Origin of the sequence: Duganella sp. LjRoot269 (assembly GCF_964254095.1) — a bacterium.
Taxonomy (GTDB): Bacteria; Pseudomonadota; Gammaproteobacteria; order Burkholderiales; family Burkholderiaceae_D; genus Rugamonas; species Rugamonas hordei.
This window is the reverse complement of sequence record NZ_CAXUSL020000001.1, coordinates 2339038-2784946: the sequence shown is the minus strand read 5'-3', so window position 1 is coordinate 2784946 and position 445909 is coordinate 2339038. Positions and strand designations below refer to the sequence as shown.

Below are 445909 nucleotides of genomic sequence, written 5' to 3'. Positions count from 1 at the left end.
CTGGTGGAAGCGGGCGACAACATCATCATCGATTCGGGCACCACCACGATCTCGCTGGCGCGCCATCTGCGCGATGCGCAGCAAGTGACGGTGATGACCAATGGTCTGAACATCGCGTGGGAACTGGCAGATGCGCCGGGCGTGGACCTGATCCTGACCGGCGGCCTGCTGCGCAAGCAATCGCTGTCGATCCAGGGCACGCAGGCCGAAGCCTGCCTGCAGGCCTACAGCTTCGACAAGCTGTTCCTCGGCGTGGACGGTTTCGACCTGCAGTTCGGCGTGACCACCCACCACGAGGCGGAGGCCAGCCTGAATCACAAGATGGTGGAGCGGGCCAAGAAGATCATCGTGCTGACGGACGCCTCCAAGTTCGGACGCGTCAGCCTGCACCGCATCGTGCAGCTGGACCGCGTCCACACCGTCATTACCGACGCCGGCATCAGCCCCGAATATCGCGACGGCCTGCTGGAAGCCGGCATCGAACTCCTGATAGCGGAATGACGGGTTACGCGGGGTGGAGGCAGGCTTCCAGCGGCAGTTCCTGCAACGGGAAATGGCCGCTGTCCACCATGTGGATGGAAGCTTGCGGGAAGATGGCGCGCCATGCCGCAGCGTCCTTGTCGGCGTCGATCATGACGTCGTACTTGCCGAACACCAGTTGCACCGGGCCGGTGTAGGGACTCGGCAGCGGCTTCGGATTGATGGCGGCGAAATCGTCCGATGTGGCGACCGAGGTCGGGCCGTCGAAGGCGCCGGGTTGCTGTATCAACTCCACGAACGAGCGCGCGGCCTCACCGGCATTCGGGCTGAAGTAGAGCTCCGGCACATCCGGCAGCAGCGACAGCGCGCCGAACACGTCCCAGAACCGCGCCCTGCCCGGATCGTCCTCGTAGGCGGCCAGCGCGGCGGCCAGCTTGCCGGCGTTGGCGTCGTCCATATGCAGCTGGAAGGCGCGGCGCGCCAGCCGCATCGCGGCCTGCTCCGGATCGAAGGTTGGCCCCAGCAGCACGATGCGCGCGATCGACTCCGGCATCTGGCGCGACAAGTGCACGGCCAGATGGGCGCCAAAGGAGCTGGCCAGTATCGTCATCGGCGCGCCATGCGCCTCCACGCAGCGGCGGAACTCGGCCAGCGTCGCCGCCAGCAGATCCTGGAACGGATGCACCGCGCACGGCACGGTGACCGGCTGCTGCCACCAGTGCACGTCCGACGCTTCCGGAAAACGGGCCTTCTCGAAGACCGGGCTCATTCCCGGTCCGCCATGCAAAAACAAAATCGACGGTGCTGACATTCTTTCCTCCTTGAGACTAGCCGCAAGCGTAGCGCGAATGTGCATTTTAGACAAGCAAGCAGCGCCTTGTTGATTGACTTCGAGGCCGGACCGGGAGAACATCATGCGCATGAAAAAATTTATCCTTGCGATGTCCATGCTGCTGTCGGCAGCCACCCAGGCCCAGGTTCTTCCGGTGCGCGAACAGGCCGCCGTGGTCAATGAACTGCTGGCGGAACGCTTCGACAAGCTGCTGCCGGGGATGATGGCGCAAACCGGCATCGACATGTGGATCGTCGTCTCGCGCGAGTACAACGAAGACCCGGTGCTGAAAACCATGCTGCCGGCCGAATGGCTGAACGCGCGCCGCCGCACGGTGCTGGTGTTCTACCGCGATCCGAAAAAGCAGACCGTCGAGAAGCTGGCCGTGGCGCGCTATGCCGTCGGCAAGAGCATCGCGGCGGCGTGGGACATGAAGAAATTCCCCGAGCAATGGGAGGCGCTGGCCGACATCGTCAAGCAGCGCAATCCGAACAAGATCGCGCTGAACACCTCGCACAATTTCGGCCACGCCGACGGCATCGACCGTACGGACTACGAGGAGCTGGTGCAGGCGCTGCCAGCCGAATTCAAACGCAAGGTGGTCTCGGCGGAACCGCTGGCGATACGCTGGCTGGAAACGCGCACCGAGCGCGAGATGCAGATTTATCCTCAGCTTGTCGATGCCACGCACAAGATCATCGCCGAAGGATTTTCCGAGCGCGTCATCACGCCCGGCATCACCACCAGCGAGGATGTGGTGTGGTGGTTCCGCCAGAAGATCCGCGACCTGGGCTACGACACCTGGTTCCATCCTTCGGTGGAGATCCAGCGCGCAGGCAAGGGTCTGGCAAATCCCGACATCATCATCCCCGGCGACCTGCTGCACGTCGACATCGGCATCACCTACCTGCGCCTGAACACCGACGTTCAGGAACACGCTTACGTGCTGAAGCCGGGAGAAACCGCGGCACCGGCCGCGCTGACGCTAGCCTACGCCAAGGCCAACCGCCTGCAGGACATCCTGCTGGCGCAGTTCAAGCAAGGCAGCACCGGCAACCAGATGCTGGCCGGCGCGCTGGCGCAGGCGCGCGGCGAAGGCATCAACCCGACCATCTACACGCATCCTATCGGCTACCACGGCCACGCCGCCGGCCCCGCCATCGGCATGTGGGACATGCAGAACGGCGTGCCCGGCACCGGCGACGAAGCGCTGCGCTACCGCACCGCCTACTCGATTGAACTGAATGCCGCCAGCGCGATTCCCGGCTACGCGGAGCCGGTGCGCATCATGCTCGAGGAAGACGCTTACTTCGACGAATCCGGCATCCGCTACATCAGCGGCCGCCAGAAAGAGATGCTGCTGGTGCCACGCCGAGCACCCAACATCGAGCCCTGATTCAGCGCAGGCGGGTAAAGCCGTCCGCGCTCCAGTCCTCGCTGCCGACGCCATGGTGAACGAAGAACAATCCGTTCGGATCGTACTGCTTCTTCACTCGCGCCAGCCGGCTGTAGTTGCCGCCCCAGAAGGCGCTCTGCCAGTTCTTCAGGAAGTAATCGCTTTCCGATACATAGGAACCGGCATTCGGCGCGGCCGCCTTCAGTTCGTTCATCGCCCTGCCGATGGACGCGGCGCGTTCGCGGCCGCGCTGCGCATCGGGGGGCGTCTCGCCGGGCATGCCGGGATAGCGCGCACCGTCGCCGCCGGCGATGATGGCCAGCGCGAAGGCGCCCAGCACGTCCGGATTCATCGCCGTCTGGCGCGCTGCTTCGATCGCCTCCGCAGGCGCGCCGGCCAGCCCCTTGTTGAAGTGCAGTCCCACACGCCAATGCCGCGAAGCGCGGAACAAGGCGCTGACCAGCTGCGACTGACTACCTTCGTCCAGCAGCGCCTGCGGCAGCCACGCCGATTGATAGCCGTGGATGAACCAGCCCGCGTCTTCGGCATCGCCTTTCCATACGCCGTGGTGTGCCGGCGCACCCGGACGCTCGTCGGCCAGCATGAAGCCCGGCGCGTGCTTCTTGAAGAACTCCACATTCCAGAAGTGCCGCGCCGGCAGCGCGATGGCGCGGAACGGTCTTTCAAACGTGTATTCCGGCCGCTCGCGCAGCCACGCCAGGAACGGCGCCCACATCTCCTCCGCCTGCTGCTGGCCCAGTCCCTGGAACACCATGTTGACGTCCACCGTATTGCCGGTGTTAAAGGCGATCTGTTCGCCCCAGTGCGGATTGAACAAGGCGCCGGCGTAGAAGGCGACCACTTTCGCGATCAAGGCGCGGAAGGCCGCATCGGACGAGGCCTTGATGGTGAAGAACAGGCCGCCGAAGTTCTCCGGCAGCTCGCGCGTGCGCAAGGTCAGGCGCGTGACCACGCCGACGCTGCCGCCGCCACCGCCCTTCAATGCCCAGAACAGGTCCGGGTTGGTGCAGGCGTTGGCGATGCGCACCTGGCCGTCGGCGGTCACCACTTCCGCCTCCAGCAGCCCGGCGGCGGCGGTGCCGTAGGCCTTGGAGAAGTTACTGAAGCCGCCGCTCTGCACCAGTCCCGCCACGCCGACCGTGGTGCAGCCGCCTCCCTGCACATAGCGTCCGCCGCGCGTGGTGACGGCATCGTAGGCGTCGATCCACATGGCGCCCGCACCCAGCGTGACGGCCGGCTGCGGCGCCGTCGAACACCCCTGCGCCACAAAGGCCGGCACCAGCGTGGCGTCGTTCATCTGGCGGGTCCACACCAGCAGCGAATCGGGAGCGTCGGAGGTACCCTGGTAACTGTGACCGCCGCCTTTGACCACCAGCCGCAGATTGTGCTCACGGGCGAAATTGACCGCGGCCACCACGTCCGCCGTGGTCTTGGCCGCCACCGCATAGGCGCTCGGCTGCGACGACCAGGCGTCGAGCCAGCCGCTGGTTTGCGTCAGCGCCGCCTGGTCGCCGATATCAAAGGTGTTCTTCAGGTGCGCCAGCGCGGCCACGCAGGCTGGCGCCGCCGCATCGGCTCCGCAAGCGGCGAACGGCGCGTCCAGTTTTTGCAGGCGGCCTTCCACGCGCTGCGCCAATTGCCCCCAGTCCGCCAACGACGGCCAGCCGGCATCGCCGGGACGCACCCGCGCAGTTGGCGCCGCAGCGGCAACCGCGGAGCTCCAGGCGACAGGGGCCAGCGACAGGACAGGCAACGCGGCGGCGGCTTTCAGCAACTCTCTTCTTTTCATCATGGGCCTCGAATAATGTTGATAACAACACAATAAGCGATAGCCCGCACGCGGTCCATTCCCATGTGGCGAAACGGACCACGATGGGGCGAGCCGGACGATTTGTTGGTGGTTAAAAACGAATAGTGCCGATAAGCTCGGGTGTGCCAGAAAATTGCTGCACCTGCGAAGATATCGTTCCGGGCGACTGGCCAGAGCGCCCTTTCGACTACCGATACTTTGGCCCCATCCAAACCAGGAGTACCAAATGAATTCGTTTGTGGAAACCATTTCGCCGGCAGCAAAAAATCTCATCGAGGCACGTATCGACTACTACACCGACCTGACGTCCGCCGCCCTGCAATCGATGCGCAAGCTTGCGGAAGTGAATACCCAGTTCAGCCGCACCTGGCTGCAGGATTCCACTGAGGCGCTGCGCACCGCACTGTTGACGCCGCAATCGGCCGAGCGCGGCATGGCCGCAATCGCGCCGTCGGCGGAAGCGGTGGCGCAAAAACTGCAGGCCTATCAGCAGCAACTGACCCAGGTGGCCAGCGAGTTCCAGAACAATATCAACAGCGTGGTGCAGCAGCACGTGCCGCAAACCACCCGCACCGCGACCGCGCTGGCCGAGGTGGTGACGCAAAAAGCCGCGGAGCAGGCTGATCGTCAATTACGCGCGCAAAAAGCGGCAGCCAAGGAAACCATGGACCAAGCCGCCCAGTTCGCCAACGTGGCGGCACAGAGCGGGTCGATGGCGCAGCCGGCGTCGATGCAGAGCGCCGACGGCAGCGGCAACAAGAACTAAGCTACAGGAAGCGTTCCGGGATATCGTCGACGAACGGATACAACGCGAAATACGGCTTCGATTCGTCCAGCACCCGCTGGACGGACGGCCGCGTCACCAGGCGCTCGAAATAGTCGTTGAGGTGGCTGTACTCCTCCGGGAACGGCAGGATCGTGGCGGCGTAGAACAGCGCCGGCGCCGCCGCGCAATCGGCCATGCTGAAGGCCTCGCCGCACATCCAGCTGCGCGTGGCCATGCGTTTTTCTATCATCTTGTAAGCCGTCTTCAGCTTGGTGCGCTCCTTGGTCTGGTCGCACTGCATGCCGGTCAGGTGGCCCGTGACGATGGTCTGCATCGGCTCCTGCACGTAGTTGTCGAAGAAGCGGTCCCACAGGCGCACGTCCAGCGCCGCATCCCAGTCGGCCGGTATCATCGGCTGCGCACCGGGAAAGTAACGATCCAGGTATTCAATGATGACCGACGTCTCCGGCACGTCGCGCTTGCGCTCGTGGTCGCGTATCACCGGGAACTTACATAGCGGCCAGATCGCCTCCAGCTCGGCGCGGTCGGCCTCCTCGCCCAGGTTGATGATGCGCTTGTCGAACGCGACGCCGTTTTCGTACAGCGCGATCAGCACCTTGTGGCAGAACGAGGCCAGCGGATGGTAGTAAAGGGTCAACGACATAAGGGCTCCGGAAGTCGGGCACCGCCACGCGGTACCAAAGTATTCAGCAAATGATACTTCAGACAAGGCGATAGCGGCGGACGCTAAATGTTGAGACACTGCGCTCCGTTATCGCCGGGCAATGACGCGCCGGCGGGCACCCGACCTACCCTCTGAACTGGACCACGCCATGCGCCTCGCCATCACCTTCGCCCTCGCCTCCCTTTGCGCCGTCAGCGGCTACTGCCGCGCTGACGCGCTTGACCTGCAGGATTCCTCGTCGCCGCAAACCACTCCTGGCAAGGGCGACAGCCTGTCGCTGGGCCTGGGCGTGGCCTATGTGCCGGAATATTCCGGCAGCGACAAAACCCGTGTCGTGCCGCTGCCCATCTTCGAACGCACCTTCGACAACGGCGCCTTCATCAGCAGCACACGCGGCGTGGGCTTCCAGACCACGCTGGAAGGCTTCGGCCTGAGCGCCGCGCTGACCTACGGCGGCGGCCGTGCCGACCACAAGAAGAACGCCTTCTACGGCTCGGACGCCTTGAAAGGCATGGGCGATATCGACGGCGCCGTGCAGGCCGTGCTGGGCGTCAGCTACCAGGTCGGCACCGTCGGCCTGAGCCTGAGCACCAAGCAGAACCTGGCGCACCGCGAACACGGCGCGACCTACGCCATCGGCGCCAGCGTGCCGCTGTACAGCACCGCCAGCGACCAGGTGGGCCTGGGCCTGTCGTCCGTGTACGGCGACGACAAATATATGCAGACCTACCACGGCGTGACGGCGGCGCAAGCCTCGCGCACCGCGTTCAAGGCTTACACCGCCAAGGCGGGCTTCGAAAACCTGACGGCCGCCGTGAGCTGGAACCACGTGATCGACAAGAACTGGTCGGCGCACAGCGCGGTCGGCGTCACCCAGCTGTCCGGCGACGCCGCCGACAGCCCGCTGACCAAACGCAAGACCACGCCGATGCTGATGACCGGCTTCAGCTACAAGTTCTGACCTTGACTGGATGATACTATTGAAGGAAATTTAACCATTTCCTTCAAATCATGCCGACAATCACCCTGCTGACTTTCATCGTTCTCGCGCTGGCTATCGGCGCCGTATGGCTCAAGCCTGTCTCGTTCGCCGCCCAAGCCGCTGTCGCGCCTTGGGCGGGCTTGTTCGTGCTGGCACTGCTGTGCGGCTGGATCGCGGGCGTGCTGCAAGCGCCGGCAATCGTCGCCCTGGCCTTGTTTGGCGCTGTCGCTTGGCTGACGGCCACCGGTTCGCAGAAATATGTGCGGATTATTTCGGGCATCGTCGCCGGGCTACTGGCGTTTGCGCTGGCCATCCACAAGCTGCCCGGGTTCAGCAACCCGGTGGTGATCGCCGGCGCCGTGTTCTCGCCGGGCGCCGCACCGTTCACGCAATACGCCAACTTCGACAAGGGCGCGGTAGGCTTGATACTGCTGGCGTTCATCTGCAGCCGCGTACGCAGTTGGGCGGAGCTGGGCGGCGTGCTGAAGAAGACCTGGCCGATTCTGCTGGTCACGGTCGCCGCGGTGATGGCCTTCGCCGTGGGCGTCGGGTTCGTCCATCCAGACTTCAAGCTGCCATCCGTCACGCTGCAATTTATCGCGGTGAACCTGTTCTTCACCGTCGTCGCCGAAGAGGCGTTCTTCCGCGGCTTCCTGCAAGCCCGCCTCGCCGCATCGTTGGCGCGCTTCCGCTACGGCCCGTGGATCGCCGTGATCTGCTCCGCGCTGCTGTTCGGCGCCGCCCACCTGGCCGGCGGCCCCGCCTACGCCCTGCTCGCCACTATCGCCGGGCTGGGCTATGCCTACGCCTACCAGGCCACCCAGCGCATCGAAGCGCCGATCCTGATTCACATCGTACTGAACACCGTACACTTCATTGGCTTCACTTACCCGTTTGTCGCCCGCTAAGCTGCGCCGATACGCCAATTCTCTGGAGGATTCATGGCCACCGTGTTCGATCCATTCTGGTTCTTCAAATTCCCTTTTGCAGGCGACGTCAAGCAACGGATAAACTCACCATGGTTTTCGCCCGAGCTCACATTTAACTTCGCGGGAGACGCAACTATAGAAGACCGCGTTGTCGCAGAAGTCGCAAGCTACGGCAGGCAAATCGGCTGGTTAAACGATATTGCTCTTGCACTGGTTGAAAAGAGGAAGCCAGATCCTGACGTGGTCGCTCAATTGGCGGAAGCAGTCAAGGCGATCGAGAAGATCAAAGCTGAGCAGAAGTCCGACGCGCTACACGCCGCTGTAGCTGCGCTTGATCAGTTAATGAAAAGCGCGCCTGACCTATATGAGCAACTGTTGAGAGACAGAAATGGAGGAACCGTATTGCAGGTTCCGGTTTTCACTGAAATGCCTCAATGAGCGATCCTGATATACTGGGTCGACAGTAAAGATTCTGGAGAGCGTCGTGGCCAATACTGATTTCTCAGCGCAATATTCCGATGACGGCTTCTGGCGCAAAACCAAGACTTACGCGAAGGCGGCGGGGAAAGGTGTGCTGGAGCAGGCGTTGAAGATGTATTACTCGGCCATCGATCCGGATACGCCGAGGTGGGCGAAAGCCACCATCTACGGCGCGCTGGGCTATTTCATCTCGCCCATCGACGCCATCCCGGACCTGTTGCCGGTGGTGGGCTATACCGACGATCTGGGCGTGCTCATCGCCGCGGCCGCGGCGGTGGCGGCGCACATCAAGGATGAGCACGTTCAAAAGGCCAGGCAGACGCTGGCCCAGTGGTTCAAGGATTAATTCAACAACAATTCGGGCTGCCGCTGCACCACCGCCGTCTTCGGCAGGCAGACGATGAACGTGCTGCCCTTGCCCGCTTCCGACTTGATCTGCAGCGTGGAACCGTGGCGCAGCAGCACGTGCTTGACGATCGCCAGGCCCAGGCCTGTCCCCTGCGTCTCGCGCGAACGGCTCTTGTCGACGCGGTAGAAGCGCTCGGTCAGGCGCGAGATGTGTTCCGGGCTGATGCCGATGCCGGTATCCTCCACCATGAACTTGACGCCACCGTTCTCGACCTCTTTCCACACCAGCTGGATCTTGCCGCCCGCCGGCGTGTAGCGCACCGCGTTCGAGGCCAGGTTGCCGAAGGCGCTGTGCAGTTCCTCGTAGCTGCCCATGATGTCCGGCCCGTTGACCGACATGGTGATCTCGTGCTTGCCGGCCGACAGCGCGCGCGCGTCGCGCAACACCTGCTCCATCAGCTTGGCCATGTCGACCTGCTCCGGCCGCATCGGATAATCGACCGACTCCAGCCGCGACAGGGTCAGCATGTCCTCGATCAGGTGCTGCATGCGGTGGCCCTGCTCCGTCATCAGCTTCAGGTGCGCCGAGCGGGTGGCCACGTCCAGCCCTTCGGACGCGGCGATCTCCAGGAAGCCGACGATCACCGTCAGCGGCGTGCGCAGCTCGTGCGAAGCGTTGGCGATGAAGTCGCGCCGCATCTCTTCGATGCGCTCGCTCTCGGTGGCGTCGTGCGTCACCAGGATCTGGCGGCGGTTTTCAAATGGAATGATATGCACGATCAGCTTGCGCTCGCGGAAGCTGATCGTCAGCGGCTGCTCGTAGCGGCCGAGGATGATGTAATCCATGAAATCCGGGCTGCGCACCAGGTTGGTCACGCGCATGCCCTTGTCGCGCTCGTGCGTCAGGCCCAGGTGCTTCTCGGCGGCCGGGTTGCACCATTCGAGGAACAGCACGTCGTCCATGATGACCACGCCGTCCGGCAGCAGATGCATGGCCTGGCGGAAGCGCGCCAGCCATTCGGTCAGCTCGGCCTGGTTTTTTTCATCGTCGCGGCGCATGCGGTACAGGCGCGAGAAGATGTTGGTCCACGCGCCCCAGCCGTCCGGCAGCTTGGCGCTCTGCGGGTCGTCCATCCAATTGCTCAACTGGTACAGGTACGACAGCTGCACGAACACCAGCACCATCATGGCGATCAGCGCCACCACCAGGCCGTTGATCCAGCCGAACATCCAGCCCAGCGTCGCGCACCCCGCCAGGATAATCGCGGTGCGCAATGCCGCCGGCACCCAGAACACCAGTTTTGGATTCATTATTTCTCCGACAGCATGTAGCCTACGCTACGTACCGTCTTGATCAGATGCTCGGCCTCCTTCAAGGCCTTGCGCAGGCGCAGCACATGGACGTCGACCGTGCGTTCCTCGATCACCACATGGTCGCCCCACACCTTGTCCAGCAGCTGGCTGCGCGAGAACACGCGCTCCGGATGCGCCAGCAGGAACTTCAACAGCTTGTACTCGGCATGGCCGATGTCGATCTTCTGCTCGTCCATCGAGACGGTGCAGCTGACCGGGTCCAGCATGACGTTGGCGGCGCGCATGGTCGCCTGCGCGTGCTCCGGGCTCTTGCGGCGCAGCAGCGCCTTGGCGCGGGCCAGCAGCTCGCGCGGCGAGAACGGCTTGGTGACGTAGTCGTCGGCGCCGCTGTTCAGGCCGGCCAGCTTGTCTTCTTCCATGCTCTTGGCGGTCAGCATGATGACCGGGATTTCATTGAACTGGCGGTCCGAACGGATGCGCGCCAGCAGACGCAGGCCGGTCTGGTCCGGCAGCATCCAGTCGAGCAAAATCAGCTGCGGCGTGCGGGTCTGGATGAAGTCCCAGGCCTCGCCCACGCTTTGCACGGCGCAGCAGTTCCAGCCCGCCTCGCGCAGCGAAAACGTCACCAGCTCGACGATCGCCGGTTCATCTTCTACTATCAGTACTGTGGTTTTATCAGATGCCATGATTCTCGTTATTCAGCTTGCTCGGGTACGTCGTCCAGCACATGTGCCGGCTTGGTGTGGCGGATATCCTTGCCTTCGACGACGTAGATGACGTATTCGGCGATGTTCTTGGCGTGGTCGCCGATGCGCTCGATGGCCTTGGCCACCCACAGCGTGTCCAGCGCGGCCGAGATGGTGCGCGGATCTTCCATCATGAAGGTGATCAGGTTGCGCATGATCGAACGGAACTCGTGGTCGATGACGGCGTCCTGGGCGATCAGCTGCAGCGCCTGCTTGCCGTCGTTGCGGGCAAACGCGTCCAGCGCGTCGTGCAGCATGTCGCTGGTGTTGTTGGCGATGCCGCGCACCATTTCATAGTGGTTGACGGTGACCGCGCCGCGCGAATGCAGCGCCTTGGCGGTGCGGGCGATCTTGGTCGCCTCGTCGCCGATGCGCTCGAGGTCGGTGATCACCTTGATCGTGGCCATGATGGTGCGCAGGTCGTTGGCGGCCGGCTGGCGGCGCACGATCAGGTGGCTGCAGGCGTCGTCCAGCGACACTTCCAGCTGGTTGACGGCGTCGTCCTCGCGCATCACGCGGTCGGCGCGCTCGGGATTGCCGATGCGGAAGCAGGTCATGGCGTCGAGGAACTGGGTCTCGACGATGCCGCCCATCAGCAGCACCTTGCTGCGGATGGCTTCCAATTCGTTGTCGTACTGCTTGGATGAATGTTCACCGATCATGCTGCTCTCCGTAGTCGATTTGCTATTATAAGTTCGATCAGCCGAAGCGACCGGTGATGTAGTCCTGCGTCTCTTTGCGCGCCGGATTCATGAAGATCTGGTCGGTCTCGCCGAACTCCACCAATTCGCCCAGGTACATATAGGCGGTGTAGTCCGAGCAGCGCGCCGCCTGCTGCATGTTGTGGGTGACGATGGCGATGGTGTAGTCCTGCTTCAGTTCGCTGATCAGCTCTTCCACCTTCGAGGTCGAGATCGGATCCAGCGCCGAGGTCGGCTCATCGAGCAGCAGCACGTCCGGCTTGACCGCGACGCCGCGCGCGATGCACAGGCGCTGCTGCTGGCCGCCCGACAGCGACAGGCCGCTCTTGGTCAGCTTGTCCTTGACCTCGCCCCACAGCGCTGCCTTCTTCAGCGCCCATTCGACGCGCTCGTCCATCTCGCCTTTCGACAGGTCTTCATACAGGCGCACGCCGAAGGCGATGTTGTCGTAGATCGACATCGGGAACGGCGTCGGCTTCTGGAACACCATGCCGACCTTGGCGCGCAGCATGTTGACGTCCTGGCCGTCCTCGAGGATGTTGCGGCCGCGGTACATGATCGAACCCTCGGCGCGCTGGCCCGGATACAGGTCGTACATGCGGTTCAAGGTGCGCAGCAGCGTCGACTTGCCGCAGCCGGACGGGCCGATGAAGGCGGTGACCTGCTTCTCGTGGATGTCCAGGTTGACGTTGGTCAGGCTCTGGGTCTTACCGTAGAAGAAGTTCAGGCCGGAGATCTCGATGGTTTTGCGTTTGCCGTTCATGGCGATGACATTTTCTGGGCTCAGTTGCGTATTCATGATTGATCGCTTTATTCAATTAATTCGGGATTTTCTGGCTGAACAGGGTGCGCGAGATGATATTCAGCGCCAACACGCTGAAGGTCACCAACAGCGCGCCGCCCCAGGCCAGCTCGCGCCAGTTGTCGTACGGGCTCATGGCGAAGCCGTAGATCACCACCGGCAGGTTGGCCATCGGCGCGTTCATGTCGGCGCTGAAGAACTGGTTGTTGAGCGCGGTGAACAGCAGCGGCGCGGTCTCGCCGGAGATGCGGGCCACGGCCAGCAGCACGCCGGTGATCACGCCGGCCTTGACGGCGCGCAGGCGCACCATCATCGCCACCTTCCAGCGCGGCGCGCCGAGCGCGAAGGCCGCTTCGAGCAGGCTGTTGGGCACCAGGCGCAGCATGTTGTCGGTGGTGCGCACCACCACCGGAATCGCGATCAAAGCCAGCGCCAGCGAACCGGCGTAGCCGGAATAGTGCTTGGCGGTGGCCACGTACATGGCCCAGACGAACATGCCGACCACGATCGACGGCGCCGACAGCATGATGTCGGTGACGAAGCGGGTGATGGCCGCGACCTTGTTCTCCTCGCCGTATTCGGCCAGGTAGATGCCGGCCAGGATGCCGATCGGCGTGCTGATCGCGGTCGACAGGCCGACGATCATCAGCGAGCCGACGATGGCGTTGGCCAGGCCGCCGCCTTCGCTGCCGGGGGCCGGCGTGGTTTGCGTGAACAGGTTGACGCTGAGCGCGCCGAAGCCCTTGATCGCCAGCGTGACCAGGATCCACGCCAGCACCAGCAGGCCGATCGACATCGCGCCGACCGACAGCGCGATGCCGATGCGGTGCGTCAGCAGGCGCTTGCGGTAGACAGGGTTCATGACTTGGTTCATTATTTGACGCCTTCCTTGCGAGACATGCCGGCCAGCATCAGCTTGGCGGCGGACAGAACGATAAAGGTGATCACGAACAGGATCAGTGCCAGCGCGAACAGCGAGGACGTGTGCAGCACGGTGTCGGACTCGGCGAATTCGTTGGCCAGGGTCGAGGCGATCGAGTTGCCCGCCGCAAACAGCGACCACGACAGCTTGTTGGCGTTGCCGATGACGAAGGTCACGGCCATGGTTTCGCCCAGCGCGCGGCCCAGTCCCAGCATGACGCCGCCGACCACGCCGGTCTTGGTGTAAGGCAGCACGATCTTGCGCACCACTTCCCAGCGGGTGCAGCCCAGGCCGTAGGCCGATTCCTTCAGCACGGCCGGCACGATCTCGAACACGTCGCGCATCACCGACGAGATGAAGGGGATGATCATCACGGCCAGGATCAGCGCGGCGGTCAGGATGCCGATGCCCATGGTCGGGCCGCTGAAGAACTGGCCGATGATGGGCAGGTGGCCCAGGGTGTTCTTCAGCAGCGGCTGCACGTAATCGCCGAACAGCGGCGCGAACACGAACAGGCCCCACATGCCGTAGATGATGGACGGCACGCCGGCCAGCAGCTCGACCGCCGTGCCCAGCGGGCGGCGCAGGCCGGCCGGGCAGATCTCGGTCAGGAACAGCGCGATGCCGAAGCTGACCGGGAAGGCGATCAGCAGCGCGATGCCGGACGTGGCCAGGGTGCCGACGATGGCGATCAGCGCGCCGTACTTGTCGTTGACCGGATCCCACTCGACGGTGGTGATGAAGGCCGGGCCGAATTCCTTGAACGCCGGCCAGGCGCCGATGACCAGCGTGACGATGATGCCCGACAGCACCGCCAGCACGGACAGCGCGAACAGCATCGTGGTTTTGTGGAAGAAGAAGTCCTGGATGCGCTGGTTGCGCATGGTGCGGTGCATGGCCTGCATTGCGGCCTGTTCCGCGGCGGTGATCGCGGCGGAAGTGTGGGTGGCCAAGGCGGGTTCCGGTTTATTCATAGACGTGGAAGTGATATCGGCGCTCATATTATTGTCTCGTGGATGTAAGCTAGCCTGCGGCTCCCGGTCGGGAGGCGCAGGCTAACCCCCTCGCCGCCGCGCTTGCTGCTGCGCCGCGGCGAAGGGACGGTCCGGATTAGTAGATCGCCTTGCCCGAAGCGTCTTTCAGGTTGGCTTTCCAGGAATCCTGTACCAGCTTGACAACCGATGCCGGCAGCGGCACGTAGTCCAGTTCGGTGGCAGCGGCGCCGCCGTTCTTGAAGGCCCAGTCGAAGAACTTGACGACTTCCTTGCCTTTGGCTGCGTCAGCCTGGGCTTTGTGCATCAGGATGAACGACACGCCGGTGATCGGCCACGAGTTCTTGCCGGCCTGGTCGGTCAGCACCACGCCGAAGCCCGGGGTCTTGGTCCACTCGGCCGAAGCGGCGGCGGCTTTGAAGAAGTCGTCGTCAGGCTGCAGGAAGTTGCCGTCCTTGTTTTTCAGCTGGGTGTGCGCCATCTTGTTTTTCTTGGCATAAGCCCACTCGACGTAGCCGATCGAACCCTTGATGCGCTGCACGTTGGCGGCGACGCCTTCGTTACCCTTGCCACCGACGCCGACGGCCCACTTGACGGCGGTACCGGAACCGATCTTGGTCTTGAACTCGGCATTGGTTTTCGACAGGAAGTCGGTGAACAGGAAGGACGTGCCCGAACCGTCGGCGCGGTGCACCACGGTGATGTCTTCGCCCGACAGCTTCACGCCTGGGTTCAGCGCGGTGATCGCGGCGTCATTCCACTTGGTGATCTTGCCCAGGTAGATGTCGGCGACAACCGGGCCGGTCAGCTTCAGCTGGCCGGGGGTGATGCCGTCCAGGTTGACCACGGTCACAACGCCGCCCATGATGGCCGGGAATTGCATCAGGCCTTCGGCGTCCAGTTCTTCCGCTTTCAGCGGCATGTCGGAGGCGCCGAAATCGACGGTCTTGGCCTTGATCTGCTTGATACCCGCGCCCGAACCGACGGACTGATAGTTCAGGCCGTTGCCGGTGCTGGCTTTGTAAGCTTCAGCCCATTTGGCGTAGATAGGATATGGGAAGGTGGCGCCGGCGCCGGTCATATCGGCGGCGTGGGCGGCGGACGAGAATGCCATAACGGCAGATACGCCTACTACCAGGGAGGAGAACAATTGTTTGAGTCGCATTTCAAGTCCTTTGTTATGACAGGTTAGGATGCTGCGCAGTCTACCGCCCGAATATGACAGGTTTATGACATCCACCGAATCTGTAAAAAATATTATTTTGACTCGATTTGCGCAGTGCTTCCCTATGAGAACAGGCCATGGTGCCCGCATATGTTACGCCCTTCCTGTCATAATTGGCGTAACCGAACGGTCATTTATGACAGCCTTTGTCACGGACTTGTCATATTTCTTCTTTACACTGTTGCATCATCCTTCCGCGTTCAGGATAGAATGAGATTAACTGCAAAGTGAACAAAAAGACATGAAGCCTGACTTGCATGCTGACGTAAACAAGAATTCCGCCTTCCTGGACCGGGAGCTGTCGCAACTGATGTTCAACCGGCGCGTGCTGGCGCAAGCGGAAGACAAGAGCATTCCCTTGCTCGAGCGGCTGCGCTACCTGTGCATCGCCAGCAGCAACCTGGACGAATTCTTCGAAGTGCGCGTGGCCAGCCTGCTGGCGGCCGGCAGCGTCGACGGCTCGATGTCCAACCACCCCGCCCTGGTGGCCACGCTGTCGCGCATCAGCAATGAATGCCACGCGCTGGTGACCCACCAATATGAAATCCTCAACCAGGAAGTGCTGCCGCAGCTGGCCGCCAACGGCGTGCACCTGGTGCGCCACAACGAGCGCAACGATGCGCAGCGCGCCTGGGTCAAGGAATACTTCGACACCGAGGTGCGGCCGCTGCTGACGCCGATCGGCCTGGATCCGGCCCACCCGTTCCCGCAAGTGGTCAACAAGAGCCTCAATTTCATCGTCTCGCTGTCCGGCAAGGACGCGTTCGGCCGCGGCACCGCGATCGCCATCGTCAAGGCGCCGCGCGTGCTGCCGCGCGTGATCCGCCTGCCCGACCATTTGTCGAAGAGCGGCGGCGTGTCGTTCTGCCTGCTGTCGTCCATCATCCACGCGCACATCTCGGACCTGTTCGCCGGCCGCGAGGTGATTGCCTATTCGCAGTTCCGCGTCACCCGCGACTCCGACCTATGGGTCGACGAGGACGAGGTCAAGAACCTGCGCCAGGCCTTGAAGGGCGAGTTGCAGGGCCGCCAGTTCGGCACCTCGGTGCGGCTGGAAGTGGCCAAGAACTGCCCGCCGGAACTGTCGCAATTCCTGCTCGACCAGTTCGGCCTGCACCAGAGCCGGCTGTACGCCGTCAACGGCCCGGTCAACCTGGTGCGCCTGACCGAGATCATGGACCACGTCGACAACCCGACGCTGCGCTTCCCGCCTTTCATCCCCGGCATCGCGCAAAAGCCGGGCAGCCCGGACATTTTCGCGGCGCTGCGTGAAAACGATATCCTGCTGCACCACCCCTACCAGACCTTCCAGACGGTGATCGACTTCATCCGCAGCGCGGCGATGGATCCGGCCGTGGTGGCCATCAAGCAGACCATCTACCGCACCGGCATGAACTCGGACCTGATGGAATCGCTGATCCTGGCGGCGCGCTCGGGCAAGGAAGTGACCGTCATCGTCGAGCTGAAGGCACGCTTCGACGAGGAGGCCAACATCAACTGGGCCGACAAGCTGGAACAGGCCGGCGCCCAGGTGGTGTACGGCGTGGTCGGCCTGAAGACGCACGCCAAGGTGGCGCTGGTGATACGCCGCGAGGACAACAAGCTGCGCTTCTACGCCCACCTCGGCACCGGCAACTATCACCCGACCACCACCAAGTTCTACACCGATTTCGGCCTGCTGACCTGCCATCCGGGCATCAGCCAGGAAGTCAACGAGGTGTTCATCCACCTGACCAGCCTGACCAAGCCGCACCGGCTGACGCATTTGTGGCTGGCGCCGTTCGCGCTGCAGAACGAAATCATCAAGTCCATCCGCAACGAAGCGCGTATCGCGCGCGCCGGACGTCCGGGACGGATTATTGTTAAAATAAATGCACTAGTGGATGAGTCGGTGATACGCGCGCTGTACGCGGCGTCCAAGGACGGCGTCAAGATCGACCTGATCGTGCGCGGCGCCTGCACGCTGAAGCCAGGCGTGCCGGGGCTGTCGGAGAATATCCGCGTGCGCTCCATCATCGGCCGCTTCCTGGAACACAGCCGGATTTACTATTTCCGCAACGACCTGGCGCACGACGTGATGCTGGCCAGCGCGGACTGGATGAGCCGCAACCTGTTCCGCCGCATCGAAGTCGCCTTCCCCGTCCTGGACAAGGCGCTCAAGCGGCGGGTGCTGGCGGAGGGATTGAATCCTTATCTGAAGGACAACATGAACGCGTGGGAGCTGGAACCGGACGGCCACTACCAGCGCCGCAAGCCGCGCGGCAAGCAGGTTCATTACAGCGCGCAGCAGCACTTGATGGACACGCTGGGCACGGCCCAAGGCCATTTGGGAGAATAACAATAAGGTGGCGGCGGGCCGGGAGGCGCGCCGTGGGGATCTTTTTTCAAATGTCAGTCAGGAGAAAAACATGGATCTCATTTTGTGGCGGCACGCCGAGGCGGAAGAGATGGCGCCCGGCATGTCCGATCTGGAACGCGCGCTGACCGTCAAGGGCCAGAAACAGGCGCGCCGCATGGGCCAGTGGCTCGATTCCCAGCTGCCCGACAGTTGCCGCATCCTGGCCAGCCCGGCCGTGCGCACCTTGCAGACGGTGGAGGCGCTGGGCCGCAAATTCAAAATGCACACCGACCTGGCGCCCGGCGCCGATCCGGCCGACATCCTCAAGGCGGCCAACTGGCCGGGCAACAAGGATTCGGTGCTGGTGGTCGGCCACCAGCCGACGCTGGGCCAGGTGGCCTCGCTGTTGCTGACCGGCGACGACCTGGAATGGGACATCCGCAAGGCCAGCGCCTGGTGGTTTTCCCAGCGCGACCCCGGCAATGCGATGAGCGTCTACCTGAAGGCGGTGATGGCTGCCGACCTGGTGGTGAAATAAACGGGAGAAATCGCAACGCAGAGCTTGTAAAGCGGCAACCATCTGCTAAAGTTTAATCGTATCAACTTGAGGGAGGATGCGATGTTTACCTTGCTCACTATGGGCATCTTCGGAGGAATGATTGCCTTGGTTGTGTACGAACTGGTGGAGGAAATGCGCGGCAGCAAGCACAAACTGAACGACCGCTACCACGAGTAGCAGCAGCTTCATTGAAGCCTTTTCGGCGCCAGCGGCGTGTCCTTCAAGACCCGCCACTCGCGCCGATCATCGTTTACATTGCCGTTTTAAACTTCGTATAGACGCGCGTGATGTTGCGGCGGATGTCGGCCGGCACCGCTTCCGGCGCCGCCATGCGCTGCTTGTCGGCCTCGGACAGGAACACCGTCTTGTTGCTGGCGATATCCTTGCGCACGAACTTCAGGCTGGCCGTGTTCGGGTTGGCATAGAACACCTTGTTGGTCAGGCTGGCGTGCACTTCCGGCCGCATGATGTAGTTGATCCACAAATGGGCGTTGTTCGGGTGCGGCGCGTCGGCCGGGATCGCCATCGTGTCGAACACCAGCGCGGCCGAGGTCTTCGGTATCAGCACTTCGATCACGTTGCCGTTCTTGGCGTCGATGGCGCGCTGGCGGGCGATGTTGATGTCGCCCGACCAGCCCAGCGCCACGCAGACGGCGCCGTTGGCCATGTCGTTGATATAGCCGGACGAGCTGAACAACGTGACGTAGGGACGGATCGCCTGCAGCATCTTGCCGGCCTCGGTGTAGTCGGCGGCGTTTTTCGAGTAGGCAGGCTTGCCCAGGTAGATCAGCGCGGCCGGCAGCACTTCCGACGGCGAGTCGAGGAAGGAAACGCCGCACGATTTCAGCTTGGACGCGTATTTCGGATTGAAGATCAGCTCCCAGGCATTGTCCGGCATCGGCATGGCGCCCAGCGCGGCCTTGACCTTGTTGACGTTGATGCCGACCGTGGTATAGCCCCACAGCCAGTCGACCAGGTAGTCGTTGCCCGGGTCGATATTGGCCAGCTTGGCCTGGATGGCCGGGTCCATGTTCTTCAGGTTGGTCAGCTTGGACTTGTCCAGCTTGCGCAGCAGCTTGCCGTCGATCTGCAACCGCGCCCACTGGGCGGTCGGCACCACGATGTCGTAGCCGGATTTGCCGGCCACCAGCTTGGAGTTCAGGATTTCGTTGTTATCAAACAGGTCATAACGGACCTTGATACCGGTTTCTTTTTCAAAATTCTTAACGGTATCGTCGGCGATATAGTCCGACCAGTTGTAGATATTGAGGACTTTTTCCTCTTGCGCCTGCACCGCACCGGCCATCAAACCCGCCGCCAACAGCGCCGCACCAACGAACTTCCCTGCCATAGCACCTCCGAAAGTGGAATCATTCACAAGCCGTGATGATCGGGCATAGCCAGTTTCGATGCAAGGAATTCGTTAAAAATAGGTCGTTGCGGTCAACCCAGCATGTCGAACAAGCTGCCGGAACTGCCCGCAGCCCCGTTCAACGCGCTGCCGGCGCCGGTTTGCGCCTGCGCCGTGTACAGCGCCGCCAGCGCGGTGGCCTGCGCCGTCAGCGCCTTGGTCAGCACGGTGCGCTTGTTGTTGATGTTGGTGATGTCCCGGCTGACCAGGCTGGCCTCCTTGCTGATGACGCTGCTGTCCGAGGTCAGCGCGCCGGCCTTGGCGGCCATCAGGTCGGCGATGCCCTTGCCGTTGTTGGTGAACAGCTTGCCGACCGCCGACGAATCGGCCGTCAGCGCGGCCTGCAGTTTCTTGTCGTCGACCACCAGGTTGCCGCTGCTGTCCTGGGTGACGCCTGCCGCGTTCAGCGCCGAAATCGAGACGCTGCCGCCGCCGGTTTTCAGCAGCAGGTTGAACTGGCTGGTGACCTGCCCCATCGCCGTGTCGGACTTCAGTTCGCCCTTTTGCAGCGCCTGCAGCTTCTTGTTCAGGTCGTTGTAGGCGCTGACGAAGGATTTCAGGTTGGCGCCGATCTGGCTCGCGTCCTGGGTGATGGTGACGTCGGTCTTGCCGGTGGCGGTCAGGGTCAGCGTGGCGCCGGCGATGGCCTTGTCCTTGTCCAGCGTGTTGCTGGGGCTGGTGACGTCCTTGCCGTCGACGGTCAGGATGGCATCCATCGCGGCGCTGGTCTGCTTGAGTTCCTGCTTGCCGTCGGGGTCGAAGGCCAGCATGCCCTTCAGCGCCGCGTCGCCGCTGACGCTGATGCGCATGCTGTTGGCGGCGCCGCTCTGGCCGGCGATCGCCAGCGAGAACTTGCCGTCGTCGCCCTTGACCACCTTGACGTCCACGCCGGCCGCCTTGAACGCGGCGGCGATGCCGTCCAGCGTATTGTTGCTGCTGTCGATGGTGATCGATTTGCTGCTCGCCGTGCCGTTGATGACGAAGCCCTTGTCGCCGCCGGCCGTGCCGAAGTCGATCTTGACCGTGGTGGCGGCGCCGCTGCCGATCTTGCTGTCGGACGCGGGGAAGGCGTCGCTGGTCAGGAACTGGCCCTGCGCCAGCTGCTTGACGTCCACCGCATAGGTGCCGGCCTTGGCGGTGCCGGTGGAGCTGGCCGTCAACACGCTCTTGACCGAACTGGCGGCGCTGGTGCTCAGGCCGCTGCCGCTCAGGCTGGCCGCGACCGACTGGAAGCTGGCCAGCGCGCTTTGCAGCTGGCCCAGCGCCGACAGCTTGGTCTGGTCGTTCTTCAGCGTCGTGTTCAGCTTGGTGGCGGCGCTGTTCTGCGACGCCATCGTCTGCTGGACGCGGTTGTAGACGTCGGTCGATATCGCCGAATTGGCGGTGTTCGTGGTGCTGCTGATGCTGGAGGTGGCCATGGTCCGTTCCGCCGAGTTTGGTTAGGTAGTATGCAACATCGGCGGATTTTCAAAGCGGCGAACAGAACGGGATTTGCACTTCTGCTTTGGAACCTCCGCTTTACTACCAATTGGGCGGCGCCGAGCCAAGTGCGCTGGCCGGCCGGTCCCAGGCCATGGGCGCACCGTCGATCGCCACCGGCGGCCAGTAGCGGCGCGCTGCCCCCCACGTGGTCTGCTCCAGCGCCGGCGCCAGATCGGCATCGCTCGCCGGCGCCAACGCGCCCGCGTCCACGCCGCCATCCGGCGACATCTGCGCCAACAGCAACGCCGTCCTCGCCAGCGACAAGCGGGCGGTCGCGACGTTTCCATCGGCAAGCCGGTGCAAAAGCCCGCGCACCACCGCCGCGGCAATCAGGTAGCCGGTCGCATGATCCAGCGCCTGCACCGGCAGCGGCACCGGCTTTGCAGCCCCCTGCCAGTGCATGCCCCGGTCCGCGATTCCCGCGCTCATCTGCACCAGGCTGTCGAAGCCGCGCCGTCCGGCCAGCGGCCCGGTCCAGCCATACGCATCCAGCGCCACGTCGATCAGCCCCGGATTCAAGCGCCGGCGCACATCCTCGTCGAATCCCAGCCGCTCCAAAGCCGCCGGGCGATAGCCATGCACCAGCACATCCGCCTGCGCCAGCAATCCGGAAAATATCGCCCTGTCGTCTTCCGAACGAAGATCCAGCCGCGCACAACGCTTGCCCAAGGTCACCTCCGGTATCACGCCCGGCTCGCTCCAGCCCGGCGGATCGATGCGCAGCACGTCGGCCCCGTAGCCGGCCAGGAAGCGCGTCGCCACCGGCCCCGCCAATACCCGCGTCAAGTCCAGCACCTTCAGCCCCGCCAGCGGCCGCGACGGCGTCCCCGCCCAGCCGGCATTGAAGCTGCCCGGCGCGGTGGCCAGCGCGATCAGCGGTTCGGCGGCCACCGCCCTGCCCTGCTCGTGCTCCGCCCATTCCGCGCTTGACCGCATCACGGCCGCGCAGCCGCCCTGCGCCACCACGGCCGCCTCCAGTTCGGCGCCGCGCCAGCGCGCCACCGCCCGCGTCACGGCGTCCCTGTCGACGGCAACGCCCAGCACCGCCAGCGCCGCATCCCGATGATGCACCGCGTTGGTATGCAAGCGTATCCAGCCGTCTGCGGTGGCGTAGTCGCCCGCCACCGCGTCCCACAACGGCGGCCGCTCCCAGCCCACCGGATGGATGGACCAACTGAACCATAACGACGCCAGCCGCCGGTCCACCCGCACGCGCGCCGGCCGCCCGCCCTGCGCCGCGATCAGCTCGCGCACCGCCAGCGCCGCCGCGCCCACCGACGCCGCCGCCAGGTCCGTCACCGCGTAACATGAAGGCAACGCGCCTTCGCCGGTAAAATCGACCGCCTGCAGCGCCGACGGCGGCAACGCCAGCGACGACCAGACAGCCTCTAACATTTTAGACATGAGCGCTCCGGGAATTGATATGCTGTCCCAGCTTAGGACTGCCCGCAGGGGGCGTCAATCTTGACTTGAAGTGTCAACATAGGAAATCTGCAATGGTGTGGATGACAGCGGCGGAAGCCTTGAAGGTATTGAATGTCCGCCCGCAAACGCTGTACGCCAACGTCAGCCGTGGCAAGATACGCGCCAAGACCGACGATGCCGATCCGCGCCGCAGCCTCTACCACCGCGACGATATCGCGCGCATGGCCCAGCGCAGCAACGGCCGCCGCAAGATCGACGTCGTCTCCGCGCAGGCCATGCAATGGGGCGACCCGGTGCTGCCCTCCGCCATTTCCACCGTGCACAACGGCCGCCTCTTCTATCGCGGCCAGGACGCCGCAGAACTGTCGGTCACCGCCACGCTGGAAGATATCGCCATGCTGCTGTGGCAATCCGAGCCCGGTCAGCCGCCGTCGCTGCCGCTGGCCGATTCCGCCGCACCAATCGTGACCGACAGCGCGCTGGGCGCCGGCCTGCTCGCCCTTGCGCTGCGCAGCGCCGGCGATCCGCCTACACTGGGCCGTCCCGCCGCCGACTTGCGCGCCGAGGCCGCCTGCGTGCTGGCCACGCTGACGCAGGCGATGGCCGGTCCGCCGACGGCCGGGGCGTGCACCATCAGCCGGCGCCTGGCGCAAGCCTGGCAACGTCCCGACGCCGAAGACATGATCCGCCGCGCGCTGGTGCTGATGGCTGACCATGAACTGAACGCCTCGACCTTCGCCTTGCGGGTGGCCATCTCCACCGGCGCCTCGCTGGCCGCCGGCGTGCTGGCCGGCTTCACCACGCTGACCGGCCCGCTGCACGGCGGCGCCTCGGCGGAATTCGGCCGGCTCACCGCCGCCGCCAAGCTGCATGGCGCCGAAACAGCCATCGGGCAATGGCTGGCAAGCGGCCGGCCGCTGCCCGCGTTCGGCCATCCGCTGTATCCGGAAGGCGACGCGCGCGCGCGTACCCTGTTGAATTTATTACCGAAAATGGAACCGTATGCAGCCCTCGCCGCCGCGGCAGAAGCGCAGGCGGGCGAACTGCCGAACATCGACTTTGCGCTGACGCTGCTCGCCGCGGCACACCAACTGCCGGACGACGCGCCCTTCATCCTGTTTGCGCTGGGACGCTGCGTCGGCTGGCTGGCGCATGCACTGGAACAGGTGCAGGCCAACCACCCGATACGCCCGAGGGCCCGCTACGTCGGGCCTAGCGAAGGAATTTATTGACGGCGGTGGTGGTGGCCGCGTCCGGATTGAGGAACTGCAGGCCGATCTTGAAATGGTCGCCGCTGAAAATACAGTAGCTCACCTTGGAACGGCTGCTCAAAATCTGCGCCTTGCCGTCGATGAACAATTCAAACGATACCTGGCCCATGTGCCCGACGGCCAGCTTGTGGTCGAACGTGAGCGAGAGTCCGTTGGAGCTGATATCGATCGTCCTGCCCTGCTGGGGCGGCATGCCATCCATCGCCAAGACTACCTTGGCGCGCACGATCTTGCGCGCCATCGATCTTTGATCAACTAACACTATCCTGTCCTTTATTACTTGTTATTCAGTATTACCGATTACAACCCGTAACAATACAACGTTATTGGATTTCGCGCAGCTTATTGAAGGCATCATCGATACGATCAACAGCGATGATGGTCATGCCCTCGATCGGCTGCTTGGGCGCGTTCGCGGTCGGTATCATCGCCATCGAGAAGCCCAGCTTGGCCGCCTCGCGCAGGCGCTCCTGTCCGCGCGGCGCCGGCCGGATCTCGCCCGCCAGGCCGACCTCGCCGAACACCACGAATCCGCGCGGCAAGGGCTTGCTGCGCATCGACGAATTAATCGCTAATAATACCGCCAGGTCGGCCGCCGGTTCGGTGATCTTGACGCCGCCCACGGCATTGATGAACACGTCCTGGTCGAACGCCGCGATACCCGCGTGACGGTGCAATACCGCCAGCAACATCGCCAGCCTATTTTGCTCCAGACCGACCGACAAACGGCGCGCGTTAGGCAGGTGGCTAGCGTCGACCAGCGCCTGGATTTCCACCAATAAAGGCCGGGTACCCTCCTGCGTCACCATCACGCAGGAACCCGGCACCTGGTTGTCATGCTGCGACAGGAACAGCGCCGACGGATTGGACACGCCCTTCAAGCCCTTCTCGGTCATCGCGAACACGCCCAGCTCGTTGACCGCGCCGAAACGGTTCTTGATCGCCCGCACCAGGCGGAAGCTCGAATGGTTGTCGCCCTCGAAATACAGCACCGTGTCGACGATGTGCTCGAGCACGCGCGGCCCGGCCAGCGCGCCTTCCTTGGTCACGTGGCCGACCAGGATGATGGTGATGCCGGTCTGCTTGGCCACCCGCGTCAGCTGCGCCGCGCATTCGCGCACCTGCGCCACCGACCCGGGCGCCGAACTCAGCGCGTCCGAATACACGGTCTGGATCGAATCGATGACCGCCACTTCCGGCTTCAGGTCGGCCAGCGTGCCGAGGATTTTTTCCAGCTGGATTTCAGCCTGCAATTTCAGGTCGCGCGCGTCGATGTTCAGCCGCTTGGCGCGCAACGCGATCTGGGCGCCGGATTCCTCGCCGCTGACATACAGCACTTTTTTCAGGTGGGAGACGTTGGCCAGCGCTTGCAGCAGCAGGGTCGACTTGCCGATGCCGGGGTCGCCGCCGATCAGCACCACGCCGCCGGACACCAGGCCGCCGCCCAGCACGCGGTCGAATTCCTCGATGCCGGTGCCGAAGCGCGGCACGTCGATGGCGTCGATGTCGGCCAGCGACAGCACCGGCGCCGTCTGCGCCAGCGACAGATGCTGCGGCTGCGAATAGCGGTTGTTGCCGCCCGCCTCGATGACGGTTTCCACCATCGTGTTCCACTGCTGGCAGGACGAGCACTGGCCGGTCCACTTGGTGGCGGTGCCGCCGCATTCGCTGCAGGTATAGTTGGTCTTGGGCTTGGCCACGTATTGAATCCTCTCCTCAGCCCTCGACCACCGGCACGCGCTGCGCCAGCGCGCACATCAGCTCGTAGCCGATGGTGCCGGCCGATTCGGCCACGTCGTCGATCGGCAAGCCCCGGCCCCACAGCGTGACCTTGCTGCCCACGCGCGCCGACGGCAGGCCGGTCAGGTCGACGGTCAGCATGTCCATCGACACCCGGCCCGCCAGGCGCGTCTTGACGCCGTCGACCAGCACCGGCGTGCCCAGCGGCGCGTGGCGCGGATAGCCGTCCGCATAACCGCAGGCCACCACGCCGATGCGCATCGGCCCCTCGGCTTGGAAGCGGCTGCCGTAGCCGACCGCGTCGCCGGCGGCGATGTCCTGGATGCCGATCAGTTCGCTGCTCAAGGTCATCGCCGGCTGCAGGCCGAACTCCTCGGCGGTGCCGCCGCCCGGCGTACCGCCGTACAGCATGATGCCGGGACGCACCCAGTCGTTACGCAAGGTATCGTGATGCAGCAGCACGCCGGCCGAGTTCGACAGGCTGCGCAAGCCCGGCAAGCCGGCCGCGCCCAGCTCGAAGCGGCGGATCTGCTCGGTGATCGGCATCAGCGGATGGTCGACGTCGTCGGCGTTGGCGAAATGGGTCATCAGCGTGATGCTGCCGGCGCAGGAAATCGCGCTCAGGCGCGCATGGGCGGCGGCGTAGGCGTCCGGCATGAAGCCGAGACGGTTCATGCCGGTGTTCATTTTCAGATGCAGGTCAAATTTGATGCCGCGCGCGCTCAGGCTTTCCTGCGCCGCTTCCAGCCACTCCAGCTGCTCGTTGCAATGCACGGCGGACTGCAGGTCGTAGCCGGCCATGGTCTTCAAATCCGCCGGACCGAAGAATCCCTCCAATAAGAGGATGGGCTTTTTCCAGCCCATTTCGCGCAGGCGCACCGCGTTGTCGAACTCGACCAGCGCCAGGCCGTCGGCCTCGGCCAGGCCGCGCATGGCGCGTTCCAGGCCATGGCCGTAGCCGTTGGCCTTGAGCACGCCCCACGCCTTGGCGCCGGGCGAGCGCTGCTTGGCCACTGCCAGGTTGTGCTTGATGGAATCGACGTGAATGGTAGCGACTATCGGCCTTGGCATGAGCATTCCGAACAGAATATTAGAAGGCCGTATTTTACCGTGTGCGGGCAGGTCCGTCCGGGTCAATTCTTGGGAATACGATCAAAGCATGGTATAAAGCAAGCCAGATAAGTTTTCAGGCATCCCAGAATGAATCGTGGTTTCTATACCATTATGGCAGCGCAATTCTTTTCGTCCTTGGCGGATAATGCGCTGCTCTTTGTTGCGATCGACTTGCTGGTAACGATGAAGTCCCCGGCGTGGATCACGCCGCTACTGAAGCTGTCGTTTACGCTGTTTTACGTGCTGTTGGCAGCATTTGTCGGCGCCTTCGCCGACTCCATGCCCAAGGGCAAGGTTATGTTTATTTCTAACCTGATTAAAGTAGCCGGCTGTTTATTGATATTCGCGCATGTGCATCCGCTGCTGGCCTACGCGCTGGTCGGCTTTGGCGCCGCAGTATATTCCCCCGCCAAATACGGCATCCTGACCGAATTACTTCCCGCAGAGAAACTTGTCGCCGCCAATGGCTGGGTTGAAGGCCTGACCGTGATGTCGATCATCTTCGGCACCGTCATGGGCGGCAAGCTGGTGGGCGGCCAGGTATCGTCGTTCCTGCTCGGCTTCGACATACCGATGATAGACACCGGCATCGACACCCCGCCCGAGGCGGCGCTGTGCGTGGTGGTCGGCATCTATATGCTGGCGGCGCTGTTCAATACCCGCATCCCGGACACCGGCTGCGTCTACGGCCACCAGGAACGCAATCCTATCAAGCTGATCACCGACTTCGCCAATTGCTACGGCCTGCTGTGGAAAGACAAGCTGGGCCAGATCTCGCTGGCGGTCACCACGCTGTTCTGGGGCGCCGCGCAAACCTTGCAGTTCATCGTGCTGGAGTGGGCCAACCGCACGCTCAAGCTGAGCTACGAGCAGTCGACCAGCCTGGTGGGCGTGGTCGCGATCGGCGTGGCGCTGGGCGCCGTGCTGTCTGCGCGCTTCGTCTCGCTGCGCAAGTCGTTGAAGGTGATCCCGATGGGCATCGCCATGGGCGTGATCGTCATGAGCATGACGCTGGTGCATTCGGTGACCTTGGCCTATCCGCTGCTGATCCTGGTCGGCCTGCTGGGCGGCTTCTTCCTGGTGCCGATGAACGCGCTGCTGCAGCATCGCGGCCACGTGCTGATGAGCGCCGGCCACTCGATCGCGGTGCAGAACTTCAACGAGAACCTGTCGATCCTGACCATGTTGGCCGTGTATTCGCTGATGCTGCGCGGCCACCTGAACCTGGACATCATCATCGTGCTGTTCGGCCTGTTCCTGGCCGGCACCATGTTCGTCATCATGCGCAAGCATGCGGCCAACCAGCGCGAATTCGATTCCGTCGCGCTGATCGGCGAAGCCAAGCATTAAATCTGTCTAGGCCGGCAGCGTCCCGTCCCGGCGGCGCTGCGCGGCTTGAGAGCGCCAGTCGTCCGGGACCGCAAAGCCCCGCCGCCGCTCCACCAGCCATTCCCCTTCCCGCCGCAGTTCCGCCACCATCACCGGTGTGGCAAGCTGCGCCATGTGCTCGCGCAGCGCGGCCAGCAACTCCTGCTTGTTCATCGCCACGCCATCGGCCCGCATCTTCAGCGGGGCCAGCCAGTGCAGGCGCGGCATGATGGCGTAGCAATCGCCCGCCAGGTCTTCGGCCTGCCGCAGCGTGATCCAGTCGCCATGGCAGTGCGGCTGCGAGATGCCGGACATCGCCGGCGCGCCCTCGCCGCCGGGATAGAACAGCCAGCCCTTGACCAGCGCCTGCGCCCGCGCCACCGGCTGCGGCAGCAGCGGCTGCGCGGCCGGATGGCTGGCCAGCGACAACTGCTTATCGAAGATCTTGCGCATCTTGGCGCCCAGCGTATCGGCCAGGTTGGGGCCGATCAGGCCGTTGAAATCCGCGCCCGCCGAGCCGGCGTCCAGCAGGTAGAACTTGGTGGCGAATTCGATGTGGACCAGGTCGTCACCGTCGCGCAGCAAAAAGTCGAACTCGCCGACGGTGTCGTTGCGGTTGGCGCGCACCTGCAGGCCGTGCGCCACCAGCTTGCCGTGTTCGGCAAAGTAGAAGGCCATCAGCTTTTCGGCATACAGGCCGAGGCGGGAATAGTGGCGCGTGCCGAGCGCGGCTTCCAACGGGATCGGGTCTTGCTCAAGGGCGGCCAGCCAGTCGGCGGTTTCCGGCGTCATCGCGCCGAGGCTGGCGATGCGGCCCTGCCAGTGCGGCGATGCCGGATCGAGCAGATCGGGCGCGTCCAGCAGCCAGGCCAGCGCGCGCACGTGCGGCCGGGTCAGGTGGCTCCAGCGCCGCTCGAAACGCGCCTGGTAATTATCGAGCGCGTCGGGCGGCTGGCTAGTCACGGGCTGTCCTGGCAAGGCACAGGTCGGCCCAGGCCTTGGCCTTGTCTTCCGGCTTGCGCAGCAGGTCGTCCGGGTGATAGGTGGCGACCACCGGCAGTTCTCCGGCGCCGTAGCGCATCACCTTGCCGCGCGCGGCCGGGCCCATCATCAGGCCCTTGGCGGCATACTGGCCGAAGGTCATGGCCATCGTCGCGCCGCTCAGCGCCAGCTCGCGTTCGAAGAACGGACGGCAGGCCAGCAGTTCCTCGCCGGACGGCGCGCGGTCCGCACCGTCGGCGCCCGCAGGACGGCATTTGACCAGGTTGGTCACATACACGTCGGACTCCGGCTTGAGCGCGATCGCCTTCAGCATATTGTCCAGCAGTTGCCCTGCTTCGCCCGCTACCGGCTGGTTGTCTTTCTCGTCCAGGCGCGATGGCGCGGCGATGACGGCGATCCACGACGCACCATCGGCGCCGCGTCCGTTGACCGCGTTGCGGCGCGTTTCGCACAGGCCGCAGCGGGTGCAGCTGGCGACGGCGGCCTTCAAGGCCGGCCAGTCCATCGCGGCGATCGCTTCGTCGCTGACCGGCTCCGGGCGTGCCGGTGCCGGCGCCTCGTCGAACCAGGCGGTGGAGTCTTCGTCTTCCGGCGCGGCGACTGCGACTGGCGCTGGAGCGGGGACCGGAGCTGGCGCCATGACGACTTCGGCGACCGGCTCCGGCATCGACGGCGGAACGACAGGCGCAACCGCCACTTCGGCCGGCTCCGGCTCGTCCACCACGAATGTTTCAGGCGCGGCCTCGACGACAGGCCGGTCGCGCAACGTCCATTGCGTGCCGACACCCATCTCCTCCCGGAACACCGCACTGCGTGCTGTCATCTGACTCATACTTCGAACCGCATAACGATCGCGTCCTCGCGTTGCTGATTGGCGGCTGGGTAGTACCCCTTGCGCCGGCCGATATGTTTAAATCCGTAGCGCTCGTAAATCTCCAGCGCCCGCGTATTCGATGGCCGCACTTCCAGCAACACCGACTCCATGCCCAGCCCGCGCGCGCACGCCACGGCCTGGTTCAGCAGGAACCTGCCCAGCCCCTGCCCCTGCTTCTCGGCCGACACCGCCACGTTCAGCAAATGCGCCTCGTCGACGATCGCCATCAGCAGGAAATAACCCAGCAGATCGCCATTCTGGTCGCGCAGCACCCAAGCCTCGTACTGGCTGCTGAGCGAATCGGCAAAATTGGCCGCCGTCCACGGATGCGGATAAACACTTTCCTCCAGCGCCACCACGTCGAGCAGGTCGGCCGGCTGCATTGGTTCGTAATTCAGACGTGCCAGATCCCACATTTGCTTCATGCGCCACCTTCAGCGGCTTTGGCGGCCGCCATGTCGCGCCGCTCGGCTTGGGTGTAGGCGATCTTGTTCCGCAAATACAGCGGCTGCGCCTCGGCGGCGGTCACGGTCCTGCCTTCGGCGAAGGCGATGGCGGCCAGCTGCGCGATCTGCGCCGCGTGCGGCATGATGGCGGCATGGCCACCTGCCGGGAACGCCTCGGCATAGGCCGACAAGCCGTTGCCGCAAGCGACAGGCGCGCCCTGCGGCTGCACGCCGTCCGGCGCCGACAGCGCAGGCGGCAGCACGGCGACCGGCGCGGCGTCGCGATCAAAACGGTATTGCGCCCAATAGACCTCGCCCATGCGCGCGTCGAGCACGGCCAGCACCTCGGGAGCGCCTTGCTGCTGATGGCAGGCCAGCGCCATCGCATCCAAGGTCACGACCGGCACCACGGGCAGGTTGCCGCCGAACGCCAGCCCCTGGGCGATGCCGCAGGCCGTGCGCACGCCGGTGAACGAACCTGGGCCGGAACCGAAAGCGATCGCGTCGCAGTCCTTCAGCGCGATACCGGCCTCGGCCAGCAGCTCCTGGATCATCGGCAGCACCGATTGCGAATGGGTGCGCACGCCTTCGGAGACGCGGCTGATGACGGTTTCGCCCCGCAGCAGGGCGCAGGAGGCTTGTTCGGAAGAGGTTTCAATGGCAAGAATAATAGGCATCCCGTATTTTAACCCGGCGGGCTGGCAGGCGCGACCCCGCGCGGGCATGTAGAATACGCCCATCAGGCGCCGAGGCCGCCGCAAGCAAACCAACACCATGCACAGTTTGACCCTGAATTCCGACAATCGCGAGGAAATCGCCGCCGCGCTGGCGGGCGACCGCTGGATCGTCGCCTGCCTGTGCGCCGCATGGTGCGGCACTTGCGAATCCTATCGCGCGACGTTCGACGAGGTGGCTTCGCGCCATCCGGACAAGTTCTTCGTCTGGATCGACATCGAAGACCACGCGGACGTGGTGGGCGACCTGGACGTGGAAAACTTCCCCACGCTGCTGATCCAGCATCACGAACTGGTGGCCTTCTTCGGCACCATGCTGCCCGACGCCGGCCTGGCCCACCGCCTGGTACTGGCCCAGTCGGAACAAAGCGACGAGGAACTCACCCGCCTGGCCGTCAGCAGCGAAGAGCGCATCGAGTGGCAGCGCGACTGCAACCTGCGCACCTTGATGCGCAACGCACTGAACTAATCCAGCCGAGATTAAAAGTGTCATATAATTAATGACAACTAAATAACATCTCAGGCAAAACATGCATAAGGAAGCGATCTTCACGGCACTGCTGCGCACATTGCTGATGAGCGTACTTATCCTTGCGATGCCGACGACGCATGCCGAGTCCCCCGCCGGCGAGCGCATTACGTTCGACAGCTACACCCCGCCGACCATGTTCGACCTGGCTCGCGAACGCCGCCAGAACTGGACGCCGCAAAAAATCTGGGCCGACCTGAAGCTTCCCGCCGCATCGGGGAAAGTGCCGGCCATGATCCTGATGCACGGCAGCGCCGGCGTCGAGGGCAACACGCGGATGTGGGTGGATGCCCTCAACGGCATTGGCGTGGCGACCTTGGTGGTCGACACCTTCGGGCCGCGCGGCGTGACCAGCACTGTCGCCGACCAGACCCTGTTGTCGCCGGCCGCCAATCTGATTGACGCGTTCCAGGCGTTGCAATTGCTTGCAGCGGACCCGCGCATCGATGCCGACCGCATCGGCGTGATGGGATTTTCGCGCGGCGGCTCGGTGGCCTTCCGCACCGCCATCGAACCGCTGCGCCACGCGGTGATCAAGTCCGATGTCAAATTCGCGCTGCACATACCAGTGTATGCCGGCTGCAATCAGGTCTACTGGTCGCCGCGCCTCACCGGAGGGCCGATACTAAACCTGCTGGGAGCGGCAGACGACTACACCGGCGCCGAATCGTGCGAGCAGTTGGCGGCACAGTACGAAACCGCCGGCGCCTCGATCCGCACCATCAAATATGCCAACGCTTACCATTCGTTCGATGCAACCTATCCGCTGCATATCCTGCCGAAGGCGCCCAGCGCCATACCTTGCGGCACGGTGCAATGGGATATCGCAAGCTGGACCATCCATTCGGAATTGACCGGTGCCGACCTCGCGCCGGCGGCCCTCCCCGACTTCTTCAAGAAGTGCACCCGATACGGTCTGCACGTCGGCCGCAACACGGCGGCGGCCGTGCAAGCGCGCAGCGACGTGCTCGCGTTCGTGCAGCAGGTATTCTTCAACGCCAAATAACGGCCTAGAGATTACGCAAATCGGCGGTCGCCTGGCTGCCGAAGTCCGGCCCTAGCAGATAATCGACCACCTCGCGGGCGCAATCTGCCGGAGAGCTCAAGTGACCTTCGGCCTTCAATTGCTCGAAACGCGGGCGCAGGGGGAAGCCATCGAGCTCGGCGCCCCTGACCTCGGCCTGCATGTCGGTATCGATGACGCCCGGCGCCAGGCTGCAGATGCGCACGTCGGGAATGGCGTCCGCGACCACCGCGCGGGCATGATGGTCGAGTGCGGCTTTGCTGGCGCAATAGATGCTCCACCCAGGATAAGCCTGCTGCGCGGCGCCCGAAGACAGGTGCAAGATGCGCCGCTGCTTCGCCAGCGGCGTCGCCGCCAGGAAGGCGCTGGTCAGCATCAGCGGCGCGCTGACATTGAGCGCGATGGCCGCGGCGATGGCGTCCGGGGCATGCCGGTCGGCGCGGCCGGTCGGCTGCACGGTGCCCGCATTATTGAGCAACAGCACCTCGTCCTCGCCCTGCAGGAAATCGCCCAGAGCCCCGCTGTCCAGCCAGCGCAATACCGCGCCGCTATCGGCCAGACTCAGCGCCTGCTGCCGCAGCGCCGCGCCGAAGCGTTGCTGCAACGCGGCACTCTCTCCGCGCGCCAAACCCAGCACCGGAATCCCGCGCGACAGCAGCTCGCCCGCAAGCGCCAGGCCCAGCCCCCGCGAATGACCAGTAACGACAGCCTTCATGCCGACCTCTCTCTAACAAGAATTGAACCTACAGCGTCAGCGGCAAACTGCGGAGGCGCTTGCCCGTCAGTTTAAACACCGCGTTGGCGACGGCAGGCGCGATCGGCGGCGTGGCCGGTTCGCCCATGCCTTCCGGATGCTCGGCGCTCGGCATGATGATGGTTTCCACCTCCGGCGCCTGGTTCATGCGCAGCACGGGATAATCGCCAAAATTGCTTTGCTCGACCTTGCCGTCCTTGATCGTCACCGCGCCGAACAGCGCCGCCGACAGCCCGAACACCACCGCCGACTCAACCTGCTGCGCGATGATGTTCGGATTGACCGCGATCCCGCAATCGACCGCGCACACCACCCGGTGCACCTTGATCTCCGTGCCCTCCACCGACACCTCCGCCACCTGCGCGACGATGGTGCCGAACGACTGGTGCAGCGCCACGCCGTGCGCGCGCCCCTCCGGCGCGGCGCCGGCCTTGGCCACCGCCGCATTCAGCACCGCCAGATGGCGCGGATGCCGCTTCAGCAGGCCGCGCCGGAACTCCACGCTGTCCTTGCCCGCCGCGTGCGCGAGTTCGTCGACAAAGCTCTCCTTGAAAAACGCATTGTGCGAGTGCCCCACCGAACGCCAGTAACCCAATGGCACCGGACTGTCCACGATCACATGCGCGATGCGCTGGTTCGGAAACTCGTACTGCATGTCGAATTCGCCCTCGGCGGTGGTCTTGTCCGGCCCACCCGGCGGCAAGCCCAGGTTGCGCTTCATGAACTGGTGCGACACCGATCCACTGGCCGACTTGTTGTCGTAGCCGAGCACATTGCCCGCCGCATCCAGGCTGGCGTTGAAGCGCGCCAGCGCCGCCGGGCGATACACGTCGTGCGTCATGTCGTCTTCACGCGACCAGATCATCTGCACCGGCACGCCGGCGGACGCCTTGGCCACCGCCACCACCTGCGCCACCATGTCGACATCGAGCCGGCGGCCGAAACCGCCGCCCAGCATCGTCACCACCAGCACCACATTATCGGTCGAGACGCCGCCAACCTTGGCCGCCGTTTCCACCGCAAATCCCGGCGACTGCGTCGGCGCCCACAGATACACCTTGCCATCCTTGACCTGCGCCGTGCAGTTGACCGGCTCCATCGCCGCATGCGCCAGGTAGGGCGCGCGGTACTCGGCCTTCACGGTTTTGGCGACGCCGGCGGCCTTGCCTTCCACCGCATCCATGTCGCCGGCCTTGTAGTAGGCGTGACCCGACTCCGCATCCAGCCTGGCGGCAAAGTCTGCATAGATCGCGGCGCTGGACAAGCCGGCCTGCGCTCCCGCATTCCATTGCACCTCCAGCGCCAGCGCGGCCTGCCTGGCCTGCCACCAGGTCGACGCCACCACCGCCACACCGGCGCCGGCACCGGTCTTCTCCGGCAGCGCGCTGGAAAAATCGACCACGCGCAGCACGCCCGGCATCTTCAACACCGCATCCTGCTTGACGCTGGCGACAGTCCCGCCGATCACCGGCGACATGCGCACCGCCGCATACACCATGCCGGCAGGCCGCGCGTCGATGCCGAAAGCCGCCGTGCCATTGACCTTGGAAGGCGTATCCCGGCGCGGCTGCGCATGGCCGATCAGCTTGAAATCCTTGGGTGACTTGAGCCGGATCTCGCCCGGCTCGGAAGTGGCGGCGGCAGTGGCCAGCGCGCCGTAGGCCAGCCTGCGGCCATCGGCGTGGATCACGAAACCGTCCTCGGTACGGCAGGAGGCGACGCCCACGTTCCATTGTCTGGCCGCCGCCGCGACCAGCATCGCGCGCGCGGAAGCGCCGGCCTCGCGCATCGGCTGCCACGCATCCTTCACGCTGGACGAGCCGCCGGTGATGATCAGCCCCAGCTCGCGCGCCACCTTGCCGACGGTCCAGCTCACCGCCGCCTTCAGGTTGCCGCTGTCGTCCGGGTGGAACGGCAGGCCGTCCTTGAGCATGGCGATATTGCCGAAGATTTTATCGATGGGCGACTGCACCAGCCGCACGGAGGCCAGCGGCACGTCCAGCTCCTCCGCCACCAGCATCGGCAGCGCGGTATGGACGCCCTGCCCCATTTCGCTGCGCGGCATGGCCACGGTGACCATGCCGTCCGCGCCGACGGCGACCCAGCCATTCAAGGCCACCGCGCCGTCGCTCACCGGCAGCGGATGCGAAGCGTTCAAGCGCTGGCGCGCCGGCATCACGCCCCAGCCCACCACCAGCGCGCCAACGGCCGCCACGCCGCCGAAAATAAAACGGCGGCGCGATCCTGTCTTCACTCCGTGCATACCAGTCTCCGGTTTTTATTATTTGTGCCAGCGGTCCAGCATGTCGGCGGCAGCCAGCGGTTTGCTGTAGAAATAGCCCTGCGCCAGATGGCAGCCATGGCGCAGCAGGAACGCCGCCTGCTCTTCCGTCTCCACGCCTTCCGCGATAACGGAAAGATTCATGCTCTTGCCCAGCTGGATAATCGCGATGGCGATCGCCTCGTCGTTGACGTCGGTCGAGATATCCTTGATGAAGGAACGGTCGATCTTCAGCGTCTGCACCGGCAGCTGCTTCAGATAGGCCAGCGACGAGTAGCCGGTGCCGAAATCGTCGATCGCCAGGCCCACGCCGATCGAATGCAGGTCGTTGATGAAGACCATGGCGTCGCCGGTATTCATGATCACCGATTCGGTCACTTCCAGCTGCAGACGGCCAGGTTCAAGCCCCGTCTCACGCAGGATGTCGGCCACCATGTTGACGATGCTGCCGCGCTCGAACTGCTTGGCCGACAGGTTGACCGCCATCTTCGGCACGACCAGGCCGGCCTCCTGCCAGCGTATCATCTGGCGGCAGGCCTCTTCCAGCACCCACTTGCCAAGCTGGTTGATGAAGCCCGTGTCCTCGGCCAGCGGAATGAAGCGGATCGGCGGTATCAGGCCCAGTTCCGGATGGTTCCAGCGCACCAGCGCCTCGACGCCGACCAGGCGGCCGGTGTCGATTTCCACCTGCGGCTGGTAGTTCAGGAAGATCTCGTCCTTCTCGATCGAACGGCGCAGGAAGGTCTCCAGGCGCAGGCGCTCGACGCCCTCGCCGGTCATCGACGGCGCATAGAAGCTGTAGCCGTTGCGGCCGCGCGCCTTGGCCTGGTACATCGCCACGTCGGCGTTACGGATCAACATGTTCAGGTCGACCGCGTCTTCCGGGAACAGGCTGATGCCGACGCTGCAGGTGACGAACAGCTCGTGCCCGGCCACCATGAACGGCTGCTCGAACATCTGCACCAGCTTCTCGGCGACCTGGCTGGCGCCGAACTCGTTGTCGATATTTTCCAGCAGGACGATGAACTCGTCGCCGCCCAGGCGCGCCAGCGTGTCGCCCTCGCGCAGGCGCTCCTGCAGCGCCTTGGCGACCTGCTTGAGCAGCTCGTCCCCGATGTGGTGGCCCAGCGTGTCGTTGACGTTCTTGAAGCGGTCCAGGTCGATGAACAGCAGCGCCAGTTGTTCGCCGTCGCGCGCGGCGCGCTGCAAGGCGTGCTGCAGGCGGTCGTGGAACAGCAAACGGTTCGGCAGCGCCGTCAGCGGGTCGTGGTGGGCCAGGTGGTCCAGCTTTTCCTGCGATTCCTTGACCTTGGTGATGTCGCTGAACACGCCGACGTAATGCGTGGTCTCGCCGCGGCTGTCGCGCACCGCGCTCACCGTCAGCCACTCCAGATACAGCTCGCCGTTCTTGCGCTGGTTCCAGATCTCGCCGCGCCAGAAGCCCTTCTCCATCTGCTCCTGCCACATGGCGTCGTAGAATTCCTCGTCGTGGCGGCCCGAGCGCGTCAGCGTGCGGTCGCGGCCCAGCGCCTCGGCCTCGGTGTAGCCGGTGATCTGCGTGAACGCCGGGTTGACGGCGACGATGGTGCCGCTTGCGTCGAGCACCACCACGCCGTCGGCGATGTGCTCGATCACGGTGGCCGACAGGCGCAGCTTTTCCTCGGCCTCCTTGCGCTGCGTGACGTCGGCATACACCCAGATGCTGCCCTCGTTGGCGCGGTTGTGGTCGAGCGCATAGCCGCTGACCATGCACCAGAACAGGCTGCCGTCCTTGCGGCGGTAGTGGCGCTCCTCGTTGAAGTAGTCGCCCTTCGACAGCGACGGGTACTGGCGCGCGCCGGCCGATTCGAAGTCGAAGGAATTCGGGAACACGATCGAGGTGGAGGCGCCGGTCATGGCGCCCGGCTCGTAGCCGAACAGCTCTTCGCAGCGGCGGTTGACCGAGACGATCTGGCGGTTACGCACGAACATCACGCCGAACATCACGTTGTCCAGGATCGCGCTCTGCTCGGCCAGCAGCGCCTCGATGCGCATCTCGTTGTGCTTGCGCTGGCTGATGTCGGAGATGATGCCGTCCACCCAGGGCGCGTTGCCCTCGCCGTCGTGCGGCTGCGGCTGGCCGTTCTCGGCCACCCAGCGTTCGTTGCCGGAGGCGTCGAGGATGCGGTATTCCACCTCGTACGGCTCGCCGTTGTGGATCGCGTCGGACACGGCCTGGCGCTGCTTCTCGCGGTCTTCCGGCTCGATCAGGTTGATCCACGAATGCGTGGTGCTGCGCATGAACTGCGCGGCCGAATAGCCGGAGATCTCTTCAATCGCGTCGGAGACGAAGTCGATCGGACCGTTGGGACGGAAGCGGAACACCGCGCCCGGCACCTGCGTGACGATGGTGCGGAAGCGTTCCTCGCGCTGGCCGATGTCCTCGAACAGGCGCTTGATCGCCACCCGCATCTGGTCCAGCTGGCTGGCCAGGCGGCCCAGCTCGTCGCTGCCGGTCAGGTCCAGCCGGGTCTCGAAATCGCCGTGCGACAGGCGGTCCGAGAAGCGCATCAGCTTGCGCAGCGGCTTGATCAGCCGGGTATTCAGGAACAGCACGATCAGCAGCAGCGACACCATCAGCTGCGCCGCCAGCACGAACACATAGGAAATCTGCTTCTCGCGCAATTCCTGCTGGCTGCGGGCGTCGTCCATCTCGACCATGATGCGGCCGATGCGCTCGCCGCGCACCAGGATCTCGCGCTCGGCGCGGTAGACGTTGCCGGTCGCCTGCCGCGGCGAATGCAGCTTCATGAACTGGGTGTCGGCCTGGCCCACCACCTCCACCTGCAGCACGGAACGGTCGCGCATCACCGATTCAACCAGCGAATGGGCCGATTCGGCGTTCATGTTCCACAGCGACTCCTGCATGCCCAGCGCGAGGATGTCGGCGTTGCGCTGCAGCGATTCCTTCAGCGTCGCGCGCGCCGACTGCTGCTCGTGCACGCCGATCAGCAGGTAGCTGCCGATAATGGCCGGGATCACCAGACCGCCGAACACCACCAGCAGCAGCGCACCGTAGATGGACAGACCGTACAGCGCGCTCAGCCTGGCGCGCATTTTTTGATAGATGGTGCTAGTCATGCACCATCACGGGTAGGTTGGTAAGTTTGCATCGTCAGTCGGTAAGTAAGTGGTAGCGCAAACTTTTTACTATTACTCTTCTAATACTAATCGGAATTATGCACGGAAAATGCATGAAAAATCACGGCCCGAGCAAAAAACCCACAGGCAGGCTATCATCGCGGCTCCATTCAACAGAGGAACCCGCCATGACCACCTTCTCCATGTACTCCGCCTCCATTCCTGTGTTCAAGCAGATCCTCAACAGCCTGCTGGCCATCCTCGACAAAGCCGAGGCCCACGCGACCGAGAAAAAGATCGAACCGAACGCGCTGCTGCAGTTCCGCCTGTTCCCGGACATGCTGCCGTTCACCCGCCAGATCCAGATCGCCTGCGACTTCTCCAAAGGCGCAGCAGCCCGCCTGGGCGGCCTGGAAGTGCCGTCGTACGACGACACCGAAACCACCTTCGCCGAGCTGAAAGCCCGCATCGTCAAGACGCTGGCCTACATCGACAGCGTGCCGCAGGCGGCCATCGAAGGCAGCGAAACGCGCGAAATCACCACCGGCAGCGGCGAAAAGACCAAGCACTTCACCGGCCAGAGCTATCTGTTCCACTACGCACTGCCGCACTTCTTCTTCCACGCCACCACCGCCTACGACATCCTGCGCCACAACGGCCTGGACATCGGCAAGAAGAATTTCATCGGCACTTATTAATATCAGCTAGGTATTCCGGCGCGGGTAACCCTGCGCCAGGATGCGCTGCCACACCAGCTCTTTCTGCTCGGCGCTCATGGATACCCAGTGCGCCACCTCCACCACGCTGCGTCCGCAGCCGCGGCAGATCTCGTCGAACGTGGTCGAACACACCGCCACGCATGGCGTGTCCGGCCGGACCGGCAGATCGCCCATCATTTCACCTGCATCAGCTTGTCCCAGCCGTCGTGGCCGAGGGTGCGCAGGGTGTCGATGTTCTTCTCGAAGATGTCGGCCGCCTCCGGGAATGCCTCCACGGCGCGCTCCACGCTGTCTTCACGCAGCAGGTGCAGGCTCGGGTACGGCGAGAGGTTGGTGTAGTTCTCGATGTCGTTCTTGTGGGTGTCGGCGAACTGGTAGTCCGGGTGGAAGCTGGCCACCTGCAGGATGCCGTCCAGGTCCATGTCTTCCAGCGCGGCGTCGGCCACGTCCAGGAACTCGTTGTAGTCCTCGAAGTCGGCCAGCACGTTGGGATGGATGATGATGGTCGTGTCGACCTTGTCCGGGTCCGCCTCGGCCAGGTATTCCAGCTCTTCCATCAGCTTTTCCAGCAGCGCCTCCGGCGTATCGGCGTCGCAGACGACATAGCGGATCTGCTGCTTGACATGGACGGCTTTGGCGAACGGACACAGGTTCAGGCCGATCACGGCCTTTTCCACCCAATTGACGGTCTCGGCGATAACGGCGTCGTGATCGATGGCGGGGCTGCTCATATTTCTATTCCTTGGTGAACTACTCAAAGATGAGATTGTACGCATTCTTTGCGCTATCTCATACTTCAGCCAATATGCAGCGATCTGAGCCTTATTTACATAGAATTATTGCATAAAAGAATTAGTCATCCGCCTGACATATTCCTTGACTCGACCGGGCGACCTTCGTACACTCCACGTTTATTCATGGTCCGTCCGATGTTTCACCTTCGGCAACAATGGAAAACTATGCAAGCACGAATTCCTAAATCCGCAGCCCTGGCGGCACTGCTGGCGCTGATGGCGCCGGCGATCAGCCAGGCCCGCGATATGGCGCTGGAGCTGCCGCCGGCGGCGACCACGCCGCTGTCTCCCCTGCCAAAACCTCCCGCCCTCGACGTTTCCTCCCTGAAAATCAACAAACCGGCAAAACTTGCCGACGATGATGCTTTCCGCGAGAAAGACGTGTGGGGCCGCATCCGCAGCGGCTACGCCATTCCGGATATTAATAACGACCTGGTCGGCAAGCACGTGACCTGGTATGCCACCCGTCCCGACTACATCGCCCGCACCACGGCGCGCGCCTCGCGCTACCTGTTCCACGTCGTCACCGAACTGGAAAAGCGCGGCATGCCGACCGAGCTGGCGCTGCTGCCATTCATCGAGTCCGCGTTCAACCCGCAGGCGCTGTCGAGCGCCAACGCGGCCGGCATGTGGCAGTTCGTGCCGGGCACCGGCCGCGATTTCAACCTGAAGCAGGACGCCTTCAAGGACGAGCGCCGCGGCATCCTGGCCTCGACCGACGCCGCCCTGACCTACCTGCAGCGCCTGTATGACATGTTCGGCGACTGGCAACTGGCGCTGGCCGCCTACAACTGGGGCGAAGGCTCGGTGCAGAAAGCCATCAAGCGCAACCAGGCCGCCGGCAAGCCGACCGATTTCGAAAGCCTGGCCGAGCTGATGCCGGCCGAAACCCGCAACTACGTGCCCAAGCTGCAGGCGGTGAAGAACATCATCGCCAATCCGGCCCAGTTCGGCCTGAGCCTGCCGGCCATCGACAACACCCCCTACTTCACCGCCGTCGACAAGACCAGCGACATCGACCTGACCATCGCCGCCCACCTGGCCGAGCTGTCGGTCGACGAGTTCAAGGCGCTGAACCCGCAGTTCAAGCGCCCGGTCATCACCGGCGACGAACAGACCAAGATCCTGCTGCCGAAGGAAAACGCCGACAAGTTCCACCTGAACCTGGCGCAATGGGGCAAGGAACTGTCGACCTGGACCACGCACAAGATCACCAGCGCCCGCGAAAGCATCGGCACCCTGGCGTCGCGCTTCCACACCACGCCGGAAGTGCTGCGCCAGGCCAACAACATCCCGCAGAAATCGCTGCTGAAGGCCGGCTCGACGATCCTGGTGCCGAAAATCTCCACCTCGGCCAGCGTCGACATCTCGCCGGAAGTCGAACGCAACGCCACGGTCGCGTTTGAAGCCGAGCGCGAGCGCACCACCGGCAAATCGGGCTACAAGCTGGCCAAGGGCGGCAAATCCGCCAAATCCAGCCCTGTGGCTCTGGTCAAGGCCCACGTGTCGCGCGACGCCGCCAGGGGCAAATCCCGCCACAAGAAAGACAACTGACCCCCGCCGAGCCCGCGCTGCTGCCGTCGGCGCGCGCGGAACCGGGGTGGCGGCTGCGATCAAAGGTTGCAGTCGCGGCTCAGTCGCCCTACAATCTTGGTCTTGCAGCGGCCGGCAACGGGCCTCTCACACTAACAACAACCCCACTGACGTCGCCAGCCAGCTTAGCAATCCACTAAGGCAAGCCCGGGCGCGCAGTTGCAATCGGAGTCACTATGGCGTTCTTGCAAGGCAAAAAAATCCTCATCACTGGTTTGCTGTCGAACCGTTCCATCGCTTACGGTATCGCCAAGGCCTGCCATCGCGAAGGCGCCGAACTGGCGTTCACCTACGTCGGCGAACGCTTCAAAGACCGCATCACCGAATTCGCAGCCGAATTCGGCAGCAGCCTGGTGTATGACTGCGACGTCGGCAGCGACGAACAGATCGACGCGCTGTTCGCCGACCTGGGCAAGAGCTGGTCGCAGCTGGACGGCCTGGTGCACGCGATCGGCTTCGCGCCGCGCGAAGCCATCGCCGGCGAGTTCCTGGACGGCCTGAGCCGCGAGAACTTCCGCATCGCCCACGACATCTCGGCCTACAGCTTCCCGGCGATGGCCAAGGCCGCGCTGCCGCTGCTGAAGGAAGGCTCGTCGCTGCTGACCCTGTCCTACCTGGGCGCGGTCCGTGCCATCCCTTACTACAACACCATGGGCTTGGCCAAGGCGTCGCTGGAAGCGTCGGTACGCTACCTGGCGGAAAACCTGGGCAAGCTGGGCATTCGCGCCAACGGCATCTCCGCCGGCCCGATCAAGACCCTGGCCGCCTCCGGCATCAAGGACTTCGGCAAGCTGCTGGGCTTTGCCTCGTCGCACGCGCCGCTGCGCCGCAACGTCACCATCGAAGAAGTGGGCAACACCGCCGCCTTCATGCTGTCGGACCTGGCCTCGGGCATCACCGGCGAAATCACCTATGTCGACGGCGGCTTCTCGCACGTCATGGGCCTGAACGCGGAAGACTACACCTGACCGCGTACGCCGTATCGCATCCAAGGCGCCTGCGGGCGCCTTTTTTTGTTAACCACGGGTAAGGATATCCTTATAGGCATCTCAGCCTCAGCCGCTGCCATCAACGCGATTTCTTTGCTATTCTTCAACAAATACGTAAGTTCACCGAAGGAGGCGCAGCATGCTGGAGAGATTGAACGTCAAGACGCGTTTTTTCGTATTAATCGGCTGTTTCGTGGCCGGCTTCGCGATCTACGGAAGCTGGTCGTTCAAGATCCTCAGTGAAATCAAGGTCAACGGGCCGATCTACGACCGCATCGTGCAAAGCAAGGACTTGATCGCCGACATCCTTCCTCCGCCGGAATACATCATCGAATCCTATATGGTATGCCTGCAAATGGCGGCCACCGAGGACAAAGGCGCGCAGCAGAAGCTGGCGGAGCGACTGAAGGAACTCAAGAACGACTACGATACGCGGCATGCCTACTGGACCCAGCAGCCGCTGGAACCCGAACTGAAACAAACCATGCTGGAGCGGGCGCACGAGCCTGCGATGGCGTTCTATCAGACCGCGTTCGACACGTATATCCCCGCGCTGATGAAGCAGGACAAGGATGCCGCCGCGGCGGCGATGACGCGGCTGGGCAGCCTCTATGAAACGCACCGCAAGGTCATCGACCAACTGGTTCAGATGGCCACCAAGCGCTCCGAAACCGACGAGGCGTCGGCGCGCGAACGCATCGCCACCGCCGCCTGGCAGAGCGCCTTGATTTTGGCGGCCACCCTGGCCGCCAGCGTGGTCGTGACGGAGATCATCACGCGCGGCCTGCGCAGGCAACTGGGCGGCGAGCCGGCGCTGGCCGCCGAGATCGCCAACCGCATCGCGGCCGGCGATCTGACGGTCGAAGTGGAAACGGCCGCCGGCGATGAATCGAGCCTGCTGCACGCGATGCGCGACATGCGCGACAAGCTGGCCCAGATCGTCACCCAGGCGCGCCAGGGCACCGACGCCATCGCCTCCGCCTCCGGCCAGATCGCCTCCGGCAACCTCGATCTGTCGTCCCGCACCGAGCAGCAAGCCGGCTCGCTGGAGGAAACCGCCACCTCGATCGAGGCGCTCAACGACACCGTGCACCGCAACGCTGAAAACACGCGGCGGGCCAACGCGATGGCGGTGTCCGCGTCCGACGTGGCGGCCAAGGGAGGCGCCGTGGTGGCCCAGGTGGTCGACACCATGGGCTCGATCAACAATTCGTCGCGCAAGATCGCCGACATCATCGGCGTAATCGACGGCATCGCCTTCCAGACCAACATCCTGGCGCTGAACGCGGCCGTGGAAGCGGCGCGCGCCGGCGAACAGGGACGCGGCTTTGCCGTCGTGGCGACCGAAGTGCGCAACCTGGCCCAGCGCAGCGCGGCGGCCGCCAAGGAAATCAAGGCCCTGATCGACGACTCGGTGCAGCAGGTCGACGCCGGCGCCAGGCTGGTCGATCAGGCCGGCGCGACCATGTCCGAGATCGTCGCCAGCGTCCAGCGCGTGACCGACATCATGGGAGAAATCTCCTCGGCCACCGAGGAGCAGACCTCGGGCATCGCGCAGATCGGCCAGGCCGTCAGTCAGATGGACCAGGCGACGCAGCAAAACGCCGCGCTGGTGGAGGAAGCCGGCGCGGCGGCCCACTCGCTGCACGACCAGGCCAGCGAGCTGGCGCAGGTGGTCAGCGTGTTCAAACTGAGCGCTCAGCCTGCGGTCGCGCGCTCGACGGCGGAGGTGAAACCGCTGGTCCGGCCCCGTCCCGAGGCCAGGCGGCCGGCGCCGGTGGCCATCACGCAGCAAATGACGTCGTCGCGCCGAACAGGACTGTGACGGCGCAGGCGTCCGCCGGCGGCTCGGCGACGCATCGAGACAGGCCGATATCGAGGGTGGCGCGCGCAGCCGGCCGCAATTTTCACTCAGCGTTGCGCCTTGGCGGCATTACTGCTCCGTCCGTGTCCCTTTGTCGGCACTGACACCGTGCGCAAACAACTCCGCAAGCCGAAATCAGTTTATCCGACCGCCGGACAGGGGTAAGATAGCAATTCCAGTGCTTACCTCAACAATGATGCACAGCCGCCTACGCGCCACTTCACCATGCAGTCCTGCGCGCTATAAGGCGCTGCCCTCCCGCGCCGCAGCTATCGCCTGGCTGCTGACCGTATTGCCCGCCACCAGCCTGGCCCTGGCCGCCGATGCGCCTGCCGCGGCATGCTCGCGTCCGCTGACCGCCGCCGCCAGCCCGATCGGGCGCAGCATGATGATTTCCAGCGCCGGCGAGGTCACCGGTGTCGTCCGCGACGTCTTCGACCTGGTCTCGCTGCGCTCCGGCTGCAAGATCGAATATATCGTCGTACCGCGCGCCCGCGCCCATCATCTGTTCAGGGCCGCCAGCATCGACCTGATGGCCGCCGTCACCCGCACGCCAGAACGGGACGACGCGGGCGATTTCGTCCAGACCCACCAGGTGCGGGCGATGCTGGTGTCGATGCGCGAGCGCGCGCCGGGGCCGATGACGATCTCCGCCTTCATTTCCGGCAAGCTGACGATCGACACGATACGGGGCTATAGTTTCGGCCCCGCATACGACCAGCTGCTGAAACAACCTGCGATGCAGACGCGCATCGATAGTTCGCCGGACCCGGAAACCGTGCTGCGCAAGCTGGTGGCGGGTCGCACCTCGGCCGCCCTGGTCTTTCCGGCCGTCCTGCTCGACGCCGCCGAGCGCACCGGCGTCTCGGACCGCCTACAGATCGACGAACTGGCGGGAATGGAGGCCATACCTGTCGGCGTCTACCTCAACAAAAGAATGCCGCAGGCCGACCGCGAGCGCATCCAGCGGGCGATGCAAAGCCTGGTGCGCGACGGTGAATTTGAGAAAATTTTCCGTTCCTACAATCGAGAACCGGACTGGGCGCTGACCGGCATGTCCTTCCTGACCAGCAGCGTCCCGGGCAAGCACAAGTGATCTCGAACGGCCTGCATTCAGGCCGGCATCCGCGCGTCGATCGGCGTTTCGCAATACGCAGTTATGGATGGCAGCGCGCGCAGGCGTTGCACCAGGTCCGGCCACGGTTGCGCCCACACTTGCGGATACAGCCGCTCGCCGTCCGTCACCACCGGGAACGCCAGGTTCTCGCGGCCCGGCGTGAATTCGCAATGGACGGTGGCCTTGTTGCCGCGCGCGTCGCAGCGGTACCAGCCGCCCTCCTTCAGCCACACCGCGACCAGCGCGTGCGTACAAAACGGCGAGCCGGCGTCGCGCAGCGTCAGCCGCTGGTAGCACAGGCCCGCCGGGATGCCGTTGGCGCGCAGCAGCGCCACCAGCAGGTGGCTCTTGGCGATGCACAGGCCGGTGCCCAGCGCCAGCGCCTCGGAGGCGTTGACGCTGACCTCGTCGCGCTTGAAATCGATGCTGTGCTGGATACGGTCGCGCACCCATTCGTAGCAGCGGCGCGCCGTCACCTCCGGCGTATCCGCCGCCAAGGTGCGCGCCAGCGCTGCCACGTCGGGATGGTGGAAATCGATTACGTCGCTGGCCGCCAGGTAGTCGTCGGCCAGCAGGCGCCGAATGACCGGCTCCAGGCTGTCGATCAGCGGCCCGGGCGACACCGGCGCCCCGCCCGCTTCCCATGCGTCTTGAAACTCCGCGATTTCCAGGCCGACGATCTCCACCTCCGCCAGCACGGTGCCAGCCGCATGCAGGGCTTCCAGGCTGAGGCCGTGATCGCAGCGATATTCGGTGGGCACGATGCCCGGCTCGAGCACGTCGCAATCCAGGTGGATGTACACCGGCCGGCCGGCGACCGCGGCGCGCAGTTCGGCGGCCAGGTTCGGCCCCGGCGCGATATGCCTGACCGCCCCGCTGTCGATCAGCGCCTGCTCGGCCGGGTCGATGTCGCGCTGGCCGACCAGGATCACCTTCGACAAGGCCAGGCCGGCGCCCAGGCCGGAATCCCACAAGCCCAGCGGCCCGGACAGCGCCATCCCGCCCAGGTAGCCGCTGCCGGTGGTGGCCGGCGTGTTCAGGTCCGCATGGGCGTCGAACCACACCACGCAGGCATCCGGCCGGTGCGCGGCGACGGCAGGCAAAGTGGCCAGCGACGCGGAACAGCGACTGGACGCGGTCAGCGGGCGCCTGCCCTGCGCCATCAAAAGGTTGAAGTGCGCGCCTATCGCCGTCAGCTCGGGCAGCGCCGCGTCCAGCTCCACTTTCCAGTCCGCTCCCATGGCCGGGCGCGGGTGGCCGAGCAGCACGGGCGCCAACGCCAGCCGCTCGCCCAGCAGCGCGCCCACCGACCTGGCGCCTGCAATGGCAAGGTCGTTGCGATCGCCGACCCTGGCCTGGACGATGGAAAGTGCGATATTGCTCATGCGAATGCTCCTGAAGATGGACATCGAAACCGATGCCGGAATAATAACGGTTTCACCCGCAACCTGCCTGCAAGCCGGTGAGCGATGTAATGGAGCAACGAGTTATTGCTTATGAGATATCTTTCCGGTCGAAAAAACGTTATACTTTTACTCTTAGTCATTAGGTAAACAACAGTACCGTGGGCGCGAACCGGAATCCGTCGTTGGAACGCTTGATCTCGCCCGACCGCGCGGATGTCTTGCCGTCGGTGAATCACCCGCCCAAACGCCTCTTCGTTGCCGGCGCGCTGATCCTGCTGCTGCTCTGCTGCGCCTGGCTGGTGTTCGGCGTCGTCGATACCCGCATCAAGGGCCGCTGCCTGCTGCTGTCGCCGCAGGGCGTCGACAACATCGCCAGCGCCGTCGACGGCCGCGTCGAAGGCATCGCCATCCGCCCCGGCGACAGCGTCGCCGCCGGACAACTGCTGGCCACCATATCCCGTCCCGAATTCGACACCCGCCTGCGCAAGGCCGAAGCTCGGCTGGCCGAACTGCGCCGCCGCAGCGACGCCGCCGCACCGGTCATCGCCCGCAGCCTGCGGCTGGGCCGCAACGGCGTCGCCAGCGAACAGGCCACCGTGGCCGAACGCCTGCGCACGCTGACCGAGCGCCAGCAACTGGCGGCCAAACGCCTGCAGGCGCAACAGACCCTGTTCGAGCAAGGCCTGTCGACCCGGCAGTCGCTGCTGTCGGCGCAGGACCAGGTCGACAAGCTGGCGATCGAGCAGGCCGGCCTGCAAAGCCGCGCCAAGCAGCTGGACTTCCAGGCGCAGGAGGAACAGCGCAATCTGAACGGCGAGTCCGGCCAGCTGGCGCTGCAAGTGGCCGAGGCGGAGCGCGAACTGGCGCAACTGCAGCTCCAGCAGCGCGAACTGATGCAGGTGCGCGCGCCGCACGCCGGCACCGTCATCGAGCTTAAGACCCGCAACGGTCTGGCACTGCCGGCCGGCGGCGACATCGCCTCGATCGAGTTGGCCAACGGCGGCAACGGCAGCAAACTGCCACCGCCGCTGTCGGCGCTGATCTTCGTCCACGCCGCCGACGGCAAGCTGCTGCAGGCAGGCATGAGCGCGGAGATCACGCCGACCAACGTCAAGCGCCAGGAGTTCGGCTTCATCCGCGCGCAGATCGGCGACGTGTCGGCCTTCCCCGCCAGCCGCGAGGCGATCAACCAGCGCCTCAACAATCCGGACGTGGTCAAGGAACTGGCCGGCGACGGCGTCAGCACGCAGATCCAGTCCGCGCTGCTGCGTCGCCCCGACGGCAACTACGCCTGGTCCGGCGCCGCGCGCCAGCCGCCGGACGTGCGCAGCGGGTCGATGTGCAGCGCCGAGATCGTGGTGCGCGAACAGCATCCGATCGAATTCGTCTGGCCGCTGATCAAAAAACTGACAGGGACCAGCTGACATGGGCCTGTTGAACAAAGCCATACAGCGCAACGTCGTGCGCACGCCGACGGTGCTGCAGATGGAATCGCTGGAATGCGGCGCCGCCGCGCTGGCGATCATCCTCGGCTACCACGGCCGCCACGAGCCGCTGGAGCAGCTGCGCGTGCGCTGCGGCGTCGGCCGCGACGGCGCCAAGGTCAGCAACCTGCTGCGCGCCGCCCGCAGCTTCGGCATGCAGGCCACCGCCTGGAGCACCGAGGCGGCCGAGCTGCCGAAGCTGAAGATGCCGTTCATGGTGTTCTGGAACTTCAACCACTTCGTCGTGGTCGAAGGCTTCGCCGATGGCATGGCCTACCTGAACGACCCGGCCAGCGGCCGCCGCCAGGTGCGCGCCGAGGATTTCGCCGCCGCCTTCACCGGCGTCGTGCTGACCTTCGAGCCGGACGCCGACTTCAAGACCGGCGGCGCCACCGGCGGCCTGCTGCAAGCCATGCTGGCGCGCATGGCCAGCGACCGCCCGGCGCTGATCTTCGCCGCCCTGGCCGGCCTGTTCATGGTGGTGCCGGGCATGGTGATCCCGGTCTTCACGCGCCTGTTCGTCGACCGCATCCTGATCGACAGCCAGATGGGCTGGTTCCTGCCCATCCTGCTCGGCCTGTTCCTCAGCACGATGCTGGAGGCGGGCCTGGCCTGGCTGCAGGGCTACCATCTGCTGCGGCTGCAGTACAAGCTCGCGCTGGCCGCGACCGGCCGCTATTTCTGGCACATCCTGCATCTGCCGGTGCTGTATTTTTCGCAGCGCGCGCCGGGCGAGGTGGCCTCGCGCCTGGCCCTCAACGAATCGGTGGCCAAGGTGGTGTCGGGCGACCTGGCTCGGGCGCTGATCAACGGCGGCCTGGCCTTCTTCTTCGTCGCCGTGATGCTGACCTACGACGTGCTGCTGACCTGCATCAGCGTGACCATGGTCTGCGCCAGCATGGCGGCCTTCCGCTACGCCGCCAAGCGCACGCAGGAACTGTCGATCAGCTACGCCATCGCCGACGGCCGCCTGCGCGGCAACGCCTCCAACGGCATCGCCATGCTGGAGACGCTGCAGGCCGGCGCCGACGACAGCCATTTCTACACCAGGCACATGGCGCAGCAGGCGCTGGTGGTCAACGCCAACCAGCGCATGGAAACCAGCAGCGCCATGTACAGCCAGGTGCCGGCCTTCCTGATGATGTTCAACGCCACGCTGATCCTGGTCATCGGCGGCTTCCGCGTGATGGACGGCTACCTGACCATCGGTATGCTGATCGCCTACCAGGGCCTGGTCTACAACTTCTCGCGGCCGATGTCGGACCTGTTCAACGTGCTGGAAAAGGTCCAGCGCCTGCGCGGCGACCTGCAGCGGCTGGACGACGTCCTCAATTGCAGCGTCGACCCACTGACCACCGCGCCGGCGCCGCAGGATCCGGACCTGTCGCAAAAATTGTCCGGCGCCTTTGAACTGAGCGGCCTGCGCTTCGCCTACAGCCCGCAGGACAAGCCGCTGTTCGATAACCTTGACTTCAGCGCTGTGGCCGGCGAGCGCATCGGCATCATCGGCGCGTCGGGCAGCGGCAAGTCGACGCTGGCGCGGCTGGTGGCCGGCATGTACAGCCCCGACGCCGGCGAGATCCGCTTCGACGGCAAGCCGCGCCTCCACTATCCGCGCGCGATGCTGGCCAGCTCCGTCGCCCACGTCGACCAGGACATCCAGTTCGTCGAGGGCACGGTGCGCGAGAACCTGACGCTGTGGGACAGCAGCCTGACCGAGGCGCAGATCGTCAGCGCGGCCAAGGATGCGCTAATCCACGACTTCATCATGGCCATGCCGAAGGGGTACGACACGCCGATGCAGGAAAACGGCCGCAACCTGTCCGGCGGCCAGCGCCAGCGGCTCGACATCGCCCGCGCGCTGGCAGGCAATCCGCGCATCCTGCTGCTCGACGAATCGACCAGCTCCATCGACGCCGCCTCCGAAGCCCGCATCATGGACAACTGCCGCCGGCGCGGCTGCACCACCATCATCATCACGCACCGCCGCTTCTCGCTGCAGGCCTGCGACCGTGTGATGGTGCTGGAACGCGGCGCCATCACCGAAGAAGGCCTGTTCGACACGCTGTACGCGCGGCGCGACAGCACCTGCCGCCGCGTGCTGGAGGAAGCATGAGAGACCGGGCCGACAAGCAGGACGGCCTGCCGCGCCAGGCACGCCCGTTGGCTGCGCCGATGCTGCTGACCGAAGGCGCCATCAGCCTGGTGCTGCACCGGACGCCGTCGCAAAGCCCCGGGCGCGGCCTGCTGCCGCTGGGTGAAGTGAGCGCACCTGCGGTGATCCCGGCCATCACCGACATACTGGCCGGTTCGCTGACGTACCAGCCGCTGGCCTTCCACACGCGAACCGCGCGCAGCGTGCCGCTGGCCGGCGAAGACTCAATGGAAAGCGCGCCGCTGGACGCATGGCTGAACGGCGCCGCCGCCGTCGCCGGCTGCTGGCCAATGCCGTCGGCCGCCAATCCCGTCAACGACACCATCACGCGCGGCCGCTACCAGGCCGCCGCCGGCCAGCGCATCGCCAGCCCCGCGCTGGTGCTGGTGCGCGTGCTGGAAGGCAGCCTGCAGGTCGAGGGGCTGGAGCACGAAACGCTGCAGCCAGGCGACCTGCTGGCGGTGCCGCGCGAACTGTCGTTCACAGTGCTGGAAGACGTGGCGCTGGACGTGTTCCGCTTCGGCGAGGCCGACTTCCCCACCCGCATGGCCTGCCTGGAAAAACTGTGGCGGCTGTCGTTCGTCATGGCGTGGGAGCTGCGCTGCACCGAGGAAGCCAACGAAGAGCAGCGCCTGGCCGACACCCGCGCGCGCGACGACGGCGACATGGAAACCGGCATCGGCGCCCTCGCCGGCCTGGTCGAAGGCGACGCCGACTGGATCGCGCCCAAGGACGGCGAAGCCGGCCCGCTGCTGCAAGTGGCGCGCCACATCGGCGCCCTGATCGGCGTCGAGTTCAAGAAGGAAGTCCGGCGCGGCCGCGGTAACAACGACACGGCGGCCGACCTGGCCGAGGCCAACGGCCTGCGCAGCCGCCAGGTGCTGCTGGGCGCGCGCTGGTGGCAGATGGACAGCGGCTCGCTGCTGGCCTTCGACGCCGCAACCGAGGAGCCGCTGGCGTTGCTGCCGCAGCGTTGGAAGCGCGGCTACGTGGCCGTCAACGCCGCCGGCGAACGCACCGTGCTCGATGCCGCCAGCGCGGCCCGCATCAAGCCTTACGGCTACGTCTTCTACCGCCCGCTGCCGGCCAAGGCGCTGACGGAAATCGACCTGCTGCGCTTCGGCCTGCGCGGCTACGGCAGCGAGATGGCGGCCGTGGTCGCGCTAGCCGGCGTGATCGGCGCGCTGGGCCTGGTGGTACCGCTGGCCAGCGCCAGGGTGATGGACTCCATCATCCCCTCGGCCAAGGGCAACCTGCTGATCCAGATGGGACTGGGCCTGTTCTTCGTCACCATGACGGTGGCGCTGTTCTCGCTGGTACGCTCGCTGATGGTGCTGCGCATCCAGGACAAGATGGACATGGCGATCCAGGCCGCCGTGTGGGACCGCCTGCTGCGCATGCCGGCCAGCTTCCATCGCAAATACTCGGTCGGCAATCTCGAAACGCGCGTGCGCGCCTGCCAGAAGGTGATACGCATCCTGTCGGCGCGCACGGTGGCCAACATCTTCGCCGGCGCCTTCTCCGCGCTGAACTTCCTGGTGCTGTTCTGGTTCAGCGCCAGCTTGTCGCTGCTGGCGTTGGCGCTGGTGCTGGTGGCGGCCGTCGCCGTCACCTGGTTCCGACGCAAGTCGGTCAGGATCGCCATCGCCGCGCCGGACTCGCCGCGCAACCTGGCCACGCTGGTGCTGCAGATGATACAAGGCGTGGGCAAGCTCCGCGTGGCGGGCGCCGAGGGCCGCGCCTTCGCGCTGTGGACCCGCGAGCACGCGCTGGGCGAGGTGCCCAACGTCGGCCAAGCCAAGCTGGTCGTCATCGAATCCGTGTTTTTCCGTTCGCTCGACCACCTCGCCGTGCTGTTCCTGTTTGCCGCCGCCGGCTACATGATGAACGGCGGCGGTGCGCAAAAACTCTCCGCCGGCGAATTCGTCGGCTTCTTCGCCGCGTTCGGCGGCGTGTTCCACGGCGTGGTCAGCCTGTGCGAAACGCTGATCAGCGTGGTGGCCGTCAACGGCGCCTACTTCAAGGCCAAGCCCATTCTCGACACCGTGCCGGAAGTCGAAAAAGGCAAGGCCAGCCCGGGCCAGTTGACCGGCATGGTGGAGGTGAACAAGGTCAGTTTCTGCTACGCCGGTGGACCGCCGGTGCTGCACGAAGTGTCGCTGAGCGCGCGGCCGGGCGACTTCATCGCCATCGTCGGCGCGTCCGGCTCCGGCAAGTCGACCCTGATGCGGCTGTTGCTGGGCTTCGAGAAGCCCAGCGCAGGCTCCATCCTGTTCGACGACAAGGACCTGGCCGATCTGCACCTGCGCAAGCTGCGGCGCCAGTTCGGCGTGGTGCTGCAGGACACGCGGCTGCTGGCCGGCGACATCCTCGGCAACATCGTCGGCGACTCAGGCGCATCGCTCGAAGACGCCTGGGCGGCGGCCGAGGCGGCGGCGGTCGACGACGACATCCGCGCCCTGCCGATGGGCATGTACACGGTGATCGGCGTCGGCGTCAACACGCTGTCGGCCGGCCAGCGCCAGCGCATCCTGATCGCGCGCGCCCTGGTGCGCAAGCCTCCGGTGCTGTTCCTCGACGAGGCCACCAGCCTGCTGGACGGTCCGGCGCAAGCCCGCGTGATGAACAACCTGGCGCGCATGCGCGTCACGCGCATCGTCATCGCCCACCGCCTGACGGCGCTGACCGAGGCCGACCAGATCGTCGTGATCGACCAGGGCCGCATCGTCGAACGCGGCAACTACCGCGAACTGACGGCGCAGGACGGCCTGTTCAAGGCCATGGTGCGCGACCAGTTCATGGACACACAAGATATCGAAAAGGTTGATACCCACAATGCGTAAGGTCCTGTTCATCCTCAGCGAACTGCTGGACGAAGACGTCGACTGGCTGGCCAATTACGGCGAACGTGTCAGCTATCCCGCCGGCACGGAGCTGATCGCCTTCGACAGCCGCGTAGACAGCGTCTACTTCGTCCTCGACGGCAGCTTCTCCGTGCTGACCGGCGGCGGCGACTTGATCGTGGAGCTGGGCAGCGGCGAGATCATAGGCGAGATGTCGCTGGTCGATCCGGCACGCACCACGGCGGCGGTGCGCGCCGGTGAAGGCGCGGTGGCTCTGCGCCTGCCCAACACGCTGCTGCGCGAGAAGCTGGAAGCCGACGCGCCCTTCGCCGCGCGCTTCTATCGTGCTCTGTCGGTGTTCATGTCCGACCGCATCCGCCACACCACGCGCCGCTTCGGCTACGGCAGCGCCGCGCCGGATCCGTCCAAGCCGCAGCTGGAAGAAATCAACGAAGAGCTGGTCGACAAGCTGTACCTGGCCGGCGCGCGCTTCGATCGCATGCTGAAACGTCTGGCGAGCTAGCACGTGAAGCGCTTGATCCATATCGCCATTGCCACGCTGCTCGCCTGCGCCGCGCCGACGGCTGTCGCGCAATCCGTTGCGCCAGCGGTGCTGGACCTGCGCGCGGCGATCAACCTCGCGCTCGAACGCAGTCCGGACATCGAACTGCAACGCTACAACGAAAGCGCCGCCGCCGGCATCGCACAGGGCAGCCGCGCGCCGTTCGACCTGGTCACCAGCGGCGCGATAGGCGCCAGCCGCGACGAGCGCCCGCTGCGCGCCGACGAACGCGCCAAGGCGCTGGCCGCCGGCACCGACCAACTGATCAACGCCAACACGCTGAGCTTCGGCGCCTCGCGCCAGCTCGACTCCGGCATCCAGCTGAGCGGCGTCTACGCCCTCACCCGCTCCGCCGACAACGTGCAGGAAGCGCAAAATATCCCGCGCCAGAGCAGCGACAAGCTGACCTTCACGGTGCGCGTGCCGCTGCAGAAAAATCCAGGCCGCGACCAGCTGGCCACCCGCAAAGCCACCGAACTGGAAGCCGCCGCAGCAAAGCGCGACACCGAACAAGTGGTGGCGCGCTCGGTGCTCAGTGTAGTGCAGGCGTATTGGGACTGGGCCTCGCGCGTGGCCGCCGCCGACGTCGCGCAGAGCGCCGAAACCCGCATGCGGCAACTGCGCCGCGAAACCGAGAAGATGGTGGCCGAGGACGAACTGCCGCCGTCCGAACTGAACCTGCTGACCGCCGCCATGACCGAGCGCGAAACGGCCCGCATCGGCGCCCAGCAGCGCGCCCGCGACGGCCGCTATGCGCTGGGGCGCCTGTACGGCATGGGCGCGCTGGAAACCGAGACGCTGCCGCAGCCGTCCGAACTGCTGCCGGAACGCGCCGCCGGCGCCGGCCTCGAAGCATTGGGGCCGCACGCACTGGAACGGCGCGCCGACATCGCCGCGCTGCGTCTGCGTGAGCAGGCCATGGCGGAACGGCTGGAAGCGGCCCGCAGCAACAACATGCCGGTGGCCGACCTCGATCTGTCGGCCTACTACGCCGGCCTGCGCGAAGGCACGCGTCCCTTGTTGGCCGCCTTCGATCCGACGGTGCACCGCAGCGGTCCCGGCGTCGCCGCCAAGTTATCGGTGCAATGGCCGGTCGAGAATTCCGCCAACAATGGCGCGCTGCGACTGGCCGCCGCCAACGCCGACAGCGCCCGTCTGCGCCGCAGCGTGTTGGAACAAACGGTGTTGGGCAATGTGGAAGCGGCCTACCTGGGCTACAACAGCTACGTCGCGCAGCTGCGCGCATCGGAGCAGACGATAGAGCGCTACCGCAGCGCGCTGAAGGACACGATCACCAAGCGCCAGTTGGGCAGCGCCACGCTGATCGACGTGCTGAATGTGGAGGACCGCCTGAACAACGCCATCCTGGCGCGGCTGCAGTACCAGCAAGCCTACGCGCTGGCCCGCGCCCAGATCCTGTACGAGAGCGGCGCCCTGCTGCGGACCGCGCCGGACGGCACGATGACCGTGGAACTGGAAGCAATCCGTCCCTGACGATCTGGCTGACTAAACACATTGCTTCAAAGCGACAGGCGGCCTCCGCCTGCGGATTCTGTAGGCCATGACCAGAATGCCGTTTCGCTAAATTTAAATTCTCATACTTTGCCGCTGCCAAACTACCCAACCGCAGTTGAGAGCGAAATTTTTGCCCTACGAATAGTACAAAGACCGACAACGTCCAGAAGAGTATGAACGATAATGGCCGTAACCAGTCCGGCATAAAATGCCAGGCAACAAAGAGCGACACTAACTGCGAAAATCCCAAAGGCTTGAAGGAGCACGCGTTTATTTAATGTATTGAAGCGATAAGCACGCGTATGGGCCAGCACGAAAAGGGCTGAAGTGAGCCAAATACCCACAAGGGGTTGCAGAGCCCCACGGAATAGCAGCTCCTCGCCAAAGCCTGCTGCAAGAGCTATCCATAAAGGATTCCATCCACTCAAGTCTAAACGGCTGTAACTTTCAATTGCGCTTTGTGTAGCTTGACGATTAGCCGTGTATTTATAACCTATGCCAGCCATAGCCCAATACGTCCCACCAATCATTATTCCTAAAATGGTTTGATGGAAGATAGACATACCAGCAAATAGGGAAGAAATGTACGGCCCGGGTCTAAATAAAAGAATGAGTATGATTGCGATAGTGCAACATAAAGCGCATGTGAGAAGTTGTCTGTTTAAGCTAAATTTTTTTGGAATTTTAACCTGCATATTGACCCATTTTTTTAAATACAGAAGGTGACTGCTCTTGGCGACAGCGGCTGCCGGCCGGCGTTCAGGAGAGCAGCTTGCTTTCCCCCAAAATTCACAAATTCTCATTCCACGCTGCAAACTGCCCCGAGCCGGAATAAGTCTAAGACGCACCGTATGAGAAACCCAACTTCTTAAATTCTTCCAACTCACAATTTCTGATGGAATTGATGCCATCTACAATGGTAAATGTAGGCTGTGATTTATGAAACGGCAATCTAATGGCATTAGTAATAAAGCAGGCTCCCTGTCTCATTATTCTCACCGAAACTTTTATTTCCGGATCAGCCCCATCGCCATCACGTGACACTGCGATGCTATTGCGCCCGCTTTCATCCGTACAAATCAAGTCATCTCGTAAAACAACTGAGCGTGCCTCCAACCAGTCTTTTACAGTAGTTCGGTTATCGATCTGGCTGTCATCATACGTTTCTGCATATGCTATTACCCCATATATTATAGCCTCTCTATTCTTCACTGATTTTCGCATTTTATCTATCACGGCTTCATATGCAAGTTGGAAGCTACCATCTCGCGAATCATGCAGATGATGTAAAACAACCCATTTCTTATTCCAAAGCACAACGGCAATGCAAGGATTAAATCCGTCGGTGTAAAGTATTGTTTTTATAGTAGCTATATCTCTCGATAAAATACCAATTTCATTTTGCCTTACATTAACCAAAAATTCCTCGAGTAGTCTCATAGAAACAATTCCTGATCATGAAGTGGAAAGTGTTTTTGCCGACTGCAACTGGTTAACGATAGCATCTTGCCCAAGTGAAAACGTCACATATTGTCACCAGTCGATGCCGCTTGTCTTCAAAGCTGGCAGCACGGCGGAGTTAATGTGCCTTATAGCATCCCGATTTCCTTAAGCCAGTTTTCAACAAGCGATGGCCAGGACGAAACGGGATGTTCTTTATCCCTGAGGCCGAAGGCATGTCCGCCCCTGGCAAAGAGATGCACCTCCGCCGACACGCCTGCCCGATCAAGCGCCCGCGCATAAAGCGTACTGTTGCAGATGGGGTCGACCGGATCATCCCAGGCTTGCAACAAAAATGTTGGCGGTGTCTTCTCTGTGACGCGAATACTCGGATCGAGCGTGCCACCGGAACGACACAGGTGGCCCGGATAAAGCGCCACCGCAAAGTCAGGGCGGCTGCTCAACTTATCCACCGCATCGACTGGCTTGTAGGTCAGCGCGAAAACGTTGCTGGTCTGCGCAACCAGATAGCCGCCAGCCGAAAAACCGATCACGCCAATTTTGCCGGGATTGATGTCCAGTTCCTTGGCCCTGGATCGGACAAGCCTGATGGTCCTTTGCGCGTCCTGCAGCGCGCGCGGAACCTTGGGCGTAATAGAGCACTGGCATTTTTCATCCCAATGGTGATTGCCATTGGGAACACGGTACTTGAGCAGCACGCAGGTGATGCCGCGCGACGTCAGCCAATCGCAGATTTCAGTACCCTCCAAATCCATGGCCAGGACCTTGAAACCGCCGCCGGGAAATACCACTATCGCTGCCCCGGTGTTCTGGCCCTTGGCCGCATACACCGTCATGGTCGGCTGGCTGACATCGGTAGCCTGGGTCCACCCTCCGTGTCCGGTCATAGGACCGACAGACTCTGCCTTCGGGGAGGATATCGCATCAGGTACCGCGCCAGGCCAGATCGGAATCTGCACCTGACCCGGCGATGATTGCCAGGTCTCAGCTTGAGCCGGAACGTTGCTGATCAATAGAACAAACAGAAACGAGAAGATGGTGAGTTTCTGCATGCTTTGGAACTGAGCTCGCAAGGGCCGCGCAGCTTGTCGAGACTTTTCATCTGGCCGGGTCAGGAACAATAAACCAAGAGCAAACAGCACACCTCGCACATTCATGAGCAACCTTGTCTTTAACGCCAGAAAATCCGGCCGAATGCGCGGAGGATAGCATCTCGCTAACGCGTCAAAGTACGCAGATTGTCACGTACCGGCCGCCAGCCTCAACCGCCGTGGCCGCTGACGGTGCTGCGGAAGATCGGCAGCACCAGGCTGATGGGCCGCTCGTGGTGCACCAGTATCTCGCCCTGGCACAGCGAACCGCTGGACACCGGCAGCGCGCTGCCCGCCGCCGCCGACCACAGATAAGGATTGCGCGCCCCGGCGCCCGGCACCGGATTCTGCGCCAGCGCGATGCGCACCGCATACGTGGCCGTGCCATGCGCCAGTTCGCGCATCAGCTCCGGATTGGTAATCGTGTTCATCAAGCCCTGTGGCGTGGCGGGATAGGCCGACGTCGATTTGACGCTGGCACGCAGCACGCCATGCTCCTCCTTGCGCGCGTGACCGGGCACCAGTTCGACCTGATCGTTGGCCGCGATCTTCTTGCCGTCCGACGCCGACACATACATCACCGCCTCCAGCCCGCCGCCATTGCCGCCGCCGTCCACCCGCTCGATACTGACCACCGGCGTGTCGCGCCGCACCGCGCTGTTGACGGACGCCTTGATCTCCACCACCCGGCCCGCTACCTGGCTGCGCAGGCGCGTCACCGACTGGCTCTGCGCTTCCAACCCGGCCAGCTCGCGCCGCGCCTCGTTGAGCTGCAAATCCAGCTTGGACCTGCTGCCGCCGGCCACCCGCTCGTAGTCGGTGGTGCGCTTGTCCAATTCCGCCAGCTTGCGCTGCGTATCCTCCAGGCCGGCGCGCGCATCGGCCAGGTCCAGCGGCGTTTGCGCCGCCGCGCGCGCCGTGATCAGGCCGTCGGCGCGCAAGCGCTGGTCCAGTTCCATCTGCTGCTCCAGGATGCGGATACGCTTGCGGTCCGATTCCAGCCGCAGCGCCAGCGCGCCGCGCTGCTCGGCCATGCTGTCGCCGTTCAGGCGCTGGCTGCGCTGCGCCTCGGTGTGCGCCACCTTGGCCACGGCCTCCAGGTCGGCCAGCTTGACGCGCGCGTTGGCGATCTTCTCGGACAGCTCTGGAGTTGCTACCACAGCAACCTCCTGCCCCGCCTCGACCATGGCACCCGGCTGCACCAGCAGTTCGGTGATCTGGCCCGCCATGTCCGCCGTGACGTCGCTGACGCCCTGCGGATGCATGATGATGCAGCTGCCGGCCACCCGCGTGGGGATGTCGCCGAACACGCTCCACAGGATCACCACGCCTATGACCAGCCCCAGTCCGGCCAAGTTGGCCCAGGCCGTCCAGCTGACGCGCGCCACGTGGTGGTCGAAGCCGCGCAGCGAATCGGGCAATTTGGCGGGGAAATCTTGGTGTTCTTTCATGAACGTAATTATAATTCGGAACTGGCCTATACAAGATGAACAAACTACGGTATAGTACCGCCTGTCGCTGCAATGAGCGTACCGCCAACCTGGTGGTGCCGATTGATCAGCCAGGTAGTACTAGCAGCTTCGCAAGCCTTAGCGCATCACACTGATGTCGCTTATAAAGCCCTCCCGCCTTTGGTGTCGCACCTGACACCGTCCCGGCGCAAAGCTTTTGTGCCGAAATTTCTTTCGATTTTGATTGAGTCATTTCGTTTTGGTAGGCGTTGCTATTTCGCGTTCGGCTTTTGCACGAGCGCTGATTTTTACGAAAGAACAGCATGACATTTGAAGCACTTGGTCTCAACACGTCCCTGATTAAAGCCCTGACCGACGCCGGCTACACTGCGCCGACTCCCGTTCAGCAGCAGGCTATCCCTGCAGCGATCGCAGGCAAGGACTTGTTGGTTTCCTCGCAAACCGGTTCCGGCAAGACTGCAGCGTTCATGCTGCCGTCGCTGCACCGTTTGTCCGAGATCGACCCGGCAGCCGCCGGCAAGACTCCGAATCAAGAAATGCAAGCCGCCCGCGCCCGTGGCGAGCGTCCACGTTTCAAAGCCGCACAGCCAAAAATGCTGGTGTTGACCCCAACCCGCGAACTGGCCCTGCAAGTAACCTCCAATACCGACAAGTACAGCGTCAACCTGCGTCGTCTGAAAGCAGTGTCGATCCTGGGCGGTATGCCTTACCCTAAACAGATGCAACTGCTGGCCAAGAATCCTGAGATTCTGGTGGCAACCCCTGGCCGTCTGATCGACCACATGGAATCGGGCAAGATCGATTTCTCGCAACTGGAAATCCTGGTGCTGGACGAAGCCGACCGCATGCTGGACATGGGTTTCATCGACGACATCGAAAAAATCGTCGAAGCGACCCCGTCGACCCGCCAGACCATGCTGTTCTCGGCCACGCTGGACGGCGTCGTCGGCAACATGGCACGCCGCATCACCAAGGATCCGCAAGTGATCCAGATCCTGAGCGCCGCCAACAAGCATGAAAACATCACCCAGCGCGTGCACTTCGTCGACGACCTGTCGCACAAGAACCGCCTGCTGGACCATCTGCTGCGCGACGACTCGCTGGACCAGGCCGTTGTGTTCACCGCCACCAAGCGTGACGCCGACACCATCGCCGACCGCCTGAACATCGCCGGTTTCTCGGCCGCCGCACTGCATGGCGACATGCACCAGGGCGCCCGTAACCGCACGCTGGACAGCCTGCGCCGCGGCCAGGTCAAGATCCTGATCGCCACCGACGTTGCCGCCCGCGGTATCGACGTGCCGACCATCACCCACGTGTTCAACTACGATCTGCCGAAGTTCCCGGAAGATTACGTCCACCGCATCGGCCGCACCGGCCGTGCAGGCCGCAACGGCCTGGCGATCTCGCTGGTGAACCACGCTGAAGGCATGAACGTCAAGCGCATCGAACGCTTCACCAAGCAGCTGATTCCGGTCAACGTCATCGAAGGCTACGAGCCGAAGAAGACTGCGTCGGCAGCACGTTCGACCTCGCGTCCAGGCGGCTGGAAACCGGGCGACAACCGTACCGGCGCCAAGCCATCGGGCCAGCGCACGTTCAGCAAGCCAGGCGCGCCGCGTAAAGAAGGCAGCACCGGCGGCGGCTACAAGGGCAGCAACCCACGCAGCACCGACGGCGCACGCCGCAGCTACGGCGACCGTTAATCGTCGCCAGGCTTCAAATGAAAACGCCCCTTGTGGGCGTTTTTTTTCGTCGACGCCTGCGGAATGCGGCGGAAAGTCGGATACTTCATGACACAGCAGCACTTTCGAAAGGAGCGGTCATGGAGCAGCAGCAAAGCGCAGGATGGCAAGGCACGGGCGGCAATATGTGGGTCGAAGCGCAGGAACTGCTCGACCAGATGTTCCAGCCGATCGAGGACCTGCTGATGCAAGGGCTGCCGGCGGAGACGCGACGGCTACTGGACGTGGGCTGCGGCACCGGCGCCACCACGCTGGCAGCCGCGCGCCGGCTTGGCCCGGACAGCCATTGCACCGGCATCGACATTTCCGGCGCGGTGATCGAAGCCGCCCGCGAGCGCGCGGCGCAGGCCCGCTCCAACGCCTGCTTCATCCAGGACAACGTGCAATCGCACGCATTCGAACCGGCCAGCTACGACACCATCATCTCCCGCTTCGGCGTGATGTTCTTCGACGATCCCGTCGCAGCGTTCCGCAATCTGAGACTGGCCGCGCGCGGCAACGCGACGCTGCGGCTGATCACCTGGCGTAGCGCTGAAGACAATCCCTTCATGACCACCGCCGAGCGGAGCGCGGCCGCCCTGCTGCCCCAGTTGCCCGTCCGCGTGCCGGACGAGCCGGGCCAGTTCGGCTTTGCCGATCGCGACCGGGTGCGAACGATACTTGAGCAAAGCGACTGGGAGCGGATCGACATCGAGCCGCTCGACGTCGTGTGCAGCTTCCCCGAAAAAGAACTGCTGCGCTACATCACCAGGATGGGCCCGGTCGGCAGGCTGTTGCAGACTGTGGACGACCACACCCGCCAGCAAGTGGCCAGCACCGCGCGCGCCGCCTTCGAACCCTTTATCCACGGCGATGAAGTCCGTTACACCGCCGCCTGCTGGGACATCCGTGCAGGCGCGAGCGACCAGCATTAACAGGGCATCGGGCTCAGTGCCCCCGGAGTTTGCACAATACGCAGGAGATCGCGCCGGTTACGGCCAGCATCGCCGCCATGTGTACGCCGACGGCCGCCAGCGCCAGCAGCAGCGAGCCGGATGCTGTGATCTCGCGCGCCGGAGACCCGGCCAGGCACAGCGGAATCAATGCCGGCACCAGCATCAACCCGGCGCCGTGCAGCGTGCACATCATGAAGGACCACAAGGCCAAGCCTGCCCGCCGACGGCGGCACAACAGCAGCGCCGCCAGCAGAACGCCGGCCAGCGCCAGCAGCACGTCCCGGTCCATCGCCATGCCCAGCGCGACGGCACCGGCCACCAGCGCCACCGATGCCGCATGCCCGGCCGCGATCGGCACCAGCGCCAGCAGCGCCCGCGTCCGGTCGCGCGCCGCAGCTGCGAACAGCCAGCCGGTGGCGGGATTCAGGCCGTGCAAGGCCCCCGCCCCGGCCACCGCCAGCCATGGCCATAAGCTCGCCATGGCATGCGCTCACGAATGCGAGCAGCACGAGCCGGCCGCCGGCGCCGTTTCATAGCGGTCGTGGTAACGCACCCACGCCATCGTATAAGGCAGCCCCTCCTCGTTGCGGCCCAGCGGCGTCAGGTCGAGGAAGTTATAGGTGTGCATCATCACTTCAACGCCACGGCCGTAGGTCGAGTAGGTGTGGAACACCTCGCCCGCGTCGTTTTTGTAGAACACGCTGACGCCGGGCGCGTCCGGGTGCGGGAACGGCTGCTTCTGGTAGTTGTAGTAGACCTCGCCCTTGGCCAGGTCTTCCGGCTTGAAGCTGACGTCGAAGTCGTAGTTGAAATCGCCGTCGTCCGACGACACCCACTTGAAATGCCAGCCCATGCGCTGGCGGAAGCGTTCGATGTCGGCCAGCGGCGCGCGCGAGACGGCCACCAGCGTCGTGTCGCGCTGCGCCAGGTGCGCCAGGGCGCCGTCGGTGTGGTCGGCCATGTAGGAGCAGTGCGAACACCCCTCTTCTGCTCCCGGCGTGAACATGAAGTGCTGCACCACCAGCTGGCGGCGGCCTTCAAACAGGTCGGCGAGCGAGCGCCGGCCCTGCGGTGTATCGAACACATAGTTCTTGTCGATGCGCACCCACGGCAGCGCGCGGCGCTCGCGGGCGATCTGGTCATGCAGGCGCATCAGTTCCTTCTCGCGCACCAGCAGGGCCTTGCGCTCTTGTACCCATTGCTCATTGGAGACAACGGTGTGTGCTTCAGTCATTACGGTATCCATGATGTTCTCCTTTGCTTAATTGGCGGGACGACGTACGGCGCGGACTTTGCCGCTCTCGCCGCCGCCGCAATAAAACAGGCTGGCGCCGTCCGATTCGAGGCCGCTGACGGCGGTGCCGGCCGGCATTTCCAGCCGTTCCAGCACGGCGCCGGTCTTGGGATCGATGTGGCGGATATCGCTGTCGTCGCCCTCCCACGTCGCGTGCCACAGCTCGCCGTCGACCCAGGTCACGCCGGTGACGAAACGGTTGGAATCGATGCTGCGAATCAGCGTGCCGGTGGCGGGATCGATCTGGTGGATCTTGCGTGCCCGGTACTCGCCCACCCACAGGCTGCCCTCGGCCCAGGCCATGCCCGAGTCGGCGCCATGGCCGGGCGCCGGTATCGACGCCACCACCTTGCCGTCGGCCGGGTCGATCTTGTCGATGCGCTGCTCGGCGATCTGGTACAGGTACTTGCCGTCGAAGGCCGTGCCGGCGTCGCAGGCACAGTCCAGCGAGCGGGCAAGCTTGCCGCTGGCGGGATCGAAGGCGATCAGTTTGTCGCCGGTGGCGGCCCAGACTCGCTGGCCATCGTGGGTAACGCCGGCTATTTTGCTGGCGCCGTCGAACGGGCCATACTCGCGCACGATTTCTGCCGTGCGTACTTTTTCCTTGCTGGTCATTGCTGCCTCCTTGAGTAGCGCCTCGGATCGGCGCCGCACGACAACTTTATGCGATCGGCAGTGCGGCGGGGAGTAACAAGATTGTCGTGTATCCGGCCAGCGGCGGCGACAGCCAGCGCCGGGTGCGCGTCTGGCCGATCGAACGCACCCGGCCCGCCGTCTCCAGTTCGGCCAGCGCGCGCTGGATGGTGCGCTGGCTGTCGCCCAGCGCCATCGCCAGGGCCGAGGTGGACCACGCGGCGCCGTCGGACAGCAGCGCCAGCAGCGAGGCCTGGTCGCCGGCGATGGGCGGAGCCAGCACGGCCACTTCTCGCCCGGCCAGCGGCCTCAGGGCGAAGCCGCGCGCGGTGGCCTCGATCTGAGCCATGCCTGCCACCAGCGCGCGCAGGCGGCTGATTTCGACACGCAGGCGGGCGCGGTGTGTCTCGTCCGGCTGATGGGTGCGGAACGCGCTGGCGATCAGGGCTTCGCGACCGATATCGCCGGGCCATGCCTCGGCCAGCGCAAGTGCCAGCGCAAACAGTATCGGACGGCGCGCCAGCGACTGCCATGCGTCCCCCGCGCTCAGTCCACGGCGGCAGGCGTCGAGCACCAGCACGTCGGAGTCCAGCAGCGCCGCCACTTCGTCGAGACGCAGCGCCTGTTCGCCGCCGGCCAGCAGGCGCCGCGCGGCGGGACGATCGAGCGCGGCCTGCGCTTCCTTCACCTCGGCCAGCAAGGCCGGCACGCGGGCGCGTTCGGCCGCATCGTGCGCGCGGCCCAGCGCCGCCCGCGCCTGGGCGACGCGCAGCGACCGCAGGGCCAGCTCCGCCGCCGCCAGTTCGGCCACCGCCGCCAGCGCCGGCGGCAGGCTGTGGCCATTGAGTCCGGTCAGCGTTGCCTCGGCTTCGTCAAGGCGGCCAAGCAGCAGTTGCCTGCGCGCCGCGATGAGCCGGGCCTGCAGCGCATTGGCATGATCGGCGTGCGCCTCAAGAACGGCAAGCGCCGACGCCAGCGCGCGCGGCGAGCCGCCAAAGTCGCGCACCGCCAGCGCCACCTCGGCCTCGGCGACCACGCAGCGGGCGCGCGCCAGTTCCTCATGGGCGCCGAATTCGCGTGCGGCGCGGCGCAGCAGCTCGCGGGCGCGCGGGTGCTCGCCCAGTTGCGCCATCGCGATGCCGCGCAACGCCAGTGCCGGAGGATCATCCCGCAACGCGACCCGCTTCAGCGCGCCCAGCGCGTCGCCAGCGGCGAGCGCGCGCGCGGAAGCGGCGATCAGCGAATCCATCGCTGTGCTGCCTTATTTGCGGCCTTATTTATCGTTCCACCCTATGCCGTCGAAAATCTTGTCCCGGCATTTTTCTATCCTGGACTCGCGGGTACTGGATTGCTTGGCACCCGCGAAATACAGCAGATAGCCGCGTTGCCGGCCGGGCGTCAACGCCTGAAAAGCATCCCGGTAAGCAGGATCGTCATCCAGCACGCGCCGGAACTCCTCGGGCACAGGGAATTCCTCGGTCTTTTTCATCTCGATCTTCAAGCCAGCCTTTTCCACCTCGATGGCTTCCTTGATATAGGCTTTCAAGGTCGGCGCCAGCTTGGTGATTTCCTTGAGGCTGGTGAAGCGTATCTGCCGCCCCGACTGCACGTTCTCCGTCTGCGTGATGAGGATGCCCTTGGGATCCTTGAGCAAGACACCCTTCATGAACAGCAGCGCGCAGTACTCCTTGAAGCCGTGGATTAAAACGATGTTCTTGTCGTCGAAGGTGTAGCAGGGAACGCCCCACTTCAGTTCTTCGGTCAGGTCGCAGGCCAGCACGATCTCGCGCAATTTCTCGCATTCCTCCCGCCACTGCTTGATCCTGCCCATGTACGCATCAACCTTGGGGTTCACTTTTTTCCTCCAATATAGATAGCCTTGCGGGTCGCCCAGACGATCGGCAGCCCGAACAAAAAGATGTGGGATGCCAGGTCCATGACGGTGGCTAGCGGTTTGAACGTGACCGGGCGCGGGAAGGCCGACAGTGGCAGCACCACCAGCCGCATGGCGAGGAAAACGACGATGCCGTACCCGATGGCGGAGACCAGCGGACGCGCCGCCAGTCCCGGCGACTGCCTGGCCGCCAGCAGGAACAGCGTCATCCACACCAGGCTCAAGGCGAAATGGCATAGCAGCCCCACGGCGGCCGTCGCCGTGCCGCCGGTGAACGCCTCCTTGCCCAGCAAGCCGCTGGCGACGATCTGCAGCAAGCGCTCCGGCGTCAGGCCGTTGTAGATGCCAAAGGAAATCGCGAATGTGATGTCCAGGATGCCGGCGATCAGGCCGCCGATCAGGATGGCGCGTGGAATGGACCAGGTCCGCATGGATTACCCCTCCCTTACCGGCAGCCAGCCCGGCTTGTTTTCAACATACAGCTCGCGCTGCACCGGTCCGTCGTATTCCCGCTCCAGCGTGCCCAGGGTGATGGCGATGCGGTCCGGCGACTGGGTGCTGCGCCAGAACAGCGTCGAGCCGCAAACGCGGCAGAAGCCGCGCCGGCCATGGTCGGACGACGCGTACTCCGTCACCAGATCCGCGCCGCGCTCGACGACGTAGCCGGCACGGTCCACATTGGCGTAGGAACCGGCGGCTGCGCCATGCTGCTTCTGGCACATGGTGCAATAGCAGTGGCTGGCGTGCCTGACGGGCCCCTCGGCCCGGTATGCCACGCCGCCGCATAAACAACTTCCGTTGAATTGACTTGTCTCACTCATCGCCGATATCCCCGCCTTGAAGTGAAAATCAGTATAACAAAAGCTTGCCAAAACAAGCACACTTCCATTTTTGAGATAACATGTCAAGTTCATCCCTAGAAAGCGCCCCTTGTCCGCCCATATATTCCTGCGCACCGCCGCCGGCCTGGCCCTGGCCGTCGCGGCACTCCACTGCAACGCCGACGACAGCGCTGCGGCGCTGCTCGACCGCGCCCGCAGCGCCGTGGGAGGCGACGCCTGGGACCAGGTCAGCACGCAGCACACCGATTTCGTGCGCACCTACCTGGGCCACGACGAAGCCGGCAGCAGCGATATCGACTATGCCACCGGCCGCTACGCGCAGCGCATCCCGTCGTCGGCGGTGGCGCGGCTGATCTCGAATTCGGACGGTCGCGATTTCTGGCGGCAGAAAATGGGCCAGCTGGAAAAGCTGGAAGGCGCGGCCGGCAGCCCGGCCCAGCACCTTGGCCGCCAGTCCTACGCCTACTGGTTCGCCCGCGGCAAGGCCCGCACGCTGCAGCTGCTGCCGCCGCGCCGGCACGACGGCGCCGACTACGCCATCGTCCGCGTCACGCTGGACGCGGGCAACTCCTTCGATTACTGGATCAATACCGCCAGCCAGCGCATCGAGCGCCGCCAGGAAACGGTGGACGGCGTCGCCATGATCATCGACTACCGCGATTTCCGCCCCGTCGGCGCCGTGACGCTGCCGTTTGAAGAGCACTACCGCAACGCCAACGACAACAAGGACGAGGAAGTGCTGCGCATCTCCGGCATCGTCCTCAACCGCCCGGCCGCGCAGATGGATTTTTCGCTGCCGCGACCGGCCGCCATCCAGGGCTTTTCCGCCGCGCGGCAGGCCGTGACCGTGCCGTTCGAGCCCTGCCTCGGCCACATCTGCATCAAGCTGACGCTCAACGGCCAGGGCCCGTTCCGCTTCATCCTCGACACCGGCGCCCCCAACGTCATCAGCGACCGGCTGTACAAGAAGCTGCAACTGCCGGCGCAAGGCGTGGCGCTGCTGCACGGCCTGGGCGAGCACACCGAGCGCGGCGCGCTGACCACGATAGACCGGATCGCGCTGGCCGGCCTGACGCTGGACCGCCAGGCCTTCTTCACCAGCCCGACGCTGGACGAACTGCCGGTCGACGGCACCATAGGCTACGAATGGCTGTGGAATACGCCCACGCTGATCGACTACGCCGCCCGCCAGCTGACCTTCTACGATCCGGCCAGCTTCGTCTACCACGGTTCGGCCGCCGCCATGCCGCTGACCTTCCACAACAAGATCCCGCAGATCGAAGCGGTGCTCGACGGCCTGCCGGGCAAGTTCAACATCGACACCGGCAGCGACTATTCGCTCACGATGAGCAAGGCCTTCGTCGACCGCCACGCGCTGGTCGACAAATACCGGGCCGGCGACGCGGTCCAGGTCAGCCGCGCCGTCGGCGGCATGACCCGGGTGCTGGCCACGCGCGGCAAGCTGTTTGAAATGGGCGGCGTGCGCATCGCCAACCCGGTGCTGGAACTGTCGCAGCAGCCGGCCGGCTCGCAGAACGGCACCGATATCGCCGGCAACATCAGCAACGGCATCCTGCGCCAGACCAGCATCCTGTTCGACTACCAGGGCGGCAAGGTGTACATCGCGCTCAATCAGTCCGCCGACGAATAGTTTTGCATCCCGACACAATATCCGCAGCCCAGGCCCGTCTTCAAACGCATGACACCGCCGAATTCAAGCATCGACCAGGACATCACTGCCACCGTGTTGCGGGAACGCTCGCGCCTGGGCAATTTTATCCGGCGCCGGGTCAGCGATCCGACCGATGCGGACGACATCCTGCAGGATGTGTTCTACGAGTTCACCGAGGCCTACCGCCTGCCCGAACCGATCGAACAGGTCAGCGCCTGGCTGTTCCGCGTGGCGCGCAACCGCATCATCGACCGCTTCCGCAAGAAAAAGGAAGTGGCGCTGGACGACATGACCGACGAGGACGGCGAAGAATACCGCCTCGACCTGCTGCTGCCCTCGGCCGAGGGCAGCCCGGAAGACGCCTACACCCGCACCCTGCTGCTGCAGGCGCTGCAGGTGGCGCTGGAAGAATTGCCCGCCAACCAGCGCGAAGTGTTCATCGCGCACGAGCTGGACGGCACCAGCTTTAAAGAAATGTCCGCGCAATGCGGCACCCCTGTGAACACCTTGCTGGCGCGCAAGCGCTATGCGGTCCTGCATTTGCGCTCGCGCCTGCAGGACTTTGTCTGACAAAGAATTGAAAGGAGAATTGAAATGAAACGCAAACTGTTGTTCCTGCCCCTGATCCTCGCCTGCATCGCCCTGCTGGCCGCCGTCGTGATGCTGCTGTGGAACTGGGTGACGCCCGCATTGTTCCCCGCCGCGTTACAAATCGACTACTGGCACGCGCTGGGCTTGTTGGTACTATGCCGTATCCTGTTCGGCGGCTTCAAGGGACGCCACGGCGGAGGCCACGAGCGCTGGTACCGCTGGCATGCAATGACAGATGAAGAGCGCGAGCAATTCCGTCAAAAATTCATGGGCCGCTGCCGCCCGAACGGAGAATAAAAATATGAAGAAACCCACTCCGGTGCCTTTCACCGGCTATCAAAAAACCGTCGTGGCGATGCTGGCCTTCCTGCAGTTCGCCGTCATCCTGGATTTCATGCTGATGTCGCCGCTTGGCGCGGTCATCATGCCGGCCCTGAACATCGGCCCGGCGCAGTTCGGCCTGGTTGTCTCGGCCTACGCCTTCAGCGCCGGCGCCTCCGGCCTGCTGACGGCCGGCTTTGCCGACCGCTACGACCGCAAGAAGCTGCTGCTGTTCTTCTACACCGGATTCATCCTGGGCACCTTGTGGTGCGGCCTGGCGCAAAGCTTTGAATCGCTGCTGGCGGCGCGCATCGTCACCGGCCTGTTCGGCGGCGTCATCGGTTCCGTGGTGCTGGCCATTTCCACCGACCTGTTCCCGCCGCAGATGCGCGGCCGCGTCATGGGCCTGATCCAGACCGCGTTTGCCGCCAGCCAGGTGCTGGGCATCCCGGCCGGCATCTACCTGTCCAACCAGTGGAACTGGCATATCCCGTTCATCGCCATGGCGGCGTTCGGCCTGGTCGGCGGCCTGCTGGTCGCATGGAAGATGCAGCCCGTGAACGAGCACCTGGGCAAGCCGCAGGAGCACACCGCGTGGATGCACCTGTACCACACGCTGACGGAAAAACGCTATCTGCTGGCGTTCGCCACCACCGCCCTGCTGACCACCGGCGGCTTCATGCTGATGCCGTTCAGCAGCGCCTACGTGGTCAACAATCTGGGCATCGACCTGCACCACCTGCCGACCGTCTACCTGGTGACCGGCCTGGCGACCATCTTCATCGGTCCGATGATAGGCAAGGCGGCCGACGCGATCGGCAAGTTCAGGGTGTTCCTGTTCGGCACCACGCTGTCGATCACCATGGTGCTGATCTACACCAACCTGGGACCGACCTCGCTGCCGGTGCTGATCATTGTGAATACGGTGCTGTTCATCGGCATCTTCTCGCGCATGATCCCGTTCCAGGCGCTGGTGTCGTCGGTGCCGTCGCAGACCCAGCGCGGTTCGTTCAACGCCATCAGCGCCTCGATCCAGCAGTTGTCGGGCGGGTTGGCCTCGGTCGTGGCCGGCCATATCGTCACGCAGGGCGCGGACGGCCACTTGCAGAATTTCAACGTGGTCGGCTACGTGGTGGTGGGCAGTTCATTGGTGGCCACCACGCTGTTGTGGCGTTTGAACCGGGGACTGGCGGCACAGGTGCAGGTGCCGGCGCCGCAGGCCGCCGCCTGACGAAATCATGGCAAATTGTTTCCGAATGTTAAGGAAACCCAATAAAGTTTCCACATGGCACTATTTTGGACTACAATACTTCAAGTAGCCCAAACAACTGCTCAAAAAGGAAATAGTTCATGAACGCCAGGAATATGGATCCAGCCTGTCTGCGCGCGCTGCGCCGCCGCGGACACTCCGATGCCAGCATCACAGCAATGACCCCGGAAGAAGCGTTTTGCGAGTACTGCGCTTATCACGGCATCATGAATTTGCTGCCGGCGACGCTGGAAATGCTCGACAAGCTGCGCGGGGAAACCGTAGCGCAGTAATGAAATGGCCACCCTGAGGTGGCCATTTTTTTAACGATAAAACGCTTCGACTTTACCCTTCAGCTTGATCAGCATCGGGTTGCCCTTGCGGTCCAGGCTCTTACCGGCAGGAACCTTGATCCAGCCTTCGCTGATGCAGTACTCATCAACGTCCAGGCGTTCTTTATCGTTAAAACGGATGCCGACGTCGTGTTCGAAGACGGCGGCAACGTGGTGCGGGCTGCGCGGATCGATCGACAGACGATCCGGCAATGGAGGGAGTTGGGTAGTATCGTTCATCCCTCAATTATATCAGCTGGTTTTGAAGATCAGCTGCGCCACCCGCTGCAATTTCGGATACACCATCGGCACAGTCAGCATGGTGCTGCCGATCGCCATCAGCAGCAACGCGGTGAAGGTCTCGCTGGTAATGATCTGCTTGTCCAGCAGGATGTTGACGAAGATGATCATGATCAGCGCCTTGGTCTGCAGCAGCCAGCCGATGATCGACGCCTCGCCCGGTCCCCACTTCAGTATCTTGCCGGCGATGTGGACGCCGGCCAGCTTGCCGCTGACCGAGGCGATCAGCATCACGGCCGCCACGATGAACACCGCCGAACCGCCCATCGCCCAGTTGGTGCGCAGGCCGGTGCTGAGGAAGAACACCGGCATGATGGCCATCAGCACGTTGGCGCGCAGGAAGTCCATGCGTTCCTGGTTGAACCAGTGGGAATCCATCACCGCGCCGGCCAGGAAGGCGCCGACCATGAAGTGCAGGCCGGCCCAGTCGGCGGCAAACGCGCACACGGCCAGCCAGATGAAGGAGATATACCAGCGGTCGCGCTCTTCCAGGCGCACCATCATCATGCGGAACAGCTTGGTCGCCACGGCGAACGCCACCAGGAAGCCGACCTGGCGGCCAACGCGGTCCCAGTCCATCAGGATCGCCGCCAGCACGCCCCAGATGGCGATGTCGTCGACGCTGGCGTAGCGCAGGATGCGCTGGCCGATCGGCTGGCGCAGGATTTCCAGCTTCTCCATCAGCAGGATCAGGATGGGCAGCGCGGTCACCGCGCAGGCCATGCCCACGCCCACCACGAATTGCCAGGTCTGGGCTTTCGGCCCCATCCAGCCGGCATAGCCGATCAGGCCCAGCGCGGCGACGCAGCCGAACACCAGCGGCGTGCCCAGGGCCAGGCCGGCGGTGATGGCGCTTTCGCGGCGGTGCTCCCAGGCCTTCTTCAGATCCAGCTCGATGCCGGCGATCATCACGAAGATCATCACCGCCCACCAGGCCACGCCGTTCAGCGACTGCACCACCTGCGGGTTGAAGACGAAACTGTAGTACTCGGGATAGGCGCGGCCCATGATGCCCGGCCCCAGCAGGATGCCGGTGATGATCTGCACCACCACCAGCGGCGCGTAGTAGTCCGTGTTGCCGAAGCGCCAAATGATGTATGGCACGCTAAAAATGATAGTCATCGCGATCAGGAAGATCTCGGTTGTCCCCATATGCATTGCGGTCTCCGCTGTTTTTGTAGGATGGAAACGATATCATAATTACGTAATATTATGTAATTAAAACTAATTATCCAGCAAACGTTGTGAAAATCTTACATCGGTGTAAATATCTTCTCGCATATACTTGATTAATCAAGTATAGTTCAAGCACTAATCAACGAGGAATCCATCATGGATGAAAATACAACTTCCGTCTCGCCGGCCGTCAGCCCCAGCCTGGAATTCGCGCTGCGGCTGGCGCGCGCGCAGGCGACGCTGGTGCGCCGGCTCGACCAGGTGCTGGGCGGCTATCACGGCATCAGCTTTGGCGACTTCATGCTGCTGCACTACCTGAACCGCGCACCAGGCGGCCGCCTGCGCCGCGTCGACCTGGCCGAACGCCAGGGCCTGACCGCGTCCGGCGTCACCCGCACGCTGCTGCCGCTGGAAAAAATCGGCCTGGTCGAGCGCCAGCAGGATCCGCGCGACGCCCGCGTCGCCTATGCCGCCATCACCGAAACCGGCCGCGAACTGCTGAACAACGCCGTCACGGTAGCGGAGCAGATCAGCAAGGACCTGCTGCGCAACTGCCCGCCCGCGCATTTCGACGACGTGAGCACCGCGCTGGGCCTGATCGCCGGCATGAACGCCACCAACTCCTGAGAGAGCTCCATCATGGACGATCCGAAACTGCAACGCGCGGCATTGAAGCGCGACCCGAACTTCAAATGGCTGCTGCGCGGCGGCGTGATCTCCATGCTGGGAGACCAGCTGACCATCGTCGCCCTGCCCTGGCTGGTGCTCAAGCTGACCGGCGACACGCTGGCGCTGGGTTTCGTCATCGCGCTGATGAGCATACCGCGCGCCGTCTTCATCCTGATCGGCGGCGCGCTGACGGACCGCTACTCGCCCAAGCGCGTGCTCATGCTCAGCAAGTACGCCAACGCCGTGCTGCTTGCCTTGCTTACGCTGCTGGTGTTGAACCACGAACCGGCGCTGCAGATATCGGACACGCTGTCGCTGACGGTGGACCTGTCGCCGCACGCCACGCTGAACATCATCTATGTGCTGGCCTTCGCCATCGGCCTGGCGCAGGCTTTCGGCATCCCATCCGGCACGTCGATGATGCCGCATGCGATCCCGCCCGAGCACTTCCAGGCGGCCAACGGCATGATGATGGGGCTGCGCCAGCTGACGATGCTGGTCGGCCCGCTGATGGCGGCGGGCCTGCTGGCCATCAGCGGCGGTAGTGGCGGCAATGGCGGCAGCGGCGGCATGATCGCCGATGCGCGCGGCCTGGCGTTCGCGTTCGGCTTCGACTGCGTCAGCTTCCTCGTCTCCGCATGGACCTTGTCCAGGGTCCGCACGCTGGCCATGCCGCCGAAAACGGAAGCGCCGCAATCGGTGCTGGGCTCCGTCCACGCCGGCCTGGCGATGGTGTGGAACGACGTGCCACTGCGCCTGTGCTTCATCTACTGGGGCACCGTCTCGCTGTTCATCGGCGGCGCGATGCAGGTGGCGCTTCCAGTGCTGGCCAGCGAGCTGCATGGCGCCTCCACGCTAGGCCTGCTGATGGGCGCCAACGGCGCCGGCATGCTGCTGGGGATGGCCGGCGCCGCGGTCGGCGGCAAGCGCCTGCGTTTCGCCACCTTCGGCACCACGATCCTGCTGATCGACGCCATCGCCGGCCTGCTGCTGATACCGATGGCCACCGTGCACGCCGCATGGCAGGCGGCGCTGCTGATGCTGCTGCTCGGCGTGCTGTCCGGCTTCATGCAGGTCAACGTCTTCACCTGGATACAGCGCCGCGTGCCGCCGCACATGATGGGTCGCGCGATGAGCATCTTCATGTTCATCTTCATGGGACTGGCGCCGATGTCGGCCGCCGCCGCCGGCTGGATACTGACGATGATCCCGCTGTCGCAATTGTTCGTCGGAGGTGGCATCATACTGATGGCGTTCGCCGCGCTGGCCTGGCTGCTCACGCCCATCCGCGGCATCACGTCGAACACACCGCAACCGCAGTAAAAGGAACCGTGCATGGAAACCAAATGGCTGGAAGACTTCATCTCGCTGGTCGAGACCAATAACTTCAGCCGTTCCGCGGCGCTGCGCCACGTGACGCAGCCCGCCTTTTCGCGCCGCATCCAGTCGCTGGAAAACTGGCTGGGCACGGACCTGATCGACCGTACCTCGTATCCCACCCGCCTGACGCCGGCCGGCATCGTCTTCTACGAGCAGGCGCTGGAAATGCTGGCGCAGATCAACGGCGCGCGCGACATGCTGCGCTCCAAGCGCGCCGCCGCGCAGACCAGCATCGACCTCGCCGTGCCGCACACGCTGTCGCTGACCTTCGTGCCGAAATGGCTGACGTCACTGGAGCACGACTTCGCCCCGATCAGCAGCCGCCTGATGGCGCTCAACGTGCACGACGCCGTGATGCAGCTGGTCGAAGGCGGCTGCGACCTGCTGTTGTGCTACCACCATCCGCGCCAGCCGGTGCAGCTCGACCCGGGCCGCTACGACATGCTGGTGCTGGGCCATGAATCGCTGCGCGCCTACGCCCGCTGCGACAAGAACAAGGTGCCGGAATTCACGCTGCCCGGTTCGAAAAAAGAGCCTCTGCCGTTTTTATCGTACACCAACAACGCCTACCTGGGCCGCATGGTGGAGCTGATCCTGGCCGACGCCAAAACCCCGCTGCACCTGGATCCGCACTACGAGACCGACATGGCCGAAGGCTTGAAGATGATGGCGCTCGAAGGCCGCGGCATCGCCTTCCTGCCCGAGTCGGCGGTCACGCGGGAGCTCAAGCAAAAGCAGCTGGCGCGCGCCGACGGCGGCACCTCGGACTGGGAAATCGAAATGGAAATCCGGCTCTATCGGGAGCGTCCGTCGGCGCAGCGGCGCGGCAAGGCCATCGTCGAACGGTTGTGGGAATTCCTCGAACAGCAGCAGAAAAGCAGCGGCCGCAAACGTCGCGCTCCCGTATCGGAGCGATAATGCCAATCCGCTAACTATGCATTTTTTGCATAGCCGAATGCGCATACAGCATTGGCCCGTTTTACGTCTCCCACCCTATGATTCGTTCCACTTGAACGCCGCCACGAGCAGCCTTCAGCCACGAATCCACCGGAGACTTGAGCATGACCACTGTACAAGCACAACACACACTGCCTTCCTACCTCAATCCAGAAGACCTGGGTCCCTGGGGCGTCTACCTGCAGCAGATCGACCGCGTCACGCCGCACCTGGGCAACCTGTCGCGCTGGGTCGAAACGCTGAAGCGCCCGAAGCGCATCCTGACCGTCGACGTGCCGATCGAACGCGATGACGGCTCGATCGCCCACTACGAAGGCTACCGCGTTCAGCACAATATGTCGCGCGGCCCGGGCAAGGGCGGCGTGCGCTTCCACCAGGACGTCACGCTGTCCGAAGTGATGGCCTTGTCGGCCTGGATGACGGTCAAGAACGCCGCGGTCAACGTACCGTACGGCGGCGCCAAGGGCGGCATCCGCGTCGACCCGAAGACCCTGTCCCGCGGCGAACTGCAGCGCCTGACCCGCCGCTACACCAGCGAGATCTCGCTGATCATCGGCCCGAACAAGGACATCCCGGCACCGGACGTCAACACCAACGAACAGGTGATGGCATGGATGATGGACTCCTACGCCATGATCGAAGGTAACCTGTCGACCGGTGTCGTCACCGGCAAGCCGATCTCGCTGGGCGGCTCGCTGGGCCGGCGCGAAGCGACCGGCCGCGGCGTGTTCGTGGTGGGCCGCGAAGCCGCCGCCAAGCGCGGCGTGGCGATCGAAGGCGCACGTGTCGCCATCCAGGGTTTCGGTAACGTCGGCGGCGTCGCGGCGACCATGTTTGCCAACGCAGGCTCCAAGGTCATCGCCGTGCAGGATCACACCGGCACCGTGGTGCACCAGGGCGGCCTGGACGTCGCCCGTCTGCACGATCACGTCGCCGAAACGGGCAGCGTGACCGGATTCGCCGGCGCCGAAGCCTTCCTGGACCGCGAAGCCTTCTGGGGCATCGAATCGGACATCCTGATTCCGGCCGCGCTGGAACAGCAGATCACCGCCGCCAACGCGCCGACGATCCGCACCAAGATCATCCTCGAAGGCGCCAACGGCCCGACCACGCCGGAAGCGGACGACATCCTGACCGACAAGGACGTGCTGATCGTTCCCGACGTGCTGGCCAACGCCGGCGGCGTAACCGTGTCATACTTTGAATGGGTACAGGACTTCTCCAGTTTCTTCTGGAGCGAGGACGAAATCAACGCACGACTGACTCGCATCATGCAAGACGCATTCAACGCCGTATGGACCGTATCGCAAGAGAAGAAGGTAACGCTGCGCACAGCGACTTTCATCCTGGCGTGCACCCGTGTGCTGCAAGCCCGCGAAGTACGCGGCCTGTATCCATGATCCATTGAACCCCAGCAGTTTGCGCCTGTACCAGCTTCGGCTCGTGCAGGCGTTTTTCACATTTAAAAGACAAGAATAAAGAGGACGCACCATGAGCACCATCGAACAGAAAGCGCTGGCCTATCACCGCGCCGGCAGCGCAGGCAAGATCGCCATCGAAGTCACCAAGAGCGTGGTGACCCAGGAAGACCTGGCGCTGGCCTACTCGCCCGGCGTGGCGGCACCCTGCGTGGAAATCCAGCGCGAGCCGGCCAAGGCCTACGAATACACCGCCAAGGGCAACCTGGTCGGCGTGATCACCAACGGCAGCGCGGTGCTCGGCCTGGGCAACATCGGCGCGCTGGCCGGCAAGCCTGTGATGGAAGGCAAAGTGGTGCTGTTCAAAAAATTCGCCGGCATCGACGCCTTCGATATCGAAATCGACGAATCCGATCCGGACAAGCTGATCGAGATCATCGCCGCGCTGCATCCTACGTTCGGCGGTATCAACCTGGAAGACATCAAGGCGCCGGAATGCTTCTACATCGAGCGCAAGCTGCGCGAACGGTTGTCGATACCGGTGTTCCACGACGACCAGCATGGCACCGCCATCGTGGTCGGCGCCGGCATGCTGAACGCCATCGAGATGACCGGCCGCGATATCGCCACCGTGAAGATCGTCTGCTCCGGCGCCGGCGCGGCGGCCATCGCCTGCCTGGAACTGCTGGTGGACCTGGGCGCGGAGCGCAGGAACATCTACGTATGCGACAGCAAGGGCGTGCTGACCACGGCGCGCGCGCTGGACGGCGAAAAAGCCGCGTGGGCGCAGGACACTTCGGCCACCAGGCTGTCGGAAGTGATGGAAGGTGCGGACGTGTTCCTCGGCGTGTCCGGTCCCGGCGTGTTGTCGCAGACGGACATCCAGCGCATGAAGGCCCAGCCCATCGTCTTCACGCTGGCCAATCCGGAGCCGGAGCTGCGGCCGGAACTGGTGCGCGAGGTGGCGCCGGATGCGATCATCGCCACCGGCCGTTCGGACTATCCGAACCAGATCAACAACGCGCTGTGCTTCCCGTATTTGTTCCGCGCGGCGCTCGACAGCGGCGCCTCGACCATCAACCAGGAAATGAAGCGCGCCTGCGTGGTGGCGCTGGCCGACATGGCGCGTGCCGACGCCCGTTTCGGCAAGGACTACGTGGTGCCCGGCCTGCTCGATCCCCGCCTGCTGCGCGGCGTCACGCCGAAGATCGCCTCGGCCGCCTGGCGCAGTGGCGTCGCCCGCAAGGAGCTGATCGAACTCGAATACGCGGACGACCTGACAGACCTGGCCGAATCGCTGATTTAAACCCGTGATTTAAACCCGGGGTCAGATCTGACATTTGGACACGAACTCTACCGTAGTGGGCCACTACGGTAGAGCTCGTGTCCAAATGTCAGATCTGACCCCGTCTTGCTAGTTGCGAACCACGCGCACGGTCCGCAGCTGGTTTTCGTCGCCGATCAGCAGCATCGCGTGATCGGCGAACAGCATCTGCCGGAACACCGGCGAGCTGCCGATGCCGGTCCCCGGGCCGGTCAACCGGACACGCTCGACCAGCGATTTCTGCGCCGTCAGCGCCGCCGTGCCCACGCCATAGTCGGCCAGCACCACGATGTCGCCGATCGGATCGCCGGGGTTGTAGGAGCCGAGCACCAAATCGGCCAGCAGCAGGCTGCCCTTGTATGCCCGCGCATCGAATTCCGGTCCGCGCACATTGCCCTTCCAGTGGCCCGACAGGGTCTCCAGCGCCAGGTCGGAGTTGCTGACCGATAGCACCGGCGCGCCGTTGCTATCAATCGCCACACCATTCACGCCGCCAGGACTGGTGGTGGTGCCCTTGGCGTTCCACAGCACGCCCATCTTGCCGTTGGTGTCCAACACTGTCGGATAAGGCTGCGCCCCGCCGGTGGCGAGTGTACGTAACACCGGCGCGCCCAAACCCTTCGGCCACATGGCCAGCATGGCGCCGCCGTTTTCCAGCCAGGCCGTTAGCACCGCGCCTCCCGCAGCCGCCACGCGCGGATGCAGGGACGACGTCGAAATCTCGAACGGAGGCGTCAGCTGCCTGCCGTTGAAATCGAACTTGCACAATTTGAGCAGGTACTGCGTCTTGTCGGTGATCGGAAGCCGCGAGAATGTGCTGGCCAGCCAGAAGCCGTTGCCGTCCATGGCGGCGCCGCTTTCGGCCGCCGACAATTCGCTGGTGGAATCGGCAGCCGCCACCGGATACAGATCCGTCGCGCCGCCCACCAGTTTCGCTTGCGCGTCGAAGTGCAGCAGCTTGGTGCCGGGGCCGGATTGGACCATGATGAAGCCATCCGGCGACGGCATCATCAGCCAGTCGCCGGTATAGCCGGCCACCAGCGCGAAGCCGTAGTCGGTGCTGGCAGTGAGCTTGCCATCCTTGTCCAGCAGGCTCAAACGCGTGCGCGCGTATAGCTGCTTGCCGTTGACGGTGATGGAGGAAGCGGATTGCGAGCGCACCACGATGTGGTCGCCGATGACCAGCGCGTCGTGCATCGACGGCAGACTCACTACCTGCGGATCGGTGACGGTGATGCCGGCCGTGGTGTCGGGCGAAGTGCCGACAAAGGTGCCGGCGGTCGTATCCGCCTGCGGGGTGCCCGAAGAGGAACCGGAACCGCCGCAGGCGGTCAGCGCGCAGGCCAGGATAAAGGAAAAAACTTGAGGACGCATACCGGCTCGCAGTGCACTGAGTGAAAGCGAAAAGTATATAGAAGAACAACGTTCTTCCCGAACCATCCGCGCCACAACAGCATGGCCCCGCGAGCCAGTTTGATGGCCTGTCAGACCCTATGCAGCCTAGCGGCGGATTACTTCGCCGCCCTTCATCACAAACGTCACCTTGGTCAGTTCGGAAGCGTTCTCGGACGGATCGCCCTTCACGGCGATGATGTCGGCGAACTTGCCGGCGCTGATGGAGCCAACGCGGTCCTTCCAGCCCAGCAGGTCGGCCGCGTTGATGGTCGCCGCCTGGATCGCCTGCATCGGCGTCATGCCGTACTTGGTCATGTAGGCGAACTGCCTGGCGTTGTCGCCATGCGGGTAGACGCCGGCGTCGGTACCGAACGCCATCTTCGCGCCGCCGGTGAAGGCCTTGCGGAAGTTATCGCGCTGCAGCTGGCCGATGACCTTTTCCTTGGCGATCGATTCCGGCAGCATGCCGGCCTTCTCGCCTTCCTGCAGGATGAAGTCGTCGTTGTAGATTTTACGGACGTACACCGGAAAGTGTCATTTGAACGCAACAGCGGAATCGCGCCGCCCCCCTGTAGTTATTGACGCAACAGGCCAACCTCCAACAACACCACTCCCCCGTCCGGCGCCACCTCAGTAGCTCTCATAAACCGTGTGCTCGGAGCTGCAACTCCCATGCCCGCCGCTTGAGCTTTAGTTTTACGCTCGCTGCTGTCTCGCCAAGCACAGCTGCCAATTCATTGATATCAAGATATTTCATTTCGCGGTCATCCCCAACCCAGAGTGAGATGAATGTAGCAATTGGTTTTTATACACGGACGCCAGAAAGCATCCGTTTCTCCTTCTCCGCCCCGGTCATCGCCACTTAAAGCAGTACGTTACCCGACCATAAGTACATCACATCCTGCAGCACTACCGGTGCGTTTTGGGATGCTAACGCCCGCATCCAGGTCGATTACCGAAAACCATCGGTCGACAATCTGAGGTAGAAGGCGCTCGTTCTTACAGTATAATTAATTTGCGATTTTGCAATTTCCTTGTAGGGATGCACCATGAATGAGATTGGGAGCTTCATCGGCGCTGACGACGAAGGCACTGAGTATGAGGTCGCGGTATTTGTGACCGCGCACTCGAACCTCCAGGGCCACTTCAACGTGTACACGTACTTCTGCAATGATGAGATAGCGCTGAAGGTGAACGATGGGACAGGAAACTTTAAGCTCCGCGACAGAGGCATCATAATCAGTCCAAGGACTGCGGTACCTGAGCTTTAACAAAGAAAGTTTGAGGATATAAATGAAAGACCTGTCCACACCCGTGGTTCAAGTTCCCACTATTAACGATATCGGACACGCTCGACCTGAGCCCTTGGTTGGCGTTCCACCGCCTCTAATGATTCCGCTCCCACCAAAAGCGCCCCCGCTGCCTACCGAGAATAAGAAATAATGTTAGATGTGGTAGAAAAAACTGAGGACGAAAGGGTTCAGGAACGAGCGAATGAGCTTTTCAAAGAATACAAGACCGAAACCGAAAAAAGACAAATATCCAGTTCGGAAAACTTCGATAAATCGATTTTGACGTATGCAAGCTGGGCATTGGGAATATCGATAGCATTCCTCAAAGATTTCATTCCCATTGACGTCGCAAACATGCCATATTTGCTTTACATTTCATGGTTTCTATTCTTCGTTTCTATCGGGCTCACCACCACTTCTTTCCTGGTTAGCTATAAGAGTTTGGGACTCAATTTAGAGTTCGCCCATAAATACTACATCGAACGGAACGAGGAGTACCTCAACCGGAAAAACATTTTTACAGTAGTCGTGGAGTGGTTCAATCGTATTAGTGGATTTAGCTTTATTTTAGGATTGATTTTTACCGTTGTTTTCGCCTCATCAAATTTAGAGAAAGCGGCTATGGAAAAGAAAATGCAACGCGGTATCGCACAGGACGGAATGCCCCCAAGTCTTATGACCAAAATCATGCCGACTGGAGATTTAAACAAAGGCTTGACGCCGAGCAGTATGACCAAATTACCTTCTACTGCGCCGGCACCGGCACCGGCACCGGCACCCCAATCTACGCCGGCTTCTAAACCGGCGAAGTGAGATTCAGGGAAAATTAGGCCTCCCTCGGCCTCAGTGCTTATCTAATGATTTAAACTGCAGCAATACCCCCCTAGGATTACTTGCATGTTAGCTCCGGCCAAACATCACTTCGAGCGCGCGACGATTGAGATTGCGGCACACGGAGATAACGACACACTCCCGTTCGACCTCGACGTGCGATTCTGCGGCGACCGAGCTGATGCGCTGGCGTCTATTGCATTTGGTTTCTATCAAGAGCTGCGCAATGGCCCCATAAAGGAAAACCAGGAGCGCATCGCGGGAATGCACGTGTTCAGTGAACGGCTTATCTCTCCATCAGGGCCGGCGGGCTTCCGCGTCGTCACAAAAATCCACCCGTTTTGGAACATCTACCTCAACGGCTTGGCGATTGCCATTGCAGAAGTGTTGGAACCACGCCGTTCGCCTAACGCTCATTCATACCGATTTCTAAGTGGCTGTGGAGAGCATATATTCGACCAAACTCGCTCCTGGCGCGCTTTTAAGGAAGCGACCGTGGCATCTGCAGATGCTTTCGGTCAGGATGCCGTTGTTGTTCAGACCGATATCTCAAGCTTTTACGAGCATGTCTCGCACCACTATATCGAAAATTTTGTAAACGACTTAGGAGGAGACTGCGAGCAGGTCTCTAAACAACTTAACGGTTTACTAGCGAAGTTAACAGCTGGCCGGTCGTTTGGGCTTCCGGTAGGTGGGCAAGGAGCACGAATTCTGGCCGAGCTGTTTTTAAACCAGGTTGACTCAGCGCTTTCTGCAGAGGGCATAAACTGGAACCGTTACGTTGATGACTATGTACTGGTTGCAGGCAGTACCGCTGAAGCATATCGCGCCCTGGGAGTCCTCTCGCAGTGCTTGATGGACTACGGTCTTAGCCTAAACAAATCGAAGACGTTTTTGCTTTCCTCGAAACATTATCGCGACTACGTTCAATCTCAGTTGGGTGCCGGCGACGACGAGGCAAGCAGACTAAGGGCTATTGATTTGAAGTTCGACCCGTACTCGGACAATCCGTCTGCGGACTACGAGTCGCTGAAGGAGACTGTCGAAACCCTAGAGGTCCGGAGGCTGTTAAACCGTGAGCTCGAAAAGGCGCTACCAGACACTTTTCTCGTTGCGCAAATTGGGCGTACGATGCGATTGCACGAGCCCCAAGTCGCTCTCGACATCGCCTCCACCCTATTGCAACCAACGAACCTCCACGCGTTTCGCTCTTCGTTTTCGACCATCATGCGAGGCATCTCGAACCTGCGCGGAGACGCGGCGTTTGACGCAATTCATGTACGTATCGATGCGCTGCTTGACGCTATTCCGACGAGCTCAGAGCACCTTCTAATTGTTGACACCAATTTGCTCCACTACATGCGGTGTCTACGCTTTAGCAGCACATTGCCGCGGGCACAATTTATCCGAAAACTTTACGACAGCACATCACACGATACGGTTCGCCGAGCCTGCATAAGCTGCTGGCGACAGTGGGCCGACCGAACCGCGTTCAACCATCTGCGCAACCGTTGGCATCAAATGACCGCCGAGGCTCAGCGCCTTTACTGGCTAGCCACTTACAAATTCGGTGACGAAGGTTCTGCAGCTAGAAGACAATCCCAGCATGCCGTCCCCCAAGCATGGTCTTTAGGTGTAGAGGTTCCGCTTGATGAGAAGAAGGACAAGGAAAAGCTCAAGAAGCATCCACGCGGAGCAGAGCCTCGGTTCGCCGCAGTCTACGAAGAGTGGGCGGACGAGGTCAAAAATGCAGATTGACCCACGCACTGTAGCGCGCGACATACCAGGGGTGTTCTACGACGTGTTCCCGCAGCTTACGGCGGGTATCGTGGGGCACTTCAATTCGCAGGCGACACGGCTAGACGTGCAGCCTCTTCCCGCAGCGCTGCTTGCTCAGTCGCAATTGCAGCGCGCTATGTTATTTGAGCTTGGGACTGCGGTCGGCGAACGGCTCGTGACCGGAACCACAATCGACTGGAAACAATGTTCCGCTACCGCCCTTCAACGACAGCGCGCTTACTTCGACGCCAGGCTGCCAGAAGTATTCGAGGAGACCGACAAAATACTAGCAACAATCGTTGGTCAGAACCTCGCCGCAGCCCTAAGAAAAATGAGCAGTGACGCAGCCTGTCCTGTCGGGTTGCATCCTCGGATACCGGGCCTCGAATGGATTTCAAACGGGTACGGAGACTTTGCAATTGGACGCACCATCGTTGAAGTGAAGTGCACGGCCAAACGATTTTCCGCTGCAGATTATCGACAGGTCGCCATTTATTGGCTCTTAAGCTACGCTGCGGCCGTCGAAGGCCGCGGCGACGAGTGGACACACTTTGCGCTGCTCAATCCTCGCCGAGGAGACTTGGTGTTCATGCGCTTCGACGCATTTCTTTCGACCGTCAGCAATGGATTAACGCTTGTGGATATTCTGCAGCTGTTCCAGGCGCTCGTCGGGTCGCGAAGGACACAGTAAGGAGAACGACGGACTGGGTTGCTTAAACAAGCGCTGGTGCCGTTTGGAACCACCAATCCGAGTACATTAACCAAAATAAATTGCTGGCGGCCCCCTTCGTCCCGGAGCAGCTCCTGCCGCCCAGCTTTTACTGCTCCCCTGATTCTGGTGATACTGTTTGTTGTGCCAAAAGTGTCCTTGTTCGCATTTCCCATATTTGAACTGTTGTCTTCGGTGCGATTTTCTTTGCCATATGGCCCCCGTTAAGATTGCATTTTCCGCGCCAAACGTGACACCCGTTCCGCGGCAAACTGGACACCAAGTTCAACGCAAACTAGACACTGATTCCGTAACAAACTGGACAGTTTGAAGCGGCCTGAGTACGGCCGGCTGCAACGAGATAACTGTGGCAGGCTCCACGCACATACCGCCGGCGCACCGCGAAGTAGCTGGCTGGAACGAGCAGGCTCGGACGCCCCGAGCCGAAGCCGTGGGGACCGCGCTGCGCGCTTACGGTGGAAGGCTGCTGGGCCTGCGACAGCATCCGCAGTAAGCGTTTCGCAGTTGCTTGGGCGTGCTGTCGCTGGGGCAGAATTATGACATCGGCCAACCGAGGCGGCCTGCGCCGGCGCCCTGAAGCAGAGCGCCGTTAGCTGGAAGAGCGTCCATGCCACCCTCCAGGACCGTCTCGACTGCAAAAGCAAGACGCACAACGGACGCTAGACCTGCCCGAGCACGAGAAGCTGCGCGGCCTACTACCAGTCCAGCCAGATTCACTAAAACAATATATACCATTTATATAAATACCGTCTGACGTCGCCAGCCGGCGGCGCCCCATGGCGAAAGGATGACGATGTTGCCTCCCGACCTACGACAAACTGACCCGCCTGAAGCTGTTCGGCATGGCACGCGCCTTCGTCGAACAGAGCGCACTGGACCTGGACCACCCGGGATTTGAAGAACGCCTCGGACTGCTGGTCGAGCACGAAGTGAGCCAACGCGATTTCAGGGCGCTGGCGTGCAGCTGCAGCGGGCCAAACTCAAACCCGGCGCGGCCGACCACCGCTAAGCGCACGGTCTCGACAACGCGCTATACCAACCGCTGCTGGCCTGTCTGTGACTGCCGGAAATGCAGAACGTGCTCCCGACCGGCCTGACCGGGGTCGGCAAAACTTCGCTGGCCAGCGCGCTAGGGCACCAGGTACGCCACTGGCCGCAGCATCTTTTCGTACGCCCGCCGAGCCTGCCCGATGAGTTGAGCAACGGAAGCGGCACGCCCCTCAGCCAAGACCAAGTAAAACCTCCTCCGAAACGCTTAACGCGTGGGCTAGTCGCTCCACATTGTCAATCGTGATGTTGCGCACTCCGCGCTCAACCATGCTGACGAAAGTTCGATGTACGCCAGATAACGAAGCCAGAGCCTCCTGCGACAGGCCTCGTTCATCCCGTAAAGCACGCATATTCCGGGCAAATCGTATCCGTAGCGGCAGTGATGGGTGAGTGCCGTCACCGACGGCGACGCCTAGCCCTAAAAATAGCCTCTCTAGGTTATCCAGGCCAACATTGCGCAAGGCATGTTCGCAGTCACTGATGTATTGAATGCGCAGCCCGGAGCGCTCCGACACCTCAAGAAGCGTCAATTCCTTGCGTTCCCGCTCCTCTTTAAAAAATTCAGCGCATCGTTGACGAAAGTTTGGGGTAGCCACGGTCATGCCGTAGCGTTACCTATGTACCCATATGCGTCTACAGACAATAAGGGTAAAAATTTGACCATTGAATACAATAAGGGTAAAATTTGAAAATTGAACGGGCGTCACTACCTCTTTGACGTCCATACGTCATCAAGTACATTGCCACGAACAGAACCGATGAACACATAGAGCCATCGTCTGTTATAGCGCTCCAAGGATTTCTTGCAACGGCGTCCTCACGGGTAAACCAATATAGCAATCGTACTTCCCAACCATTATTGCAATTTTCGCAGCTAAGGGTGCAGGTGCATGTCGATACAAATTCTTAAGCTCGAGCTCGAGTCGCGCAACGGAAGGGAGCTGTTTCCGCAGCTCTTTCCGATGGGCCTGTTGATAGGTTTTACTAGAGAGCTTGCTCTAGCGGACGACGGCACACTATCCATCGACGAATTGGGGCAACTGTCGGCGACGTCAACAGAATACTTTAGGCGAATCATGGAAATGCAGGGGAAGTCCAGGCTTGATGAGTTTGATGGCAGGTACGCTGAACTGGTAGGGTCATTTCTTCAAGAACTATATGATTTCATGCGGAACGAGATTGTCTCGAGATTAATTGGATACGACATCAATAAATCTAGTTTGCGAGAACGTTTTTTCTCTGTACTTGATACGGCGCAGACCGATGACCAAGACACTGTTCACAGTGGCCAACCCGGCCTCTAGCATCGATGCGGTTTTTAACTAAAGTAAAAAAACTCGACCGGCTCCGGCTCGGGGCATCATACCGCTGATGAATTCGAGAGCAATAATTTAGGATTGGAGGAATTGTGACAATGCCCGATGAACGCACTCGCGCGCTACTGGCCGCTGGCGAATTCTTAGCGGAATTGCTGAACCCTTTGAAAACTCCAGGGGTGCCTGAGGTCATCCGCGAATATGCTCTTTATGTTTTGCGGCACTATCCCGCTCGAATTGACGTCGAAATTATCGCCCACAATGATAGCCGCGGCGCGTTGATGGGCCCGATGTTGGATGCATCATGCGCGCGCGATTGGAAGAAGACCACATGAAATGCTGAGCCAACGGAAACTCACTTCCTATTCAGCTTGGTCGACAATGCCTGGCATTACCGGCAGGAGAAACTGTCAAATGCCGACGATGGCCAACTGATTTCGTCTCTGCTGGTATCCCTGGCTTTGGCCTGTATGTCCCCCGACCTCACCATATGTCCTGACGCCAGAGCGCATACTCAGAGTTATAAATGCTCACATTTTTGGCTACCATGAACCCAGTACTGTATCTCGATTTCGATGGTATTTTGCATCCGGCAGATGTCCGCGTTACGCCTGAGGAACCACTGCGCCCAAAGGTGTATGTGCATGGCAATCCAACCGATGAACCTCTTTTTCGGTACGTTTCGCTGCTCGAGCTTCTCCTATCCCCGTACCCTGATTTACGAATTGTGTTGGCGACATCATGGGTACGTGCGTTCGGGTATGAAACCGCCTTAAAGCGCTTATCGCCGGCGCTTCAAGAGCGCGTTATTGGTGCGGCCACATTCCCGGCACCGACTAGGTTTGGTGCCATCGATATCGATTCAAAGGAACGAGGGCTAACGCGCTGGATAGCGCTGGATGACGACCAACACGGCTGGCCGGACGAGCATCGGCACCAGCTTGTCGCGCCGACCAACCCGGTCCTGGCGCTGGTTGAACCCGGCGTCGCCGCAAAGCTGGCGACAATGCTTGATGCTCTGTGCAACGGGTCCCCACTTGAGGCGATAACACACGTCGCGAGGTCTAACCCGGCGGTCGACCGCTTTTTTGCTCTGCCCAACTTCGCGGAGTCAGAGGTCCTCCGTGCACTAGAGGAGGAGGCCAGAGTAGAGGAAGTAATTAGAAAGACCCGTGCAAGGCCGCCAAAAACAATCCAATGACAAATTCGGAACAGAAGAGCAAGCTGCTGGCACGTTGGCTTCGCCACCGGCCGGATGCAATAGGCTTAGAGTTGGACAGGAGCGGCTGGACCGACGTCTCGGACTTACTCGTGAAATCTGCCGGAGCCGGCATTTCAATTACACGGGATGAGTTACTCCAGCTAGTAGCTGGAAACGATAAGCAGCGGTTTTCCTTGAGTGAGGACGGCACGCGCATCCGAGCCGCCCAAGGGCACTCTGTCGATGTGGACTTGAAGATGACGGTCAGGACGCCGCCGCCGGTTCTCTATCACGGTACCGTGGAAAAGTTCATCGCATCGATTCGCCGGCAGGGTTTGCTGCCAGGAACGCGAAGAGATGTACACCTGTCTGCGACGAAACAAACCGCAGAAGAAGTAGGTGCGCGGAGGGGTAGCCCCGTCGTGCTCATTGTGGAGACATTCCCGCTGCTCCGCGACGGGTACCAATTTAGGCGCTCTGACAACGGCGTGTGGTTGATTCCGAACGTCCCTCCTAAATACCTTCGATTTCCAAATAAATGACTTCGCTGGCGGCTCATGCAGAACCCCGCGTGGGGCCGATGCTGGCTGCGTCATACGCGCGCAAATGGAAGAGAACGCCCTAAAAGTTGAACCGCGCTTGCTGTACCACTAAAACTAGTTGCTGTCGAAGTTGGCCGACTGCGCCCTTGCTGCAGAAGTATCTGCGGTCAGAAGCTCTTAATTGCTCATGCGAAAGCCATGTCTGGTCCTCGTCTTCCGCTACGCGATACTCCCAGGAAGCGGCGACCGTTGTCAAAAAATGAGGGGCGTGCAGCTAGCAAGCCCGTCATCAAATTAAATTTCTAAATGTTTTTCAACAGGAGTTCGTCGCTGGCCACTGGTTCATTTTCTGGCGCACTGAGCGCCGCAGATTTTCGTGCATCTTCAAGCAAGGAGAATCTGTTCTTTGCGGCTGTGTGGGCGTTTTCATACGCAGCTTCCGCAACCATGTATAACGCTTGCGTCTTCCTATGCAAACCCTCGAGATTCCGGTGGACCGGAGCATACAACTCTTCTTCCTCGAAAAACCGATTCTTTTTCAGTGCGCGCTGCAGGTTGTCAGCGTGCTCGTACATCTCTCGCAGTGCGCGATACCGGAACTCGACAGAGTCAGCCGCTTCACGCGCAGCAATGCGGCTTTCGATGGCCGCATTGAATTCAGTTTCGAGTTTAACAAGGTTCGACAGGTCGGATTTTGTCAGCATAATTTTGTCCTTTGGGCAGGTATTTTTGGATGCAGGATGCGTCCACCTTTGGTATAGGCACAAGTGACCAAATCACGTGATATTTTTTGAAAATATTTTTTATCGGCCGATTCATTGCGAATTCAGGGCCACATATGGTCTACCGCTGCGCAGTGCCATTGGAACGCCTCACCGCTGACGGCTCGGAGGAACCATCACTAAGGCTGGGCACATGTTAGATGCACTTGACGGCCCTGCGCTCAGCAGCAGTGCGGGCGTTATGGGCGCCAGAAGGGACTTGCTCGCTTCCGCTTGGCCGGCGCGGACTGAAATCAGGCTTGGTCGAAGCCCATGCGCTGGGTCAAGAGCTCGTGGTCGTCGATACGCTCGGCCTGACTGACGATGTCGGACACCCACTCGAGCAACACGCGCCCTGCGGTACGGTGGCTAAATCCATTCCGCAGTCGGGACTGATGAACACCGGGTCATCAGTTAGGCCCCCGTCTTTAATCGGACCTGTATGGCTCGCGCAACTAGCCGGCCCGAAGGCCGTTCGCGACGAACTGAATCTACTTTTCAAAGATATTCATGGCCGCCTTCCAGGCCAAGAACTCGGCGCGGGAGTATGATGGCGAGAGGTCAACATCCACGCAAAAGACACTATGAATACTGAACTCGGCGATGATGGGCAAGATGAATCGGAAGCGGCGCGCTTTGCCGCGCTGCCCCCCGATTTCCCACGTCCAGCCAACCTAGGCGCCGTTTCAGGCGCGCAGGCAAAGTTTCTGATGACTCGCTACCAAGGCCGGTTCTACAGCCCTGGCTGCACGCCGCCGGAGCTACTCGAGCGCTGGAACAACTGCGAAGACCTTGCGCAACAGCTCGCCGTCAAGTCCATTGAGTCCAAGACCGGAAAACGTGCTCACATGACCGAGACCGAAATCTTGGACCAGTATCTACCGCGGCTGATTGCGACGGGCTGGGTATCCGAGCCAGAGGCCAAGTGGGTAATGCGCCGAACCGCCGAACTGGTCGGATGGCAGGCTCCGCCATCCGCGTTTCCCTGACGTGCTTCATGACAGGAGGACATGGCGACGATATTCCGGCCACATCCGTATCAAACGAGAGCTAAACAAAAGCCGCCCTCAGGCCGCTTCGTCATTTATGCCTGGGCTTAAGCTGCAGTCGTCTCGCAGCATACACAGTATCTCGTAAAATTCAAGGTTCGGCACTCCGCTGACCGCGCCTCTTCAAAATCTTCTGATTAACTTCACGGCTGTGCGCGCCTAAAGTATTTTGTGCGTTGGGCCGTGCCGACAGCAAATTGGCGCACAGCGACCGCCGGAATGTTCTGGCCGCCTAGGAAGTCAGACAGCGATGAAATCGCAGCGAATTTGGCCGCGCATAGCCGTTAGCTGGAAAATCAAATGGAGATTGAGCATGGCCAACGCAGCGAAGTCACCTCCAGTCCAGTCAAATTCAGTAAACTAACTAAACGATATATACCGTTTATATAAGAACTTGGTGCACCGCCAGCCGGCAGCCTATAATCATCTCGGATTCGAGGAACGCCCAGGCCTGCTGGTCGAGCACGAAGTAAGCAAGTGCGATGGCAAGGCGCTGGCGTTGCGCCTTCAGCGGGCCAAGCTCAAGCCCAACACGGCCGCCGAGGACACCGACTACCGCCACGCGCGCGGCCTCGACAAGGCGCTGTACCAACGCCTGCTGGCCGGCCTGTGGCTGCAGAAAAAACACCACGTGCTACTGACCGGCCCGACCGGCGTCGGCAAGACCTGGCTGGCCTGCGCGCTGGCGCACCAGGCTTGCCGTATGGGCCGTAGCGCCTATTACGTACGCCTGCCGCGCCTGCTCGACGAGCTGACCATCGGACGCGCCGACGGGCGCTACATGAGATGCTCATCTAGGTTATCGGCCTCATCTTCTGAGTGGAAGCGTTTGGGGAGCGTCTCGCTTCCAGCTAGCCAACCAAATAGCGGGGAAGTAATCAATCGGTTTCATCCTTAGGGTACCTCGAATAACCGGAATTCGTCATTCCCGCGAAAGCGGGAATCTATACTTCGCCGGGCGCGATGCTCCGCATGGGTTCCCGCTTGCGCGGGAACGACGAGGTTTTTCGAGGTTCTCCTTACGTGGTTGATGCCACCATATGCCAAGTAGAATTTACGGCAAGAGTTTGGCATTGCAAAATTCCCACGAGGTTAATTCCTCGTTAAGATTTTTTGAAGTATGGACTTCCTACTATCCTGAGTATTGCTGACCATTTGGGCCCGACGTGCTGCAATATGATTATTTCAATCCCATACCTTGTGCCAATAGCGCTGAAATTTCTGGCTTCAACATTTGCCGCTGCCAAATCATAGGATGTTTTGGAGTTCCGCTAGAATTTTTAGGCAAAGCGATTTCTTTAAGGTTTGAGAAGATTGAGTTCACGAATGAAATTCTCTCCTTAATTTCAGCATCGCGTTCACCTCTATTTTCATAGTCACCGTAAGCTCTTATGATGGCTGAAAATTTCATGCTCCGTAACTTTGCGAAGACTAATTCATGACTATCTCGTTTTGGCCAGTTGGCGAATAGCTCGTCCGGCGCAGGGCTTGCGAAATCGAAGAGATTGACTACGAAAATATTGACGCTTATCGGTTCGCATACTTCACGAAGAATTCTGAGCGTTGTATCCCTCCGTAGGTTCCGGCCATCACTGTTCAAGCTCCCAGGGTTGAACATGACCACGAGCAGGTTTTCCTCAAAACCTGTTTTTGATTGTTGGCACCAGTGGCGGTAGTCGGTGGTACTCTCCCACTCGACACACCAACCATCAAGGTCGTAACTGTAGATTTCTCCACCAAGCAATGATTTCATCGTGTATTAATTGCCCGCGGTTCGAAGCACATCAAATCTTTCTAGACCGTAAATATTCAGCCGAACGGCTAAATGGCTCACCGGGTCGTCCCTTGAATACCTACCATCATTATGACTGAATGCAAAGCGACAAGCCCCACGGTAAGTCCAAGCCAAGACCAAACGCTACGGGGCTTTTTACTGTAAACGAATCCAACTATGCCAAACACAATAGGCGGTCCAAAATACACTGCTACCAGCGCTAGATTAAGCAGTGTGTCGGGCTTACAGGTGTCTATACCTGGGCATGGGCCTGTGTAGACCCTACAAAAATTAGCGAAATGTTGACACGTCCACGTATATGTGAAGTTAGCAACTAGCAGGCTCGCAAATCCGAGCAGCGCGAACACAAAAGCAATGATAAAGCGACGAGTCATTTAATCTCCCAGAACAAGATTTTCTTGGAATTTCGTAAGTCAGAAAATCCAAACCGAGTTCCAGGAAAGAACTCATTTATCCCAGCCCTACGGCCGAGGGTAGCGAAACCGTCCCAAAATCCGCTTATCGTTAAGCTGGAGCCGTTCCACAAGTCGATGTGCCCCCCGCTCGCGTCCACGGGAGCCTCCCCGGAACGCGTCCAATAGGCATGAAACATAATAATACCCGTCCGCCCCTTTACCTCTGTTTCCCAAGTCTTACTGGTGAGGGTTTCGGACTTCTGCGGCAAGCCGCAAAATGGCTGAAGTTCCAGCCACCCGCCTAGCTCATAGGCACGCACGGCGGCAGGAAATCCGTCCATCATAACGCGCCCCAGCACCGCCGTTCCGGGCATCGGTTTAACGCTTTTTTGGGAGAACGAGAGCATCTTAATTCCAACTTTGTGAAAGGTCGCGCTCATGCGCAGCGCGCATTGATTGCTGTAATCCCCCTTGTCATTCGGAGCGGGCTTATAGGGGCTTCCGGTCACATAGTTGCTCCACAAATCTGAGAATTTCACAGGGGGCACATCAATCTTGCAAACCGAGTCTTTGATGGTGTTGGTCTTCACTACGGCATGTTGTTTGAGCGTTTTTCCCATTAAATTGCCCCTGATATTCTTGCAAGGGCATCGTCACCCCAATAGACGGTATATTCTTCCTCGTCGTACGTTTCAATACGAGGCAGTACGCCATCTGCCGTGGCACGGCCCGAAAGCGTTCGACCGTCCTTGGTTTCGACAAAGTACGGTATGCCAGTAATCGCAGCGTCTTGGAGCTGTGGCTGCTCATCGAACTTTTCGGTTGTTTTCTGCGCAGGCGTTTCGTTGGATGCGGCGCGTGCCGGAAGTGCGCCTGGCGCAAGCGCAGCGGTGATGGCGGTTACAGCTGCGGCCGATTGCTTCGCTGCGCTTGAGCCGGAAGCGCCACTACTCCACTCGATTGTGTCGGTAAATTGGGATGCTATCAACGTAGCGCCGCACGACGTCTTCATGCCCGCAACAGCAACGCCTTGACCGTAGAACGTAGCCGTCATCACACCTTCCACAATAGGAAAGTCACCTCTACATTTCGGGCAATGCACCTTGTGCCCGATGTATGCGATTGGTTGGCCCATACAGATGTCAGCAGGCGAGCCCTCCAAAACCGTTCCACCGTGGCTGGTCGAATCGCCCTTGCGAATGATTTCTGGCATATGTCGGCTACTCAAAGTTATATATCTGAACATTGTAGTCGAATTGCATTTTTTGCATCGCACAAACGGAATCACGGGGTATTTATGACGAGATGGCGCGAATGCTTGGGTTGACAGCGATTGGTACAAATCGCTGCCAAATTGAGGTACATCAGATGGTAAAGTTGGAGGACGATTAGCGTTGTCCTGTGAGGAGGACAACGCTATGGGAACGGAGAATATACCAACCGCTTCGGAGACGGCTAGTCAGGGCGAGAGCATTGATAGCTCTCGTCGAAACCAAAAGACAGCGGAGCTGATAAATCAGGCACTCGACATTCGGCAGAGTGCCGGGAGAGAGACAGCAGCTGCGTTTCTTCATGCACATGGAGTTCAATTCTCCGTAATTGTGCGGGTCTTATCGGAGCCACAGGCTCGCCGCCCCAACAAATAAAGCCAATCACGCAGGCCATTTCGTTTGCACCAAGTCCTGGCCAGATGTGGAAAGTTAATTTTTTCTTCGGCCAAACGGTATCAGTAATCTCCGGCTCGCTTTCCAATAAGATGATTCGCCGGTCATGACAATAATCCATTCTCGCCGCCCTGTATAGTCTAGATGTTTGCTCCCTAAAGCGAATAGTCATTGGTTGATTTATGCTATCGATACAACGTCATTACGAACCTTGGTTTTTGTATAGTTAACGGGCGGGTACTCATAATGGTTTTGGAAGTACCACCACAAAAGCTGACCTTCAGCTTTCAAAAGTGAATCGCCGAACTGACTAAAAGGTGAAAGCATAATTCGAATCGGTCCGTAATGCGCCACAATATGCTCAAACTTAATTTTATTCGCTTTCGAAGTGGCATGTAGTGCTGCGGAGGGGAGATACCGTTGTTTGAAGGTGCCCTTGGTTTGACCGATATACACTACATCGCTTACGCCTCTTAAGCGTGGAATTGGCCTTTCAGCACGGAAAACATAGACGATATTTCTTTCTATACCAGCTTCTTGTTGGCCATATACACGCCGGAATGTAGCTTCGTCGGCGGACGTGATACGTTCAGGTAGGGCTCGAAATAGCCCTAAAGTTTGATAAAATTCTTCTGCCGTCAAAAGCACTTTAATACTCCATTGTTCTGCATAATGTTGTCAACATTAGTTGGCCACGCCTTATCATTCTTCAACCTGCCCCGCTAGGTAGTTAGCGTACTCCTGAGCCGCCCAAGCGATATCTGCTTTGGTAGCGTATAGGGAGTAGGAGCCACCTTTAAGGCGTTCAGGTGGAACTCTGATTGCATTTGACCAATGTGTGTCACCATCTTGTGCATTCTCTTCAGACGTAATGATAGTAACAACATCATTTTCATAAAAATATGAAAGCATTTCGTCTTGGTTCATCGACGTACTGTGGTGAAACATGTGGTCGGCCCGGGCCTTACGTGCCATTCGATGGCCTCTCCGAAGGCCTTTCGCGTTACGGTTGCTGACCAGCTGTTCAAGGGCTTTCACCGAAATGCTATCAATATGCCAGGGCTGCAAATCAACGGCGGCGGTTTCGAAAGTACGATACCGACCATGCTCCGAGAGCGGTGCTGCTCGAAGAATTTGATATAAATTAAAAAGAAACGCTTGTTGTGCGATGGTCAATGAAGAATACATAAAATTCCTTTTCATGTTTTGATGAAATAACTTCAATACGATAAAATTTATTTTATTTACATATCGCTTTTTAGCCGCCGTCCATAACAGATTTATGATTCCTCGAAATTTAGTTCGGCAACACAACAAAGCGTTGGTAGTCGTTTGAAATGTCTTTGCTTATGCCATAGGACTTTCCGCTGCCCGATAACTTCGGCACATCCCCAGAATAGAATAACGTGAATGATGTAACGCCTAGAGAATTCGCCAACAAATCCTTCATATATTTATCCGTCATACCGTTGTCTTTAGATATTCTAATAATTAAATTTAGCTTGCAATTATCTGCTCGAAAAGTCTTTACAGACTTAATCCAATAACAAGTCTCGTCATCGTCAACTCTTGCCAAGCCATGAATGACTTTGGTAGCGCACGGCAATTTTTCAATTGGACTTTCACCAAACTCGGATAGACAATAAAACGCTGATTCGTACGTAAATTTCTCATCATTAATAGACAATTGCTTCTCAGGCCGCTGGTCCTTCGGCATAGCCCGCCAAGCATTTACTACTTCTATCAAGGTTCCAGCACAACTTGGCGGCTTTCCCTCCAACGCGTCAGAAAGAGCGAGCAACTCGGCTTTTGTCGGCTTTCTCACCTTTCCCTTGCGGCTTTTAGCCGGACCAAGCTCAGTTGGGACGGCAGGTGGTGCCACTATTGACACTCGCTTGGCAGGCTTTTGCGCGGTACCGTCACCGTCGGATTTTTCAGGCTCATTGGGGCAACCTGGTACATGCATCCCAGGCGCAAAAAAATGGGCGTTCACGATTTTTTTCGGTCTAACTTCTTGCAAACAAACAGAATGCGAGCAGAAATAACTAAATTCCGTGTTGGCGCAGGCATAGTCAGCCGTGACATTCAGGGACAAATCCCAACACATGGCCTCCGCCATCAAATCAGTTCGCATGCACGGGCCCTTTCAGGTCAAATTAATATTACTAAACCATCATTCATTTTCGGCGTTGCATCGCACGCCATCGTATCAGTCCAAAAATCTAGATATCTCTTAAGACCAATCCAAGAGTTAACGAGCCATTAAAACGCACTTTCGACTTACTTATTTAACAGAACCAATGTCAGGACGACCATTCCGCATAGAGCATCCGTTCCACCTCTAACATCATAACTTGGTGTTTATCTAGCAAAATATTTAACTCATCACGGTCCAATAATTTCACGTTGTTCAAATCCGCATTTTCGCGTGCATGCTTGTTGAAAAACTGATTTGTAAGACAGATTTTTTTGAACTGCACATTAGGATGTCGACGCTGATAGTACGCCTCACCGGCAACAACTTCTTTTACCGCGTCCCAATTGAGGGCGTGCCCGTCCGTACCCGAAATCTTGGTTTGGATGAGAAGGCCCGAGTGGCCAGAAATTGCGACTACGTCGACCCCGTAATCCTTTGTTGCAGGCGTCCGGTAACACTCATACCCCAGCTTCGCCCACAATGCCGCCGCTAGGCACTCGAAATGCTGCCATCCCATGCGCGATGCCAAGTCAGGGTCAATTCGCTTATCGATGTCATCCGCGCTAGCGCCGGGCACAACGTCTACAATTTTAAAATCCCCTGGGGTGATGTCGCCGGAGCCATTGAGCATATCCTCCGCAAGTTTGCGTTTGTATTCAAGCAGCTCATCCAGTTTGATGTCGAAGGTCGTGAAATCATGGGCGTGGACAACCGGGTAGTACACATACACGGGCTTCTTTTGGCCTATCCGATACGCACGGTCGGTCGCTTGGTCTTCTTTGGCAGGGTTCCATGTCCGCGTATAGTGGATTACATGATTTGCCTTCTGAATGTTCACGCCGAATCCAACTGCAATGGGTGAAAGTACAATGACACCAAAGCCTTCCTTTTCCTGAAACGCCTTGATGCGCTTTTGACGACTTGCGGTGTGAGCGGCGGATGCGCTGGTATCGCCGTTGATGATGTCCGGCCGAAGTAAAAATTCCTCTTCAATATAGTGCTGTAGCAAACGTTGAATTTCACGGAATTCGCAGAAAACAATAGCCTTCTCGCCCTTCGCTTTTATGTCGCGCAGAACATTGAGGAGCCAATGGAGCTTCGGTGCTTTTTCACGATACTCACGGAGTACCTCGGGTTTAAATATATTTAAGCCGTGTGGCCTTGGGTCCGTGCAAACCAAACGCAAATAATGAAGCAATCCAAGATGATTTTTGAAGGGACTTGCATTCCCGGGCTCGGCTCGCTTTTTGAAGCTATCAACAGATTTCGAATACAAATTCCTCTGTTCTGTCGATATCGGCAGGCGGCGGCAGTCGTTAACAATGATTTTTGGTGGAAGGTCGGTTGCCACATCAATCTTGAGGCGCCGCAGTATCTGTGGACTTATGCGTGCACGAAGTTCCTCAACACGACTTTTCTCTTCCGCAGTGCTCGCCTCAATGGGCCTCCTGTAGCGTTCCCCAAATTCGTTTAATGCGCCGAGGAGGCCGGGCTGCACAAAATCGAAAAGGCACCACAGGTCAGCCAACGTGTTTTCCACCGGCGTTCCAGTGCACGCTATTTTGAAGTCCACGTTCTGCTTCTTTGCCGCCCTAGTCACCATGGCGGCAGGGTTCTTGATGCGTTGTGCCTCATCACAGACCATGAGCGACCATTTCTGTGCCGCAAATGAAAACTCCAAGTCACGTAGTGTCTCGTATGTTGTTAAAACTATCTTGGCATTACCGACCCAGTTCGGGACCAGAAACTTTACCAACTTGTCTTCGTCCAGAAGGCGCTCATCAATTTGCGACCTCGATACACGAAGGCTGTCCAGCCCCTTCCCGTATGCCGTGAGGAGAGGTAAAGCTCCCGGCAAAAAGAATTTCTGCGCCTCTTCCGCCCAGTTTTCGAGCAAAGAGACGGGGGCGACTACAAGCATCGGCGCGATGTGTGGGTCCCGTTCGAGTAGACCGGCAATCAAAGCTAACAGCTGAAATGTCTTACCGAGCCCCATGTCATCGGCGAGTATGGCCCCTCTCACTTGGTACTCTGTTTGCAAACTGAATAGATGCTGGAGCCAAGCTAGTCCTTCGCATTGATGCGGAAGCAGCGAATATTCCGGACGTATCGACACCGGTATTTTAGGCGCCCTAGGCAATGATTCCAGAGCCTCTCGCCGAAGCTCTTCATATTCGACCTTCTGGATATTCGCCCGAAGTATCAACTGCGCCGGAACGTCAAGACCCCGCTTGCCCCGCGTGCCTTTAGAACCTGTTTGGTCAGAGGCATCCTCGGCTCCCAGCTCATCGAATAATCGACCAAAGGCCTTAACAATTGCATTGCCATCTTCCACTGAAATGGATTCTGGAAGCCAGGGCACATCGACGGATTGTTTCCCGATGCCGATAGCAACCTCAATATCTTCCTTCAACTTTTCAATCGCAGCCTTACTTGTCGGCACCGCGATAGGCTCCGAGCCATCTTTCGGTTGATAGACCACCATCGGAACAACATTTTCGGGGAACCATCCTTCCCCGTCATTTTTCTTGGCAATAAATGGGGAGTGGTAAGGCTTTTCAGCTCCAATACCTTCGATACGGGCTGAGTATCCGCTTAGGTCATGCACCTGTGCATAAGAGACCAAAGTGGTCGACGATTGCCATATCCTAAGCACTTCACGCAGGACATCGAGGTCACGAGAGGCCTCTCCGCTTAACTCAAAATCATAGCCATGCCATGCAAGCAGTTGGTGGCCTTTTTCCAAGCTAACGCTCAGCATCTGAACGAAAGACTTCAATTCATCGACATTCAGCCAGCGTGACTCCGATGAAAGAATCCCCGACGAATTCGACACCTCAATCATCAGGCCTACTTTTTCTGGGCGCCCTAAACCATCTCGTTCCACAACAGGTATAAACCGCTCGTGAGTCAGGCCTGCGTCATCACGTGCCCGTTCGAACTGCTCCTCGCTAATGACATCGGTCGCGTCGGGCCCCAATGTAGAAAAAGGGTTGACCAAGAATGTCTGGGCCCGCCCTCCGGCGACCCTGCGGTGCTCCATCCGTTTGATTTCTTGAAGGACAGTTCTCACCTTCGGAGCGATGAGTACCTGAACGATTCCCTCCGCAGTTGGAATGTCATAACGGTCACGGACTTCCTTCGCCCGGTCGAAGGCCTCAAGCCACCCTAGCGGTTCATCTGCAAATCCTGGAATAACCTCCACAACTTTATCGTCGCCGACAACGTTGGATTTGCGGAGCTGGATATCCAGGGTCTCCGGCGTAAGTACGACTGACCGGTGAAGAAAGTCATCCAAAATGGCGTCTGCGGAAAGAGCCATTTTTCGTATAGCTCCCCAAGCCTGGCGATGTGCCAGGTCGGAATGTTCCTCAGCTGGCCGTCTAGCGAAGGCAACAGCTGCTTTGAGAAGTTCCCACTGGGCTGGTAGCATAAGCCCATCACTTTCCCCATCAACCAATACCGGTCCAATAAGCTCGCCATCGAATGGTTTTCCATCTTGGGTTCTCCATCCGCCAATGGCAATGGAGAAGTCCTTGTCGGCAAGCGATTGGCTGCTCCTAAGCGCGGGTTTGGCGTTCACCAACTTGGGGATTTCCAGCACATCTACCAGACCGGCGTAAGCGGGATTGGACAATGCAAGATAGAGAGAATCCCACGGCAAAACGGCGCCTTCATTCGTCTCAGCAGCCAAGCCATCATCTATGAGTTGGGTGAGATAGCCACGGACCAGTTCTCCGTCAAGTTTGAGCCCGCCTGAGCTGCTAGCAGCAGATATCTCCACGCCTGCCTTCGACCAGCGACGAAACCATTTTTCGTTAGCGACAGGGGCATCGCTCTTTTTGAATAGCTTGAACATTTTAATCATTCCTATTTCCACCAACCCTTGCCCGGCTTGTGACTAAAGCCCCACGCAGTAAGTGTGCGCATGATTTCAGCATCTGCGGCATCGGCGAACACCCAAAGATTTCCTCCGACACCCGATTTGTCGTTGATTTGAAGGCCATTTTCCTCAGCAAACAAGGCCAGTGTATGACGTGAGTACGGCTGCGTGCGATAGGCGTTTGAAGTATTGGCCACATTCGAAGCCTGGCGAGAATTAGGGCTTTGTCTAGCATCAAAAGAAGTCGGCCTTCTCAATGCCGGAGCGATGCCAAATTGCTGTCGCAACTTCTCCTCGACTATGCTCTCCCATTTGTTCCAGCTGTCTGGAGTGCCATGATGTCCCTGCCACAATACTGACTTCGATTTTTGTTTCAGCGAATTATCGACATCGAGCGGCAGCCTGAGAGTACGCGAGGTATTGAAAGGGACGGTCTTGGATGAGTCGTACCCGTACAGGGCATTGCCAGGGTCACTAAACTCGACCGCCACCAATCGCCCCATCCGCATAATGAACGCGTTATTTGTACCTGGCGCATCCAGCTCGCAGATAAGGCCCTTCATCTTCTTTCGGAGGGCGACAAAATCTGGTTCACGCGAATTGCGGGCAGAACTGCCGAGCGCGAATTCGATGTGCTCGATTGCATGCACATAGCGCTTCCAAAATTCCATTCGTCTCGGGTCACCCAGACCATCCTCTGCAAGCTTGGTGAAAAAGTCTTCAATGAACTCCAACTTTAGCCAATCGGAAACCATGGCCTTAGCCTCTGGCGTAACTCCTCCCCAACGGGTCTCGTTCGAGGGTAACCATGGATTTCCCCACCACCCTACGGTGAGGTCGCGGAGGTCCTGATGCAGGTTCATCCCCGGCACTTTCGCATAGCGGTCCAAGAGAAGTCTCAGTCCAGAGTCGCGCAAAACAGGATTGTCCCCAAGGATGTGTAGAAGTCGGCGCAACAGGCCACTGAAATCCTGGTCGCCTTTTTGAATAGCTTTACGCACTTGTGCCATTACAAGCTTCTCCAAGAACCAGGAGCTCTTGCTAATGGAAAGCTGGTCGCAAAGCGAATCGATAATAGCTGTATCACCTTGGAGTAATGTGTCTACGTAAGGAGCACACGGGTCTCGTTCGAAGAGCTGTCGATTGTCGAGAGCGACCCGGACCCAATCGGGGTTCGCACGTTCAGCTTTAATGCGCCAATTCCGGTCGTGGAGATAATCTCGGAACATAGGCCAGTTGCTGCGAGCATTGGCCTTCCCATCTTCGGAGGTGGGCGAATAGCAGAAATAACTTTTAACCAGTCCTTGATAGCACCTGCGATAGGCACCAGGCTGCTCCCCCCAGCCGTCGACACACGATAGAAGGCGCTCTAGTCGTGGTCCATCTTCCAGGACACAGAGACTTTCCTTTTTATGAGGAATATGCAAGCCCCAAGAGACCAGGTATGCATCTCGAAAACCCGGTATGTCCTGGGATTGCCAAAACCTCTGCAACGCTGATAGCTGCTGGTCTTCAGCGATATGGGTGGCAGTCCGTCCCCCGGCTCTTTTTTGCATGGTGACTAGAACAGCATCGATATTGCCGTCTTGAGTTAACGCTTGCGCTCCTAGTCCAGTACCGGCGCCAAGCAAGGCGACTAAGTGGCTAAGTGCGTTCATGGCAGTGCGCAGTCACCAAAATTTCCCGCCAGTTGTTGTGCCGAGGCTCGCTGCTCGTCCACTCCCAAGAACTCAAGCCGCATCTCTACGCGCCTGCTCTCCTCATCGGTTTCTTTGGCGGCGTTAAAGGAATATCCTCCAACCAGAAATAAATTTCTGACGTGCTCTTTTTGTTCGGAACTGAGTACACTCTCACCACGCGTGGCGAACATCGTGCAGAGTACTCGCTGGCTCCGTTGAAGGCTTAGATTTAAATTGCTCAGATAGCTACCAGTCTTGTCCGTGTAGCCCTCAACCACCATACGTTTAAGTACGCGCTTACCAAGGTCGTCGTTTGCCAGGACTAGAATTTCCGGAACAAACCGACGCAGAACCGCTTCCTGACTAACATCTAGGTTTGACTTACCAAATGCGAAGCGAGCACGGTCACCAAAATCAATAACTTGACGAAGACGGTCAATATGTACGCCATCCTGTTCATGACGTTTCGCGGCCTGCTCAAACCGAGTCAAGATGGTTTCTATATCCTTGCGATGCTGCTCTTCCTTCTTTTCGCGTTCGGTAACATTCTTTGTCACGGCTAGTAACGCCACTCCCATCACAACAAGAAAGAGAACCATCAGTGCAGTCATGAGGTCGGCAAACGAAATCCAAAATGGTTTTTCCGCCTCATCTTTGCTGCCTCGCTTCAGGACGACCCTAGTGCCAATCATGATTTACTTCCTCACCTGTGAAATGGCGCCAGAGGTAGCCAAGGTGAGCTCCAGCTCACCAATTGCAGAATGAAGCATATTGACTGCCGTGGACAATTTCGCATGAAATTCTGTATTGGCAGTGTTCAGGGTTCGCTTTACCTCCGTCGCAAACGATGTATGCGCATCTGCAAGTACCTTGCTGACACCTTCCAGATACTCATCAGCCTGTTTCTGAGCAAATCCTAGCTTCTGGGCGGAGCTCTCAATACGTCCAAGAACGTCGGCGGTAAGAGATGCCTCCTTGCGTGCAGACTCAACGGTTGCGCGCAGTTCCCCGACCAGCGATTCAACGACTGCCCGCTGCGCTTGGTAATCCTTGATAAGTGTCTGCATCGCCGAGCCACCAACCGTAAGCGCGCCGGATGTCTCTGCGAGCTTCTCCGAAACCCCTGCTGCTTGGGTCATTACGGAGGAGACTCGCTCTCCGGCCGTTGCGAAATTGCGCGAAGCGAGACCAAGCTGCTCCGCACCAGCATGCATCCGCTCAACCGAGCTCGATGTTGTCTGCGTAAGCAAAGTGATGTTCTTCGCCATTTGGGTCGTCGCGGCATTTAATTCTGTTACGACGGATTCGACTGATGCCGTCATAGCCCCTACTGCCTCACTGGCGCGCTCGCTGGCGGCTTGTTCGCGCACGTATGAATTTTCAAATGCCTGAGACTGTGAGGTGTTTAGTCTCTCCAGCATGGTCCCTACTTGCTCTCCAATATTTTGCAAAGTCTCCTGCAATGCGTTAGACGTCTCCGACTGCGAGTTAGCAACCAGCCCACGTATTTGCTCAACAAAGGCGGACGACTGATTATTCATCGCCTCCTGACGGGCCTCCATCTTTTGGATAGCGTCCGCCATACGTTCAGCCATAGTGTCGGTCGAACGGCGGCTCGATTCTTCGATATTTGCGACCAGCGTTTGAAGTGTGCTGACGGCCTCTTGCATGCTTGTTGCAGTCTGCTGGTTCAGTTGATTAATGCCGGAAATCTGCCCTCCAAACAGCGAGTTAAGTCGTTCGCTGAAATTGGACATGACATCTTGAAGCATACCAACCGCATTGGCGCTCTGGTCACCGCTAGCAGTTTTTACGGTGCTTGCGATATCCTGCAATGGTCCCTCAAGACTTTGCTTGATGCTTTCTGCGATGGTTGCACCAAGCGCCTGGTTGTCTTGACGCGACGCCTCCACTTGCTCTCGAGACGCGTCCGTAAGACGCGAAGCGAGCTGCTCTTGCTGCTCTTTGGACGCGGTAATTTGCGCGGCCGTAAGCTCGCGTAGCAGTTCGCCCAGCTCTTCGACCAAGGCATCCTTGAGAATCTTAGATTGGCTTGCAGAGTCCTCTGACGCACGAACTAGACGGCCAAGGTAGTGCTCACCCACACCCGATTCAAAACCCGCATCAATAGCTCTTGTTATGGCGTCAGTACGCCGATACAGAGCATTCAGCAGAAATTTCTCAAACAGCGTCACGAGCATCGCCAGGCCGATGGCCGACCCGGATACCAAGAAGGCTTCCCCTACCGAATGCATCAACGACTCAAGACTTGCTCTAACCGTCGCCGCATTCTCGCTGACTTGGAAAACACCTAGGCCCCGGATGAGTCCGGAAAAAGTGCCGATAATTCCAAGCCCAGTAAAAATACCAGGCACATGCTTGAAGAATTCCGTATGCAAGCGGCTGTCCACAACGGACTGCGCATGAAAGTACATCTCAGCAGGTGCTGTGGCTCGGTATTCCCGGATGACCAGCTGCCCGTCCTCGAGCTCCTCAACAGGGTGAAGCGATTCCCTGTACTCGCTCCAAAGATGGGAAAGATGTTTGTCACCGACGAAGACCTGCTTGAAGTCCGTCACCTTGTTTGGCTTCGGGAACTGGCTAATGACGCGTTCGATGCGCCTTAAGCGAAACCAGTGTATGAGTCCTGGGGCCAGGAAAAAGCCTAGGAATGCCAGAGCGAGCAAAAAAAGTGCTGCTGCAACCAAGAGGGTTGCGAACGAAGACTCGGTAAAAAATGACGGTAGGCCCACGAATGTATCCTTTGCTCAGCTGCTATTGTTGCCACCTCGACCTTGGCTGCACGAGGAAGTTTGATATTTATGATAGCAATTTTACCAAAAGTAGCCCCAAGGAAACCACCAATAACATAGAATATGAAAAAAGACATTTCGAGCGAACGGCTTGCCCGGCACGCTAAAACCCCTTAGTTGTTTTTTCATCGAACTATGTACTAGCTCATGATTCTTGTGCATGTTAAATTACGAAGTCGTTTTCACTACATCAATAGGGAAATTTAAATGTCGACATACTCAGAAATCCAAGCCCAAATTGCAGAACTGACGCGCCAGGCGGAGGCAGCTCGGTCAAGCGAACTGGCAAGCGCAAAGTCCCAGATTTTCGCAATAATGAAAGAATATGGACTGACCGCCGCAGACTTGGGCGGAAGCCAGAAAGCAAAGAACTCCAAGGTTCGCGAACCTGTTGCCATCAAATACAAAGACCCAGAAACCGGCGCGACTTGGACCGGTCGAGGCCGCTCGCCAGTTTGGCTCAACGGCAAGAACAAAGAGGACTACTTGGTCTAGCCCTTTCTATTTTCAAGCCCTGACCTGCTCTGTCGGCCGAGGAGTAGCTATGAGCCATTTCAATTAACCAGTACTCCTGGTTAGTTGAAATGCTGAAATGTGTTCCACAAGCATCTGTTTTGGTATCTGCAATTTCCAGTGCAGAGCCGCCAACAGTGGAATCATTGATACTCTGTTTCGATACCAAGAATTTTTATCCAGTGGAGGTATCCCTTCCACTTCCTCTTTCAAGATGGATAGGAGCTGCGCAGCGGTTTCTGGAAGACCCGACAACACTTGGCCGAATCCACTTTCATGCAATGTAGTTGGCTCGTTCACTATGCCGTCGAAATCTAGGTCGGATGACCAGATATTCAATGAGAGGTCTGGCATCGAAGGTAAAATTCGTTGACGGATTACTTGGTAAGATTCATCAATATTAAGTACTGCACACCACATCGCCAGTATTGGAATAAGACTACTTACGTCCAAGAATTCGGGATTGGGCTCTGAAGAACTGTTGCGGGTTTCAAGAACCTCTTCAAATTTTGCCGCCATTGGCCAGTACTTCTTCTTATCTTTAACAATGAACCCTAATCTCCCGATTATGTTCGTGACCCACATTGCGGCCTCATTTCTTTTCTCTGTAATCATTAGGCACAGCAAACCACAATGTATGTCCACGGCTTGGTAATCGAAAGCCGGAGATTGACTACAACTGTGCGTCTGCAATGTTTTAGATATCAAAGCAGAACAGATTGATGCCCATTGCGTTGCAAGAGTAGAGAAATCGCCTGTGGTTTGGGTCGCAAAAAATCCCCAAGTAACGCCATGCAAGCCAAGCTGTCCTATTTCCCTAAAAGTTAACGTGTTCGTTACCAGCGCATCTCCTGCTTGGAGGGACAAAGCATCATTTAGAACTAGATACGGAGAAATTTTAGTGGTATAGCTTTGCCCCGCACCTAACATTTGGTATTGGAGCTCAGCAAATTCCTGCAAAATAGATTTATCTAATTTTTCCAAGTCACCATGTATCTGGGCCCAACTTTCTAGGACGGCGTACTCCAACAATTGTCGAACAGTTTCCAGTCCACCTTCATTAATTGACCATTGGAAGATGACAGTCAGCGCCGTTCTAACAGCTCGGAAGGCTGAGAGTCTGCGTTTCTTTTGCTTCGGTGTCTGCAATTTTGAGAATTCGGGAGGCGTAAGAATCCCCTTAATTAGCTGACGCCCAACAGGCACACTGAGTTCAGGATTCGCGATGTTCGCAAGCACGCGCCTGAAAAGGGTCCGATGCTCAGGTGGAAGAATATTTTCGTCAAGCAGATAGTGCTCAGTCCATAATGCGAGCAGTGAGCCGTTAACCATTAAGCTGTCTGCCTGATGGCGACTGTTCCATGCGTCGAGATATTGACTCAACGTTTGTCTAATCTCGGTTTTAAAATTTCCGTTCGTTAAAATTACAAGTTTCCTACGTAATTTCTTATGTTGGGGTAGAACATTTGTAGATAGGAACGTATCGCCTGCATCGTCAATTGATTGGCGGATAGATTGATTTGTTAAGTTCCACTCAGTCCTACCGATATCACCGCATTTAATTAGCCAGTAGAAAATCTTCCGGTGTCCATCTTCTGGGTCTCTTCCTACGGATACGACATCTATACCATATTCTCGAACTCCTTTCTGTGCAGAGAATGGAATATCATGCCCCATACTCGTTACTAAAAGTGGGAGAAGCTTATCTAGCTCACCGGACTCCTTCATTAATCCCAAAAAGCTCTCTAACAATAGGCGGATGCTCATTCGCCCCCCTGTAGCCAGCTCTGACGTTGAATCAGGCCACCCACGGGGTCGGCACGCTCGCTTCGAGGTAGCTCAATTGAATAACTCATGGTACCCATTTTCGTGATGCTCGTTCGACCGTCATACATAATTGTGGCTACCTTTGTTCCTTGCAAAATCCGAACTTTCTTTGCGATGGACGAAAATATCGACTTCTCTTCTGCTGCACGGCCAATCTCACGATTCGTTTTGATATCTTGATGAATCATTGCTAAGTGCTGAGAGCTTGATGGCCTCAGCTCATCCAAACTTGGCAGTGCCTGTCTATCATTTTTTGATTTTACGAGAGTTTTCATAGCGGAGGAATACAATGACGCAGCATTTTTCGACGAAATCTTTGTTTTTTTCTTTTTTAAGAAAAATTTCTCCGAGGAATCAGGATATTCCAGAGTAATGTATTCAATTATCGATTTCGCAATTGCTAAGCCATCAGGTTGCATTTTTTCGGATTCAGCAAGAACGGCAGCAAATGCACACAGCGAGGGGCCATTGTGCGTATATGCAATCAACCGCGCCATCATCCGCCTACGCTGTTCAAAAACCGCCGACACGAATAATTCACAATCTATATCGCACTCAGCTCGGCCTACAATGCAAAATTGCAACAGGTTCCGAAGAGCGGTAGGGTTAGAATTTTTATCCATCAATCGTTTAGTTAGCAACGTGCTAAATAATTCAGCATCCATTATTGCATGGGATAAGCTCTCAAATTTTTCACATAAATCTAAATTTAAATTTTCCTCTGCATATTGCATGACAGAAAACACTTCATCACGAGTATCTTTGTTTGTGACCAACCTAGCAAGTATGGCACCATATTGCATTGAAATTCCGTTATCTTGCAGCGCGATGGGCAAAATTGGTTTCAAAAACTCTGACAAAGGAATTTTTTCAACAGTAACAAGTTTCTTATTTCTTGTTGCCAATTTAAACAAAAATGCTCTAGCTATTGCTACCTGTCCCTCCGAAATTACATTTCTGAGATAGACCGTAGCTTCAACTGAAAATTCAGAAATATCACATAGAACTTGCCAGGCTATGTGACTTTCGGGCTTCTCCTTGCTGAGCTTTTTGATATTGGTAATTACCTCGTCGTGATTGTGACGAACAAAATCTTCGAACTCCGGATTCCTGCTCAGGTTCATCAGCATCGCCACATATAGAAAACCATTCCTTACCGGTGATGTATCGAATTGATGAAGAAAATTGATAGCCGCATCAGGAAATGCTCTAGCATACGCAATTGTCCACGCTAATAACGCAACATCAAGCGCCTCCTCTCTTTCGCCAATTTTCCCTAACAGTGTTATAGCGAATTCAGGCCGGTCTTTAAGTGAGACAGCAATTTCATCTGCCACAACATCTAGAAATGCTCCATCTACTCTTCGAGAGTAATCGCTCAAAGCGTAGATATCTGCATCAGTTCTCATTTTTACTTTCTTTGCCGACTCCAATATCAAGTAAATTGATAACATAAAACTGTCTTGAGTTATCTCGTTTAGGAGCGAGAACAGGTTTAAATCACTATGGAGCGCAGCTATCTCCTCCTGGATTCGTTCATCATCCGGGGGCGGTTTTAGGCTTCGCAACCAATCATTTACATTATTAAGGTTACGAGTGGCCAGAAGCTCTAGTAATTTTTCTCGCATGATGTTGACTTTCTATCATCTAAAAGGTGAGCTCGTGACGTTAAGAATACAGTTTCCTATATCAGGAATACAAATTTTTATCTAGAAATTTGCTCTCGCACCGCTTCCCACATGGCATAACTTTAGTCAGGTCAAAGAATTTTTATAAATTTCTTCGAAAAATTCAAAAGAATCCACCATGAAAAAGTGCCAGTATAGCAATAAAAAACCCCTTGCTAGTCAGCCTCGAGGGACACTATACTGAGCGAAACCACTGTACAAAATCACAGGTAAATTTAACTCAATTGTTGCCATGCTAACCACCCCACTTCCGATTACCACTTCTGCCGAACAGGCTGGCGTGCTCGCAATGCGCGATATCTGGCGGGCGGATGAGCTAGCTGTGTCCCGGTCGACGACTTGCAGCACAGGCCACAGAGCACTTGATGCCGAGCTACCAAATGGCGGCTGGCCTCGGTCTGCCCTGGTTGAGTTACTGGTTCAACAGCATGGCATCGGTGAGATGCAGTTGCTGAAGCCAACCCTCGTGTCGCTGTCCAAGCAGCAGCGTGTCGCTCTGATACAGCCACCATACCTGCCGCATGCCATGGCCTGCCGCTCATGGCAGGTGAATGACCGCAATGTGCTATGGCTCCGCCCAGGCAGCTCTGCTGATGCGTTGTGGTCAGCCGAGCAAATTCTAAAAAACGGGTCTTGCGGCGCCGTCATGCTGTGGCAATCGAACGTCCGTGCGGAGTCGCTCCGGCGGCTGAACCTTGCGGCACAAAGCACGGATACGTGGCTGTGGCTCATTCGCCCACTCGCTGCTGCCGCTGATGCATCCCCTTCGCCTCTACGGATTGCAATCCGGCCTGCACTTGGCGGTGTTTCTGTCGACATCATCAAACGCCGGGGCCCGCACTGCGAAGCTCCTATTTTCGTTTCACTCCCGGATATGCCCGCTGGTCGTCAGCTGGACACAGAACATCATGAAACTCCTGTTCACCGTGCACCTGCCGCTGCTACCACTCGAATCTCTACGACCGCGCTGGTCTGAGCCCGGGGCATACGCGGTTATCGACCAAGGTCAGGTCGTAACGATGTCGCCGGAAGCTGCACGTGGCGGAGTGCGTTTGGGCATGCGCAGCGGTGGCGTATCTGCAGTCGCGCCTGAGACCGTGATTCTTGAACGGTCTCCAGAAAAAGAAGAGCTGGCATTTGACGCAATTTCTACGGCACTCATGCAGTTCACGCCAGAAGTGACCCTTCAATCTGACTTCTCGTTACTACTTGATGTGAGCGCGAGTCTGACTTTGTTTAGAGGGCCGCACGCGTTGTGCTTACGCGTGGCGCACAGTATCGTGACGCTGGGGTTCACCGCGCAGTTGGGAGTCGCACCTACCGCCGAAGGTGCATGGCTCCTGGCACGGAGCTGCCGCGCAAAGGGGGCAATGTTTCGCCGCCGTGTGCTTTCGATGACCACCATGCAGCGCAGGCTGGGCCAATTACCGTGCGGACTCGTGCCTGCGGCCGTGCCGTTTCACGACTGGCTTAACGACATCGGCGCGAAAAGCATAGGCGCGCTGCGCAAGTTGCCCCGTGCTGGCCTTTTGCGGCGAACGAGCAAGGAGCTGTTGGCCACCTTGGACCGTGCTTTTGGCGAAGCGCCAGAGATGTTCGAATGGATTAAGCCACCACTTCAGTTTTCGGCCCGTATCGAGACGTTCGACCGCGTGGAGCATGCCGATGCGTTACTGCATGGTGCGACCAGGTTGATTCTTCAACTCGTCGGATGGCTCACCTCACTACAACAAGCTGTCCGTGTATTCACGTTCCATTTAGAGCACGAGCGCGGCCACGCGGCAGTACCGCCGACTGAACTTCAAATCATGCTTGCTGAACCCGTATGGCATGAGACCCATTTGATTCGACTCCTGAAAGAGCGACTGGGCAAAGTCGAACTGGCCCGGCCAGTGATTGCACTGCGGCTTGAAGCACTGAAAATCGAAGCGATGATGCCGCCCAACGAATCGCTATTTCCCGAACCAGGTGGCTCGCCCCAAGACTACGCCCGTCTGCTGGAACTGCTCACCGCACGTCTCGGACCAGAAGGTGTTTTGGTGCCAGCAGACGTTAATGACTATCGCCCTGAGGTATGTAACTCATGGGTTTCCGTCACGACAAGACGCCCGAAAGCATCTGTAGAAATCATGGACGGTCGCCCTTTCTGGCTGCTGCCAAAACCAATCAAGCTGCTGATGCGCGACGACCGACCTTTTTACGGTGGAAGCCCGTTGAAATTCATAAGCCCACCAGAGCGACTCGAAGCTGGCTGGTGGGACGACCAAACTGCTGCGCGAGACTATGTCGTCGCACAAGGGGCTGACGCCACTTGTTACTGGATTTATTTTGAACGCGTAAAAGAGGACGCACGCTGGTTCCTCCATGGCCTGTTCGCGTGACATATGCATACAATTCCCTCAGGGGCGTCAAAGCCTACGGCGTCGGATTTGCCGGATTATGCAGAGCTCCAATGCTCAAGCTACTTTTCTTTTCTGAAGGGTGCTTCTGCGCCTGAACAGCTCGTTGAACGTGCCCATCAGCTGGGCTACAAAGCAGTCGCAGTCGCTGATGAGTGTTCGCTCGCTGGTGTCGTCCGAGCACATCTAGCCGCGAAAGAATTTGGACTGCATCTCGTGATTGGGAGCCAAATGACCGTGACGCCGGAGGACCATAGTCCGCCGTTCAACCTACTTATCTTTGCGACCAATCGCAACGGCTACGGGAATTTGAGCGAGTTGATTACGGTCGGCCGTATGCGCGCCGACAAAGGCATGTATCACATCCAGCCGCGTGATATCGCAACTCCTGTTGGCGACCTTGTCCATCTTCGAGGGCTTCCAGATTGCCAGTTCGTGCTCCTGCCAAGATATTGTGCCGATTACGAGGAGGTGGAGCGGCAAGCGGCGTGGCTCGTTCAATGCGCGCCTGGTCGGGCACGTATCGCTCTTACGCTCCATCATCGCAACAAGGACGGCAAACACCGCCTGCTGGTTCAGGGCATATCAGATGAATTCAGTCTACCCATCGTCGCTACCGGCGATGTGATGATGCACGTCCGCTCGTATAAACCGCTGCATGACACCGTCACAGCAATTCGCCATGGGATTCCTGTTGCGCAGTGCGGGTACCGGTTGCCACCAAATGCTGAACAGCATCTGCGGTCACGCCTGCGCCTCGGCAATCTGTATCCGCGTGAAGCACTCGATGAGTCCGTCCGGCTGGCGCAGCTGTGTACCTTCTCCCTTGATGAACTCCGATATGAGTACCCCCATGAGCTCGTTCCCGAAGGCGAAACACCAACATCGTACCTTCATAAGGAAGCCTACATTGGGGCTCACTGGCGCTACCCTCAAGGCATCCCGGAAAATGTTCAGGCACAGCTTGAGCATGAGCTCGACATCATCGCAGACCTCCGTTATGAGCCCTATTTTTTAACGGTTTTTGACATCGTTAGATTTGCAAGGTCTCAGCAAATCCTATGTCAAGGTCGTGGCTCGGCGGCCAACAGTGCAGTGTGCTACTGCCTGGGTGTGACGGAAGTCGACCCTTCGCGTAGTAAGTTGCTGTTCGAGCGATTCATGTCTAAAGAGCGCAATGAGCCGCCTGATATTGACATCGATTTTGAACATCAGCGTCGTGAAGAGGTTCTCCAGTATGTCTATAAAAAATATGGACGGATGCGCGCTGCGCTCACTGCCGTAGTGATTTCGTATCGCCCCAAATCCGTCCTGCGTGACGTCGGTAAGGCGCTGGGAGTCGACCTGACTGTCGTTGACGCCGTGGCGAAAGCCGCAAGCGGCTGGAGCGGCAGTACAGACCTTCAGAAGCGTCTGCTCGACTGCGGATTCTCAGGCGAATCTGCGATTGCAGAAAAATGGTCAAGCCTCGCCGATGCCTTACTGAATGCACCGCGCCATCTCTCGCAACACCCTGGCGGGTTCGTCATCTCGCACACAAAATTATCCCGGCTGGTGCCGATTGAAAATGCCGCCATGGATGACCGCTCAATCGTACAGTGGGACAAGAACGATATCGATGCCGTGGGCCTCATGAAAATCGACTTGCTCGCGCTCGGCATGCTGTCGTGCATCCGGCGCACGCTCGAGCTTGTGTCCGAGCAGCGAGGTTCAAGATTTGAAATGAGCGACATCCCTGCGGAAGACCCAGCCACATACGAAATGATTTGTGAGGCAGACACGGTCGGGGTATTTCAAATCGAATCAAGGGCACAGATGGCAACGCTGCCGCGCATTCGACCGAGGAAGTTTTTTGATTTAGTTGTAGAAATTGCGATTATCCGTCCAGGGCCGATTCAGGGCGGCATGCTTCAGTCGTATATTCGCCGCCGTCAAGGTCTTGAACCAGTAACGTATCCAAGTCCCGAAATAGAAAGCGTCTTGGAACGCACGCTGGGAGTACCGATTTTCCAGGAACAAGTCATGTCGATAGCAATGGTCGCTGCTGGATTCTCGGCCGGAAAAGCCGACGCACTCAGGCGCGCAATGGCCGCGTGGCAACGCAAAGGGAACCTGGAACAATTTGAGGCAGACCTTCTCTCAGGCATGGCTGAACGTGGCTATACGACAGAGTTTGCGAACTCCATTGTTGGGCAAATTCGCGGATTCGCCGCTTACGGATTTCCCGAGTCGCATGCGTCTTCCTTTGCATTGCTGGCGTACGCGTCGAGCTGGCTTAAGTGCCATGAGCCTGCCGCATTCCTGGCGGCGCTGTTGAATAGTCAGCCCATGGGTTTCTACTCCAGGTCTGCGCTTGTGCAGGACGCACAGCGGCATGGTGTTGAAGTACAGCCGGTCGACGTGTGTATCAGCAATTGGGAGGCATCGCTTGAGCCGCCGACCAATGGCTCACAGCCAGCAGTTCGACTTGGTCTCAATAACGTGAAGTCGCTTGAACAGGAGGCGGCATGGCGCATTGAAGAAGCCCGCGCCATTGAGGCATTCAGCAGCACCTCGGACATGGCGGCGCGTGCGAATCTAGATGCAGGGGATATGAACGCACTGGCCAGTTCAAATGCGCTTGAATCGCTGTCGGGCAATCGACGTCAAGCCATGTGGCAAGCAAGGTCTAGCGTGCCTGATAAAGGGTTGCTGCGGCCAGCAGAAATTGTTGAAGACCTGGTAGAGCTGGAAAGCCCCACCGAGGCTGAAAACGTCGTCGCTGATTACCGCTATGTCGGCCTGACGCTCGGCCGTCATCCGTTGTCGTTCTTGCGTGAGCACCTGTCAAAGATGAGGTTTATCCCCAGTGATGTATTGGCTGGCTTCTCCGATGGTCAGCTCGCACGCGGGTGTGGCATCGTCACTGTCAGGCAGCGACCAAGTACAGCGAAGGGTGTCGTCTTCATCACTCTTGAGGATGAGGCTGGAACTGTGAATGTGATTTGCTGGCCGACCTTGGTTGAGCAGTTCCGCAAAGAGGTGATGGGCGCGCAGCTGCTGGGGGTGTACGGCGTCTGGCAGTGTGAGAGCAATGTCCGCCACTTAGTAGCCAAGCGGCTGGTCGACCTTAGCCATTTGCTCGGAGAACTCGACACTCGGTCTCGTGATTTTCACTAACCCTCTAACGCCATTAAAGCTCGTCAATAAAAAGCATATTTATATAATTCGGAGGAACTCCATTTTTCTTACACCAGTTATCCATTCTATTGCGGTCATTTCCAACATATCCCGTTTCATCTTCTTTCGTGAGAACCAAAGTCTGTGGCGAAACGGGGCGTAGGTGGTCGTTCACCACGGCGAACAGCCTTGTCGCCTTCAGATTAGTCAAGATATCAGAAAATTTTGATTTATGAAATTTCATGAAATAATCCTCTGTTTCTTTATCAATATTAAGATACCCACCTTTAGCAAACATTATATTTATCGCAGCCATCTCGGCAGTATCTAGCTCTTCCGGCTTCCAATCCAGCGATTCAACACGTTTCAATAGTTTTTCCGGGTACTCCTCAAATTTGCATGACCATCCTCCCGCATCTCCCTCGACGACAGCTGTAGCAATTAGCAAGGGTGATAAATTTTCCACTTCCAAATCTTCACCGTATGGCATTCTTACTCCGAAATACCCGGAAATTTTCGTCCACAGTACTTCAAGAATAATTTTTGCAGAGTTATAACGGCTTGAAGCCACAGCAACCAACTCATTCCTTTGGGTTATGGCGACAAAAGGAAAACCATTTGCTTTGACGAGGCAAAATTCATTAGACGTAATCAAATTGGGAATGCTTGCAATGCCTAAACCTTGCCCAGAAATTTTGGACCTTTCCGTCAAAAAATCTGCAAAAGCATTACGCAATCCTGGTTCGGACCGATATCCGTCATACCCGTGAATGATAGTGACAGGGGCATTTTCCTCTAGAACAAGGGTGAAGAAAAGAATGGCCTCATCTCCAGACAATTTAAAAATTCCTGAATATGTTTCAGGAGCCATCTTGCCTGTAATTTGAGCAAAAGTCAGCCGCGCCCGCTCAATCTTGGGCTGGAATCCTTCATCGACTCGCTTAACGAAATAATCAGTAAACCGTCGACTAATTTCCCCAACATGGTCGTATGCGTCCCACAAATCCGCCTTCGACAACGTCTTCTTTACCTCGAAAATACATAGCACTTGGTCAATGTCGTAGTAATATTGACTAGTCCGAGCATATTTTTCCCCATCACCAACAACAAGCATGCAATCAATCTGTTTTCTGACTAAATGTCCATCGATTCTCACAAAACCCTTAACAACCCGTAAATCGAGAGAGTGGGGAATTGCAAAATTACTATCAATTCCATCTTTTGTAATCTCTTCATAAGCTTCGCCAAGCGTAGGCATATGCGGCATTTCGAACCCTTCGACTTTCTTAGCCTCTTCTTTAATAAATTCAGAAAGCAATTCGGATGCAAGAGAAATCATTATTTTATCCAATCTTAAAGTTGGCAACATATTACCATGTGCTTTGTATAGGAATCCAAGACATAGATGTCAACTGCACGGTAAAATTGATGGCAAACGAAACTTATGGGGGCTGCCGTGTGCGTAAACTATGTAACCGTATCAAGACAAATTTGCTTTGACTGGTTCCGTACACCTATTGAAGTGAATGAAGATTGGCGGGACGAAATCTACCAAGACTATTCTGCACCGTTCATCGTCCACGACGAGCATGGTCAGCGCAAAGGCATGGTTGGCAGCTACGGCTTCGTTCCTCAGCGGCATCGGCCATTTAAGAAACTGACGAGGGAAGAAGAGGCAATGGTCGAGAAAGCCAAGGTCGAAGGGAAGAAGGTCCCCACGCCAAAGCGTATCGCGCTGGCTACGATGAATGCTCGGGCCGAAGAAGTCGGCAGCAAGGTCAACTACAAGCGATTCTGGCTTGCGCAGCAGCTCTGCATCGTACCGGCTTGGAAGGTATTCGAGCCAAATTGGGAGACCGGTGGGCACGAACGCTGGGCTGTCGAACTGGCCGCCAGAGAACCGATTGCTTTGCCGGGCATGTGGCGCACATGGCAGGAGGAAGACGGCACCATCACAAACAGCTTCACCCACTTTACGTTGAACGCCGATGAACACCCTCTACTGAAAAGGTTCCATCGGCCTGGTGAGGAAAAAAGGGGCATTGCAATACTTCGTCCTGAACATTATGACGATTGGCTAGGTAGCACAAATCCGGAATTCGCTCGAGCGCTGTTGGAGCTTTACCCAGCTGAACAGCTGTACGCATATCCGGCGGCCAAAGCACCAGCAACGAGTAGCAACGCCAAGCCAGTTAACAACGTTGAACCACAATCGACAGCCGCTCCTGCAACGGAACAAAAACAAAATTCGCTATTTTAGCCATCTACCTAGTAGGGCAGACAACCCGTGTCTGCCCATAAAATCAAAAGCGCGGTCAACCTTAAACCGTTTTGCCGCCGAGGCCTACATCCAACTCATCGTCCATTTTCTGGACCGAGTTCTTGCCCATCAGGTCATCTAACTTAAATTTCCCGAACCCTATTGGGTCAAGCTTTTTCACCACTCGATTTTTCTCAAACACAACAAGGTCCGAAATCTCCCGAGAGAACGATGCTAGGTCGGCCGCCGGTACTAGGCCATATTTGAAGTTAATTTCCTCAACTTCAGCGACAACGTCTAATTTACCGCCGAAGCGGGATTCGACTTTTTTCTCCAGCTTAACTAAGTGCCGAGCAATGCTGTGCATTTGCCCATCCAAGAACACGTTGGCCATAGGCCCTCCTACAGTTGCGTGGGTCGTTCGGAAAGTGAAGGTTTGCCAAGTCAAGAACACACCTTCGCCTTCATATTATCACGCTGTCATCGTGAAAAACGGAATGTCTCCGAATGCCTACGCAGGCCGGAAGTCCTTTACCTACAGCATCTCTTTGAAGTACACTGAAGACAGTCGAGCACGACGACTGGCCCGTCCACAACGGCGAAGCATCCTTCGGGAACATCATGTGTAGTACAACCGTGTAGTGCAACCGATAACTTTCGTGTTGCCGCTTTTTTGGGGTGTGGACGCGCTGAAAGCATAGTGGCAACGGGGAGCTATCGTGTCAAAATTTACCTCGACTCAAATCAAGCGATTCAAGCTTGACGCCAAGACCCAAGCCCGCGAAAGCGGCATCCTCCGCCACCAAGCACTAGACAACATGGCGACCGCCATGGGTTACAGCAATTGGGCGCTGCTCATGAAACATGCCGCACCTGAAGGTAACGCCATTCCAGAGCCGCTTAGTTTTGTTCGCTCTGACCAAGATATGCGTGCCGCTATGCGGAACCCGCCAGAAACCTCCGACCGCAACCCGGGCCGCAATGCGTCACCGAACGTAAACGTGCCGGACATTTTGTCCAAACTCATCTCCGCCAGGAACGCGGTTGATTTCGCCATCGACTACATGAGTACAATCTTGAGAACCTCCCGCTACCAAGTGGGCCTGCGCTCTCAAGCATACTGGGAGATGCGGCTTTGGCTGCCCTACGAGCTGGAACCCGTAACTCCTTCGACCCAGGTGCTCGTAAACCGGGAATATAAGCCTGTTGGTCTTGATAGTACTGAACACGTGGATTACCGGAAATTCGAGGCTTTGCAAACGAATTTGAGTGCCGAACAGGTTCAGATGTTCAGCCATGCTGAGACGGGGCAAGGCTACTTGTATGGCCCCACTCCATGGGGTTCCCGCAAAGCTGCGGAGATGTACTTGATGCGGTTGAAGATGTTGAAATCGGCACTTATTTAAGGCTACGACATCAACAATAAAGGCCCCAGTGGGGCCTTTATTGTTCAAGCTTTCAGTAGAGAAAGTCATTATATCGACAACGAATTACCTGCTAACGGTACGGTAATTTCCAGAGTCAAATTTTTTGCGGATTCAGCTACCCTCCCTGACATCGGCTCAGGGGCAGCATCGGGCAACCAGTTTTCTGGAGAGGCGGAAGGAGCGGCCCCTCCGCCACTGCGCCCAGCGACACTCCAGGTGACGCCCAGCGCGGCCAATTCCTTGACTAAAATTTCAATCTGCTCCCGATTTACTTGGAGCCAGCCATCTGCACCGGTATCAACACCTGAAATGAGAAAATCAGCGAAAGACTTTGCGTTTTCCGCGCCAAACTGGACACCCATTCCACGGCAAACTGGACACCCGGTCCAGCGCAAACTGGACACCAATTCCGCTCCAAACTGGACAGTTTGAAGCGGCCTGAGTAGGGCCAATGGCGAGGGGATAACTGTGGCAACCTGCCGGATTTTTATCCGGAGGGTTGCTTGACCAATAAAAGGTTATCCATGCGTAAAATCCACGAAGTTCTGCGGCTACATTTCGAGCACGGCCGCTCCAAGCGGGAAATCGCCCGCATCATCAACGTCTCCCCCTCAACCGTCTGCGGCTATGTGGCCCGCGCCAAGCTGGCCGGGTTGTCCTCGCCGTTGCCGCCCGGGTGCTACGACGCGGCCTTGGAGCGGCTGCTGTTCCCGCCCAGCGAGCCGTCGTCGGTGCGGCGGCCGGCGCCGGCCTGGCCGACCGTGCACAACGAACTGCGCCGCAAGGACGTCACGCTGGAACTGCTGTGGCAAGAGTACAAGGCCGAGCAACCGGACGGCTGCGCGAGCAATCCTGAGGTTAGATTACACCTGGTATGCTCCCGAACGGCTGATTATTGAGCGAGCGCAAAGACTCAAGCTTCTCCAGGAAAAGCATGTCCAAATCCTGAGGAACTTCCAAGTGGGCCATTGCCAAATTAAGGTCTTCTTGAGAAATCAGAACCACCTGATTATCGGACAGATACTTGTCCTCGTTGACGATAGTGTGCCGGGGCTGATTGACAACCAAAATAGCTAAGACTTCTCGCGTTGGCGAGTTCAACCCGTTGTCGCGATTGATAATCTCCCTGCGATTAACAAGCTTCCCCACTTTCTCGCGTAAGCTCTCGACCTTGATTGTGCATTCAATCAAGGCTAGACGTTTTCCAGCAGTCTCTGCAATGACATCAGGTGTATCAGGGTTCGGTGGCGTCAACGTACTCGCTCCCAGCAAATGAAGTAGAGTAGCAACACCGGCTTCTAAGCTTCGAGAATCGTTCTTTCCGGCCTTAAGCGCACGCCCAAGATGCTGCAGCTCCGGGTCGAAGCGCCGATAGTCAACAAGGCGCTGATTTAGACTCTTGCTCGCATCCGGAAGGAAGTAGCGCCGCACGGTGTACCCACCAACCGACAGCAATAATTCCGCGACGCCGCAATCATCAGCGACGGTCTCCACATACCCTGTCTCGAAGCCAGCCACTTCCGGCTGCCATTGGATTTTGTCTGCAATCTGCGAACGGCGCTCCATCGACGGATTGGGAAATTTGCGCAGCCCTAGGACCACGCTATCGCGCCCCATGGACACCCGCCGCATCACCTTCAAGCGCAACTGGTCCTGCGAAAGAGCACACCCATCGATGATGATGTCGCCAGGCGGATTCAACGTCACCAAGATTTTCTGCTCATGAGGCAGGTGTCCTGAATTGCCCAAACCGAAAAAGGACAGGAGGTCGACCAAACCATCGAATGGAACCGTGTTACGCCGCAACTCAGCATTGGCCAGAGCGTAATCGAACGATTGCGTGAGCATCGTCTGCCGCATGCATTTGACCTCCAACTGAGGAGTGAAGTATTCCGGCTCAACCAGTGACGTCGGCGCATACAATGAAATCTCTTGGTCAGCCGGCAGTGCCAAATCTAGGCCGTGTTCTGACAAACGTAATCGCCCCGCACGCAGCGCCGCCATGAACTCTTCGAGCGCAGGCTGGGTAACGCTGGCCTTCACGTGCCCAGCTCTAATGCTCGAAGTACTGATTACCTCATTCACGGTTTCTGTGAGCTCAAACGGGTCCAAGTCCACGCGAGCATGCAGAAGCACCCAGCTCCCTTCAACAAACACCGCAACATATTGGGCGCGCACATGCGCAACGCCGGCACGCCAGCTTTCGAATACTCGGTTGAAATGGTCAAGCGGTAAGGATGGGAAGCTCATAATCGTTTATAAAGAAAGTGCGTAACACATCAAAGATTTCAGTTTTTCTGCCAACCCTCAAATCTTCTCCAAAGCTCTGATGGGGAGTATCTCGGACATCGGAATGGGAAGGTTTTCCCATTAAGCGACGCAACTACTTTAGGCGAAATGGTCACCTATTAGGGAATGGAATTTCCGTCGTCTCGATGTCCTCCTTGGCGAGAGTCAGGATAGATTCCAACCTCGCTAAAACCTCCGCTACCACCTTCTTCGTGGCGGCAAGCCCCTTTTTCCGGCCCAGGTCACTCTTGAGCTCCAAGAGGTCCTCAAAGAGTCGGTCCGCAGCATGAATGCGGAGCAAAGCTTTGTCGATGCTACCCCATACACCGATTTCCTCCCACGCTAAATCTATGTAGTTCCACAGGCTTTCCGCCGAGGCGTGCCCAGTCTTGGTCGCGACACGTTTCAGAATGGATTCATAATCGGTCTTGCCCATGCCGTGTCGCATCTTCCCAGACTCAACCATGAACTCTTTGATATGAACAATAACCTCATATGTTATGAATCTATGCCTAAACATGCTGAAACAAGTACGAACATCTTTGAATCCTGCAGTAACTACTAAACGAGAGAAATCACGCTCCAGAGAAGTTTTTTTAATTGCGCCGCCGTTTACTCCTAGAAAAAGAGCATCTAAATTTTCAATAGCAAAACCATTTTCTTTCAAGATAGCTACATAGCCCCCTCTAATAACTAAATATCGATGAAAAACGGTTGAGTCCTTTAATGTAATTGGAAATCTACGGGGAGGTGGATTTTCCCTACGACGTTTCATGGTAGGAATTAACAATCGTTTCTCCCTCAGAATATCCTTATGTGCATCAACGCTCATTTGGAACATCTCCGCCGGGCGCAAACCAGTCCGTTTCATTAACCAAAGCATGAAGTGGCGTCTACTGCGCATATAGTTTAGTTGCGCCGATAACAGTTCTGGTCTGTTACGGAAACGCTTTACAAACGCTGCCTTCTGACTTTCCGGCCCACTAAGTTCATCAATGGCACGCTCGATGGCCTCGATAACGTTCAGAGCTATGGGCCTTTTGGGGTCGACAGTTACATCTGGTGGCATTGCCCGGTGAGTGTAGTAAGACTTAGGCTGCCCCTTCTTTGGGAATTTATTGACAATACGCCTAATAATAATCTGCGGCGAAGATTTCTTTATGCCGATAAGCGGCGGTAAGTAAGGTAAGACCCAATTTTTTTGGTACCAAAGCAAAAACATGATGGCACGCTTCAAAATCCCTCGGGTCGTATTGTGATTGCGGGCGAATTCTCTCGGTGGGCGGAGAGATTTTTCCTCCGTGAGCATGGCGACGAACTCGTGGATATGTTCATCGGAAAGAGCAGAAATCGGCAATCCTTTAACCCAGCAGTACCTCACCAAGTAGCTGAGTTGCGACGCAAATGTAACCAACGACTTTCCCGTATGTGCGTGAGCTATTTCAATGAAGTACTCGTTGACGACATCGCATGGACGTCCGTCAGGCCACCGCATGAAGGGAAAGTGTTCAATGTGCTCGAAAGAAACACGACCGCCATTGCTCGCGGAAAGCCACGAAGAAGGCAAGTCTACCGGCCGAACGTTAAACAATTGGCTCTTCATTTCTCGGTCGCTCTCATTGGCACTACGTTTGGCACGTCGTCCTGGGTCGCAGTGGCAGGGTTCAATAAGTCTCCAAACACGGCTTGGTGCGCTTGCAAAACCTTTAACAAACGCAGTCTGGAGAGGTCATCAATCCCTGGCTCCTTTGCGAGAGCTATGATTTTTCCATGTAAGTCCAAGTACGCTTTCGACTGTCGGAGGGTGTGAACTTCCAACTGCCGAATCTGCTGCTGCCGGCCGTCTTCCCGTACGGACTCCTCCGAACCGTTGCCGCCCGCAGTCGCTCGGTGGGATTTTTCGATTGCTGCTACTGCGGCAACACGTAACGCTTCCATAAAAACGAAACCATCCCGACTAGCGCCAGCATCGGTAGCGTACAGCTCGCGCGCCCGTGTTTTGTAGGTATTAAGAGAAAGGGGTGCAATATTGGAATCTGGCAATAACAACGCACAAAATGCGCGTTGCCCCTGGAGTGCCTTCGCTACTGTCTTGCTCACTCGGCCCGGAAGTAATGCTGTCTGAACTAGGAACTCATATCGCGCCGTGACATTCGCAATGTTAGCCAATTTTTTTTGATAGGCACCAAGTTTATTCATTAATGGACTCTCTAAGAACAAACGACACGTTCATTCCCACCACCTCCCGCGCATTCGCATGTCCGAATATTGAATGTGGTTTGATATAAAAACCCTCTTCTAACCGCAACGCAAGCACGTAGTCGGTCCACTCCGAGTTAGGAATTAAGGAAAGCGATTGCACCTTGAAGTGATTCAGCACTTCATCGTAAAGGATGTCAAGCCCGACGTCGGACTCGGAACTGCGTCCGCCCATTGACTCCATGAGTCTTAACCGCGATACCGCATACTCGGCCTCAAGCCGAGGAAGCTCCTCACCGGGAAACTCCAACGCCAAATAGGCATGAATATGGGAAGAATTAGTGTGGCCGGCAATCCAACGTGCGGCATCCAATACTTCAAACTTACCCGACCAAAATAGCAATAGAAGGAACCACTTTCTCATTTCATGTATGCGAACATACCATCGACGTCCTTTGTCATCAGCCTCCAACCCTACATAGTCGCAAAACACATCAAGGTGTGCATTAAGCAATCCTTTGTCTGCGGCAAGGGCGCCGTCGACTCTCTCGTTCGGCAAATAGAACAGGTTACCTTCAAACTTGTTACCATGCCCAAAAACCGTCGATAGGCCAGCTCCTAACTTTTGCAGTAGCTGGACCGCCTTTGCCGCTATCACAGGGATAGGTCTGTCCTTATCTTGATAAGCTTCCCCGGAATTACTCTTACCGCCCGTAAAACGTAATTGGTAGCCATCGCCGTCTTCGCACAAGCAATCACGTTTCAGATGCGTCAGCTCATCCTCACGTGAGGGTTTCATAAACCCTATACATACAATACAAGCACCAATCAGAATCCGTAACGCATCAACCAGGGTCGGGGCACGCCTCAGTAATTCAAAGTCCACTGATGCGCAGGGCCTCCTGAACTGTGTAATCCCAAGTATCTCGCCTATTGGGACCACTGTATCTTTACACGCGACTGTGAAACGTCTAGAAAAATCCCCACCGCACTGTTCGTCAAGGCTAGCATAGATGGATGCTCCGGTAGTTTCTCGGGGCTCGGATATTACTGCCAAATAAAAGTCAATTATGGACCCACCATATAAGTGCACGAACTTCATCGCACAGTTGAAATAGGCAAGGCCGACGTTTACCGGTATAAAATCGGTGTGTGCCGACTGTCTGGTTAGTTTAACAGCCAGCGCTTGTGCTCTCCGAACGGAGACCAAGCTCGGTTCAGGAAGTAAGTCCGGGAGATGACGGTGGGCCGACAGAATGTTGGTGATGCAATTTGATACCCATTTTAAAGAATTTTCAGCGGCGCCATCCGTTAGAACGTCAACTATTTCACGGGTCTTATGACTTGGCCTCTCCGTGAACTGATGGATGCCAATCAAAAGTGTAGTATTCTGAAATTCAGGCTCGAACTGTCGACAAAACGCGTTAAACTTCGCGCTCTTTACCGAAGCCTCAACATATCCGCTGATATAACGTTCCAGTTTCTCTCGGAGTAAATAAGACTTACCAATATTTACCCCCGCAACAACCTTCCCATAATAGCCATTTTCTTTAAACCACTTAATAATCGGTGTCCGAACATCAAGAGGAAGTTGATAAGCTCGCTCAAGCAGTTCCCTAGGGCATTCCGCGCCGAAGACTTGCTGATAAAATTTCTCAAGGAGTCTTTCGGGCAGTCGATGCGCATTTGTCCATCCACCGCTAGCTAGCCCGAGCATCAATGATTCCAGCCCAGACTGGTCAACAAGCTTGAAACCGTATTCTGAGGGCTGGAACTCGGTAGCATACAACGTCAACCACCTAGTCAGCTGCAGCTGTACCGTGATTAAGCCCTTCCAACTAATTGGCGCTATAACATCGCTAACGAGACCTATACGAGATAAGAATGCAATGCGTCGGTTTAGTAAAAGCAGCTTTTCATACTTCGGATGGGTTAACAATAGCCCATCCGGCATCGTTATTTCCCAGTGGATATTCACAGTGTTTCGCCAAACGCCGCCAACCAATTGCTCTCGTCCACGATTACGAGTATGCCATATGGGAGCCTCAAATTCCGATAACAGAAACGGCGCTTGATAGACTCCCCCATACGGCCGAGCTTGCTGTTTCGCCATCGCCAGGCTTGCTTCTAAGATTGCACAATCCTCAGCGCTAAACGAAGCAGGCATTGAAAGCTCAGGCATTTGGTCGATAAGGAATGCAAGGTTAGCCATTTACGTCACTCCAGTGAACATCCAAGGACATTTTGGCAAAGCGACTGGCTACTGTCGGCAATCGTAGTGTGGCTTCCTTATGAACCTGTTTTAGGGCCGCTATGTCGAGGAGCTCACGAAGGTCCCCTGCAATATCGTCGTTCTCGCAAGCATGCCTAATCATTCGGCACAACACCACAAAGTGTATCGGGGCGAGTTTCGTGGAGACGTCAACTTTCTCGAGCGCAACTGCATCTAACGTTGCCACCGAATAGTCGGCATACGCATAGAGGTAGCAAAGGGATACTGGTGACAGCCGAAGGTTTAGGATGGAGTCCTGCAGGTCCAATTTGTCCTCGTCAGCTCCTCCCCCCAGTCTTCGCTGCACTTCGACAGCTAATGGGCTGGTCGAACTTGGGTATTCCAGAACAATCTGCTCGATAAAATGCTGCAAGTCCGTGTTGGAAGAAAAATCTGTTAGTTCCAGCAAATATTCTTCTTCAAAAGCGGCGAGTATGATTAGAGTGTTTTGAAACCGCCTAATGATGCGAGTGTTCCATGCGCGGAGAAGTGAGGGAGGCAGATAGTGCTCCAAAACAACACGCTTAGTATTTCCTAATCGCGCGCTCATTGATTGAATCGAACCGGTCTCAAACCATTTTAATACGCCCATGGTGGTGCGTATGCGCCGGAAGTCGAAATTGCCCGACATGAGACCGTGCTCTATTAGTGTCGGGTATAGCCCCACAAGACTCGTAGAATAACTAGTACTATTTAGATTACGTGCCTTCGGGTTTAATGGACAGAGTCGGCCGCCTTTCCCGGAACCTAAAAAGAGGTATCGCCAGGCCTTGTCCCCAGCTCGGCGCAAGACCGCTCGTACCGGAGCCGTGAGACTTATAATCTCAATAACCAGTTTCTGTGCCAATGGGGATAGCGCTGCAGTTTTTCGCGTGCCAGCACGGGGCTTATCTACACTGAAAACTGAAGAACTTTCATCGTCAGTTAGTAAAAGGTAAGGTTTGCCCCTGGCATTGAGCAACTTTGCATTTTGAAGAGATTCTGGATTGAACTGCGGATGCTCAATAGTTAAAAGGCAACAAGCAACGCTTGCATCTAATGATGACATTAAACCTAAAAATCGACAAAACTGTCCGTGGGTTGTAAGCTTTTTAAAGGCATCGATAGGCATCGCCGTCAGGGATTGCAGCATCCCATAGCCTTCATTGACGAATGGTTTTTTTGTGAAGAATAAAGACGCCGACAGGTTTTGCAGGGAAACGCAGTTTTTGTCCCTTCCGTAGCTTAATAGCTCTTTTGCAACTCCGAAAGCCCATCGATGGCCATGTGGATGCGAGGGACTAGCAAGTGGAGTTTTACTGCCATAGGGAGCAATCTGCTCTAAGAAAACTCCGGACTTGTCGACCGCGATAATTTGTTCACTGGTTACCGCCAGAGAATTCCCCGCACACGCATCTTGAGTCAATGCAGCCCAATGAGCTAAACAGGTACGCTGAATCGCGCCTATCTTATCTCGACATTCCAGCTCAACGCGCTCAAGAAAATCGCCCTCAGATAGCCCAAACCCAATGTCCACAAGCGTCTTCTGAGGCACTCTTTGAATGGCGGTTACGCTTGGAGCTTTTGCTCCAACTAATCTATGCCCAGTGATGTCGCTCGCTACAGGCTTCAGCCTAATAGAGGGAATAATGACGTCGCACGGTATTGATTCTTCGTCTACCCAAAATCCGAACGTTACCTTTACCACGCCGGTCCAGCACTTCATACGGCTTTTAGCGCTGGTTTTTGACCAGCGAGTATCAGTAAGATAGAACTGAAAGAACGTGAGTAAAAACAATTGCCACTCATCGGAGGTAGTGGGCAATCGAGTTTCCGGGCGAGCGAAAAAAAGGAGTATTGGCTTTAGAAAAACCCCTAACTGCGCCCGTTGGGTATTCGGCGCCAGGTGACGGTACTGCCGGACCACTAACGAACAAAACTTATCAAGGGTCTCCGCTGAGAGTTGCGTGCCCGAGCAGGACAGGGTTACCCTTGAAGGAATACTGCTCTTAGGTTTCTCCAGATGAAACACAACTTGTGTTGGAGTTAGCTCATAGCGCATGGGGCGCTCTGCTAATGAGAACGCGACCGATTTCTGTCGAGCGTTTGGCATGGCGCGGGCCGGGGGTAGTACGCTCCAGTCCGTACTTCTCAGTCGAACATCCAAATCCCACGGGCAGCCTCCGGTGTCAAATATTGAATGTCAATTGAACCGTGCAAACTTGACAACTATACCCGATACTAAAGGCACTACTGAGCAAAGTCAATCATATGACATCAATAGTGTGTCGACAAAACGTTCATGTCCATCACCAGGTAGGTGCCTTTCTCGCGCGCCAGCCGGATGCCTTCGTCGTCGATCAGGCTCGCATGTTCGACCGAATCGACGCCCGCGATGATCGCGTCGCGGATGGCGCTGGTGCCGTGCGCATGCGCCGCCACCTTGCGGCCCAGCTTATGCGCCTCGCCGACGATGGCCTGCATCTCTTCCAGCGTGTACTGCTGCGCGCCCGGCTCGTCGCCCTTGGACAGCACGCCGCCCGACGCGCAGATCTTGATCACGTCGGCGCCGTACTTGGCCATCTCGCGCACCTTGGCGCGCGCCTCCCACGGACCGTCGGCCACGCCACGGCTGGTGAATTTCATCTCCGCCGGCAGCAGGTTCTCGTCGCAATGGCCGCCCTGGATGCCGATGGCGTAACCGGCCGTGCGCATGCGCGGGCCGATGAAATCGCCGTCGTTGATGGCGTCGCGCAGCGCGACGTCGCCGAAGCCGCTGGCGCCGACATTGCGCACCGTGGTGAAACCAGCTTCCAGCGTCTTGCGCGCGGCGCGCACGCCGTACAGCGCGGCCCGCGTGTCGGATACGCCCAGCGCGTTGTAGCCGCCCAGGTAAGGGTCGCCGGTCAGGTGGGTATGCATGTCGATCAGGCCTGGCAGCACCGTTTGCGACGACAGGTCGATCAGTTGCGCGCCGGCCGGCACCTTGGCCGATGCGCTCGGGCCGACCGAGGTAACGCGATCGCCGGTGATGATGATGGTCTGGTCCTTGAGCACCGTGCCGGCCACCACGTCGACCAGTTTGCCGGCGCGGATCGCGACGACTTTGCCGGCGTCGGCGAACGACGGCGCCGCCGCGCCCAGGGCGCCCAGGACGGCGGCGGAAATCAGGAGATGCTTGAACTTCATGGGATGCGCCCTTTTCTGGAAAAAGAAAAGGATAGCAGAGCCCTCGCTAAAAGACTATCCGGGCCAGGCGCAGGTACGAAAACCGGCGAAGATGTCGTCGCGCTCGGGCATGAAGAAGTTGCGGAACCTGGCCGATCCGAAACGCGACGGCGTCGCGAACGAGGCGCCGCGCAGGACCTGGTGCGTGGAGAACCAGGGCTCGGAATATTCGCGGTAGCGGTCTGCCTGGAACTCCGGATAAGGCTCGAATGGCGACGCCGTCCACTCCCACAACTGCCCCCAGCGGAAGGCCGGATGACCCGACAGCGCGGCATATTCCCACTCCGCCTCGGTCGGCAGGCGGCGGTTGGCCCAGGCGCAGTAAGCCTGCGCTTCATACAGGTTCACGTGGCGCACCGGTTCTGCGCCGGCCAGCGTCGAGAGCTGGCCGAAGCGCATCGTGCGCCACTGGCCTCCGTCGCGCTGCCAGTAGCGCGGCGCCGAGCGATCCTGCCGCATCAGCCAGTCGGCGCCGGCGGTGCTCCAGAACTGGCGGTTGTCATAGCCGCCGTCGGCGACAAAGTCGGCGTACTGCGCGTTGCTGACCAGCGTGCTGTCGATGGCGAACGGCGTCACGCGGTGCGCATGCGCCTGGCGTTCGTTGTCGAAGGCGAAGCCGTGGCCTTCGGCACTGCCCAGCTGGATGGTACCGCCGGGGAAGCCGATCTCGGACGGCGCAAACAAGGCCTGCTCGTCGCGCGGCGCCCGCTCCGGCGCGGCCAGGCCCAGCGTCTGCAGCGTGTACAGCAGCGCCTCGCCGTGCATGTCCTCGTGCGCCAGCGCCAGCCGGTAGGGATACAGCGCCGCATCGTCGTTCGGCTCGCGCGACAGCTTGTCGAGCACGCGGTCCAGCACTTCGTGGCAATAGGTCTTCAGCGCGCCGGCGCTGGGCAGGTCCAGCGTCCAGCGGCTGCGGTGCGGCACGCGCGCGGAGTCGAACCAGCCGTCGCCGCGGGTCAGCAGGCAGTTGCCGACGGCATCGGCCGGATCGCTGGAAGCGGCGTCGCGCAGGATGAACCACTCGGCGAACCAGGCGATATGGCCCAGCTCCCACAACGGCGGATTGACGATGCGCAGCTGCGGCACGCGCTCGGACACGTCCATGCCGGCGGCGGCAAAGCATTCGAACAGCGACAGCGTATAATCCCGCGCATGCCGCAGCGCCTCCGCCAGTTGACGGGGCGTGGCGATTCTGAAGGAAGATGGACTTGAATTCATGGGCCGATTGTAACGATTTCCAGGCAAAACACCAGTGACCGCACACCACATCTGGATCGTCAGCCCCGCCTCGGCGCGCGCCAACAACGGCAATTGGCAGAGCGCGAGCCGCTGGGCGCGTTTTCTGCGCACGCGCCACAAGGTAACGATTTCGCAACAATGGCCCGATCCGGACGAGATGGGCAATGCGGCCAATACCGCGCCTCCCGACCTGCTGATCGCGCTGCACGCCCGCCGCTCCGCGCCGTCGCTGGCGGCCTATGCGGAGCAGCATCCGGATCGTCCGTCCATCCTGCTGCTCACCGGCACCGATCTATACCGCGACATCGAGACCGACGCCAGCGCCCAGCGCTCGCTGCGGCAGGCCAGCGCGCTGGTGCTGCTGCAGCCGGCCGGCATGGATGCCCTGCCCGCGCCATTGCGCGCCAAGGCCAGCGTCATCTTCCAGTCGGCGCCGACGCTGCTGCCCGTCCGAGCGCCAGCCGCGCGGCGCCACGCCGACATCGTCATGGTGGGCCACCTGCGCGCCGAAAAAGATCCGCTGACCTTCATGCGTGCCGCCGGACTGGTCACGGCGGCCAAGGCGCGCCTGGTCCACATTGGCGGCGCGCTGGAACCGCAGTTGGCCGAAGCCGCGCAAGCGACGGCCGCCGCGCAGCCGCGCTACCGCTGGCTGGGCGCCCTGCCGCACGCCGCCACGCGCCAGCGCCTGAAGCGCAGCTATCTGATGGCGATCACCTCGCACATGGAAGGCGGCGCCAACGTCATCATCGAAGCTGTCTGCAGCGGCGTGCCGGTGCTGGCCAGCGACATCAGCGGCAATCGCGGCATGCTGGGCGACGACTACGCCGGCTATTTCCCGCCCGGCGACGCCGCCGCGCTGGCGCGCCTGATCGACCGCGCGGTGCAGGACCAGGACTTTCATGCGCACCTGCGCGCGCAGTGCGACGCCCGCGCTCCCCTCTTCGCTCCAGCGGCCGAGCAGGCGGCATTGCTGGAGTTGGTGGATAATCTGCTTCAACACAAGACCAATCAAGGAAATCAAAATGAGCAATGACGCTATCAAACTGACCTCGTTCTCCCACGGCGGCGGCTGCGGCTGCAAGATCGCGCCCGGCGTGCTGTCCGAGATACTGAAGAATTCCACCGGCTTCCCGGTGCCGAAGGAACTGATGGTCGGCATCGAGACCGCCGACGACGCAGCCGTCTACAAGCTCAATGACGAGCAGGCGCTGATCGCCACCACCGATTTCTTCATGCCCATCGTCGACGATCCGTTCGACTTCGGCCGCATCGCCGCCACCAACGCCATCTCCGACGTCTACGCGATGGGCGGCACGCCGATCATGGCGTTGGCACTGGTCGGCATGCCGATCAACAAACTGCCGATCGAGACCATCGGCCAGATCATCAAGGGCGGCGAATCGATCTGCGCCGAAGCCGGCATCCCCATTGCCGGCGGCCACACCATCGACTCGGTCGAACCGATCTACGGCCTGGTGGTGCTGGGCCTGGTGCATCCGTCCAAGGTCAAGCGCAATGCCGATGCCAGGGCCGGCGACACGCTCATACTGGGCAAACCGCTGGGCGTGGGCGTGCTGTCCGCCGCGCTGAAGAAGGACAAGCTGGATGCCGACGGCTACAAAGCCATGATCGCCAACACCACCAAGCTGAATAAGCCCGGCAAGGCCCTGTCCGAGATGGCCGGCGTGCACGCGCTGACCGACGTCACCGGCTTCGGCCTGCTGGGCCACCTGCTGGAACTGGCGCGCGGCGCCAAGTTGGAAGCGCAACTGGACATGGCGAAGATCCCTTTGCTGCCGGGCGTCGAGCAACTGGCGCACGAGGGCTACTTCACCGGCGCCTCCGGCCGCAACTGGGAAGGCTATGGCAAGGACGTGCAGCTGTCGCCGTCGATCACGCAGGCGCAGCACATGCTGCTGACCGATCCGCAAACCTCGGGCGGCCTGCTGGTGTCGTGCGATCCGGCCAGCGTGGACGAAGTGCTGGCCCTGTTCCACCGCGAAGGCTTCGGCGAAGCGGCGGTGATCGGCCGTATGGCCGAAGGCACGCCGCGCATCGTCGTCTCCTGAACGAATATCCGCCGCCAATGGACGGCGCCCGACCTTCGGCGGCGAGATCCTGGAGTACACATCGCGGCTGGAGGAAGCGCGCCGCCACGCGACGAGCTGCATGATCAAGAGCGCGCGGCAGCCAACAAGCCGCGCAACGCACTATCCGCGCCACCGGCGAACAACCCGGAATCCGGCGCAGCAATGAAGGTGCAATAACGATCCCGCCACCGGTGACGGCGTTATGCGGGGAGCCCCCGAAACCAAAAGATACAGTGGCTGAGAAAGACAGGGCGAGCTACACATTCCGTCAGACGATCGGCGATCCGCACCCCGTTGCGGACCTTCGCATTTATTATCTAAAACAATTCGCAGCGGCAGTCGAGGTTATTAAAGCGAGCGTTAAGATCGCGAGAAATGAATTACGCAACGTCGCATTCCTTCGGCCCTAACCTCATTCTTTCGCCTGAGACTCGACATTTGGCAATACTGTAAAGCGAACCGCTTTTTTAAACCTCGCAGGCTCAAGAAAGAGCGTTTCTACGTTGGATCCATGAATTTGAAAACTATCCTCATAGCCGCAATCAGCAGCAACATTGGGCCTGTACGGCACATAATACTGTAAGTGTCGACTGTCTTTAATTTCCAACCAATTCCAATGGAATAGAATGCTATTTATACACTGTTGGGTATCAATATTCAATTCGGGGCAGTTGTAACCAGGATTTTTTCCATTTTTGATCAAACATGCACTAGATTCCCGTTTGGCTTTTTCAAGCGACTTACGGATCGACTGCGCTAGAAGCTCACTTAATTTATGCTCCGCCTCCCCAACGAACAGGCTCGCAATATTAATTTCCTTACCTGCCGCATAGTCGTAGATAGCACTATCAACGTTGATGTTGTACCGGTCTCCACCATAGACGCTCTGTGTAGTCAGAAAAAATAAAGAGCCGAAGCGCTTAACCAAACTGATAGTAGAAGCTTCTGCCGCAGCATCTTGCACAGCTTTGTCAGCTTTCAGCATTGCAATTACTTGGCTATCCTTGCTTTTCAATGCTTTCTCGGCCAAGGCATCATCCTCGGGAAACAATCCACGAATAGACGTTTCACGTAACCAAGAGCTGAATTGCGTTAGTCTGGACGATGTATTTCCAACAAAATATGGGTATCTCCATTCCTTTTCTTCTCCTTGTTTAGTCGTAATTTTTACCCCTGCTTCTTTAGCAAAAATGGGCGCCAACTCTTTTTCAACCCAAGCCAATTCACTCAATGGCGCGGCATGGCTTGCAATAGAAAGAATTACTGCCGACGAGATAAATATTCTTAGGATTTTCATGCTTCCTCAGGTTTTGGCAGCCGAGACTAGCCACAGATTCACTTGCCCTATCTTCAAAATGAGTGTCCGGAACTGGCCGTCAGAAGAACCAGCCATACGGGAATCCGTACCGCCACACATTGAATAGCTCAAAGGAACTCTCGACCCCACACATGTGCATCACTTTCGTAAGGTACACCAGAATCTGGTCACGTTCCTCAGATTCTGAAGTATCGAAAGCAGCTAATGAAGCTTTCAGTGCTCTAAGCACGGTCGAACGTTGTGGTCGCAATGGCAGTTCATCAATCAGTGACTGAATTGCCGAATCCACTACTGCCTGTGCAGCTGACCTTTGCTCCTCATTAGCTGCCCCTGGGTAGAACGTGCTGACATCTGGGTCGAACTTATGCTCCAACTGCAAAGTACGCAAGCGCTGCATAACTTCAGGTGTTACAGCTAACTTCTCATCGTTAAACCCAGTGGGCCAAACATAAAAAGTTAGCCCGTACACCCCGGTAAGTACAATCGTCATGACCGCTAAAATCGCACCTGCAAATATCTTCAAAAACAATTCCACTCCTAGTTATTAGTTCACCAAAGCCCAACGAATGGCGGCTTTTGGCCGATAAAAGTCGTACTATCGCTGGCAACAACACTATTTTCATACGTCGAGTTTTCGCGGGCTATGGCTCTTATTTCAATTGCAGTGTTTTCATCAGTTCCAGCAGCCCCCCGATATCCGGGCGTTCTTTGTTGGTCTGGGAAATATGGATGTCGAACCACAGTCCATCCACATAAGCGCTCGCCAATACGTGCGCTTGACTCACCGCTAAACCTTGCGGCTTATCGAGATAAAAGTAAGCTACCTTGAATTGACGGTCATCGGTCATCTTTATTTCTTGCGCCTCCTTGTACAGAGGATTCTTCAGCGTCTCTTTCAGACAGTCATCCGCCGACCGGCAAGGTCCCGTTTTGTCTATGTAGACCGAAAAGACAGTACGTGCCTGTTCACTGTACATCATGTAATAGGCGACCTTACCATCCGAACGTCTTTGTTCTTTGTTCAACGCCCAGTCCGCGCGCGGCATCACCAGCCCTTGCGCACCTAACGGTATCGAAAACCTGCGGTCGGTAATTGAATCGTTCACATCAGCATATACCTGCGGGGCAGCTAGCATAACTACTGCGGACAAAACATAGCGAAAAGATTTCATTACATACCTTGGTTAATTAAATGGGTGACCGTTGTAAAACCATTTTCAGCAGTTGGTGCAAGGGCAACTACTGCAGCTTTTGGCTGAACGCCGCCGTCACGATATCTGGACAGCTGTGCAATTTCGAGGTGTCGCATTTTCATGAAATAGGTCGGCCAGATACTCACACAGCTCATGGTCAGCGATGTCAGCCGGGACAACGAAGTCTGCCGGCCTACGCTTCCCTTCTGCTCCAAGGTAAAAGGCGCGCCAAGCCTCGGCTGTGCCAGTGATAGCAATAAACGAACCGAAAATGCTAAACCTAAATTCTTTCATGCGAGCCCCGATGTTGTCACTTTTCTCCGTCTGCTGGTGGCCGGATGCAGCCTAATCGGTCAGGATAGCATCTTGCCTGTCTGCAAACATCACGATTTGTCACGGCGAGGTAGAAGTCGCCTAAACGCGACGTACGTTGTTCGAACGTAGGACATTGCGTCCGACCGTCATGATTGCGCAAGCGTATTTTTTATGTGTGTTATTTTCTTTGTATGTGAATGGCTCTTACACGCAACGTGAACGGCCATTCTCGGACGCAGCCCACTGCTATCACCTGGCGGGCTGGTCAGTAATGCGACTCGGTGCGGTTGAAGGCGCAAAGGGTGACAAAGCCACCGGCAGAAAGTGGTTTAATCAGTGCGGCAGTCGGACGACTCCGTTCGCTCGTTGGGTAGGCAAAGACATACAGCGCTCCATCTACCCGTTGTGGCACCAAGTGCACATAGCGCGGCGAGATATCTGGGTAGAGCTGCTTTTGTCCGCCCGAAATCAAGGTGACGTGCGGAACACCGCGCTTGTGCCAGTCTTCGATGTCATCAATCGGATAAGTGGTGACGATTTCCTGCATCGTCATGGTGGGCGGTGCCAAGGCGATCACTGTTCCGTCGAAATAATGATTGTCGGCGTCCCAGACCATGAGACGACGGGTGACGCCTGGCATTAATTCGATCAAGCCGGAATTAGTCCGGGCATTTGCAACGTTCGTCTGATCAGTGAACGCCTCAAGGTCGATATCAAGCGGTGTCTGCCGGCCGAAATGCGGGTTGGCGAATTCCGGGTTGACCAAGCCGAGATAGGCCTCGCAGAAGCGTTGATTCGCCGCGCCCTTGGCCGTAACCGAAATATGCCCTGGAGGAGCCTTGCGGGTGGTGGCGCCGTATTCGATGCGGTCGATCGGCCTATCCATCGGATCGAGCAGCTGGCTGTTGCATTGTTGTGGCTTGCCTTCGGCAGTAGCGCAAATGGTGATGCGATTTGTCGTGATCAACACACCGTCATAGATGGGCGGATCCTTGAACGTCTCTTCATATCCAGGCATCCATATCTTGCTCGATATCACCTTGCGCTTGTTGATCCACAGGCTGAAGAAAGCGGGCGGATTGCCACCACCCTCTCCATAGCCAAAGGCCTGTCGTCTGCCGCCGCGTACCCGGATCGTGGTACCGTTGGCCAGGGTGCAATCGGTGCGATCAGACCCGGTGCTAGCCGAGAGGCCAAGGTCAAGCGCTTGTGGCAGGCGCCGATAGGTGGGGGTTGCATCGTCGCTGATCGAAAAGCGAACCAGCGCTAAATTTTCCGCCGCATTGCAGACGAGATCGACATGTTCGCTTGCTTGATCCGCCCGCGCTATGAAGGAGATAACCAGCAGTTGTATCAGTGCAAGGTAGCGCAAAGCGCGAAGCCGCATGACCATCTCACTCATAAGTCTGGCAATTCCATAAATAGTAGCCTCTACAAAATTAGTCCCGCAAATTGACAATAAACGACTGTGAACACTGAGGAAGATCCGTTCCATCCATGCATTTAGATGGCACCGATCCTATGGTCGCTTACCGTAGCTCAATCGGATCTACCATCGATTTGGAGGCACGATGGCTAGGTCCGCAAATGGCCGAAAACTGTCAAATTTTCTCAGCCGTATGGGACAGCATCACATGTGCAATCTCTGACACGTCCGTTGCTGGCCAGCCCCGGCCGAAGGCCTTCAGCATAGCATCTGGCATTTCTACAAAGCTCACGCATCTCACTTTAGGCCGAAGCCTCCCGTTGCGGACCTTCGTAATGAGCAGCAGAACAAACTTTGGCGGTCAAACTCCGTCGACGGCGGCCCCGCCTCCATGCGCGTTGTCCGCTCCAGCGTCAATGAGTGTCAGCACTCTATCAACGGCGAATTCTTCTCAAAATCAAAATAAAGTTGCCTTATGGAAAAACACGAACTATGATGGGATTATAAACAGACCTAAACAATGTCTAAAGTTGCACTAACTACAAGGAGGCCATATGTTGCTCAACGAGCCCTCTGCCGCCCAGATCCGTAAAGGACCTCCACGGCCGCAAGATGCAATGGCCCCCTTCCCGGTCTCGGCCAATTCATATGACATGACGACCGAAGACGATATCGGCGACGCGTTGACCCTCCTGGCTGCGAGCGGCGACGCGATCTCGATGTACGCGGCCGGCAGCCGGGAGGTGGTGCTCGGACGCATACTGCAGGTCGATCCCGAGTTGCCGAATTTCGTGATGGAGTTAAACGAAGGGGAGACCCTCAAGCCAGGCAACATCACCTTTGTCGCCTGGCTGCGCAGCGCGAAGCTGCAATTCCGCCTGTCCAAGCCGGAATGGACCTCGCTTCCCGGCCAGCCACAGCTGATCCCGATGATCTTCCCGGAGACCTGCGCGGTGCTGAACCGGCGCGCCTCGGAGCGCATGGAGACGCCGCTGGGCGCCAGTTTCATGGCTTCGTATGAACTGAACGGTACCCCCCATGAGTTGCCGATATACGATTTCTCGCTGGGCGGGATCGGCCTGCGTTGCTCGAAGAGCGATGCGAAGGGCTTGCTCAAGGGCCGCAAACTGCAGGAAGTGCAGCTGTATCTGGGATTGGAAACCGACATCGTCGCAGAATTGGAGGTACGCTTCACGCGCTCCATCCGCTCCTTCCTGCTGGGCGAACAGGTCCATATCGGCTGCATGTTCATCAATTTGACGCCGGAGGCGGAAGGCGAGATCAAAAGCATTATGGATCAGATAAACAATGCCCCGCGGCAGCGATGAAGCTGGACAGAGGCCGATCCGATACAATAATTGCAAGTTGGTCAAATTTCCTTGACAGCCACGCCGGCTATCTCGTACATTAAGGTCCATGACCTCGCATCTGCACCTATCCGCTTTCCTGCTGCCGTCGCCTAGCGCCCTATCGCTAGCGATGCGCCTACTAGCACGCGCTTAATTAGCCGCGTTCCAGCTGTACCCCGTGCCGGCCACAAGCCGCACATGTCTTCAAATCCCAGGAAAGTTTGCACCGATGCTCCCAGCTTCGTCCTTGTCGCTACTGCTAAAACTACCGATCGGTTGCCGAGCCTAGTATTCCGTGGCCGCGCGGCAGCCCTTCGCCACATGTAGCGCCGGCACACCGATTCGTCGGATCACGGCATCCAGCACTTCCCAAAATTTAAAGACCCAGGAGCACCCCATGATGTTGCAGAACCCAGCAGCGAAGTATCGCGCCTTCCCCCCTGTGCAATTGTCCGACCGCCAGTGGCCGAATAACGTCATTTCGAAGCCGCCGATCTGGATGAGCACCGATCTGCGCGACGGCAACCAGGCCCTGATCGAACCGATGACCGCCGAGAAAAAGCTGCGCTTCTTCGAGCTGCTCGTGAAGATCGGCCTCAAGGAAATCGAAGTGGGCTTCCCTTCCGCCTCGCAGACCGACTTCGACTTCGTGCGCAAGCTGGTCGAGGAGAACCGCATTCCTGACGACGTCACCATCATCGTGCTGACGCAGTCGCGCGATGAACTGATCCGCCGTACGGTGGAATCCTGCGTCGGCGCCAGGCGCGCCATCGTCCACTTGTATAACTCGGTGGCGCCGGTGTTCCGCAAGGTCGTCTTCGGCATGTCGCGCGAAGAGATCACCAACATCGCCACCACCGGCACCAAGCTGGTGAAGGAACTGATCAAGCAGCACCCGCAAACCGAATGGGGCTTCGAGTACACGCCGGAGTCGTTCTCCACCACCGAGCTCGATTTTTCCAAGCATATCTGCGACGCCGTCACGGCGATCTGGGAACCGACCCCGCAGAACAAGATGATCATCAACCTGCCGTCGACGGTGGAGTGCAGCACGCCCAACGTCTACGCCGACCAGATCGAATGGATGTCGCGCAAGCTGGCGCGCCGCGATTCGCTGATCATCAGCGTCCACCCGCACAATGACCGCGGCACCGCAGTGGCCTCCGCCGAGATGGCCGTGATGGCAGGCGCCGACCGCGTCGAAGGCTGCTTGTTCGGTAACGGCGAGCGCACCGGCAACGTCGACCTGGTCACGCTGGCGTTGAACCTCTACACCCAGGGCGTGCATCCTGGCCTGGACTTCTCCGACATCGACGAAGTGCGCAAGTGCGTCGAAGAGTGCAACCAGTTGCCGGTGCACCCGCGCCATCCGTACGTCGGCGACCTGGTGTTCACCGCCTTCTCCGGCTCGCACCAGGACGCGATCAAGAAAGGCTTCGCCCAGCAGAAGGAAGGCGCGCTGTGGGAGATTCCGTATTTGCCTATCGACCCGCAGGACCTGGGCCGCAGCTACGACGCAGTCATCCGCGTCAACAGCCAGTCCGGCAAGGGCGGCATGGCTTATCTGCTTGAGCAGGACTATGGCCTGGTCCTCCCGCGCCGCCTGCAGATTGAGTTCAGCCGCGCCGTGCAGGCGGTGGCCGACGCCACCGGCCTGGAGATCACCGCCGACGGCATCTACGACATCTTCAACAAGGAATACTTCGAGCAGGTTTCGCCGTACGCCTACAACTCGCACAAGATGGTGGAAGACACCAGCAGCGACGAGCCGGTGCAGATCGACATCGCCCTCACCCACCGCAAGCTGCCGATGGCACTGCAGGGCGGCGGCAACGGCCCGATCGACGCCTTCGTCGATGCGCTCGGCCTGGACATCAAGCTGATGGACTATCATGAGCACTCGATCGGCTCGGGCGCCAACGCCAAGGCGGCCTGCTACGTCGAACTGCGCCTGGCCAACGGCCCGACGCTGTTCGGTGCGGCCATCGACAGCAACATCGTCACGGCCTCGTTCAAGGCGGTGCTGAGCGCGGTCAATCGCCAGATCACGCAACAGGAAGCCGCAGCGGCGGCGGCACCGGCGGGCGCCGACGCCACCGTCTGATTCAGGACGGCGAAGTAACGAGTATCGTCCGCGACATCATGATTTCGTCGAACAGCTGACCGTCGACGATCATCGAATCCGGCTCGCGGCCGAACTCCTGGAAGCCCAATGACTCATAGAGCTCGGTCGCCGCGGCATTGCCCGCGGTGACCGACAGAGTCAGCCTTTGCACGCCCGGCATGGTCGCGGCGAATGCCAGCGCGTGCTCCATCAAGCGCCGTCCAACACCCCTGCCCCGATAAGCTTCGGCCACGTACATCGCGCGGATATAACCCTTGTGCCGGATTTTCAGCGCGGTCTCACGCCCCACCGCGACCAGGCCGACCAGTTCATCGCCATCAAAGGCGCCGAACATATTGCGGCCGGAATCGGCCGCCAGCCGCGCTTCTATCGTGGACAGCGGCGTGTCGCACTCTTCCTCGTAGCTGGAACCGAACGCGGAGGGCGACTCGCGTAACCCCGCCAGCCGCAGCGACAGGAAGGCAGCGGCATCGGCTGGAATTAAACGACGTATCAACATATACAATCCTGGCTAAGTAAACTCGAAACGATAGCCGACACCATACACCGATTGCAGGCATTCCGCGTCCGGCAACTTGCGGCGGATGTTCTTGATGTGCGAATCGACGGTGCGGTCGCCGATGTCGCGCTGGTCCTGGTGGGCGAAGTCCAGCAACTGCTGGCGGGTGTATACCCGGCTGGGATTCTCGATCAACTCGGCCAGCAGCCGGAACTCCAGCGGCGTCAGCGCGAGCGCGGCCCCGTTGTGCAGGATGCGCATGCCGGGGCGGTCGATCTGGAATGGCGAGACCGCAACGACTGGCGCCGTGCCGTTGGCTCCCCCGCTGCGGCGCAAATGCACGCGCACCCGCGCCACCACCTCGCGAGGGCTGAACGGCTTGCAGACATAATCGTCGGCGCCATTGTCCAGGCCAAGCAAGCGGTCGATCTCGTCGACGCGCGCAGTCAGCATGATAATGGGGATTTGGGAAAAGACGCGCACCTCGCGGCACACGCCGATGCCGTCCAGCTCCGGCAGCATCACGTCCAGCAGCACCAGGTCAAAGCCGCCGCCCCGGATGGCCTCGACCGCGCTGCGGCCGTCGGCCACGCTGCGGGTCTGCCAGCCTGCAGCGCCCATGTAGTCAGCCAGCAGCGCGGCGATCTTGACGTCGTCTTCAACGATGAGGATATGGGACACGGCGTCTCCTATTTTTTTAGCGGCAAGCGGACCAGCACTTTCAGTCCGCCCAATACGGATGCGGCGGCCCCGACGGTGCCTCCGTGCGCCTCCACCAGCGCCTTGCAGATCGCCAGACCCAGCCCGCTGCCGCCGCGCTCGCGCGTGCGGGCCGCATCCACCCGGTACAGGCGCTCGAAGATGCTGCCAACCACGTCGGACGGCACGCCGGGGACGCTGTCCTCGACAGTAATCTCGGCATGGCCGGCGGCGCTGGTCAAGGCGACGACCACGTGGCCACCGGCGTCGGTGTAGCGCAGGCTGTTCTCCAGCAGATTGGTGACCACCTGCTGCAGGCGTCCGGCATCGCCCGTCATCATCACGGGGGCGGCCGGCAGGCTCCAGCTCAGATCAAGGCCGCACTTCTGCGCGCGCGGCTGGTAGCGCTCCAGCGTCGGCCGCAGCAGCTCGGCCAGGTTCAGTTCATGCCAGTGGTATTGCAGATCGCCCGCATCCGCCATGGTCAGTTGGTGCAGGTCGTCGACCAGCTTGTTCAGGCGCAGCACCTCGGCATGCAGCGACTGCAGCGCGTTGGCGTCGGCCCGGCGTATGCCGTCGAGTAGCGCTTCGATTTCGCCGCGTATGACCGTCAGCGGCGTGCGCAGTTCGTGCGACACGTCGGCCAGCACCTTGCGCCGACGGCGTTCGCTCTCCTCCAGCGCCTCGGCCATGGCATTGACGTGCAGCGCCAGCTCAGCCACCTCGTCACGCGACAGCAGCGGCGCGCGGGCGCTGAATTCGCCGAGCGCCAGCCGGGCGGTGACGTCGCGCAGCGCCGCCACGGGCCGCAGCAGGTGGCGCGCCAGCCAAATCGCCGCCAGGATGGCCAGGCCGACCAGGACGGCGGACAGCAGCAGGATCGACCGCAGCTGCTCGCGCAGGAAAACGGTGGCGCTGGCGTCGGCGCCGCCGGTCTCGCGCAGCGGCATCAGGCGCATGTGGCCGACCACCACGCCATCCACCTTGATGGCGCGTTCGGCGCCGACCTTGATGTCGGGAGGTCCGATCAACTTGCCGCCCTGCGCGTCGGTGATGGAGATGCGCGAGGCGAAATCCATCGGATCGTTGCTGCGCGGCGGCGGAGCGGCGGGCCTGGGCTCGGCCTCGGCGGGCGGCGGATCCATTTCCGGCGGCGGCGGTTCGCGGCGCGGCGGCCTGGCTTGATAGGCATACGCCCCATGGTCGCCGTCGTCCGCCGGTGGCAGGCCGGCCCGGCGTGGCGGCGGTGAACGGTGCTCGCGGCGCGGACGGTGCGTGTCGCCGTCCGGCTCGAACACCTGGCTGATCGGCGTTATCCTGTTCAGTAGCTCGCCCAGCGCGCGCGGCTTCCCTCGCAGCCAATCCCAACTGCCTTCGGTGCGATAGCGGTCCTCCAGCAGCTCGCGCAACTGGTCGAAATCCTGGACCTGCAATTCATTGAGATAGGCGACGAAGCCGCGCTTCAGGTTACTGCTGGCGACCCACGCCATCGTCCCCACGCAGAGAAAGACGATAGCGGTCACCGCCAGCGCGATCTTGCGGGCGATGGTCAACCGCATGGCTGGCTCATGGTCGTCATCCCGCCATCATAACCGCCAAATGTGCAGAAAATATGGAGCTTGGCTAAAACGCCACACTACGGTCCGCCTACATTTTTCCCACACAATTGCGGTGCAATCTCGGCCCGTCATCAACAAACAGACGGAGCACACCATGTATCACCGCGTCCTGAACCTGGCTCCGGCCATCGCCTCCGCCGCCCTGCTCGCGGCCTGCGGCGGCAGCGATCCGACCGCAAACAGCACAACCGCCAGCGCCGCGCCACGCCTGGCACAGGGCGGCGCGCAAGGTGGCGCCGCCACGCTTGCCGCCGCGGTGCAGACTTCCGCGCCGCCCATCGTGCTGACGCCGGTGCCCAACGACGAAGGCGCCTCCCTCAGCTTCAGCACCGCCGGTGCGGTCGATACCGCCAATCCCTTCTTCAAACCGATGGGCAACGGCCGCTCCTGCGCCATCTGCCACCAGCCGGACAACGGATGGAGCATCGGCCCGGACAAGCTGGCCGCGCGCTTCGCCGACAGCGCCGGCACCGATCCCGTTTTCCGCCTGGTCGACGGCGCCGTCTCGCCGCTGGCCGCCACGGCCACGCTGGACCAGAAGCGCGTTGCCTACAGCATGCTGCTGACCAAGGGCCTGATCCGCGTCGGCCTGGCCATGCCCGCCGGCGCGGAATTCACGCTGGTGAAGACCGACGATCCGTACAACTACGCCAGCGCCAGGGAGCTGTCGCTGTTCCGCCGGCCGCTGCCGACCACCAATCTCAAATTCGCCAGCAGCGTGATGTGGGACAGCCGCGAAACCCCGGCCGACGCCAATTCAACCGTCTGCCTGAAGGATGTGCGCCCGGCGCAGTGCTACACCGCCGTCGACGCCGGCCTGCTGCATCAGGCCAACGACGCCGTGCGCGGCCACGCCGAAGCGGCGCAGGATTTGACGGCTGCCGAACAGCGCGCCATCGTCGACTTCGAGAAGACGCTGTTCACCGCGCAGATCAGCTCCATCGACGCCGGCAACCTGACCGAGGCCGGCGCCCTGGGCGGTCCCGCGTCGCTGGCCTCCACGGCCTTCTACTACGGCATCAACGACCTGCTGTCCGGCGATTATCAAACCGGCGCCCCGTTCAACCGCAACGTCATGACGATATTCGGGGCATGGCGCAACCTGGACCGCCCGGCTCCTCCGCCTCCACCACCGGTGCGAGGCCGCCCAGCGCCGCCACCGCCTGCCGCGCCAAGCGCGCAAAACCTGGCCCGCGCCTCGATCGCGCGCGGCGAGCAAATCTTCAATAACAAGCCGTTCAACATCACCAATGTGGCCGGCTTCAACGACGAGTTGCGCCGTCCGCTGCAACGCGGCAGCTGCGCCAGCTGCCACGACGCGCCCAACGCCGGCACGCACTCGGTCACGCGCATGTTCAACACCGGCGTATCGGACGGCGCACGCCGCACGGCCGACATGCCGCTCTACACGCTGCGCAACAACGCCACCGGCGAAACCGTGGCCACCACCGATCCCGGCGCCGCCATGCTGTCTGGTAAATGGAGAGATATCGGCAAGGTGAAGGTGCCCAGCCTGCGCGGCATCGAATCGCGCTCGCCCTACTTCCACAATGGTTCGGTGCACACCATCGAGGATATCGTGACGTTCTACGATACGCGCTTCAACATCGGCTTCACGCCGCAGGAAGCGGCCGACCTGGCCGCCTTCCTCAAGGCGCTGTGAGCTTGGCCAGCCGGATGCCCGTGAACTGCCAGCGGGCGCCGGCGGGGAAGAAATTCCGGTAGCTGGCGCGCGCGTGGCCTGCCGGCGTGGCGCACGACGAGCCGCGCAGCACGTACTGGTTCATCATGAACTTGCCGTTGTACTCGCCCAGCGCGCCCGGTGCGCTCTGGTAACCGGGATAGGCGGCATAGCTGCTGCTGGTCCATTGCCAGCAATGGCCGAACATCTGCTGCAACCCGTCGCCGTCCGCAGCATCGGCGGCGGCCGGATGCAGCGAGCCGGTCTCCACGTCCGCCTGGGCGGCGGCGAATTCCCATTCGGCCTCGGTCGGCAAACGGGCCCCGGCCCAATGCGCATAAGCATCCGCTTCGAACAACGACAAATGCGTGGCGGGCCGGTTCAGGTCCAGCGCCTGCGCGCCATGCAGCGTGAACTCCAGCCACTGGCCCTGGTCTTCCTGCTGCCAGTAGATCGGGCAGTTCAGACCCTGGCTGCGCACCCAGTCCCAGCCCTCCGCCAGCCACAAGCCGGCGTTGAAATAGCCGCCGGCGGTGATAAATTCCAGGTACTCGGCGTTCGTCACCAGCCGCGAGGCCAGTTCGAACGGCGCCACATACTGCTTGTGGCGCGGCAGTTCGTTGTCGAAGCAGAAGCCGCCGCCGCGATGGCCGATGTCCGTCAGGCCGCCCTCAAACGGCAGCCAGGCCAGCGCCGGTGCGGCCGGCGCCTGTGGCAGCGGCAGATCCATATACTCGGGCAGCAGCGCGTTTTGCGCCAGCAGGTGCTTGACGTCGGTGAGCATCAGTTCCTGATGCTGTTGTTCATGTTCCAGTCCCAGCGTGATCAGCATCGTCAGCTGCGCGCGCTGTTCGTCATCCAGATCGCTGGCGACCAGCCGGGCGATGCGCTCGTCGACATTGGCGCGGTAGGCGCGCACCTGCGACATGGCTGGCCGTGTCAGCAAGCCGCGCTGGGCGCGCGGATGCTTCTCGCCGATGCCGTTGTAATAGGAATTGAACAGCACCCGGAACGCAGGATGGAAAGGCTCGAAGCCGGCTTCCATGGGTTCCAGGATGAAGGTCTCGAAGAACCAGGTCGTATGCGCCAGGTGCCACTTGATCGGACTCGCGTCCGGCATCGACTGCGCGCCGCAGTCCTCGTCGGTCAGCGGTTCGGCCAGCGCCAGCGAGCGGCGGCGTACGGTGGCGAAACGGGATTTGATGTCTTGCGGCGGCAGGCGCATGTCCATGGTCGGCTTTCAGTCCGGGATGACCCGGGCATGGATGACGGCGAACCAGTTCGCCGGATCGGTCCACACCTGGGCGGTGGCAAAGCCGGCCCGCTCCAGCAGGCCGACAAACGATTGCCGCGTATATTTATAGCTGTCTTCCGTGTGTATCCGTTCGCCGCGCGCGAAGTGGCGCTCACCATCGTCCCAACGCACCGTCAGCGCGCTGCGCGCTTCCAGGTGCATCTCGATGCGGCTTTCCGCGGCGTTGAAGAAGGCACGGTGCTGCCACTGGCCGACATCGAAATCGGCGCCGATCAGATGGTTCAGGTGGCGCAGCATGTTCAGGTTGAAGGCCGCCGTCACGCCCAAGGCGTCGTCGTAGGCGGCGTCCAGTACCCCACTGTCCTTGATCAGGTCCACGCCGATCAGCAGGCCGCCATCGGCACCGGCGTTGGCGCGCAGGCCGCGCAGGAAGGCCGTCGCCTGCTCCGGCGAGAAATTGCCGATCGAGGAACCGGGATAGAAGAACAAGCGGCGGCTGTGGCGCACGCTGTCCGGCAGCTCGAAGCCGCTGGAAAAGTCCAGCCCCAGCGCCGTCATCTCGATGTGCGGGAAGCGCTGCTGCAAGCGGCCGACCGCTTCGGTGAGGAAATCGCGCGAGATATCCACCGGCACGTACTGCGCCGGCTGCAGCAGCGGGAACAGGCTAGCCGCCTTGGCGCAATTGCCCGCGCCCAGATCGATCATCGTGGTGCCGGTGCCGATGGCGCGCGCCATGTCGGCGCCGTGCGCGGCGAAGATGCCGGCCTCGGTGCGGGTAGGATAATATTCGGGCAGCTCGCATATCGCCTCGAACAGCTTGGAACCCAGGCCGTCGTACAGGAACTTGGGCGAAGTGTGGGCGTCGGGCGCCAGCAAACCCGCGCTGATTTCGGCGATCACCGCCGCGCTGCCGTTGGCGGGCTGCCGCTGCGGCGGCGTGTTGCTTGCGTCGGGCGAAACAACACGGATCGCCGAGGAGCGGGACATCTGCATAAGTGCTCTGCCTTTCAGAGGTGGTCATCCAGCTATGGATAACATTTTTGTTATGATAGCCGAATATCCATTTTGGGGCGCCGCACCAAAAAAAACGGTGCGGCGCTTCACATTCATAGTCACATTAGTCGCAGCAGAAGTACAAATCTTACAAAAAAAGGTCAAACCACCATGAAATTTTTCGCCATGCGTACGATCAAATCCCTGTTTGCCGCCGGCCTGATGCTGGCAGCGGCCCATTCCCAGGCCCAGTCCGCCGACCATGTGTTCCGCGTATCGGCGATTCCGGACGAGGCGCCGACCGAATTGCAGCGCAAGTTCAAGCCGCTGGGCGAGTACCTGGAAAAGAAAATCGGCATGAAGGTCGAGTTTACTCCCGTCACCGACTACGCCGCCTCGGTCGAAGCGCTGATCAACAAGAAGGTCGACATGGTCTGGTTCGGCGGCTTCACCTTCGTGCAGGCCAAGGATCGCAGCAAGAACCAGATCACGCCGCTGGTCCAGCGTGCCGAAGATGAAAAGTTCCGCTCGGTGTTCATCACCACCAACAAGGACATCAACAAGCTGGAAGACCTGAAAGGCCACACGCTGAGCTTTGGCTCGGAATCGTCGACCTCGGGCCACCTGATGCCGCGTTCGTACCTGCTGGCCGCCAAGATCAACCCGGACACCGACCTGAAACGCATCGCCTTCTCCGGCGCGCATGACGCCACCGTGGCCGCAGTTGCGGGCGGCAAGGTCGACGCCGGCGCGCTCAACATCTCGGTCTGGGAAAAACTGGTGGCCGAGAAGAAGGTCGATCCGGCCGTGGTGCGCGTGTTCTACACCACCCCGGGCTACTACGACTACAACTGGTCGGTACGCAGCGACATGAACGCCGACCTGAAGAAGAAACTGACCGACGCCTTCCTGGCGCTCGATCCGAAGAACCCGCAGGACAAGGTCATCATGGACCTGCAGCGCGCTTCGAAGTTCATTCCGACCAAGGCTGAAAACTACACCGCCATCGAAGCGGCCGCACAGAACGCGGGCCTGCTGAAAAAATAAATCGTCAATGCCGACTTACCAACTGCAAAACCTGACGGTGCGCCATCTGGGCGCATCCAGGGCCGCCGCGCTGCACGCGATCACGCTGACCGTCGAACAGGGCGAGCAACTGGCCCTGATCGGCCCGTCCGGCGCCGGCAAGACCACCTTGCTGGCGACGCTGGCCTGCGCCCACCGTCCCGCCGAAGGCGAGTTCCAGGCCTTCGGCTGCGATCCGTGGCAGCTCAGCGGCGGCGCGCGGCACAAGCTGCGCGCGCAGTTGTTCCTGGCGCCGCAAACCCCGCCGCTGCCGCCGCGCCAGCGCGTGGTGACGGCGGTGCTGGCCGCGCGCCTGCCGCAGTGGAGCCTGTGGCGCGCGCTGGTGTCGCTGTTCAAGCCCGCCGATCCGGAAGCGGCCTGGCAGGCGCTGTCGCGCTTCAACCTGGGCGACAAGCTGTATTCCCGCGTCGACCGCCTGTCCGGCGGCGAGCGCCAGCGCTGCGGCCTGGCGCGCTTGCTGCTGTCGCCGGCCAAGGCACTGCTGGTGGACGAGCCGCTGTCCGCGCTGGACCCGGTGCTGTCGGAACTGACCTTGGCCACGCTGCGCGACGAAGCACGGGCGCGCGGCGCCACACTGATCTGCAGCCTGCACCAGGTCGACCTGGCGCTGAAGCACTTCCCCCGCATCGTCGCCCTGCGCGACGGCCGCATCGAATTCGACCTGCCGCGCGACCGCGTCACGCCCGAGATGATCGCCGCGCTGTACCAGGGCGAACCGCCCGCCGCCAGCGCGCCGTCGCCGGAACATGAGGCGATGGCGGTCAAGCTGGGCGTCGGCGCATGTCTGTAATGAGCGCTACCGCCTCACCCCTTCGCGCCCATCCCGATCCGGCCTGGCGCGGCCGCGTCGCCATCACCGTGGTCTGCCTGGTCGTGCTGTGGCCGACGCTGGTGGTCACCGAATTCAAGCCGTGGATACTGTTCGACTGGCAGAGCCTGACCTCCACCGGCCGCTTCCTGGCCGACTTCCTGGTGCCGGCCCACAGTGCCGAATTCCTGGCCATGCTGCTGCGCGAAACCTGGCAGACCGTCGCCATCGCCACCGCCGGCCTGACGCTGGCCCTGCTGGGCGCGATCCCGGCCACGCTGATCATCAACGAGCAGCTGTCGATCTCGCGCCTGGGCACCGGCCGCATACGGCCGTGGGCCCGGCTGGTGCGCCAGTGCGTGCGCTGGCTGCTGGTGGCGCTGCGCAGCGTGCCCGAGCTGGTATGGGCGCTGCTGTTCGTGCGCATCATCGGCCTCGGCCCGACCGCCGGCGTGCTGGCCATCGCCCTGACCTATTGCGGCATGCTGGGCAAGGTCTACGCCGAGATCCTCGAATCGTCCGACGCCCACGCCAGCGACACGCTGCTGGCCAACGGCAGCGGGCGGCTCGCCGCGCTGCTGTACGGCGCCCTGCCGGAAGCGGCGTCCGAGTTGATGTCCTACACCGTCTACCGCTGGGAATGCGCGATCCGCGGCTCGGTGGTGATGGGCTTTGTCGGCGCCGGCGGCCTGGGCCAGCGCATGGATGAATCGATGAAAATGCTGGCTGGCGCCGAAGTATCGTCCATGTTGCTGGTATTCGTGGCGCTGGTGGCGCTGGCCGACCTGTTTTCCAAGATACTGCGGAGGCGCCTCGGATGAAGCACCAGATGCCTAAGCCGCCCGCCCGCGACTGGACCGTGCTGTCGCTGATGGCGCTGCTCGCCGTGCTGATCGCCGCCAGCTTCGCCACGCTGCCGCTGAAGTGGCGCGAATTCTTCACCGCCGAAGCCGTCAACAGCACGATCGAGCTGCTGGCCGGCTTCGCGCCGCCCGACCTGTCGGCGCCGTTCTTGGTCAAGACCGGCTGGGCCACGATAGAGACCATGGCCATGTCTGCGCTCGGCACGCTGCTGGCGGTGATCGCCGGCCTGGCGTTCTCGCTGCCCGCCTCCGGCCGTTTCGGCAAGACGCCACGCGCGCTGATGCGCTCCGCGCTCAACGTGCTGCGCTCGATTCCCGAACTGGTGTGGGCCTCGATCCTGCTGATCGCCTCCGGCCTCGGGCCTTTCGGCGGCACGCTGGCGCTGGGCGCGCACACGGCCGGCGTATTGGGCCGCCTGTTTGCCGACTCGCTGGAAAACGCCGCGCCGCTGCCGGAACAAACGCTGCGCACCAACGGCGCCAGCGCCGGCGCGGCCTTCTTCTACGCCACCTTGCCGCAAACGCTGCCGCAGATGCTGTCCTACACGCTGTACCGCTGGGAGAACAACATCCGCGCCGCCGCCATCCTCGGCGTGGTCGGCGCCGGCGGCCTGGGACAGATGCTCAAGTACCACCTGTCGCTGTTCCAGATGCAGAAGGCCGCCACCGTCATCGCCGCCATGCTGCTGCTGGTCGCGCTGGTCGACGGCATCAGCTTCGCGCTGCGCCGCGCCTTGACGCGCTAATCCGCTAATCCTTTCCCCTCCCCGCCCCTATGCTCGAGCTGCGCAACCTGTCCAAATCCTATGCCGGCGGCCGTCCGGTGTTGTCCAAGCTGTCGTGGAACTTCAAGGCCGGCGAATTCGTCTCCATCATGGGCGATTCCGGCGTCGGCAAGTCCACGCTGCTTAATTTGATCGCCGGCCTGGATACCCCCGATGTGAGCCCGGACGCGGCGCCGGGCGAATCGCCCATCCTCATCGACGGCGTGGCCATGTCCGGCCTGGACGACGATGCCGCCACCAGGTTGCGCCGCGCGCGCATGGGTTTCATCTTCCAGGCCTTTCACGTCCTGCCGCACCTGACCCTGTTGCAGAACGTCGCCCTGCCGCTGCTGCTGAACGGCCTGCCGACCGGCCGCGCCGGCGAGATGCTGGACGCGGTCGGACTCGGCGGCCGCGGCGGCGACTTCCCCCACCAGCTGTCCGGCGGCGAAATGCAGCGGGTGGCCATCGCCCGCGCGCTGGTGCACCGGCCCGCCCTGGTGCTGGCCGACGAACCGACCGGCAATCTCGACCCCGATACCGCCCACGGCATCCTGACGTTGTTGCGCAGGGAAATCAAAGCCACCGGCGCCTGCGCGATTATGGTGACACATTCGCAAATTGCGGCCGAGATGACAGACAAAATCCTACATCTGTCCAAATCGGGCATACAAGAAACAACAATCGTCAACCCGTTTAAGCAATAAACAAGATAATTTTTTTGTTAAAGGCGCCCATTATTTTCTCAGCGTAGTATTATTAAAATCAACTTGCATGGTTATCAAGAATGTTGAGTTGCGTACCACATTCAGACCAACAATGTGGCCGCTAGCCTTGCCAGGAAACGTTTCATTTTTCTACGTTTTGAGCAAAGGAGGAGCATCATGAACGTACGGCAGAAGAAGCTGGAACTGATCGAAGCCATGAATCGCGCTCGGGCACTGGAACCATCCAGTTTTGTTCCGAACAAGCTTCTGGATACTTTGATTGAAAAAATGAACTTGAAGAACGACGCGGAATTGTGCCGAGTTCTGGAAGTACAGCCTCCCATCATCAGCAAGATCCGACACCGCAAGCTGGCCGTCGGGGCAACAATTTTGCTGCGTATGCATGAAAAGTCCGACATCAGCATACGGGAACTTAAGGATCTGTCGACCGCGTCCATGCATTGAGCAGCTTAGCTGATCTTGCCATGCCAGGCGCCGGCATGCGGTATCCGGCGCCCCTTAATGCGCACTGCGTACAGCCCAAACCCCGCTGAACGCCGCATTGCCCCTCCCTAGCACTTCTCGTATTTCCAATTCCTTGCCTTGCCTTCCGCGATCCATTCAACGGCCTGCTCGCGCCTGCGCGTGCGCGTCGCCTCGGTCTTGGCCTCGGCGATCCATTCGGCGTAGTCGCGCTTCTTGCTCGGGCTGAAGGCCTCGAAATGCTTGTGCGCTGCCGGCACTTCCCTCAGCGCGGCGGCCAGGTCGTCCGGTATCGCCAGCTCGCGCGGCTCGGCGGGCTTGGCGCGCGCCGGCGCGGCGATGCCTTCGTCGTTGAGCTTCATGGCTTTCTTGATGTAGCCGGTCAGCGCCTTCTTCGGCGGCAGGTCCTTGACCGACGCGATGCGGCCGAACTGTCCCATCGCCTCGCGGTTGGCTTCCTCGGCCATCAGCAGCTCCGCCTTCCAGAAGTTCAGCGCGCAGTGCGCCTTGAAGGAAGCCATGCTGCACATCATGCCCTTGTACATAAAGTGGGGGAAGCTCCACTTCATCGTTTCCTCGACGTCCGGGCAGGCGGCATGCACCACCGCGCGCAGATGCTCGAGGATGGGCTGGGCGAAGTCGGCGGACTTGGCGATGTAGGCGTCTACACGGGGATCGAGTGTGGGCATGACGATGCTCGGCTGGTTGTTGTGTGCATCAATATACCAAAGCCCGATGGCTTTATCAGCATTTGGTATGCGCTGGCCCGCGCGTCCGGCTTCCGCTATGCTGGCCGCACACAGACTCCCTGCCACACATATGAACATCAAACCCGCCACCGGCGCCGTTGCGCTGGCGTTTGTCGCATCAGGCCCGGCCGTCGCAGCGCCCGCAACACCGTTCCCGTTGGTGGAAGCCACCATCGCCGGCATGCACCGGGCCATGCGCGACGACGGCCTGACCTGCCGCCGGGTGGTACAAGGCTATCTGGCCCGGATCCAGGCCTATGACCTGCAAGGACCCGCGCTGCGTGCCGTCATCACGGTCAATCCGCAAGCGCTGGACGAGGCGGACCGCCAGGACGCCTTGTTCCGCAAGGACGGCTTGCAAGGGACGCTGCATTGCGTCACGCTGCTGGTCAAGGACAACGTGGACACGGCAGGCATGCCGACTACCGGCGGCGCCAGGGCCTTCGCCACCAACCGCCCGCCCGCGGACGCCGCGGTGGTGGCGCGCCTGAAGGCCGCGGGCGCCATCGTGCTGGCCAAAGCCAACCTGGACGAATTCGCCTTTACCTACCGGGGCTCGTCGTCGATGGCCGGACAGACGCTGAATCCCTACGACACCGGCATCACGCCCGGTGGCTCGTCGTCCGGCACCGCCAGCGGCGTCGCCGCCAGCATGGCAATGGCGGGCATCGGCACCGACACTGGCGGCTCCGGCCGGGTTCCAGCCGCCGTCCAGGGCTTGATCGGCATCCGCCCAAGCCTGCGCCTGCTGAACCAGGACGGCATCCTGCCGCTGGCCCACACCGAAGACACCGCCGCGCCGATCTGCCGCACCGTCGAGGACTGCGCCCTGCTGCTGCAGGCGATGCGCGGCGCGGGGTCGGACTATCGCGCCGGCCTGCGGGTCGATGGTTTGCGCGGCGCCCGCATCGGCGTGGTGCGCCAGTTGTTCCCAGCCACGTCGCCGGCCGCATCGCCGGCCCGTTTCAACGCCACGCTGGAGGAGGCGCTGACGCGCATGCGCGCCGCCGGAGCCGTCGTCGAGGACGTGCAGTTGCCGGACTTGGGCGCGATACTGGCCGAATTCAAAACCGTCAAACCCTACGAGTTCAAGGGCGACCTGGAACGCTACCTGGCGCGCTGGCCGTCGGACGCGGACGGCCACTTGCGCAGCTACCGCCAGTTGCTGGACAGCGGACGGTTCGAAGAACGCAACAAGGCGCCGCTGGCGGAATATGATGCTTTGGGCACGGAGCCGATGCGCAACCAGGACTACGTACACAACGTCACCGCCCGCTTCCCGCGCGTCCAGGCCTGCCTGACGCGCGCGCTGGAAGGCTACGACGTGCTGCTCTACCCCACCCGCGCCAACCTGAACCTGGACCAGGACGGCAAGGTCTCCAACAATCCGCAAACCAGCCGCCTCAGTTCCTGGAGCGGCTATCCCGCGCTGTCCATGCCGGTGGCGATGGTGACGCCGGAGGGCCGGGCGCCGCAGCCGGTCGGCATCGAATTGCTCGCGCGCGAGTTCGATGAAGCCACGCTGCTGCGCATCGCCTACGGCTGGCAGCAAACGGCGCAGCCGCGCCGCGCTCCCGCGCTGACGCCGGAACTGCGCTAGGAAGTCGCGATGTCCGCTCCCAGCCCGAAGTGGCTGCGGGTCTGCTTGAGGAATTCCGTGGCCAGCCGGGTCGGCGCCGCCAGCGAGGACGTGACAAACGCATAGTCGTTCTGCAACCGCGGTTCGAACGGCCGTATCGCGCTGCCAGGCCGCAAGTAGGGCCGTGCCAGCAACTCATTGACCAGGGCGACCCCGAGACCGCGTTCGGCCAGCGCGCAGGCCGAACCGACCGTATGCGTTTCCAGCCGCACGTCGGGCCGCACGCCCGCGCGCAGGAAGGCGGCTTCGATCTGGGCCCGCGACATGCGCCCCAGTCCCAGCAAAATCAGCGGATGGCCGCGCAGCAGCTGCGGCGTCAGCACATCATGGCCGCACAACGGATGATCGGCCGCCATCACGCAGGCGGTGGCGCTGCTGACCACATGCTCGGAGCGCAGGTCCGGACGGTCCACCGGCAGTTTGACGAAGCCGCAATCGGCCGCGCGCGTCGCGATCATCGCCTTCGACGTTTCGATGCTGCGCGAATCGACGGACAGCCGCACGCGCGGAAAGCGCTGCAGGAACGCCGCCACGATATCCGGCAGCACACCCTCCGAAAAACTGGGCGGCGCCACCACTTTCAGCTGACCGACCCGATAGTCGGCGATATCGCGTATCAGGCTGAAGACCCGCTCCACGCTGCCCAGCGACAGGTCGACCTCCTCATATAGCAGCAGGCCGTCCTGGGTCGGCACCAGCCGCCCGTGATCACGGAAGAACAGCTCAAAGCCGATCTGCTGTTCCAGCTGCGCCAGCAGGCGGCTGACCGCCGGCTGGCTCAAGCCCATGCGGCGCGCCGCCTCCGTCACCGAGCCAGTGCTGACGATGGCGTGAAAGCCACGCAGCGCGCGCAGGTTGATCTGGTCGGTCAGCTGCGCCATGGCGCCTCATCCGGGTATGACGGGCAGCACCACATGCGAGGGTCGCGAGCGGTCGAGGTAGAGGCGGTTGTGCGCCACCACCGGAACGCTGGCGGTGCCGGCCGGCGCGCCGGTGTTGGGGTTGGCATCGAAATGCGGGAAGTTGCTGCTGCTGATGTCGATGCGTATGCGATGCCCTGCCTCGAAGCGGTTGCTGGTCGGGTAGGCTGGAATCTGGATCTGGTAGACGACATCGGCTTCCATCGGCGTTGGGTGTTCAAAGGAGTCGCGAAAACGCATCCTCAGTATGCCATGCGCCAGGTTGATTGCACAGCCGTCCGGATAGTCCGCGCTGGGCGGATACACGTCCAGCAGCTTGATGGTGAAGTCGGTGTCGCGCGCCGACGACGATACCCACAGCTTCGCCACCACCTGCCCTGTCAACTCGACCGCCGATTCCAGCGGCGCCGTCTCGAACACCAGCACGTCCCGCCGCTGCGCCAGCGGTCCATATGGCGGCCGGGCGCCGAACACGGCCGCCGTGGTGCGCTGGTCGAAGGAGCCGGCCGCCATCACCGGCGCGCCGGAGGCGATGGCGCCGCCTATCGTCGGCACCGGATCGGCCGGGTCGTAACGGTAGCCGCGCCAGGGGGCGGACGCCGCAGGCGGTTCGGGGGCCAGCGTGCCATCGCCATGCAGATGGAAAACGGCGGCCTGCGCCTGCGGCAGCGGCCAGTCCTGCTCGTCGCGCCAGCGGCCGCCGTGATCCAGCCTGCCGTCGGCGTTCCTGCGGCCGCTGCCGCCGCCCATGACGAAGATTTTTACAGGGGCCGGCAGATAGTCCGGCGCGTTGCCGTCGCCGCGCAGGTGGCGGTCGAACCAGGCCAGCCTCAATGCCGGATAGTCCGGTGCGATATTGCCGTCCAGCGTGGCGGCGGGGCCGAAATCCACATCGCCCGCGTATGTGACCGAGCGCTGTCCATGCGTCCACGGTCCCAGCACCAGCTTGACCGGTGCCTGCTTGATGCGTGACAGGCCGGTGTAGTTTTCGATCGCCGTCAGCGAGTAGGGATCGAACCAGCTGCACAGGTGGACCATCGGCACGTCCGGCCACTGCGCGTGGTGGCCGAGCGCGTACAGTGCAGGGCCGCGCCAGTAGTCGCTGAAGGTCTCGTGCCGCCACTGCTCCAGCACGAACTGCTCGTACTCGGGCGCCGCCGTCACCGGCGAGTGGCCGGGCAGCCAGGGATTGACGGCCATCCAGTCGCGGATATCCTCGCGTTCCAGCGCTTCGCGACGGCGCGCGGATGCCTGCGTCTCCGGCGCCAGGCGGGCATGCTTGAAGGCCCAGGTCAGCTGCTTCAGTTCAAACGCGCCGCCCTGCCGTATGCCGCTGTGGAAGGCGCTGGAAAATCCGCCCGAATCGAGGAACATCGCGGCCAGCCCCGCCGGCGCGCCGGACGCCAGCGCGCTTTGCGCGTGCGCCCCGTACGACAGACCCAGCGTGCCGATGCGTCCATTGCACCACGGCTGCTGCAACAGCCAGCGCATGGTGTCGACGCCGTCCTCGCTTTCGTTGACGTACTTGGTAAAACCGCCTTCGGAGGCGTAGCGCCCCCGGCAATCCTGGATCACATAGACGTAGCCGGCGGCGGCGAACCATGCCGCCAGGTCGGGTTTGGATCGGGGCACCGGGTCGGCCGCGCTGCGGTCGCCCTGGTTGGTGCCGCGTTTGTTGTAGGGCGTGCGCTCCAGCAGCACGGCGTAAGGTCCCTGGCTTGCCGGGCCGGGGAAGTAAATGTCCGCGGCCAGGCGCACGCCGTCGCGCATGGTGATCAGCACATTCTGCTGGACCAGCGCGGCGCCGTCGAGGTGGTGGGTGGTGGTGTTGCCAGCCATGTGAGTCTCAATTCTGCATTAACGTTAATAGCCGGTCAGCACGGCGATCACCAGTGCAGCTATCGACAGCACGGTGAACAGGCCGAAGATCGGCAGCACGAAACGGAACCAGCGGCCGTAGGCGATATTGGCGGTGGCCAGATACGCCAGCAGCATGCCGGAGGTGGGCGCGAACATGTTCATCAAGCCGTTCCCCAGCAGGAAAGCCAGCACCGTGGTCTGGCCGCTGACGCCGACAGTGGCGGCAATCGGCCCCAGGATGGGAATACTGAGCGCGGCCTTGGCCGAGGTGGAGGGAATCAGCAGCGTCAGGAACATCTCGAACACCATCACCAGCGGCGCCACCACCACCGGCGGCAAATGGCCGACATGGTGCGAGGCCCAGGCGATGATGGTGTCGAGGATGCGGCCCTCGCGCAGCACCAGCTCGACGCCACGCGCCATGCCGATCAGCAGCGCGGCCAGCATCATCGAACGCATGCCGTCGACAAAAGCGTGTGCGCCTTCGCGCGGCGTCATGCCGGCGGCGACGCCGATGATGACGGCGGCGGCCACGAACAGCGACGCGAACTGCAGGTCGCGCCAGCCCATTTCGGCCGAGCCCCAGATCAGCAGCACCACCGTCGCGCCCACCGTCAGCAGCACCGCCAGGTGGCGGACCGACAACCTCGCGGCACTGGGCGCCTGCGCCTGCTGCGTGCCGCTGCGACCAAGGCGGATCACGACGCCGATGGCGATGGTCAGCATCACCACCCAGATCGCAAAGCGAAATCCGGCGCCGCTAAACACCGGCACGCCGACCACCGATTGCGCGATCAGCAGCGCCACCGGATTGGTGACCGATGCCAGGTAGCCGACCTTGGCCGCCAGCGTCAGCATGGCGAAGCCGTACATGCGGCTGCGGCCCATGCGCTCGGCCAGCGCGATGACGATGGGGATGATCAGCAGGTATTCCGAGATCAACCCGAGGAAGGTGCTGCCGGCCGAGATGGCGATCATCACCACCGGCGTGACGATGCCGACCCGGCCGCCGGTCAACGCCAGCAACCGTTCGATGCCGGCGTCCAGCGCGCCGGAAGCGCGCAGGACGCCGAACATGCCGCCCAACAGCAGTATCATCGAGATCAGCGCCGACGACTTGACCAGCCCCGCAGGTATCGTCGTGACGATGGCCGCCGGCGACACCGGCGACACCGTGGCGGGACGCTCCTCCCTGACTGCCTTGCCGCCCTCCTCGCCGCGCCTGGCCGATACCGTTGCAGGCGGCAGCAGCGCGGCGAGAGTCAGCTCCTTGGGCAGCTCCTGGTAGGTGCCCGGAACAACCGGCGCCGTCTCCGTGCCACCCTTGCGCTGATACTCGCCGGATGGCATCAGCCATGTCAGCCCCACCGCCACCGCCAGCGCGGCCAGCATCATCATCACCGGATCCAGCGCCCAGCGCCGCTGGGTACCCTCTTGTTTGCCGCCGTGGTTCATCGTGCGTCCGTTTCAGGTCGTGGTGCTTAGAACTTGCTCGATACCTTGGCGTAGAAATAGCGTCCACGCACGTCGTAGGTATAGATGTCGAAGTTGATCGGATTGTTCGCGGCCGACAGCGGCGGTTGTTTGTCCCACAGGTTGTCGATGCCGAAGGCCAGGTTCACTTTCCCGCCGGGCAGCGTGTAGCCGAGCTGCACGTCCTGGTAGGTGATCGCCGGCACGGTACCGCCATTGACCGCGTTGTTCGGCAGGTCGGCGCTGTGGCCGATGTAGCGGGCCTTCCAGGTGGCGCTGTAGTTGCTTGCCAGGTAGCGCAGCGAAGCTTGCGCCTTCACGCGCGGGAAGGTGGAGCGCGGTTGATCAGACTTGCCTGCGCGGTCGTCCACCACCACGGTGCCATCGGACTGCGGCACATACGAGCGGTACTTCTCCAGGTAGGATACGTCCAGCGCCGAGTCGATCTTGGCCGATGCGACCGGGAACACATAGCGCGCGGTGGCGTCGATGCCGGCCACTTCGATGCGCGACAGATTGACCACCGCCTGCGTCAGCTGGCGCACTTCGCCGGTCGGATTGCGCAGCACCAGGTCGCAGTAGTTGCCGGTGTTGGCGCAAGCCTGCATGATCTGCGTGCCCGTTTGCGAGGCGATGGCGTCCTTCACCTTGATCAGGAACTTGTCGGCGTTGAAGCTCAGGCCCGGCACCGAGGCTGGCGTCCATACCAGACCAAGGCTGTAGGTATCGGCGGTCTCCGGTTTCAGGTTGACGTTGCCGGCGGTGATGCCAGGTGTCAGGCCGCCGTTGAACTGACTCTGGTTGTAGCCGGCCGGTACGCCGGCGCAGCCGGGCTTGCCGGTGCCGCCGCCGTTGCACGGATCGACGGTCTGGAAGTTGGTCTGGCGCTGTCCCTGGTACAGCTCCAGGATGGACGGCGCCCGGAAGCCCTGCGAATAGGTGCCGCGCGCCAGCAGCGACGCCACCGGACGATACAGCACGCCCAGCTTGCTGGTGGCCTTGCCGCCCACCGTGGAATAGCGCGAGTAGCGCACCGCCGCGTCCAGCTCCAGCTTCTCGATACCCGGCAGGCCCGAAAGTATCGGCGCGCTCAGTTCCGCATAGGCTTCCTGCAGGCTGTAGCTGCCGCGCGTGATGTCGCGCGCCGGCGATGTGGTGGTGGCCTGCGCAGCGCCGCCCAGCAGCGGTTGCACCGTCGACGGCGCCGCGACGAAGGCGTCCGGCATGTCCTCGGCCTCCTCCTTGCGATACTCGTAGCCGGCCGCCAGGCCGAGCGAACCGCCTTGCAGCTCCATCAGCGTGCGCGTTGCGTTGACGGCGAAGTCGGTCTGGGTGGCGTTGTTGGCGTCGTGCGCGTTGTAGCGCATGTAGTCCGCCATCGCCGGCGTGATGCTACCGAACAGGTTGAGCGGCACGCAGCCCGGCGTGGCCGTGCACTTGGCCGGCGAGCCGATGCCGAGGTAGATATGGTCCAGGTTCAGCTGGTTGTTCGAATCGAAGGTGGCCCTGCTGGTGGTGCGCGACAGCGTCGCGTCCCAGTCCCAGTCGCCATAAAACTCGGTCTTGCCGTTCACGCCCAGCAGCAGGCGCGCGGTGTCGACGTTCTGGATGTTGTTACGGTTGCCCACTTCGGTCGGTACGCGCTGGATGCGGAACGCAGATCCGGAGAAGCCCAGCGCATTCGCGGCCGGCACGCCGTTGGCCGTGCCGAACGGGTTGTACTGCTGGTCGACCGGAATGGCGAAGCCGTTGCTGCCGCGGATATCGAGCGGGAACGGCGCGAACAACTGGCTCGATTCGCGCGTCGAATACATGCCCTCGACATGGGCGGTGATGTCGTCGTTCAGGCGATACGTCAGGCGGCCGAACAGGCCGGCGCGGCGGCTCGGGCCATTCGAATAGATGCCCTGGGTTTGCGTGTTGTAGTAGTCGCCGGGCAGCGCGGCGGTGTGGAAGCTGTCGTCGGCCAGCGCGCCGGCGCCCGGGGTGAGCGCGCCCTGGTTGCGGGTGATGGCGTTGGCCGCGTTCGACGCGAAACCGGCGCCGGTGCCGAAGTATTTGTTGTTCGACAGGCCGGGCAGCACGTACAGCCCCTGCGGGCTGGTGGGCGCCGCCGTCAGCGGCGACAGCGCGGCGCGGGTGGCGTCGCGGTCCGCCGTCAGAATGGGCTTGGAGTCGTTGTAGCTGGCCGAAAGGAACACCGAGCCCTTATCCAGCTTGGTGCCCCAGTTGATAAAGCCGTTGTAGTTGCGGGCGTCGCTGCGCGAACTCTCGCCGATGCGCAGGTCGGTCTCGAAGCCTTCCAGCTTGCGGCGGGTGTGGATGTTGACCACGCCGGCGATGGCGTCGGCGCCGTAGATCGCCGAGGCGCCGTCCTTCAGCACTTCGATATGGTCGATCATGCCCAGCGGGATGGAGTTCAGGTCGACGAAGTCGCGGAAGCCGCGCCCCCCGGTGGCGTTGACCCAGCGGTGGCCGTCCACCAGCACCAAGGTGCGGTTGCCGCTGCCTTCCGCGCTGCCCAGGTAGCGCAGGTTGATCGAGCTGACGCCGAACGCGGTGCCCTGCGTGCCGTTGGAATTGAGGCTGACGCCGACGTTCGGCATGGCCTGCAGCAGGTCGCCGACCGATGTCGGCGCGGCGTATTTGATGTCATCCTTGGTCAGCGTCAGCATCGGGCCGACGGTGTCGTTGTCGCGCCGGACGATGCGCGAGCCGGTGACCCGCACCACTTCCACCGGCGCCGCGTCGGCCGCCGTGCCGGCGCTCTCCGTCGCCGCCTGCTTTACCGCCTCCTGTGCCGCGGCGCCGGCGGCCGTGGAACCCAGCGCCAACATGGTCGCCGCATACAAGGACCAATTCTTATTCGAAGCCATTGCTTTCCCCATTCATTGTTCGGTTTACTATCAGATTGCTACGTTCTTGTGCACGGATCAAGAATATGAGCAAACCGGAAACCATCACAATCGTATGACGAAAATCGATGACCTTATGTTTTTTTGATATACAGGCGGGAACAGCCGTAACATTTTGTTGCACGATACACAAAAGACATACAGCAATTGAGCAAGCTTGGCATACTGTTCCATCTATACTCCGCCGATGAGGCCGACAACCATGCCGATACCATCCATGCCTACCCGTTCCCTGTCCGGTTGGGGCGCCCTGTTGCTGCTGGCCGGCTGCGCCGCGACCGGCGGGGCCGGCCCCTCCGCCGTCACGCCGGAGCAGCTGAGTGGCGCCCTGAACCGCGTCAGCTGGGGCGTCAGCCTGGGCACCTACCGGCAAGCGGAAAAAATCGGCTACGAAGCGTGGCTGGAGCAGCAGCTGCATCCCGCGCCCGCCGTGCTGCCGGCCGCCGTGCAGGCGCAGATCGACGCCATGACCATCGCCAGAAAGCCGCTGGTGCAGCTGAACCAGGACCTCGAGCAGCAGCGCAAGGACGCCGACAAGATCGCAGTCGACGACGAGAAGAAAGCCGCGCAGCAGGCCTACCAGCAGGAGATGAACCGCGTGGCCAAGGAGGCGGCCACCCGCTCGCTGCTGCGCGACCTGTACTCGCCCAACCAGTTGCAGGAGCAGATGACGTGGTTCTGGCTGAACCACTTCAACGTCCATCAGGGCAAGAGCAACCTGCGCGCGCTGGTCGGCGACTACGAGGACACGGCCTTGCGCCCGCACGCGCTGGGCAAGTTCCGCGACCTGCTGGCGGCCACGCTGCGCCATCCGGCCATGATCCGCTACCTGGACAACGAACAGAACGCCGCCAACCGCATCAACGAAAACTATGCGCGTGAACTGATGGAGCTGCACACGCTGGGCGTGGACGGCGGCTACAGCCAGCGCGACGTGCAGGAGCTGGCGCGCATCCTCACCGGCGTCGGCGTCAACCTCGGCACGGCGGCGCCCAACGTCAAGAAGGAATTGCAGGCGCAGTATGTGCGTCAGGGCCTGTTTGAATTCAACCCGAACCGCCACGACTACGGCAACAAGGAGTTCCTGGGACAGACCGTCAAGGGCCGGGGCCTGGCGGAAGTGGACGAGGCGCTGGACCGCCTGAGCCGCCATCCCGCCACGGCGCATTTCGTCAGCCGCAAGCTGGCGCTCTACTTCGTCGCGGACGAGCCGCCGCCGGCGCTGGTGGAACGCATGTCGTCCACGTTCCTGTCCAGCGATGGCGATATCGCCGCCGTGCTGCGCACCCTGTTCACGTCGGCCGAGTTCACGCAGTCGCTGGGCGGAAAATTCAAGGACCCGGTGCACTACGTGGTCTCCGCCGTGCGCCTGACCTACGACGACAAGACCATCCTCAACACCGGGCCGATGCTGTACTGGCTCACGCGCATGGCCGAACCCCTGTACGGCCGCCAGACGCCGGACGGCTATCCGCTGACGCAGTCGGGATGGGCCAGTCCGGGCCAGATGACGACCCGCTTCGAGATCGCCAAGGCCATCGGCTCCGGCAACGCCGGCCTGTTCAAGACCGAAGGCCCGCAGGCGCAGGAGCGCCCCGCCTTCCCGCAACTGGCCAACGCGCTGTACTACCAGTCGCTGCAAAAGACCATCGCCCCCGCCACGCTGAAGGTGCTGGACCAGGCCACCTCGCCGCAGGAGTGGAATACCTTCCTGCTGTCGTCGCCCGAACTGATGCACCGCTAAGGAGAAGCGCCATGAAACGCCGCACCCTGCTTCAATCGCTGGCCGCCCTGCCCGCCGCCGCACTGGCCGGCAACCTGTGGGCCGCGCCGGCCAGCAAGACGCGATTGCTGTTCGTCTTCATGCGCGGCGGCTACGACGCCACCAATCTGCTGGTGCCGATCTCCAGCCAGTACTACTACCAGGTGCGGCCCAACATCGCCGTGCCCAGGCCCAGCGCCGAGCTCAATTCCGCGCTGCCGATAGACAGCGACTGGGGCCTGCATCCGGCCCTGCGCGACAGCATCTACCCGCTGTTTACGGCGGGCCAGGCCGCCTTCGTGGCGTTCGCCGGCACCGAGGATATCTCGCGCAGCCACTTCGAAACGCAGGACAGCATCGAACTGGGCCAGCCGCTGGACCGCACGCGCGACTACCGCTCCGGCTTCCTGAACCGGCTGGCCGCGACCCTGAACGCGGACAAGGCCAGCGCCATCTCCTTCACCGACCAGCTGCCGCTGATCATGCAAGGCAGCGCGCAGCTGCCGAACATGGCGCTGCGCTCGATCGCCAAGCCCTCGGTCGACGCCCGACAGGCCAGGCTGATCGCCGCCATGTACGACGGCACGCCGCTGGCGCAGCAGGTGCGCGACGGCTTCGTGGTGCGCGAGGACGTGATGAAGGAAATGATAGGCGAGATGGACGCGGCCAACCGCAACGCCATCACCGCCAAGGGCTTCGAGCTGGAAGCGCGCCGCATCGCCAAACTGATGAAGGACAAATACAACATCGGCTTCGTCGACGTCGGCGGCTGGGACACGCACGTCGGCCAAGGCGGCGCCACCGGCTACCTGGCCGGCCGCCTCGATGAACTGGGACGCGGCCTGGCCGGCTACGCGCAGGAGATGGGGCCGGACTGGAGGGACACGGTGGTCATCGTCGTCAGCGAATTCGGCCGCACCTTCCGCGAGAACGGCAACCGCGGCACCGACCATGGCCACGGCACCGTGTACTGGGTGCTGGGCGGCGGCGTCCAGGGCGGCAAGGTGCGCGGCGAGCAGATACGGCTGGAGCAATCGACGCTGTTCCAGAACCGCGACTACCCGGTGCTCAACGAATACCGCGCCATGTTCGGCGGCCTGCTGGCGCGCATGTACGGCCTCAATGCCGGCCAGGTCGAGCAGATTTTCGGCACCAGGGGACGCGACATCGGGCTGGTATAAAACGGACTATGGCTGCGACAACCTTTGCCGCATGCGCTCCAGCGTGCGCATGAACAGTTCCGGTTCGCCAGCCGCGCGGGCCAGCACCAGCGCGCCCTGGATGCCGCCGACGATGTCCTCCGACAGCGCCCGCGCGGCAGCGGGCTCACGGCCGGCGCGCAGCAGCGCATCGGCCAGCGCATCGACCCATTCGGCGAAGTAGCCCTGCACCTTGGCGGCGAAACGGTCGCGCTCATAGCCCAGCGCGAACACGCCGACCAGGCACACCTTGCGCCCCGAGAGAAAGTAACGGCCGACCGCGACGAACATCCGCTCCACGCCCTGCGCCGGGTCCTCCGCGCGCAGCGGCTGGAACACCTGGTCGCGGAACCAGCCGTCGATCTCGGCCAGCACGGCGTCGGCCATCTCGTCCTTCCCACCGGGGAAGAAGTTGTAGATGCTGCCCTTGCCCAGCTTCGTCCCTTCCGAGATGCGGGCCAGGCTCGCGCCCTCGTAGCCGTAGGTGCGGAACACTTCCGCCAGCAGCGGAATCACGTCGCCGCGTTCGACCATTACTCTTGCCATTTTTACTTTCTTAAAAACCGAAATCGCTCAATCCCGGATGATCGGCCGGGCGCGGCGCGTTCTGATCCCAGAAGAACTTGCGCTCGGCCGCCGCGATCGGCGCTTCATTGATGCTGGCCAGGCGCAGGCGCATCAAGCCGTCGTCGTTGAATTCCCAGTTCTCGTTGCCGTAGGCGCGATACCACTGGCCGGAGTCGTCATGGTATTCGTAGGCGAAGCGGACCGCAATGCGGTTGCCCTCGAATGCCCACAATTCCTTGATCAGGCGGTACTCCTGTTCGCGCGTCCATTTGCGCGTCAGCAGGCCGACGATCTCGGCGCGGCCGGTGACGAATTCGGCGCGGTTGCGCCAGCGGCAGTCCTCGGTGTAGGCCAGTGAAACCTTCTCTGGATTGCGGGTATTCCAGCCATCTTCGGCCATGCGGACTTTTTGGATCGCGGTTTCGCGGGTGAACGGTGGCAGCGGGGGGCGGGTCATGAGAGTTCCTTTTGAGGATAAGTGAGATTGTACCGATCGGTACAATCAATATAATCCGCCGACCGCCGGGATGCAAGCGAAATTTTTACTCGATTATTAGCGGCATGCGGGCAGGCCGACCGAGACCGCCTGTCCGCTGTAGCTGACCGCGACCGCCTTGCCTTGCGGCGCGGCGCCGCAGACGATGCTGAACGTCTGCCGCGCCGGCATGCCCGGATACTGCCCCTGGCGCGCGGACAGCGTCAGCTGGCGCGTCTTGTCGTTCCATTCCAGACGCGTGGTGGCGTAGCGCCCCTGCTCGTAGCCGTAGCCGTCGCCTTCATCGTCGTACAGCTCGAAGCTGGCGTCGCGGCCGGGATAGACGCGCAGCTCGAGCGGCGCGCTGCTCGGCTCATCCGCATACTGCTTGACCGGGCCAAGCGGCACGATGCTGCCGGCGCGCGCAAACAGCGGCAAGGTCGCGATATCGGCCTTGGCGGCGATGACCTGGCCGCCCGCATGGCGCGCGCCGGTCCAGAAATCGATCCACTGCCCGCCGGCCGGCAGGTATACCGTGCGCACCGCCGCCGACGGCTGCACCACCGGATTGACCAGCAAGGCCGGGCCGAACATGTACTGGTCGGTGATCGCCAGCGCTTCGCGGTCGGCGCGGAAGTCCATCGCCAGCGGACGCATCATGCTGCCGCCACGGTGCGTCACGTCCCACGACATCGAGTAAATGTACGGCAGCAGGCGATAGCGCAGCCGGTCGTAAGACAGCAGGATCTTCTGGGTCGCGGGCGGGAACTGCCACAGTTCCTTGCCGTCCCCGGTGCCGTGGACGCGGAACATGGGATTGAACGCGCCGAACTGGTACCAGCGCGTGAACAGCTCCGCATAGGCCGGATCGCTTGGCTTGCCGCCAAAGAAGCCGCCGATGTCGGCCGACCAGTAGGGAATGCCGCTCAGGCTGAAATTCAGGCCGGCCGGAATCTGGCGCCGGAAGGTGTCCCAGTTGCCGTTGGTGTCGCCGGACCAGGTGATGGCCGCGTTGCGCTGCTGGCCGGCGTAGGCCGAACGGGTCAGGATGAAGGAACGCTTCTCCGGCACATCGCGCCGCGCGCCCTGGTACACCGCGGCGGTGTGCCACAACGGATAGGCGTTATAGACCTCGGCGCCCGGCCCCTGCGCGGTGGCCACGGACCGCATCTGGCCCCAGTCGCCGCCCAGTTCCGCCTCGCTGCCGTCGAGCCACCAGCCGTCGAAGCCGAGGCGGCCCAGGCGCTGCATGATCTGCTGCCAGTACAGGGCGCGGCCGGACTCGGAAAACGCGTCGTACCAGCGTCCCTTGCCCTCGGGGTAGACGTTGCGGTAGGTGGCCGGGTAGACCGCGCCGGCCTGATCGAGCGCGGCCAGATTGGCCAGCCCGAGGTCGAACCTGGCCCAGACCGAGATGATGGAATGAATATGGTCGGCATGCAGCGCCCGCACCATGCCGGCCGGATCGGGGAAGCGGGCCGGATCGAATTCGTGACTGCCCCAGCCGCCTTGCGGCCAATACTGCCAATCCTGCACCACCGCGTCGAACGGCACGCCCATGGCGCGGTAGCGGCGGCCGACGGCCAGCAATTCCTCCTGGGTTTGATAGCGTTCCTTCGACTGCCACAGTCCCCAGGTCCAGCGCGCCATCATGGGTGCGGCGCCGGTCAGGTCGCGGTAGCCGGCGATGACCTGGTCAAGCTCCGGGCCGAGGATGAAATGGTAGTCGATCCCCTGCCCCGCCTCAGAACGCAGCACCAGTTGCCCGCTTTGCGGCAGGCCGGCGTCGACATCGGTGACCGCGGCGTTGTTCCACAGGATGCCGTAGCCGGCCGACGACACCAGCATCGGCACGCCCACATCGCGATTGGCCTGCTGCAGCCGCACCGTGCTGCCGCGATAATCGAGCAATCCGTTCTGATGCTGGCCCAGCCCGTAGATGGCTTCTTCGCCCATGCCGAACGACTGGCTCAGCGCCCCGCCTCCGGGTGGCGGCAGCTGCGGCGCCCCGCTCTCGGCGACGACCGGCTTGCCGGCCGCATCGAGAAACGCCACCGCGCCGCTGGCCTTGTCCACTACGACCCCCAGCGCCGGCATCGACAGCTCCACCTTGGCGCCGCTGTCGTTGACCGTCCACGCAACGGTACGCGGCGGCGCGATCACCGCCGGGTTGTAGCCGCCCTGCCAGCCGGCGTCCCGCGCATAGCGCACATGGATGATGCGGTCGGACCAGGGTTCGAGCGACAGCATGCCGCTGGCCGTCTTGATGCGCAGCCCTTGGGCGAAGCGTTCGACCGACAGCACGGCGTTCCCCTGCTGCGCCATGCCGGCGGCGGACGGTTCCGCGCCGAAGGCCGGCGCGGCCGCCGAGGTGGAAAGCAGCATGGCGGCCAGCAGATGGCGGGAGATGGTTCGGTTCATGGCAAGCGGCGGCGAGTATGGACAACAGCCGATACTAGGCACTTCTCCCTGATGCGGCCAATAACTTTTTGGTGCGTTCAGATACCGCTTTGGGTATCGCTTCAGGTATCGCAGCGATCAGATCAGGTATATTCCACGCAGCCGTCCTTGCGGCAGAAGCTCACCAGCTTGACGCGCGCTTCGGCCGCGATGTCGATCGCCAGCGTGCTCGGAGCGGAGATCGTCGCCAGCATCGGGATGTTCATGCGCGCCGCCTTGCGCACCAACTCGTAGCTGGCGCGGCTGGACATGAAGACGAAGCCGCCCTGCATGTCCACGCCGTCGCGCGCCAGGTGGCCGATCAATTTGTCGAGCGCATTGTGGCGGCCGACGTCCTCGCACACGCGCAGGACGGCGCCGCCGGCATCGCACCATGCGGCGCCGTGCACGCCGCCGGTGGCGCTCATCAGCTCCTGGTGCCGGCCCAGCTCCGCCACCGCGCGGGCGATTGCCGGCGGCAGCGTGGCCGCGTCATGCAATGGCGGCGCCGTGATCGGCGGCGGCGACATGTCCAGTAATTCCAGGCTCTCGACGCCGCACACGCCGCAGCCGCTGCGGCCCGCCATCGAACGGCGCTGCTGCTTCAGTTGAACGAAATCTTCCTGGGCGATGGTGAGGTTGACCTCGAAGCTGCGCGCGTGCTCCCGCAGTTCGATGTCGAATACATCGCCGGCCTTGGCGACCAGCCCTTCGGTGAGCGCAAAGCCCAGCGCGAATGCTTCCAGCTCGCGCGGCGTGACCATCATGACGGCATGCGAAATGCCATTGACGACCAGCGCCACCGGCAGCTCCTCGGCGACGCGGTCGTTGGCGCGGCCGGCATTGTCGGACGATGTGCCGCGATGGCGCAGCACGGAGCGTTCCTGGTATCCGGTCCGGTCGGTCTCTGTATCGAACTTCATTGCAGCCCCGCAGAATAAGCACTGCGGCTTATTCTACACGGGGCGGCGGGGATCCGTCAGGCAGCCATCTGTTCGCCTGCCACGCCGTAGTGGCGGGCATAGCGGCCGTCCAGGTTGGCCAGCGGCAGCAGCAGGAACAGGTCGGCGCTTTCGAAATCAGGATCCCATGCCGGTTCGCCGCAAATCCAGGCGCCCGAACGCATGTAGCCCTTCAGCAGCGGCGGCACCTGCGGCTTTTGCGCCGCTTCCAGCTTGGAGAACGGGAACGGCAGGTGCGGCGTGACGCGGTACTCGGACGGCGCCAGGTGCTGTGCCGCCAGCGACTGGTAGACGGCGACGGCATTGTGGCCGCCATCGGCCAGGCTGATGCTGGCGCAGCCGACCAGGTAGTCGCAATTCTCGCGGCGCATGTATTCGGCCAGGCCGGACCACAGCAGCATGATGACGCTGCCGCCGCGGTAGTCGGGGTGGATGCAGGCGCGGCCCGCTTCGACCATGCGGCCGCGCAGGTTGTTCAGGCGGCCGAGGTCGAACTCGCCCTCGGAGTAGACGCGGCCCAGTTTGCGGGCGCGCGAGGCGCTCAGCAGGCGGTAGGTACCGACCACTTTCAAAGTGGCGGTATCGCGCACGATCAGGTGATCGCAGTGCTCGTCGAATTCGTCGCTGTCGAGACCATCTTCGCGGACGAGCGAACTCAGTCCCATGGTTTCGATGAACACCTTGTAGCGCAGGCGTTGAACTTCACGCAGTTCTTCCGGCGTGCTTGCCATACTGAGTACCAGCTTGCCGGACGTTGCTCGGGCGTCCGCTTGTATGATCGAGGTTTGCATGCTTCATCCTTTCTGTGGAAGACGAAGCAAGCGTAACCAGCGAATACTTCAAGAAAATGACAGCCTAATGTCATTTTCGTGACATGTTGTTTTTAAATCAGCTTTTCTTTGGACGGCCGGTCTTCAGCTGCGGCAGGCTGGTCAGCACATTTTGCAGCGTGGCAAGGTCGATCTGGCTGATCAGGGCGACGCCGATACGCAGCAATTCGCTCTTTTTGATCTCGAAACCGGCTTTCAGGCAGGCTTTCTTGACCTGGCCCAGCACCGCATATTCCTGCTCTGGCATGGTGAAGCTGTCGCGCACCAGCTTTTCCTTCTGAACCTTGACCTTGGCTTCCGGCGCGGCTGGCTTGGCTGCGGATGGCTTGGCTGCGGCCTTAGGCGCTGATTTGGCTGCGGCCTTCGAGGCGGCTTTAGGGGCTGCCTTGGGTGCTGGTTTGGCCACGGCCTTAGGTGCGGCTTTAGGAGCGGCGGCTTTAGGTGCTGCCTTGGCGGCAGCAGCTTTCGGCGCAGGTTTGGCGGCGGCCTTCACGGCTGGCTTGGCTGCGGCCTTCGGCGCTGCTGCCTTCGGTGCGGGTTTTGCGACGGCAGGCTTGGCGGTTGCGGGTTTTTCGGCGGTCTTTGCGACAGGTTTGTTCATATCTACTCCATTTTTTTCAACAATATAAACAATATATATCATTTACGCAGTTTTTGCTTGCCTCATCGCAAATGCGCCGCGACGCGAGTAAATAAAACGTCCGGATTGACCGGCTTGCGCAGGAAATCCACCGCGCCCACGCTGCGCCCCATGGCCTCGTCTTCGGCCTGGCTCTTGGCGGTCAGGAACACCACCGGAATGGCGCTGCTGCGCGGATCGGCTTTCAGCCGGCGACAGGTTTCAAAGCCATCCATGTCCGGCATCATGATATCGAGCAGTATCAGGTCCACCGGCGCCGCGGCGACGATCTGCAGCGCCGTGGCGCCGCTGGTGGCGACCTTGGTGTTGTACTTGTCCTTCAAGAGGCTGGACAACAGCGTGATGTTGTCGGGCGTATCGTCGACGATCAATACAGTGGGCAGGTTTTTATTTTTCGTGTTCATGGGTTCTCCTGGTCTCTTGCTGCTGCCGCCAGCAACTTGCCGGCGGCTTCGAATTCGTAATGCTCCATGTGGCTGGTGAGGCGGCCCATCGTCAGCGGCGGCAACAGCGTCGCCAGGGCTTCGCGCACGCTGTCGAAATAATCGAGGCTGTCGCCGCTGAACTCCGCCAGCAGCGCCCGCAGTTCCGCCAGCGCCTGGTGCGCATCCTGCCCGCCGGCGTCGGCGCGCGGCGGCAGCGGCGGGATCACCTTCATCGACAGCCCGAGCCAGCGCGTCAGCACGCTGTAGAGGCGCTGCGGATCGATAGGCTTGGTGATGTAGTCCTGCATGCCCTCCTCCAGGCACTGCGCACGCATGCCGGCCAGCGCGTTCGAGGTCACGGCCACCACCGGCAGCTCGTCGAAGCGGCTGTCCTGGCGCAGCAGGCGCACCGCCTCATGGCCGTCCATCACCGGCATGCCCAGGTCCATCAGCACCAGGTCGTAGGTGTCCGGGCCGGCCGCGTGCAGGCGGTCCAGCGCCTCGCGGCCGTTATGGACCACATCCACGCTGACGCCCTGCAGATCCAGCAGTCCGATGGTCACATCCTGGTTGACCAGGCTGTCGTCCGCCAGCAGGACGCGCGCCGCGCGGCGCGGCGACTCCTGCAGCGTCAGCTCCCCCGGCTGGGCGGGATACAGGGCCGCCTGCTTCTTCAGCGCCGATGCGTCGGACAACGCAAACTGCAAATCGAAATGGAAGGTCGAGCCCTGCTCGACTTCGCTCTGGACGTCGATATGCCCGCCCATCAGCCGCACCAGCTGCTGCGAGATCGACAGTCCCAGGCCGGTGCCGCCGTAGTGGCGGGTGGTCGAGCCGTTGGCCTGGCTGAAGGCGCGGAACAGCCGGGACTTCTGCTGCGCCGTCATGCCGATGCCGGTGTCGCGCACCGAGAAGCGCAACGTGGCTTTGCCGTCGTCGACCGCCGGCTCGCGCACCGAGCAGCGCAATTCCAGTTCGCCCTCGGCGGTGAACTTGACCGCGTTGTTGGCCAGGTTGATCAGCACCTGTCCCAGCCGCAGTGGATCGCCGACCAGGTAGGGCGGCACGTCCGGCGCCACTTCCACCAGGTAGCGCAGCTGCTTGTCGGCCGCCCGCTGCGCCGTCACGCTCGACACATTGGCCAGCACCTCCTCCAGCGCAAACGGAATCGCCTCCATTTCCAGCCGCCCCGCCTCGATCTTGGAGAAGTCCAGGATGTCGTTGATGATCCCCAGCAGCGACAAGGCCGCGCGGTGGATCTTGCTGATGTAGTCGTGCTGCTTGGGCGTCATCTCCGTGCGCAGCGCCAGGTAGGCCATGCCGATGACGGCGCTCATCGGCGTGCGGATCTCGTGGCTCATATTGGCCAGGAATTCGGATTTGGCGACGTTGGCCGCCTCCGCCATCACGTTGGCGTTGACCAGCTTTTGCTCGCGCTCGCGGCGGTCGCTGATGTCGCGGATGAAGGCGCAGAATTCGTAGCTGTCCTGCCCTTCCGACTTGACCTGCGTGATCGCCAGTTCGATCGGGAATTCCTCGCCGCTGCGGCGCAGCGCCACCACTTCGATCCGGGTGTCGAGCACGGTCCGGGTCGCGCTGCCGCCGGCCATGTAGCGCTGCATGCCGCGCCGGTGGTCGTAGCGGTAGCGCGGCGGGATGATGGTCTTGTCCAGCGCCAGGCCGATCGCCTCGTCGCGGCTCCAGCCGAAGATCCGCTCGGCCTGCGTGTTCCAGCCGACGATGCGTCCGGCCAGGTCCATGCGCACCACCGCGTCGAGCGCGGTATCGACGATGGTCTGCAGCTTGGCCTTGCTGTCGCTGACCATCTGCATGGAACCGGTCAGCTCCCGGGTACGGGCGTCGATGCGTTTTTCCAGGTCGCTGTTCAATTCGCGCAGTTCCTGTTCCGCGTCGCGCAACCGGGTCATGGTGTCGCGGAAGCGCAGCACGGCGTCGGACAGGCGCCCGACCTGGTCCTCGCGGCCGATGCCGGAGAGGTTGATGTCGGTCTCGCCGCGCGTCAGCTTTTCCAGCCCGTCCTGGATATCGGCGAACGGCCGCGCCGCGCGCCGGCCCACCACGAAGATCGACAGCACGATCCCCAGCGCCAGCAGCAGGTTGGCCGCCACCGTGTTGTAGATCTGGCGGCGCAGGTCCTGGTCCATCTGCTGGCGCGAGAACGCCAGGTCGATGGAGCCGACCGGATAACTGCGGCGCACGTCGGTGAAGTTGATGTCGCGATGCACCTTGATCGCCGCCACCGGCTCGCGCAGCGGCGACACGTAGCTGGCCAGCTCCGCGCCGTTCGGCGCCAGCACGCGCAGCACCAGCACCTCAGGCGTGGCGCCCGAGGCGTCGACCACGCTGGAGACAGCGGCGCTGTTGATGTCGAACAGCGGCCGCGCTAGCGCCTGCGATAGCACGTCGGCCAGCCGCTCGGCGCGCTCGCGCAGGTTCTGCTCGGCCTCGGTGCGCAGCGTCTTCATCACATAGGTGGTGTAGACGGCGGTCGACAGCGCCACCGCCACGAAGATGCCGAAGCCAAGGCGAAGCAGGATGTCGCGCCGCCATGCGCTGCGCAGGCGCGCCAGCGGGCCGCCCGGGATCAGCACCGGATCCAGCGCGTCAATGACGGACTCCTTCAATAGCTTCGAGCTTCCTGTAGGCGGCGCTGTTGCGGGCTTCCTCGACCGCGCGCCAGATGCGCTCGGCCAGCTGCGGCCGCGCCGCCACCATGCCGTGCGACAGGATCAGGAAGTACGGCTTCTCGATGATGGGCACCGGCAGCTGCTCGAGCTGCGGCGCCAGCGGCCCGTTCATCAGGCCATGGGCGTCGCTGCCGCCGACCGCCGCGGCGGCCACGCGGCCGGCGATCAGCTTGCGCGCCAGCTCGTCGGCCCGCTGGCTGCCCTCGTCCACCTCGATGTTCTGCGCGCGCAGCACGTCGCCGACCGAGTAGCCCAGCTGGAAGCCGACCGCGCCGTCGAGGTTGCGGAAGCTCTTGCCGTCCCAATCGACCCTGCTGCCCTTCTTGCGGATCACCACATAGCTGTCGACGTGCATGCGCTTGCCGGCGTCGATCTGCTGCCCGCCCGGATACTCGCCCAGCTCGCGCCGGTCCGGCTTGTAGCTGACGGCGAAGGCGCCGTCGACCGCGTTCGCCTTCAGCTGCGCCAGGCAGCGCTTCCATGGGATGCCTTGAAATTCGAAATGGATGTCGAGCCGCTTTTCGACCATCTTGAGCAGCTCGAAATTCAGGCCGCCCCCTTTTTCGGTACGCCAGGGCAGCACGTCCTGCTGCTCGAAGCACAGCGTGACGTTGGTGTCCCCGACCTTGTCGGCGGCGGCGGCTGGAAACGACAGGGCCAGCAGCGCATAGGCGCAGCAGCGTTTGATCCTGTCGGTCATGGGCATCTCCTCGATATTTAGCCGCTGGCGCGGATGCTGAAGTCTACACCGACTTCATCCCACTGCTCCTGTTCCTTCTCCAGCCAGTAGGACAGTGTGGGATGGTCGCTGACCCATTCGCGGCGGATTTCCAGCTCGATGCGGTTCTTCATGCGCAGGCGGATCAGCGTGAAGTCGATGTCCAGGCGCGAGTGCATGAACAGCACCGCCAGCCGCAGCGCCACCACCGCCTTGACGAAATCCGGGTCCGCCAGCGCGTCGACCACCTTGCGCAGGTTGCCCTTGTGCGCCAGGATCAGGCGGCTCATGGTCTTTTGCTCGCGCGCGGTAAAGCCGGGCAAATCCGCGTTCTCGATCATGTAGGCGGCGTGCTTGTGGTAGCCGGTGTGCGACACCACCATGCCCATTTCATGCAGCAGCGCGCTCCAGTACAGGTGGCGGGTGTACAGGTCCGACACCGGCTTGGTCTGCATGTACAGCGCCAGCGCGTCGTCGGCCACGCGGTTGGCGCGGCGTTCGTCGACGTGGAAGCGCTGCACGCAGGCCTGCACCGATTGCTCGCGGCGGTCGCGCTTGGTCGAACGCAGGTGCAGGTCCCACATCACGCCCATGCGCAGGCCGGCCTCGATCGGCTGCACCACCGGGATATCCAGCTCGCGCACCAGCCCGATCAGGATCGCCAGGCCGCCGATGATGGTGCTGGCGCGGTCCGGCCGCAGGCCGGCCATCTCGATCTTGCCGACGTGGCCGAATTCGATGAAGCGCTGTTTGAGCGCGTTCAGCGTGGCGGCGTTGACCTCGCGGCCGATGCCGTTCTTGACGATGATGTCGGCGATGGTGCGGGCGGTGCCGGACGAGCCATAGCACTGCTTCCAGAACTGTGGATGGTAAGGCGGCGCCGCATCCTCGAAATGGCTGCGCGCCGACAGGATGGCCGCCTCGAAGGACGGCGCGTCGACCCGGCCGCCGACAAAGAAGGACAGGCTTTGCTTGACCGTGCCGACGCTGAACGACTCGACCTTTTCGATCTCCTGGCCGCGCCCCAGTATCAGCTCGGTGGAGCCGCCGCCGATGTCGATCACCAGCCGGCGCTCGCCGGGCAGCGATACCGCGTTGGCCACGCCCATGTAGATCAGGCGCCCCTCCTCCTCGCCGGAGATGATCTCGATCGGGTAACCGATCGCCAGCTCGGCCTCGGGCAGGAAGGCGGCGGAATTGCGCGCCACGCGCATCGCCGACGTGGCCACCACGCGCACCGCGTCGAGGCGGTAGGCGGCCAGCACGGCGCGGAAGTTTTTCAGGCAGGCCAGCGCGTTCTGCATGGCGGCCGGCGTCAGGTTGCCTTTTTCGTCCAGCCCTGCGGCCAGGCGGATCGGCTCGCGCACGCTTTTGAGGACGCGGATGGCCTCCCCGTCATGCTTGCCGATGTGGAGGCGGAAACTGTTGGAACCTAAATCTACTGCTGCGTACATATATGGAAGCCTCTCTCGGCAAACGGCAACGAAGGCTCGCGGGTGATCAAACAGAATAAATCAAACTAAACGATTTACATAATTATAATCACGATATGCGCAGTTTGTTACGCCTTGATGACGCACCTTACGATGCCTCCATCGCGCCGGTGGCCGCCTGCGCTTCGACCACCCGGTTGCGGCCACCCCGCTTGGCCGCCTGCAGCGCCTCGTCGGCGCGCTTGAACAGGCTCACGGTGGTGTCTTCGGCGCGTATCGTGGTCACGCCCAGGCTGGCCGTCATGTTGATCACCGCCTTTTCCGCCTTCACCGGCAGCGCCGCGACGGCGTTGCGGATGCGTTCGGCCACCATCAGCGCGTCCTCCAGCGAGGTGCGCGGCAGCTGGATAGCGAACTCGGCGCCGCCCAGGCGGCCCATCATGTCGGAATCGCGCAGCTGCTTCTTGCACACGTCGACCATGGCCTTGAGCACCAGGTCGCCAACCGGATGGCCGTAGTTGTCGTTGACGCGCTTGAAGTGGTCCAGGTTCAGGATGATCAGCGAGGTGGGCATGCCGGGCCGGCGCGCCAGCGCGATCCACGGCGTCAGCGTCTGGTAGAAGCCGCGCCGGTTCGGCACGTCGGTCAGCGGATCGACCACTTCCAGCCGGGCCAGCTCGCCCTGCAGCTTTTCCCGGCCCAGCAGCAGGTAGCCGAAGGCGCCGCTGACCATCATCAGGTACAGCGCGACGATGCCGACGCCCTGGATCAGCGCCGGGCTGACCCAGCCGGCGCCTTGCGGCAGCAGCGCCGTCAGCAGGCCGCGCGCCATCACGGCCAGCGCCAGCACCAGCATCGCCAGCACCAGGTAGCGCCGCAACAGGGTGCCGGCGCTCCAGCCCCGGCCCAGCGCGGCCGCGCCGGCGATAAAGAACAGGCCGACCGCCAGCGAGGCGATGGCGATGCGCCCGGCGGCCGGCACATCCATCAGCCAGGCGCCGGTGAACAGGCCGATGGCCACGCCCAGCGCCGGCAGCAGGTAGCGGCGCCAGACGCGGCGCCCGGCCTGCTCCCACAGCGCCGAGGCGTCCAGCGCGAAGCCGGCCAGCAGCAGCGCGTTGGCGAACGGGATGGTGAGGAAATCGGGCAGCGCGCCGCGCAGGTACAGCAGCCCCCAGGCCAGCGCCTGGAACTGCTTGGCCAGCGCCCAGGTGGACTGGCCGGCCGCCGGCTGAGCGCCGCGGCGGCCCTCCTGCTCAAAAAAGAACAGCGCCGCGCACAGGCTCAGATTGCCCAGCGCCAGCGCCAGCACCAGTGTTTTTATATCCATGACCCGGGGCCGGTCAGACCTCGTGCTCGACGTTGGTGCTGCCGTCGCCCATCTTGCTGGCCCAGGCGCGGGTGAAGAAGGCCTTTTCCGCCTCGCTCGGGGCGTCGTGCCAGAACACGATCAGCGTGCCCTTGTGGTCATGCAGCTGGCTGACCTTCTCGATGAAGGATTGTTCGCCGGCCATGTCGGCCAGCGCCACCACATAGCCGTAGACGCGGGTCAGGCGCTCCAGTCGGTCCGGTTCGGTGAAGCTGTTGGTGGCGGTAAGCGTAGGGTGGTCTAAAAACATCGTTTCTGTCTCCAAGAGGGCCGCCGGAGGGGCAAGGCCTGTGCTATCGCCAATGTACCTACAAATTTTCCGTCTGTAAATGCAATGTGGCTTACGGCGCGCATGCTACTATAAATTGCCCCTGTAAATCCACATTACGAACCAACTTGACCTCATCTGCCAACCGGCCGCAAGTGCGTACGCGCGGCGACAAGCGCTCGCTGGAGTTCCAGCCGGGCATGATCCAGAGCGAAATGCGGCTGTCGCGGCCGGACGACCTGGTGCTCAGCTATGCGCGCGCGATGATGTGCTTCGTGCTGTTTCATCCCAAGCCCGAGCACATCGTCATGGTCGGCCTGGGCGGCGGCTCGCTGGCCAAGTTCTGCTACCGCTACCTGCCGCACAGCCGCATCACCGTGCTGGAACTGCGCGCCGACGTGATCGCGCTGCGCGACCAGTTCGCCATCCCGCGCGACAACGCCCGCTTCCGCATCATCGAGGCCGACGCCACCGAATACATGGCCGGGCTGGCCGGCGTGGCCGACGTGCTGCTGGTCGACGGCTTCGACGAGCAGGGCCTGCCGCCCGCGCTGGGCAGCGCCGCCTTCTACGCCGACTGCCGCCGCGCGCTGCGGCCCGGCGGCGTGATGGCGGCCAATATCTTCAGTTACGACCCGAACTACGGCCCCATGCTGCGGCGGCTGCGCCAGGCGTTCCAGGGCCGCATCTGCTGGTTCCACGGCATCGCCGGCAACAACCGCATCCTGTTCGCGGTCAAGGGCGGCCAGCCGTCGCCGGCGCTGGCCATGCAGCGCAAGGTGGCGCGCAGCCACGGCCTGGCGCTACCGCTGCTCAACAAGCTGCTGGCGCACTGGATCGTGCTCAAGCTGCGCTGGCTGGGGCCGGACTGAGCCCGCCGTCCCGGCTTATTTGCTCCGCACCGCCACCAGCTCGATCTCCACCAGCGCCTTCGGCACCACCAGCGCAGCCACCTGCACCGTGGCGCGGGCCGGCTTGTTGGGCTGCGCCGCCGTGCCGAAGAAATCCTTGTAGGCGTCGTTCATGCCGGCGAAATCGAGCTTGCCGGCGGCGTCGGCCACCAGGTAGACGCGCATCTGCACCACGTCGCCCATGCCCAGGCCCTGCTCTTTCAGCGTGGCTTCGAACTGTTTGAAGATGTCGATCGACTGCGCCTTGGTGTCGCCCTCGTAGGACTTGGCCAGCTTGCCCGACAGGTACAGCGTGTCGCCGGCCCACACGGCGTTGGCGATGCCGCTTTGCGCGGTCTGGATATGCGTGACCTTGGTCTGCGCGGCGACAGGCAGGACGAACAGGGCGGAAGCAAGCAAAGCGACTGGCAATTTCATGGCGGTCCTTTCAGGGTGGGGAAATCAGGCGCGCACGCGCGCGGCGATGTTTTCAACGGCGCGGTGGGCCGACAGCACGGCGCCCTCCTGCCACGAACTCAGATAGCCGAGGTACTCGCCGGCAAACACCATCGGGCCGTCCGGCTGCTGCAGCAGCTTGTAGACGGTGTCGAGCTGTTCCGGCTTCCATTCGGCCCAGGCGCCCAGGCTGTAAGGCACTTTGGGCCAGGCGATGTTGATGCCGCCGCGCACCATCGCGCGGTAGCCGGGATGGAACAGCTCGCCCACCGCCAGCGCCTTCTCGATGCGCTCGGCCACCGGGTAGCGGCCCATGTCGTCGCCCGGCTCGACGCCGAAGCAGTAGGAGCCGACCAGCACGCCGTCGGCCTTGCCGATGCCGTGCGACGGATAGAGGATCTGCGTGACGTCGCGGGTGGTCCACGACAGGCCGCCGTAGATGCCGTCGTCCTGCTCCCAGAAGCGGCGCGGCGCGTAGAACGCCGTCTTGGAGGAGGTCGCATATTCCACCCCGGCGATGGCTTGCTGGTAGTCCGGCGCGAAATCGTTGGGTATGCCGCGCAGCACCGTCAGCGGCAAGGTGCAGATGACGAAATCGCTGTCGATGGTGGTTTTTGCGCCGGTGCCGTGGTGGCAGACCACGCGCGCGCCGGCGGCGGTCTTGCGGATCTCGTCGACCACCGTGTCGTAGCGGATCAGGTGGCCGACCCGCTTGGCGAACGCCATCGGAAACTGGTCCATGCCGCCCACCGGCTGCAGCATGGTGCCGGCCTGGTCGAAGTCTTCGGCGAACTCCGCCTTGAATTGCCAGAAGTCCGCCCGCAGCAATTCGGCCAGCGGCAGCGGCTGGCGGATGGTGCCGTGCGGCGTACCGGGCGCCGGCGTGACGGCGTAGCCGCTGCGCGCCGTGCCGCGGAAACGGCCGTCGCGCTGCAGGTCGCCGAAGCCGGCGATGGCGGCCAGCAGGCGCTCGCGGTCTTCCTTGCCCAGTTCCTGCTCCAGCTGCCCGGTCGACACGGCCTTGCCCAGCATCTCGGCGAAATAGCCGTGGCCGTCCCCCAGCACCTGCTTGGCCTGCACCGGCTTGCCGCCGAAGGCGCGGTCGTCCTGCAGGTAGGCGGCGCGGTTATCGTTCATCATGATTTCCAGCGGCACGCCGAATTCGCGGCAATAGCCCAGCACCGCGCGGTGGTGGTGCGAGATCCGCGCCGGCCCCGGGTTCATGTACAGGTGCGGCGCCTTGGGCCAGCGCGCCTGCTGCGGGCCGTCGGCCTGGTCGATGCGGTCGCCGCCGCGGATGGTCCAGCTGCGGCCGCCCGGGCGGTGGCGCGCCTCGAGCACGGTGCAGGAGAAGCCGGCCTTGGCCAGCTGGTAGGCGGCCGTCATGCCGGCCACGCCGGCGCCGAGGATGGTCACGCGCTTGCCCTTGCCCAGCCCGCCGGGTAGCAGCGGCGGCCCCTTGTAGGCCAGGTCCTCGCCCCAGGCCAGGCTGGCGCAGCCCAGCGCGTCGAGGGCGGCAAACGCGGCCGCCGCGCCGCCGGTGCGGGCGACATGGTGGAGGAAACTGCGGCGCGAGACGGCATGATCATGGGGCATGGTCGGGGCTCCTGCTGGCGAAGAATTGGCAATATAGCATGTTCGCCGCCTGCCCTCCCCCGGACCGTGGCTGGCATAAGACAAGCACCGGCAAGCACTGTCGCAAAGGCATGACTTGTGACACACTTGCATAAAACTATCTTCAGAAAGCGCAGCATGCCGCTCTTCCGCAAATCTTCGCCGATTTCGCTGGCGGCGGCTCTCACGCTGGTCACCGGCATGGCGGTGACCGGGTTGCTGTTCGTGGCCGTCAGCGCGCTCGAATACGGCAAAATGGAACTGGGTTTCCAGCAGCGCGCCCAAGTGCGGGCCGCCGCCATCCGCCGCGGCCTGGACGACACGCTGGAACTGGTCACCATCCTCAACGACCTGTACACATCGTTTGGCAGCGTCAGCCGCGAGCAGTTCGCCGATTTCACGCGGCCGCTGCTGCTGCGCTACCCGTTCGTGCAGACCTTCAACTTCCACCGCGTGCTGACCGACGAGCAGGCGCGCGCCTACGAAGCCATGGTGCGCCAGGGCTTTCCCGGCTACCGCATGCACGACGCCGGCAACCGGCCGATGGCGCCGCGGCGCCAGCACGTGATCGTCGACTACCTGGAACCGCTGGACGGCAACGAGGCCGCGTTCGGGCTCGACGTGATGTCGCTGCCGATGGCCGCCACGGTCAGCCAGGCGGCGGCCGCCGGCACCACGCTGGCCACGCCGCTGATGCGGCTGGTGCAGGAGCGCGGCAACCAGAAGGGCTTCGTGCTGCTCAAGCCGGTGTACCGCCCGGGTGCGCAAACGGCCACCGCCGAGCAGCGGCGCGCGGCCTGGATCGGCAACACCGGCGCGGTGATACGCTCCACCGACCTGATCCACAAAATCCTGCAGGGCGCCGAGCTGCTGGACGACCACGAACTGGTGCTGCGGGTCTACATCGGCGACGACGTGCGCCCCGACAACCTGATTTTCAGCCAGGGCCAGGCGCCTGAACAGACGGCCGCCGCCAAGCCGCTGCAGCGCTGGTTCGCCTTCGACTACCACGACATCTACACCAGCACCTTCAGCGCGGCCGGCAAGTCCTGGCATGTGCTGGTGGCGCCGCTGCCGCGCCCTTTCCTGTCCAGCCACCTCGGTTCGCTGTCGACCCTGATCGGCGGCCTGCTGTTTTCGATGCTGACGGCGGCCTTCGTCAACTCGCTGGCGCGCCGCTCGCTGCGCGTGCAGCGGCTGGTCGACGAGCGCACCCATGCGCTACAACTGAGCAACGAGCGCTTGAACGAAGACGTCGCCGCCCGCAAGCGCACCGAGGAAGCGCTGCAGGAAAGCGAGCACCGCTTCCGCCGCCTGCTGGCGCTGTCGTCGGACTGGTACTGGGAGCAGGACCGCGACTTCCGCTTCACCAATATCTCCGGCGGCTTCTTCGACAAGGGCATGCAGGACCCGGCGGATTTTCTCGGCAAGACGCGCTGGCAGCATCACCAGGAAATGCGCGAATCGCGCTGGGGCCAGGATCATATCGCGCAGCTGCAGGCGCACCAGCCCTTCTACAACCTCGAATACATGCTGTCGGGCACCGACGGCCGGCCCCACTGGTTCAGCACCAGCGGCGAGCCGGTGTTCGACCGCGACGGCAAGTTCTGCGGCTACCAGGGCACCGGCACCGAGATCACCGAACGCAAGCTGTCGGAGCAACGCATCCACCACATCGCCCACCACGACGTGCTGACCGGCCTGCCCAACCGCGTGCTGCTGCAGGACCGCCTGATGCAGGCGGCCGCCTTCGCCAACCGCAGCGGCATCCCGCTGTGGGTGATGCTGATCGACCTCGACCGCTTCAAGTTCGTCAACGACAGCCTCGGCCACAAGGCCGGCGACCTGCTGCTCAAGACCGTGGCGCAGCGGCTGCAGGACAGCGTGCGCGAGAGCGACACCGTGGCGCGCCTGTCGGGCGACGAATTCGTCGCCATCCTGACCGAATATCCGGACGAGGCGCTGTCGCTGGACGTGACCCAGCGCATCATGCGCGCGGTGGCGCAGCCGGTGCTGTTGGAGGGCAAGGAGTTCTTCGTCACCTGCTCGATCGGCGTGGCCGTCTACGATCCGGACGGCACGCCGGCGCAGCGGCTGATCGAGCACGCCGACATCGCCATGTACCGCGCCAAGAAGCTGGGCCGCAACAACACCCAGTTCTACCAGCCGGCCATGAACGAGGAGGCGCTGGAACGGGTGCGCATCGAGACGGCGCTGCGCAGCGCGCTGGAGCGCGACGAATTCGTGCTGCACTACCAGCCGCAGGTCGACCTGGCCAGCGGCCTGGTGGTCGGCATGGAGGCGCTGATACGCTGGCAGCATCCGGAGCTGGGCATGGTGGCGCCCCACCGCTTCATCGGCCTGGCCGAGGAGACCGGGCTGATCGTGCCGATCGGCGCCTGGGTGCTGAAGACCGCCTGCGCGCAGGCCAAGGCCTGGCAGGACGCCGGGCACGGCCCGCTGCGGATCGCCGTCAACCTGTCGCCACGCCAGTTCGGCGAGCCCAAGCTGCTGGGCGCCATCACCGAGGTGCTGGAGCAGACCGGCCTGCCGCCGTCCTGCCTGGACATCGAGCTGACCGAGGGCTTGTTCATGCACGACGTGGCGCTGGCGGTGGAGCTGCTGCACAAGCTCAAGGCGCTGGGCCTGGCGCTGTCGATCGACGATTTCGGCACCGGCTATTCGAGCTTCTCTTACCTGCGCAAATTCCCCATCGACGTGCTGAAGATAGACCGCTCCTTCGTCAGCGACATCGCCGAGGGCGGCGAGGCGGCCATCGTGGTGTCGATCATCGCGCTGGCGCACAACCTGAAGCTGCGCGTGATCGCCGAGGGCGTCGAGAGCGCGGAGCAGCTGGACTACCTGCGCCGCAACGGCTGCGATGAAATCCAGGGCTACTACTTCAGCCAGCCGCTGCCGGCCGGCGACTTCGAGCAACTGCTTATCGAGGGCCGGAATCTACGGACGATGCCGGCGGCGGCGTAAGGTGAGCTATAGTGGCGCTTTTCCTCGCGAGAGTAGCCATGGACCCGTCCCACATCCACCAAGCACCGTCGGCCGGCACGCCCGCAGTCGATCACCTGCGCTTCCATCGCCCGCTCGAACACCTGTCGAAGACGTTCGGCAGCGACGTGTTCGGGCTGAAGGCGGAGGCCTTCGCTCGCTTCTTTGGCACGCCAATTTTCCTCGGCGTCCAGACCGTCATCGTCGCCATCTGGATCGCGGCCAATGTGCTGGGATACACGCGCTTCGACGTGTATCCCTTCATCCTGCTCAATCTGGCATTCAGCCTGCAGGCGGCCTACGCGGCGCCGCTGATCTTGCTCGCGCAGACACGCCAGGCGGCGCGTGACAAGGCGCATTCCGACGCCGACGCCGAGCACCGCGAGGCGATCGCCGTTGCGTCGGCCAAGCAATCCGAACAGATGCTGGAGCTGCTGCGGCAGAACACGGAACTCACGGCCATCACCAAAACCATGGCGGAGCGCATCGAGAAGCTGACGGCGGAAATGCACCACCACTTCCTGCAGGACAAAAACTAGCGCTTTTCAACTACCGGCAGCGCGCATACATCAGGGAGGCACGCGGTTCGTCGCCCAGATTCGGCAGGACGGTGTGCCGAGCCAGCTTGCCTTCGCAGGTGAACCCGGACTTCTCCAGCGTGCGGGCGGATGCCCCGTTTTCGGCGTCGCAGGTTGCCTGGATACGAAAACAGGCCGGCAGCGCCAGTGCCGCGTTACAGAGGGCGCCGATCGCTTCAGGCATCAAGCCATGGCCCCAATGCCTGCGCTGCAATACATATCCGATGTCTACCGTATGCGGAAACAATCGAGCCTCCAGCATGCCAATGGGAATATCCTCGTCATGCCGGGCCAGTATGTACGCGCGGCTGATGCCGCTGGCCCACCCGCGCATGCAGTAAGCGATAAAAGCCTCCGTCTCGGCCAGGGCGCGGTGCGGACGCCATGTCATGTAGCGCGCCACTTCGATGTCCTGCGTGTACGCCTCAAAGAAAGCCGCCGCATCGGACTGGCGCGGTTCACGCAACATCAGTCTTGGGGTCGACAATTGGTCGGGAAGAGATAAGGTCATTGAATTGCCGGCCTCCGCAGGAATGCCAACAATATGCCAAAACCGACCATCAACGAACCACTGGCGCGATTGAACCAGCGGAATCCGCTCGCGCCGCCGGCCAAGCTCTTGAGCCGAGATCCGAGAACTCCGTAGATGCTGATGGCGACCAGCTCAAGCAACAGAAAAATCACGCCCAGCATGGTGAAACTCGCCGCGTAGGCCGAGCGGTCGACAAACTGTGGAAAAAATGCGGTAAAGATCAGGATCGCCTTGGGGTTTCCCGCCGCGACAAAAAACTCCTGCTTCGCCAGTCGGCGCAGCTTGACGGACGGGATTTCAACCTCGGCCTGGCTGCGCGCCATCGCATCCGACACCTCGACCGGGGGCGAGCGGAATAATTTGATGCCGAGCCATACGAGATAAGCGGCGCCGCCAAATTTCAGCATCGTGAACAGCGTCTCCGAGGCCAGCAGCACCGCCCCCAGTCCGAAACCGGCAATCGCGATCATCGCCGCAAACGCGACCAGGCGCCCGAACGCCGCCAGCACGGCATAGCGCACGCCGTGACGCGCACCGTTGGACAGCGACAACACGTTGTTCGGTCCGAACGCCATGTTCAGCGCAAAGCAAGCCGGAAGAAAAACCCAGTAATTTTGAAAGGACATGTGATCGACCATCTTTTGCCAATTTCATAAATAGTACTTTATTGCGAAGGGCATTGTCACTATGAGTAACGCCTTAATCGGCGCTACCGCCTGAAGTCAACGTGAAGCTGACGTGAAGACAGTGTTTGAAATTTGGCTGCACAATTAATGGCATGCGGGGCAGCTACTTCGCATGATTAGAAAAAAACATAAAAAAGGAGACATTTCATGAGATTAAATCAGGAGTCTTTTTATCAGAGGCTTTTTTTGGCACTGCTCTGGCTGGGGATCTTGGGCACAGCCTTGACAGGCTTCTCGTCAACGGCCAGCGCCGCTGTTTACGAGGCAGAATCCGGTGCATTGACAGGCGGCGCAGTGGTGCAAACCGACCATTCCGGTTACACCGGCACCGGCTTTGTCGGTGGCTTCATCGATGCCAATAAAGGCAACGCGCAAACAGCCATGACGGTGAATGTCGCAACGGCCGGGTCGTACACCTTGGGGCTGCGCTATGCGAACGGTACCGGTTCAAGCAGGACCATGAGCCTGTACATCAATGGCACCAAGCTCAAGCAGACTACGCTGAATGCGACCGCTGACTGGAACAGCTGGGCGACACAAAACGAAACCGCGACGCTGAATGCCGGAAACAATACCGTCGCGTACAGATACGACACGACCGACAGCGGCAACGCCAACCTCGATAGCTTGACGGTGACTTCAGCCGGAGCCGGCCCGGCTGACCTGGTGGTTACCAGCGTGACCTGGACTCCGGTCTCGCCGCAAACCGGCAACGCCATGGCCTTCAGCGCGACCATCAAGAACCAGGGAGGCACCGCCACCCCGTCGATCAAGCATGGCGTCAACTTCACCGTGGATGGCGTCCAGGTTGCCTGGTCCGACAACTATACGTCGTCCCTGGCGGCGGGTGCGTCGGTGACCCTGACCGCCAATGGCGGACCCGCAGGCGCCACGTGGGCGGCAACAGTGGGGTCCCACACGATTCAAGCCTATGTCGACGACCAGAACCTGATCGCCGAAGCCAATGAATCGAACAATACGCTGTCGGCGCCTTTCACCGTCACCGCGCCTTTTGGCGGTGTCGACCTGGTGGTCACGAGCCTGACCTGGTCGCCGACCAACCCGCAAGCGCCTGGCGCAGTGACGTTCACGGCCGTGGTCAAGAACCAGGGCACGGCGGCGAAACCTGCGGGCGTCAAAATCGGCGTCAGCTTCACTGTCGACGGCACCCAGGTCAATTGGTCCGACACGAATACCGCATCCCTGGCAGCAGGCGCTTCCGTCACGCTGACCGCCAACAGCGGACCCTCGGGCACGGCATCCTGGGCCTCGACAGGCGGAACGCACACGGTGCAAGCCTATGTCGACGACCAGAACCTGATCACCGAAACCAACGAGACCAACAATACCTTGTCGGCCTCCCTGACTGTCGGCGCCGCGCCGGCCTTGTCTAACGGCCTGTACCGGATTCGGAACTTCTGGCAACCGACGCTCTATCTGTTCGAGGCAGGCGGCAAGGTCATGTATGGGACGCCGGCGGCCGGCGACCTGACGTCGCAATGGGCACTGGTGGATCAGGGCGGACACAAGGCGCTTTGGAACGCATCGACCGGCAACTATATCTCGATCACCGGTGTGGCAAGCTCCGCCGATTCGATGACGACGATCTATGCGGACCCGGCACCGAACAACGTCTTGTTCGACATGCCGGCGGCATCGAACTCGGGTTACTACAACATCCAGAGCGTGGCTCAGAACTCGTGGTATACGACCATCGAAGGGCAGAAGGGATTTGCCCAGAGCTACGCCATCAGCAACGCCTGGGGCAGCACGCAATGGGCCTTTGAACTGAAGGGCGCCGTTCCCGCGCGTCCAGCGGCCAAGCCCGACCTGGTTGTCACCAGCATCACCTGGAGTCCAACCTTGCCGACGGCAGGCCAGGCCGTGACCTTCAGCGCCACCATCAAAAACCGGGGACCGGGCGCCACCCCGGCCGGCACGACGAACAAGATCACGTTCGCGGTCAACGGCACCGTGTTCACCTCGGTCAGCAACTACAGCAGTTCCCTGGCCGCCGGCGCCTCGATCACCCTGGCGCAAGACACCGGTACCTGGGCGATGGCCGGATCGGCGCCAACCATCACCGCGGTGGTCGACAGCAACAACGCGATCGCCGAGTCGGACGAGGCGAACAACGCGTTCAGCACCATCCTGAGCACGGCGACCTACGGCGCCTCCATGCCGTACACCACGTACGAAGCCGAAGCGGGCAGCTACACCGGCGCCTTGGTCTCGGGCAGCCGCGCGTGGGGCCAACTGTCGTCCGAGGCATCGGGCCGGGCCGCGGTGAAACTGACCTCCGCCGGCCAATATGCGCAAATCACCACGACCGCCGCCGGACAAGGGCTGGTGTTGCGCTACTCCATCCCTGATACCGCCAATGGCGCGGCCTACAACGCCGGTCTCAGCTTGTATGTCAACGGCGTCAAGAAGACCGACCTGGTATTGACCAACAAGTACAGCTGGATCTACGGCACCTGGGGCACCGAAGGCGGCAACAAGCACTGGTCGAACAATCCAGCGGCCACGCCGGCCAATCCGCACCGCTTCTTTGACGAAGTCGCCGTTATCCTTGACGCCTCCTACCCGCCCGGAACGACGATCAAACTGATGCGGGAAACGTCGAACCTGAACTTCTCGACCACGGCCAGCGTCACGGTGGACTTCGTGGAGCTGGAACCCATCCCTGCCGCGCTGACCATGCCATCGAATTTCGTCAACATCACCGCCTACGGCGCCGTCGCCAACGACGGCATCGATGACACCACGGCCATGAACAACGCGATTGCCGCGGTCGTCGCTTCGGCTGGCGCCAAGGTCGGCGTCTGGATTCCTGCGGGCACCTTCGACTTCAACAACGGCGTCGCCGGCCCGGGCTGGAGTGGCGCGGGCACCCGTATCTACCTGCCCGCCGGGGTTTCCCTGCGGGGCACCGGGATCTGGACCAGCACGCTGCAAGGCGACTTCGCCGGCGTGTATGCCAAGGGCGGCAACAGCAATTTGTCCGACCTGAAAATCTCGGCCGACGACGTGCTGCGTGATGACGACGATGGCGTGTCGGGTGCGGAAGGCAACTTCAGCAATTCGACGATCAACAACGTGTGGTTCGAACACACCAAGGTCGGCGTGTGGACCACTCAGTCGTACAGCCAGGCCGGATTGGTCAATAATGCCACCGTCACCAACTGCCGCATCCGCGACACCTGGGCCGACGGCTTGAATCTCCACTATGGCACAAGCAACAGCACGGTCTCCAACAATGTCGTGCGCAACACGGGCGACGATGGCTTGGCCATGTGGTCGGATACGCATCTGGATACCGGCAACACGTTCCAGAACAACACGATCCAGCTGCCTGGCCTGGCCAACGGCATAGGCATCTACGGCGGCGAGAACAATGTCGTCAAGGCCAACCTGATTGTCGACATCATCGACAATGGCGGCGGCATCCAGTTCGGCACCAACTTCAGTCCGCCTTCGCTCACCGGCACGCTGGACATTTCCGGTAACAAGCTGGTGCGTGCGGGTTCGTATCACCACGACTATCTCTACAACATCGGCGCGATCTGGGAATACTGGGTTGCCAGCTCGGGCAAGATTGCCAACCCGACGATCACGCTGAGCAACAACCTCATCGAGGACAGCACGTATGCGGCGGTGTTGAGCGAGGAACCGTCGACCGGGGCTTCGGTGACACACACCGGTACCCAGATCGTCACCAGCGGCACCTACGGCGTGGAGATCCGTGCCACGGCAGTGGGCGCGGCAACCTTCAACACCACCACGGTGAGCGGCGTGCCGCAGGCGCATTTGAAAAACAACTCCAGCAGCTTCACGGTGAATGGCGTTATTCCCTGATGCACCGTTGCGGCAATGATTGAGTGGAAGTGAGAAAACTCCGGCCTGGCGCCGGAGTTTTTTTACCTCAGCTGAGTTAAACCACAGCGGTGCTGAACGAATCGGGCCGCCGCGCAAGCAGATGAGACAGCCGTTGAAGAGCCGCCTGTAAACGTCCACGGTCCTTGATGCTACCCAAAGAGATCCGAATTGCATTCACGGATCCGCCGCCAGTTGCGAATGCCTCCGCCGGCGTGACTGCGATGCCCTCGCTGCCGGCTGCACGCGCAAGCTGTGATGAGTTCCAATGCCCCGGCAACTCGAGCCATACATGCAGGCCGTCTCCGGAGCCGCTGTACCGCCCCGCCAGAATATCCCGAGCCATCCGGTTGCGCAGACGCGCCTCGTTGCGTACGCCTTCCATCAATCCGCCAGCCGAGCCGTCGAGGATCCACTGAGTGGCCAGTGCGGCCGTCAGGGGAGCGACCATCAGCGCAAATGATCTTGGCGCGACCAGGAAACGTTCGCGTTCGTGCGGATCGCGTATCAACACGAAGGCGATGGTAAGTCATCAGCAATTCATTATCGGCCATCATCAGTACTTGAGACAAACCCTGCTTCAACATGTCGTCGAAGTCCACGCCATCCGGCGGTGGCGGGGTATTCATGCTCAGGTCGAGGATGGCGGTCAAGTCGACTTTCGGCGCCGCGACATAAGTGCCTCGAGCGCCGCGGCCCTCCAACAGGTTGCGGCGCCGGGCTTCGGCGTATGCGCGCGTGATCGTCGTCAGATCGACGTCCAGCTGTGCTGCCAACCTGCGCTGCGGCGGTAGACGGTCACCCGGTTTCAGCGATCCGCCTGCCACCGCCGCCTGCAACGCATCCGCAATCTGCAGAAAACGCGGACCGCCATTGGAGGCCAATTGCGGCAGCCAGATTGGCGCCTCTTCGTCTTGTATGGCTTTCAACTGGGACATTTTGTCTCAATGTATGGATATTGCTTTCAAGTAGTATGCAGGTAATAACCTGGAATGTTCAAAATGATGGAATGGATACCTGTAGTCTTCGTTACGTTCAAGTTTCTCGTGCTCGCCACGGGCATGTACTACGCCATCAAGTGGCATTACGATCAAGGGAAGAAGGGAAAAACGGAGGAGCGGCGCGCGGTGCTGCGGGCGAGCGGCAAGGTTGCCGCTCTCTTCATGCTGTCGCTCCTGGGCCTGGGGCTCGTCACCTTCGGCCTTATCAGGATGCTCGGTATGGACTTGACCTTTCCGATACCTTAGTGCTTGGGGGAAGGCTCTGAGATTGTGACTGCACCCAGCAGGGACTCGCCAACGACATATTGCGCGCGAAGTTCTTCGAACGTATAGGACTCTTCGTACTTATAGCGAATGCAAGCGGCGTTCAACAGGCGCCAGGCACCGCGCGCCGCATTTGCCTTTGCTCCCATGTTAAAGGTGCCAATCCAGGCTAGCGAGGCGGCTCCGATAAATGCAACGACTCTGATAGATCCCGCCGGAACCGTTTCTGACCCCGTAAAGGTTGCAACAAAAAGGGAGCAAACCACACTTAGCGCCCCCAGCATTGCATACAGCCGCATGAGTCTTGCTGCCATCCGGTCCCATTGGTCGAGAGCGGCCTTGATCTCTTCAGGTATTGATCGATTTTGCAACGTGGTCATCTGGATGGCTCCTGTGTGCGGATGGTGCAGGTGATGATAGAGCGAAATTATCCTATCTGCAATGAAGACTTCCACGCGGCTCCATAGACAACAGCGCGCGCTTCACTCGACATCACTCCTGCTTGTCATCGCTGCCCGGCGCCTTGAACAGGTCCTCCAGCTCGGCGCGGCTGGTCGGCTTGCGCGCCACGCCCTTGCGGCCGCTGAATTCCTCTTCGATGTTGTCGCGGTAATAGCTCCACGCCGCGCCCGAGGTCGACAGCTTGCGCCACACCTCGGTGCCCACGCCCGAGTAATCGATCGCCGTGCCGTCGTCGAACTCGACCCGCAACTGGCGCTCGCGCGCATCGTATCCGATGGCGCGCAGCTTGCCGGCGTTGATGCGCTTCATTTCCATGATGACTCCCCCTATCGGTTCAGGCCTTGCGCGCGCCGTGCACCATCTGGCGCGCCTGCTTGCGCAGCAGCGCCTGGTCCCAGCGCTGCCGCTGTTCGTCGTTTTCCGGCACCAGCACCGGCACTTCGACCGGCTTGCGGTCCGCATCCACCGCCACCATCGTGAAATAGCAGCTGTTGGCGTGACGCACCAGGCGCTGCTGGATATTCTCGGTCACCACGCGGATGCCCACCTCCATCGACGTGCGTCCAGTGTAGTTGATCGACGCCAGGAACGTCACCAGTTCGCCCACGTGTATCGGCTGCAGGAACATCACCTGATCCACCGACAAGGTCACCACATAGCTGCCGGAATAGCGGCTGGCGCAGGCGTAGGCCACGCTGTCGAGGTATTTGAGGATGGTGCCGCCGTGCACGTTGCCGGAGAAATTGGCCATGTCCGGCGTCATCAGCACGGTCATGCTCAGTTCGTGGGCCACCCAGTTCATTGGTTTTTCCATTGCTTGCTCCCTAGTGTAGTTTGTTCCATGCTATCCGCTAAACTTGTCATCCGCAAATAGTTATCAAAAACATCTACGGATATCGTATGCTTTGCGCTTCACGCATAAAGGAGCAGCGCTCATGAAATGGAAAGTCCTGGCCGCCGGCATGATGCTGGGCATGGCCGCCACCGCACAGGCCGCCCTGACGGCCGATCAGGTCCACACCTTCACGCTGGCCAACGGCATGAAGTTCATCGTGCTGGAATCGAGCACCATCCCCAACGCCAATATGTACACGTTCTGGAAGGTCGGCTCGCGCAACGAGGCGCCCGGCATCACCGGACTGTCGCACTTCTTCGAGCACATGATGTTCAACGGCTCGAAGAACTTCGGCCCGAAGATGTTCGACCGCACGATGGAAGCCAAGGGCGGCTCCAACAACGCCTACACCAGCAACGACCTGACCGTGTACCAGGACTGGTTCCCGGCGTCGTCGCTGGAAACCATCTTCAACCTCGAGAGCGACCGCATCGCCCACCTCTCCATCGACCCGAAAATGGTCGCCAGCGAGCGCGGCGTGGTGCTGTCCGAGCGCAGCACCGGGCTGGAGAACTCCAACATGCGCGCGCTGCGCGAGGAAATCAACGGCGTGGCCTTCCAGGCGCACCCGTATTCGTGGCCGGTGATCGGCCATGAGTCCGACATCAAGGCGTGGACGCAGGAAGACCTGCAGCGCTACTTCACCACCTACTACGCGCCGAACAACGCGGTGTCGGTGATCGTCGGCGACGTCAAGACCGACGACGTGAAGAAGCTGGCCACCAGGTATTTCGGCGGCATACCGAAGCGCGCGCTGCCGCCGGCCGTGCGCACGGTGGAGCCTGAGCAGAAAGGCGAACGCCGCGTGTTCGTGGCCAAGGAATCGGCCACGTCGGCCAACCTGGCCATCGCCTACAAGATCCCGCAGGCCAACAGCCCCGATTACTACGCGCTGGAAGTGCTGCAAAGCCTGCTGGCGGACGGCAAGACCTCGCGCCTGTACAAGGCGCTGGTCGAGCAGCAGCTGGCCACGCAGGTCGGCGCGGGCAGCATGGACGGCTTCGATCCCGGCCTGCTGTACCTGTCGGCCGTGGCCACCGCCAAGACCGCACCGGCCGCGCTGGAAAAAGCGCTGCTGGCCGAGGTCGACAACGTGGTCAAGAACGGCGTGACGGCCGAAGAGCTGCAAAAGGTCAAGAACCAGAAACTGCTGAACCTGTACCGCGAACAGGAAACCATCAACGGCAAGGCCCAGCAGCTGGGCAACTACGAAGTCTTCTTCGGCGACTACAAGAAGATGTTCGACGCCCCCGCCGCCTACGAAAAGCTGACGCCGGCCGACATCCAGGCCGTCGCCGTCAAATACCTGAAAAAATCGCAGCGCACCGTCGGCGTGCTGGCCGCGAAGGAGGATTGATCACATGAGCAAACACATTATCGCCAAGACCGCCCTCGCCGCCGCGCTGGCGGCCGTCGGCGCCAGCGCCGACGCCGCCGATTTCCGCCTGCCGGCCTTCGACACCGTCACCTTGCAGAACGGCCTGACGGTCTACCTGATGGAACGCCACGAGGTGCCGCTGATCTCGGTGCGCGCCGTGGTCAAGGCCGGCGCCGTCAACGACGCCAAGCAGCCCGGCCTGTCCAACCTGACCGGCGACGCCCTGCTGCTGGGCAGCAAGCAGCACGACAAGAAATCCATCGACGAAGCCTTCGACTTCCGCGGCGCCCGCCTGGCCGGCGGCGCCGGTACCGAAGCGAGCACGGTGCAGGCCAATTTCGCCCGCGCCGACACGGCCGCGCTGCTGCCGCTGTTTGCCGAAATCGTCCAGCAGCCGAGCTTTGACGACGCTGAGCTGGCCAAGCTGCGCGAGCGCAAGGTGAACGGCCTCAAGCAGGCCAAGGAAGCGCCGCGCAACGTCGTCGGCAACTACTACCGCGCCATGCTGTTCGGGGAGAGCCCGTATGCGATACCGGCCGGCGGCACGGTCAGCAGCGTCGGCGCGCTCAAGCAGGGCGACGTACAGCGCTACTACCAGCAGTACTACCGTCCGGACAACGCCGCCATCATCGTCGTCGGCGATTTCCAGGCCGCCGAGATGCGCAAGCAGATCGAGTCGCTGTTCGGCGCTTGGCAAGCCAGCGGCCCGGCGCCGGCGGCGCAGGACAACGGCAAGGTGCATGCCGACAAGGCCCGCGTGTGGCTGGTCAACAAGCCCGACGCCATCGAGACCACCTTCCTGATCGGCGGCGCCGGCATCGCCCGCAACGATCCGGACTACGTGCCGCTGCAGGTGCTCAACACCATCGTCGGCGGCCGCTTCACGTCGTGGCTGAACGATGAGCTGCGCGTCAACTCCGGCCTGACCTACGGCGCGCGCAGCGAGTTCGCCACCTTGTCGCAGACCGGCACCTTCGCCATCTCCAGCTTCACCGCGCTGCCGAAGACGGAAGCGGCCCTGGCGCTGGCGCACAAGACGTACCAGCGCCTGTGGGACAAGGGCATCGACAAGGCCACGCTGGAATCGGCCAAGGCCTACGTCAAGGGCCAGTTCCCGCCACGCTACGAAACCGGCGAGCAGCTGGCGGGCCTGCTGGGCGACATGTACGCGTCCAAGGTCGGCCGCGAGCAGATCGACAACTTCATGAAGGACGTCGACAGCCTGACGCCGGAGCGCGCCAAGGCGCTGGTGGACAAGCACTTCCCGCGCAACAATCTGCAGACGGTGCTGGTGGGGAAAGCCGAAGCGATACGGGGCATCGCCGCCCAATACGGCGACGTGACCGAACTGCAGATCAGCGCGGACGGCTTCCAGCCCTGAGGCCGCCATGCCAGCTTTCCGCATCGCCGTTGACGATGTCGTGGTCGCCACCATCAGCACGGACGGCCATGACATCATCGCCATCCGGGTCGCCGGGCAGCGTCACTGGGAAATGCCCGCCATGTTGAGTGCGGACGGTGGAAAATATCCGAAGGATGCGCCGTCCACGCACTTGATCTGGATACCGGAACAAGCGCTGCGGATTGGCCAGCGGGTCGACATCGATATGCTGGCGGACGGGGTCACCGCTCCGCCGGGCAGGACGATTGCAGAACTGTACCCGGACGAGCCGGAGGTGGACAAGGATTACGACTTCACGCTCACCGATGAGAAGCTCGCAGAACTTGCCAAGCTCGAAGTGCTTCATCCGCGGCATGCGTTCGAGTTTCGCGGATCGGATGGCACCTGCCTGTCTGCACGGACGCAACTGGGAGACGACGGTTACAGCCTCACCGTACTGTGGGACTGGGCACGTCCAGCTCAGGCGCGCCTGATGTTAGGCAGCTCCAACCTGGCCGACGCCCGGGCGGGCATCGAGAGACAATACCACGCCAGGGAAAACCTGGCTGTCGGCGCCAGCATATCGCTGCTGGTCAAGGACGCCGGTCCGCCGCATTAACCCGGCATCTGGCCACTAGGCTGCGGCCGGGTCCATCCGGCGCAGCTGCTGCTCGACGTCGTGCATCGCGATGGGGCAGGCGTCCAGCACCAGCGCCAACTGATCCCACGCGGTGGCGTTGGCGCCCTGCTTCAGCGCGCGCTCGGCCAGCCCTGCCAGGCCGGCCAGGCGATCGGCGCCGACGGTGCCGGCCAGGCCTTTGAGCGTATGCAGCGCCTGCAGGCAGCCTTCCACATCGGCGTCGGCGGACGAGGCTTGCAGCAAGGTCACCAGCTTGGCCGCTTCCACCGCAAAACTGCGCAGGGCGATCAGGTAGACCGATTGCAGCCCGCCCATCCGCTTCAGCGCTGCAGCGCTGTTGAGGCCGGCCTCGGGCAGCGCCGCCGCGCCATTGCCGGCATCGCCGCCGTCCGTCGCGGGCGCGGCCGCCGCGCCGATGCCAAGCACATGCCGGCGTATCACCTCGATCAACTGCGCCAGATCGAACGGCTTGCCGATGTGATCGGCCATGCCGGCGTCCAGCGCGGCCACGCGGTCCGCCGCCATGGCGTTGGCCGTCATCGCGACGATGGGCGGCGCGTCCGCGCCCAGCAGTTGCTGGATCGCATAGGTGGCTTCGTAGCCGTCCATCTCCGGCATCTGGATGTCCATCAGTATCAGGTCCGGCAGCTGGCGTGAGCCAGAGACGGCGTCGATCGCCATCTGGCCGGAACTGGCCACCTCCACTTGCGCGCCGTCGTTGCCCAGCAGTTCGCTCGCCACCTGCTGGTTGGCCGGATTGTCGTCCACCAGCAGCAGCCGCAAGCCCTCCAGCCGGCGCATCGACGGCACCGCCACCGCCGCCAGCGGCGTGCGCTTTTCCATGCGCGCGTCGGCCACCGCGTCGAACAGCATCGACGCCGTCACCGGCTTGACCACGAAGCCATCGAGCACCGGCTCCATTTCCGCGTAGCGCTGCGCCAGCAGCTCGCGGTCGTGCGCGGTGACCATGACGATCAGCGGCATCTTGCCGGCCGGCGCCAGCTTGCGGATCTGGCAGCTGGTCTCCCAGCCGTCCAGCCCCGGCATGCGCCAGTCGATGAAGACGATGTCGTACGCCTGCTGCCGCTCCAGCACGGCCCCGACGGCGGCCAGCGCCTCGTAGCCGCCCTCGGCGATATCGACCTCCCAGCCGAACGAGGCGGCCATCTCGCCGAGCACGGTACGGGCGATCGGATTGTCGTCCACCACCAGGCATTTCAGGCCGCGCATCGATTCCATCGACGGCATGCCTGCCGCAAATTCAGCCAGCGGCGCCTCCGGCTGCTCCGCCGCCACGCCGAACTCGACGACGAAATCAAACAGGCTGCCCTGCCCCGGTTCGCTGGTCACGCGCAACGTGCCGCCCATCAACTGCACCAGGCGCTGGCTGATCGCCAGTCCCAGGCCAGTGCCGCCGTAGCGGCGCGCGGTCGACGCCTCGGCCTGCGAAAAACCGTCGAAGATGCGCTGGCACTGCTCGTCCGAAATGCCGATGCCGGTGTCGCGGATCGCAAACGCGACCGACATCGCGCTCTCGCTGCGCGACAGCAGTTGCGCCGACAGCACGACCTCGCCCTGCTCCGTGAACTTGATGGCGTTGCCCGCCAGGTTGAGCAGGATCTGCTGCAGCCGCAGCGCATCGCCGATCACCAGCGCCGGCAATGCCGGGTCGATGCGGAACAGCACTTCGATATTCTTGGTGCCGACGTTGGCCGACAGGATCACCGCCAGGTCGCGCCACAGCTTGTCGAGCCGGAACGGATGCGGGTCCAGCGCCAGCTTGCCCGCCTCCACCTTGGAGAAATCGAGGATGTCGTTGAGCAGCCCCAGCAAGGCGCTGGCCGCCGAATGCGCCTTGGCCGCGTAATCCTGCTGGCGTTCGCTCATCTCGGTCTGCTGCAGCAGTTGCAGCATGCCCAGCACCGCGTTCATCGGCGAGCGGATTTCATGGCTCATGTTGGCGACGAATTCCGACTTGGCGCGCCCTGCCTTGTCGGCCTCGTCCTTGGCCAGCTGCAGCGCGACGTGCGCGGAGCGCGACTCGGTATGGTCGGTGCTGCTGCCGACCCAGCCCAGTATCCTGCCGCGCTCGTCCTTGCGTGGCAAGGCGCGGTTGTCGAACACCCGCCAGCTGCCGTCTTGGCGGCGCAGGCGGCAATCGACGCGGAATTCGTCGCCGGCCGCGGCGGCGCGGCGCCACTCGGCCTGCAGCGCCGCACGGTCGTCCGGATGCAGCACCGGCGCCCAGTCGCCCGCCGCGAGCAGCTGCGCGGCGGGAACGCCGCTGAAGCGTTCCCAATGGTGGCTCATGAAGTCGATGCGCAGTTCCGGCGTCACGGTCCAGACCATCTGCGGCAAGCCCTCGGTCAGCGAGCGCCAGCGCGATTCGGACTCCGTCAGCTGGGCCAGCGAGCCTTGCAGCGCGCGGTCGGTTTCGATCAGTTGCAGCAGCGATTGGTATTGCTTCCTCAGCGCATACCACACGCCCACCAGCAGCGCGGCCGCGAACGCCACCAGCAAGCCAAGGAAGATGATCGAGTTGCGCACCTCCTTGCGCCATGGCGCCAGGAAGTCCTCGCTGGCCAGGGCCACGGCCACGAAGATCGGATAGCCGCCGACCCGCTCCACGCTGGCGGTGCGCTCCATGCCGTCGCGCGGGCTGACAGTGTTATAAGTGGCGCTGTTGCGCTTGCCGTCGAGGATGGCCTGGGTCGGCGCCGTGACCTGGACGGCGGTGCCGATTTCCACCTCCTTGATCATGGGGTAGCGGTGGATCACGCGCCGCCGGTCGTCCAGCAGGACAATCGAGCCGTGCTGGCCGACGTTGAGCGACGAGAACAATTCGGTCAGGCGCGAGCTGTTCATGTTGACGTAGGCCGTGCCGCCGAAACTGCCGTCCGGCAGCGCCAGCGGATACACCAGCGGCAGCACCCACTCGCCGCTGATGCGCGACTTGACCGGCACGCCGATGATCAGGTCGTGTTCGGTCCGGGCGCGCTGGAAAAATTCGCGCACGCTCATGTCCTGCGGATGGGCCAGGTCGATTTCTTCGCCGTAGATCACGCGGCCGGCGGCGTCGGAGCCGCGCACGGAGCGCGCGTTGGGGATGCGCTCCCGCAGCGAGCGCAGGAAGGCGCTGAACTGGGCGTCGTCGAAGCGCCCGTCGCGGTGCATGGCGGTGAATTCCTTGCCGGCGCGGCGCATGGCCAGGTCGACTTCCTCGAAATGCGAGTGCAGGAAGTTTTCCAGCGTGATGGCGAGATTGTGGGAGGTTTCGGCAGCGTTGTCGTAGTAGCGCTGCTGGCTTTGCTGCAGCACATGGGCCACGAACAGCGACACCACCAGCAGCACAGCGGCGACCGCCGCCGCCAGCATGCCGAACAGTTTCCTGAACTTCCGCAAAGTTTCGAATTTCATGGCGTTTGGCGCGCTCTCATTGCTGTTTTATAACTCTACATTACAGCAAAAAAAACCCGCCGTGTACGCCACTAGCGTCTTACAAGCCTTGACTGGCGATATCGGCCAACGATTCCCTGCCCTTGTCGCTGATGTCGAAGCCGCCCTCGGCGCGCGGCACGATGTGGGATTTCTTGCCGAGGAACATGGCGACATCGGCATCGATGGCGCTGGCCGGGTCGGCCTCGATGGCGCGCAGGCCCAGCACGCAGCGGCGCAGGAACAGCGTCTGCTCGCCCTTGTCGGTCAGCGAGATGCGGCCGTTCTTGGCGATGGTGAACAGTTTCAGGCCGGCCAGGCGCTTGGTGTTGCGTCCGACGCAGGCGCTGACGCGCTCGCCCTTGATGCCGCGCTTGACTTCATCGAGTGCGTTGTATTCGTCCTGCGTTAATTTCTCATTCTTCATTGCTATTTTTTCCATAAGAGGCTGCTGCGGCCCTCATGGTACGCGCCCGGCCGGGGGACGGCAAGAAAATGCGCCCCCGCAGCCAGAAACGATAACAATGCGCGAGAAAATAAAGTGCGTTCAGAACGCTCGGATCGCCAGCCAGATCAGGCCGATGGAGGCAAACGCCGCTACACAAATCAAGGCTTGTACACGCTTGGTGCTCAGGGCAACGCTGCGACGGCCGAGGTAGATTTTGTTGTGTAATGAATTGCCCATGATGCTCTCCGTGAACGAAAAACCGATGACATGACTAAATTATAGAAACTCTTTCTTGACGCTGGTGTGACGAAGAACACAAACATGAAAATATGTATCCCTTGAGCAACAACCATCACACTTTCTCCCTTTACAAGATCAAGTCTTGATCGGCGGCTGTTTCGGCGTCGGCTCTTCGATCGGCGCCTGGTCGGGCAGCGGCATGTTGTCCGGCGGCGGATCTTTTTCCGGCTGCGGCGGCGGCATGTCGGGTTCGGGCGTGGTGTGGGCACGGATATCGGTAGCGGCCATGGCTGTTCTCCTTGAGTTGGCAGTCAAGTGACAGATCGGGCGCAAAGCGGAATAAACAAGCGGCCGATGCGGCGCCTGCGTGCGGCAGCGCACGCAGGCTGTCGCATGGCGTCGTCTGGCTTATTTGATGCGGAAAATCACGTCCACCGTTTGCGACCAGCGCAGCGCCTGGATCGACAGGAAGTCCTTCTCCGCCGACGAGGCGTTGGTGCCGCGACGGGCGTTGTAGAAGTCGGTCGGCATCAGGCCTACGGCATTGGTCAGGTTGCGCAATTGACCGGACGAGATCGCCGTCACCGCGCCCACCTTCTTGCCAAAGCCGGCAGCCATGCCTTCGGCGCGACGTTGCGCGTCCTTGATCGCTTCGGTCGTCAGTTCCTGTTCGACCTTGACGCGGTCGGACTTGCCGAAGGTGGTCGCCAGGCGGTCGATGTTGGGCTTGCCCAGCAAGCCCTGCATGACGGCGCGCCATTTGCCCAGGTCGCGCACGACGACGTGGACGGCGCTGCGGATTTCATACTCGGGCGCGGCGTTCGGATCGGCGTTGGCGGCGGCCTTACGCATTTCCTTGCGCATGTCGCGAAAGCCCGCCTCGGCCACGCTGTCGCCGGCTTGCGTATTGCCCTGCTCGGCCAGCAGCGCCTGGATTTCCGCCACCCGCGCCTGCACCAGGGCCACGGCGGCATTGCTGTCGGGGTCGAAGGCGCTGACATCGAAGTCGATCTCGCCCATGTCCGGCATGACGAATACAAAGCCTTCGCCGACGGTGTGGATGAACGGATAATCGGGCAGGTTGGACGCCTGTACGGCCAGCGGCAGCAAAGCGATGGCGAGAACGATTTTCTTCAGCATCTATCTTCCTTGGTAAGCGAGATGCTGGAGTATCCGGTATTTTTTACAAATTAACAACTTACTTGGCCTTGTTGATTTCGCTCAGCAGCACGAACGCTTCGTGATGAATGGCCGGCTCGGCCGCCTTGAACTCCTGGCTGGCCTTGACGTAGGCCGGCTTCTTCAGCTCCAGCTTTTCCGCCGGCGTCGGCTTCGGATCTTCCGGATACAGGCGCGGCGGGCCGTTGTAGGTCTGCATCAGCACTTTCTGGCCGTAGCTGGACTGGTAGTAGCGGGTCATCTCGGCTGCCGTCTCGGTACTGAGCAGGCGCGCCACCGGCAGCGCCAGGCGGCCGTAGATTTCTTCGGCGGGCAGCTTGACCACCTTGGCCATCACGATTTCGCGCTGCGCCGGGCTTGGATACTTGCTCATGCCGGCCGTGGTGCGCAGCATTTTTTCCGCCTGCATGGCCGCCAGCATGTCGTGCGCGGCCTTCACTTGGGCGGCGTCCGGCGCGGCAGTCGGGGCGGCGGCGGCCCAAGCCGCGCTCATCAGCAAACTGGCTGCGGCCAGCATTTTTATGGTTGTCATGTCTGCTCCTTGAATGATCGTATTGAATGGTGCCTTACCGCATCATATTGCTAAACTCGCAAACATGCCCACACGAGTAGAATGACGGCTTTCCACGCACGAGAACACCATCATGTCCAGCACGCCCCTCAACGACGACGAATACGATGACCTGGACGACCTGCTGGCCGCGCTCGGGCCGCAGGCTATGGACGTTTCGAAGCTGGAAGGATTCCTGACCGCGATCGTCATCGGCCCGCGCCAGCCGCCGCAGGAGCAGTGGCTGCCGCTGGTATGGGGCGCCGATCCGGCCGGCCAGACCGACGCGGCCACCAGCCTGGTACTGCGGCACTACCAATACATGGTCGAGTGGATGGCCAAGGATCCGGACAGTTTCGAACCGATCTACGAATGCGGCGGCACCTGGACCGCCGACGCGTGGTGCGAGGGTTTCCTGGCCGGCGTGCAGCTGGATGCGGAAAGCTGGGCCCCGCTGCGGGCCAGCCAGCCGGCCTTGCTGGCGCCGTTCCAGCGCGATGACGCCAACCGCGCCGCGAAGATCGCGCCGGCGGTGATCCAGATCCACGCCTTCTGGCACAAGCCCCTGCCCAAGGCGACCAAGGTCGGCCGCAACGATCCCTGCCCTTGCGGCAGCGGCAAGAAGGCCAAGAAGTGCTGCGGTTGAAATAAACCGCGTCAGGCGGCGCGGGCCAACTCCGATTCCCGGTACGCCGGGTAGTCGGTGTAGCCGATTTCGCTGCCGCCGAAGAAGCTCGGACGGTCGTACTCGTTCAGCGGCCAGTCGTTGCGGAAGCGCTCCGGCAGGTCCGGGTTGGCGATGAAGTGGCGGCCGAAAGCCACCAGGTCGGCGTCGCCCGTTTCCAGGATCGCTTCGGCCGATTGCCGGTCGAAGCCACCGGCGGCCATGATCACGCCCCTGTAGTGCTTGCGGATCAGCTGCGCGGCCAGCGGCGCTTGGTCCTTGGTCTCGTCTTCGATATTGCCGGCGATGCGAGGCTCGATCAGGTGCAGGTAGGCCAGCTTCAGTTGCGCCAGCTGCGCCGCCACGTAGCTGAACAGCCCTTCCGGATTGGTGTCCGACATGTCGCCCCAGCTACCGCTTGGGCCAATGCGCACCGCGACCTTGTCGCTGCCCCATACCGAGATCACCGCCTTGGTGGCGTCGAGTAGGAAGCGAGCGCGGTTCTCGAACGAGCCTCCGTAGATATCGGTGCGCCTGTTGCTGCCGTCCTGCAGGAACTGGTCGAACAGATAGCCGTTGGCGGCGTGCAGTTCGACGCCGTCGAAACCAGCTTCCTTGCCGCGGATGGCGGCCAGACGGAAGCTTTCGACCAGGCCTTCGATTTCAGCAATCGTCAGCGCGCGGTTCGGCGTGTTCGGCACCCAGCCTTCGGTGGTGTAGGCGACGCCGCCGTGCGGCACTTCGGACGGACCGACCGGGATGCTGCCGGCGGGCTGCACGTCCTTGTTAGACTGGCGGCCCGCATGGTACAGCTGAAGGAAGATCTTGCCGCCCTTTGCGTGCACGGCGTCGGTCACCTGCTTCCAGCCGGCGATCTGGCTGTCGTCGTACAGGCCGGGCGCGCCCAGGTAGCCGTTTCCGTTTTCAGCGGCGATGGTGGCTTCGCCGATCAGGAAGCCACCCTTGGAGGCGCGCTGCGCATAGTATTCGGCCATCAGCGGGCCGGGCTTGGCTCCGGCTTCGGCGCGCATGCGGGTCAGCGGCGCCAGCACCACGCGGTGGGAAAAGGTGTAAGGACCGACCTTTACTTCAGACATAAGCTTGAACATGATTTTCTCGATGAATATGAAATGAACAGGAGTCCAATGTAAGGGACGGGAAACGAAAGATAAATGGCCCGGGCGTCCCAAGATATCGGACAGATTCATCTACAATCGGTACTGATCGGCTCCCGAAAAACAAGCGTCATGAGGAAGATATGGATAGCCTGAGCGGCATTTCGATGTTTGTGACCGTGGCGGAGACGCGCAGCTTCACCAAGGCCGGTACACAGCTTGGTGTGTCGTCGTCGGCCGTCGGCAAGAGCATCGCGCGGATGGAGGAACGGCTGTCGGTGCGCCTGTTCCATCGCAGCACGCGCAGCATCACGCTCACCAGCGAGGGCATGCTGTTCCTCGAACGCTGCCGGCGCATCTTGAGCGAGGTGGAGGCGGCCGAGGGCGAACTGTCCGAGATGTCGGGCGCCCCGCGCGGGCGCCTGCGCGTCAGCACGCCGCAGCTGACGGGCCTCATCATGCCGACGCTGACCGGTTTCGCGCGGCAGTATCCCGACATCGCGCTCGACATCGACCTGTCCGAACGCATGGTCGACATCATAGAGGAAGGCTTCGACGCCGTCATCCGCACCGGCACCCAGCACGATTCAAGGCTGGCCTCGCGCCGCATCGGCTCGTGCAAGCAGGTGGTGGTGGTGGCCCCCGACTACCTGAAGCGGCACGGCACGCCGGCCCATCCGCGCGAACTGGCGCGGCACGCCTGCCTGCTGCACAAGTTTCCCGCCACAGGCCGCATCGAGCGCTGGCCCTTCAACCTGGCGGCCGACGAGCCAGAGCCGGAACTGAAGGAACATATGACCTGCAGCACCATCGAGGCCGTCACCTATGCGCTGCTGCAGGGCGAAGGCATCGCCTTCCTGCCGACCTTCATCGTCGCCGAAGAATTGAAGGACGGCCACCTGATCACCATCCTGGACGACTACATGGACCAGACGGTGACGTTCTCGATGCTGTGGCCCGCCAGCCGCTATGCGTCGCCGAAGCTGCGCGCCTTCATCGACTACGTGGTCCAGCACATGCGCATCTAGCCAGGCCGGACTAAGCCTGCTTGACGAACAGCGACTGGATCTCTTCCAACGCGTCGTCGATCGAGTAGTGCAGCGCCTTGGCCAGCAGGTCGAGCAGGATCAGCGCGTTGACCGTGCCGTCGCCGCTGCTGATGGCGCGCAGGCGGTTGGCCATCGCGCCGTTGACGCTCTGCAGCTCCTTGTAGCTCGCCTTCAGGCCGGCCAGTTGCCAGTCCGGCGCCCTGCCCTGCCGGCCGATGAAATACTGGGCCAGCAGATGCATGGAGGCGGCCCGGTAGATCGTCTCTTCCTCGGTCGCGAACGGCAGATGGAAATGCGCCATCGGCTTGAGGAAGGCCGTATGGGGACAGGCGCTCTCGGCCGCCAGCAGGCCCAGCAGCGAGCCTATCGCGCGCTGGACGGTGGTGTTGGTGGTCACGCTGCGCGCAGGCGTGTCGACCCGCACCGCGACCTCGTCGTAGGAGCACAGCGGCCCCATCCTGGCGATCACCTTGACGAATTGCAGCGCCATCGGGCAGCGCGGCGTGGTGGCGCTGGAGAGCGGACAGTTGGGACACTGGCTGTGTTCCAGCCGCGTCCAGTCGGGCAAGAGCGCGTCATCGGCAACGGCTTGCGGTCCCGCCTCGATCGTTTCGGCGCGGCCGTCGGGAAAATGAAAATGGTAGCTCACAGCGGGCATGCATCCCCCTTAAGTAACATCAAGCTTCGCACATCCGTTCCACCTCCGCCAGCAGTTCTTCGTTGCCGAACGGCTTGCGCAGGATGCCATGGGCGCCCAGGGCCAGCGCTTCGCGCAGACGCTCCTCCGAGTCGGCCGAGACCACCAGCGTCCTGACCGGAGCGGACGAGCCGGCCTGGCGCAGGAAGCGCAGGACCGCCATGCCGTCCAGGCCGGGCATGCGCAAATCCAGCGTCATCACCGCCGGCTTGAAGATCGACAGCATGGCTCCGGCCTCGAAGCCGTTGGCCGCCAGCGCGGTCTCGAAACCCGCCTGGCGCAGCACGCGCTCTATCGCGTGCGCCATCGCCGGCTCGTCGTCGACGATCAGCACGCGCCTGGGCAAGGCCGGCGCCGATCCGTCCGGAATGTTGTGCTCACGCATAAACCGGCGCAATTCCTCGCCCAGCACGCGCTTGTCCCCCCTGCCCGGCAACTTATAGGCCTGCAGCAAGCCGCGGTCTATCCAACGCGATACGGTCCGGAAGTTGACCCCGCAAATACGCGCAGCCTCACCCGTGGTCAGTACCTCCGCCATCCTCGTCTCCTTTTTGCACACTGTCCGTTAAGTCCTGTTTGACAGGATAGTCAGGTTAGACTAAATTGGCAATAGTCAGTTTCCATATGGAAACTTCCAAGCAAAGAGGGAACACCATGAACACGCCGAGCACATCGCAAGCCCCATCCGCCAACTGGGCCGACAAGCAATATCTGGTGATCGACGATTGCGCCAGCATCCGCCAGCTGCTGCGCGAGAGCCTGCGCGGCATGGGCGCAAAGCACATCGACCAGGCATCGGAGGGCTGCGAGGCGCTCGCCCTGCTCGTCAACAAGCGCTACGACGTCGTCCTGTGCGACTACCACCTCGACGGCGCCAAGAACGGCCAGCAAATCCTGGAAGAGGCGCGCAGCAAGAACGCCCTCATGCCTAGTTGCATATTTATCATGGTGTCGGCCGAGAAGAGCGCCGATTCGGTGATGGGCACCGCCGAACACCAGCCCGACGCCTACCTGATCAAACCCATCACGGAAGGCATCTTGACCACCCGTTTGAACCGCATCTGGCAAAAGAAACAAGTATTCAAGAAGATCGACCTGGCCTATTTGAAAAAGGACTACGCCGGCGCCGCCCTGCTGTGCGACTTCCAGATCGCCGGCAATCCCCTGTACGAAAACGACTTGCTGCGCATGAAGGCCGGCCTGCTGCTCAAATGCGGCCAGCGCGACAAGGCCGGCGCGATCTATGAACAGGTATTGCGCGACCGCGACTTCAGCTGGGCCAAGGTCGGCCTGGCCAAGATCCGCCTGCTGGAAGGCGAATACAGCGTGGCCTGCCAGATGTTCCAGGAGGTGATCACCGAAAACCGCCTGTATCTCGACGCCTACGACCAGCTCGCCGCCGCGCACAAGCAGCTGGGGCAATCGGAGCAGGCGTGCAACGTGCTCGAACGCGCCGCCAAGATTTCACCCAATTCCGTGCACCGGCAAAAGACGCTGGGCGAAGTCTCGCTGAGACTGGGCGACGTGCCGCTGGCCGAGAAGGCCTTCCGCAAGTGCATCAGCGTGGGCGAACATTCGGTCCATAAAACGGCGGATCCCTATTTTGGCCTGGCGCGGGTGTGCGGCCTCAAGAAAGCGCCCAAGGAGGCCATGCAGATACTGGAGACCGTGCAAAGGAAGTTTTCAGGCGATGTGAGCCAGCTTCGCGCCAGGATCACCGAGGGGCTGGTGTGCCTGGACAACGGCGACGACCAGCAGGCCATCGTCATCGGCCAGGAACTGGAAGCGATGCTGGCCAGCGCCAGCGCCGCCAGCCTCCCCGACCCCAACACCTGCCTCGATATCGCGACCTTGCTGTTCGAGGTCGGCAACAAGGAGCCTGCGATCAAGCTGCTGTGCCACATTATCCAGAACAACGATGACGACAAAGCCATACGCGACGAGGTACAAAAAGTCTTCAACTACGTGCACATGGGTGACGAGGGCACTGCGCTGATCGCGGCCGCGCGCAAGGAGGTGTCCGATATCATGAACAACGGCGTGCTGCTGTGGAAGACCCACAGGCTGGATGAGGCGGTCGACTGGATGCGCGCCGCGCGGCTGAAGTTGCCCGGCAATTTACGCGTGTTGCTCAATACGGCGCAAATCCTGATCTCGCACCTGCAAAAGCACGGCTACGATGCGGCGCTGGAAGCCGAGGCGGTCAGGGTATTGGCTGAGGTGGACAAGACGGCGCCCAACCAGCGCCGGCACAACGAACTGACCGAGCAGCTGACCGCGCTGGTGCTGGACACGGCCGACCTGGAGGCGCAAGCAGCCATATCGCCCTGACCCACAGTCCGCCCGCACAAATAAAAAAGGCTCCCTTGCGGGAGCCTTTCCTATTTGTTCTGGCGGAGAGGGTGGGATTCGCCTACATCCCGCAGGCCGCCCTCGCGCGAGTACGCGCGAGTCTTCGAATCCCACACGCGAGCGGTGCTCGCTCCTCTCCGCCAGAACAAATAAAAAAGGCTCCCTTGCGGGAGCCTTTCCTATTTGTTCTGGCGGAGAGGGTGGGATTCGAACCCACGGTAGGGTCGCCCCTACGCTTGATTTCGAGTCAAGTACATTCGACCACTCTGCCACCTCTCCTGATGGTACATTTCTTTCAGCAGCGTTATGTGGCGGAGAGGGTGGGATTCGAACCCACGGTAGGGTCGCCCCTACGCTTGATTTCGAGTCAAGTACATTCGACCACTCTGCCACCTCTCCGTTTTCCCACCGGCTGCTGCGAGAAGGCAAGATTATAGCAGGCCGTTGGGAAAAGGGAAGGAGTATTTACGCCTTCAGATGCGTTAATCCGCCCATGTACGGACGCAGCACCGCCGGGATCTCCACCGAACCATCCGCCTGCTGGTAGTTTTCCAGCACGGCGACCAGCGTGCGGCCGACCGCCAGGCCAGAGCCGTTCAGGGTGTGCAGCAGTTCCGGCTTGCCCTGGGCGTTGCGGAAACGCGCCTGCATGCGGCGCGCCTGGAAGGCTTCGCAATTCGACAGCGACGAAATCTCACGGTAAGTGTTCTGCGCCGGCAGCCACACTTCCAGGTCATAAGTCTTGGTGGCGCCGAAGCCCATGTCGCCGGTGCACAGCGACATTACGCGGTACGGCAGGCCCAGGCGTTGCAGGATGGTTTCCGCATGGCCGACCATCTCGTCCAGCACCGCGTACGAGGTGTCCGGATGCACCACCTGCACCATCTCGACCTTGTCGAACTGGTGCTGGCGGATCATGCCGCGGGTGTCGCGGCCGTAGCTGCCCGCCTCCGAGCGGAAGCACGGCGTGTGCGCGGTCATCTTCAGCGGCAGCGTGTCGGCGGCAACGATCTCGTCGCGCACCAGGTTGGTCAGCGTGACTTCCGAGGTCGGGATCAGGTAGAAGTTCTCGCCCTCGCCTTCGGCGCCGCCTTTTTTCACCGAGAACAGGTCGGCTTCGAACTTCGGCAGCTGGCCGGTGCCGCGCAGCGAATCGGCGTTGACCATGTACGGCGTGTAGCATTCGGTGTAGCCGTGCTCGTCGGTGTGGGTGTTCAGCATGAACTGCGCCAGCGCGCGGTGCAGACGGGCGATGCCGCCTTTCATGACCGAGAAGCGCGAGCCGGTCAGCTTGGTCGCGACATCGAAGTCCAGGCCCAGCGGGCCACCGACATCGACGTGGTCTTTCACTTCGAATTCAAAGGCGCGCGGCGTGCCGACTTTACGCACTTCGACGTTGCCCGCTTCATCCGTCCCAACCGGGACCGATTCGTGCGGCAGGTTGGGAATCGCCTGCATGAAATCGGCCAACTTGGCCTGCACGGCGGCCAGCCCCGTTTCGTTGGCCTTGAGCTCGTCGCCCAGACCGGCCACTTCCGCCATCAGGGCGGTGGTGTCTTCGCCCTTGCCCTTCATCATACCGATCAGCTTGGACTGCGAGTTACGCTTGCCCTGCAGCTCTTCGGTGCGCGTCTGGATCGCTTTGCGTTCGGCTTCGAGGGCGTTGAACGCGTCCACATCGAGCTGAAACTTGCGGGTCGCCAGGCGCGCGGCGACGTTGGCTATGTCTTTACGGAGAAGTTGGATATCAATCATGGGAACAAATGCCGTTGTATCGAAAACGTCAATTGTACCAAGAGGATGCCACTTCCTTGCGAGTTTTGAACAGCCCGCCGGCTGGCGGAATTACAGGGCTGCTTTTTCGGCGGCGGTCAGGCGCTTGGCAGTCACGGTGACGACTTGCATCTTGGCGGTCGACACGGCGACTTTGGCGGCTGGCGCGACCGGAGCGACGGGAGCGTCGGCGGCAGTGGCGAAACTCGTGGCGGCGGCCAGTACGGTAGCGGCGACGAAGATGATTTCCATGTTTTTAGCGATGTTCATGATGTGCTCCTTCAGGTGGTTGGTTTCGGTTACTTACTAAGGCTGCTTGGTATGGTTGTACTGTACCTAAAGGCCGTATGGGCAGCCACCGGCAAGCGACGAAACGCCGGAAACGGCGTCTGAAGTGCAAAAAACGGGTGGGAAATGAAATATTCAGGCGGCGCGATGCACCAGCTCGCCCAGCGTGGCGATGGCCGCCCCCACGCGCGGGCTCCAGGCGTTGCCGCAGTTGAGGCGGATGTAATTGCCGTGCTTGCCGGAGGCGGAGAACAGCTGGCCCGGCATGAAGGCCACGCCCCGCTCTATCGCCACGTGGTGCAGCGCCAGCGCGTCCACCTGCTGCGGCAGGCTGACCCACAGCACGAAGCCGCCCTGCGGCTCGGACACCGTGCACTCGTGCGGGAAGCTGCCGCAGATGGCGTCGGACATGCGGGCGATGCGCTGCGACAGCGCGCGGCGCATCTTGCGCAGCTGGATCTCGTAGGCGCTGCCGGTCAGGAAATCCGCCAGCACGGCCTGGAAGAAGTGGCTGTTGGCGCCGCTGGACACCACCTTCAGCAAGGCGATGTCCTGCGCATAGCGCCCCGCCAGCACGTAGCCGACCCGCGCGCCGGGGCTGACCGCCTTGGAGAACGATGAGCACAGCATGACGTTGCCACTGGTGTCGTAGGCCTTGACGGGCCAGGGCCGCTGCGGCGTAAAGCACAGGTCGGTATAGACGTCGTCCTCGATCAGCGGAATGTCGTGGCGCGACAGCAGCGCAGCCAGCCGCTGCTTGTTCGCCTCCGGCATGACGCAGCCCAGTGGATTGTTGGCGTTCGGGATCAGCAGCACGGCCCGCACCAGGCCGGCGTTCAGCGCCACCTCCAGCGCGTCGATGGACGGGCCGGTCTTCGGATGGGTCGGGATCTCCAGCGCCTTCATGCCCAGCGACTCGATCAGCTGCAGCAGCACGAAATACGTGGCTGATTCGATGGCGATGGTGTCGCCGGCCCTGGCCACGGCGCGCAGGCACAGGCTGATCGCCTCGGTGCAGGAGCCGGTGACGACGATTTCGCCGGGGTCGATCCGTCCCCAGTCCAGCGCGCGGCGCTCGATCTGGCGGCTGAAATCCGGGTGGTTGGTCTCGTAGCAGCTGACCGTGCTCAGCAGGCTTTGATCGCGCCGGGCGACGGCGGCCACGGTCTTTTGCATGCGTTTCAACGGCAGCAGTTCGTCCACCGGCCACGCCGAGCCCAGCTGCACGACGCCGGGGTCCTCGTTGGCCTTCAGTATCCGCATCAGCAGGTTGTTGATGCCGACATAGGCCGGCTCCTGCAAATGCCCGGCATCGGGCATCACCGCCATCATGCGCTGGCGGTGGCGCACGTAGTAGCCGGCCTGCGGCTTGGCGTCGACCAGGCCGCGGTCCTCCATCAGCCGCAGCGCCTGCATCACGGTGCTGACCGACAGCCGCTTCTGCTGCGCCAGGTGGCGGATCGACGGCAGGCGGTCGCCCGGCGCGAACACGCGGCTGGCGATCAGGCCGCCCAGCTCGTTGGCCAGATGCTCGTACAGGTTCAGTGAGGTGGACATTTTGTTATTGTGCGCCCGCCCCGCCCTGCCGCGACAGGTACAGCGACCGCAAATTTCGACCATGACAGTTTAGCCAAAACCGCTTTGTGACGGTAACAATTTCGTTTTATTGCATCTGTTATGGTCGGCCGCCGCTGCGTATTCTGCTTGCATGATTCACCACAGCAGGAGGCAGCCATGCAACCGGAATTACTCGCAGTATCGCAGGGCCAGGCGGAATACCGCCTGACGGAAAACCATCCACTGCGGATCGCCCACGCGGCGGGCCGCTATGTCGAATGCCTGGACGGCACCGCCTGGATCACCGCCTACGGCGAAAACACCGACTTCATGCTGCGCCAGGGGCAATGCTTCGAGGTGCCCAACAACGGCCTGATGCTGATCGACGCCGCCGGCTCGGGCGTGGTGCGGGTGCGCCTGCCGGCCGACACCGAGGTGCCGCATGGATGGGCCGCCTTCAAACATAAATTCGCCACTGAACTGCACGGCTTGCTGGCTGTAGGATTTCACCTACGCAACTAATCGTGCGCCATGAAATCCTCGGACTATGTACGATACGTCAACAATACAGACACCCGAGGAGAATAGTTTGAAAACACCATTTCTGAAAATCGGCGCCATCGGCGCCCTGATGATTGCCGCAGCAGGCTGCTCGACCATGGGCGGCCCGCCGAAGGATGAGGCACCGCCACCGGCCAATCCGGCCTTTGCCGGCGAGATGGCCAAGTTCAACGCCCAGTTCCCGAACGACAAGGCGAGCAAGTACGAAGAGATCTCGATCAACTACAACAAGGCGCAGAAACTGGACGAGCGCGGCAACTGCCACGACATGTCCAAGTATCCAGTGGTAATCATCCTGACGCTGGACGCCAGCGGCAAAGTCGTAAGCAGCACCACCGACGTCGAAAACAGCAAGGCCGCGTGCTTCCGCCAGGCCTACGCCTCGGTGCAGCTGCCGGCGCCGCCGTTCGCTCCGTACGTGAAACCTATCCGCCTGCGCTAATCAATCAGGCCGCCGCGTTTTCCTCGGCGGCTTCGTCGTTGTCGGCCGGTTTTTCCAGCCATCCCATCACCAGTTGATTGAACCGCTCGGGCTGGCGCAGCATCGGCCAGTGGTCGGTGTTGAAGGCCACAACCTTGCAGCCCTCTTTTTGCGCCAGCTTGTCCGCCCATGCGTCCGAATGGAACATGAACGGTTTCCTGGCGCCGAAAATGAACAGCATCGGCACCTTGGGCACGAACGGCACCAGCGAACGGTAGGAACCGGATTCGCCAGCGGCGGCGATGTAGTATGGGAAGTTCATCTTGGCGCTGATGAATTCCTTCGGCGACGGCACACCCAGGACGCGCGCCATCGTGCGCGTCATGATGTTGCCGATCGGCCCGCCGATGGCCCAGGCCAGCGCCAGCGTGCCCTGGTAGCCGTTGACCATCAACTTTTGCGACAGCGTGCGCGAGCGCTGCACAGCCTTCGACTGCGCATCGCCGATGTCGACGCCGATGATGGCCGACACCGCTTGCTTGTTGCGCATGTAATATTCGTAGCCAAACATGCAGCCCCAGTCATGCAGCATCAGGATTACCTTCTGCTTCTGGCTGACGCTGTTGACGACGTACGAGATGAAGCGGATGGTGCCGTCCAGCGAATACGAACGGCGCGGCTTGGTGATGTCGAACCCCGGCAAGGTGAAGCGCACGCAGCGATAGCGCTGCTTGAGCTCCTCCACCTGCGCGTCCCACACGCGGTGGGTGTCGGGCCAACCGTGGATCATCACGATGGTCTCGGTGCCCTCGCCTTCAATATAGACCTCGATTCCATCGACCTTTATCACCTGCTGCATACATTCCTCGTCTAGCCAGCTTCATCAATGCTCAATGCTCCATCTTACAACATCTGCTCGCTGGAAAAGGTGTCGATCATGCCGACCACTTCCGACAATTGCTCGATCTGCGGGAAATGGCCGGCCTCCGCCACCGTCGCGAATCTTGCGCCGGGCATGCTGTCGCTGAGGCGGCGGCCATAGTCCACATCCACGATGCGGTCGCTGACGCCCCACACCACCAGCGCCGGCACCGGCATGCGCGCCAGCCGCGCCTGCAGGGTCGGATCGTGCATGAACGGCTGTCCCGCATAGACCTTCAGCGTGGCATGGTTGGCGGCCATGACGGCGGCCGCCTCCGGCGTGGCCGGCGCCAGCGAATATCGTTGCGGGTCGTGGAAGACATGCGCCGCGCGCTCGGCAGGCGGCAGCTTGACCGGATTGACGATCTCCCCGGCGATGCCGACAGCGTTGAGCAGCACAATGCCCGCCACCCGGCCCGGTTCCAGCAACGCCATCTCGGCAGCGATCCAGCCGCCGACGGAATTGCCGATGACCACCACATCCTTCAGCTCCAGCCTGGCGATCAAGTCCACGTAGGCCCGCGCCAGGTCGCCGACACTGGCCAAGCCTTCGGGCCTGGGTTCGCCATTGAAACCGGGATGCGTCGGCGTGAGCACGCGCGCCTTCGTCGCCAGGGCCGCTGCCAGCCCGGCGACGGATCCCGGTCCGGCGCCGCCATGCAGCAGCAGGAAAGCGCGCCCCTGCCCCTGGTCGCTCACCGCAACCGTCACCTTGCCATCAAGTAATTGCAAATTCATTGTGCCTCCTTGGAAAATATATAAACATATTTATATAAATATACTTACATGTCAACCGATTCTTGACAGCGGCACCCCGATATATAAATATGTTGATATGACTATTTCCCTCGAAGCCCTTGGCCTGCTGGTCAAAAAAGCCCAGCACCGCCAGCACCGCGCGCTGGAAGCGCAACTTGCTCCGCTGGGCGTGAGCCTGGTTCAATGGAACGCGCTGCGCGAGATCGACCGGAATCCCGGCAGCACCATGCACGGGCTGGCCGAGCTGACGTTCAATTCGGACCAGGCATTCGGAACGCTGGTGACCAGGCTGATGAAGATGGGATTGGTCGAGCGCCGCCCGGGCCTGGGCCGCGCCATGATACACACGCTCACGCCCGAAGGCAGCGCCAAGCTGCACCAGTGTCAGCAAGTCGTGCCCAAGGTCACCAGCCAGAATTTCGCCCCGCTGTCCGAGGCCGACCGCAAGGAGTTGTCGCGCCTGCTGACGATGCTTGTCGACAGCGAGCGGTAAGCCCTACTTGCCGGCGTCCTCGTCAAGCTTGCGCAGGAAGGCCATCTTGTCGGCGATCTTGCTTTCCAGGCCGCGCGGCACGGGCTGGTACCAGCCCGGTTCGCGCATGTCGTCGGGGAAGTAGGTTTCGCCGGCCGCATAGGCGTGCGGCTCGTCGTGGGCGTAGCGGTATTCGTGGCCGTAGCCCAGTTCCTTCATCAGCTTGGTCGGCGCGTTGCGCAGGTGGACCGGCACTTCGCGCGACTTGTCTTTCTTGACGAAGGCCATGGCCTGGTTGAAGGCGTTGTAGCCGGCGTTGCTCTTAGCCGCGATCGCCAGGTAGATCACCGCCTGCCCCAGCGCCAGCTCGCCTTCCGGCGAACCGAGGCGCTCGTAGGTGGCGGCCGCGTCGTTGGCCAGCTGCATCGCGCGCGGATCGGCCAGGCCGATGTCTTCCCACGCCATCCGCACGATGCGGCGCGACAGGTATTTGGCGTCGGCGCCGCCGTCGAGCATGCGGCACAGCCAGTAAAGCGCCGCGTCCGGATTCGAGCCGCGCACCGACTTGTGCAGCGCCGAGATCTGGTCGTAGAAGTTGTCGCCGCCCTTGTCGAAGCGGCGCGCGTTCAGCGTCAGCGCGTTCTGGATGAACTCGGCCGTGATCTTGTTGGTCTTGGCGGCGTTGGCCGCCGTGCTGGTTTGTTCCAGCAGGTTCAGCAGGCGGCGGCCGTCGCCGTCGGCATAGCCGATCAGCGTGTCGATGGCGGCGTCTTCGAATTCCAGATGCGTCAGCACCTTGGCGCGCGCCTTGTCGACCAACTGGCGCAGTTCCTCTTCGTTGAACGAATGCAGCACGTACACCTGCGAGCGCGACAGCAATGCCGAGTTGACCTCGAACGAAGGGTTCTCCGTGGTCGCGCCGATCAGCGTGACCAGGCCCGATTCGGCGTACGGCAGCAGCGCGTCCTGCTGCGACTTGTTGAAGCGGTGGATCTCGTCGACGAACAGGATGGTGTGCTTGCCCATGTCCAGGTTGTGCTGGGCCTGCTCCATCGCGGCGCGGATATCCTTGACGCCCGAGAACACGGCCGACAAGGCGATGAACTCGCACTCGTAGGCGTTGGCGGTCAGCCGCGCCAGCGTGGTCTTGCCCACGCCCGGCGGCCCCCACAGGATCATCGAATGCGGCTGGCCAGACTCAAACGCCAGGCGCAGCGGTTTGCCCGGCCCCAGCAGGTGATGCTGCCCGATGACGTCGTCCAGCGTCTTGGGCCGCAGCGCTTCGGCCAGCGGCTGGCGCGGTTCAGTGGAAAATAAATCAGCCATGGTCTTTACAATGGAAAAACGCCGCAGCGTCGCAGCTGCGGCGTCGGCGCCCGCGACTGCAGGTTCTTAATTATTGAATACGTCCGCGCCCTTCGGCATGACGAATTTAAAACTCGTCGCAGTCAGCGCAGGATTTTTCTCGATGCCCTTGAACGACAGCACCGAGGTCTGGCCGAAGGAATCCTTCAGTTCCATCGCTTCCGGCAAGCCGTTGCGCAGGCCGATGGTGATCTGCTCGAAACTGGTGTCCTTGGCTTTCGGCACGGCCTTCAGCCATTCCAGACCCTCCTTCGTGCCGCCTTCGGACAGCGTGAAGTTCTTTTCCAGGTCGTTGCTGCCGAACAGGATCGCCGCCGGCGACGAGCCCAGCGCGTCGCCCAGCTTCTTCACGGTGACCTGGTTCAGGTCCTTGTCGAAGATGTACAGTTTGTCGCCGTCGGCCTGCAGCACCTGGTCGTAGGGCTTGACGTAGGTCCAGATGAATTTGCCCGGGCGGGCAAACACGAAGGTGCCGCTGGCCGGCGTCGACACCTTGGGCGCCTCGCCGTTGGTGTTCTTGACCTGGCGCTGCGTGAACTCGCCCTTGGCGGCCTTGGTCGAGGCGACGAACGACTTGAACTGCTCCAGCGCGCTGGCCTGGGCAAAGGCCGCGGCCAACAGGCCGGCGGTCAGCATTGCCACATTCTTGAAACGCATCATACGGTTTATCCTTTTTTATTCTGCACTGGCAGCCGGCACCAGAATGTCGCGGTTGCCGTTCGACTGCATGGCGGAGACGACTCCGCTATTTTCCATTTGTTCCAGCAAACGCGCCGCGCGGTTGTAGCCAATGCGCAGATGGCGCTGCACCAGCGAGATCGACGCCCGGCGGTTCTTCAACACCACCTGCACCGCCTGGTCGTACATCGGATCGGCCTCGCCGCCGCCCTCGCCCGCCACGGCATCGCCGCCGCCGGCTTCGCCTTCCAGCGTGCCGCCTTCGAGGATGCCTTCAATATAATTCGGCTCGCCCGTGGTCTTCAGGTGCTTGACCACGCGGTGCACCTCTTCATCCGACACGAAGGCGCCGTGCACCCGCACCGGCAAGCCCGTGCCCGGCGGCATGTACAGCATGTCGCCCATGCCGAGCAGCGTTTCCGCGCCCATCTGGTCCAGAATGGTACGGGAGTCGATCTTCGACGACACCTGGAACGCGATACGGGTCGGGATGTTGGCCTTGATCAGGCCGGTGATCACGTCCACAGATGGGCGCTGCGTCGCCAGGATCAAGTGCAAACCTGCCGCGCGCGCCTTTTGTGCGATACGGGCGATCAGCTCTTCCACCTTCTTGCCGACCACCATCATCAGGTCGGCCAGCTCGTCGATGATGATGACGATGGTCGGCAGCTTTTCCAGCGGCTCCGGCGAATCCGGCGTCAGGCTGAACGGATTCGGGATGTGTTCTTCCTTCTTCTTGGCCTCGGCGATCTTGGCGTTGTAGCCGGCCAGGTTACGCACGCCCAGCTTGGACATCAGCTTGTAGCGGCGCTCCATCTCGTTGACCGCCCAGTTCAGCGCGTGGCCGGCTTGGCGCATATCGGTCACCACCGGCGCCAGCAGGTGCGGAATGCCTTCGTACACCGACATCTCCAGCATTTTCGGATCGATCAGGATCATGCGCACGTCGGCCGGGTCGGACTTGTACAGCAGCGACAGGATGGTGGCGTTGATGCCCACCGACTTGCCCGAGCCGGTGGTACCGGCCACCAGCAAGTGCGGCATCTTGGCCAGGTCGGCCACGACGGCCTTGCCGGCGATGTCCTTGCCCAGCGCCACGGTCAGCGGCGACGGATTGTCGTTGTAGACCTTGGAACCGACGATCTCGCTCAGGCGCACGATCTGTCGCTTCGGATTCGGCAGCTCCAGCGCCATGTAGTTCTTGCCCGGAATGGTCTCGACCACGCGGATCGACGTCAGCGACAGCGAGCGCGCCAGGTCGCGCGCCAGGCCGACGATCTGGCTGCCCTTGACGCCGGTGGCCGGCTCGATCTCGTAGCGGGTCACGACCGGGCCGGGATACGCGGCCACCACCTTGGCCTCCACGCCGAAGTCCGACAGTTTCTTCTCGATCAGGCGGCTGGTGAATTCCAGCGTCTCGATGGATACGGTTTCCTGCACCTCGGCCGCCTCGTCCAGCAGGGACAGGGCCGGCAGCTGGCTGTCGCCGCTCAGGTCCTGGAACAGGTTGGCCTGGCGTTCCTTCTCCACGCGCTCGGACTTGACCACGGTGACCACCTGCGGCTCGATCTTGACCGGCGGCGCCGCCACCGGATGCTTCTCGACGTGCTTGGCGCGCTCGATGACCACCACTTCCTCGCGCTTGACGGCGGCAACCTCGCCCTGGCGACGGTCTTCGCGATACTGGTAGCGCTGCACGAACCACTCGATGATCATCTCGATGCCGCCGCCGATGCGCTCGGCCAGGGTCAGCCACGAGACATGGAAGAACAGGCTCAGGCCCAGCCCGAACAGCAGCAACAGCAGCAGGGTCGCGCCGGTGAAGCCGAAGGCCACGTGGGCCGAATGGCCGATCAGCTCGCCGAGCACGCTACCCGAGGTGCGCGGCAGTTGCATATGGCTGGTCAGGGTGCGCAGGCGTAAGAATTCGAGGCCGACACTGCCGATAAACAACAGCACGAAGCCGATCGCGCGGATCAAGGGTTCCTGCGCGTGCTCCGGATCGGGTTCCCGGGACATCACGAACTTCTGAGTCAGCCCGCGATAGCCCTGCCACACGAGACGCAACAGGCAGAACGCCCACCACCAGGCCGAAATGCCAAAGATATACAGCAACAAATCCGACAGCCAGGCACCGGCGCGCCCTCCCATATTGACGACCTTGGTTACCACCGTCTCATGCGACCAGCCGGGGTCGACCTTGCTGTACGTGGCCAAAATCAGCACGAAATACAATCCCAGCACGGCCAGCGCCAGCCAGCGCGCCTCGGACAGCAGCCGAACCAGCCGGTTTGGCAGGGGCTGGCGCTCGGTCGGGGTGCGGGTATAGGCGGACGAGGCGCCCTGAGAACTGGCTTTTGGCAGTCGTTCCTGAACTTTTTTACTGCTCATAGGTATAAAGGTGTTGCAACGTTATCGGCCAGTAAATATTCACATGCGGCTATTCTAAGGCATATGGGACGGAACAGGCCCTTCGATTCATGCCGGGCCGCTGCTTGCACTATAATCTTGTATTGCCTGCGTGAATGCAATAGCGACTGCCCTACCGCCGCCCTTGCCGTGATCGCAAATGCCCCCAAATTCGGATTAATCCAACATATTTTTAAGAAGCCTTCCATGACCACTGCTAAACACGCTCGTGTACTAATCCTCGGTTCCGGCCCAGCCGGCTACAGCGCAGCCATCTACGCGGCCCGCGCCAACCTGAAGCCGATGCTGGTGACGGGTGTCGAGCAAGGCGGCCAGCTGATGACCACCACCGACGTGGAAAACTGGCCGGCCGACCCGATGGGCGTGCAAGGCCCGGACCTGATGCAGCGCTTCCTGCAGCACGCCGAGCGTTTCAATACCGACATCGTGTTCGACCACATCCATACGGTTAAGTTGCAGGAAAAACCGATCCGCCTGATCGGCGACAGCCATGAATACACCTGCGACACGCTGATCATCTCGACCGGCGCCTCGGCGCAGTACCTGGGCCTGCCGTCGGAGCAGGCGTTCATGGGCAAGGGCGTGTCGGCCTGCGCCACCTGCGACGGCTTCTTCTATCGCGGCCAGGAAGTGGCCGTGGTCGGCGGCGGCAACACCGCCGTCGAGGAAGCGCTGTACCTGTCGAACATCGCCACCAAGGTCACGCTGATCCACCGCCGCGACAAGTTCCGCGCCGAAGCGATCCTGATCGACCGCCTGAACGCCAAGGTCGCCGAAGGCAAGATCGTCATCAAGTACAACCACACGCTGCAGGAAGTGGTGGGCAACGACAGCGGCGTCACCGGCATCAAGATCCAGTCGACCGACAACGGCGCCGTCACCGACGTGACCGTGCACGGCCTGTTCATCGCCATCGGCCACAAGCCGAACACCGGCATCTTCGAAGGCCAGCTGGACATGCACAACGGCTACATCAAGACCAAGACCGGCACCGAAGGCATGGCCACCGCCACCAGCGTGCCGGGCGTGTTTGCCGCCGGCGACGTGCAGGACCACATCTACCGCCAGGCGATCACCAGCGCCGGCACCGGCTGCATGGCCGCGCTGGACGCGCAGCGCTACCTGGAAGGCCAGGAGTAAACAGTGGGACTGAAAGACTTCGCCGACCTCAAATCCCTGAGCAAGCAGCTCAAGGAACAGGCCGAGACGCGCGCCGCCGCCGAGGCGGAGCGCGTCAAGCAGGAAAAGACGCGGGCGGCGGAAGCGAATATCTTCCAGACCAGCCTGGGCGGCGTCAAGCGCATGCCGGTGTCGGACCGCTACGTGCCGTCGCTGCCGAAGTCGGCCGCCACGGCCGCCGCGCCGGCCCGCAAGCTGACGCAGGCCGAGGACGACGCGGCCGTGCTGCGCGAGTCGCTGTCCGACCTGTTTGAAGTCGATCACTACCTGGAAGACGATCCGGCGCTGAACTACAGCGCTCCGGGCGTCGGGCCGGACGTGATGAAGAAGATGCGCAAGGGCCATTGGCCGGTGCAGGACGAGCTGGATCTGCACGGCATGAACCGCGACCAGGCGCGCGACGCGCTCGGCGCCTTCCTGACCCGCTCGGCCCAGCGCAACCACCGCTGCGTCTGCGTGATCCACGGCCGCGGCTTCGGTTCGCGCGGCCAGGAGCCGGTGCTCAAGTCGATGGTGCACAGCTGGCTGGTGCAAAAAGAGGTGGTGGCGTTCTGCCAGGCGCGCAACAACGAGGGCGGCGAAGGCGCGTTGATCGTTTTGCTGCGTGCCGCGCTGCAACCGCAACGCTATTAATTCCCAGCGAGAAACAATCCCACACGGTGACTGTTTGTCATGTTAACCTACGGACATCATCACTTTGTCCGTAAGCCTACATGAAGCACGTCCCGGTTCCGCACGTTTCCCTGATCACCGTCATCGAGATCGTGGCTATCCTGGTGGGGGCGTTTTCGGGCTTCGTCGAGGCGCGCCGCAAGAAGATGGACGTGGTGGGCGTGTTCACGGTGGCCTTCATCACCGCGTTCGGCGGCGGCACCCTGCGCGACATCCTGCTCGACCGGCGCCCGCTGTTCTGGGTCATGCACCAGGAATACGCGATCCTGATCTTCATCCTGGCGCTGGTGGCCTCGCCGCTGATGCGCACCTTGCGCCAGATCCTGTCCGAACGCCTGATCGTGATCGCCGACGCCATCGGCCTGGGCCTGTTCGCCGTGGCCGGTGTATCGCAGGCGCAGGCAGCGCACATGCCGCTGTTCATCGCCTCGATGATGGGCGTCATCACCGGCATCTTCGGCGGCGTGCTGCGCGACATCGTCTGCAACGAAGTGCCGATGGTCTTCCGCGACGGCAAACCCTACGCCATCTGCGCCTTCTTCGGCTGCTGGATGTACATCGGCCTGCAGTACACCGACGTCTCCGACGACTTCGCGCTGTGGGCCAGCGCCGCGTTCATCACCATCCTGCGGCTGGTGACGTGGAAGTTCGAGCTGCACCTGCACTACCACAAGAACTAAACAGGCAGTCTTTCCTCGGCGCGCAAGGTCAGGACCTGCACGCCGTTGTGGGTCACGGCCACCGTATGCTCGAACTGCGCGGACAACTTCCCGTCTGTCGTCACGACCGTCCAGCCGTCATCTTCGGTGTGAACGGCGCGACGCCCCTGGTTTAGCATCGGCTCGATGGTGAACACCATGCCCTCCCGCAGCACCAGTCCGGTTTGCGGCTTCCCCCAGTGCAGCACTTGCGGAGCTTCGTGCATCTCGCGACCGATGCCGTGTCCGCAATACTCCCTGACGACCGAGTAGCCGTTTCGCCGGGCGTGACGCTCGATGGCATGGCCCACATCGCCAAGCCTGGCGCCTGGGCGGACCGCTTTGATGCCCCGCCACATGGCTTCATAAGTCACCTGCACCAGCCGCCTGGCCAATGGCGACACTTCGCCGACGAAATAGGTTTTGCTGGAGTCGGCGATAAATCCGTTCTTTTCCAGCGTGATGTCGAAATTCACGATATCGCCGTTCCTCAGGATATCCGCCGGCGACGGAACGCCGTGGCAAACGACGTGGTTAGGCGAGGAGTTCAGCGCGAAGGCAAAGCCGTACTGTCCCTTGCTCGCGGGACGCGCATCGAGTTCATTGACGATGAAACTGTCGACCATGTCATTCACCTGCATGGTGGACATGCCGATCAGACTCAATTGGTCCAGGCGAGCAAATACACTCGCCAGCAGCTTGCCCGACTCCGCCATCAGCGCGATTTCTTCCGGCCGCTTGGTCATGTCAGAGCCCCCCTGACAGCCTGGGCGTCCACGCCGGCGGCCCTGAGTTCCCGCACAACGATCTCGTTGAAAGCCAGCGTAGGATTCATTTCGCACAGCATGCCGATCTTGATCCAGAAGGCGGCTTGCGCATTGATTGATCGGCAGGCCACGGAACTCGCCTTGCGTATCTGGTCGTGCAGCTCATCGTCGATGTTCACAATGCCCATATTTAATCCTATATACGAAACGTATACGAATCATATACTCATCTGGCGCAAACGCGCAAGGGGACGGAAATGCCCTCGACTATGAGAAAATTTGTTTTTTTGCATTTTAGGGGCGCCGCCATGGCTGACTACTCAGACCAGTTCACGATCACCAGCATCAGCGCACTAGAGGGTTTGTTCGACGCGCCCGCCGCCGCGTCCGTCTCCAAGGAGGTCGCGTTCATCCATCCGCATTACGGGGCGCTGATCAAGGCTTCGCCATTTTTCGTGCTGGCCACCAGCGGCCCGCATGGTCTCGATGCATCGCCGCGCGGCGATGCGCCCGGTTTCGTGGTGGTGGAAGATGAGACGACGCTGCTGATACCCGAGCGTCGCGGAAACAATCGCATCGACAGCCTGCGCAATATCGTCGAGGACCCGCGCGTCGCGTTGCTGTTCCTGATACCCGGTCATGGTGAAACCCTGCGCGTCAACGGCCGCGCAAGCATAGTGGTCGCGCCGGACTTGCTGGAACGTTTCGCGGTCGATGGCAAGACGCCGAAGTGCGTCCTGGTGGTGAAGGTTGAATCCGTGTTCTTCCAATGCGCCCGCGCCATCCTGCGTTCGCATCTTTGGGACGCCGCGTCGAGCCAGCGCGACAGCGAACTGCCGAGTGCCGGAACCATCCTTGCGGCACTCAGCGGTAACGCCATCGATGGCGCGCAATACGACAGGCAATTGCCCGAACGTCAGCGCGCCACCCTTTACTAACCCGCTCGTTAGAACGAGTACTGTGCCAACAGCGTGTAGCGCGGACCGCTCATGAAGACCTGACGGGTGAAGTCGCCCGCATGCTGCTCCATGATCTGACGCGTGTACGAGTTGGTCAGGTTGGTCGCTTCCAGTCCGACACGGAACTTGCTCGTGAAGTCATAGAAGACCGACGCGTCCACCTGACCGTACGCCGCCTGGTACAACGGCAAGCCATAGGCCTGATCGTTGTTGGTCGTCGGGATCAGGTACTTGCCCGCACCAGCGTCCGGATTGGTGTTCAGGCCGTTGTTGCCACGGCTGCCCCACTGGTTCACACCCAGCAGGTAACGCGAGCGCCAGTTGTAGGCCAGACGCAGCGACAGGCCGTTCTGCTCGTACATGAGCGCCAGGTTGATCGTGTGGCGGGACAGGCCCGGCAGCGCGGTCTTGCCGAATGGACGCGCATCGGTATCGCAACCGTTGATGCTCAGGTTGAAGTTGGAGGACGCATCGTTACCCGAGCACCATGCTTCGGCCACAGGGTCTTTCAGCGTGCGCTCGCTCGACACGTAGGTCCAGCTTGCCTGCGTGCCGACGCCACGCAGCCAATTAGGTACGAAATCGTAGTACTGCTGGTGGGCGATCTCGAAACCGCGGGCAAAGCCCTTGGCGCCATTGACCGGACCGGTGACCACGAACGTCTGCGGCTTGCCGGTGACATCCTTCGCCGTGTACGCGTAGTTCTGCGTGATGATGATGTCCTTGAGGTCCTTGTTGAAGGCCGAGAACGTCAGCGAACCGGCCTTGGCGAAGTACCACTCGGCGGTCAGGTCGATGTTGGTCGACGTGATCGGCTTCAGCATCGGGTTGCCGTCGCTGGTGCCGGTCAGGGTGGTGCCGTCGAAGCGCACCGCCGTCGTGTTGCCTGCTGCGTCCCGGGTGACCGTCTGCTGGTGCTGGGCGCTCAGCGCCGTCTGCACCTGGAGCTGGTTGAAGTCCGGACGCGACATCGACTTGGCCGCCGCAAAGCGGAATTGCAGTTCGTCGTTGGCCTTCATGCGCAGGTTCAGGCTCGGCAGCCAGTTGCCGTACGAGTTGCTGAACGACTGCGCTTCCGCGAAGCCGGCGATGTTGATCAGCTTGTCCTGGCCGCTGACGTTGACGCCGGTGCCGACGACGGGGACGGACGGCGGGGTGAACGCGACGTAGCCGCTGCCGGAACCTTGCGTCCTCACGTAGCGGATGCCGACGTTGCCGTCGACCGGATACTTGAGGTCATCCCAGCCGAAGCGCAGCTGCGTGTAGGCGGCGCGGGTCTTCTCGGTCTGCGTGTTGGTGGCGGCCGGGTCGTTGAAGGTCGCCGGCTTCCATGGATCGCAGGTCGAGCCTTTTTCGGCGCACAGCACGTCGTGGTAAGCGTGGATCTTGCTCCATTGCTCCGGGAAGCCGCGCACCGTCGCCGCGTCCGCAAACAGCATCGGCGGCAGGTTGTATTTGCCGCCGAAGAAGTTGCCGATCTGCTGCAGCGAAGCGCCGCCGGCGAAGCGCGGATCGCTCAGGCGGGCAACGCCGTTGATCTGCCAGCCTTCCATCCACGGGAAGGTGATCGCCTGCCAGTTGTAGAACTTCTGGGCCTTGTTGTTCTCGCCTTCGCGGTCGGCCATGCGGACGCCGAAGCGGATGTCGCGCAGCACCGGGTCGTCGAACGAGTACTTGACGTCGGATTTCCACGCCTTCTGGGTGGCCGTGGCGTGGTCCAGCGCTTCCTGGGTATAGGCCCAGTAGTAGTTTTTCGGGTCGGCCATGTAGGCCGCCGAACCCAGGCTGATCTGCGGAACCTTGCCGGTCATGTCCATGGTCTGGTTCGGCAGGATGAAGCCGGTCGACACGTCGGCGTCGAAGCCCTCGGTGGTCGAACGCACATGCTGGAAGTCATTGGTCCAGCTCAGCGACGGCGAGATGCGCCATTGGACGTTCAGGGCGACGTCGCGGGTGGCGGATTCGCGCGTGTTGATACGCTGCGAGCTGTTGAACGGCGAACCACCGTAGGTCGGGTTCGAGATCGTGCCGCTCTGGAACGCGCCCTTGCTGTCGAACACCGAGTTGGCGCTGGCCACCTGCTGGTACCACTTGTCTTCGGACGAGGCCACCACGTGCTCGTCCAGGTCTTCCTTGTAGCGGGTCTTGAAGTAGGTCAGCGCGGCGGTCAGGTCTTTGTTCGGCCGCCACTGGAGGGCAGCGTAGTCGCCGCGGCGGGTGCGGTCGAAGTCCTGCGAGCGATAGCCGACGCCCAGCGGTATCCATTGCGTCTTGTTGCGGTCGTAAAGGGCCGGGTTGGTGGAGTTCACGTGCGGGAAGTACGGATCGACACCCACGCCGTCCGACCGGCTGGGGCTCTTCGCATGGGCGATATCGATCAGGGCGCCGATCTCGCCGAGCCCGGTGTTCCAGCGGTTCGACAGCAGCAGCGTGCCGGTCGGGGATGGTGCGCCCTTGCGCAGCGTGGAATAGGATTCCGACACGCCGGCCGTACCCTTGAAGCCCTTGTAGTCGAACGGCATGGCGGTGCGCAGATTGACCAGGCCGGCGACAGCGCCTTCGATCTGTTCCGCGGACGGATTCTTGTAGACATCAACGCCGGCCATCAGTTCCGGCGCCACGTCGGAGAAGCCGAGCGAGCGGCCGCCACCGGCCGAGAACGCGTCGCGGCCGTTGACTTCCGAACGCACGTAAGTCAGGCCGCGCACGGACACGCCGGAGCCCTCGACCGATTGACGGTTCGGGTCGCCCGCCATGTTGCGGTCGATGGTGACGCCAGCGATACGCTGCAGCACTTCGGTGACCGAACGGTCCGGCAGCTTGCCGATGTCTTCGGCGACGATCGAATCGACGACTTCGTCGGCATTCTGCTTGAGTTTTTGTGCGGATTGCAGTGCGGCGCGCTGGCCGCTCACCACCACGACCGGTCCGGCGCTGGCGGTATCTGCCGTTTGGGCCCATGCCGGGCTGATGTGCAGCACTACAACCTGTGCGACCGCGGCGGCGATCGCCGTTTTTTGGAACTTACTCAATTTGTCTCTCCCCCATACAGGTGGTTTTTATATTTAACAACTGACACTGGTCTTTTCATAAGTACTCGTTCGAAAGTTTATGCCTCCATAAGTTTTGTAATCAGGATGAAACGCTCGCCGCAGCCTGGCTCGCGACATAGGCGCCGTGCTCCGGCATCCGCGTCACCGCCTGCGCGATCAGGTCGCGCAGTTCGGCGAAGTGGCCGTGCACCACGCGGATGTCGACGCGGTCAGCCAGCGGGTCGTAGCGCTTCGGCACCACGCCGAGGCCCATCATCATCGCCACGAACGAGGGCTCGGCGAAGCCGCCGCGATCGACGATCGCCACGCGTCCGGTCGCGCGGAACAGCTCGATCTGGTGGCGCAGCGAGTCGGGGATCGCCATGTTGGCGCAGTAGCGCCAGAATTCCGAATCGTCGCGCTTGGTCAGCTTGTAGTGCAGGATGATGAAGTCGCGCACCGATTCGTAGCGGATGCCCATGACGCGGTTGAATTCGTCGGCCAGCTCCGGCGCGCAATCGCGGTCCGGGAACAGTTCGAGCAGCTTGCCCACCGCCGTTTCGATCAGGTTGATGCTGGTCGATTCCAGCGGCTCGACGAAGCCGGCCGACAGGCCGATCGCGACCACGTTCTTGACCCAGGACTTGCGTCGCCGCCCGGTGACGAAGCGCAGCTGGCGCGGCTCGTCCAGCGCGGCGCCGTCGAGGCCGTCGAGCAGCACGCGGCGCGCCTGCTCGTCGCTGGTGAAGCCACTGCTGTACACGTGGCCGTTGCCGGTGCGATGCTGCAGCGGGATACGCCAGACCCAGCCTGCTTCCTTCGCGGTGGAGCGGGTGTAAGGGGTCAGCTGCGGGACCGAGGCGCAGGGCACGGCCAGCGCGCTGTTGCAGGGCAGGTACTCGCTCCAGTCCTCGTAGCCCGCCTTCAGCGCGCCTTCGATCAACAGGCCGCGGAAGCCCGAGCAGTCGATGAACAGGTCGCCTTCGACGCGGCGGCCGTCGCGCAGTTTCACGGCGGTGACGAAGCCGGTCTCCGGATGTTGCTCGACATCGACGATCATGCCTTCGATGCGCAGTGCGCCGCGCGCCACGGCGTAGTCGCGCAGATAGCTGGCGTACAGGCTGGCATCGAAATGGAAGCCGTAGGAATAGGCGTCGGTCATGCCGGGCGTTTCCTCATTCGGCGGGACGAACTTGCCGTGGCGCGCCATGATCGAGGGCATCGACCAGTTCTCCATATCCGGCATCTTGTCGAACGCCTGCGCCAGGCGCAGCCAGTGCTGGTGCGCGCCGAGGCCGGCCAGCGCCGGGCCGAAATCGCCAAAGCCGTGGAAGAAGCGGTTGCCGACGTGGCCCCAGTCCTTGAATTCGATGCCCAGCTTGTAGCTGGCCTGGGTCTTGCTGACAAAGTCGTCGGCATCCAGGCCCAGCGCCTCGTTGTAGACCCGGATCGTGGGCAGGGTCGCCTCGCCGACGCCGATGGTGCCGATCTCGGGCGATTCCACCAGCGTCACCTCGCAGGGCTGGGTCGGGTGGCGCGCCAGGCGCTGGGCCAGCGGGGCCGCCGTCATCCAGCCGGCGGTGCCGCCGCCCACGATGACGATCCTGCGGATCGCGTCGCCATTCAGGTCGTTGCCACTCATTTTATGACAACGTTTTCATTTTTGGTCGAACCAAGGGCGGCTTTTGCATATGCCCCGGATCCCGGGGCAAGTTGGGCCGCGGCCATAGCAATGGCCGTCTTCTGTAAAACTTTCATGTGTGTGTCTCCCGTATTTTTTTATATGTCCGGCAACTGCGTGCTGGTGATTGGAAATTAACATTAATTCGATCAACGAACAAATAATTATCGCCCAAACGTTGCTGTTTAACCGTATCAGCTAAACAAGGCTTGACAAGACAAAATCCCCGCCGAAGCGGGGATTGCTGAACTTTAGTCGGGAATTTTCCCTCCGGGCGGAACTCCATAGCGATCCGCCTGCACATTACCACTGACACCATGGGTGCGCACATCGATGGTAATTGGCAACATCTCCTTGTCCCAAGCCTCCCACTTGGCCTTCAGTTGCGCAAACACCTCGGGGTGGCGTTTGGCCAGGTTGGCGCGCTCGCGCTGGTCCTTGACCACGTCGAACAGGAATTCGTTGCCGCCGATTTTCAGGTACTTCCAATTGCCGGAACGGATGGCGCGCTGGGCGTTGGCCTTGTAGCGCCACAGCAACGTGCGCTCGTTGTCGGCCGCCTGGCCGGTCAGGACAGGCAGCAGGTTCTGGCCGTCGCTCGGGTATTGCGGATCGGGCGCGCCGCCGGCGGCGGCCAGCAGCGTCGGCAGCCAGTCCATGGAAATCGCCACCTGCTCGCTCACCTGCCCCGCCTTGACCCTGGCCGGCCAGCGCACGATGGCGGGCACGCGGATGCCGCCTTCGAGCAGCTCGGTCTTCTGCCCGGTCAGCGGCCAGGTCCTGGAGAAGCGTTCTCCGCCGTTGTCGCTGGTGAAGATGACGATGGTGTTCTGCGCCAGCCCCTTGTCTTCCAGCGCCTTCAGCACGCGGCCGATCGACGCATCCAGCGATTCGACCATGCGGCCGTAGGTGGCCAGGTCGCCGCCATCGTAGTGGAAGATGTTGTCGATGTCGCGCGAGACCGCCTCGTCGCCCGGCCCCTCCCACGGCCAGTGCGACGCCGTGTAATGCAGCGACAGCAGGAAAGGCTTGCCGGCCTGCTGCTTGTTGACGTAGTCCACGGCGCGCGCGCCCAGCAGATCGGTGTAGTAGCCGATCTGCCGCACCGGCACTTCGCCCTCGTACAAATCCTCCTTCACCTGCGGGCCGACGCCCGGCTTGTGCGTGAAGTAATCGATGGCGCCGCCGTAGTTGCCGAAGAAGCTGTCGTAGCCGCTCTTCAGCGGGCCGAAGGTCGGCAGGTAGCCCAGGTGCCACTTGCCGATCAGCGCCGTGCCGTAGCCCTGCTTCTTCAGCAGCGACGGCAGGGTCGGATGCGTGCGCGGCAGGCCGATGGTGTCGGAGGCGCCGGCGATCGGCTCTTCCAGCCCGCCGCGCAGCCGGTACTGGTAGCGGCCGGTGATCAGCGCGAAACGCGTGGCCGAGCATACGGCCGAATTGGCGTACGCCTGCGTGAAGCGGATGCCCTGCCCGGCCAGCTGGTCCAGGTGCGGCGTCTTGAAGTCGGTCTGGCCGTAGACGCCCAGGTCGGCGTGGCCCAGGTCGTCGGCCAGGATGAAGAGGATGTTCGGCTGCTCCTTGCCGGCGCCGAAGACGTTCGGCAGCGCTCCAGCCAGCGCCAGGGCCGGCAAGGTTTTCAGGACGCTGCGGCGGGTATGGTCAGTCATGCTTGGTCTCCAGTCAGAAGTCTGCGCGGGCCGTCACGCCGAGCTGGCGCGGCGTGCCGATCACGGCGTTGTAAGCGCCCGGGTTGGTGTTCCAGGTGCTGGTGTAGTACAGCTTGTCGAACACGTTCTTGGCCCAGAACGAAATGTCCCAGCGCGTCGCGCCGTTCCTGATCTTCACGCCGGCCGACAGGTTGGTCAGGCTGTACGACGGGATGCGCCCGTACTCGGATGCGTCCAGCGTGCCGTAGGTGCTGCTGCGGTAGGCGTAGTTGATGTTGCCATAGCCTTCGATGTTGGCGGCCACCGCGTGCGCGTATTGCGCGCTCAGGTTGCCGATCCAGCGCGGCGCGTTGACCAGCGCGGCGCGGCCCGACAGATCGCAGAAGGCGCCGGCTTTCTCCGGCGGGCACGGGGCGTTTTTATACTCCTTGTACTTGACGTCGTTGAACGAACCGTTGGCGCCCAGCGTGAAGCCGCGCGCCACGACCAGGCTGGTGTCCAGCTCCAGGCCCCGGCTGCGCACGTTGCCGGCGTTGGTCAGGTAGGAGGTGGCGCTGACCGGGTCGTAGGCGTTGCTCTGGTAGCCCTTGACCTCGTTCCAGAACAGGCTGGCGTTGACTTGCGCGCGGCGCTCCAGCAGGTTGCTCTTGATGCCCAGCTCGAGGTTGTTGGCCTTCTCGTTGTTGACCTTGAGCGAGGATACACCCGCCGCGCCCGGTACCGACAGATTGATGCCGCCGGATTTTTCGCCGTGCGACACGCTGCCGAACGCCAGCACGTCGGTATCGATCTTGTAGGCCAGCGTGACCAGCGCCGAAGGACTCAGGTTGTTCAGGTGGACGTCGCCGGAGTTGTAGGCGCCGTAGCGGGCGTTGCGCGAAGCCAGCGCGGCGCCGGCGACGGCGGCGCCGCCGGCGGGCGCGTCGCGCGTCACCTGGGCGATCTTGTCTTCATAGGTGGCGCGCAGGCCGCCGGTCAGGTCCCACTGCGGATCGATGTGCCAGATCGACTGGCCGAACAAGGCGTAGCTGTTGACGCGCAGGTGGCCGTTGCCGATGCTGGTGACGTTGCTCCAAGCGCCTGCGGGCGTCGCGTTGAACTTGTCGGCCAGCGGACCGTTGTAGGTGAAGCTGACGTTGTCGAGATTCTGGTAGTAGTAATACGCGCCGAGCACCGATTCCACCGGTTGGCCCAACGGCGTGGCCAGGCGCAGCTCCTGTGTGAACTGGCGGTGGCGGGCGGAGGCGCCGACGTTCAGCACCACCGGCACTTCGAGGCCGTCATCGTTATGCGGCGTGAAGTTCCAGAAACGGTAGGCGCTGATGGAGGTGAACTTGTAGTCGTTGTCCAGCTTCCAGTTGACCTCGCCGGACACGCCGCCCTGGTGCACGTCCACGTGCGAGCCGCGGTCCAGGTTGACCTCGCGCAGCGACGGATCGGTGATCGGGTGCCCGCCGACGGCGGCGGCCTGCGCCAGGAACTTGCCGCTCGGGCCGGCGTTGTAGAACACCAGCGTGCCGTTGTTGGAGTCTTCGACGTTGTAGTCGGCGATCAGGCGCGCGCTGACCTTGTTGTTCGGTTCCAGCAGCAACTGGGCGCGCACGCCTTCGCGGTCGCCGCCCTGCACCTTGTCGCCGTTGTAGACGTTGGTGATGTAGCCGCCTTCATGCGTCTTGTAGACGGCGAGGCGGCCGGCCGCCGTGTCCGAGAACGCGCCCGAAATGACAGCCTTGCCCTGCACATAGCCCTGCTCGCCGGCCGAAATCTGCGCGCTGTTCTCGCTGCGGAAAGTCGGCTGCCTGGTGGTGATGTTCAGCACGCCGGCGGTGGTGTTCTTGCCGAACAGCGTGCCCTGCGGACCGCGCAGCAGTTCCAGCTGCTGGATGTCGAGCGCATCGAACGCGGCCATGCCGGGACGGGCCAGGTAGACGTTGTCCAGGTAGACGCCGACGCTGCCTTCGAGGCCATCGCTGGCGGGATTGTTGCCGAGCCCGCGGACGGCAAAGCTCATCTGGCGGGCGTGGACGTAGTTGACGGTGGTGCTCGGCAGCAGCTGCTGCAAGTCCTGCACGCGATAGACGCGGTTGCCTTCCAGCGCGCTGCTGTCGAGCACGCTCATGGTGGTCGGCACGCTTTGCGACGTCTCGTTGCGGCGCCGCGTGGAGACGGTGACGCGGGCCACCACTTCCAGCGAGGCGTCGGCGGCGGCCGTGGTGGCGGCCTGGCCTTCGCCTTCGGCGGCTGCCGTGCTCGCGGCAGCCGCTTCCGCCTCCGTCCCCGACACGGCCGACAAGCCCACGGCTGCGGCGTTCTGCGCATACACCGGCGCCGAGGCCGCGATGATCAATCCATAAGCCGCGGCGACGGCGGCGGCCAGTTTATTCTGTTGCATGACTATTTTCCTGTGGTTGTACTGCGAATTGCGCGGGCGTGAACCGCCCCGCACGCCGGCTTGGCGGCCGGCGCGTTGATCGTCATGAGTAGGTGGCGTTTAGTTTGTGGCTACGCGGAACTTGCCCTGCTCCGGCGGGGTGACCGCCTTTTCGGAGCGTGGCGTGCCGTCAGGCACCCAGTTGTACGGCACCGGTTGGGCGCGGTACAACCAATTGCTCAGCACCGGCTTGCCCGCGCCGGCAACCGGCGTCGGCGCAAAGTACGGGCTGACGTATTCCCAGGCGATGTCGCCCTTGGATGTAACCTGGAAGATGCGGCCGTTCATGCCCTCATCGATCAGCGTATTGCCGTTCGGCAGGCGGCGCGCGCTGCTGATGAACGAGCTGTAGAAGCCCCAATCCGGCCCGTTGGAATCGCCGCCGGTGTACTCCCACACGATCTGCTTGCTGACCGGGTCGATCTCCAGCACGCGCGAGCGCGGCTGCACGCCGACGCCGACGCGCGGATAGCCCGCCTCGCCCTGGTTGTCGAACACCAGGATGTGGCCGGCGCCCGGCAGGCCCGGCTCGATCAGGTGGGCGTCATGCTGGCCGACGATCTGGTCCACCGGACGCGGCAGCACGCGCGGTCCGCGCACCTGCGCCGGATAGTCCGGCCCCAGCGACCACACCACCTTGCCGCTCTGCTTGTCAAGGATGACGATGAAATTCGCCTCGCGCGAATCGATCAGGATGTTCTCGGGATTGAAGCGCTGGTCGCCCGCGTCGAACCAGCGGTTGGGGCCCAGCACCGACATGTTATTGATGTGCAGGTAGTCGAACGGCGCGGCCTTGCCGCGCGGCGAGTAGCCGCCCTTCACCAGCTTCAGCGATTCGGGCTTGAAGCCGAATTCGTCCAGGTGGTCGGACGCCACCCACTTCCAGACGATATCGCCGCCGGGCGTGACCTCGTAGATCACGTCGTCCAGCACCTGCGGCGCGGCGAAGCCGGCCAGCGGATGCACCAGGTTGGCCAGCACCAGCGTATTGCCGTTCGGCAGACGGCGCCAGTCGTGGTGCTGCTTGGCGCTGCCGCCGGGCACTTGCGGCGAAGCCTTGCCTTCCACCGGCGCCGCATACGCATCCTGCGCGCCGCCCGCAGCGCCCCACTGCCATACCACCTTGCTGTCCCAATCCAGCTCGCCTATCGCCTGATTGCGCAGGCCGTTGCCCTCGTTGGATGTGCCGGCCGTGCTGGCCAGCTGCACCAGCACGTGGCCGCGCTTGCCGCCCGTCAGCGCCGGGTCCAGCAGCACCGGCGGAAAGCCTTCGGCGTTCCAGCGATGCACCTCGTTGCCGTTCATGTCGATCAGGTGGGTGTTCTTGTCCTGCCCGCTGAAGATGACGTAGCTGTTGTAGGCGGTGGCGGTATCGTAGCGCGTAACGCCGGTGGGATAGACGCTGGGCGCGGCGCCCAGGTTGGCGGCAACCGCCAGGAGTGATAGTGCTGCAAGCTTGGTGGTGGTGGTCATGACACGCGTTTTCAGGAGTGGACAGTGTGTCTATATTACTAATCCACCCAGAAAACTCGAACTAATATAACCAAACATCGTTATACAAAAAATGCCGGATAAACCGGCATTGTGGGGATGAGGCGCAGGCGGCGATTACACCGCCTCGGCGCCGGTCTCGCCGGTACGGATGCGTATCACCTGTTCGACGTTCTGCACGAAGATCTTGCCGTCGCCGATCTTGCCGGTACGGGCGGCCTTGATGATGGCATCCACCACCTGCTCGGCCACGCCGTCGTCGACCACCACTTCCACTTTGACTTTCGGCAGGAAGTCGACCACGTATTCGGCGCCACGATACAGCTCGGTGTGGCCCTTTTGGCGGCCGAAGCCTTTTACTTCGGTGACGGTCAGGCCGGTGACATTGACTTCAGCCAGCGCTTCACGCACTTCGTCCAATTTGAACGGCTTGATCACAGCGGTAATCTGTTTCATGACTTCTCCTTATTTAAAACCTGAATCGAAAATCTGTAGCCGGCCAACTGTGGACAGCGAGCGCACGTCTGTATTGTAATCGACGCGCACCCGCTGTCCATCAACGTCTGCGAATACCAGCTAAATCATTTAATCTTGCACCGGAATGGAGCGTAATTCTTCCAGCCATACAACGCTTTGCGCATCGCTCGGCGCGCGCCAGTCGCCGCGCGGCGACAGCGAGCCGCCCGTGCCCACCTTCGGTGCGTTCGGCACACAGCTGCGCTTGAACTGGCTGGTGCGGAAGAAGCGGTCGAGGAAGATGCCCAGGTTTTTCTTGATCGCGGCCAGGTCGTACTGGTTGCGGGCGACGTGATCGCCGTCCGGCCAGCGGCCCAGCTCCTTGTCCCTCCAGGCGCTGAGCGACAGGAAGGCCACCTTCGACGGGCGGAAGCCGAAGCGCAGCACGTAGTACAGATTGAAGTCCTGCAGCTCGTACGGGCCGATGGTGCTTTCGGTGCGCTGCTCCGGCTGGCCGTCCGCCGTGCCCGGCACCAGCTCGGGGCTGATCTCGGTGGCCAGGATATTGAGCAGCACCTGCGCGTCGTTGCGGCCGATCACGCCGGATTCGGCGACCCAGCGCACCAGGTGCGAGATCAGCGTCTTCGGCACGCTGGCGTTGACGTTGTAGTGCGACATGTGGTCGCCCACGCCGTAGGTGCACCAGCCCAGCGCCAGCTCGCTCAGGTCGCCGGTGCCGCAGACGATGGCGTTGTGGTGGTTGGCCAGGCGGAACAGGTGGTTGGTGCGCTCGCCGGCCTGGACGTTTTCAAACGTGATGTCGTACTGCGCCTGCCCTTCCGAGTACGGATGGTTCAGGTCCTTCAGCATCTGGATGCAGCTCGGGCGGATGTCGATTTCCTGCGCCGTGCAGCCGACCAGTTTCATCAGCTGGTGCGCCTGCGTCAAGGTGCGCTCGCTGGTGGCGAAGCCGGGCATGGTGTAGGCCAGGATGTTGGTGCGCGGCAGCTTGAGCTTGTCCATCACGCGCGCACACACCAGCAGCGCGTGCGTCGAATCAAGCCCGCCGGAGACGCCGATGACGATCTTCTTGATGTTGCTCGACGTCAGGCGCTGCGCCAGCGCCTGCACCTGGATGTTGTAGACCTCGTTGCAGCGCTCGTCGCGCCGGCGCGCATCGGCCGGCACGTAAGGGAAGCGCTCGACGCAGCGCTTCAGCGCCAGCGGCTGTTCGCGGTTGATGTCCAGCTCGAAGAACACGGTGCGGAATTTATTCACCTCGGCGGCATGGCGCTGCACCGATTGGGCGAAGGTGTTCATGCGCATGCGCTCGCGCGACAGGCGCTCGAGGTCGATGTCGGCAAAGGTCAGCGTGGCTTCGTCGCTGAAGCGCTTGGATTCGGCCAGCATCTCGCCGTTTTCGCAGATCACGCCCTGCCCGTCCCACGCCAGGTCGGTGGTCGACTCGCCGGTGCCGGCCGAGGTGTACAGGTAGGCCGCGATGCAGCGCGCCGATTGCTGCGACACCAGCTGGTTGCGGTAGCCGGCCTTGCCGACCAGCGCGTTCGAGGCCGACAGGTTGACCAGCACGGTGGCGCCGGCCAGCGCGGCGAACGACGACGGCGGTATCGGCACCCACACGTCTTCGCAGATCTCGACGTGGAATTTGAACAGCGGCATGTCGGCCACCTCGAACAGCAGGCCGGAGCCGAACTGCACGCGCTCGCCCAGCAGGTCGATTTCGGTGGCGACCGCATAGTCGCCGCTGCTGAACTGGCGCACGTCGTAGAACTCGCCGTAGTTGGGCAGATAGCTCTTCGGCACCACGCCCTGGATCTGGCCGTTGGCGATGACCACCGCGCAGTTGTACAGCTGGTGCTCGACGCGCAGCGGCGCGCCCACCACGATCGTCATCTTCCACTGTCCCGACGCGGCGACGATGTCGTCCAGCGCTTCGAGGCAGCCGTCCAGCAAGGCGCGCTGATGGAACAGGTCGTCGCAGGTATAGGCCGACAGGCCCAGCTCCGGGAAGGCGACCAGCGCGGCGCCTTGTTCGGCGGCCTGCGCGGCCAGCTGGATGGTCTGGGCGGCGTTGTAGGCGGGATCGGCGATGCGGCAAATCGGCGCGGCGATCGCCACGCGGGCAAAGTCGTGCGAGTACAGATTGAGGAAATTCGAGGTCATGTCTAGTCTTTCGCGTGCACTACGGACATACAAAATTGAATTATCGCATGGGGGCGGCCGCTCCGCCGTCAACAGGAATGCCTCAGATAAGCTAGACTGGCGCCAACATCAAAGGCCGGAGGCAGGCGTGTCAGAAGCAGAGTTTACGATCATCGACTCATTGGTAGGCGTGGACCCGGCGCAATGGCAGGCGCTGGCCGGCGACAATCCGACGCTGTCCCACGCCTTCCTGCACGCGCTGCACGAAACCAATTGCGCCTCGCCCCACACCGGCTGGACCCCGCGCTACCTGGTGCTGCACCGCGACGGCGCGCTGCGGGCGGCCATGCCGCTCTACCTGAAGGACCACAGCCGGGGCGAATACGTGTTCGACCACGCCTGGGCCGACGCCTTCCACCGCAACGGCATCGACTACTATCCGAAGCTGCTGTCGGCGGTGCCGTTCACGCCGGTGACCGGCAGCCGCCTGCTGGCGCACACGCAGGAAGACCGGCGGCTGCTGGCGCGCGCCGCGCTGCAGGTGGCGCGGCAGCTGAACACGTCGTCGCTGCACATCCTGTTCCCCGACGAACAGGACAGGCAGGCGCTGGCCGAGGCCGGCTTCATGCTGCGCGAAGGCGTGCAGTTCCACTGGGAGAATGCCGGCTACGCGGATTTCGACGCCTTCCTGTCCAGCATGAAAATGGAGAAGCGCAAGAAGCTGAAGCAGGACCGGCGCCGCGTGCTGGACGCCGGCATAGCCTTCGAGCACCTGGCCGGCGGCCAGATCACGGACGAGGCGCTGCGCTTCTTCTACAGCTGCTACGTCTCGACCTACGAGGCGCACTATTCCAAGCCCTACCTGAGCCTGAAGTTCTTCCAGCGCATCCTGCGCGAGCAGCCAGACAGCCTGATGATCGTGCTGGCCAAGCGTGCCGGCCAGCCGGTGGCGGCGGCGCTGAACCTGGTCGGCGGCAACATCATGTACGGGCGCTACTGGGGCACGCAGGAATTCGTCTCCGGCCTGCACTTCGAGACCTGCTACGTGCAGTCGATCGAATACTGCATCCGGCACGGCATCGCCCGTTTTGAAGGCGGCGCCCAGGGCGTGCACAAGATGTCGCGCGGGCTGGTGCCGACGCCGACCTGGTCCGCGCACTGGGTGGCGGACCGGCGCTTCGCCGACGCCATCGCCGATTTCCTGGCGCAGGAAACGGCCGCCATGGACGACTACATCGACGAGCTGGCCGAGCACGTGCCGTTCAAGGCCGCCTGCTGACAGGCCGCTTCAGTGCTGGGCGGCCGGCGCGGTGCGCCGCTCGCCGACGCGGCGCTCGGCATTCACCTGCCTGGCCGCCGACCAGGGCATGCGTCCGTACGAGCGGTACGCCAGCGCCAGATACAGCGCTCCGGCCACGATCGCGTAGGTGCCGATCAGCCAGACCAGCGCCAGCGCGCCGATGGCGGGCAGCGTCAGCAAAATCGTGCCGAACACGATGGCCGCCAGGCCGCCGGCCAACAGCAGCCAGTCGCCGCCCCGCAAATGATTGCGCAGGCGCACGGCCAGCACGATATCCAGCACGCCGGTGATCATCGCATTGACGCCGATGACGATGACCAGCACCAGCGCGGCCAAGCCGGGCCGCATGACCGCCAGCACGCCGGCAACCAGGCTCACCAGCCCGAGCAGCAGCAACAGCCACCAGTCCAGCGCATGCGGACCGGTGGCATGGCGCCGGTGCCGCACCGTGCCGGCCAGGTAGACTATCCCCGCCAGCAAGGCATACAGCGCAAAAATCGCCACCAGGCTCAGTACCGTCGGCCCGGGCATGGTCAGCGCCAGGCCGCCGAACACCAGCAGCAGCACGCCGCGCAGCGCCAGCACCCACCAGGACCGCAACACCATGGGCTTCGCATCCATATCCCCTCCTACACCGTAGCGTCTCATCTCATTCAGAGCGGCCTGGCGGGCAAAGGGTTCCGCAAACCGGTAAAATGGAAGCGTTACCTACGATTTTTACGTAGAGGAAACCCGTAGATGAAACCAGTTTGCTTCACAGCAACGTCAATCGGGCCTATACTTTGCGCCCCTTGTAGGGTTTTATCAGGACATGGCAAGCAAGCATGAATGCAGATTTTATAAGACAGCGTGAGCGGTTCAGGTCCGCCACGATGAAGCGGATCGATGTCAGCGACGAATCCTACAACAACGTCACCGAGATATTGGCCCCCATCGCCAAGCCGTTCCATGTGCGCAAGGGAGCTTATCTGCAGCGCGCCGGCGTCCCGGCGACCCAGGTGCACTGGATCAGCAGCGGCGTAGTGCGCAGCGGCTTTTTCAACCGCGACAATACGGAAATGACCTTGCGCTTTTACCGCGAAGGCGAATCGGCCACCACGCTGACCGACCTGATCAGCGGCGAGAGCGGCCAGCCCGCGGTGCAATTCCTGATTGCGGAAACGCCGGTGAACGGTTTCACGCTGGACTGGAAGCTGTCCTGCCAGCTGCGCGCGCAGCATGAAGTGATGCAGCACTATCACCTGAACATCGCCATGCACGGCTTGCAGACGCTGGCGCAGCGCGCCTACACCAACGGCGAAACCTCGGCCCACGAGCGGCTGGCGGCGTTCCGCGAAGAATATCCGGGACTGGAGGCGCGCATCTCGCAGCGCGCGGTGGCGTCCTACCTGGGCATCACGCCGCAATACATGTCGCGCCTGCGGCGCGAGGCCGAAGCGGCAGCCGCCCAGCCGGAATAAAAAATCTATGGTCACCCTCCTTTTTGCAAGCTGATTTTGTATCATGTGAGTAGGCTCGCTTAAATCTATCCGGCGTTTGGTTGGAGATGTTCTCCGCGCCACGATGAGAGTCGCGCCTGCCGGTCCTAAAAAAGCGGTCGGCCTTGCAAAGCCGATTTTTATTCCAGGGTATCCGTCAGGCCGGTGTGCCGTTCACGTCATCCAATGTCAGCAGTCGCAAAACCAGGTAGGTGTACGTTAAAACAGTGAGTCAGGGAGGCCGTCATTTCGCGATGACGGCCTCTGTCATTTCAAATTTTGTATGATGGGCCGCGATAGCCCATGCGCTACGTGCCAGTTTGTTCGCCAGGGCACAGGCCACCACGTTGGAATGGCGCCGTGTGAGCATGGAGCGCACCCATTCGGCCAGCCGTCCTCGCTGCCGCTCCAGGCGCTGCATATAGGCCCGGGCGCATTGCACCAGCAGGCGCCGCAAGTCCTTGTTGCCGCGCTTGCTGATGCCGAGCAGATTGCTCTTGCCGCCAGTGCTGTACTGGCGCGGCACCAGCCCGACGGCGGCGGCAAAATCCCGACCGCAGCGGTAGTGCTTGCCGTCGCCGACTTCAGCCGCGAGGACGCTGGCCGTGATCGGTCCGATACCGGGCACTGTCATGAGCCTCTGGCCCAGATCGTCCTCGGCCAGTTGACAATTCAATTCCTTCTCGATGTCGGCAATCTGTTCGTTGAGGTACTTGAAGTGCACTTGCAACCGCTCCAGCACCCTCATCAGCCGTGCTGGTAGGTGTTCTTGTGCCAGCACGGAAGGCAATCGTTTGATCGCTGCGTGGCCAACCGGCAGGCTGATGCCGAACTCCAGCAGAAAGCCGTGGATCTGGTTGCTTGCCTTGACCCTGTCGCGCACCAGCGATGCGCGCACGCGGTGCAACGCCGAGAGCGTTTGCTGGGATTCATTTTTCGGCGTGACGAAACGCATCGCCGGGCGGCTGGCCGCTTCGCAGATCGCCTCCGCGTCGATGAAATCGTTCTTGTTGCTCTTGACGAAGGGGCGCACGAACTGTGGCGAGATCAGTTTGGCCTCATGGCCGAAGCGCGCCAATTGCCGGGCCATGAAATGTGCTCCGGCGCACGCCTCCATGACAATCGTGCACGGAGGAAAATTGGCGAGGAACTCGATCAGTTGCTTGCGGCTGAACTTCTTGCGCAGCAGCGCTTTGCCTTGGCGGTCCTGACCGTGGACGTGAAAGCTGTGTTTGCCAAGATCGATGCCGATGAGGGTAACGGTTTCCATGATGATCTCTCCTCTAGAAATGAAAACACCCTATAAGCTTAGTAACTTATAGGGTGGAGGGTGACCATCTCATTAAGCCCCGCACGCGGGGCTTTCTCGTTGCGGCAGCGGAAATTACGCGACGCCGTTTTCCTTCTTGTACGACTCGACGCCGCTCAGGATTTCCTTCTTCGCTTCTTCAGGACCGTACCAGCCGTCGATCTTGACCCATTTGCCTTTTTCCAGGTCCTTGTAGTGCTCGAAGAAGTGCTGGATCTGGCGCAGGCGCAGTTCGTTCAGGTCTTCCGGCTTCTGCCAGTGGCTGTAGATCGACAGCACCTTGTCGACCGGCACGGCCAGCACCTTGGCGTCTTCACCGGATTCGTCGGTCATTTTCAGCACGCCGATAGGACGGCAGCGCACCACCACGCCCGGGATCAGCGGGAACGGGGTGATCACCAGCACGTCGACCGGGTCGCCGTCGTCGGACAGGGTGTTCGGCACGTAGCCGTAGTTGCATGGGTAGTGCATCGCCGTGCCCATGAAGCGATCGACGAAGATCGCGCCCGACTCTTTGTCGACTTCATACTTGATCGGATCGGCGTTCATCGGGATTTCGATGATGACGTTGAAATCGTTCGGCAGGTCGCGGCCGGAAGATACTTTATTCAAGCTCATGGGGGTTTCCTCGTAGGTGCTGGCAAATGTTTAACCGCGTAATTATAGCGAAGTACAGCCCGCTTGTGCAGCGCAGCACCCAAAATCCGGGGTCAGATCCGACATTTGGACACGAACTCTGCTGAGCGGCTGCTACAGCAGAGTTCGTGTCCAAATGTCGGATCTGACCCTAATGCCGTTAAGTTAAGGAACTAGGCCGGCCCCAGTTAGTTGTTGTAAACATGCGCGAAGGCTGTTAACCTTCGCGCCATGCTTTCCGACGTTCTCCCTTTGACCACGTGTGACTTGCCAGCTCCGGACTGGGGCCGGCTTGGGGAGCAGTTGCCCGTCGAATGGATCATGGGAGCATTGAGCTACACCGGCAAGGCGAGTATTCGGCAGCGGCGTCTGCCGGCGGAGCAGGTAGTCTGGTTGGTCATCGCGCTAGCGATCTACCGACATCACTCAGTGCGACAAGTGCTGGGTGAATTGGAACTGGCGCTACCGGATCTGAAGGACACTTGCGTCACTGATAGCGCTGTAACGCAAGCACGTCAGCGGCTGGGCGAAGAACCGTTGGCGTGGCTATTCTCAACGTCCGCGCGCCATTGGCAGATGCAAGACGCCCATCGTTCCGACTTCCACGGCCTCCAACTGCTCGCCATGGATGGGACGACCCTGAAATTAGCCGATAGCGCGGAAAACCGGGCACATTTCGATTCGCCACACTTCGCCAAGGGAGCTTTGGCCAGTTACCCCCATGCCCGCATGGTGACATTGGCTGCGCTGCGCACCCAGTTGGTCTTGGCCGCCGATTTTGGCCCCTATAGCAAAGGCGAGATGAGCTTTGCCTTGCCGTTGCTAGACGATATACCCGACCATTCGCTGACGGTCTTCGATAAAGGTTTTCTAGCCGCCGAGCTGTTGCATAAACTTCGTATGCAAGGCCAGGAGCGGCACTTCCTCGTGCCGGCCAAGGCTAATACGCAATGGCGTCTTGTGAGCGGCGACAGTGAGGATGGCATCGTCGAAATGCGCGTTTCCCCACAAGTACGCAAGCGCGTCCCCTCCATGCCCGAGCAGTGGCAAGCGCGTGCCATTGCAACGAAAGATCCGACGGGCAAACTGTGCTATTTGCTGACCTCATTGACGGATCGCCGGCGCTTCTCCGCCAAAACCGTCCGCGACTGTTATAGCGAGCGCTGGCAGATCGAAACGAGCTACCGCGAGATCAAGCAAACCATGATGGGGATGGCCCTATGCCTGCGCAGCCAAAGTGTCGCAGCAACCAGGCAGGAAATCTGGGGCATTCTTATCGCCTATAACCTCGTGCGACTAGAAATGGCGCGCACGGCCGACCAGGCAAAATGCGCTCCCAATGACGTTAGCTTTGTCTTCGCCCTCGGCATATTTCAGCTCGAGATGCTACATGCGGCCTCCGAACGGGCCTTGGGCAATCTACCAGGAACGATCAAACGGATGCGCGAGAGGATGATCCTCGAACTCAATGTCTATCGACCCGACCGGAAATTCGATCGGGTCACCAAAGCAAAACCGCAACGCTATCCTGAACGGAGGCTCAGGAAATCCTTAACTTAACGGCATTAGGATCTGACCCCGGATTTAAAGAATGGTGGCCAGCGCGCACTGGCGGTAGTGGTTGGCGGCCTCCTCCGGCTGGCCCAGCGCTTCGTGCATCTGCGCCAGCTTCAGGTGGGATTCGCGCACCATGCGCGGATCCGAGGCGTCCGACAAGGCTTGCTCCAGGTAACGCTGGGCCTTGCCCCACAGCTTTTGCTTCAGGCACAGCGAACCCAAGGTCAGCGCCAGCTCGGCGTCGGTCGGGCGCGCGTGGATCCAGTTTTCGCAGTGCTCGATCTGCATCAGCAACGCGGCCGAGCCGGCCGGCGCCGCCGCTTCGCGGTAGGCGCGCACCACGCGGTCGTCCCAGTCGGCGGCCAGCGACTCTTCCGCCACCAGGCGCGCTTCGTCATGCAGTCCGCGCGCGTTCAGCGCGGTGGCGGCGCGACAGGCGACGTAGGGCTTGATGCGGTCCGAGTTCGGCACCGTCGACCACACGCGCTGCAGCGATTCTGCGTCGTGGCCCTCGTCGGACAGCATGTCGTCGTAGGCCAGCTCGCGCAGCCGCGCCGACAAGGCCGGATGCAGCGCGCGGTGCTTGTCCAGCGAACGCACCAGGCGCAGCACTTCCGGCCAGTTCTTGGCCTGCTGCTGCGCCTTCAGCGACCATTGCAGGGCGTGGATATGGCGGGTGCCGCTGGCGTTGAGCTCGCGCACCGCTTCCAGCGCCTGCTCCGGCTGATGGTCGTCGACCAGCAACTCGGTCATCGTCATCAGACGCGCGGTCTTCATCGCGTTGTCGCCGCCGAGGCGGGCCAGCCAGTTGTCGCGGCGCTGGCTTTGACGCATGCGGTGCGCGGCGCGGGCGCCGATCAGCGCGGCCACGCCGGCGTTGTCCGGCAGCTCGGCGGCGCGCATCGCGGCTTTTTCGGCATGGCCGAAACGGCCCTCGAACAAGGCCTTCAGCGCTTCGCGCAAGCCCTTGTTGCCGTCACGCTCGCGCTTCTGCTGGCGGTAGGCGGCAACCTTGCCCGGCATCTTGACGGTGGCGCGGAAGGCGCGGATGACCAGGTACAGGAAGGCGAACAGCGCCACTTCCAACACCACGAAGAAGTTCAGCGACAAGTCGATGCGATTGGGCGGGTAGAACAGCACCACGTTGCCCGGGTTGTAACGCGCCGTCACGGCGATGCCGATCGCCGCGGCCATCAGGGCGACTATCCAGAGAAATAAACGCATGGCTATGGCTTCGCTTTGTAGTTGCGCACAGCGTTCAGGCTGTCCGACAGGGTCGGCATTTCAATCGCCAGATTGCTGCCCTGCACCTGGCGCAACAGCGCCTGCACGGTCTGCGTCGACTTGGCGCGCACGTCGAAATACTTGACCAGCGCTTCCTGCGCGGCGATCAGGTCGGCGCGGAAGGCCGCCTCGTTGCGCGACAGCAGCGCCATGCGGGCGTTCAGCAGGCGCAGCTTCAGGTTCTCGCGCAGGAAGTAGGCCTGGGTCGGCGACAGCATCAGCGCGTCTGGCGTTTCCACGCTGCGCACGCGGATCAGCTGGCGCACGTCGATCCACATCTCGCTGCTCCAGCCGCTCCAGGTGTCCTGCAGCGCCTGCAGCCACGGGCTGGTCTGCTCGACCGGCTCAGGCTTGGCGCCCTTGGCCAGCGGCTTGGCCGGCTTGAGTTTTTTCTCCGGCGGCGCCGGCAGCGTCGGCTTTTCGTCCGACAGCATCGGCAGCGTGTCGATCTGCGCGATGGCGTTGTCGAGGCGCAGCGCCACACCCACCGAATCGACGCTCGGCAGCGCCTTCAGCTTTTCCGTGTCCTTGGCGATGGCGCGGCGGATGGTGATGAATTGCGGCTTGTCCGAACGCGACAGGCTGCGGTCGGCGTTCTGCAGCGCGATCAGCGCGCCCGGCACGTTGCCGGCCAGTTGCAGTTGCTGGCTGGCGGTCGACAGCACTTGTTCGATTTCGGTCAGCGCCCACTCGTCGCGGTTCTTCGACAGGTCCTGGTACAACTGCTCCAGCGCCAGTTGCTGGCTCTGCGCTTCCTGCTGCTTGCTTTCCAGCAGGCTGACCTTGACTTGTAGTTCCTTGCTGCTCTCCTGCACCGCGCGCGCCAGGGTGCCGGTTTCGGCATTGCTGGCGTCGCCCTTTTGCAGGCGGCGCGCCATTTCCTCGCGCAGGTTGCGCACCTGATTGTGCGACGACCAGGTCTGGCCGGCCAGCAGGATCGCCAGCACGACGATGCCCACCAGCAGCGTCTGCGGCTGCTGGATGGTCTCAAGCAGGCTGGGCTCGGGCTGCGGCGGCTTGGCGGCAGGCGGGGTCTCGGGGGCGGCGCCGGTCGAGACGACGGGATCAGGTAATGTAGGCAAATCGTTCATAGGCGTGATTGTAACGCGGCCAGCAGGCGTTCGTCGCCTGATCCTGTGAGCGTCAGTCGGGAAAACCCCAAATTATTTGCCGTTTCGGCAATTCGGGCATGCGGAATGATCAAATGCTGCTGTTGCATCAATACAACGCTATTCTGCTGCGCCGCATCAGGATGTTCCTGGTCGAGCCGGACCAGCAGATCGCACAGGCCGCGCAACGCTTCGGAGCTGGTGATGATCCAGTCATTTTGCTGCGACAGCAAATGGCGCAAGGTGGCCGCCAGCTGCGGCGTCAGCCGCGGCACCGAGCGGCGGTAGGCCGGCACCACGTCGACCAGGGCACCGGCGGCGCGCAGGCCGTCGGCCATCAGTTCACGCCCGCTTTCGCCGCGCACGATCAGCACCGGCTGGCCCCGCAAGGCCTGCAGGTCCAGCGTTTGCAGCAGGTGTTCGGAATCGCTGTGGGCGCTGTCGGCCGGGCTGACGATATGCACCCGGTCCGGCGTGACGCCGTGCGCGGCCAGCGCCGCGCGGCTGCCCTCGCCCAGCACGGCCAGCGTGACGCCGTCCGGCCACTGCCGGATGTGGGCGAAGGCGGCGTCGATGGCGTTCGGCGAAACGAAGGCCACCAGCACGTAGCCTGGCACCGGCGCGGTCAGCCTGGCCAGCGCGGCCAGCAGGGCGGCCGGTTGCGGCAGGGGTTCGATTTCAAGCAGCGGCAATAATTCGACCCGGCGGCCCAGCGCGGTCACGCGGGCCGCCAGCGGCAAGGCTTGCGCCAGGGGACGGGTGATGACGACGGCGCCGGTCATCCGCAGGTCAGGCGTCTGCAGCGGGCGGCGTGGCCTGGGCCGCCAGGTCGGCCGAACGGGCGTCGGCGTCGGCCTGCGCCGCCTCGCTCAGGCACACCGACAGGATGCCGACCGCGTCCTGCGCGCGCAGCAGCTCGGCCACCTGCGCGCCCAGCGCTTCGGGATCGGCGGCCGCGCCGCGCACTTCCGCGCTGGCCATGCGGCTGCCGTCCGGCGTCGCCACCATCGCGCGCAGATGCATCTGCCCGCCTTCGACGGTGGCAAACGCCGCCAGCGGCACCTGGCAGCTGCCGCCAAACACTTTCGACACCTTGCGCTCGGCCGTGACGGCTTGCGCGGTGGCTTCGTGGTTCAGCGGCGCCAGCAGGGCCATCAGGTCGACGCCGTCGTCGCGCTCGGCGATTTCGATCGCCATCGCGCCCTGCCCGGCGGCCGGCAGGCTGCTGGCCGGATCCAGCAACACGCGGATGCGCTGCGGCAGGCCCAGGCGTATCAGGCCGGCGGCGGCCAGGATGATGGCGGCGTAGTCGCCGCGATCGAGCTTGCCCAGCCGGGTGTCGAGGTTGCCGCGCAGCGGCTTGATGACCAGGTGCGGATAGCGCGCCGCGATCAGCGACTGGCGGCGCAGGCTGCTGGTGCCGACGACGGCGCCGGCCGGCAGCTCGTCCAGCGAGGCGTAGTCGTTGGAAACGAAGGCGTCGCGCGGATCTTCGCGCTCCAGCACGGCGGCCAGCGCGAATCCTTCCGGCAACTCCATCGGCACGTCCTTCAGCGAATGCACCGCCAGGTCGGCGCGGCCCTCGGCCATCGCGACTTCAAGTTCTTTGACAAACAGCCCCTTTCCGCCTACCTTGGACAACGTGCGATCAAGAATTTGATCGCCTTTTGTCGACATTCCTACAATTTTGACATCGCACTGCGGATATAATAATGTCAAGCGAGCGCGGACATGCTCGGCCTGCCACATGGCAAGGCGGCTTTCACGCGAAGCGATTACCAACGTGGACGGGGGATTTTGTAGTAATTCCGATATTTTCAAAACCAGTTCTTTCGCTGTAGCTGACGCTAACCGGCGCAGGCCAGTAACACGCGCGTGTTTAAGATCACAAATTTTATCACGCTCACCTTCTTGCAGAACCGGGCCACAAGCCTTTGCACCGACATTTCATCCTTTGCGGCTTATCTCATGGCAAAACAATCTAGTGCAACGAACGATCAAACGGCTGAACAACCTGGCGTGGACACGAATCTCGATAAAGACGCGCCCCTCAAAGAAGACATCCGCCTGCTGGGCCGCCTGCTGGGCGACGTGCTGCGCGACCAGGAAGGCGAGGAAGTCTACGCCGTGGTCGAGACCATCCGGCAAACCGCCGTGCGCTTCCGCCGCGAGGCCGACGCCGGCGCCGCCAAGGAACTGGACGGCATGCTGAAAATCCTGACGCGCGAGCAGACCATTTCCGTGGTGCGCGCGTTCTCGTACTTCTCGCACCTGGCCAATATCGCCGAAGACCAGCACCACATCCGCCGCCGCCGCACGCACCTGCTGGCCGGCTCGAAGCCGCAGCAGGGCAGCGTCAGCTTCGCGCTGTGCAAGCTCAAGGAAGCCGGCGTCAGCCAGGAAACCGTGGGCGAGTTCTTCCAGCAGGCGCTGATTGCGCCGGTGCTGACGGCCCACCCGACCGAGGTGCAGCGCAAGTCCATCCTGGACGCCGAGCACGACATCGCCCGCCTGCTGGCCGAGCGCGACCTGCCGCTGACGCCGAAGGAACAGGCGGCCAATATGCACCTGCTGCGCGCCCGCATCGCGACCCTGTGGCAGACCCGCATGCTGCGCTACTCCAAGCTGACCGTGGCCGACGAGATTGAAAACGCCCTGTCCTACTACCGCATCACCTTCCTGCGCGAACTGCCGGGCCTGTACGACGACATCGAGACCGACATCGCCGCCCACTACGGCAACGGCGACGGCGCCACCACGCAGATCAACGCTCCCTACGTGCAGATGGGCAGCTGGATCGGCGGCGACCGCGACGGCAACCCGAACGTCAACGGCGGCACCATGGAGCACGCGCTGACGCGCCAGGCCACCACCATCCTCGACTTCTACCTGGAAGAGGCGCACACGCTGGGCGCCGAACTGTCGGTGTCGACGCTGATGATCGCCTGCAGCCCCGCGTTGCAGGCGCTGGCCGACCACTCGCCGGATACCTCCGACCACCGCGCCGACGAACCGTACCGCCGCGCGCTGATCGGCATCTACGCCCGTCTGGCCAGCACCGCCCGCGCGCTGGGCGCGACCAACATCCTGCGCAAGGAAGTGGGCCACGCCGAGCCGTACGCCAACGCCGCCGAATTCTCGGCCGACCTGCAGGTGCTGGTCGATTCGCTCAACGCCAACCACGGCGCCGTGCTGGTGCAGCCGCGCCTGTCGACCTTGAAGCGCGCGGCCGACATCTTCGGCTTCCACCTGGCCTCGCTGGACATGCGCCAGTCGTCGGACATCCACGAGCGCGTGCTGGCCGAGCTGTTCGCCAAGGCCGGCGGCCAGGCGGATTACTCTTCGCTGGACGAGGACGCCAAGGTGGCGCTGCTGCTGAGCGAACTGGCGCAGCCGCGCCTGCTGTACTCGCCGTACATCGCCTACTCGGCCGAGACCGTTTCCGAACTGGGCGTGCTCAGCGCGGCGCGCCAGATCCGTGCCCGCTACGGCGAGCGCGCCATCCGCAACTACATCATCTCGCATACCGAAACCGTGTCCGACCTGCTGGAAGTGCTGCTGCTGCAAAAGGAAATGGGCCTGCTGCGCATCGCCGAACAGGAACTGGACCTGATGGTGATCCCGCTGTTCGAAACCATCCCCGACCTGCAGCGCGCGGCCGGCATCATGGAAGCCGTGATGGCCATCCCGCTGGTGAAGGCGCTGATCGCCAAGCAAGGGCAGATCCAGGAAGTCATGCTCGGCTATTCGGATTCCAACAAGGACGGCGGCTTCCTGACCTCCAACTGGGAGCTGTACAAGGCCGAGACCCACCTGGTCACCGTGTTTGAAAAGGCCGGCGTCAAGCTGCGCCTGTTCCACGGCCGCGGCGGCACCGTCGGCCGCGGCGGCGGCCCGTCGTACGAGGCGATCCTGGCGCAGCCGCACGGCACCGTCAACGGCCAGATCCGCCTGACCGAACAGGGCGAGATCATCGCGTCCAAGTTCTCCAACAAGGACATCGGTCGCCGCAACCTGGAGCTGCTGGTCGCCGCCACGCTGGAGGCCAGCCTGATGCCGCAGTCGGAAGACGGCGCGCACCAGGCCCAGCTGCGCCAGTTCGAAGCCATCATGGCCGAGATCTCCGACCGCGCCTACAAGGCCTACCGCAACCTGGTCTATGAAACCCCGGGCTTCACCGACTACTTCTTCGCCGCCACGCCGATCGCCGAGATCGCCGAACTGAATCTCGGTTCACGTCCGGCCTCGCGCAAGTCGACCAAGCGCATCGAAGACTTGCGGGCGATTCCATGGGGCTTCTCGTGGGGCCAGTGCCGCCTGCTGCTACCGGGCTGGTACGGTTTCGGCAGCGCCATCGGCGCCTGGATCAACGACGGCAAGCAGGACGAGCGCCTGGCCCAGCTGCAGGCGATGTTCCAGCACTGGCCGTTCTTCGCCACGCTGCTGTCGAACATGGACATGGTGCTGGCCAAGACCGATCTGGCGATCGCCTCGCGCTACGCCGAGCTGGTGCAGGACAAGGACTTGCGCGATCGCATCTTCAAGCGCATCACCGAAGAGCACGCGAACACGCTGGGCATCCTGCAGCGCATCACCGGCGCCACCGAGCGCCTGGCCGGCAATCCGCTGCTGGCGCGCTCGATTCAGAACCGCTTCGCCTACCTCGATCCGCTGAACCACTTGCAGGTGGAGCTGATCAAGCGCCACCGCGCGCTGTCGAGCGAGCCGGGCAAGGCGGATGAACGGGTGCACCGCGGCATCCACCTGTCGATCAACGGCGTCGCCGCTGGTCTGCGCAACACTGGCTGATATTGCCACTAAGCATCTTCTTACCCTGCAGTACTGAAAGCCCCGTTTGCCTTGCGACGTTGTAAATTGTCGCAAGGCAGCACGGGGCTTTTTTTATTTCCCAAAAGACAAGACAAAATGACAAAATTAGCATTACAATCTTAGCTAAACTACTATATTCATTGTCATGAAGACTATAATCGAGTCGCTGGGTAAGTCCGAAATTGAAACCGTGGTGGCCCAACTGCGGGCGGAGATAGGCGGCGCGCCGCTGGCGGCCGACGCCGAGCTGCAGGACATCATCACCATGATGCCGCTGGCCCTGTTCATCAAGGACGCGCAGTCGCGCTTCGTGCTGATGAACCCGGCCTGCGAAGCCATGTGGGGCGTGCGCTTCAGCGAAATGCGCGGAACCGACGGCAGCGCGCATTTCCCCGAGCAAACGCCCGGCTACATCGCCCAGGACCGCGCCGCCTTCGCCGCCCACCGCCACCTGGTCAACGAAGAACTGCTGTGGCACAAGGGACTGGGCGAAAACCGCTGGCTGCAAACCTACAAGCAGCCGACCTACGACGAGCAGGGCCGGCCACGCCTGCTGATCGCCATGTGCATCGACATCACCGAGCGCAAGCGTGCCGAGCGCACGATGGTGAACTCGATGAAGCAGTTGCGCGCGCTGTCGACCCACCAGCGCCGCGCCAAGGACAACGAACGGCGCCGCATCGCCAAGGAAGTCCACGACGACCTGGCGCAAAACCTGCTGGCGCTCAAGCTGGATGTGTCCGCCCTGCACGCCCGCACCAGCCAACAGCAACCGCTGCTGCACCGGCGCGCCGCGCAGTCGCTGGCCACGCTGGACGCCTGCATCGTCGCGGTGCGCGACCTGATCAACGAATTGCATCCCAGCACACTGGAGCTGGGCCTGTCGGCCGCCGTCGAATGGCAGTTGCAGCAGCTGGAGCGCCGTCACGGCCTGAGCTGCCGCCTGAAGGTGCTCAACGACAACGCTGCGCTGGACCAGCGCCAGACTTCCGCCATCTTCCACATCGCCCAGGCGGCGCTGGACTATGTCGGCAGCCACTCGGGCGTGCGCGAAGTGCAGGCGACGCTGAACCTGGAGCCGGCCAAGCTGTCCATCATCATCAGCGGCGACGGCCTGCCCGACCGGCGGAAGGTGTCCGGCGCGCTGGAACTGCGCGCCATCCGCGAGCGCCTGGTCGACTTCGGCGGCGAACTGGCGGTGGCCAACCTGGCCGGCGCCGGCACCGTGCTGAGCATGACCCTGCCGGTGACCTCGGTGCCCGAATAGCCCCCGCCCGGCCGCTATGTACGCTGGCGCATAGACGCCGGCCGGCATAGCCGCTGTAATCGCGGGGTTGCATTCCCACACCCGCGAGGAGCGAAACAATGAAACTGCAAGACAAAGTCTGTATCGTCACCGGCGCCGCCAGCGGCATCGGCAAGGAAATCGCGCTGGTCTACGCGCGCGAAGGCGGCAAGGTCGTGATTGCCGACCTGAACCTGGAAGCGGCGCAAGCGACCGCCAACGAATTGAAGGCCGCCGGCCACCAGGCCATGGCCATCGCCATGAACGTGGTCGACGAAGCGCAGGTCAACGCCGGCATCGCCGGCGTGATCGAGGCCTGGGGCCGGATCGACGTTCTGGTCAGCAACGCCGGCATCCAGATCATCCACCCGATCGAAGAGTTTCCTTTCGAGGACTGGAAGAAACTGCTGTCCATCCACCTGGACGGCGCCTTCCTGACCACCAAGGCTTGCCTGCCGCATATGTACAAGGCCGGCAGCGGCAGCGTGATCTACATGGGATCGGTGCACTCGAAGGAAGCGTCCAAGCTCAAGTCCGCCTATGTGACGGCCAAGCACGGGCTGATCGGGCTGGCCAAGGCCGTGTCCAAGGAAGGCGCCGAGCACGGCGTGCGCGCCAACGTGATCTGTCCGGGCTTCGTGCGTACGCCGCTGGTCGACAAGCAGATTCCCGAGCAGGCCAAGACACTGGGCATCTCCGAGGAGGACGTCATCAAGAAAGTCATGCTGGCCGATACCGTGGACGGCAAGTTCACCACGGTGGAGGACGTGGCGCAAGTGGCGCTGCTGTTCGCCAGCTTCCCGTCGAACGCGCTGACCGGACAATCGCTGGTGGTCAGCCATGGATGGTTCATGCAATAGGAGGAGATCATGAGCATGCTGACGCCGGCGGCTGAACTGGCCGCCAGAAGCAAACCCTATCCCAACGACAGCGCCGCCTACCGCGCGGCGCGCACCGCCCTGCTGGCCGAGGAAATCGAACTGCGACGCCATATCGAGCGCGTTGCAGAGCAACGGCGCGCGCTGCCTGACGGCGGCGAGGCGCCCGACTACGATTTTCTCGACGAAAACGGCAAGACGGTGAAGCTGGCCGACATGTTCGGCAAGCACGACACGCTGGTCACGTATTTCTGGATGTACGGGCCGCAACGCGAGCACCCCTGTCCGATGTGCACGGCCTTTCTCGGCGCGCTCGACACGCCGGCGCGCGATATTGCGCAGCGCGTCGCGGTGGCGGTGCTGGGCCGTTCGCCCGTGTCGCGGCAGCTGGCCTTCGCCCGCGAACGCGGCTGGCGCAACCTGGCGTTCTACCAATGCGTCGGCGACAATTTTCCACGTGATTACCGAGGCCTGGGGCCGGACGGCAGCGAATGGCCGGCGCTCGACGTCTGGGTCAAGCGCGACGGCAAGGTGCGGCACTTCTGGGCCAGCGAGCTGGGCGGCACCGAAGATCCCGGCCAGGACCCGCGCGGCGCACCCGATCCGACGCCGCTGTGGAACATCCTCGACCTGACGCCGGCCGGACGCGGGACCGACTGGTATCCCAAGCTGTCCTACTAAACCGCGGCTAGCGGCCGAAGGTCATGCGCACCAGCAGCGCGTTGAAGTCCATGTCGGGGCGGGCCAGTGTCTGCTCCGCATATCCGCCGTCGCAGGAGGACCGGGTTTCGTCGTCCGGCACCTGCGACACTTTTTCTTTCAGTCCGGAGGCAAACAGTTCAAGCACGGCGCCCACCTGCGCCTCGGCCTCCGCATCCGACAGCCTGGGCCGGGAGGTGCGGATGTTACGCTCCAGCTGCGCCTTGTACAGCTGCCGCAGGATGACCAGCGCGTCGGCGTTCCTCGCCTTCCACTGCGCCATGGATGCGGCCAGCGCGCCGGCCGAATCAGGCGCCAGCGTCCGGCATCGCTCCAGCAAAGCCGCGTGATAGGAGTCGAAGTCGATCTGCGCCAACTGGATGCCGGTCGCCACATCCATCTGCTCCGCATCGGCCAGCAGGCAGCATGCCATCAGCAGCGCAGCGATACCGGCTTTTCTCATGTCAGTCCTGATGATGTTGCGCGGCCGTGCTGACCGTCTCGATCCGCGTGCCGCCGCGCGCGAGGCCATAGATCGCCGCGCCGATCTGCTCATAGCCGGCCTCGGCCTCCGTGCGCAGTTCAACGTCGGAAATATTCTGCTCGTGCAGCAGCGTGGCCAACTCGGCGGCCGAGCCGACTTCCCTCCCCAACACCGCGTAGCTTCCCTGCTTGACCCATACCACGGTCGGCCCGGGGCCGCGGCCCTGCTTCAACTGATCGAGCAACGACGCCAACGGCGCCATGCCCGCGTCATCGGCCGGCATGGCCTTCATCGGGTAGCCGCCGACATAGGTGAACGAGGCGGGCTTGAACAGCTGGACGCCATCCTTGATTTCCAGCGGCGACCACTTGGTTTCGGGACCTTGCGTCCGCACCAGGATCGCCGCCGCGCTGACCGGCAGCGTCGGCTTGCACCATTCGCCCAGGCGGGACTTGACGCTGAGCGTTGCGCCGGGGCCGTCGCCGACATAGGTCTGCTCTACCTTGATCCTGGCCTCCTGGCAGCCGCAATCGTTGGAGAAGGTCAGCCTGGGGCCGCGCATAGCGTTCAAGCCGGGGCAGCCCGGCGCGCCCGCCGGCGTCAACGTTATCGATTCGACGCGGCCGGAAACCAGCAATTCGTCAGCCGCCACCGGCCCGACAGCGCCGGCCAGCAAAACACACATCCATAAAGACCGCTTGTCCAGGACCATGGTGATTCCCAAAAAATTAGCTGAAAGCGGCGAAATCCACCGCGACATGCACTGCAATGACAGGAGGTGTTTTACAAAAACAGGGGGAACCTCAAGCAGCATCAAGCTCATACCTGATACTCCGCTGAGGTGAGGTATGGCTGAATATTTTCCATCATTCTGGCCACGTATTGGTCCTTCTCTCCGACCGGAGCGATGTAGTGCATGGCGCTGCGTGCGGCGTCCTCGCCCGCCAGGCGCGCGACTATCCACGAGGCCAAATACACTGACGCGAGACAACCGCCGGCGGTGGCGATATTCCCTTTCGCGTGAAACGGCTGGTTCAGCACTTCGGTGCCCGCCTCAAGCACCCATGGCTTGGTTGTCAGGTCGGTACAAACTGGAGCGCCGTCAAGGATGCCGAGCTTGGCCAGAATCAGCGCGCCGGAACACTGCGCCCCCAGCAGCTGCCGCGTCGGGTCCAGCTTAAGTTGAGCCAGGAAATTCTCGTCATCCGCCAGTGCCCGGGTTTTCACGCCACTGCCGACGATGACGGCATCCGCCGCGCAAGCTTCCTCGATGGCCGATTGGGCGAGAACTGTCACGCCATTCATCGACGTGACCGAAGGACTGGGGCAGGAAATCGTCACCCGCCAGTCTTCTCTCTTCACCCGATTCAGCAAGCCCAAGGCAATAAACGAATCAAGTTCATTGAATCCGTCAAATGTCAGTATCGCGATATGCATGATTTACAGCTCCTGGCCGAACATGATGCGATGGCCGTCGATGGTGCGAATGCCGAACTCCCGCATGCCCCACGGCTTGTCCGCCAGCGCCTGGGTGAATTCCGCTCCCGCCGACTGGTACTCCGCAAACAAGGCCGTGGCGTCCGAGACCGTCACATAGCCATACCAGGAATGGTCGCCGAGCTCCGACGGTGGCATGGCGTCTGTGCACTCGCCCAGCATCACGCGGAAGCTGCCGCGTGACAAGAAGGTCCAGCCTGGCGCCGTGAAGTCGATGGCCAGGCCGAGCACCGAGGTGTAGTAGTTCGTGGATTTCTCCAGATCCAGCACCGCAAGCGTGTATCGAACGTGGGTGAAGTCTGTCATGTGGCTCTCCGTATGGCCGCGCGCGAGCGGCGTCGACGGAAACTCTACCCCATCTGCCGGCCCAACGCAAAAAGGGAGGCGCGAGGCCTCCCTTTTTGCTTGCCGCTCCGACGCTTAGTTCTGCGTCAGGAAAGTCTTCAGCTTGTCCGAGCGCGATGGCTGGCGCAGCTTGCTCATCGCCTTCGCTTCGATCTGGCGGATACGCTCGCGGGTCACGTCGAACTGCTTGCCCACTTCTTCCAGCGTGTGGTCGTTCGACATTTCCACGCCATAGCGCATGCGCAGCACCTTGGCTTCGCGCGGGGTCAGCGAATCCAGCACTTCCTTGATGACGTTGCGCATCGACGCGTGCAGCGCCGCGTCCAGCGGCGCCAGCGTGGTGTTGTCTTCGATGAAGTCGCCCAGCTGCGAATCGCCGTCCTCGCCCATCGGCGTTTCCATCGAGATCGGCTCTTTGGCGATCTTCATGATTTCGCGGACTTTGTTTTCCGGCATTTCCATCTTGAGCGCCAGGGTCGCCAGGTCCGGCTCGCTGCCGGTTTCCTGCATGATCTGGCGCGAGATGCGGTTCATCTTGTTGATGGTCTCGATCATGTGCACCGGCACGCGGATGGTGCGCGCCATGTCGGCGATCGAACGGGTGATGGCCTGACGGATCCACCAGGTCGCATAGGTCGAGAACTTGTAGCCGCGACGGTATTCGAACTTGTCCACCGCCTTCAGCAGGCCGATGTTGCCTTCCTGGATCAGGTCGAGGAACTGCAGGCCGCGGTTGATGTACTTCTTGGCGATCGAGATCACCAGACGCAGGTTGGCGACCGTCATCTCACGCTTGGCCTGGCGCGCGCGTTTCTCGCCGGCGGCCATCTGCTTGTTGATCTTGCGCAGGTCGGCCAGCGGCAGCGCCACGCGCGCCTGCAGATCGATCATTTTCTTTTGCAGCTCTTTGACCGCAGGCACGTTGCGGCCCAGGATGGCGCTGTACGGATACGCGCTGTCGACTTCGCCGTCGACCCAGTCCAGGTCGCATTCATTGCCAGGGAAAACCTTGATGAAGTGGGCGCGCGGCATGCCGCATTTGTTCACGCACAGCTCCAGCACGGCGCGCTCGATGTGGCGCACTTCTTCCATCTGCCCGCGCAGCGTGTCGCACAGCTTCTCGACCACCTTGGCGGTGAAGCGGATGCCCAGCAGCTCGGCGGAAATCGCTTCCTGCGCCGCCACGTAAGCCTTGGAGCCGTAGCCGCCGGAAGCCTTGCGCATCTTGTCGTACTGGGTCGAGATGACGTCGAACTTTTCCAGCGCGGCTTTCTTCAGCTGCGCCAGTTGCTCGGTCGAGAAGCCGGCCGCGCCGCCATTGGCGTCGCCGTCTTCTTCCTCGACTTCCTCTTCCTCTTCTTCATCGTCGTCCGACGCGGCGGCAGGCGTAGCGGCCACGGCCGGCGTGTTGTTCGCTTCGTTCAGGTCGACGAAGCCGTCGACCACTTCGTCCACCTTCAGTTCGTCGGCTTCGATCTTGCGGGCCAGCGCGACGATCTCGGCGATCGTGGTCGGGCAGGCGGAGATGGCCTGGATCATGTCCTTCAGGCCGCCTTCGATGCGCTTGGCGATCTCGATCTCGCCTTCGCGGGTCAGCAGCGCCACGGCGCCCATTTCACGCATGTACATGCGGACCGGGTCGGTGGTGCGGCCGAAGTCGGAGTCGACCGTCGACAGCGCGGTCGCGGCGGCCGCTTCCACTTCGTCGTCCGAGGTGACGGTGGCCACGCTGTCGGTCAGCAGCAGCGATTCGGCATCCGGCGCGCGCTCGTAGATGGCGATGCCCATGTCGTTGAAGGTCGCGATGATGCCTTCGATCGCTTCCGGATCGACGATGTTTTCCGGCAGCTGGTCGTTGATCTCGGCGTAGGTCAGGAAGCCGCGCTCCTTGCCCATGTTGATCAGGTTCTTGATCTGGTTGCGGCGGCGCTCCAGGTCTTCGGCCGAGCTCTTCGGATCGACGCCCAGCAGGTCGGCGGCGCCGCCCTTGGCCTTGCGCTCGCGCGCCTTGGACACGGCCTTCAGTTCGGCGCGTTCGACCGCGTTCAGTGCCGCGACCTCGTCGTTTTCCGGCGTGAATTCGGACGGCTTGCGGCCGCGGCGGCCCGGTACCTTGACGCTCGGCAGCAGGTAGCCGGAGGTGTCGATCGACGCCAGCGTGGCGGCGTCGGTCACCTGGCTGACGGCCGGGCCGGCGGTCACGATGACGACCGGCGCGGGCTCGGCCTTGGCAGCCTTGACCAGCTTGGATTTCGGCGCGGCCTTGACCACCGCGGCCGGCGCGGCGATTTCCGCCACCGCTGCGGCGGCGGCGTTGGCCGCGGCGCTCTTGCGCGTGACCTTGACCGCCTTCACCGGTGCTTCGGCCGCATCGGCCTGCACCGCCACATGCGCCTCCGCCTGGGCCGCTTCGGCCGCGGCGCTCAGGCGCGTTTTCTTTTTGACTACCGTAACTTTGCTCGCTGCCTCTTGCGCATTATCGATCACATAAGATAGAGTCGTCTTTGGCACCACCAGCGGAGCGGAGTTGCTACGCGCGGTCTTGGCGGCCTTGACGGACAACGTTAAAGTTTTCGGCGTTTTTGTCATTAAAAATCTCTCAATGCGTATCCGCCAGAAAAATACAAAATGCCATAGCCAGCGCCGACCGTCACCGGTGCGCACAGATGGAAATGTTGTAATTTAGCTGACGATTATCTGCGGAATAAAAAAAGCCCGCATCGTAACAACGGGCTTGTTTCTCTTTTCAGTGAAGAATAGGGAGAGGGCAAAGTATGCCGTATAGCGAGACATCCGGATAATTTATAGTACCCATATCCGATATCTTAAAACCATATAACAAGGGCCAGGCAACGCCAAAACACCTTGTCAGACCGTCCAAATCGCATCCTGTACCAAACTGAACCGCACCGTCCTGCAAAGGTGCGTCAAGCATTATACATGTTTTGCGGTCCGGACGCACCTCCCCCGACCATCTGACGTGCGACACCAGTGTAGCCTTTTTGGCATGCTGGTTTAAAAGGCACTGCAATCCCGTAGTGCACATGATATGCTGACGCCTCTTGCTTAAACTATGAAGTCGATGAACACTAGCCTCACCCCTCAGCCGCCGGCAATCGAGCCTGCAGCCACCGCCGCGAATTCGGCGCCTGTCGCAGCCACTGTCGCGGCCCCTGCCGCACCGACTCCGCGCAGCTTGCTGAAACAATTACAAACCCAATTCCCGGCCTTCCGCGACTTCCTGCCTTTGTCGATCGGTATCGACAAGCAGATCCTCGCCGTGATGCCTGAACTGGATCGTAAAACCATGCGCACCGCGCTAGGCATCCACACCGGTTCGCTGCGCTACCTGAAAGTGATGGAAAAAGCCAAGGTGCGCCACGACCTGGACGGCACCCCCGGCGCCGAAGTCACCGACACCCACCGCGCCCACGCGACCCAGGTGCTGCAGGACCGCTTCAAGAAAGAAGCCGAGCGCAAGAAGGCCGAACGCGAAGCCGCCGCCGCCGAGGAAGCCGCCCGCGTGCGCGCCGACAAGCTGAACCAGCTGACCGCGAAGTTCTCGCGCAAGGGCTGAGTTGGATAGCCAGCAGCGCGCGGTACCGGCGGAGGCGGAGGCCGAGCTTCCGCCCTACGTCGGCATACGCATCGCCGACGTGCAGATGGTGAGCACCGCCGAGCAGGCCAGCGCCGCGCGCATCGCCCTGCTGGCCGCCGACGCCATCGGCTTCGACACCGAATCGAAGCCCACCTTCACCAAGGGCGAGACCTCCACCGGCCCGCACCTGATCCAGTTCTCCACCGACCACCAGGCCTGGCTGTTCCAGATCGGCGCCAGCACCAGCGCGCACACGCTGGAAGTGCTGACGGCGGTGCTGGAATCCGCGTTGCCGCTGAAGATAGGCTTCGGCCTGTCCGACGACGTCAAGCGCCTGCACGCCAAGCTGGCGATACGCGCGGCCGGCGTGGTCGACCTGTCGGTGGCCCTGCGCACGCCGGGCCAGCGCAACGACCTCGGCGCCAAGACCGCCGTGGCCAAGTTCTTCGGCCAGAAGCTGCAGAAGTCCAAGAAAATCTCCACCACCAACTGGGCCCTGCCGCGCCTGAACGAAAAGCAGATCCTGTACGCGGCCGACGACGCCCAGGTGGCCTTGCGCGTCTACCGCCACTGGCTCGCCGCCGGCAACAAGCTGCCGCCGATGAAAGCCGTCAAACTGCCCCGTCCGCCAAAAACAACTTAGACAATCTGTCCTCTGTCATTCCTTGCAACTCAGGTATATCCTTGTCAGGCAGCCATCGTCCCGGCCTGCCTCAACAAGGAATGGTATGACTACTTTTTCCACCATGCGACTGTGCGCGGCCCTGGCCCTGGCCGGCTGGTGCGCGCAGTCCCAGGCCGCCGCGCCCGCCACCTTGCCCGACACGCTGGAACAGCGCGTGGCCGCCTGCGTCGCCTGCCACTCGCTGAAAGAGCGCAGCGACGCCTTCTTCCCGCGCATCGCCGGCAAGCCGGCCGGCTACCTGTACAACCAGCTGGTGAACTTCCGCGAAGGCCGCCGCCATTACCCGATGATGACCTACATGGTCGACCATCTGCCTGACGCCTATCTGCGCGAGATCGCCGAGTACTTCTCAGCACAGCATCCGCCCTACCCGCCGGCGCAGGCCGGCAGCGGCGCCAGCGCCGATGCCGCCTCGCTGGCGCGCGGCCAGGCGCTGGTGCGACAAGGTGACCCGGCCAAGAAAATCCCCGCCTGCGCGGCCTGCCACGGCGACGCGCTGACCGGCGTGGCGCCCGCCATCCCGGGTCTGATCGGCCTGCCGAGCGACTACATCAACGCCCAGTTCGGCGCGTGGAAGAACAAGGTGCGCCGCGCCGCCGCGCCGGACTGCATGGCCGACATCGCCGGCAAACTGTCCGAGGCGGACGTGGCCGCCGTGTCCGGCTGGCTCAGCAAGCAGACGCCGGACGCCGCCGCCCGCCCTGCCACCAGCATCGCCATGCCGCTGCCGCTGAACTGCGGCAGCGTGCCGGCGCAATAAGGGACGATCATGAAGAAAATTATTTATATCGTTTCCGCGCTGATACTGGGCGGCCTGTTGCTGGTCATGTTCGGCAACCGCGACGACGCCGGCCCACAGCCTACCGTCACCGCCAAGCTGGCGCCGGCCGAACAGGTCGCGCGCGGCGCCTACCTGGCCAAGGCCGGCGACTGCATGGCCTGCCACACCACGCGCGGCGGCCAGCCCTACGCCGGCGGACGCGCGCTGCAGACGCCGTTCGGCAACGTGATCTCGCCCAACATCACCTCCGACGCGGCGACCGGCATCGGCAGCTGGAGCGCCGACGATTTCTGGCGCGCGCTGCACAACGGCAAATCGAAGGACGGCCGCCTGCTGTACCCGGCCTTCCCCTACACCAACTACACCCGCATCACGCGCGACGATGCCGATGCGCTGTATGCCTATTTCAAATCGGTGCCGGCGGTCAGCCAGGCCAGCCAGCCGCACCAGCTGCGCTTCCCGTACAACCAGCAGTTCATGCTGGCCGCGTGGCGCATGCTGTACTTCAAGCCGGCCGTGTTCCGCGAGGACAGCAAGCAATCGCTGGACTGGAACCGCGGCGCCTACCTGGTGCAGGGGCTGGGACATTGCAGCGCCTGCCACAGCGCGCGCAACACGCTGGGCGCATCCGAAGGCGAAAGCCTGTCGGGCGGCCTGATACCGGTGCTGGGCTGGTATGCGCCGTCGCTCAATTCCGGCGCCGAGGCCGGCCTGGGCGAATGGCTGCAGCCGCACATCGCCGCGCTGCTGAAGACCGGCGTGTCGCCGCGCGCGACGGTGTTCGGACCGATGGCCGAAGTGGTGCAGCAAAGCCTGCAATACCTGAGCGACGACGACATCAACGCGATGGCGGTCTATCTGAAGGCGCTGCCGGGCGACGGCAAGAAATCCGACTTCGAGCGCGACAAGGGTGCCGAGGCGGTCGCCTTCCTGGCCGCCGGCGCCAAGCTGTACGACAAGCACTGTGCCGACTGTCACGGCGCCGGTGGCGGCGGCCTGCCGCCGGGCTATCCGCCGCTGGGAGGCAATCGCGCGCTGACGATGGAACAGGCGGTCAATCCGATCCGCATCGTGCTCAACGGCGGCTTCGCGCCCGGCACGGAAGGCAATCCACGCCCGTACGGCATGCCGCCGTTCGGCCATGTGCTCAACGATGTGGAAGTGGCGCAGGTGGTGTCCTACCTGCGCAGCGCCTGGGGCAACAACGCCCCGCCGGTGACCGGCACCGACGTCAATCGCTACCGCGCGATACCGCTGGATTAAACCCCGGGGTCAGTGCTACCGATGCTATGGGATGTGCAGCGCCAGGGAACTGATGGAACAGCTGTAGCCCATGCGCTGGGAGACAAAGAAAATCACCCGCCCCTCGGTCTGGGACACGGCGCTGAACGCGCTGCCGACAAAGGGCGTTCCGGAGGCCGGCTCGCCGATGGCGGTCCGTGTGGTTTTCCCTTCCGGCATGGCGGCCAGCGGCTCGATGCGGCTGACGCCTCCCAGCTTGCGCATCATCGCGTCCAGCGCGTTTTGCGTCGCCGCGGCACCGGAGCCTGGTGCGCCCGGCAAATTGAAAAACCCGCTGGCTTTGAGCGCCGTCGCAGGATCTGCCAAGGTCGACAGGAAACGCTGGGCGCATAGACCGTCAACCGGCGCCGCCTGCGCGGCACCAACTGACCAAAGCAGCAAACATGGCGCGACAAAATATTTGAACATCACTGGGACTCCGCGAAGCCGATGCGGTCGGTGGTGGCGTTGCGCGCGTCTTCCACACTGACCTTGCCGTCGGCCAGCAAGGCGCGCAGCGAGGCGTTCATCGTGTGGCAGCCGTCGCCCGGCTTGTTTTCCATCCAGCCGCGCAGCGCCGACACCTGGCCGCCGGCGATCATGTTGAGCACGTCCGGATTGGAGGTCAGGCATTCGGTGGCCAGGTAGTAGCGGTCGCCGTCGACCGACGGCAGCAGCGCCTGGCACAGCACGCCGCGCAGCGCGTGCGCCAGCGCCTGCGACTGCGCCTCGCTGTTGCCCAGCAGCCGCAGCATCTTCTGCAAGCCCAGCTCGGTCGAGCGCGCGTGTAGCGAGGCCAGCACCAGCGGGCCGGATTCGGCCAGCGCCAGCGCTTCCTGCGCCGTCTGCGCGTCGCGGATCTCGCCGATGACGATCACGTCCGGCCGTTCGCGCAGCGCGTCGAGCGCGCCCAGGTAGAAGCTCTCGACGTCGCCGTCGAAACCCACCTCGCGCTGCGTGATCACACACTGGCGCTGTGGGATCAGCGTTTCCACCGGATCTTCAATCGTGATGATGTGGCCGGAGCGGTGCTTGTTGATCTCGTCCAGCATCGCCGCGATGGTGGTGGACTTGCCCTGGCAGGTGTCGCCGATGATCAGCACCAGCCCGCTGGTCAGTTTCGCGAAGTTCTGCTCGGCCTGGCGCAGGCCCAGCTTGCCCAGCGCCATCGGCTCTTTCGGGAAGCGGCGGATCACGCAGCCCAGGCGTTTCTTGCCCTGGAAGCTGAAGCAGTTGGCGCGGATGCGCGCCGTGTGCAGGTCGACCGCGCGGTCGAAGGCGCGGTCCTGGATCCGCTCGGCCCAGTTCGGCTCGACCACCTCGAAGAATTCCTGCAGCTCCTCGCGCGTGATCGGCGAATCGGTCACCGCCACCAGCCCTTTCGGCTGGCGCAGCAACAGCGGACTGTTCTGGTGGATCAGGATGTCGCTGAAGATCAGCTTGGAATTCAGCAAATGCAGGATCTGCTCGACCAGCGTGCCGAAGACCGGGTGGTCTTCGTTTTCGATGTAGGTCAGGGTGCGAATTTGCGACGACTGGTAATTTTCCATCTGTACTCTGATCTCCGTGGGGTCGGTTGAACGCCTCGGACGATTATAAGAGAAAAATTGCAGAGTCGAAACTTTTTCAGCTGCGTACCTTCGGGTATTTGAAGCCGGTGCGCAAGTCCATGCTGAAGCGCTGCTTGCCTTCGGTCACTACCACATGGTCGGGCGGCTCTTCGCCGGCCAGCGGACGGTAAAACACCGGCAAGCCCTCGCCCTTGCGGATCAGGTCGTCGCAGCGTTCATAGACATTCGGACAGCCGGTTTCGGCCAGCAGCGCCTGCACGATGGGGATTTTCCACGCCTCGACGCCGGCCGACTGGAACTGGCAGATCAGGTAGCCCTTGACGCCGCCCCAGCTGTCGACCAGCAGGCCGGACAAGCCATCCTCGTCGCCGCGCACCACCGGCACCAGGTCGTTGGGGCCGGCCGCGCGCACGCTGGCGGCGCGCTTGGCGATGGCGGCCTTCACGCGGCGCTTGATCATCGCATGGTCGACCGGCTCGTCTTCCTTGTAGGTCCAGATGCGGGCGCAGATTTGCGACTTGGCATTGTAGGCGGCGCGGCCAATGAACTGGCGCGACGAGGTCTGCACGGTGGCGGTCGCGCCGGGCTTGTTCTTTTCCTGCGGCTTGCCCTCGACTTTTTCAATCGCGGAGGCGTAAATCCAGGGGTCGCCGGCCAGGAGGCTCTTTTCCTTGCCCTGTTTGATGGTGATGATAAGCATGTGATTCCAGTATGACGTTGTAGCCCGAATGATACCTTATGCCGCCGCCCTGCCCGCCGCCTGTTCCTTCACTCATGCATTCTGCTCCGCCAAGGCTGCAATCCGTCGCAACCGGATGTCACGCCCCGGGGGAAGTCCGTAGTATCCAATCTCAAGAGCTGTCCGAACTTATTTGAGGAGAACCACATGTCCGCAACCATCCGCCGCATCCTGAGCCCATTGTTCCTGACCGCCGGCCTGCTGGCCGTCGCCGTGCCGGCGGGCGTGGCGCAGGCCGGTCCGCTGAGCTGGCTCCACGGCGAGCGCGTGCAGGGCAGCGGCAAGGTCACCAAGTCGAACCGCGACGTGGGGCACTTCACGGCGCTGGCCACCGCCGTCAGCGGCAACGTCGAGATCCGCATCGGCAATACCGAGAGCATCAGCGTCGAGACCGACGACAATCTGCAGGCCCTGATCGAGACCGTGGTGGAAAACGGCACGCTGCGCATCCGCCCGGCCAGGAAGGATATCAACCTGGAGGCGCATGTGATGAAGATCGTCGTGCAGGCGCGCTCGCTGGACAAGATCGCGGTGGCCGGTTCCGGTTCGGTGGAGGCCGACAAGCTGCGCGGCGAGAGCCTGAGTTTCGACGTCGGCGGTTCCGGCTCGATCAGCGTGCGCAGCGTGGAAAGCGAGTCGGTGGCGATCGCGCTGGGCGGCAGCGGCAACCTGAAGGCTGGCGGCAATGCCGAGCGGCTGCAGGTGTCGATCGGCGGTTCGGGACGGGTGCAGGCGGGCCAGTTGGCGGCGCGCGACGTGACGGTGAGCATCGGCGGTTCGGGACAGGCGACAGTGTGGGCCAAGCAGACGCTGAACCTGAGCGTGGCCGGCTCGGGCGACATCGCCTACTACGGCGATCCGCAGGTGACCAAGAGCGTGATGGGCTCGGGCAGCATCAAGCGCCTGGGTGGCTCGCCGCAGTAAGCAAGTCATCGGGAGTCTGGCCCCTGGCCAACTCCCGAGTCCAGACGCTAAGCTGGACGACATCTGCAGCATTGATTTTTTCGGAAATTTTATTAGTGATAGCGATGCCCCGCGCGCTTAACACATCCTGTAAAGCAAGCCGTTGCCCTTCCTTTCTCCCCTTCTGAATGGCCTCATATTCCAAAAGGTCTTCATATTTCTTGAATCGTTTGTCAAAGAGCATAGTCGGTCCCTCCTCAAAATCCATATTAGTCTCGCTAAATTCGTCCTGCAAGGTCGTCTGCAGCCAGCGAGTCAAGCTATCCCGAGCGGGAGCCATATCCGGCTTTTTCATGCGCTCAACAAACAGGCTTAATGCTTCACGCATCTCGGCATTAGTGCGAGACCTAAGCAGGCGGAACAAAATTCCCAACACATTAGAGTCCGGCGCTATGCCGTCGCGTGGCTGGCACCATAAGTTCTGTCAGGCTACGGGAAGCACTCCAGTCGCGTCGGCCGTGGTAAAGCACGATGGGCAACACCGGCGGCAGCTTGCCATAGCGGGATAGTCGGCGCTGCGCCACCAGGTCCTGGAATAGCAACCCAACATAGACCTGCATGCGCAAGGCCATCCAGCGATCGGAGCGTGACTGGAACTCCAGCAGGATGTAGACGTAGACCCAGTCGCCGCCTATATCCGCGCGCCAGACCATGTCCTGGTGACGTTGCTTGCCGCGCTCGCTGGCATAGCTGGCGTTGACGCGCTCCAGCGCGCTCACCTGCAGCGAACGCGCCCATGCGGCCGGCATGAATCCGGCCAGCAGTTCGCGCACCATCTCGGTGTGGGCGAAGAGTTGTTTATAGAGCGTGTCGCTGCGGGATTTCACCGAAAAATTGTAGCGCCCGCTTTCATTGCCGGGTACGCTAGGCGGCGAGCTTTGCTTGGCTCGGATCAAGCAACCACCACCTCAAGGAGACGTACTTGAACGCTACCGCTTCAGCCATCCGTCGCACCTATGCGCTACCCGCGCTACTGCCCTCTCTGTTACTGGCCTGCGCCACCGCCGGCGCCGCCGATGCGCCTCCCGCCGCCGTCACCGCCGTCAAGGCCGCCCACATGCTCGACGTGCGCAGCGGTGCGCTGGTCGACAACGCGGTGGTGCTGATCAGCGGCGAACGTATCACCGCCGCCGGCAGCAAGCTGGCCATCCCGGCCGGCGCCCAGGTCATCGACCTCGGCAACAAGACCCTGCTGCCCGGCCTGATCGACATGCACACCCACCTGACCGGCGATCCGCAGGATTCCGGCTATTCCATCGTCGCCAAGTCGATCCCGCGCGTCACGCTGACCGGCGCCAAGAACGCCCGCATCACGCTGCAGGCCGGCTTCACCACCGTGCGCGACGTCGGCGCCGACGGCTATGCCGACATCGGCCTGCGCGACGCCATCAACGACGGCGACGTGCCCGGCCCGCGCATGGCCGCCTCCGGTCCGCCGCTGAGCATCACCGGCGGCCACTGCGACGACACCATGCACGCGCCCGAATACAAGATCACCGCCCTCGGCGTGGCCGACGGCGTCGACGAGGCGCTCAAGGTCACCCGCCGCAACATCAAGTACGGCGCCGACGTCATCAAGATCTGCGCCACCGGCGGCGTGCTGTCGTTCGGCGACGATCCGCGCACCTCGCAATACACATTGGAAGAATTGAAGGCCATCATCAGCGACGCCCACCGCCTCGGCCGCAAGGCCGCCGCCCACGCGCACGGCGGCGACGGCATCAAGCTGGCGGTGCTGGCCGGCGTCGATTCGATCGAGCACGGCTCCTACATCGACGACGAAGGCATCAAGCTGATGAAGGAACACAAGACCTGGCTGGTGCCGACGGTCTACCTGGGCGACTGGCTGATCGAGAACGCCGAAGCGATCAAGCTGCCCAAGCCGCTGCTGGAAAAAGCCAAGGTGACCTTGCCGATGGCGCGCCAGAACATTGCCCGCGCCATCAAGGCCGGCGTGCCGATCGCCTTCGGCACCGACGCCGCCGTGTATCCGCACGGCCTGAACGCGCGCGAGTTCGGCATCCTGGTCAAGCTCGGCATGACGCCGATCCAGGCCATCCGCGCGGCCACGCTGAACGCCAGCGAGTTGCTGGGCTGGACCGACAGGGTGGGCACGATCGAGGCGGGCAAGTTCGCCGACCTGATCGCGGTGGACGGCGAACCGCTGAAGGATGTGAAGACGCTGGAAAGCGTCCAGTGGGTGATGAAGGGCGGCGCCGTCGTCAAATAATCAGTGCTGGTGGGTGGCGGTGCCTGCAGGCGCGGGCAACACCTCCAGCACCGGCGCCGGCGCTTTCGGCCTGGCGGCGCCGTCGGCGGCAATTTCATCCCAGGCCACGCTGGTCTTGCCGCACTGCTGCACGATGCGGAAATACAGCTTGCCCGGCGTCTCGGGCAGCTTCACCTGCATGACGAATTCGTCGAAATAAGCGTCCGGCAGCGAGCCGCCTTTCCAGCTGATCTCATGCAGGTTGCCGCTGTTGGCGATGTCGATCTTCCAGCCCTGCTTGGGCATCGGCTTGGCGGCGTTGGCGCCTTCCGGCAGCGACACCGTCAGGCCGGTGGTGGCGCCGCCGTCGCAGCCGTGGCCGACGCGGAACGCCAGCTTCTGGTAGGTACCCGCCAGGCCGGTGGCCTGGTCCAGCGTGACGTGCGCCTGCGCGGCCGGCGCTATCGTGGCCATTGCCAGCGCCAGCATGGTGGAAGTCATCTTCATCACTGCCCCTTAGGTGGAGTGTAGGTCAACGGTTTGACCGGCACGTCAAGTGCGATGGTTTCGTTCTTCTTGCCCTTCTTGCGTATGACCAGCGTGACCGGCACGGTCTCGCCTTCCTTCAACTGCCGCTTCAACTCCATCAGCATCACGTGATAGCCGCCGGAGGCCAGGTTCACGCTCTGGCCGGCCGGCAGTTCCAGCGACGGCACGGCGTGCATCTTCATCATCTGGCCATCCATCTGCATCTGGTGGATTTCCGCCACGCCGGCCACGCTGGAGCGCACTTCCACCAGCTGCGCATCCTGCCTGGACTTCAGCTCCATGAACACGCCGGTCGATTTGGCGGCAGGTACGGTGGCGCGTATCCACGCGTCCTTGACCTCGACCTGGGCCAGCACCATCGGGGCGCATGCCGCCAGCAATAACGAAAGGATGAGTTTTTTCATCTTGAGATTGTATCAGCGCTCGGCCTTGAAGGTCTCGCGGCCGATCTCCACGGTATCGGTGCCGTCGTTCAGCCAGATCTGGCCGTCCTGGATGGTGCACTGCAGCTGCATGGTGCGCTGGGCCATCTTGGCCAGCTGCTCGGTGGCGTCGGCGTCCAGGTTGATCACGGTCAGGTTCTTGCAGCGCTCGACCTTGTTGGCCAGCGCCTTCCACCAGATATGGCTGGTGGCCGCATAGCTGTAGACATAGACGTGCTCCGAACGGCCGCAGGCCTTCAGGATCACCTTCTCGTCCGGCTGGCCCACTTCGATCCACAGCTGGATCGCGCCGGTCAGGTCCTTTTGCCAGATGTCCGGCTCCTCGACGTCGAACAAGCCCTTGGTGAACGTCAGCGCCTCGTTCGCGTGGATCGCGAACGCGACCAGGCGCACCATCATGCGCTCGTCGGTTTCCGACGGATGGCGCGCCAAGGTCAGCGATTGCGTTTCATAGAAGTTGCGGTCCATGTCCGCGATCTGTAAATCGGCTTTGTAGATTGTTGCTTTGAGGGCCATCTGTGAATCTCTATAGTTATTTGAAGACGACAGTCTTGTCGCCGTTCTGCAAAATGCGGTGTTCGACAAACCACTTCACCGCGCGCGCCAGCACCACGCATTCGACGTCGCGGCCGATGGCCGACAGCGTCTCGGCATCCATCGAATGGTCGACGCGCTCGACGTCCTGCTCGATGATCGGACCTTCGTCCAGGTCGCCGGTGACGAAGTGCGCGGTGGCGCCGATCAGCTTGACGCCGCGGTGGTGCGCCTGCGCATACGGCTTGGCACCCTTGAAGCTGGGCAGGAAGGAATGGTGGATATTGATCGCCTTCCCTTTCAGCGCCGTGCACAGGCCGGGCGACAAGATCTGCATGTAACGCGCCAGCACCACCAGGTCGATCTTGTGGGTGTTCATCAGCTCGATGATCTTGGTTTCCTGCGCCAGCTTGGCTTCCTGCGGCGCGCCGGTGGCCAGCGGCAGGTGGTGGAACGGAATATTGTAGCTGGCGGCCAGCTGGTAGAAGTCCATGTGGTTGGACACGATGGCCGGAATTTCCACCGGCAGCAGACCGCTCTTGTAGCGGAACAGCAGGTCGTTCAGGCAGTGGCCGATCTTCGACACCATCAGCATCACGCGGGGCTTGTAGTGGGCGTCGCGCAGCTGCCAGTCCAGCTTCATCTCGCTGCCCAGCAGGCCGAAATCGGCGCGCAGCAGGTCGTCGTTGACGTTGCGGTCTTCCAGCGCGAAATGCACGCGCATGAAGAACAGCTTCGACTCGCCGTCGCCGAACTGGGCCGAGTCGATGATGTTGCAGCCGTGATCGGCAAGGAAGCCCGATACGCGATGAACGATTCCGCGCTGGTCCAGGCAAGAGAGTGTCAAAATGTATTCGGGATTGCTCATATCTACCATCGTTATTGGTCTAACAAGGCCGGTATTGTCGCACGGCTGGGCCGTGCACGTGAAAATAGCACGATCGTGCAATTTACGGTATATTGGCCCCCACACCCCATTTCGAGGAATAAAAATGACGAACAAAGAGACTAACCTGCAATTCCGCCTGGCAGCCCGTCCGGTCGGCATGGTCAAGGACAGCGACTGGCAGCAAGTGGAAGAGCCGCTGCGCGAGTTGGCCGACGGCGAAATGCTGGTCAAGGTGCTGTACCTGTCGCTCGATCCGGCCATGCGCGGCTGGATGAACGACGCCAAATCCTATATCCGCCCGGTCGGCATCGGCGAGGTGATGCGCGCCGGCGGCATCGGCGTGGTGGTGGAATCGAAGTCGTCCCGCTTCGCAGTCGGCGACCATGTGCAGGGCGGCACCGGCGTGCAGCGCTACTGGATCGGACCGGCCGACGACAAGAGCGTCGGCTTCCGCAAGGTCGACGCCAAGCTGGCGCCGCTGCCCACCTACCTGAACACCTTGGGCATGCCGGGCTTGACGGCCTACTTCGGCCTGATCGAATCGGGCCAGCCGAAAGCCGGCGAGACGGTGGTGGTGTCCGGCGCGGCCGGCGCGGTCGGCCAGACCGTCGGCCAGGTGGCCAAGCAGCTGGGCTGCCGCGTGGTCGGCATCGCCGGCGGCAAGGAAAAATGCGACTTCGTGGTCAACCAGCTGGGCTTCGACGCCTGTATCGACTACAAGGGCGGCTCGGTCAAGGACGGTCTCAAGCAGCATTGCCCGGACGGCGTCGACGTCTACTTCGACAACGTCGGCGGCGAGATCCTCGACACGGTGCTCACCCGCATCAACATGAAGGCGCGCATCGTCATCTGCGGCGCCATCTCGCAGTACAACAACACCACGCCGGTCAAGGGTCCGGCCAACTACCTGTCGCTGCTGGTCAACCGCGCGCGCATGGAAGGCATCGTCGTGTTCGACTACGCCGACCGCTACCACCTGGGCATCGCCCAGCTGGGCCAGTGGATGAAGGAAGGCAAGATCCACAGCAAGGAAGACATCGTGCAGGGCCTGGAGAATTTCCCGCAGGCCTTGAACATGCTGTTCGAAGGCAAGAACTTCGGCAAGCTGGTGCTGCAGGTGGCCAGCGAATAAAGGGAACTTTTTGGCGTCCTCGGCGTCTATCCTTCTTTCGTCGAAGGACTACGCCAAGGACGCATCATGACTCCCCAATTTTTCACCCCCGCCGTCAAGAATCATCTCGACCTCCTCATCACGCTGTACACCGACCTGGCGCAGCGCGCGCTGGAAACCATGCAGAGCCTGAGCGAGTTGAACATGCAGCTGGCGCGCGACCTCATCGCCGAAGCCGGCGCCAACACGCAGCGCCTGATGAGCGGCAAGCTGCTCGACCCCGGCCGGCCGGCGCCGGAGAGCGGCGCGCTGCAAAGCTACCAGCGCCACCTGGCCGAAATCGTCACCCGCGCCAGCTCCAGCATGGCGCAAACGGCGGCCACCCACGGACCGGCCGTGCAGCGCGCCGCCACCGACGTTGCCCAGGAAATGATGCAGCGCGCCTCGGAGCAGGCGTCCGAGCAGATGTCCAGGTATCAAACAGCTAGCCAGACCCGCCATTGAATGTGGAACTTCCGTCAAGCTTGCATCTCTAACCATACAGAGCAGCCAAAACTGCTCGGCGAACCCTGACGGAATGTCATCACACTCATGAGGAGGTTTTATGGCCAGTAATTCAGGTAACGATCAAAGCAAGCCGAAAGGCACGGCCAAGCGCGGCTTTGCGGCGATGGACGAGGCAACCCAGCGCAGCATCGCCAGCAAGGGGGGACAGGCGGCCCACCAGAAAGGGACGGCCCATGAGTTCAACTCGGAGGAAGCCCGCCGTGCCGGCCAGAAAGGCGGCGAGGCGGTGAGCCGAGACCGTGAACACATGGCGCAGATCGGCCGCAAGGGTGGCGAAAGCCGCCAGTCCGCCGCCCGCGCCAATGCCAGCAAAGCCGCCGCCAGTGCCGGCTCCGAGCAATCAGCCAAAGGGGGCAACATGCAAGGGGGCAAGGCCGCTGAGCGCTAGGCAGGATCTGTCTAGGCCGGTATGCCGATGATGACGCTGGAAGCCTTGAACACGGCGATGACCTCGCTACCGACTTCCAGCGCCAGCGCCTCGCCGCTGTCGCGCGTGACGATGGCGGCGATCGCGCCGCCGCCCGGCAACTCGATGCTGACCTCGGTGTTCACCGCGCCCACCTGCACCCGCGTGACGGTACCGGCCAACTGGTTGCGGGCCGACAGGCGAGCCTCGCCCATCCCGGTCACGACGATCACCGACGACGCCTTGACCAGCGCAAAAGCTTCGCAGCCGACGGTCAGGCTCAGGCTGTCGCTGCTGTCTCGGGTGATGGTGGCCACGATGTGCTGGCCGCCGACGATCTCCAGCGTGATCTCGTCGTTGACGGCGCCCTCTTTCAAGGCCACGACCTTGCCGCTAAATTGATTGCGCGCGCTGGTTTTCATTTTCATCCTCTGGATCAGCAAGAAGTCGTCGGCCAGCGCATGCGACTGGCTGCTCAGGTGGGCCACGAATTTGCGGTGCTCTTCATCGACCTTGCGGAAATTTTCCACCAGCTGCGCGCCACGTTTGGTCAGCCGCGTGCCGCCGCCGCCCTTGCCGCCGGCCACGCGCTCCAGCAGCGGCTCGCCGGCCAGGTTGTTCATCGCCTCGATGGCGTCCCACGCACCCTTGTAGCTGATGCCGACCGCCTTGGCGGCGGCGGTGATCGAGCCGTGCGTGGCTATGGCAGCCAGCAACTCCACCCTGTCCTGCCCGCCCAGCTTCTGGCCGCCTATCGTCATCCAGACATTGCCCTGTAATTCCATGGTGTGCTCGTCCTCAGGCCGCTTCGTTCATATTGCTCAGGCTGCCGTGTTCCATGCGCAGCACATGCTCGCCGAAAACGCGCACGTCCTCGGGATCATGGGTGATCAGTATCATCGGTATCGCCAGCCGGCGCTGCAGGGTGTCCAGCTCGCCGCGCATGCGCTCGCGCAGGCCGGGATCGAGCGCGGCAAACGGCTCGTCCAGCAGCAGCGCCGCCGGCTCCGGCGCCAGCGCGCGCGCCAGCGCCACCCGTTGCCGCTGGCCACCGGACAATTGATGCGGCAACTGCAGCGCCACATGCTCCAGCTCGAACGCCTTCAGCCAGTAGCCGATCACCGCATCGTCGACCCGCGCCAGCGGATTGCGCCAGCCGCGCCGCAAGCCGAAGCCGATATTCTGCCGCACGTTCAGATGCGGGAACAAGGCGTAGTCCTGGAACAGATAGGCGACCTTGCGCTGCTGCGGCGCGACGTCGATGCCGCCGTGCCGGTCGAACAGGCAGCGCCGCGCGACGTCGATGCGGCCGCTGTCCGGCCGCATCAGGCCGGCCACCGCCTTCAGCAGCAGGCTCTTGCCGGCGCCGGACGGGCCGTAGATGACGATGCGCTGGCTGGCCGATTCAAACCGCGCGTTCAAATGAAACGTGCGCTCGCCGGAACGCAGGGTCTTGCGGATGTCGACTGAGATTTGCATGGTCATGCCTGCGGATTCCGGTTGGGCGTCAGTTTGTTGGCCGCGATCAGCACCGCGATGCACACCACGGACGTAATGGTCACCAGCAGGTTGGCGGTGTCGTCCTGCCCCGCCTGCACGGCTTCGTAGACGGCGATCGACAGGGTCTGCGTCTTGCCGGGGATGCTGCCGGCCACCATCAGCGTCGCGCCGAACTCGCCCATCGAGCGGGCGAAGGCCAGCAAGGTACCGCCCAGCACGCCACGCCAGGCCAACGGCAAGGTCACCCGCAGGAACACGCCGAACGGCGGGATGCCCAGCACCTGCGCGGCCTGCTCCAGCTGCGTGTCGACCGCCTCGAAGGCCGCCCGCGCGCCCTTGAGCACCAGCGGAAACGCCACCACGGCGGCGGCGATGACCGCCGCCTGCCAGGTGAAGATCAGGTTGACGCCCAGCGTCTGCTGCAGCCACGCGCCGATCACGCCGTGGCGGCCGATCACCACCAGCAGGTAGTAGCCCAGCACCGTCGGCGGCATCACCATCGGCAAGGTCAGCACGGCGTCGAGCAGCTCGCGGCCCGGGAAGCGCTTGCGCGCCAGCAGGTAGCCGAGCGCGACGCCCAGCACCAGGTCCAGCAGCGTCGCCCAGCACGCCACCTTCAGCGACAGGCGCAGCGCGATCCACGCCGGCTCGGCCAGCAGGTTGTCCAACACCTTACGGGCGGCCGAAGCCGTACTTGGCCAGGATCGCCTGGCCGGCCGACGACAGCACGTAGTCCGCGAACCGGCGGCCAGCCGCGGCTTGCGGGCCGGCGGCGATCACCGCGATCGGGTAGCTGACCGGCGTTTCGGTCGGCACCGTGGCAACCACCTTGACCTTGTCCTTCATGATGGCGGCATCGGTGGCGTAGACGAAGCCTGCATCGACTTCGCCGCGCGCCACGTAGTCCAGGCTCTGGCGCACCGAGGTGCCGTAGATGGCTTTCGGCTCGACGGCGGCCCACAGCCTGCCCTGCTCCAGCGCGTTTTTCGCATAGCGGCCGACCGGCACGCTGGCCGGATTGCCCAGCGTCACGCGGGTGACGGCGGCCTGCCGCAGGTCGGCGATGCCCTTGATCGGCAGCGCGCCGGCCAGCGGCGCGATCAGCACCAGGCTGTTGCTGGCGAAATTCCTGCGGCTGCCGGGCGCCAGCAGTTTCAGATTGTCGGCCTTGTCCATCGCATCCTGGTCGGCCGAGGCGAACACGTCCACCGGCGCGCCCTTGCTGATCTGCTGCACCAGTGGATCGGAGGCGGCGAAATTGAACTGCACCTTGTCGCCGGCATGCTCCTTCTCGAAAGCGGCGCCGATTTCCTTGAACGCGTTGGTCAGGCTGGCAGCAGCCGACACCGTGATATCGGCGGCCGACGCGGTCGCGCCCATCGCCGCCAGCGCGCCCAGTACAGCCGCCGCGCCCAGTCTCAAAGCTCGCATCGTGTTTTTTCCTTTGGTAACGAAACCGCAATATACTCGATTATATAGCGATGGGCGAGCGCGTGTCATGCAGAGATTTTGTATACCTTCTATAATTTCAGCAATTACTGAAAATTCAAAAACAAGGAAACCATGAGCACCTCCCCGCCTCTCCCTCCACTGACGCCTCTGGCCCAGAAATTCATCCTGCATTTCGGTGAAATGGGCAGCCGCTGGGGCATCAACCGCACCGTCGGCCAGATTTACGCGCTGCTCTACGTCAGCGCGCGGCCATTGAACGCGGACGAGATCGCCGAATCGCTGTCGTTCTCGCGCTCGAATGTCTCGATGGGATTGAAGGAACTGCAATCATGGCGGCTGGTCAAACTGCTGCACCAACCGAACGACCGCCGCGAATATTTCGAACCGCCTAAGGATATCTGGGACATCTTCAAGGCGCTGCTGGAAGAACGCCGCCGCCGCGAGGTCGAGCCGACGCTGTCGATGCTGCGCGACGCGCTGCTGGAAACGCCGTCCACCGAGGCCGACCGCGTGGCCCAGGAGCGCATGCGCGAGATGTACAACCTGATCGAGCTGTCCAGCTCCTGGTTCGACGACGTGCAGCGCCTGTCGCCCGAAACGCTGGCCTCGCTGATGAAAATGGGGTCCAAGGTGAAAAAGCTGCTCGATGTCGGCGAAACCGTGCGCGACACTTTCCGATTCGGGCGTAGCGTGGAAGATGCCGCCCCCGACAAGGATAAAAAATAATGATGCTGCGCCGGCTCCATGGTTACCCGCTTGCGCTGGCCATCACGCTGGCGCTGCTGCTGAAAGCGCTGCTGCTGTTCGGGCTGTGGAAAGCCTTCTTTTCCGCGCCCCAGGCCAAGCAGATGCGGATGCCGACCGCCACGGTCGAACAGCATCTGCTCGCCCCCACTCCCCCCGTCTCCCCACCTGAAAGAAAGCCATGAGCCCGCTCGACGATGTCGTCACTTTGTCGCGGCTGCAGTTCGCCGCCACCGCGATGTATCACTTCCTGTTCGTCCCCCTCACGCTCGGCCTGTCCTGGATCCTGGTGATCATGGAATCGGTCTATGTCATGACCGGCAAGGAAATCTACAAGGACATGACCCGCTTCTGGGGCAAGCTGTTCGGCATCAACTTCGCCATGGGCGTGACCACCGGCATCACGCTGGAATTCCAGTTCGGCACCAACTGGGCCTATTACTCGCACTACGTCGGCGACATCTTCGGCACCCCGCTCGCCATCGAGGGCATGATGGCCTTCTTCCTCGAATCCACCTTTGTCGGCCTGTTCTTCTTCGGCTGGAGCAAGCTGTCGCGGGTGCAGCACCTGGGCGTGACCTTCCTGGTGGCGTTCGGCTCCAGCCTGTCGGCGCTGTGGATACTGATCGCCAACGGCTGGATGAACCACCCGGTGGGCGCCGAGTTCAACTACGAAACCATGCGCATGGAACTGACCAGCATCGTCGACGTGATCTTCAATCCGGTGGCACAGGTCAAGTTCGTGCACACGGTGGCGGCCGGTTACGTGACGGCGTCGATGTTCGTGCTCGGCATCTCCGCGCTCTACCTGCTGAAGGCGCGCGACATTCCGTTCGCGCTGCGCTCGTTCGCCATCGCGGCCGGCTTCGGCCTGGCGTCGACGCTGTCGGTGATCGTGCTGGGCGACGAATCGGGCTACACCGTCGGCGAAGTCAACAAGGTCAAGCTGGCCGCCATCGAGGCGGAATGGGAAACCCAGCCGGCGCCGGCCGGCATCACCGTGTTCGGCCTGCCCAACGAGGCCACCCAGAGCACCGATTACGCAGTCAAGATCCCCTACATGCTGGGCCTGATCGCCACCCGTTCGGTGAGCGAGGAAGTGACCGGCATCAAGCAGCTCAAGCAGAGCAACGAGGCGCGCATCCGCAACGGCATGCACGCCTACGCGGCGCTGACGCGCCTGAAATCCGGCGACAAGTCGGACGAGGCCAAGGCCGCCTTCAAGGCGCTGCGGGACGACCTCGGCTACGGCCTGCTGCTGAAGAAGTATGCGCCCAACGTGGTCGACGCCACCGAGGCGCAGATCAGGATGGCGGTCAACGATACGGTGCCCAGGGTGGCGCCGGTGTTCTGGTCCTTCCGCATCATGGTCGGCCTGGGCATCCTGTTCCTGTTCATCTTCAGCAGCGCGTTCTACTTCCTGATCCGCAAGAAGCTGGCGCCGCAGCGCTGGCTGCTGCGGCTGGCGGTGGCGGCGATCCCGCTGCCGTGGGTGGCGGCCGAGCTGGGCTGGGTGGTGGCCGAATACGGCCGCCAGCCGTGGACCATCGCCGGCATCCTGCCGACGCATCTGTCGGCGTCGAGCCTGCAGGTGGGCAGCCTGTACTTCAGCCTGGCCGGCTTCATCGGCTTCTACACGCTGCTGCTGGTGATCGAGCTGGGCCTGATGATCAAGTACGCCAGACAGGGCCCGAGCAGCCTGCACACCGGCAAGTACCACTGGGAAAACGCGCACAAGGAGCCATGATGTTATTCGACTATGAAACCTACAAGATCATCTGGTGGTGCTTCGTCGGCGTGCTGCTGATCGGCTTCGCGCTGACGGACGGCTTCGACTTCGGCATCGGCATGCTGCTGCCCTTCCTCGGCAAGAACGACACCGAGCGGCGCGTCATCATCAACACCATCGGCCCGACCTGGGAAGGCAACCAGACCTGGTTCATCGCCGCCGGCGGCTGCCTGTTCGCGGCCTGGCCGCTGGTCTACGCGGCCGCGTTTTCCGGCTTCTACATCGCGCTGATGCTGTGCCTGTTTGCGCTGTTCTTCCGCCCGGTCGGCTTCGACTATCGCAGCAAGATCGCCGATCCGCGCTGGCGCGGCACCTGGGACTGGTGCCTGTTCACCGGCGGCTTCGTGCCGCCGGTGATCTTCGGCGTCGCCTTCGGCAATCTGCTGCAGGGCGTGCCGTTCCGCTACGACGACACCATGCGCCTCGAATACACGGGCAACTTCCTCGGCCTGCTGAACCCGTTCGGCCTGCTGGCCGGCGTGCTCAGCGCCGCCATGCTGCTGATGCACGGCGCCACCTACCTGCAGCAAAAGACCGACGGCGTGATCGCCGCCCGCGCGCGCCGCGTGGCGATCGGCGCCGGCGCGCTGACCATCGTGCTGTTTGCCGCCGCCGGCGTGTGGGTCGCCACCGGCATCGCCGGCTACCGCATCAGCGCCATGCCGGACGCCAGCGCCGCCTTCATGCCGATCGCCAAGACGGTCGAGCGCGCGCACGGCGCCTGGCTGGACAACTACCGGCGCTGGCCGCTGACGCTGGCCTTCCCCGCCGCCGCCTTTGCCGGCGCCGCGCTGGCCATCGGCTTCAGCGCGCGCCGCCTGACCTTGCCGGCCTTCCTGTCCAGCGGGCTGGCGGTAAGCGGCATCATCCTGACGGCTGGCGCCGCGATGTTCCCCTTCATCATGCCGTCGTCGCTGGCGCCCGGCAGCAGCCTGACCGCGTGGGACGCGGTGGCCAGCCACAAGAGCCTGGCGGTGATGTTCTGGGTGGTCGTCGTCATGCTGCCCATCGTAGTCGGCTACACTGGCTGGGTATATCGGGTGGTGCGCGGCAAGGTCACGGAAGAGCACATCCGTGAAAACCAACACACTGCATACTGAAAGGAATCGTCATGTGGTATTTCACCTGGATCCTGGGCCTCGGCTTCGCGCTGGCGGCCGCCATCATCAACGTGCTGTGGCTGGAATCGAACTACGCCTTCGGCCAGCGCGACGAGGACACCACCCGCGCCAGCTTTGAAAACGCCCGCGCGACGGACCGCTCCGGCCAGCCATGAACGACTGGCTGCGACACGGCCCCGTCACCGACGGCATCGAGCTGGTCGAGGCATTCTTCCAGGGCGCGGCCTACGGGTCGCATCGCCATGACAGCTATGCCATCGGCCTGACCATGGCCGGCGTGCAATCGTTCCGCTACCGCTCCGCCATGCGCCACAGCCTGTCCGGGCAGGCGCTGGTGCTGCATCCGGACGAAGCCCACGACGGCCAGGCCGGCACCGAGGACGGCTTTCGCTACCGTATCGCCTACCTCGCGCCGGAGCTGCTGCAACAGGTGCTGGGCGGCGCGCCGCTGCCGTTCGTCGACGGCGGCGTGTCGTCCGACCGCCGGCTGGTACGCGCGGCGGCCGGCCTGCTGGCCAATTTCGACGCGGCGCCCGGCTCGATGGAACTGGACGACGCGCTGGTCGACATCGCCACCGCGCTGCGCCAGGCGGCCGGCCAGCGCCAGCTGCCGGGTGGCGACTTCCGCGCCGCCCACATCGCCCGCGAATACATCAACGACGCGCTGCACACCAGGCTGACGCTGGACGACCTGGCCCGGGCCAGCGGCCGCGACCGCTGGAGCCTGGCGCGCGATTTCCGCACCTTTTTCGGCGTCAGCCCGCACCGCTACGTCACCATGCGCCGGGTCGCGCTGGCCAGGCAGTCCATGCTGCGCGGCCTGTCGCTGGCCGACGCCGCCGCCATCGCCGGCTTTGCCGATCAAAGCCATCTGACGCGGCACTTCGTCGCCGCCTATGGCATCCCGCCGGCGCGCTGGCTGCGGCTGCAAGGCGCACGCACAAACGTTCAAGACGCGCCGCACACGGCGCTGTAGAGTCGGGGCTCCACCATCACCAGGAGCCACCATGACAACAAATTCTCCCGTTTCCCCCGCCGAATGCGCCGCGGCGTTGGCCGAACACTGGTCGCCGCGCGTGATTGCCGAACTGGACGACAACTATGTCAAGGTCGCCAAGGTGCACGGATCGCTGGCCTGGCACAGCCATGACAACGAGGACGAACTGTTCTTCATCCTGAAAGGCCGGCTGCGCATCGAGATGGAGCATGAGACGGTCGAGCTGTCCGAGGGCCAGGCCTACGTCGTGCCCAAGGGCGTGCGCCACAATCCGGTGGCGGAACAGGAATGCCTGATCATGCTGATCGAGAAGAAAGCCACGCTGCATACCGGCAGCGAAGTCACCGCGCGCACCAGGTCCATCGCGGAGCAGCTGAGGTAGCGCGGCCGGGATCGGGATGTCACGGATGCAGCAAGGGATAGATCACCAGCCCGACAATGGCGGCCGCGCCGACGACCACCGGCTCCTGCAGCTTTTTAAACCGCCACAGCAGCAGCACCGTGACAGCCGCGATCACGACGGTGGGCAGGTCGATGATGGAGCGCCGCGCAATGACAATCACGGAACCAGTGATGGCGCCGATCGCCGCGGCGGTGATGCCGTCGACGAAGGCCAGCACGCCCAGCAACTTGCCGTACTTTTTGAAATACGGCGCAGAGACAACGGTGAACAGGTAGCATGGAATGAAGGTAGCCAGCGCGGCCACCGACGCCCCCTGCAAGCCGGCGATCAAATATCCGATAAAGGCCACCGTGATGACGACCGGCCCAGGCGTAATCATCGCCACCGCAACCGCATCCACAAATTGCTTGTCGCTCAGCCAGTGGTGCTCGGTGACCACACCGCCATAGAGGAATGGCACGATCGCCAGGCCCGAGCCGAACACGAAAGCACCTGCCTTGGCAAAGAAAATGCCAATTTGCGTCAGCACCGACAAGTCAACTCCGGCGGCCGCAGGCAACGCGGGCAACTGCGCCAGGCCAATCGCCGGCAAGCCGCCTTTGGCGATCCATTTGGGCGGCGCGCGCAGCAGCCAGACCAGGACGCCGGCTGCGATGAACAGCCAGGCCACCTCGGATTCGGTCACCACCGTGACGATCAGCAGCAGCAGGTAGATCGCCCACAACAGCTTGTCCTTGCCGATATTTTTGGTGGTCAGCTTGCGCGCGCTCATGGCGATAATGCCGATCACCGCCGCGCCCACGCCGTAGAACACGGCCTGCATCCAGGGCAAGCCGCCATAGCGCACATAGGCCCAACCCAGAGCAACCACCATCATGAAGGACGGGATGACGAAGGCGATACCCGCCAGCGTCGCTCCCAACAGGCGGTAGTGCACATAGCCCATGTAGATGCCCAGTTGCGCCGCCAGCGGCCCCGGCGCCAGCTGGGCCAGCGCAAGGCCTTCCTTGTAGTCCGCTTCGCTGATCCAGCCGCGCTGCTCTACCAGGTCGCGGTGCATATAACCCACCAGGGCGACCGGACCACCGAAGCCCAGACTCCCCAGGCGCAGCATGTACAGCACCATTTGCCACAGGGTGTAGCCGGGGCCGGCCATCGTTGATTCTGTGCTGTTCAAGGCATACTCCTTATTTTGATTCCGCTGCGGCGGCAAAATGGGCATGCATGGCATCGAGCACAACGCTCATCGTGTCCAGCAATTGATCGTCGTCGTGCGCGCGCTCGCGGGCGCCCGCGAGCATCGCTTCAAACCCTGCCGCCTCCGGCACGAAGCCGCCGCCGACATCGAGCGCGTGCACCATCGCGCCCAGCCGCATCAGGCCCTGGTCCTGCTCCAGCGCGAAGCTGGCCAGCAATACTTCGAAGGTGACGCGGTCGCCGATGTGCGTAAAGGCGGCCTGGTCGAAGTCGAAACCCAGCGCATCGGACGGGCAATCGCCTGGTGCTTCCAGCCAGAGGAACCGCGCCTGGCGGTCGATGAAGCGGCGTATCAGCCAGGCGCTGGCGACGCGGTCGACCCACAAGCGGCGCCGGGTGGCCCATGTCCGTCCCTGGTATTGCCCAGGATCGCGCCGCGCGATATCGGCAGCGACGGCATGCGGTTCTCCTGGCGACAGCAGCGATTCGGCGGTATTGATGAAATCCATCCAGGCTGCTTCAGCGGCGGCCCCGGCCTCGTTCGGGAAATAATCAATCGCGCAGGCGGCTTCGTACTCGCGGCGTATTTTACGGACCGTGCGGTTGATCTCTTGCGGCGACTGGCCGGCCAGCAAACGGTGCGACGCCGATAGCGCTTTTACAAATTCATTCCAGGCCGCGCTGCGGTCAAAAAGTGAGCGGAACGCTTCGCCTTCGCCGGGCGAGCGGGCCTGCACCGTCAGCAGCCAGGCGCTGCCGCCCTCGCGGATGGTGTCGGCCGCGAGCTCGGCTAATTGATGTTGCTCCGCCTTGCGATCGGGCAGCAGGTAGGCGCCGTCGCGCAACGCGCCGCAGCCCAAGCTCTTTAGCGCGCGCCAGATCCGCATGCGGGCCGTGGCGCTGTCCGAAGGCAGGCTGACGATCAGTAGCAACCAGTTTATATCGGTGGCGTTCATGACCCCAGAATATCATAAGTAGTGATCAATACAATATTTGTTATGATACCTACTTATTTTTTCACTGTAGCGCCGGCGCGGGTCTCGCAGGCTAAACTACCGGTATTTATGAGATCACTCGCCATGCATAAGGGTGTTGTTTACGCGTTGTTGGCGGCCGCCTTGTTTGGCGCCAGCACGCCTTTTGCCAAGTCAATGGTCGGCCATGTGGAGCCGGTCATGTTGGCTGGCGTCCTTTACCTTGGCAGCGGCCTGGGATTGTCCTTTTTCTACCTGCTGCGCTCCGTGACGCGGCGCGCGCAGGACGAAACAGCCGGGCTGACCGCGCGCGACCTGCCCTGGCTGGCAGGCGCGATCGCCGCCGGCGGCATAGGCGGGCCGGTGCTGTTAATGTTCGGGCTGACCGTGACGCCCGCTTCATCGGCCTCGCTCCTCCTCAACATGGAGGGCGTTCTGACCTCGATGCTGGCGTGGTTCGTATTCAAGGAGAACTTCGATCGGCGCATCTTCATCGGCATGCTGTTGATCGTGCTGGCTGGAGCCCTGCTGTCGTGGGAGCAGGCTCCGACCCTTGGCGCGCCTTGGGGGCCGCTGGCCATCGTCGGCGCTTGCCTGTGCTGGGGCATAGACAACAATCTCACGCGCAAGGTGTCGGCCAGCGACGCGGTGCAGATCGCCGGTGTCAAAGGCCTGGTGGCCGGATCGGCCAACCTGGCGCTGGCCTTGCTGCTCGGGTTCCATCTTCCCCCGGCATCGACGGCGCTGATGGCGGGCGTGGTTGGCTTGAGCGGATATGGCTTGAGCCTGGTCATGTTTGTCTTGGCGTTGCGCCACCTCGGCACGGCACGCACGGGCGCGTATTTTTCCGCGGCGCCATTTGTCGGCGCGGCGGTTTCCATGGCGATGCTCGGCGATCAGCCCGGCCTGTTATTCTGGTTTGCCGCCGCGCTGATGGGCGCAGGCATCTGGCTGCACCTGACCGAAACGCACGAGCACGAACATGAGCATGAAGCGCTGGCGCACAGCCATAGCCACAGTCATGATGCGCACCACCAGCACACGCACGACTTCGAATGGGATGGCATTGATCCGCATGTGCACCCGCACCAGCATCAGCCGATGCGGCATAGTCATAAACACTATCCCGACATCCACCATCGCCACGCGCACTAGCCCGGCTGAAAGCACCGAGGTGTGGTACATTCACGCCTCGAATCTTTCCAGCCGTGCCCGACATGTCCTCCCTGAAGTATCTTAGCGCCTACTCCGAGCAAACCCAGCAGCAAGTATCGCAACTCCTGGCCCAGAACCGCCTGGGCGAAGTGCTGCTCAAGCGCTACAGCAAGGCGCACGACGTCCGCACCGACAAGGCCCTGTACCAGTACGTGCAAGAATTGAAAAATGAACATTTGCGCAATGCCGAGCCGATCAACAAGGTCGAGTACGACAGCAAGATCCACGTGATCAACCATGCGCTGGGCCTGCATACCTCGATCTCGCGCGTGCAGGGCGGCAAGCTGAAGGCCAAGCATGAAATCCGCGTGGCGACGATGTTCAAGGAAGTGCCGCAGGAATTCCTGACGATGATCGCCGTCCACGAACTGGCGCACGTGAAGGAGAAGCAGCACGACAAGGCCTTCTACAAGCTGTGCACCTACATGGAACCGAACTACCACCAGTACGAATTCGACCTGCGCCTGTACCTGACCCACCTCGACACCGGCGCGCCGCGCCTGTGGACCTGACAGCAAAGTCTTGCCGGGCGCCATTAGCGCATAGCTGAGGCCGAATGCTGTTATATTGAGCCTCTATCTCCTCCTTGCCACCGGCCTGTTCGTCATCCAGCGCTGTTCGGCGCCAATCTGCGAGCCTGCTCAGCAGTCATGTCTGCATCACCCATCACGCTGAGCTGCAGTTCCTTGGAAGGCGTCCATGCATACGACCGGATTTGGCAACGGCGGTTACGACCGTTTAGAGGGTGCGGCTGGCCACACCGAATACACACGGCAGGCCAGCCTGCTCAAGACCGGCGCCTTGCAGGATGCGATCTTCAATAGCGCCTATTTCTCCAGCATCGCCACCGACGAACGGGGCGTGATCCAGATTTTTAACGTCGGCGCCGAGCGCATGCTGGGTTATAAGGCACTGGACGTTTTGAACCGGATCACGCCGGCCGATATTTCCGATCCGCTGGAACTGATCGCGCGCGCCGCCGAACTGAGCGAGGAACTGGACACGCCGATCTCGCCAGGGTTCGATGCGCTGGTGTTCAAGGCTTCGCGCGGCATCGAGGACATCTACGAGCTGACGTACATCCGCCAGGACGGCAGCCGCTTCCCCGCCATTGTGTCGGTGACGGCGCTGCGCAACGCGGACGACGACATCATCGGCTACCTGCTGATCGGCACCGACAACACGACCCGCAAACGTTTCGAGCGTGCGCTGGAGGACAAGAACATCGAGCTGGAGCACGCCAGCCGCATGAAGTCCGAATTCCTGGCAACCATGTCGCACGAGCTGCGCACGCCCCTGAATGCCATCATCGGCTTTTCCGAAGCGCTCAAGGACGGTCTGATGGGGGAAACCTCGGCGCTCCAGCACGAATCCATCGATGATATTTTCACCAGCGGCCAGCACCTGCTGTCACTGATCAACGACATCCTCGACCTGTCCAAAGTCGAAGCCGGCATGATGGCGCTGGAACTCGAGGCGGTCGACTTGTCCAGCCTGCTGCAGAACAGCCTGACCATCGTGCGGGAAAAAGCGGCGGCCCAGCTGATCGGACTTGAACTCGACATGGGCGAAGGCCTGGGCAGAGTGCAACTGGATGTACGCAAGACCAAGCAGATCGTCTACAACCTGCTGAGCAACGCGGTCAAGTTCAGCGCCAGCGGCGGACCGGTCCGGCTTCGTGCGCGCCGCGTGCAGCGCGGCGCGGTCGGCATACTGGAAGGCGATTGGCCTACGCACCGGTTTCCCCAGGCGGACAATGAATACAATGACTTCGTTGAAATCTGCGTCAGCGACCATGGCATCGGCATTTCGCAAGACAATATGGGACGGCTGTTCCAGGCCTTCAGCCAGATCGATAGCAGCCTGGCCCGCAAGTTCGAAGGCACCGGCCTAGGCCTGGCCATGGTCAAGCAGCTGGCCGAGCTGCAAGGCGGCGCGGTGGCCGTGGCCAGCGCGGAGCGCAAGGGTTCGCGCTTCGCCGTCTGGCTGCCGTTGCGGGCGCCACCACACGCCGCCGCTCCGGCTTGACGCGGGAGACGCTCATGGCCAGGGTATTGGTGATAGAAGACAACGCGGCGAACATGAAACTGGCGTCGCTGCTGCTGCGCAATGCTCATCACAGCGTACTGTGCGCGGTGGACGCCGAAGCCGGACTGTTGGTCGCCCGCACCGAACTGCCGGACCTGATCCTGATGGATATCCAGCTGCCCGGCATGGACGGCCTGGCTGCCACCGCCATCCTCAAGCATGATCTGGTGACTGCCGGCATCCCCGTCATTGCGCTGACGGCCATGGCGATGAAGGAGGATCAGGAAAAAAGCCGCCAGGCCGGATGCGACGCCTATATCGCCAAGCCTCTGGGCTATCGCCAGCTCTACGCGATGATCGACGCCCTGCTGCCCGATGGAGGCGCACCGTGAGCCTTGCCGCCCCCACCATTCTTATCGTCGACGACGAAGCGCAGAACCGCCGCTTGCTTGCGGTACTGCTGCGCCCCGAGGGCTATCAGACCGAAAGTGTCGCCAGCGGCGAAGAGGCGCTCAGCGCGGTGGCCCACTCGGCCCCGGACCTGATCCTGCTCGACATTATGATGCCCGGCATCGACGGCTACCAGGTCGCCAGCATCCTGAAGGCCAACCCCGCCACCGCCAATATTCCCATCATCATGGTGACCGCGCATGGCGAGCGCGGTGCCCGCCTGGCGGGCTTGTCGGCGGGCGCGGAGGAATTCCTGACCAAGCCGGTCGACCGCACCGAATTGTGGCTGCGCGTACGCAACCTGTTGCGCCTGAAGGCTTTCGGCGATCTGCAGGAGCATAGTTTCGTGCTGGAGCAGCAGGTGGCGGCGCGCACGGCCGATCTGCAGCGCTTCCGCGCGGCGATGGACGCTACCGCCGACGCCATCATGCTGGTGAGCCGCGACACGATGCGCTTCATCGAGGTCAACGCCACCAGTTGCAGCATGCTTGGCTACACGCATGCCGAGATCCTGGCACTGGGACCGGTGGCGCTGGGCGCGGTCACGCGCGAGGCGCTGGAACAAGTTTACGATACGGTGATCGCCGGGCAGGTCAGCAAGACGCTGAGCGAAGCGGCATTGCATTGCAAGGACGGCTCGCTGATACAAGTCGAGGTGAGCCGCCAGGCCATGCCATCCGGCAGCGACTGGATCATCGTCAGCGTGGTGCGCGACATCACCGAACGAAAGCAGGCGCAGCAACGGCTGCAGCACCAGGCCAGCCACGACGCGCTGACCGGCCTGCCCAACCGCAGTTTTTTCTACGAGACGCTGCGCAAGACGGTCGTGCTGGCCAGTCAGCAAGACTGGAAGGTGGCGGTGATGTTCATCGACCTCGATCACTTCAAGAATGTCAACGACACCTTGGGCCATGCCATCGGCGACGAGTTGCTGATCCAGTTCAGCAATCGCTTGATGACCTGCGTGCGCATGCGCGACACCATCGGCAGACTGGGCGGCGACGAGTTCGGGGTGATCCTGGTGATGGAGCAAGGCCACCAGGGAGCGGCGCTGGTCGCCTCCAAGATCCGCGACGCGCTGCACGCGCCGTTCGACTTGCAGGGCTACGAAGTGATCATGACCGCCAGCATAGGCATCACGATCCATCCCGACGATGGCAGTGACACGGACGCCCTGATCAAGTACGCCGACACCGCCATGTATCAGGCCAAGCACGCCGGCCGCAACACTTACCGTTTCTTCACTGCGCAGATGAATATCGACGTGCTGCAGCGCCAGGACCTGGAAGGCGCGCTGCGCAAGGCCATCGAGCGTGAGGAATTCGAGCTGCACTATCAGCCCAAGGTATCGCTGAGCACCGGCGCGGTAGTCGGCCTGGAAGCGCTGCTGCGCTGGGCCCGTCCCGGCCACGGGCTGGTGCTGCCGGCGCTGTTCATCCCGGTGCTGGAAGAGAGCGGCATGATCGTCCGCGTCGGCAGCTGGGTCATCGCGGCCGCCTGCCGCCAGATCAGGGAATGGCAACTGGGCGAGGTGGGCCCGGTTCAGGTCTCGGTCAACGTTGCCGGCCGCCAGTTCATCGAAGGCGACCTGGAGGCCGATGTCATGCGCGCGCTGGCCGACAACAATCTTCCCGCCGGGCTGCTGGAACTGGAGCTGACGGAAACGTCGCTCATGATGAACACCGAGCGCACCATACACTGCCTGCAGACCCTGCGCGAGCGGGGCGTGAAGGTGTCCATCGACGATTTCGGCACCGGTTATTCCAGCCTGGCCTACCTGCGCCGCTTCCCGATCGACAAGCTGAAGATCGACATCGCCTTCATCCGCGACGTGACCAGCAATCCGGACGACGCAGCCATCGTGCAAGCCATCATCACCATGGCGCACAACCTGAACCTGGTGGTGATCGCCGAGGGTGTCGAAACGCCGGCCCAGCAAAGCTATCTGCTGCGCCACCATTGCGACCAGATCCAGGGCTACCTGGTCAGCCGCCCCCTGCCTGCCGCACTGACGGCCCAGCTGATGCTGTCGCACAAGACGCTGGAGCGGCCGACGACAGCGGACATGACGCGGCAAACCTTGCTGATCGTGGACGACGACCCCTTCATGCGGGAACTGCTGGCAACCGAACTAGGCGGCGAGCAATACCGCGTGCTGCTGGCGCAATCGGCAGCCCAAGCGTTCGAGACGCTGGCCCAGAACGACATCCAGGTCATCCTGTGCGACCAGAGCATGCCCGAAATGGAGGGCACGGTGTTCCTGGACAGGGTCAAAGCCATGTATCCGGACACCTTCAGAATTGTGTTATCGGGAGAGACCAACCTGGAGGACATGATGGCCGCCGTCAACAGGGGGACCATCGATCGTTTCTATACCAAGCCGTGGGACCACGCGGCGCTGCTGGGCAGCATACGCCAGGCCTTCCTGCACCCGCGCCTGGCTTCCGCCGCATCAAGCCTGGCCGCGGCGGAATCGCCGGCCTAGGCCTTGAGCAGCTGCAGCAGCGCTTGCGGATCGGCCGCGGACATCATCAGCGCCGCGTGCTGCGGGCGGATGAAGCCCTGCTCGCTCGCATGCCGGATGAAGCCGATCAGGCCGTCGTAGAAGCCGTCGACGTTCAGCAGGCCGACCGGCTTGCTGTGGATGCCCAGCTGCGACCAGGTCAGCATTTCAAACAATTCTTCCAGCGTGCCCATGCCGCCCGGCATGGCGATGAAGCCGTCGGCCAGGCTGGCCATCATGGCTTTGCGTTCGTGCATGTCCTTGACGATGAACTGGCGCGTCAGGCCGGTGTGGCCCACTTCGCGTTCGACCAGCGCGGTCGGAATCACGCCCGTCACCTCGCCGCCCACCCGCAGCACTTCGTCGGCGATGATGCCCATCAGTCCGACATTGCCGCCGCCGTAGACCAGCGCCAGGTTGTTGTCCACCATCGCGCGGCCCAGGGCGCGCGCCGCCTCCGCATAACGGGGCGTCACACCGGCGTTGGCGCCGCAATACACACAAATCGTCTTCGTCACTGCTGTTTTTCCTCTTCCAGTCCTCGTTTGGCGGCATCCGCGTCCAGCCGCTCCATGGCGTCGTGGACGCTGCAATGTGCCGCTTCTTCATACAGGCGCAGCGCGTCGGCCTGCTTGCGCTTGCCCTCCAGCATCACCAGCGCGCGCGCGTAGCGCATGCGGGCGATGGCCGATTGCGGCGTCAGCGCCAGCGCGGCCTCGAACTGCTTGTAGCATTCTTCCCTTTTCACGCCGTAGGTCAGGCCGCCTATCATGGCGCCGACCTTGTCGAGGATCTCGGCGTGGTACACGCCCAGCGCGATGTGCGCGTCGGAGCGCTGCGGCGACAGGCTGATCGCCGACTCCAGGCTGTTGCGCACCTTGGCGCCCAGGCCCTGGGCCAGCGCCTTGACCACCGAGATGCCGGTCGAATACTGGCCCAGCGCGTAGGCGTGCCAGTAGTAGCCGGACGAATTATCGGGCTGCTCCCGCTGCTGCCGCTCGCAGCGCTCGGCCACGCACTCGAAGGTGGCGAGCTTTTTTTGCGGGCTGCTCTCCAGGTAGTGCGCGTAAATGCAGATGGCCTTGTGCGCCACCGAGTAGCCGTTCACGCCGACGTCGAGCCCCAGCCGCGCGGCGCGTTCGAACTCGCCGGCGTGGAAGCAGATCCAGGCCTGCACCAGCGCCGGATTGCTCGGGAACGGTTCCTGGTCGCCGCCATGCAACAGCGGCCAGGCCGCTTCCAGCGTGGCCGGCGTGTACTGGTATGCGGGATCGGGATAAGGAAAGGGGTTCCACGCCATAACAGACTCCGTGAGCTTACTTCAGCTTCTTCAGATATTCTTCGGACAGTTTCTGGAACAGCAAACTGGTTTCGTTGCGCAGATACGGGCCGATCTGCGACAGCACCTGGTAGCAGCCGCGCGCCAGCGCGTCGGCCATCGATTGCTGCTCGCTGTATTTGCGCGGGTTGCGCACGTATTCGTAGGACAGCCAGTAGGTCGCCACCACCACCATATTGGTGGCCATGGCGTCGATGGCGGTGTCCGAGGCTTCCAGGGACTTTTCGCTGCGCAAGTCTTCGCACAGCTGCTTGGCCACCTTGATCTTGTGCGCCAGGATTTGCTTGAAGTGCAGCTCGAGCTTGCGGTTGCGCGACAGCAGGTCGTTCAGGTCGCGGTAGAAGAAGCGGTAGCGCCAGATCAGTTCGAACATCAGGTGCAGGTACAGCCAGACGTCCTCGATGTTCGAGCGGCGGCCGTTGGGCACGGTCAGGATGCGTTCGATCTCGGCTTCGAACTGGACGAAGATCGAATTGACGATGTCGTCCTTGTTGCGGAAGTGGTAGTACAGATTCCCCGGCGAGATATTCATCTCTTCGGCGATCACCGTGGTGGTGATATTCGGTTCGCCGAATTCATTAAACAAGCGCAATGACAGTTCAAGTATGCGTTCGCGGGTACGGCGGGGTGCTTTTTGTAGCATAGCAATGAGACCTCTGTTTATTCTCCTGCAAGCATAACACCGATGCCCCATTCTAAGAAACATCTACACGCCGCTTTGCGTGCACATGCGTGCCTGATGGCGAAAGATACGCCAAAATATCGCTAACGTCGGCTATTTTGCGGCTGTTTTGGCCTTGGCGCGCGCCGTCGGCTTGGCGGCGGGCTTTTTGGCGGCCTTGGCGGCAGGCTTGGCGGCAGGCTTCGCTGCCGGCTTGACGGCGGCCTTCTTCGGCGCCGGCTTGGGGGTGAGCGCCGCCACCTGCTTCGTCAACTCGTCGATGCGCAGGCTCAGCGCCTCGACTTCCTTGGCGGTCGGCACGCCGATCGAGCTCAGCGCCCGCAACACGCGCTCCTCGAACAACTGCATGGAGAAGAACTTGCCCTCTTCCTCCTGCGCCTTGGCGAAGGCGCTGAGGCCGGCCTGCCAGATTTCCTGCGACGACATGCGTACAACTTCAGCCGTCTGCTGGTCGTCGTTCTTCTTCAACTTCTTAGCCATTTGAACATCCCGTGGTTTTGCATTGCCGTCATTTTATTGTAGATAGCAAAACTAGAACAGGGTTTCTAATGCGGCAGGCGGGCGTTCAGAATTCGCGCGACGCCAGCGCGTCGAACTGCTCCCGGCTGGGGAAGTTCTTCAGGCGGTAGCGGGCCGGGTAGCCCTCCTCGCTGTGCGCCAGCTCATGAATGCTGGCGCGCAGATCGTCCCAGGCCACCAGCTTGGGACTGCCCTCGCCCGTCTCGCTGTCGTCGTCCGGCCGCACCAGCGCCACCAGGTCGACCTGCGGCAGCAGCGTGTCGACGCCCTCGGTCCAGACGCCGTAGCTGATCAGGCGTCCGGTATCGGTTTTCTGCACCAGCTGGCAGGTGGCGACAAAGACGTCGATGGCGTCGCGCTCGTAGGCCTTGTCCAGCAACTGCTTTTGCGAGGCGTAGTCGTCGGCCAGGTAGATTTTCTTCAGCTGCTCCAGTTGCCCCCGCACCTCCGCGTCCGCCGGCAGGTATTCCACCGCCTTGCCCTGCTCGAAGCGGTACATCAGCGCGGAAATGACGCGGCCCTCATCGCTGGCGTAGCCGCGCGACAGCGCCAGCATGGCCAGCAGCGCCGCGCTGTTGTTGGACGACGCCACCAGCAGGCGGTTACGCGTCGGCATCATGACGATGGGGTCGCCGCCGACTTCCAGCCGGAAAAACATGTCGGCCAGCAGGATGCGCGACGCCTCGTACGAATCGTCCCACGCCGCCACCAGCACGCCGGGCGCGGCCGGCACGAAGTTGGCCACCGTCATGTCGCGCAGATTGTCCAGCGCGGCGGCCAGCGCCACGTCGAACGACACGCCCCAGTCCACCAGCGCCGACGCCGACAGCGTCTGGATCGAATGCGCGCTGTCGTAGGCGAGCATCAGCACGCTGTCCGCGCTGAACGGCGCCGCGCCGTCCATGAACGACTGCGCCCCGCCCTGGCCCACCTGCGTCAGCCGCATGTATTCGATCATGGCGCGCCCGCGCAGCACCGGCCGCAGGCCGTCGCGCGCTTCGGCGAAGGTGGCCGGCAATTCCGGCGCCTGCATGCTGCGGATGTAGTGGGCCAGCACGTCGGGCCGGCGCTTGCGGTCGGCGGCGCAATAGTCGCGGTAGGCGTTGTGCAGATTGAAGATCTCGGCGCTGCCGCTGCCGCCGACCAGCCGGAATTCGTCGGCGTCAAAGCTGAGCGGTCCCGCGCGGCCGCTGTCGGCAAAGGCCTGCATGGCCAGTCGGGCAAACTTCTCTGGGGAGGGGGTCGATTTGAAAAAGTCGAAAATGCCCAAACTTACTCCTTGATGTCCGCGGTGACGGCCAGCGGCGGATGCACGACGGCCGCGCCGCCATGCACCTGGGCATGCAGGCGGAAGCCTTCGCGGATGTTCTCGCGCAGCACGGCGCCCTTCCACGGCTTGGTGTAGAAGCGGTCGATGGCGCCGTGGTTGATGGCCGCCATGATCGGCGTCAGGTCGGCATAGGCCGACAGCATGATGCGGAAGGTGTCCGGCGCCAGGTTCTTGACCCGCTCCATGAACTCGGTGCCGCTCATCAAGGGCATGCACTGGTCGCACAGGATCACCTGCACCCGGTGCTGGGCCAGGATGTCGAAGCCTTCGGCCGCCGTCTGCGCGGTCAGGATGCGGTAGCCGTCCTGCGACAGGAAATCGGTCAGCACGTCGAGCATGAAGGCGTCGTCGTCGACGATCAGCAGGGTCTGCTGGTCGACGATATTGTCGTCGGCCGGGGCCTGCAGGTAGTGGCCCGAGCGCAGCATCGCCTCGAACTCGTCCTCCGGCAGCGGCCGGCTGAAGTAATAGCCCTGCATCTCGTCGCAGCCATGGCGGCGCAGGTAGGCCAGCTGCGGCTCCTTCTCGACGCCCTCGGCGATCACTTCCAGCTTCATGCTGTGCGCCATGTTGATGATGGCCAGCACGATGGCGGCGTCGTCCGGATTGCTGGTCACTTCGCGCACGAAGGCGATGTCGATCTTCAGCTTGTCGATCGGGAAGCGCTTCAGGTAGGCCAGCGACGAATAGCCGGTGCCGAAGTCGTCGATCGAGATCTGGATGCCCAGCGCCTTCAGGTTCTGCAGCACGGTGATGGTTTCTTCGGCGTTCGACATCAGCGAGCTTTCGGTCAGCTCCAGCTCGAGCAGGTCGGGCGCGATGCCGTGCTCCTTGATCGCCTTCAGCACCTCCTCCTCCAGCCCGCCGACGAAGAACTGGATGCCGGACACGTTGACCGACAGGTGCACGGCGCCGGCGTTGGACTTGCCCCATTCGGCGATCTTGCGGCAGGCCTCGTTGAGCACCCAGGTGCCGACCCGCACGATCAGCCCGGTCTCTTCAAGAATCGGAATGAACAGCGCCGGCGACACCATGCCGTGGCCCGGCCGCTTCCAGCGTATCAGCGCCTCGGCGCCGCTGACGCGGCCGCTGGCGATGTGCACCTTGGGCTGGAAGTGCAGCACGAATTCCTCGTTGTCGATGGCGCGCCGCAGCGCGTTCTCCAGGTCCAGCCGCGCCAGCGACTGCGCGTTCATCTCGGCGGTGAAGAAGCGGAAGGCGTCGCGCCCCGCCTCCTTGGCGCGGTACATGGCGGTGTCGGCGTACTGGATCAGCGTGTCGGGATCGGTGCCGTCGTCCGGGTAGACGGCGATGCCGATGCTGGCCGTCACCGTCGCCTCGTGGCCTTTCAGGTCGAACGGCCGGCGCAGCGCCTCGCGGATCTTGTCGACCACGGCGATGGCGTTCTGCGCGCCCTCGGGCAGCATCAGGATGGCGGCGAACTCGTCGCCGCCGAAGCGGCCGATGGTGTCGCGCACCCGCAGGCAGTCGACCAGACGGCTGGAGAACTGGCGCAGCAGCTCGTCGCCGATGGTGTGGCCCAGCGTGTCGTTGACGTTCTTGAAGCGGTCGACGTCGAGGAACAGCACCGCCAGCGACCAACGGTGCTCGGCGGCCTGGCGCAGCGAATGGGTCAGCGAATCGTAGAACTGGCTGCGGTTGGGCAGGCCGGTCAGCGTGTCGAAGTGCGCCAGCTTGAGCAGGCGCTGCTCGGCCTCCTTGCGCTCGGTGATGTCGCGCGCCACCGCCACCAGGATCCAGCTCGGGCCGGAGCGCAAGGTGCGGCGCTGCACTTCCACCGCCAGCGGCGAGCCGTCCTTGCGGTGCACCAGCAGCTCGGTCATGGCGCCGCTCTGGTCGCCCGACAGCAGCTTGTCGTACAGCTCTTCCAGCTTGCTCAGATCGCTTTCGACGGACTTGTTCGGGCCGACCTTGAGGAAGTCCTCGCGCTCGTAGCCCAGCATGCGGCAGGCGGTGACGTTGACGTCGACAAAGCACATGCCGGCGCGGTCGACCAGGAAGATGGCGTCGGCGGTGGCGTCCATCGCCAGGCGGAAGCGGCGCAGGTCCTCGTCGAGCCGGATGCGGGCGTTCATGTCCAGGGTCAGCTGCGCGTGGTGGCGCTTGATTTCCTCGTACAGCAGCAGGTTTTCGTAGGCCACCGAGATCTGCGCGGCCACGGTGGCGGCGACGCGCTCGTCGACCTCGGAGAAGCCGTCGGCGCCCAGCTTGTCGACCAGGTAGAGCCAGCCGTGGGTGCGCTCGCGCGAGGCGATCGGCACGCCGAGGAAGGAGTGCACGGGCGGATGGCCGGCAGGCAGGCCGATGCTGGCCGGGTCGCCGTCGAGATCGTTGATGCGGCAGGCTTGCCGCTGTTCCAGCAAGCCGCGCAGCACGCCGGCGCGCGGCGCCTGGATGATCTGCCGGGCCGGCATGCCGGCGCCGCAGCTGGCGAAATAACTGAGCTCGGTCGCGCCGCTTTCCAGCACGCCGATGCAGGCGTATTTGGAGACGCAGATGTTCTGCGCCACGCGGCAGCCGATGTCGACCAGCGCGCCCGGGTCGCGCTCGGCGCCCAGTTCGATGCCCAGCTCGATCAGCGCGGTCAGGCGCAGGCTCACCGCCTGCAGGCTGGAGAGCGAGCTGGTCAGGCGCTGCGTCATCAGCGTCAGGTTTTCCGGCCGGTCCGCATCGGGGCCGCGGGCCAGCTGCGTGATCAGCTGGCTGCTCGATTCCAGCTCGCCCAGGTAGCCGGCCACCTGGTCGTCGATGTTGTGGAAGCGCCCCTCCTGCGGCGGCTCCGGCGAGAACGCCGGCAGCGTTTCTTCCTCGCTGGCCACGGCCAGCCCCAGCGCCTCGTTGACGGTGGCCAGTATCACTTCCGGATCGGACGGCTTGGGCAGCACCCAGCGCACGCCGCAGGATTGCGCCACCGCCATCGCCTCGCGCTCGCGGTAGGTGGCGGTGTAGAAGATCACCGGCACGTCGGCCGTGTCCGGATTGCCGTGCATGCGGGTGACGAACTCGTAGCCGTCCATGTTCGGCATCAGGATGTCGGAGATCACCAGGTCCGGCCGTTCTGCCAGCACCATCGCCAGGCCCTCGGCGCCGTTGGACGCCTCCAGCAGCCGGTGGCCGCCGTAGCCGAGCAAGGTCATCAGGAACTCGCGGTTGAGCACATGGTCGTCCACGATCAGGATGGTGGCGATGTCGTTTTTAGCCGGGGTCGACACCGCCCCGGTCAAAAAAGACTCGATCTGCGTGACGAAGGTGTCCGGCTCGACCGGCTTGCCGATGTAGCCGTCGAAGCCGGCCGCCAGCAGTTTTTCGCGGTCGCCCAGCATCGCCAGCGCGGTCACCGCCAGGGTCGGAATGTGGCGCACGGTCGGGTCCGCCTTGAGCGCGGCCACCACGCCGTAGCCGTCCAGCTTGGGCAGGTGCACGTCGCAGATGATCAGGTCGGGCACCTCGCGCAGCGCGGCCGCCACGCCGGCCTCGCCGTCGGCGGCCGACAGCGGGGTATAGCCGAATGCGCGCAACAGATACACCATCAACTCCATGTTGGTGGCATTGTCTTCTATGATCAGGATGCGTGCAGACACGTTAAGGCTCCCTCTTTCGACATCCAGCGACTTGGCGTGGATCAAGTCATCATACTAACTCGTAAATCCGTTCTGCGCGTGTGCGCCTCACCACTTACCAGGATGCATATGAGTAACCATACAGCAACAATCAACGGGAAAAATCACACAAAATCACACCTGCGCCACCGATTCGATTTCGGCCAGCGCGCAGCGCATGATGTCGGGATGGCGGCCCAGCGCGACATGGCCTATGGCGCCGAACACCAGGTTGCGCGCGCCGGGCAAATCGCTGGAATCCTGGGGCACGACAATGTTGTCATGGACAGAATAAATTGAGCTGAACATGCTACGTTGCAAATTTGCCTCAGATGCGGCCAGGCCGTCCAGCCACGCGCTGTTGACGCGCATTTGCAGCGCGTTGCTGCCGGGTCCGAAATGCGCCAGCGCGGTGCCGTGGTGCGGCGTGCCCAGCGTGATGACGCGGGCGATGCGCTGGTGGCCGTAGCGGCGCAGGTAGGCGCGCGCCACCAGCCCGCCCATGCTGTGGCCGACGATGATGACTTGCGCGCTGCCAGTCGCTTCGCACAACTGTTCGACGGCCCGCTGCACCTGCGGCGCGTAGTCGTCGATGGAAGCGCCCAGCGGCTCCAGGTCGATGCCGTAGTGGCTGATGCGCGCGCGCGTCAGCAAGGCGCTCATCGGCGTCCAGTAGCCGCTGTTGCAGGCGTAGCCATGGATCAGCAGCACCGGCAGCCCGCGCGCCTGCGGCTGCAGCCGCAGGCCCAGCGGCTTGAGCATGTAGTAGGACGAGGTCAGCATCGAGGCACTGAATTCATGCAGGAACAAGGCGGCGGCGCGGAGCGGATTGAGCGCGTGATCGGGCGGCGTGGCGCTGCCCGCGCGCGAACTCATCAGGAAGTTGTTGGCCGAGATCAGCAGCCGCACCAGCAACACGATGGCGATGCCGATGCCGGCATAGGCCAGCGCCGTCAACGGCGGGTTCAGCGGCGCCTCCCAGGCCGGCCGCCACACGTGGTGCAGCCCGGCCGCCAGCGCCAGCACGGCGCCGGCTTGCAGCGCAAGCAACAGGATAATCAGACGTTTGATCATGCCGCCATCATACCGCGCCTGTCCAGGTTTCAGGCCTTGACCGGCCGCGCCGCCGGCTTGCCGGTCAGCTGCTGCGCCAGTCCGCTGGCCAGCCGCGCCACGATGCCGTAGATCGACAGCTGCGGATTGGCGCCGATCGAGGTCGGGAACAGCGAACCGTCGTGCACCGACAGGTTGCTCAGTCCATGATAGCGGCCGTCGGCGCCGGTCACGCCCAGACGCTGGTCGTCGGACATGGCGCAGCCGCCCATCACGTGCGCCGACACCACGCGCGTGGCGAGCAGCTTGAAAGGCAGTGCGTTGATGCCGGCCCTGGCCTGCGCCCAGCTGGTGTACTTGAGCGCCGCCTCGTGCACCGGCGCGACATCCTTGGCGCCGGCGGCGAACTGGATCTCGGCCATCGTCAGCAGCGCGCGGCGCGCGCCGTCCCAGACGAAGTCGGTGATCGGGTAATCGAGCACCGGCGCGCCGTTGCCGGCCAGCGCCACGCTGCCGCCGGGCGCGTCGGCGTGGAAACCGTCGCGCAGCAGCGCCAGGATCACCTGCTTGTGCGGGAACTGCGCCATGTCGCCGGCGTGCTGGGCGCCGAAGCCGGCGGTGGTGGTGGCCAGCAGCAGCGGATGCAGCGGCGGCACTTCCAGCTTGTAGCCCATCGGGCCGTCGATCGGATCGGCATGCAGGAAGTGGTCCGAATACACCGTCTGCGGCGCGCCGGCGTAGCCGTCCACGCGCTGCTCGAAGGTGCCGGCCGAGATCACCACCGGATGCAGGAAGGTGCGCTTGCCCAGCAGGCCGTGCGGATCGGGCGCGCCGGAGCGCATCAGCAGCGCCGGCGAATTGATGGCGCCGCCGGCGACGACGAAGTGTCTGGCGCGCAGCGTGACGCGGCGGCCGGTGGTCGCCAGGCCGGCCGCGTCCAGCGCCACGCAATCGAGCTGGACCACCTTGTCGCCCTTGAGGACGAAGCGTTCGGCGCGGGCGCGCGTCAGCAAGGTGGCGCCGTTTTGCAGCGCCGACGGGATGGTCGTGACCAGCATCGACTGCTTGGCGTTGGTCGGACAACCCATGCCGCAATAGCCCAGGTTCCAGCAGCCGTTGACGTTGCGCCGTATCAGCGCGGTCGGAATGCCCAGCTTGGCCGCGCCGCGCCGCAGGATGTCGTTGTTCTCGTTGGGCGGCGCCGACCAGTCGGAAATATTCAGGCGCTGCTCCATCATGCCGAACCACGGCGCCAGCGATGCCGGCGCATAGTCCTTTAAACCATACTGTTTAGTCCAATACGCCAGCGTGATGTCCGGCGTGCGGAAGCTGCTGGTCCAGTTGACGGTGGTGCTGCCGCCGACGGTGCGGCCCTGCAGGATGTTGATGCCCTTGTCGCGCGTCTTGCGCGCGGCCGACTCCTGGTACATCTGCGGATAGGCCTCGGCCTCGCGCATGTTGAAATCCGTGGACGAGCGCAGCGCGCCCTCCTCGACGATCAGCACGCGCAGGCCGGACAGCGCCAGGATCTCGGCGGTGACGCCGCCGCCGGCGCCGCTGCCGACGATCACCACGTCGGCCTCCAGCGTGCTGTCGGCGTCGAGCCGCGAACAGTCGGTGACGCGCCAGCCGACGGCCAGCCCGGCCTGGATCGGATCGGGTATCACGCCCTTGGGCGCGGCGATGGGGATATTCGTGGCAATCATTTCAGCAGCTCCTTCAGCGGACCGGGATAGCCGATCGATTCCCACGTCGACGGATCGGCGTACCAGGGGCCGAGGATCAAATCATGCAGCGCCATGTAGCCAGTCTGCAGCAGGCCGAGGCGGTGCGTGCGCCAGCTTTGCAGGAAGGCCGCCACCTGCTGCGGATCGGCCTGCTCCCAGTTGCCGGACACGCCGGCCAGCCAGCGCCGCGCGGGCGCCAGCGCCAGCAGGCCGAACAGGTCCCGCACTTCCTTTTGCGTGGCCAGCGGCAGGCCGAGGATGGCGGCCTGGGTGCGCGCCGTGGCGGCCGTGACGGCGGCGGCGCGCGCGGCCGGCTCGGACGGCAGCACGCCGGCCAGCATCGCCGGGATGATCGCGGCCAGCACGGCTTGTGCTTCGCCGTCCAGTTTGAAGGGGGTGTCGCTGGCAGGCGGATTCGCCATGCGATAGATGGCGCCGCCGGCAGCGAGGGTAATCGCGCCGACTACGCCGATCTTCAGGAAAGATCTGCGGGTGGTCATGTCTCCGTCCGTCTGTATTTTTTTAATCCAGCTAGTGTACGTGAACGGATGGAGAACCTTGACGGCAAAAAATAGAGGGCGGCGTCTAGTAACGTTTAATGGCGCAGGCCTTAGTTCCTGGGCTTGCCGGTCATATGGCGGGCGATGCCGCGCAGGATGTTGACTTCTTCCTTCTCCAGCTGGGCGCGGGCGAACATGCGCTTGAGGCGCGGCATCAGCTTGCGCGGATTGGTGGCGTCGAGGAAGCCGATATCCACCAGCGCCTGTTCCAGGTGCTGGTACATGCCCTCGATCTGTTCCACGCTGGCCGCCTCGCCCTGGAAGCCGATCTCGTTGGCGTCGCCGGACGGCTGGCGCGCGCTCGGGGCGCCGTCCAGCGCCGCCATGCGGCATTCGTAGGCCAGCACCTGCGCCGCCTGCGACAGGTTCAGCGAGGAATAGTCCGGATTGGCTGGAATATTGATCAGCACATTACACTTCTCGACCAGCTCGTTCGGCAGCCCGAACCGCTCATTGCCGAAGATGAGCGCCGCGCGCAGCTCGGGCTGGGCCGCCAGCTGCTCCGCCATCTGGCGCGGCGTCAGCACCGGAGGCGAATATTCGCGCAGCCGGGCCGAGACGGCGGCGGCGAAGTTGATGCCGTCAAGCGCCTCGGCCATGCTGCCGACCACCCGCGCGCCTTCGAGGATATCCTGGGCGCCACTGGCGAAAGCGACCGCCTCGGGGTCCTGCAAGGCGTTGTCGAACCGCGGCGTCACCAGCACCAGGTCGCTGAAACCCATGGTTTTCATGGCCCGCGCCACGGCCCCGATATTGCCCGCGCGGCTGGTCTCGACCAGAATAAATCGCAGCTGTTTGAAAAGATTGGTGTTGATTTGAGGCAGGTTCATTTAAAATAGCGCTATTGCGCGGTATCGATACACAAATTCCCCGGGATTTTACCCTGTCGTCGCCGCTCCGCTCTTTAATTCACTCTTGTACCCTAATGTGCTGCCGGGCAGGCTCAGGCCCCCGGTGGGCGTTAGCGTTCTTTTAACGGAAAAGCTTACATGCACCCAATGCTCAACACGGCGATCAAAGCCGCCCGCCGCGCCGCCGCCGTCATCAACCGCGCTTCGTTCGACCTCGACCGCGTCATCGTCAACGAGAAAAATCACAAGGATTTCGTCACCGATGTCGACACGGCCGCCGAACAGGCCATCATCGAGGTGTTGTCCAAAGCTTATCCCGACCACGCCTTCCTGGCCGAAGAGTCGGGCGCTTCCAAGAACGCCAACGACGAGACTGAATACACCTGGATCATCGACCCGCTCGACGGCACCACCAACTTCATGCACGGCTTCCCGCAATACTCGATCTCGATCGCGCTGTCGCAGCGCGGCGTGATCACGCAGGCCGTCATCTACGATCCGGTGCGCAACGACCTGTTCACCGCCACCAAGGGCGCCGGCGCCTACCTCAACGACAAGCGCATCCGCGTCACCAAGCTCGACCGCATCGCCAACGCGCTGCTGTCGACCGGCTACGTGGCAGGCAACGCCAAGGCGCTGGACGAATACCTGAAGATGTACGGCATCATGGCCGAACGCTGCCACGGCGTGCGCCGCCCGGGCAGCGCCGCGCTGGACCTGGCCTACGTGGCCGCCGGCCGCCTCGACGGCTTCTATGAAAAAGGCCTGAAGCCCTGGGATATCGCCGCCGGTTCGCTGATGGTGACCGAGTCCGGCGGCATCGTCGGCGAGTTCAGCGGCGAGTCCGACTACCTGTACAAGGGCGACATCATCGCCGCCAGCCCGAAGATCTTCGGCCAGATGGTCGGCCTGCTGACCCCGTTCGCGGAGCAGCCCACGGCTTAATTGTTGATAGTGGAAAGTTTGTTACAAAAAAAGGGGCCCATCCGGGCCCTTTTCATTTCCTAAGTGAAACATAAAGCAAGTTAAGCTGTTATACTCAGGCTTGCGGCGCCTCTGACCAGTCCTTTAGCCGCAGTGTCATCCACTCTGATTGCCTGCGACTGGCGCTTTCAATAGCGACAGGCCTATCTTAACAAAAAGTCATCATGTCATTTTCCTCCCTCGGTTTGTCCGACGCTATCGTCCGTGCTGTAACCGAAACCGGCTACACCACGCCCACCCCTATCCAGCTGCAGGCGATCCCCGCAGTCCTGAATGGCGGAGACCTGCTGGCAGGCGCACAAACCGGCACCGGCAAGACCGCCGGCTTCACCTTGCCCATCCTGCATCGCCTGTCGACCGACGCCAACGGCGCGGCAATCACCAGCAACACCACCGCGCGTCCGATCCGCGCGCTGATCCTGACCCCGACCCGCGAACTGGCGGCCCAGGTCGAGGAAAGCGTGCGCACCTACGGCAAGTACACCAAGCTCAACTCCACCGTGATCTTCGGCGGCGTCGGCATCAACCCGCAGATCAAGCAGCTCAAGCACGGCGTCGACATCCTGGTCGCCACCCCTGGCCGCCTGCTGGACCACATGGAACAGCGCACCGTCAACCTGTCGAAGGTGGAAATCCTGATCCTCGACGAAGCCGACCGCATGCTGGACATGGGCTTCATCCGCGACATCAAGAAAGTGCTGGCGGCGCTGCCGCCGAAGCGCCAGAACCTGCTGTTCTCGGCCACCTTCTCGGACGAGATCAAGGCGCTGGCCGACGGCCTGCTGAACAAGCCGGCAATGATCGAAGTGGCGCGCCGCAACTCGGCGGTGGAAGTGATCGCCCAGCTGATCCACCCGGTCGACCGCGACAAGAAGCACCCGATGCTGGCGCACCTGATCAAGGCCAACAACTGGAACCAGGTGCTGGTGTTCACCCGCACCAAGCACGGCGCCAACAAGCTGGTTGAACAGCTGGGCGGCGACGGCATCGGCGCCATGGCCATCCACGGCAACAAGAGCCAGTCGGCGCGCACCAAGGCGCTGTCCGAGTTCAAGGACAACAAGCTGCAGGTGCTGGTCGCCACCGACATCGCCGCGCGCGGCATCGACATCGACCAGTTGCCGCACGTGGTCAACTACGACCTGCCGAACATTCCGGAAGACTATGTGCACCGCATCGGCCGCACCGGCCGCGCCGGCGCCACCGGCGAAGCCGTGTCGCTGGTCTGCGTGGACGAGCACGACATGCTGAAGGATATCGAAAAGCTGATCAAGCAAACCCTGCCGCGCGAAGTGATCCCGGGCTTCGAGCCGGATCCGAACGCCCGTCCGCAACCGGTGCAGCTGCGCAGCGGCGCGCCGGGTCATCGCAACGGCGGTGGCGGCGGTCGTAGTGGCGGCGGCGGACGCGGCAAGCCTGCCGCAGCCGGCGCCAAGACGGCCGGTGGCGGCGGCAACGGCGGCGGCAAGCCACGCGCTCCAGGCGCGCCGGCCGGCGGCCCGCGCACCGGCAACGGCGGCGCCCCGCGCTCGGCAGCCCAGCACCGCTCAGGCGGCCGCGGCCGATAAGCTGTTCCAGAAACCACCTTCGGGTGGTTTTTTTTCGTGCCTCGCCGGCATCGAATATGGATTACGATAGCAGCTCCGCAATATTTCCACCGGAGCCGCCATGCCCAAGTTCGCCGCCAACCTGTCCATGCTGTACGCCGACGCGCCCTTCCTGGACCGCTTCGCGCTGGCCCATGCATCGGGTTTCGACGCCGTCGAATTCCTCTTCCCCTACGCCTACGAAGCCGAACAGCTGCAGCAACGCCTGCGCCGCCACCAGCTCAAGCTGGTGCTGTTCAACCTGCCCTGCGGCGACTGGAACGCCGGCGACCGCGGCATGGCCTGCGACCCGCGCCGCATCGAGGAATTCCGCGCCGGCGTGCAGTCGGCGCTGGACTACGCGCGCGAACTGGACGTCACGCAGCTGCACTGCATGGCCGGCAAACTGCCGGCCGGACTGGAGCCCGAACGCGCCCGCGCCACCTACGTCGACAACCTGCGCTACGCCGCCGCCCAGCTAGCGCCGCACGGCATCAACCTGCTGATCGAGCCGATCAACTACTACGACATCCCCGGCTACTTCCTCAACCACAGCAAACAGGCGCTGGACATCATCGCCGAGACCGGCAGCCCCAACCTGTTCCTGCAGTACGACATCTATCACATGCAGCGCATGGAAGGCGAACTGAGCAATACGATCCGGGCCAACCTGCCGATGATCAAGCACATGCAGATCGCCGACACGCCGGGCCGCCACGAGCCGGGCACCGGCGAGATCAATTACCGCCACCTGTTCCGCCTCATCGACGAGATCGGCTACGACGGCTGGCTGGGCTGCGAATACAACCCAGCCGCCGGCACCGACGCCGGCCTCGGCTGGCGACAAGAACTGAACCGCTGAGCCACCGGTCTGCGCTGGCGCAACACGGAGAGATTCGCCCGCAGCAACAATACCCCTTCACGCCTGGGAGCGCCCATGAAACTGCCTCGTCTGTTCCTGATGCTCGGCCTGTTGGCCATCCTCGCCGGCTGCGCCAGCAGCACGCCACGCATGGCCGAAGTGCGCGAGTTCGCCGCGCAGTCGCCCAAGCTCAACGCCTACCACGAGCTGACCGAGCGCTACCGCAACACCTACCAGCGCGAGCAGCCCTTCCTGTCCGGCAGCGCCGATACCCGCGAACACTTGCTGGACGCCCGCCGCCAGGCCGCCTGCGACGATTTCGTCAAGCTGCAGTACGGCGTGCAGGCGTATCTGCAGGCGCTGGGCAGGCTGGCCGGCGACAGCCAGTACGACCTCGAGGACCAGGTCAAGTCGCTGAGCGGCGGCATCAAGGCCTGGCCCGATTCCGGCCTCGACGACCGCCACGTCAACGCCCTGGCCGGCATCACGCGGCTGGTCACGCGCGCCATCACCCGGCCGATGCAGGAAAACGCCGTGCAGGAGCTGATGCGCGACGGCCAGCAGCCGATGCAGGACCTATTGGACGCCATGCGCACGCTGTTGCGCTTGTACGATAAGACCAGCGACAACGAGGAGAAGATCGTGCTTGGCATGCTGGAAACGGAAATCCCCTTCCTCGATCCCAAGCGCGACCGCCTGCTGCTGGCGTTGGCCAGGTCGCAGCAACAGGAAAAGCGCAACGAATACCGCCTGATCGGCCTGCGCTCCACGCTGGCGCAGAAGAACCTGGCCGCGATCGAGCAAAGCCATCGCGCGCTGCTGAACCAGATCCCGCCGAAATAAGGAGCCGCCATGAGCAACCCACATACCCAGGCCGATATCGAAGCGCTGGCCGACAACCTGTCCGCCTGCGCCGACGCCCTGCACACCCGCCTGATGCGGGCGATCCGCCAGCAGGCCCCGGGCAGCAGCGAGCCGAAGATCACGCAGGCGGCGGCGCAGGCGCTGTTTGACAACGAGGTGACGCTGCGCCAGCGCGCCAACAGCCTGTACCTGGATGCCGCCACGCTGGCCGCAAGCGGGTTCGGCGCTGCCCAGCAGCAGATGCTCGACCTGACCGCCCGCGCCCAGGATCACATCCGCAAGATCGACCGACTGAAGGACCTGGTCGACATCACCGCCGAGCTGCTGGCGCTGGGCGCGGCGGTGGCCGCCGGCAAGCCGGAGCACATCGCCGCGCCGCTGGAAAAAATCAAGCACCACCTGGCGACGCTGAACGCGCCGCCGCCCTGATCCCGGCCGAACAAAATCGCGCCGCGCCGGTCCAATAACCTAAGGAGCGTGCGGCATGAACGGACTGGACGATGAACAATGGGCGGCCTTGCGCGGACGGCTGGAACAGGCGCGTACCGCACTGCTGAGCCAACTGGCGGATGACCTGGACCGCAACGCCGACGTGCGCGTGCCGCTGCCGCACGAGGCCGAGGCGTCGCCGGCCGACAACGCCAGCCAGCGCACCCTCAACGCCCTGGTGCTCGAAGCGGCCGAGCACACCGCGCGCCAGCTCGACATCGTGCGCCACGCGCTGGCCAAGTATGACGACGGCAGCTACGGCCTGTGCGAAAACTGCGGCGAGGAAATCGGCTACTCGCGCCTGAACGCGCGGCCGGAGGCGCGGCTGTGCATCGCCTGCCAGACCCGCCACGAACAGCGCCGCCGCTAGTGCGCCGCTGCTGGTCCTCAATCGCCGCTGGTCCACGGCTGGCTGCGGATCTTGGCCACCTGGCGCTGCGCCAGCAGCCGCCACAGCTGCAGCGCGTCGGCCTGGGCCAGCGAGGTCATGGTGCGCGGGCTGGCCAGCGCGATCTCGCAATCGCGGTCCGACCATTCGGCAAAGCGGATGTCGCCGCCGCTCGACACCTCGACTTCATACATCAAGCCGTCGTCGTAGCCAAAGCGCAGCACCGCGCTGCCGGGAGCGCCATCGGGGGCGGCCGTCTTGCCGCTGTAGACCTCGGCCAGCGCGGCCGCCATCTGGGCTTCAGAAGGCGCCGTCACATCGCGGCCGTCCGGACGAGTAAGCACTACCCACGCCTGTGCCATTGCCGCATCCCCCTATCCAAACGCGTTAGTCCGACGGGTGCTGTTTTTTTGATTGTAGCAACTATCATACCGAAAATTACTTCGGCAACAGGCATAGTCTCGAATATGCAACAACGGCAAGGACGACGGGCTCAGGCCGGCACCGGCAGCGAATTCGGATCGAAGTCGCGCCAGTCGCCGCCGACGATGTCGCCGTCGGCGCGTTCGATACCGACCGCACCGAGACGGCGCAGCACGTCCAGCGCCGCCTGCTGCTGGGCGGCATCGGCCACCGCCACCGCGATCATCATGCCCGATTTGCGCGGCGGCACCAGGTTCTCGCCGCCCGCCTCCGCTTCGCCGGCTTCCTTCATTTTCGCAAAGCTGTACAGCGAACCGACATGGGCGCCGACCAGCGCGCCGACCACCGGCCCCAGCGGACCGGTGACGGGAATGGTCGCGCTGCCGATCACGGCGCCGGCCACCGCGCCGGTGGCGCCGCCCTGCACCACGCCCTCGTCGCTTTCCTTGGCGCCCGGCGACTTGTCATGGTCGCCGCCCAGCTCGTACATATCGTGCTGTCCCGGCGGATTGACGTAGAAAGAGCTGATGCGCTCGGCCGCGAAACCGGCGGCAAGCAAGGCGATGCGCGCATCGGCGATCTGGTCCTGCAACTGCAAATGGCCTGCAATAATCGTAGTCATCGGATACTCCTTTGGTGCCAGCTATGGCGTGGGCTCCAGTGTGCCGCGCGGCGGCGGCCGATTCCGTACGCTTACGCACCTTGCGGGCGGACAATTTTAATCTTCGTGTTCAGTGCGGCCGCCTGCGCCATATATAATGATTCGCATCGGGATTTCGCATACAGCCAGCTTCCATAACGATAGGAACGCAGATGGAGACAGCAGAGCAAGCGAACGAGGTGGCACGGCACGATGCCGGCGCGGCGCTATTCCTGCCCCGCCTCGAGCAGGCGTTGCGCCGCGCCGAGCACCATGGCAACGCCGTCGCGCTGTTGTGCATCGGCATCGAGCAAGACGGTCCGCCGGCCGACGACGATCGCGCCTGGACCAACGCCGTGGCCGAGCGGCTGCAGGCCCACATGCGCGCGCACGATACGCTGGCCCAGCTGGAACCGGCGCAATTTTTCGTCATCCTCGACGACGTCGAGCGGCTGGCCGACGTCAGCCTGCGCTGCGAAGACCTGCTGGCAGCGCTGGCGCTGCCGTTCGACGGCGGCGAGCGGCGCGCCAAGGCCAGCATCGGCGTCGCCCTGTATCCGCAGGACTGCGCCGACGCCGAGGCGCTGCGGCGCTGCGCCGGCCACGCGCACCAGCTGGCCATGGCGCGCGGCGGCGGCACCTACCAGTTCCTGTCGGCCGAGATGAACCGGCGCCTGCTCGACCGCATCCACGCCGACGCCGCGCTGCGGCTGGCGCTGGCGCGCGACGAGCTGCTGCTGCTGTACCAGCCGCTGGTCGACCTGCAGAGCGGCGCCGTGGCCAGCCTGGAGGCGCTGGTGCGCTGGCAGCATCCCGAGCAGGGCCTGCTGACGGCGCACCGCTTCCTGCCGATGGCCGACGACGCCGGCCTGACGGCGGAGATCGGGCTGTGGGTGCTGCGGCGCGCCTGCCGCGACCTGCGCGCCTGGCGCGACGCCGGCCGGAGCGAGCTGAAGGTGGCGATCAACGTGGCCCCGGCCGATTTCCGCGACCCCCACTATGGCGCCGCCGTCGGCGCCATGCTCGACGAATACGGCCTGACGCCGGCCTCGCTGACGCTGGAGATCACCGAAAGCGCGCTGACCGAGGCCGGCGCCGGCTGCGACGCCGCGCTGGCCGCCTTCAAGACGCGCGGCCTGAGCCTGACGCTGGACGATTTCGGCACCGGCCATTCCTCGCTCAGCAACCTGAAACGCTTCCCGTTCGACGCGCTGAAGATCGACGCCAGCTTCATCCGCCACGTCGTCACCGACACCAGCGATGCGGCCATGTGCCAGACCGTGATCGCCATGGCCCACCACCTGGGCATGCGCGCCGTGGCCGAGGGCGTGGAAACGGAAAGCCAGTGCGAATTCCTGCGCCGCAATATGTGCGACCAGATCCAGGGCTATCTGTTCGCGCCGCCGCAAAGCGCCGCGGAAGTGAGCACGCTGCTGGCGGCCGGCCATGCGCTGGCGCCGCACCTGCTGCGCCAGCAGCAACGCCGGCGCCGCCTGCTGCTGGTCGACGACGAAGCCAATATCGTCGCCGCGCTCAAGCGCCTGCTGCGCCCCGACCACTATGAAATCTACAGCGCCAACGACGGCCAGCAGGGCCTGGACGTGCTGGCCGAGCACGCGGTCGACGTCATCGTCTCAGACCAGCGCATGCCCGGCATGCTGGGCGCCGACTTCCTGCGCAAGGCCAAGCAGCTGTACCCGGACACGATACGCATCATGCTGTCCGGCTACACCGAGCTGCAGTCGGTGACGGACGCCGTCAACGAGGGCGCGATCTACAAGTTCCTGACCAAGCCCTGGGAGGACGAGCTGCTGCGCGGCCATATCGCCGACGCCTTTCGTCTCAAGGAGATCGCCGACGACAACGAGCGGCTGCACCTCGAGGTGCGCAGCGCCAACCAGGAGTTGGCCGCCGCCAACCGCCGCATGGAACAGCTGCTGCACGAAAAGCAGCGCCAGATCAGCCGCGACGAGATCAGCCTGAACATCGCGCGCGAACTGCTGCAGCACCTGCCGCTGCCGGTGATCGGTCTCGACGACGCCGGCATGATCGCCTTTGTCAACGGCGCCGCCGAGCAGTTGTTCCGCCACAGCGGCGCGCTGCTGGGCAACGAGGCGGCCAGCGTGTTGCCGGAACTGTTTCCGCCGCCGGACCTCGGCCAAGCCGGCGCCCCCAGCCAGGCCGGCGCCCGCGATCGCCGCCACGTCGCCCGCATCGACGGTCAGCGCTACGCCGTGGTCATGTATCCGATGGGCGAGCAGTCGGCGTCGCGCGGCAGCCTGATTACACTCAGCCGTCACGAGGAGATCTTATGAACGCCACTACCGCCCACGAAATCGGATTGGACCAGGCCGCCGCCGGCATGACGCTGGCGGCGGCGCTGCTCGACGCCCATGGCGGCGTGCTGCTGCCGCGCGACGCCGCATTGACCGAGGCCACGCTGGCGTCGCTGCGCCGGCGCGGCATCGAGCGCTGCGTGGTATGGGCCGAGGCCGCGGCGGAGTCGCCGGCCGACGCGGCCGCGCGGGAGCGCGACCTGGAGCGCCAGTTGCAGCGCCTGGGCCAGCTGTTCCGCCACGGCGGCGACGATGCCCGGCCAGAACTGATGCAGCTGCTGGCCGACTACCGCAGCCGGGAGCAGCCATGACCGGCGTGGACGACGTCATCAAGCGCGTGCGCGACCTGCCGTCACTGCCGGCGGTGGTGGTCGAGCTGATGGCCAGCGTCGAGCAGGAAGACATCGACACCCACGCGCTGGCCTCCAAGATCACGCTCGACCAGGGCCTGGCGGCCAAGACGCTGCGGCTGGCCAATTCCTCGTTCTACGGCATGCCGGCCAAGGTCACCACCATCCACCAGGCCATCTCGGTGCTGGGCTTCCACAGCATCCGCACGCTGGTGACGGCGTGCTCGGTGACGGCCAGCTTCGCGCCCGGCAAGGACGCCGGCTTCGATCTCGAGGCGTTCTGGCGCCATTCGATCGGCACCGCCGTCTGCGCCCGCGTGCTGGCGCCCTACTTCAAGCTCAACCCGGATACCGCCTTCACCGCCGGCCTGCTGCACGACCTCGGCACGCTGGTGCTGGCCACCGGCTATCCCGACGAATACCGCCAGGTCGGCGCGCACCGCCAGCAGCACGACTGCCAGGCGGCCGAGGCCGAGCAGGCGGTGTTCGGCATCGACCACACGGCCGTCGGCAGCGCGCTGGCCGCGCACTGGAAATTCCCGCTGGCGATACAGCGCGCCGTGGCCGGGCATCACCAGGCCGATGCCGCCGGCGCGGCGGCGACGCCGGCCACCGTGATCTTCCTGGCCAACGTGCTGGCCCATGCGCTCGACCTGTCGGAGCAGGAGGACGACCAGGTGCCGCCGCTGCCGCTGGAGCTGTGGCGCTCGCTGACGCTGAACCAGGCCGACTGGTACGCCGTGTTCGAGCGGACCGAGCTGACCTTCCACGACATGTGCCAGGTGTTGACGCCATGAGCCTGACCCACCTGACCGGCGCCGGCGCAGCAGCCGACGACGCTCCCTACCACGCGATCGCGCTGTCGGAATTTTTCGACGGCCACCCGGTGCCCACCTTCGCCATCGACACGCGCCACGTGATCACCCACTGGAACAAGGCCTGCGAGCAGCTGCTGGGCTGGAGCAAGGTCGACATGATAGGCACCGGCAACCACTGGCAGGCCTTCTACCCGCGCCAGCGCCCGCTGCTGGCCGACCTGCTGGTGGCCGGCCGCCTCGACGAGCTCGAGCACCACTATGCGGGCAAGTGCCGGCGCTCGACGCTGATCCCCGGCGCCTGGGAGGCCGAGGACTTCTTCCCCAACATCGGCGCCAGCGGCCACTGGCTGCAGTTCACCGCGGCGCCGCTGCGCGACGGCGACGGCCGCATCGTCGGCGCCATCGAGACGCTGCGCGACGTCACCGAGCGGCGCGTGGCCGAGAACGCGCTGCGCAAGGCGCACGACAACCTCGAGCACGTGGTCGCCAAGCGCACCGCCCAGCTGGCCGAAGTGAACGCCCAGCTGCAGGAGGACATCCAGCGCCGCCACGCGGCCGACGCCGAGCTGCGCCGCCGCAACCTCGAGCTGACCGAGCTCAACGACCAGCTGCAGCGCGCCCAGCAGCAACTGGTGCAGGCCGACAAGCTGGCCTCGATCGGCCAGCTGGCGGCCGGCGTGGCGCATGAAATCAACAATCCGATCGGCTACATCTTTTCCAACTTCAGCACGCTCAACACCTACCTGGAACAGCTGTTCGCCATGCTTGACGCCTATCGCGAGGCCGAGCCCGGGCTGCCGGCCGACAGCGCCGGGCGGTTGCGCGCGCTGCGCGACGAAATCGACCTCGACTTCCTGCGCGGCGACATCCCGGCGCTGATGGCCGAATCGCGCGAGGGCATCGTGCGGGTGCGCCACATCGTCCAAGACCTGAAGGATTTCTCGCGGGTGGACGCCAACCAGGAATGGGTGTGGACCGACCTGCACCGCGGCATCGACTCGACGCTCAACATCGTCAGCAACGAAGTCAAGTACAAGGCCGACGTGGTCAAGCAATACGGCGACCTGCCCGACATCGAGTGCCTGCCGCTGCAGATCAACCAGGTGGTGATGAACCTGATCGTCAACGCCGCCCACGCCATCGGCCCCGAACGCGGCCGCATCACCGTCAGCACCGGGCGCGAGGGCGACGCCATGGTCTGGATCGACATCGCCGACAACGGCAGCGGCATCGCGCCGGAAACGCTGTCGCGCATCTTCGACCCCTTCTTCACCACCAAGGCGGTCGGCAAGGGCACGGGCTTGGGGCTGTCGCTGGCTTATGGTATCGTGCAAAAGCACAGCGGCCGCATCGAGGTCGACACCACCCCCGGCCAGGGCACACGCTTCCGCGTGCTGCTGCCGGTTTGCCATAGCGACAACCCGCCCGCCGAGGCCCACCAGGAGGCGCAGACATGAACCAGCCGGCGCTGCAAGCCATGCCCGAGATCAACAGCGGCGCCACGCTGCTGTGCGTGGACGACGAACCGAACATCCTGTCGGCGCTGCGGCGCCTGTTCCGCGCCCACGGCTACCGCGTGCTGACGGCCGAGAGCGGCGCACTGGGGCTGGAAGTGTTGGAGAAGGAGCAGGTCGACCTGGTCATCTCCGACATGCGCATGCCGGTGATGGACGGCGCGCGCTTCCTGGCCCAGGTGCGCGAGCGCTGGCCCGACACGCTGCGCCTGCTGCTGACCGGCTATTCGGACATCCAGTCGATCCAGGACGCCATCAACTGCGGCGAGATCTACCGCTACATCACCAAGCCGTGGGACGACAACGACATCCTGCTGCTGGTGCGCCACGCGCTGGAGCGGCGCCAGCTCGAGCTCGACAAGCAGCGGCTGGAAGCGCTGGCGCTGCGCCAGAACGAGGAGCTGAAGGCGCTCAACCAGAGCCTGGAAGCCAAGGTCGAGGCGCGCACGCGCCAGCTCAAGGTCGAGGCCGAGGCCACCATCGTCGCCAACGCCAAGCTCAAGAAAAACTTCATCACCACCATCAAGATCTTCTCGACCATGATCGAGCTGCGCGCCCACAACCAGCCCGGCCACGCGCGCCTGGTGGCCGACCTGGCGCGCCGCATCGGCGTGCAGCTGCAGCTCGACGCGCGCGAGGGCCAGGATTTGTTCGTCGCCGCGCTGCTGCACGACATCGGCAAGATCGGCTTCAAGGACGACATGCTGCAGACGCCGCTGACCATGCTGCACGGCGAGGCGCTGGGCCTGTTCCGCAAGCATCCGGCGCGCGCGGCGGAGCTGCTGATGCCGCTGGAGGAATTGCGCGGCAGCGCCGCCATCCTGCGCGCCCAGCTCGAGCGCTTCGACGGCAACGGTTTTCCGGACGGCCTGGCCGGGCTGGCGATCCCGCTGGGCGCGCGCATCCTGGCGCTGGCGGCCGATTACTACAACCTGCAGCAGGGCGCGATGGTGCAGCGCCACCTGCGGCCGGAAGAGGCCAAGTCGCTGATACTCGACGCCGGCGGCAAGCGCTACGATCCGCACGTGGTGGCCGCGTTCCGCCAGGTGATGGACGGCGACGCCGGCGAGAACCTGGGCGGGGTCGAGGTGCTGTCGGGCGAGCTGACGCCGGGCATGGTGCTGGCGCGCGACCTGGTCAGCCGCGACGGCCTGATGCTGCTGTCGACCGACCACGTGCTGGACGCGCGCATGATCCAGCAGGTGCAGGACTTTGAGACCAAAAGCGGCGGCCGCCTGTCGATCTGGGTGCGCAACGCCAGGGAGGCGGCGGGATGAATACGGGCACGAACACAGCTAACAGCGCGGGAGTCGGCAAGATCTTGCTGGTGGACGACGACCCCAATGTGCTGAGCGCGCTGCAGCGCGAGCTGCGCCAGCACTTCGGCGCCGACGCGCTGCAGGTCGAGGCCTTCGGCAACCCGTTCGACGCGCTCAACCGCATCTGCGTCTGCGAGTTCGACCTGGTGATCTCGGATTTCACGATGCCGGAAATGAGCGGCGGCGACCTGCTGCGCACGCTCAAGGAAGTGGCGCCCTCGACGGTGCGCATCATGCTGACCGCCTCCACCGCGTTCGACACCGCGCTGACGGCCATCAATCAGGCCGAGGTGTTCCGCTTCGTGCCCAAGCCGTGGGAGAGCGAGGAACTGGCGCAGACGGTGCGGCTGGCGCTGGCGCACCGGGCCGCGCTGCTGGCCGCGCCGACGCCGCAGGAGCTGGAGGCGCAGCGGCTGGAGGCCGAGGAGCCGGGCATCCTGGACGTGCGGCGCGACGCCGACGGCGCCATCATCCTTTGACGGCCGAAGGCGGCTGCACCGGCAGGTGCACGGTGAAGCGCGTGCCCTGCCCGACCACCGAGGCCACTTCGATGCGGCCGCCGTGGCGGTTGACGATGCCGTAGGACAGCGATAGCCCGAGTCCGGTGCCGCTGCCGACCGGCTTGGTGGTGAAGAAAGGCTCGAAGATGCGGTTCAGGTTTTCCGGCGCGATGCCGCAGCCGTTGTCGCCGACCTCGACCCAGACCCATTCGCCGCCCTCGCCGGCGGCGGTGCCGGTACGGATGGTGATGACGCCCTGCTCGCGCAGCGCATGGGCGGCGTTGACCAGCAGGTTCATGAACACCTGGTTCAGCTGCGACGCCAGGCAGGTCACCGGCGGCAACACGCCGTACTGCTTGTCGACCCGCGCCTTGTACTTGATCTCGTTGCTGACGATGTTGAGCGTGCTGTCCAGGCCGTGGTGCAGGTCGGCCACCTGCCACTCGGTTTCGCCGACGTGGGAAAAATCCTTCAGCGCCTGGACGATGTCCTTGACCCGCTTCAGGCCGTCCATCGATTCGCGCACCAGGTCGGTGACGTCCTCGCGCAGGAATTCCAGGTCGGCCTTCTTGCGCAGCGCCGCCAGCTGCGCGGCCAGCGCCGGCTGGCCGGCGGCGGCCTTGTCGTACTGGTCGATCACGTCCAGCAAGGTGACGACATAGTTCTTCAGCGAACCCATGTTGGAGTTGACGAAGCCGACCGGATTGTTGATCTCGTGCGCGATGCCGGCCGCCAGCTGGCCGATCGAGGCCATCTTCTCCGACTGCAGCAGCTGTTCATGCGCGCTGCGCAGTTCGCCGATCAGCTGCTGCTGCTCGATGCCCTTGGCCTGCAGCGCCTCCTCCATGTGCTTGCGCGCGGTGATGTCGGTCAGCGAGCCGATCACCTCCAGCGGCGCGCCGTGCTCGTCGCGTATCAGCCGCAGCGTGTCGTGCATCCACAGGTAGCTGCCGTCGTGGCTGCGGAAGCGGTATTCGTAGGCGCGCTGGCCCTCGGTGAACACCAGCGCCAGGCTGGAGAAAATGCTGGGCGCGTCATCCGGGTGGATATGGTCGAACCAGAAGTTCGGATCGGCGGTCATCTGCTCGGGCCGGTAGCCGAGCACGTGGAAGGCGTTGTTGCTGACAAAGGTCATCTTGAAGTCGCCGCTGGGCACGGTGCAATAGATGATGGCCGGGGTATTGTCGATCAAATACTGCAGGCGCACCAGCGGTGAAGCCGCCTCGGCGGGCGGTGGCGCGGACGCGCCCGGCGTATCCGACGAAAAGAATTCGAATTCTTCAAATTGCATATCGATAGCCTCGCTGCGGCGCACACCGCGGATGCGCGCAGCGCGGAGGCTGCGTTCGCGACTTTACCGATTATGCCTGAATTCCGGGGCCGCCAGTGCAAGCGCGCGCCACCGTCGTCACCAGGGCGCGCCGAAGGCGTAGTCGACGGCGGCCGGCAGCGGCTCGGGCGGCGGCGCCTCCATCCAGTCGCGCGGGTCGACGCGGTAGTATTTTTTGAATTCGGCAAACAGCTCGGCGTGGTGCGCGGCCATCTGATAGGGCTTTTCAAAGAAAGTCTCGGTGGCGACGGCGAAGAATTCGGCCGGATTGGTGGCGCCGTAGTGGTCCATCACGCTGTGCTGGCGGTACATGGCGTTGTGCCGCAGGTTGTTGAAATCGCGCGACAGTACCTCCGCCCACTCGCGATAGCTGCCCGGATTGCCGAGGTAGGGGGCGCCGTTGGCGCGGCCCGATTCGCTGTCGAGCTGATGGGCGAATTCGTGCAGCACGATGTTGTGGCCGCGGCCGGGGCCGTGCGACACATCTTCCCAGGACAGCACCACGCGGCCGTCGTCCCAGGATTCGCCCAGCATGCTCTGGTGCGCCGGCGTGATCACGCCGCCCGGCCCGACCTCGGCGCGCGGCGCCACGAAGGCGCCCGGGTAGACCAGGATGGTGTGCAGCGCCGGATACACCTTGCTGGGCCGGTTCAGCAGCAGCAGGCAGGCCTGGCCGGCGATGGTGACGGCCATTTCATCGGTCACCTCCAGCCCTTCGCAGCCGACGAACTTCTTTTGATGCAGGAATTGCACGACCAGCCGCTGCAGCTGCTGCTGCAGCTCGGGCGCCATGCGGCGATAGGCGGGAATGCTGCGCGACAGCACCGCCTGCGCCTCGGCCGGCAGGGGCCGGGCCAGGATGCGCCGCAGGCGCCAGCGTGGGTAGTAGAAAGGCAGCGCGATACCCAGCGCCGTCAGGCCGATCCAGATCAAAGCTTCCATGTGCGGCGAGTCCGTATGATGTCCAGTGCAGGCTAGGTGGGGTGCCTTATGAACATTTCAATATGCAAACAGCCGGGCATGGCCGGCTGTTTATCATACTACTGCGACTGTCGCACTGGCGGAAACGCTCAGGCCTGCTCTTCCTTCTGCTGCGATGGTGCCGAGCCGAACAGCGCGGCCACCAGCGGATCGCGCATCACCGGGCCGCGGTTGACGCGGATCGCATAGTGGGTGTCGTCGGCCAGGATGTGGAAGTGGCGGCCGCTGCCGGCCATCGCCTGTTCGCGCAGGCCCGGACGCTCCTTGCGCGGCGGCGCGCCTTCGCGCTTGGGCTGGACGATGGCGGCCAGGAAGGCGCGCACGCGGTCCGGGTCGGGGGTCAGCTGGTAGACCGCCTTGCCCAGGTAGGTGGCGGTGCCTTCGACGTAGCGGGCCAGCTCGATCACGCCGGCTTCGCGCAGGTCGCGGATGTATTTGCGGGCGCCGGACGGGGAAAACTTGAGGAACCAGGCGATTTCGTCAGCCAGCATTTCATGCAGCTGCAATTCGCCTATCAGTTTTTGCATGTTTTCGATGCGGCGCAGAGTGGCCGAGGTCGAGCGTACGCGCTCGATAGAAGCCATCGACAGCGCAGGCTTCCGGTCCAGAGGCGCAGGCGCCGGGCGCTCCACCAGCATCAGCTTGGCGGTGGTGGCCTGCATGTCCGACGAGGCTTTCATCTCGTTCTGAACCAGATGTTGAGGTTGTCTAACTGCATGCATTTGAACACTCCTTATAACAACAATTGCCGAGATTAGTGGCAGCGGATGACGTGGCGCGGTTGAAGTCGCTACAGTCTCTGCATCTGGGCTCAAGAATGCCTTTTCGCAGCGCACCAGTCTGTGCGGCAACGAACATTAGTGGCAGAACTTTGCATTAAAGGTGAGACAAGTGGCGGGGAAGTAAGTTTCACCAAGTTTCAACGAGTGTGACAAATTTGATACAGCACAAGCTTTGGTGCGCTAACGTACAGTGCGCGGGCACGATCTCCCCTACTCTTCGGTCCAACAGCGGTGCTACAACATTGCTGGCAACGAAACACCTATCAACAATCGGGAGCTAACCTGTGAATAAATCTAAGAACATCGCCATCGCCGCCGCAGCCCTCTGCGCGTCGTTCTCCGCCCTGGCTCAGGATGCGGTCATCAACCCATCGTGGTATATCCAGCCCAGCATCAACGCCATGAAGCCCGACTCGGACTTCGGCGTGGACAAGCGCGGCTACGGCGCCGGCCTCAAATTCGGCAAGGCCATCAATGAATTCTGGGACGTCCAGGCCGGCACGACCTATGCCCGTTCCCGTGAAAACGGCCAGCGCTACCAGCAGAACACGCTGGGCGTCGACGGTCTGTACATGTTCTCGCGTAAAACCTTCCGTCCATTCATCCTGGTCGGTATCGGCGCCGAGCGCGACAAGGCCAACCTGATCAATTACGCCGTGGTCAATGGCATTGAACACACCAAGACCTCGCCGTACCTGAGCGCCGGCTTCGGCTTCCAGGCCGACATCAACGAGCGCGTCGCCTTCCAGGCCGACATCCGCAACGTGCACGGCTTCATCCGTGGCAACGACTTCCCTAACAGCAAGAGCAATAACTACTATGCAACCGTCGGCCTGAACATCGCGTTCAACGCGCCGCCGCACGCGGCGCCACCTCCGCCACCGGCACCACCGCCAGCGGTCGAGCCGCCGCCACCGGCGCCCGTGACCCCGCCGCCGCCGCCGCCACCACCGGCACGCTTTGAAAAAGTGACGATGTCGGCCACCGAGCTGTTCGGCTTTGACAGCGCCAAGCTGAATCCGAACCAGCCCAAGCTGGACGACATCGCCAACGTGCTGAGCACCAACAGCAGCATCGACAACGTGGTCATCACCGGCTACGCCGACCGTCTGGGCAGCGACAAGTACAACCAGAAACTGTCCGAACGCCGCGCCAACGCGGTCAAGGACTACCTGGTCGGCAAAGGCATTGCAGCCAACCGCCTGAACGCGGTGGGCAAGGGCGAAGCCAATCCTATCGTTCAGTGCAACGATAAGAAAATGAAACGTGCGGACCTGATCAAGTGCCTGGAACCTAACCGTCGCGTCGAGGTTGAGCAGATCACCATCGAACGCCGCGTGCAATAAGCTTTGCGCACCAGCCCCGCCACTAACCTGGCGGGGCTTTTTTTTTATGCAAAATAAAAACATCGTCTCGGTACTGAGCTGTACCGTGTCCGAATGGTTTGAACACCGCGCCAGCAGCATGGGCGCGGCGTTGGCGTTTTACACGCTGTTTTCGCTGGCGCCCATCCTGGTGCTGGTGTTGGCCATCGCCGGCTGGTTCTACGGCCCGCAGGCGGCGCAGGGACAACTGTTCGCCGAACTGCGCGGCCTGGTCGGCGCGCAAGGCGCGGAGGCGATCCAGCTGGTGTTGGCCGGCGCCCGCAACAAGGAGGAAGGCCGGCTGGCGACCATGATCGCCGGCGCCCTGCTGCTGTTCGGCGCCACCAGCGTGTTTGCCGAGCTCAAGGCCAGCCTCGACGCCATCTGGCAAGTCCCTCCGCTGACGCGCGGCACCGCCTGGGACGTGATCCGCACCCGCTTGCTGTCGTTCGGCATGATCCTGGTGCTGGCCTTCCTGCTGATGGTGTCGCTGGTGGTCAGCGCGTTGCTGACCTTGCTGGAAAAGTTCTGGGGCAGCCACTGGGGCTACGCCGGCATGGTGCTGTCGGCGCTGAATTACGTCATCGGTTTCGTCGTCATCTCGGCGCTGTTCGGGGCCATCTTCAAGCTGCTGCCGCGCATCAAGCTGTCGTGGCACGACGTGACCATAGGCGCGATGGGCACGGCGGCGCTGTTCAGCCTGGGCAAGTACCTGATCGGCGCCTACATCGGCAACAGCGGCGTCACCAGCAGCTTCGGCGCCGCCGGCTCGATGATCGCGCTGCTGCTGTGGGTCTACTACTCGGCGCAGATCTTCTTCCTCGGCGCCGAATTCGCGCGCCAGTACGCGCTTCAGCTGGGCAGCTTGCGCCGCTGAGGCAGCGACCATGTGCCGGCCCGACGGCTTCGCCGCGCATCGTCATGTCTGCATGTTATATTGAAAGTATTGATACCAAACTCCGCAACAATATGTCGAAACCGATACGCGCGTTCGCCGCCGGCCTGGCGCTGAGCTTGTGCCCCACGCAGGTTCAGGCCGGATGCAGCCGTCCCATCATCGTGCCGCTGGCGCCGGTCGGCATCAGCGTGATCGTCAATGAAGACAAACTCAGCGGCATCTATCCCGAGGTGCTGCGCAAAATCAGCGCCCGCACCGGATGCCAGCTGAAGATGACGGCGGTGCCACAGGCGCGCCTGGAGGCGATGTTTGAAATGGGAACGGCGGACCTGATGCTGCCCGCCATGGGCACCGCGCACCGCGACCGCTTCGGCGAGTTCGTGCCGCTGGTCGGCGCGCGCGCGATGCTGCTGTCGGTCGACGCCAAACGGCCGGCCGTGGCCGACCTGAAGGCCTTGCTGCAGCGGCGGGAACTGCGCGTGGCGGTGGTGCGCGGCAACGACTACGGCGACGAGTATCGCGCCGCGGTGGCCGAGCTGGAGCGGCAAGGCCGGCTCTTTTACGAGACCGATCCGCTGCAGGTGGCGCGGCTGCTGGACAAGGGCATCGCCGACGTGACCATCCTCACGCCGATGAGCCTGGCGTACGAGATGAAGGAAGACCGGCGGGTGCAGCATCTGCTGGAGCGCCTGCGCATCGAGGAAATGCCCGAGCTGCCGTGGGGCTACAGCGGCGCCTATATCTCGACCAGGTCGCTGTCGCCGCAGGACCAGCGCTACCTGGCGGCCCAGCTGCGCGAAAGCTTCAAGACCGACGCGGTGTGGGCCGAGTACCGCCGCTACTATCCGGCCAACGTGGTGGCCGCCAGCAGAAGGCCGCGCTAGCGCGGGGCGCGGGACAGCCTCACTCGCCCAGCAGCTCGGCCACCACTTCCATGCCCTCGACCCGCTCGGCCACCACCTTGACGATGACGATCAGCGGCACGCCCAGCAGCAGGCCAGCGACGCCCCACAGCCAGCCCCAGAACAGCAGGCTGACGAACACGGCGGCCGCGTTCATGCGGGCGAAGCGGCCCGTCATCCAGGTCGCCACCACGGTGCCGACCAAGGTGGCGATCGCCAGCGACGTGCCCATCACCAGCACGCTCATCTGCAGCGATTCAAACTGCAGCAAGGCGACGATGCCGGTCGCCAGCATGATCAGCAAGGGGCCGAAGTAAGGCATCACATGCAGCAGCCCGGCGACGATGGCCCAGGCGCCGGCATTCTCCAGGCCGATCCAGCGCAGGGCGCCCCACATCAGCAAGGCCAGCAGGCCGTTGGTGACCAGCAGCATCAGCATGTATTTCTGGATCGACGAGTTGATGTCGTCGAGGATGTGCACGGTGATCTTCTTCTTGCTCAGCGACGGCCCAGTCAGCTTGACCAGCTTGCGCTTGAAGGTGTCGCCCGACAGCAGCAGGAAGAACACCAGGAAGATCACCATCGTCGCCTGGCTCAGAAAGCCCAGCGCGCCCAGCGAGCCGGCCCAGATCCAGTCCATGACCGGCAGGGTGCCGCTGTCGGAGGCCGGCGCGGCCCTGCGCGCGGCGCGCCGGTCCTGGGCGCCGGAGGTGGCTTGCTGCAGTTCGGTGGCGACGGCCTGGATGCGCTGTATGGCGCTGGGGCCGTTGTGCATGCGGTCAGACAGCAGCTTCGACAGCTTGTGGCTGGCGCTCGGCAGTTCTTCGACGATGGATTGGAATTCGCCCTGCACCTTGTCGATGATGACCGCCGAGCCGAACAGGATGGCGCCGGTGACCAGCGTGGCGCCGACGATGCGCGGGATGCGGATGCGCTCCAGCCAGCACACCAGTGGGCTGAGCATGTAGGTGATCAGGATGCCGAGTAACAGGGGGACGAGAAAATCGCGCGACCATTGCAGCGCATAGAGAAACGCCACGGTGGCGATGACGCCGAGCGCGAGGCCGCGGGCGTGGACATGCAGGGGAATGCGGGTGGTGTCGCCATCGGCGGCCACTGCGTTGATCGGAAGGTCGACTGGCTGCTGGCTCATGATGGCTCACAAAAAACTTCCGGCGCGGCACGCCCGACAGATCGGGCATGGCGCGCCGGCAGGTACTGCTTACTTGACGTGGAGGTCGTTCTTGACAGCGGTCACGCCTTTGACGCCGCGGGCGACTTCGGCCGCCTTGGCGATGTCTTCAGGCTGGGCCACGAAGCCGCTCAGCTGGACCGTGCCCTTGAAGGTCTCGACGTTGATCTCGGTCGATTTCAGGGTAGGCTCGTTGAAGATGCTGGCTTTGACTTTGGTGGTGATGACGGAATCGTCGACATATTCGCCGGTGCCTTCCTTGGTGGAGGTCGATGCGCAACCGGCCGTGGCCAGCAGCGATACGGTGAACAGGGCAGTAGCGATTTTATGTGCGATTTTCATGGCGATTCTCCTTGGAGTGATTAAACAGTGAGTTTGTCAGCCAGCAGTACTGCGAGGTTTCTGCTACCGATGTAGACGTTTTACGCGCCTTCCCCAGTGACATCTGTACGGTACCGTACACACAAATAAAATCACAACAGCGTGGCACATCGCGCTTGGTGCGTAAGCGCACAGACCCTCCAAAGCACGCTGTCTATTCTGAACTTACACTTTTTCGGGAGGACAATATGAAACACTCAACGACCTTGGCAGCACTGGTGATCGCCGGCACAGCGGTCCTCAGCGGCTGCGCCAGCACCAGCCAGGCACCCGCCTCGCAGGGCTATTACCCCAGCCAGGCTGACAACACCACCTACGGCACCATCGATTCGATCCAGGTAGTACAAGCCAAATCCGGCACCAGCGGCGCGGGCGCCGTCACAGGCGGCCTGGTCGGCGCCCTGCTGGGCAACCAGGTGGGCTCGGGCAGCGGCCGCACCGCCGCCACCGTGGCCGGCGCAGTCGGCGGCGCCGTGGTCGGCAACAAGGTGGAAGAAGGCCGCAACCAGCCGCACGAGCAGTACCAGATCAGCGTGCGCATGGATAACGGCGACTACCGCATCATCAACCAGGACAGTGTCTACGACCTGCGCGTGGGCAACCGCGTACGCCTGGTCGACGGCCGACTGTATCGTTATTAATCGCAGCAAGTCAGGTGCATAGGACCAGCACTTTTTTTAAAAAACTCAAAAAGGGGAATACAACATGGGTACCATCATTCTGATTATTCTGGTCCTGGCCTTGATCGGCGCGCTGCCGGCCTGGCCGCACAGCCGCAACTGGGGCTATGCGCCCAGCGGCATCACCGGCCTGATCGTCGTGATCCTGCTGATCATGCTGCTGACCGGCCGGCTGTAAGAGACAACTCAACCGGAGAACCATCATGACTCACTTCCACCGCACCGTCGTTGGCGTGATGATGGCCTGTGCCGCGATGCTGGCACAGGCGCAAAGCAAGACCACGCCGCCGGAAAACATCCAGCTGCAGAAGCAGGAAATGGCCAAGGGCGACCCCGCCCGCTGGTACCAGGACGACGCCAGCGTGAACGCACAGATGCGCACCTTGCGCAAGGAAATCGCTGCCGCGTTTGCCGAGGCGAATGTCGCCTGCAAAAAAGGCCCCGCCAGCGAACGCAATGACTGCCTGAAGGACGCCCGCTCGACCTACAAGCAGGACATGGCGAACGCCGCGCAGATCCGCGCGGAGAATCACCAGCAATAGCAGCCGCCTAGGCGGCCCGCTCCTGATCGTGCACGTTGCTCCGCGCAGGCGGCAGTTCGTGCACGACCAGCGGCGTATCTTCCGTCACAAAGCTCAGCCAGCCCGCCGCCTTCAGCGCTCGCAGCGCGTCCTGGTAGCCCTGGTCCCAGCGCCATTCAATCGAACCCTTGGAGAAATTGATGTCCTTGGCCGCCATGTTCCAGTCGCGGCCCGCGTAGGCCAGCCGCACCACGTGCAGCGTGCTGCCGACGCCCAGCTGGGCCAGGTCTTCCGCGCCCTTCTGCGTCCGAGCCTGCTCCGGCAGCTGCAGGTACAGCTCGCGCAGCTTTTGCTGCAGCTTGTGGGTGGCCACGTAGTCGTCCAGGTGGCGCTTGGACCGCGAGGCAAAGGTCACGTCTTTCTGGCGCGTCTGCACTTCGTCCAGCGTGGTCGGCTCCTCGCCGTCGGCGCTCCACAAATCGACCATGAAACACAGCGTGTCGACGTGGTCGCTGTCGTCGAGCACCGTTTCCAGCGGCGTGTTCGAATACAGGCCGCCGTCCCAGTACAGGTCGCCGTCGATGCGCACCGCAGGAAAGCCCGGCGGCAAGGCGCCGCTGGCACGGATGTGATCGGCGTGGATGGTCAGCTGGCGGTTGTCGAAGCTGCGCAGGCTGCCGCAGGTGACCTTGAGCGCGTTGACGGTCAGGCGGATGGCGTCGGGCCCGTTCAAGTAGTTGAAATCGATCAGCCGGTTCAGCGTATCGCCCAGCTCGGCGGTACTGTAAAAGCTGGCCTGCTCGGGATCGACCGCGATGCCGGCGGCGAACGGACTCAACAGGCGCGGGCGGAAGAAGCCCGGCACTCCGCGCAGCACCGTATCCCAGGTCTGCAGCAGGATGTTGGAGCGGCGTTGCGCGTCCGGCACCTGGCGCATGTCGTAGCTGTCGCGATGGGCCACGCCGTCCCAGAATTGCTTCAGCCTGGCCAGCCGCGTTTCATGCGGATTGCCGGCCAGGATGGCTGCGTTGATGGCGCCGATCGAGGTGCCGACCACCCAGTCCGGCGCCAGCCCGTGTTCATGCATCGCCTGGAACACACCGGCCTGGTAGGCACCCAGCGCACCACCGCCCTGCAGCACCAGCACGACCCGCAAGCCTGCGGGATTCAATTCAGGAACTTTGCCACTCATCAGCCTACTCCAATAAAAAAACGCCGCATCGGCGGCGTTTGGGATTAATCCGGTTCCTGCTCCGGCGCGGGTTTGCGCCGCAGCAGCCAGGCCACGCCCACGCCGGCCGCCAGCGCGATGCCCAGCGCCGGCTTGACCAGGCGCTTGCGGGCGATAAACGAACCCAGGGTCAGCGCATACGGCATCAAGGTCTTGACGTTGATGCCCTTCAGCCCGCCCGGCTGCAGCAGGCCGCCCAGGCGCGCCTGGGCCATGCCCAGCGCATGCTCGACCGCGCCGTGGAACATCGCATCGGGCTGCAGCGCGTTGCCGACCAGCGCCTTCGCGTGCACCACCTTGATCCGATACAGCTCGCCTTCGCGTATCAGCCGCTGCTTCTCGGCATTGAACTCCGCCAGTTCCGCTTCTTTGCTCATCTGCTCTCCCGGTTACAACAGCATGTCGCGGTCGGACTTGAGTTCCGCCATGGTCGCCGGCATACCCAGCTTGCCACTACGAATCATGCCGCGCGCATACACCACAAGGCCGATGGCGATCAGCAGGAACACGCCGGTCAGGATCGGCAGGATGGTCCAGCCGATCGATTGCCAGGCCAGATAGGCGATGGTCACCGTGCCGTAGGCCAGCGCGAAGCAGCAGGCCACGACGGCCAGCGCGAACACCAGCACCAGCCGCAGCAGGTGATTGCGCACCTCCCCCAGTTCCAGCGCGGCCAGCTCCAGCCGCGTCAAGAGCAGGCCGAGGCTGTTGCGGCAGATGTTGCCCAGCGACGCGATCAGCCCCGGCGGGCGGTTCATCTCATCGGACACGATGGATTACTTGCGACCGATGATCACACCGATCAGCAGGCCGACGCCGGCTGCGGCGGCGATCGAACGCCATGGGTTTTCCTTGACATACACGTCGGCCTGCTTGGCCATTTCCTTGCTGGCGGCCACGGCGCTTTGCTGCGCTTCATGAGCCTTGGCCAGTGCCGTGTCCAGCGCCCGCATGCCGCGGCCGCGCAGTTCTTCGGCCTTTTCGCCGGTCAGGGCGGTGGCGGCGGTAAACAATGCTTGCGCATCTTTAACCAGAGTTTTCACGTCGTTGTTCACGGTACTGATGTTTTGTTCCAGCATGATGAGGCTCCTGTTATGGTTGTGTGAAGTGAAAACTGTACAGCAAAATCACGAATATGCCTTAATCCAGCAAATCGCGCATATCGTCCGCGTGCTCTTCTTCGACGGCCATGATCTTGATCAACAAGTGACGCGTCGTCGGGTCCGTGTCGCCTATCCGTTCCACCATCTGCCGGTAGGACTCGATGGCGACCCGCTCGGCGATCAGATTGGCCTTGACCATCGATTGAACGTCGTCAGATGCATCATACTCGGCATGGCTACGTGCGAGCAATGTTGCCGGATTGAAATCAGGCTGGCCGTTCAACTGAATGATACGCTCAGCCAGCCAGTCCGCGTGTTCCTGTTCCTGGGTAGCGTGCTCCAGGAACTCGGCCTTGGCCGAGCCGTTGGACTTGCCGCTGACCGTGTAGTAGTGGCGCTTGTAGCGCAGGACGCACACCAGCTCGGTCGCCAGCGCGTCGTTGAGCATCTTGATGACGGCGCTGCGGTCGCCCTGGTAGCCGGCCGTGACCGGGCCGTCCTGCAGGTTGCGGGCGGCCGCGCGGATGGCTTCGGTATCGATGCCTGCCGCTGTGGTGGGATTGGATTCAGCCATGATAGTCCTTCCTTGGTGAGAAATTAGTGGCGGTTGGCGATCGGCGCGCCGTTTTGCGACAGCACGATCTCGACCCGGCGGTTCAGCTGGCGGCTGCCGGCGTCGGCATTGCTGGCGACCGGATAGGCTTCGCCGTAGCCGCGGGTGGCGATCTTGTCGGCCTTGACGCCCAGGCCGATCAGCGCGTTACGCACCGATTCGGCGCGGCGCTGCGACAGCTCCAGGTTGTGCGACGAGGTGCCGGTGCTGTCGGTAAACCCTTCGATCAGCACGGCGCTCTGAGGTTCCTGCAGCAGCACGTCGGCCATTTTCTGCGCGGTGCGCATGCCTTCGGCGCTCAGCTCCGCGCGGTCGACGTTAAACAGCACGTCGCTCAGCGTGATAACCAGGCCGCGGTCGGTTTGCTTGGCCTGCAGATCGGCCAGCTGCTGCTGCAGCGCGGCGTTCTTGGCTTGCTCGTCGCGCGCGCTGTTGGACGCGGCGTCGGCCTGCATGCGGGCGGCGTCGGCTTCAGCCTTGGCCTGGTTGGCGGCCGAGGTGGCTTCATTGGCCTGCATCTTGGCCGTGTTGGCTTCGGCGGTGCGCGCTTCCAGGCGGATCTCGTCGCGCTGGCGGCCCGAGTTGGCCACCTCAGCCTCGGCCTGTTTCTGTTTCGCGACTTCGCGCGCGGTGGCGATCTTCTGCTTGGCGATATAGGCCAGCTTGTCGATCTCGTCCAGGCTTTCCTTCTTCGCGGCGGCGGCGTTGGCGCGGTCCAGCGCGTCGGTCGCGGCCTTGAACTCCAGCGGCGCGTTGGCGGCCACCGACGGATTGCTTTGCGCGGCCATGAAGTCGCCGCGGGTTTGGTCGAGCAGGCTGGTGGTGGTCGGCGTGGTACTGCAGGCGGAGAACATGATCGCCATCGCGAACACGGTGGGGACGGCGTACAGTTGTTTCATGCGCAGTGTATTCATGACGTGCTCCTTATTGTTGGGTGGTGGTGCCGGCGCGGTTCAGTTCCTCGCGCAGGGTGCGGATGCTTTGCTGCAGCTCGTCGGCGGCGCTGGTGGCCTTGGCGGAATTGGCCTTGCTCTGCGCCAGCTGCGCGTCGGCCGAAGCCTGCGTGGCCAGGTCCTGCGCCGTCTTGTAATCCTTGGCGGCCAGCGCCTGGTTGGCGCGCATCAGTTTTTCGCGGGCCGATTGCATTTCGGCCGGGGCCAGGTCGGCGGCGCCGGCGCTGGTGGCATTGGCCACGGCGGCGCGCGATACCGCGACGTCGGCGGTGGCGGGGGTTTTCTCGCTGGCGCAGGCGCTCAGGCCCAGTACCGCGGCAATGGTGCACAAGATGGCAAGGCGGTGATGGATGATAGTACTCATTATTGTTCTCCTCAAAAATTCATTCGGTAGGATGATGTTATAAGCTCATGCCTAGCGGCCTTCAGTACGGTGCCGCACATTGAACGTGCGCTGCTCCCCGTACTTGGTACCGCAGCGTACAATCGAGGATTCAGCGCCCACCAGACATTCACATGACACCGCCACGCCTCCGCCGTACCCGTATCGCCCTTGCCGCCGCCGGCGTGCTGGTCGCCGTTCCCGTCGTCGCCGTCATCGTGTTGATGAACTACGACTGGAACCGGGCGCGCCCCTGGCTCAACGACAAGATCGGTGAAGCCATCGACCGTCCGTTCGCCATCCGCGGCGACCTGGCGCTGACGTGGCAAAGCCAGGGTCGCGGCGATGCCGACCGCAGCTGGAGCGACTACCTGCCGCTGCCGCACCTGGTGGCGCAGGACGTGCACATCGGCAATCCGGCCGGCATGCAGGCGCCGGCGGAAATGGCCGGCGTCGGCCGCTTCGCCTTCTTCATCGAACTGCTGCCGTTGCTGCAGCACCGGATCTCGATCCCGGTGCTGCGCTTCGACCAGCCGGTGGTGCTGCTGCAGCGCGACGCCGATGGCAAGAACAACTGGACCTTCAAGCCGGCCGACAAGCCGTCGCCGTGGCAACTGGATTTGCAGCGCGTGGTGTTCACCAAGGGCACGGTGCACTACATCGACGCCAAGACCCACGTCGACGCCGTCGCCGAGGTCGACACCATCAACGCCGATCCGACCTACGGCGTGTCATGGAAGGTGCGCGGCAAATGGAACGGCCAGAACATCAGCGGCGGCGGCAAGGCCGGCGCGGTGCTGTCGCTGCGGCAGCAGTCCGTGCCCTACCCGCTGGCGGCCAACCTCAACGTCGGCGGCACCAGCATCGCCGTCGAAGGCACGCTGACCAAGCCGTCCGCGCTGGCCGCGATCGACATGCGGCTCAAGATCTCCGGCCCCAGCATGGCGCGCCTGTACGGCCTGACCGGCGTGCTGCTGCCGGAAACCCCGCCGTTCGCCACCGAGGGCCACCTGACCGGCAACCTCGGCGCCCACGCCAGCCACTGGCTGTACGACCGCTTCACCGGCCGCGTCGGCAACTCCGACATCGAGGGCAGGCTGGACTTCAAGACCGGCCAGCCGCGTCCGCTGTTGACGGGCGCCGTGCAATCGAAGCTGCTGCAGTTTTCCGACCTCGGCCCGCTGATCGGCGCCGATTCCAACGCCAGCAAGCAGGCGCGCGGCGTCGAAGCGGTGCAGCCCGGCAACCGGGTGCTGCCGGTGGAGAAGTTCCGCACCGAACGCTGGACCGCGCTCGACGCCGACGTCGGCTTCAAGGCCCAGCGCATCACGCGCGACAAGGACCTGCCGATCGCCAACCTGGACACGATGATCCACATGAAGGACGGCGTGCTGTCGCTGACGCCGATGAACTTCGATGTCGCCGGCGGCCGCTTCACCTCCAACATCAAGCTCGACGGCAGCGGCAGGCTCAATCCGAACGCCATCCGCGCCGAGCTCAAGGCCAGCGCGCGCAAGCTCAAGCTCAAGCAGCTGTTCCCCCGCATCGAAGAGATGCAGGCCACGGTGGGCGAAGTCAATGCCGACCTGTCGCTGTCGGCCACCGGCAATTCCGTGGCCGGGCTGCTGGGCTCGTCCAATGGCGAGCTCAAGGGCGTGATCAACGAAGGCAGCGTCAGCAAGCTGCTGCTGGAGGAAATGGGCCTGAACATCGGCAACGTGGTGCTGACCAAGGTTATCGGCGACAAGCAGGTCAAGCTCAATTGCATGGTCACCGATTTCAGCGTGACCAACGGCCTGATGCGGTCGCGCCTGTTCGTGGTCGACACCTCGGACGCCACCATCAGCGTCGCCGGCACCGTCAACCTCGACAACGAGAAGATGGACTTGACGCTGCGCCCGGACGCCAAGGGTCTGCGCGTGATCTCGCTGCGCGCGCCGATCTATGTGCGCGGCACCTTCAAGGACCCCGACGTCAGCGTCGACAAGGGCGTGCTGGCCTTGCGCGCCGGCGGCGCGCTGGCGCTGGCGGTGATGGCGCCGGTGGCGGCCATCCTGCCGCTGGTCAATGCCGGACCGGGCGAGACCACCGGCTGCGAAGCGCTGCTGGCCCGGCAAGGGGGCAAGCCGGTGGCGCCGTCGCCGGGCCAGACGCTGCGGCAAAAACCGTCAGGCAAGGTGAAAAATTAACTTCCGCTCTGTGTGCGTTGTCGTACGGATCGTCTCCGGCTTCTTCCGTAATCTGGCCACATTGGTGCAGGCGCTACCTGCCGCGCCTTAATCAGCTAGTGAGGAGAACATCATGAAGAACATCAAGCACATCGCATCGACCGCCGCCATCCTGGCGGCCACCCTGGGCCTGAGCGCTTGCGCAGGCATGTCGAATCAGGACAAGAGCACGGCGGTCGGCGCCGGCGTTGGCGCAGTGGCGGGCTCGGTACTGACCGGCGGCAGCGCAGTGGGCACCGTCGGCGGCGCTGCAGTGGGCGGCGTGATCGGCAACCAGGTCAGCAAGCCACCACGTTAAATCCTTAAATCCGGGGTCAGATCTGACAATTGGACACGAGCTCTACCGTAGCGGTTGCTACGGTAGAGCTCGTGTCCAATTGTCAGATCTGAGGTATCCCGGATTTCCCGGACAGTTAAATAGGCACACAGAATTGTGCCTCGACTTTTACCGGTGTCTGGTACCTTAAGGTTTGGTGCAGACGCATTTGATTGTAGTACACCGCAATGTAGTCGTTGACGACCGCTGCCGCCTCAGCGCGAGTCGGAAAGATCCGGTCGTGTATCAGTTCATTCTTCAAGCTTGAAAAGAAACTCTCGGCCACGGCATTGTCGTGACAGTTTCCTTTGCGGCTCATGCTGGCCTGCAAGCCATGTCGCCCCATCAACTCTCGATAGTCGTGCGATCCATAGGCGCTGCCTTGGTCACTGTGGAAGATGAGGCCCGGTGCAGGTTTTCTTTGATCAATAGCCATCTGAAGTGCTGCGGTCGGCAACGCGACGACCGGGGCATCATGCATCGACCAGCCCACTACCCGACGCGCAAACAGATCTAAGACTACCGCCAGATGCAGGAATCCCTCTTTGGTGCGTATCATCGTCATGTCACCAACCCAGACCTGGTTCGGCAGCCCAACCTGAAAGCGACGCTGCACCAGATTGGGGGCCGGTGGCTGCGAGCGGTCCTTGGCTTGTTTGGAGTGAGCACGACGGCTGCGGTTGGATTTCACCCCGTCGAGCTTACGCAACCGGGCAATGCGGTGTTTGCCGCAACGAACGCCTTGCCCATTAAGCAGGCGCCAGGTCTTGACTGAACCCGGAATCCAGCGGTGTTCCGTGTGCACGCGAACAATCTCCTGCCGCAAGGCCATATCTTCCAAGCTATGCAAGCTCTGTGGCGCCGCCTTGTAGGCGTAATAACGGCTACGACTGATGTCTAGCGCCCGGCACAATGACTTGACGGCAAACTCGCGGCGGTAGCGGTCGATATAGGCGTACTTCACTTCGCTAGGCGAGTTAAGTACGCATCGAACTTTTTTAGGATGTCCAGTTCTTCCTCGGCCTTAGCCAACCGGCGCCGCAGTTGCGTCACTTCATCCTCCTCGTCCAAGCGTGGACGCCCCGGGATTCGGAATTTCTCATCCGGAACCAGCTGATCAAATTTCCTGGCCCATTTGTAGAGCAGGTTACGGCGAATACCTAGTTCCAGTGCCAGGTCGGTCGCAGTTTGCTCTCGTTGCCGCAACCTAACGACCGCCTGCCGCTTAAACTCATCCGAGAACACTGTGCGCAGTCTGGCTGTTTCGTTCTCCATGGCTATCCTCCCGAGGCATGCTGACCTCTGTTAGAGTGTCCATGAAACCCGGGGTTCCTCAATCTGACCCCGGATTTACAGGAACACGCTGGCCATGCCGATCGCGCCGTTGTCCTTGACCAGCTCGTAGCAGCGGCAGGACACGGCTTCCAGCCCGGCCGAATCGAGGATCTCGATATTGCCGCGGCTGTAGGTGATCAGCTTCTGGTTCTGCAGCGCGCTGGCGGCCTTGGTCACGCCGACGCGGCGCACGCCCAGCGCGTGCGCCAGGAACTCATGCGTCAGATGGAATTTTTCCGACTGCAGGCGGTCGCGCGTGATCAGCAGCGAACGCGCCAGCCGCGCCTCCAGCACGTGAAAACGGCTGCACACGGCGATCTGGATCGCCTGCGCCAGCAAGGTGTCGGTGTAGCGGTACAGCAGCCGCTGCAGCGACGCGGTGCGGCGGAACTCGGTACAGAAATCGGCGGCGGCAATGCGGCTGGCGCGGCCGGCGCGCTGCACCACCGCGCGCACCTGGGCCTGCTCGTGGCCGAGCGCCACCGACGCGCCTATCATGCCCTCCTGCCCCACCGAGCCCACCTCCAGCGTCATGCGGCCTTCGGCCACGGCCAGCAGTGAAATCAGGCTATCGACGGGAAAGTAAATATGGCGGATGGTCTGGCCCGGCTCGTACAACACGTCGCCCACTTCGATCCGTACCGTGTCGCACAAAGCCAGCAGCGTGTGCTGATCGTCCTCCGGCAGGCTGGACAGCAGGCGGTTCAGCACTTGCCTGGACGGTGCATGGTCTTCATCGGACGGAGTGGAGTGAGAGGTATGCATGGGACCAGCGTAATGGCAATGATTTGCTCTGTATGTACGCTGACGCACGGAAGCAGAACATGTCTTGAGGGAAAATCCAGATATTAATCCATCATAAAAAAGGACGCCTCATGGACACCCCAACCCACACCTCCAAACAATCGCTGCACCCTGTCATGGTCATCGCCGCCGTCGCGGTGGTGCTGTTCTGCGGCGTGGGCAGCGCCGCCATCATGGGCTGGCTGCCGACCTCCAGCGCCACCGTGCCCGGCGCCGCGCCGATGCAGGGCCAGCTGTCGTCGGTGCCGCCGCCGGAACAACAACCGCAGCGGCAGCCGCAACAGCAAGCCGGCTATGCCAGCAATCTCAACAACGCCAACAACGCAGCCCCGGCCCAGGGCCAGATGGAGGAACCGGCAGCGCAACACGCGCCCGCCGTGTGCAACAGCTGCGGCGTGGTTGAATCGGTGCGCTCGATTGAACATCGCGGCCAGGGCAGCGGCGTCGGCGCGGCCGGCGGCGCCATCCTCGGCGGCCTGCTGGGCAACCAGGTCGGCAGCGGCCATGGCCGTCAGCTGGCCACGGTGGCCGGCGCGGTCGGCGGCGCGGTGGCCGGCAACCAGGTCGAAGGCAATATGAAGACCACGCACAGCTGGGAGATCACCGTGCGCATGGACAACGGCAAGAAGCGCGTGCTGCACCAGTCGTCGCAGCCGCAATGGCGCTCGGGCGATCAGGTCAAAATCGTCAACGGCCAGTTGCGTTCTGTTTAAGTACGACAGCGTACAGAAGGACTGCAGTCGGCAGAAGATAATGAACTCGCATAACAACCTGAGGAGAGAATCATGCTGTATACCATCGCTGTAGTCTTGCTTATCCTGTGGCTGCTGGGCCTGGTCACTTCGTACACCGTAGGCGGCTTTATCCACATCCTGCTGGTAGTTGCTATCATCATGGTGCTGCTGCGCCTGATTAGCGGACGCGGCGTGTAGCGCCTCTCCGCCAGCATCTGAAGCGGCGCTCCACCCGACGGTGGCGCGCCGTTTTTTCATTTTCAGGAGATAACATGAAGCGTGTATTGATTTCGCTGGCCTTGCTGGCCGCGGCCCAGGTCCAGGCCCAAACCCCGGCGCCGACCATCAAGCCCGGCCTGTGGGAATTGAATAACAAGGTCAAGACCGGCAACGCGCAGACCGACCAGGCGATGGGCATGGCGCTCAAGCAGCTGGCCAACATGGCGCCGGAGCAGCGCGCCCAGATCGAGGCGATGATGAAGCAGAACGGCGTCTCGATGCCGCAGTCGGGCAGCGATGGCGGCATGGTGCTGACGGCGTGCGTGACGCCGGAGATGGCGGCGAAGAAGGAACTGCCGCTGAGCCAGAAAGGCAAGTGCACGTCGAAGCAGGAGCCGGTGGCGGGCGGCATGAACATCTCGTTCAGCTGCACCGATCCGGCCTCCAGCGGCCAGGGCACGATACGCTTCAACGGCGACAGCAGCTACACGATGAACATGAACGTCACCACCGCCGCCAGCGGCCAGCCGCAAAACGTCACGGTGGAATCGACCGGGCGCTGGCTCAGCGCCAGCTGCCCGGCCAAGTAACAAAGCTGATTGATTACTGGCTGTCCGAGAACGCCATGTAGCGGTCGCGCGCCAGCGTGGCGATCGGCCCCACCGGCAGGCTGCGTCCTTCGTAGCGGATGCACGGCGTGACCTTGCCGTAGTTGCCGGTGTTGAAGATCTCGACGGCGCTGTCCAGTTCCTCGGGGCGCACGGTGCGCTCTTCGACCTGCACGCCCTCCTTCGCCAGCAGCTCGATCACGCGGGCGCGCGTGATGCCGGACAGGAAGGTGCCGTTGGCCACCGGCGTCACCACGCCACCGCCCGGCGTGACCAGGAACAGGTTGGCCGACGCGAACTCGGCCACGTTGCCGGCGCTGTCGCAGACCACGGCGTTGTCGTAGCCGCGCTGCTGCGCTTCGCGGATGGCCTTGGCGGTGTTGGCGTACAAGGCAGAGGCCTTGGCGTCGGTGGGCGCCATCGAAGGCTCCGGCCGCAGCAGCCCCGACAGGCAGGCCGAGAAGCCGGTGAACGGTGGCATCGGCGCGTCGAACAGCGTCAGCGCGAACGCGCTTTTTTCCGCCACCGGGATCAGGAAGCCGTCGGTGCCGAACACCAGCGGCCGCACATACAGCTCGGCATCAGCCGGGAATTTGGCCACGCCCTCGCGCACCAGCGCTTCCATCTCATCCACGCTCAGCGGACAGGCCAGGCCGACGCGCTCGGCGGAATTGATCACACGCTGCAGATGCGGCCGCAGATCCGGCAGATGGCCGCGGATCGCGCGGGCGCCATCGAACACGGACGATCCCAGCCATACGCTGTGATCCATCGCGCCATACAGTGGGGTGTTGCCTTCGCTCCAGGCGCCGTTGAAATAGGTCAGATACATGCTCGTTCCTGATGTTAGTGAGTCAGTGGAACGGGCAATTTATCACGTTTGTTCAGAATGCATGTCGCAGGCCGATGTTGATCGCCTTGTCGCCCTGTCCGGCGCTGGTGGCGTTGCCGACCGTGTAGCCGGCGCCGTTGCGGTTCTGGATCCTGGCGAAGGCGGCGTAGAAGTCGGTGCGCTTCGACAGCGCGTAGCTGGCGCCGACGGCGATCTGGTTGGCGTCGCGGTTGGCCAGGCCGCGGTCGTCCTTGTGGATGTACGAGGCCAGCCAGGTGAGCGCGCCCCTGGGCACGGCGATGCCGACCAGCACGTCGCGGCTGTCGTTGGACGGCGTGCTTTGCACCACCGCGCCGTAGGGATTGTTCATGTCCCACGGCGAACTGCCGTCGCCCTTGCTGTGGCCGTACGCGGCGTAGCCGACGAAGCGGCCGAAATTGAAATTGGCCGCCACCAGCGTGTTGCGGGCCGACTGGTCGACCGCCGGCATGGTGCCGGTGGCGTCCAGCAGATTGTCCTTGCGCTGGTGGCTGACGCTGATGTTGGCGGCGCCGTGCGCATAGCCGATGGTGGCGCCGTACGCGCGGTTGACCCGGCTGTTGTACGGCGACTCGCCGAAGCTGTAGATCGCCGCCCCGCTCCAGCCGGCCTTGCTGCGCGGCGTCGCGTACCTGATGGTGTTGTCGTAGCGCTGGGTGGTGTAGCCGACCAGGTTGGCGGCGCTGCCGGCCATGCCGCCGTGGAAAGGGTCGGCCACGTCGGTCAGCGCTTCGTAGACCAGGTTGTACTGCCGGCCCAAGGTGACCATGCCCAGCGGGCCGTCGAGCCCGACATAGGCCTGGCGGCCGAACAGCTTGCCGTTCTGGTCGGAAGCGCCGGTATCGTTGAGTACGCCAGCCTCGAGCGTGTAGACGGCCGCCGTGCCGCCGCCCAGGTCCTCGCGACCGCGCACGCCCAGCCGCGAAGGGGAAGCGATGCCGCTGTCGACCTTGGTCCGCGTGCAGTCGCCATTGCAACCACGCTCGGACACCACGCCGGCGTCCAGCAGCCCATAGACCTGGACTGAAGACGGCGCCTGCGCCGCCGCGGTCAGGGGTGCGATGACTGCCAGCGTGAACAAGGTGGTTTTCATAATGGCACCATGGTAGGCCACAGCCGGGTCCACCTCTGTGCGTTCGACCACTTTTACACCCATATTTGCAGCTACTTGGTTTATAGTGACATTTCATCATGCGAAAGGCGGACCGCTATGCACACGCAATATGACGACAAACGGTGTTCCCCGGGAGAGGCCATCGAACTGCTGAAGGACGGCGATTTCATCATCGTGCCGTCCGGCGCCGGCGAACCGCCCACGCTGCTGCACGCGCTGTCCGAGCAGCGCACCCGTTTCCGCGACGTCAAGGTCGCGCAGATCCTGGCGATGCGCAAATACGGCTACTTCGATTGCGACACCGTCCAGCACGTGCGCCACGTGGCGCTGTTCTTCGGCGGCGCCTCCCGCTCGGCCGGACAGGCCGGCTGGGCCGACTTCATCCCCGCCTATTTCTCCGAACTGCCAAGCCTGATCGAGCGCGGCATGGTGCCGTCCGACGTGGTGTTCTCGATGGCCTCGCCGATGGACGAGCACGGCAATTTCGCGCTCAGCCTGGGCGCCGACTACACCATGGCGGCGATCCAGAAGGCGCGCGTGGTGGTGCTGGAAGTGAATCCCAACGTGCCGTACGCGCACGGCCAGTGCCACGTCCACATCTCGCAGGTGACGGCGCTGGTGGAGAGCAACGAGCCGGTGATCGAAGTCGGCCTGCCCAAGATCGGGCCGGTGCAGGAAGCCATCGCCGGCTACGTGGCGGAGATGATCGAGGACGGCTCGACCCTGCAGATCGGCTACGGCGGCATTCCCGACGCGGTGGTGATGCAGCTGACCTCCAAGCACGACCTCGGCGTCCACACCGAGATGATAGGCGACGGCATCCTCAAGCTGGTCGAATCGGGCGCCGTCAACAACAGCCGCAAGACCTATTTGTCGAACAAGATGGTGGCCACCTTCGCGCTGGGCTCGCGCAAGCTGTACGACTTCATGCACCGCAATCCGATGCTGGAAATGCACCCGGTCAATTACACCAACGATCCCTACCTGGCCGGCCAGAACAACCAGCTGGTCGCCATCAACGCCAGCCTGCAGGTCGACCTGCTGGGCCAGTGTGGATCGGAAAGCATCGCCCACCTGCCCTATTCCGGCACCGGCGGCCAGGTCGATTTCGTCCGCGCCGCCAACCGTTCGCGCGGCGGCAAGGCCTTCATCGTGCTGCCGTCGACCGCCAAGGAAGGCAGCATCTCGCGCATCGTCTGCACGCTGACGCCGGGCACCCACGTCACCACCGGCAAGAACGACGTCAACTACGTGGTGACCGAATACGGCGTGGCCCAGCTGCGCGGCAAATCCGCCCACCAGCGGGCCGAGGCGCTGATCGCCATCGCCCATCCGGACTTCCGCGCCGAGCTGCGGCAGGCAGCCAAAAAGATCTTGCTCTGCTAAGAGACGAGTTTCCTGTTGGATATTTGTATGTACGGCAGCGTACATACGAATGTCCGACAGCTGGCTATACTGCGTTGCATGATAGATATCCTCGAACGCATCGACGCACAAAGCAGCGATATCGGCCTGATGGTCGCGCTGTTCGACACGCTGCGTCCCCCACGCCCCAGCGACGGCGCGCGCGCCACCGCCAATGTGCGCACGCTGTGCCAGCTGTTGAAAGGCAACCCTGCGCACGCGCTGGCGCTGCGAAATTACGCCCGCACGCTGCTTGCCAGCCGCCGCCATGCCAGCCTGTACACCGAAATCGGCGTGCTGTCGAATGACGGCTTCTTCACCGAACTGAAGCGCCGTATCGCCTTCCGCATGCTGCCGCCGGCGCTGGGCGACGACTACCTCAGCGACGCGCTCGACCAGGTGGTCTACCGCCGCACCGACCACATCTGGATCGCCGCCGTGCCGGCCGCCGACTGGCTGGCCCTGGTCGACGTGATCGCCATGGCGCATGGCGAGGACGAGCCGGACGGCAACCTGATGCTGCCCGGCCTGCTGGAAGCGATACGCACGCTGTCCTACCGCGTGTGCGCCATCGGCCTGGAGCCGAAGCTGACCAACTTCCACACCGAGATGGAGACCTACGAGTCGCCGTTCATGGTGCAGAACTTCGAAGTCAACGCCTACCTCGACAGCTACCAGCGCATGCTGGCCGGCGAAACGGTGGCGCTGGAAGACGCCCGCCACCTGCTGGTGATGCTGGACCAGTGCGACGAGGTGATCGCCAGGATCCGCAAGAAGGCGCTGAGCCAGGGCACCAGCATCGCGCTGACCTACCTGCTGGTGGCGCTGACGCAAAGCATAGACCGCCTGCGCAAGCTGCTGTTCCTGGTCGACGTCAGCGGCGAGCTGCCGGCCGCGCCGCAGCTGGAAGCGCAGTTGCCTGTAAATCTGCTGGCCGCGACCCACGTTCCCCATCAGCAGGAAGGCCCGCCGAGTCCGCGCCGCAGCGCCGCCGTGGCGCTGGCGCAGGAACTGATCACCGCGCACAACAACAAATACATGGTGCGCGATCTGCTGGGCGACAATATCGACCTGCTGGCGCGCAACATCACCGACAACGCCAGCCACACCGGCGAGCACTACGTTGCCGACTCGCGCAAGGAATTGCGCGGCATGTTCGTGTCGTCGGCCGGCGCCGGCCTGGTGATCGGCTTCATGGCCTTGTTCAAGATACTGGCCTCGTATCTGCGCGCCGCGCCGCTGGTCGAGACCTTTTTGTTCAGCATGAACTATTCGCTGGGCTTCATGTTCATCCATTTGCTGCATTTCACCGTCGCCACCAAGCAGCCGGCGATGACCGCCTCGCGCATCGCGGCCGGCCTGCAAAGCAAGGACGGCCGCAACATCGACCTCGACAGCATGGCCGAGCTGTGCAGCAAGGTGATACGCACGCAAAACATGGCGGTGCTGGGCAACCTGGCCACCGCCATCCCGACCGCCTGGCTGATCGCCATGGCCTGGCCGTGGCTGACGGGCCACCACCTGGTGTCGCCGGACAAGGCCATGCACCTGCTGCACGATATCGATCCCATCCACGGTCCGACGCTGATCTACGCGGCCATCGCCGGCGTCTGCCTGTTCGTGGCCGGCCTGATCTCGGGCTACTACGACAACAAGGCGCTGTACACGCGCTGGGCCCGGCGCGTCGCGCAGCTGCGCGGCCTGCGCTGGCTGCTGGGGCAGGAGCGGCTGGACCGGTTGGGCGTGTACATGGAGAACAACCTGGGCGGACTGATGGGGAATTTCTTCTTCGGCATCCTGCTCGGCGTGATGCCGCTGCTGGGCTTCCTGCTGGGCATGCCGCTGGATATCCGCCACGTGACGTTCTCATCGGCCAACTTTGCGACAGCCATGGTGGGACTCGACCACAATGTCAGCTGGGAACTTGTGTTGACGTCCGTGGCTGGTTTCCTGGCCATCGGCACGGTCAACCTGCTGGTCAGTTTCGGACTGGCGCTGTGGGTGGCCCTGCGCTCGCGCCAGGTGCATTTCAAGCATGGCTGGCAACTGCTGAAGGCGCTGGGCCGCAAGTTCCGGCAGGCGCCGGTGTCGTTCTTCTTCGGCTCGGCGGAAGAAGAAGCGGCGCCGCTGGCATTATCCGACGAATCGAAAACCGCTGAAAAGGCTACAAGATGAAATCTGCACGCATGCGTTACTGGCTGCCCCTCGGCCTGATGTGCTGGGGTTTGCTGGGCGCATGCGCCTCGCTGCCGAACGTGACGGCGATGAGCGACAAGCTCGAGCCGGGCGCCGTGCCCAGCGTCAAGGGAGCCAACGGCACGCTGAGCGACGGCCGCGCCAAGGCGCTGCTGGCCAAGCGCTGGCCCAAGGCCACGTTGGACCAGCAGGCGCAGGCCGCGCTGGAGGAAGCCGCCACCGGCGTGCCCCTGATCGCCGGCAACAAGTGCACGCTGTTGTTCGACGGCCCGCAAACGATGGCCGAGATGCTCAAGGCCATCAATGCCGCGCGCAACAACATCAACCTGGAAACCTACATCTTCGACCAGGATGAACTGGGCCTGAAGTTCGCCGACGCGCTGATCGACAAGCAACAGCAAGGCGTGACGGTCAACATCATGTACGACAGCGTGGGCACGCTTGGCGTGCCGGCCGAGTTCTTCGAGCGCATGCGCAAGGCCGGCATCCACCTGATGGAATTCAACCCGGTCAATCCGGCCAAGCTGAACGGCGACAGCTGGAAGGTCAACAACCGCGACCACCGCAAGGTGCTGATCGTCGACGGCAAGATCGCTTTCACGGGCGGCATCAACATCAGCGCCACGTATGCCAAGAGCTCGCTGTTCCGCTCCAAGTCCAGGCCCACCGACAAGTCCGACGTCGGCTGGCGCGACACCCACATCAAGGTCGAAGGTCCGGCGGTGCAGGCGTTCCAGTGGCTGTACGTGCGCCAGTGGGCCACGCAGGACAAGGCCGACCTGCCGGACGCCGACTACTTCCCGCAGCCGGTGATCGCCGGCGACAAGGTGGTGCGCGTGCTGGGCAGCGACCCGGGCAGCCAGTTCGAGATCTACAAGGCCTACAGCCTGGCGTTCCAGGAAGCCAAGAAGAGCATCCACCTCACGTCCGCCTATTTCGTGCCGGACCAGCAGACGGTCGATGCGCTGAAGGCCGCGGCGCGGCGCGGCGTGGACGTGAAGATCGTGCTGCCGGGCGTGTCCGACAGCGGGCTGGTGTTCTACGCCGGCCATGGTTTCTACGACCAACTGCTGGAGAGCGGCGTGCAGATCTACCAGCTGAAGCTGGCGGTGCTGCACGCGAAGACCGCCGTCATCGACGGCAACTGGTCGACGGTGGGCTCGACCAACATCGACACCCGCAGCTTCCTGCACAACAGCGAGCTGAACGTGGTGGTGCTGGGCGACGCCTTCGGCATCGAAATGGAAAAAGCCTTCCAGGAAGACCTGCGCGACTCGACCCGCATCACGCTGGAAGACTGGCGCCACCGTCCGTGGGCCAGCCGCATGAAGGAATGGGCCGCCCGCTTGATGGACTACTGGCTCTAAAACCCCGGGGTCAGGTTACGATTCGCCGGTGAGGGACCAGACGTCGCCTTCGCGGCGGAAGCGTTCGGTGTGCACCGGCTCGTAACTGGCCGTGCCGGCGATCCAGCTGTAGCGCTCGACCTGCACCATGTCGGGCTCGACGCGGATGACGTTGAAGGAATTCGACTCGCCCCTGCCGCGCGTGGAGGTGGCGGTGCCGGCCTGCACCACCAAGGCCGCGTAGCCGCTGATCTTGTAGCGCTGCGCGCTGTTGCCGGCGTGGCTAGCGTGCAAATGCCCGGCCAGCAACAAATCCACGCCGCACTCGGCGAACGCCCGCATCGCCATCGGCGCGCGGTCGACCAGGTCGTCCTGGTCGAAGTGCTCCGGCAAATCAAACGGGTGGTGGGTGACGACGATGCGCGTCAGGTGCTGATCCACCGCACCCATGCGCTGGCGGATCTGCGCCACCTGGTCGTGGTTGATGCGCCCATCCTTGAACGTCAGCGAACGCGCGGTATTGATGCCCAGCACGGCGATCTCCTCGTCCACATATTCCGGCGCCAGGTCCAGCGTCACGTAGCGCGTGTATTTGCGCAGCGGCGTCAGGAAGCGGCTGGCGACGTTGTACAGCGGGATGTCGTGATTGCCCGGCACCACGATCTGCGGCCCCGGCAAGGTGTCGAGAAACGCCCGCGCGGCCTTGAACTCCTCGGTCTTGGCGCGCTGCGTCAGGTCGCCCGACACCACCACCACATCCGGCGCCAGCCGCGCGGTCAGCTCTTGCAGCGGCCGCAGCAAATCCTGGTCGACGCGGCCGAAATGCAGGTCGGACAAATGAACGATGGTACGCATGCTGATCTCCTCAGGCGGCCGGAACGATCACGCTCAGGGCCGACGCCCGTGAACGATAGCACAGCGGCGGCTGCATATGCGTGACCTCGCCGTCGGTGGCCACGCGCAGCCGGTGGTGCCGGGTTTCGATCACCAGCTCCGACGCCGACAGCACATCGAAGTCGCGCGCCTCCGCCAGCTTGCCGAACAGCGCATGCAGCGCGTAGCGCAGCAATCCCAGCCGGGTCGGATTCTGCGCGACATACAGGCACAGCTTGCCGCTGTCGAGCCGCTCGCGCGCGCCCATGGTCAAGCCCTGCAGGTATTCGTTGTTGCCGATGAAGACGAACGGCGTGCGGCGCAGATGCGCTTCGCCGTTGATTTTCAGCCGCACGCTCATGAACGGAAAACGCCGCAGCGCCGCAAACAGCGCATGGCCGAACGCCAGCCATTTGCCGCGTCCCAGCTTCTTCTGCTGCTGCTCGCGGTCGCGCACGATGTCGGGATACATGCCGAGGCTGGAATTGTTGAGGAAGATGCGGCCGTTGACTTCGCCGACATCGATCTGGCACGCCCTCCCCAGCACCGCATTGGCCACCGCTCCATCCAGGTCCAGCGGAATCTTCAGGTCCTTGGCGAAGTGGTTCAGCGTGCCCAGCGGCAGCACGCCCAGCCGGGTGCGGCTGCCGACCAGCACCGACGCCACCGCGTTGATCGTGCCGTCGCCGCCGCCGGCCACCACCAGCGGCGCGCCGTCGGCCACGGCTTTTTCGGCGCGGGCGATCATCTCGTCGCCGCTCCTGGCCAGCGTGATGTCCGGCGCGACGCCGTGACTGCGGAATTTTTCCTCCAGCGCGGCGGTCCAGCCGCCGCAATAGCCCAGCCCCGCGCTGGCATTAACGATCACCACTATGCTGTCCAGCGCATTCTCCTCGAAACGGTTTATAACGTTTTAGCTTCCCGCCGCCGTCGCAGCGTGGAGATGGCGGTGATGCAGACCGCCAGCCATGCCACGCTCTCGGCCATCGCCGCCAGCACGTCGCTGAGAAAATGGGCGCCCAGGTAGACGCGGCTCAATGCCACCAACAATACCATTGTTACGCAGCCGGCCGCCGTGCCCAAACGCACACTCCAGCCCGACCGCCCCATCATGGCGTAGCTGGCCAGCAAGCCATAGAACAGGGTCGCCGCCGCCGTGTGGCCGCTGGGGAAGCTGTAGGTCATCAGGCTCACCAGCGGCGTGTCGAACACCGGACGGCTGCGCTGGAACACATACTTGAACAGCACGTTCAGCAGCATCCCGCTCGGCACCGACACCAACAGCGCCAGCAGCCAGTAGCGAGCCTGCGCGCGCCAGAAATACCAGCCCGCCACCGCCACCAGCAGCACCATGCCCGCCACGCTGTGCAGCGCCGACACGCCCAGCATCAGGCTGGTGGCCGGCTCCGCCCCGTGCAGGTTGAACCAGTGGGAAATCCGCTGGTCCAGCACGACGATCGATTCCTGCCCCATCACATCCTCGGCCAGGTCGCCGAACACCGAGGCGGCCGCCACCAGCAGCGCCAGCCCCGCCGTCAGGTGCAGGCCGAATTCGCCGCCGGGTGACAGTCTTGCTTCGATGAAACGGATGAGTTTGCTGAAAATTTGGTGCTCCAGCCGGCTTTGCCGATGAAGTTAGTGGAAAAACCACGAAACAACGAATTTACTGTTTATTTACACAGTACCTGTTTATTCATACAGTAGTTATGCTATTCTGAACTCCTCGTTAAACGCTTCTCCCAAAAGGAAATGTCATGACAACAGTAAATAGCAGCTTCGCTTCCCGCTTCGGCATGGAATATATGCCTACCTCGTTCCTGGTGCGCATGGGCAAACGCGAAATGCTGGTGTGCCGCGACTTCCGCAAGCGTTACTACGCTGTGAACCCGATTATCGAGTGCGACACCGGCGTGCAGGCCGGCCATCTGGAGGTACTGCTGTGCCGCCGCTGGCTGCTGATCCTGTCGAAGGCGCACTAATGGTTGCCGGTGCCAGTTGCCCGATCCAGTCGCAAGACAGGCCGGCAGACGCTGCGACCTCGCTTGCGCTCCTCACCTGGGTTTGGCAACTGGCGAGCCGTCATCAAACAGATTCGCCTCGTACCAAAGCGTCACAAACAGAACCATCACGACCGGACCAATAAACAGTCCAACCAGGCCCAGGGTTTCCACCCCGCCGAGGATACCGAACAGTACGGCCAGGAACGGCAGCCGCGTGGCGTTGCCGATCATCCCTGGCCGTACAAAGTGATCCGCCACGAACAGCACGATGGTGCCCCATACCGCCACCGCGATCGCGGCCGGTACCGCGCCGTTGAAGGCCAGCATAGCGGCCGCGCTGACAAACGCCAGCGGCGCGCCAAATGGAATGATAGCCAGGATACCCGTCACCGCCGCCCACAGAGCGGGGGACGGGAGACCTGCGATCCCATAGCCGATGCCGATCAACACGCCTTCCGCCAAGCCCACCAGCACCAGTCCGTTGACGGTGGCGCGGATCGCGGTCGGGATTTTTTCGGCGTAGCGCGCCCAGCGCTGCTCGCTGAAACAATGGCTGCCGATGGCGGTGATCTGGCGGTTCAGCGCTTCGCCATCCTTGTAGAAGAAGAACAGGCACAGGAAGGCCAGGCCGAAGTCGACCAGCCGGTGCATGAAGCCGACGCCGGCCACCTTGATCATGTCGCGCGCCGAATGCAGGCCGTTGATTTCGCGGTCGGACAGCAAATGCGCCAGGCCGTGCGGTTGGCTCAGCGTGGCTTGCCACCAGTCGCTGATCCAATCGCCGACCAGCGGCAAGTGCGCCACGAAAGCCGGCACCGGTATGCCGTCGGTATTGGCGGTGACCAGATAGTTGGCCAGCTCCGGCGCCTGCCGCGCCGCCTGCGTGACACCCAGCAGCACCGGCACGATAAAGACGGCGGCGCAGATCAAGGTCAGCACGGCGGCGGCCAGCACATCGTGGCGGCCGAAACGGGCGCGCATGCGCTGGTACAGCGGCCACGTCGCCACGCACAGGATGCCGGCCCAGATCAGCGGCAGGAAGAAACGGTGCATGACGAAGGCCGCCAGCGCTATCAAGGTCAGGGAGAATGCCGCACTGAGTAGGTCACGCTGGGTTTCGGTCATCGGAGTATCTCCTGGTAAATATTGGGGCTATGGTAAGCGCATTTCGCGCTGCCGCAAGCGGATTGCTTGCTTTTTAATTATTTTCTAAGCCTTCTCAAGCCTTCTCACACTGCGCCCGCAGGAAGTCGCGCAATTGCAGCACCGTCGGCGTCATGTGCGCGCGGTGCATGCACAGCATGTTCAGCGGCACCGGTTCGCCCAGTATGTCCGGCAGCAGGATGTGCAGCCGTCCGCTGCGGATGTCGTCGGCCAGGTCCAGCCGCGACTTGTTGGCGATGCCCAGTCCCGCCACCGCCCAGCGCCGCACCACGTCGGCATCGTCGGCGCTGCGGTTGCCGTTGACGTGGATCGTTGTCGGCTCGGCCGCGGCATCGCGATAAAAGCTCCATCGGTCATGGATCACCTCGTCCAGCATGAAGCGCAGGCAGTTGTGGCGCAGCAGGTCTTTCAACTCGCTCACTTTGTCGTGCCGCTTGATGTACTCCGGCGACGCCACCAGCACGCGGCGGTTGTCCGGCGCCAGCGGCAAGGCGATCAGGCTGGAATCCTCCTGCCTACCGTAGCGGATGGCGATATCGACCGGCTGCCGGTACAGGTCGGACACGCGGTCGCTGATGCTGAGCTGGAAACTGACTTGCGGATACTGCGCCTGGAACTGGTCGAGCCAGGCCACCATCATATTGCGGCCCAGGTCGGACGGCAGCGATATCTTCAACATCCCGCCCAGCGTCTGCTGGCCCTGGATCAGCGCGTCGTGCCCCTCCTTCAGCAAGCGCAGCGCCTCGCGCGCGTGGCGCAGGTAGTGCTCGCCCTCCTCCGTCAGCCGCAAGGAGCGCGTGGTACGGGCGAACAAGCGCAGTCCCAGCTCGCCTTCGAGCCGCTTGACGGCGGCGCTGGCCAGTGCCGGCGATATCTCCAGCTCGCGCGCGGCGGCTGACAAGCTGCCCCGGTCCGCGGTACGCACAAAGACGTTCAAGTCATCTAGCCTCAGCAATTTTCGGCATTCCTTTGAAAGTGTTTCGGTGCGAGGCCTCTTTTTCTTCCCCGCGAATTAAATGATGATACTCCCATACCAACATTACCGGAGCCTTCCATGAAAGCCGTTGCCTACCGCAAGTCCCTTCCCATCACCGATGACGACGCGCTGATCGACATCGAACTGCCCGACCCGCAAGCCACGGGCCGCGACCTGCTGGTGGAAGTCAGGGCGATCTCGGTCAATCCGGTCGACGTCAAGATCCGCGCCAACATGGCGCCGGCCGACGGCGACGCCAAGGTCATCGGTTGGGATGCCGCCGGCGTAGTCAAGGCCGTCGGTCCCGACGTCACGCTGTTCAAGCCGGGCGATGAAGTCTGGTACGCCGGCGCGCTGATGCGGCCCGGCACCAACAGCGAATTGCACCTGGTGGACGAACGCATCGTCGGCCACAAGCCGAAGAAGCTGGACTTCGCCAAGGCCGCCGCCATGCCGCTGACCGCCATCACCGCATGGGAGCTGCTGTTCGAGCGCCTGGAAGTAAGCCGCGACAAGGGCGTGCAGGGCAAGTCACTGCTGGTGATCGGCGCGGCGGGCGGGGTCGGCTCCATCCTCGTGCAGCTGGCGCGCCAGCTGACCGGGCTGACCGTCATCGCCACCGCATCGCGTCCCGAGACCGTCGAGTGGGTCAAGGAACTGGGCGCGCATCACGTGATCGACCACGGCAAACCGCTGAACGAAGAGATCGCCCGCCTCGGCCTGCCGCCCGTCAGCTATGTCGCCAGCCTGAACCAGACCGACCACCACTGGAACGCGATAGCCGAGCTGGTCGCGCCGCAAGGCAAGGTCGCGCTGATCGACGATCCGGCCGCCATCGACGTGCGCCTGTTGAAGCGCAAGAGCGTTTCGCTGCATTGGGAATTCATGTTCACGCGCTCGATGTTCGACACGGCGGACATCCAGAAGCAGCACCACCTGCTGAACGACATGGCGCAGCTGGTGGACACCGGCGTCATCAAGACCACGCTGGCCGAGCGCTTCGGCAAGATCAACGCCGCCAACCTGAAGCGCGCGCACGCGCTGATCGAAAGCAACCGCGCCAAAGGCAAGATCGTACTGGAAGGCTTTTAAGAAGCCGCCGGCGGCGCTGCGGCCGCACTCAACGCCGCGCGCTCGCGCGCCTGCTGCGCGCGCAGCAGCGCCAACGCCCGGCTGTCGTGATCGGCCAGCTCCTGCTGCATGGTGCTGGCCGACACACACGAGGTCTCCAGGATCAGCAGGAACTGCGCCTGCCGCCGCCGCAAGCCCGGCGAGCGGTAGCCGAGCTGCTCGAACATGCGGCCGATGTCGATGCAGTAGCTGCGCAACTCCCACATCGTTTTCTTGGTGACTTCGATATCGTCGCGCATGCTGAGATCGATGTCGATGAACTCGCCATGGTCCGAAAGATTGCGTATCGCCGGCAGCCATTGCTCGAACTTGCCGGCGATGCGCTTGATGCGGACGATCTTCTGGTCCAGCATGCGGCAGTAGTGCCAGCACAGCCAGCACACCGGCAAGCGTGCCAGGAAGCGCGGCAGGCCTGCGGTGCGCAAGGTGGTTTCGAGTTTGCGGACGGCCTCGAGCAAACGGCGCGTGCTGTCGCTGGCGGGCGGAGAAGACATGATGTGCACTCCCGAGAGAATTCAGGAATACAGTAGCCGCCGCATCAAGCATGGCACTTGATGCGGCGTAAAGTCGGCGCAGATTTATCCGGCTTTGCGCAGCATGGCCTTGATGCCGCGAAGTCCCTGACGGATGCGGGCTTCGTTTTCGATCAGCGCGAAGCGCACGTACTCATCGCCGTACTCGCCAAAGCCGATGCCGGGCGACACGCACACCTTGGCCTCGGCCAGCAGCAGCTTGGAAAATTCAAGCGAGCCCAGATGGCGATACGCTTCCGGTATGCGCGCCCAGATGTACATCGACGCCTTCGGCTTGTCGACCGGCCAGCCCGCTTCGCACAAGCCCTTGTGCAGCACGTCGCGCCGGCTCTGGTAGACCTGCACGATCTCGCTGACGCAGCTCTGGTCGCCTTCCAGCGCGGCGATCGCCGCCACCTGCACCGGCGTGAAGCTGCCGTAGTCGTGATAGCTCTTGATGCGCGCCAGCGCCGCCACCAGCTCCTTGTTGCCGACCATGAAGCCGATGCGCCAGCCGGCCATGTTGTAGCTCTTCGACATGGTGAAGAATTCCACTGCGACATCGCGCGCGCCTTCCACCTGCATGATCGACGGCGCTTTCCAGCCGTCGAAGGTGATGTCGGCGTAGGCCAGGTCATGCACCACCAGGATGTTGTGCTGGCGCGCCAGCGCCACCACGCGTTCGAAGAATTCCAGTTCCACGCATTGCGCGGTCGGGTTCGACGGGAAGCCCAGGATCATCATCTTCGGCTTAGGGTAGGTCTCGCGCACCGCGCGCTCCAGCTCGTCGAAGAAATCCACGCCGGGCGTCATGCGCACCGAGCGGATATTGGCGCCGGCGATCACCGCGCCCCAGATGTGGATCGGGTAGCTGGGGTTGGGCACCAGCACGGTGTCGCCCTGGTCCAGCGTGGCCAGCATCAGGTGCGCCAGGCCTTCCTTGGAGCCGATGGTGACGATGGCCTCCGAGTCCGGATCGAACTCGACTTCGTAGCGGTTCTTGTACCACTTGGTGATCGCGCGGCGCAAGCGGGGTATGCCCTTGGAGGCCGAGTAGCCGTGCGTATCGGGACGCTTGACGGTATCGACCAGCTTGTCGACGATGTGCGACGGCGTGGCGCCATCGGGATTGCCCATCGACATATCGATGATGTCTTCGCCGCGACGGCGCGCCGCCAGCTTGAGCTCGGCGGTGACATTGAAAACGTAGGGAGGCAGGCGATCGATGCGCGAAAAGCTGCGCGGAGTTTGGGTGTCAGTCATGGATGTCTCACGTAAGCGCCCGGAACCGTCCGAGCGACGTCGATGCAATGTTGCATCGGGATCCATACTAGCCGAAGAGTTCAGCTTTTTGCAATACCCTTTTTTATACGCTGGCTTCCTTTTCCTGTTCGCTGAACCACTCGAACAGGATCAGGCCGACGATGGAGGCGATCGGCAGGAAGCACAGCGCCACGATCACCCACAAGACTGCCGAACGGCCGAGGCGCTTGGCGGCCATGCCGATGAAGATCAGGTGCAGCACCAGGCTGACCGCGATGCCGAGGCCGGCGATGATCACCAGCGGCACCGAGTCCTTGATGTATGTATTCAGCGGCGGCAGGAAGGCCGCGACGCAGATCACCCACACCACCAGCGTGACGGCGGCGGCTGCGATCGGTTGTTGGGCGCGTGCTACTTGCATGGGTTCTCCTCCAGTAGGCAAGCATGCTGCCATGAACTGATCACAAATGCAACATGGGGCTATCTGGATGGGGGAAGCTGGATGACGATGGGAGCCGGATTCAGCGCAACGAGGTCAGCGCGGAGGCCACCACGATGCTGGCGATGGCCAGCCATTGCGTCGGCGTCAGGTGTTCGCCCAGCACCGCCATGCCGGCCAGTGCGCTCAGCGCCGGCGCACCGCTGCTGAACATGCTGAAGGTGCGCGACGACAGCGTGCGCATCGACAGCATCTCCAGCGTGTACGGCAAGGCGCTCGACATCACCGCGATCGCCAGTCCGATCAGCATGTACATCGGCGTCAACAATAACGAACCCGCATACCAGGCGCCGACCGGCACGATGAACAGCGACGCCGCCAGCATCGCCCACGCGACCGACTGCCCGCCATGCATGGCCGATACCCGCTTGCCGTAGACGATGTACAAGGCCCAGCACACCGCTGCGCCGGCCGCGTACGCCACGCCCACCGGATTGAGCTGGTCGACATGGCCATGGATCGGCAGCAGGAAATACAGGCCAACGACCGCCAGGCACACCGCCGCGAAATCGCGCGGGCGGCGCGACGACAGCACCGCCACAGTCAGCGGTCCAGCCACCTCGATCGCCACTGCGACACCCAGCGGTATCAAGCTGAAGGAGCGATAGATCAGCAGGTTCATCAGGCCGATGACGCTGCCGTAGATCGCCACGTTGACGCCCTGCCGCCACGTCAGCGGCGTGCGCCACGGACGGAAGATCAGCAGCATCAGCACCGCCGCGATGCCGACGCGATACGCCACCACGCCTTCGACGCCGATCAGCGGGAACAGGTGCTTGGCGATCGCCGCGCCGAGGTTCAGCGACAGCTGGCTGGCCAGCAGCGCAAACCCGGCCAGCAGCGCGCTGCCGCCGGCATGTTTTTTCTCTTCGATCATCTTATTTTGCCGACAGTCCCAGCTTGAGCGCGACCGGCTTGCCGGCCCCTGCGTCGGTCTTTTCCGGTGCGGCGGCGTGGGCGGCGGCGGGGTCGACACCCTCCTCCTTCAGCGCGGCCAGGATCGCGGCGGCGCGCCTGGAGCCCAGCTGCGGCAAGGCGTCCGCCGGCAGCGGCTGGTTTTGCTCCAGGCGTTCCTGCAGCTTGCCGTAGAAGGCGCTGGCGTCCGCCACCTGCGGTTCGCCCTGCACCATCTTGCCCAGGCGCTGCAGCACCGGCAGTTTCTGCTGCGCGCCCGCATCGGCGGCGCCGGCGCTTTCAGCGGCCTTCTTCTGCTTGTCCAGCTCGGCGGCGCCGAAGCGCTCGGCATACAGGTCGCGCAAGGCGCCGCGCACCTTGCGCTGGCCGATGTCCAGCGGACCGGGCTGCTCGCCCGGCGCCAGCTTGATCTCGGCACGCGTGACGATGGCGCGGCGCACGGCCTGCTCGCGCAAGGCGGCGCCATCGGCGGCCTCGCTGTACTGCCCGGGCACCGACAGTTTCAGCTGGCTCTTCTTCGCCAGGATCTGCGCCACTTGCTTGAGCTTTTCGCGCTCCGGCGGCAGCACGGTGTCGCTGCCGGCGTCGAAGTCGATCGATTCCAGCTTGTCGCCGCTGACACCGAACAGATTGCCCAGCGCGCGGAACGGCGATGTGACGATCTTGCTCATGATGTTGCCGATCGCCTTCCACACCACGGAGCCGTAGCTGAATTGTGGATCGTTCATATTGCCCGACACGGGAACACCAAGGTCGATGCGGCCGTTGCTGTCCTTCAGGATCGCCAGCGCCAGCTCCAGTGGCAGCTTGAGCGCATCCGGGCTGTCGATGCGCTCGCCCAGCGTCAGATTATCGAGCACGATCTGGTTGTTGCCTTCCAACTGGCTGTTGCGCACCTTGTATTGCAGGTCCAGCGAGATCTTGCCCTGCGCGATCTTGTAGCCGGCGAACTTCATGCTGTAGGGCGAGGCCGACACCATGTCGACGTTCTTGAAGACGACGTTGACGTCGGTGTTGTCGGCCGGGACAAACGGGTTCAGCTGGCCGCGTATGCGGGCCAGGCCGAACTCGTCGACTCGTCCGTCCAGTTCGATCTGGCTACGCGCATCGCGCTTGGACGACAGACCGGTGATCACGCCGCCCAGCTCATAAATCTTGGCGCTGAACTGCGGCCGCAAACTGAGATCGGTGAAGTCCAGCTTGGCGTTCTGGAAGCGCAGGCGGCGCACGCGCACCGGGAACGGTTCGCTGCTTGCCGCGGCGGCCGGCTTGGCCTCCGGCGCCGGCGCCGCGCCCTCCTGCTTCACCAGCAGGCGCGAGGCGTTGAAGCTGCGGTCGTTCTCGATGATCAGCGTCGCATCCGGTTCCACCACGCGCAACTCGGCGACATCCAGCAGATCCGGCGCCAGGCTGAACGCCAGCTTGTCGGCACGCACCAGTTTCCAGTGCGCGAAGCGGTCGTTGTCTTCCTCGTTCAGCGTCAGGCTGGCGACTTCGAGCGAGCCGTCGTAGCGCATCTTCGGATCGGTCTTGCCGCCGGCGCCCGTATGCAGGCGGCCCTCGCCGGAAATGTTGCCGTCGGCAATCTTCAGCTTCAGATATTTGGACAGCAAAGGCTGCACCGGCGCGATCGCCAGCTTGCTCAGCTTCAGGTCGGTATCGACGGCGCCGGTGGCCGGCACGAGCTTGCCTTTGGCGGTCAGCTGTCCGCCTTCGCGCAGACCCACATTGCCCCGGAACGCCAGCGGCTTTTTCAGGTCGGTACCGGCATCGGTCAGCGTCAGGTTGAAGTCTTGCAGGTTGGCCTTGATGCCGCTGCTGGCATCGTCATAGCGGGCGCCGAATTTGGTCAGCTCGACGCTCTTGATGCTGGCCGCCCACGGCGCTTCGGGCTTGGCGGGCGCCGGCGCGGGTGCAGCCGCCTTCGCGGATGAAGCCGCGCCCGAACCCGGCAAGCGGCTCAGGAAGATGAACTGTCCTTTCTTGTCGCGCGACAGGTCGAGCTGGCCGCCGTCGGCGTACCAGCGCCCGAACGTGGCGCGATGTCCGGCCAGGTCGATCGCGCCGTCGTCAAAGCCCAGCTGCGTCAGCTTGAACGGCGTCATCGAGCCGCTGGTCAGCGCCAGGTTGTCGACCGAGAACGCGGCATCGGCGATGTTCAGCTTGAGACCGTCGGCGGCCGTTTCCGTTTGCAGCTGCAGGCGCAGCTTCAATTTGTCGGCATTGAATTTCAGCGCCGGGCTGACGGTTTCGTCGATGCCGGCAAGCGCGATGTCGTCAAACGCGATCTGCTTGAGCTGCACCTTCCAGCTCGGCGACGGCGCCGGCTTGGCCGCCGTTGGCGCCGCCGCTGGCTTCGCCGGCACCATCAAGCCCGCCACGTCCAGTTCGCCCTTGGCATCGCGGCGCAAGGCCAGCGCGCCGCCATTCACATGCAGGCCGCCGACGACTACGCTGCGCTTCAGCAGATCCACGCCGACGTCGCTGACATCGAACAGCTTCAGCTTCACGAACGCCTCGGCGGCGCCGTCGCGCCTGATCACCAGGTCGTTCAGCGCCAGGCCGGCGCCGACCAGGCCCGCATCCAGCTTGCCGTCCTTGTAGGAAAACTTGTACGGCAGCTTGGCCGACAAGCGGCCATCCGCCACCACCACCCGCATGAACGATTTCAGATATGTCGACACACCCGGCAAGGCCACATTCTCCAGCGACAGCAAACCGCTGCCGCCGATAGGATTCAGCGCGGCCGTGCCTTTCCAGCGCAGCTTGCCGCCCAGCCCGGCATCGGCGCTCAGCGTGTAGTCGCCGTTTTCGTCCGGCAGCGTGCTCAGGTTGTTGAGCGCGAAGGCGATCGGCGCGTAGGTGTCGCTGTAGCCGGCGTGGCGGTCGTGCATGTCGACCTTGCCCTGCTCCAGCGCGAAATGCTCGACGATCAGGCGCGGCATGCCGGAATCGCTGTCGTCTTTCTTGCGTTTTTCCAGCGTCGCCATGAACTCGGCGATGTTGAACTTGCCGTCCGGGGCGATGGCCAGCTGCACGGTCGGCGCGACCACGCGGATGTCGGCAAAACTCCACGCGCGGCGCAGCACGGAGCGCCACTGCATCTCCACCTCCAGCCCGCCCACGCCGAACAGCGGCGCGCCGTTGGCCTCGGTCAGATGGAAGTCGCGGGCGACGAAGCGCAAGGTGAAAGGATTGAAGCTGACTTCACCGATGGTAGCCTTGCGCTCGAGTTCAGTCTCAACAAACTTTGGAAGCTGGCTCTTGATCACCTGCGGCAGCAACCATCCGCCTGCCAGCGCGTACACGCCCACGGCGCCCGCCACGCCTATGCCCCACCGCTTCCATCGTTTGTTCATTGCCCGCAAAACTTTTCCCCTGAAGATTTAATATTCCACAGGCAACAGTATAGCAAGCCCTTGCAGAGCTCAATTGAAGAGTGAGCAGTACTGCGTGTTGCTTTCGATATTCTGGCCCGGCGTACCGTCGGCGGCAATCACCTTGATCCAGCCGTCCGGCTTGGATGGCTTCGGCTTCTTGCCGCAATTGGTGTGCACCCAATGGATGCCGACGCCGCCATGCGTGTACAGCTGGCCGCAGGCTTCCACCCGGTCGTCGACGCGGATGCCGCTCAGCGAACCCGGCACGGTCTTCTGGTTAGGTTCGAAGCCGCTGGCAAAGACGTTGTCGATGGCGACGTCGTATTCCTTGCCATCCTGGTCGGCTTTCATGCGAATATGCGTGTGCGACAGCTCTACGCCCTTGCGGAACTGCCCGTGCGAGAACTTCGGCGCCTTGACCACCGTGCCGGTACGATAGACGCCGGCGGCGGCGCTGCACATCGCCGCTTCATCGGCGTGGGCGGCCTGCGCGGCGAACGCGGCCATCAGCAAACAACTGAGTAAAATCTGTTTCATGCAAGCTCCTTAACTGTTCGGTTCAATCATCTTACATGATCTCTATTTTTCGCTCCGTGACCTTGGCCGCGCTGCTGGTGGGCTGCGCCGCTGCTCCTCAACGCGGCCCGACCGTCGATGCCGAAATACAGCGTCTGATGACGGCGGCCAAAGTGCCCGGCCTGGCGCTGGCGGTCATCGACCACGGCCAGGTGGTCTACAGCCAGGCCTACGGTTACGCCGACGTGGCCGCCGCTAAGCCGCTGCGCACGGACACCATCATGTATGGCGCCTCGCTGACCAAGGCCGCCTTCGCCTACATGGTGATGCAGCTGGTCGATGAAAACCTGCTGTCGCTCGATGCGACGCTGCCGGCCCTGCTGAAAAAACCGCTGCCCGACTATCCCGCGTTCGCCGACCTGAAGGACGATCCGCGCTGGCAACAGCTGACGCCGCGCATGCTGCTGTCCCACACCAGCGGCCTGCTGAACTGGCGCTTCATCAACGACAACGGCAAGCTCGATTTCAAATATCCGCCCGGCAGCCGCTACGTGTATTCGGGCGAAGGCTTGCAGATCCTGCAGTTGGTGGTCGAGGAGCGCACCGGCACGCCGCTGCAAACCCTGATGCGGCAACGCGTGTTCGAGCGCTTCGGCATGCGCAACACCAGCATGGTATGGCGCGACGACTTCGCCGGCCGCGAGACCACGCACTACAGCCGCGACGGCACGGTCATCGCGCACAAGCGCCGCAGCGGCGCCCGCGCCGCCGGATCGATGGACACCACGCTCAACGACTACGCCAGCTTCATGGCCGGCGTGCTGCGCGGCGACGGCTTGTCGGCCAGGGCGCGCGCTGAAATGCTGTCGCCGCAATTGGCGATCGTCTCGCCGCAGCAGTTCCCGTCGCACTGGCCGGGCGAGACCACGGTCAACCGCGGCATAGCACTGTCGATAGGATTGGGCTGGCCGCTGTACAACTCGCCTCTGGGGCCGGCTTTCTTCAAGGAAGGTAATGACGACGGCACCAACAATTTCGCGCTCGGCTTCGTGCGTCCGCAGAGCGGCATCGTCATGCTGAGCAACAGCTCCAACGCAGAACGCATGTTCTTCCCGGCGGTTGAACATGTGTTCGGCAAGACTTGCCTGCCGTGGTTCTGGATGAGCTACATTCCCTACGACCGGCCCGAACTGGCGAGGCCGGGAGCACGCGAACATCCGGTCGTCAGCGCGGGCTGCGAAGGCTAAGGTTCCCCGGGAATCTGCCGTTAATTACAGGTATATTCCCAGCAGGAACTTTTCATCATGAGCGCCACCACCACGGCCATTCCCGCCTACCGGCCATCGGCATCAACCGAAACCACCACGGTGCGTTCGGCCATCATCAAGCAGATCGCGGTGCTGCAGAAACAGGAGGCCAAGCTGGGCGAGGAGCTGGCCAAGCTGACCGGCAACCTGAGCACCGGCCAGATCCAGCAAAAGATCGCGCTGATGCAGCAGATCCAATCGATCGAAGACCAGATCAGCGCGCTGCAAACCGCGCTGCTGCAAAAGGAAGCCGATCGTCAGGTCACCGTGACCAGCGCAAGCAACAAAGCGCCGGCGAAAGAAAGCGCCGCAGCCGAGCCGCAGAAAGAGACCGACACCATCGGCACCGTGATCGACACCGTCGCCTGACGCGCTCAGTTCGCCGGATTTTTCATCCAGTCCGCCATCAGGTCCACCACCTCTTTTTCCTGGCCGATGAAGCCGTGGTAGTGCATGGCTTCGCAAGGGTCGCCGCTCGGATTGACGCCACCGGTGACCATCACCAGTTTTTTGACGGACGCGTTTTTCAAACCCTTCATGATCCAGTCCACTTCGTGCGGCTGGGTAATCACACAGGCATCGCTGGCGTGGTGCACCACCAGCACCGGCAGCTTGAGCGCCGCCAGGTTCTGCGTCGGCACCGCGCCCTGCTTCTTGAACGCGACCACGCTGGAAGTCAGCACCAGGCCGGCGATGCCCGCATCCTGCGTACTGCCGATCGCCGCATAGGTGGCCGAGATGGTGCCGCGGCTGGTGCCCACCAGCCAGACCGGCGCCAGACTCTTGCTGCGTACAAAATCCAGCGCGGCGCGCACGTCGGCAAGATGTTTTTCGTTGACGCGGTCGCTGTAATCCAGCGCCGGCGTATCGCTGGGCAGGCCGAAGATGGCGACGTTAAAGCCGTCCGCCAGGAACAGCGCCACGCTGCGCGCGAGGAAGTTGCGGCTGGTGGGCTTGCCATCGACCACTTTGCCGTAGCCGCCATTGCCGCCGGTGAACAGGAACACGGTGGCCTTGGCGCCCTCCTGCGCTTCCCAGTAGACGCTGGTTTCAACGCCCGGACGGGTTTGCACCTTGAAGGTCTGCCCTTCCGCCTGCACCGCAACGCTGCAGACCGCCAACACGCATCCCACCACCCAACGGACCCAAACCATCATCGCGCCTCCGAGAAAAATTGTAAAAATAACACATCAATTGATTACATGGTGTATCTATTAATTTTCCGCCTGGCGTGTTTATCAACACAATCGACATAAGTATAGTGATTCATCGCTGGCGATTTGGCGCCAGCTCAACGATGAAAGATGAGAACGATGAAACTGATCTATGTTGCCGACCCCATGTGCTCCTGGTGCTACGGCTTTGGCAAGGAAATGACAGCGCTGATGGCGGCGCACCCGGAACTGCCGCTGGAAATCATCGTCGGCGGCGTGCGCGCCGGCGCGACCGATGTACTCGACAACGCGGGCAAGCAATTCCGTCTCGGCCACTGGGAGCGGGTGGAACAGAACAGCGGCCTGCCGTTCAACCGTGTAGCCTTCCTCGCGCTGGAGAACTTCGTCTACGATACGGAGCCGATCTGCCGTGCCGTCGTCACGGCGCGCCGGCTCGCGCCCGAGGCGGATTTGCTGGCCGTGTTCCGCGCGCTGCAGCGGGCTTTTTATGTCGACGGACGCGACACCACGGACGGCAGTGTGCTGGCCAGCGCCGGCGCCGCCGCGCTGATGGCGGCAGGACATGCGGTGCAGGATGAGCAGTTCTATAGCGAATGGAATTCCGCCGAAGTAGTGGCCGAGACCGCTGCCGATTTTGCCAGGGCACGGGCCTTGGGTGTACGCAGTTTCCCGGCGCTGCTGCTGGAAACGGACAAGGGAATCTTCCCGGTCAGTCCGGGATATGCCCCTTACCGCGACATCGAACAGCAGTTGGCCACACTGCTGACCCAGCATTGACCGGCGCTGGCACGGGGGCCTCCGTCCCTGCATGGCTGAAACCTATTGCGGTTTTTCTGGATTAAGCGCTCGCAAGCGCTCGGTAGCATGGGTATTCTGGGCATTGAGTGCCAGCGAACGATTGTAGTTCTGTACGGCCAAGTCATGCTCGCTCGCGGCCTCATACGCCTCGCCCAGACTATCGTACACATTGAAACTGTCCGGATACAGCCGTGTTGCCAGGCGCAGCACCGCTATCGCTTGCGCCTTCTTCCCCACGCTCAGCAAGCCATAACCCCAACTGTTCAAGTCATCTTCCGACGGCTGGGCGATGCCCAGCTGCTTTTTGAGCTGCGCCAGTGTTTCGTCCAGATTTTCAAACCCGCTCTTTTGCGTCTGTTCGCGCAAGCGATAGGCGGCATAGCCGCCGCTGACACCTCTCAATCCGGGTAAAAAATAGCTGGCGACGATATCGATCATTTGCTCAGGTGCGGCGCCGGCAAGGTTGGTCAGTATGACGACCGCCAGATCATTTTCCGGATAAACATAGAACGCGGACCGCATGCCGCCGATGCCGGCTCTCGCCCGATACGCGTTGTCGCGGATAGCGGGCCAACCCAAGGACCATGGGCCGGCCTTGCCGTCGTTGAAGTGGCCGCGCTGCCACATCTGCGTCAAACCCGCGGACGACACCAGCGTACCTTTTTGAAGCGCAATAATCCATCGGGCCAGGTCTTCCGCCGTGCTGTTGATCCCGGCCCCGGTCCTCAAAAATGCGGGAAACTCGTCGGCCACCTGCTTCAGCGTCTTGCCGTCCGCATCGAATCTGTACGAGGGCGCCTTGTCCGGAATAACGTCAAACATGTCGCCGAATCCGGTTTGCCGCATGCCCACCGCATCGAATTGCCGGGTCTGTATGAACCGCGTGAAGGGCTGGCCGCTCAGTTGATCGATGATTTTGCCGAGCAGCAGATAATTGGTCTGGTTGTAGCTATACCGTTCTCCAGGCGCGAAATCCATCGGCATGGTCTGCACCTGCCGCCATGCCGCGTCCGGACCGCCGCCAGTTGCCAGCCGCGAAGTCTGCTGGCTGATGATGTCGGGAAGGCCCGACGTATGATTCAGCAATTGGGTGATCGTCACCGCCTGCCAAGGCACCGGCAAGTCGCTGAGATACCGCGACACCGGCGCCGCCAGGTCCAGCTTCCCTTGCTCCACCAATTGCATGATCGCGACACCGGTAAAGGATTTAGTCGCGGAGTTGATGGAGAAAACACTGCGCGAGGTCACCGGTATGGAATGAGGCAATTCCGCCAAGCCGAAAGACTTCAGCATGACGATCTTGCCGCCTTTAACCACGGCAAGCTGCAAGCCCGGTATGCGCCGCTCGCGCATTTGTCCTTGCAGGTAGCGGCTGACTTGATCCTCTAGCGACTGCCCCGTCTCGGCAGCTCCGGCGGCGGCGGCCCCTCCCAGCGATGCGATAACGAAAACCGCAACACTCAAGAAGCCTTGTATCATTCTTTTCATGGAAATCCTCTTTCGCCTATGACATTTTTGTCAGCGTCGACGCGAGTGTAAATTAAGTAGAACAAAATATCTACTTAAACATCGAACAGCAGTTGAGCGGATGCTTTCTTCGCCAAGACTGCCGTTTCGTTATCGCCGGTCTCGATCGTTTTCTTCAGGAGAGTGATATGAAATACCAGGGAAGCTGCCACTGCGGTAATGTGAAGTTCGAGGCCGAAGGCGAGATCGCTTCGGCTATGTCCTGCAACTGCTCGATGTGCCAGCGCAAGGGTTCGCTGATGTGGTTCATTCCGCGCGACGCCATGCATTTGCTGACGCCGGAGGAAAACGCCAGCACCTACCTGTTCAACAAGCACCTGATCAAGCACCGCTTCTGCCCGGTCTGCGGCACGGCGCCGTACAGCGAAGGCACGGCGCCGAACGGCGACGCCATGGCCGCGATCAATATCCGCTGCATCGAGGGCATCGACCTGGAGTCCATCCCTGTCCACCACTACGACGGCCGCTCGCTGTAAATAGAAAGCAAAAAACGGGAAGCCTGCGTCGAGTGGTCCTCTGATAATCGGTCATCGATTATCAGAGGACAGACACATGACCAACATCGCCTACACCGTTCAACCGTTATCGACGGAATTCTCGTCGCGCGTCCGCGAGCAAGGCTTGGACGATCAGCAGCAAGCTGTGGAATACCATATCGCACAAGGAGGAGAGCCCTGCCGCGACGTGCTGCGCAGGGCCATGCCGGGTGAACGCCTGATATTGGCCAGCCACTGCCCCTTCCGCCGCGCCGGTCCGTATCGCGAATATGGGCCTGTGTTCATGCTGGCGGCCTCCGAAGCGCCGCCGGTGTTGACAGCATTGCCCATCACGGGAGAGATGCCCTATCTCGGCCAACAGTTTGTGCTGCGCGCCTACTCGGTGGACGAACGCATCGTCGATGCCGCAGTGGTCACGGCAGCGGATGCCGAAGCACAGCTGCAGGTTTTTCTGGCGCGGGAAGATGTCGACACAGTCTTTGTCCACTTCGCTGCCTACGGATGTTACGCGTGCCGCGTAGTCAGGCCAATCCGATCGGCTAGCTACCGCTAGACCTTCGACACCGCGCCCAGTTGTTTTGCGGATCGAGCAATGCCTTGTTAGACAACTAGCTGGATGATTATCAATTTTCAACGCAACTCAACACCTGTCAGATTTATCTGATACAGAAAAGTATATTGACAAGGAAAAAATACGATTGGCGCTTTCAGTTTGCCGTGACTAGGATGGGGTGGCATCACTAAAAAAAACACCCGGGAGACAAAATGAAAAACCAAGCTGCACCACCTGGGGCATCCTGCGCCCCGCCTCGTCTCGTTCCTGTCTTGCACCTCCTGGCAATGTCAGCGACCGCCTGACGGCGTCTGAAACCGGGAGCAATCCGTCGAAGTTCCAACAGTTCTGCTTGTTGTACTGTAGGTGCGGACATTGTGCGTTCCTTATTCGGTACGCACAGTTTCCGTTTTGGCGAGTCTCATTTCTACGTAAATTGGAGACTGTTTTTCACGCGAACTTGATAGCGTGGAGCCGATCATGTGCGTTTTCTGAGTCGATATGCACGCGGTCGGCGCCGGCCTCTCTGATGAACTTCACCCTTACGAGCAAATGAAATGGGTCTATACTTCGAGTGCTTATTTTGTTGACATTAATTTTTCGAGGTTCGAGCAATGGAAAAACTATACGAAATACTGGATTCAATTTCCAAACGCGTAAGCAATCCGCTTCTGCTCTCGTTCGGAATCTCTTGGCTAGTTACGAACTACAAGGTCATCGTCGTATTCTTGAGCAATGACGGTTACGCAAAGAAATTTTTCTATTCAGAATACGTCCTGTACCCACAAGATGGTTCCCCATCTATTAAATTGTTCTGGATACCTCTGGCTGCAGCCCTTGTCTATTTGGGTATACTGCCGATTATTTCGTTAGGAACGACCTGGCTAAATGCAACCTTTGAGAATTGGCATGAGCGCCTTCGACTACGAATTCTCAAGAAGGCGGTTTGGTCGGACGACCGCGCAGATGCGTTCAAAAAAGATACTGCAGCCCTGGTCAAAAAACTAGAGAAAGATTTGCAAGAGGCAAATACTGGAAAACTAGAAAGTAGTTTGCACACCTCCGCAGCGCTTAATAAAATCTTCAAGAATTTTCTACCACTAATTCTAAAGACCTTACCTGAAGAAGCTGCAAAATGGGAACCAATTAGGCGTCCATCAAATCAAACCGCACTCAACGTTCAAGCACAAGATGATTTCATTGTGAAATATGGAATACCTGCGGCCTGGGAGTCCATTTTTAAACCACCAGCAGATCCCCAACTGATCAATGTCTTGTCCGCCGCTCGGTCTATCAATAAAACTGAGGACGAGACCTTGCAAATACTATTCAAACTCTCTGCAATGGGTATGCTCGATCCACAATGGGTCGACAACACTATCACCTTTACGATTGCAGGTGGTTCCTGGGGCGACCTATTAAATGGCAGGGCTTGATGAGATTTATCAGCACTCCGTCCCGCATTGATACCGATCCAACCGTTGCACAAATCACGATCGATGTTGATCGAGCCTTTCCACATTACGTGATTCCCAAGGAAGAGATGGTTGGTGTAGCGACTGTACTTGTCGCCAGTGCCCCCTCCCGTACAAGTGTATTGGCACTGCCAGCGTAATCGTAGTTTGAGTGCAATTGACCGCATGCCTCTGCAAAGTTGTCCGGGTCGACATCGCGCGGGCGCGGTACGACGCCCGACAGGTGCGCCGTCAGGACGAAATCCTGCCAGACAGGCTGCACGTACTGGCCGACGAACTCGTCCGTCAGCACGGCGTAATGCACCCACTGCTCCACCAGCTCCTGACGCTGGGCTGAGTAGGTGCCGTCGTAGTCGCGCGCCAGGCTGGAGTAGCTCGCGCCAACTCCGGCCGCGACGGCGCGCAGCTGGCCACCACGGAAGGTGATCAGGTTCGGATTGGGGCGATTCGAATCGATCATGCCGATCTCTTCGCCAGGAGACAGACCAGTGATGATCATCCCTGGCGCCATGCCAAGTTCAGGTGCAGTACCGGGCGGTGTCGTCGAAGCACCTGCTACTGAGGCGTCAAGGTACATGTCCGGTCAGCCTTCCTTCTCGATGTCGCGCAGGAATGCGTCGAGCTCATCCAGGAAGGCGACGTCGACCGAGATCCTGCGGTACGCGCGCGCAGCAGTGCCGCCGCGCGTGTGAAGCAGACAGCCCAAGAACTTCTTCTGCGCCAGCGTGTTGTCCTTGTGGCGCGCCATGTGGGCCGGCATCGCCTTGCTCATCACCTTGACGTCGCGCAGCATGGTGTCGAGCTCGGTCTTGACGAACTCGTCGTTGTCGCCGTCGGTCGGCTGCCAGAGCGCCTGGTTGCGGCGCTTGTGCTCGGCGAAGTAGCCGATCGCCGCCAGCAGGATTTTCGTGTAGCCGGCACGGGCAGACTTCATGAAGTCGATGAAACGGATGTCGTCATTGCTGATGCAGGCCATGATGGCGCGCTGGAACGGCCACGGCCGCCAGTCCTGCTCCACGTATGACGATTCCTTCGACAGGTAGAAATGCTCGCGCGACCACTCCTCCAGCGTCATCGGCGGCGGTACTCCAAAGCTGCGGCCCAATGACGGCCGTTTGCTGCTTGCCGGTGGAATTCCGGTAGGCCATGCACCAGACCTTGTTCCCGCTGGGCAGCACGGCGAGCATCAGGCCGTGGCCATCGAAGAGCTTGCGTAGCTTTCCGTTATTGGGAGTGGCCTTGCGGCAGTCGGCATCGGTGAGCGTGTTGATGGCCATGGGTTCGGTCCTGTAGGTACGGTGGATGACGGTACCGCATGATACCTACAAATGAACCTACAGGCGACTGTGGGACTGCGATTTCCGAATTGGATGATTGTGCGACTCGGATGGTCAACGATTTCTCTAAGCCCTTGATTTTTATGATTTTTCGGGTGGTTAGTGCAAGCCTGGGAGGGGGTGTGTTGCAGGCACTTGGCGGAAGCGGTGAGATTCGAACTCACGAACAGTTTAACCCGTCGCCAGTTTTCAAGACTGGTGCCTTCAACCACTCGGCCACGCTTCCTAAGTGTGCGACATTATACAGATTTCACCCCGATAATGGCCGTTTTCATCACGCGGCCCTGCTGGATTGCCCCGGCGTCCAGTTTTCACGCAGCGCCTGCTCGAATTCTTCCGCTCCCAACGGACGCGAGAACAGATAGCCCTGCACCTCGTCGCAGCCCGAATTTTTCAGGAACGCCAGCTGCTCGACCGTCTCCACGCCCTCGGCGATCACCTTGTGCTTGAGCTGCTGCGCGATGCTGATGATGGTGTTGGCGATCGCGCAATCGTTGGCGTCGCTCGGGATGCCGATCGTGAACGAGCGGTCGATCTTCAAGGTGTCGATCGGGAAGCGCTTCAGATAGGACAGCGATGAATACCCGGTACCGAAATCGTCCAGCGACAAGGTCACGCCCATCGCCGTGATCAGGTCCATGATGCCGATCACGCGGTCGATGTTGTGCATCAGCGTGCTCTCGGTGATCTCCAGCTCCAGCCACGACGGCTCCAGCCCGTAGCGGTTCAGCGTGTCCAGCACCCGCCCCGGCAAGGTCGAGGTGAACTCGCGCGCCGACACGTTGACCGCCAGCCGTATCGGCGGCAATCCCACGTCCTTCCACACCTTGGCCTGCGCGCAAGCCGCCTCCAGCACCCATTCGCCGACCTGCACCACCAGTCCGGTGGCCTCGGCCAGCGGGATGAATTCGGCCGGCGGCACCAGCCCGCGCTCCGGATGGCGCCAGCGCACCAGCGCTTCGGCGCCGATGATCTTGCCGCTGGTGATGGAGAACTTCGGCTGGTAATGCAGCAGCAGTTCGCCGTTGCCCAGCGCGTGCCGCAGGCCCGATTCGATGCGCATGCGTTCCTGCATGCCCTGGTTCATGTCCTGGCTGTAGAAGGCGACGTGGTCGCCCTCGGCTCCGCCCTCCTGCTTGGCGCGGTACATGGCGATGTCGGCCAGCCGCAGCAGGGTTTCGGCGTCGCCGCCGTCCTGCGGATAGACGCTGATGCCGATGCTGCCGCCCACGCGCAGGTCGTGGCCGTCGATGAGGATGGGGGTGTTCAGCGTGGCCAGCAGTTTTTGCGCGACCATGCTGGCTTCGAAGTGCTGGCCCAGCTCGAACAGGCCGACCGCGAATTCGTCGCCGCCCAGCCGCGCCACCAGGTCCTGGTCGCGCAGCACGGCGCGGAAGCGGCGCGCCACTTCGCGCAGCAGCTCGTCGCCGATCCTGCGGCCCAGGGTGTCGTTGATCAGCTTGAAGCGGTTGAGGTCGATGAACAGCACGCAGCCGCTCAGCTTGCTGCGCTGGGCCACCGTCAGCGCCTGGTCGACCAGCTTGGTCAGCAGCGAACGGTTCGGCAGGTCGGTCAGCGCGTCGTAGTAGGCCAGGTGGTGGATGCGCTCTTCCGCCATCTTGCGCTCGGTGATGTCGGTCAGGTAGGCGATCAGGCCGATCGAGCGGTCGTTGATGTCGCACAGCGGCGACAGCGACAGGCTGGCCCAGAACACTTCGCCGGATTTCTTCTTGCGCCGCACTTCCATCAGCCGGCCGCCCTGCGCCAGGAAGGCGTCGTCGAAGCTCTCGTCCTCGTCGTCGTACAGGAACAGGATGTTGCGGCCCAGCGCTTCCACCGCGGTGTAGCCGAACAGCCGTTCGGCGCCCTTGTTCCAGCTGATGATGAAGCCGTTCATGTCCATCGTCAGCACCGACTCGTGGATGTGGTCGAGGATCTGCGCCTGGTGCTGCAGCTGCGCTTCCACCTGCACGTAGGCGTGCGTCGAGCGCTGCGCCAGCGAATGCACCTGCAGCACGCTGGCCGCCAGCGAAGCCAGGCTGGCCAGGTGCTGGCGGTCGATATCGGTGTAGTGCTGCTGGCGGCCGGAGACGACGAAGCGGCCGAAGTACTGGCCTTCGAAGACGATGTCCTGCGTCAGGCTCTGCACGGCGTCGTCGTTGGCAGCCAGCACCTCTTCCACCGGCGGATGCAGCAGCATGGCGTGGGTGTCGGCCGGCAGGAAGTCGCCCAGCGGACTGTTCATTACGCTGCGCACGATGCGTCCCATTTCCTCGTTCAATGCGGTGCCCCGCAAGCGCAGCACCGCGTCGCACAAGGCCGCGCTGTTGCTGAGGAAGTCGGAGACGGGGTGCGCGAGCATGGTTTATATATTCCTGCTCACCTGGATCGCCCAGTGGTAAGCCTGCAGTTGCGCGCCCCAATAGGTCTCGTGATCGATGCCGGCCTTGGCCAGGCCGGCGCCGTCGTGTTTTTCCACCAGGCTGAGCAGCTCGCCCAGCGGACCGCCACGGTCCAGCAGCGCCATCACCACGTCCAGGTCCAGGCTCAGCGCGGCGACGATTTCCGTCATCGGCATGCCCAGCAGCACGTCCAGCAGCGAGAACACGCCAGCCACGAAGGCCATGTCCTGCTGATCGCGGTCCCAGCCCAGCGCCTTGCTCAGCGCTTCCATGTGCGCCGCCCTCACCGCCGCCAGCGGCAGCAGCGGATTGGTCATGCCGTCGTCCTGCTGGCGCGCGTACAGCAGCAGTTGCAGCCAGCGCTGCAGCTGGCGCCGGCCCAGCACGTTGATGGCCTGGCCGAAGCTGTGGATCGGCGAACTGAGCGCGAACGCGGCCGAGTTCACCAGCTTCAATAAATGGTAGGACAGCGCCGGATCCTGCTTCAGCAGCACTTCCAGTTCGCGCGAGTCGGCGTCGCGGGCCAGCAGGCCCAGCAGCGCCAGCAGGCGCTTGCGCGAGGTGCCGTCGCCGGCGTTCATGTCGTGCGGCGGATGCATGGCGAAGTCGCCCATGAACCAGCTGAAACCGGCCGCGGCGCATTCGGCGATGCGCTGTTCGCTGCCCATGCCGGTCGCCAGGTGCGGGCCCGGCTGGCCCACCAGCGCCAGCACCGGCGGCAGGGTCAGCGATGCGTCGTAGGCCAGCGACTTGGCGCCGCACAGGGTGGCGCCCATGCCGGCCACACCGTCGACCATGATGCGGTAGCCGGCGTCGGCATAGCCGGCCAGTTTCTTTTGCACGGCCGCGTCGGCGCAGGCGTCGGCCGGCACGCGCAGGATCACGTGGCTGGCCGGCAGCGACTCCAACTGGGACAGTTCCAGCTGCAGCGGATGGGGAACGGGGAGGATGCAGTCCAGCGGCGCCAGCGCGGCATACACGTCCGGCGTCTTGAGCAGGGTCAGCGCCGCCTGGAGGGGATCGCCGGACTCGGGAGACAATTCAAAAGCCAGCGCCACCCACTCATTGTGAGCGTTGGACACCGCTTGCAGTTTCACCAGTGGAAACAGGCTGGATTCAGGCGCAGACATCAATATCTCATTGAGGGTAGTGCGCGCAATCTTAGATCACCCATTGACTTAAAGCAACCAAATACCATGTTGATAGTAACGTGATTAGCAATATGACCAGTATAGGACCAATTTACTGCGCGCGAAACATTTTCTTTTGCATAACGACAGTTACGATTACGTAACCGGCACAGGAATATAGCAGATATTGCCGAGCGAACACGCACTGTTAAAAATTGCTCACTGGTATGGCAAGTGGCTCCGGTTTTACTGGGCGTGCTGGACCGCGAACCGTATCAATTCGGCCTGCCCTTCGATGCCCAGCTTGCGCTTGATGTTGAGCCGGTGGGTTTCCACGGTGCGCACGCTGAGGTCGAGCGCGCGGGCGATCTGCTTGTTCGATTCGCCGTTGGCGATGTGGCGCAGCACCTCGTGCTCACGCGAGGTCAGCTGGTTGTCCTGGTTCTGCGGCTGGGCCAGCTGGCGGGCCAGCGCGGCGCTGTAATAGATGCCGCCGGACATGACCGTCTCGATCGCCACCACGATGTCCTTGCCCGGCGCATCCTTGAGCACATAGCCGCGCGCGCCGGCCTGGATCGCCTGCGACACGTACTCGAGCTTGTCGTGCATCGACAGGATCAGCACGGCGATGCGCGGGAACGCCTGCTTGAACTGGGCCGTCGCCTCGATGCCGTTGGTGCCGCGCATATTAATATCCATCAGCACCAGGTCGATGTCGCACTGGGCCGCCTGCTCCAGCGCCTCGGCCGCGCCGCCCGCCTCGGCCACCACCTGGAACTGCGGCATCGCCTCGAGCCGCGCGCGCAGGCCGTCGCGCACCAGCGGGTGGTCGTCGACCAGCAGGATTTTGATTGTAGCTGTCATCGTGTTCTGCTCTTTAACTGTTCTAACTGTTGTTGCCGGCAAACGCCGTGACCACCGTGCCGTCGGCCGATGACTGTATCCCGAAGCGGCCGCCGATGGCGTCCATGCGCTCCATCATATTGCGCAATCCGATTCCGCGCTGGGGATGCAGCGCGATGCCCTCGGCGTCGAAGCCGGCGCCGTCGTCGCGGATGGTCAGCGTGACGCCACCCGCCCCACCCGCGAGGCCGATCTCGATATGGCCGGCGCCGGCGTGGCGCTCGATATTGGTCAGCGCCTCCTGCGCCAGGCGGAACAGCACGGTGTTGGCGACGTCGGGCAACTCATCGGTGCTGCCGGATGCAGTGAAGTGTACCGGGGTTCCGCTGCTGAGGGTGTACTCCTGGCCCAGATGGTGCAGCGCCGCAGCCAGCCCGAGGTCGTCGAGGATGGCCGGCCGCAGGTTGTGCGAGATGCGCCGCACCTCGCCCATCACGTTGCTGAGCTGGTCCGCCGCGTGCTCGAACACCTTCTGCGCCGCCTGCAGCTGGTCCGGCTGGTCCGATGCCAGGCTGTTGTTGAGCCGAATGATGCCGGCCTCGATCTGCAGCTTGATCGACACCAGCCACTGGCTGATGCCATCGTGCAAATCGCGCGACAGCCGCGCCCGCTCCTCCTCCTGCGACTCGACCACGCGCTGGGCCAGCACCTTGAGCTTGGCGTCGGCCACGCGCAGTTCGCTGATGTTCAGCGCCAGCCCGGAACTGGCCACCGCCACCGACGCGGCGATGGCGATCGCCGCGATCCACAGCATGGTGTTGTGGATGTTGCCGGACTGCTGGACGTCGACCTGGGCCAGCGCCCGGTCGACATCGTCCAGATAGATGCCGGTGCCCATCATCCAGCCCCATTTCGGCATGGCGATCACATAGCCGAGCTTGGCGACCGGCTTGCGGGTGGACGGCTTGACCCACATGTAGCGCTCCAGCCCGCCACCCGCGCGGGCCCGCCGCAGCAGGTTCTGGATGGTTGGCTGGCCCTGCTCGTCGCGCAGCTCGAACAGGTTCTGGCCCACCAGCTCCGGCTGGCGCGGATGCATCAGCGTATTGCCCTGCATGTCGTAGAGGAAGAAATAACCGTCGTCGCCGTAGCTGAGCGAGGCCAGGATGCGCTTGGCCTCGTTCTTGGTGGCATCGTCGTCGCGGCCCGACTCGTACAGGCTGGCGATCGAGTGCGAGGCCAGCGCGACGTAGTGCTTGAGCTCGGCCTCCTTGCTGCTCAGATAGGCTTGCTGGATGGTGGCGTGCTGCTGGCGCGCCAGCAGCTCCGACTGGTGGCGGACGGCGAAGGCGATCGCGCACAGCGCCAGGATCAGCGGCGTGATCGCCAGGAAAATAACTTTTTGCCGCAGTTTCATGGCTTTGTCTCGTAATTATTCTGTAGGCGCGATTCTACGCCCCCGGCGCGGCCGCCAGCCTACGTAGTGATACCGAGCGATAGTGCGTATTGGTGCGCTTGTACGGGTTATCAGCTTGCTGAATACTGATCATAAGCTGCCAAGATGCCATCGGAGCAGCGCCTGACCACCTTGGAGGAAGCATGAAAACATCAACACATCCCCTGGCCGGCAAGCTGGGCTGGGCCGCCCTGTCGCTATGCGGCGCGGCCGCGCTGGGCGTCATCGCCCTCAAGCGTGGCGAAGCGATCAGCGCCATCTGGATCGTCATCGCCGCCGTCTGCGTCTACCTGATCGCCTACCGCTTCTACAGCCTGTTCATCGCCGACAAGGTGCTGGGCCTGGACAGCAAGCGCATGACCCCGGCCACCCGGCTGAACGACGGCCTCGACCACGTGCCGACCAACAAATATGTGCTGTTCGGCCACCACTTCGCCGCCATCGCCGGCGCCGGCCCGCTGGTCGGCCCGGTGCTGGCCGCGCAGATGGGCTACCTGCCCGGCATGCTGTGGATACTGGCCGGCGTGGTGTTTGCCGGCGCCGTGCAGGACTTCATCGTGCTGTTCATCTCGATGCGCCGCGACGGCCGCTCGCTGGGCGACCTGATCAAGTCCGAACTGGGCCAGATCCCCGGCATGATCGCGCTGCTGGGCACCTTCATGATCATGGTCATCATCCTGGCGGTGCTGGCGCTGATCGTGGTCAAGGCGCTGACCGGCTCGCCGTGGGGCAGCTTCACCGTGATGGCGACCATCCCCATCGCGCTGTTCATGGGCGTGTACACGCGCTACATCCGCGTCGGCCGCATCGGCGAGGTGTCGATCATCGGCTTCGTGCTGCTGATGGCGGCCATCTTCGGCGGCCAGCTGGTACAGGAAAACGCCGCGCTGGCGCCGATGTTCACCTTCACCGGCACCGAGCTGACCTGGATGCTGATCGGCTACGGCTTCATCGCCTCGGTGCTGCCGGTGTGGCTGCTGCTGGCGCCGCGCGACTACCTGTCGACCTTCCTCAAGATCGGCACCATCGTCGGCCTGGCGCTGGGCATCGTCGTGGTCGCGCCCTACCTGAAGATGCCGGCCATGACCAAGTTCATCGACGGCACCGGACCGGTCTGGGCCGGCTCGCTGTTCCCCTTCCTGTTCATTACCATCGCCTGCGGCGCCGTGTCCGGCTTCCACGCGCTGATCTCGTCGGGCACCACGCCGAAGATGATCGAGAATGAAAGCCATGCCCGCTTCATCGGCTACGGCGCGATGCTGATGGAATCGTTTGTCGCCATCATGGCGCTGGTGGCGGCCTCGACCATCGAGCCCGGCGTCTACTTCGCGATGAACAGCCCGGCCGCGCTGCTGGGCACCACGGCAGAGTCCGCCGCACACGCGGTGTCGCAGATGGGCTTCTACATCACGCCGGAAATGCTGACCCAGACCGCCAAGGACGTCGGCGAAGCGTCGATCATCTCGCGCGCCGGCGGCGCCCCGACCCTGGCCGTGGGCATGGCGCAGATCCTGTCGGGCGTGATCGGCGGCAAGGTCATGATGGCGTTCTGGTACCACTTCGCGATTTTGTTCGAAGCGCTGTTCATCCTGACGGCAGTGGACGCCGGCACCCGCGCCGGCCGCTTCATGCTGCAGGACTTGCTGGGCGCGTTCGTGCCTTCGATGAAGCAGACCGACAACGTGTTCGCCAACCTGACCGCGACCGGCCTGTGCGTGGCGGCCTGGGGCTACTTCCTGTACCAGGGCGTGGTCGATCCGCTGGGCGGCATCAACACCCTGTGGCCGCTGTTCGGCATCGCCAACCAGATGCTGGCGGCGATCGCGCTGATCCTCGGCACCTGCGTGCTGTTCAAGATGAAGCGCGCCAAGTACGCGTGGGTGACGATGGTGCCGACCGCGTGGTTGCTGCTGTGCACGCTGACGGCCGGCTTCCAGAAGATCTTCGACGCCAATCCCAAGGTCGGTTTCCTGGCGCACGCCGCCAAGTACCGCGCCGCGTTCGACGATGGCAAGCTGCTGGCGCCGGCCAAGTCGGTGGCGCAGATGCAGCAGGTGATCTTCAACGACTACCTGGACGCGTCGCTGGCCGGCTTCTTCGTGATCGTCGTGCTGAGCGTGCTGGTGTTCGGCATCCGCACCGTGCTGGTGGCGCGCGCCGCGTCGCAGCCGACCGCCAAGGAAAGCCCGGTGGTCTTGATCCCGACGGTGCAGTGATGTTGGGCGAAATCGCCAAGGCTGGCCGCTATCTCGGACAAAGCATGCGTCTGATGATGGGCCTGCCGGAATACGACACCTACGTCACGCACCGGGAAGCCACGCACCCGGGCGAGCCGATGATGACGTACGAGGAATTCTTCCGCGAACGCCAGGAAGCCCGCTACGGCGGAGCAGGCAAGCGCGGCGGTTGCTGCTAATAACCTGGGGACAGTTCAAACTGTCCCCGTTTTTTTTCGTTCGGCGGGAACTTTACAGCGTCCCCATGTGTCAAAACCTGTTGAGCCGCGTAGTCGGCAGTTTCCGGGAGACACATGTCACGCACGTTTTCTTATCAGCAGGCATTTGCCCGCAACATCGGCTGGGTCACGCAGGCTGAACAATCTATTCTCCAGGGCAAGCGCATCGCCATCGCCGGCATGGGTGGCGTCGGCGGCGTGCATCTGCTGACTTTGGCACGCCTGGGCGTCGGCACCTTCCACATCGCCGACTTCGACACCTTCGACATCGCCAACTTCAACCGCCAGGTCGGCGCCACCATGTCGACGCTGGGCCAGCCCAAGGTCGAAGTGCTGGCCAACATGGCGCGCGACATCAATCCGCAGCTGCACATCACGCGCTTCCCCGGCGGCGTCAACGACCACAATATGTCCGCCTTCCTCGAAGGCGTGGACTTGTACGTCGACGGCCTCGATTTCTTTGCCTTCGGCGCGCGCCAGGCCACCTTTGCCGCCTGCGCGCGGCTGCGCATACCGGCCGTCACCGCCGCGCCGCTGGGCATGGGCACGGCGGTGCTGACCTTTATGCCGGGTAAAATGACGTTCGAGGAATACTTCGGCTGGGGCGACCTGCCCGACGAGGAAAAGGCGCTGCGCTTCCTGATCGGCCTGGCGCCGGCCGGCCTGCACGGCGGCTACCTGGTCGATCCGTCCGCCATCAACCTGAAGGAGCGGCGCGGGCCGTCGACCATCATGGGCTGCGAGCTGTGCGCCGGCGCCGCCGCCACCGAGGCGCTGAAGATCCTGCTGAACCGCGGGCCGATACTGGCGGCGCCGCACGGTTATCATTTCGATGCCTATCGCAACAAGCTGGTGCGCACCTGGCGTCCCGGCGGCAACCGCCATCCGCTGCAGCGGCTGGCCATGATGCTGGTGAAGCGGCGCCGGCGCGGAGAGCAATCATGAGCAAGATGGAGCAGCACCTGGACGCCACGCTGGAACAAATCCTCGAACTGGCGCGCTGGGCGCCCAGCGGCGACAACACCCAGCCGTGGCGCTTTGAAATCCTCGACGCCCGCCGCCTGGTGGTGCACGGCCACGACACCCGCGACCATTGCGTCTACGACCTCGACGGCCATCCCAGCCAGATGTCGATCGGCGCGCTGCTGGAAACCATGGCCATCGCGGCCAGCGGCCACCAGCTGGAGATGCGCGCCACGCGCAACGAGCGCGCGCCCGACGCCCGCCCCACCATCGACGTCGAATTCGTGCCGGCGCCTGCGCTCGAGCCCGATCCGCTGGCCGACTTCATCCTGCCGCGCAGCGTGCAGCGCCGCCCGCTGAGCCGGCGTCCGCTGACGGCGCAGGAAAAAGCCGCGCTGGCTGCCGCGCTGCCGTCCGGCTACCGCGTGCACTGGCTCGAGGGACGCCAGCGCCTGGCGGCCGCGCGGCTGATGTTCCGCAACGCCAAGCTGCGCCTGACGATGCCCGAGGCCTGGCAGGTGCACAAGTCGGTCATCGAATGGAACGCCCGCTTCAGCGAGGACCGCATCCCCGACCAGGCGCTCGGCGTCGATGCCGTCACCGCCAAGCTGATGCGCTGGATCATGCAGCGCTGGCAACGCGTGGAATTCTTCAACACCTGGCTGGCCGGCACGGTGGCGCCGCGCCTGCAGATGGATTTGATCCCCGGCCTGGCCTGCGCCGCCCATTTCGTGCTGGCGGCGCCGCGCCGGCCGCAGCGCATGGACGACTACCTGGTGGCCGGGCGCGCCATGCAGCGCTTCTGGCTGACCGCCACCGCGCTGGGCCTGCAACTGCAGCCGGAACTGACGCCGCTGATCTTCGCCCGCTACGTGCGCGACGGCCGCGTCTTCTCCAGCACGCACGGTATGCAGCAGCGCGCGGCCGACCTGGCCCGGCAGGCCGCCGCGCTGGTCGGCGCGCAGGTATGGGAGGAGGCGGTGTTCATGGGCCGCATCGGCGCCGGCGAGGCGGCACAGGCGCGCTCGCTGCGGCGGCCGCTGCGCGAACTGATCGTCGGCCCGGAGCGGGGCCGCTGAGGCGCGGCTCCGTTTTTTTTATTCCTTGCTCCCCCCTCCGCCGGCGGCACGCGCCAGTACCTTCCTGAACCGCTCGCCGATGTCGTAGCTGCCGAACAGCGACGCCATCCGGCCGGCCGCCGCGCGCGCGGCCGGCTCGTCCACCAGTTCCATCACCCTGGCGCGCAGTTGCTCCTCGTTCAAGCGGTCCGAACGCAGCAAGACGCCGGCGCCCGCCGACACCACGCCGTGCATATTCAGGTACTGATCCAGGTTGCCGGCGATGCCCAGCACCGGCACTCCGGCCGCCAGCGCCTGCTGGCTGGTCGGGCTGCCGCCGTTGCAGATCACCAGCCGCGCGCGCCGCGCCGCCTCCTCGCCCGGCAAATAGTCGGCCGCGCGCGCGTTGTCCGGCAGCGGGCCGGGATCGACCTGGCCGGCGGTGGCGGCAATCACCTGCACCGGCATCGGCGCCAGCGCGCGCAGTATCTGCGGCAGCAACGCGCCCTGGCCCGAACTGCCCAGCGTCAGGTAGATGACCGGCGGCTCGGCCGCCATCGCGTCCCACCACGCCGGCAAGGGCGTCGGCGGCGACCAGGTGACCGGCCCCAGATAGGAGTGAGTGTCGGGCAAGTCGTGCGCGGGAAACATTTCCGGGATGTCCGAATACAGCACGTAGTCTGCGTCGGTGTAGATGCGGCGCAGGTCGTGACCCAGCGACGGCAGGCGGTAGCTGCGCCGCACCTGGTTCAACGGCATGCTGTGCAGCGCGAAAGCCAGCGGCTGCACCAGCCGGAACAGCGGATCCGCCAGCGCGATCGGCAACGCCCGCGCCAGCCCGATCGCCGGCACCTGGTAGTGCTGGCGCACGTACGGACTCCAGTAGGCATTGATCAGCGCCACGTACGGCACTCCGGCCCGGCGCGCGCTGACCGACAGCGACAGCCGAAAGTCGCCCACCACCACATCCGGCCGCACCGCCTGCAACACGCGCAAGTCGTCCTGCACGTACTGCTGCAAGGTGGCGGCGTCGTACACCGGCCGGCCGGCCGCCAGAGCCGCCAGGAAACGCTCGCTGGAGATGCTGTGCACCGTCCAGCTGCTCAGGTTGCTGCCCTTGAAGAACATTTCATAGCCGGCCGCGCAGGCGAAATGCACATCGTAATACCGGCGGTCCAGCGTTTGCGCCAGCGCCAACGGTCGTCCGACATGGGCGAGCGTGACCGCTTCGGCCAAAAACAGGATTTTTTTTCGTTCCATGCCCCTAGCTTGGGGGGCGTGGGAGGCTATTGTTTGAGAATCCTCAAAAGTGCGGGCCTTAGATACAGATCAACGTCGCAGGCAGGCGGAGGATATATTTTTCCTACTGGCACTTAGTGTTCTGTTTGCTGCGTCGACGATTCGGCGTTCACCGTTTGCAACCACCTAAGCAATGTTCAATTTCGAACGTTCCGGTCTGAGCCAGAAACTGACCATCATCTCGGTGCTGTCGACCGGCAGCGCGTTGATGCTGGTGTTCATCGCCTTTGCCGCGACCGCGGTGCTGAGCCGCACCGACGACGAGCGCAAGCAGCTGGCCTCGCTGGCCGGGGTGATCGGCAACAACAGCGTGGCGGCGCTGCGCAGCGCCGACCGCAGGCAGGCCGGGCAAACCCTGGCCACGCTGGGCGTGGCGGACGACATCCGGCAGGCGGCGCTGTACGACAGCGAGGGCCGGCCGCTGGCCCGCTACATGGCCGCCGGCCTGTCCCCCGCCACCGAGGCGGCGCCGCCCCTGCCTACCCCTGCTCCTGCCCCGGTTGCCGGCGCCGACGTGAGCAGCGTGCGCGGCGGCACCTGGTGGGCGCCGACGCTGCGCCTGTACCGCCCGCTGCACGGCAAGGAAGACGAGCTGATCGGCACGGTGATGATCGAGGTCGCGCAAACCCGGATGTGGCTGGACATCCTGAAGAATATGGCGGCGGCGGCCGTCGCCGCCATCCTGTCGTTCATGATGGCGCTGCTGACGGCGGCGCGCTTCCGGGGCAGCATCGCCGAACCGGTCGCCAAGCTGATCACGGCGGCCCAGCAGGTCAGCCGTGGCCAGGCCACGGCGCGCATCGTCCACCAGCGCAGCGACGAGCTGGGCGCGCTGACCGACAGCTTCAACGACATGCTGGCCCAGGTCGAGGCGCGCGACGTCGCGCTGGCCGACTACCGCGAGCAACTGGAGCGCCAGGTCGGCGTGCGCACCGAGCAGCTGGAAAAGGCCAAGAACGCAGCCGAGGCCGCCAGCCAGGCCAAGAGCGCCTTCCTCGCCACCATGAGCCATGAGATCCGCACGCCGATGAACGGCGTGCTGGGCATGACCGAGCTGCTGCTGGCCACGCGCCTGACCGAGCAGCAGCGCCACTACACCAGCATGGTCAAGCGTTCGGGCGAGCACTTGCTGGTGATCATCAACGACATCCTGGACTTCTCCAAGATCGAGGCCGGCAAGCTGACCGTCGAATACATCCATTTCAATTTCCGCGAATTGCTCGACGATATAGACAACGTCTTCTCGCCGCAGGCGCAGGTCAAGGGCATCCGGCTGGAGCTGGCGGTGTCCAACGACATCCCGATCGCCATCTGCGGCGACCCCAGCCGGCTGCGCCAGGTCATCTTCAATTTGCTGGGCAATGCCATCAAGTTCACCGAAAGCGGCAAGATCACGGTCAAGGTCGCCGTGACGCAGGAGGATGCGCAAACCGTCGGCCTGCGTTTCGAGGTGCACGACACCGGCATCGGCGTCTCCAGCGACGCCCGCGCGCGCATCTTCGACTCGTTCTCGCAGGCCGACGGCTCGACCACCCGCAAGCACGGCGGCACCGGCCTCGGCCTGGCGATCTCCAAGCAACTGGTCGAGCTGATGGGCGGCACGATCGGCGTCGATCATGCGCCAACGCAAGGATCGATATTTTGGTTTGCCGTAAATTTCGACAAGCGCCGGGTTGAAGTCGATGACCCGTCCTTCCATCACACCATCCAGGAATGCCGCGTTTTGATCGTCGATGAGAACCCCACCAGCCGGACCGAGCTGGAACAATTGCTGCGCCGCTGGCATATCGCCGGCACCAGCGCGACCGCCCACACCGCCTTGCCTGCCCTGCGCCAGGCGGCGGCCGACGGCCGGCCCTACAACGTGGCGCTGCTGGACATGGAGCTGCCGCGCACCAGCGGCCTGGCGCTGGCGGCCGCGATCCGCGCCGCCGTCGATGCCGAGCCCGATCTGCCCAGCCCACGGTTGTTGCTGTTGAGCACGGATCGCAACGCCGCCGACAGCGTGCAGCGGCGCCAGGCCGGCGTCGCCTTCCAGCTGGTCAAGCCGCCGCGCGAGTCGGACCTCTACGATTGCCTGCTGCCGCCGGCCCGCCCGGCCGACGCCGGTCCGGCGCGCGCGGCGCCGCAGCCGGACCGCAGCGGGGCGCACACCGCGCCGGCCGCGCCGCCGCTGGCCGCGCTCAGTTCCAGCCCGACGCCGGCGCCCCGTGCGCGCCGGCGCCGCAAGGTGCTGCTGGCCGAAGACAATCCGGTCAACGTCGAGGTGGCCAGCGCCATGCTCGAAGGGCTGGGACTGGACGTCAGCCGCGCCTGCAACGGCGAGGAAGCGCTGCGCTCGGTGCTGCACGGCGATTACGACCTGATCCTGATGGATTGCCAGATGCCGGTCATGGACGGCTTTGCCGCGACCAATGAGATCCGCCGCCATGAAAAGCAGCGCGGCCGCGCCCGCAGCCTGCCGATCATCGCCATCACCGCCAACGCGCTGCAGGGCGACCGCGAATCCTGCCTGGCCGCCGGCATGGACGACTACCTGAGCAAGCCGTTCACCCAGCAGGCGCTGGGACAAACCATTTCGCGCTGGATCAGCCTGCCGCGCATGCCGGCCCCGCAGGAAGCCGCCGCCACCGGCGACCTGCCCGGCGGCCAGATCAACCGGCAGGCGCTGGAAAACATCCGCGCCCTCAGCGCCGTCCATGGCGACGCGCTGCTGGAACGGGTGCTGCAAGCCTATCTCGACGACACCCCCACCCACCTGCAAACGCTGCAGCAAGCCATCGCCATCGGCAACATCAGCCAGATCCGCAAGGCCGCGCACAGTCTCAAGTCCAGCAGCGCCAACGTCGGCGCCGACGTGATGGCGCAGCGCTGCAAGGAGATGGAGCAGCTGGCGCGTCACGACACCACCGCCGGCGCCGCTGCCCTGCTGGCGGACATGGACCGTTCTTTCCAGGCCGTGCGGCAGGCGTTGGGAGCTATCCTGGAAAAGGAAATATGACATGGCAAGCTCAACCTCCCCCAAGCGCGGCCTGGTGCTGGTCGTCGACGACGATCCCGTGATGCGGCTGCTGATGCTGGAAATGCTGGCCCAGGTCGGCCTCGACGCGGTCGAGGCCGAAAACGGCGACAAGGCCGTGGCCTGCTATCAGGCGATGGCGCCGGACCTGGTGCTGCTGGACGTGGAAATGCCCGGCATGGACGGCTTTGCCGTGTGCCGCGAAATCCGCCGGCTGGAAACGCAGACGACCGTGCCCATCATCATGGTCACCGGCGGCGACGAACTGGAATCGGTGACCCAGGCCTACGAGGCCGGCGCCACCGATTTCGTCTCCAAGCCGATCAACTGGCCCATCCTGGGCCACCGCGTGCTGTACGTGCTGCGCGCCAGCGACGCCATCACCCGCCTGCGCATCGCCGACGCCCACCACCGCGCGGTGCTGGCGGCGATTCCCGACACCTTCTTCCGCATGAACAAGGACGGCTACTACCTGGACTACGAACAAGGCCACGAGGCCAGCGGCGTGTTTTCCAGCGACCACTGCGTCGGCCGTCACCTGAGCCAGGTGCTGCCGGAGGATATCGCCCGGCACATGCTGGAGCAGGTGCAGACCGTGCTCGACACGCAGCACATCCATTCGCTCGACTACGAACTGCCGATACCCGGCGCCGCGCCGCGCGTGCGCCAGGGCGAGCATGCCGCCCCCGCGCCGGTGCGGCACTTCGAGGCGCGGCTGGTGGCCACCGGCGCCGACGAGGTGCTGGGCCTGGTGCGCGACATCAGCGAGCGCAAGCGCACCGAAGAGCAGATCCGCCGCCTGGCCTATTGCGACAGCCTGACCGGCATCCCCAACCGGCAAGCCTTCCTGGAAACGCTGGAAGCCGAGCTGGTGCGGTCGCGCAAGGCCAACAAGAAGTTCGCCGTGCTGTTCATGGACCTGGACGCCTTCAAGCGCATCAACGACACCTTGGGCCACGACGTCGGCGACCACCTGCTCAAAGCCGTCTCCGAGCGCCTGCGCGAAACCACGCGCCCCAGCGACCTGGTCTCGCGCACCGAGCTCGGCGGCAACAACCTGGCGCGGCTGGGCGGCGACGAGTTCACCATCCTGATCCCGGACCTGGAGCGGGTCGAGAACGCGCTCAACGTCGCCCACCGCGTCAAGGAGGCGATGCGCCGCCCCTTCCTGCTGGGGGCGCATGAAATCTTCGTCACCGCCAGCATCGGCATTTCGCTGTATCCGGAGGACGGCGAGGATTGCAACTCGCTGCTCAAGTACGCGGACACGGCGATGTACCACGCCAAGAACTGCGGCAAGAACAACGCCAAGCTGTACAGCTCCTCGCTGACGATGCAGATCATGAGCCACGTCAAGCTGGAAGTGGGCTTGCGCAAGGCGCTGCAGAACGACGAGCTGTACCTGCTGTACCAGCCGCAGATCGACGTGCAGAGCTCGCAGATCGTCGGCGTCGAGGCGCTGGTGCGCTGGCGCCATCCGGAGCGCGGCATCATCTCGCCGACCGAGTTCATCCCGCTGGCCGAGGAAACCGGCCTGATCGTGCCGATCGGCGAATGGGTGCTGCGCACCGCATGCCGGCAGGCGATGGCGTGGCAGGCGATCGGCCAGCGGCCGGTGCGCGTCGCCGTCAACCTGTCGGCCAAGCAGTTCAAGGACGAGAACCTGACGCAGATCGTCATCTCCACGCTGCACGACACCGGCCTGCCGCCCGAGTTGCTGGAGCTGGAGCTGACCGAAGGCACGCTGATGGACGATGCCCGCGCCACCATGGTCACGCTGGAGCAATTGCGCGCCATCGGCGTGTACCTGTCGATCGACGATTTCGGCACCGGCTATTCGTCGATGAACTATCTGAAGCGCTTCGACGTGCGCGCGCTGAAGATCGACAAGAGCTTCATCAGCGGCCTGCCGCAGGATTCGGAAAACGCCGCCATCACGCGCGCCATCATCGCCATGGCTCACGGCCTGAAGATGGCGGTGGTAGCCGAAGGCGTGGAGACCGACGCCCAGCTCGTGCTGCTGGAAGAATACGGCTGCGACATGGCGCAAGGCTACTACCTTGGCCACCCGTCGCCGCCGGAGTCGATCAACATCATGCTGTCTAATCAGTGCACATTGGACGAGCCCGCAATTGGAACATGATCACTATCACCAAGCGTGGCTGGGAACACATCCTGAAATACCATTCCCGCAAGTACTCAACAAAACACCCAAAAAAGAGTACATTCAATGACGACGAAGATTTAATCCAGTTACTCAATGAAGCGGCGCTGCATCCGCCAGTCGAGAAAACCAGAAGAAATCTTGTGCGTACTCTCGATGCGGGCCTGCCATAGGAGACACAATGGCACTCGATTTTGAAGTCTTGACGGAAGATGGCTCGTCCGTCGATATCGTTTCGCTGGAAATGATTCAGCACGACGAATTGATGAATTTAGCCTCCCGTCTCAACCTGCCAAAGTTACTACGCTTCGAGGACTATTGCGAGGAAGTCGAATTGTCCCTGTCCGAACTGCCGCAGCTATCTGAGGAACTGGCAATAATCAGAAAAGCCGCTCGGTCTGGGAAAATTGCTGACTTTGCCCGCGATCTCGGCGCGTTGACTGCACTTGCGGCCAGCCGCAAACAGCCTATGATCGCGATCCCCGACTAATCTTTCCGCAACACGCGACACCGAGCTAGCGATAAAGTTCCCTGCTCAGCTTTGACGCCCGTCCCTCCGCCGCCGGCTCAGCTGTCTATGATGAATAGACCGCTGACCGATCACAGGAGTTCGTATGGACGACAAAGAACATTCCTTCCGCCTGGTGTTCGCGCCCGAGCGGCATGCCCATCGACGGCCGCTGGTGCTGCGGGCGGCAGGCGTCGCGCGCAGGGTGGACGCGCTGTTCAAGGCGATGGCACAGGATTACCTGCTGCGCGAACAGTTCGTCACCGATCCGGCGCAGGTGCTGGCCGAATATGTCGATGGCGGCCAACTGCCGGAGCAGCGCAGCTCGGTCAGCAACCAGCTGGTGTATGCGTTGCTGTCCAATCGGCGCCTGCTGCGCTGGCTGAGCGACTACGCGGGCGAAAACCGCCACCGTACTCCCAGCCGCAATGAATTCATGACCGCCTTCGGCCATGCCGTCGTCGAACATGGCGGCGACCATGTGGTGCTTGCGCTGATACGCAGCGGAATCGAAAGCGCCTCGCCGTTCGCCACCATCGGCGTCGAACAGGCGATGCTGTTCACCAGCAGCCCGATCTTCGCCAGCGGTTTCCTGGTGCCGACCGATCACCGCACGATCAACGACTCCAACAGCACGCAAAGCTTCGAGCACAGTTCGGCCACCATCGGCACCGGCCCCGGCACGCAGCACGGCACGGAAGTGCGCACCGACGGCAACGGCACCCAGACCGGCACCCATCTGGGCACCGATGACGGAACGGACGATGGTACCGACGACGGCACCGACGATGGCACCGATAGCGGCACGGACACCGGCACCAATACGGGCACCGACACCGGCACCAATACCGGCACGGATACAGGCACCGACGATGGTACGGACGATGGAACCGACGACGGCACGGACGGTGGCACCGACACCGGCACCGACGACGATTCCCGCTTCGATCCCTACCGCGGCCAGGAATACATCCGCGTCACCATCGAAGCGCTGGTGCAGTACGCGGCAACGTTGCAGGCACGCGGCATCCTCAACATCGTCGACGAGCAATTCAATGTCTCCCGCTGACACGGAAACGGCGATGCTGCGCCGGCGCGGCCACACGCTGTCCATCATGCCGACCTTCACCTGCCCGGCCGAATGCGCCGACTGCGGCACGCTCTCCAGCCCGCGCGACCGCACCCGGCTGGAGCCTGCCGTGGTCCTGGCCGCCATCGACGAAGCCAGGCATCTGAATTTCCACAACATCGTCTTCACCGGCGGCGAAGCCACGCTGGAATGGAAAACGCTGTTGCTGGGTATCCGCCGCGCCGCCGATCATGGCTTTCCCGTGCGGCTAGTCACCAACGCGCACTGGGCCACCAGCCTGGAGACCGCCCGCGCCAGGCTCGCCGAACTGATCGACGCCGGCCTGTCCGAAATCAACTACAGCACCGGCGACGAGCACGTCCGCTTCGTGCCGCTGGAGCGCGTGATCCTGGCCTGCGTGGCCGCCTGCGAACGCCGGTTCCGAACGCACGTGATGATGGAACTGAAGCAGGACCGCGGCATCACGCCGGACTTGATACTGGAGCATCCACTCATCGCCACGCTGCCGCCCGATCAGTTCGAAGCGTTGACGATATTGAGCAGCCCATGGATGCCGCTACGCCACGAAACGATTTATCAATATCCCGAAGGCGTGGCCTGCGACGTGCAGGCGGCGGCGATACGCGGCGGCTGTTCCAGCGTGCTGAAGACCTACACGCTGCAGGCGGACGGCCGCATCGGCGCCTGCTGCGGCCTGGGCCTGCGCGTCATCCCCGAGCTCAACGTTGCCGATACCGCGCAACCGCAATTCCTGCGCCGGGCCATCCTCGACGCCGAGGAAGACTTCCTGAAACTGTGGATACACCATCAGGGCCCGGCCAAGATTGTCGCCTGGGCGGCCACGCACGACCCTACGATCAGCTGGGAAGGCATGTACGCGCACCAATGCCAGATGTGCCAGCGCCTGTACCACGACGACGCCGTGCGCAAGGTCATCGCCGAGCACTGGCAGGAAATGATCGCCGACGTGCTGCAGGCGGCCTGGCTCGACAACGTGCACATCCCGGACACGCTGGGCAAACTGTCCGCTACAGCCAACGCCTAGGACCGCAAAATGACGCAGGCGCCCTCACCGCTATCCGTTGCCAAGCTGCGCCACGACGTCGCCCAGTTTTCCTATCTGCAGCGCCTGGGGGCCTTGGGAACCGAATTCACGCCCATCGTAAAGCGCTACCGTCAGATTGCCGACCAACTGGCCGCCAGCAAGATCAGCCGGCGCGAACAGCTGACATTGGCCGAGCAGATACAGATCGGCGCCGTCTACAACCGCACGGTCTACCTGCGCCCCACGCCGCGCGTCGAGCAACCGTTCTCCGGCACATGGCAAGGCGCGGAGGTGGAACAGGCGTATCAGACCCAGGCGCCGGGCATCGTCGTCATTGACGACTTCCTGTCGGCGGAGGCGCTGGAGGGATTGCGCCGCTTCTGTCTTGAGTCGACGATATGGTCGTCGCTGCGGTATTCGCACGGCCGCCTGGGCGCGCTGTATCACAACGGCTTCAACTGCCCGCTGCTGCGCCAGATCGCGCACGCGTTGCGCCGCACACTGCCGCAGCTGATCGGCGAGCGCCACCGCCTGACGCAAATGTGGGCCTACAAATATCCGCCGCTGCTGCCCGGCGACGATATCCATGCCGACTTCGCCGCCATCAACGTCAACTTCTGGCTGACGCCGGACGACGCCAACCTCGATCCCGAAAGCGGCGGCATGGTCATCTACGATGTGGAGGCGCCGCCGGATTGGGACTTCACCAGCTACAACCGGCGGCCGGACCTGATACGCCGCTATCTCGGTTCGGTCCAGGCGAGTGTCCGCTATATTCCATACCGGCAGAACCGTGCGATCATCTTCAACTCCGACCTGTTCCACGGCACCGCCGCCTGCCGCTTTCGCGACGACTACGAAAGCCGCCGCATCAACGTGACGATGCTGTACGGCCATCGCCGCAACGATGCCTTTCGCCGCCCTCCGCCGGCGCCCGAGCGAACCGCCGATGCCACCGAGCCATACGCAGCCTGGCGATCCGCCGCGTTGCGCCGTTCCCGCCGCTAGAAAAAAGGACCGCGATGAGCTCGCAGCTGGGACAAGACCATTTCGTGCTGTCGGTATTGAACGGCATGCGCGGCGGCTACTTCCTCGACTCCGGCGCGGCCGACGGCATCCGCTCCAGCAACACGCTGCTGCTCGAATCGGCGTACGGCTGGCGCGGCATCTGCATCGAACCCAACGACCGATATTTCCGGTTGCTTCAAGCGAACCGCCGTTGCATCTGCGTGCACAGCTGTCTCTACGATCAGGCGGGTGAAGTGGACTTCGTGGAAAAGGCCAACATGCTGGGCGGCATACTGCAGGAATATCCGCCGGCGATGCTACGTTATGCGCGCTCGCTGTTCGGCCCATTGAACGCCGTGCGCAAACCGGCGCGAACGATAGCCTCGATATTGAAGGAACACAAATCGCCAGCCGTCATCGACTACTGGAGCCTGGACACCGAAGGCTCGGAGCTGGCGATACTGAAAAGTTTTCCGTTCGACGAATATCGGTTACGTCTGCTGACGGTCGAGCACAACCGGCAGCCGGTGCGCGAGACCATCCAGCACCTGCTGGAAGCGCACGGCTACCGGCGCATCCACGACTTCGGCATCGACGATGGCTATCTCGGTCCAGGCGAACCGTTGCCGGGCAATTATGCGGCCTGGCGCAGCGCCGCATGGCGTCGTTAAAGCACGCCGTCCTGCTTCATGGCCGCGATGTCCTGCGCGCTGTAGCCCAGCGACTGCAACACCTCGTCGTTGTGCTGGCCCAGCGCCGGACCGATCCACTTGGTGTGGCCGGGCGTGGCCGACAGCTTGGGCGAAATCGCCGGCAGCTTGACCGGCGTGCCGTCGGCGAAGTGGTGCTGCTCGAACATCTCGCGCGCGATGAACTGCGGATCGACCATCATGTCGCGCACCGAATAGATCTTGCCGGCCGGGACATCGGCCGCCTTCAGCACCGCCAGCGCGCTGTCGATGTCGTGCGTGTCGCACCAGGCCTGGATGGCGTCGTCGATTTCCTGCGTGCGCTTGACGCGGCCGTCGTTGCGTTCCAGTTCCTTGTCGCCGGCCATGTCGATGCGGCCCATCGCCAGCATCAGCCGTTTGAAGATCGCATCGCCATTGCCGGCGATAACGATGTTCTCGCCATCCCTGGTCGTGTATGTGTTGGACGGCACGATGCCGGGTAAGGCGCCGCCGGTACGCTCGCGCACCACGCCGGCGTGGTCGAACTCCGGCACCAGCGATTCCATCAGGTTGAACACGGATTCGTACAAGGCGACGTCGACCATCTGGCCTTCGCCCTTGAGCTTGCCCCCGGTCGCGTCGCGGTGGCGCAGCGCCATCATCGCGCCGATCACGCCGTGCAGCGCCGCCACCGAATCGCCGATCGACACGCCCACCCGCACCGGCGGCCGGTCCGCATGGCCGGAGACGTAGCGCAAGCCGCCCATCGATTCGCCGATGGCGCCAAAGCCTGGCAAGTCCTTCATCGGCCCGGTCTGGCCAAAGCCCGACAGACGCACCATGATGGTGGCCGGATTGACCGCCTTCAATTGCTCGTAGCCGATGTCCCATTTTTCCAGCACGCCGGGACGGTAGTTCTCGATGATGATGTCCGCCTCCAGCGCCAGCTGGCGCGCGATGGCGCGGCCGCGGGCATGCTTCAGGTTCAGCGTCAGCGATTTCTTGTTGCGCGACTGCACCGACCACCACAGCGACGTGCCATCCTTCAGCACCCGCCATTTGCGGATCGGATCGCCGCCGTCGGGCGACTCGATCTTGATCACCTCGGCGCCGAACTCGGCCAGCATGCGCGCACAAAAAGGGCCCGCGATCAGCGTGCCCAGTTCCAGTACCTTGATGCCGGCAAGGGGGCCAGCAGGGGTTTCAGGCGGCATGCCGCCCGCCTGCTTGCGGTCCTCCCCTGCAGGGGAAAACTCCTTCCCAGAGATCTTTTCAGTCATGTCGCCCTTCGATCCAGCATCGCGCGGGCGATGGTGCCCGCGTCCACGTATTCGAGTTCGCCGCCCACCGGCACGCCGCGCGCCAGCCTGCTGACGTTCAGGCCGCGCGCCTTCAGCAGCTCGCTGATGTAGTGCGCGGTCGCCTCGCCTTCGTTGGTGAAGTTGGTGGCCAGCACCACTTCGGTGACCAGGCCGTCGGCGGCGCGCGCCACCAGTTTTTCCAGGTGAATATCCTTGGGACCGATGCCGTCCAGCGGCGACAGCCGTCCCATCAACACAAAGTACAAGCCCTTGTAGGTCAGGGTCTGTTCGATCATCAACTGGTCGGCCGGCGTCTCCACCACGCACAGCAGGCGGCGGTCGCGCTGCTCGTCGTTGCAGGTGTCGCAGACGTCTTCCTCGGTGAAAGTATTGCACAGCGCGCAGTGATGCACGGCGCTCACGGCCTGATGCAATGCGCGCGACAGCATGTCCGCGCCTTCGCGGTCATGCTGCAGCAAGTGAAACGCCATCCGCTGCGCCGACTTGGGGCCGACGCCGGGCAGACGGCGCAACGCTTCCGTCAGGAATTCCAGCGATTTGGACATGGAGTCAGGCTGACGCCGTCCTTAGAAAGGCATCTTGAAGCCGGCCGGCAGATTCATGCCGGCGGTCAGGCCGCCCAGCTTTTCAGCGGAGGTGGCTTCGGCTTTGCGCACGGCGTCGTTGAAGGCGGCGGCGACCAGGTCTTCCAGCATGTCCTTGTCGTCGGCCAGCAGCGACGGATCGATCGTGACGCGCTTGACGTCGTTCTTGCAGGTCATGACGACCTTCACCAGGCCGGCGCCGGATTGGCCTTCGACTTCGATCAGGGCCAGCGCGTCCTGCGCCTTCTTCATGTTGTCCTGCATTGCTTGCGCTTGTTTCATCAAGCCAGCCAGTTGGTTCTTCATCATGATGGATACTCCGTGTTTGGAAACGAGTTTTTGAAAATTAAGGGTGTGATCAGTTGGCGGCCGCTGCCGAAGCAGCCGGCGGCACGATCGATCCCGGAACGACCCAGGCATCGAACTCGCGGATCATGCTGTTCACAAAGGGATCGTTGGCCACCACGTCTTCGGCGGCGCGCTGGCATGCTTCGCGATGCGCTTGCGCTTCGGCGCTGGCGGTGTACCAGACGGCGCCCAGTTCGGTGTCCACGCGTACGGGGCGGCCGAAGCGTTCTGTCAGCGCGACGGTGAGCTTTTCGACGTTGCCGGGCGTGCGCCAGGTTTCGATCGGCACGCGCACCTTGAACACCACCGCGTTGCCGTCGATGGAGCAGTCGATCAGCTCGGCCTGCATCGCCAATTGCTGGGCCACGCCGCGCAACGGCAAGGCGGCGGCCACGGCCGGCCAGTTGCCATCCCAGTTCAGTTCCGGGACCGGGGTGATGACATAGGCGTGCGGGGCCTTGGCGGGGGCCGGTGCGGCGCGCGCGGGCATGACGACCGCTTGCGCCTCATCGGCATAGGACAGTGGCGCCGGCGCCTGATTGTGGGCTTGCGGCTGCGACTGCGCTGCGGGCGGCGCGTAAGCCTGCGCCGGGGCCGATTGCGCTACGGCGCTGTCGTCGGAAAATTCGGTCACCCAGGGTGGCAGGTCGTCTTCCTCATCGGCCTGCTGTTGAGCGGGCTGCGCGGCTGGGGCGACATACTGGGACGCTGGGGCCGGTGCGGCTTGCACCGGCTGTACCACGGCTTGGCGAACAGGCGCTTCCAGGACAGCCGCTTGCGCGTCGCCGCCCATGGTGGCGGCTGGCGGCATATCGTCCCACGGCGCGGGCCGCGACGGTGCGATAGCCGATGCGCTCGGCGGCGTGTACGACGCGGCAGGTGTTTGTGGTGCAGGTGCCGGAGGTGCGGCCATCGCGGGTGCGGTGTATGGTGCAGCCGACGGAGCTGGTGCGGCGGAGGCCGGTGGCGCCGAAGCGGCCGGCGCGGCGCTTGCCTGCGATGCCGAACGCGCGCCGGGCTTGGACGCAGCGCGCGCAGCTTCCAGCGCCGCATTGATCGCGGCGCGTGCGGTGCTGATCGGCGCGGCTGGTGCAGCGGCTGGCGGCGGCGCTGCGGGCGACTGTGCCGCTGGTGCTGCCGCTGGCGACGGTGGGGCGGGCGCAGCGGCAGGCTGCGGCGCGGCTTGAACTGCTGCGGCCAGCGGCGCCGCTGGAGCTGCTGCGGCCTGCGGAGCAACTGGAGCCGCGGCGTTCGCCTGCGGTGCGGCTTGCACGGCAACCGGTGCCGGCGCTTGCGGCGCAGTCACCGCAGCCGGCGCGACACTGGCAGACGGGTTTGCAGGTGCGGTGTATGCCGCAGCATCGGCCCGCGCCATCGCGGCAACAGCGCCGGCAACCACCGCCGGCGGCGTCACGCTCGCGTGGCTCGCTTGCACATGCGCGGCCGCGCGCGCAGGCGGCGCACCGGCAGCGGCGCGTGCCGATGCCATCGCCGCCTGGCGCGACATCGCCGGCGCCGCGACGGGTTGTCCTTCGGCCCCGCCTACGCCGGGCCGAAAGGCCAGCATGCGCAGCAAGGTCATCGAGAATCCGGCATATTCATCCGGCGCCAGACCCAATTCATTGCGGCCATGCACGGCGATCTGGTAATACAGCTGCACCTCTTCGGCGTCGAACGCACCGGCCAGACGGACGATATCCGCGTGCTCCGGCAAATCGTCCGGCAGCGCGGCCGGCACCGTTTGCGCCAGGGCGATCCGATGCAGCAAGGTACCCAAATCCTGCAAGGCGCCGTTATACGACAGGCTGCGTGTGGCCATCTCATCGGCCACGGCCAGCAGATCCGCGCCATCCTGCGCGGCCAGCGCATCGAGCAAGCGAATCAGGTAAGACTGGTCCAGCGCGCCCAGCATGCCCTGCACCGCATCGAGCGTCACGGCACCGGCGGCGTAGGCGATCGCCTGGTCGGTCAGCGACAGCGCGTCGCGCATCGAACCGTGCGCACCAGCGGCCAGCAGGCGCAAGGCCGGCTGTTCGAAGTTGATGCCTTCCTGACCCAGGATGTTTTCCAGATGGCCGATGATGTGCCCCGGCGGCATCTGCTTCAGATTGAACTGCAGGCAGCGCGACAGCACCGTCACCGGAATCTTTTGCGGATCGGTGGTGGCCAGGATGAACTTGACGTGCTCCGGCGGTTCCTCCAGCGTCTTCAGCATCGAGTTGAAGGCGTGGTTGGTCAGCATGTGCACCTCATCGATCATATAGACCTTGAAGCGCGCATTGCTCGGCGCGTACACCGCCTGCTCCAGCAGCTGTGCCATCTCGTCGACGCCGCGGTTGGACGCCGCATCCATCTCGATGTAATCGACAAAGCGCCCCGCGTCGATCGCCGTACACGCTTCGCACACGCCGCATGGCGTCGGCGTGATGCCGCCGGTGCCGTCCGGGCCGACGCAATTGAGCGACTTGGCCAGGATGCGCGACAAGGTGGTCTTGCCGACCCCGCGCGTTCCGGTGAACAGATAGGCATGGTGCAGGCGGCCGCTGTGCAAGGCGTGCGTCAGCGCGCGCACGACGTGCTCCTGGCCGACGAGCGTTTCGAAATTCTTGGGGCGGTATTTACGGGCGAGGACTTGATAGGACATGCTGGAATTTTACCGTAGATAGCGGGTGCCAAAGCGGCAATTGTAACAAGCCGCGACCGGATTAGGTAAGTCGGCGATCAGGCCTTACAATTTGTTTTTCTTTTAACATGACAAAAATGAAAAAATCAGCCCTCCTCCTGCCATTGTTGTTCTCCCTCACAGCCCACGCCGACGAGCGCGAATGGCTGCCATATAAGAAGCTGGTCGAAGACCTGCGCATCGACAAGTTCTACGCCCTGCCGGCCGCCGAGCGCGACAAGATCAACCTGTATATCACCGTCAAGCCGAAAAACAAGAACTACAAGCCGGCCGACGTGGTGCTGACCGTGGTCCACGGCGCCGAACGCCAGCCGCTGCCGGCGCTGTCGCCCGACTTCCGCATGACGCTGGTGCCGAATTCCAAATGGATGACCGACGATACCAAGATCATGACCAGCCTGCCGAAGGAAGAAAAGTCGCAGGTCAACTACGACGTCACCACGCCGCTGCCGGAAGGCACGCAGTGGAACTATGCGCCGGTGATGGGCAGCGTCGGCCAGATGAACCAGGCGATCAAGAAGATGGCGGGTGCGCTGAGCATGTTCGCGCCCAGCGTCAAGGTGGTGGTGTTCAAGTTCAACAAGCCGGCGCAGCTGAAGGTCGGCACGACGGTCTACAGCACCGATGCCAAAAACCAGATCAAGCTGAAGCCCGAATCGGCATGGCTGAAGGAAAATCCGCTGATGGTGGCGTCCGAGCGGCCGTTCGAGGCGGAATTGGATAGTGAGTAAATAAGGAAGCAAATAAAAAAGCTGCCCATGGCAGCTTTTTTAATATCCCGAAGGAGGCGAGCCTGATCTGCGGCACTTATGGTTAATAGCCGTGGCTGCTTCGTTCCCGACCTGACCAGGTTAGCCATGCCACAATGCGCAGGGGCCCGCCGAGGGTAATTATACCCTACAGGCCCAACTCCTGCCAAATCTGATCCACCCGTGCCTTCACTTCGGGCGCCATGGTGATCACCGTGCCCCATTCGCGGGTGGTTTCGCCCGGCCACTTGTTGGTCGCGTCGATGCCCATCTTGCTGCCCAGGCCGCTCACCGGCGAGGCGAAGTCCAGGTAATCGATCGGCGTGTTGTCGACCAGCGTGGTGTCGCGGGTCGGATCGACGCGCGTGGTGATCGCCCAGATCACCTCGTTCCAGTCGCGGATGTTGACGTCCTCGTCCACCACCACGATGAACTTGGTGTACATGAACTGGCGCAGGAAGCTCCACACCCCGAACATCACGCGCTTGGCGTGGCCGGCGTACTGCTTCTTGATCTGCACCACCGCCATGCGGTAGCTGCAGCCTTCGGCCGGCAGGTGGAAATCGGTGATTTCCGAAAACTGCTTTTGTAGCAGCGGCACGAACACCTCGTTCAGCGCCAGGCCCAGGATCGCCGGTTCGTCCGGCGGCTTGCCTGTATAAGTAGAGTGATAGATGGGATCGCGGCGCATCGTGATGCGGTCGATGGTAAACACCGGGAACGAGTCCTGCTCGTTGTAATAGCCGGTGTGATCGCCATATGGACCTTCGAGCGCGTGTTCGTAGCCGCTCGGGTGGTTTTCGTCAGGATAGATATGGCCTTCCAGCACAATCTCCGCCGACGCCGGCACGCGCAGTTCGCTGCCGATGGCCTTGACCAGCTCGGTGCGGCTGCCGCGCAGCAGGCCGGCGAACTGGTATTCCGACAGGCTGTCCGGCACCGGCGTGACCGCACCTAATATAGTAGCGGGATCGGCACCCAGCGCGACGCAGATCGGATAGGGCTTGCCCTTGCTCTGTATGGCGTGCTCGCGGAAGTCCAGCGCGCCGCCGCGATGCGCCAGCCAGCGCATGATGACCTTGTTCGGGCCCAGCACCTGCTGGCGGTAGATGCCCAGGTTCTGCCGCTTCTTATTAGGACCCTTGGTGATCACCAGGCCCCAGGTGATCAGCGGCGCGACATCGCCGGGCCAGCAATGCTGAATTGGCAATTTCGACAAATCGACATCGGCGCCCTCCCAGACGATTTCCTGGCACGGCGCGCCGCGCAGTTCCTTCGGCGCCATGTCCCACACGGCCTTCACCAGCGAGCCCATGCCCATCAAATCCTTGAAGTCCTTGGGCGGTTCCGGTTCCTTCAGCCGCGCCAGCACGTGGCCGATCTTGCGCAGCTCGCTGACGCTGTCGGCGCCCATGCCCAGCGCCACGCGGCGCTCGGTGCCAAACAGATTACCCAGCACGGGGATGCTGTGGCCGGTCGGGTTCTGGAACAGCAAAGCCGGTCCGGCGGCCCGCAAAGTGCGGTCGCAAACCTCGGTCATCTCCAAATACGGTGAAACGGGGATCAAAATGGGCTTAAGTTCGCCCATTCGTTGCAGTTGAGAAATAAAATCTCGCAGATCAGAATATTTCATCGTTTTTTAATTATTTCTTACAACGCAGCATACTGTTTAAAAAGACAGGTCAAGTAGTTGATTTTATTGGTTTTAGGCGCAATACAAGTAAAAAAGTAAGATTTAAAAGTTATAGCTTTCGATTGCGTTAGTATTGACTTGATATAAAACGGCTTCTACAATTTGCCCTACTTGAAGAGAACACGGTTCAGCGCGAACTTAGATCGCTAAACGAACCACATACATGTGTTGCTTATTCATTCACGGAGTCGGGGCTCCACATGACATTTTAAGGAGTGTTTTCAAAAGGCGTCTGCCTTACCCCCGAAAGAAGTTGTATTGCCACTGATCGAATACCACAGGGAAAGATCAGCTCAAGCAAACAATGACGGCGTCCAACGCGCGCTCCCAGCGGCGGCGGACGATGAGATATTTCTGATGCACGGCATTAGCACCCGGTTTAGCTGCGTTCAACGCTGGCAGGGACCCGCTTTTACGGACATTTCAGGGGAACTATATGATCAATCGCATCACCGGTGCAACGCAGTTTGCCCGCACCATGGCTCGCCAGCCAGCATCGTGGTTTTCCACGACTCGCGTTTCGGCAAAAGGCGTGTTAACCACCGCCCAACATACTCTGACCATTTTGGGTGTAACCGCTTTAGTAGTGATGGCAGTCCTGTTTGTCCGTCCGGACCTGGCCAAGGCATTGAGCAACAGCCTGAACCACGAACCAGAAGCAGAAGCCGTTGCCGTCGTGGCGCCGCCGCTGTCGGCCCTGATGGAAACGCCAGCCTCGGCACCGGCTCCCAGCCCGGCGCCGCTGACGGCCGAAGAAAAAGCCCTGCTGGGCACGCAGAAGCAGCAACAATGGGTTACCTCCTGGCTGTCCAAGCGTTACCGCGTAGCCGGCGACGCCGCCAACATGCTGGTGTCCACCGCCTACCTGACGGCACGCGAGATCAAACTTGATCCGCTGCTGATCCTGGCGGTGATGGCAATTGAATCGGGCCTGAATCCGTTCGCGGAAAGCCCGGTCGGCGCGCAAGGCCTGATGCAGGTGATGTCGAAAGTGCACCACGACAAATTCCAGGAAATGGGCGGCCTGCAGGCAGCGCTGAACCCGGTGGCCAACATCCGTGTCGGTTCGCTGATCCTGAAGGATTACGTGACCCGCGGTGGTTCGGTGGAAGCCGGCCTGAAGATCTACGTCGGCGCCGGAGCGTTCGAGCACGACGACGGCTACGGCTCGAAAGTGCTGGCAGAGTACCAGCGCCTGAAGCAGGTTTCGGCAGGTAAGAAAGTGCCGACCATTACCCCGATGATGGCCGCAGCGCCAGTCAAGCCGGTGCCACCGGTGGCGGCGGCTGAAAAGTCGGTCAGCGGCACCCAGATCGCCGGCCTCTAATATATATGTAGGGCAGCAACGACGAAGCCACCGCAAGGTGGCTTTTTTACGTCTGTACTCCGCCTATGGACAAGACCGGACCGAGGTCCTCCCGGTGTCCCGGAACGGATCGCGGCCGCCGCTGAAGGTGTTGGGCTCCTTGTAAATGCAGGCGGTGCCGCCGCCCGGCATGCGCCATTTGGTCACGCGTGAGCCGTCGGCCATGACCATTTCCCCGATCGCCCCGCTGCTGCCGCCCACGTAGGCGCTGCCGATGGCCGCCGCCAGCGGCGTGGTGTCGTTGACGACCGCCCTGTCGCGCTGCGTCCAGGCTTCCTTGCGCAGCTGCTTGTCGACGTTGAAGGCGCTTTTCAGCGCGCGCTGTTTCAGGTCGTCCTCAGGCTTGACCGGCAATGCGAAGGGATCGGGCGGCGCGGCCTGGGTAATGGCTTGCGGCTGCGGCGCGGCCGGAGGCGGAGGCAGCAGCGGCATCGGTGCCGGTTCGACGCTGCGGGCGTTCGTTGGCCGCACCGGCCGCATGCGCTCCGAAGACTGCGCCGTTTTCGGTCGCTCCGGTGGGAGACGCCGCATCGGCGCCAGAATATAAGTGACCGGCGCGCGGACCGCCACAGACGCCGTTAAAGGCCGCTCAGGCGCCCGCCAGCAGAGAAACGCCACGATATGCACGCCGCCGATCAGCGCCAGCCAGCCGCGCCGTCGCCAGGCCTGCGGGCCGGATGGTCGATTCAGTTCGATGATATGGCCTCTAGTTAGCTTACATTGGACATGTGCCGACCTTGGTCTTGACGCCGTCGCGGAAGGGATCTCGGCCACCGGTCAGCGCGTTCGACTCCATGTAGGCGCAGTAGGTGCCGGCGGGACCGTGGATCTTGGTCATGCGACGGCCGTCGGACAAGGTGACTTCCTCGTACGTCACCGAGCCGCCGCCGATGTAGGCGCCGCCGATCTTGGCCGCCAGCGCGGTCTGGTCGTTGGCGACGAACTTGTCGCGCGGATTCCAGGCTTCCTTGCGCAGTTGCTTGTCGACGGCGGCCGCGCTTTTCAGGGCGCGCTGCCGCAAATCCTCGTCCGGCTTGGCCGGCAAGGCGAAGGGATCGGGCGGTGGCGCTGTCTGGGTGATGGCCTGCGGCACGGTCGGATGCACCGCCGGTGCCGGCGCCGGCAACGATGACGACGCCGGCGCTTCCCGCAACCGCCTGACGGGCGCCTGTGCCGTCTTCGGCCGCTCAGGCGGCGGCTGGACAGGGGCCAGGATATAGGTGATGCCCGCCTGGGGCGCCACGGGGGCCGCCAGAGGCCGCTCAGGCGTCCGCCAGCAGAGAAACGCCACGATATGCGCGCAGCCGATCAGCGCCAGCCAGCCTCGCCGTCGCCAGGCCTGCGGGCCGGATGGTCGATTCAGTTCGATGATATCGCCTCAAGTTAGCTTAAAACCAAGCGATACTGCTGCGCCCTCCTCTGCCCGTCAAAGCAAATATAAAAAAAGCCACCGCAAGATACCTTGGGTGGCTTTTAACAGTACCGGACGCCGCTTAGCGTTTCTTATCGGCGGCGACCTCGTCGGGACGAACCTTGGCAGCCAGCTTGTCCAGCACGCCGTTGACATATTTATGGCCATCGATACCGCCGAAGGACTTGGTCAGCTCGACCGCTTCGTTGATGACGACGCGGTAAGGGATTTCCAGGTTGTTCTTCAGCTCGAACGCACCGATCAGCAGCACGGCGTGCTCGATCGGGGACAGTTCCGCCACGCCGCGGTCGACCAGCGAGGCGAAGCTTTCGCGCAGCGCCACCGAATCCTTGATCGCGCCGTACAGCAGCACAGTGAAGTGATCGCCGTCCGCCTTGTCGAAGCCGTGCGCGGCGCGGATGTTGTTCACCACGGTGGCGGCGTCTTCATTGTTCAGCAGCCACTGATACAAACCCTGCAACGCAAACTCGCGCGCGCGGTGGCGCGGCGTACGGTTCTTGCTAGGGTTGGCGTGCAAAATTTTATCTGTCATGGTTATACCTGTTCTTAAATACTTACAAAATTACTGATTACTCGTCGTCGCCGTTGTCCTGGTTCAGCTCTTCCAGGGCGATGGTCAGATTGGCCATCTCAACCGCAACGCGCGCCGCGTCGGCGCCCTTCTCGGCCATGCGCACTTCGGCCTGCTCATCGGTCTCGGTGGTCAGGATCGCGTTGGCGATAGGAATACCATAATCGAGGCCGATACGGGTGATGCCCGCGCCCGATTCGTTCGACACCAGCTCGAAGTGATAGGTTTCGCCGCGGATCACCGCGCCCAGCGCGATCAGCGCGTCGAACTGCTGCGACTCCGCCATCTTCTGCAGGATCAGCGGCACTTCCAGCGCGCCCGGCACGGTCACGTGCAGCACGTCTTCATCGGCCACGCCCAGGTGTTTCAGTTCGGCCAGGCAGGCCGACAGCAGGCCGTGGCAGACGTCTTCGTTAAAGCGGGCCTGGACGATGCCGACACGCAGGCCATCGCCGGACAAATTGGTTTCGTAGCTTCCTACAGTCATGGAGTGCCTCTTTATATGTTGGGTTGTTAGTTCGGTTTGGCCAGGTAGCCGGTCACTTCCAGGTCGAAGCCCGTCATCGACGGCATCTTGCGCGGGCTGGCCAGCAGCTGCATCTTGCAGACGCCGACTTCACGCAGGATCTGCGCGCCGATACCGTAGCTGCGCAGGTCCATGCTGGCCGCGCGGCCCTTCGGCTTGGTTTCCGGCTTGCCCAGCGCGTCGAACTGGGCGAAGAACTGCTCCGCCGTCTCTTCGCAATTGAGCAGCACGATCACGCCGCGCTCGGACGCCTTGACCGCCGCCAGCGACGACGACAGGTTCCACGAGTGGGTGGTCGCTTCCGATTCCAGGATATCCAGGATGGACACCGGCTGGTGCACGCGCACCAGGGTTTCCTTGCTCTTTTCGATGTCGCCGTGCACCAGCGCCAGGTGCGCCGAGCCGCTCGGCTTGTCGCGGAAGGCGATCATGCGGAAGTCGCCCTGCGCCGTCTTCAGCGGACGCTCGCCGATCTTCTCGACCAGCGACTCGTTGCGGCTGCGGTAGTGGATCAGGTCGGCGATGGTGCCGATCTTCAGGCCGTGTTCCTTGGCGAATTCCAGCAGGTCCGGCAGGCGCGCCATGGTGCCGTCGTCCTTCATGATCTCGCAGATCACCGAGGCCGGCGTCAGGCCGGCCATCGAGGTCAGGTCGCAACCGGCTTCGGTATGGCCGGCGCGCATCAGCACGCCGCCCTTTTGCGCCTTCAGCGGGAAGATGTGGCCCGGCTGGACGATGTCCGACGGCAGCGTGTCCTTGGCCACGGCCACCTGGATGGTCTTGGCGCGGTCGGCCGCCGAGATGCCGGTGGTCACGCCTTCGGCCGCCTCGATCGACACCGTGAAGTTGGTGCCGAAGGCGGTGCCGTTACGGGCCGACATCATCGACAGGTTCAGCTGGTCGCAGCGCTCCTCGGTCAGGGTCAGGCAGACCAGGCCACGCGCGTACTTGACCATGAAGTTGATGGCTTCAGGCGTGACGAAGTCCGCCGCAAGCACCAGGTCGCCCTCGTTTTCCCGGTCTTCCTCGTCGACCAGGATCACCATGCGGCCAGCGCGCAGTTCGGCGACGATTTCTTCGGTGCTGGAAATAGACATTTTTAATCCTTTGTAGCTGAGCTAGAACGTTTCTTAACCCGCTATTTTAAAGGATTTACGCCACCCCAACCGGAAACGCCGGTTTTTCCGCGAAAAACCGCTGCCCAACGTGGTGACAGTCCTATTCTCCTCGATAGTGCCCGGCTGCGATATCTTCCAGCAGTGTCGGATGCCGTGGTTGCCAATCCAGCAACTCGCGGGTGGCGGCGCTCGATGCGGCCGCATCCAGGCCGAAGAACATGCCGAGCCAATCAAAATGCTCGCGCGCCTGGTCCGCTGGGATTGTCGTCACCGGCGCATTGAGAAATTGGCCCAGCGCAGCAGCGATCTCCCGCGTGGCGACGCCTTCCTCGCCAACAGCGTGCAGCACGCTGCCCGCAGGAGCCTTGTCGATCGCCAGTTGAACCAGCTTGCCTGCATCCAGCCGGTTCACCGCGGACCACCGGTTCCGGCCATCGCCGATGTACGCCGACACGCCCTTCTTGCGCGCGATGCTGGCGAGCACGGAGACGAATCCATGATCGCCGCCGGCGCCGTGCACAGTCGGCGAAAAGCGCATCACCATCGCCCGAATGCCGCGCTCCACCAGACTCAGCGTGTACGCCGCATTCCCCAGGCGCGGATGCATCGAGATATTGGGCATGTCGCGTTCCGTGCCGATCCGCCCCGTAGCCAGCCCCAGCGTGCCGGAGGCGATGAGCAGCGGACCATTCGAGTCTTCCAGCACATCGGCGAACGTCTCGATGGCCGTGAGGTCCATCCGCGCGGCGGCCGCCATTTGAGAGAAGTCGTGGCTGTAGCCGAGGTGCACCACGCCCTCTGCCCGCCCGGCGGCCGCGCGCAGGCTGGCCAAGTCATCCAGGCTGCCGCGAACCACTTCGGCGCCCAGCTTGTCAACTTTGGCGGCGGCTTCATCCGATCGGGCCAGCCCAAGAACATGATGTCCTGCGGCGATCAGTTCGGTGACGGTGGCCGAGCCGATCCAGCCGGACGCACCGGTAACGAGTAAGCGCATGGGATTTCCTTTCGAAGTGATGTCATCAAGTGTCATCAGTATAGACCTATAATGTCACTTTGTGTCAACACCAGGAAAAATCATGGGGCGATGGGAACCGGATGCCGCAGGCCGCTTTCGGCAGGCGGCACTGGAATTGTTCGGTGATGTGGGATATGAGCAAACGACCGTTGCCGACATTGCCGCGCGGGCCGGGCTGACTGCGCGCACGTTCTTTCGCTACTTCGCCGACAAGCGGGAAGTACTTTTCAACGGGTCTGAGCGCCTGCAGCAGGTAATGATGGACGGGCTCGGCAACGCGCCGGCAAACGCTTCCGCGATGGAAGCTATTGCCGCCGCGTTGAACGGGACGGCCGACTTCTTCGTCGCCACGCATCGCCCGTTTTCTCGACAGCGCAGTGCGGTGATCGCCGCCAATACAGAACTTCTTGAACGCGAGCTGATGAAGCTCGCCAACCTGGCGCTGGCGCTGGCCGCAGGCTTGCGCCAGCGCGGCGTTCCCGAGCCGGATGCCAGTCTCGCAGCCGAGACGGGCATCGCAGTTTTCCGCGTGGCCTTTGGTCAGTGGGTCGACGCATCGGAACAACGCAGTTTTGGCGAAATCGTCAACGAAGCGCTGGCCCGGCTCAGGGGTCTTGCCGCGCCCGGTTGAGGTTCCCCTTTACTTACCGATGATGCTGGACACCGACACCATCCGCTCCACGTAGCGGGCGATCAAGTCGATTTCCAGGTTGACCTGCTTGCCCACTTCCAGATGCTTCAGCGTGGTCATGGCGATCGTGTGCGGGATGAGGTTGATCGAGAACTGGCAGACCAGGTCCTTGCCGCTGCCGATGTCGGTCACGCGATTCACCGTCAGCGACACGCCGTTGACGACGATCGAGCCCTTGAACGCCAGGAACCTGGCCAGGTCGTGCGGCGCTTCAATGACCAGCTCCCACGATTCGCCCACCGCCTCGAACTTACGCACCACACCCAGACCGTCCACGTGGCCGGAAACCAGGTGGCCGCCGAGACGTTCGTTCAGGGTCAGCGCCTTTTCCAGGTTCACTTCGGTCAGGGTGTCGAGGCCGACGGTGCAATTGAGGCTCTCGCGCGAGACGTCGACGCGGAAACTGGTGTCGTCCTTCTCGACCACGGTCATGCAGGCGCCGTTGATGGCGATCGAGTCGCCCAGCGCGACGTCGGCCAGCGGCAGGCCGCCGGCGTTGATGTCCAGGCGTACGCCCGCGAACGAGCCGCCTTCGAGCGGTTTGACCGATTCAATTTTGCCGATAGCGGCGACAATTCCAGTAAACATGTGAGTGCAATCTAAATTAATGAGTGAATCGTGCAAGGATACGCAAATCTTCGCCGACCTGCTTAACCTCGTGAAATTTCAACTGTTGCTTGAGCGACAGGTCGGTCAACGCCGGCAAGGCGAACATGCCCTGCCCGTCGCCGATCAGCGACGGCGCCAGATACACCAGCAACTCGTCGACGCAGCCCTCGCGTATCAGCGAGCCGTTCAGCTTGCCACCCGCCTCCACGTGCAGCTCGTTGATCTGGCGGCGGCCCAGTTCGCGCATCAGCGCGGGCAGGTCGACCTTGCCCGATGCGTTGGGCAGCATGATGATCTCGGCGCCGGCCGCGCGCAACGCCGCTTCCTTTTCCGGATTGGCCACCGCCGCCGCGATCCACGTGCCGCCGCCTTCCAATATCTTGGCGGAAAGGCTGATATCAAGCTTGCCGTCGACCACGATGCGGCGCGGCTGGCGCGGCGTTTCCACCGCGCGCACGTTCAGCTGCGGATCGTCGGCCTTGACGGTGCCGATGCCGGTCAGGATGGCGCAGGCGCGGGCGCGCCAGGCATGGCCGTCCGCGCGCGCTTCCGGGCCGGTGATCCATTGGCTGACGCCGTTGTGCAGCGCCGTCATGCCGTCCAGGCTGGCGGCGGTTTTCATGCGCACCCACGGCAGGCCACGCGTCATGCGCGAGAAAAAGCCGATGTTCAGTTCGTAGGCCTGCGCAGCCAGCAGGCCGGTGCTGGTCTCGATGCAGGCGGCGGCCAGCTTGGCCATGCCCTGCCCGGCCACCAGCGGATTCGGATCCTCCATCGCCGCCACCACGCGGCCCAGGCCGGCGCGCACCAGCGCGTCCGAACATGGCGGCGTGCGGCCATAGTGGTTGCAAGGCTCCAGCGTGACATAGGCGGTGGCGCCGCGCACATCGTGGCCGCGCGCCTGCGCATCCTTGAGCGCCTGGATTTCGGCATGGTCGCCACCGGCCTGCTGCGTCACACCGGCACCGATCACCTGGCCGTCGCGCACGATCACACAGCCGATGTGCGGGTTCGGCGACGTGGTGTACAAGCCTTTCGCGGCCCATTCCAGCGCCAGCGTCATGCCTTCGAGATCGTTGCTGATGTTCACTTTGTCCTTAGTCAGTAGCGCTGGAGCAGCTTGCGCCGTCCACCGCCGGATCGCATACGCGCACCCGGCCCAGCATATTGATCTTGATATTGCGCGTGCTGTCCCCCTGCACCAGCGACAGCGTGCCCCAGCGGGCCGCCAGGCTGTTGCCGGCGCTGCAAGCACGCCCAGCGCTATTATAGGCAAGGTAGGCCGGTGTTGCACTCGATGAAAAAACCGAGGCCACACTGATGCCTTCCGCCAGCGGACCATGCTGGAACAGCAGCAGCTCGCCCGCGTCGGGGCGACGGTTGTTGTTTTCATCGACAAATACCACCCAGCCTTCGCGCCAGGAGCTGCCGGACGGGTCCAGCGGCACCAGCAATACCTTGCCGCCGCGCGCGACGGCATGCGAGCGTGTCAAGTTGATGGCGGCGACCAGGTCGTTGACGGCGATGCGCAGTTGCTGGCGCCGCAGCACGCCGACATAGCTGGGCACCGCGACCGCCAGCAGTATGCCGGCCAACACCAGCACGATCAGTAATTCGGTAAGCGAGTAGCCGCGCCGCGACGGGCCGCTCATGGCCAGCACCGCGTGGACGGGCCGGACGCGAGCCGCAGGCCGGTGCTGGTCAGCGTCAGTTGCTGGCAATCTTCGTCGTGGAAATTGCGATCCACGACCGCGGCTCCCGGCTTGGCGACCAGTTGCACGCATTGCGAAATCAGTTCGCCATCGCAGGCCTTGCCTTCGATTTCGTAAGCGCTGGTCAGCGCGCCATTGCTGCTCCACCACTTGAACTGCCGCGCCTCCGGCTCCGTGACGCCGGCGGAGAACGCGATATAGGTATTGGTCTGCGTGAAAAAACGTTCTTCCTGCTGCATCAACTGCAGCAGCGCTGCCTGCCCCTCGGCGCGGCGCGCACGTATCACATGCTGCTGGTAGCTCGGCATCGCCTGCGCTGCCAGCACGGCCAGGATCACCAGCACAACCAACAGCTCGATCATGCTGAACGCCTTGCATCGCGCCCCGTTCATTTCAAGGCCTCATGCAGTTCGCGCCAGTTGGCCACCTCGCGCCAGCTGAGCCGGCCGGCCCGCAACTTCACCTTGACGCTGCCAACAGGCGTGGCTCCAGGTGCGGCCGGATTGATCAGGTTGTAGGTCTTGTCGATGCGGGCCTGGCCGGTTGAATCGGGTGCCGTGCGAGTGACGGACGCCAACAGCAACGACGGCGTCGCCGCATAGGCAGTCATCGGCGCGCCTATCAGCGGGTAACCGATGCTGACTGGCGACGGCATAAAAACAGCATAGCCATCGGGCAAGCCGCTCAGCGCGTTCAAGGCGTAGCTGCGGCTGCTGGAGGCGCCGCATGCACCGGTGCCGGGCAGTAGCGTGTTGAACACCACTTCGCCGCCAAGCAGCCTGCCGCTGTCGATGCTGCGCTCGCCGCTGCTGGCGGACCGCAGGAAGTCCACATACCAGCCCTTGCTGCCAGGCTCCGCCTCGCGGCCGCTGATGCCGAGCAAATCGGCCACACCTGCGCCTGCCGTCAGCACACGCTCCGTTAGTTGGCGCCGACCGGACACAGCATCCATGGGCACGGCGAGACTGTCATGGATCGCGTAGAACGACTGCGTCGAGAAACTGGCGGGCAACAGGTCTGCTCGTTCTATCAGTGCGCCGGTGCCGAACAGCACCATGTAGCCGCCGCCCGTGGCGTAGGCCAGCATCGGCTGCTGGGCGATGGGCTGGCGCTTGCCGCTCGCATCGCGGGCACTGAACAGCGGCGCCTTGCCCGCGCCTTTCCACGGCGCGGCGCCGCCAAAGTCAAAGCGCCACAGATTGCCTTGCAGGTCGCCGGCATAGGCGTAGGCCAGCGCGCCGTCGCGGTCCAGCGCCAGCACCGGCGCGCTCAGCGCGTTCGCCAACGTGGCGTCGGCGATCGGAGTGATCAGGCGGTAGTAATTGCTGTTGAGTTGCCACGGTGCGTCGCCCGCCTTGTCCAGAGCCAGCAGGAACAAGGCGCCCTTGCCGGCTGTGCTGGTGTGGCCGTCGCCGGCGTAGTTGTTCAAGCCGCTGGCGACGATGGCGAAATAGCGATAGCTGGCCACGCCGCCGCTCATACTCATGCGAACCTTCGCGATCTGCGGTGGTGTGGTGACGTTGCCCATCATGGGATCGTCGCGGTCCGTGAATTCCCACAGCGCAGTGGTGGCGTCCAGGCGTTCAGGATCGGTGACATCGAGTGCGAACACGCCTTGCGCGCCCCCGCCCATGCCTGACACCAGGACGGTGCGCCAGTTGCCGGCAATCAGTGCATCTGCCGTGCCGGCGGGGCCGTCGACGTAGGCTCGGTGGACGTAGTCTTTGCCCGGCAGCCGGTTCAGTACCGGCATCAGGGCGTCGGGCACATAGGCGTACAGCTCCTTGCCGGTGCCGGCGTCGAAAGCGTGCAGCATGCCGTCGTTGGCGCCCAGGTAGATGACTTGGCGGCGGGCTTTGTGGCGCATCCGGAAAACCTGGTAGTCGGCGCCCGGCGAAGCGCCAGCAGGCGGGCCGACGAACACCGGTGTGCCATGGACCGAGTCGCCCAGCACGCTGCCTCGGCGGCGGAACAGCGTGCCTTCGCCACTACGGTCGCCGCGCAGATAGGCAAGTCGCAATTCGCCCAGGCCATCTGCTGTCCGAACGGGCTTGGCCGCTGCTGTTGGCGGTGCTTGATTCAGCAACGCCTGCTGGGCGGCGGATAACGCGGACCACTCGAAGGGCGCGCCGCTCAGCGTACCGTCCGCCTGCACAACCGACGTGTAGATTCGCCGCTCCGCTGGCAGCGGCAACGGTGCATGCGCGGAGTCGCCGGTGAGGATGGCACCGGCGTCCCACGACGCGGTGGGCGATGCCGACAGCAAGGCGATGCGTTCAAAGTGACCGCTCCAGTCGCCGATATCCATCGTTGCCTGAAACAGATCTCCACCGCCCGCGGCCGCCACGAGCAACGTGGGACCCGCGACGCTGACGGTCGCGCTGCCCGGTGTCACCGTACGACAAGCAGCGGCAAGCGGTTCGCTGGCAATATTCAACACCGGTGGCGCGGCGCAAACGTCCATCGCCATCAGCAACCATACCGGCGCCACTTTTAAGACATGCATGACACTCCCCTCAATCCGGCTTGCTGAACACGGTTTGCAGCACTACCTCGGTCGCCGGCCTGGCGCCAAAGCCGATCGCGGTCACGCGGTAGCAATAGCTGGCCGCCGCGCCGGCCGACGCATCCTCGCCCGGCGGATGACACTCCATGCGCTCGATCACATAACGCGGCTTCTTGAACGGCAGGAAGCCCTCGCCGGTCGACATCGCGGCGCCGGTTCGCGCGCCATAAGAAAGCGTGCATTTGCCGCCGTCTTCCACGCCGGACAGATCCACCCGCTGCCAGACCGGCGCAGTACCGGGCACCGCGTCGCATGGCACCGCAGGGCCGGCCTGTATATCGCGCTCCGCATCCGCCAAGGCATCCTCCGCCGCCTGAAACGCCACGTCCCGGTCGCGCTCACCGCGCGCGGCCTTCTCGCCCAGCAAACTCATTTGCGCCGCCGACACACCCAGCAGCATCACCAGGATCAGCATCATCAAGCAGACCAGCACGGTCACACCCCGCTGCCGCCGCGCGCGCTTCATCCGCCGCTCCGGTTGCGCAACGCGACTGTCATGCCGACCACGCGCCGCGCCCGCGTGCGCTGGGCCGCCGGCAAGCTGCCTTCCATGATGCGCACGCCCTCGTCGTCGCCGTGCGCCTCGGAATACGCGGCGCCGAACAGATCGAATTGCGTCGCCACCGTGTCGGCGCGCGAGTTGCTGTCGCCGTGCAGCAGCAAGGCGACCTTGATGCTGCACACGCGCTTCCACCAGGTCTTGCGGTTCAGGTCGCGCTGGCGTTCATCCGGCGTGCCGCCGACCAGCGCCAGCGCGGCATCCAGCGCGTCGACCGTCCTGGCGTTGACGTAAGTATTGGGAATGCCGTCGGCCGCAACGTCGGTGTCCAGCCCGTACAGCACTTGAAAGGAATCGACGCCGTGCACGATCGCATCGGCGCCCCAGCCGGAGGCGCCACGGTATTTGCAGCGCAGTTCCGCTTCGCCGGCAGCATCGGCGGCGACATAGAATATGCTCCAGCCGCGCTCTGCCTCCGCGTGCGGTATGGCGACGCCAAAGCCGGCGCAGTTCAGGCTGGAGCCGTCGCCGTTGCCGCCCTCGCCCGAACCGGAGAAGCGCAACGCCAGCACGTCGCTGCCGTGCGCCACGGCCGGCAATGGCGCGGAGATGTCCGCGCTGCCCCGGCCGATGCTGCTCGCGTCCAGTCCGGCAACGGGCGCAGGCGCGTCGGCCGCCAGTTCGGCCGGCGCGGCCTTGCTGTCCCAGTTGACGTAGGCGCTTTGGCGTATGGCCTGCGCCATGATGTCCAGCGCCTGGCGGCCGTCGTCGTTGAGCCAGGAGTTTTCATTGTGGTTGCGGTAATTGCCGGCGGCCGCCAGCAGCAAACTGCCGGCCACCAAGGTGACGAGCAGGCCCAACAGCAGCGCGATGGCGAATTCGACCAGCGTCCAGCCGGCCGGGTGCGAGGGCGGCGATCGCATGAGCAGCCTCGGCGCGTTCATCGCGTCGCTCCCACCGCCAGCGCGACGCCGGGCGCGAATTCGCCGGCATCGTCCTTGCGCGGCGTGCCGTCCGGATTCTTGCCATGCCAGCCGACCTTGACCACCAGCGGCGCGCCGGCCCCGCCACCGCAGGCCCAGCGCAATTTTCCGCCCACCCACAGGCCGGCATCGCGGCACACCAGCACGCGCCCCGCCGGCAGCCGGTCGCGCACCTGCACCTTGATCTCGTACAGATCGAACGATGCCAGCTGCGCGCTATCGCAGGCGCCGCCATAGCACAGCGCCGCCGGCGCCGACGGATGAGGATCGGCCAGCGCATCGTAGTTGAGCAGCAGATAGGGATTGGCGCCATCGCCAAGGCGCATTTGATCGGCGTTGGCGCGCATGCGTTCGGCCAGGCTGGTGGCCAGCTGCGTTGCCTGCGACACCAGCACCGCCTGATGCCGCGTGCGCAGCGCCGCCAGTTGCATCGCCACGCCGCCGACGATACCAAACGCCAGCAACAGCACGGCGACCAGTATTTCCACCAGCGTAAAACCGGACAACAAAGCACGTGCGCGCACGGCACACCTCCGCAAAGTCGATCACGACTGTGCTAGAAGTTAGCAGCGCTTACTGCAGAGAGTATGAGATGTATCAAAAGTGCGCCAGCCGTAGGCCGGCGGACGATCAAGCCTTGCGTGGCTTGCGGTCCTGGCCGACTTCGGCAATCGCATCCTGGAACTCGGCCAGGTCTTCGAAGTTTTTATACACCGACGCAAAGCGGATGTAGGCGATCTTGTCCAGGCGCTTCAGTTCCTGCATCACCAGCTCGCCGATGTAGCCGGTGTCGACTTCGCGCTGTCCGCTGGTCAGCAGCTTTTCCTCAATGGACAGTATGGCCGCATCGACGGCAGGCGCCGCCACGGGCCGCTTGCGCAAGGCCAGGGTCAGGCTGCCGCGCAGCTTGGCCGCCGCATACTCGGTGCGGCTGCCGTTCTTCTTGACCACATACGGCATCACCAGTTCGATGCGCTCATACGTGGTAAATCGTTTATCACATTTACCGCAGCGCCTGCGCCGGCGTATGGAATCCCCTTCCTCGGATACACGCGTATCGAGAACCTGGGTATCGTCATGCTGGCAGAACGGACATTTCATATGGGCATGCGCCTCGGTGGTAGTGTGACGCCGGCGGTCGCCGGCGTCACGATGCTGCAATTACTTGGCGTAGACAGGGAACTTGTCAGCCAGCACCTTCACCGCCGCCTTGACGCGCTCGATGGTGGCCGCGTCGTGCGGGTTGTCCAGCACGTCGGCGATCAGGTTGCCCACTTCTTCCGCTTCCGCTTCCTTGAAGCCGCGGGTGGTCATCGCCGGCGAGCCCAGGCGGATGCCGGAAGTCACGAATGGCTTCTGCGGATCGTTAGGAATGCCGTTCTTGTTGGTGGTGATGTGCGCCGTGCCCAGGATCGCTTCCGCTTCCTTGCCGGTCAGGTTCTTCGGACGCAGGTCCACCAGCATCACGTGCGACTCGGTGCCGCCGGAAACGATGCGCAGGCCGCGCTTGATCAGGGTCTTGGCCAGCACGTCGGCGTTGATGACGACCTGTTGCTGGTAAGCCTTGAACTCGGGGGTCAGCGCTTCCTTGAACGCGACAGCCTTGCCGGCGATCACGTGCATCAGCGGGCCGCCCTGGATGCCTGGGAAGATGGCCGAGTTGATGATCTTCTCGTGCTCGGCCTTCATCAGGATGATGCCGCCGCGCGGGCCGCGCAGCGATTTGTGCGTGGTCGAGGTGACGAAGTCGGCGTGCGGCACAGGGTTAGGGTACAGGCCGGCGGCGATCAGACCGGCGTAGTGCGCCATGTCGACCATGAAGTACGCGCCCACCGCTTTGGCGACGGCGGCGAAGCGCTCGAAGTCGATCTTTTTCGAGAACGCCGAGGCGCCCGCGATGATCAGCTTGGGCTTGTGTTCCTTGGCCAGTGCTTCCATGGCGTCATAGTCGATGTCTTCCGCAGCGGTCAGGCCGTAGGAGACGACGTTGAACCATTTGCCGGACATGTTCAGCGGCATGCCGTGGGTCAGGTGGCCGCCTTCGGCCAGCGACATGCCCATGATGGTGTCGCCCGGTTTCAGCACGGCGAAGAACACGCCCTGGTTGGCCTGCGAGCCCGAGTTAGGCTGGACGTTGGCCGCTTCCGCGCCGAACAGCTGCTTGACGCGGTCGATCGCCAGTTGCTCGACGACGTCGACATACTCGCAACCGCCGTAGTAGCGCTTGCCTGGGTAGCCTTCGGCGTATTTATTGGTCAGCTGCGAACCCTGGGCTTCCATCACCGCTGGCGAGGTGTAGTTCTCCGAGGCGATCAGTTCGATGTGATCGTGCTGACGGGTGTTTTCTTTTTGAATGGCGCCGAACAGTTCCGGGTCAACGCTGGCGAGGGTGTGATCTTTTGCGAACATGAAAAACTCCAATCGATTGAGTAGCTTGTTACTGGCAGTTGGATCGAATGAGGGAAGCCGATAGCGGACAGGCAGCCTCTTCGTGCATTTCCATCGTGGGCTGCCCAGGCGAACGGCTATTGAAATCTCACGTTTCCCGGTGGATGCCCACCTTTCGCCGACAGTCGGAAAACGCACCAAATCAGGGACGTTTTGCCGATTCCTGCAGCTTTTCGCCAGTTACGTGAGACGTAATGGAAGCCCGATTGTAATTTATGCGCCAGAATTGAGCAAGGAAATGATTGCATTAAAAATAACTTTAAAGCCTTTTTCATGGCCGCCATAAGCAAAGCAGTCATTTCGGCTACAATTTTCCCCAACATTGACCACCAAGGATAGATCATGATCGTCTTCATCACGGGCGCCACCGCCGGCTTCGGCGCCGCCATGGCACGCACCTTCGTCCAGAACGGCCACAAAGTGCTGATCAGCGGCCGCCGCGAAGACCGCCTGCAGGCGCTGTCGGCCGAACTGGGCGCGGCCGCCCGCCCCCTCGTGCTGGACGTGACCGACAAGGCCTCGATCAAGGCCGCGCTCGACAGCCTGCCGGCCGAATGGCAGCAGATCGACGTGCTGATCAACAATGCCGGCCTGGCGCTGGGCGTCACGCCGGCGCACGAATCGTCGCTGGAAGACTGGGACACGATGATCGCCACCAACTGCAGCGGCCTGGTGGCGATGACGCGCGCGATCCTGCCTTCGATGGTGGCGCGCGGCAGCGGCACCGTCATCAACCTGGGCTCGGTGGCCGGCGACACGCCCTACCCGGGCGGCAACGTCTACGGTGCCACCAAGGCGTTTGTCGAACAGTTCACGCTCAACCTGCGGGCCGACCTGGTCGGCACCGGCGTGCGCGCCACCAACCTGGCCCCGGGCCTGTGCGGCGGCACCGAGTTCTCCAACGTGCGCCTGAAGGGCAACGACGCGGCGGCGGCCAAGGTCTACGAAGGCACCGAGCCGCTGACGGCCGAGGACATCGCCAACACCGCGTACTGGATCGCCACGCTGCCGCCGCACATCAACATCAACCGCATCGAGATGATGCCGACCTGCCAGGGCTACGGCCCGCTCAACATCAAGCGCAGCGTTTAATCCCTAGCGTATTTGCGGCCCCTCTTGCTTAAGAGGGGCTTAGCCGACCATTCATTCATGAATTGATTCGTAAGCGGTTGTTACAACCCTTGGCAAGTTGCCAGTAAAACGCTTTACTGTCGCAAGTGCAATTTTTTGCGCGCAAGTTGAAAAATCCGGCTAATTATCGGATTTGACGTGAATTCACCCGTCCATGCTTCAACGAAAACAACAAAATCGCGTAGAATGTTGCTCAATCTCACTAGTAGTCAAAATAACATGCCTGCAGAGTTTATCTGGAACGTACGGGTCTACTACGAAGACACCGACGCCGGCGGTATCGTCTATTACGCGAACTACCTCAAATTCTTTGAGCGCGCCCGCACTGAATGGCTGCGCGCGATCGATGTCGAACAGCACGCCTTGCTGCGGGAACACGACGTCATGTTCGTCGTCAAAAGCGTCAGCGCGGAGTATCATGCGCCTGCTAGGCTGGACGATGAACTAAAATTAACACTTGGTATCGAAAAGCTAGGCCGCGCCTCGATTGTTTTCGTGCAACAGGCGTGGTGCGGCGAACAGTTGCTGAACACGGCCAAGGTTAAAGTCGGCTGTGTCGGCTCGGACCTGAATCCGCGTGCCGTACCTCCGGCGGTTGTGGAAAAAATGCGCAACAGTGTCACCACTAAAACAGACTGATCAGACTGAAAACTACATGAACGTCACCCAAGACCTATCTTTCCTGTCCCTCATCACCAATGCGCACCTGATTGTGCAGTTGATCATGGCGCTGCTGTTCATCATCTCGCTGACCAGCTGGACCTACATCTTCAGCAAGATCTTCGCCGTGCGCTCGGCGCGCCGCCTGACGATCGAATTTGAAAAGACCTTCTGGGCCGGCGGCAACCTGCACGCGCTGCACCAGAACGCCGGCAAGGACCGCGCCAACAGCGGCCCGCTGGCGCGCATCTTCGAAGCCGGCATGGGCGAGTACATCAAGAGCAAGGCGGCCTACACCGCCAGCCGCGAAACCATGGACTTCGGCGCCGTGCTCGACGGCGCCCGCCGCGCCATGCGCGCTGCCTTCCAGCGCGAGATGGACGTGCTGGAATCGCACCTGGCCTTCCTGGCGTCGGTCGGTTCGGTGTCGCCGTACATCGGCCTGCTCGGCACCGTGTGGGGCATCATGAACGCCTTCCGCGGCCTGGCCAACGTGCAGCAGGCCACCTTGGCGGCGGTCGCCCCCGGCATTGCCGAAGCGCTGATCGCCACCGCCATCGGCCTGTTCGCGGCGATTCCGGCCGTGGTTGCCTACAACCGTTTTTCGCACGATATTGACCGCCTGGCGATCCGCTTCGAAAGCTTCGTCGAAGAGTTCTCCAATATCCTGCAGCGCCAGTCGCGTTAAGAAGGCAGACAGATCATGGCTTCCTCATTCTCCAGCAGCATGCGCGGCAGCCGCGGCCGCAAGTTCAAGTCCGAGATCAACGTCGTGCCCTACATCGACGTGATGCTGGTGCTGCTGATTATTTTCATGGTGATGCCGTCGGCTAACGACCCGAGCGTGGTCAACCTGCCCAACGCGGAAAAATCCACCAAGCCGCCTAGCGACTTCGTGCAGATCGTCATCAAGCCGAACGGCGCGCTGTCGATCGGCGTCAAGGGCAAGGGCGAGGAAGCGCCGGAGACGGCGCCCAACCGCGACGCGCTGGTCAAGAAGCTGCGCACCATCCATACCGACCATCCCGACTACCCTGTGCTGATCGCCGGCGACAAGGAAAGCAAGTACGACGACGTGATCCAGCTGATCTCGGAAGCGAAAAAGATGGGCATAACCCGCGTTGGCCTGGCCACCAAGTAAACCATAGTGCAAACGATGAAACCCGCAACGGCAGGCGGCCCTTACAGAGTGCCGCGACAAAATGAAGGCTGGCGCTCCGTGCTGCTGGCCGCGGCGATGCACGCCGTGCTGCTGCTGTTCCTGTGGGTGGGCGTGAGCTGGCAAAACAACGAGCCGACCGAAGTGCAGGCCGAGATCTGGGACATGAAGGTGCAGGAAGCCGCGCCGCCGGCCCCGCCGCAGCCCGAACCGGAGCCGGAACCCGAGCCTGCGCCAGTGGTCAAGGCCCCGCCTCCGCCGCCGGTGGAAGCGCCGCCCGTGCCGAAGGAGCCGGACATCGCGCTGGAGCGCCTGAAGCTGAAGAAAAAACTCGACGAAGAGAAAAAGCTGGAAGAAGCCAAGCAGGCCAAGCTGAAGAAGGAAGCCGACGAGAAGCTGGCCAAGCTGGAAGCGAAGAAGAAGGCCGAGAAACAGGAAAAGCAGGACGCCGAGGACAAGCTGAAGGAAGAAAAGCTGCAGGCTGAAAAGGACAAGAAGAAAGCCGCCGCCGAGAAACTGGCCAAGGAAAAAGCCGACAAGGCCGCCAAGGACAAGGCCTTCGCGGCCGAGATGAGCCGCATCACGGGCGCCGCCGCCAAGGGCACGGCAGGCACGGCGGCCGTGTCGACCGGCGGCCGCGTCGATGGCGGCTACCAGGCGGCGATCCGCGCCAAGATCAAGAGCAACCTGGTCTACGGCACGGTCGACGACACGCTGAGCGCGACCTACCAGATCACGCAGCTGCCGACCGGCGAGATCATCGGCGTGCGCAAGATGAAGAGCAGCGGCTCGGCCGCCTATGACAGCGCGATTGAAAACGCCATCGCCAAATCGTCACCACTACCCAAGAAAAAAGATGGTACGGTAGAGCGCGAATTCGTCGCCGATTTCAACATGAAGGATATGCACTGATGACCACCATGAAAAAACTGAACCAAGTGATCCTGACCGCCGGCCTGGCGCTGGCCGCCACCGGCAGCGCCTACGCCCAGATGCGGATCGAGATTTCCGGCGTCGGCAGCAACCAGATCCCGATCGCCGTGGCCGGTTTTGCCGACGAGAACGTCGCACCGCAGGAAATCTCCGCCATCATCAAGGCCGACCTGGAGCGCAGCGGCGCGTTCAAGATCATCGACGCCGGCGTCATCACCAGCATGAACAACATCGACTACAGCGGCTGGAAGGCCAAGGGCGCCGACGCGCTGGCGGTCGGCACCGTCGCCAAGCTGGCCGACGGCAACTATGAAGTGCGCTACAAGCTGCTCGACACCGTCAAGCAGAGCGAGCTGTCGCAGCTGGGCCTGTCGCCAACGCCGCAGTTCGTGCGCCTGACCGCGCACAAGATCGCCGACGACATCTACCTGAAGCTGACCGGCATCCGCGGCGCCTTCTCCACCCGCATCGCCTACGTGCGCCAGGACGGCCCGAAGAGCTTCCAGCTGATGGTGGCCGACGCCGACGGCGAAGGCGAACAGATGGCGCTGCGCTCGAACGAGCCCATCATCTCGCCATCGTGGTCGCCGGACGGCACCAAGGTCGCCTACGTGTCGTTTGAGCAGAAGAAGCCGGTGGTCTACGTGCAAAACCTGATCACCCGCGCCCGCACCGTGATCGCCAACGAAAAAGGCAGCAACTCGGCGCCGACCTGGTCGCCGGCCGGCAACAAGCTGGCCGTGTCGCTGTCCAAGGACGGCCACACGCAGATCTACACCGTCAACGCCGACGGCAGCAGCCTCAAGCGCGTCTCCAACAGCGCCGGCATCGATTCCGAAGCCCACTTCGCGCCGGACGGCAGCATCTACTTCATGAGCGACCGCAGCGGCGGCCCGCAAATCTACCGCATGAACGCCGACGGCGGCGACGCCAAGCGCATCACCTTCACCGGCAACTACAACATCAGCCCGCACGTGTCGGCCGACGGCAAGACGCTGGCCTACATCTCCCGCCGCGACGGCAACTACCAGCTGTACGCGATGGACCTGGCCAGCGGCCAGGAGCAGCGCCTGTCCGACAGCACCGACGACCTGAATCCAAGCTTTGCCCCGAACGGCAAATACATCATGTACGCCACGCAAGCCGGCGGCCGCAAGTCGCTGGCCGTGGTGTCGGTGGATGGACGTGTAAAACAACGCCTGACGACTCAGGCGGGCAACATCAAGGAGCCCACCTGGGGTCCGTTCATGCAGTAAGTTCAAGCAGCAACCTTACCTTTCACTACTAGGAGAATCAAATGCGCAAACTCAGCAGCTTAGCTTTCATCATCACCACCGCCGCCATCCTGTCCGCCTGCTCGACCCCGGTCAAAGTTGCCGAGCCTGCACCAGTGGTTGAGCGTCCAGTTGAAAAAGCGCCTGCGCCACAAGCCGACACCCGCACCGTCGCCCCGGTCGAGACCAAATCGCTGGATCCGCTGGACGATCCAAAAGGCGTGCTGGCCAACCGCAGCGTCTACTTCGACTTCGACAGCTACGTCGTGCGCGCCGACGGCAAGCCAGTGGTGGAAAACCACTCCGCTTACCTGGCCAAGAACAAAAACCGTTCGATCCTGATCCAAGGCAACACCGACGAACGCGGCGGCGCCGAATACAACCTGGCCCTGGGCCAGAAGCGCGCGGAAGCCGTACGTAAAGCCATGAGCACCCTGGGCGTGCCGGAATCGCAGATCGAAGCCGTATCGCTGGGCAAGGAAAAACCAAAAGCCACCGGTTCGAACGAAGAAGCATGGGCGCAAAACCGTCGTGCTGACATCGTCTACAAGTAATCGAAAGCACTACCCTTTTGCCGGGTCACAGGCATAATACGGGGCGGCATGCGGATAACACCGCGTCCTGCCCCGTTTCCATTTAGATTTGTGTGAAAGCGCCCGACATGATGAAACTCTCCAAATCCGGCCTGAGCGCCGCCCTGCTGGCCGCGCTGACCTGGCTGCCGCTGCAAGCCCACGCCGGTCTGTTCGACGACGACGAGGCCCGCAAGGCCCTGCTCGACCTGCGCGCCAAGGTCGAAGCCATGCGCATCGAGCTGAACGCCCGCCTGGACACCAAATCCGACAAATCCAGCACGCTGGACCTGGTCTCGCAAAACGAGGTGACGCTGCAGGAAGTGGCCAAGCTGCGCGGACAGATCGAAGTGCTGGCCAACGACATCGCCAACGCGCAAAAGCGCCAGAAAGACTTCTACGTCGACCTCGACACCCGCCTGCGCAAGCTGGAACCGCGCGAAGTGACGATCGACGGCAAGACCGCCCAGGTCGACCCGAACGAACAGCGCACCTATGAAGCGGCGATGCAGACCTTCAAGGCCGGCGACTACAAGGCGGCCGGCGCGGCGCTGCAGGAGTTCGTCCAGCGCTATCCGGGCTCGAGCTACGCGTCCAACGCGCAGTACTGGCTGGGCAACGCCTACTACGCCCAGCGCGACTGCAAGAGCGCCATCACGGCCCAGTTGCTGGTGCTGAAAAACTATCCGGACAGTCCGAAGGCGCCGGACGCGATGCTGAACATCGCCAGCTGCCAGACCGAGTTGAAGGATAAGGCCGCCAAGAAAACGCTGCAGGACTTGATCAAGACCTATCCGGACTCGACGGCGGCAGCGGCGGCCAAAGAGCGCCTGAGCGGCAAATAATTACTTGGGGGTATTTGACAGTTAGCGTGGTTACCCCCTATAATCTCGCTTCTTCGGGGGTCGTTAGCTCAGCTGGTAGAGCAGCGGACTTTTAATCCGTTGGTCGCAGGTTCGAATCCCGCACGGCCTACCACCGAAGCACCCTTGGGTCGTTAGCTCAGCTGGTAGAGCAGCGGACTTTTAATCCGTTGGTCGCAGGTTCGAATCCCGCACGGCCTACCAAGAATTATCAAGGAAGCCCACGAATTTCGGTTTGTGGGCTTTTTTGTTTCATAAACGCGGTTGCGCCAATCGATGCAATATTGTGAGAGTTTTGCGGATGGAATAGCTGCCTATAATGAAAGCTTTCAAAATAAAAGGCTTTCATGCGCCACCTATTTATCGCCATCCTGCCAGTTCTGCTGGCTGCCTGCGTCAGCGCCCCAACCATCCAAAGCGAAAAATTCAAACGCCCGCAAACCGTCGCCATCGTCGAAGGCCCGGCCTTGCGCAATGCTGCGTTGATAGGCGTAGTCGGGTATCAGTCCAACTTCCACTTCTCGTCGGCATCCGATTACTTCTTCCTGATCGATCCGAGTAAAAACCCAGCGGGCGAGCCATTTCCAACGCCCCTTGGCGGGATAGAAGCCGCCACTGTCGTGTCCACATTGGCCATGATGAAGACTGCCCCGTTCAAAAACGGAAATACCGGTGCCCAGGTTGGCACTGCTTTTCTGGTTGGCGCGCTGATCGATGCCAGCGCAGCAGATACCCAGCGCAAGGCCGAGGCCTTCCATGAGGATGTGGTGAAGCAGATGCCGAACCTCGACTTACGCTCCGAATTCTCCAGCGCGATGCAGCATGCATTGAAAGCCAAAGGCATCCAGACCATGCTGATTAAAGACAGCAGCAATGCGCCATCGCGCCTGCGTTGGCCAGTTGGCGATTTCGATCCAGAAGGGAAGTTGCTGCCAGTCGCTACCGGCGCCCTGCCGACCGTCGACGCCGACTTGCTGGTGCAATTTAGCCCTGTCGCGATCTACATGGCCCCCGGCCCACTCAACAACTACCGGGTGCGCGCAACCGTAGGCGTGGCCCTCTACAACGGCAGGACCAAGGAATTCCTGGGCCGCCAGAGCTTCCAGTTCAATCCCAACGCCTGGCAGAACGAATACACGACCTACACGCAATTGGCGAAGGACATCGACAAGGTGGTTCCCGCCGTACGCGCAGGCCTGATGTCGATGGTGCCGAGTATTGTCGATATCATCAGCAAGGAAAACAAGCCGGGCTGAATCATGCCCTCTCCATTCGAAATACCGAACGACACGCCGTGCTAACGCGGCAGAAGGAACGTCATGATGCACTGAAGATAAAAAAGCCCACGAATTTCGATTCGTGGGCTTTTTACGTTCCCTGCAGCCGATCTTATCAAGCTTCCGCCGTGGCCTTGGCCTTGCGCGGTGCGCGCGGTTTTTTTGGCTTTTCGGCGGCGACGGCTTCGCCCTTGCCTTTCACCGATTCGATCAGCGCGGCAACGTAAGTGTTGCGCGCCGTCTGGGCAATCGCTACCTGCTGCTGGAGGCGGGCCAGTTCGGCGTCCACCACTTGAATATTGGCAGCCTGCATTTTCGCGGCATCGTTCAAATTCTGGGATGCGTAAGACGTACCATTGATCGTAATGTATTGAGGCAAAGTCATTATTTTCCTTGTTGTCGAGTCCGGGCTAAAAATCCCGGTCGGCCGTCATTGTATGTCCAACCGGCACGGCCCGCAAAGGCCTACGCCGGCAACGGCCGCACGGCAACACGTTCCGCATCGAACTGGAATACCCGGCCAAGCGGAACCTCTACCCATCGGAAAAATACTGCCCCTGCAGTCAGGCTGGCGGCCCAGGCGATGAGCATGCCCATCGCCTGCGATACCGGCTCGGCAGGCACAAAGCGGGTGAACACCGCGTTCACCAGCAGGCAGACGGGGAAGTGAATCAGGAATACCGAATAGGAGATCCGCCCCAAACCGTTGACGACCGACCATGCCTTGCCGTCGGAGGCCGTCTTGACGCGGCCGCACAAGAACAGCACGCAGGCAACGATGAGAGCCAGTGCGATGCGGCTGCGGAAGTTCAGCATCAGCGCCGCGAAGGCAGGCACCAGCGTCATCACGGCCATCAGCATCACGGCGCCGGGCTTGCGGCACGAGTCGCTCGCCCACCACGCCATCATGCCCAGGCCATAGCTGCCAAAGAAGTACGGCGCCCAGTTATCCCATTCCGCATCCAGATTGAAGTACAGCAGGGAGAACGTGATACCCACCACAATCACCAGCGGCATCAGCCAGCGCTGCGTGCGCTTGCCGGCGACCAGGCCGGTCAGCCATAACGTCAGCGCCATCAGCGCATACAACTGAAAATCGATGGCGACGTACCACGCGCCGGCTGACAGAGAGTCATAGCCCAGCACGCCGTGCAGCAACAGTACATGCGCGGCCAACTGGCTCAGTGTCGCCGGGGCCGAAATCGAATCGTGCGTCATCCATGTGCGCGCCACGCCGGAAACCAGCACGGCCAGCAGCGTGGCCACCACAAACGGCGGGGCCAGCTTGGCATAGCGCCGCCAGATCGCGGCGACCGGTTCGGACAGGCCGGGATAGCCAGCCGGCGATAGCGACTTGGCAACCAGAAATCCGCTGATAACGAGGAACACCTGCACGGCGATGCGCGCGTTGTCGCCCAGCCAGTCGATCAGCGCAGGCAATATCGGCCGCACATGGTCGGACATGGGGCCGTAAAACGCCAGGTGATGTAAGACGATTAGCTGCGCCGCGCCTGCCTTCAGCAGGTTAATCAAACCAAATTGGGCCTGTACCGCCTTGTCCGTTTGGGGAATTCTCCCTGTGATTATAGTCATTCCTGTCCTTGCCATAGCACCCCAACAACATTGCCAAAAATAAAGCAAATTGCAGCGATTTTGCCGAAGGGCGTCATGATAGTCGAGGATGGCCGGTAAGTGGCGCTAGCTTGCTGGAGATCATCATGCAAGTTGCAATAAAAAAATGTTTATTATTATTGAGAATGTTGCATTAGATGCTATTATATTAGACAAACATCCGGGTGGCGCGGTCGGGCCGCTTCCAGAACGGCCCTGTCAGTCGAAGGCAAGCTCATGAATTCATCTGCCGCAGCAGTCCTGGACAGGACGGAGCTCATACCACCGTCCGCTCAGTATCAGATCCGGCGCAGCCTGGGCGAAGGCGGTTACGGTCGGGTGTATGAGGCCTGGGACAGCACGCTGTGCCGCCACGTCGCCTTGAAGCAGTTGAAAGGCGCCACGGCCGCGCTGTCGCAGCGGTTGCTGGACGAAGCGCGTCGCGCGGCGTCGTTGCGGCACGCGGCCTTCGTCAAGATTTTCTCTGTCCAGGGCGACCCGCTGTCGCCTTCCATCGTCATGGAACTGATCGATGGAGTCACGCTGACGCAGGCGGTCGCGGCGCAGCCGATGCCGGCCGGTGCGGCGCTCGATGTGGCGCGGCAGATCGCCGAAGCGATGTGCGAAGCCCATCGTCTCCATATGATTCATGGCGACATCAAACCGTCCAACCTGATGCTGGACGGATCGGGCAAGGTCCGCATCCTCGATTTCGGCCTGGCCAGCTACATCGACCCCCTCGCCACCCAGAGCACCATGGCCGACGACCAGCAAGGCACGATCGCCTACATGGCGCCCGAGCGCCTGTTGGGCAAGGGCCCGAGCGAGCGCAGCGACGTGTACGCGCTGGGCGCGGTGCTGTACGAACTGATCACCGGAGCGCGGCCGTATGCGCAGTTGCGCGGGCTAGGCCTGGCCGCCGCGCATATCCAGTCCTCGTCGGCCGCGTGGCCGTTCGGCGCGGACGCCGATCCGGCGATCGTCCGGCTGGTGCTGGCCATGACCAGTAAAGAGCCGTCCGCGCGCCTCGCATCCATGCGGGCGGTGGTCGACAGCATCGATGTGCTTCAACGCGTTTCCCTTCCGATCACGGCCACGTCCCGGCACCCGCTCCGCCTCAACTGGCGCCGCATCCTGTATGCCGGCCTGGCGGGCTTGCTGGCCTTGGGCGTGGTGCTGGCGATCCAGCTGACGCCGGCGCATCAGGTTCTCCATCCTTTTTCGGTGGCGGACCGCTTCAACGCCGGCATGGAAGCGTTGCGGTTTTCCGACCGGGACGGCAACGTCGACCTCGCCATCGGACACTTCACCGCGATTCTGGAACACCGCCCCAGGCATGCGGCAGCGGCGGCCGGCTTGTCGCTGGCCTACAGCCTGCGCTACTACAGCGACCGCAACGACGAAAGCTGGCTCAGGCTCGCCGATGCCGGCGCACTGCAGGCGCTGCGCGACGACGATCAACTGTCGCTGGCCCATGCGGCGCTGGCCTGGGTCCGGGATTATCAAGGCCAGATGGAATCCTCGCTGGAACACAGCCGCAGCGCGCTGCGGCTGGACCCGCGCAACCTCTTCGCCTTGCGCGGCGAAGCCGACCTGCTCATCCGCATGCGCCGCTACGCCGAAGCCCGGCAGGTCATCGAGCAGGCGCAGCTGCTCTATCCGAAGGAGCGCATCTTCTACGACCTGCTCGGCAAACTATGGTATTCGCAAGCGAACTACACGGCGGCGGAAACGGCGTTCCGGCGCAGCATCGCACTCGAACCGGACGCCGTCTACGCCTACGGCAACCTGAACGCGGCCCTGTTGCATCAGAATCGCGGCGACGAAGCGCTGCAGGTATTGCAGCAGGGGCTGGCCATACGTCCGAGCAGCCGGCTGTATGGCCATCTCGGCACCGCTTTGTTTACACGCGGCGATTACGAGGCGGCGGCCCAGGCTTTCCAGAACGCGGTGTCGTCCAGCAAGGGCAACCCCAACGAATACCTGAACTGGGCCAACCTGGCCGATACGCTGCGCTGGCTTCCGGGCAAACGCGACGCCTCACGCCAGGCCTACCGCCATGCCGCGGATTTGCTGGCGCCGCTGCTGACGCATGCCGCGGGCGATGTGACCTATCTGTCCCGCATGGGACTCTACCGCGCCAAACTCGGCGAACGCGAAACCGCAGCAAGCTACACCGCGCAGGCGCTGATGGCGGCGGCGGACAGCGCGGACGTGCATTTTCGCGCGGCGATCGCCTACGAAATCAGCGGAAACCGGCCGGCAGCGCTGGCCAGCCTGGTCAGGTCCAGGGCCTTGGGTTATCCGCAGAACCTGATTGAGACCGAACCCGATCTCATGGACCTCAGGCGTGAGCCTGATTATCTTGCCCTTGAAATGGAAAGAAAAAAATGACTATACGCCCCGGCATGTTGTTGGTTGTCGGCTTCGACGCCGACCAGATCAGCGATCAACTCGCCTACCAGTTTCTGAGCACAGACGGCCCGCCGCCGACGCATCCAACCGGCCTGTTCGGCGGCGAAATTCACTTCGATAAAAATTCCGTGCTGCGCCTGCAAGTGGTCGGCAGCGGCAAGCCCGGCCGCCTCCACGATTTCAAGATCGTCGACTGCACGCTGATCACCACGCCGCTGATTATCGAAGCCGGTGCGCGCGGCACGCGCTATGCCCTGCCGTCACCGTTCGTGAAATGCGACACCGCCTGTAGCAAGCTGCCGCTGGACTTCTCTTCCGCCCCGCCGGCGGCGCAGGATGACAAGACGGTCCTGATCACCCAGAACTGGCAGCATGAACTCGACGTCGGCGAGACCTACGGTCGCTGGAACATGTCCATCGTCATGACCATCGCCATCACGCGCCAGGCTGGCGCGCCGCCGCTGTTGCGCGTGTTCTCGTTCGATCCCGAAGGCCAGGTCGGTGCGGGCGGCAACCATGACGAAAACCACGTCATCTGATTAAACTGTTGGCACGCAGATGCCTGCGCAGCGGCTCGAAAGGCGTGCGCAGCGCCGCCGCACAGCGGTCGATATCCGGCGCATGGCGTTCCAGCGCCTGCCGGAGCTCTTCCATGTCGATGGCTTCAACACGCCGGATAGCGGGATGCATCTCGATCAGCTTGTACATCGACGGACGGGATACGCCCAGCTCCTGCGCCGCGCCGCTGACGCGCCAACCATTGTTGTGCATGGCCTGCAACACGGCTTCCTGGTCCACGTCCGTCAGGCGCGCCCGCCGTACCGGCGACGCATCGGCGCCGGCTTGTTCAACCTGGCGCTCGACGCTGGTTTGCGACGGCTGCGTAAAGTTGGCCAGCAGCGGCACTTCTCCGGCCTGGACCGCCAATGCCGCGCGCCGCACCACATGCGCAAGCTGACGGATATTGCCCGGCCAGCTGTCGCCACACAACTCGCGGACAAACGCGAAAGGCAGATCGATGCGCTCGCCGTGATCCTCCATCCACATCTGCAGGAAATAGCGCACCAGGATGCCGATGTCTTCCAGCCGCTCCCGCAGCGGCGGCACGCGGATGACGAAGGCTTCCATGCGCCTGCGCAAAGCCTGGTTGAAGCCGCGCGCCGCCAGGTCCTGGTCGGTCGCACAGATCAGGCGCGCATGGGTGCGCACGTCGGCGCGCGCGCCCACGGGACGGTATTCGGCGCTGTCGAGCACCCGCAACAGCATCGGCTGCACGGCCGCCGGCGTATCGCCTATCTCGTCCAGGAACAGCGTGCCGTCGCCAGCGTCGGCGAACAATCCCTGGCGGTCCGTCTGCGCGCCGGTATAAGCGCCTTTAACGGAGCCGAACAAATCGGCAGCGGCCAGCGACTCGTTCAGCGTGGCCATGTTGACCGCCACCAGCGGCGCGCGCGCGCGCGCACTGGCGCCATGGATAGACCGCGCCGCCACGTCCTTGCCGGTTCCCGTTTCGCCGAGCAGCAGCACGTGCATGCCGGTGCGGGCCACCAGGCGTATCTGGTCGCGCAAGGTCACCACCGCGCTGCTGACGCCGAGCAGGCCCGGAAAATCGTTGGCCTTGGGCAGGCGGCGTATCCAATGCATGCATACCAGCACCGTCGCGCCCAGCTCGATGACGATGCCGCGTGCGATGTCGTGGTCCGCAAAATACAAATCGCCGCGCAATTCCTCGCCGACGGTGAAACCGTCGACAACCAGCGTCATGCGGCTTTCGGGCGGCTTGATGCGTATCCCATCCGCAGCGTCGCGCGATATGCCGATCGGCGCGCGCGCGATGCAGCGATGTTCAAGCGGCGCGCCTTCCTTTCCCGGTTGGCAGAACAGCGGGAAGAACCTGCTCACCTCCATCTCCCCGGCCCCGTCCGGCCCCAGGAACTGCTGGCCGACGCGGGCCTGATCCGGATGCCACAGTATTGTCAGCCCCAGCAGTTTGCATGAACTTTCCGACGAATGTGCCAAGGGGCTGCTGAGCGTGTAATCCGCATCGTTCATGGGCGATTTCGAGGAGTATGGCGATAGCCCGATTATAGGTGTAAGCGAAGCGGATGACATGTAAATAGCGCGGATAAACATATAAACAAGCGCCGTTTATTTGCCGTTTTTGCCGCAAAACCGGCATAAACCAGGCTCAAACCGCATGGCACGCCAATTGCTGTTATGGGGAGGAAGGCTTTTGCAACGCGGGCCTTCTGAAAATAAAAACCGCCTTTTTTTTTAATTATTCAATTCTAAGGATGACATCATGAGCACGACTTACACCATCAACGTCACGAACAATTCCGGCAGCAACCAGGACTTCTTCATCTTCCAGGAACCAGCCCAATACAGCGGCGGCGCCACCCCGTACACCAACGCGCTGTACCAGGAACAGGTGGCGCCGGCGAGCGGCGGCGGCGGCGTCATGACGTTTGAGATGACGCAGCAGTTCTACGCCGGCGCGCAGGAGCAGTTCATGACGCCAGCCATCGGCGCGGTCTCGGGCGGCACCACCACCTGCCAGCCGGTCAACATCACGCCGGCCACCGGCACGATCACCAACAACGCCGTGAACTTCAGCATCGATCCGATCGCGCTGCCTGCCGCCACCTCGCTGGACACCGTGCAGAAAGGCGCGTTCCGCATCGTCGCGCCGGTCTTTGTACCTGGCGTGCAAGGCAACTACAACGTCGGCCTGGCCAGCCTGCCGAAGATTCCCGGCGCGCCGGCGATCATGTCGAGCTTCATCGTCGCCCAGCCGAACCAGTACGTCGACTGCCAGCCGATCATGAAATTCTACGTCGCCACCGGCTCCTACACCCCTGGCACCGTGGTCAACTTCACCAGCGCCTCGAACGTGTCCGTGGTCTGCGACGCGACCGACGGCTCGACCACCTTCCAGGTCAGCTACAACAGAGACGGCACCTGGTCGATCACTTCGCAACAATAATAAGGAGATATAACCATGCCAGTTATCGCCTCAGGCGCCGAGATCGAGATTCAAGGCCAGTCGCTTTCCTTGACCAACAGTTCGACCACCAAAGTCGGTGCAATCAATTTGAGCGGTGATATCAGCGCGAATATCCAGATCCCCGTCAACAGCACCAAGGTCGAACAGCTTCATGGCAACACCGCGACCATGCACAACACGGGCAGCGTGGATATTACCTACACGGTAACGCAGTAATATCGCAGCGTGGAACGCGGCGCGTTGCGCCGCGTTCCACGCCCTCCCGCTAGCGGCGGAACTTCTTCGGCTGCCGCTTGCGTGCAGCCGAGTTCTGATCCTGCAGGATCGAGTCGACCCGCTCCGAAGCCTGGCGCGACAGCTGCTGCGCCGCTTCCGTGTCGGGGAAATATTCGGGCTGGCGATACGCCAGCCACGCATAGGCCGAATACAGCCGGCACGCATCCTCCACCTCCTGCAGGTTCATGAAGTGCAGCGGGTTCTGCTCCGGCTTGATGGGCGTAATCTTCTTGGCCGCCAGCGCGGTCGCCCAATGCTCCCACGCGCGTTGCAGCGACGGCACCTTGGACGAGATCGGCACCAGCGACAACGCGAACTTTTCCGCCACCGTCAGCTCCAGCGTGTCGAGCCACGCGGCCCGCTCGAACTGGTCCTCGGTGATGCGCGGATAAAAGAAGCCGTCCGGCACGTCGATGTTGTGCACGAAGCGCTTGAGCAGCTTGGCCAGGCCGTGCTCGTTGGTCACCGACGAAATCCGGTGCAGATGCTCCAGCGTGGGCGCGACGGCAAAGCCGGTGGTCTTCAAAGGCACCGGTTTTTCCTGCAGCAGCGAGCGCATCACCTTGTGCGTCTCGTTGTCGTAGCCGGCCACCAGCCCTTCCTCATGCACGCCGAAGCGCCCCGCCCGGCCGGCGATCTGGCGCGCCAGCGCGGCCGGAATCTCTTCCTCTTCGTAGCCGTTGTACTTGACGGTGGTGGTCATGATGATGCGCGCGATCGGCATGTTCAAGCCCATCGCGATCGCATCGGTGCCGACCACCACATCGGCGGCGCCGTCGCGGAAGCGCTGTGCCTGCGCGCGCCGCACTTCCGGCGACAGATTGCCGTACACCGTGGCGACCGACAGGCCCAGCTCGGTCACCATGTCGCGCCACATCAGCACCTCGCGGCGCGAGAAGCAGATCACGGCGTCGCCGCGGCGCAGGTTGCTCATCTTGCGCACGGCCGACGCTTCCATCGACAGCGGCCCCTTGCGCTTGAGCACGTGTACTTCCAGCTCGCACTCCAGCCGCGCAGCCAGCACCTCGATCGCCCGCCGCGCTTCCGGCGCGCCGACCAGGTACACCACATGCGCCGGCGCGCCGCACACGGCGGCGGTCCAGGCGGCGCCGCGGTCGCGGTCGGACAGCATCTGGATTTCATCGACCACGGCCACATCCACCGGCGTGCGCGTGTCGAGCATCTCGACCGTGCTGGCGACATGGGTCGCGCCCGCCACCAGCCGACGCTCCTCGCCGGTCACCAGGCTGACCTTCAGCGGCTTGCCGTGCTGCTCCATGCCCTGCAGGCGTTCATAGTTTTCCAGCGCCAGCAGCCGCAACGGCGCCAGATATACGCCGCTGGGCGCCTTGGCCAGCGCTTCGATCGCCTGATGGGTCTTGCCGGAATTGGTGGGCCCCAGCAGCGCGATGAACTTGCGCTTCATGCGCCGCGCCACGTCGAACGAGGCGGGATATTCGGCCAGGTTGATGCTTTGCCGCGTGCGCTCAGCGTGCTGCTCCTCCATCTCGCGCTCGACGGCATGCTCGAGGCGCTGGCGGATGCGGTCGAACACGGTGCCGGCCGGCTCGGAGATCTGCATGTCGGCCAGCGCGCCCAGGAAGGGTTGCGCGTCGAGCCCGCAGTCGTCGCAGGCGTCGGACATTTCCGTCACGAAAGCGCTGACGAAGCCGTGCAGCTCGGCGATTACCTCGTCGCTGGCGCGCTCGCGCAGCAGCGACGAACGGGCGTCCGCATCCATCTTGCGCCATTTGGACGGTTTAGCCAGCACGCCCTGCGCCGGCACCAAGTCGTACGGCACCTTCAGGCCGCCATATTCGATAACGCCGCTGAGCCGCAGGAACACCCGGCCCTCCTGGCGTGCCAGCACGATGCCCTTGGCGGCCAGTCCGAGCCGGCGCATCAGGTCGTCGTCTTCCCCCTGGTCGCTGTCCGTGGCGGGCAAGTGGGTCGCGGGGGAGGAATTGCTCATATCTCAATACTCGGGGTGATGGCCCTGGATTTTAGCAGATCGTTACAGTTGGAGAGAAAGCATTGTCTATAGGCCACCTATAATGCTCCGCCGGGGCTGCCAGCCCCGTCCATCATTTCATCAACTAAACCTACAAAAGGAAAAAATGGGCATGGTATTCTGCCGCGGCTGCGGTAAAGAAATTCACGAAACGGCTCCTTCTTGCCCACATTGCGGCGCGCCGCAACACGTCACCGCATCCGGCGCCCCCAAATCCGACAAGGACTTCGTCGTCACCGTATTGCTGTGCTTTTTCCTTGGTTTCCTGGGTGTGCACCGCTTCTATGCCGGTAAAATCGGCACCGGCATTTTGATGCTGCTCACCTTTGGCGGTTTCGGCATCTGGGCGCTGATCGACTTCATTATCATCGTCATTGGCAACTTCACCGACAGCGACGGCCTGCGCATTACCAACCGCTAAGACGTTTTGTCTTTCTCTCCGATTTCTGGCACCATGGCCCGGTTTACACCGCCGTCGTGCCAGAAATCCCCGCCATGCCCTTCTCTATCGCCACACCCGTCCACAGCGAATTGCTGATTAAAAAAAGCCGCTTTATCGCCTGCGTCCAGCCTATGGCCGACCGGGCTGCAGCACAAAAAGTGGTGGCTGAATTATGGGAGCAACATCCAGGTGCCGCCCACGTTTGCTGGGCATTATTAGCGGGCGGTCAATCAGCCGCTGTCGATGATGGCGAGCCTAGTGGAACCGCCGGCCGGCCGATGCTCGATGTATTACGCCATCAGGATCTGGAAGGTGTATTGGCGACCGTGGTCCGTTATTTCGGCGGGGTAAAGCTCGGCGCCGGCGGCTTGGTGCGCGCCTATACCGACAGCGTGGCCCAGGCATTATTAAAAGCCGATAAAGTCGCCATTATCAAGCTGCATTACCTGACCTGCACTGCGCCTTATGCGATGGAGGGCATGGTGCGCCGGGAAATAGAATCTGCCGGCGCCCATCTCGATAATGTCGCCCATTCAGATCATGTTCAATTCGAATTCAGCCTGCCCGATAGCGCGGCGGCACAGCTGGTCCACCGATTGAATGAGGCCGGTCACGGCCGCATTCAATGGATCACTCCCGACGACGAATAAAGGCGGCGACCGGCCACATCCGCCGCTCGCCCTTCCCTAGCCATTTTTTGGTATATTCACGCCAATATTTGGCATGGTTTCACTGCCAGCGCCGGCCCAGGTCGCTTTGTGCCACAGCGTTTCAAGCGGCCCCTGCTTGTGGCTGCGCAGCCACCACACGCTGAACTGCCGCTGTAACAAGGCCAGTACCACGCCTATCGTCAAGGCAAAGCTGGCGCCGGTATATTGATACATGCCCAGACCGAATCCATAATAAATCAAGGTACCGACAACGGATTGCGTCACATAACAGGTCAGACTCATGCGGCCTAGCGGCGAGAATATTCCCAGCCAATTTCCGGAATAAGACAGCAGCGTAAATCCGGATACCAGCACCACCATAAACGCGACGTTCGACCAGGAGGTAATAATCACCAACAGCGGCCGACGGATGGCTTCGCCTATATGCCAGGTGTCCGGATTGGATTTCAGCAGGTACAGCGGGATAAATGTCAGCGCCGCAGTCAGCAGTATTTTCCGCCAAAACAACTTATTCGCGTCGGATGGAATAAACAGCTCTTTTCGCCCAGCCAGCATGCCCAGCATGAATAAAGCGGGAATCTGGAATATACGACCATTTTCCCAGCTCCAGCGGATAACACCGATCTTCCCGTTGGTTAAATTACCCCACCACACCTGGAATGCCGATCCGTGCGCCATATATTTCTCAGCGCGGCCGAAATAAGCCCAGGATGCCGGGGCCGCGAGTTTTTCATTTGGCGCAGGCAATGCCTGGAAGAATTCAATCCACGCATAAGGTTGCAGCAGCAGAAATACCGCAATCGCCAATACCACGCCGCTGCGCAGCCGCGCCACCGGTATCAGCGCCAATCCCAATACGGCATAAATACTCAGGATATCGCCGTGGTAAAACATTGAATTGAATAGGCCGAACCCCAGCAGCAACACCAGTCGCCAGGCAAAGCGGGGGCGGAAGTCTTCGCCGCGCAGTTCCCGGTTGCGATTCTGGATGTAGAACGTCATGCCGAACAGCAGCGCAAAGATCGCATAGGATTTGCCGCCGAAGAGGAAGAACAGGCTATCCCAGATTGCTTTGTCCACCGCCTGCAGCCAGGCGGGCAAACCGGTCGGGAGAAAATAGAAGTCGAAGTGCTCGATGTTATGCAGAAGCAATATCGAAGCAATGGCAAAGCCGCGCAAAGCGTCGATGACATCCAGGCGGGAGGTGTTTGTAGTCATTATGTTCCATCAACCTTGGCAGTGAATAGGAGTGCATAGTGTAGATGAAAACGATTTCAATAAACACAACTAATATCTCTCAGCCGCTGACGGCGCCGGCCACGCTACAATCGCGGCATGAATCCACTGCACATCGAAGCCTTGGAACCGGCCGGCTTCGCCGCTTTCCTTCTTTACCTCAACGACCACCTGTCCGACAACGGCCGGGACGGTACCGCCTATTTCCAGCCGCTGTCGCGCGACGACTCGCGCTTCCCTGCCGACAAGGCCGAGGCGTTCAAGACCGGCATGGCGACCGAAGTCGGGATGACGGGTTGGCGGCGAGTATGGGTGGCACGCGACGGCGAAGGCCGCATCGCCGGCCACATCGACCTGCGCGCCCATGCGGAACGCTACACCGGTCATCGCTGCCTGCTTGGCATGGGCGTGGACCGGGAGCATCGCAAACAGGGATTGGGCAACCGCTTGATTGCGCACGCGGCGCAGTGGGCACAGGAATCGGCAGGATTGGAATGGATAGATTTGCAGGTGCTGTCCGTGAACGCGCCCGCCATCAAGCTCTACGAACGCAACGGCTTCCACAAGACCGGCGAAATCGCCGCCATGTTCAACATCGACGGCCAGGATTTCGCCTACACCAGCATGAGTAAGTATTTGGCTAATGCGTGGCCAAATAGATGATTACTGCGATTGTATAGCCTACACCAAGGACAACCGCAATCGCGGTCAGCCACGTCATCAGGCGCTCACGCTGCTCGCGAACCGCGACGTATTCAAAAAACGATTCAAGTGGATTTTTCATGATGAACTCCCTCATGATCTACCGATGAGATAATGGGCTTCGGCGAAGATAAATGCAGAAACCATGGCTACCAAAATTGATAGTAGCATTATCCTCGACAGCCTCGTCCTTCATATCCGCGCTTTCATTTAGTCCATCGATTGCGCCAAGCATCACGAGGACAGCTGACATAACTATCAAAAAGACGTGGAATCCCAACCCGGTCCAAGCAAGTTCGCGCCAGTTGGAAGCGGCACTCTCCAAATACCCGGCCAACTCGTAGCAGCCCTCGGAGCTCATCGCGGTAACAATCCACAACAGCTGACCATTCTTGACTGCGTTGTAGACGACGCCACGCGCCGACTGCCGAAATGTGCGCGTCCTCCCAGCAATGGCAGCAATGCGATGGGCGCAAATATGGGCACGCCGATGTGCACAACGGCCCAAGCCAGAAACTGAAGAAGATCCATGGCCTATCCTTTCAAGGGTGTCCGGATACGGACGGTGTTGGGCGGAGACGGGCATGCGCTGCATGCGGCGGCGCCCGGCTCACTCATGCTAGGCCTTTGATTTATATGGTTTTGTCTTTATATCAACCGCGTGGCACGGGGTTTGCAATAGAGGGAGCAACGCAAACTCACTCATCGCATCCCCATGGACCAGGCGCTCAGCCCGACAATCATCTCCCGCCGCAACCGCAGGACGGCCATCGTCATCGCCGCCGCGCTCGCCACGCTGTGCGCGGCGGCCTGGGGCCTTAACCGCGTCGTCAGCCCCAGCGTCGACGCGGCCAGCGTGCTGCTGGCGGAAGTCCGCGTCGGCAATATCGCCAACACCATCAACGCTTCCGGCCTGGTGATCCCGGTCCACGAGGAACTCGTCTCCAGCCCGATCCAGACCCGCGTGTCCAGGGTCTACGCCAAGCTGGGCCAACAGGTCAAGCAAGGCGAACTGCTGCTGGAGCTGGACAACCGCACCATCATCCTCGCCATCGACGGCATCAAGGAGCAGCTGGCGCAGCAGGAAAACCGCATCCTCGCGCTGACCTTGGAAATGGAACAGAAACGCAAGCAGATCGTCAGCGCCATCGAACTGCTGGAGCTGGACCTGCAGGCGACCCGCGTCAAGCTGGGCCGCTATCAAACCCTGCGCAAGGCTGGCGGCGTATCGGCCGAGGACCTGCTGACGGCCGAACTGAACGTCAAGCGCAACGAGATCCAGCTGCGCCAGCAGCACGAGCAGATCGAGGACAGCAAGCGCGTCACCTCCTCCAGCATCGAGGGCGCGCGGCTGCAAAAGAACATCCTGCAAAAGCAGCTGCAGCAACAGGAACAGCTGCTGGCGCAAACCCAGGTGCGCGCGCCGTTCGCCGGCATGCTGACCTGGCTGCTGGCCGACGAAGGCGCCAGCCTGGCCACCGGCCAGCTGGTGGCCAAGGTGTCCGAGCTGAGCAACTACAAGGTCGAAGCCTCGCTGTCCGACTTCCACGCCCGCGCGCTCAGCGCCGGCCAGCCGGTGCGCATCGAGCAAGGCAACGTGCGGCTGGACGGCACGGTGCAGACCATCCTGCCGGAAATCCAGAACGGCACCGTCAAGCTGCTGGTCACGCTGGCGCAACCCAGCCACCCTATGCTGCGCAACAAGCTGCGGGTCGAGGTCAATATCGTCACCGAACAAAAGAGCAACGCCCTGCTGGCCGACAACGGCCCCGCCTTCAACGGCCGCGGCCCGCAAGACATCTTCGTGGTGCGCGACGGCATCGCGCGCAAGACCACACTGAACATCGGCGCCAGCGATGGCAAGTCCGTGGAAATCCTGTCCGGCGCGCGCGCCGGCGACCGCCTCATCATTTCAGACACCAGCCGCTACAAGGATCGCGACAGCATCCGCGTGGCCCAATAAGGAGAGAGCATATGATACGCCTGCAAAACATCAGCAAGACCTACCAGACCGACAAGGTCCAGACCCTGGCCCTGAAGGACATCGACCTGCACGTCGAAAAATCCGAATTCGTCTGCATCATGGGCCCCAGCGGCTGCGGCAAGAGCACCTTGCTGAACCTGATCGGCCTGCTGGACCGTCCCGGCAGCGGCGCCATCCATGTCGGCGGCGCACCGGTCGCCTCGTACAAGGACAAGCACGTGGCCAAGCTGCGCAACAGCACCTTCGGCTTCATCTTCCAGAGCTTCCACCTGATCAACGACCTGCGCGTGATCGACAACGTCGAGCTGCCGCTGCTGTACCGCGACATGTCGGCCAAGAAGCGCCAGCGACTGGCGCGCGAGGCGCTGGAAAAAGTCGGCCTCGGCGCCCGCATGGACCACTATCCGAACCAGCTGTCGGGCGGCCAGCAGCAGCGCGTGGCGATCGCCCGCGCCATCGTCGGCCAGCCGCAGGTGCTGCTGGCCGACGAACCGACCGGCAATCTCGACAGCAAAATGGGCCAGGAAGTGATGGACCTGCTGCTCAAGCTCAACAGCGAAGGCACGACCGTGGTGATGGTCACCCACGACGAGCATGAAGCCCGGCGCGCCGGCCGCATCGTGCGCGTGTTCGACGGCCAGCTGGTCGCATAAGGAGTCCGCATGTTACGAAATTATCTGCTGACCGCGTGGAAGGTCTTCATGCGCCGCAAGCTGTTCACCGCGATCAACCTGTTGTGCATCGTACTGACCCTGGTCGTGCTGCTGGTGGTCACGGCCCTGCTGCAAAACACCTTCTACCCGACCGGCGTGGAAGGCAAGAGCGACCGCTTTGTGCAGATGGTCATGCTGCAGTCGACCCACACCGGCAAGAGTTCGCGCCGCACCGGCACGCTCGGCTACAAGCTGGTCGACCGGTATCTGAAGCCGCTCAAGCACGCCGAGCTGGTGTCGGCCGCCAGTTTCCCGCAGACGGTGTCGGTGTACCAGGAAGGCCAGGTCAGCGAAGTGATGATGCGCCAGGTCGATGCCGAATACTGGAAAATCCTCGACTTCAACGTGCTGTCCGGGCGCGTGCTCAACGCCGACGACCTGCAACAGGGCCGCATGGTGGCCGTGCTCAACCAATCGACCGCGCGCAAGCTGTTTCCGGGCCAGCAGTACCTGGGCCAGAAGTTCAGCGCCGGCGGCCAGGTGTTCACCGTGGTCGGGGTGGTGGCGGACGAAATGCACGTCAACGCTTTCTCCGACATCTGGGTGCCCATCACCTCGCAGCCGTCCAGCGATTACAAGAACAACCTGTTCGGTCCCTACATGGCGATGATGATGGCGCACTCGGTGGAGGAAGTGCCGGCGCTCAAGCAGGAAATCCTGAAGGCCGCCGCCACCGTGCAGTACGACGATCCCACCATCTTCGACACTGCCAAGTTCTGGGGCGACTCCAAGCTGCAACTGTTCGCGCGCACGCTGCTGAGCGACCAGACCGAGGACGGCGGCGCCGCCAAGCTGCTGAGCGGCGTGGTGGCGGTCATGCTGTTGTTCATGGCGCTGCCGGCGCTCAACCTGATCAATCTGAACGTGGGCCGCATCATGGAGCGTAGCAGCGAGATCGGCGTGCGCAAGGCCTTTGGCGCCACCGGCCGCCAATTGGTGGCGCAACTGGTGCTGGAAAACGTGCTGCTGTGCCTGATCGGCGGCGCCATCGGCCTGCTGCTGGCCGCCGGCGTGCTGTGGTGGCTGGAAGGCTCCGGCCTGATCCCCTATCTCAAGGTCCACCTCAACCTGGCCGTGTTCGGCTACGGCCTGTTGATCACGCTGGTGTTCGGCGTGTTGTCGGGGGTGATCCCGGCCTGGAAAATGTCCCGGCTGGCGCCCGTCCACGCCCTGAAAGGAAACGCATAATGTTGCGCCACATGCTCAAATTGATCTGGAAACGCAAGTCCCGCAACATGATGCTGAGTCTGGAAATCATGCTGGCCTTCCTGGTGGTGTTCGCCATTGCCGCGTTCGGCCTGCGCTACTGGCAGCTGTATCAGCTGCCGGTCGGGCACGGCTGGCGCAACCAGTGGTCGGTCAGCATCCGCGCCGCGCAGGAACTGCCCAACGATTCCGCCGTGTTCGACAACTTCAAGCGCAGCCTGCTGACCATGCCGGAGGTGGAATCGGTGGGCTTCAGCTCCTTCTCCACCTACGAAATGTCGCGCTGGACCGAGGAATACACGCTGCCCGACGGCAGCGGCGAGCTGACCGTGGACGGCATGGGCGTGAGCGACGATTACTTCGCCACCATGGACATGACACCGGTCGCCGGCCGCTTCTTTTCCAAAATGGACGATGGCGCCGACGCCGCGCCCACCGTCATCAACCGCAAGCTGGCAGAAAAATGGTTCCCCGGCAAGGAGCCGGTCGGCCAGTTGTTCGTGGTCAGGCGCGATGGCAGGAAGGGCGACGGCCAGCGCTACCGTGTGGTCGGTGTGGTCGACCAATACCGGTCGCACGGCGAATTCATGGACCCGGTGTACTTCATGCTGCCGCGCTGGATTCCGGGCAACGGCAAGGAGGCGGCCAACACCATCGTGCTGAAGCTCCGGCCCGGCACGCCGCGCATCTTCGAGGCCAGGCTCAACGCCAAGCTCAAGCAGATTCGCAGCGACTGGAACTACGTCATCACGCCGCAGGCGGACGCCCGTAGCTCGATGCTGAAGACGCAAATGATCCCGCTGGTGATCATGGCCGTGATCGCGGCCTTCCTGCTGGTGATGGTGGCCTTCGGCCTGTTCGGCGTGCTGTGGCAGAACACCACGCAACGCGTCCCGGAAATCGGCCTGCGCCGCGCGCTGGGCGCCGACGCCGGCGCCATCTACCGGCAGATCGTCTCCGAGCAGCTGCTGCTCAGCAGCACCGCCATCGTGATCGCGCTGGTGCTGCTGGTGCAGCTGCCGCTGACCGGGGTGTTTGGCGACAGCCTGAACTGGCCGGTGTTCTTCGGCGCGCTGGCGCTATCGGCGAGCGTGATCTATCTGCTATCCTTGCTTTGTTCGCTGTATCCCGGCTGGCGCGCCGCGCGCCTGAGTCCGACCGAAGCGCTGCACTATGAATGAATAATGGACTCCACTCGCAAGCAACTCATCCTCATCATCGACGACGACAGCGCGGTACAGGTGTCGCTGGCCCTGCTGCTCAAGCAATCCGGCTTCGACACCTTGTGCTGCGACGATCCGCAGCAGGCGCTGGCCGCGCTGGCGCGGCAGCCGGCCGACCTGGTCTTGCAGGACATGAACTTCTCGCTGCAAACCAGCGGCGAGGAAGGCTTGCAGCTGCTGGCCGCCATCAAGCAGGCCCAGCCCGCGCTGCCGGTGCTGCTGATGACGGCCTGGGGCTCGATCGCGCTGGCGGTCAAGGGCGTGCAGGCCGGCGCCGCGAACTTCTTCACCAAGCCCTGGGACAACGCCCAGCTGATGGCGCTGATCCGCACCACGCTGGAGACGGCCGCGCCGGCGCCGGCCGCCTGCCCCACGCGTCAGGCGCTCGACGCGCAGTTCGATTTCAGCGGCATCGTCGGCGAGCATCCGCGCCTGCTGAAGGTGCTGTCCACCATCGGCCAGGTGGCCGCCACCAGGGCGCCGGTGCTGATACTGGGCGAGAGCGGCAGCGGCAAGGAGCTGATCGCCGACGCCATCCACCGCAACAGCCCGCGGGCCGCGCGCGCCATCGTCAAGATCAACATGGGGGCGATCACGCCGTCGCTGTTCGAGAGCGAAATGTTCGGCCACGTGCGCGGCGCCTTCACCGACGCCAAGAGCGACCGCAAGGGTCACGTCGCCACCGCGCATGAAGGCACGCTGTTCCTCGACGAGATCGGTGAACTGAACCGCTCGGACCAGGTCAAGCTGCTGCGCGTGCTGCAGGACCAGACCTACCAGGCGGTGGGCGCCAGCCGCACCGAGCGGGCCGACATCCGCGTGGTGTCGGCCACCAACCGCGAGCTGGCCGAGCTGGTGGCCAGCGGCGAGTTCCGCGAGGACTTGTTCTACCGCCTGAACCTGATCACGATACGCCTGCCGCCGCTGCGCGAGCGGCGCAGCGACATTCCGCTGCTGGCGCGGCACATCATCGGCCAGGTCTCGGCCAGCTACGGACTGGGCCCGGCCAGCATCGCTCCGGCCGCGCTGGACTGGCTCAGCGCGCAGCCATGGCCGGGCAATATCCGCCAGCTCAAGCAGACGCTGGAACGCACGCTGCTGCTGGTCGGCAGGAGCGAGTTGAAGCAGGCCGATTTCATCGCCGCCGAGCAGCACGAAAACGGCGGCGCGATCGGCGCCCCCGGCCAGCGGCTGGGCGTGGACGGCATGACCTTGGAACAGGTCGAGCGCCACATGATCGCCAAGGCGCTGGAGCAGCACCAGGGCAACATCTCGCGCGTGGCCAAGGCGCTGGGCCTGAGCCGTACGGCCCTGTACCGGCGGCTGGAACGTCACGGCCTCGGCGCCGACGCCGACCAGGCTGAAACCGGCGAATCGCGCCCATGAGCCTGCGCCGGCGCTTGTACGCCTACCTGGCCGCCGCTCACCTGCTGTTCCTCGGGTTGACGATCACGCTGTTCCGCGACGCGCCGTGGCTGATGCTGGGACTGGAAGCGGCGGTGCTCCTGAGCTTTGCCGCTGGCGTGCTGCTGATGCGCCGCGCGCTCGAACCGCTGGGCTACACCCGCCACTTCCACGACCTGCTGCAAGACCAGCACTACGCCGCGCGCCTGCAGCAAAGCGGCGACGCCGAGCTGAACGAGCTGGTTCAGCTGTTCAACACCATGCTGGGCGCGCTGTACCGGGAGCGCCTGCAGATCGGCGAACAGCAAGGCTTCCTCGACCGCCTGCTGGAAGCCACGCCGAGCGCCGTCGTCGTGTTCGACTTCGACGGCCGCATCAGCCTGCTGAACGCCAGCGCCCAGGCGCTGCTCAAGCTGGACGACGCCAAGGGCAAGCCCTTGTCCGCCTGGTTGCCGCCGCTGGCCGGCGATGCGCAGACGGCCGGCGGCAATCCCAGCCTGCTGGCGCAGCTCGACGCCCTGCCGCCCGGCGACAGCCAGCTGCTGACCGACACCGACGGACGCCGCTACCGGGGCCAGCGCGGCCACTTCTACGACCGCGGCTTCGCCCGCCATTTCCTGCTGATCGAGGAACTGACGCAGGAACTGGAAAGCTCGGAAAAAGCCACCTACGACAAGCTGATCCGCGTGCTGGCGCACGAGGTCAACAACACCGTCGCCGCCACCGGCTCGGTGCTGGACTCGCTGCTGTACTACCGCAGCCAGCTGGCCGAGCGCGACGGCGAAGACTTCAGCACCGCCATCGTCGCCGTCAAGCGCCGCAACGTCAGCCTGGGCGAGTTCATCGAACGCTTCACGCGCGTGGTGAAGATGCCGGCGCCGGAACTGCGCCCGGTCGCGGTCAAGGACTTGATGGACGACATCCTCTACCTGTACCGCGAGCCCTGCCGCAGCCGCGGCATCAGCATCGCCTGGCGGCATTGCGACGACGTGCCCGCCGTCGCCATGGACCGCCACCTGATGGAACAGGCGCTGCTCAACGTGGTGAAAAACGCGATGGAAGCGGCGGACGGCGGACCGCAGCCGGCGTCCATCGAATTCGCGCTGGGCCAGGATGGCGACGGCCTGCGCCTGTCGGTCATCGACAGCGGCAACCGCCTGGGCGACGTGCCGGCGCGCCAGCTGTTCACGCCCTTCTTCACCACCAAGAAAGGCGGCCAGGGCATAGGCCTGCTGTTTGTGCGCGAGGTGCTGAACCGCCACGGCTTCCCCTACCGCCTGGCCGCGACCGGCGACGGCAGCACCCGCTTCGATATCTGGCTGCGGCCGGCAGCCGGCGCTTAAAACTCTTCCCAGTCGCCGCTGCCGCCCGTGTCGGCCGGCACAGCGCTGAGGCGCTTCTGCGGCTTGACGGCGGCAGTCCGCACCACCGGACGCGCGGACGCGGGCAAGGACTTGACCGCTGGCGCAGGCTTGCTCGGTGCCGGCGCACTGCGCTGCTCGCGATCAACCTTGAACACGCTCACCACGCGTTCCAGGTTGGCCGCCTGCTGCTGCATCGCTTCCGCCGCGGCGGCGGCCTCCTCCACCAGCGCCGCGTTCTGCTGCGTCACCGTATCCATCTCGCTGACGGCCTGGTTGATCTGCTCGATGCCCGCGCTCTGCTCGTCGCCGGCCGAGGCGATGTCGGCCATGATGTCGGTCACGCGCTGCACGCTGGACACCACCTCGTTCATGGTCTGGCCGGCCTGCTCCACCAGCTTGCTGCCGATCTCCACCTTCTCCACCGAATTGCCGATCAGCTCCTTGATCTCCTTGGCCGCCACGGCCGAGCGCTGCGCCAGGTTGCGCACCTCGGAAGCGACCACCGCGAAGCCGCGCCCCTGTTCGCCGGCCCGCGCCGCCTCGACGGCGGCGTTCAGCGCCAGGATATTGGTCTGGAAAGCGATGCCGTCGATGACGGCGATGATGTCGACGATCTTGCGCGACGAATCGTTGATCGCGCCCATCGTATCGACCACCTGCGCCACCGCCGACGCCGACTGCGCCAATTGGTTGGCCTGGCGCGCGTTGTCGTTGTTGTGGCGCACCGCGCTGGTCAGCTCTTCCATTGACGAGGCCGTCTCCTCCAGCGAACTGGCCTGCTGTTCGGTGCGCGTCGACAAATCCTGGTTGCCGCTGGCGATCTCGGTCGACGCGGCGGCGATCGTCTCGGTGCCTGAGCGTACTTCGGTGACGATGCCGGCCAGGGCGTCGCGCATCATCTTCATCGCGTGCAGCATGCTGTGGCTGTCGTCCCCGCGGGTATCGACCACCACCGTCAGGTCGCCGGCGGCGATGCGGCCGGCGACGGCGGCCGCATAATCGGGCTCGCCGCCCAACTGGCGCAGCAGCGTGCGGCCGATGACGATGGCGGCCACGGCGCCGATCGCGATGGCGATGCCGCTCAACACCAGCATCAGCAGCCGCGCACGCTCGTAGGCGGCGCTGGCGGCGGCGGTATCGGCCAGGTTCTGTTCTTTTTGCAGCAGCGCATAGTCATCCATGGCGTCCTGCCAGCGCTGGGTGGCCGGCGCGGCCTGCTTCATCAGCAGTTCGGTGGCTTCGGCATCCTGGTTGGCCAGCGCCAGCGCCAGCACCTTGTCGGTCAGCGGCCGCGCTTCCTGCGCCGCCGCCTCGATGCGGGCCCGCAGCGCGGTGTCCTTGTCCGACGCAGGGAATTTATCCAGGGCCTCCTTCGCCTTGCCGTAGCCGGCGCGCGCGGCGGTCAGATGCGCCAGTTCGGCCTGCATATGGCCCGGCTCGGTCAGCAACACCACGGTGCGCGTCACGCGCGCCGCCACATGCACCGCCTCCGACATCTCCTGCACCAGGTCGGTCCTGGCCACGTTCGTGTTGACAATATTGTCGAGCTTGGCATGAATCGTGCTCATGTTGAACACGCCCAGCGTGGCGATGAGCACCAACAGCGTCAAGACCAAACCGAAACCAAGACTGAGACGGGTACCGACTTTCATGTTTGCGATCGTCATACGAACACTCCTGCGGTTGGAAGCCTATGTAACAAATTGTACGCCAACACTTAAGTTGGTTTTGTAAAATTTCCGAGGGTAAACATACAAAAAACCACTGAGCCGGACAGGCGGAAACCTCATATCGATATAGCCAAATATTCGACTTTAAAGGGATTTTGGCGGACTTTATATGCAGTAACACCTATAAAATAAGCGATTCCGTCACCGGCGGGTAAGACCAACGGCACGCCAAGGTGACGATCAGTGACTATTTATTTTCGTAGCGAAGGGCAGACGATGGCGATCAACGTGATTCTCAACTTGCTGGCGGCACTGGTGTTGCTGGGCCTGCTGTACGCGCTGCAGCGCCGGCACGCATCTTTTTCGGTGCGCGTATTCACCGGCATGGGGCTGGGCGTGGTGCTCGGCGCCGCGCTGCAGGCGCTCTACGGCGCCAGTTCGGCCGAGCTGAAGCTCACCGGCGACTACCTCGACATCGTCGGCTCCGGCTACGTCAAGCTGCTGCAGATGATCATCATGCCGCTGATCATGGTCTCCATCATTTCCGCCATCATCAAGCTGAAGGGCATTAACTCGCTGGGCAAGATCAGCGCGCTGACCATCGGCACGCTGATGCTCACGACGCTGGCGGCAGCCGCCATCGGCATCGCCATGGCCAAGGTGTTCCACCTGACGGCCGTCGGCCTGACCGCCTCGGCGGCCGACATCGCGCGCGGCGTCTACCTGCAAGGCAAGGTCGAGGCGGCGCAGGCGATTTCGCTGCCGAGCATGCTGCTGAGCTTCATCCCGGCCAATCCCTTCCTCGACATGACCGGCGGGCGCAAGACCTCGACCATCGCGGTGGTGATCTTCTCGGTGTTCATCGGCATCGCCGCCACCGGCATCCACGACAAGAAGCCGCAGATCTTCGCCGCGTTCGAACATTTCATCCAGGTCGCGCACGCGATCGTCATGCGCATCGTCACGCTGGTGCTGCGGCTGACGCCGTACGGCGTGTTCGCGCTGATGGCGCAGGTGGTGTCGACCTCCAGCTACGCCGACATCCTGCACCTGATCGACTTCGTGCTGGCCTCGTACAGCGCGCTGCTGCTGATGTTCCTGGTGCACCTGCTGATCGTCGGCGGCGCCGGCCTGAACCCGGCGCGCTACGCCAGGAAGATCCTGCCGGTGCTGACCTTCGCCTTCACCTCGCGCAGCAGCGCCGGCGCCATCCCGATGAGCGTGCAGACGCAGACGCTGCGCCTGGGCACGCCGGAAGGCATCGCCAATTTCGCCGCCTCGTTCGGCGCCACCATCGGCCAGAACGGTTGCGCCGGCATCTACCCGGCGATGCTGGCAGTGATGATCGCGCCGACCGTCGGCGTCGATCCGTTCACGCTGGCCTTTATCGTACCGCTGCTGGCCATCATCACCATCGGCTCGGTCGGCGTGGCCGGCGTCGGCGGCGGCGCCACGTTCGCCGCGCTGATCGTGCTGTCGTCGATGAACCTGCCGGTGGCGCTGGCCGGCCTGCTGATCTCGATCGAACCGCTGATCGACATGGGCCGCACCGCGCTCAACGTCAGCGGCTCGATCACCGCCGGCACCGTCGCCAGCCGGGTGTTGGGCGAAACCGACCTGGCCGTCTTCAACAACGACGCCGAGCTGCCCATCGACAGCGAGCGCCAGGCCGCCTGATCGAAAAAACAGGGAACCGCCGGTGGCGCGGCGGGTCTAATTTTTTCCATGTAATGAAAGGAAAAAATGATGACTACCCTCACCCTTACCTCCCGTCTTTTACTGGGCGCGGCCATGTCGGTCGCTTTGCTGGGGGGCTGCAACAAGCGCCCCGCCGACCAGCCGACGCCGAGCGTGACCAGCCCTGAGCCGGCCACGCCGGCAACCACGCCACCGGCCAACACGACGCCACCGGCCACCACGCCGGACAACACCACGCCACCGGCCACGACACCACCGCCGGCACAAAATCCGCCGCCGGCCACGAATCAATAGGCGTAAAACCGCAGGCGTAAAAAAAGGGCCCGAGGGCCCTTTGACTACATGGTTCCGGCTTAGAACTTGTAGTTGTACGAAATGCCGACCAGCGACAAATGGGTCTGGAACAGGCCGCGCGTGGTTTCGCCGTTGCCGGTGCAGGTGGTCATCAACGGATTGCAGTTGTTGGTGTAGTTGATCTTCGCATCCTTGAAGTCCAGGTAGCTGTAGGCGAAGTCGATCGACGAGCGGGAGTTGAGCTTCCAGTTGGCGCCGACCGAATACTGCATGCGGTCGCTGTCCGGCAGCGCCGGGTGGGTCAACTCGGCGCTTTGCACCGGCGATTCGTCGTAGGCCACGCCGGCACGCAGGGTCAAGGCTTCGTTGTAAGCGTAGTTGCCGCCCAGCGAAACGCGCACGGTGTTCTTCCATTGCTGGCGGATCACTTCGGCGCCTTCGGTGGTGCCAGGGAACTGGATGTCCAGGTCGCCCATACGGTTGTGGCGTGCGAAGGTCACGTCGGCCATGCCGGCGAACTTCGAATCGAACTGGTGGAACACGTTGGCCGACAGCGTCTCAGGCGTGCGCAGCGACACCAGCGCGGCCGAGTTGACCTTGTGCGACGACGCCGACAGCACGCCGTTGACGATAGGGTCGGTGGTCACTTTCGAGAAGTCCCATACGGTGCTGCCTTTCAGCTGGTGCGAGATCGACGAGCGGTAAGCCAGGCCGAAGCGGGTGTTCTGGTCCAGCGTGAACAAATAGCCCAGGTTGAAGCCCCAGCCCCAGTCCTTGGCGTCGTTCGAGCCGTGGGCGTCGCCCGCCGTGCGCAGCAGCGCAGGGTTGCCGCCCAGCGCGGCGATCTGCCTGGCCAGCAGCGCGCCTTGCGCGGCGCCGGGGCCGCTCGACAGCGCGGCGATGGTGCCCGGCACGTCAACCGCCTGGCCCAGCTCGGCCTTCATGAATTCCGCGTCGATACCGAAGCCGAAGGCGTGGTGCTCGTTCAGCTTGAACGATGCCGACGGGTTCAGCGTGACCGATTCCAGCTTGACGTCGGACAGCGCGTAGCGGCCGTTCCAGGTGCTGCCGTAGTTGATCTTGGTGCCGTACGGGACAAACAGGCCCAGGCCCACTGCCCACTGGTCGTTCAGCTTCTTGCTCAGGTACAGCGATGGCGCTGTGACCGAATCAGGCACATAGTCCTTGGCCGCGGTGCCGCCGGTCGGCTGGCCGGTGAAGTGGGTCGAGCCGGTGTCGGTGAAGGTCGAGTGCGGCAGGACGACGGTCGCGCCGCCGCTGATCTGCATGCCGTCCAGGCGCGACAGGCCGGCCGGGTTGTAGAAGATGGTCGATGGATCGTTGGCTTCGGCGGCGTTGGAATCGGCCGTGCCCTGGCCGGAGATGCTCTGCGAGCCGAAACGGTAGCCGGACGCGTTGGCGCCGGCGGACAGGGCGCTCAGCGCGGCGGCAATGATCAGGGGCAGGTATTTGTGTTGCATGGAGGTCTCGCTTTATAGGGTGGTTTTTTAGCAGAAAGGCCAGCAGCATACTACATTCGTAAAACAATTCAAAAGGCAAGTCGTTAGAGGAGGAATACTAATTAAAAACTTGAAACCGAGCACTTGCTCTGCATCCCAGAAATAAAAAAGGACCCGAAGGTCCTTTTTTACTCCTTTAAAAACAAAGGCTTAGTGCGGATCCAACGCGCCGGCCGGCGGCAGCGCCGGGCCGCCCTTGCCGGTGATCTTGCGCACCACAAACATGATGGCGCGGAACACCAAACGCACGAATACCAAGGTCAGCAGCGCTTCGACCAGGGTCATCACCAGTGCCGGCGCGGCGCTCCAGCGCACTGCGCGGCGCTGGTATTTGGCGATCGCGCGGTCCTTGCTGATCTCGATGCTGTCGTAGAAGGTCGGCACCATCAGCAGCGTCAGCAGGGTCGAGGTGATCGTGCCGCCGATGATGGCGATCGCCATCGGACGGTAGAACTCGCCGCCCTCGCCCAGCCCCAGCGCGACCGGGAACATGCCGGCGATCAGCGCGAAGGTGGTCATCAGGATCGGACGCAGACGCATGCGGCCGGCGTACATCAGCGCATCCTCGCGGCCGTAGCCCTCTTCCTCGCGCTTGCGCGCCGCGTCCAGCAGCAGGATGGCGTTCTTAGCGACCAGACCCATCAGCATGATCACCCCGATCAGACTCATCAGGTTAATCGTGCTGTTGGTCAGCAGCAGGCCGATCACCACGCCGATCAGCGACAGCGGCAGCGACAGCATCACCGCGATCGGCGCCGTAAACGAACCGAACTGCATCACCAGGATCAGGTACATCAGGCCGACGCCGGCCACCAGCGCGATGCCCATGGCGCCGAACACCTCGTTCATGTCCTTGCCGGCGCCGCCCAGGTTCAGGCCGTAGCCCGGCGGGAAGTCGATGTCCTTGACCAGCTTCATCGCGTCGCTGGTCACCTCGCCCGGCGAACGTCCCTGGACGTTGGCGCTGACCGAGATCACGCGCTTGCCATCCTTGTGCTTGATGGTGGACGGCCCCTTGCCCATGGTGACGCGGGCGATCTGATCCAGCGGCACCATCTGGTTGGTGCCGGTGACGGCGATCGGCAGGCGCTCGATGTTCTCGGAGCTGGTGCGGTCTTCCGGCGCCAGGCGCACGGCCACGTCGCGCGACTCGCCGGTCGGGTCGACCCAGTCGCCCACTTCGATGCCGGCAAACGCCACGCGCAGCGCTTGGGCGGCGTCGCCGGCGGCGATGCCCATCGAGTTGGCCAGGCCGCGGTTCAGCTCGATCTGCAGCTCGTCCTTCGGATCCATTTCAGACAGGCCGACGTCCACCGCGCCCGGCACCTTGCGCAAACGGTCCATGAAGGCGTTGGTGATCTCCATCAGCTTGCGCGAATCGGCGCCGGTGAATTCGATCTGCACCGGCTTGCGGGCGCCGTTGCTCAGGTCGTCGAGCACGGTGTACTCGGCGCCGACCAGGCCGGCCAGCTTCTCGCGCAATTCCTTGGCCACCTCGATGGCGCCGCGCTTGCGCTGGGTCTTCTTGCCGATGTCGACATAGATGCGGCCGCCGCTGAGGTTGACGTAGCTGTTGGTTTCCTTGGTCTCCTTGATCGAACGGGCGATCACGGCGGCCTTTTCCAGTTTCAGGCGCGAGTATTCCAGGCTGCTCGACGACGGCGTGCGCACGTCGATCGCGATGGTGCCCCAGTCCGAGGCCGGCACGAAGCTGGCGCCGCCGAACTTGGCTTGCAGGCCCAGCGCGGCCACGAAGGTTGCTAGCGCGATCACGGCCATCCAGCGGCGGTGGTGCAGCGCCCAGGCAATGACGTTGCCGTAGCGGTCGGCCTGGTGGTCGAACCAGTGGTTGAACTTGAGCAGCACTTTCTCGAAGCCCTTGCGCGGCGCCGTGTGGTGATCCGGCGGATCGCCCCAGAAGGCCGACAACATCGGATCCAGCGTGAACGAGATCAGCAGCGACACCGCTACCGAGCAGGTCACCGTCAGCGCGAACGGACGGAACCATTCGCCGGTGATGCCCGGCATGAAGGCCACCGGAATGAAAACGGCCATGATGGAGAAGGTGGTCGCGGCCACCGCCATGCCGATTTCAGCCGTGCCCTTCAGCGCGGCGGTGCGGCGGTCGGCGCCCAGCTGCATATGGCGCACGATGTTTTCCCGCACCACGATGGCGTCGTCGATCAGCACGCCGATCGCCAGCGACAGGCCCAGCAGGGTCATGAAGTTCAGCGTGAAGCCGCACAGCCAGACGCCGATGAAGGCGGCCAGCACCGAGGTCGGCAGGCTGAGCGCGGTGATCAGGGTCGAGCGCCACGAGTTCAGGAAGGCGTACACCACGAAGATGGTCAGGCCGGCGCCGAACACCAGCGATTCGATCACATTGTTCAGGCTGTCCTGGGCGTTTTCGCCGTCGTCCTCGGTCACTTCCAGCACGGTACCGGCTGGCAAGTCCTTCTTCATTTCCTCGACCACTTCGCGGATTTTCTTGGCCACGGTCACGGTCGACGCATCGCGCGAACGGGTGATCGAGATGCCGACGTTCGGCTTGCCGGAACGCACGCTGATGCTGTTGATTTCAGCGAAGCCGTCTTCGATGGTGGCCACCTGCGCCAGCCGCACCAGCTCGTTGCCGTTGCGCTTGACCACCACCTGCTGGAACTCTTCCGGATGCTCGATGCGGCCGACCAGGCGTATCGATTGCTCGTTCAGCTCGCCGCGCACCTTGCCCACCGGCGCGTTGGTGTTCTGGTTGCGCAGCGCGTTGACCACGTCGCCCACCGACACATTGTATTCACGCAGCTTCTCGGCCTTCAGCAGCACGCTCAGCTCGCGGCGCAGCGAGCCGTCGATGTTGACCGAGGCCACGCCGTCGATGCCGCGGAAGCGGTCGGCCAGCTTGTCCTCCGCCATGCGCGAGATGACCGCGTGGCTCTGCGTCTTGGACGACAGCGCCAGCTGCATCACCGGCTGCGCCGACGGATCGATGCGCTGCAGGATGGGTTCGCGCATCTCGGTCGGCAGCTTGTAGCGCACCGCCGCGATGGCGTTGCGGATCTCGTCCGACGCCTCGATCAGGTTCTTGGTGAAGGTGAACTTGATGAAGATGCTGGCCGAGCTTTCCGAGGCCGTGCTGTTAATTTCCGTCACGCCGGTGATCGACTGCAGCGATTTTTCCAGGCGGTTGACGATTTCGCGCTCGACCGTCTCCGGCGACGCGCCCGGATACGGAATATTGACCACGATGAAAGGCACTTCGACGTCCGGGTTCTGGTTGACGCGCAGCTTCTTCAGCGCCATCAGGCCCAGGCACATCATCGCGACGATCAGCACGATCGTGGCGATAGGCCGTTTAATACTGAAATCCGATAAGAACATGGCGGTTATCCTTTATTTTTCTGCCACGGTGGACGACGAAGCCGAGGCCACCGCTTTCGGCGTGCTCAGTTCGACCTTCTGGCCATCCTTGAAGCCCGAGCCCGGCACGCGCACCACCATGTCGCCGGTGGCCAGGCCGCTCAGCACCTGCCAGCGGCCGGTACGGTCGTCGCGCGCGCCGACGGTCAGCGGCACCTTGGCCAGCGCGCCGCCCTTGATGCGCCACACATAGTTGCTGTCGCCGGCCTGGATCAGCGCCGACGGCGGTATCATCAGCGCCGACGACGTTTCGGACTCGACGCGGCCTTCGGCGTACAGCCCGGCCACGCGCGGCTGCGCCTGCTCGGAGAAGTCCACCAGCACCTCGACCTGGCGGGTGACGGCGTTGGCGGCCGGATCGACGCGCTTGACCTTGCCGCTGAAGCTCTGGCCAGGGTAGCCGTTGACGCGGAACAACACCGGCTGGCCGACCTTGACCACGCCGATCTTGTCGGCCGACACCAGACCCTCGAAGCGCATGCTGTGCGGGTCGATCACCTTGATCAGCTCCTTGCCGACCTGGGCGGTGTCGCCGTTCGACACCTTGCGCTCGCTGACGATGCCGTCGAACGGCGCGCGCACCACGGTGCGGGTCAGTTGCTGGCGGGCCGAGACCGAACGCGAACGCGCCGCAGCCAGGTCGCTCTGGGCGTTGTTGCGGCGGATTTCCGCGTCTTCCTGGGCCTGGGTCGACACCATGCCGGAGGCCAGCAGGGTTTTCTGGCGCTCGTACATGCGCTGGGCCTGGGCCAGCGTCTGCTCGGCGGCGCGGGTGGCCTCGTCGGCCGAATTGACGCTGTCGCGGATCGAAGTCTCGTCCAGGCGCAGCAGCACGTCGCCTTTTTTGACCGGCTCGCCGTTTTCCTTCATTACCTGGATTACCACCGCGCCCACTTCGGCGCGCAGGTCGGCGCGGCGCTCCGGCTGGATCGAGCCGGTGATGACCGGACCGGACGCCAGCGCGTTCGATTCGACGGTAATCGTGTCTTCCGGCGACATCTGCAGGGTCACCAGGGGCTCTTTCTTGGCGTCCTTGTCGGCCTCTTTGCCTGCGGAAGCGGTCGCCGAAGCGCTGGCGCCGGCTTTTTCAGGCTCCTTGGAGGACTTGCCGCATGCGACCAGGGCAGAAGCGACGGCGAGAGCTAGAAGGGTTTTGCGCAACATAAAGTTCTCCGAGAAAGTGGCACGTAGGTGTTCGTAGGTGCTGGTTTTTGCTTATGAAATTTTAGCCAGACTACAGGGCGCAGAGTATCCCTGACTGTCCGGATACGGTCAATCAACATGCGACTGGACGGTAAAAAACGTGGCTGAATTGCCAAATAACGGGATGAACGGTGAAATTGGAGAATAGTCCGGGATGGCGAAAATGCCAGCGGAACCGGCGCGCCAGGACGGCACGCCGGTAAAACAGCCTCAGCCGCGGCCGAAGATGGCGTGGATGGCGTGGGCGATGGCGATGCCGGTGCACAGGCCGCCGGCGATCTCCACCAGCGTGTGGCCCATGCGCTCGCGCAGCCATTTGTGGCCACCGTCGTCCTTGGCCAGCCGGTTGATCGCCGCCGCCTGCTTGCCCACGTGCTGGCGCAGGCTGTTGGCGTCGATGACGACGATGAAGCACAGCGTCACCGCCACGCCGAAGGCCGGGTGGCCGATGCCCTCGCGCAGCGCGATCAGGGTCGCCATGCTCGACACCACGGCGCTGTGGTTGCTCGGAAAACCGCCGTTGCCGACCAGGTTGAACGCCCATTTGCGCGCCTTGACGCTATTAATCAGGAACTTGATCGGGCCGACCGTGATCCAGGTGATCAGCGGCGTGACGAGGTAAGCGATATCCATGGGCGAGTCCTTTGCATTTTTGTGGCGCAATTATCGCAGATGGCCCCACAGCGGCGGAAGCAAGTAATATAAAATCACCGCAACTCCACATTTCCATAAAAACAACGATGCAGCACTTCAGAATCTCTTTCATCGTCACCTTGGTCCTGATGGCGCTGGCCGCCTGGTGGGGCTACAGCCACGGCGGCGCCGCCGGCCTGCTGCAGGCGGTCTGGATCGCCGCCGTGCTGGGCGTGATGGAAGTGTCGCTTTCCTTCGACAACGCGGTGGTCAACGCCTCGGTGCTGCGCCACTGGAACGCGTTCTGGCAAAAACTGTTCCTGACGGTCGGCATCGTCGTGGCCGTGTTCGGCATGCGGCTGCTGTTCCCGCTGCTGATCGTCTCGCTGGCGACCGGGCTGGGCCTGATCGACGTCTGGCACATGGCCACCACCACGCCCGAGGAGTACTCGAAGCACCTGACCGGCGCCCACGCCCAGGTGGCGGCCTTCGGCGGCGCCTTCCTGCTGCTGGTGTTCCTGAACTTCCTGTTCGACGAGGAAAAAGAGCTGCACTGGCTGGGCTGGCTCGAGGAAAAGCTGGGCCAGCACGGCACCGAGGCACTGGCCGTGCTGCTGACCCTGGCGGCGGTGTTCGGCTGCGTCGGCCTGGTGCCGATGGAGGAAAAGTACACGGTGCTGGCCGCCGGCGTGATCGGCGTGGTGGTCTACCTGGCGGTCGGCTGGATCAGCAGCCTGCTGGAAGAGAAAGAACCGGACGACGACGACGACCTCACCGAAGCCGGCGTCGGCGCCGTGGTGGCGACGGTGGCGCGCGGCAGCTTCGGCGGCTTCCTCTACCTGGAAGTGCTGGACGCCTCGTTCAGCTTTGACGGCGTCATCGGCGCCTTCGCCATCACCAGCGACGTCGTCATCATCATGCTGGGCCTGGCCATCGGCGCCATGTTCGTGCGCTCGCTGACGGTGTTCCTGGTGCACAAGGGCACGCTGGACGAATACGTCTACCTCGAGCACGGCGCGCACTACGCGATCGGCATCCTGGCGCTGATCATGCTGGCCAGCGTCAAGTACCATGTGCCCGAGTGGTTCACCGGCTTGTCCGGCGTGGCCTTCATCGCGGTATCGCTGTGGTCGTCGATACGCCACAAGCGCAGGCTGGCCGCGTGATAAGATTGAAAACATTGCACCCAACCTGCGCTGACCTATGACCACATCCAAACGTGTTGTTCTGTACCTGTCCGGCCTGCTGGCCGCCGTGCTGCTGCTGTTCGCCGCCTACACCTGGGTGATGCTGCACGTCTCCTACTCGGACGGCGAGCGCGCCGGCTACCTGCAGAAATTCTCCAGCCGGGGCTGGATCTGCAAGACCTGGGAAGGCGAGATCCTGCTGACCTCGATGCCCGGCGCGATACCGGAAAAATTCGAATTCAGCGTGCGCCAGGAGGACGTGGCCAGGCAGCTGATGGACGCCACCGGCAAGCGCGTGGTGCTGACCTATGCCCAGCACAAGGGCGTGCCAAGCCAGTGCTTCGGCGAGACCGAGTACTACATCACCAAGGTCCAGATCCAGCCATGATAGTTGCCTTGCCATCAACATGGCGCGGCGTATCAAAAGTTTCCGGTAATCTCTGCAATAACATTAAAAACCGGACCACACCATGCTAATGCACCGATATTGGCGTCCCGCCGCCATGCTGGCCACACTGCTGGCGTGCGCTGGAGCGCGCGCCCAGGACCTGTCCGCCCAAGGCGGCGCGCTCAGGGTCAGCGGCACCAACGAAAATTCGTTCGCGGTCGGCATCAACTACGCGCAGCCGGTGGGCGACTACCTCGCGCTGAGCCTTGGCTACCTGAACGAGGGCCATCCGGACAATCACCACCGCGACGGCGTGTCGGGCCAGATCTGGCTGCGATCGCACATCAGCGAACAGGGCTTGTCGTGGGGTGTGGGCGTGGGCCAGTACTATTTCTTCGACACGTCGCGGCCGCATGGCGCGCCGGGCGCGGTCTACATCAATGATCACGGCTGGGCGCCGATCTACAGCGTGCAGGCGACCTGGCATCACCCCAACCGCTGGTACACGCAGGTGCAGCTGAACCGCGTGGTGCCGAGCGGCGCCAAGGAGCCGACCACCTCGCTGCTGGTGGGCGTCGGCTACCGTTTCGACGGCGTGCGCGGCGACAAGCTGCATCTGGACGGGCCGTCGACCGACGAGACGCTGACGGTGATGGCCGGCCAGAGCATCGTCAACAGTTTTGAATCGGAGCGTTCCAGGGCGGCCACGCTGGAATACCGCCGCGCGGTGGCGCGCTATATCGACTGGACAGTCAGCTATCTGCACGAGGGAACCTCGGCCGGCACGCACCGCACCGGCGTCGCCAGCCAGTTGTGGCTGATCCGGTCGCTGAACAAGGACGTGGAACTGGGTATGGGGGTCGGTCCCTACCTGGCGTTCGAGGTGCACGACGTGCCGGGCACGCGGTCGCACAAGGCCGGCCTGGTGTCGATGGCCGGCCGCTACCACTTCACCAAGCGCGTGGTGGGCGAACTGTCGCTGAACCGCGTCGTCACCGACTATCACCGCGACGCCGACCTGCTGCTGGTCGGCCTCGGCTTCAGCTATTAAAAGACGGGGTCAGATCCGACAATTGGACACGAGCTCTGCCGTAGCGGCCGCTACGGCAGAGCTCGTGTCCAATTGTCGGATCTGACCCCGGATTGTTAGCGGGCGCGCCAGACGGCTTTGTTGGCTTCGGTTGGCGGCGCCAAACGGGCCGCTTCCTTGCGGGCGCGGGCGGCGTCCAGCGTGGCGACCACGGCGCCCTCTTCCGCTTGCACGCAGTCGCGCGCCGCGGCGTCGACCTTGGCCTGCACGGCGGCCAGCGCTTTTTGCGCGGCGGCGTGGCGGCGGGTTTCCAGTTCCAGCAGTTTCTGCTTGGCGGCGGTCATCGCGGCCGTGGTGTCGGCGACCTTGCGCTGCATCGCCGCATGCGCCTGGGCGGCTTCCACCAGCTCCTGCTGGGCGGCGGCCTTGTCGGCGACTGCCTGCGTGGCGGCCTGCTCTTCGTCGGCACGCTGACGCGCGGCGGCGGCGATATTCTTCTCGGCTTCCAGGCGGCCCGCGATCGCTTTCGATGCGCGCGCTTCGGAAGCGGTGGTCAGCCGCTGTTGCGTCAGCTTCTGGTCGATCAGCGCCAGCGATTGACGCTCGGCTTCGACAAACTCGCGCTCAGCCTGCAGCAGCGCCGCGGCGGCGGCAGCCTTGTCCTGCTCGACGCGGGCACGCTCCGCATGCACCACGCCCAGCTCGACGGCCAGGCGCGCCTGAGCCGCCAGCGCCTGCGCGGCGATGGCTTTCTGCTCGGCGTCCAGCGCGACCTGTTCGGTCATCACGCGGGCCGCTTCGGTTTCTTTTTCCGCGGCGGCGGCCAGGCGCTGCTCGGCTTCCTGCTGCTCGCGATACGCTTCGGTCTGCGCGCGCTCGGCGGCGATGCGGTGCTGCGCGGCGTCGGCGGCGTCCTGCTCGGCTTCCAGCTTTTCCTTCAGCGCGGCGATGGCTTGCTGCTCGGCGGCGGCGCGCGCCTGCTCGGCCTGCAACAGCGCTTCGGCCTGCGCGGCTTTGCGCATGGCCAATGCGTTGGCCTCATCCTGCGCTTCGACGTGCAGCGCCAGCGTGGCGATTTCTTTTTGCTCGGCGGCGTTCTGGCTGGCGGCCAGTTCGGCGGCGGCGCGCGACAAGGCGGCGCGCTCTTCGGCCAACTCGGCGGCGCGCTGCTGTTCCAGGCTGTCGGTGCGGGCCGCTTCGGCGGCGGCTTCATCGGCGGCCTGGCGCAGCTTGGCCTGCTCCAGCGCCAGCGCTTCGGCTTCCACCTTGGCGTGGGTTTTCAGTTCGGCTTCCTGCTCGGCCTGCACGCGGGCCAGCGCGACGGCGCGCAACTGGCTGTCGACTTCGATGCGCGCTTCGGTCGCGGCCAGGATGCTGGCGTCGGCGTCGCGGCGCGCCTGGGCGCTGGCGGCGGCCACCATCTCCAGCCGTTCGCGGTGGATCGCGGCGTCGCGGATTTCCTTTTCGGTTTGCAGGCGCAGGTGCAGCGATTGCGCGGCGCTGCGCTCGGATTCGGCCTTGGCCAGCGCGATCTGTTCACGTTCCTGCTCCAGGTGCGCCAGGGCGCGGGCCTCTTCCAGCGCGCGCACTTCGGCGGCGGCGCGGTTGAAGGCCGATTCCAGCGCGATCTGGTCGGCGCGCTCGCGCTGCACGGTCAGGTCCAGCGCTTCGGCTTCGGCCTGGACCAGCATCTGCGCGGTCTGGCGGGCGGCGTGGGCGTGGCGCTCGCGTTCGCGCGCCAAGGTGGCGACGCGGGCGTCGGCGGAGGCGATGCCGACCACTTCTTCCTTGGCGGCCTGCACGGCGGCGACGCGCTCCACCGCTTGCAGGCGGGCTTGTTCGGTCTGCGTCGCCAGTTCTTCTGCGGCGCGGGCGGCCTGCTCGGCCAGCTGCGACTCGGCGGCGATCTGTTCGTGGGCGCGCTTGCGGCTTTCGCTTTCGGCCTTGGCGCGCTGCTCGGCGGCCAGGCGGATTTGCGTGTCGGCTTCGACCCGGGCGCGCAGTTCGGCGGTTTCCTGTTTGACGGCGTCGAGGCGGGCCACGCTGGCCTGGGCGGCGGCGCGCAGCGACTCGAGGCGCTCGCGGTTGGCGGCGATGGCTTCTTCGGAGGCTTGCGCATTTTGCTGCGCGGCGGCGGCGGCTGCGGCGTCCATCGCGGCGCGGTCTTCGGCCAGCGCGCGGGCGCGGGCCTCGGCG

Annotated in this window: 425 protein-coding genes, 5 tRNA genes, 1 other RNA gene, 3 pseudogenes and 1 riboswitch (2 of these 435 running past the window's edge); of the genes and pseudogenes, 191 read left to right on the top strand and 243 right to left on the bottom strand. The window is 62.7% G+C overall.

Translation table 11 applies throughout. The features are described 5' to 3' along the window. A pseudogene (locus ACSQ3S_RS12540) lies at positions 1-501 on the top strand (DeoR family transcriptional regulator) (its annotated part extends 276 nt beyond the left edge of the window); the annotation flags it as partial. 4 nt (positions 502-505) lie between these two features. Here the strand turns inward: ACSQ3S_RS12540 and ACSQ3S_RS12535 are convergent. Beyond that, the gene (locus ACSQ3S_RS12535) at positions 506-1249 is read right to left on the bottom strand and encodes an alpha/beta fold hydrolase (protein WP_436142566.1); all 744 of its coding nucleotides are present in this window, start codon (positions 1247-1249) and stop codon (positions 506-508) included. 151 nt (positions 1250-1400) lie between these two features. Between ACSQ3S_RS12535 and ACSQ3S_RS12530 the strand changes: the two genes are divergently transcribed. Continuing rightward, positions 1401-2708, top strand: coding sequence for a M24 family metallopeptidase (locus ACSQ3S_RS12530; RefSeq protein ID WP_436142565.1), 1308 nt, complete (start codon positions 1401-1403; stop codon positions 2706-2708). 1 nt (position 2709) lies between these two features. Here ACSQ3S_RS12530 and ACSQ3S_RS12525 read toward each other — a convergent pair whose 3' ends face one another. Continuing rightward, positions 2710-4521, bottom strand: a complete 1812-nt coding sequence (locus ACSQ3S_RS12525) for an FAD-dependent oxidoreductase (RefSeq protein WP_436142564.1) — start codon at positions 4519-4521, stop codon at positions 2710-2712. 244 nt (positions 4522-4765) lie between these two features. On the opposite strand from ACSQ3S_RS12525, the gene ACSQ3S_RS12520 reads away from it, so the two are divergent. After that, a complete protein-coding gene (locus ACSQ3S_RS12520; RefSeq protein WP_436142563.1) occupies positions 4766-5305 on the top strand; it encodes a phasin family protein in 540 nt (179 codons plus the stop codon). Between the two features lies 1 nt (position 5306). Here the strand turns inward: ACSQ3S_RS12520 and ACSQ3S_RS12515 are convergent, their stop codons facing one another. Continuing rightward, a complete protein-coding gene (locus ACSQ3S_RS12515; protein WP_176653883.1) occupies positions 5307-5969 on the bottom strand; it encodes a glutathione S-transferase family protein in 663 nt (220 codons plus the stop codon). Between the two features lie 169 nt (positions 5970-6138). Here ACSQ3S_RS12515 and ACSQ3S_RS12510 point away from each other — a divergent pair, with 169 nt between their 5' ends. From ACSQ3S_RS12510 to ACSQ3S_RS12495, 4 genes are read left to right on the top strand one after another with little or no spacing between them, the layout of a single operon-like run. Then, positions 6139-6951, top strand: a complete 813-nt coding sequence (locus ACSQ3S_RS12510) for a MipA/OmpV family protein (RefSeq protein WP_436142562.1) — start codon at positions 6139-6141, stop codon at positions 6949-6951. A gap of 50 nt (positions 6952-7001) precedes the next feature. Continuing rightward, on the top strand, positions 7002-7880 hold the full coding sequence (locus ACSQ3S_RS12505) for a CPBP family intramembrane glutamic endopeptidase (RefSeq protein ID WP_436142561.1): 879 nt from the start codon (positions 7002-7004) through the stop codon (positions 7878-7880). 33 nt (positions 7881-7913) lie between these two features. Next, a complete protein-coding gene (locus ACSQ3S_RS12500; protein WP_436142560.1) occupies positions 7914-8339 on the top strand; it encodes a hypothetical protein in 426 nt (141 codons plus the stop codon). A 46-nt stretch (positions 8340-8385) separates the two neighbouring features. Continuing rightward, positions 8386-8727: a YkvA family protein gene (locus ACSQ3S_RS12495; RefSeq protein ID WP_436142559.1), complete on the top strand. Its 342-nt coding sequence runs from the start codon at positions 8386-8388 to the stop codon at positions 8725-8727. Here ACSQ3S_RS12495 and phoR read toward each other — a convergent pair. The 7 genes from phoR to pstS form a co-directional block, all read right to left on the bottom strand. Then, entirely contained in the window at positions 8724-10040 is a 1317-nt protein-coding gene (gene phoR / locus ACSQ3S_RS12490) for a phosphate regulon sensor histidine kinase PhoR (RefSeq protein WP_176653878.1), read from the bottom strand. The genes ACSQ3S_RS12495 and phoR overlap by 4 nt on opposite strands. Next, on the bottom strand, positions 10040-10729 hold the full coding sequence (locus ACSQ3S_RS12485) for a response regulator (RefSeq protein ID WP_090320876.1): 690 nt from the start codon (positions 10727-10729) through the stop codon (positions 10040-10042). Before ACSQ3S_RS12485 ends, phoR begins: the two co-directional genes overlap by 1 nt. 8 nt (positions 10730-10737) lie before the next feature. Then, a complete protein-coding gene (gene phoU, locus ACSQ3S_RS12480; RefSeq protein WP_176653877.1) occupies positions 10738-11451 on the bottom strand; it encodes a phosphate signaling complex protein PhoU in 714 nt (237 codons plus the stop codon). Between the two features lie 37 nt (positions 11452-11488). After that, positions 11489-12289, bottom strand: coding sequence for a phosphate ABC transporter ATP-binding protein PstB (pstB, locus tag ACSQ3S_RS12475; protein WP_176653876.1), 801 nt, complete (start codon positions 12287-12289; stop codon positions 11489-11491). A gap of 19 nt (positions 12290-12308) precedes the next feature. Continuing rightward, positions 12309-13166, bottom strand: coding sequence for a phosphate ABC transporter permease PstA (gene pstA / locus ACSQ3S_RS12470; protein ID WP_176653875.1), 858 nt, complete (start codon positions 13164-13166; stop codon positions 12309-12311). Then, a complete protein-coding gene (gene pstC, locus ACSQ3S_RS12465; RefSeq protein ID WP_353402642.1) occupies positions 13166-14119 on the bottom strand; it encodes a phosphate ABC transporter permease subunit PstC in 954 nt (317 codons plus the stop codon). The genes pstA and pstC overlap by 1 nt, the downstream gene beginning before the upstream one ends. A gap of 205 nt (positions 14120-14324) precedes the next feature. Next, positions 14325-15371, bottom strand: a complete 1047-nt coding sequence (pstS, locus tag ACSQ3S_RS12460) for a phosphate ABC transporter substrate-binding protein PstS (RefSeq protein ID WP_176653873.1) — start codon at positions 15369-15371, stop codon at positions 14325-14327. A 301-nt stretch (positions 15372-15672) separates the two neighbouring features. Between pstS and ppk1 the strand changes: the two genes are divergently transcribed. Next, positions 15673-17769, top strand: coding sequence for a polyphosphate kinase 1 (gene ppk1, locus ACSQ3S_RS12455; protein ID WP_353402366.1), 2097 nt, complete (start codon positions 15673-15675; stop codon positions 17767-17769). A gap of 70 nt (positions 17770-17839) precedes the next feature. Further along, complete coding sequence (gene sixA, locus ACSQ3S_RS12450) at positions 17840-18307, top strand: phosphohistidine phosphatase SixA (RefSeq protein WP_176653871.1); 468 nt, start codon at positions 17840-17842, stop codon at positions 18305-18307. 271 nt (positions 18308-18578) lie between these two features. On the opposite strand, the gene ACSQ3S_RS12445 is transcribed toward sixA, so the two are convergent. The 3 genes from ACSQ3S_RS12445 to ACSQ3S_RS12435 form a co-directional block, all read right to left on the bottom strand. Continuing rightward, positions 18579-19679: a polyamine ABC transporter substrate-binding protein gene (locus ACSQ3S_RS12445; protein ID WP_436142558.1), complete on the bottom strand. Its 1101-nt coding sequence runs from the start codon at positions 19677-19679 to the stop codon at positions 18579-18581. A 92-nt stretch (positions 19680-19771) separates the two neighbouring features. Continuing rightward, positions 19772-21157: a flagellar filament capping protein FliD gene (fliD, locus tag ACSQ3S_RS12440; RefSeq protein ID WP_436142557.1), complete on the bottom strand. Its 1386-nt coding sequence runs from the start codon at positions 21155-21157 to the stop codon at positions 19772-19774. 103 nt (positions 21158-21260) lie between these two features. Further along, positions 21261-22625, bottom strand: coding sequence for a CoA transferase (locus ACSQ3S_RS12435; protein ID WP_436142556.1), 1365 nt, complete (start codon positions 22623-22625; stop codon positions 21261-21263). Positions 22626-22717: 92 nt separating this feature from the next. Here ACSQ3S_RS12435 and ACSQ3S_RS12430 point away from each other — a divergent pair, with 92 nt between their 5' ends. Continuing rightward, on the top strand, positions 22718-23878 hold the full coding sequence (locus ACSQ3S_RS12430) for a citrate synthase family protein (protein WP_436142555.1): 1161 nt from the start codon (positions 22718-22720) through the stop codon (positions 23876-23878). Here ACSQ3S_RS12430 and ACSQ3S_RS12425 read toward each other — a convergent pair. The 3 genes from ACSQ3S_RS12425 to alr all read right to left on the bottom strand — a co-directional run bounded on the left by ACSQ3S_RS12425 (position 23859) and on the right by alr (position 26728). After that, positions 23859-24179, bottom strand: coding sequence for a PilZ domain-containing protein (locus tag ACSQ3S_RS12425; RefSeq protein WP_176653867.1), 321 nt, complete (start codon positions 24177-24179; stop codon positions 23859-23861). The genes ACSQ3S_RS12430 and ACSQ3S_RS12425 overlap by 20 nt on opposite strands. Positions 24180-24240: 61 nt before the next feature. Further along, positions 24241-25617 carry a DNA repair protein RadA gene (gene radA, locus ACSQ3S_RS12420; RefSeq protein ID WP_176653866.1) on the bottom strand — a complete coding sequence of 459 codons (1377 nt, stop codon included), beginning with the start codon at positions 25615-25617 and terminating at the stop codon, positions 24241-24243. Positions 25618-25633: 16 nt separating this feature from the next. Continuing rightward, on the bottom strand, positions 25634-26728 hold the full coding sequence (gene alr, locus ACSQ3S_RS12415; RefSeq protein ID WP_436142554.1) for an alanine racemase: 1095 nt from the start codon (positions 26726-26728) through the stop codon (positions 25634-25636). 129 nt (positions 26729-26857) lie between these two features. On the opposite strand from alr, the gene lplT reads away from it, so the two are divergent. Next, a complete protein-coding gene (gene lplT / locus ACSQ3S_RS12410) occupies positions 26858-28120 on the top strand; it encodes a lysophospholipid transporter LplT (protein ID WP_413447327.1) in 1263 nt (420 codons plus the stop codon). Positions 28121-28126: 6 nt separating this feature from the next. On the opposite strand, the gene ACSQ3S_RS12405 is transcribed toward lplT, so the two are convergent. The 4 genes from ACSQ3S_RS12405 to tsaB are packed head-to-tail and all read right to left on the bottom strand — an operon-like array spanning position 28127 to position 31137. Then, on the bottom strand, positions 28127-29101 hold the full coding sequence (locus tag ACSQ3S_RS12405) for a DUF1853 family protein (RefSeq protein WP_436142553.1): 975 nt from the start codon (positions 29099-29101) through the stop codon (positions 28127-28129). Then, a complete protein-coding gene (locus ACSQ3S_RS12400; RefSeq protein ID WP_436142552.1) occupies positions 29094-29963 on the bottom strand; it encodes a uracil-DNA glycosylase family protein in 870 nt (289 codons plus the stop codon). Before ACSQ3S_RS12400 ends, ACSQ3S_RS12405 begins: the two co-directional genes overlap by 8 nt. Positions 29964-29968: 5 nt before the next feature. Continuing rightward, positions 29969-30439, bottom strand: a complete 471-nt coding sequence (gene rimI, locus ACSQ3S_RS12395) for a ribosomal protein S18-alanine N-acetyltransferase (RefSeq protein ID WP_176653861.1) — start codon at positions 30437-30439, stop codon at positions 29969-29971. Further along, a complete protein-coding gene (gene tsaB / locus ACSQ3S_RS12390; protein ID WP_436142551.1) occupies positions 30436-31137 on the bottom strand; it encodes a tRNA (adenosine(37)-N6)-threonylcarbamoyltransferase complex dimerization subunit type 1 TsaB in 702 nt (233 codons plus the stop codon). The genes rimI and tsaB overlap by 4 nt, the downstream gene beginning before the upstream one ends. Before the next feature lie 97 nt (positions 31138-31234). Between tsaB and ACSQ3S_RS12385 the strand changes: the two genes are divergently transcribed. Next, entirely contained in the window at positions 31235-31663 is a 429-nt protein-coding gene (locus ACSQ3S_RS12385; protein ID WP_176653859.1) for a thioredoxin family protein, read from the top strand. 106 nt (positions 31664-31769) lie between these two features. After that, positions 31770-32729, top strand: coding sequence for a dienelactone hydrolase family protein (locus ACSQ3S_RS12380; RefSeq protein WP_436142550.1), 960 nt, complete (start codon positions 31770-31772; stop codon positions 32727-32729). Between the two features lie 4 nt (positions 32730-32733). On the opposite strand, the gene ACSQ3S_RS12375 is transcribed toward ACSQ3S_RS12380, so the two are convergent. Genes ACSQ3S_RS12375 through ACSQ3S_RS12365 form a run of 3 tightly spaced genes read right to left on the bottom strand, consistent with a single transcriptional unit; the run spans position 32734 to position 38902 of the window. After that, positions 32734-33462, bottom strand: coding sequence for an SDR family oxidoreductase (locus ACSQ3S_RS12375; protein ID WP_436142549.1), 729 nt, complete (start codon positions 33460-33462; stop codon positions 32734-32736). 28 nt (positions 33463-33490) lie between these two features. Then, positions 33491-35764 (bottom strand): molybdopterin cofactor-binding domain-containing protein, encoded by a 2274-nt coding sequence (locus tag ACSQ3S_RS12370; RefSeq protein ID WP_436142548.1) that lies wholly within the window; start codon positions 35762-35764, stop codon positions 33491-33493. Between the two features lie 18 nt (positions 35765-35782). Further along, positions 35783-38902: an EAL domain-containing protein gene (locus ACSQ3S_RS12365; protein WP_176653855.1), complete on the bottom strand. Its 3120-nt coding sequence runs from the start codon at positions 38900-38902 to the stop codon at positions 35783-35785. A gap of 188 nt (positions 38903-39090) precedes the next feature. Here ACSQ3S_RS12365 and ACSQ3S_RS12360 point away from each other — a divergent pair, with 188 nt between their 5' ends. After that, entirely contained in the window at positions 39091-39600 is a 510-nt protein-coding gene (locus tag ACSQ3S_RS12360) for a DUF1993 domain-containing protein (protein WP_176653854.1), read from the top strand. 6 nt (positions 39601-39606) lie between these two features. Here the strand turns inward: ACSQ3S_RS12360 and ACSQ3S_RS12355 are convergent, their stop codons facing one another. Then, a complete protein-coding gene (locus ACSQ3S_RS12355; RefSeq protein ID WP_141753242.1) occupies positions 39607-39798 on the bottom strand; it encodes a DUF1289 domain-containing protein in 192 nt (63 codons plus the stop codon). After that, positions 39795-40352 (bottom strand): DUF1415 domain-containing protein, encoded by a 558-nt coding sequence (locus ACSQ3S_RS12350; RefSeq protein WP_436142547.1) that lies wholly within the window; start codon positions 40350-40352, stop codon positions 39795-39797. Before ACSQ3S_RS12350 ends, ACSQ3S_RS12355 begins: the two co-directional genes overlap by 4 nt. 228 nt (positions 40353-40580) lie before the next feature. Here ACSQ3S_RS12350 and ACSQ3S_RS12345 point away from each other — a divergent pair, with 228 nt between their 5' ends. From ACSQ3S_RS12345 to ACSQ3S_RS12330, 4 genes are all read left to right on the top strand, one after another. Then, positions 40581-41969 (top strand): transglycosylase SLT domain-containing protein, encoded by a 1389-nt coding sequence (locus tag ACSQ3S_RS12345; protein WP_436142546.1) that lies wholly within the window; start codon positions 40581-40583, stop codon positions 41967-41969. Positions 41970-42184: 215 nt separating this feature from the next. Further along, a complete protein-coding gene (fabI, locus tag ACSQ3S_RS12340) occupies positions 42185-42976 on the top strand; it encodes an enoyl-ACP reductase FabI (protein WP_413447337.1) in 792 nt (263 codons plus the stop codon). A 160-nt stretch (positions 42977-43136) separates the two neighbouring features. Next, positions 43137-44822 (top strand): methyl-accepting chemotaxis protein, encoded by a 1686-nt coding sequence (locus ACSQ3S_RS12335; RefSeq protein WP_436142545.1) that lies wholly within the window; start codon positions 43137-43139, stop codon positions 44820-44822. Between the two features lie 217 nt (positions 44823-45039). Then, positions 45040-45957, top strand: a complete 918-nt coding sequence (locus ACSQ3S_RS12330) for a substrate-binding periplasmic protein (protein ID WP_436142544.1) — start codon at positions 45040-45042, stop codon at positions 45955-45957. A gap of 17 nt (positions 45958-45974) precedes the next feature. Here the strand turns inward: ACSQ3S_RS12330 and ACSQ3S_RS12325 are convergent, their stop codons facing one another. Beyond that, positions 45975-47363 (bottom strand): arginase family protein, encoded by a 1389-nt coding sequence (locus tag ACSQ3S_RS12325; RefSeq protein WP_436142543.1) that lies wholly within the window; start codon positions 47361-47363, stop codon positions 45975-45977. A 203-nt stretch (positions 47364-47566) separates the two neighbouring features. On the opposite strand from ACSQ3S_RS12325, the gene ACSQ3S_RS12320 reads away from it, so the two are divergent. Genes ACSQ3S_RS12320 through ACSQ3S_RS12300 form a run of 5 tightly spaced genes read left to right on the top strand, consistent with a single transcriptional unit; the run spans position 47567 to position 55922 of the window. Then, positions 47567-48808, top strand: coding sequence for an NHLP bacteriocin system secretion protein (locus ACSQ3S_RS12320; RefSeq protein WP_436142542.1), 1242 nt, complete (start codon positions 47567-47569; stop codon positions 48806-48808). A gap of 10 nt (positions 48809-48818) precedes the next feature. Further along, positions 48819-50984, top strand: coding sequence for an NHLP family bacteriocin export ABC transporter peptidase/permease/ATPase subunit (locus ACSQ3S_RS12315; RefSeq protein ID WP_436142541.1), 2166 nt, complete (start codon positions 48819-48821; stop codon positions 50982-50984). Then, the gene (locus ACSQ3S_RS12310; RefSeq protein WP_436142540.1) at positions 50981-53866 is read left to right on the top strand and encodes an NHLP bacteriocin export ABC transporter permease/ATPase subunit; all 2886 of its coding nucleotides are present in this window, start codon (positions 50981-50983) and stop codon (positions 53864-53866) included. The genes ACSQ3S_RS12315 and ACSQ3S_RS12310 overlap by 4 nt, the downstream gene beginning before the upstream one ends. Next, positions 53859-54389 carry a cyclic nucleotide-binding domain-containing protein gene (locus ACSQ3S_RS12305; protein WP_176653845.1) on the top strand — a complete coding sequence of 177 codons (531 nt, stop codon included), beginning with the start codon at positions 53859-53861 and terminating at the stop codon, positions 54387-54389. The genes ACSQ3S_RS12310 and ACSQ3S_RS12305 overlap by 8 nt, the downstream gene beginning before the upstream one ends. Before the next feature lie 3 nt (positions 54390-54392). Then, positions 54393-55922 carry a TolC family protein gene (locus ACSQ3S_RS12300; protein ID WP_436142539.1) on the top strand — a complete coding sequence of 510 codons (1530 nt, stop codon included), beginning with the start codon at positions 54393-54395 and terminating at the stop codon, positions 55920-55922. A 122-nt stretch (positions 55923-56044) separates the two neighbouring features. Here ACSQ3S_RS12300 and ACSQ3S_RS12295 read toward each other — a convergent pair whose 3' ends face one another. The 4 genes from ACSQ3S_RS12295 to ACSQ3S_RS12280 all read right to left on the bottom strand — a co-directional run bounded on the left by ACSQ3S_RS12295 (position 56045) and on the right by ACSQ3S_RS12280 (position 59946). Continuing rightward, positions 56045-56746 (bottom strand): CPBP family intramembrane glutamic endopeptidase, encoded by a 702-nt coding sequence (locus ACSQ3S_RS12295; RefSeq protein WP_436142538.1) that lies wholly within the window; start codon positions 56744-56746, stop codon positions 56045-56047. A 34-nt stretch (positions 56747-56780) separates the two neighbouring features. After that, the gene (locus tag ACSQ3S_RS12290; protein ID WP_436142537.1) at positions 56781-57383 is read right to left on the bottom strand and encodes a hypothetical protein; all 603 of its coding nucleotides are present in this window, start codon (positions 57381-57383) and stop codon (positions 56781-56783) included. Positions 57384-57532: 149 nt separating this feature from the next. Beyond that, on the bottom strand, positions 57533-58561 hold the full coding sequence (locus ACSQ3S_RS12285; RefSeq protein ID WP_436142536.1) for an alpha/beta hydrolase: 1029 nt from the start codon (positions 58559-58561) through the stop codon (positions 57533-57535). A 104-nt stretch (positions 58562-58665) separates the two neighbouring features. Then, positions 58666-59946, bottom strand: a complete 1281-nt coding sequence (locus tag ACSQ3S_RS12280) for an NHLP bacteriocin system secretion protein (protein WP_436142535.1) — start codon at positions 59944-59946, stop codon at positions 58666-58668. 323 nt (positions 59947-60269) lie between these two features. Here ACSQ3S_RS12280 and ACSQ3S_RS12275 point away from each other — a divergent pair, with 323 nt between their 5' ends. Together ACSQ3S_RS12275 and ACSQ3S_RS12270 are read left to right on the top strand one after the other, a co-directional pair. After that, positions 60270-61673, top strand: coding sequence for a DEAD/DEAH box helicase (locus tag ACSQ3S_RS12275; RefSeq protein WP_353402313.1), 1404 nt, complete (start codon positions 60270-60272; stop codon positions 61671-61673). Between the two features lie 119 nt (positions 61674-61792). After that, positions 61793-62626 (top strand): class I SAM-dependent methyltransferase, encoded by an 834-nt coding sequence (locus ACSQ3S_RS12270; protein WP_436142534.1) that lies wholly within the window; start codon positions 61793-61795, stop codon positions 62624-62626. A gap of 13 nt (positions 62627-62639) precedes the next feature. Here the strand turns inward: ACSQ3S_RS12270 and ACSQ3S_RS12265 are convergent, their stop codons facing one another. From ACSQ3S_RS12265 to ACSQ3S_RS12235, 7 genes are read right to left on the bottom strand one after another with little or no spacing between them, the layout of a single operon-like run. Then, entirely contained in the window at positions 62640-63128 is a 489-nt protein-coding gene (locus ACSQ3S_RS12265) for a hypothetical protein (RefSeq protein ID WP_436142533.1), read from the bottom strand. 9 nt (positions 63129-63137) lie between these two features. Further along, on the bottom strand, positions 63138-63881 hold the full coding sequence (locus tag ACSQ3S_RS12260) for a DUF899 domain-containing protein (protein ID WP_436142532.1): 744 nt from the start codon (positions 63879-63881) through the stop codon (positions 63138-63140). Positions 63882-63908: 27 nt separating this feature from the next. Then, positions 63909-64556, bottom strand: coding sequence for a Vgb family protein (locus tag ACSQ3S_RS12255; protein ID WP_413447351.1), 648 nt, complete (start codon positions 64554-64556; stop codon positions 63909-63911). Positions 64557-64602: 46 nt separating this feature from the next. Then, positions 64603-65823, bottom strand: a complete 1221-nt coding sequence (locus ACSQ3S_RS12250) for a helix-turn-helix domain-containing protein (RefSeq protein WP_436142531.1) — start codon at positions 65821-65823, stop codon at positions 64603-64605. A 24-nt stretch (positions 65824-65847) separates the two neighbouring features. Next, positions 65848-66429 carry a YdeI/OmpD-associated family protein gene (locus ACSQ3S_RS12245; protein ID WP_353402302.1) on the bottom strand — a complete coding sequence of 194 codons (582 nt, stop codon included), beginning with the start codon at positions 66427-66429 and terminating at the stop codon, positions 65848-65850. Next, positions 66426-66899: a hypothetical protein gene (locus ACSQ3S_RS12240; protein ID WP_176653817.1), complete on the bottom strand. Its 474-nt coding sequence runs from the start codon at positions 66897-66899 to the stop codon at positions 66426-66428. Before ACSQ3S_RS12240 ends, ACSQ3S_RS12245 begins: the two co-directional genes overlap by 4 nt. Before the next feature lie 3 nt (positions 66900-66902). Continuing rightward, positions 66903-67289, bottom strand: coding sequence for a GFA family protein (locus tag ACSQ3S_RS12235; protein WP_436142530.1), 387 nt, complete (start codon positions 67287-67289; stop codon positions 66903-66905). Between the two features lie 109 nt (positions 67290-67398). Between ACSQ3S_RS12235 and ACSQ3S_RS12230 the strand changes: the two genes are divergently transcribed. From ACSQ3S_RS12230 to ACSQ3S_RS12210, 5 genes are all read left to right on the top strand, one after another. Further along, the gene (locus ACSQ3S_RS12230) at positions 67399-68961 is read left to right on the top strand and encodes a retroviral-like aspartic protease family protein (RefSeq protein ID WP_436142529.1); all 1563 of its coding nucleotides are present in this window, start codon (positions 67399-67401) and stop codon (positions 68959-68961) included. A 48-nt stretch (positions 68962-69009) separates the two neighbouring features. After that, positions 69010-69552 (top strand): RNA polymerase sigma factor, encoded by a 543-nt coding sequence (locus ACSQ3S_RS12225; protein WP_176653815.1) that lies wholly within the window; start codon positions 69010-69012, stop codon positions 69550-69552. 24 nt (positions 69553-69576) lie between these two features. Then, positions 69577-69870, top strand: coding sequence for a hypothetical protein (locus ACSQ3S_RS12220; protein WP_176653814.1), 294 nt, complete (start codon positions 69577-69579; stop codon positions 69868-69870). 4 nt (positions 69871-69874) lie between these two features. Then, positions 69875-71125 carry an MFS transporter gene (locus ACSQ3S_RS12215; protein ID WP_436142528.1) on the top strand — a complete coding sequence of 417 codons (1251 nt, stop codon included), beginning with the start codon at positions 69875-69877 and terminating at the stop codon, positions 71123-71125. A 119-nt stretch (positions 71126-71244) separates the two neighbouring features. Then, the gene (locus ACSQ3S_RS12210; RefSeq protein ID WP_176653511.1) at positions 71245-71436 is read left to right on the top strand and encodes a hypothetical protein; all 192 of its coding nucleotides are present in this window, start codon (positions 71245-71247) and stop codon (positions 71434-71436) included. Positions 71437-71466: 30 nt separating this feature from the next. On the opposite strand, the gene ACSQ3S_RS12205 is transcribed toward ACSQ3S_RS12210, so the two are convergent. Together ACSQ3S_RS12205 and ACSQ3S_RS12200 are read right to left on the bottom strand one after the other, a co-directional pair. After that, positions 71467-71715, bottom strand: coding sequence for a DUF3297 family protein (locus ACSQ3S_RS12205; protein WP_090320741.1), 249 nt, complete (start codon positions 71713-71715; stop codon positions 71467-71469). A 12-nt stretch (positions 71716-71727) separates the two neighbouring features. After that, complete coding sequence (locus ACSQ3S_RS12200; protein ID WP_176653812.1) at positions 71728-72933, bottom strand: cation:proton antiporter domain-containing protein; 1206 nt, start codon at positions 72931-72933, stop codon at positions 71728-71730. A gap of 174 nt (positions 72934-73107) precedes the next feature. Between ACSQ3S_RS12200 and ACSQ3S_RS12195 the strand changes: the two genes are divergently transcribed. The 5 genes from ACSQ3S_RS12195 (at position 73108) to ACSQ3S_RS12175 (ending at position 78681) form a co-directional block, all read left to right on the top strand. Continuing rightward, positions 73108-73578, top strand: coding sequence for a MarR family winged helix-turn-helix transcriptional regulator (locus tag ACSQ3S_RS12195; protein ID WP_176653811.1), 471 nt, complete (start codon positions 73108-73110; stop codon positions 73576-73578). Positions 73579-73590: 12 nt separating this feature from the next. Beyond that, positions 73591-74943 (top strand): MFS transporter, encoded by a 1353-nt coding sequence (locus ACSQ3S_RS12190; RefSeq protein WP_436142527.1) that lies wholly within the window; start codon positions 73591-73593, stop codon positions 74941-74943. A 12-nt stretch (positions 74944-74955) separates the two neighbouring features. Continuing rightward, entirely contained in the window at positions 74956-75918 is a 963-nt protein-coding gene (locus ACSQ3S_RS12185; RefSeq protein WP_176653809.1) for a LysR substrate-binding domain-containing protein, read from the top strand. A gap of 143 nt (positions 75919-76061) precedes the next feature. Next, the gene (locus ACSQ3S_RS12180; protein WP_176653808.1) at positions 76062-77357 is read left to right on the top strand and encodes a Glu/Leu/Phe/Val family dehydrogenase; all 1296 of its coding nucleotides are present in this window, start codon (positions 76062-76064) and stop codon (positions 77355-77357) included. A gap of 91 nt (positions 77358-77448) precedes the next feature. After that, positions 77449-78681 (top strand): malic enzyme-like NAD(P)-binding protein, encoded by a 1233-nt coding sequence (locus ACSQ3S_RS12175; protein ID WP_436142526.1) that lies wholly within the window; start codon positions 77449-77451, stop codon positions 78679-78681. Positions 78682-78789: 108 nt separating this feature from the next. On the opposite strand, the gene ACSQ3S_RS12170 is transcribed toward ACSQ3S_RS12175, so the two are convergent. Together ACSQ3S_RS12170 and ACSQ3S_RS12165 are read right to left on the bottom strand one after the other, a co-directional pair. Beyond that, positions 78790-80073 carry a hypothetical protein gene (locus ACSQ3S_RS12170; protein WP_436142525.1) on the bottom strand — a complete coding sequence of 428 codons (1284 nt, stop codon included), beginning with the start codon at positions 80071-80073 and terminating at the stop codon, positions 78790-78792. 126 nt (positions 80074-80199) lie between these two features. Next, positions 80200-80619: an amidohydrolase family protein gene (locus ACSQ3S_RS12165; RefSeq protein WP_436142524.1), complete on the bottom strand. Its 420-nt coding sequence runs from the start codon at positions 80617-80619 to the stop codon at positions 80200-80202. 524 nt (positions 80620-81143) lie between these two features. Here ACSQ3S_RS12165 and ACSQ3S_RS12160 point away from each other — a divergent pair. The 4 genes from ACSQ3S_RS12160 (at position 81144) to ACSQ3S_RS12145 (ending at position 84687) form a co-directional block, all read left to right on the top strand. After that, positions 81144-81365, top strand: coding sequence for a hypothetical protein (locus ACSQ3S_RS12160; RefSeq protein WP_436142523.1), 222 nt, complete (start codon positions 81144-81146; stop codon positions 81363-81365). A 171-nt stretch (positions 81366-81536) separates the two neighbouring features. Further along, positions 81537-82199 (top strand): hypothetical protein, encoded by a 663-nt coding sequence (locus ACSQ3S_RS12155; RefSeq protein WP_436142522.1) that lies wholly within the window; start codon positions 81537-81539, stop codon positions 82197-82199. Between the two features lie 84 nt (positions 82200-82283). Beyond that, positions 82284-83975 (top strand): RNA-directed DNA polymerase, encoded by a 1692-nt coding sequence (locus ACSQ3S_RS12150; protein ID WP_436142521.1) that lies wholly within the window; start codon positions 82284-82286, stop codon positions 83973-83975. Beyond that, positions 83965-84687, top strand: a complete 723-nt coding sequence (locus ACSQ3S_RS12145) for a hypothetical protein (RefSeq protein ID WP_436142520.1) — start codon at positions 83965-83967, stop codon at positions 84685-84687. Before ACSQ3S_RS12150 ends, ACSQ3S_RS12145 begins: the two co-directional genes overlap by 11 nt. Before the next feature lie 1259 nt (positions 84688-85946). Here ACSQ3S_RS12145 and ACSQ3S_RS12140 read toward each other — a convergent pair. Next, complete coding sequence (locus ACSQ3S_RS12140; protein WP_436142519.1) at positions 85947-86378, bottom strand: helix-turn-helix domain-containing protein; 432 nt, start codon at positions 86376-86378, stop codon at positions 85947-85949. A 288-nt stretch (positions 86379-86666) separates the two neighbouring features. Here ACSQ3S_RS12140 and ACSQ3S_RS12135 point away from each other — a divergent pair, with 288 nt between their 5' ends. The 4 genes from ACSQ3S_RS12135 to ACSQ3S_RS12120 all read left to right on the top strand — a co-directional run bounded on the left by ACSQ3S_RS12135 (position 86667) and on the right by ACSQ3S_RS12120 (position 88835). Next, a complete protein-coding gene (locus ACSQ3S_RS12135; protein WP_436142518.1) occupies positions 86667-87080 on the top strand; it encodes a hypothetical protein in 414 nt (137 codons plus the stop codon). 110 nt (positions 87081-87190) lie between these two features. Further along, positions 87191-87427 carry a BPSL0761 family protein gene (locus tag ACSQ3S_RS12130; RefSeq protein WP_436142517.1) on the top strand — a complete coding sequence of 79 codons (237 nt, stop codon included), beginning with the start codon at positions 87191-87193 and terminating at the stop codon, positions 87425-87427. A 212-nt stretch (positions 87428-87639) separates the two neighbouring features. After that, positions 87640-88293: an HAD domain-containing protein gene (locus ACSQ3S_RS12125; protein ID WP_436142516.1), complete on the top strand. Its 654-nt coding sequence runs from the start codon at positions 87640-87642 to the stop codon at positions 88291-88293. Then, a complete protein-coding gene (locus ACSQ3S_RS12120; protein WP_436142515.1) occupies positions 88290-88835 on the top strand; it encodes an RNA 2'-phosphotransferase in 546 nt (181 codons plus the stop codon). The genes ACSQ3S_RS12125 and ACSQ3S_RS12120 overlap by 4 nt, the downstream gene beginning before the upstream one ends. 302 nt (positions 88836-89137) lie before the next feature. Here the strand turns inward: ACSQ3S_RS12120 and ACSQ3S_RS12115 are convergent, their stop codons facing one another. After that, on the bottom strand, positions 89138-89539 hold the full coding sequence (locus tag ACSQ3S_RS12115; RefSeq protein WP_436142514.1) for a hypothetical protein: 402 nt from the start codon (positions 89537-89539) through the stop codon (positions 89138-89140). Between the two features lie 641 nt (positions 89540-90180). Between ACSQ3S_RS12115 and ACSQ3S_RS12110 the strand changes: the two genes are divergently transcribed. Then, a complete protein-coding gene (locus tag ACSQ3S_RS12110; RefSeq protein ID WP_436142513.1) occupies positions 90181-90585 on the top strand; it encodes a hypothetical protein in 405 nt (134 codons plus the stop codon). Positions 90586-91042: 457 nt separating this feature from the next. Further along, positions 91043-91543 carry an ATP-binding protein gene (locus ACSQ3S_RS12105; RefSeq protein WP_436142512.1) on the top strand — a complete coding sequence of 167 codons (501 nt, stop codon included), beginning with the start codon at positions 91043-91045 and terminating at the stop codon, positions 91541-91543. Positions 91544-91825: 282 nt separating this feature from the next. Here the strand turns inward: ACSQ3S_RS12105 and ACSQ3S_RS12100 are convergent, their stop codons facing one another. The 11 genes from ACSQ3S_RS12100 to zorA all read right to left on the bottom strand — a co-directional run bounded on the left by ACSQ3S_RS12100 (position 91826) and on the right by zorA (position 105011). Continuing rightward, positions 91826-92398: a DUF1643 domain-containing protein gene (locus ACSQ3S_RS12100; protein WP_436142511.1), complete on the bottom strand. Its 573-nt coding sequence runs from the start codon at positions 92396-92398 to the stop codon at positions 91826-91828. A 412-nt stretch (positions 92399-92810) separates the two neighbouring features. Continuing rightward, on the bottom strand, positions 92811-93455 hold the full coding sequence (locus tag ACSQ3S_RS12095) for a type VI secretion system amidase effector protein Tae4 (RefSeq protein WP_436142510.1): 645 nt from the start codon (positions 93453-93455) through the stop codon (positions 92811-92813). Beyond that, positions 93455-94048, bottom strand: a complete 594-nt coding sequence (locus tag ACSQ3S_RS12090) for a PAAR domain-containing protein (RefSeq protein WP_436142509.1) — start codon at positions 94046-94048, stop codon at positions 93455-93457. The genes ACSQ3S_RS12095 and ACSQ3S_RS12090 overlap by 1 nt, the downstream gene beginning before the upstream one ends. A gap of 242 nt (positions 94049-94290) precedes the next feature. Further along, positions 94291-94620 (bottom strand): hypothetical protein, encoded by a 330-nt coding sequence (locus ACSQ3S_RS12085; protein WP_436142508.1) that lies wholly within the window; start codon positions 94618-94620, stop codon positions 94291-94293. A gap of 59 nt (positions 94621-94679) precedes the next feature. Then, positions 94680-95147 (bottom strand): hypothetical protein, encoded by a 468-nt coding sequence (locus ACSQ3S_RS12080; protein WP_436142507.1) that lies wholly within the window; start codon positions 95145-95147, stop codon positions 94680-94682. 54 nt (positions 95148-95201) lie between these two features. Continuing rightward, the gene (locus ACSQ3S_RS12075; RefSeq protein ID WP_436142506.1) at positions 95202-95687 is read right to left on the bottom strand and encodes a hypothetical protein; all 486 of its coding nucleotides are present in this window, start codon (positions 95685-95687) and stop codon (positions 95202-95204) included. A gap of 109 nt (positions 95688-95796) precedes the next feature. Further along, positions 95797-96633 (bottom strand): hypothetical protein, encoded by an 837-nt coding sequence (locus ACSQ3S_RS12070; protein WP_436142505.1) that lies wholly within the window; start codon positions 96631-96633, stop codon positions 95797-95799. A 169-nt stretch (positions 96634-96802) separates the two neighbouring features. Continuing rightward, positions 96803-100564: an SNF2-related protein gene (locus tag ACSQ3S_RS12065; protein WP_436142504.1), complete on the bottom strand. Its 3762-nt coding sequence runs from the start codon at positions 100562-100564 to the stop codon at positions 96803-96805. 2 nt (positions 100565-100566) lie between these two features. After that, positions 100567-102237, bottom strand: a complete 1671-nt coding sequence (locus ACSQ3S_RS12060) for an EH signature domain-containing protein (RefSeq protein WP_436142503.1) — start codon at positions 102235-102237, stop codon at positions 100567-100569. Beyond that, positions 102234-102950 carry a flagellar motor protein MotB gene (locus ACSQ3S_RS12055; RefSeq protein ID WP_436142502.1) on the bottom strand — a complete coding sequence of 239 codons (717 nt, stop codon included), beginning with the start codon at positions 102948-102950 and terminating at the stop codon, positions 102234-102236. The genes ACSQ3S_RS12060 and ACSQ3S_RS12055 overlap by 4 nt, the downstream gene beginning before the upstream one ends. Positions 102951-102953: 3 nt before the next feature. Beyond that, positions 102954-105011 (bottom strand): anti-phage ZorAB system protein ZorA, encoded by a 2058-nt coding sequence (gene zorA / locus ACSQ3S_RS12050; protein WP_436142501.1) that lies wholly within the window; start codon positions 105009-105011, stop codon positions 102954-102956. Positions 105012-105278: 267 nt separating this feature from the next. Here zorA and ACSQ3S_RS12045 point away from each other — a divergent pair, with 267 nt between their 5' ends. After that, positions 105279-105566 (top strand): H-NS histone family protein, encoded by a 288-nt coding sequence (locus ACSQ3S_RS12045; protein WP_436142500.1) that lies wholly within the window; start codon positions 105279-105281, stop codon positions 105564-105566. 63 nt (positions 105567-105629) lie between these two features. Here the strand turns inward: ACSQ3S_RS12045 and ACSQ3S_RS12040 are convergent, their stop codons facing one another. Next, the gene (locus ACSQ3S_RS12040) at positions 105630-107351 is read right to left on the bottom strand and encodes a hypothetical protein (RefSeq protein WP_436142499.1); all 1722 of its coding nucleotides are present in this window, start codon (positions 107349-107351) and stop codon (positions 105630-105632) included. Further along, positions 107348-109039, bottom strand: a complete 1692-nt coding sequence (locus ACSQ3S_RS12035) for a hypothetical protein (protein ID WP_436142498.1) — start codon at positions 109037-109039, stop codon at positions 107348-107350. The genes ACSQ3S_RS12040 and ACSQ3S_RS12035 overlap by 4 nt, the downstream gene beginning before the upstream one ends. Positions 109040-109331: 292 nt before the next feature. Between ACSQ3S_RS12035 and imuA the strand changes: the two genes are divergently transcribed. From imuA to ACSQ3S_RS12020, 3 genes are read left to right on the top strand one after another with little or no spacing between them, the layout of a single operon-like run. Further along, positions 109332-110075: a translesion DNA synthesis-associated protein ImuA gene (gene imuA / locus ACSQ3S_RS12030; protein WP_436142497.1), complete on the top strand. Its 744-nt coding sequence runs from the start codon at positions 109332-109334 to the stop codon at positions 110073-110075. Further along, positions 110008-111480 (top strand): Y-family DNA polymerase, encoded by a 1473-nt coding sequence (locus tag ACSQ3S_RS12025; protein WP_436142496.1) that lies wholly within the window; start codon positions 110008-110010, stop codon positions 111478-111480. The genes imuA and ACSQ3S_RS12025 overlap by 68 nt, the downstream gene beginning before the upstream one ends. A gap of 3 nt (positions 111481-111483) precedes the next feature. Beyond that, entirely contained in the window at positions 111484-114657 is a 3174-nt protein-coding gene (locus ACSQ3S_RS12020; RefSeq protein ID WP_436142495.1) for an error-prone DNA polymerase, read from the top strand. A gap of 13 nt (positions 114658-114670) precedes the next feature. Here the strand turns inward: ACSQ3S_RS12020 and ACSQ3S_RS12015 are convergent, their stop codons facing one another. Beyond that, complete coding sequence (locus ACSQ3S_RS12015) at positions 114671-115996, bottom strand: DUF6602 domain-containing protein (protein ID WP_436142494.1); 1326 nt, start codon at positions 115994-115996, stop codon at positions 114671-114673. 105 nt (positions 115997-116101) lie between these two features. Between ACSQ3S_RS12015 and ACSQ3S_RS12010 the strand changes: the two genes are divergently transcribed. Next, positions 116102-116917, top strand: coding sequence for an SOS response-associated peptidase family protein (locus tag ACSQ3S_RS12010; RefSeq protein ID WP_436142493.1), 816 nt, complete (start codon positions 116102-116104; stop codon positions 116915-116917). A 61-nt stretch (positions 116918-116978) separates the two neighbouring features. On the opposite strand, the gene ACSQ3S_RS12005 is transcribed toward ACSQ3S_RS12010, so the two are convergent. Next, entirely contained in the window at positions 116979-117311 is a 333-nt protein-coding gene (locus tag ACSQ3S_RS12005; protein WP_436142492.1) for a hypothetical protein, read from the bottom strand. A 325-nt stretch (positions 117312-117636) separates the two neighbouring features. Here ACSQ3S_RS12005 and ACSQ3S_RS12000 point away from each other — a divergent pair, with 325 nt between their 5' ends. Next, positions 117637-118323 (top strand): hypothetical protein, encoded by a 687-nt coding sequence (locus tag ACSQ3S_RS12000; protein ID WP_436142491.1) that lies wholly within the window; start codon positions 117637-117639, stop codon positions 118321-118323. A gap of 68 nt (positions 118324-118391) precedes the next feature. On the opposite strand, the gene ACSQ3S_RS11995 is transcribed toward ACSQ3S_RS12000, so the two are convergent. Next, positions 118392-118706: a hypothetical protein gene (locus tag ACSQ3S_RS11995; protein WP_436142490.1), complete on the bottom strand. Its 315-nt coding sequence runs from the start codon at positions 118704-118706 to the stop codon at positions 118392-118394. A 141-nt stretch (positions 118707-118847) separates the two neighbouring features. Here ACSQ3S_RS11995 and ACSQ3S_RS11990 point away from each other — a divergent pair, with 141 nt between their 5' ends. After that, positions 118848-119243: a hypothetical protein gene (locus ACSQ3S_RS11990; RefSeq protein WP_436142489.1), complete on the top strand. Its 396-nt coding sequence runs from the start codon at positions 118848-118850 to the stop codon at positions 119241-119243. Here the strand turns inward: ACSQ3S_RS11990 and ACSQ3S_RS11985 are convergent. The 7 genes from ACSQ3S_RS11985 to senA all read right to left on the bottom strand — a co-directional run bounded on the left by ACSQ3S_RS11985 (position 119203) and on the right by senA (position 129529). Further along, a complete protein-coding gene (locus tag ACSQ3S_RS11985) occupies positions 119203-120594 on the bottom strand; it encodes a hypothetical protein (RefSeq protein WP_436142488.1) in 1392 nt (463 codons plus the stop codon). The two genes, ACSQ3S_RS11990 and ACSQ3S_RS11985, sit on opposite strands and share 41 nt — an antisense overlap. 151 nt (positions 120595-120745) lie before the next feature. Continuing rightward, positions 120746-122236 (bottom strand): tyrosine-type recombinase/integrase, encoded by a 1491-nt coding sequence (locus ACSQ3S_RS11980; RefSeq protein ID WP_436142487.1) that lies wholly within the window; start codon positions 122234-122236, stop codon positions 120746-120748. Then, positions 122233-122832, bottom strand: a complete 600-nt coding sequence (locus ACSQ3S_RS11975; protein ID WP_436142486.1) for a hypothetical protein — start codon at positions 122830-122832, stop codon at positions 122233-122235. Before ACSQ3S_RS11975 ends, ACSQ3S_RS11980 begins: the two co-directional genes overlap by 4 nt. Continuing rightward, complete coding sequence (locus ACSQ3S_RS11970; RefSeq protein WP_436142485.1) at positions 122825-125044, bottom strand: hypothetical protein; 2220 nt, start codon at positions 125042-125044, stop codon at positions 122825-122827. The genes ACSQ3S_RS11975 and ACSQ3S_RS11970 overlap by 8 nt, the downstream gene beginning before the upstream one ends. Next, a complete protein-coding gene (locus tag ACSQ3S_RS11965; RefSeq protein ID WP_436142484.1) occupies positions 125037-126908 on the bottom strand; it encodes a hypothetical protein in 1872 nt (623 codons plus the stop codon). Before ACSQ3S_RS11965 ends, ACSQ3S_RS11970 begins: the two co-directional genes overlap by 8 nt. Before the next feature lie 452 nt (positions 126909-127360). Continuing rightward, on the bottom strand, positions 127361-128272 hold the full coding sequence (locus ACSQ3S_RS11960) for an amidohydrolase family protein (RefSeq protein ID WP_436142483.1): 912 nt from the start codon (positions 128270-128272) through the stop codon (positions 127361-127363). A gap of 54 nt (positions 128273-128326) precedes the next feature. After that, on the bottom strand, positions 128327-129529 hold the full coding sequence (gene senA / locus ACSQ3S_RS11955; protein ID WP_413447362.1) for a selenoneine synthase SenA: 1203 nt from the start codon (positions 129527-129529) through the stop codon (positions 128327-128329). 34 nt (positions 129530-129563) lie between these two features. Here senA and senB point away from each other — a divergent pair, with 34 nt between their 5' ends. The 3 genes from senB to ACSQ3S_RS11940 are packed head-to-tail and all read left to right on the top strand — an operon-like array spanning position 129564 to position 131809. Beyond that, on the top strand, positions 129564-130586 hold the full coding sequence (gene senB / locus ACSQ3S_RS11950) for a selenoneine biosynthesis selenosugar synthase SenB (protein WP_436142482.1): 1023 nt from the start codon (positions 129564-129566) through the stop codon (positions 130584-130586). Then, the gene (selD, locus tag ACSQ3S_RS11945; RefSeq protein ID WP_353402281.1) at positions 130576-131622 is read left to right on the top strand and encodes a selenide, water dikinase SelD; all 1047 of its coding nucleotides are present in this window, start codon (positions 130576-130578) and stop codon (positions 131620-131622) included. The genes senB and selD overlap by 11 nt, the downstream gene beginning before the upstream one ends. 4 nt (positions 131623-131626) lie before the next feature. Further along, a complete protein-coding gene (locus ACSQ3S_RS11940) occupies positions 131627-131809 on the top strand; it encodes a heavy metal-binding domain-containing protein (protein WP_436145015.1) in 183 nt (60 codons plus the stop codon). A 246-nt stretch (positions 131810-132055) separates the two neighbouring features. Here the strand turns inward: ACSQ3S_RS11940 and ACSQ3S_RS11935 are convergent, their stop codons facing one another. The 6 genes from ACSQ3S_RS11935 to ACSQ3S_RS11910 all read right to left on the bottom strand — a co-directional run bounded on the left by ACSQ3S_RS11935 (position 132056) and on the right by ACSQ3S_RS11910 (position 135871). Then, positions 132056-132940 carry a hypothetical protein gene (locus tag ACSQ3S_RS11935; RefSeq protein WP_436142481.1) on the bottom strand — a complete coding sequence of 295 codons (885 nt, stop codon included), beginning with the start codon at positions 132938-132940 and terminating at the stop codon, positions 132056-132058. Between the two features lie 79 nt (positions 132941-133019). Continuing rightward, the gene (locus ACSQ3S_RS11930; protein ID WP_436142480.1) at positions 133020-133490 is read right to left on the bottom strand and encodes a DUF4844 domain-containing protein; all 471 of its coding nucleotides are present in this window, start codon (positions 133488-133490) and stop codon (positions 133020-133022) included. Positions 133491-133611: 121 nt separating this feature from the next. Continuing rightward, entirely contained in the window at positions 133612-134133 is a 522-nt protein-coding gene (locus tag ACSQ3S_RS11925) for a hypothetical protein (RefSeq protein WP_436142479.1), read from the bottom strand. Continuing rightward, a complete protein-coding gene (locus tag ACSQ3S_RS11920) occupies positions 134133-134276 on the bottom strand; it encodes a hypothetical protein (RefSeq protein ID WP_436145104.1) in 144 nt (47 codons plus the stop codon). Before ACSQ3S_RS11920 ends, ACSQ3S_RS11925 begins: the two co-directional genes overlap by 1 nt. Beyond that, complete coding sequence (locus tag ACSQ3S_RS11915) at positions 134230-134448, bottom strand: DUF7661 family protein (RefSeq protein WP_436142478.1); 219 nt, start codon at positions 134446-134448, stop codon at positions 134230-134232. Before ACSQ3S_RS11915 ends, ACSQ3S_RS11920 begins: the two co-directional genes overlap by 47 nt. 286 nt (positions 134449-134734) lie before the next feature. Beyond that, the gene (locus ACSQ3S_RS11910; RefSeq protein WP_436142477.1) at positions 134735-135871 is read right to left on the bottom strand and encodes a hypothetical protein; all 1137 of its coding nucleotides are present in this window, start codon (positions 135869-135871) and stop codon (positions 134735-134737) included. 578 nt (positions 135872-136449) lie between these two features. On the opposite strand from ACSQ3S_RS11910, the gene ACSQ3S_RS11905 reads away from it, so the two are divergent. After that, positions 136450-137223 (top strand): flagellar brake protein, encoded by a 774-nt coding sequence (locus ACSQ3S_RS11905; protein ID WP_353402271.1) that lies wholly within the window; start codon positions 136450-136452, stop codon positions 137221-137223. 418 nt (positions 137224-137641) lie between these two features. Next, complete coding sequence (gene leuA / locus ACSQ3S_RS11900; protein ID WP_436142476.1) at positions 137642-139348, top strand: 2-isopropylmalate synthase; 1707 nt, start codon at positions 137642-137644, stop codon at positions 139346-139348. A gap of 1 nt (position 139349) precedes the next feature. Here the strand turns inward: leuA and ACSQ3S_RS11895 are convergent, their stop codons facing one another. The 3 genes from ACSQ3S_RS11895 to ACSQ3S_RS11885 are packed head-to-tail and all read right to left on the bottom strand — an operon-like array spanning position 139350 to position 142126. Further along, positions 139350-139868: a GNAT family N-acetyltransferase gene (locus tag ACSQ3S_RS11895; protein WP_176653800.1), complete on the bottom strand. Its 519-nt coding sequence runs from the start codon at positions 139866-139868 to the stop codon at positions 139350-139352. A 12-nt stretch (positions 139869-139880) separates the two neighbouring features. Next, entirely contained in the window at positions 139881-140549 is a 669-nt protein-coding gene (locus tag ACSQ3S_RS11890) for a response regulator (protein ID WP_436142475.1), read from the bottom strand. An 8-nt stretch (positions 140550-140557) separates the two neighbouring features. Further along, positions 140558-142126 (bottom strand): ATP-binding protein, encoded by a 1569-nt coding sequence (locus tag ACSQ3S_RS11885; protein ID WP_436142474.1) that lies wholly within the window; start codon positions 142124-142126, stop codon positions 140558-140560. Positions 142127-142280: 154 nt separating this feature from the next. Between ACSQ3S_RS11885 and ACSQ3S_RS11880 the strand changes: the two genes are divergently transcribed. After that, positions 142281-143849 carry a cytochrome C gene (locus tag ACSQ3S_RS11880; RefSeq protein ID WP_436142473.1) on the top strand — a complete coding sequence of 523 codons (1569 nt, stop codon included), beginning with the start codon at positions 142281-142283 and terminating at the stop codon, positions 143847-143849. Here ACSQ3S_RS11880 and egtB read toward each other — a convergent pair. Beyond that, positions 143836-145098, bottom strand: coding sequence for an ergothioneine biosynthesis protein EgtB (gene egtB, locus ACSQ3S_RS11875; RefSeq protein ID WP_436142472.1), 1263 nt, complete (start codon positions 145096-145098; stop codon positions 143836-143838). The genes ACSQ3S_RS11880 and egtB overlap by 14 nt on opposite strands. Before the next feature lie 9 nt (positions 145099-145107). Continuing rightward, a complete protein-coding gene (gene egtD / locus ACSQ3S_RS11870; RefSeq protein ID WP_436142471.1) occupies positions 145108-146115 on the bottom strand; it encodes an L-histidine N(alpha)-methyltransferase in 1008 nt (335 codons plus the stop codon). 171 nt (positions 146116-146286) lie between these two features. On the opposite strand from egtD, the gene ACSQ3S_RS11865 reads away from it, so the two are divergent. The 6 genes from ACSQ3S_RS11865 to ACSQ3S_RS11840 all read left to right on the top strand — a co-directional run bounded on the left by ACSQ3S_RS11865 (position 146287) and on the right by ACSQ3S_RS11840 (position 150808). Then, a complete protein-coding gene (locus tag ACSQ3S_RS11865) occupies positions 146287-147162 on the top strand; it encodes a putative selenate ABC transporter substrate-binding protein (protein WP_436142470.1) in 876 nt (291 codons plus the stop codon). A gap of 7 nt (positions 147163-147169) precedes the next feature. Next, entirely contained in the window at positions 147170-147991 is an 822-nt protein-coding gene (locus tag ACSQ3S_RS11860) for a phosphonate ABC transporter ATP-binding protein (RefSeq protein WP_413449104.1), read from the top strand. After that, positions 147991-148830, top strand: coding sequence for a PhnE/PtxC family ABC transporter permease (locus ACSQ3S_RS11855; RefSeq protein WP_176653792.1), 840 nt, complete (start codon positions 147991-147993; stop codon positions 148828-148830). The genes ACSQ3S_RS11860 and ACSQ3S_RS11855 overlap by 1 nt, the downstream gene beginning before the upstream one ends. Before the next feature lie 8 nt (positions 148831-148838). Beyond that, positions 148839-149618, top strand: a complete 780-nt coding sequence (gene phnE / locus ACSQ3S_RS11850; protein WP_436142469.1) for a phosphonate ABC transporter, permease protein PhnE — start codon at positions 148839-148841, stop codon at positions 149616-149618. A gap of 29 nt (positions 149619-149647) precedes the next feature. Further along, the gene (locus tag ACSQ3S_RS11845; RefSeq protein ID WP_413449101.1) at positions 149648-150343 is read left to right on the top strand and encodes an ABC transporter ATP-binding protein; all 696 of its coding nucleotides are present in this window, start codon (positions 149648-149650) and stop codon (positions 150341-150343) included. 177 nt (positions 150344-150520) lie between these two features. Continuing rightward, positions 150521-150808 (top strand): hypothetical protein, encoded by a 288-nt coding sequence (locus ACSQ3S_RS11840; protein ID WP_008447145.1) that lies wholly within the window; start codon positions 150521-150523, stop codon positions 150806-150808. A 107-nt stretch (positions 150809-150915) separates the two neighbouring features. Here ACSQ3S_RS11840 and ACSQ3S_RS11835 read toward each other — a convergent pair whose 3' ends face one another. Further along, entirely contained in the window at positions 150916-151515 is a 600-nt protein-coding gene (locus ACSQ3S_RS11835; RefSeq protein ID WP_436142468.1) for a YdeI/OmpD-associated family protein, read from the bottom strand. A gap of 130 nt (positions 151516-151645) precedes the next feature. Between ACSQ3S_RS11835 and ACSQ3S_RS11830 the strand changes: the two genes are divergently transcribed. Continuing rightward, complete coding sequence (locus ACSQ3S_RS11830) at positions 151646-153175, top strand: amidase (RefSeq protein ID WP_436142467.1); 1530 nt, start codon at positions 151646-151648, stop codon at positions 153173-153175. On the opposite strand, the gene ACSQ3S_RS11825 is transcribed toward ACSQ3S_RS11830, so the two are convergent. From ACSQ3S_RS11825 to ACSQ3S_RS11810, 4 genes are read right to left on the bottom strand one after another with little or no spacing between them, the layout of a single operon-like run. Beyond that, positions 153172-154095 (bottom strand): LysR family transcriptional regulator, encoded by a 924-nt coding sequence (locus ACSQ3S_RS11825; RefSeq protein ID WP_436142466.1) that lies wholly within the window; start codon positions 154093-154095, stop codon positions 153172-153174. The genes ACSQ3S_RS11830 and ACSQ3S_RS11825 overlap by 4 nt on opposite strands. 6 nt (positions 154096-154101) lie before the next feature. Further along, positions 154102-155973 (bottom strand): CocE/NonD family hydrolase, encoded by a 1872-nt coding sequence (locus ACSQ3S_RS11820; RefSeq protein ID WP_436142465.1) that lies wholly within the window; start codon positions 155971-155973, stop codon positions 154102-154104. 24 nt (positions 155974-155997) lie between these two features. Continuing rightward, entirely contained in the window at positions 155998-157449 is a 1452-nt protein-coding gene (locus ACSQ3S_RS11815; protein WP_436142464.1) for a YfcC family protein, read from the bottom strand. Positions 157450-157475: 26 nt separating this feature from the next. Continuing rightward, a complete protein-coding gene (locus ACSQ3S_RS11810; RefSeq protein WP_436142463.1) occupies positions 157476-160343 on the bottom strand; it encodes a TonB-dependent receptor in 2868 nt (955 codons plus the stop codon). Positions 160344-160599: 256 nt separating this feature from the next. Between ACSQ3S_RS11810 and ACSQ3S_RS11805 the strand changes: the two genes are divergently transcribed. Together ACSQ3S_RS11805 and ACSQ3S_RS11800 are read left to right on the top strand one after the other, a co-directional pair. Beyond that, positions 160600-162126, top strand: a complete 1527-nt coding sequence (locus ACSQ3S_RS11805) for a DUF1800 domain-containing protein (RefSeq protein ID WP_436142462.1) — start codon at positions 160600-160602, stop codon at positions 162124-162126. Positions 162127-162137: 11 nt separating this feature from the next. Continuing rightward, a complete protein-coding gene (locus tag ACSQ3S_RS11800; protein ID WP_436142461.1) occupies positions 162138-163325 on the top strand; it encodes a DUF1501 domain-containing protein in 1188 nt (395 codons plus the stop codon). A 6-nt stretch (positions 163326-163331) separates the two neighbouring features. On the opposite strand, the gene ACSQ3S_RS11795 is transcribed toward ACSQ3S_RS11800, so the two are convergent. The 12 genes from ACSQ3S_RS11795 to ACSQ3S_RS11740 all read right to left on the bottom strand — a co-directional run bounded on the left by ACSQ3S_RS11795 (position 163332) and on the right by ACSQ3S_RS11740 (position 176159). Then, complete coding sequence (locus tag ACSQ3S_RS11795; protein ID WP_176653785.1) at positions 163332-163889, bottom strand: TetR/AcrR family transcriptional regulator; 558 nt, start codon at positions 163887-163889, stop codon at positions 163332-163334. 10 nt (positions 163890-163899) lie between these two features. Beyond that, a complete protein-coding gene (locus tag ACSQ3S_RS11790) occupies positions 163900-164367 on the bottom strand; it encodes a DUF1348 family protein (RefSeq protein ID WP_176653784.1) in 468 nt (155 codons plus the stop codon). 96 nt (positions 164368-164463) lie between these two features. Then, on the bottom strand, positions 164464-166806 hold the full coding sequence (locus ACSQ3S_RS11785; protein ID WP_436142460.1) for a TIM-barrel domain-containing protein: 2343 nt from the start codon (positions 166804-166806) through the stop codon (positions 164464-164466). 122 nt (positions 166807-166928) lie between these two features. Then, positions 166929-167747: a formate dehydrogenase accessory sulfurtransferase FdhD gene (fdhD, locus tag ACSQ3S_RS11780; protein WP_436142459.1), complete on the bottom strand. Its 819-nt coding sequence runs from the start codon at positions 167745-167747 to the stop codon at positions 166929-166931. Positions 167748-167803: 56 nt separating this feature from the next. Then, entirely contained in the window at positions 167804-168577 is a 774-nt protein-coding gene (locus ACSQ3S_RS11775) for a GNAT family N-acetyltransferase (RefSeq protein WP_176653782.1), read from the bottom strand. Positions 168578-168674: 97 nt separating this feature from the next. Further along, positions 168675-169259 (bottom strand): hypothetical protein, encoded by a 585-nt coding sequence (locus ACSQ3S_RS11770; protein WP_436142458.1) that lies wholly within the window; start codon positions 169257-169259, stop codon positions 168675-168677. A gap of 20 nt (positions 169260-169279) precedes the next feature. Continuing rightward, positions 169280-169660 (bottom strand): response regulator, encoded by a 381-nt coding sequence (locus ACSQ3S_RS11765; protein ID WP_176653780.1) that lies wholly within the window; start codon positions 169658-169660, stop codon positions 169280-169282. Continuing rightward, positions 169657-172326 carry an ATP-binding protein gene (locus ACSQ3S_RS11760; protein ID WP_436142457.1) on the bottom strand — a complete coding sequence of 890 codons (2670 nt, stop codon included), beginning with the start codon at positions 172324-172326 and terminating at the stop codon, positions 169657-169659. Before ACSQ3S_RS11760 ends, ACSQ3S_RS11765 begins: the two co-directional genes overlap by 4 nt. Next, a complete protein-coding gene (locus ACSQ3S_RS11755) occupies positions 172307-173089 on the bottom strand; it encodes a substrate-binding periplasmic protein (protein WP_436142456.1) in 783 nt (260 codons plus the stop codon). The genes ACSQ3S_RS11760 and ACSQ3S_RS11755 overlap by 20 nt, the downstream gene beginning before the upstream one ends. A gap of 17 nt (positions 173090-173106) precedes the next feature. Then, a complete protein-coding gene (locus ACSQ3S_RS11750; protein WP_176653778.1) occupies positions 173107-174561 on the bottom strand; it encodes a Ppx/GppA phosphatase family protein in 1455 nt (484 codons plus the stop codon). 127 nt (positions 174562-174688) lie between these two features. Then, entirely contained in the window at positions 174689-175870 is a 1182-nt protein-coding gene (locus ACSQ3S_RS11745) for a diguanylate cyclase (RefSeq protein ID WP_436142455.1), read from the bottom strand. Between the two features lie 13 nt (positions 175871-175883). Next, positions 175884-176159 carry a hypothetical protein gene (locus ACSQ3S_RS11740; RefSeq protein WP_176653776.1) on the bottom strand — a complete coding sequence of 92 codons (276 nt, stop codon included), beginning with the start codon at positions 176157-176159 and terminating at the stop codon, positions 175884-175886. Positions 176160-176377: 218 nt separating this feature from the next. Here ACSQ3S_RS11740 and ACSQ3S_RS11735 point away from each other — a divergent pair, with 218 nt between their 5' ends. Further along, positions 176378-177049: a transferase spermidine synthase gene (locus tag ACSQ3S_RS11735; RefSeq protein WP_413449117.1), complete on the top strand. Its 672-nt coding sequence runs from the start codon at positions 176378-176380 to the stop codon at positions 177047-177049. 15 nt (positions 177050-177064) lie between these two features. On the opposite strand, the gene ACSQ3S_RS11730 is transcribed toward ACSQ3S_RS11735, so the two are convergent. Both ACSQ3S_RS11730 and ACSQ3S_RS11725 read right to left on the bottom strand, forming a co-directional pair. After that, positions 177065-177505, bottom strand: coding sequence for a Rid family hydrolase (locus ACSQ3S_RS11730; protein WP_436142454.1), 441 nt, complete (start codon positions 177503-177505; stop codon positions 177065-177067). 24 nt (positions 177506-177529) lie between these two features. Beyond that, on the bottom strand, positions 177530-179119 hold the full coding sequence (locus tag ACSQ3S_RS11725) for a flavin monoamine oxidase family protein (RefSeq protein WP_436142453.1): 1590 nt from the start codon (positions 179117-179119) through the stop codon (positions 177530-177532). 156 nt (positions 179120-179275) lie between these two features. Between ACSQ3S_RS11725 and ACSQ3S_RS11720 the strand changes: the two genes are divergently transcribed. After that, positions 179276-182122, top strand: a complete 2847-nt coding sequence (locus ACSQ3S_RS11720) for a bifunctional diguanylate cyclase/phosphodiesterase (RefSeq protein WP_436142452.1) — start codon at positions 179276-179278, stop codon at positions 182120-182122. Positions 182123-182160: 38 nt separating this feature from the next. Further along, entirely contained in the window at positions 182161-182679 is a 519-nt protein-coding gene (locus tag ACSQ3S_RS11715; RefSeq protein ID WP_436142451.1) for a DUF1003 domain-containing protein, read from the top strand. A 10-nt stretch (positions 182680-182689) separates the two neighbouring features. On the opposite strand, the gene ACSQ3S_RS11710 is transcribed toward ACSQ3S_RS11715, so the two are convergent. Next, the gene (locus tag ACSQ3S_RS11710) at positions 182690-183229 is read right to left on the bottom strand and encodes a GNAT family N-acetyltransferase (RefSeq protein WP_413449091.1); all 540 of its coding nucleotides are present in this window, start codon (positions 183227-183229) and stop codon (positions 182690-182692) included. Beyond that, positions 183226-183876, bottom strand: coding sequence for a LysE family translocator (locus tag ACSQ3S_RS11705; protein ID WP_353402635.1), 651 nt, complete (start codon positions 183874-183876; stop codon positions 183226-183228). Before ACSQ3S_RS11705 ends, ACSQ3S_RS11710 begins: the two co-directional genes overlap by 4 nt. Positions 183877-184233: 357 nt before the next feature. Here ACSQ3S_RS11705 and ACSQ3S_RS11700 point away from each other — a divergent pair, with 357 nt between their 5' ends. Next, positions 184234-187794, top strand: coding sequence for a CARDB domain-containing protein (locus ACSQ3S_RS11700; protein ID WP_436142450.1), 3561 nt, complete (start codon positions 184234-184236; stop codon positions 187792-187794). Between the two features lie 76 nt (positions 187795-187870). Here the strand turns inward: ACSQ3S_RS11700 and ACSQ3S_RS11695 are convergent. Continuing rightward, positions 187871-188750, bottom strand: a pseudogene (locus tag ACSQ3S_RS11695) (GntR family transcriptional regulator). Between the two features lie 63 nt (positions 188751-188813). On the opposite strand from ACSQ3S_RS11695, the gene ACSQ3S_RS11690 reads away from it, so the two are divergent. Next, positions 188814-189059, top strand: coding sequence for a hypothetical protein (locus tag ACSQ3S_RS11690; protein WP_436142449.1), 246 nt, complete (start codon positions 188814-188816; stop codon positions 189057-189059). Here the strand turns inward: ACSQ3S_RS11690 and ACSQ3S_RS11685 are convergent. From ACSQ3S_RS11685 to ACSQ3S_RS11675, 3 genes are read right to left on the bottom strand one after another with little or no spacing between them, the layout of a single operon-like run. Further along, the gene (locus tag ACSQ3S_RS11685; protein WP_176653767.1) at positions 189056-189532 is read right to left on the bottom strand and encodes a hypothetical protein; all 477 of its coding nucleotides are present in this window, start codon (positions 189530-189532) and stop codon (positions 189056-189058) included. The two genes, ACSQ3S_RS11690 and ACSQ3S_RS11685, sit on opposite strands and share 4 nt — an antisense overlap. A 37-nt stretch (positions 189533-189569) precedes the next feature. Further along, a complete protein-coding gene (locus ACSQ3S_RS11680; RefSeq protein ID WP_176653766.1) occupies positions 189570-189854 on the bottom strand; it encodes a KTSC domain-containing protein in 285 nt (94 codons plus the stop codon). A 19-nt stretch (positions 189855-189873) separates the two neighbouring features. After that, positions 189874-190341, bottom strand: a complete 468-nt coding sequence (locus tag ACSQ3S_RS11675; RefSeq protein WP_176654072.1) for an acyl-CoA thioesterase — start codon at positions 190339-190341, stop codon at positions 189874-189876. A gap of 133 nt (positions 190342-190474) precedes the next feature. Between ACSQ3S_RS11675 and ACSQ3S_RS11670 the strand changes: the two genes are divergently transcribed. The 3 genes from ACSQ3S_RS11670 to ACSQ3S_RS11660 are packed head-to-tail and all read left to right on the top strand — an operon-like array spanning position 190475 to position 193812. Continuing rightward, positions 190475-191791 (top strand): M16 family metallopeptidase, encoded by a 1317-nt coding sequence (locus ACSQ3S_RS11670; RefSeq protein ID WP_436142448.1) that lies wholly within the window; start codon positions 190475-190477, stop codon positions 191789-191791. 4 nt (positions 191792-191795) lie between these two features. Beyond that, the gene (locus tag ACSQ3S_RS11665) at positions 191796-193193 is read left to right on the top strand and encodes a M16 family metallopeptidase (protein ID WP_436142447.1); all 1398 of its coding nucleotides are present in this window, start codon (positions 191796-191798) and stop codon (positions 193191-193193) included. Between the two features lie 7 nt (positions 193194-193200). Then, positions 193201-193812 (top strand): hypothetical protein, encoded by a 612-nt coding sequence (locus ACSQ3S_RS11660; RefSeq protein ID WP_436142446.1) that lies wholly within the window; start codon positions 193201-193203, stop codon positions 193810-193812. Between the two features lie 15 nt (positions 193813-193827). Here the strand turns inward: ACSQ3S_RS11660 and ACSQ3S_RS11655 are convergent, their stop codons facing one another. The 6 genes from ACSQ3S_RS11655 to ACSQ3S_RS11630 all read right to left on the bottom strand — a co-directional run bounded on the left by ACSQ3S_RS11655 (position 193828) and on the right by ACSQ3S_RS11630 (position 199667). Next, a complete protein-coding gene (locus tag ACSQ3S_RS11655) occupies positions 193828-197250 on the bottom strand; it encodes a response regulator (protein WP_436142445.1) in 3423 nt (1140 codons plus the stop codon). 79 nt (positions 197251-197329) lie between these two features. Next, positions 197330-197695 (bottom strand): hypothetical protein, encoded by a 366-nt coding sequence (locus ACSQ3S_RS11650; protein ID WP_176654071.1) that lies wholly within the window; start codon positions 197693-197695, stop codon positions 197330-197332. Between the two features lie 120 nt (positions 197696-197815). Continuing rightward, a complete protein-coding gene (locus ACSQ3S_RS11645) occupies positions 197816-197953 on the bottom strand; it encodes a hypothetical protein (protein WP_176653761.1) in 138 nt (45 codons plus the stop codon). Positions 197954-198091: 138 nt separating this feature from the next. Then, positions 198092-198244, bottom strand: a complete 153-nt coding sequence (locus ACSQ3S_RS11640; protein ID WP_176653760.1) for a hypothetical protein — start codon at positions 198242-198244, stop codon at positions 198092-198094. A 120-nt stretch (positions 198245-198364) separates the two neighbouring features. Further along, on the bottom strand, positions 198365-199096 hold the full coding sequence (locus ACSQ3S_RS11635) for an SIMPL domain-containing protein (protein ID WP_436142444.1): 732 nt from the start codon (positions 199094-199096) through the stop codon (positions 198365-198367). A gap of 58 nt (positions 199097-199154) precedes the next feature. Beyond that, complete coding sequence (locus ACSQ3S_RS11630; RefSeq protein ID WP_436142443.1) at positions 199155-199667, bottom strand: hypothetical protein; 513 nt, start codon at positions 199665-199667, stop codon at positions 199155-199157. A 112-nt stretch (positions 199668-199779) separates the two neighbouring features. Between ACSQ3S_RS11630 and ACSQ3S_RS11625 the strand changes: the two genes are divergently transcribed. After that, positions 199780-200331 (top strand): UPF0149 family protein, encoded by a 552-nt coding sequence (locus ACSQ3S_RS11625; protein ID WP_436142442.1) that lies wholly within the window; start codon positions 199780-199782, stop codon positions 200329-200331. An 11-nt stretch (positions 200332-200342) separates the two neighbouring features. On the opposite strand, the gene ACSQ3S_RS11620 is transcribed toward ACSQ3S_RS11625, so the two are convergent. Continuing rightward, positions 200343-201458 carry an alkene reductase gene (locus tag ACSQ3S_RS11620; protein WP_436142441.1) on the bottom strand — a complete coding sequence of 372 codons (1116 nt, stop codon included), beginning with the start codon at positions 201456-201458 and terminating at the stop codon, positions 200343-200345. Between the two features lie 149 nt (positions 201459-201607). Between ACSQ3S_RS11620 and ACSQ3S_RS11615 the strand changes: the two genes are divergently transcribed. Beyond that, complete coding sequence (locus tag ACSQ3S_RS11615; RefSeq protein WP_436142440.1) at positions 201608-202492, top strand: LysR substrate-binding domain-containing protein; 885 nt, start codon at positions 201608-201610, stop codon at positions 202490-202492. 10 nt (positions 202493-202502) lie between these two features. Here the strand turns inward: ACSQ3S_RS11615 and ACSQ3S_RS11610 are convergent, their stop codons facing one another. Beyond that, on the bottom strand, positions 202503-203171 hold the full coding sequence (locus ACSQ3S_RS11610) for a DUF6901 family protein (RefSeq protein ID WP_436142439.1): 669 nt from the start codon (positions 203169-203171) through the stop codon (positions 202503-202505). Between the two features lie 19 nt (positions 203172-203190). Then, positions 203191-203748, bottom strand: a complete 558-nt coding sequence (locus ACSQ3S_RS11605; protein ID WP_176653734.1) for a response regulator — start codon at positions 203746-203748, stop codon at positions 203191-203193. A gap of 116 nt (positions 203749-203864) precedes the next feature. Here ACSQ3S_RS11605 and ACSQ3S_RS11600 point away from each other — a divergent pair, with 116 nt between their 5' ends. Then, positions 203865-205541 carry a response regulator gene (locus ACSQ3S_RS11600; protein WP_436142438.1) on the top strand — a complete coding sequence of 559 codons (1677 nt, stop codon included), beginning with the start codon at positions 203865-203867 and terminating at the stop codon, positions 205539-205541. Between the two features lie 210 nt (positions 205542-205751). Here ACSQ3S_RS11600 and ACSQ3S_RS11595 read toward each other — a convergent pair. From ACSQ3S_RS11595 to ACSQ3S_RS11575, 5 genes are all read right to left on the bottom strand, one after another. Beyond that, positions 205752-205841: transfer RNA gene (locus ACSQ3S_RS11595), tRNA-Ser, on the bottom strand. A 30-nt stretch (positions 205842-205871) separates the two neighbouring features. Beyond that, positions 205872-205961: transfer RNA gene (locus ACSQ3S_RS11590), tRNA-Ser, on the bottom strand. 66 nt (positions 205962-206027) lie between these two features. Then, a complete protein-coding gene (gene serS / locus ACSQ3S_RS11585) occupies positions 206028-207317 on the bottom strand; it encodes a serine--tRNA ligase (protein WP_176653732.1) in 1290 nt (429 codons plus the stop codon). Positions 207318-207407: 90 nt separating this feature from the next. Then, positions 207408-207605 (bottom strand): hypothetical protein, encoded by a 198-nt coding sequence (locus ACSQ3S_RS11580; RefSeq protein ID WP_176653731.1) that lies wholly within the window; start codon positions 207603-207605, stop codon positions 207408-207410. Positions 207606-207758: 153 nt separating this feature from the next. Continuing rightward, positions 207759-209180, bottom strand: a complete 1422-nt coding sequence (locus ACSQ3S_RS11575; protein WP_436142437.1) for a PLP-dependent aminotransferase family protein — start codon at positions 209178-209180, stop codon at positions 207759-207761. Positions 209181-209357: 177 nt separating this feature from the next. On the opposite strand from ACSQ3S_RS11575, the gene ACSQ3S_RS11570 reads away from it, so the two are divergent. Both ACSQ3S_RS11570 and ACSQ3S_RS11565 read left to right on the top strand, forming a co-directional pair. Further along, positions 209358-209702 carry a DUF2917 domain-containing protein gene (locus ACSQ3S_RS11570; RefSeq protein ID WP_176653729.1) on the top strand — a complete coding sequence of 115 codons (345 nt, stop codon included), beginning with the start codon at positions 209358-209360 and terminating at the stop codon, positions 209700-209702. Positions 209703-209769: 67 nt separating this feature from the next. After that, entirely contained in the window at positions 209770-210183 is a 414-nt protein-coding gene (locus ACSQ3S_RS11565; RefSeq protein WP_176653728.1) for a hypothetical protein, read from the top strand. 4 nt (positions 210184-210187) lie between these two features. On the opposite strand, the gene ACSQ3S_RS11560 is transcribed toward ACSQ3S_RS11565, so the two are convergent. Both ACSQ3S_RS11560 and ACSQ3S_RS11555 read right to left on the bottom strand, forming a co-directional pair. Next, positions 210188-211021, bottom strand: a complete 834-nt coding sequence (locus ACSQ3S_RS11560) for an alpha/beta fold hydrolase (RefSeq protein WP_436142436.1) — start codon at positions 211019-211021, stop codon at positions 210188-210190. Between the two features lie 44 nt (positions 211022-211065). Further along, positions 211066-211821: an alpha/beta fold hydrolase gene (locus ACSQ3S_RS11555; RefSeq protein WP_436142435.1), complete on the bottom strand. Its 756-nt coding sequence runs from the start codon at positions 211819-211821 to the stop codon at positions 211066-211068. 97 nt (positions 211822-211918) lie between these two features. On the opposite strand from ACSQ3S_RS11555, the gene ACSQ3S_RS11550 reads away from it, so the two are divergent. Next, a complete protein-coding gene (locus ACSQ3S_RS11550) occupies positions 211919-212335 on the top strand; it encodes a MarR family winged helix-turn-helix transcriptional regulator (RefSeq protein WP_176653725.1) in 417 nt (138 codons plus the stop codon). A 3-nt stretch (positions 212336-212338) separates the two neighbouring features. On the opposite strand, the gene ACSQ3S_RS11545 is transcribed toward ACSQ3S_RS11550, so the two are convergent. The 3 genes from ACSQ3S_RS11545 to ACSQ3S_RS11535 all read right to left on the bottom strand — a co-directional run bounded on the left by ACSQ3S_RS11545 (position 212339) and on the right by ACSQ3S_RS11535 (position 216748). Further along, complete coding sequence (locus ACSQ3S_RS11545; RefSeq protein ID WP_176653724.1) at positions 212339-213640, bottom strand: replication-associated recombination protein A; 1302 nt, start codon at positions 213638-213640, stop codon at positions 212339-212341. Between the two features lie 66 nt (positions 213641-213706). Further along, on the bottom strand, positions 213707-214339 hold the full coding sequence (gene lolA, locus ACSQ3S_RS11540) for an outer membrane lipoprotein chaperone LolA (RefSeq protein ID WP_176653723.1): 633 nt from the start codon (positions 214337-214339) through the stop codon (positions 213707-213709). A 15-nt stretch (positions 214340-214354) separates the two neighbouring features. Then, complete coding sequence (locus ACSQ3S_RS11535) at positions 214355-216748, bottom strand: DNA translocase FtsK (RefSeq protein WP_176653722.1); 2394 nt, start codon at positions 216746-216748, stop codon at positions 214355-214357. A 225-nt stretch (positions 216749-216973) separates the two neighbouring features. On the opposite strand from ACSQ3S_RS11535, the gene trxB reads away from it, so the two are divergent. The 3 genes from trxB to ACSQ3S_RS11520 all read left to right on the top strand — a co-directional run bounded on the left by trxB (position 216974) and on the right by ACSQ3S_RS11520 (position 219318). Next, positions 216974-217927, top strand: coding sequence for a thioredoxin-disulfide reductase (trxB, locus tag ACSQ3S_RS11530; protein WP_176653721.1), 954 nt, complete (start codon positions 216974-216976; stop codon positions 217925-217927). 3 nt (positions 217928-217930) lie between these two features. Then, positions 217931-218599 carry a Smr/MutS family protein gene (locus tag ACSQ3S_RS11525; protein WP_413448158.1) on the top strand — a complete coding sequence of 223 codons (669 nt, stop codon included), beginning with the start codon at positions 217931-217933 and terminating at the stop codon, positions 218597-218599. Between the two features lie 80 nt (positions 218600-218679). Then, the gene (locus ACSQ3S_RS11520) at positions 218680-219318 is read left to right on the top strand and encodes a trimeric intracellular cation channel family protein (protein ID WP_176653719.1); all 639 of its coding nucleotides are present in this window, start codon (positions 218680-218682) and stop codon (positions 219316-219318) included. On the opposite strand, the gene map is transcribed toward ACSQ3S_RS11520, so the two are convergent. Next, positions 219315-220082, bottom strand: a complete 768-nt coding sequence (gene map / locus ACSQ3S_RS11515; RefSeq protein ID WP_436142434.1) for a type I methionyl aminopeptidase — start codon at positions 220080-220082, stop codon at positions 219315-219317. The genes ACSQ3S_RS11520 and map overlap by 4 nt on opposite strands. Beyond that, positions 220079-220291, bottom strand: coding sequence for a ParD-like family protein (locus ACSQ3S_RS11510; RefSeq protein ID WP_176653717.1), 213 nt, complete (start codon positions 220289-220291; stop codon positions 220079-220081). The genes map and ACSQ3S_RS11510 overlap by 4 nt, the downstream gene beginning before the upstream one ends. 120 nt (positions 220292-220411) lie before the next feature. Between ACSQ3S_RS11510 and ACSQ3S_RS11505 the strand changes: the two genes are divergently transcribed. After that, positions 220412-221041: a pyridoxamine 5'-phosphate oxidase family protein gene (locus ACSQ3S_RS11505; RefSeq protein WP_353402123.1), complete on the top strand. Its 630-nt coding sequence runs from the start codon at positions 220412-220414 to the stop codon at positions 221039-221041. 8 nt (positions 221042-221049) lie between these two features. Here the strand turns inward: ACSQ3S_RS11505 and ACSQ3S_RS11500 are convergent, their stop codons facing one another. The 7 genes from ACSQ3S_RS11500 to ACSQ3S_RS11470 all read right to left on the bottom strand — a co-directional run bounded on the left by ACSQ3S_RS11500 (position 221050) and on the right by ACSQ3S_RS11470 (position 234004). Continuing rightward, positions 221050-224094 (bottom strand): TonB-dependent receptor, encoded by a 3045-nt coding sequence (locus tag ACSQ3S_RS11500; RefSeq protein ID WP_176653715.1) that lies wholly within the window; start codon positions 224092-224094, stop codon positions 221050-221052. Positions 224095-224194: 100 nt separating this feature from the next. Continuing rightward, complete coding sequence (locus ACSQ3S_RS11495) at positions 224195-225736, bottom strand: tryptophan halogenase family protein (RefSeq protein ID WP_436142433.1); 1542 nt, start codon at positions 225734-225736, stop codon at positions 224195-224197. A 290-nt stretch (positions 225737-226026) separates the two neighbouring features. After that, positions 226027-227442, bottom strand: a complete 1416-nt coding sequence (locus ACSQ3S_RS11490; RefSeq protein WP_436142432.1) for a sulfatase family protein — start codon at positions 227440-227442, stop codon at positions 226027-226029. 13 nt (positions 227443-227455) lie between these two features. After that, the gene (locus ACSQ3S_RS11485; protein ID WP_436142431.1) at positions 227456-229834 is read right to left on the bottom strand and encodes a TonB-dependent receptor; all 2379 of its coding nucleotides are present in this window, start codon (positions 229832-229834) and stop codon (positions 227456-227458) included. Positions 229835-229933: 99 nt separating this feature from the next. Further along, a complete protein-coding gene (locus ACSQ3S_RS11480; RefSeq protein ID WP_176653714.1) occupies positions 229934-231346 on the bottom strand; it encodes an aryl-sulfate sulfotransferase in 1413 nt (470 codons plus the stop codon). A gap of 135 nt (positions 231347-231481) precedes the next feature. Then, a complete protein-coding gene (locus ACSQ3S_RS11475) occupies positions 231482-231820 on the bottom strand; it encodes a P-II family nitrogen regulator (RefSeq protein ID WP_020705920.1) in 339 nt (112 codons plus the stop codon). Between the two features lie 129 nt (positions 231821-231949). Continuing rightward, positions 231950-234004, bottom strand: a complete 2055-nt coding sequence (locus ACSQ3S_RS11470) for an NAD(+) synthase (protein WP_436142430.1) — start codon at positions 234002-234004, stop codon at positions 231950-231952. Positions 234005-234131: 127 nt separating this feature from the next. On the opposite strand from ACSQ3S_RS11470, the gene ACSQ3S_RS11465 reads away from it, so the two are divergent. Beyond that, positions 234132-235262 (top strand): GNAT family N-acetyltransferase, encoded by a 1131-nt coding sequence (locus ACSQ3S_RS11465; RefSeq protein WP_436142429.1) that lies wholly within the window; start codon positions 234132-234134, stop codon positions 235260-235262. Between the two features lie 9 nt (positions 235263-235271). Here the strand turns inward: ACSQ3S_RS11465 and ACSQ3S_RS11460 are convergent, their stop codons facing one another. Continuing rightward, a complete protein-coding gene (locus ACSQ3S_RS11460) occupies positions 235272-235904 on the bottom strand; it encodes an HdeD family acid-resistance protein (protein WP_353402111.1) in 633 nt (210 codons plus the stop codon). A gap of 251 nt (positions 235905-236155) precedes the next feature. Between ACSQ3S_RS11460 and ACSQ3S_RS11455 the strand changes: the two genes are divergently transcribed. After that, entirely contained in the window at positions 236156-236743 is a 588-nt protein-coding gene (locus ACSQ3S_RS11455; protein ID WP_176653710.1) for a Crp/Fnr family transcriptional regulator, read from the top strand. Positions 236744-237005: 262 nt separating this feature from the next. Here the strand turns inward: ACSQ3S_RS11455 and ACSQ3S_RS11450 are convergent, their stop codons facing one another. Next, positions 237006-238031: an IS110 family transposase gene (locus ACSQ3S_RS11450; RefSeq protein WP_436142428.1), complete on the bottom strand. Its 1026-nt coding sequence runs from the start codon at positions 238029-238031 to the stop codon at positions 237006-237008. Positions 238032-238145: 114 nt separating this feature from the next. Further along, on the bottom strand, positions 238146-238688 hold the full coding sequence (gene ppa, locus ACSQ3S_RS11445) for an inorganic diphosphatase (RefSeq protein ID WP_176653709.1): 543 nt from the start codon (positions 238686-238688) through the stop codon (positions 238146-238148). Between the two features lie 249 nt (positions 238689-238937). Between ppa and ACSQ3S_RS11440 the strand changes: the two genes are divergently transcribed. After that, a complete protein-coding gene (locus ACSQ3S_RS11440) occupies positions 238938-240266 on the top strand; it encodes an IS4 family transposase (RefSeq protein ID WP_176656081.1) in 1329 nt (442 codons plus the stop codon). A gap of 24 nt (positions 240267-240290) precedes the next feature. On the opposite strand, the gene ACSQ3S_RS11435 is transcribed toward ACSQ3S_RS11440, so the two are convergent. The 4 genes from ACSQ3S_RS11435 to hemC are packed head-to-tail and all read right to left on the bottom strand — an operon-like array spanning position 240291 to position 244477. After that, positions 240291-241487, bottom strand: coding sequence for a heme biosynthesis protein HemY (locus ACSQ3S_RS11435; protein ID WP_436142427.1), 1197 nt, complete (start codon positions 241485-241487; stop codon positions 240291-240293). A 2-nt stretch (positions 241488-241489) separates the two neighbouring features. Beyond that, the gene (locus ACSQ3S_RS11430; RefSeq protein WP_436142426.1) at positions 241490-242638 is read right to left on the bottom strand and encodes a uroporphyrinogen-III C-methyltransferase; all 1149 of its coding nucleotides are present in this window, start codon (positions 242636-242638) and stop codon (positions 241490-241492) included. Beyond that, positions 242635-243438, bottom strand: a complete 804-nt coding sequence (locus tag ACSQ3S_RS11425; protein ID WP_436142425.1) for a uroporphyrinogen-III synthase — start codon at positions 243436-243438, stop codon at positions 242635-242637. The genes ACSQ3S_RS11430 and ACSQ3S_RS11425 overlap by 4 nt, the downstream gene beginning before the upstream one ends. Positions 243439-243445: 7 nt before the next feature. Continuing rightward, entirely contained in the window at positions 243446-244477 is a 1032-nt protein-coding gene (hemC, locus tag ACSQ3S_RS11420) for a hydroxymethylbilane synthase (protein WP_413448150.1), read from the bottom strand. Between the two features lie 147 nt (positions 244478-244624). Here hemC and ppc point away from each other — a divergent pair, with 147 nt between their 5' ends. From ppc to ACSQ3S_RS11400, 4 genes are all read left to right on the top strand, one after another. Next, positions 244625-247465, top strand: a complete 2841-nt coding sequence (gene ppc / locus ACSQ3S_RS11415; protein WP_413448149.1) for a phosphoenolpyruvate carboxylase — start codon at positions 244625-244627, stop codon at positions 247463-247465. Positions 247466-247631: 166 nt separating this feature from the next. Beyond that, positions 247632-248753 carry a PAS domain-containing sensor histidine kinase gene (locus ACSQ3S_RS11410; RefSeq protein WP_436142424.1) on the top strand — a complete coding sequence of 374 codons (1122 nt, stop codon included), beginning with the start codon at positions 247632-247634 and terminating at the stop codon, positions 248751-248753. A gap of 98 nt (positions 248754-248851) precedes the next feature. Beyond that, the gene (locus tag ACSQ3S_RS11405; protein WP_436142423.1) at positions 248852-249631 is read left to right on the top strand and encodes a 3-hydroxybutyrate dehydrogenase; all 780 of its coding nucleotides are present in this window, start codon (positions 248852-248854) and stop codon (positions 249629-249631) included. Positions 249632-249640: 9 nt separating this feature from the next. Continuing rightward, positions 249641-250330 carry a DUF899 family protein gene (locus tag ACSQ3S_RS11400; protein ID WP_436142422.1) on the top strand — a complete coding sequence of 230 codons (690 nt, stop codon included), beginning with the start codon at positions 249641-249643 and terminating at the stop codon, positions 250328-250330. 7 nt (positions 250331-250337) lie between these two features. Here the strand turns inward: ACSQ3S_RS11400 and ACSQ3S_RS11395 are convergent, their stop codons facing one another. The 5 genes from ACSQ3S_RS11395 to rpoD all read right to left on the bottom strand — a co-directional run bounded on the left by ACSQ3S_RS11395 (position 250338) and on the right by rpoD (position 255263). After that, a complete protein-coding gene (locus ACSQ3S_RS11395) occupies positions 250338-250811 on the bottom strand; it encodes a hypothetical protein (RefSeq protein WP_436142421.1) in 474 nt (157 codons plus the stop codon). Position 250812: 1 nt separating this feature from the next. Continuing rightward, positions 250813-251508: a hypothetical protein gene (locus ACSQ3S_RS11390; protein WP_436142420.1), complete on the bottom strand. Its 696-nt coding sequence runs from the start codon at positions 251506-251508 to the stop codon at positions 250813-250815. 143 nt (positions 251509-251651) lie between these two features. After that, positions 251652-252269, bottom strand: coding sequence for a DJ-1/PfpI family protein (locus tag ACSQ3S_RS11385; RefSeq protein ID WP_436142419.1), 618 nt, complete (start codon positions 252267-252269; stop codon positions 251652-251654). A 3-nt stretch (positions 252270-252272) separates the two neighbouring features. Next, complete coding sequence (locus ACSQ3S_RS11380) at positions 252273-252635, bottom strand: VOC family protein (RefSeq protein ID WP_176653697.1); 363 nt, start codon at positions 252633-252635, stop codon at positions 252273-252275. A gap of 114 nt (positions 252636-252749) precedes the next feature. Continuing rightward, positions 252750-255263 carry an RNA polymerase sigma factor RpoD gene (rpoD, locus tag ACSQ3S_RS11375; RefSeq protein WP_436142418.1) on the bottom strand — a complete coding sequence of 838 codons (2514 nt, stop codon included), beginning with the start codon at positions 255261-255263 and terminating at the stop codon, positions 252750-252752. A 484-nt stretch (positions 255264-255747) separates the two neighbouring features. Between rpoD and ACSQ3S_RS11370 the strand changes: the two genes are divergently transcribed. From ACSQ3S_RS11370 to ACSQ3S_RS11355, 4 genes are all read left to right on the top strand, one after another. Beyond that, entirely contained in the window at positions 255748-256251 is a 504-nt protein-coding gene (locus ACSQ3S_RS11370) for a ProQ/FINO family protein (protein ID WP_176653695.1), read from the top strand. Positions 256252-256336: 85 nt separating this feature from the next. After that, positions 256337-256915: a 3'-5' exonuclease gene (locus tag ACSQ3S_RS11365; protein ID WP_353402626.1), complete on the top strand. Its 579-nt coding sequence runs from the start codon at positions 256337-256339 to the stop codon at positions 256913-256915. An 85-nt stretch (positions 256916-257000) separates the two neighbouring features. After that, entirely contained in the window at positions 257001-257717 is a 717-nt protein-coding gene (locus ACSQ3S_RS11360; RefSeq protein ID WP_436142417.1) for a c-type cytochrome, read from the top strand. A 9-nt stretch (positions 257718-257726) separates the two neighbouring features. Further along, on the top strand, positions 257727-259001 hold the full coding sequence (locus ACSQ3S_RS11355) for a c-type cytochrome (RefSeq protein WP_436142416.1): 1275 nt from the start codon (positions 257727-257729) through the stop codon (positions 258999-259001). 24 nt (positions 259002-259025) lie between these two features. Here ACSQ3S_RS11355 and ACSQ3S_RS11350 read toward each other — a convergent pair whose 3' ends face one another. The 3 genes from ACSQ3S_RS11350 to ACSQ3S_RS11340 all read right to left on the bottom strand — a co-directional run bounded on the left by ACSQ3S_RS11350 (position 259026) and on the right by ACSQ3S_RS11340 (position 261290). Next, positions 259026-259448 (bottom strand): hypothetical protein, encoded by a 423-nt coding sequence (locus tag ACSQ3S_RS11350; RefSeq protein WP_436142415.1) that lies wholly within the window; start codon positions 259446-259448, stop codon positions 259026-259028. After that, entirely contained in the window at positions 259448-260569 is a 1122-nt protein-coding gene (locus tag ACSQ3S_RS11345; protein ID WP_436142414.1) for a type IV pilus twitching motility protein PilT, read from the bottom strand. The genes ACSQ3S_RS11350 and ACSQ3S_RS11345 overlap by 1 nt, the downstream gene beginning before the upstream one ends. Before the next feature lie 76 nt (positions 260570-260645). Continuing rightward, positions 260646-261290 (bottom strand): SAM-dependent methyltransferase, encoded by a 645-nt coding sequence (locus ACSQ3S_RS11340; RefSeq protein ID WP_176653690.1) that lies wholly within the window; start codon positions 261288-261290, stop codon positions 260646-260648. A gap of 186 nt (positions 261291-261476) precedes the next feature. On the opposite strand from ACSQ3S_RS11340, the gene ACSQ3S_RS11335 reads away from it, so the two are divergent. Beyond that, positions 261477-262253 carry a head GIN domain-containing protein gene (locus ACSQ3S_RS11335; protein ID WP_413448139.1) on the top strand — a complete coding sequence of 259 codons (777 nt, stop codon included), beginning with the start codon at positions 261477-261479 and terminating at the stop codon, positions 262251-262253. Here ACSQ3S_RS11335 and ACSQ3S_RS11330 read toward each other — a convergent pair. Both ACSQ3S_RS11330 and ACSQ3S_RS11325 read right to left on the bottom strand, forming a co-directional pair. After that, a complete protein-coding gene (locus tag ACSQ3S_RS11330) occupies positions 262225-262620 on the bottom strand; it encodes a hypothetical protein (protein ID WP_436142413.1) in 396 nt (131 codons plus the stop codon). The genes ACSQ3S_RS11335 and ACSQ3S_RS11330 overlap by 29 nt on opposite strands. Before the next feature lie 49 nt (positions 262621-262669). Next, positions 262670-263188 carry an Rpn family recombination-promoting nuclease/putative transposase gene (locus ACSQ3S_RS11325; RefSeq protein ID WP_436142412.1) on the bottom strand — a complete coding sequence of 173 codons (519 nt, stop codon included), beginning with the start codon at positions 263186-263188 and terminating at the stop codon, positions 262670-262672. Positions 263189-263214: 26 nt separating this feature from the next. On the opposite strand from ACSQ3S_RS11325, the gene ACSQ3S_RS11320 reads away from it, so the two are divergent. After that, positions 263215-264522: a Xaa-Pro dipeptidase gene (locus tag ACSQ3S_RS11320; protein ID WP_436142411.1), complete on the top strand. Its 1308-nt coding sequence runs from the start codon at positions 263215-263217 to the stop codon at positions 264520-264522. Here ACSQ3S_RS11320 and ACSQ3S_RS11315 read toward each other — a convergent pair whose 3' ends face one another. Genes ACSQ3S_RS11315 through purU form a run of 4 tightly spaced genes read right to left on the bottom strand, consistent with a single transcriptional unit; the run spans position 264523 to position 266895 of the window. Further along, the gene (locus ACSQ3S_RS11315; protein WP_436142410.1) at positions 264523-265008 is read right to left on the bottom strand and encodes a YcnI family copper-binding membrane protein; all 486 of its coding nucleotides are present in this window, start codon (positions 265006-265008) and stop codon (positions 264523-264525) included. Then, positions 265008-265454 (bottom strand): copper chaperone PCu(A)C, encoded by a 447-nt coding sequence (locus ACSQ3S_RS11310; RefSeq protein WP_436142409.1) that lies wholly within the window; start codon positions 265452-265454, stop codon positions 265008-265010. Before ACSQ3S_RS11310 ends, ACSQ3S_RS11315 begins: the two co-directional genes overlap by 1 nt. A 12-nt stretch (positions 265455-265466) precedes the next feature. After that, positions 265467-266009: a YaeQ family protein gene (locus ACSQ3S_RS11305; RefSeq protein WP_176653686.1), complete on the bottom strand. Its 543-nt coding sequence runs from the start codon at positions 266007-266009 to the stop codon at positions 265467-265469. Positions 266010-266025: 16 nt separating this feature from the next. Next, entirely contained in the window at positions 266026-266895 is an 870-nt protein-coding gene (gene purU, locus ACSQ3S_RS11300) for a formyltetrahydrofolate deformylase (RefSeq protein WP_176653685.1), read from the bottom strand. Positions 266896-267019: 124 nt separating this feature from the next. Between purU and ACSQ3S_RS11295 the strand changes: the two genes are divergently transcribed. From ACSQ3S_RS11295 to ACSQ3S_RS11285, 3 genes are all read left to right on the top strand, one after another. Continuing rightward, positions 267020-268048, top strand: a complete 1029-nt coding sequence (locus tag ACSQ3S_RS11295; RefSeq protein ID WP_436142408.1) for an NADP-dependent oxidoreductase — start codon at positions 267020-267022, stop codon at positions 268046-268048. A gap of 66 nt (positions 268049-268114) precedes the next feature. Next, the gene (locus tag ACSQ3S_RS11290; RefSeq protein WP_413448133.1) at positions 268115-268531 is read left to right on the top strand and encodes a hypothetical protein; all 417 of its coding nucleotides are present in this window, start codon (positions 268115-268117) and stop codon (positions 268529-268531) included. A gap of 100 nt (positions 268532-268631) precedes the next feature. Continuing rightward, entirely contained in the window at positions 268632-268982 is a 351-nt protein-coding gene (locus tag ACSQ3S_RS11285; RefSeq protein ID WP_176653682.1) for a KGG domain-containing protein, read from the top strand. Between the two features lie 11 nt (positions 268983-268993). Here the strand turns inward: ACSQ3S_RS11285 and ACSQ3S_RS11280 are convergent, their stop codons facing one another. From ACSQ3S_RS11280 to modA, 4 genes are read right to left on the bottom strand one after another with little or no spacing between them, the layout of a single operon-like run. Further along, positions 268994-269785 carry a TOBE domain-containing protein gene (locus tag ACSQ3S_RS11280; RefSeq protein ID WP_413448132.1) on the bottom strand — a complete coding sequence of 264 codons (792 nt, stop codon included), beginning with the start codon at positions 269783-269785 and terminating at the stop codon, positions 268994-268996. Between the two features lie 13 nt (positions 269786-269798). Beyond that, positions 269799-270479, bottom strand: a complete 681-nt coding sequence (locus tag ACSQ3S_RS11275) for an ATP-binding cassette domain-containing protein (protein ID WP_436142407.1) — start codon at positions 270477-270479, stop codon at positions 269799-269801. A 2-nt stretch (positions 270480-270481) separates the two neighbouring features. Continuing rightward, entirely contained in the window at positions 270482-271168 is a 687-nt protein-coding gene (gene modB / locus ACSQ3S_RS11270; protein ID WP_436145014.1) for a molybdate ABC transporter permease subunit, read from the bottom strand. Positions 271169-271172: 4 nt separating this feature from the next. After that, positions 271173-271931, bottom strand: coding sequence for a molybdate ABC transporter substrate-binding protein (gene modA / locus ACSQ3S_RS11265; RefSeq protein ID WP_436142406.1), 759 nt, complete (start codon positions 271929-271931; stop codon positions 271173-271175). A gap of 132 nt (positions 271932-272063) precedes the next feature. On the opposite strand from modA, the gene ACSQ3S_RS11260 reads away from it, so the two are divergent. From ACSQ3S_RS11260 to ACSQ3S_RS11230, 7 genes are read left to right on the top strand one after another with little or no spacing between them, the layout of a single operon-like run. Further along, positions 272064-272678 (top strand): GbsR/MarR family transcriptional regulator, encoded by a 615-nt coding sequence (locus tag ACSQ3S_RS11260; RefSeq protein ID WP_436142405.1) that lies wholly within the window; start codon positions 272064-272066, stop codon positions 272676-272678. Continuing rightward, positions 272678-272881, top strand: a complete 204-nt coding sequence (gene cydP, locus ACSQ3S_RS11255) for a cytochrome oxidase putative small subunit CydP (protein WP_436142404.1) — start codon at positions 272678-272680, stop codon at positions 272879-272881. Before ACSQ3S_RS11260 ends, cydP begins: the two co-directional genes overlap by 1 nt. Beyond that, positions 272878-274443 (top strand): cytochrome ubiquinol oxidase subunit I, encoded by a 1566-nt coding sequence (locus tag ACSQ3S_RS11250; RefSeq protein ID WP_176653676.1) that lies wholly within the window; start codon positions 272878-272880, stop codon positions 274441-274443. Before cydP ends, ACSQ3S_RS11250 begins: the two co-directional genes overlap by 4 nt. After that, positions 274443-275585, top strand: a complete 1143-nt coding sequence (gene cydB / locus ACSQ3S_RS11245; protein WP_436145013.1) for a cytochrome d ubiquinol oxidase subunit II — start codon at positions 274443-274445, stop codon at positions 275583-275585. The genes ACSQ3S_RS11250 and cydB overlap by 1 nt, the downstream gene beginning before the upstream one ends. A gap of 11 nt (positions 275586-275596) precedes the next feature. Next, positions 275597-275761 (top strand): cytochrome bd-I oxidase subunit CydX, encoded by a 165-nt coding sequence (gene cydX, locus ACSQ3S_RS11240; protein WP_176653675.1) that lies wholly within the window; start codon positions 275597-275599, stop codon positions 275759-275761. After that, positions 275758-276582, top strand: coding sequence for an AraC family transcriptional regulator (locus tag ACSQ3S_RS11235; protein ID WP_436142403.1), 825 nt, complete (start codon positions 275758-275760; stop codon positions 276580-276582). Before cydX ends, ACSQ3S_RS11235 begins: the two co-directional genes overlap by 4 nt. Before the next feature lie 31 nt (positions 276583-276613). Next, positions 276614-276985: a cupin domain-containing protein gene (locus ACSQ3S_RS11230; RefSeq protein WP_176653673.1), complete on the top strand. Its 372-nt coding sequence runs from the start codon at positions 276614-276616 to the stop codon at positions 276983-276985. A gap of 19 nt (positions 276986-277004) precedes the next feature. Here the strand turns inward: ACSQ3S_RS11230 and ACSQ3S_RS11225 are convergent, their stop codons facing one another. Then, positions 277005-278162 carry a chromate transporter gene (locus tag ACSQ3S_RS11225; protein ID WP_436145012.1) on the bottom strand — a complete coding sequence of 386 codons (1158 nt, stop codon included), beginning with the start codon at positions 278160-278162 and terminating at the stop codon, positions 277005-277007. Positions 278163-278193: 31 nt separating this feature from the next. Next, positions 278194-279159 carry a chromate resistance protein ChrB domain-containing protein gene (locus ACSQ3S_RS11220; RefSeq protein ID WP_436142402.1) on the bottom strand — a complete coding sequence of 322 codons (966 nt, stop codon included), beginning with the start codon at positions 279157-279159 and terminating at the stop codon, positions 278194-278196. A 123-nt stretch (positions 279160-279282) separates the two neighbouring features. Here ACSQ3S_RS11220 and ACSQ3S_RS11215 point away from each other — a divergent pair, with 123 nt between their 5' ends. The 5 genes from ACSQ3S_RS11215 to ACSQ3S_RS11195 all read left to right on the top strand — a co-directional run bounded on the left by ACSQ3S_RS11215 (position 279283) and on the right by ACSQ3S_RS11195 (position 285355). Then, the gene (locus ACSQ3S_RS11215; protein ID WP_436142401.1) at positions 279283-280332 is read left to right on the top strand and encodes a DMT family transporter; all 1050 of its coding nucleotides are present in this window, start codon (positions 279283-279285) and stop codon (positions 280330-280332) included. A gap of 62 nt (positions 280333-280394) precedes the next feature. Next, the gene (locus ACSQ3S_RS11210; RefSeq protein WP_176653669.1) at positions 280395-280904 is read left to right on the top strand and encodes a YgjP-like metallopeptidase domain-containing protein; all 510 of its coding nucleotides are present in this window, start codon (positions 280395-280397) and stop codon (positions 280902-280904) included. Between the two features lie 187 nt (positions 280905-281091). Then, positions 281092-282420: a sensor histidine kinase gene (locus tag ACSQ3S_RS11205; protein ID WP_436142400.1), complete on the top strand. Its 1329-nt coding sequence runs from the start codon at positions 281092-281094 to the stop codon at positions 282418-282420. Between the two features lie 14 nt (positions 282421-282434). Next, positions 282435-282812, top strand: coding sequence for a response regulator (locus ACSQ3S_RS11200; protein WP_353402046.1), 378 nt, complete (start codon positions 282435-282437; stop codon positions 282810-282812). Beyond that, a complete protein-coding gene (locus ACSQ3S_RS11195; protein WP_436142399.1) occupies positions 282809-285355 on the top strand; it encodes an EAL domain-containing protein in 2547 nt (848 codons plus the stop codon). The genes ACSQ3S_RS11200 and ACSQ3S_RS11195 overlap by 4 nt, the downstream gene beginning before the upstream one ends. On the opposite strand, the gene ACSQ3S_RS11190 is transcribed toward ACSQ3S_RS11195, so the two are convergent. The 10 genes from ACSQ3S_RS11190 to ACSQ3S_RS11145 all read right to left on the bottom strand — a co-directional run bounded on the left by ACSQ3S_RS11190 (position 285352) and on the right by ACSQ3S_RS11145 (position 297033). Then, positions 285352-285891 carry a TIGR00730 family Rossman fold protein gene (locus tag ACSQ3S_RS11190; RefSeq protein ID WP_413448123.1) on the bottom strand — a complete coding sequence of 180 codons (540 nt, stop codon included), beginning with the start codon at positions 285889-285891 and terminating at the stop codon, positions 285352-285354. The two genes, ACSQ3S_RS11195 and ACSQ3S_RS11190, sit on opposite strands and share 4 nt — an antisense overlap. Beyond that, positions 285888-286673, bottom strand: coding sequence for a hypothetical protein (locus tag ACSQ3S_RS11185; protein WP_176653664.1), 786 nt, complete (start codon positions 286671-286673; stop codon positions 285888-285890). Before ACSQ3S_RS11185 ends, ACSQ3S_RS11190 begins: the two co-directional genes overlap by 4 nt. Positions 286674-286689: 16 nt before the next feature. Beyond that, positions 286690-287355 carry a TetR/AcrR family transcriptional regulator gene (locus ACSQ3S_RS11180; RefSeq protein ID WP_008446927.1) on the bottom strand — a complete coding sequence of 222 codons (666 nt, stop codon included), beginning with the start codon at positions 287353-287355 and terminating at the stop codon, positions 286690-286692. A gap of 132 nt (positions 287356-287487) precedes the next feature. Continuing rightward, positions 287488-287874 carry a phasin family protein gene (locus ACSQ3S_RS11175; RefSeq protein ID WP_436142398.1) on the bottom strand — a complete coding sequence of 129 codons (387 nt, stop codon included), beginning with the start codon at positions 287872-287874 and terminating at the stop codon, positions 287488-287490. An 85-nt stretch (positions 287875-287959) separates the two neighbouring features. Continuing rightward, complete coding sequence (locus ACSQ3S_RS11170) at positions 287960-289123, bottom strand: hypothetical protein (RefSeq protein WP_436142397.1); 1164 nt, start codon at positions 289121-289123, stop codon at positions 287960-287962. Between the two features lie 62 nt (positions 289124-289185). After that, positions 289186-292845, bottom strand: a complete 3660-nt coding sequence (locus ACSQ3S_RS11165) for an EAL domain-containing protein (protein ID WP_436142396.1) — start codon at positions 292843-292845, stop codon at positions 289186-289188. Between the two features lie 153 nt (positions 292846-292998). Continuing rightward, positions 292999-293937, bottom strand: coding sequence for an esterase/lipase family protein (locus ACSQ3S_RS11160; protein ID WP_436142395.1), 939 nt, complete (start codon positions 293935-293937; stop codon positions 292999-293001). A gap of 29 nt (positions 293938-293966) precedes the next feature. Further along, entirely contained in the window at positions 293967-295622 is a 1656-nt protein-coding gene (locus tag ACSQ3S_RS11155; RefSeq protein ID WP_436142394.1) for a GMC family oxidoreductase N-terminal domain-containing protein, read from the bottom strand. Continuing rightward, positions 295619-296143 carry a hypothetical protein gene (locus ACSQ3S_RS11150; protein WP_436142393.1) on the bottom strand — a complete coding sequence of 175 codons (525 nt, stop codon included), beginning with the start codon at positions 296141-296143 and terminating at the stop codon, positions 295619-295621. The genes ACSQ3S_RS11155 and ACSQ3S_RS11150 overlap by 4 nt, the downstream gene beginning before the upstream one ends. Before the next feature lie 110 nt (positions 296144-296253). Continuing rightward, a complete protein-coding gene (locus ACSQ3S_RS11145) occupies positions 296254-297033 on the bottom strand; it encodes an RNA methyltransferase (RefSeq protein WP_436142392.1) in 780 nt (259 codons plus the stop codon). A 168-nt stretch (positions 297034-297201) separates the two neighbouring features. On the opposite strand from ACSQ3S_RS11145, the gene ACSQ3S_RS11140 reads away from it, so the two are divergent. The 6 genes from ACSQ3S_RS11140 (at position 297202) to ACSQ3S_RS11115 (ending at position 302209) form a co-directional block, all read left to right on the top strand. After that, positions 297202-297999: an inositol monophosphatase family protein gene (locus ACSQ3S_RS11140; protein WP_436145011.1), complete on the top strand. Its 798-nt coding sequence runs from the start codon at positions 297202-297204 to the stop codon at positions 297997-297999. 203 nt (positions 298000-298202) lie between these two features. Then, the gene (locus ACSQ3S_RS11135; protein ID WP_436142391.1) at positions 298203-299606 is read left to right on the top strand and encodes a DEAD/DEAH box helicase; all 1404 of its coding nucleotides are present in this window, start codon (positions 298203-298205) and stop codon (positions 299604-299606) included. Positions 299607-299706: 100 nt separating this feature from the next. Then, entirely contained in the window at positions 299707-300486 is a 780-nt protein-coding gene (otnI, locus tag ACSQ3S_RS11130; protein ID WP_353404753.1) for a 2-oxo-tetronate isomerase, read from the top strand. Between the two features lie 75 nt (positions 300487-300561). Continuing rightward, a complete protein-coding gene (locus ACSQ3S_RS11125; RefSeq protein ID WP_176653654.1) occupies positions 300562-301329 on the top strand; it encodes a hypothetical protein in 768 nt (255 codons plus the stop codon). A gap of 9 nt (positions 301330-301338) precedes the next feature. Further along, on the top strand, positions 301339-301779 hold the full coding sequence (locus tag ACSQ3S_RS11120) for a hypothetical protein (protein WP_436142390.1): 441 nt from the start codon (positions 301339-301341) through the stop codon (positions 301777-301779). Positions 301780-301834: 55 nt separating this feature from the next. Continuing rightward, on the top strand, positions 301835-302209 hold the full coding sequence (locus ACSQ3S_RS11115; protein WP_413448115.1) for a TraR/DksA family transcriptional regulator: 375 nt from the start codon (positions 301835-301837) through the stop codon (positions 302207-302209). Between the two features lie 17 nt (positions 302210-302226). Here ACSQ3S_RS11115 and ACSQ3S_RS11110 read toward each other — a convergent pair whose 3' ends face one another. Both ACSQ3S_RS11110 and ACSQ3S_RS11105 read right to left on the bottom strand, forming a co-directional pair. Then, entirely contained in the window at positions 302227-302589 is a 363-nt protein-coding gene (locus ACSQ3S_RS11110) for a hypothetical protein (RefSeq protein WP_353404750.1), read from the bottom strand. A gap of 131 nt (positions 302590-302720) precedes the next feature. Continuing rightward, positions 302721-303068: pseudogene (locus tag ACSQ3S_RS11105) on the bottom strand (glycine zipper domain-containing protein); the annotation flags it as partial. A gap of 395 nt (positions 303069-303463) precedes the next feature. Here ACSQ3S_RS11105 and ACSQ3S_RS11100 point away from each other — a divergent pair. From ACSQ3S_RS11100 to ACSQ3S_RS11075, 6 genes are read left to right on the top strand one after another with little or no spacing between them, the layout of a single operon-like run. Continuing rightward, the gene (locus ACSQ3S_RS11100; RefSeq protein ID WP_436142389.1) at positions 303464-305605 is read left to right on the top strand and encodes an EAL domain-containing protein; all 2142 of its coding nucleotides are present in this window, start codon (positions 303464-303466) and stop codon (positions 305603-305605) included. Continuing rightward, complete coding sequence (locus ACSQ3S_RS11095; RefSeq protein ID WP_436142388.1) at positions 305602-305937, top strand: hypothetical protein; 336 nt, start codon at positions 305602-305604, stop codon at positions 305935-305937. Before ACSQ3S_RS11100 ends, ACSQ3S_RS11095 begins: the two co-directional genes overlap by 4 nt. Then, the gene (locus tag ACSQ3S_RS11090) at positions 305934-306773 is read left to right on the top strand and encodes an HDOD domain-containing protein (protein WP_436142387.1); all 840 of its coding nucleotides are present in this window, start codon (positions 305934-305936) and stop codon (positions 306771-306773) included. Before ACSQ3S_RS11095 ends, ACSQ3S_RS11090 begins: the two co-directional genes overlap by 4 nt. Next, positions 306770-308251, top strand: a complete 1482-nt coding sequence (locus ACSQ3S_RS11085) for an ATP-binding protein (RefSeq protein ID WP_436142386.1) — start codon at positions 306770-306772, stop codon at positions 308249-308251. The genes ACSQ3S_RS11090 and ACSQ3S_RS11085 overlap by 4 nt, the downstream gene beginning before the upstream one ends. Next, the gene (locus tag ACSQ3S_RS11080; protein ID WP_436142385.1) at positions 308248-309585 is read left to right on the top strand and encodes an HD domain-containing phosphohydrolase; all 1338 of its coding nucleotides are present in this window, start codon (positions 308248-308250) and stop codon (positions 309583-309585) included. The genes ACSQ3S_RS11085 and ACSQ3S_RS11080 overlap by 4 nt, the downstream gene beginning before the upstream one ends. Beyond that, positions 309582-310106: a response regulator gene (locus ACSQ3S_RS11075; protein WP_176653644.1), complete on the top strand. Its 525-nt coding sequence runs from the start codon at positions 309582-309584 to the stop codon at positions 310104-310106. Before ACSQ3S_RS11080 ends, ACSQ3S_RS11075 begins: the two co-directional genes overlap by 4 nt. Here the strand turns inward: ACSQ3S_RS11075 and ACSQ3S_RS11070 are convergent. From ACSQ3S_RS11070 to ACSQ3S_RS11060, 3 genes are all read right to left on the bottom strand, one after another. After that, the gene (locus ACSQ3S_RS11070; RefSeq protein ID WP_413448112.1) at positions 310096-311418 is read right to left on the bottom strand and encodes an ATP-binding protein; all 1323 of its coding nucleotides are present in this window, start codon (positions 311416-311418) and stop codon (positions 310096-310098) included. The genes ACSQ3S_RS11075 and ACSQ3S_RS11070 overlap by 11 nt on opposite strands. Positions 311419-311535: 117 nt before the next feature. Then, positions 311536-312399 (bottom strand): zinc-dependent peptidase, encoded by an 864-nt coding sequence (locus ACSQ3S_RS11065; RefSeq protein WP_413448111.1) that lies wholly within the window; start codon positions 312397-312399, stop codon positions 311536-311538. Positions 312400-312527: 128 nt separating this feature from the next. Further along, complete coding sequence (locus tag ACSQ3S_RS11060) at positions 312528-313160, bottom strand: winged helix-turn-helix domain-containing protein (protein ID WP_413448110.1); 633 nt, start codon at positions 313158-313160, stop codon at positions 312528-312530. 344 nt (positions 313161-313504) lie between these two features. Between ACSQ3S_RS11060 and ACSQ3S_RS11055 the strand changes: the two genes are divergently transcribed. From ACSQ3S_RS11055 to ACSQ3S_RS11045, 3 genes are all read left to right on the top strand, one after another. Next, the gene (locus ACSQ3S_RS11055) at positions 313505-314566 is read left to right on the top strand and encodes an OmpA family protein (protein WP_176653641.1); all 1062 of its coding nucleotides are present in this window, start codon (positions 313505-313507) and stop codon (positions 314564-314566) included. A 46-nt stretch (positions 314567-314612) separates the two neighbouring features. Then, entirely contained in the window at positions 314613-315461 is an 849-nt protein-coding gene (locus ACSQ3S_RS11050) for a YihY/virulence factor BrkB family protein (RefSeq protein WP_436142384.1), read from the top strand. Between the two features lie 92 nt (positions 315462-315553). Beyond that, the gene (locus ACSQ3S_RS11045) at positions 315554-316366 is read left to right on the top strand and encodes a substrate-binding periplasmic protein (RefSeq protein ID WP_353404743.1); all 813 of its coding nucleotides are present in this window, start codon (positions 315554-315556) and stop codon (positions 316364-316366) included. Between the two features lie 19 nt (positions 316367-316385). Here ACSQ3S_RS11045 and ACSQ3S_RS11040 read toward each other — a convergent pair whose 3' ends face one another. Continuing rightward, positions 316386-317537: an AI-2E family transporter gene (locus tag ACSQ3S_RS11040; protein WP_176653638.1), complete on the bottom strand. Its 1152-nt coding sequence runs from the start codon at positions 317535-317537 to the stop codon at positions 316386-316388. Between the two features lie 69 nt (positions 317538-317606). Beyond that, complete coding sequence (locus ACSQ3S_RS11035; protein ID WP_176653637.1) at positions 317607-317918, bottom strand: BON domain-containing protein; 312 nt, start codon at positions 317916-317918, stop codon at positions 317607-317609. A gap of 227 nt (positions 317919-318145) precedes the next feature. On the opposite strand from ACSQ3S_RS11035, the gene ACSQ3S_RS11030 reads away from it, so the two are divergent. From ACSQ3S_RS11030 to ACSQ3S_RS11020, 3 genes are all read left to right on the top strand, one after another. After that, positions 318146-318598: a glycine zipper 2TM domain-containing protein gene (locus ACSQ3S_RS11030; RefSeq protein WP_176653636.1), complete on the top strand. Its 453-nt coding sequence runs from the start codon at positions 318146-318148 to the stop codon at positions 318596-318598. A gap of 64 nt (positions 318599-318662) precedes the next feature. Then, positions 318663-318815, top strand: a complete 153-nt coding sequence (locus ACSQ3S_RS11025) for a DUF3309 domain-containing protein (RefSeq protein WP_176653635.1) — start codon at positions 318663-318665, stop codon at positions 318813-318815. Between the two features lie 25 nt (positions 318816-318840). Next, a complete protein-coding gene (locus tag ACSQ3S_RS11020) occupies positions 318841-319179 on the top strand; it encodes a hypothetical protein (protein ID WP_436142383.1) in 339 nt (112 codons plus the stop codon). A 7-nt stretch (positions 319180-319186) separates the two neighbouring features. Here the strand turns inward: ACSQ3S_RS11020 and ACSQ3S_RS11015 are convergent, their stop codons facing one another. The 7 genes from ACSQ3S_RS11015 to ACSQ3S_RS10985 form a co-directional block, all read right to left on the bottom strand. Further along, the gene (locus ACSQ3S_RS11015; RefSeq protein WP_436142382.1) at positions 319187-320350 is read right to left on the bottom strand and encodes a patatin-like phospholipase family protein; all 1164 of its coding nucleotides are present in this window, start codon (positions 320348-320350) and stop codon (positions 319187-319189) included. Positions 320351-320394: 44 nt separating this feature from the next. After that, positions 320395-320766, bottom strand: coding sequence for a hypothetical protein (locus ACSQ3S_RS11010; protein WP_176653632.1), 372 nt, complete (start codon positions 320764-320766; stop codon positions 320395-320397). Between the two features lie 12 nt (positions 320767-320778). Then, on the bottom strand, positions 320779-321147 hold the full coding sequence (locus ACSQ3S_RS11005) for a phage holin family protein (protein WP_436145010.1): 369 nt from the start codon (positions 321145-321147) through the stop codon (positions 320779-320781). A gap of 18 nt (positions 321148-321165) precedes the next feature. Next, positions 321166-321468 carry a DUF883 family protein gene (locus ACSQ3S_RS11000; RefSeq protein WP_008446875.1) on the bottom strand — a complete coding sequence of 101 codons (303 nt, stop codon included), beginning with the start codon at positions 321466-321468 and terminating at the stop codon, positions 321166-321168. Between the two features lie 61 nt (positions 321469-321529). After that, entirely contained in the window at positions 321530-322066 is a 537-nt protein-coding gene (locus ACSQ3S_RS10995; protein WP_176653631.1) for a ferritin-like domain-containing protein, read from the bottom strand. A gap of 23 nt (positions 322067-322089) precedes the next feature. Next, entirely contained in the window at positions 322090-323019 is a 930-nt protein-coding gene (locus tag ACSQ3S_RS10990) for an OmpA family protein (RefSeq protein WP_176653630.1), read from the bottom strand. 10 nt (positions 323020-323029) lie between these two features. Further along, positions 323030-323422: a DUF4398 domain-containing protein gene (locus ACSQ3S_RS10985; protein ID WP_176653629.1), complete on the bottom strand. Its 393-nt coding sequence runs from the start codon at positions 323420-323422 to the stop codon at positions 323030-323032. Between the two features lie 152 nt (positions 323423-323574). Between ACSQ3S_RS10985 and ACSQ3S_RS10980 the strand changes: the two genes are divergently transcribed. Together ACSQ3S_RS10980 and ACSQ3S_RS10975 are read left to right on the top strand one after the other, a co-directional pair. Continuing rightward, complete coding sequence (locus tag ACSQ3S_RS10980) at positions 323575-325629, top strand: AsmA family protein (RefSeq protein ID WP_436142381.1); 2055 nt, start codon at positions 323575-323577, stop codon at positions 325627-325629. A gap of 112 nt (positions 325630-325741) precedes the next feature. Then, a complete protein-coding gene (locus ACSQ3S_RS10975) occupies positions 325742-325966 on the top strand; it encodes a glycine zipper 2TM domain-containing protein (RefSeq protein ID WP_176653627.1) in 225 nt (74 codons plus the stop codon). 115 nt (positions 325967-326081) lie between these two features. Here the strand turns inward: ACSQ3S_RS10975 and ACSQ3S_RS10970 are convergent, their stop codons facing one another. From ACSQ3S_RS10970 to ACSQ3S_RS10960, 3 genes are all read right to left on the bottom strand, one after another. Beyond that, positions 326082-326948 carry an IS3 family transposase gene (locus ACSQ3S_RS10970; RefSeq protein WP_413449690.1) on the bottom strand — a complete coding sequence of 289 codons (867 nt, stop codon included), beginning with the start codon at positions 326946-326948 and terminating at the stop codon, positions 326082-326084. Further along, the gene (locus ACSQ3S_RS10965) at positions 326945-327259 is read right to left on the bottom strand and encodes a transposase (protein WP_353403268.1); all 315 of its coding nucleotides are present in this window, start codon (positions 327257-327259) and stop codon (positions 326945-326947) included. Before ACSQ3S_RS10965 ends, ACSQ3S_RS10970 begins: the two co-directional genes overlap by 4 nt. A gap of 75 nt (positions 327260-327334) precedes the next feature. Further along, positions 327335-328084 (bottom strand): Crp/Fnr family transcriptional regulator, encoded by a 750-nt coding sequence (locus ACSQ3S_RS10960; protein ID WP_176653626.1) that lies wholly within the window; start codon positions 328082-328084, stop codon positions 327335-327337. 110 nt (positions 328085-328194) lie between these two features. Here ACSQ3S_RS10960 and ACSQ3S_RS10955 point away from each other — a divergent pair, with 110 nt between their 5' ends. The 3 genes from ACSQ3S_RS10955 (at position 328195) to ACSQ3S_RS10945 (ending at position 329666) form a co-directional block, all read left to right on the top strand. Beyond that, a complete protein-coding gene (locus ACSQ3S_RS10955; protein WP_176653625.1) occupies positions 328195-328836 on the top strand; it encodes a glycine zipper 2TM domain-containing protein in 642 nt (213 codons plus the stop codon). A gap of 72 nt (positions 328837-328908) precedes the next feature. Next, complete coding sequence (locus ACSQ3S_RS10950) at positions 328909-329055, top strand: lmo0937 family membrane protein (RefSeq protein WP_020705825.1); 147 nt, start codon at positions 328909-328911, stop codon at positions 329053-329055. 74 nt (positions 329056-329129) lie between these two features. Beyond that, positions 329130-329666, top strand: a complete 537-nt coding sequence (locus ACSQ3S_RS10945) for a DUF3617 domain-containing protein (protein WP_353404733.1) — start codon at positions 329130-329132, stop codon at positions 329664-329666. 13 nt (positions 329667-329679) lie between these two features. Here the strand turns inward: ACSQ3S_RS10945 and ACSQ3S_RS10940 are convergent, their stop codons facing one another. Then, entirely contained in the window at positions 329680-330516 is an 837-nt protein-coding gene (locus ACSQ3S_RS10940; RefSeq protein WP_176653623.1) for a branched-chain amino acid aminotransferase, read from the bottom strand. 52 nt (positions 330517-330568) lie between these two features. Beyond that, positions 330569-331648, bottom strand: a complete 1080-nt coding sequence (locus ACSQ3S_RS10935) for a porin (protein ID WP_436142380.1) — start codon at positions 331646-331648, stop codon at positions 330569-330571. Positions 331649-331765: 117 nt separating this feature from the next. On the opposite strand from ACSQ3S_RS10935, the gene ACSQ3S_RS10930 reads away from it, so the two are divergent. From ACSQ3S_RS10930 to cls, 3 genes are all read left to right on the top strand, one after another. After that, positions 331766-333055 (top strand): acetyl-CoA hydrolase/transferase family protein, encoded by a 1290-nt coding sequence (locus ACSQ3S_RS10930; RefSeq protein ID WP_436142379.1) that lies wholly within the window; start codon positions 331766-331768, stop codon positions 333053-333055. A gap of 78 nt (positions 333056-333133) precedes the next feature. Then, positions 333134-335248, top strand: coding sequence for a site-specific recombinase (locus tag ACSQ3S_RS10925; protein WP_436142378.1), 2115 nt, complete (start codon positions 333134-333136; stop codon positions 335246-335248). Continuing rightward, positions 335245-336636 carry a cardiolipin synthase gene (gene cls / locus ACSQ3S_RS10920; RefSeq protein WP_176653619.1) on the top strand — a complete coding sequence of 464 codons (1392 nt, stop codon included), beginning with the start codon at positions 335245-335247 and terminating at the stop codon, positions 336634-336636. Before ACSQ3S_RS10925 ends, cls begins: the two co-directional genes overlap by 4 nt. A 15-nt stretch (positions 336637-336651) precedes the next feature. On the opposite strand, the gene ACSQ3S_RS10915 is transcribed toward cls, so the two are convergent. From ACSQ3S_RS10915 to ACSQ3S_RS10905, 3 genes are read right to left on the bottom strand one after another with little or no spacing between them, the layout of a single operon-like run. Continuing rightward, positions 336652-337470, bottom strand: a complete 819-nt coding sequence (locus ACSQ3S_RS10915) for a metallophosphoesterase family protein (RefSeq protein WP_413449460.1) — start codon at positions 337468-337470, stop codon at positions 336652-336654. Between the two features lie 10 nt (positions 337471-337480). Beyond that, positions 337481-338359, bottom strand: coding sequence for a diacylglycerol/lipid kinase family protein (locus ACSQ3S_RS10910; protein WP_436142377.1), 879 nt, complete (start codon positions 338357-338359; stop codon positions 337481-337483). 32 nt (positions 338360-338391) lie between these two features. Further along, a complete protein-coding gene (locus tag ACSQ3S_RS10905; RefSeq protein ID WP_436142376.1) occupies positions 338392-339003 on the bottom strand; it encodes a phosphatase PAP2 family protein in 612 nt (203 codons plus the stop codon). A gap of 239 nt (positions 339004-339242) precedes the next feature. Here ACSQ3S_RS10905 and ACSQ3S_RS10900 point away from each other — a divergent pair, with 239 nt between their 5' ends. Continuing rightward, entirely contained in the window at positions 339243-339467 is a 225-nt protein-coding gene (locus ACSQ3S_RS10900; protein ID WP_176653617.1) for a hypothetical protein, read from the top strand. A 72-nt stretch (positions 339468-339539) separates the two neighbouring features. On the opposite strand, the gene ACSQ3S_RS10895 is transcribed toward ACSQ3S_RS10900, so the two are convergent. Both ACSQ3S_RS10895 and ACSQ3S_RS10890 read right to left on the bottom strand, forming a co-directional pair. Continuing rightward, positions 339540-340613 (bottom strand): AI-2E family transporter, encoded by a 1074-nt coding sequence (locus ACSQ3S_RS10895; RefSeq protein ID WP_436142375.1) that lies wholly within the window; start codon positions 340611-340613, stop codon positions 339540-339542. A 94-nt stretch (positions 340614-340707) separates the two neighbouring features. Beyond that, entirely contained in the window at positions 340708-341607 is a 900-nt protein-coding gene (locus ACSQ3S_RS10890) for a LysR family transcriptional regulator (RefSeq protein WP_436142374.1), read from the bottom strand. Between the two features lie 99 nt (positions 341608-341706). Here ACSQ3S_RS10890 and ACSQ3S_RS10885 point away from each other — a divergent pair, with 99 nt between their 5' ends. Then, positions 341707-342720, top strand: a complete 1014-nt coding sequence (locus ACSQ3S_RS10885) for a zinc-binding alcohol dehydrogenase family protein (protein WP_176653614.1) — start codon at positions 341707-341709, stop codon at positions 342718-342720. On the opposite strand, the gene ACSQ3S_RS10880 is transcribed toward ACSQ3S_RS10885, so the two are convergent. The 6 genes from ACSQ3S_RS10880 to ACSQ3S_RS10855 form a co-directional block, all read right to left on the bottom strand. Continuing rightward, positions 342717-343253: a hypothetical protein gene (locus ACSQ3S_RS10880; RefSeq protein WP_353404721.1), complete on the bottom strand. Its 537-nt coding sequence runs from the start codon at positions 343251-343253 to the stop codon at positions 342717-342719. The two genes, ACSQ3S_RS10885 and ACSQ3S_RS10880, sit on opposite strands and share 4 nt — an antisense overlap. An 84-nt stretch (positions 343254-343337) precedes the next feature. Continuing rightward, positions 343338-344534, bottom strand: a complete 1197-nt coding sequence (gene alaC / locus ACSQ3S_RS10875; RefSeq protein WP_353404720.1) for an alanine transaminase — start codon at positions 344532-344534, stop codon at positions 343338-343340. Positions 344535-344637: 103 nt separating this feature from the next. Further along, positions 344638-344955, bottom strand: coding sequence for a hypothetical protein (locus ACSQ3S_RS10870; RefSeq protein WP_176653610.1), 318 nt, complete (start codon positions 344953-344955; stop codon positions 344638-344640). A gap of 100 nt (positions 344956-345055) precedes the next feature. Beyond that, the gene (locus ACSQ3S_RS10865) at positions 345056-345910 is read right to left on the bottom strand and encodes an EamA family transporter (RefSeq protein ID WP_353404719.1); all 855 of its coding nucleotides are present in this window, start codon (positions 345908-345910) and stop codon (positions 345056-345058) included. A 1-nt stretch (position 345911) separates the two neighbouring features. After that, positions 345912-349307 (bottom strand): DUF748 domain-containing protein, encoded by a 3396-nt coding sequence (locus tag ACSQ3S_RS10860; protein WP_436142373.1) that lies wholly within the window; start codon positions 349305-349307, stop codon positions 345912-345914. A 69-nt stretch (positions 349308-349376) separates the two neighbouring features. Then, on the bottom strand, positions 349377-349865 hold the full coding sequence (locus ACSQ3S_RS10855; protein ID WP_436142372.1) for a hypothetical protein: 489 nt from the start codon (positions 349863-349865) through the stop codon (positions 349377-349379). A 35-nt stretch (positions 349866-349900) separates the two neighbouring features. Here ACSQ3S_RS10855 and ACSQ3S_RS10850 point away from each other — a divergent pair, with 35 nt between their 5' ends. Both ACSQ3S_RS10850 and ACSQ3S_RS10845 read left to right on the top strand, forming a co-directional pair. After that, on the top strand, positions 349901-351091 hold the full coding sequence (locus ACSQ3S_RS10850) for a serine hydrolase domain-containing protein (RefSeq protein ID WP_436142371.1): 1191 nt from the start codon (positions 349901-349903) through the stop codon (positions 351089-351091). 57 nt (positions 351092-351148) lie between these two features. Continuing rightward, positions 351149-351520: a hypothetical protein gene (locus ACSQ3S_RS10845; protein ID WP_353404716.1), complete on the top strand. Its 372-nt coding sequence runs from the start codon at positions 351149-351151 to the stop codon at positions 351518-351520. 5 nt (positions 351521-351525) lie between these two features. Here ACSQ3S_RS10845 and ACSQ3S_RS10840 read toward each other — a convergent pair whose 3' ends face one another. Beyond that, positions 351526-352308, bottom strand: a complete 783-nt coding sequence (locus ACSQ3S_RS10840) for an alpha/beta hydrolase (protein WP_436142370.1) — start codon at positions 352306-352308, stop codon at positions 351526-351528. Positions 352309-352464: 156 nt separating this feature from the next. Between ACSQ3S_RS10840 and ACSQ3S_RS10835 the strand changes: the two genes are divergently transcribed. Beyond that, positions 352465-353103, top strand: a complete 639-nt coding sequence (locus tag ACSQ3S_RS10835) for a DsbA family protein (protein WP_436142369.1) — start codon at positions 352465-352467, stop codon at positions 353101-353103. A 42-nt stretch (positions 353104-353145) separates the two neighbouring features. On the opposite strand, the gene ACSQ3S_RS10830 is transcribed toward ACSQ3S_RS10835, so the two are convergent. Then, complete coding sequence (locus ACSQ3S_RS10830; protein WP_436142368.1) at positions 353146-354612, bottom strand: serine hydrolase; 1467 nt, start codon at positions 354610-354612, stop codon at positions 353146-353148. Positions 354613-354779: 167 nt separating this feature from the next. On the opposite strand from ACSQ3S_RS10830, the gene ACSQ3S_RS10825 reads away from it, so the two are divergent. From ACSQ3S_RS10825 to ACSQ3S_RS10815, 3 genes are all read left to right on the top strand, one after another. Continuing rightward, the gene (locus ACSQ3S_RS10825; RefSeq protein WP_436142367.1) at positions 354780-355127 is read left to right on the top strand and encodes a GFA family protein; all 348 of its coding nucleotides are present in this window, start codon (positions 354780-354782) and stop codon (positions 355125-355127) included. A gap of 76 nt (positions 355128-355203) precedes the next feature. Then, positions 355204-355701: a DUF1203 domain-containing protein gene (locus ACSQ3S_RS10820; protein WP_436142366.1), complete on the top strand. Its 498-nt coding sequence runs from the start codon at positions 355204-355206 to the stop codon at positions 355699-355701. 614 nt (positions 355702-356315) lie between these two features. Next, complete coding sequence (locus ACSQ3S_RS10815) at positions 356316-357137, top strand: hypothetical protein (protein ID WP_436142365.1); 822 nt, start codon at positions 356316-356318, stop codon at positions 357135-357137. 85 nt (positions 357138-357222) lie between these two features. Here the strand turns inward: ACSQ3S_RS10815 and ACSQ3S_RS10810 are convergent, their stop codons facing one another. The 8 genes from ACSQ3S_RS10810 to ACSQ3S_RS10775 form a co-directional block, all read right to left on the bottom strand. After that, a complete protein-coding gene (locus ACSQ3S_RS10810) occupies positions 357223-357753 on the bottom strand; it encodes a phage portal protein (protein ID WP_436142364.1) in 531 nt (176 codons plus the stop codon). Positions 357754-357759: 6 nt separating this feature from the next. Then, on the bottom strand, positions 357760-358251 hold the full coding sequence (locus tag ACSQ3S_RS10805) for a phage terminase large subunit family protein (protein ID WP_436142363.1): 492 nt from the start codon (positions 358249-358251) through the stop codon (positions 357760-357762). Next, positions 358133-358453 (bottom strand): Arm DNA-binding domain-containing protein, encoded by a 321-nt coding sequence (locus tag ACSQ3S_RS10800; RefSeq protein ID WP_436142362.1) that lies wholly within the window; start codon positions 358451-358453, stop codon positions 358133-358135. Before ACSQ3S_RS10800 ends, ACSQ3S_RS10805 begins: the two co-directional genes overlap by 119 nt. Positions 358454-358649: 196 nt before the next feature. After that, positions 358650-358739, bottom strand: a tRNA-Ser gene (locus ACSQ3S_RS10795). Between the two features lie 48 nt (positions 358740-358787). Continuing rightward, a complete protein-coding gene (locus ACSQ3S_RS10790) occupies positions 358788-360875 on the bottom strand; it encodes a putative bifunctional diguanylate cyclase/phosphodiesterase (RefSeq protein WP_436142361.1) in 2088 nt (695 codons plus the stop codon). A 3-nt stretch (positions 360876-360878) separates the two neighbouring features. After that, positions 360879-362045 carry an EAL and HDOD domain-containing protein gene (locus ACSQ3S_RS10785; protein WP_436142360.1) on the bottom strand — a complete coding sequence of 389 codons (1167 nt, stop codon included), beginning with the start codon at positions 362043-362045 and terminating at the stop codon, positions 360879-360881. A 246-nt stretch (positions 362046-362291) separates the two neighbouring features. After that, the gene (locus tag ACSQ3S_RS10780) at positions 362292-362909 is read right to left on the bottom strand and encodes a response regulator (RefSeq protein ID WP_176653596.1); all 618 of its coding nucleotides are present in this window, start codon (positions 362907-362909) and stop codon (positions 362292-362294) included. Between the two features lie 22 nt (positions 362910-362931). Then, a complete protein-coding gene (locus tag ACSQ3S_RS10775; protein ID WP_353404683.1) occupies positions 362932-364305 on the bottom strand; it encodes a cache domain-containing protein in 1374 nt (457 codons plus the stop codon). A gap of 182 nt (positions 364306-364487) precedes the next feature. Between ACSQ3S_RS10775 and ACSQ3S_RS10770 the strand changes: the two genes are divergently transcribed. The 4 genes from ACSQ3S_RS10770 (at position 364488) to ACSQ3S_RS10755 (ending at position 368841) form a co-directional block, all read left to right on the top strand. After that, positions 364488-366560, top strand: a complete 2073-nt coding sequence (locus tag ACSQ3S_RS10770) for a carbon starvation CstA family protein (RefSeq protein ID WP_176653594.1) — start codon at positions 364488-364490, stop codon at positions 366558-366560. Further along, on the top strand, positions 366560-366760 hold the full coding sequence (locus ACSQ3S_RS10765; RefSeq protein WP_176653593.1) for a YbdD/YjiX family protein: 201 nt from the start codon (positions 366560-366562) through the stop codon (positions 366758-366760). Before ACSQ3S_RS10770 ends, ACSQ3S_RS10765 begins: the two co-directional genes overlap by 1 nt. 114 nt (positions 366761-366874) lie before the next feature. After that, positions 366875-367744, top strand: coding sequence for a ThiF family adenylyltransferase (locus ACSQ3S_RS10760; RefSeq protein WP_353404682.1), 870 nt, complete (start codon positions 366875-366877; stop codon positions 367742-367744). After that, positions 367741-368841, top strand: a complete 1101-nt coding sequence (locus ACSQ3S_RS10755; RefSeq protein WP_436142359.1) for a nitroreductase family protein — start codon at positions 367741-367743, stop codon at positions 368839-368841. Before ACSQ3S_RS10760 ends, ACSQ3S_RS10755 begins: the two co-directional genes overlap by 4 nt. 18 nt (positions 368842-368859) lie before the next feature. Here ACSQ3S_RS10755 and ACSQ3S_RS10750 read toward each other — a convergent pair whose 3' ends face one another. Continuing rightward, positions 368860-370080, bottom strand: a complete 1221-nt coding sequence (locus ACSQ3S_RS10750; RefSeq protein WP_436142358.1) for a glycosyltransferase — start codon at positions 370078-370080, stop codon at positions 368860-368862. 172 nt (positions 370081-370252) lie between these two features. On the opposite strand from ACSQ3S_RS10750, the gene ACSQ3S_RS10745 reads away from it, so the two are divergent. The 8 genes from ACSQ3S_RS10745 to ACSQ3S_RS10710 all read left to right on the top strand — a co-directional run bounded on the left by ACSQ3S_RS10745 (position 370253) and on the right by ACSQ3S_RS10710 (position 379624). Continuing rightward, positions 370253-373120: a response regulator gene (locus ACSQ3S_RS10745; protein WP_436142357.1), complete on the top strand. Its 2868-nt coding sequence runs from the start codon at positions 370253-370255 to the stop codon at positions 373118-373120. A gap of 1 nt (position 373121) precedes the next feature. Continuing rightward, positions 373122-375281, top strand: a complete 2160-nt coding sequence (locus ACSQ3S_RS10740) for a putative bifunctional diguanylate cyclase/phosphodiesterase (protein WP_436142356.1) — start codon at positions 373122-373124, stop codon at positions 375279-375281. Continuing rightward, positions 375278-375475 (top strand): hypothetical protein, encoded by a 198-nt coding sequence (locus ACSQ3S_RS10735; protein WP_436142355.1) that lies wholly within the window; start codon positions 375278-375280, stop codon positions 375473-375475. Before ACSQ3S_RS10740 ends, ACSQ3S_RS10735 begins: the two co-directional genes overlap by 4 nt. Positions 375476-375483: 8 nt before the next feature. Further along, complete coding sequence (locus tag ACSQ3S_RS10730) at positions 375484-375792, top strand: hypothetical protein (RefSeq protein ID WP_436142354.1); 309 nt, start codon at positions 375484-375486, stop codon at positions 375790-375792. 124 nt (positions 375793-375916) lie between these two features. After that, entirely contained in the window at positions 375917-376879 is a 963-nt protein-coding gene (locus tag ACSQ3S_RS10725) for a hypothetical protein (RefSeq protein ID WP_436142353.1), read from the top strand. Further along, a complete protein-coding gene (locus tag ACSQ3S_RS10720) occupies positions 376866-377945 on the top strand; it encodes a radical SAM protein (RefSeq protein ID WP_436142352.1) in 1080 nt (359 codons plus the stop codon). Before ACSQ3S_RS10725 ends, ACSQ3S_RS10720 begins: the two co-directional genes overlap by 14 nt. Positions 377946-377954: 9 nt before the next feature. After that, on the top strand, positions 377955-378953 hold the full coding sequence (locus ACSQ3S_RS10715) for a hypothetical protein (RefSeq protein WP_436142351.1): 999 nt from the start codon (positions 377955-377957) through the stop codon (positions 378951-378953). 14 nt (positions 378954-378967) lie between these two features. Then, positions 378968-379624, top strand: coding sequence for an FkbM family methyltransferase (locus ACSQ3S_RS10710; protein WP_436142350.1), 657 nt, complete (start codon positions 378968-378970; stop codon positions 379622-379624). On the opposite strand, the gene ACSQ3S_RS10705 is transcribed toward ACSQ3S_RS10710, so the two are convergent. The 4 genes from ACSQ3S_RS10705 to dnaX form a co-directional block, all read right to left on the bottom strand. Next, entirely contained in the window at positions 379621-380838 is a 1218-nt protein-coding gene (locus ACSQ3S_RS10705) for a CaiB/BaiF CoA transferase family protein (RefSeq protein WP_413448979.1), read from the bottom strand. The two genes, ACSQ3S_RS10710 and ACSQ3S_RS10705, sit on opposite strands and share 4 nt — an antisense overlap. Before the next feature lie 62 nt (positions 380839-380900). Then, positions 380901-381491, bottom strand: a complete 591-nt coding sequence (recR, locus tag ACSQ3S_RS10700; protein ID WP_413448970.1) for a recombination mediator RecR — start codon at positions 381489-381491, stop codon at positions 380901-380903. Between the two features lie 21 nt (positions 381492-381512). Continuing rightward, positions 381513-381839, bottom strand: a complete 327-nt coding sequence (locus tag ACSQ3S_RS10695; RefSeq protein WP_176653583.1) for a YbaB/EbfC family nucleoid-associated protein — start codon at positions 381837-381839, stop codon at positions 381513-381515. Positions 381840-381888: 49 nt separating this feature from the next. Then, entirely contained in the window at positions 381889-384522 is a 2634-nt protein-coding gene (gene dnaX, locus ACSQ3S_RS10690; protein ID WP_436142349.1) for a DNA polymerase III subunit gamma/tau, read from the bottom strand. A gap of 116 nt (positions 384523-384638) precedes the next feature. Here dnaX and ACSQ3S_RS10685 point away from each other — a divergent pair, with 116 nt between their 5' ends. Next, entirely contained in the window at positions 384639-385292 is a 654-nt protein-coding gene (locus ACSQ3S_RS10685) for a DUF2987 domain-containing protein (RefSeq protein ID WP_436142348.1), read from the top strand. 52 nt (positions 385293-385344) lie between these two features. On the opposite strand, the gene ffs is transcribed toward ACSQ3S_RS10685, so the two are convergent. After that, positions 385345-385443, bottom strand: an RNA gene (ffs, locus tag ACSQ3S_RS10680) — signal recognition particle sRNA small type. Between the two features lie 15 nt (positions 385444-385458). Further along, a complete protein-coding gene (gene ubiD, locus ACSQ3S_RS10675; protein WP_353405206.1) occupies positions 385459-386943 on the bottom strand; it encodes a 4-hydroxy-3-polyprenylbenzoate decarboxylase in 1485 nt (494 codons plus the stop codon). Positions 386944-387439: 496 nt separating this feature from the next. On the opposite strand from ubiD, the gene ACSQ3S_RS10670 reads away from it, so the two are divergent. Continuing rightward, the gene (locus ACSQ3S_RS10670) at positions 387440-388330 is read left to right on the top strand and encodes a transglycosylase SLT domain-containing protein (RefSeq protein WP_436142347.1); all 891 of its coding nucleotides are present in this window, start codon (positions 387440-387442) and stop codon (positions 388328-388330) included. Positions 388331-388393: 63 nt separating this feature from the next. Here ACSQ3S_RS10670 and ACSQ3S_RS10665 read toward each other — a convergent pair whose 3' ends face one another. From ACSQ3S_RS10665 to ACSQ3S_RS10640, 6 genes are all read right to left on the bottom strand, one after another. Next, positions 388394-388840, bottom strand: a complete 447-nt coding sequence (locus tag ACSQ3S_RS10665; RefSeq protein WP_436142346.1) for a hypothetical protein — start codon at positions 388838-388840, stop codon at positions 388394-388396. A 244-nt stretch (positions 388841-389084) separates the two neighbouring features. Beyond that, the gene (locus tag ACSQ3S_RS10660) at positions 389085-389612 is read right to left on the bottom strand and encodes a hypothetical protein (RefSeq protein ID WP_436142345.1); all 528 of its coding nucleotides are present in this window, start codon (positions 389610-389612) and stop codon (positions 389085-389087) included. 250 nt (positions 389613-389862) lie between these two features. Further along, positions 389863-390333 (bottom strand): transcription antitermination factor NusB, encoded by a 471-nt coding sequence (gene nusB, locus ACSQ3S_RS10655; RefSeq protein WP_353405209.1) that lies wholly within the window; start codon positions 390331-390333, stop codon positions 389863-389865. Positions 390334-390370: 37 nt separating this feature from the next. Then, the gene (gene ribH, locus ACSQ3S_RS10650) at positions 390371-390859 is read right to left on the bottom strand and encodes a 6,7-dimethyl-8-ribityllumazine synthase (protein ID WP_176653578.1); all 489 of its coding nucleotides are present in this window, start codon (positions 390857-390859) and stop codon (positions 390371-390373) included. A 26-nt stretch (positions 390860-390885) separates the two neighbouring features. Beyond that, a complete protein-coding gene (gene ribBA, locus ACSQ3S_RS10645) occupies positions 390886-391995 on the bottom strand; it encodes a bifunctional 3,4-dihydroxy-2-butanone-4-phosphate synthase/GTP cyclohydrolase II (protein ID WP_436142344.1) in 1110 nt (369 codons plus the stop codon). 121 nt (positions 391996-392116) lie between these two features. Continuing rightward, on the bottom strand, positions 392117-393010 hold the full coding sequence (locus ACSQ3S_RS10640; protein ID WP_436142343.1) for an SDR family oxidoreductase: 894 nt from the start codon (positions 393008-393010) through the stop codon (positions 392117-392119). Positions 393011-393092: 82 nt separating this feature from the next. Here ACSQ3S_RS10640 and ACSQ3S_RS10635 point away from each other — a divergent pair, with 82 nt between their 5' ends. After that, positions 393093-393662: a TetR family transcriptional regulator gene (locus ACSQ3S_RS10635; RefSeq protein ID WP_436142342.1), complete on the top strand. Its 570-nt coding sequence runs from the start codon at positions 393093-393095 to the stop codon at positions 393660-393662. Positions 393663-393671: 9 nt separating this feature from the next. Here the strand turns inward: ACSQ3S_RS10635 and ACSQ3S_RS10630 are convergent, their stop codons facing one another. From ACSQ3S_RS10630 to glyA, 10 genes are all read right to left on the bottom strand, one after another. Beyond that, positions 393672-394310, bottom strand: a complete 639-nt coding sequence (locus tag ACSQ3S_RS10630) for a riboflavin synthase (protein WP_436142341.1) — start codon at positions 394308-394310, stop codon at positions 393672-393674. A gap of 16 nt (positions 394311-394326) precedes the next feature. Beyond that, on the bottom strand, positions 394327-395421 hold the full coding sequence (gene ribD / locus ACSQ3S_RS10625) for a bifunctional diaminohydroxyphosphoribosylaminopyrimidine deaminase/5-amino-6-(5-phosphoribosylamino)uracil reductase RibD (protein ID WP_436142340.1): 1095 nt from the start codon (positions 395419-395421) through the stop codon (positions 394327-394329). Between the two features lie 7 nt (positions 395422-395428). Next, positions 395429-395983 (bottom strand): GspH/FimT family pseudopilin, encoded by a 555-nt coding sequence (locus tag ACSQ3S_RS10620; RefSeq protein ID WP_353405216.1) that lies wholly within the window; start codon positions 395981-395983, stop codon positions 395429-395431. After that, entirely contained in the window at positions 395980-396435 is a 456-nt protein-coding gene (locus tag ACSQ3S_RS10615) for a type IV pilin protein (protein ID WP_436142339.1), read from the bottom strand. The genes ACSQ3S_RS10620 and ACSQ3S_RS10615 overlap by 4 nt, the downstream gene beginning before the upstream one ends. After that, the gene (locus ACSQ3S_RS10610; RefSeq protein WP_436142338.1) at positions 396432-398351 is read right to left on the bottom strand and encodes a pilus assembly protein; all 1920 of its coding nucleotides are present in this window, start codon (positions 398349-398351) and stop codon (positions 396432-396434) included. The genes ACSQ3S_RS10615 and ACSQ3S_RS10610 overlap by 4 nt, the downstream gene beginning before the upstream one ends. A 208-nt stretch (positions 398352-398559) precedes the next feature. After that, positions 398560-399075 (bottom strand): pilus assembly PilX family protein, encoded by a 516-nt coding sequence (locus tag ACSQ3S_RS10605; RefSeq protein ID WP_436142337.1) that lies wholly within the window; start codon positions 399073-399075, stop codon positions 398560-398562. Beyond that, positions 399072-400031, bottom strand: coding sequence for a PilW family protein (locus ACSQ3S_RS10600; RefSeq protein ID WP_436142336.1), 960 nt, complete (start codon positions 400029-400031; stop codon positions 399072-399074). The genes ACSQ3S_RS10605 and ACSQ3S_RS10600 overlap by 4 nt, the downstream gene beginning before the upstream one ends. Before the next feature lie 17 nt (positions 400032-400048). Beyond that, positions 400049-400615 (bottom strand): type IV pilus modification protein PilV, encoded by a 567-nt coding sequence (pilV, locus tag ACSQ3S_RS10595; RefSeq protein WP_353405223.1) that lies wholly within the window; start codon positions 400613-400615, stop codon positions 400049-400051. Between the two features lie 106 nt (positions 400616-400721). Next, on the bottom strand, positions 400722-401192 hold the full coding sequence (gene nrdR / locus ACSQ3S_RS10590) for a transcriptional regulator NrdR (protein WP_176653567.1): 471 nt from the start codon (positions 401190-401192) through the stop codon (positions 400722-400724). Positions 401193-401252: 60 nt separating this feature from the next. Then, complete coding sequence (gene glyA, locus ACSQ3S_RS10585; protein ID WP_176653566.1) at positions 401253-402500, bottom strand: serine hydroxymethyltransferase; 1248 nt, start codon at positions 402498-402500, stop codon at positions 401253-401255. A gap of 95 nt (positions 402501-402595) precedes the next feature. After that, a riboswitch (ZMP/ZTP riboswitch) is annotated at positions 402596-402733 on the bottom strand. A gap of 148 nt (positions 402734-402881) precedes the next feature. On the opposite strand from glyA, the gene ACSQ3S_RS10580 reads away from it, so the two are divergent. The 11 genes from ACSQ3S_RS10580 to ACSQ3S_RS10530 all read left to right on the top strand — a co-directional run bounded on the left by ACSQ3S_RS10580 (position 402882) and on the right by ACSQ3S_RS10530 (position 410387). Continuing rightward, a complete protein-coding gene (locus ACSQ3S_RS10580; protein WP_436142335.1) occupies positions 402882-403631 on the top strand; it encodes an SDR family oxidoreductase in 750 nt (249 codons plus the stop codon). 258 nt (positions 403632-403889) lie between these two features. Then, positions 403890-404309: a tol-pal system-associated acyl-CoA thioesterase gene (gene ybgC, locus ACSQ3S_RS10575; protein ID WP_436145009.1), complete on the top strand. Its 420-nt coding sequence runs from the start codon at positions 403890-403892 to the stop codon at positions 404307-404309. 16 nt (positions 404310-404325) lie between these two features. Continuing rightward, entirely contained in the window at positions 404326-405018 is a 693-nt protein-coding gene (tolQ, locus tag ACSQ3S_RS10570) for a protein TolQ (protein WP_436142334.1), read from the top strand. Between the two features lie 15 nt (positions 405019-405033). Next, on the top strand, positions 405034-405471 hold the full coding sequence (locus tag ACSQ3S_RS10565) for a biopolymer transporter ExbD (RefSeq protein WP_353405227.1): 438 nt from the start codon (positions 405034-405036) through the stop codon (positions 405469-405471). A gap of 15 nt (positions 405472-405486) precedes the next feature. Next, a complete protein-coding gene (gene tolA / locus ACSQ3S_RS10560) occupies positions 405487-406401 on the top strand; it encodes a cell envelope integrity protein TolA (protein ID WP_436142333.1) in 915 nt (304 codons plus the stop codon). Beyond that, entirely contained in the window at positions 406401-407678 is a 1278-nt protein-coding gene (gene tolB / locus ACSQ3S_RS10555; protein ID WP_436142332.1) for a Tol-Pal system beta propeller repeat protein TolB, read from the top strand. Before tolA ends, tolB begins: the two co-directional genes overlap by 1 nt. A 41-nt stretch (positions 407679-407719) precedes the next feature. Continuing rightward, positions 407720-408250 carry a peptidoglycan-associated lipoprotein Pal gene (pal, locus tag ACSQ3S_RS10550; protein WP_176653560.1) on the top strand — a complete coding sequence of 177 codons (531 nt, stop codon included), beginning with the start codon at positions 407720-407722 and terminating at the stop codon, positions 408248-408250. Positions 408251-408357: 107 nt separating this feature from the next. Beyond that, positions 408358-409113, top strand: coding sequence for a tol-pal system protein YbgF (gene ybgF / locus ACSQ3S_RS10545; protein ID WP_413448957.1), 756 nt, complete (start codon positions 408358-408360; stop codon positions 409111-409113). 57 nt (positions 409114-409170) lie between these two features. After that, a tRNA-Lys gene (locus ACSQ3S_RS10540) sits at positions 409171-409246 on the top strand. Positions 409247-409259: 13 nt separating this feature from the next. Next, positions 409260-409335 (top strand) — tRNA-Lys (locus ACSQ3S_RS10535). Between the two features lie 143 nt (positions 409336-409478). Beyond that, complete coding sequence (locus ACSQ3S_RS10530) at positions 409479-410387, top strand: hypothetical protein (RefSeq protein WP_436142331.1); 909 nt, start codon at positions 409479-409481, stop codon at positions 410385-410387. Positions 410388-410523: 136 nt separating this feature from the next. Here ACSQ3S_RS10530 and ACSQ3S_RS10525 read toward each other — a convergent pair whose 3' ends face one another. Together ACSQ3S_RS10525 and ACSQ3S_RS10520 are read right to left on the bottom strand one after the other, a co-directional pair. Continuing rightward, positions 410524-410793, bottom strand: a complete 270-nt coding sequence (locus ACSQ3S_RS10525) for a DUF6447 family protein (RefSeq protein WP_436142330.1) — start codon at positions 410791-410793, stop codon at positions 410524-410526. Positions 410794-410873: 80 nt separating this feature from the next. After that, positions 410874-412001: an acyltransferase family protein gene (locus tag ACSQ3S_RS10520; protein WP_436142329.1), complete on the bottom strand. Its 1128-nt coding sequence runs from the start codon at positions 411999-412001 to the stop codon at positions 410874-410876. A gap of 255 nt (positions 412002-412256) precedes the next feature. Between ACSQ3S_RS10520 and ACSQ3S_RS10515 the strand changes: the two genes are divergently transcribed. Both ACSQ3S_RS10515 and ACSQ3S_RS10510 read left to right on the top strand, forming a co-directional pair. Continuing rightward, the gene (locus tag ACSQ3S_RS10515; RefSeq protein WP_436142328.1) at positions 412257-414413 is read left to right on the top strand and encodes a protein kinase domain-containing protein; all 2157 of its coding nucleotides are present in this window, start codon (positions 412257-412259) and stop codon (positions 414411-414413) included. Further along, positions 414410-414973, top strand: coding sequence for a hypothetical protein (locus tag ACSQ3S_RS10510; RefSeq protein WP_436142327.1), 564 nt, complete (start codon positions 414410-414412; stop codon positions 414971-414973). Before ACSQ3S_RS10515 ends, ACSQ3S_RS10510 begins: the two co-directional genes overlap by 4 nt. Here the strand turns inward: ACSQ3S_RS10510 and ACSQ3S_RS10505 are convergent. After that, entirely contained in the window at positions 414966-416486 is a 1521-nt protein-coding gene (locus tag ACSQ3S_RS10505) for a sigma-54-dependent transcriptional regulator (RefSeq protein WP_436142326.1), read from the bottom strand. The two genes, ACSQ3S_RS10510 and ACSQ3S_RS10505, sit on opposite strands and share 8 nt — an antisense overlap. Positions 416487-416736: 250 nt before the next feature. On the opposite strand from ACSQ3S_RS10505, the gene ACSQ3S_RS10500 reads away from it, so the two are divergent. Then, positions 416737-417420: a hypothetical protein gene (locus ACSQ3S_RS10500; RefSeq protein ID WP_436142325.1), complete on the top strand. Its 684-nt coding sequence runs from the start codon at positions 416737-416739 to the stop codon at positions 417418-417420. A 15-nt stretch (positions 417421-417435) separates the two neighbouring features. Beyond that, a complete protein-coding gene (locus ACSQ3S_RS10495; protein ID WP_436142324.1) occupies positions 417436-417657 on the top strand; it encodes a hypothetical protein in 222 nt (73 codons plus the stop codon). 49 nt (positions 417658-417706) lie between these two features. On the opposite strand, the gene ACSQ3S_RS10490 is transcribed toward ACSQ3S_RS10495, so the two are convergent. After that, positions 417707-419689, bottom strand: coding sequence for a helicase-related protein (locus ACSQ3S_RS10490; protein ID WP_436142323.1), 1983 nt, complete (start codon positions 419687-419689; stop codon positions 417707-417709). 145 nt (positions 419690-419834) lie between these two features. On the opposite strand from ACSQ3S_RS10490, the gene ACSQ3S_RS10485 reads away from it, so the two are divergent. Further along, positions 419835-420149 carry an NINE protein gene (locus ACSQ3S_RS10485; protein WP_353405235.1) on the top strand — a complete coding sequence of 105 codons (315 nt, stop codon included), beginning with the start codon at positions 419835-419837 and terminating at the stop codon, positions 420147-420149. Between the two features lie 74 nt (positions 420150-420223). After that, the gene (locus tag ACSQ3S_RS10480) at positions 420224-420820 is read left to right on the top strand and encodes an IMPACT family protein (RefSeq protein ID WP_436142322.1); all 597 of its coding nucleotides are present in this window, start codon (positions 420224-420226) and stop codon (positions 420818-420820) included. 36 nt (positions 420821-420856) lie between these two features. Here ACSQ3S_RS10480 and ACSQ3S_RS10475 read toward each other — a convergent pair whose 3' ends face one another. Next, positions 420857-422059 (bottom strand): DUF418 domain-containing protein, encoded by a 1203-nt coding sequence (locus ACSQ3S_RS10475; RefSeq protein WP_436142321.1) that lies wholly within the window; start codon positions 422057-422059, stop codon positions 420857-420859. Between the two features lie 117 nt (positions 422060-422176). Here ACSQ3S_RS10475 and ACSQ3S_RS10470 point away from each other — a divergent pair, with 117 nt between their 5' ends. After that, the gene (locus ACSQ3S_RS10470; RefSeq protein WP_436142320.1) at positions 422177-422740 is read left to right on the top strand and encodes a GNAT family N-acetyltransferase; all 564 of its coding nucleotides are present in this window, start codon (positions 422177-422179) and stop codon (positions 422738-422740) included. Here ACSQ3S_RS10470 and ACSQ3S_RS10465 read toward each other — a convergent pair. Then, positions 422718-422861, bottom strand: coding sequence for a hypothetical protein (locus ACSQ3S_RS10465; RefSeq protein ID WP_353405240.1), 144 nt, complete (start codon positions 422859-422861; stop codon positions 422718-422720). The two genes, ACSQ3S_RS10470 and ACSQ3S_RS10465, sit on opposite strands and share 23 nt — an antisense overlap. A gap of 18 nt (positions 422862-422879) precedes the next feature. Continuing rightward, positions 422880-423374 carry a hypothetical protein gene (locus ACSQ3S_RS10460; RefSeq protein WP_436142319.1) on the bottom strand — a complete coding sequence of 165 codons (495 nt, stop codon included), beginning with the start codon at positions 423372-423374 and terminating at the stop codon, positions 422880-422882. A gap of 120 nt (positions 423375-423494) precedes the next feature. On the opposite strand from ACSQ3S_RS10460, the gene ACSQ3S_RS10455 reads away from it, so the two are divergent. The 6 genes from ACSQ3S_RS10455 to ACSQ3S_RS10430 are packed head-to-tail and all read left to right on the top strand — an operon-like array spanning position 423495 to position 430652. Then, positions 423495-424742 (top strand): efflux RND transporter periplasmic adaptor subunit, encoded by a 1248-nt coding sequence (locus ACSQ3S_RS10455; RefSeq protein ID WP_436142318.1) that lies wholly within the window; start codon positions 423495-423497, stop codon positions 424740-424742. An 11-nt stretch (positions 424743-424753) separates the two neighbouring features. Further along, positions 424754-425416, top strand: coding sequence for an ABC transporter ATP-binding protein (locus ACSQ3S_RS10450; protein ID WP_436142317.1), 663 nt, complete (start codon positions 424754-424756; stop codon positions 425414-425416). A 9-nt stretch (positions 425417-425425) separates the two neighbouring features. After that, positions 425426-426664 carry an ABC transporter permease gene (locus ACSQ3S_RS10445; protein ID WP_436142316.1) on the top strand — a complete coding sequence of 413 codons (1239 nt, stop codon included), beginning with the start codon at positions 425426-425428 and terminating at the stop codon, positions 426662-426664. After that, a complete protein-coding gene (locus tag ACSQ3S_RS10440; RefSeq protein WP_413449410.1) occupies positions 426664-427863 on the top strand; it encodes an ABC transporter permease in 1200 nt (399 codons plus the stop codon). The genes ACSQ3S_RS10445 and ACSQ3S_RS10440 overlap by 1 nt, the downstream gene beginning before the upstream one ends. Before the next feature lie 3 nt (positions 427864-427866). Further along, complete coding sequence (locus tag ACSQ3S_RS10435; RefSeq protein ID WP_436142315.1) at positions 427867-429291, top strand: sigma-54-dependent transcriptional regulator; 1425 nt, start codon at positions 427867-427869, stop codon at positions 429289-429291. Beyond that, positions 429288-430652: a sensor histidine kinase gene (locus tag ACSQ3S_RS10430; RefSeq protein ID WP_436142314.1), complete on the top strand. Its 1365-nt coding sequence runs from the start codon at positions 429288-429290 to the stop codon at positions 430650-430652. The genes ACSQ3S_RS10435 and ACSQ3S_RS10430 overlap by 4 nt, the downstream gene beginning before the upstream one ends. Here ACSQ3S_RS10430 and ACSQ3S_RS10425 read toward each other — a convergent pair. Then, positions 430649-432340 carry a methyl-accepting chemotaxis protein gene (locus tag ACSQ3S_RS10425; RefSeq protein ID WP_436142313.1) on the bottom strand — a complete coding sequence of 564 codons (1692 nt, stop codon included), beginning with the start codon at positions 432338-432340 and terminating at the stop codon, positions 430649-430651. The two genes, ACSQ3S_RS10430 and ACSQ3S_RS10425, sit on opposite strands and share 4 nt — an antisense overlap. 279 nt (positions 432341-432619) lie before the next feature. Here ACSQ3S_RS10425 and ACSQ3S_RS10420 point away from each other — a divergent pair, with 279 nt between their 5' ends. Both ACSQ3S_RS10420 and ACSQ3S_RS10415 read left to right on the top strand, forming a co-directional pair. Next, the gene (locus ACSQ3S_RS10420; protein WP_436145008.1) at positions 432620-434020 is read left to right on the top strand and encodes an L-cystine transporter; all 1401 of its coding nucleotides are present in this window, start codon (positions 432620-432622) and stop codon (positions 434018-434020) included. A 66-nt stretch (positions 434021-434086) separates the two neighbouring features. Then, entirely contained in the window at positions 434087-434335 is a 249-nt protein-coding gene (locus tag ACSQ3S_RS10415) for a hypothetical protein (protein ID WP_353405251.1), read from the top strand. A gap of 59 nt (positions 434336-434394) precedes the next feature. On the opposite strand, the gene ACSQ3S_RS10410 is transcribed toward ACSQ3S_RS10415, so the two are convergent. The 4 genes from ACSQ3S_RS10410 to ACSQ3S_RS10395 all read right to left on the bottom strand — a co-directional run bounded on the left by ACSQ3S_RS10410 (position 434395) and on the right by ACSQ3S_RS10395 (position 441108). Next, positions 434395-435816 (bottom strand): OmpP1/FadL family transporter, encoded by a 1422-nt coding sequence (locus ACSQ3S_RS10410; protein WP_436142312.1) that lies wholly within the window; start codon positions 435814-435816, stop codon positions 434395-434397. A 189-nt stretch (positions 435817-436005) separates the two neighbouring features. Further along, positions 436006-439233: an efflux RND transporter permease subunit gene (locus ACSQ3S_RS10405; protein WP_436142311.1), complete on the bottom strand. Its 3228-nt coding sequence runs from the start codon at positions 439231-439233 to the stop codon at positions 436006-436008. 12 nt (positions 439234-439245) lie between these two features. Beyond that, a complete protein-coding gene (locus tag ACSQ3S_RS10400; protein WP_176653543.1) occupies positions 439246-440436 on the bottom strand; it encodes an efflux RND transporter periplasmic adaptor subunit in 1191 nt (396 codons plus the stop codon). 249 nt (positions 440437-440685) lie between these two features. Beyond that, a complete protein-coding gene (locus tag ACSQ3S_RS10395) occupies positions 440686-441108 on the bottom strand; it encodes a divergent PAP2 family protein (protein WP_176653542.1) in 423 nt (140 codons plus the stop codon). Positions 441109-441215: 107 nt separating this feature from the next. Here ACSQ3S_RS10395 and ACSQ3S_RS10390 point away from each other — a divergent pair, with 107 nt between their 5' ends. From ACSQ3S_RS10390 to ACSQ3S_RS10380, 3 genes are all read left to right on the top strand, one after another. Next, complete coding sequence (locus ACSQ3S_RS10390; protein WP_413449404.1) at positions 441216-442274, top strand: DUF475 domain-containing protein; 1059 nt, start codon at positions 441216-441218, stop codon at positions 442272-442274. A gap of 37 nt (positions 442275-442311) precedes the next feature. Continuing rightward, positions 442312-442683 carry a hypothetical protein gene (locus tag ACSQ3S_RS10385; RefSeq protein WP_176653540.1) on the top strand — a complete coding sequence of 124 codons (372 nt, stop codon included), beginning with the start codon at positions 442312-442314 and terminating at the stop codon, positions 442681-442683. Positions 442684-442765: 82 nt separating this feature from the next. After that, complete coding sequence (locus ACSQ3S_RS10380; protein ID WP_353405259.1) at positions 442766-443734, top strand: hypothetical protein; 969 nt, start codon at positions 442766-442768, stop codon at positions 443732-443734. A gap of 95 nt (positions 443735-443829) precedes the next feature. Here the strand turns inward: ACSQ3S_RS10380 and ACSQ3S_RS10375 are convergent, their stop codons facing one another. Next, positions 443830-445909: the 3' portion of a hypothetical protein gene (locus ACSQ3S_RS10375; protein WP_436142310.1), read on the bottom strand. 194 nt of this gene lie beyond the right edge of the window; the window shows 2080 of its 2274 coding nt (coding positions 195-2274); the start codon falls outside the window, past its right edge — the gene reads right to left on this strand; the stop codon is at positions 443830-443832.

What these genes read in the sequence shown, in the direction of transcription:
- ACSQ3S_RS12195 (WP_176653811.1), top strand. Translation starts at nt 73,108, where the DNA reads ATGGATGAAAATACAACTTCCGTCTCGCCGGCCGTCAGCCCCAGCCTG.
- ACSQ3S_RS11715 (WP_436142451.1), top strand. Translation starts at nt 182,161, where the DNA reads ATGGACCCGTCCCACATCCACCAAGCACCGTCGGCCGGCACGCCCGCA.
- ACSQ3S_RS11405 (WP_436142423.1), top strand. Translation starts at nt 248,852, where the DNA reads ATGAAACTGCAAGACAAAGTCTGTATCGTCACCGGCGCCGCCAGCGGC.
- ACSQ3S_RS10815 (WP_436142365.1), top strand. Translation starts at nt 356,316, where the DNA reads ATGGAAAAACTATACGAAATACTGGATTCAATTTCCAAACGCGTAAGC.
- pstA (WP_176653875.1), bottom strand. Translation starts at nt 13,166, where the DNA reads ATGAACCAAGTCATGAACCCTGTCTACCGCAAGCGCCTGCTGACGCAC.
- ACSQ3S_RS11835 (WP_436142468.1), bottom strand. Translation starts at nt 151,515, where the DNA reads ATGCCCACACTCGATCCCCGTGTAGACGCCTACATCGCCAAGTCCGCC.
- ACSQ3S_RS10640 (WP_436142343.1), bottom strand. Translation starts at nt 393,010, where the DNA reads ATGCGCTTACTCGTTACCGGTGCGTCCGGCTGGATCGGCTCGGCCACC.
- ACSQ3S_RS11145 (WP_436142392.1), bottom strand. Translation starts at nt 297,033, where the DNA reads ATGAACCTGCCTCAAATCAACACCAATCTTTTCAAACAGCTGCGATTT.
- ACSQ3S_RS11775 (WP_176653782.1), bottom strand. Translation starts at nt 168,577, where the DNA reads ATGCAAACCTCGATCATACAAGCGGACGCCCGAGCAACGTCCGGCAAG.
- ACSQ3S_RS10500 (WP_436142325.1), top strand. Translation starts at nt 416,737, where the DNA reads ATGAGCACGACTTACACCATCAACGTCACGAACAATTCCGGCAGCAAC.
- ACSQ3S_RS10530 (WP_436142331.1), top strand. Translation starts at nt 409,479, where the DNA reads ATGCGCCACCTATTTATCGCCATCCTGCCAGTTCTGCTGGCTGCCTGC.
- ACSQ3S_RS11975 (WP_436142486.1), bottom strand. Translation starts at nt 122,832, where the DNA reads ATGAATAAACTTGGTGCCTATCAAAAAAAATTGGCTAACATTGCGAAT.
- ACSQ3S_RS12070 (WP_436142505.1), bottom strand. Translation starts at nt 96,633, where the DNA reads ATGCGAACTGATTTGATGGCGGAGGCCATGTGTTGGGATTTGTCCCTG.
- ACSQ3S_RS11450 (WP_436142428.1), bottom strand. Translation starts at nt 238,031, where the DNA reads ATGGAAACCGTTACCCTCATCGGCATCGATCTTGGCAAACACAGCTTT.
- ACSQ3S_RS10955 (WP_176653625.1), top strand. Translation starts at nt 328,195, where the DNA reads ATGGACACCCCAACCCACACCTCCAAACAATCGCTGCACCCTGTCATG.
- ACSQ3S_RS10965 (WP_353403268.1), bottom strand. Translation starts at nt 327,259, where the DNA reads ATGGAGAACGAAACAGCCAGACTGCGCACAGTGTTCTCGGATGAGTTT.
- ACSQ3S_RS12225 (WP_176653815.1), top strand. Translation starts at nt 69,010, where the DNA reads ATGACACCGCCGAATTCAAGCATCGACCAGGACATCACTGCCACCGTG.
- ACSQ3S_RS10710 (WP_436142350.1), top strand. Translation starts at nt 378,968, where the DNA reads ATGAGCTCGCAGCTGGGACAAGACCATTTCGTGCTGTCGGTATTGAAC.
- ACSQ3S_RS11250 (WP_176653676.1), top strand. Translation starts at nt 272,878, where the DNA reads ATGAGCCCGCTCGACGATGTCGTCACTTTGTCGCGGCTGCAGTTCGCC.
- ACSQ3S_RS10705 (WP_413448979.1), bottom strand. Translation starts at nt 380,838, where the DNA reads ATGCCGCCTGAAACCCCTGCTGGCCCCCTTGCCGGCATCAAGGTACTG.
- ACSQ3S_RS11810 (WP_436142463.1), bottom strand. Translation starts at nt 160,343, where the DNA reads ATGGCTTCGAATAAGAATTGGTCCTTGTATGCGGCGACCATGTTGGCG.
- ACSQ3S_RS11710 (WP_413449091.1), bottom strand. Translation starts at nt 183,229, where the DNA reads ATGACCTTATCTCTTCCCGACCAATTGTCGACCCCAAGACTGATGTTG.
- ACSQ3S_RS11280 (WP_413448132.1), bottom strand. Translation starts at nt 269,785, where the DNA reads ATGGAATTACAGGGCAATGTCTGGATGACGATAGGCGGCCAGAAGCTG.
- ACSQ3S_RS12240 (WP_176653817.1), bottom strand. Translation starts at nt 66,899, where the DNA reads ATGCGGACCTGGTCCATTCCACGCGCCATCCTGATCGGCGGCCTGATC.
- ACSQ3S_RS10750 (WP_436142358.1), bottom strand. Translation starts at nt 370,080, where the DNA reads ATGGAACGAAAAAAAATCCTGTTTTTGGCCGAAGCGGTCACGCTCGCC.
- ACSQ3S_RS11335 (WP_413448139.1), top strand. Translation starts at nt 261,477, where the DNA reads ATGTCCGCAACCATCCGCCGCATCCTGAGCCCATTGTTCCTGACCGCC.
- ACSQ3S_RS11660 (WP_436142446.1), top strand. Translation starts at nt 193,201, where the DNA reads ATGCCAGCTTTCCGCATCGCCGTTGACGATGTCGTGGTCGCCACCATC.
- ACSQ3S_RS12200 (WP_176653812.1), bottom strand. Translation starts at nt 72,933, where the DNA reads ATGCATATGGGGACAACCGAGATCTTCCTGATCGCGATGACTATCATT.
- ACSQ3S_RS12345 (WP_436142546.1), top strand. Translation starts at nt 40,581, where the DNA reads ATGCAAGCACGAATTCCTAAATCCGCAGCCCTGGCGGCACTGCTGGCG.
- selD (WP_353402281.1), top strand. Translation starts at nt 130,576, where the DNA reads ATGAGCAATGACGCTATCAAACTGACCTCGTTCTCCCACGGCGGCGGC.
- ACSQ3S_RS12160 (WP_436142523.1), top strand. Translation starts at nt 81,144, where the DNA reads ATGAATGAGATTGGGAGCTTCATCGGCGCTGACGACGAAGGCACTGAG.
- ACSQ3S_RS10610 (WP_436142338.1), bottom strand. Translation starts at nt 398,351, where the DNA reads ATGGATATCGGCGACTGGAGCGGTCACTTTGAACGCATCGCCTTGCTG.
- ACSQ3S_RS11455 (WP_176653710.1), top strand. Translation starts at nt 236,156, where the DNA reads ATGAAGCGGATCGATGTCAGCGACGAATCCTACAACAACGTCACCGAG.
- ACSQ3S_RS11470 (WP_436142430.1), bottom strand. Translation starts at nt 234,004, where the DNA reads ATGACCTCGAATTTCCTCAATCTGTACTCGCACGACTTTGCCCGCGTG.
- ACSQ3S_RS10930 (WP_436142379.1), top strand. Translation starts at nt 331,766, where the DNA reads ATGCACACGCAATATGACGACAAACGGTGTTCCCCGGGAGAGGCCATC.
- ACSQ3S_RS11830 (WP_436142467.1), top strand. Translation starts at nt 151,646, where the DNA reads ATGAACATCAAACCCGCCACCGGCGCCGTTGCGCTGGCGTTTGTCGCA.
- ACSQ3S_RS10980 (WP_436142381.1), top strand. Translation starts at nt 323,575, where the DNA reads ATGACACCGCCACGCCTCCGCCGTACCCGTATCGCCCTTGCCGCCGCC.
- fdhD (WP_436142459.1), bottom strand. Translation starts at nt 167,747, where the DNA reads ATGAAGTTCGATACAGAGACCGACCGGACCGGATACCAGGAACGCTCC.
- ACSQ3S_RS11110 (WP_353404750.1), bottom strand. Translation starts at nt 302,589, where the DNA reads ATGGCACAGGCGTGGGTAGTGCTTACTCGTCCGGACGGCCGCGATGTG.
- ACSQ3S_RS12175 (WP_436142526.1), top strand. Translation starts at nt 77,449, where the DNA reads ATGAGCACCATCGAACAGAAAGCGCTGGCCTATCACCGCGCCGGCAGC.
- ACSQ3S_RS11740 (WP_176653776.1), bottom strand. Translation starts at nt 176,159, where the DNA reads ATGTTTTTAGACCACCCTACGCTTACCGCCACCAACAGCTTCACCGAA.
- ACSQ3S_RS10410 (WP_436142312.1), bottom strand. Translation starts at nt 435,816, where the DNA reads ATGCAACACAAATACCTGCCCCTGATCATTGCCGCCGCGCTGAGCGCC.
- ACSQ3S_RS11865 (WP_436142470.1), top strand. Translation starts at nt 146,287, where the DNA reads ATGAAATTTTTCGCCATGCGTACGATCAAATCCCTGTTTGCCGCCGGC.
- ACSQ3S_RS11120 (WP_436142390.1), top strand. Translation starts at nt 301,339, where the DNA reads ATGAGCAACCCACATACCCAGGCCGATATCGAAGCGCTGGCCGACAAC.
- ACSQ3S_RS11440 (WP_176656081.1), top strand. Translation starts at nt 238,938, where the DNA reads ATGCTTTCCGACGTTCTCCCTTTGACCACGTGTGACTTGCCAGCTCCG.
- ACSQ3S_RS11605 (WP_176653734.1), bottom strand. Translation starts at nt 203,748, where the DNA reads ATGGCGGAGGTACTGACCACGGGTGAGGCTGCGCGTATTTGCGGGGTC.
- ACSQ3S_RS12115 (WP_436142514.1), bottom strand. Translation starts at nt 89,539, where the DNA reads ATGCTGACAAAATCCGACCTGTCGAACCTTGTTAAACTCGAAACTGAA.
- ACSQ3S_RS12520 (WP_436142563.1), top strand. Translation starts at nt 4,766, where the DNA reads ATGAATTCGTTTGTGGAAACCATTTCGCCGGCAGCAAAAAATCTCATC.
- ACSQ3S_RS12335 (WP_436142545.1), top strand. Translation starts at nt 43,137, where the DNA reads ATGCTGGAGAGATTGAACGTCAAGACGCGTTTTTTCGTATTAATCGGC.
- ACSQ3S_RS10925 (WP_436142378.1), top strand. Translation starts at nt 333,134, where the DNA reads ATGATAGATATCCTCGAACGCATCGACGCACAAAGCAGCGATATCGGC.
- ACSQ3S_RS12095 (WP_436142510.1), bottom strand. Translation starts at nt 93,455, where the DNA reads ATGGGAAAAACGCTCAAACAACATGCCGTAGTGAAGACCAACACCATC.
- ACSQ3S_RS11885 (WP_436142474.1), bottom strand. Translation starts at nt 142,126, where the DNA reads ATGCGGTTGACCATCGCCCGCAAGATCGCGCTGGCGGTGACCGCTATC.
- serS (WP_176653732.1), bottom strand. Translation starts at nt 207,317, where the DNA reads ATGATTGATATCCAACTTCTCCGTAAAGACATAGCCAACGTCGCCGCG.
- ACSQ3S_RS10775 (WP_353404683.1), bottom strand. Translation starts at nt 364,305, where the DNA reads ATGAAACTGCGGCAAAAAGTTATTTTCCTGGCGATCACGCCGCTGATC.
- ACSQ3S_RS10520 (WP_436142329.1), bottom strand. Translation starts at nt 412,001, where the DNA reads ATGACTATAATCACAGGGAGAATTCCCCAAACGGACAAGGCGGTACAG.
- egtD (WP_436142471.1), bottom strand. Translation starts at nt 146,115, where the DNA reads ATGCAGATGTCCCGCTCCTCGGCGATCCGTGTTGTTTCGCCCGACGCA.
- ACSQ3S_RS10425 (WP_436142313.1), bottom strand. Translation starts at nt 432,340, where the DNA reads ATGACGATCGCAAACATGAAAGTCGGTACCCGTCTCAGTCTTGGTTTC.
- ACSQ3S_RS10760 (WP_353404682.1), top strand. Translation starts at nt 366,875, where the DNA reads ATGTCACGCACGTTTTCTTATCAGCAGGCATTTGCCCGCAACATCGGC.
- tolQ (WP_436142334.1), top strand. Translation starts at nt 404,326, where the DNA reads ATGAACGTCACCCAAGACCTATCTTTCCTGTCCCTCATCACCAATGCG.
- ACSQ3S_RS12235 (WP_436142530.1), bottom strand. Translation starts at nt 67,289, where the DNA reads ATGAGTGAGACAAGTCAATTCAACGGAAGTTGTTTATGCGGCGGCGTG.
- ACSQ3S_RS11230 (WP_176653673.1), top strand. Translation starts at nt 276,614, where the DNA reads ATGACAACAAATTCTCCCGTTTCCCCCGCCGAATGCGCCGCGGCGTTG.
- ACSQ3S_RS11795 (WP_176653785.1), bottom strand. Translation starts at nt 163,889, where the DNA reads ATGGCAAGAGTAATGGTCGAACGCGGCGACGTGATTCCGCTGCTGGCG.
- ACSQ3S_RS11725 (WP_436142453.1), bottom strand. Translation starts at nt 179,119, where the DNA reads ATGCCCCATGATCATGCCGTCTCGCGCCGCAGTTTCCTCCACCATGTC.
- ACSQ3S_RS12530 (WP_436142565.1), top strand. Translation starts at nt 1,401, where the DNA reads ATGAAAAAATTTATCCTTGCGATGTCCATGCTGCTGTCGGCAGCCACC.
- ACSQ3S_RS10860 (WP_436142373.1), bottom strand. Translation starts at nt 349,307, where the DNA reads ATGAACAAACGATGGAAGCGGTGGGGCATAGGCGTGGCGGGCGCCGTG.
- ACSQ3S_RS11910 (WP_436142477.1), bottom strand. Translation starts at nt 135,871, where the DNA reads ATGAGTGAGATGGTCATGCGGCTTCGCGCTTTGCGCTACCTTGCACTG.
- ACSQ3S_RS10770 (WP_176653594.1), top strand. Translation starts at nt 364,488, where the DNA reads ATGAAAACATCAACACATCCCCTGGCCGGCAAGCTGGGCTGGGCCGCC.
- dnaX (WP_436142349.1), bottom strand. Translation starts at nt 384,522, where the DNA reads ATGTCCTATCAAGTCCTCGCCCGTAAATACCGCCCCAAGAATTTCGAA.
- ACSQ3S_RS11935 (WP_436142481.1), bottom strand. Translation starts at nt 132,940, where the DNA reads ATGAAAATCCTAAGAATATTTATCTCGTCGGCAGTAATTCTTTCTATT.
- ACSQ3S_RS10900 (WP_176653617.1), top strand. Translation starts at nt 339,243, where the DNA reads ATGACAACAGTAAATAGCAGCTTCGCTTCCCGCTTCGGCATGGAATAT.
- ACSQ3S_RS10480 (WP_436142322.1), top strand. Translation starts at nt 420,224, where the DNA reads ATGCCCTTCTCTATCGCCACACCCGTCCACAGCGAATTGCTGATTAAA.
- ACSQ3S_RS12025 (WP_436142496.1), top strand. Translation starts at nt 110,008, where the DNA reads ATGAAACTCCTGTTCACCGTGCACCTGCCGCTGCTACCACTCGAATCT.
- ACSQ3S_RS12250 (WP_436142531.1), bottom strand. Translation starts at nt 65,823, where the DNA reads ATGGATTCGCTGATCGCCGCTTCCGCGCGCGCGCTCGCCGCTGGCGAC.
- ACSQ3S_RS11645 (WP_176653761.1), bottom strand. Translation starts at nt 197,953, where the DNA reads ATGGGCAATTCATTACACAACAAAATCTACCTCGGCCGTCGCAGCGTT.
- ACSQ3S_RS10630 (WP_436142341.1), bottom strand. Translation starts at nt 394,310, where the DNA reads ATGTTTACTGGAATTGTCGCCGCTATCGGCAAAATTGAATCGGTCAAA.
- ACSQ3S_RS10800 (WP_436142362.1), bottom strand. Translation starts at nt 358,453, where the DNA reads ATGGCCATCAACACGCTCACCGATGCCGACTGCCGCAAGGCCACTCCC.
- recR (WP_413448970.1), bottom strand. Translation starts at nt 381,491, where the DNA reads ATGTCCAAATCGCTGGAATTCCTGACGGAAGCGTTGCGCCGTCTGCCC.
- ACSQ3S_RS11620 (WP_436142441.1), bottom strand. Translation starts at nt 201,458, where the DNA reads ATGTTCAAGCTTATGTCTGAAGTAAAGGTCGGTCCTTACACCTTTTCC.
- ACSQ3S_RS11690 (WP_436142449.1), top strand. Translation starts at nt 188,814, where the DNA reads ATGATGGAATGGATACCTGTAGTCTTCGTTACGTTCAAGTTTCTCGTG.
- ACSQ3S_RS11345 (WP_436142414.1), bottom strand. Translation starts at nt 260,569, where the DNA reads ATGGAAAATTACCAGTCGTCGCAAATTCGCACCCTGACCTACATCGAA.
- ACSQ3S_RS11855 (WP_176653792.1), top strand. Translation starts at nt 147,991, where the DNA reads ATGAGCGCTACCGCCTCACCCCTTCGCGCCCATCCCGATCCGGCCTGG.
- ACSQ3S_RS11840 (WP_008447145.1), top strand. Translation starts at nt 150,521, where the DNA reads ATGAACGTACGGCAGAAGAAGCTGGAACTGATCGAAGCCATGAATCGC.
- ACSQ3S_RS12120 (WP_436142515.1), top strand. Translation starts at nt 88,290, where the DNA reads ATGACAAATTCGGAACAGAAGAGCAAGCTGCTGGCACGTTGGCTTCGC.
- ACSQ3S_RS10725 (WP_436142353.1), top strand. Translation starts at nt 375,917, where the DNA reads ATGGACGACAAAGAACATTCCTTCCGCCTGGTGTTCGCGCCCGAGCGG.
- pal (WP_176653560.1), top strand. Translation starts at nt 407,720, where the DNA reads ATGCGCAAACTCAGCAGCTTAGCTTTCATCATCACCACCGCCGCCATC.
- ACSQ3S_RS10485 (WP_353405235.1), top strand. Translation starts at nt 419,835, where the DNA reads ATGGGCATGGTATTCTGCCGCGGCTGCGGTAAAGAAATTCACGAAACG.
- ACSQ3S_RS11510 (WP_176653717.1), bottom strand. Translation starts at nt 220,291, where the DNA reads ATGGGCATTGTGAACATCGACGATGAGCTGCACGACCAGATACGCAAG.
- ACSQ3S_RS11735 (WP_413449117.1), top strand. Translation starts at nt 176,378, where the DNA reads ATGATCCAGAGCGAAATGCGGCTGTCGCGGCCGGACGACCTGGTGCTC.
- ACSQ3S_RS11800 (WP_436142461.1), top strand. Translation starts at nt 162,138, where the DNA reads ATGAAACGCCGCACCCTGCTTCAATCGCTGGCCGCCCTGCCCGCCGCC.
- ACSQ3S_RS11720 (WP_436142452.1), top strand. Translation starts at nt 179,276, where the DNA reads ATGCCGCTCTTCCGCAAATCTTCGCCGATTTCGCTGGCGGCGGCTCTC.
- ACSQ3S_RS11090 (WP_436142387.1), top strand. Translation starts at nt 305,934, where the DNA reads ATGACCGGCGTGGACGACGTCATCAAGCGCGTGCGCGACCTGCCGTCA.
- ACSQ3S_RS12375 (WP_436142549.1), bottom strand. Translation starts at nt 33,462, where the DNA reads ATGAAGGCTGTCGTTACTGGTCATTCGCGGGGGCTGGGCCTGGCGCTT.
- ACSQ3S_RS12180 (WP_176653808.1), top strand. Translation starts at nt 76,062, where the DNA reads ATGACCACTGTACAAGCACAACACACACTGCCTTCCTACCTCAATCCA.
- ACSQ3S_RS10950 (WP_020705825.1), top strand. Translation starts at nt 328,909, where the DNA reads ATGCTGTATACCATCGCTGTAGTCTTGCTTATCCTGTGGCTGCTGGGC.
- ACSQ3S_RS11180 (WP_008446927.1), bottom strand. Translation starts at nt 287,355, where the DNA reads ATGCTACAAAAAGCACCCCGCCGTACCCGCGAACGCATACTTGAACTG.
- ACSQ3S_RS12525 (WP_436142564.1), bottom strand. Translation starts at nt 4,521, where the DNA reads ATGATGAAAAGAAGAGAGTTGCTGAAAGCCGCCGCCGCGTTGCCTGTC.
- cydX (WP_176653675.1), top strand. Translation starts at nt 275,597, where the DNA reads ATGTGGTATTTCACCTGGATCCTGGGCCTCGGCTTCGCGCTGGCGGCC.
- pstC (WP_353402642.1), bottom strand. Translation starts at nt 14,119, where the DNA reads ATGCAGGCCATGCACCGCACCATGCGCAACCAGCGCATCCAGGACTTC.
- ACSQ3S_RS10405 (WP_436142311.1), bottom strand. Translation starts at nt 439,233, where the DNA reads ATGTTCTTATCGGATTTCAGTATTAAACGGCCTATCGCCACGATCGTG.
- ACSQ3S_RS10840 (WP_436142370.1), bottom strand. Translation starts at nt 352,308, where the DNA reads ATGATGGTTTGGGTCCGTTGGGTGGTGGGATGCGTGTTGGCGGTCTGC.
- ACSQ3S_RS12285 (WP_436142536.1), bottom strand. Translation starts at nt 58,561, where the DNA reads ATGAATGTGCGAGGTGTGCTGTTTGCTCTTGGTTTATTGTTCCTGACC.
- ACSQ3S_RS10615 (WP_436142339.1), bottom strand. Translation starts at nt 396,435, where the DNA reads ATGAACGGGGCGCGATGCAAGGCGTTCAGCATGATCGAGCTGTTGGTT.
- ACSQ3S_RS11295 (WP_436142408.1), top strand. Translation starts at nt 267,020, where the DNA reads ATGACGAACAAAGAGACTAACCTGCAATTCCGCCTGGCAGCCCGTCCG.
- ACSQ3S_RS10935 (WP_436142380.1), bottom strand. Translation starts at nt 331,648, where the DNA reads ATGAAAACCACCTTGTTCACGCTGGCAGTCATCGCACCCCTGACCGCG.
- ACSQ3S_RS11385 (WP_436142419.1), bottom strand. Translation starts at nt 252,269, where the DNA reads ATGCATATCGCGATACTGACATTTGACGGATTCAATGAACTTGATTCG.
- ACSQ3S_RS12065 (WP_436142504.1), bottom strand. Translation starts at nt 100,564, where the DNA reads ATGATTAAAATGTTCAAGCTATTCAAAAAGAGCGATGCCCCTGTCGCT.
- ACSQ3S_RS11045 (WP_353404743.1), top strand. Translation starts at nt 315,554, where the DNA reads ATGTCGAAACCGATACGCGCGTTCGCCGCCGGCCTGGCGCTGAGCTTG.
- ACSQ3S_RS11365 (WP_353402626.1), top strand. Translation starts at nt 256,337, where the DNA reads ATGGTGAGCACCGCCGAGCAGGCCAGCGCCGCGCGCATCGCCCTGCTG.
- ACSQ3S_RS12075 (WP_436142506.1), bottom strand. Translation starts at nt 95,687, where the DNA reads ATGTATTCTTCATTGACCATCGCACAACAAGCGTTTCTTTTTAATTTA.
- ACSQ3S_RS10505 (WP_436142326.1), bottom strand. Translation starts at nt 416,486, where the DNA reads ATGAACGATGCGGATTACACGCTCAGCAGCCCCTTGGCACATTCGTCG.
- ACSQ3S_RS10975 (WP_176653627.1), top strand. Translation starts at nt 325,742, where the DNA reads ATGAAGAACATCAAGCACATCGCATCGACCGCCGCCATCCTGGCGGCC.
- sixA (WP_176653871.1), top strand. Translation starts at nt 17,840, where the DNA reads ATGGATCTCATTTTGTGGCGGCACGCCGAGGCGGAAGAGATGGCGCCC.
- ACSQ3S_RS11770 (WP_436142458.1), bottom strand. Translation starts at nt 169,259, where the DNA reads ATGATATATATTGTTTATATTGTTGAAAAAAATGGAGTAGATATGAAC.
- ACSQ3S_RS11745 (WP_436142455.1), bottom strand. Translation starts at nt 175,870, where the DNA reads ATGGATATAAAAACACTGGTGCTGGCGCTGGCGCTGGGCAATCTGAGC.
- ACSQ3S_RS11790 (WP_176653784.1), bottom strand. Translation starts at nt 164,367, where the DNA reads ATGACCCGCCCCCCGCTGCCACCGTTCACCCGCGAAACCGCGATCCAA.
- ACSQ3S_RS11680 (WP_176653766.1), bottom strand. Translation starts at nt 189,854, where the DNA reads ATGGAAATGAAGCGCATCAACGCCGGCAAGCTGCGCGCCATCGGATAC.
- ACSQ3S_RS10515 (WP_436142328.1), top strand. Translation starts at nt 412,257, where the DNA reads ATGAATTCATCTGCCGCAGCAGTCCTGGACAGGACGGAGCTCATACCA.
- ppc (WP_413448149.1), top strand. Translation starts at nt 244,625, where the DNA reads ATGGCAAAACAATCTAGTGCAACGAACGATCAAACGGCTGAACAACCT.
- ACSQ3S_RS11085 (WP_436142386.1), top strand. Translation starts at nt 306,770, where the DNA reads ATGAGCCTGACCCACCTGACCGGCGCCGGCGCAGCAGCCGACGACGCT.
- ACSQ3S_RS11350 (WP_436142415.1), bottom strand. Translation starts at nt 259,448, where the DNA reads ATGTTCAAATATTTTGTCGCGCCATGTTTGCTGCTTTGGTCAGTTGGT.
- ACSQ3S_RS12350 (WP_436142547.1), bottom strand. Translation starts at nt 40,352, where the DNA reads ATGAGCAGCCCCGCCATCGATCACGACGCCGTTATCGCCGAGACCGTC.
- ACSQ3S_RS11000 (WP_008446875.1), bottom strand. Translation starts at nt 321,468, where the DNA reads ATGCTGGAACAAAACATCAGTACCGTGAACAACGACGTGAAAACTCTG.
- alr (WP_436142554.1), bottom strand. Translation starts at nt 26,728, where the DNA reads ATGCCAAGGCCGATAGTCGCTACCATTCACGTCGATTCCATCAAGCAC.
- ACSQ3S_RS12210 (WP_176653511.1), top strand. Translation starts at nt 71,245, where the DNA reads ATGAACGCCAGGAATATGGATCCAGCCTGTCTGCGCGCGCTGCGCCGC.
- ACSQ3S_RS12020 (WP_436142495.1), top strand. Translation starts at nt 111,484, where the DNA reads ATGCATACAATTCCCTCAGGGGCGTCAAAGCCTACGGCGTCGGATTTG.
- ACSQ3S_RS11920 (WP_436145104.1), bottom strand. Translation starts at nt 134,276, where the DNA reads ATGAAAATGCGACACCTCGAAATTGCACAGCTGTCCAGATATCGTGAC.
- fliD (WP_436142557.1), bottom strand. Translation starts at nt 21,157, where the DNA reads ATGGCCACCTCCAGCATCAGCAGCACCACGAACACCGCCAATTCGGCG.
- ACSQ3S_RS10995 (WP_176653631.1), bottom strand. Translation starts at nt 322,066, where the DNA reads ATGGCTGAATCCAATCCCACCACAGCGGCAGGCATCGATACCGAAGCC.
- ACSQ3S_RS10880 (WP_353404721.1), bottom strand. Translation starts at nt 343,253, where the DNA reads ATGTCTTCTCCGCCCGCCAGCGACAGCACGCGCCGTTTGCTCGAGGCC.
- ACSQ3S_RS10790 (WP_436142361.1), bottom strand. Translation starts at nt 360,875, where the DNA reads ATGCTCGCGCACCCCGTCTCCGACTTCCTCAGCAACAGCGCGGCCTTG.
- ACSQ3S_RS11610 (WP_436142439.1), bottom strand. Translation starts at nt 203,171, where the DNA reads ATGCCCGCTGTGAGCTACCATTTTCATTTTCCCGACGGCCGCGCCGAA.
- ACSQ3S_RS11030 (WP_176653636.1), top strand. Translation starts at nt 318,146, where the DNA reads ATGAAACACTCAACGACCTTGGCAGCACTGGTGATCGCCGGCACAGCG.
- rpoD (WP_436142418.1), bottom strand. Translation starts at nt 255,263, where the DNA reads ATGACAAAAACGCCGAAAACTTTAACGTTGTCCGTCAAGGCCGCCAAG.
- ACSQ3S_RS10510 (WP_436142327.1), top strand. Translation starts at nt 414,410, where the DNA reads ATGACTATACGCCCCGGCATGTTGTTGGTTGTCGGCTTCGACGCCGAC.
- ACSQ3S_RS11625 (WP_436142442.1), top strand. Translation starts at nt 199,780, where the DNA reads ATGTCCAGCACGCCCCTCAACGACGACGAATACGATGACCTGGACGAC.
- ACSQ3S_RS11665 (WP_436142447.1), top strand. Translation starts at nt 191,796, where the DNA reads ATGAGCAAACACATTATCGCCAAGACCGCCCTCGCCGCCGCGCTGGCG.
- glyA (WP_176653566.1), bottom strand. Translation starts at nt 402,500, where the DNA reads ATGTTCGCAAAAGATCACACCCTCGCCAGCGTTGACCCGGAACTGTTC.
- ACSQ3S_RS10525 (WP_436142330.1), bottom strand. Translation starts at nt 410,793, where the DNA reads ATGACTTTGCCTCAATACATTACGATCAATGGTACGTCTTACGCATCC.
- cydB (WP_436145013.1), top strand. Translation starts at nt 274,443, where the DNA reads ATGTTATTCGACTATGAAACCTACAAGATCATCTGGTGGTGCTTCGTC.
- senA (WP_413447362.1), bottom strand. Translation starts at nt 129,529, where the DNA reads ATGAATTCAAGTCCATCTTCCTTCAGAATCGCCACGCCCCGTCAACTG.
- ACSQ3S_RS10855 (WP_436142372.1), bottom strand. Translation starts at nt 349,865, where the DNA reads ATGAAACAGATTTTACTCAGTTGTTTGCTGATGGCCGCGTTCGCCGCG.
- ACSQ3S_RS11015 (WP_436142382.1), bottom strand. Translation starts at nt 320,350, where the DNA reads ATGAGTGGCAAAGTTCCTGAATTGAATCCCGCAGGCTTGCGGGTCGTG.
- ACSQ3S_RS10470 (WP_436142320.1), top strand. Translation starts at nt 422,177, where the DNA reads ATGAATCCACTGCACATCGAAGCCTTGGAACCGGCCGGCTTCGCCGCT.
- ACSQ3S_RS12310 (WP_436142540.1), top strand. Translation starts at nt 50,981, where the DNA reads ATGAGAGACCGGGCCGACAAGCAGGACGGCCTGCCGCGCCAGGCACGC.
- pstB (WP_176653876.1), bottom strand. Translation starts at nt 12,289, where the DNA reads ATGAATACGCAACTGAGCCCAGAAAATGTCATCGCCATGAACGGCAAA.
- ACSQ3S_RS11820 (WP_436142465.1), bottom strand. Translation starts at nt 155,973, where the DNA reads ATGGCTGGCAACACCACCACCCACCACCTCGACGGCGCCGCGCTGGTC.
- ACSQ3S_RS10785 (WP_436142360.1), bottom strand. Translation starts at nt 362,045, where the DNA reads ATGTCTGCGCCTGAATCCAGCCTGTTTCCACTGGTGAAACTGCAAGCG.
- ACSQ3S_RS11490 (WP_436142432.1), bottom strand. Translation starts at nt 227,442, where the DNA reads ATGACTGACCATACCCGCCGCAGCGTCCTGAAAACCTTGCCGGCCCTG.
- ACSQ3S_RS10580 (WP_436142335.1), top strand. Translation starts at nt 402,882, where the DNA reads ATGATCGTCTTCATCACGGGCGCCACCGCCGGCTTCGGCGCCGCCATG.
- ACSQ3S_RS10695 (WP_176653583.1), bottom strand. Translation starts at nt 381,839, where the DNA reads ATGATGAAGAACCAACTGGCTGGCTTGATGAAACAAGCGCAAGCAATG.
- ACSQ3S_RS10765 (WP_176653593.1), top strand. Translation starts at nt 366,560, where the DNA reads ATGTTGGGCGAAATCGCCAAGGCTGGCCGCTATCTCGGACAAAGCATG.
- ACSQ3S_RS10440 (WP_413449410.1), top strand. Translation starts at nt 426,664, where the DNA reads ATGTTGCGCCACATGCTCAAATTGATCTGGAAACGCAAGTCCCGCAAC.
- ACSQ3S_RS10395 (WP_176653542.1), bottom strand. Translation starts at nt 441,108, where the DNA reads ATGGATATCGCTTACCTCGTCACGCCGCTGATCACCTGGATCACGGTC.
- ACSQ3S_RS10715 (WP_436142351.1), top strand. Translation starts at nt 377,955, where the DNA reads ATGACGCAGGCGCCCTCACCGCTATCCGTTGCCAAGCTGCGCCACGAC.
- ppa (WP_176653709.1), bottom strand. Translation starts at nt 238,688, where the DNA reads ATGAGCTTGAATAAAGTATCTTCCGGCCGCGACCTGCCGAACGATTTC.
- ACSQ3S_RS11020 (WP_436142383.1), top strand. Translation starts at nt 318,841, where the DNA reads ATGACTCACTTCCACCGCACCGTCGTTGGCGTGATGATGGCCTGTGCC.
- ACSQ3S_RS12130 (WP_436142517.1), top strand. Translation starts at nt 87,191, where the DNA reads ATGCCCGATGAACGCACTCGCGCGCTACTGGCCGCTGGCGAATTCTTA.
- pstS (WP_176653873.1), bottom strand. Translation starts at nt 15,371, where the DNA reads ATGCGACTCAAACAATTGTTCTCCTCCCTGGTAGTAGGCGTATCTGCC.
- tolA (WP_436142333.1), top strand. Translation starts at nt 405,487, where the DNA reads ATGAAACCCGCAACGGCAGGCGGCCCTTACAGAGTGCCGCGACAAAAT.
- ACSQ3S_RS10835 (WP_436142369.1), top strand. Translation starts at nt 352,465, where the DNA reads ATGAAACTGATCTATGTTGCCGACCCCATGTGCTCCTGGTGCTACGGC.
- ACSQ3S_RS11340 (WP_176653690.1), bottom strand. Translation starts at nt 261,290, where the DNA reads ATGCTTATCATCACCATCAAACAGGGCAAGGAAAAGAGCCTCCTGGCC.
- ACSQ3S_RS11050 (WP_436142384.1), top strand. Translation starts at nt 314,613, where the DNA reads ATGCAAAATAAAAACATCGTCTCGGTACTGAGCTGTACCGTGTCCGAA.
- ACSQ3S_RS10400 (WP_176653543.1), bottom strand. Translation starts at nt 440,436, where the DNA reads ATGTTGCGCAAAACCCTTCTAGCTCTCGCCGTCGCTTCTGCCCTGGTC.
- ACSQ3S_RS11410 (WP_436142424.1), top strand. Translation starts at nt 247,632, where the DNA reads ATGAAGACTATAATCGAGTCGCTGGGTAAGTCCGAAATTGAAACCGTG.
- ACSQ3S_RS12010 (WP_436142493.1), top strand. Translation starts at nt 116,102, where the DNA reads ATGGGGGCTGCCGTGTGCGTAAACTATGTAACCGTATCAAGACAAATT.
- ACSQ3S_RS12505 (WP_436142561.1), top strand. Translation starts at nt 7,002, where the DNA reads ATGCCGACAATCACCCTGCTGACTTTCATCGTTCTCGCGCTGGCTATC.
- ACSQ3S_RS11825 (WP_436142466.1), bottom strand. Translation starts at nt 154,095, where the DNA reads ATGGCGCAGCTGACCGACCAGATCAACCTGCGCGCGCTGCGTGGCTTT.
- ACSQ3S_RS11925 (WP_436142479.1), bottom strand. Translation starts at nt 134,133, where the DNA reads ATGAAATCTTTTCGCTATGTTTTGTCCGCAGTAGTTATGCTAGCTGCC.
- ACSQ3S_RS10740 (WP_436142356.1), top strand. Translation starts at nt 373,122, where the DNA reads ATGGCAAGCTCAACCTCCCCCAAGCGCGGCCTGGTGCTGGTCGTCGAC.
- ACSQ3S_RS10635 (WP_436142342.1), top strand. Translation starts at nt 393,093, where the DNA reads ATGGGGCGATGGGAACCGGATGCCGCAGGCCGCTTTCGGCAGGCGGCA.
- phoU (WP_176653877.1), bottom strand. Translation starts at nt 11,451, where the DNA reads ATGATCGGTGAACATTCATCCAAGCAGTACGACAACGAATTGGAAGCC.
- ACSQ3S_RS11815 (WP_436142464.1), bottom strand. Translation starts at nt 157,449, where the DNA reads ATGAACCACGGCGGCAAACAAGAGGGTACCCAGCGGCGCTGGGCGCTG.
- ACSQ3S_RS10830 (WP_436142368.1), bottom strand. Translation starts at nt 354,612, where the DNA reads ATGAAAAGAATGATACAAGGCTTCTTGAGTGTTGCGGTTTTCGTTATC.
- ACSQ3S_RS11275 (WP_436142407.1), bottom strand. Translation starts at nt 270,479, where the DNA reads ATGCAAATCTCAGTCGACATCCGCAAGACCCTGCGTTCCGGCGAGCGC.
- ACSQ3S_RS11400 (WP_436142422.1), top strand. Translation starts at nt 249,641, where the DNA reads ATGAGCATGCTGACGCCGGCGGCTGAACTGGCCGCCAGAAGCAAACCC.
- ybgC (WP_436145009.1), top strand. Translation starts at nt 403,890, where the DNA reads ATGCCTGCAGAGTTTATCTGGAACGTACGGGTCTACTACGAAGACACC.
- ACSQ3S_RS10730 (WP_436142354.1), top strand. Translation starts at nt 375,484, where the DNA reads ATGGCACTCGATTTTGAAGTCTTGACGGAAGATGGCTCGTCCGTCGAT.
- ACSQ3S_RS12485 (WP_090320876.1), bottom strand. Translation starts at nt 10,729, where the DNA reads ATGGCATCTGATAAAACCACAGTACTGATAGTAGAAGATGAACCGGCG.
- ACSQ3S_RS11005 (WP_436145010.1), bottom strand. Translation starts at nt 321,147, where the DNA reads ATGAACCGCCCGCCGGGGCTGATCGCGTCGCTGGGCAACATCTGCCGC.
- ACSQ3S_RS12445 (WP_436142558.1), bottom strand. Translation starts at nt 19,679, where the DNA reads ATGGCAGGGAAGTTCGTTGGTGCGGCGCTGTTGGCGGCGGGTTTGATG.
- ACSQ3S_RS11670 (WP_436142448.1), top strand. Translation starts at nt 190,475, where the DNA reads ATGAAATGGAAAGTCCTGGCCGCCGGCATGATGCTGGGCATGGCCGCC.
- ACSQ3S_RS11860 (WP_413449104.1), top strand. Translation starts at nt 147,170, where the DNA reads ATGCCGACTTACCAACTGCAAAACCTGACGGTGCGCCATCTGGGCGCA.
- ACSQ3S_RS11235 (WP_436142403.1), top strand. Translation starts at nt 275,758, where the DNA reads ATGAACGACTGGCTGCGACACGGCCCCGTCACCGACGGCATCGAGCTG.
- ACSQ3S_RS10755 (WP_436142359.1), top strand. Translation starts at nt 367,741, where the DNA reads ATGAGCAAGATGGAGCAGCACCTGGACGCCACGCTGGAACAAATCCTC.
- ACSQ3S_RS11980 (WP_436142487.1), bottom strand. Translation starts at nt 122,236, where the DNA reads ATGAAGAGCCAATTGTTTAACGTTCGGCCGGTAGACTTGCCTTCTTCG.
- ACSQ3S_RS10895 (WP_436142375.1), bottom strand. Translation starts at nt 340,613, where the DNA reads ATGACCGAAACCCAGCGTGACCTACTCAGTGCGGCATTCTCCCTGACC.
- ACSQ3S_RS11785 (WP_436142460.1), bottom strand. Translation starts at nt 166,806, where the DNA reads ATGAACCGAACCATCTCCCGCCATCTGCTGGCCGCCATGCTGCTTTCC.
- ACSQ3S_RS11070 (WP_413448112.1), bottom strand. Translation starts at nt 311,418, where the DNA reads ATGCAATTTGAAGAATTCGAATTCTTTTCGTCGGATACGCCGGGCGCG.
- ACSQ3S_RS11600 (WP_436142438.1), top strand. Translation starts at nt 203,865, where the DNA reads ATGAACACGCCGAGCACATCGCAAGCCCCATCCGCCAACTGGGCCGAC.
- ACSQ3S_RS10465 (WP_353405240.1), bottom strand. Translation starts at nt 422,861, where the DNA reads ATGAAAAATCCACTTGAATCGTTTTTTGAATACGTCGCGGTTCGCGAG.
- ACSQ3S_RS12370 (WP_436142548.1), bottom strand. Translation starts at nt 35,764, where the DNA reads ATGCACGGAGTGAAGACAGGATCGCGCCGCCGTTTTATTTTCGGCGGC.
- ACSQ3S_RS12125 (WP_436142516.1), top strand. Translation starts at nt 87,640, where the DNA reads ATGAACCCAGTACTGTATCTCGATTTCGATGGTATTTTGCATCCGGCA.
- ACSQ3S_RS10940 (WP_176653623.1), bottom strand. Translation starts at nt 330,516, where the DNA reads ATGTATCTGACCTATTTCAACGGCGCCTGGAGCGAAGGCAACACCCCA.
- ACSQ3S_RS10490 (WP_436142323.1), bottom strand. Translation starts at nt 419,689, where the DNA reads ATGAGCAATTCCTCCCCCGCGACCCACTTGCCCGCCACGGACAGCGAC.
- alaC (WP_353404720.1), bottom strand. Translation starts at nt 344,534, where the DNA reads ATGACTGACACCCAAACTCCGCGCAGCTTTTCGCGCATCGATCGCCTG.
- ACSQ3S_RS10670 (WP_436142347.1), top strand. Translation starts at nt 387,440, where the DNA reads ATGATCAATCGCATCACCGGTGCAACGCAGTTTGCCCGCACCATGGCT.
- ACSQ3S_RS12385 (WP_176653859.1), top strand. Translation starts at nt 31,235, where the DNA reads ATGCACAGTTTGACCCTGAATTCCGACAATCGCGAGGAAATCGCCGCC.
- ACSQ3S_RS11205 (WP_436142400.1), top strand. Translation starts at nt 281,092, where the DNA reads ATGCATACGACCGGATTTGGCAACGGCGGTTACGACCGTTTAGAGGGT.
- ACSQ3S_RS11075 (WP_176653644.1), top strand. Translation starts at nt 309,582, where the DNA reads ATGAATACGGGCACGAACACAGCTAACAGCGCGGGAGTCGGCAAGATC.
- ACSQ3S_RS11100 (WP_436142389.1), top strand. Translation starts at nt 303,464, where the DNA reads ATGGAGACAGCAGAGCAAGCGAACGAGGTGGCACGGCACGATGCCGGC.
- ACSQ3S_RS10720 (WP_436142352.1), top strand. Translation starts at nt 376,866, where the DNA reads ATGTCTCCCGCTGACACGGAAACGGCGATGCTGCGCCGGCGCGGCCAC.
- ACSQ3S_RS11060 (WP_413448110.1), bottom strand. Translation starts at nt 313,160, where the DNA reads ATGCATGCAGTTAGACAACCTCAACATCTGGTTCAGAACGAGATGAAA.
- ACSQ3S_RS12280 (WP_436142535.1), bottom strand. Translation starts at nt 59,946, where the DNA reads ATGAAAGAACACCAAGATTTCCCCGCCAAATTGCCCGATTCGCTGCGC.
- ACSQ3S_RS10565 (WP_353405227.1), top strand. Translation starts at nt 405,034, where the DNA reads ATGGCTTCCTCATTCTCCAGCAGCATGCGCGGCAGCCGCGGCCGCAAG.
- ACSQ3S_RS11755 (WP_436142456.1), bottom strand. Translation starts at nt 173,089, where the DNA reads ATGACCGACAGGATCAAACGCTGCTGCGCCTATGCGCTGCTGGCCCTG.
- ACSQ3S_RS11845 (WP_413449101.1), top strand. Translation starts at nt 149,648, where the DNA reads ATGCTCGAGCTGCGCAACCTGTCCAAATCCTATGCCGGCGGCCGTCCG.
- egtB (WP_436142472.1), bottom strand. Translation starts at nt 145,098, where the DNA reads ATGGACATGCGCCTGCCGCCGCAAGACATCAAATCCCGTTTCGCCACC.
- lolA (WP_176653723.1), bottom strand. Translation starts at nt 214,339, where the DNA reads ATGATGCGTTTCAAGAATGTGGCAATGCTGACCGCCGGCCTGTTGGCC.
- ACSQ3S_RS10810 (WP_436142364.1), bottom strand. Translation starts at nt 357,753, where the DNA reads ATGTACCTTGACGCCTCAGTAGCAGGTGCTTCGACGACACCGCCCGGT.
- ACSQ3S_RS10945 (WP_353404733.1), top strand. Translation starts at nt 329,130, where the DNA reads ATGAAGCGTGTATTGATTTCGCTGGCCTTGCTGGCCGCGGCCCAGGTC.
- ACSQ3S_RS11185 (WP_176653664.1), bottom strand. Translation starts at nt 286,673, where the DNA reads ATGGCGTGGAACCCCTTTCCTTATCCCGATCCCGCATACCAGTACACG.
- otnI (WP_353404753.1), top strand. Translation starts at nt 299,707, where the DNA reads ATGCCCAAGTTCGCCGCCAACCTGTCCATGCTGTACGCCGACGCGCCC.
- ACSQ3S_RS12135 (WP_436142518.1), top strand. Translation starts at nt 86,667, where the DNA reads ATGTCGATACAAATTCTTAAGCTCGAGCTCGAGTCGCGCAACGGAAGG.
- ACSQ3S_RS11615 (WP_436142440.1), top strand. Translation starts at nt 201,608, where the DNA reads ATGGATAGCCTGAGCGGCATTTCGATGTTTGTGACCGTGGCGGAGACG.
- ACSQ3S_RS11730 (WP_436142454.1), bottom strand. Translation starts at nt 177,505, where the DNA reads ATGAAATTGCCAGTCGCTTTGCTTGCTTCCGCCCTGTTCGTCCTGCCT.
- ACSQ3S_RS11370 (WP_176653695.1), top strand. Translation starts at nt 255,748, where the DNA reads ATGAAGTCGATGAACACTAGCCTCACCCCTCAGCCGCCGGCAATCGAG.
- ACSQ3S_RS10445 (WP_436142316.1), top strand. Translation starts at nt 425,426, where the DNA reads ATGTTACGAAATTATCTGCTGACCGCGTGGAAGGTCTTCATGCGCCGC.
- ACSQ3S_RS10430 (WP_436142314.1), top strand. Translation starts at nt 429,288, where the DNA reads ATGAGCCTGCGCCGGCGCTTGTACGCCTACCTGGCCGCCGCTCACCTG.
- rimI (WP_176653861.1), bottom strand. Translation starts at nt 30,439, where the DNA reads ATGAAGCAAATGTGGGATCTGGCACGTCTGAATTACGAACCAATGCAG.
- ACSQ3S_RS11575 (WP_436142437.1), bottom strand. Translation starts at nt 209,180, where the DNA reads ATGTCCACCTCACTGAACCTGTACGAGCATCTGGCCAACGAGCTGGGC.
- ACSQ3S_RS12140 (WP_436142519.1), bottom strand. Translation starts at nt 86,378, where the DNA reads ATGACCGTGGCTACCCCAAACTTTCGTCAACGATGCGCTGAATTTTTT.
- ACSQ3S_RS12275 (WP_353402313.1), top strand. Translation starts at nt 60,270, where the DNA reads ATGACATTTGAAGCACTTGGTCTCAACACGTCCCTGATTAAAGCCCTG.
- ACSQ3S_RS12170 (WP_436142525.1), bottom strand. Translation starts at nt 80,073, where the DNA reads ATGCGTCCTCAAGTTTTTTCCTTTATCCTGGCCTGCGCGCTGACCGCC.
- ACSQ3S_RS11765 (WP_176653780.1), bottom strand. Translation starts at nt 169,660, where the DNA reads ATGAACACGAAAAATAAAAACCTGCCCACTGTATTGATCGTCGACGAT.
- ACSQ3S_RS11995 (WP_436142490.1), bottom strand. Translation starts at nt 118,706, where the DNA reads ATGGGTGTCCAGTTTGGCGCGGAAAACGCAAAGTCTTTCGCTGATTTT.
- ACSQ3S_RS11140 (WP_436145011.1), top strand. Translation starts at nt 297,202, where the DNA reads ATGCTCAACACGGCGATCAAAGCCGCCCGCCGCGCCGCCGCCGTCATC.
- ACSQ3S_RS11520 (WP_176653719.1), top strand. Translation starts at nt 218,680, where the DNA reads ATGAAGCACGTCCCGGTTCCGCACGTTTCCCTGATCACCGTCATCGAG.
- ACSQ3S_RS12365 (WP_176653855.1), bottom strand. Translation starts at nt 38,902, where the DNA reads ATGACTAGCACCATCTATCAAAAAATGCGCGCCAGGCTGAGCGCGCTG.
- ACSQ3S_RS12305 (WP_176653845.1), top strand. Translation starts at nt 53,859, where the DNA reads ATGCGTAAGGTCCTGTTCATCCTCAGCGAACTGCTGGACGAAGACGTC.
- ACSQ3S_RS12290 (WP_436142537.1), bottom strand. Translation starts at nt 57,383, where the DNA reads ATGAGACTACTCGAGGAATTTTTGGTTAATGTAAGGCAAAATGAAATT.
- ACSQ3S_RS10605 (WP_436142337.1), bottom strand. Translation starts at nt 399,075, where the DNA reads ATGAAGCGCGCGCGGCGGCAGCGGGGTGTGACCGTGCTGGTCTGCTTG.
- ACSQ3S_RS10985 (WP_176653629.1), bottom strand. Translation starts at nt 323,422, where the DNA reads ATGAGTACTATCATCCATCACCGCCTTGCCATCTTGTGCACCATTGCC.
- ACSQ3S_RS11095 (WP_436142388.1), top strand. Translation starts at nt 305,602, where the DNA reads ATGAACGCCACTACCGCCCACGAAATCGGATTGGACCAGGCCGCCGCC.
- fabI (WP_413447337.1), top strand. Translation starts at nt 42,185, where the DNA reads ATGGCGTTCTTGCAAGGCAAAAAAATCCTCATCACTGGTTTGCTGTCG.
- ACSQ3S_RS12205 (WP_090320741.1), bottom strand. Translation starts at nt 71,715, where the DNA reads ATGAACGATACTACCCAACTCCCTCCATTGCCGGATCGTCTGTCGATC.
- ACSQ3S_RS11215 (WP_436142401.1), top strand. Translation starts at nt 279,283, where the DNA reads ATGCATAAGGGTGTTGTTTACGCGTTGTTGGCGGCCGCCTTGTTTGGC.
- ACSQ3S_RS11155 (WP_436142394.1), bottom strand. Translation starts at nt 295,622, where the DNA reads ATGATTGCCACGAATATCCCCATCGCCGCGCCCAAGGGCGTGATACCC.
- ACSQ3S_RS11040 (WP_176653638.1), bottom strand. Translation starts at nt 317,537, where the DNA reads ATGAGCCAGCAGCCAGTCGACCTTCCGATCAACGCAGTGGCCGCCGAT.
- ACSQ3S_RS10460 (WP_436142319.1), bottom strand. Translation starts at nt 423,374, where the DNA reads ATGCAGCGCATGCCCGTCTCCGCCCAACACCGTCCGTATCCGGACACC.
- ACSQ3S_RS10870 (WP_176653610.1), bottom strand. Translation starts at nt 344,955, where the DNA reads ATGCAAGTAGCACGCGCCCAACAACCGATCGCAGCCGCCGCCGTCACG.
- ACSQ3S_RS11705 (WP_353402635.1), bottom strand. Translation starts at nt 183,876, where the DNA reads ATGTCCTTTCAAAATTACTGGGTTTTTCTTCCGGCTTGCTTTGCGCTG.
- ACSQ3S_RS11425 (WP_436142425.1), bottom strand. Translation starts at nt 243,438, where the DNA reads ATGACCGGCGCCGTCGTCATCACCCGTCCCCTGGCGCAAGCCTTGCCG.
- imuA (WP_436142497.1), top strand. Translation starts at nt 109,332, where the DNA reads ATGCTAACCACCCCACTTCCGATTACCACTTCTGCCGAACAGGCTGGC.
- ACSQ3S_RS11200 (WP_353402046.1), top strand. Translation starts at nt 282,435, where the DNA reads ATGGCCAGGGTATTGGTGATAGAAGACAACGCGGCGAACATGAAACTG.
- ACSQ3S_RS11175 (WP_436142398.1), bottom strand. Translation starts at nt 287,874, where the DNA reads ATGGCTAAGAAGTTGAAGAAGAACGACGACCAGCAGACGGCTGAAGTT.
- ACSQ3S_RS10960 (WP_176653626.1), bottom strand. Translation starts at nt 328,084, where the DNA reads ATGCATACCTCTCACTCCACTCCGTCCGATGAAGACCATGCACCGTCC.
- ACSQ3S_RS11640 (WP_176653760.1), bottom strand. Translation starts at nt 198,244, where the DNA reads ATGGCCGCTACCGATATCCGTGCCCACACCACGCCCGAACCCGACATG.
- purU (WP_176653685.1), bottom strand. Translation starts at nt 266,895, where the DNA reads ATGAGCAATCCCGAATACATTTTGACACTCTCTTGCCTGGACCAGCGC.
- ACSQ3S_RS11630 (WP_436142443.1), bottom strand. Translation starts at nt 199,667, where the DNA reads ATGACAACCATAAAAATGCTGGCCGCAGCCAGTTTGCTGATGAGCGCG.
- ACSQ3S_RS12360 (WP_176653854.1), top strand. Translation starts at nt 39,091, where the DNA reads ATGACCACCTTCTCCATGTACTCCGCCTCCATTCCTGTGTTCAAGCAG.
- cydP (WP_436142404.1), top strand. Translation starts at nt 272,678, where the DNA reads ATGATGCTGCGCCGGCTCCATGGTTACCCGCTTGCGCTGGCCATCACG.
- modA (WP_436142406.1), bottom strand. Translation starts at nt 271,931, where the DNA reads ATGCGAGCTTTGAGACTGGGCGCGGCGGCTGTACTGGGCGCGCTGGCG.
- ACSQ3S_RS11485 (WP_436142431.1), bottom strand. Translation starts at nt 229,834, where the DNA reads ATGCAACAGAATAAACTGGCCGCCGCCGTCGCCGCGGCTTATGGATTG.
- ACSQ3S_RS11545 (WP_176653724.1), bottom strand. Translation starts at nt 213,640, where the DNA reads ATGGCTGATTTATTTTCCACTGAACCGCGCCAGCCGCTGGCCGAAGCG.
- ACSQ3S_RS12045 (WP_436142500.1), top strand. Translation starts at nt 105,279, where the DNA reads ATGTCGACATACTCAGAAATCCAAGCCCAAATTGCAGAACTGACGCGC.
- ACSQ3S_RS10685 (WP_436142348.1), top strand. Translation starts at nt 384,639, where the DNA reads ATGAAAAAATCAGCCCTCCTCCTGCCATTGTTGTTCTCCCTCACAGCC.
- ACSQ3S_RS10865 (WP_353404719.1), bottom strand. Translation starts at nt 345,910, where the DNA reads ATGATCGAAGAGAAAAAACATGCCGGCGGCAGCGCGCTGCTGGCCGGG.
- leuA (WP_436142476.1), top strand. Translation starts at nt 137,642, where the DNA reads ATGATGTTGCAGAACCCAGCAGCGAAGTATCGCGCCTTCCCCCCTGTG.
- ACSQ3S_RS12255 (WP_413447351.1), bottom strand. Translation starts at nt 64,556, where the DNA reads ATGACCAGCAAGGAAAAAGTACGCACGGCAGAAATCGTGCGCGAGTAT.
- ACSQ3S_RS12265 (WP_436142533.1), bottom strand. Translation starts at nt 63,128, where the DNA reads ATGGCGAGCTTATGGCCATGGCTGGCGGTGGCCGGGGCGGGGGCCTTG.
- phoR (WP_176653878.1), bottom strand. Translation starts at nt 10,040, where the DNA reads ATGAATCCAAAACTGGTGTTCTGGGTGCCGGCGGCATTGCGCACCGCG.
- ACSQ3S_RS11395 (WP_436142421.1), bottom strand. Translation starts at nt 250,811, where the DNA reads ATGAGAAAAGCCGGTATCGCTGCGCTGCTGATGGCATGCTGCCTGCTG.
- ACSQ3S_RS11080 (WP_436142385.1), top strand. Translation starts at nt 308,248, where the DNA reads ATGAACCAGCCGGCGCTGCAAGCCATGCCCGAGATCAACAGCGGCGCC.
- ACSQ3S_RS11475 (WP_020705920.1), bottom strand. Translation starts at nt 231,820, where the DNA reads ATGAAACAGATTACCGCTGTGATCAAGCCGTTCAAATTGGACGAAGTG.
- ACSQ3S_RS11480 (WP_176653714.1), bottom strand. Translation starts at nt 231,346, where the DNA reads ATGACCACCACCACCAAGCTTGCAGCACTATCACTCCTGGCGGTTGCC.
- phnE (WP_436142469.1), top strand. Translation starts at nt 148,839, where the DNA reads ATGCCTAAGCCGCCCGCCCGCGACTGGACCGTGCTGTCGCTGATGGCG.
- cls (WP_176653619.1), top strand. Translation starts at nt 335,245, where the DNA reads ATGAAATCTGCACGCATGCGTTACTGGCTGCCCCTCGGCCTGATGTGC.
- ACSQ3S_RS11655 (WP_436142445.1), bottom strand. Translation starts at nt 197,250, where the DNA reads ATGAAATTCGAAACTTTGCGGAAGTTCAGGAAACTGTTCGGCATGCTG.
- ACSQ3S_RS12110 (WP_436142513.1), top strand. Translation starts at nt 90,181, where the DNA reads ATGAATACTGAACTCGGCGATGATGGGCAAGATGAATCGGAAGCGGCG.
- ACSQ3S_RS12035 (WP_436142498.1), bottom strand. Translation starts at nt 109,039, where the DNA reads ATGCGAGAAAAATTACTAGAGCTTCTGGCCACTCGTAACCTTAATAAT.
- ACSQ3S_RS11065 (WP_413448111.1), bottom strand. Translation starts at nt 312,399, where the DNA reads ATGGAAGCTTTGATCTGGATCGGCCTGACGGCGCTGGGTATCGCGCTG.
- ACSQ3S_RS11580 (WP_176653731.1), bottom strand. Translation starts at nt 207,605, where the DNA reads ATGAACATCGCTAAAAACATGGAAATCATCTTCGTCGCCGCTACCGTA.
- ybgF (WP_413448957.1), top strand. Translation starts at nt 408,358, where the DNA reads ATGATGAAACTCTCCAAATCCGGCCTGAGCGCCGCCCTGCTGGCCGCG.
- ACSQ3S_RS11915 (WP_436142478.1), bottom strand. Translation starts at nt 134,448, where the DNA reads ATGAAAGAATTTAGGTTTAGCATTTTCGGTTCGTTTATTGCTATCACT.
- ACSQ3S_RS11750 (WP_176653778.1), bottom strand. Translation starts at nt 174,561, where the DNA reads ATGTACGCAGCAGTAGATTTAGGTTCCAACAGTTTCCGCCTCCACATC.
- ppk1 (WP_353402366.1), top strand. Translation starts at nt 15,673, where the DNA reads ATGAAGCCTGACTTGCATGCTGACGTAAACAAGAATTCCGCCTTCCTG.
- ACSQ3S_RS12500 (WP_436142560.1), top strand. Translation starts at nt 7,914, where the DNA reads ATGGCCACCGTGTTCGATCCATTCTGGTTCTTCAAATTCCCTTTTGCA.
- ACSQ3S_RS11355 (WP_436142416.1), top strand. Translation starts at nt 257,727, where the DNA reads ATGAAGAAAATTATTTATATCGTTTCCGCGCTGATACTGGGCGGCCTG.
- trxB (WP_176653721.1), top strand. Translation starts at nt 216,974, where the DNA reads ATGACCACTGCTAAACACGCTCGTGTACTAATCCTCGGTTCCGGCCCA.
- ACSQ3S_RS11495 (WP_436142433.1), bottom strand. Translation starts at nt 225,736, where the DNA reads ATGAGTGGCAACGACCTGAATGGCGACGCGATCCGCAGGATCGTCATC.
- ACSQ3S_RS10415 (WP_353405251.1), top strand. Translation starts at nt 434,087, where the DNA reads ATGATGACTACCCTCACCCTTACCTCCCGTCTTTTACTGGGCGCGGCC.
- ACSQ3S_RS11505 (WP_353402123.1), top strand. Translation starts at nt 220,412, where the DNA reads ATGGCTGACTACTCAGACCAGTTCACGATCACCAGCATCAGCGCACTA.
- ACSQ3S_RS10450 (WP_436142317.1), top strand. Translation starts at nt 424,754, where the DNA reads ATGATACGCCTGCAAAACATCAGCAAGACCTACCAGACCGACAAGGTC.
- ACSQ3S_RS11360 (WP_436142417.1), top strand. Translation starts at nt 257,001, where the DNA reads ATGACTACTTTTTCCACCATGCGACTGTGCGCGGCCCTGGCCCTGGCC.
- lplT (WP_413447327.1), top strand. Translation starts at nt 26,858, where the DNA reads ATGAATCGTGGTTTCTATACCATTATGGCAGCGCAATTCTTTTCGTCC.
- ACSQ3S_RS12085 (WP_436142508.1), bottom strand. Translation starts at nt 94,620, where the DNA reads ATGGATTATTGTCATGACCGGCGAATCATCTTATTGGAAAGCGAGCCG.
- ACSQ3S_RS10380 (WP_353405259.1), top strand. Translation starts at nt 442,766, where the DNA reads ATGCTAATGCACCGATATTGGCGTCCCGCCGCCATGCTGGCCACACTG.
- ACSQ3S_RS11675 (WP_176654072.1), bottom strand. Translation starts at nt 190,341, where the DNA reads ATGAACTGGGTGGCCCACGAACTGAGCATGACCGTGCTGATGACGCCG.
- ACSQ3S_RS12295 (WP_436142538.1), bottom strand. Translation starts at nt 56,746, where the DNA reads ATGAGAATTTGTGAATTTTGGGGGAAAGCAAGCTGCTCTCCTGAACGC.
- ACSQ3S_RS12355 (WP_141753242.1), bottom strand. Translation starts at nt 39,798, where the DNA reads ATGATGGGCGATCTGCCGGTCCGGCCGGACACGCCATGCGTGGCGGTG.
- nusB (WP_353405209.1), bottom strand. Translation starts at nt 390,333, where the DNA reads ATGACAGATAAAATTTTGCACGCCAACCCTAGCAAGAACCGTACGCCG.
- ACSQ3S_RS11260 (WP_436142405.1), top strand. Translation starts at nt 272,064, where the DNA reads ATGAGCACCTCCCCGCCTCTCCCTCCACTGACGCCTCTGGCCCAGAAA.
- ACSQ3S_RS11430 (WP_436142426.1), bottom strand. Translation starts at nt 242,638, where the DNA reads ATGAACGATTTGCCTACATTACCTGATCCCGTCGTCTCGACCGGCGCC.
- ACSQ3S_RS11115 (WP_413448115.1), top strand. Translation starts at nt 301,835, where the DNA reads ATGAACGGACTGGACGATGAACAATGGGCGGCCTTGCGCGGACGGCTG.
- ACSQ3S_RS11290 (WP_413448133.1), top strand. Translation starts at nt 268,115, where the DNA reads ATGACTCCCCAATTTTTCACCCCCGCCGTCAAGAATCATCTCGACCTC.
- ACSQ3S_RS10915 (WP_413449460.1), bottom strand. Translation starts at nt 337,470, where the DNA reads ATGCGTACCATCGTTCATTTGTCCGACCTGCATTTCGGCCGCGTCGAC.
- ACSQ3S_RS11310 (WP_436142409.1), bottom strand. Translation starts at nt 265,454, where the DNA reads ATGAAAAAACTCATCCTTTCGTTATTGCTGGCGGCATGCGCCCCGATG.
- ACSQ3S_RS11025 (WP_176653635.1), top strand. Translation starts at nt 318,663, where the DNA reads ATGGGTACCATCATTCTGATTATTCTGGTCCTGGCCTTGATCGGCGCG.
- ACSQ3S_RS12145 (WP_436142520.1), top strand. Translation starts at nt 83,965, where the DNA reads ATGCAGATTGACCCACGCACTGTAGCGCGCGACATACCAGGGGTGTTC.
- ACSQ3S_RS12055 (WP_436142502.1), bottom strand. Translation starts at nt 102,950, where the DNA reads ATGATTGGCACTAGGGTCGTCCTGAAGCGAGGCAGCAAAGATGAGGCG.
- ACSQ3S_RS12260 (WP_436142532.1), bottom strand. Translation starts at nt 63,881, where the DNA reads ATGACTGAAGCACACACCGTTGTCTCCAATGAGCAATGGGTACAAGAG.
- ACSQ3S_RS10390 (WP_413449404.1), top strand. Translation starts at nt 441,216, where the DNA reads ATGCAGCACTTCAGAATCTCTTTCATCGTCACCTTGGTCCTGATGGCG.
- ACSQ3S_RS10850 (WP_436142371.1), top strand. Translation starts at nt 349,901, where the DNA reads ATGATCTCTATTTTTCGCTCCGTGACCTTGGCCGCGCTGCTGGTGGGC.
- ACSQ3S_RS12270 (WP_436142534.1), top strand. Translation starts at nt 61,793, where the DNA reads ATGGAGCAGCAGCAAAGCGCAGGATGGCAAGGCACGGGCGGCAATATG.
- ACSQ3S_RS11305 (WP_176653686.1), bottom strand. Translation starts at nt 266,009, where the DNA reads ATGGCCCTCAAAGCAACAATCTACAAAGCCGATTTACAGATCGCGGAC.
- ACSQ3S_RS10885 (WP_176653614.1), top strand. Translation starts at nt 341,707, where the DNA reads ATGAAAGCCGTTGCCTACCGCAAGTCCCTTCCCATCACCGATGACGAC.
- ACSQ3S_RS11210 (WP_176653669.1), top strand. Translation starts at nt 280,395, where the DNA reads ATGTCCTCCCTGAAGTATCTTAGCGCCTACTCCGAGCAAACCCAGCAG.
- ACSQ3S_RS11010 (WP_176653632.1), bottom strand. Translation starts at nt 320,766, where the DNA reads ATGAGCAAAGAAGCGGAACTGGCGGAGTTCAATGCCGAGAAGCAGCGG.
- ACSQ3S_RS12215 (WP_436142528.1), top strand. Translation starts at nt 69,875, where the DNA reads ATGAAGAAACCCACTCCGGTGCCTTTCACCGGCTATCAAAAAACCGTC.
- ACSQ3S_RS12100 (WP_436142511.1), bottom strand. Translation starts at nt 92,398, where the DNA reads ATGAAATCATTGCTTGGTGGAGAAATCTACAGTTACGACCTTGATGGT.
- ACSQ3S_RS11170 (WP_436142397.1), bottom strand. Translation starts at nt 289,123, where the DNA reads ATGCAGGCCTTTGCCGACAGCGGCCGCGCGGGACCGCTCAGCTTTGAC.
- ACSQ3S_RS11330 (WP_436142413.1), bottom strand. Translation starts at nt 262,620, where the DNA reads ATGCGTGAAGCATTAAGCCTGTTTGTTGAGCGCATGAAAAAGCCGGAT.
- ACSQ3S_RS11160 (WP_436142395.1), bottom strand. Translation starts at nt 293,937, where the DNA reads ATGATCAAACGTCTGATTATCCTGTTGCTTGCGCTGCAAGCCGGCGCC.
- ACSQ3S_RS12400 (WP_436142552.1), bottom strand. Translation starts at nt 29,963, where the DNA reads ATGACAGCACGCAGTGCGGTGTTCCGGGAGGAGATGGGTGTCGGCACG.
- nrdR (WP_176653567.1), bottom strand. Translation starts at nt 401,192, where the DNA reads ATGAAATGTCCGTTCTGCCAGCATGACGATACCCAGGTTCTCGATACG.
- ACSQ3S_RS11960 (WP_436142483.1), bottom strand. Translation starts at nt 128,272, where the DNA reads ATGAAGTTCAAGCATCTCCTGATTTCCGCCGCCGTCCTGGGCGCCCTG.
- ACSQ3S_RS11125 (WP_176653654.1), top strand. Translation starts at nt 300,562, where the DNA reads ATGAAACTGCCTCGTCTGTTCCTGATGCTCGGCCTGTTGGCCATCCTC.
- ACSQ3S_RS11895 (WP_176653800.1), bottom strand. Translation starts at nt 139,868, where the DNA reads ATGTTGATACGTCGTTTAATTCCAGCCGATGCCGCTGCCTTCCTGTCG.
- ACSQ3S_RS12185 (WP_176653809.1), top strand. Translation starts at nt 74,956, where the DNA reads ATGGAAACCAAATGGCTGGAAGACTTCATCTCGCTGGTCGAGACCAAT.
- ACSQ3S_RS10820 (WP_436142366.1), top strand. Translation starts at nt 355,204, where the DNA reads ATGACCAACATCGCCTACACCGTTCAACCGTTATCGACGGAATTCTCG.
- ACSQ3S_RS11035 (WP_176653637.1), bottom strand. Translation starts at nt 317,918, where the DNA reads ATGAAAATCGCACATAAAATCGCTACTGCCCTGTTCACCGTATCGCTG.
- ACSQ3S_RS12060 (WP_436142503.1), bottom strand. Translation starts at nt 102,237, where the DNA reads ATGAACGCACTTAGCCACTTAGTCGCCTTGCTTGGCGCCGGTACTGGA.
- ACSQ3S_RS10455 (WP_436142318.1), top strand. Translation starts at nt 423,495, where the DNA reads ATGGACCAGGCGCTCAGCCCGACAATCATCTCCCGCCGCAACCGCAGG.
- ACSQ3S_RS11550 (WP_176653725.1), top strand. Translation starts at nt 211,919, where the DNA reads ATGACTATTTCCCTCGAAGCCCTTGGCCTGCTGGTCAAAAAAGCCCAG.
- tolB (WP_436142332.1), top strand. Translation starts at nt 406,401, where the DNA reads ATGACCACCATGAAAAAACTGAACCAAGTGATCCTGACCGCCGGCCTG.
- ACSQ3S_RS10780 (WP_176653596.1), bottom strand. Translation starts at nt 362,909, where the DNA reads ATGACAGCTACAATCAAAATCCTGCTGGTCGACGACCACCCGCTGGTG.
- ACSQ3S_RS11970 (WP_436142485.1), bottom strand. Translation starts at nt 125,044, where the DNA reads ATGGCTAACCTTGCATTCCTTATCGACCAAATGCCTGAGCTTTCAATG.
- ACSQ3S_RS10845 (WP_353404716.1), top strand. Translation starts at nt 351,149, where the DNA reads ATGAGCGCCACCACCACGGCCATTCCCGCCTACCGGCCATCGGCATCA.
- ACSQ3S_RS10495 (WP_436142324.1), top strand. Translation starts at nt 417,436, where the DNA reads ATGCCAGTTATCGCCTCAGGCGCCGAGATCGAGATTCAAGGCCAGTCG.
- ACSQ3S_RS10475 (WP_436142321.1), bottom strand. Translation starts at nt 422,059, where the DNA reads ATGACTACAAACACCTCCCGCCTGGATGTCATCGACGCTTTGCGCGGC.
- ACSQ3S_RS11555 (WP_436142435.1), bottom strand. Translation starts at nt 211,821, where the DNA reads ATGAATTTGCAATTACTTGATGGCAAGGTGACGGTTGCGGTGAGCGAC.
- ACSQ3S_RS12535 (WP_436142566.1), bottom strand. Translation starts at nt 1,249, where the DNA reads ATGAGCCCGGTCTTCGAGAAGGCCCGTTTTCCGGAAGCGTCGGACGTG.
- ACSQ3S_RS11225 (WP_436145012.1), bottom strand. Translation starts at nt 278,162, where the DNA reads ATGGCCGGCCCCGGCTACACCCTGTGGCAAATGGTGCTGTACATGCTG.
- ACSQ3S_RS10420 (WP_436145008.1), top strand. Translation starts at nt 432,620, where the DNA reads ATGGCGATCAACGTGATTCTCAACTTGCTGGCGGCACTGGTGTTGCTG.
- ACSQ3S_RS12220 (WP_176653814.1), top strand. Translation starts at nt 69,577, where the DNA reads ATGAAACGCAAACTGTTGTTCCTGCCCCTGATCCTCGCCTGCATCGCC.
- ubiD (WP_353405206.1), bottom strand. Translation starts at nt 386,943, where the DNA reads ATGAAATATTCTGATCTGCGAGATTTTATTTCTCAACTGCAACGAATG.
- ACSQ3S_RS12005 (WP_436142492.1), bottom strand. Translation starts at nt 117,311, where the DNA reads ATGGCCAACGTGTTCTTGGATGGGCAAATGCACAGCATTGCTCGGCAC.
- ACSQ3S_RS10805 (WP_436142363.1), bottom strand. Translation starts at nt 358,251, where the DNA reads ATGACGCTGGAGGAGTGGTCGCGCGAGCATTTCTACCTGTCGAAGGAA.
- ACSQ3S_RS12435 (WP_436142556.1), bottom strand. Translation starts at nt 22,625, where the DNA reads ATGTCTAAAATGTTAGAGGCTGTCTGGTCGTCGCTGGCGTTGCCGCCG.
- ACSQ3S_RS10385 (WP_176653540.1), top strand. Translation starts at nt 442,312, where the DNA reads ATGACCACATCCAAACGTGTTGTTCTGTACCTGTCCGGCCTGCTGGCC.
- ACSQ3S_RS11535 (WP_176653722.1), bottom strand. Translation starts at nt 216,748, where the DNA reads ATGAGCAGTAAAAAAGTTCAGGAACGACTGCCAAAAGCCAGTTCTCAG.
- ACSQ3S_RS12015 (WP_436142494.1), bottom strand. Translation starts at nt 115,996, where the DNA reads ATGATTTCTCTTGCATCCGAATTGCTTTCTGAATTTATTAAAGAAGAG.
- ACSQ3S_RS10435 (WP_436142315.1), top strand. Translation starts at nt 427,867, where the DNA reads ATGGACTCCACTCGCAAGCAACTCATCCTCATCATCGACGACGACAGC.
- ribBA (WP_436142344.1), bottom strand. Translation starts at nt 391,995, where the DNA reads ATGTCTATTTCCAGCACCGAAGAAATCGTCGCCGAACTGCGCGCTGGC.
- ACSQ3S_RS12155 (WP_436142522.1), top strand. Translation starts at nt 81,537, where the DNA reads ATGTTAGATGTGGTAGAAAAAACTGAGGACGAAAGGGTTCAGGAACGA.
- ACSQ3S_RS11460 (WP_353402111.1), bottom strand. Translation starts at nt 235,904, where the DNA reads ATGGATGCGAAGCCCATGGTGTTGCGGTCCTGGTGGGTGCTGGCGCTG.
- ACSQ3S_RS11650 (WP_176654071.1), bottom strand. Translation starts at nt 197,695, where the DNA reads ATGAAGAATGAGAAATTAACGCAGGACGAATACAACGCACTCGATGAA.
- ACSQ3S_RS12510 (WP_436142562.1), top strand. Translation starts at nt 6,139, where the DNA reads ATGCGCCTCGCCATCACCTTCGCCCTCGCCTCCCTTTGCGCCGTCAGC.
- ACSQ3S_RS10745 (WP_436142357.1), top strand. Translation starts at nt 370,253, where the DNA reads ATGTTCAATTTCGAACGTTCCGGTCTGAGCCAGAAACTGACCATCATC.
- ACSQ3S_RS11570 (WP_176653729.1), top strand. Translation starts at nt 209,358, where the DNA reads ATGCAACCGGAATTACTCGCAGTATCGCAGGGCCAGGCGGAATACCGC.
- ACSQ3S_RS12150 (WP_436142521.1), top strand. Translation starts at nt 82,284, where the DNA reads ATGTTAGCTCCGGCCAAACATCACTTCGAGCGCGCGACGATTGAGATT.
- ACSQ3S_RS10620 (WP_353405216.1), bottom strand. Translation starts at nt 395,983, where the DNA reads ATGAGCGGCCCGTCGCGGCGCGGCTACTCGCTTACCGAATTACTGATC.
- ACSQ3S_RS10990 (WP_176653630.1), bottom strand. Translation starts at nt 323,019, where the DNA reads ATGAATACACTGCGCATGAAACAACTGTACGCCGTCCCCACCGTGTTC.
- ACSQ3S_RS11805 (WP_436142462.1), top strand. Translation starts at nt 160,600, where the DNA reads ATGCCTACCCGTTCCCTGTCCGGTTGGGGCGCCCTGTTGCTGCTGGCC.
- ACSQ3S_RS11435 (WP_436142427.1), bottom strand. Translation starts at nt 241,487, where the DNA reads ATGCGTTTATTTCTCTGGATAGTCGCCCTGATGGCCGCGGCGATCGGC.
- ACSQ3S_RS11150 (WP_436142393.1), bottom strand. Translation starts at nt 296,143, where the DNA reads ATGACCACCCGCAGATCTTTCCTGAAGATCGGCGTAGTCGGCGCGATT.
- ACSQ3S_RS11560 (WP_436142436.1), bottom strand. Translation starts at nt 211,021, where the DNA reads ATGCAGCAGGTGATAAAGGTCGATGGAATCGAGGTCTATATTGAAGGC.
- ACSQ3S_RS12515 (WP_176653883.1), bottom strand. Translation starts at nt 5,969, where the DNA reads ATGTCGTTGACCCTTTACTACCATCCGCTGGCCTCGTTCTGCCACAAG.
- ACSQ3S_RS10735 (WP_436142355.1), top strand. Translation starts at nt 375,278, where the DNA reads ATGATCACTATCACCAAGCGTGGCTGGGAACACATCCTGAAATACCAT.
- ACSQ3S_RS11285 (WP_176653682.1), top strand. Translation starts at nt 268,632, where the DNA reads ATGGCCAGTAATTCAGGTAACGATCAAAGCAAGCCGAAAGGCACGGCC.
- ACSQ3S_RS12380 (WP_436142550.1), top strand. Translation starts at nt 31,770, where the DNA reads ATGAGCGTACTTATCCTTGCGATGCCGACGACGCATGCCGAGTCCCCC.
- ACSQ3S_RS12325 (WP_436142543.1), bottom strand. Translation starts at nt 47,363, where the DNA reads ATGAGCAATATCGCACTTTCCATCGTCCAGGCCAGGGTCGGCGATCGC.
- ACSQ3S_RS10825 (WP_436142367.1), top strand. Translation starts at nt 354,780, where the DNA reads ATGAAATACCAGGGAAGCTGCCACTGCGGTAATGTGAAGTTCGAGGCC.
- ACSQ3S_RS11635 (WP_436142444.1), bottom strand. Translation starts at nt 199,096, where the DNA reads ATGCTGAAGAAAATCGTTCTCGCCATCGCTTTGCTGCCGCTGGCCGTA.
- ACSQ3S_RS11880 (WP_436142473.1), top strand. Translation starts at nt 142,281, where the DNA reads ATGTATCACCGCGTCCTGAACCTGGCTCCGGCCATCGCCTCCGCCGCC.
- ACSQ3S_RS10600 (WP_436142336.1), bottom strand. Translation starts at nt 400,031, where the DNA reads ATGCGATCGCCGCCCTCGCACCCGGCCGGCTGGACGCTGGTCGAATTC.
- ACSQ3S_RS12090 (WP_436142509.1), bottom strand. Translation starts at nt 94,048, where the DNA reads ATGCCAGAAATCATTCGCAAGGGCGATTCGACCAGCCACGGTGGAACG.
- map (WP_436142434.1), bottom strand. Translation starts at nt 220,082, where the DNA reads ATGACCAAGCGGCCGGAAGAAATCGCGCTGATGGCGGAGTCGGGCAAG.
- ACSQ3S_RS11985 (WP_436142488.1), bottom strand. Translation starts at nt 120,594, where the DNA reads ATGAGCTTCCCATCCTTACCGCTTGACCATTTCAACCGAGTATTCGAA.
- ACSQ3S_RS11220 (WP_436142402.1), bottom strand. Translation starts at nt 279,159, where the DNA reads ATGAACGCCACCGATATAAACTGGTTGCTACTGATCGTCAGCCTGCCT.
- ACSQ3S_RS12190 (WP_436142527.1), top strand. Translation starts at nt 73,591, where the DNA reads ATGGACGATCCGAAACTGCAACGCGCGGCATTGAAGCGCGACCCGAAC.
- ribH (WP_176653578.1), bottom strand. Translation starts at nt 390,859, where the DNA reads ATGACTGTAGGAAGCTACGAAACCAATTTGTCCGGCGATGGCCTGCGT.
- tsaB (WP_436142551.1), bottom strand. Translation starts at nt 31,137, where the DNA reads ATGCCTATTATTCTTGCCATTGAAACCTCTTCCGAACAAGCCTCCTGC.
- ACSQ3S_RS11135 (WP_436142391.1), top strand. Translation starts at nt 298,203, where the DNA reads ATGTCATTTTCCTCCCTCGGTTTGTCCGACGCTATCGTCCGTGCTGTA.
- ACSQ3S_RS12040 (WP_436142499.1), bottom strand. Translation starts at nt 107,351, where the DNA reads ATGAGCATCCGCCTATTGTTAGAGAGCTTTTTGGGATTAATGAAGGAG.
- ACSQ3S_RS12430 (WP_436142555.1), top strand. Translation starts at nt 22,718, where the DNA reads ATGGTGTGGATGACAGCGGCGGAAGCCTTGAAGGTATTGAATGTCCGC.
- ACSQ3S_RS11905 (WP_353402271.1), top strand. Translation starts at nt 136,450, where the DNA reads ATGTTGCTCAACGAGCCCTCTGCCGCCCAGATCCGTAAAGGACCTCCA.
- ACSQ3S_RS11315 (WP_436142410.1), bottom strand. Translation starts at nt 265,008, where the DNA reads ATGAAGATGACTTCCACCATGCTGGCGCTGGCAATGGCCACGATAGCG.
- ACSQ3S_RS11380 (WP_176653697.1), bottom strand. Translation starts at nt 252,635, where the DNA reads ATGACAGACTTCACCCACGTTCGATACACGCTTGCGGTGCTGGATCTG.